Source organism: Tardiphaga sp. P4_G1 (assembly GCF_056401215.1).
In genome coordinates this window covers 57,672-408,411 of record NZ_JBFUJU010000007.1, presented here as the reverse complement: position 1 = coordinate 408,411, position 350,740 = coordinate 57,672, and the positions used below count along the sequence as shown (strand labels likewise).

At 61.8% G+C, this 350,740-nt stretch carries 320 protein-coding genes, 3 tRNA genes and 2 riboswitches (1 of these 325 running past the window's edge); of the genes, 181 read left to right on the top strand and 142 right to left on the bottom strand.

The annotated features are described in order from the left end of the window. Together AC1DUY_RS19385 and AC1DUY_RS19380 are read right to left on the bottom strand one after the other, a co-directional pair. Window positions 1–196 (bottom strand): helix-turn-helix domain-containing protein (locus tag AC1DUY_RS19385; RefSeq protein ID WP_478115900.1); only part of this gene is annotated, 196 nt, incomplete at its 3' end. 214 nt (window positions 197–410) lie between these two features. Then, entirely contained in the window at window positions 411–1,289 is an 879-nt protein-coding gene (locus AC1DUY_RS19380) for an HpcH/HpaI aldolase/citrate lyase family protein (protein WP_478116325.1), read from the bottom strand. Between the two features lie 209 nt (window positions 1,290–1,498). On the opposite strand from AC1DUY_RS19380, the gene AC1DUY_RS19375 reads away from it, so the two are divergent. Then, entirely contained in the window at window positions 1,499–2,134 is a 636-nt protein-coding gene (locus AC1DUY_RS19375) for a carbonic anhydrase (protein WP_068737916.1), read from the top strand. Between the two features lie 58 nt (window positions 2,135–2,192). On the opposite strand, the gene AC1DUY_RS19370 is transcribed toward AC1DUY_RS19375, so the two are convergent. Next, window positions 2,193–3,227 carry an aspartate-semialdehyde dehydrogenase gene (locus tag AC1DUY_RS19370; protein WP_068737914.1) on the bottom strand — a complete coding sequence of 345 codons (1,035 nt, stop codon included), beginning with the start codon at window positions 3,225–3,227 and terminating at the stop codon, window positions 2,193–2,195. A 115-nt stretch (window positions 3,228–3,342) separates the two neighbouring features. On the opposite strand from AC1DUY_RS19370, the gene AC1DUY_RS19365 reads away from it, so the two are divergent. Further along, complete coding sequence (locus AC1DUY_RS19365; protein ID WP_478116322.1) at window positions 3,343–4,146, top strand: hypothetical protein; 804 nt, start codon at window positions 3,343–3,345, stop codon at window positions 4,144–4,146. A gap of 187 nt (window positions 4,147–4,333) precedes the next feature. Then, on the top strand, window positions 4,334–4,711 hold the full coding sequence (locus AC1DUY_RS19360) for a hypothetical protein (RefSeq protein WP_478116320.1): 378 nt from the start codon (window positions 4,334–4,336) through the stop codon (window positions 4,709–4,711). A gap of 75 nt (window positions 4,712–4,786) precedes the next feature. Here AC1DUY_RS19360 and leuB read toward each other — a convergent pair whose 3' ends face one another. Continuing rightward, window positions 4,787–5,899 (bottom strand): 3-isopropylmalate dehydrogenase, encoded by a 1,113-nt coding sequence (gene leuB / locus AC1DUY_RS19355; protein ID WP_478116318.1) that lies wholly within the window; start codon window positions 5,897–5,899, stop codon window positions 4,787–4,789. A gap of 138 nt (window positions 5,900–6,037) precedes the next feature. Here leuB and AC1DUY_RS19350 point away from each other — a divergent pair, with 138 nt between their 5' ends. Continuing rightward, window positions 6,038–7,225 (top strand): YbfB/YjiJ family MFS transporter, encoded by a 1,188-nt coding sequence (locus AC1DUY_RS19350; RefSeq protein ID WP_478116316.1) that lies wholly within the window; start codon window positions 6,038–6,040, stop codon window positions 7,223–7,225. Here AC1DUY_RS19350 and AC1DUY_RS19345 read toward each other — a convergent pair. From AC1DUY_RS19345 to AC1DUY_RS19335, 3 genes are all read right to left on the bottom strand, one after another. After that, complete coding sequence (locus AC1DUY_RS19345; protein WP_478116314.1) at window positions 7,212–7,994, bottom strand: molybdopterin-dependent oxidoreductase; 783 nt, start codon at window positions 7,992–7,994, stop codon at window positions 7,212–7,214. The genes AC1DUY_RS19350 and AC1DUY_RS19345 overlap by 14 nt on opposite strands. 11 nt (window positions 7,995–8,005) lie before the next feature. Next, the gene (locus AC1DUY_RS19340) at window positions 8,006–8,641 is read right to left on the bottom strand and encodes a cytochrome b/b6 domain-containing protein (RefSeq protein ID WP_478116312.1); all 636 of its coding nucleotides are present in this window, start codon (window positions 8,639–8,641) and stop codon (window positions 8,006–8,008) included. A 253-nt stretch (window positions 8,642–8,894) separates the two neighbouring features. After that, window positions 8,895–9,482: a fasciclin domain-containing protein gene (locus AC1DUY_RS19335; RefSeq protein ID WP_068737906.1), complete on the bottom strand. Its 588-nt coding sequence runs from the start codon at window positions 9,480–9,482 to the stop codon at window positions 8,895–8,897. Window positions 9,483–9,890: 408 nt separating this feature from the next. Here AC1DUY_RS19335 and AC1DUY_RS19330 point away from each other — a divergent pair, with 408 nt between their 5' ends. Then, on the top strand, window positions 9,891–11,405 hold the full coding sequence (locus AC1DUY_RS19330; protein ID WP_309941193.1) for a malonate--CoA ligase: 1,515 nt from the start codon (window positions 9,891–9,893) through the stop codon (window positions 11,403–11,405). A gap of 76 nt (window positions 11,406–11,481) precedes the next feature. Here the strand turns inward: AC1DUY_RS19330 and AC1DUY_RS19325 are convergent, their stop codons facing one another. Then, window positions 11,482–12,477: a cation diffusion facilitator family transporter gene (locus AC1DUY_RS19325; RefSeq protein ID WP_478116309.1), complete on the bottom strand. Its 996-nt coding sequence runs from the start codon at window positions 12,475–12,477 to the stop codon at window positions 11,482–11,484. A 97-nt stretch (window positions 12,478–12,574) separates the two neighbouring features. After that, complete coding sequence (locus tag AC1DUY_RS19320) at window positions 12,575–13,423, bottom strand: sulfite exporter TauE/SafE family protein (protein ID WP_089266495.1); 849 nt, start codon at window positions 13,421–13,423, stop codon at window positions 12,575–12,577. A gap of 246 nt (window positions 13,424–13,669) precedes the next feature. On the opposite strand from AC1DUY_RS19320, the gene sdhC reads away from it, so the two are divergent. Genes sdhC through AC1DUY_RS19300 form a run of 4 tightly spaced genes read left to right on the top strand, consistent with a single transcriptional unit; the run spans window position 13,670 to window position 17,115 of the window. Then, window positions 13,670–14,068, top strand: a complete 399-nt coding sequence (gene sdhC, locus AC1DUY_RS19315) for a succinate dehydrogenase, cytochrome b556 subunit (protein WP_068737900.1) — start codon at window positions 13,670–13,672, stop codon at window positions 14,066–14,068. Beyond that, window positions 14,065–14,466, top strand: a complete 402-nt coding sequence (gene sdhD, locus AC1DUY_RS19310) for a succinate dehydrogenase, hydrophobic membrane anchor protein (protein ID WP_089266497.1) — start codon at window positions 14,065–14,067, stop codon at window positions 14,464–14,466. Before sdhC ends, sdhD begins: the two co-directional genes overlap by 4 nt. Window positions 14,467–14,469: 3 nt before the next feature. Continuing rightward, window positions 14,470–16,308, top strand: a complete 1,839-nt coding sequence (gene sdhA / locus AC1DUY_RS19305; protein WP_089266499.1) for a succinate dehydrogenase flavoprotein subunit — start codon at window positions 14,470–14,472, stop codon at window positions 16,306–16,308. A 24-nt stretch (window positions 16,309–16,332) separates the two neighbouring features. Then, window positions 16,333–17,115: a succinate dehydrogenase iron-sulfur subunit gene (locus AC1DUY_RS19300; protein WP_068737894.1), complete on the top strand. Its 783-nt coding sequence runs from the start codon at window positions 16,333–16,335 to the stop codon at window positions 17,113–17,115. Window positions 17,116–17,373: 258 nt separating this feature from the next. Here the strand turns inward: AC1DUY_RS19300 and AC1DUY_RS19295 are convergent, their stop codons facing one another. The 4 genes from AC1DUY_RS19295 to AC1DUY_RS19280 all read right to left on the bottom strand — a co-directional run bounded on the left by AC1DUY_RS19295 (window position 17,374) and on the right by AC1DUY_RS19280 (window position 19,649). Further along, window positions 17,374–17,496, bottom strand: coding sequence for a hypothetical protein (locus AC1DUY_RS19295; protein ID WP_439062053.1), 123 nt, complete (start codon window positions 17,494–17,496; stop codon window positions 17,374–17,376). A gap of 66 nt (window positions 17,497–17,562) precedes the next feature. Next, window positions 17,563–18,087 carry a cysteine hydrolase family protein gene (locus AC1DUY_RS19290; protein WP_478116345.1) on the bottom strand — a complete coding sequence of 175 codons (525 nt, stop codon included), beginning with the start codon at window positions 18,085–18,087 and terminating at the stop codon, window positions 17,563–17,565. Window positions 18,088–18,186: 99 nt separating this feature from the next. After that, entirely contained in the window at window positions 18,187–18,861 is a 675-nt protein-coding gene (locus tag AC1DUY_RS19285) for a glutathione S-transferase family protein (RefSeq protein WP_120287780.1), read from the bottom strand. A gap of 29 nt (window positions 18,862–18,890) precedes the next feature. Further along, window positions 18,891–19,649 (bottom strand): SDR family NAD(P)-dependent oxidoreductase, encoded by a 759-nt coding sequence (locus tag AC1DUY_RS19280; RefSeq protein ID WP_478116305.1) that lies wholly within the window; start codon window positions 19,647–19,649, stop codon window positions 18,891–18,893. Between the two features lie 174 nt (window positions 19,650–19,823). Between AC1DUY_RS19280 and AC1DUY_RS19275 the strand changes: the two genes are divergently transcribed. The 7 genes from AC1DUY_RS19275 (at window position 19,824) to AC1DUY_RS19245 (ending at window position 28,858) form a co-directional block, all read left to right on the top strand. Further along, window positions 19,824–20,723 (top strand): AraC family transcriptional regulator, encoded by a 900-nt coding sequence (locus AC1DUY_RS19275; RefSeq protein ID WP_478116343.1) that lies wholly within the window; start codon window positions 19,824–19,826, stop codon window positions 20,721–20,723. A gap of 280 nt (window positions 20,724–21,003) precedes the next feature. Then, window positions 21,004–21,609 (top strand): serine hydrolase domain-containing protein, encoded by a 606-nt coding sequence (locus AC1DUY_RS19270; RefSeq protein WP_478116303.1) that lies wholly within the window; start codon window positions 21,004–21,006, stop codon window positions 21,607–21,609. Window positions 21,610–21,999: 390 nt separating this feature from the next. After that, window positions 22,000–23,016 carry an ABC transporter substrate-binding protein gene (locus tag AC1DUY_RS19265; RefSeq protein WP_246297930.1) on the top strand — a complete coding sequence of 339 codons (1,017 nt, stop codon included), beginning with the start codon at window positions 22,000–22,002 and terminating at the stop codon, window positions 23,014–23,016. Between the two features lie 30 nt (window positions 23,017–23,046). Then, window positions 23,047–23,835 carry an ABC transporter ATP-binding protein gene (locus AC1DUY_RS19260; protein WP_175369458.1) on the top strand — a complete coding sequence of 263 codons (789 nt, stop codon included), beginning with the start codon at window positions 23,047–23,049 and terminating at the stop codon, window positions 23,833–23,835. Then, window positions 23,832–24,605, top strand: a complete 774-nt coding sequence (locus tag AC1DUY_RS19255) for an ABC transporter permease (RefSeq protein WP_093757930.1) — start codon at window positions 23,832–23,834, stop codon at window positions 24,603–24,605. The genes AC1DUY_RS19260 and AC1DUY_RS19255 overlap by 4 nt, the downstream gene beginning before the upstream one ends. A gap of 99 nt (window positions 24,606–24,704) precedes the next feature. Then, window positions 24,705–26,834, top strand: coding sequence for a hybrid sensor histidine kinase/response regulator (locus tag AC1DUY_RS19250; RefSeq protein ID WP_478116299.1), 2,130 nt, complete (start codon window positions 24,705–24,707; stop codon window positions 26,832–26,834). Window positions 26,835–26,884: 50 nt separating this feature from the next. Continuing rightward, entirely contained in the window at window positions 26,885–28,858 is a 1,974-nt protein-coding gene (locus AC1DUY_RS19245) for an ABC transporter ATP-binding protein/permease (protein ID WP_231078537.1), read from the top strand. Between the two features lie 37 nt (window positions 28,859–28,895). Here the strand turns inward: AC1DUY_RS19245 and AC1DUY_RS19240 are convergent, their stop codons facing one another. After that, a complete protein-coding gene (locus AC1DUY_RS19240; RefSeq protein WP_478116297.1) occupies window positions 28,896–29,282 on the bottom strand; it encodes an MAPEG family protein in 387 nt (128 codons plus the stop codon). Between the two features lie 148 nt (window positions 29,283–29,430). Between AC1DUY_RS19240 and AC1DUY_RS19235 the strand changes: the two genes are divergently transcribed. The 3 genes from AC1DUY_RS19235 to AC1DUY_RS19225 all read left to right on the top strand — a co-directional run bounded on the left by AC1DUY_RS19235 (window position 29,431) and on the right by AC1DUY_RS19225 (window position 32,397). Then, window positions 29,431–29,916 (top strand): pyridoxamine 5'-phosphate oxidase family protein, encoded by a 486-nt coding sequence (locus AC1DUY_RS19235; RefSeq protein WP_089266897.1) that lies wholly within the window; start codon window positions 29,431–29,433, stop codon window positions 29,914–29,916. Next, a complete protein-coding gene (locus AC1DUY_RS19230; RefSeq protein WP_089266509.1) occupies window positions 29,917–30,156 on the top strand; it encodes a hypothetical protein in 240 nt (79 codons plus the stop codon). 198 nt (window positions 30,157–30,354) lie between these two features. Further along, window positions 30,355–32,397, top strand: a complete 2,043-nt coding sequence (locus AC1DUY_RS19225; RefSeq protein WP_478116294.1) for an OmpA family protein — start codon at window positions 30,355–30,357, stop codon at window positions 32,395–32,397. A 125-nt stretch (window positions 32,398–32,522) separates the two neighbouring features. Here AC1DUY_RS19225 and AC1DUY_RS19220 read toward each other — a convergent pair whose 3' ends face one another. After that, window positions 32,523–34,277 carry an alkaline phosphatase gene (locus tag AC1DUY_RS19220; protein ID WP_478116292.1) on the bottom strand — a complete coding sequence of 585 codons (1,755 nt, stop codon included), beginning with the start codon at window positions 34,275–34,277 and terminating at the stop codon, window positions 32,523–32,525. A 109-nt stretch (window positions 34,278–34,386) separates the two neighbouring features. Next, a complete protein-coding gene (locus AC1DUY_RS19215) occupies window positions 34,387–35,025 on the bottom strand; it encodes a TetR/AcrR family transcriptional regulator (protein ID WP_478116290.1) in 639 nt (212 codons plus the stop codon). A 90-nt stretch (window positions 35,026–35,115) separates the two neighbouring features. Here AC1DUY_RS19215 and AC1DUY_RS19210 point away from each other — a divergent pair, with 90 nt between their 5' ends. Then, on the top strand, window positions 35,116–35,778 hold the full coding sequence (locus AC1DUY_RS19210; RefSeq protein ID WP_478116288.1) for an O-methyltransferase: 663 nt from the start codon (window positions 35,116–35,118) through the stop codon (window positions 35,776–35,778). Between the two features lie 85 nt (window positions 35,779–35,863). Here AC1DUY_RS19210 and argG read toward each other — a convergent pair whose 3' ends face one another. From argG to AC1DUY_RS19180, 6 genes are all read right to left on the bottom strand, one after another. Next, complete coding sequence (argG, locus tag AC1DUY_RS19205; RefSeq protein WP_478116286.1) at window positions 35,864–37,201, bottom strand: argininosuccinate synthase; 1,338 nt, start codon at window positions 37,199–37,201, stop codon at window positions 35,864–35,866. Then, window positions 37,198–38,001, bottom strand: a complete 804-nt coding sequence (locus AC1DUY_RS19200; protein WP_478116284.1) for a phosphatase PAP2 family protein — start codon at window positions 37,999–38,001, stop codon at window positions 37,198–37,200. Before AC1DUY_RS19200 ends, argG begins: the two co-directional genes overlap by 4 nt. Before the next feature lie 45 nt (window positions 38,002–38,046). Then, the gene (locus AC1DUY_RS19195; protein WP_089266516.1) at window positions 38,047–38,523 is read right to left on the bottom strand and encodes a hypothetical protein; all 477 of its coding nucleotides are present in this window, start codon (window positions 38,521–38,523) and stop codon (window positions 38,047–38,049) included. 2 nt (window positions 38,524–38,525) lie between these two features. Then, window positions 38,526–39,704 (bottom strand): dual-specificity RNA methyltransferase RlmN, encoded by a 1,179-nt coding sequence (gene rlmN, locus AC1DUY_RS19190; RefSeq protein WP_089266898.1) that lies wholly within the window; start codon window positions 39,702–39,704, stop codon window positions 38,526–38,528. Between the two features lie 218 nt (window positions 39,705–39,922). Beyond that, complete coding sequence (locus AC1DUY_RS19185; protein ID WP_478116282.1) at window positions 39,923–40,540, bottom strand: invasion associated locus B family protein; 618 nt, start codon at window positions 40,538–40,540, stop codon at window positions 39,923–39,925. A 202-nt stretch (window positions 40,541–40,742) separates the two neighbouring features. After that, on the bottom strand, window positions 40,743–41,582 hold the full coding sequence (locus tag AC1DUY_RS19180; protein WP_478116280.1) for an SDR family oxidoreductase: 840 nt from the start codon (window positions 41,580–41,582) through the stop codon (window positions 40,743–40,745). 119 nt (window positions 41,583–41,701) lie between these two features. Between AC1DUY_RS19180 and AC1DUY_RS19175 the strand changes: the two genes are divergently transcribed. Next, window positions 41,702–42,676 carry an NADPH:quinone oxidoreductase family protein gene (locus AC1DUY_RS19175; protein ID WP_478116278.1) on the top strand — a complete coding sequence of 325 codons (975 nt, stop codon included), beginning with the start codon at window positions 41,702–41,704 and terminating at the stop codon, window positions 42,674–42,676. A gap of 22 nt (window positions 42,677–42,698) precedes the next feature. Here the strand turns inward: AC1DUY_RS19175 and AC1DUY_RS19170 are convergent, their stop codons facing one another. Together AC1DUY_RS19170 and AC1DUY_RS19165 are read right to left on the bottom strand one after the other, a co-directional pair. Beyond that, window positions 42,699–43,082 carry a YkvA family protein gene (locus AC1DUY_RS19170; protein ID WP_120287796.1) on the bottom strand — a complete coding sequence of 128 codons (384 nt, stop codon included), beginning with the start codon at window positions 43,080–43,082 and terminating at the stop codon, window positions 42,699–42,701. 81 nt (window positions 43,083–43,163) lie between these two features. Next, window positions 43,164–43,487 carry a 4a-hydroxytetrahydrobiopterin dehydratase gene (locus AC1DUY_RS19165; RefSeq protein ID WP_478116276.1) on the bottom strand — a complete coding sequence of 108 codons (324 nt, stop codon included), beginning with the start codon at window positions 43,485–43,487 and terminating at the stop codon, window positions 43,164–43,166. A gap of 200 nt (window positions 43,488–43,687) precedes the next feature. Here AC1DUY_RS19165 and AC1DUY_RS19160 point away from each other — a divergent pair, with 200 nt between their 5' ends. Continuing rightward, window positions 43,688–45,106, top strand: a complete 1,419-nt coding sequence (locus tag AC1DUY_RS19160) for a TAXI family TRAP transporter solute-binding subunit (protein ID WP_478116274.1) — start codon at window positions 43,688–43,690, stop codon at window positions 45,104–45,106. 60 nt (window positions 45,107–45,166) lie between these two features. On the opposite strand, the gene AC1DUY_RS19155 is transcribed toward AC1DUY_RS19160, so the two are convergent. Then, entirely contained in the window at window positions 45,167–46,615 is a 1,449-nt protein-coding gene (locus tag AC1DUY_RS19155; RefSeq protein WP_478116272.1) for a PepSY domain-containing protein, read from the bottom strand. 2 nt (window positions 46,616–46,617) lie between these two features. After that, window positions 46,618–48,900, bottom strand: a complete 2,283-nt coding sequence (locus tag AC1DUY_RS19150) for a TonB-dependent receptor (RefSeq protein WP_478116270.1) — start codon at window positions 48,898–48,900, stop codon at window positions 46,618–46,620. A gap of 106 nt (window positions 48,901–49,006) precedes the next feature. Continuing rightward, a riboswitch (cobalamin riboswitch) is annotated at window positions 49,007–49,196 on the bottom strand. Between the two features lie 145 nt (window positions 49,197–49,341). On the opposite strand from AC1DUY_RS19150, the gene AC1DUY_RS19145 reads away from it, so the two are divergent. Next, window positions 49,342–50,895 (top strand): alkaline phosphatase D family protein, encoded by a 1,554-nt coding sequence (locus AC1DUY_RS19145; protein ID WP_478116268.1) that lies wholly within the window; start codon window positions 49,342–49,344, stop codon window positions 50,893–50,895. 232 nt (window positions 50,896–51,127) lie between these two features. Beyond that, window positions 51,128–52,951, top strand: a complete 1,824-nt coding sequence (typA, locus tag AC1DUY_RS19140; RefSeq protein ID WP_089266528.1) for a translational GTPase TypA — start codon at window positions 51,128–51,130, stop codon at window positions 52,949–52,951. Window positions 52,952–53,144: 193 nt separating this feature from the next. Here the strand turns inward: typA and maiA are convergent, their stop codons facing one another. Further along, window positions 53,145–53,810, bottom strand: coding sequence for a maleylacetoacetate isomerase (maiA, locus tag AC1DUY_RS19135; protein ID WP_231078520.1), 666 nt, complete (start codon window positions 53,808–53,810; stop codon window positions 53,145–53,147). A gap of 93 nt (window positions 53,811–53,903) precedes the next feature. On the opposite strand from maiA, the gene AC1DUY_RS19130 reads away from it, so the two are divergent. Next, window positions 53,904–55,157 (top strand): flavin monoamine oxidase family protein, encoded by a 1,254-nt coding sequence (locus AC1DUY_RS19130; protein ID WP_478116265.1) that lies wholly within the window; start codon window positions 53,904–53,906, stop codon window positions 55,155–55,157. Window positions 55,158–55,165: 8 nt separating this feature from the next. Here AC1DUY_RS19130 and AC1DUY_RS19125 read toward each other — a convergent pair whose 3' ends face one another. Both AC1DUY_RS19125 and AC1DUY_RS19120 read right to left on the bottom strand, forming a co-directional pair. Further along, the gene (locus AC1DUY_RS19125) at window positions 55,166–55,588 is read right to left on the bottom strand and encodes a thiol-disulfide oxidoreductase DCC family protein (RefSeq protein ID WP_478116263.1); all 423 of its coding nucleotides are present in this window, start codon (window positions 55,586–55,588) and stop codon (window positions 55,166–55,168) included. Between the two features lie 22 nt (window positions 55,589–55,610). Beyond that, on the bottom strand, window positions 55,611–56,495 hold the full coding sequence (locus tag AC1DUY_RS19120; protein WP_478116261.1) for an alpha/beta hydrolase family protein: 885 nt from the start codon (window positions 56,493–56,495) through the stop codon (window positions 55,611–55,613). Between the two features lie 279 nt (window positions 56,496–56,774). Between AC1DUY_RS19120 and AC1DUY_RS19115 the strand changes: the two genes are divergently transcribed. The 3 genes from AC1DUY_RS19115 to AC1DUY_RS19105 all read left to right on the top strand — a co-directional run bounded on the left by AC1DUY_RS19115 (window position 56,775) and on the right by AC1DUY_RS19105 (window position 59,455). Further along, entirely contained in the window at window positions 56,775–57,284 is a 510-nt protein-coding gene (locus AC1DUY_RS19115; RefSeq protein ID WP_068737851.1) for a GNAT family N-acetyltransferase, read from the top strand. Between the two features lie 103 nt (window positions 57,285–57,387). After that, window positions 57,388–57,942 (top strand): inorganic diphosphatase, encoded by a 555-nt coding sequence (gene ppa / locus AC1DUY_RS19110; protein ID WP_175369480.1) that lies wholly within the window; start codon window positions 57,388–57,390, stop codon window positions 57,940–57,942. A 31-nt stretch (window positions 57,943–57,973) separates the two neighbouring features. Then, on the top strand, window positions 57,974–59,455 hold the full coding sequence (locus AC1DUY_RS19105; protein WP_478116258.1) for a M20 family peptidase: 1,482 nt from the start codon (window positions 57,974–57,976) through the stop codon (window positions 59,453–59,455). Between the two features lie 122 nt (window positions 59,456–59,577). Here AC1DUY_RS19105 and folD read toward each other — a convergent pair whose 3' ends face one another. The 3 genes from folD to AC1DUY_RS19090 are packed head-to-tail and all read right to left on the bottom strand — an operon-like array spanning window position 59,578 to window position 61,109. After that, entirely contained in the window at window positions 59,578–60,462 is an 885-nt protein-coding gene (gene folD, locus AC1DUY_RS19100; protein ID WP_184512719.1) for a bifunctional methylenetetrahydrofolate dehydrogenase/methenyltetrahydrofolate cyclohydrolase FolD, read from the bottom strand. Beyond that, window positions 60,459–60,806 (bottom strand): DUF167 domain-containing protein, encoded by a 348-nt coding sequence (locus tag AC1DUY_RS19095; RefSeq protein WP_478116256.1) that lies wholly within the window; start codon window positions 60,804–60,806, stop codon window positions 60,459–60,461. Before AC1DUY_RS19095 ends, folD begins: the two co-directional genes overlap by 4 nt. Window positions 60,807–60,818: 12 nt before the next feature. Then, complete coding sequence (locus tag AC1DUY_RS19090) at window positions 60,819–61,109, bottom strand: YggT family protein (RefSeq protein WP_068737841.1); 291 nt, start codon at window positions 61,107–61,109, stop codon at window positions 60,819–60,821. 196 nt (window positions 61,110–61,305) lie between these two features. Between AC1DUY_RS19090 and AC1DUY_RS19085 the strand changes: the two genes are divergently transcribed. After that, a tRNA-Ala gene (locus tag AC1DUY_RS19085) sits at window positions 61,306–61,381 on the top strand. 157 nt (window positions 61,382–61,538) lie between these two features. On the opposite strand, the gene AC1DUY_RS19080 is transcribed toward AC1DUY_RS19085, so the two are convergent. The 4 genes from AC1DUY_RS19080 to AC1DUY_RS19065 form a co-directional block, all read right to left on the bottom strand. Further along, window positions 61,539–62,318, bottom strand: a complete 780-nt coding sequence (locus AC1DUY_RS19080) for an SDR family NAD(P)-dependent oxidoreductase (protein WP_478116254.1) — start codon at window positions 62,316–62,318, stop codon at window positions 61,539–61,541. Between the two features lie 212 nt (window positions 62,319–62,530). Then, a complete protein-coding gene (locus AC1DUY_RS19075) occupies window positions 62,531–63,010 on the bottom strand; it encodes a tellurite resistance TerB family protein (protein ID WP_478116252.1) in 480 nt (159 codons plus the stop codon). A 157-nt stretch (window positions 63,011–63,167) separates the two neighbouring features. After that, window positions 63,168–64,577: a DUF5939 domain-containing protein gene (locus AC1DUY_RS19070; protein WP_478116250.1), complete on the bottom strand. Its 1,410-nt coding sequence runs from the start codon at window positions 64,575–64,577 to the stop codon at window positions 63,168–63,170. 137 nt (window positions 64,578–64,714) lie between these two features. Further along, window positions 64,715–66,100 (bottom strand): cytochrome P450, encoded by a 1,386-nt coding sequence (locus AC1DUY_RS19065; RefSeq protein ID WP_478116248.1) that lies wholly within the window; start codon window positions 66,098–66,100, stop codon window positions 64,715–64,717. A gap of 210 nt (window positions 66,101–66,310) precedes the next feature. On the opposite strand from AC1DUY_RS19065, the gene AC1DUY_RS19060 reads away from it, so the two are divergent. Continuing rightward, window positions 66,311–67,141, top strand: coding sequence for a hypothetical protein (locus tag AC1DUY_RS19060; RefSeq protein ID WP_478116246.1), 831 nt, complete (start codon window positions 66,311–66,313; stop codon window positions 67,139–67,141). Between the two features lie 235 nt (window positions 67,142–67,376). Here AC1DUY_RS19060 and AC1DUY_RS19055 read toward each other — a convergent pair whose 3' ends face one another. Beyond that, complete coding sequence (locus tag AC1DUY_RS19055) at window positions 67,377–68,753, bottom strand: hydrolase (RefSeq protein WP_478116244.1); 1,377 nt, start codon at window positions 68,751–68,753, stop codon at window positions 67,377–67,379. A gap of 163 nt (window positions 68,754–68,916) precedes the next feature. Between AC1DUY_RS19055 and AC1DUY_RS19050 the strand changes: the two genes are divergently transcribed. Continuing rightward, the gene (locus tag AC1DUY_RS19050) at window positions 68,917–70,602 is read left to right on the top strand and encodes an MFS transporter (protein WP_439074055.1); all 1,686 of its coding nucleotides are present in this window, start codon (window positions 68,917–68,919) and stop codon (window positions 70,600–70,602) included. A gap of 68 nt (window positions 70,603–70,670) precedes the next feature. On the opposite strand, the gene AC1DUY_RS19045 is transcribed toward AC1DUY_RS19050, so the two are convergent. From AC1DUY_RS19045 to obgE, 3 genes are all read right to left on the bottom strand, one after another. After that, window positions 70,671–70,892: a cysteine rich repeat-containing protein gene (locus AC1DUY_RS19045; RefSeq protein WP_068737829.1), complete on the bottom strand. Its 222-nt coding sequence runs from the start codon at window positions 70,890–70,892 to the stop codon at window positions 70,671–70,673. 136 nt (window positions 70,893–71,028) lie between these two features. Continuing rightward, a complete protein-coding gene (gene proB, locus AC1DUY_RS19040; RefSeq protein WP_092140564.1) occupies window positions 71,029–72,159 on the bottom strand; it encodes a glutamate 5-kinase in 1,131 nt (376 codons plus the stop codon). A gap of 51 nt (window positions 72,160–72,210) precedes the next feature. Next, window positions 72,211–73,260, bottom strand: coding sequence for a GTPase ObgE (obgE, locus tag AC1DUY_RS19035; protein WP_120287811.1), 1,050 nt, complete (start codon window positions 73,258–73,260; stop codon window positions 72,211–72,213). A 164-nt stretch (window positions 73,261–73,424) separates the two neighbouring features. Here obgE and AC1DUY_RS19030 point away from each other — a divergent pair, with 164 nt between their 5' ends. Next, a complete protein-coding gene (locus AC1DUY_RS19030) occupies window positions 73,425–74,342 on the top strand; it encodes a DMT family transporter (protein ID WP_093758225.1) in 918 nt (305 codons plus the stop codon). A 173-nt stretch (window positions 74,343–74,515) separates the two neighbouring features. Here the strand turns inward: AC1DUY_RS19030 and AC1DUY_RS19025 are convergent, their stop codons facing one another. From AC1DUY_RS19025 to AC1DUY_RS19010, 4 genes are all read right to left on the bottom strand, one after another. Then, the gene (locus AC1DUY_RS19025; protein WP_089266554.1) at window positions 74,516–75,106 is read right to left on the bottom strand and encodes a GNAT family N-acetyltransferase; all 591 of its coding nucleotides are present in this window, start codon (window positions 75,104–75,106) and stop codon (window positions 74,516–74,518) included. A 133-nt stretch (window positions 75,107–75,239) separates the two neighbouring features. Then, window positions 75,240–75,512 carry a 50S ribosomal protein L27 gene (gene rpmA / locus AC1DUY_RS19020; RefSeq protein ID WP_068737821.1) on the bottom strand — a complete coding sequence of 91 codons (273 nt, stop codon included), beginning with the start codon at window positions 75,510–75,512 and terminating at the stop codon, window positions 75,240–75,242. Window positions 75,513–75,592: 80 nt separating this feature from the next. Further along, window positions 75,593–76,087, bottom strand: a complete 495-nt coding sequence (rplU, locus tag AC1DUY_RS19015) for a 50S ribosomal protein L21 (protein ID WP_068737819.1) — start codon at window positions 76,085–76,087, stop codon at window positions 75,593–75,595. Between the two features lie 466 nt (window positions 76,088–76,553). Continuing rightward, entirely contained in the window at window positions 76,554–77,717 is a 1,164-nt protein-coding gene (locus AC1DUY_RS19010) for a mandelate racemase/muconate lactonizing enzyme family protein (protein ID WP_439078948.1), read from the bottom strand. Between the two features lie 130 nt (window positions 77,718–77,847). Between AC1DUY_RS19010 and AC1DUY_RS19005 the strand changes: the two genes are divergently transcribed. After that, window positions 77,848–78,741 (top strand): LysR family transcriptional regulator, encoded by an 894-nt coding sequence (locus AC1DUY_RS19005; protein WP_439065540.1) that lies wholly within the window; start codon window positions 77,848–77,850, stop codon window positions 78,739–78,741. 94 nt (window positions 78,742–78,835) lie between these two features. Here the strand turns inward: AC1DUY_RS19005 and AC1DUY_RS19000 are convergent, their stop codons facing one another. Further along, window positions 78,836–80,176, bottom strand: coding sequence for a TadE/TadG family type IV pilus assembly protein (locus AC1DUY_RS19000; RefSeq protein WP_478116239.1), 1,341 nt, complete (start codon window positions 80,174–80,176; stop codon window positions 78,836–78,838). A 245-nt stretch (window positions 80,177–80,421) separates the two neighbouring features. Between AC1DUY_RS19000 and AC1DUY_RS18995 the strand changes: the two genes are divergently transcribed. The 3 genes from AC1DUY_RS18995 (at window position 80,422) to AC1DUY_RS18985 (ending at window position 82,276) form a co-directional block, all read left to right on the top strand. Further along, complete coding sequence (locus AC1DUY_RS18995; RefSeq protein ID WP_089266560.1) at window positions 80,422–81,516, top strand: ROK family protein; 1,095 nt, start codon at window positions 80,422–80,424, stop codon at window positions 81,514–81,516. Window positions 81,517–81,817: 301 nt separating this feature from the next. Then, window positions 81,818–81,907: transfer RNA gene (locus tag AC1DUY_RS18990), tRNA-Ser, on the top strand. An 84-nt stretch (window positions 81,908–81,991) separates the two neighbouring features. Continuing rightward, on the top strand, window positions 81,992–82,276 hold the full coding sequence (locus tag AC1DUY_RS18985; RefSeq protein WP_478116237.1) for a DUF6538 domain-containing protein: 285 nt from the start codon (window positions 81,992–81,994) through the stop codon (window positions 82,274–82,276). 60 nt (window positions 82,277–82,336) lie between these two features. On the opposite strand, the gene AC1DUY_RS18980 is transcribed toward AC1DUY_RS18985, so the two are convergent. From AC1DUY_RS18980 to AC1DUY_RS18970, 3 genes are all read right to left on the bottom strand, one after another. After that, the gene (locus AC1DUY_RS18980) at window positions 82,337–82,828 is read right to left on the bottom strand and encodes a GNAT family N-acetyltransferase (protein ID WP_175369627.1); all 492 of its coding nucleotides are present in this window, start codon (window positions 82,826–82,828) and stop codon (window positions 82,337–82,339) included. Window positions 82,829–82,861: 33 nt separating this feature from the next. After that, window positions 82,862–83,965: a GlxA family transcriptional regulator gene (locus AC1DUY_RS18975; protein ID WP_478116235.1), complete on the bottom strand. Its 1,104-nt coding sequence runs from the start codon at window positions 83,963–83,965 to the stop codon at window positions 82,862–82,864. 191 nt (window positions 83,966–84,156) lie between these two features. After that, complete coding sequence (locus tag AC1DUY_RS18970; RefSeq protein WP_478116233.1) at window positions 84,157–84,672, bottom strand: prolyl-tRNA synthetase associated domain-containing protein; 516 nt, start codon at window positions 84,670–84,672, stop codon at window positions 84,157–84,159. A gap of 276 nt (window positions 84,673–84,948) precedes the next feature. Here AC1DUY_RS18970 and AC1DUY_RS18965 point away from each other — a divergent pair, with 276 nt between their 5' ends. The 15 genes from AC1DUY_RS18965 to AC1DUY_RS18895 all read left to right on the top strand — a co-directional run bounded on the left by AC1DUY_RS18965 (window position 84,949) and on the right by AC1DUY_RS18895 (window position 100,543). Continuing rightward, a complete protein-coding gene (locus AC1DUY_RS18965; RefSeq protein WP_231078505.1) occupies window positions 84,949–86,202 on the top strand; it encodes a sarcosine oxidase subunit beta family protein in 1,254 nt (417 codons plus the stop codon). Window positions 86,203–86,218: 16 nt separating this feature from the next. After that, window positions 86,219–86,512 carry a sarcosine oxidase subunit delta gene (locus tag AC1DUY_RS18960; RefSeq protein WP_068737808.1) on the top strand — a complete coding sequence of 98 codons (294 nt, stop codon included), beginning with the start codon at window positions 86,219–86,221 and terminating at the stop codon, window positions 86,510–86,512. Further along, complete coding sequence (locus AC1DUY_RS18955) at window positions 86,509–89,499, top strand: sarcosine oxidase subunit alpha (protein ID WP_478116230.1); 2,991 nt, start codon at window positions 86,509–86,511, stop codon at window positions 89,497–89,499. Before AC1DUY_RS18960 ends, AC1DUY_RS18955 begins: the two co-directional genes overlap by 4 nt. After that, window positions 89,492–90,061 (top strand): sarcosine oxidase subunit gamma, encoded by a 570-nt coding sequence (locus tag AC1DUY_RS18950; RefSeq protein ID WP_478116228.1) that lies wholly within the window; start codon window positions 89,492–89,494, stop codon window positions 90,059–90,061. The genes AC1DUY_RS18955 and AC1DUY_RS18950 overlap by 8 nt, the downstream gene beginning before the upstream one ends. A 29-nt stretch (window positions 90,062–90,090) precedes the next feature. Beyond that, window positions 90,091–91,464 (top strand): L-serine ammonia-lyase, encoded by a 1,374-nt coding sequence (locus tag AC1DUY_RS18945; RefSeq protein WP_478116226.1) that lies wholly within the window; start codon window positions 90,091–90,093, stop codon window positions 91,462–91,464. Between the two features lie 9 nt (window positions 91,465–91,473). Further along, the gene (glyA, locus tag AC1DUY_RS18940; RefSeq protein WP_478116224.1) at window positions 91,474–92,763 is read left to right on the top strand and encodes a serine hydroxymethyltransferase; all 1,290 of its coding nucleotides are present in this window, start codon (window positions 91,474–91,476) and stop codon (window positions 92,761–92,763) included. A gap of 64 nt (window positions 92,764–92,827) precedes the next feature. After that, on the top strand, window positions 92,828–92,956 hold the full coding sequence (locus tag AC1DUY_RS18935) for a tunnelling fold family protein (RefSeq protein ID WP_283805465.1): 129 nt from the start codon (window positions 92,828–92,830) through the stop codon (window positions 92,954–92,956). A 102-nt stretch (window positions 92,957–93,058) separates the two neighbouring features. After that, window positions 93,059–93,910 carry a formyltetrahydrofolate deformylase gene (gene purU / locus AC1DUY_RS18930; protein ID WP_478116222.1) on the top strand — a complete coding sequence of 284 codons (852 nt, stop codon included), beginning with the start codon at window positions 93,059–93,061 and terminating at the stop codon, window positions 93,908–93,910. A gap of 265 nt (window positions 93,911–94,175) precedes the next feature. Then, the gene (locus tag AC1DUY_RS18925) at window positions 94,176–95,360 is read left to right on the top strand and encodes a branched-chain amino acid ABC transporter substrate-binding protein (protein WP_175369500.1); all 1,185 of its coding nucleotides are present in this window, start codon (window positions 94,176–94,178) and stop codon (window positions 95,358–95,360) included. A gap of 22 nt (window positions 95,361–95,382) precedes the next feature. Then, a complete protein-coding gene (locus AC1DUY_RS18920; RefSeq protein ID WP_478116219.1) occupies window positions 95,383–96,294 on the top strand; it encodes a branched-chain amino acid ABC transporter permease in 912 nt (303 codons plus the stop codon). Further along, the gene (locus AC1DUY_RS18915; RefSeq protein WP_478116217.1) at window positions 96,291–97,457 is read left to right on the top strand and encodes a branched-chain amino acid ABC transporter permease; all 1,167 of its coding nucleotides are present in this window, start codon (window positions 96,291–96,293) and stop codon (window positions 97,455–97,457) included. The genes AC1DUY_RS18920 and AC1DUY_RS18915 overlap by 4 nt, the downstream gene beginning before the upstream one ends. Further along, complete coding sequence (locus tag AC1DUY_RS18910) at window positions 97,454–98,242, top strand: ABC transporter ATP-binding protein (RefSeq protein WP_089266581.1); 789 nt, start codon at window positions 97,454–97,456, stop codon at window positions 98,240–98,242. The genes AC1DUY_RS18915 and AC1DUY_RS18910 overlap by 4 nt, the downstream gene beginning before the upstream one ends. Then, window positions 98,239–98,958: an ABC transporter ATP-binding protein gene (locus AC1DUY_RS18905; protein WP_089266582.1), complete on the top strand. Its 720-nt coding sequence runs from the start codon at window positions 98,239–98,241 to the stop codon at window positions 98,956–98,958. The genes AC1DUY_RS18910 and AC1DUY_RS18905 overlap by 4 nt, the downstream gene beginning before the upstream one ends. Window positions 98,959–99,036: 78 nt before the next feature. Beyond that, window positions 99,037–100,014 (top strand): dipeptidase, encoded by a 978-nt coding sequence (locus AC1DUY_RS18900; protein WP_478116214.1) that lies wholly within the window; start codon window positions 99,037–99,039, stop codon window positions 100,012–100,014. A 1-nt stretch (window position 100,015) separates the two neighbouring features. Beyond that, entirely contained in the window at window positions 100,016–100,543 is a 528-nt protein-coding gene (locus tag AC1DUY_RS18895; protein WP_478116212.1) for a DUF5943 domain-containing protein, read from the top strand. 659 nt (window positions 100,544–101,202) lie between these two features. Here the strand turns inward: AC1DUY_RS18895 and AC1DUY_RS18890 are convergent. Further along, window positions 101,203–102,141, bottom strand: coding sequence for an IS110 family RNA-guided transposase (locus AC1DUY_RS18890; RefSeq protein ID WP_441231199.1), 939 nt, complete (start codon window positions 102,139–102,141; stop codon window positions 101,203–101,205). Window positions 102,142–102,415: 274 nt separating this feature from the next. Here AC1DUY_RS18890 and AC1DUY_RS18885 point away from each other — a divergent pair, with 274 nt between their 5' ends. Next, complete coding sequence (locus AC1DUY_RS18885) at window positions 102,416–102,865, top strand: helix-turn-helix domain-containing protein (RefSeq protein ID WP_478116339.1); 450 nt, start codon at window positions 102,416–102,418, stop codon at window positions 102,863–102,865. A gap of 130 nt (window positions 102,866–102,995) precedes the next feature. On the opposite strand, the gene AC1DUY_RS18880 is transcribed toward AC1DUY_RS18885, so the two are convergent. Further along, window positions 102,996–103,679, bottom strand: a complete 684-nt coding sequence (locus AC1DUY_RS18880) for a LuxR C-terminal-related transcriptional regulator (RefSeq protein ID WP_478116209.1) — start codon at window positions 103,677–103,679, stop codon at window positions 102,996–102,998. Window positions 103,680–104,206: 527 nt separating this feature from the next. Between AC1DUY_RS18880 and AC1DUY_RS18875 the strand changes: the two genes are divergently transcribed. The 14 genes from AC1DUY_RS18875 (at window position 104,207) to AC1DUY_RS18810 (ending at window position 124,672) form a co-directional block, all read left to right on the top strand. Further along, window positions 104,207–105,124, top strand: a complete 918-nt coding sequence (locus AC1DUY_RS18875; protein ID WP_093758231.1) for a LuxR C-terminal-related transcriptional regulator — start codon at window positions 104,207–104,209, stop codon at window positions 105,122–105,124. 557 nt (window positions 105,125–105,681) lie between these two features. After that, the gene (locus tag AC1DUY_RS18870) at window positions 105,682–106,404 is read left to right on the top strand and encodes a sugar phosphate nucleotidyltransferase (protein ID WP_089266608.1); all 723 of its coding nucleotides are present in this window, start codon (window positions 105,682–105,684) and stop codon (window positions 106,402–106,404) included. A 76-nt stretch (window positions 106,405–106,480) separates the two neighbouring features. Further along, window positions 106,481–107,617: a DegT/DnrJ/EryC1/StrS family aminotransferase gene (locus AC1DUY_RS18865; protein WP_089266610.1), complete on the top strand. Its 1,137-nt coding sequence runs from the start codon at window positions 106,481–106,483 to the stop codon at window positions 107,615–107,617. Between the two features lie 2 nt (window positions 107,618–107,619). Next, window positions 107,620–108,324, top strand: coding sequence for a sugar transferase (locus AC1DUY_RS18860; protein ID WP_478116206.1), 705 nt, complete (start codon window positions 107,620–107,622; stop codon window positions 108,322–108,324). Window positions 108,325–108,329: 5 nt separating this feature from the next. Continuing rightward, a complete protein-coding gene (locus AC1DUY_RS18855) occupies window positions 108,330–109,337 on the top strand; it encodes an SDR family NAD(P)-dependent oxidoreductase (RefSeq protein WP_478116204.1) in 1,008 nt (335 codons plus the stop codon). 119 nt (window positions 109,338–109,456) lie between these two features. Beyond that, on the top strand, window positions 109,457–110,626 hold the full coding sequence (locus AC1DUY_RS18850; protein WP_309941004.1) for a hypothetical protein: 1,170 nt from the start codon (window positions 109,457–109,459) through the stop codon (window positions 110,624–110,626). Then, window positions 110,604–111,878: a polysaccharide biosynthesis/export family protein gene (locus AC1DUY_RS18845; RefSeq protein WP_478116202.1), complete on the top strand. Its 1,275-nt coding sequence runs from the start codon at window positions 110,604–110,606 to the stop codon at window positions 111,876–111,878. Before AC1DUY_RS18850 ends, AC1DUY_RS18845 begins: the two co-directional genes overlap by 23 nt. A 191-nt stretch (window positions 111,879–112,069) precedes the next feature. After that, complete coding sequence (locus AC1DUY_RS18840; RefSeq protein WP_147421590.1) at window positions 112,070–112,861, top strand: helix-turn-helix transcriptional regulator; 792 nt, start codon at window positions 112,070–112,072, stop codon at window positions 112,859–112,861. A gap of 369 nt (window positions 112,862–113,230) precedes the next feature. Continuing rightward, window positions 113,231–114,451: a glycosyltransferase gene (locus AC1DUY_RS18835; protein WP_478116200.1), complete on the top strand. Its 1,221-nt coding sequence runs from the start codon at window positions 113,231–113,233 to the stop codon at window positions 114,449–114,451. Continuing rightward, a complete protein-coding gene (locus tag AC1DUY_RS18830) occupies window positions 114,448–115,701 on the top strand; it encodes an O-antigen ligase family protein (RefSeq protein WP_478116198.1) in 1,254 nt (417 codons plus the stop codon). Before AC1DUY_RS18835 ends, AC1DUY_RS18830 begins: the two co-directional genes overlap by 4 nt. A 3-nt stretch (window positions 115,702–115,704) precedes the next feature. Beyond that, window positions 115,705–117,690, top strand: a complete 1,986-nt coding sequence (gene asnB, locus AC1DUY_RS18825; protein WP_478116196.1) for an asparagine synthase (glutamine-hydrolyzing) — start codon at window positions 115,705–115,707, stop codon at window positions 117,688–117,690. Window positions 117,691–117,701: 11 nt separating this feature from the next. Beyond that, window positions 117,702–119,657, top strand: a complete 1,956-nt coding sequence (locus AC1DUY_RS18820) for an AAA family ATPase (protein ID WP_478116194.1) — start codon at window positions 117,702–117,704, stop codon at window positions 119,655–119,657. Window positions 119,658–119,664: 7 nt separating this feature from the next. Further along, entirely contained in the window at window positions 119,665–121,830 is a 2,166-nt protein-coding gene (locus tag AC1DUY_RS18815; RefSeq protein WP_478116192.1) for an oligosaccharide flippase family protein, read from the top strand. Window positions 121,831–121,942: 112 nt separating this feature from the next. Beyond that, a complete protein-coding gene (locus AC1DUY_RS18810) occupies window positions 121,943–124,672 on the top strand; it encodes an AMP-binding protein (protein WP_478116190.1) in 2,730 nt (909 codons plus the stop codon). Window positions 124,673–124,736: 64 nt separating this feature from the next. Here the strand turns inward: AC1DUY_RS18810 and AC1DUY_RS18805 are convergent, their stop codons facing one another. After that, window positions 124,737–125,264: a DsrE family protein gene (locus AC1DUY_RS18805; RefSeq protein WP_478116189.1), complete on the bottom strand. Its 528-nt coding sequence runs from the start codon at window positions 125,262–125,264 to the stop codon at window positions 124,737–124,739. Between the two features lie 626 nt (window positions 125,265–125,890). Here AC1DUY_RS18805 and AC1DUY_RS18800 point away from each other — a divergent pair. Genes AC1DUY_RS18800 through AC1DUY_RS18790 form a run of 3 tightly spaced genes read left to right on the top strand, consistent with a single transcriptional unit; the run spans window position 125,891 to window position 128,860 of the window. Continuing rightward, window positions 125,891–127,165 carry a coiled-coil domain-containing protein gene (locus tag AC1DUY_RS18800; protein ID WP_478116187.1) on the top strand — a complete coding sequence of 425 codons (1,275 nt, stop codon included), beginning with the start codon at window positions 125,891–125,893 and terminating at the stop codon, window positions 127,163–127,165. 55 nt (window positions 127,166–127,220) lie between these two features. Then, a complete protein-coding gene (locus tag AC1DUY_RS18795; RefSeq protein ID WP_089266912.1) occupies window positions 127,221–128,243 on the top strand; it encodes a TAXI family TRAP transporter solute-binding subunit in 1,023 nt (340 codons plus the stop codon). Next, the gene (locus AC1DUY_RS18790) at window positions 128,240–128,860 is read left to right on the top strand and encodes a type VI secretion system-associated protein TagO (RefSeq protein WP_175369522.1); all 621 of its coding nucleotides are present in this window, start codon (window positions 128,240–128,242) and stop codon (window positions 128,858–128,860) included. The genes AC1DUY_RS18795 and AC1DUY_RS18790 overlap by 4 nt, the downstream gene beginning before the upstream one ends. Window positions 128,861–129,090: 230 nt before the next feature. On the opposite strand, the gene AC1DUY_RS18785 is transcribed toward AC1DUY_RS18790, so the two are convergent. The 3 genes from AC1DUY_RS18785 to AC1DUY_RS18775 form a co-directional block, all read right to left on the bottom strand. Further along, window positions 129,091–130,587, bottom strand: a complete 1,497-nt coding sequence (locus AC1DUY_RS18785; protein WP_439061197.1) for an HlyD family type I secretion periplasmic adaptor subunit — start codon at window positions 130,585–130,587, stop codon at window positions 129,091–129,093. Continuing rightward, window positions 130,584–132,383: a type I secretion system permease/ATPase gene (locus AC1DUY_RS18780; RefSeq protein WP_231078472.1), complete on the bottom strand. Its 1,800-nt coding sequence runs from the start codon at window positions 132,381–132,383 to the stop codon at window positions 130,584–130,586. The genes AC1DUY_RS18785 and AC1DUY_RS18780 overlap by 4 nt, the downstream gene beginning before the upstream one ends. Before the next feature lie 242 nt (window positions 132,384–132,625). Next, entirely contained in the window at window positions 132,626–134,245 is a 1,620-nt protein-coding gene (locus tag AC1DUY_RS18775) for a calcium-binding protein (protein WP_478116183.1), read from the bottom strand. 323 nt (window positions 134,246–134,568) lie between these two features. On the opposite strand from AC1DUY_RS18775, the gene AC1DUY_RS18770 reads away from it, so the two are divergent. Next, window positions 134,569–134,853 (top strand): hypothetical protein, encoded by a 285-nt coding sequence (locus AC1DUY_RS18770; protein WP_478116181.1) that lies wholly within the window; start codon window positions 134,569–134,571, stop codon window positions 134,851–134,853. Between the two features lie 115 nt (window positions 134,854–134,968). On the opposite strand, the gene AC1DUY_RS18765 is transcribed toward AC1DUY_RS18770, so the two are convergent. Then, a complete protein-coding gene (locus tag AC1DUY_RS18765) occupies window positions 134,969–135,640 on the bottom strand; it encodes a TetR/AcrR family transcriptional regulator (protein WP_320446305.1) in 672 nt (223 codons plus the stop codon). Between the two features lie 150 nt (window positions 135,641–135,790). On the opposite strand from AC1DUY_RS18765, the gene AC1DUY_RS18760 reads away from it, so the two are divergent. Genes AC1DUY_RS18760 through AC1DUY_RS18720 form a run of 9 tightly spaced genes read left to right on the top strand, consistent with a single transcriptional unit; the run spans window position 135,791 to window position 144,624 of the window. Beyond that, window positions 135,791–136,654, top strand: coding sequence for an FAD binding domain-containing protein (locus AC1DUY_RS18760; RefSeq protein ID WP_478116179.1), 864 nt, complete (start codon window positions 135,791–135,793; stop codon window positions 136,652–136,654). After that, on the top strand, window positions 136,651–137,163 hold the full coding sequence (locus AC1DUY_RS18755) for a (2Fe-2S)-binding protein (RefSeq protein WP_478116177.1): 513 nt from the start codon (window positions 136,651–136,653) through the stop codon (window positions 137,161–137,163). Before AC1DUY_RS18760 ends, AC1DUY_RS18755 begins: the two co-directional genes overlap by 4 nt. After that, window positions 137,160–139,532, top strand: a complete 2,373-nt coding sequence (locus tag AC1DUY_RS18750; RefSeq protein WP_478116175.1) for a xanthine dehydrogenase family protein molybdopterin-binding subunit — start codon at window positions 137,160–137,162, stop codon at window positions 139,530–139,532. The genes AC1DUY_RS18755 and AC1DUY_RS18750 overlap by 4 nt, the downstream gene beginning before the upstream one ends. Window positions 139,533–139,561: 29 nt before the next feature. Next, complete coding sequence (locus AC1DUY_RS18745) at window positions 139,562–140,812, top strand: ABC transporter substrate-binding protein (protein WP_089266640.1); 1,251 nt, start codon at window positions 139,562–139,564, stop codon at window positions 140,810–140,812. Window positions 140,813–140,830: 18 nt separating this feature from the next. Further along, window positions 140,831–141,697, top strand: coding sequence for a branched-chain amino acid ABC transporter permease (locus AC1DUY_RS18740; protein ID WP_089266642.1), 867 nt, complete (start codon window positions 140,831–140,833; stop codon window positions 141,695–141,697). Between the two features lie 11 nt (window positions 141,698–141,708). Next, entirely contained in the window at window positions 141,709–142,701 is a 993-nt protein-coding gene (locus tag AC1DUY_RS18735) for a branched-chain amino acid ABC transporter permease (protein WP_120287858.1), read from the top strand. Continuing rightward, window positions 142,698–143,453: an ABC transporter ATP-binding protein gene (locus tag AC1DUY_RS18730; protein ID WP_120287859.1), complete on the top strand. Its 756-nt coding sequence runs from the start codon at window positions 142,698–142,700 to the stop codon at window positions 143,451–143,453. Before AC1DUY_RS18735 ends, AC1DUY_RS18730 begins: the two co-directional genes overlap by 4 nt. After that, on the top strand, window positions 143,446–144,150 hold the full coding sequence (locus tag AC1DUY_RS18725) for an ABC transporter ATP-binding protein (RefSeq protein WP_092140474.1): 705 nt from the start codon (window positions 143,446–143,448) through the stop codon (window positions 144,148–144,150). Before AC1DUY_RS18730 ends, AC1DUY_RS18725 begins: the two co-directional genes overlap by 8 nt. A 27-nt stretch (window positions 144,151–144,177) precedes the next feature. Then, on the top strand, window positions 144,178–144,624 hold the full coding sequence (locus tag AC1DUY_RS18720; RefSeq protein ID WP_089266649.1) for an SRPBCC family protein: 447 nt from the start codon (window positions 144,178–144,180) through the stop codon (window positions 144,622–144,624). Between the two features lie 16 nt (window positions 144,625–144,640). Here the strand turns inward: AC1DUY_RS18720 and AC1DUY_RS18715 are convergent, their stop codons facing one another. Then, window positions 144,641–145,528: a LysR family transcriptional regulator gene (locus AC1DUY_RS18715; protein WP_439078982.1), complete on the bottom strand. Its 888-nt coding sequence runs from the start codon at window positions 145,526–145,528 to the stop codon at window positions 144,641–144,643. A 98-nt stretch (window positions 145,529–145,626) separates the two neighbouring features. Between AC1DUY_RS18715 and AC1DUY_RS18710 the strand changes: the two genes are divergently transcribed. After that, the gene (locus AC1DUY_RS18710; RefSeq protein ID WP_478116170.1) at window positions 145,627–147,120 is read left to right on the top strand and encodes a CoA-acylating methylmalonate-semialdehyde dehydrogenase; all 1,494 of its coding nucleotides are present in this window, start codon (window positions 145,627–145,629) and stop codon (window positions 147,118–147,120) included. A gap of 63 nt (window positions 147,121–147,183) precedes the next feature. On the opposite strand, the gene AC1DUY_RS18705 is transcribed toward AC1DUY_RS18710, so the two are convergent. The 4 genes from AC1DUY_RS18705 to AC1DUY_RS18690 all read right to left on the bottom strand — a co-directional run bounded on the left by AC1DUY_RS18705 (window position 147,184) and on the right by AC1DUY_RS18690 (window position 151,229). Continuing rightward, the gene (locus AC1DUY_RS18705) at window positions 147,184–148,488 is read right to left on the bottom strand and encodes a PQQ-dependent sugar dehydrogenase (RefSeq protein ID WP_478116168.1); all 1,305 of its coding nucleotides are present in this window, start codon (window positions 148,486–148,488) and stop codon (window positions 147,184–147,186) included. Between the two features lie 136 nt (window positions 148,489–148,624). Beyond that, entirely contained in the window at window positions 148,625–148,990 is a 366-nt protein-coding gene (locus AC1DUY_RS18700; RefSeq protein ID WP_478116166.1) for a response regulator transcription factor, read from the bottom strand. A 99-nt stretch (window positions 148,991–149,089) separates the two neighbouring features. Beyond that, window positions 149,090–149,731 (bottom strand): response regulator transcription factor, encoded by a 642-nt coding sequence (locus AC1DUY_RS18695; protein ID WP_089266657.1) that lies wholly within the window; start codon window positions 149,729–149,731, stop codon window positions 149,090–149,092. Continuing rightward, entirely contained in the window at window positions 149,724–151,229 is a 1,506-nt protein-coding gene (locus AC1DUY_RS18690) for a sensor histidine kinase (protein ID WP_478116164.1), read from the bottom strand. The genes AC1DUY_RS18695 and AC1DUY_RS18690 overlap by 8 nt, the downstream gene beginning before the upstream one ends. Window positions 151,230–151,495: 266 nt before the next feature. On the opposite strand from AC1DUY_RS18690, the gene AC1DUY_RS18685 reads away from it, so the two are divergent. The 3 genes from AC1DUY_RS18685 (at window position 151,496) to AC1DUY_RS18675 (ending at window position 153,709) form a co-directional block, all read left to right on the top strand. After that, the gene (locus tag AC1DUY_RS18685; RefSeq protein WP_439060401.1) at window positions 151,496–152,053 is read left to right on the top strand and encodes a helix-turn-helix domain-containing protein; all 558 of its coding nucleotides are present in this window, start codon (window positions 151,496–151,498) and stop codon (window positions 152,051–152,053) included. 132 nt (window positions 152,054–152,185) lie between these two features. Then, window positions 152,186–152,500: a hypothetical protein gene (locus tag AC1DUY_RS18680; protein ID WP_478116161.1), complete on the top strand. Its 315-nt coding sequence runs from the start codon at window positions 152,186–152,188 to the stop codon at window positions 152,498–152,500. Between the two features lie 189 nt (window positions 152,501–152,689). Then, window positions 152,690–153,709 (top strand): carbon-nitrogen hydrolase family protein, encoded by a 1,020-nt coding sequence (locus AC1DUY_RS18675; protein WP_478116159.1) that lies wholly within the window; start codon window positions 152,690–152,692, stop codon window positions 153,707–153,709. Here the strand turns inward: AC1DUY_RS18675 and AC1DUY_RS18670 are convergent. Continuing rightward, window positions 153,706–154,653 (bottom strand): acetamidase/formamidase family protein, encoded by a 948-nt coding sequence (locus tag AC1DUY_RS18670; protein ID WP_441231222.1) that lies wholly within the window; start codon window positions 154,651–154,653, stop codon window positions 153,706–153,708. The two genes, AC1DUY_RS18675 and AC1DUY_RS18670, sit on opposite strands and share 4 nt — an antisense overlap. A gap of 138 nt (window positions 154,654–154,791) precedes the next feature. On the opposite strand from AC1DUY_RS18670, the gene AC1DUY_RS18665 reads away from it, so the two are divergent. Further along, on the top strand, window positions 154,792–156,417 hold the full coding sequence (locus AC1DUY_RS18665; protein WP_478116157.1) for an ABC-F family ATP-binding cassette domain-containing protein: 1,626 nt from the start codon (window positions 154,792–154,794) through the stop codon (window positions 156,415–156,417). Window positions 156,418–156,486: 69 nt separating this feature from the next. Here the strand turns inward: AC1DUY_RS18665 and AC1DUY_RS18660 are convergent, their stop codons facing one another. Further along, window positions 156,487–156,963: an Lrp/AsnC family transcriptional regulator gene (locus AC1DUY_RS18660; protein ID WP_478116155.1), complete on the bottom strand. Its 477-nt coding sequence runs from the start codon at window positions 156,961–156,963 to the stop codon at window positions 156,487–156,489. 153 nt (window positions 156,964–157,116) lie between these two features. Between AC1DUY_RS18660 and alr the strand changes: the two genes are divergently transcribed. The 3 genes from alr (at window position 157,117) to AC1DUY_RS18645 (ending at window position 161,500) form a co-directional block, all read left to right on the top strand. Continuing rightward, window positions 157,117–158,280 (top strand): alanine racemase, encoded by a 1,164-nt coding sequence (gene alr / locus AC1DUY_RS18655; protein WP_478116153.1) that lies wholly within the window; start codon window positions 157,117–157,119, stop codon window positions 158,278–158,280. Beyond that, a complete protein-coding gene (locus AC1DUY_RS18650) occupies window positions 158,277–159,530 on the top strand; it encodes a D-amino acid dehydrogenase (RefSeq protein WP_441231224.1) in 1,254 nt (417 codons plus the stop codon). The genes alr and AC1DUY_RS18650 overlap by 4 nt, the downstream gene beginning before the upstream one ends. Window positions 159,531–159,862: 332 nt before the next feature. Next, window positions 159,863–161,500, top strand: coding sequence for a GMC family oxidoreductase (locus tag AC1DUY_RS18645; RefSeq protein ID WP_441231225.1), 1,638 nt, complete (start codon window positions 159,863–159,865; stop codon window positions 161,498–161,500). A gap of 21 nt (window positions 161,501–161,521) precedes the next feature. Here AC1DUY_RS18645 and AC1DUY_RS18640 read toward each other — a convergent pair whose 3' ends face one another. Further along, on the bottom strand, window positions 161,522–162,439 hold the full coding sequence (locus tag AC1DUY_RS18640; RefSeq protein ID WP_231078444.1) for a helix-turn-helix domain-containing protein: 918 nt from the start codon (window positions 162,437–162,439) through the stop codon (window positions 161,522–161,524). Between the two features lie 184 nt (window positions 162,440–162,623). On the opposite strand from AC1DUY_RS18640, the gene AC1DUY_RS18635 reads away from it, so the two are divergent. Then, window positions 162,624–164,747: a molybdopterin-containing oxidoreductase family protein gene (locus AC1DUY_RS18635; RefSeq protein ID WP_478116150.1), complete on the top strand. Its 2,124-nt coding sequence runs from the start codon at window positions 162,624–162,626 to the stop codon at window positions 164,745–164,747. Between the two features lie 9 nt (window positions 164,748–164,756). Here the strand turns inward: AC1DUY_RS18635 and AC1DUY_RS18630 are convergent, their stop codons facing one another. The 3 genes from AC1DUY_RS18630 to AC1DUY_RS18620 all read right to left on the bottom strand — a co-directional run bounded on the left by AC1DUY_RS18630 (window position 164,757) and on the right by AC1DUY_RS18620 (window position 168,328). Next, the gene (locus tag AC1DUY_RS18630) at window positions 164,757–166,847 is read right to left on the bottom strand and encodes a molybdopterin-containing oxidoreductase family protein (RefSeq protein ID WP_231078442.1); all 2,091 of its coding nucleotides are present in this window, start codon (window positions 166,845–166,847) and stop codon (window positions 164,757–164,759) included. A 96-nt stretch (window positions 166,848–166,943) separates the two neighbouring features. Next, the gene (locus AC1DUY_RS18625; RefSeq protein ID WP_081422070.1) at window positions 166,944–167,135 is read right to left on the bottom strand and encodes a hypothetical protein; all 192 of its coding nucleotides are present in this window, start codon (window positions 167,133–167,135) and stop codon (window positions 166,944–166,946) included. A gap of 80 nt (window positions 167,136–167,215) precedes the next feature. Beyond that, the gene (locus AC1DUY_RS18620) at window positions 167,216–168,328 is read right to left on the bottom strand and encodes an alkene reductase (RefSeq protein WP_478116148.1); all 1,113 of its coding nucleotides are present in this window, start codon (window positions 168,326–168,328) and stop codon (window positions 167,216–167,218) included. Between the two features lie 192 nt (window positions 168,329–168,520). Between AC1DUY_RS18620 and AC1DUY_RS18615 the strand changes: the two genes are divergently transcribed. From AC1DUY_RS18615 to AC1DUY_RS18570, 10 genes are all read left to right on the top strand, one after another. Continuing rightward, on the top strand, window positions 168,521–170,803 hold the full coding sequence (locus AC1DUY_RS18615) for an FdhF/YdeP family oxidoreductase (RefSeq protein ID WP_478116146.1): 2,283 nt from the start codon (window positions 168,521–168,523) through the stop codon (window positions 170,801–170,803). An 84-nt stretch (window positions 170,804–170,887) separates the two neighbouring features. Next, window positions 170,888–172,168 (top strand): MFS transporter, encoded by a 1,281-nt coding sequence (locus AC1DUY_RS18610; RefSeq protein WP_478116144.1) that lies wholly within the window; start codon window positions 170,888–170,890, stop codon window positions 172,166–172,168. Between the two features lie 133 nt (window positions 172,169–172,301). Beyond that, window positions 172,302–172,511 carry a hypothetical protein gene (locus AC1DUY_RS18605; protein WP_068737702.1) on the top strand — a complete coding sequence of 70 codons (210 nt, stop codon included), beginning with the start codon at window positions 172,302–172,304 and terminating at the stop codon, window positions 172,509–172,511. 19 nt (window positions 172,512–172,530) lie between these two features. Continuing rightward, on the top strand, window positions 172,531–173,478 hold the full coding sequence (locus AC1DUY_RS18600) for a glutathione S-transferase family protein (protein ID WP_478116141.1): 948 nt from the start codon (window positions 172,531–172,533) through the stop codon (window positions 173,476–173,478). A gap of 208 nt (window positions 173,479–173,686) precedes the next feature. After that, window positions 173,687–174,931 (top strand): ABC transporter substrate-binding protein, encoded by a 1,245-nt coding sequence (locus AC1DUY_RS18595; RefSeq protein WP_089266694.1) that lies wholly within the window; start codon window positions 173,687–173,689, stop codon window positions 174,929–174,931. Between the two features lie 45 nt (window positions 174,932–174,976). Next, the gene (locus AC1DUY_RS18590) at window positions 174,977–175,696 is read left to right on the top strand and encodes an ABC transporter ATP-binding protein (RefSeq protein ID WP_478116139.1); all 720 of its coding nucleotides are present in this window, start codon (window positions 174,977–174,979) and stop codon (window positions 175,694–175,696) included. After that, a complete protein-coding gene (locus tag AC1DUY_RS18585; RefSeq protein WP_478116137.1) occupies window positions 175,689–176,393 on the top strand; it encodes an ABC transporter ATP-binding protein in 705 nt (234 codons plus the stop codon). The genes AC1DUY_RS18590 and AC1DUY_RS18585 overlap by 8 nt, the downstream gene beginning before the upstream one ends. Window positions 176,394–176,405: 12 nt before the next feature. Further along, window positions 176,406–177,272: a branched-chain amino acid ABC transporter permease gene (locus tag AC1DUY_RS18580; protein WP_068737690.1), complete on the top strand. Its 867-nt coding sequence runs from the start codon at window positions 176,406–176,408 to the stop codon at window positions 177,270–177,272. Next, complete coding sequence (locus tag AC1DUY_RS18575) at window positions 177,269–178,264, top strand: branched-chain amino acid ABC transporter permease (protein WP_175369560.1); 996 nt, start codon at window positions 177,269–177,271, stop codon at window positions 178,262–178,264. Before AC1DUY_RS18580 ends, AC1DUY_RS18575 begins: the two co-directional genes overlap by 4 nt. A gap of 114 nt (window positions 178,265–178,378) precedes the next feature. Continuing rightward, the gene (locus tag AC1DUY_RS18570) at window positions 178,379–179,743 is read left to right on the top strand and encodes an FAD-containing oxidoreductase (protein ID WP_478116134.1); all 1,365 of its coding nucleotides are present in this window, start codon (window positions 178,379–178,381) and stop codon (window positions 179,741–179,743) included. A gap of 7 nt (window positions 179,744–179,750) precedes the next feature. Here AC1DUY_RS18570 and AC1DUY_RS18565 read toward each other — a convergent pair whose 3' ends face one another. The 5 genes from AC1DUY_RS18565 to AC1DUY_RS18545 all read right to left on the bottom strand — a co-directional run bounded on the left by AC1DUY_RS18565 (window position 179,751) and on the right by AC1DUY_RS18545 (window position 184,231). After that, window positions 179,751–179,930, bottom strand: a complete 180-nt coding sequence (locus tag AC1DUY_RS18565; RefSeq protein ID WP_089266704.1) for a hypothetical protein — start codon at window positions 179,928–179,930, stop codon at window positions 179,751–179,753. A 315-nt stretch (window positions 179,931–180,245) separates the two neighbouring features. Further along, complete coding sequence (locus tag AC1DUY_RS18560) at window positions 180,246–180,995, bottom strand: glucose 1-dehydrogenase (protein WP_478116132.1); 750 nt, start codon at window positions 180,993–180,995, stop codon at window positions 180,246–180,248. Window positions 180,996–181,108: 113 nt separating this feature from the next. Further along, a complete protein-coding gene (locus AC1DUY_RS18555) occupies window positions 181,109–182,692 on the bottom strand; it encodes a Na+/H+ antiporter (RefSeq protein ID WP_478116130.1) in 1,584 nt (527 codons plus the stop codon). 188 nt (window positions 182,693–182,880) lie between these two features. Continuing rightward, window positions 182,881–183,945, bottom strand: a complete 1,065-nt coding sequence (locus tag AC1DUY_RS18550) for a glycosyltransferase family 4 protein (protein ID WP_089266708.1) — start codon at window positions 183,943–183,945, stop codon at window positions 182,881–182,883. Between the two features lies 1 nt (window position 183,946). Next, window positions 183,947–184,231 carry a hypothetical protein gene (locus tag AC1DUY_RS18545; RefSeq protein ID WP_139285809.1) on the bottom strand — a complete coding sequence of 95 codons (285 nt, stop codon included), beginning with the start codon at window positions 184,229–184,231 and terminating at the stop codon, window positions 183,947–183,949. 17 nt (window positions 184,232–184,248) lie between these two features. On the opposite strand from AC1DUY_RS18545, the gene AC1DUY_RS18540 reads away from it, so the two are divergent. The 4 genes from AC1DUY_RS18540 (at window position 184,249) to AC1DUY_RS18525 (ending at window position 190,292) form a co-directional block, all read left to right on the top strand. Next, complete coding sequence (locus tag AC1DUY_RS18540) at window positions 184,249–186,015, top strand: ABC transporter ATP-binding protein (RefSeq protein WP_478116127.1); 1,767 nt, start codon at window positions 184,249–184,251, stop codon at window positions 186,013–186,015. 75 nt (window positions 186,016–186,090) lie between these two features. Further along, window positions 186,091–188,292, top strand: coding sequence for an amylo-alpha-1,6-glucosidase (locus tag AC1DUY_RS18535; RefSeq protein ID WP_478116125.1), 2,202 nt, complete (start codon window positions 186,091–186,093; stop codon window positions 188,290–188,292). A 59-nt stretch (window positions 188,293–188,351) separates the two neighbouring features. Further along, window positions 188,352–188,939 (top strand): PRC-barrel domain-containing protein, encoded by a 588-nt coding sequence (locus AC1DUY_RS18530; RefSeq protein WP_478116123.1) that lies wholly within the window; start codon window positions 188,352–188,354, stop codon window positions 188,937–188,939. 87 nt (window positions 188,940–189,026) lie between these two features. Continuing rightward, on the top strand, window positions 189,027–190,292 hold the full coding sequence (locus AC1DUY_RS18525) for an MFS transporter (RefSeq protein WP_478116337.1): 1,266 nt from the start codon (window positions 189,027–189,029) through the stop codon (window positions 190,290–190,292). On the opposite strand, the gene AC1DUY_RS18520 is transcribed toward AC1DUY_RS18525, so the two are convergent. The 4 genes from AC1DUY_RS18520 to AC1DUY_RS18505 form a co-directional block, all read right to left on the bottom strand. Beyond that, window positions 190,289–191,467 (bottom strand): pyridoxal-phosphate-dependent aminotransferase family protein, encoded by a 1,179-nt coding sequence (locus AC1DUY_RS18520; protein WP_478116121.1) that lies wholly within the window; start codon window positions 191,465–191,467, stop codon window positions 190,289–190,291. The genes AC1DUY_RS18525 and AC1DUY_RS18520 overlap by 4 nt on opposite strands. An 86-nt stretch (window positions 191,468–191,553) precedes the next feature. Continuing rightward, on the bottom strand, window positions 191,554–192,405 hold the full coding sequence (locus AC1DUY_RS18515) for an LssY C-terminal domain-containing protein (RefSeq protein WP_093758029.1): 852 nt from the start codon (window positions 192,403–192,405) through the stop codon (window positions 191,554–191,556). 53 nt (window positions 192,406–192,458) lie between these two features. Beyond that, window positions 192,459–193,184 carry a thermonuclease family protein gene (locus AC1DUY_RS18510; protein ID WP_439074053.1) on the bottom strand — a complete coding sequence of 242 codons (726 nt, stop codon included), beginning with the start codon at window positions 193,182–193,184 and terminating at the stop codon, window positions 192,459–192,461. A 114-nt stretch (window positions 193,185–193,298) separates the two neighbouring features. Then, window positions 193,299–195,035, bottom strand: a complete 1,737-nt coding sequence (locus AC1DUY_RS18505) for a hypothetical protein (RefSeq protein ID WP_478116119.1) — start codon at window positions 195,033–195,035, stop codon at window positions 193,299–193,301. 350 nt (window positions 195,036–195,385) lie between these two features. Between AC1DUY_RS18505 and AC1DUY_RS18500 the strand changes: the two genes are divergently transcribed. Beyond that, window positions 195,386–196,252, top strand: coding sequence for a caspase family protein (locus AC1DUY_RS18500; protein ID WP_089266722.1), 867 nt, complete (start codon window positions 195,386–195,388; stop codon window positions 196,250–196,252). A gap of 16 nt (window positions 196,253–196,268) precedes the next feature. On the opposite strand, the gene AC1DUY_RS18495 is transcribed toward AC1DUY_RS18500, so the two are convergent. The 5 genes from AC1DUY_RS18495 to AC1DUY_RS18475 form a co-directional block, all read right to left on the bottom strand. After that, a complete protein-coding gene (locus AC1DUY_RS18495) occupies window positions 196,269–197,174 on the bottom strand; it encodes an efflux RND transporter periplasmic adaptor subunit (RefSeq protein WP_478116116.1) in 906 nt (301 codons plus the stop codon). Window positions 197,175–197,183: 9 nt separating this feature from the next. Then, a complete protein-coding gene (locus AC1DUY_RS18490) occupies window positions 197,184–200,294 on the bottom strand; it encodes an efflux RND transporter permease subunit (RefSeq protein WP_089266725.1) in 3,111 nt (1,036 codons plus the stop codon). Further along, on the bottom strand, window positions 200,294–201,157 hold the full coding sequence (locus tag AC1DUY_RS18485; RefSeq protein WP_439080021.1) for an efflux RND transporter periplasmic adaptor subunit: 864 nt from the start codon (window positions 201,155–201,157) through the stop codon (window positions 200,294–200,296). Before AC1DUY_RS18485 ends, AC1DUY_RS18490 begins: the two co-directional genes overlap by 1 nt. Before the next feature lie 230 nt (window positions 201,158–201,387). Next, complete coding sequence (locus tag AC1DUY_RS18480; RefSeq protein ID WP_478116114.1) at window positions 201,388–202,035, bottom strand: OmpA family protein; 648 nt, start codon at window positions 202,033–202,035, stop codon at window positions 201,388–201,390. 209 nt (window positions 202,036–202,244) lie between these two features. Further along, window positions 202,245–203,741 carry a caspase family protein gene (locus AC1DUY_RS18475; RefSeq protein ID WP_478116112.1) on the bottom strand — a complete coding sequence of 499 codons (1,497 nt, stop codon included), beginning with the start codon at window positions 203,739–203,741 and terminating at the stop codon, window positions 202,245–202,247. A gap of 267 nt (window positions 203,742–204,008) precedes the next feature. Between AC1DUY_RS18475 and AC1DUY_RS18470 the strand changes: the two genes are divergently transcribed. Further along, a complete protein-coding gene (locus tag AC1DUY_RS18470; protein WP_478116110.1) occupies window positions 204,009–204,821 on the top strand; it encodes an N-acyl homoserine lactonase family protein in 813 nt (270 codons plus the stop codon). 4 nt (window positions 204,822–204,825) lie between these two features. Here AC1DUY_RS18470 and AC1DUY_RS18465 read toward each other — a convergent pair whose 3' ends face one another. Further along, window positions 204,826–205,299, bottom strand: a complete 474-nt coding sequence (locus AC1DUY_RS18465; RefSeq protein WP_478116108.1) for a MarR family winged helix-turn-helix transcriptional regulator — start codon at window positions 205,297–205,299, stop codon at window positions 204,826–204,828. Window positions 205,300–205,443: 144 nt separating this feature from the next. Between AC1DUY_RS18465 and AC1DUY_RS18460 the strand changes: the two genes are divergently transcribed. From AC1DUY_RS18460 to hmgA, 4 genes are all read left to right on the top strand, one after another. Next, window positions 205,444–207,057, top strand: a complete 1,614-nt coding sequence (locus AC1DUY_RS18460; protein ID WP_478116106.1) for an FAD-dependent oxidoreductase — start codon at window positions 205,444–205,446, stop codon at window positions 207,055–207,057. Then, complete coding sequence (locus tag AC1DUY_RS18455; protein WP_439073545.1) at window positions 207,054–207,278, top strand: DUF2783 domain-containing protein; 225 nt, start codon at window positions 207,054–207,056, stop codon at window positions 207,276–207,278. Before AC1DUY_RS18460 ends, AC1DUY_RS18455 begins: the two co-directional genes overlap by 4 nt. Window positions 207,279–207,413: 135 nt before the next feature. Beyond that, complete coding sequence (locus AC1DUY_RS18450; protein WP_184512912.1) at window positions 207,414–208,364, top strand: MBL fold metallo-hydrolase; 951 nt, start codon at window positions 207,414–207,416, stop codon at window positions 208,362–208,364. A 114-nt stretch (window positions 208,365–208,478) separates the two neighbouring features. Next, complete coding sequence (hmgA, locus tag AC1DUY_RS18445; protein ID WP_478116103.1) at window positions 208,479–209,825, top strand: homogentisate 1,2-dioxygenase; 1,347 nt, start codon at window positions 208,479–208,481, stop codon at window positions 209,823–209,825. Window positions 209,826–209,835: 10 nt separating this feature from the next. Here hmgA and AC1DUY_RS18440 read toward each other — a convergent pair whose 3' ends face one another. Together AC1DUY_RS18440 and AC1DUY_RS18435 are read right to left on the bottom strand one after the other, a co-directional pair. Beyond that, window positions 209,836–210,147, bottom strand: coding sequence for a DUF1272 domain-containing protein (locus tag AC1DUY_RS18440; protein WP_441231246.1), 312 nt, complete (start codon window positions 210,145–210,147; stop codon window positions 209,836–209,838). A gap of 77 nt (window positions 210,148–210,224) precedes the next feature. Next, a complete protein-coding gene (locus AC1DUY_RS18435; RefSeq protein WP_184512917.1) occupies window positions 210,225–210,692 on the bottom strand; it encodes an Lrp/AsnC family transcriptional regulator in 468 nt (155 codons plus the stop codon). 133 nt (window positions 210,693–210,825) lie between these two features. On the opposite strand from AC1DUY_RS18435, the gene hppD reads away from it, so the two are divergent. After that, window positions 210,826–211,950, top strand: coding sequence for a 4-hydroxyphenylpyruvate dioxygenase (gene hppD, locus AC1DUY_RS18430; protein ID WP_478116100.1), 1,125 nt, complete (start codon window positions 210,826–210,828; stop codon window positions 211,948–211,950). 178 nt (window positions 211,951–212,128) lie between these two features. Here hppD and AC1DUY_RS18425 read toward each other — a convergent pair whose 3' ends face one another. From AC1DUY_RS18425 to AC1DUY_RS18410, 4 genes are all read right to left on the bottom strand, one after another. Beyond that, complete coding sequence (locus tag AC1DUY_RS18425) at window positions 212,129–213,211, bottom strand: CaiB/BaiF CoA transferase family protein (RefSeq protein ID WP_478116098.1); 1,083 nt, start codon at window positions 213,209–213,211, stop codon at window positions 212,129–212,131. A gap of 239 nt (window positions 213,212–213,450) precedes the next feature. Further along, entirely contained in the window at window positions 213,451–214,251 is an 801-nt protein-coding gene (locus tag AC1DUY_RS18420) for an FAD binding domain-containing protein (RefSeq protein WP_478116096.1), read from the bottom strand. Between the two features lie 74 nt (window positions 214,252–214,325). Next, window positions 214,326–216,680 (bottom strand): xanthine dehydrogenase family protein molybdopterin-binding subunit, encoded by a 2,355-nt coding sequence (locus AC1DUY_RS18415; protein ID WP_478116094.1) that lies wholly within the window; start codon window positions 216,678–216,680, stop codon window positions 214,326–214,328. An 88-nt stretch (window positions 216,681–216,768) separates the two neighbouring features. Next, window positions 216,769–217,254, bottom strand: coding sequence for a (2Fe-2S)-binding protein (locus AC1DUY_RS18410; protein WP_068737631.1), 486 nt, complete (start codon window positions 217,252–217,254; stop codon window positions 216,769–216,771). A gap of 355 nt (window positions 217,255–217,609) precedes the next feature. Here AC1DUY_RS18410 and AC1DUY_RS18405 point away from each other — a divergent pair, with 355 nt between their 5' ends. The 3 genes from AC1DUY_RS18405 (at window position 217,610) to AC1DUY_RS18395 (ending at window position 221,310) form a co-directional block, all read left to right on the top strand. Then, window positions 217,610–218,281 (top strand): 3-oxoacid CoA-transferase subunit A, encoded by a 672-nt coding sequence (locus AC1DUY_RS18405; protein WP_093758046.1) that lies wholly within the window; start codon window positions 217,610–217,612, stop codon window positions 218,279–218,281. Continuing rightward, entirely contained in the window at window positions 218,278–218,982 is a 705-nt protein-coding gene (locus AC1DUY_RS18400; protein WP_439079024.1) for a 3-oxoacid CoA-transferase subunit B, read from the top strand. The genes AC1DUY_RS18405 and AC1DUY_RS18400 overlap by 4 nt, the downstream gene beginning before the upstream one ends. A 282-nt stretch (window positions 218,983–219,264) precedes the next feature. Next, complete coding sequence (locus AC1DUY_RS18395) at window positions 219,265–221,310, top strand: methyl-accepting chemotaxis protein (protein ID WP_244558494.1); 2,046 nt, start codon at window positions 219,265–219,267, stop codon at window positions 221,308–221,310. 138 nt (window positions 221,311–221,448) lie between these two features. Here AC1DUY_RS18395 and atzF read toward each other — a convergent pair whose 3' ends face one another. The 4 genes from atzF to AC1DUY_RS18375 all read right to left on the bottom strand — a co-directional run bounded on the left by atzF (window position 221,449) and on the right by AC1DUY_RS18375 (window position 226,753). After that, window positions 221,449–223,254: an allophanate hydrolase gene (gene atzF, locus AC1DUY_RS18390; RefSeq protein ID WP_478116091.1), complete on the bottom strand. Its 1,806-nt coding sequence runs from the start codon at window positions 223,252–223,254 to the stop codon at window positions 221,449–221,451. Window positions 223,255–223,308: 54 nt separating this feature from the next. Next, window positions 223,309–224,952, bottom strand: a complete 1,644-nt coding sequence (locus tag AC1DUY_RS18385) for a regulator (RefSeq protein ID WP_478116089.1) — start codon at window positions 224,950–224,952, stop codon at window positions 223,309–223,311. Further along, entirely contained in the window at window positions 224,949–225,683 is a 735-nt protein-coding gene (locus AC1DUY_RS18380; RefSeq protein WP_478116087.1) for a cysteine hydrolase family protein, read from the bottom strand. Before AC1DUY_RS18380 ends, AC1DUY_RS18385 begins: the two co-directional genes overlap by 4 nt. A gap of 263 nt (window positions 225,684–225,946) precedes the next feature. Then, complete coding sequence (locus AC1DUY_RS18375) at window positions 225,947–226,753, bottom strand: SDR family oxidoreductase (RefSeq protein WP_068737620.1); 807 nt, start codon at window positions 226,751–226,753, stop codon at window positions 225,947–225,949. Between the two features lie 182 nt (window positions 226,754–226,935). Here AC1DUY_RS18375 and AC1DUY_RS18370 point away from each other — a divergent pair, with 182 nt between their 5' ends. Continuing rightward, on the top strand, window positions 226,936–227,661 hold the full coding sequence (locus AC1DUY_RS18370; RefSeq protein WP_478116085.1) for a CBS domain-containing protein: 726 nt from the start codon (window positions 226,936–226,938) through the stop codon (window positions 227,659–227,661). A gap of 45 nt (window positions 227,662–227,706) precedes the next feature. Here the strand turns inward: AC1DUY_RS18370 and AC1DUY_RS18365 are convergent, their stop codons facing one another. Further along, complete coding sequence (locus tag AC1DUY_RS18365; RefSeq protein WP_478116083.1) at window positions 227,707–228,765, bottom strand: polysaccharide deacetylase family protein; 1,059 nt, start codon at window positions 228,763–228,765, stop codon at window positions 227,707–227,709. A 162-nt stretch (window positions 228,766–228,927) separates the two neighbouring features. Between AC1DUY_RS18365 and AC1DUY_RS18360 the strand changes: the two genes are divergently transcribed. The 10 genes from AC1DUY_RS18360 (at window position 228,928) to phoB (ending at window position 239,171) form a co-directional block, all read left to right on the top strand. Continuing rightward, window positions 228,928–230,331 carry an OmpA family protein gene (locus AC1DUY_RS18360; RefSeq protein ID WP_089266757.1) on the top strand — a complete coding sequence of 468 codons (1,404 nt, stop codon included), beginning with the start codon at window positions 228,928–228,930 and terminating at the stop codon, window positions 230,329–230,331. Further along, entirely contained in the window at window positions 230,328–230,627 is a 300-nt protein-coding gene (locus AC1DUY_RS18355; RefSeq protein ID WP_309940781.1) for a hypothetical protein, read from the top strand. The genes AC1DUY_RS18360 and AC1DUY_RS18355 overlap by 4 nt, the downstream gene beginning before the upstream one ends. A 327-nt stretch (window positions 230,628–230,954) precedes the next feature. Next, a complete protein-coding gene (locus AC1DUY_RS18350) occupies window positions 230,955–232,001 on the top strand; it encodes a lysylphosphatidylglycerol synthase domain-containing protein (protein ID WP_478116080.1) in 1,047 nt (348 codons plus the stop codon). 39 nt (window positions 232,002–232,040) lie between these two features. Then, window positions 232,041–233,357, top strand: coding sequence for an ATP-binding protein (locus AC1DUY_RS18345; protein WP_175369589.1), 1,317 nt, complete (start codon window positions 232,041–232,043; stop codon window positions 233,355–233,357). 439 nt (window positions 233,358–233,796) lie between these two features. Then, window positions 233,797–234,807, top strand: a complete 1,011-nt coding sequence (gene pstS, locus AC1DUY_RS18340; protein WP_092140314.1) for a phosphate ABC transporter substrate-binding protein PstS — start codon at window positions 233,797–233,799, stop codon at window positions 234,805–234,807. Between the two features lie 155 nt (window positions 234,808–234,962). Next, complete coding sequence (pstC, locus tag AC1DUY_RS18335) at window positions 234,963–235,961, top strand: phosphate ABC transporter permease subunit PstC (protein ID WP_478116077.1); 999 nt, start codon at window positions 234,963–234,965, stop codon at window positions 235,959–235,961. Window position 235,962: 1 nt separating this feature from the next. Beyond that, window positions 235,963–236,808, top strand: coding sequence for a phosphate ABC transporter permease PstA (gene pstA, locus AC1DUY_RS18330; protein ID WP_089266762.1), 846 nt, complete (start codon window positions 235,963–235,965; stop codon window positions 236,806–236,808). Then, complete coding sequence (gene pstB, locus AC1DUY_RS18325) at window positions 236,805–237,632, top strand: phosphate ABC transporter ATP-binding protein PstB (protein WP_068737599.1); 828 nt, start codon at window positions 236,805–236,807, stop codon at window positions 237,630–237,632. Before pstA ends, pstB begins: the two co-directional genes overlap by 4 nt. Window positions 237,633–237,660: 28 nt before the next feature. Further along, window positions 237,661–238,374 carry a phosphate signaling complex protein PhoU gene (gene phoU, locus AC1DUY_RS18320; protein WP_089266763.1) on the top strand — a complete coding sequence of 238 codons (714 nt, stop codon included), beginning with the start codon at window positions 237,661–237,663 and terminating at the stop codon, window positions 238,372–238,374. A 92-nt stretch (window positions 238,375–238,466) separates the two neighbouring features. After that, complete coding sequence (gene phoB / locus AC1DUY_RS18315) at window positions 238,467–239,171, top strand: phosphate regulon transcriptional regulator PhoB (protein ID WP_068737970.1); 705 nt, start codon at window positions 238,467–238,469, stop codon at window positions 239,169–239,171. A gap of 102 nt (window positions 239,172–239,273) precedes the next feature. Here phoB and AC1DUY_RS18310 read toward each other — a convergent pair whose 3' ends face one another. Further along, window positions 239,274–239,783, bottom strand: coding sequence for a GcrA family cell cycle regulator (locus AC1DUY_RS18310; protein WP_068737968.1), 510 nt, complete (start codon window positions 239,781–239,783; stop codon window positions 239,274–239,276). Between the two features lie 446 nt (window positions 239,784–240,229). On the opposite strand from AC1DUY_RS18310, the gene AC1DUY_RS18305 reads away from it, so the two are divergent. The 3 genes from AC1DUY_RS18305 to AC1DUY_RS18295 all read left to right on the top strand — a co-directional run bounded on the left by AC1DUY_RS18305 (window position 240,230) and on the right by AC1DUY_RS18295 (window position 243,666). Next, complete coding sequence (locus AC1DUY_RS18305) at window positions 240,230–241,456, top strand: aspartate aminotransferase family protein (RefSeq protein WP_441231262.1); 1,227 nt, start codon at window positions 240,230–240,232, stop codon at window positions 241,454–241,456. After that, window positions 241,456–242,394, top strand: a complete 939-nt coding sequence (gene argF, locus AC1DUY_RS18300) for an ornithine carbamoyltransferase (RefSeq protein WP_068737593.1) — start codon at window positions 241,456–241,458, stop codon at window positions 242,392–242,394. Before AC1DUY_RS18305 ends, argF begins: the two co-directional genes overlap by 1 nt. A gap of 273 nt (window positions 242,395–242,667) precedes the next feature. Further along, window positions 242,668–243,666: an Hsp33 family molecular chaperone gene (locus tag AC1DUY_RS18295; protein ID WP_478116073.1), complete on the top strand. Its 999-nt coding sequence runs from the start codon at window positions 242,668–242,670 to the stop codon at window positions 243,664–243,666. A 966-nt stretch (window positions 243,667–244,632) separates the two neighbouring features. On the opposite strand, the gene apaG is transcribed toward AC1DUY_RS18295, so the two are convergent. Together apaG and AC1DUY_RS18285 are read right to left on the bottom strand one after the other, a co-directional pair. Further along, window positions 244,633–245,025: a Co2+/Mg2+ efflux protein ApaG gene (gene apaG, locus AC1DUY_RS18290; RefSeq protein ID WP_089266768.1), complete on the bottom strand. Its 393-nt coding sequence runs from the start codon at window positions 245,023–245,025 to the stop codon at window positions 244,633–244,635. A gap of 7 nt (window positions 245,026–245,032) precedes the next feature. Beyond that, window positions 245,033–245,239, bottom strand: coding sequence for a hypothetical protein (locus AC1DUY_RS18285; protein ID WP_478116071.1), 207 nt, complete (start codon window positions 245,237–245,239; stop codon window positions 245,033–245,035). Window positions 245,240–245,266: 27 nt separating this feature from the next. Between AC1DUY_RS18285 and AC1DUY_RS18280 the strand changes: the two genes are divergently transcribed. From AC1DUY_RS18280 to AC1DUY_RS18270, 3 genes are read left to right on the top strand one after another with little or no spacing between them, the layout of a single operon-like run. Next, the gene (locus tag AC1DUY_RS18280) at window positions 245,267–246,523 is read left to right on the top strand and encodes an OpgC domain-containing protein (protein ID WP_184512953.1); all 1,257 of its coding nucleotides are present in this window, start codon (window positions 245,267–245,269) and stop codon (window positions 246,521–246,523) included. Then, a complete protein-coding gene (locus tag AC1DUY_RS18275) occupies window positions 246,520–247,278 on the top strand; it encodes an SGNH/GDSL hydrolase family protein (protein WP_175365881.1) in 759 nt (252 codons plus the stop codon). The genes AC1DUY_RS18280 and AC1DUY_RS18275 overlap by 4 nt, the downstream gene beginning before the upstream one ends. Then, a complete protein-coding gene (locus tag AC1DUY_RS18270; RefSeq protein ID WP_478116069.1) occupies window positions 247,278–248,249 on the top strand; it encodes an SGNH/GDSL hydrolase family protein in 972 nt (323 codons plus the stop codon). The genes AC1DUY_RS18275 and AC1DUY_RS18270 overlap by 1 nt, the downstream gene beginning before the upstream one ends. A 128-nt stretch (window positions 248,250–248,377) precedes the next feature. Here AC1DUY_RS18270 and AC1DUY_RS18265 read toward each other — a convergent pair whose 3' ends face one another. Then, window positions 248,378–249,559 carry an O-succinylhomoserine sulfhydrylase gene (locus AC1DUY_RS18265; RefSeq protein ID WP_120287922.1) on the bottom strand — a complete coding sequence of 394 codons (1,182 nt, stop codon included), beginning with the start codon at window positions 249,557–249,559 and terminating at the stop codon, window positions 248,378–248,380. 84 nt (window positions 249,560–249,643) lie between these two features. Next, window positions 249,644–249,723: riboswitch (SAM riboswitch) on the bottom strand. A 107-nt stretch (window positions 249,724–249,830) separates the two neighbouring features. Here AC1DUY_RS18265 and AC1DUY_RS18260 point away from each other — a divergent pair. Continuing rightward, window positions 249,831–250,937 carry a 2'-deoxycytidine 5'-triphosphate deaminase gene (locus tag AC1DUY_RS18260; RefSeq protein WP_068737579.1) on the top strand — a complete coding sequence of 369 codons (1,107 nt, stop codon included), beginning with the start codon at window positions 249,831–249,833 and terminating at the stop codon, window positions 250,935–250,937. 93 nt (window positions 250,938–251,030) lie between these two features. Here AC1DUY_RS18260 and AC1DUY_RS18255 read toward each other — a convergent pair whose 3' ends face one another. Continuing rightward, window positions 251,031–251,693: an outer membrane protein gene (locus AC1DUY_RS18255; RefSeq protein ID WP_478116066.1), complete on the bottom strand. Its 663-nt coding sequence runs from the start codon at window positions 251,691–251,693 to the stop codon at window positions 251,031–251,033. 229 nt (window positions 251,694–251,922) lie between these two features. Further along, the gene (locus AC1DUY_RS18250) at window positions 251,923–252,816 is read right to left on the bottom strand and encodes a LysR family transcriptional regulator (protein WP_089266774.1); all 894 of its coding nucleotides are present in this window, start codon (window positions 252,814–252,816) and stop codon (window positions 251,923–251,925) included. Between the two features lie 139 nt (window positions 252,817–252,955). On the opposite strand from AC1DUY_RS18250, the gene AC1DUY_RS18245 reads away from it, so the two are divergent. Next, complete coding sequence (locus AC1DUY_RS18245) at window positions 252,956–253,948, top strand: aldo/keto reductase (RefSeq protein WP_478116063.1); 993 nt, start codon at window positions 252,956–252,958, stop codon at window positions 253,946–253,948. Between the two features lie 19 nt (window positions 253,949–253,967). Here the strand turns inward: AC1DUY_RS18245 and AC1DUY_RS18240 are convergent, their stop codons facing one another. Continuing rightward, window positions 253,968–254,822, bottom strand: a complete 855-nt coding sequence (locus AC1DUY_RS18240; protein WP_478116061.1) for an NAD-dependent epimerase/dehydratase family protein — start codon at window positions 254,820–254,822, stop codon at window positions 253,968–253,970. 162 nt (window positions 254,823–254,984) lie between these two features. Between AC1DUY_RS18240 and garD the strand changes: the two genes are divergently transcribed. Further along, on the top strand, window positions 254,985–256,529 hold the full coding sequence (gene garD, locus AC1DUY_RS18235) for a galactarate dehydratase (RefSeq protein ID WP_478116059.1): 1,545 nt from the start codon (window positions 254,985–254,987) through the stop codon (window positions 256,527–256,529). A gap of 169 nt (window positions 256,530–256,698) precedes the next feature. Here the strand turns inward: garD and AC1DUY_RS18230 are convergent, their stop codons facing one another. After that, on the bottom strand, window positions 256,699–258,039 hold the full coding sequence (locus AC1DUY_RS18230) for a PQQ-dependent sugar dehydrogenase (RefSeq protein ID WP_478116058.1): 1,341 nt from the start codon (window positions 258,037–258,039) through the stop codon (window positions 256,699–256,701). 128 nt (window positions 258,040–258,167) lie between these two features. Between AC1DUY_RS18230 and AC1DUY_RS18225 the strand changes: the two genes are divergently transcribed. Both AC1DUY_RS18225 and AC1DUY_RS18220 read left to right on the top strand, forming a co-directional pair. Further along, complete coding sequence (locus AC1DUY_RS18225) at window positions 258,168–259,220, top strand: hypothetical protein (protein WP_478116056.1); 1,053 nt, start codon at window positions 258,168–258,170, stop codon at window positions 259,218–259,220. 129 nt (window positions 259,221–259,349) lie between these two features. Next, window positions 259,350–260,795: an MATE family efflux transporter gene (locus AC1DUY_RS18220; protein ID WP_478116054.1), complete on the top strand. Its 1,446-nt coding sequence runs from the start codon at window positions 259,350–259,352 to the stop codon at window positions 260,793–260,795. Between the two features lie 7 nt (window positions 260,796–260,802). Here the strand turns inward: AC1DUY_RS18220 and AC1DUY_RS18215 are convergent, their stop codons facing one another. The 4 genes from AC1DUY_RS18215 to AC1DUY_RS18200 are packed head-to-tail and all read right to left on the bottom strand — an operon-like array spanning window position 260,803 to window position 263,194. Next, on the bottom strand, window positions 260,803–261,330 hold the full coding sequence (locus AC1DUY_RS18215) for a hypothetical protein (RefSeq protein ID WP_478116052.1): 528 nt from the start codon (window positions 261,328–261,330) through the stop codon (window positions 260,803–260,805). After that, a complete protein-coding gene (locus AC1DUY_RS18210) occupies window positions 261,327–261,728 on the bottom strand; it encodes an SRPBCC family protein (protein WP_478116050.1) in 402 nt (133 codons plus the stop codon). Before AC1DUY_RS18210 ends, AC1DUY_RS18215 begins: the two co-directional genes overlap by 4 nt. Before the next feature lie 35 nt (window positions 261,729–261,763). Continuing rightward, window positions 261,764–262,606 carry a helix-turn-helix domain-containing protein gene (locus AC1DUY_RS18205; RefSeq protein ID WP_478116048.1) on the bottom strand — a complete coding sequence of 281 codons (843 nt, stop codon included), beginning with the start codon at window positions 262,604–262,606 and terminating at the stop codon, window positions 261,764–261,766. A gap of 9 nt (window positions 262,607–262,615) precedes the next feature. After that, complete coding sequence (locus AC1DUY_RS18200) at window positions 262,616–263,194, bottom strand: methylated-DNA--[protein]-cysteine S-methyltransferase (RefSeq protein ID WP_478116046.1); 579 nt, start codon at window positions 263,192–263,194, stop codon at window positions 262,616–262,618. A 157-nt stretch (window positions 263,195–263,351) separates the two neighbouring features. Here AC1DUY_RS18200 and AC1DUY_RS18195 point away from each other — a divergent pair. Both AC1DUY_RS18195 and corA read left to right on the top strand, forming a co-directional pair. Further along, window positions 263,352–263,425: transfer RNA gene (locus AC1DUY_RS18195), tRNA-Gly, on the top strand. Between the two features lie 110 nt (window positions 263,426–263,535). After that, window positions 263,536–264,543 (top strand): magnesium/cobalt transporter CorA, encoded by a 1,008-nt coding sequence (gene corA / locus AC1DUY_RS18190; protein WP_089266783.1) that lies wholly within the window; start codon window positions 263,536–263,538, stop codon window positions 264,541–264,543. Window positions 264,544–264,555: 12 nt separating this feature from the next. Here the strand turns inward: corA and AC1DUY_RS18185 are convergent, their stop codons facing one another. Next, on the bottom strand, window positions 264,556–266,214 hold the full coding sequence (locus AC1DUY_RS18185) for an FAD-binding dehydrogenase (protein ID WP_478116043.1): 1,659 nt from the start codon (window positions 266,212–266,214) through the stop codon (window positions 264,556–264,558). A gap of 256 nt (window positions 266,215–266,470) precedes the next feature. On the opposite strand from AC1DUY_RS18185, the gene AC1DUY_RS18180 reads away from it, so the two are divergent. From AC1DUY_RS18180 to AC1DUY_RS18170, 3 genes are all read left to right on the top strand, one after another. Continuing rightward, window positions 266,471–266,929 (top strand): Clp protease/crotonase-like domain-containing protein, encoded by a 459-nt coding sequence (locus AC1DUY_RS18180; protein ID WP_089266785.1) that lies wholly within the window; start codon window positions 266,471–266,473, stop codon window positions 266,927–266,929. A gap of 209 nt (window positions 266,930–267,138) precedes the next feature. Beyond that, entirely contained in the window at window positions 267,139–267,333 is a 195-nt protein-coding gene (locus AC1DUY_RS18175; RefSeq protein ID WP_478116041.1) for a hypothetical protein, read from the top strand. 33 nt (window positions 267,334–267,366) lie between these two features. Continuing rightward, window positions 267,367–267,960, top strand: coding sequence for an SCO family protein (locus tag AC1DUY_RS18170; RefSeq protein WP_320446394.1), 594 nt, complete (start codon window positions 267,367–267,369; stop codon window positions 267,958–267,960). Here AC1DUY_RS18170 and AC1DUY_RS18165 read toward each other — a convergent pair. Further along, window positions 267,951–269,831 carry a glycosyltransferase gene (locus tag AC1DUY_RS18165; protein WP_478116039.1) on the bottom strand — a complete coding sequence of 627 codons (1,881 nt, stop codon included), beginning with the start codon at window positions 269,829–269,831 and terminating at the stop codon, window positions 267,951–267,953. The genes AC1DUY_RS18170 and AC1DUY_RS18165 overlap by 10 nt on opposite strands. Before the next feature lie 181 nt (window positions 269,832–270,012). On the opposite strand from AC1DUY_RS18165, the gene AC1DUY_RS18160 reads away from it, so the two are divergent. Then, a complete protein-coding gene (locus AC1DUY_RS18160) occupies window positions 270,013–270,924 on the top strand; it encodes a transporter substrate-binding domain-containing protein (RefSeq protein ID WP_478116334.1) in 912 nt (303 codons plus the stop codon). Between the two features lie 72 nt (window positions 270,925–270,996). After that, window positions 270,997–272,640 carry a lysine--tRNA ligase gene (locus AC1DUY_RS18155; protein WP_478116037.1) on the top strand — a complete coding sequence of 548 codons (1,644 nt, stop codon included), beginning with the start codon at window positions 270,997–270,999 and terminating at the stop codon, window positions 272,638–272,640. A gap of 63 nt (window positions 272,641–272,703) precedes the next feature. On the opposite strand, the gene AC1DUY_RS18150 is transcribed toward AC1DUY_RS18155, so the two are convergent. Both AC1DUY_RS18150 and AC1DUY_RS18145 read right to left on the bottom strand, forming a co-directional pair. Further along, window positions 272,704–273,213 carry an SgcJ/EcaC family oxidoreductase gene (locus tag AC1DUY_RS18150; RefSeq protein ID WP_309940652.1) on the bottom strand — a complete coding sequence of 170 codons (510 nt, stop codon included), beginning with the start codon at window positions 273,211–273,213 and terminating at the stop codon, window positions 272,704–272,706. A gap of 83 nt (window positions 273,214–273,296) precedes the next feature. Then, complete coding sequence (locus tag AC1DUY_RS18145; protein WP_089266927.1) at window positions 273,297–273,926, bottom strand: S24 family peptidase; 630 nt, start codon at window positions 273,924–273,926, stop codon at window positions 273,297–273,299. A gap of 224 nt (window positions 273,927–274,150) precedes the next feature. Here AC1DUY_RS18145 and AC1DUY_RS18140 point away from each other — a divergent pair, with 224 nt between their 5' ends. Both AC1DUY_RS18140 and AC1DUY_RS18135 read left to right on the top strand, forming a co-directional pair. Then, window positions 274,151–274,495 (top strand): DUF952 domain-containing protein, encoded by a 345-nt coding sequence (locus AC1DUY_RS18140; protein ID WP_175365899.1) that lies wholly within the window; start codon window positions 274,151–274,153, stop codon window positions 274,493–274,495. After that, window positions 274,492–275,586: a quinone-dependent dihydroorotate dehydrogenase gene (locus tag AC1DUY_RS18135; RefSeq protein ID WP_175365900.1), complete on the top strand. Its 1,095-nt coding sequence runs from the start codon at window positions 274,492–274,494 to the stop codon at window positions 275,584–275,586. The genes AC1DUY_RS18140 and AC1DUY_RS18135 overlap by 4 nt, the downstream gene beginning before the upstream one ends. Here AC1DUY_RS18135 and AC1DUY_RS18130 read toward each other — a convergent pair. The 4 genes from AC1DUY_RS18130 to AC1DUY_RS18115 form a co-directional block, all read right to left on the bottom strand. After that, on the bottom strand, window positions 275,561–276,910 hold the full coding sequence (locus tag AC1DUY_RS18130) for an MATE family efflux transporter (RefSeq protein WP_309940644.1): 1,350 nt from the start codon (window positions 276,908–276,910) through the stop codon (window positions 275,561–275,563). The genes AC1DUY_RS18135 and AC1DUY_RS18130 overlap by 26 nt on opposite strands. 30 nt (window positions 276,911–276,940) lie before the next feature. Further along, the gene (locus tag AC1DUY_RS18125; RefSeq protein ID WP_068737958.1) at window positions 276,941–277,246 is read right to left on the bottom strand and encodes a DUF6460 domain-containing protein; all 306 of its coding nucleotides are present in this window, start codon (window positions 277,244–277,246) and stop codon (window positions 276,941–276,943) included. Between the two features lie 86 nt (window positions 277,247–277,332). Further along, window positions 277,333–279,009: an ATP-dependent DNA ligase gene (locus AC1DUY_RS18120; RefSeq protein WP_478116033.1), complete on the bottom strand. Its 1,677-nt coding sequence runs from the start codon at window positions 279,007–279,009 to the stop codon at window positions 277,333–277,335. Next, entirely contained in the window at window positions 279,006–280,043 is a 1,038-nt protein-coding gene (locus AC1DUY_RS18115) for a ligase-associated DNA damage response exonuclease (RefSeq protein WP_478116331.1), read from the bottom strand. Before AC1DUY_RS18115 ends, AC1DUY_RS18120 begins: the two co-directional genes overlap by 4 nt. A gap of 74 nt (window positions 280,044–280,117) precedes the next feature. Here AC1DUY_RS18115 and AC1DUY_RS18110 point away from each other — a divergent pair, with 74 nt between their 5' ends. After that, the gene (locus tag AC1DUY_RS18110) at window positions 280,118–281,050 is read left to right on the top strand and encodes a class I SAM-dependent methyltransferase (protein WP_478116031.1); all 933 of its coding nucleotides are present in this window, start codon (window positions 280,118–280,120) and stop codon (window positions 281,048–281,050) included. 129 nt (window positions 281,051–281,179) lie between these two features. On the opposite strand, the gene AC1DUY_RS18105 is transcribed toward AC1DUY_RS18110, so the two are convergent. Then, complete coding sequence (locus AC1DUY_RS18105; protein WP_478116029.1) at window positions 281,180–282,586, bottom strand: outer membrane protein; 1,407 nt, start codon at window positions 282,584–282,586, stop codon at window positions 281,180–281,182. A 198-nt stretch (window positions 282,587–282,784) separates the two neighbouring features. Further along, complete coding sequence (locus AC1DUY_RS18100; protein WP_478116027.1) at window positions 282,785–284,134, bottom strand: outer membrane protein; 1,350 nt, start codon at window positions 284,132–284,134, stop codon at window positions 282,785–282,787. A gap of 346 nt (window positions 284,135–284,480) precedes the next feature. On the opposite strand from AC1DUY_RS18100, the gene AC1DUY_RS18095 reads away from it, so the two are divergent. From AC1DUY_RS18095 to pdeM, 4 genes are all read left to right on the top strand, one after another. After that, entirely contained in the window at window positions 284,481–285,701 is a 1,221-nt protein-coding gene (locus tag AC1DUY_RS18095) for an ABC transporter substrate-binding protein (protein ID WP_478116025.1), read from the top strand. Window positions 285,702–285,806: 105 nt separating this feature from the next. Further along, the gene (locus AC1DUY_RS18090; protein ID WP_478116023.1) at window positions 285,807–287,024 is read left to right on the top strand and encodes an ABC transporter substrate-binding protein; all 1,218 of its coding nucleotides are present in this window, start codon (window positions 285,807–285,809) and stop codon (window positions 287,022–287,024) included. A 187-nt stretch (window positions 287,025–287,211) separates the two neighbouring features. Then, on the top strand, window positions 287,212–289,932 hold the full coding sequence (locus AC1DUY_RS18085) for a ligase-associated DNA damage response DEXH box helicase (protein WP_478116021.1): 2,721 nt from the start codon (window positions 287,212–287,214) through the stop codon (window positions 289,930–289,932). A gap of 38 nt (window positions 289,933–289,970) precedes the next feature. Next, the gene (pdeM, locus tag AC1DUY_RS18080; protein WP_478116019.1) at window positions 289,971–290,663 is read left to right on the top strand and encodes a ligase-associated DNA damage response endonuclease PdeM; all 693 of its coding nucleotides are present in this window, start codon (window positions 289,971–289,973) and stop codon (window positions 290,661–290,663) included. A gap of 22 nt (window positions 290,664–290,685) precedes the next feature. Here pdeM and AC1DUY_RS18075 read toward each other — a convergent pair whose 3' ends face one another. Next, window positions 290,686–291,219: an ureidoglycolate lyase gene (locus AC1DUY_RS18075; RefSeq protein ID WP_478116017.1), complete on the bottom strand. Its 534-nt coding sequence runs from the start codon at window positions 291,217–291,219 to the stop codon at window positions 290,686–290,688. A gap of 78 nt (window positions 291,220–291,297) precedes the next feature. Then, the gene (locus tag AC1DUY_RS18070) at window positions 291,298–292,161 is read right to left on the bottom strand and encodes a LysR substrate-binding domain-containing protein (protein ID WP_089266803.1); all 864 of its coding nucleotides are present in this window, start codon (window positions 292,159–292,161) and stop codon (window positions 291,298–291,300) included. A gap of 95 nt (window positions 292,162–292,256) precedes the next feature. Here AC1DUY_RS18070 and AC1DUY_RS18065 point away from each other — a divergent pair, with 95 nt between their 5' ends. The 3 genes from AC1DUY_RS18065 (at window position 292,257) to AC1DUY_RS18055 (ending at window position 295,329) form a co-directional block, all read left to right on the top strand. Then, complete coding sequence (locus AC1DUY_RS18065; protein ID WP_231078374.1) at window positions 292,257–293,183, top strand: DMT family transporter; 927 nt, start codon at window positions 292,257–292,259, stop codon at window positions 293,181–293,183. A 3-nt stretch (window positions 293,184–293,186) separates the two neighbouring features. Continuing rightward, window positions 293,187–293,951 carry an MBL fold metallo-hydrolase gene (locus AC1DUY_RS18060; RefSeq protein WP_478116014.1) on the top strand — a complete coding sequence of 255 codons (765 nt, stop codon included), beginning with the start codon at window positions 293,187–293,189 and terminating at the stop codon, window positions 293,949–293,951. Between the two features lie 73 nt (window positions 293,952–294,024). Beyond that, window positions 294,025–295,329 carry an NRAMP family divalent metal transporter gene (locus tag AC1DUY_RS18055; RefSeq protein WP_478116012.1) on the top strand — a complete coding sequence of 435 codons (1,305 nt, stop codon included), beginning with the start codon at window positions 294,025–294,027 and terminating at the stop codon, window positions 295,327–295,329. A 126-nt stretch (window positions 295,330–295,455) separates the two neighbouring features. Here the strand turns inward: AC1DUY_RS18055 and AC1DUY_RS18050 are convergent, their stop codons facing one another. The 5 genes from AC1DUY_RS18050 to AC1DUY_RS18030 form a co-directional block, all read right to left on the bottom strand. After that, on the bottom strand, window positions 295,456–296,229 hold the full coding sequence (locus AC1DUY_RS18050; RefSeq protein WP_068737508.1) for a TIGR02186 family protein: 774 nt from the start codon (window positions 296,227–296,229) through the stop codon (window positions 295,456–295,458). Further along, entirely contained in the window at window positions 296,226–297,155 is a 930-nt protein-coding gene (locus AC1DUY_RS18045) for a sulfite exporter TauE/SafE family protein (RefSeq protein WP_320446408.1), read from the bottom strand. The genes AC1DUY_RS18050 and AC1DUY_RS18045 overlap by 4 nt, the downstream gene beginning before the upstream one ends. 215 nt (window positions 297,156–297,370) lie before the next feature. After that, a complete protein-coding gene (locus tag AC1DUY_RS18040) occupies window positions 297,371–298,186 on the bottom strand; it encodes a COG3904 family protein (protein WP_478116010.1) in 816 nt (271 codons plus the stop codon). Window positions 298,187–298,304: 118 nt separating this feature from the next. Then, entirely contained in the window at window positions 298,305–301,709 is a 3,405-nt protein-coding gene (locus AC1DUY_RS18035) for a tetratricopeptide repeat protein (protein WP_478116008.1), read from the bottom strand. 227 nt (window positions 301,710–301,936) lie between these two features. Continuing rightward, the gene (locus AC1DUY_RS18030) at window positions 301,937–302,488 is read right to left on the bottom strand and encodes a TetR/AcrR family transcriptional regulator (protein ID WP_089266810.1); all 552 of its coding nucleotides are present in this window, start codon (window positions 302,486–302,488) and stop codon (window positions 301,937–301,939) included. Window positions 302,489–302,601: 113 nt separating this feature from the next. On the opposite strand from AC1DUY_RS18030, the gene AC1DUY_RS18025 reads away from it, so the two are divergent. From AC1DUY_RS18025 to AC1DUY_RS18010, 4 genes are all read left to right on the top strand, one after another. Then, the gene (locus AC1DUY_RS18025; protein ID WP_120288154.1) at window positions 302,602–302,988 is read left to right on the top strand and encodes a nuclear transport factor 2 family protein; all 387 of its coding nucleotides are present in this window, start codon (window positions 302,602–302,604) and stop codon (window positions 302,986–302,988) included. 98 nt (window positions 302,989–303,086) lie between these two features. Further along, window positions 303,087–304,877 carry an acyl-CoA dehydrogenase C-terminal domain-containing protein gene (locus tag AC1DUY_RS18020; RefSeq protein WP_478116005.1) on the top strand — a complete coding sequence of 597 codons (1,791 nt, stop codon included), beginning with the start codon at window positions 303,087–303,089 and terminating at the stop codon, window positions 304,875–304,877. Between the two features lie 157 nt (window positions 304,878–305,034). Continuing rightward, a complete protein-coding gene (locus AC1DUY_RS18015; RefSeq protein ID WP_068732581.1) occupies window positions 305,035–306,243 on the top strand; it encodes an acetyl-CoA C-acetyltransferase in 1,209 nt (402 codons plus the stop codon). A 12-nt stretch (window positions 306,244–306,255) separates the two neighbouring features. Beyond that, entirely contained in the window at window positions 306,256–308,472 is a 2,217-nt protein-coding gene (locus tag AC1DUY_RS18010) for a 3-hydroxyacyl-CoA dehydrogenase NAD-binding domain-containing protein (RefSeq protein WP_478116003.1), read from the top strand. Between the two features lie 257 nt (window positions 308,473–308,729). On the opposite strand, the gene gstA is transcribed toward AC1DUY_RS18010, so the two are convergent. Further along, window positions 308,730–309,344, bottom strand: coding sequence for a glutathione transferase GstA (gene gstA / locus AC1DUY_RS18005; RefSeq protein WP_120288156.1), 615 nt, complete (start codon window positions 309,342–309,344; stop codon window positions 308,730–308,732). Window positions 309,345–309,469: 125 nt separating this feature from the next. On the opposite strand from gstA, the gene AC1DUY_RS18000 reads away from it, so the two are divergent. The 5 genes from AC1DUY_RS18000 (at window position 309,470) to AC1DUY_RS17980 (ending at window position 312,990) form a co-directional block, all read left to right on the top strand. After that, entirely contained in the window at window positions 309,470–309,970 is a 501-nt protein-coding gene (locus AC1DUY_RS18000) for a MarR family winged helix-turn-helix transcriptional regulator (RefSeq protein WP_068732586.1), read from the top strand. A 96-nt stretch (window positions 309,971–310,066) separates the two neighbouring features. Next, the gene (locus AC1DUY_RS17995) at window positions 310,067–311,437 is read left to right on the top strand and encodes a glutamate--cysteine ligase (protein WP_478116000.1); all 1,371 of its coding nucleotides are present in this window, start codon (window positions 310,067–310,069) and stop codon (window positions 311,435–311,437) included. A 149-nt stretch (window positions 311,438–311,586) separates the two neighbouring features. Beyond that, window positions 311,587–312,102, top strand: a complete 516-nt coding sequence (locus tag AC1DUY_RS17990; protein ID WP_116664682.1) for a PAN domain-containing protein — start codon at window positions 311,587–311,589, stop codon at window positions 312,100–312,102. 27 nt (window positions 312,103–312,129) lie between these two features. Next, the gene (locus AC1DUY_RS17985; RefSeq protein WP_478115998.1) at window positions 312,130–312,489 is read left to right on the top strand and encodes a DUF6152 family protein; all 360 of its coding nucleotides are present in this window, start codon (window positions 312,130–312,132) and stop codon (window positions 312,487–312,489) included. A 9-nt stretch (window positions 312,490–312,498) separates the two neighbouring features. Then, window positions 312,499–312,990 (top strand): DUF6644 family protein, encoded by a 492-nt coding sequence (locus AC1DUY_RS17980; protein WP_441231295.1) that lies wholly within the window; start codon window positions 312,499–312,501, stop codon window positions 312,988–312,990. Here AC1DUY_RS17980 and AC1DUY_RS17975 read toward each other — a convergent pair. From AC1DUY_RS17975 to tldD, 4 genes are read right to left on the bottom strand one after another with little or no spacing between them, the layout of a single operon-like run. Further along, window positions 312,981–313,337: an MmcQ/YjbR family DNA-binding protein gene (locus tag AC1DUY_RS17975; RefSeq protein ID WP_093761670.1), complete on the bottom strand. Its 357-nt coding sequence runs from the start codon at window positions 313,335–313,337 to the stop codon at window positions 312,981–312,983. The genes AC1DUY_RS17980 and AC1DUY_RS17975 overlap by 10 nt on opposite strands. Further along, on the bottom strand, window positions 313,334–313,933 hold the full coding sequence (locus tag AC1DUY_RS17970; RefSeq protein ID WP_441231296.1) for a nucleotidyltransferase family protein: 600 nt from the start codon (window positions 313,931–313,933) through the stop codon (window positions 313,334–313,336). The genes AC1DUY_RS17975 and AC1DUY_RS17970 overlap by 4 nt, the downstream gene beginning before the upstream one ends. Before the next feature lie 30 nt (window positions 313,934–313,963). Next, complete coding sequence (gene lepB / locus AC1DUY_RS17965) at window positions 313,964–314,740, bottom strand: signal peptidase I (RefSeq protein ID WP_315840323.1); 777 nt, start codon at window positions 314,738–314,740, stop codon at window positions 313,964–313,966. Continuing rightward, the gene (tldD, locus tag AC1DUY_RS17960; RefSeq protein WP_089266822.1) at window positions 314,737–316,164 is read right to left on the bottom strand and encodes a metalloprotease TldD; all 1,428 of its coding nucleotides are present in this window, start codon (window positions 316,162–316,164) and stop codon (window positions 314,737–314,739) included. The genes lepB and tldD overlap by 4 nt, the downstream gene beginning before the upstream one ends. Before the next feature lie 343 nt (window positions 316,165–316,507). Here tldD and AC1DUY_RS17955 point away from each other — a divergent pair, with 343 nt between their 5' ends. Beyond that, the gene (locus tag AC1DUY_RS17955; RefSeq protein WP_478115995.1) at window positions 316,508–317,692 is read left to right on the top strand and encodes a PepSY-associated TM helix domain-containing protein; all 1,185 of its coding nucleotides are present in this window, start codon (window positions 316,508–316,510) and stop codon (window positions 317,690–317,692) included. Between the two features lie 17 nt (window positions 317,693–317,709). On the opposite strand, the gene AC1DUY_RS17950 is transcribed toward AC1DUY_RS17955, so the two are convergent. After that, window positions 317,710–318,042, bottom strand: coding sequence for a winged helix-turn-helix transcriptional regulator (locus AC1DUY_RS17950; RefSeq protein ID WP_478116329.1), 333 nt, complete (start codon window positions 318,040–318,042; stop codon window positions 317,710–317,712). 233 nt (window positions 318,043–318,275) lie between these two features. Here AC1DUY_RS17950 and AC1DUY_RS17945 point away from each other — a divergent pair, with 233 nt between their 5' ends. The 3 genes from AC1DUY_RS17945 to AC1DUY_RS17935 all read left to right on the top strand — a co-directional run bounded on the left by AC1DUY_RS17945 (window position 318,276) and on the right by AC1DUY_RS17935 (window position 319,942). After that, window positions 318,276–318,659 (top strand): DoxX family protein, encoded by a 384-nt coding sequence (locus tag AC1DUY_RS17945; protein ID WP_478115993.1) that lies wholly within the window; start codon window positions 318,276–318,278, stop codon window positions 318,657–318,659. Window positions 318,660–318,750: 91 nt separating this feature from the next. Continuing rightward, window positions 318,751–319,263 carry a DsrE family protein gene (locus tag AC1DUY_RS17940; RefSeq protein WP_439073431.1) on the top strand — a complete coding sequence of 171 codons (513 nt, stop codon included), beginning with the start codon at window positions 318,751–318,753 and terminating at the stop codon, window positions 319,261–319,263. A 46-nt stretch (window positions 319,264–319,309) separates the two neighbouring features. Further along, window positions 319,310–319,942 carry a TlpA family protein disulfide reductase gene (locus tag AC1DUY_RS17935; RefSeq protein WP_478115991.1) on the top strand — a complete coding sequence of 211 codons (633 nt, stop codon included), beginning with the start codon at window positions 319,310–319,312 and terminating at the stop codon, window positions 319,940–319,942. 18 nt (window positions 319,943–319,960) lie between these two features. Here the strand turns inward: AC1DUY_RS17935 and AC1DUY_RS17930 are convergent, their stop codons facing one another. Continuing rightward, window positions 319,961–320,521 (bottom strand): invasion associated locus B family protein, encoded by a 561-nt coding sequence (locus AC1DUY_RS17930; RefSeq protein WP_246297366.1) that lies wholly within the window; start codon window positions 320,519–320,521, stop codon window positions 319,961–319,963. Between the two features lie 483 nt (window positions 320,522–321,004). Between AC1DUY_RS17930 and coxB the strand changes: the two genes are divergently transcribed. The 12 genes from coxB to AC1DUY_RS17870 all read left to right on the top strand — a co-directional run bounded on the left by coxB (window position 321,005) and on the right by AC1DUY_RS17870 (window position 331,927). Then, a complete protein-coding gene (gene coxB / locus AC1DUY_RS17925) occupies window positions 321,005–321,850 on the top strand; it encodes a cytochrome c oxidase subunit II (RefSeq protein ID WP_089266828.1) in 846 nt (281 codons plus the stop codon). A gap of 103 nt (window positions 321,851–321,953) precedes the next feature. Continuing rightward, window positions 321,954–323,579, top strand: coding sequence for a cytochrome c oxidase subunit I (gene ctaD / locus AC1DUY_RS17920; RefSeq protein WP_478115988.1), 1,626 nt, complete (start codon window positions 321,954–321,956; stop codon window positions 323,577–323,579). Window positions 323,580–323,680: 101 nt separating this feature from the next. Further along, on the top strand, window positions 323,681–324,622 hold the full coding sequence (locus AC1DUY_RS17915) for a heme o synthase (protein ID WP_089266931.1): 942 nt from the start codon (window positions 323,681–323,683) through the stop codon (window positions 324,620–324,622). 16 nt (window positions 324,623–324,638) lie between these two features. Continuing rightward, a complete protein-coding gene (locus AC1DUY_RS17910; RefSeq protein WP_478115986.1) occupies window positions 324,639–324,812 on the top strand; it encodes a CoxF protein in 174 nt (57 codons plus the stop codon). An 18-nt stretch (window positions 324,813–324,830) separates the two neighbouring features. After that, the gene (locus AC1DUY_RS17905) at window positions 324,831–325,451 is read left to right on the top strand and encodes a cytochrome c oxidase assembly protein (RefSeq protein ID WP_231078357.1); all 621 of its coding nucleotides are present in this window, start codon (window positions 324,831–324,833) and stop codon (window positions 325,449–325,451) included. Between the two features lie 96 nt (window positions 325,452–325,547). After that, window positions 325,548–326,405 carry a cytochrome c oxidase subunit 3 gene (locus AC1DUY_RS17900; RefSeq protein ID WP_089266832.1) on the top strand — a complete coding sequence of 286 codons (858 nt, stop codon included), beginning with the start codon at window positions 325,548–325,550 and terminating at the stop codon, window positions 326,403–326,405. 79 nt (window positions 326,406–326,484) lie between these two features. Continuing rightward, entirely contained in the window at window positions 326,485–326,880 is a 396-nt protein-coding gene (locus AC1DUY_RS17895) for a DUF983 domain-containing protein (RefSeq protein WP_309940559.1), read from the top strand. Then, window positions 326,877–327,632, top strand: coding sequence for an SURF1 family protein (locus tag AC1DUY_RS17890; protein WP_478115983.1), 756 nt, complete (start codon window positions 326,877–326,879; stop codon window positions 327,630–327,632). The genes AC1DUY_RS17895 and AC1DUY_RS17890 overlap by 4 nt, the downstream gene beginning before the upstream one ends. A 127-nt stretch (window positions 327,633–327,759) precedes the next feature. Further along, complete coding sequence (gene thrC / locus AC1DUY_RS17885) at window positions 327,760–329,175, top strand: threonine synthase (RefSeq protein ID WP_478115981.1); 1,416 nt, start codon at window positions 327,760–327,762, stop codon at window positions 329,173–329,175. After that, the gene (locus AC1DUY_RS17880) at window positions 329,175–330,464 is read left to right on the top strand and encodes a M16 family metallopeptidase (protein WP_093761650.1); all 1,290 of its coding nucleotides are present in this window, start codon (window positions 329,175–329,177) and stop codon (window positions 330,462–330,464) included. Before thrC ends, AC1DUY_RS17880 begins: the two co-directional genes overlap by 1 nt. A 34-nt stretch (window positions 330,465–330,498) precedes the next feature. Beyond that, entirely contained in the window at window positions 330,499–331,086 is a 588-nt protein-coding gene (locus AC1DUY_RS17875; protein ID WP_068732622.1) for a GNAT family N-acetyltransferase, read from the top strand. A 154-nt stretch (window positions 331,087–331,240) separates the two neighbouring features. After that, the gene (locus tag AC1DUY_RS17870; RefSeq protein ID WP_244528475.1) at window positions 331,241–331,927 is read left to right on the top strand and encodes a hypothetical protein; all 687 of its coding nucleotides are present in this window, start codon (window positions 331,241–331,243) and stop codon (window positions 331,925–331,927) included. 72 nt (window positions 331,928–331,999) lie between these two features. Here the strand turns inward: AC1DUY_RS17870 and AC1DUY_RS17865 are convergent, their stop codons facing one another. From AC1DUY_RS17865 to AC1DUY_RS17845, 5 genes are all read right to left on the bottom strand, one after another. Next, the gene (locus tag AC1DUY_RS17865) at window positions 332,000–332,488 is read right to left on the bottom strand and encodes a F0F1 ATP synthase subunit B family protein (RefSeq protein ID WP_068732624.1); all 489 of its coding nucleotides are present in this window, start codon (window positions 332,486–332,488) and stop codon (window positions 332,000–332,002) included. A 4-nt stretch (window positions 332,489–332,492) separates the two neighbouring features. After that, entirely contained in the window at window positions 332,493–333,062 is a 570-nt protein-coding gene (locus AC1DUY_RS17860; protein WP_184513054.1) for a F0F1 ATP synthase subunit B family protein, read from the bottom strand. A 62-nt stretch (window positions 333,063–333,124) separates the two neighbouring features. Then, complete coding sequence (locus AC1DUY_RS17855) at window positions 333,125–333,352, bottom strand: F0F1 ATP synthase subunit C (protein ID WP_068732626.1); 228 nt, start codon at window positions 333,350–333,352, stop codon at window positions 333,125–333,127. A 73-nt stretch (window positions 333,353–333,425) separates the two neighbouring features. Then, window positions 333,426–334,175, bottom strand: a complete 750-nt coding sequence (locus AC1DUY_RS17850; protein WP_089266839.1) for a F0F1 ATP synthase subunit A — start codon at window positions 334,173–334,175, stop codon at window positions 333,426–333,428. A gap of 104 nt (window positions 334,176–334,279) precedes the next feature. Further along, the gene (locus AC1DUY_RS17845; protein ID WP_089266840.1) at window positions 334,280–334,657 is read right to left on the bottom strand and encodes an AtpZ/AtpI family protein; all 378 of its coding nucleotides are present in this window, start codon (window positions 334,655–334,657) and stop codon (window positions 334,280–334,282) included. A 275-nt stretch (window positions 334,658–334,932) separates the two neighbouring features. On the opposite strand from AC1DUY_RS17845, the gene AC1DUY_RS17840 reads away from it, so the two are divergent. The 3 genes from AC1DUY_RS17840 (at window position 334,933) to AC1DUY_RS17830 (ending at window position 336,514) form a co-directional block, all read left to right on the top strand. Next, entirely contained in the window at window positions 334,933–335,556 is a 624-nt protein-coding gene (locus AC1DUY_RS17840; RefSeq protein ID WP_093761648.1) for a 2-hydroxychromene-2-carboxylate isomerase, read from the top strand. Window positions 335,557–335,612: 56 nt separating this feature from the next. Then, window positions 335,613–336,149 (top strand): hypothetical protein, encoded by a 537-nt coding sequence (locus AC1DUY_RS17835; RefSeq protein ID WP_478115976.1) that lies wholly within the window; start codon window positions 335,613–335,615, stop codon window positions 336,147–336,149. Between the two features lie 143 nt (window positions 336,150–336,292). Beyond that, complete coding sequence (locus tag AC1DUY_RS17830; RefSeq protein WP_068732634.1) at window positions 336,293–336,514, top strand: DUF6894 family protein; 222 nt, start codon at window positions 336,293–336,295, stop codon at window positions 336,512–336,514. 15 nt (window positions 336,515–336,529) lie between these two features. On the opposite strand, the gene AC1DUY_RS17825 is transcribed toward AC1DUY_RS17830, so the two are convergent. Continuing rightward, window positions 336,530–336,751 (bottom strand): hypothetical protein, encoded by a 222-nt coding sequence (locus AC1DUY_RS17825; RefSeq protein WP_478115974.1) that lies wholly within the window; start codon window positions 336,749–336,751, stop codon window positions 336,530–336,532. A 31-nt stretch (window positions 336,752–336,782) separates the two neighbouring features. Between AC1DUY_RS17825 and AC1DUY_RS17820 the strand changes: the two genes are divergently transcribed. Beyond that, a complete protein-coding gene (locus tag AC1DUY_RS17820; protein WP_478115972.1) occupies window positions 336,783–337,253 on the top strand; it encodes a secondary thiamine-phosphate synthase enzyme YjbQ in 471 nt (156 codons plus the stop codon). Between the two features lie 101 nt (window positions 337,254–337,354). Here AC1DUY_RS17820 and AC1DUY_RS17815 read toward each other — a convergent pair whose 3' ends face one another. Further along, on the bottom strand, window positions 337,355–339,007 hold the full coding sequence (locus AC1DUY_RS17815) for an MFS transporter (RefSeq protein ID WP_374725619.1): 1,653 nt from the start codon (window positions 339,005–339,007) through the stop codon (window positions 337,355–337,357). 412 nt (window positions 339,008–339,419) lie between these two features. Here AC1DUY_RS17815 and AC1DUY_RS17810 point away from each other — a divergent pair, with 412 nt between their 5' ends. Beyond that, window positions 339,420–340,100 (top strand): response regulator, encoded by a 681-nt coding sequence (locus tag AC1DUY_RS17810; protein WP_175365937.1) that lies wholly within the window; start codon window positions 339,420–339,422, stop codon window positions 340,098–340,100. 120 nt (window positions 340,101–340,220) lie between these two features. Here AC1DUY_RS17810 and AC1DUY_RS17805 read toward each other — a convergent pair whose 3' ends face one another. From AC1DUY_RS17805 to AC1DUY_RS17775, 7 genes are all read right to left on the bottom strand, one after another. Then, window positions 340,221–343,739 (bottom strand): NahK/ErcS family hybrid sensor histidine kinase/response regulator, encoded by a 3,519-nt coding sequence (locus AC1DUY_RS17805; protein WP_478115970.1) that lies wholly within the window; start codon window positions 343,737–343,739, stop codon window positions 340,221–340,223. 113 nt (window positions 343,740–343,852) lie between these two features. Beyond that, window positions 343,853–344,182 carry a GlpM family protein gene (locus tag AC1DUY_RS17800; RefSeq protein ID WP_068732644.1) on the bottom strand — a complete coding sequence of 110 codons (330 nt, stop codon included), beginning with the start codon at window positions 344,180–344,182 and terminating at the stop codon, window positions 343,853–343,855. Between the two features lie 131 nt (window positions 344,183–344,313). Beyond that, window positions 344,314–345,543, bottom strand: a complete 1,230-nt coding sequence (hemA, locus tag AC1DUY_RS17795) for a 5-aminolevulinate synthase (protein ID WP_175365938.1) — start codon at window positions 345,541–345,543, stop codon at window positions 344,314–344,316. 162 nt (window positions 345,544–345,705) lie between these two features. Then, complete coding sequence (locus AC1DUY_RS17790; protein ID WP_478115967.1) at window positions 345,706–346,770, bottom strand: MBL fold metallo-hydrolase; 1,065 nt, start codon at window positions 346,768–346,770, stop codon at window positions 345,706–345,708. Between the two features lie 87 nt (window positions 346,771–346,857). Further along, on the bottom strand, window positions 346,858–347,910 hold the full coding sequence (gene bioB, locus AC1DUY_RS17785) for a biotin synthase BioB (RefSeq protein ID WP_439056961.1): 1,053 nt from the start codon (window positions 347,908–347,910) through the stop codon (window positions 346,858–346,860). 120 nt (window positions 347,911–348,030) lie between these two features. Beyond that, entirely contained in the window at window positions 348,031–350,175 is a 2,145-nt protein-coding gene (locus AC1DUY_RS17780) for a methyl-accepting chemotaxis protein (protein ID WP_478115965.1), read from the bottom strand. 189 nt (window positions 350,176–350,364) lie between these two features. Next, window positions 350,365–350,740, bottom strand: partial view of an outer membrane protein gene (locus tag AC1DUY_RS17775; protein ID WP_089266850.1) — the 3' portion only. It continues 359 nt past the right edge of the window; 376 of the gene's 735 nt are visible here — the last part of the coding sequence; its start codon lies off the right edge, out of view; its stop codon occupies window positions 350,365–350,367.

The window sequence follows — 350,740 nt, the reverse complement described above, 5'->3', positions numbered from 1 at the left end:
GCGCTGTTGTCTGGCCCTGCGCGTAAGCGGGTTTGTAGCCGACCTGCACGCCGGCATTGCGCTTCAGCTCCCGGGAGACAGTCGATGGCGCGCGATCCAGAGCTGCCGCGATTTGCCGGATCGAGCGCCCTTCGGCGTAAAGCTGGGCAATCCTGTAGCGGTCATCCAGCGATAGCTGGGCGTAGGTTCCGTCCATCGCAACACCCTAATCTGGTGTTGCACTTCGTTTGAGAACTCAGGGGACCCATAACCACGATCCGTGTGGTTGAAGCGGCAGAGTCACAACCGTCATGCTTTAGTTATATCGCAAGCGTGTATGGATCCCCACCCCGCGCGCGCCCTTGGCGCGCTGGGCGGGGATGACCTGAGTGTGTTGATGGCGGCTTCCGTTAGGACGACGGGAAAAAGAATCAGCTCCCCATCGCCGCAATCGCGTCCGAAATCGCGATCGTGCGCTTGGCCATGTCCGCATGCAGCCGCTCGACCATCTTGCCGTCGAGCTGAATCGCGCCGCGCTTGGCGTTTTCCGGCTGTTCGAAGGCGGCGATGATGCGGCGGGCCTGGGCGACTTCGTCGTCCGGCGGCGTGAAGACCTTGTTGCAGGCCTCGATCTGGCTCGGATGGATCAGCGTCTTGCCGTCGAAGCCGATGTCGCGGCCCTGTTCGGCTTCGGCGATGAAACCCTCGGTATCGCTGAAATTGCTGTAGGGACCATCGAGAATTTCGAGACCATGCAACCGCGTCGCCAGCACGCAATGCGTGATCATCGGCAGCATTGCCGCGCGACCGGGCATCATGCGGATGCGGGTCTCGCGGGCGATGTCGTTGGGGCCGAACACGAAGCCGGCTAGGCGATTTTCGGAATCGCGCGAGGCGGCCGCGAGTTCTTCCGCATGCAGGATGGCGCGCGAGGTCTCGATCATGGCCCAGACCTTGATCGACATGTCGGCGCCAATGTCACTCAGGCGATCGGCAACGGCTGAGAGATCCTCGACGCTGGAAATCTTTGGCACCAGGATGCCATCGGGCTTGGCCTTGCCGGCCATGGTCACGTCGTCGATCCACCATGGCGAATCCAGCGCGTTAATGCGGATGATGACCTCGCGCTTGCCGAAGCCTCCGGAGGCAAGCGTTTGCCCGATGGCGTCGCGCGCTGTTCCCTTGGCATCCGGCGCTACGGCGTCTTCGAGGTCCAGGATGATGCCGTCAGCGGCCACGGTACGGGCCTTTTCCAGCGCGCGCGGGTTCGAGCCGGGCATGAACAAATGGCTGCGGCGCGGACGGATCATGGCGTCATTTCCCTGTGATTATGGCCTGTTCGTTATTCAGGCATCCGCGATAACATTTCAGCCCGCCGCTCGGAAGGCTTGTTCGCGCTGGTGTCCTATGGTTATCCGTGGGGACCATATGTTTGAGCGTGGTCTCTCGACAAACGCCCCCGTTTGTCGGCGAAAACCGGTATCCACTTTTCGGGATCATGCTCCGAACGAGGCAGACCATGACATCATTTCCGAAGCAGCTCATTGCCGGCTACCAGACCTTTACGTCGGAGCGATTGCCGACCGAGCAGTCGCGCTTCCGCGAATTATCGGAAAAGGGCCAGTCGCCGGAAGTCATGGTGATCGGCTGCTGCGACTCGCGCGTTTCACCGGAGGTCATCTTCGATGCCTCCCCTGGCGAATTGTTTGTGGTGCGCAACATCGCCAACCTGGTGCCGGTCTATCAGCCCGATGGCGGCGCCCATGGCGTCTCGGCGGCGCTGGAGTATGCGGTGCAGGTGCTGAAGGTGAAACACATCGTGATCCTCGGCCACGCTCAATGCGGCGGCATCCGCGCTTTCGTCGACAATGCGGCGCCGCTATCACCGGGTGACTTCATCGGCCGCTGGATGTCGATGTTCATCAAGCCCGACGAGAAGGTTGAGATCCGCGAGCACGAGGCGTTCCAGGATTTCGTCACCCGTATCGAAAAGGCCGCCGTGTTCCGCAGCCTTGAGAACCTGATGACGTTCCCGTTCGTGAGCAGCAAGGTCGAGAGCGGCGAGCTGGAATTGCACGGCGCTTACTTCGGTGTCGCTGTCGGCTCGCTGTCCGTGCTCGATCAGGCCGCGAAAGAGTTTCGGCCGGTGGCGTAAAACAAAAAAGCCGGATGCTGAGCATCCGGCTTTCGATTGTTGGAGGTCGAAGGTCCGCTTACGCGGCCTTCTTCTTCGCCGTGATCAGCTTGCGGTTGATCAGGCATTCCGCGATCTGTACGGCGTTGAGCGCCGCGCCCTTGCGCAGGTTGTCCGACACGCACCAAAGAACCAGACCGTTATCGACCGTCGAATCCGTGCGGATGCGGCTGATATAGGTGGCGTCTTCGCCGGCGGCCTCATAGGGCGTGACGTAGCCACCGGGCTCGCGCTTGTCGATCACGAGGCAGCCTGGCGCATTGCGCAGGATGTCGCGGGCTTCATCTTCCGAGATCGGATTCTCGAATTCGATGTTGACCGCTTCCGAGTGACCGACGAACACGGGCACGCGCACGCAGGTCGCGGACATTTTGATTTTGGGATCAAGAATCTTCTTGGTCTCCATCATCATCTTCCACTCTTCCTTGGTGTAGCCGTCCTCCATGAACACGTCGATCTGCGGGATGACGTTGAAGGCGATACGCTTCGGGAATTTGTTATTGACCAGCTCGCTGTTGGTGTAGACGGCCTTGGTCTGCGAGAACAACTCGTCCATCGCATCCTTGCCCGCACCCGACACGGACTGATAGGTCGAGACGACGACGCGCTTGATCGTCGCCTTGTCGTGCAGAGGCTTCAGCGCCACCACGAGCTGCGCAGTCGAGCAGTTCGGGTTTGCGATGATATTCTTCTTGGTGAAGCCATCGACGGCCGAGGCGTTCACTTCCGGCACGATCAGCGGCACGTCGGGGTCCATGCGCCAGGTCGACGAGTTGTCGATCACGACGGCACCGGCTGCGCCGATCTTCGGCGACCATTCCTTGGACACGGCTCCGCCGGCCGACATCAGGCAGATGTCGACATCGCTGAAGTCATAGGTCGCGAGGTCTTTGCATTTCAGGGTTCTGTCGCCGAAGGAAACCTCAACGCCCATGCTGCGGCGCGACGCGAGCGCCACGACCTCGTCAGCGGGGAATTTACGTTCATCCAGAATGCTGAGCATTTCACGCCCGACATTGCCGGTCGCTCCGACCAGCGCGACTTTGTAACCCATCGTTCACTCTCCGAAGAAAAATGCTTCACCCCCACATACCGTGGAAAGGGAAGAGCCGCGCTTCTATGCGAGAAACGTCGCAAAGACAACGTCCTAAGCGTGTTTGCGTGTGTTGATGCGTTCAATTTTGGTTTCGCACCACCCAAAGTCGGCAGGTGTCCATCCGGCCCTGCAGAGCTTTGCCGACGAGTGCGGTGCCATCGCCGTGCGTCTGCTCGCCTATATGGGGGCGCTGGCACTGGTTGTCATGGCCGCGGTTACCGTTTTCGACGGACTGGAATTCGACCTCAGCAGCGAACCGGTCGCCAAAGCCGGCTGGAGCGTCGCCAGCCGTTCCAATCCCGCTTTTGCCGTCAGTCAGTTTGATTCATTAGGTAAAACAACCTCTTACGAGATTTTGAGGCGCCCCGAAGGCGGTCGCAAGGATGTCCTGCGTTGGTCGTCGCCCGGGGAGCCCCCGGTGGCCGAGCTGGAATTGTATCGCCCTGGCGCCGAGGCTGAGCGGGCAGGCCCGCCGGCAGCGGACATCGCGGGCCGCATGGACCCCGGCGGCGTCCGCGACGTGGTGGGCGAGGGCATTATCGACAGCAAATTCGGGCCGGTCGCCCTGATGGGCTTTTCCGACCGGCTGAAGGACAGCAAGCGCTGCCTCGGCTTCATGAAGACGCTGGAGGTGGCCAATCTCAGGATTTCCGGCTGGTCGTGCCAGGGCGACGGCCTACCGGCGCGGCGGGCGGCCATTGCCTGCACGCTAAACCGGCTAGTGCTGCTCACCGCCGGCAATGAACCCCGACTGCAGGAGGCCTTTGCTCAGGCAGATTTGAAGCGGGCCGGCTGCATCAGCGGTGCGGCGCTGTCAGCGGCCTCGGCCGATTGGGTCACGGGTGCCCAGAACCCGCTGCTGCGCGGCAGCTTGTGACCTCTTCGTGATGGGTTGGACCAAGACCTTGGATTACATGCAACATTCGGCCACACCGCGCATTATATCGACGACTGTGGCCGGATAGACCTTGTGGCCGGATACCCCGGCCAGCTAAATTGACCGCAAATCGGATTTGCCGACTCGGCATTTTGAATGCCGATCTTCTGACTGCAATGAGGACCTGATGACCTTGAAATTCCCCGCCGCGAAAACTCTCGCCATGTTGTTCGCGACGGTTGCCGTCATCGCGACCGTCGTTGCCGTCTCGCCGGCCGATGCCGCCACCAAGAAGAAGGTCCGTGTGTCTGACCGTGACGCTGTTTATGGCGCGCGCGGCCCGAACGTGTCCTATCAGCAGGGCCGCACCCGCGTTTACGTGACGCGTCGCTCTTGGCTCGATGCCGGCGTCGAAGTGCTCCCGGGTGACCGCAAGTTCACTGATTATGCCTATCCGCCCGGTTACTCCTTCGCCCGCGACAACAACAACCGTCCGCTGGACCGCCAGCCGCTCAACTCGCAGTGGGATCTCGGCGGTTATCCCGAGCGCTTCCCGCTCTACTGAGCGCGGCAACATCCAAATACGAAAATGCCCGGCTCAGCCGGGCATTTTTTGTTTGTGGGAGAGGTTCGAGCGCGCTTAAGCGTGCAGCGTCTGCAATTCCTTCAGCAGTGCTTCGCCCATGCCGGATGTGCTCACCACGGTTGACCCTTCCGACTTGATATCGGCCGTGCGCAGACCCTTTGCCAGCACCGCGGCGATGGCCTGGTCGACCTTGTCGGCCAACTCACCCATGTCCAGCGAGTAACGCAGCGCCATGCCGAACGAGGCGATCATCGCCAGCGGGTTGGCCATGCCCTTGCCGGCAATGTCCGGCGCCGAACCATGCACCGGCTCATACATTGCCTTGCGCTTTTTGGTCTTGGCATCGACTTCGCCGAGCGAGGCCGAGGGCAGCATGCCCAATGAGCCGGTCAGCATCGCTGCGATATCCGAGAGCATGTCGCCGAATAGGTTGTCGGTGACGATGACGTCGAACTGCTTTGGCCACTTCACGAGGTTCATGCCGCCGGAATCGGCGAGCTGATGCTCGAGCGTGACGTCCTTGTATTCGCGGCCATGCACCTGGGTGACAACCTCGTTCCAGAGCACGCCCGACTTCATGACGTTACGCTTCTCCATCGACGTCACCTTGTTCTGACGCTTGCGGGCCAGATCGAAAGCGACGCGGGCGATGCGCTCGATTTCATAGGTGTCGTAAACCTGCGTATCGACGGCACGCTTCTGGCCGTTGCCGAGATCGGTGATGGTCTTCGGTTCGCCGAAATAGACGCCGCCTGTGAGCTCGCGCACGATCATGATGTCGAGGCCCTCGACGACCTCACGCTTCAGGCTCGATGCTTCCGCCAGCGCGGGATAGCACACGGCTGGGCGCAGATTGGCGAACAGGCCGAGATCCTTGCGCAGGCGCAGCAAGCCGGCCTCGGGGCGATGCTCATAAGGCACGCTGTCCCACTTCGGGCCGCCGACGGCGCCGAAGATGATGGCGTCGGCCGCATCCGCCTTGGCCATTGTGGCATCGGTGATAGGGAGCTTGTCGGCATCATAGGCGGCGCCGCCAACCAGGCCGTTCTCGATCGTGAATTTGGCGATGCCCTGGGCATCGATCCAGTTGATCAGGCGCTTCACCTCGGCCATCACTTCAGGGCCGATGCCGTCGCCGGGGAGAAGCAGCAATTTGTGCGTTGCCATATTCAAGTGCCCTTGCAATCCGTTACTGATTGCCGCGAGTGCTAAGACGTCATTGCAGGAATGGCAAGACAGTGTTGCCGAAGGGATGATTGCGGGTGCCGTGAAACCTGCGACATTGCTGACGCAGCGGAGATCCCCGTGACGTCATCTGTGCCTTCCCCGGCGCGCCCTAACCCGGCGTGGCTGATACTCGTCCTGTCGCTCGCGCCGGCCATCGGGCTCGGCATCGGCCGCTTTGCCTATTCGCTGGTGTTGCCCGATATGCGCGACAGCCTGCAATGGTCCTATTCGGCGGCCGGCTTCATGAATACCGTCAACGCCGCGGGCTATCTCGCCGGCGCACTGGTTGCGGCCGGGCTCGGCAGGCGCTTCGGTCTGATCGCGGTGATTCAGGGCGGTACGCTTGCTTGCATCCTGTCGCTCATCGTTTGCGGCGTCACCGTGGATTTTACGCTGCTCAGCATCGCGCGGCTGGTCACCGGTTTTGGCGCGGCGGTTTCGTTCGTGGCCGGCGGCGCGCTCGCCGCCACCATCGGCCTCGCTTATCCCGAACGGTCGTCCTATCTGCTCAGTCTGTTTTATGCCGGGCCAGGTATGGGTATCCTCCTGTCCGGTCTGATCGCGCCGTTCGTGCTGCAGGGCTTTGGTCCGGGCTCCTGGTGGATCGTGTGGTTGGTCCTCGGTCTCGTATCGGTCGTGATCGGCCTGCCGCTGTTGCGCCCGCGCGTCGATGCGGCTGATGACACGTCAACGGACGACAAGGCGCCGCTCGCGATCCGCCCGATGTGGATTTACCTCATTGCCTATTTCATGTTTGGCGCCGGCTATATTGCCTACATGACCTTCATGATTGCCTATGTGCGCGATGGCGGCGGCAGCGCTTTGGCACAAAGCGCGTTCTGGTGCCTGATTGGCGTCAGCTCGTTCGCGTCGCCCTGGCTGTGGCGTAATGTGCTGGCGCGTGGCCAGAGCGGCGGCGCCATGGCAATCATTCTTGGCACCAATGCGGTAGGCGCAGCGATGCCGCTGCTCGGGCATTCGCCTGTGGTGCTCGGCATCTCCGCCGCCATTTTCGGCGTTGCATTCTTCGCGGTGGTTGCGGCAACCACGGCCTTCGTGCGCTTCAACTATCCTCGCGCGGCATGGTCGAAGGCCATCGCGGCGGTGACGATCGTGTTCGGCATCGGCCAGACTCTTGGTCCGATCGCGGTGGGTGCCATTTCGGACGCGACCGGCAGTCTCACATCCGCTCTTGTGGTCTCAGCAGCGACGCTGGTGTTCGGTGCGGTGCTGGCGATGTTCCAGAAGCCGATCAGCTCCCGCTGAAATCGTTATAGCCCTGATCTTCCCAATAGCCGCCTTTGTAGTCGTTGGTGACTTCCATCGCGACGACGTATTTCGGATTCTTGAATCCGAGTTTGGTCGGTACGCGGATCTTCATCGGGAAACCATAGGCCCGCGGCAGAAGCTGATTGTCGAACTTGAAGGTCATCTGCGTTTGCGCATGCATGGCCGTGGGCATATCGAGTGAGCTCGTATAGTCCTCGGCGCAGCGGAAATGGACCCACCTCGCATTGGTGTCCGCGCCGACCCGTTTCAGGAAGTCGCGCAGCGGCGTGCCCTGCCAGGAGCCGATGGCACTCCAGCCTTCCACGCAGATATGGCGGGTGATCTGTGACACTTCCGGCAGCTTGTGCAGTTCGTCCAGTGTCCATGACTTCTTGTTTTGCACGAGGCCGGAGACTTCGAGTTTCCACTCCTTGCCGTCCACATTCGGCGCGTCGTCCTCGGCGTAGAAGGCGTTGAACGGAAATGGACGCTTGATGTCCTTCTCGGAATAGGTCGGCGCCAGCGTGTTCGGATTGAAGATTCGGGCCTGAACCATGTCGTTGAACTTGGACATATGCGTCAGGAGGTTCTCGGCCGAGAGACTGTCACTCACCTCGCAGCCGGTGAGCAAAGTCAATGCGCCGAAGCTTGCACCCGACGCGATGAAACGGCGGCGCGACAGATCGGGCATCAGTTTGGTGGCATCCTTGACGAGGAGATTCTTGTCGACGCCGGGAATGATGAGGGAGCGGAGTTTCCTGATCATGGTCGTATCCCTCAGCGTCCGATAATCATTGCACGTAGACTCTTCGGCACGATCAGGGCCAGAGCGACGTGGATGACGAGGAAGCCGACGATGGCCGCCATCATGAAGAAATGCACATAGCGGGCGGTGTCGTAGCCGCCGAACAGCGCAGTAAGATATTGCAACTGGACGGGCTTCCAGATTGCGAGGCCCGACAGGACGATCAGAATGCCGACCACGATAATCCCGGTATAGAGCAGCCTCTGCACCTGATTGTAGGTCGAGAGATCAGCGTGCGAGAGCTTGCCGGTCAGCGCAGCCTTGGTGTCGTCGAGTACACCTTTCGCCGAGATCGGCAGCAGCTTCTTGCGGAAGCGTCCGGTGACCATGCCAAGAGTGAGATAGACGAGGCCGTTGATCACCAGCAGCCACATGGCGGCGAGGTGCCACATGATGCCGCCGCCGAGCCAACCACCCAGCGTAATGGTTGATGAGAATGTGAAATTGAACAGCGGCGAGGCGTTGTAGATCTGCCAGCCCGACATGATCATCAGCACGATCGCGACGGCGTTGATCCAGTGCACGACGCGCACCCAGGCGGGCTGGATGACTTTGGTATTCGTAACCTTGGTTGCGGCACGATCGCCGGCGGCTGTGATGCTCGACATAGGCATATCCTGGGCTGAGCAGTGGTTCGATGGTGCTCGGTGACGCGAGTTGTTACCAGCTATACGGCATAACCGGTCGTTCGTTACGGCAGCTCTTATAACAACCCCGGTCGGGTCGGCTCATACCGATCACAAAAAAGCGAGCCGGGTTGCCCCGGCTCGCTCCTTTTGCGCCCCTCGGTATCCTTGGGGGACGCGCGCATCCAGTGGGGACAAGTCAGGATGCGCGAACTTGTTGCGCAGAAGCCGGAGATCAGGCTTTCGGCATCAGGACAGTATCGATGACGTGAATCACGCCGTTCGACTGGTTGACGTCGGCGATGGTCACGGTCGAGGAACCGCCCTTGGCATCGACGATCATCACCTTGCCGCCCGAAGCCTTCACGGTCAGCTCTTCGCCTTCAACGGTCTTCAGCTTCTGGCCGTCCTTGAGGTCGGCGGCGTTCAGCTTGCCGGGGACCACATGGTAGGTCAGGATCTTGGTCAGGGTCGCCTTGCTCTCAGGCTTCACCAGCGTGTCCACGGTACCGGCCGGCAGTTTGCCGAAGGCGGCGTTGGTCGGTGCGAACACCGTGAACGGGCCCTTGCTGGAGAGGGTATCGACAAGGCCGGCGGCCTTTACGGCGGCGACCAGCGTGGTGTGATCCTTCGAGTTGACGGCGTTCTCGACGATGTTCTTCGACGGATACATCGGTGCGCCACCGACCATCACCGTCTTCTCGCCCGACATTTCGCTCTTCATCATCTTCTTGTCTTCGGCCTGCGCGGGGGCAAGCACGGCGCCAGTGATGGCGAGGGTGCTGAATGCGACGGCCGACAGAAGTGCAATGCGCTTGGACATGGATCGTCTCCCGAGTGATGTGAGTGACCAGCGATCTCGCTGGTGCGATGAATGGCATCAACCGCGGCAATCCCCTGGAGGCCAGATTGCGCCGTCGATGCCCGAGTTACGCGAGGTCTCGGGACCAGTTTCAGGCTATATTTTTTGGCGCCGTTGAAACTTTTGCCGGCGCATCTCGTTCGCGCGAGGCAATAACGAGTTCGATGCATCGCGTTTAATACAATCACGTGCGGAAACCGTGCCGGGATTACGCGACCCAGGGGGCCGATCCACCAGATATGGGGGCGATCCCCATCGGGCATGCGTTGCCTAGATATGGCCATTCTTGCTAAGGAACGGGATTAATTGACGCGATCGTCAGGCAGCTGCACCGGTCGCTCCCGCACTCCTGCACCGCGTGACCTTGCCATGAACGCCAACCTGTTTTCTCGCCTGTTCGATAAACTCGACGATGCCTCGCGTCTCGCCATCGAGACGCCCGAGGGCAAGCACATCAGCTATGGCGATCTGATCGCGCTGGCGGGCCAGATGGCCAACGTGCTGGTGGCTCGCGGCGTCAAGCCGGGTGACCGCGTCGCGGCGCAGACCGAGAAGTCGGTGCCCGGTCTGGTGCTGTATCTGGCGACCGTGCGCGCCGGCGCGGTCTATCTGCCGCTCAACACCGCCTATACGCTGAACGAGCTTGATTACTTCATTACCGACGCCGAACCGTCGCTGGTGGTGTGCGATCCCTCCAAGGCTGAAGGCTTCGCCGCCATTGCGGCCAAGGTCGGTGCGAAGGTCGAGACGCTGGGCGCCGACGGCAAGGGTTCGCTGACCGATGCGGCAGCGAAAGAGAAGCCGGACTTCAGCACGGTCGAGCGCAAGAACGAAGATCTCGCCGCGATCCTCTATACGTCGGGCACCACCGGCCGCTCCAAGGGCGCGATGCTGAGCCACGACAATCTGGCGTCGAACTCGCTGAGCCTCGTTGAATACTGGCGTTTCACCAAGGACGACGTGCTGATCCACGCCCTGCCGATCTATCACACGCATGGTCTGTTCGTGGCGAGCAATGTGACGCTGTTTGCGCGCGCGTCGATGATCTTCCTGCCCAAGCTCGATCCGGAACTCATCATCAAGCTGATGGCCCGCGCCACCGTGCTGATGGGCGTGCCGACTTTCTACACGCGTATCCTGCAGTCGCCGAACCTGACGAAAGAGACTTGCAGCCACATGCGGCTGTTCATCTCCGGCTCCGCGCCGCTGCTGGCCGATACGCATCGCGAATGGTTCGCGCGCACCGGCCACGCCGTGCTGGAGCGCTACGGCATGACCGAAACCAACATGAACACGTCTAACCCTTATGACGGCGAGCGCGTGCCCGGTGCGGTCGGTTTCCCGCTGCCCGGCGTCTCCGTGCGCGTCACCGATCCGGAAACGGCCAAAGAACTCGCGCGCGACACCATCGGCATGATCGAGGTGAAAGGGCCGAATGTGTTCCAGGGCTATTGGCGGATGCCGGAGAAGACCAAGGCGGAGTTCCGCGACGACGGGTTCTTCATCACCGGCGACCTCGGCAAGATCGACGCCAAGGGCTATGTCCACATTCTCGGCCGCGGCAAGGATCTGGTGATCTCGGGCGGCTTCAATGTCTATCCGAAGGAAATCGAAAGCGAGATCGACGCCATGCCCGGCGTGATAGAAAGCGCCGTGATCGGCGTGCCGCATGCAGATTTCGGTGAGGGCGTCACCGCCGTGGTCGTGAGCGACAAGAAGACCGCGATCGACGAGGCCTCCGTGCTCAAGGCGCTGGATGGCCAGATCGCCAAGTTCAAGATGCCGAAGCGTGTGATCTTCGTCGACGATCTGCCGCGCAACACCATGGGCAAGGTGCAGAAGAACGTACTGCGCGATAGCTACAAGGATATCTACGCGAAGTAGGTCCTCGCACGATCCCTCGTGGTGAGGAGGCGCGCAGCGCCGTCTCGAACCATGAGATGCTATGTGTGGCCATACCCTAGATCACATGCTCCGGCGCGAGCGCGCAGGCCGAATTCGGGTCCATCTCGATCTGGATCGTCGCGTGCTCGATGCCGAAGTCGCGCTTCAGGCGTGCGGCGACTTCCATCAGATAGGCATCGCCAGGCGCGCCTGACGGGATCACCATGTGACAGGTCAGTGCCACTTCGGTGGTGCTCATGGGCCAGATATGCAGGTCATGCACCTGCGCGACGCCGGGGCATTTCTCCAGATAGGTACGGACTGCAGCAGGATCGATGCCGCGCGGAACGGCCGCGAGCGACATCGCAGTGGAGTCGCGCAAGAGGCTCCAGGTGCCCCAGACGATCAGTACACAGATGACGAGGCTGGTCAGGGCGTCGATCCACAGCCAGCCGGTGAACATGATAACGATCGCGGCAATGACCACGCCAACCGAGACCGCAGCGTCGGCGACCATATGCAGATAGGCGCCGCGGATGTTGAGGTCGCTGTTGCGGCCCGAGGCAAACAGCCAGGCGGTCACGCCGTTGATGACGATGCCGATGGTCGCGACGATCATCACGGTGATCTCGGCTACCGGTTCGGGATTGAACAGTCTTAGCACGGCCTCCCAGGCGATGGCCCCGACAGCAACCAGCAGGAACACGGCGTTGAAGAGCGCTGCGAGAATTGAGGACCCGCGCAAACCATAGGTGAAGCGCGGCGTTGGCGCGCGCTTTGACAGCACAGCCGCGGTCCATGCCGCGATCAGCCCGAGCACATCCGAGAGATTGTGCCCGGCATCGGCCACCAGCGCCATCGAGCCGCTGGCATAGCCGTAAATCGCCTCGATGACGACGAAGACGGTATTGAGGCTGATGCCGATGGCGAAGGCCATGCCGAAACTCGCGGGCGCATGCACATGCCCGCCGGGGCCGTGGGAATGACCGGCGTGATCGCCTTGCGCGTGGTCGTGGCCGGCATGGTCGTGTGTGTGACCGTGGTCGTCATGATCGTGATGTGAGTGCGCCATCGGTGTTCCGTCGCGTGGTCTGACGGCATCCATAGCAAGTTGTGATCCGGATACTATTACGGTTGCTGCTGCGCGTCGGCGGCCCCGATTTACGGGGTCATATTAGAGCGATGACAAACCGGCTGCCGACGATGAATAGATAAATTCCAAACGCCATTTCTAGCGCGCGCTTCGACATCGCATGCGCCGCCTTCACGCCGAGCGGCGCCACCAGCAGGCTGGTCGGCATCACCAGCAGCGCGCCGATCAGCGAGACATAACCGACAGCGAAGGGAAGCTGCAGCGCTGCGACATCGGGAAAGCGCGCGGCGGCCGGCCAGCCGGCATAGATGTAGCCGATGGCGCCGGGGATCGAGATCAGCACTGCGAGGGCAGAGGATGTCGCCACCGCCTGATGGATAGGCCGGCCATAAAAGGTCATCAGCAGGTTCGAGAACAATCCGCCGCCAATGCCCATCAGCGTGGAGAGAAGACCGACGAAGAAGCCGTAAATCTTCATCAGTGGGCCGTCGGGCAAGTCGTCGCCGAGCTTCCAGCCGTCGCGCGCGAGCAGCAGCCGTGCCGCCGCGGACCAGGCGACGGCAACGAAAACGATCTTGAACAGCCGCTCCGGCGCATAGCGGGCGGTGACACTGCCGATGATGACGCCGATCAGGATCGGCCACCACCACTTCCGCAGGATCTCCATATCTACGGCGCCGCGGGCCATATGGGCACGGAAGGACCGGATCGAGGTCGGGATGATAATGGCCAGCGAGGTGCCGATACAGAGCGGCATCCGTACTTCCAGAGGCACTCCGGCGATGCGGAAACACTCGTAAAATACGGGGACCAGGATGGCGCCTCCGCCTATCCCGAAGACACCTGCCAGGAAACCGGCCAGTGCGCCGACGGCAATAAGAAGCGCCGCCAGTTCGACAATCTCGGTTACATTGAGCCCAGCCATTCCCGCCCCGATTGCCATTTGCTATCGCATCATGAAGTTCTCATGAATCGCGCTTCACCAAGGCTGTCAGCAACAAGCCCGGCAACTGTCAATACCCGCAAATGCAAGGCTCATTTGAAGCTCTGAACGATTGTTCGGAGTATGTCATTTCGCGATTGCACTGGTTGTTTTGAGTTCGTAAATAGAATTGCTCTACGCGATCCCCAATCGGGCACCGTCTGCCCATTAACCTGTCAAAGTTGCTAAATGACCGCTCGGATCGAACGACCCCTTTCGCCGCATCTCCAAGTGTACCGCTGGACCCTGACGATGGCGCTGTCCATCGTGCATCGCGCTACTGGCGTCGCCTTGTATTTCGGCACCTTGCTTCTTGTCTGGTGGCTGATCGCCGCTGCGTCCGGCCCAGCCGCCTATGCCCATGTGCAGGCCTTCACCGGCAGCATCATCGGTCGCCTGATCGCATTCGGCTACACGTGGGCGCTGATCCATCATGCCATGAGCGGCATCCGCCATCTGGTCTGGGATCTCGGTTACGGTTTCAAGCCATCCGAGCGTGAATGGCTCACCTGGGCCGCATTGATCGGCGGCATCGGCATCACCATCCTGCTCTGGATCATTGCCTACGCGATCGGAGGCGGACGATGAGCGGTTCCAACTCTCCGAAGTCGGTGCGCACGCCGCTCGGTCGCGTTCGCGGTCTCGGCTCCTCGCATTCGGGCACATCAGACTTCTGGCGTCAGCGCCTGACTGCAGTGGCCATGCTACTTCTGCTGATCCCTGTGATCTTCATCGTGATGTCGGTTTTCAGGAGCAACCAGGCCGGCGTCGCGCAGGTCCTTGGTTCGCCGATCGTGGCTATCGTCATGCTGCTCTTCATCGTTGCCAGCATCTGGCACATGAAGATCGGCATGCAGGTCGTGATCGAAGACTATGTCCATGACGAGAAGATCAAGCTGATCTCGATCATCGGCAATAATTTCTTCTCTGCCGCCGTGGCGCTGGCATCGATCTACGCCATCCTTAAACTTTCATCCGGAGTGTAGCGCATGGCCGTCAACGGCACTGGCGCGAACGGCGTTGGCGGCCCCGCCACCAACGGCCACGCCTATCCCATCGAAGATCACACCTATGACGTCGTTGTCGTTGGCGCCGGCGGCGCCGGGCTGCGCGCGACCGTCGGCTGCGGCGAAGCTGGCCTGCGCACCGCCTGCATCACCAAGGTATTTCCGACTCGTTCGCATACGGTTGCCGCCCAGGGCGGCATCTCCGCGTCACTCGGCAACATGCACGAGGATAACTGGCGCTGGCACATGTACGACACCGTGAAGGGGTCGGACTGGCTCGGCGATCAGGACTCCATCGAATATATGGTGCGCAACGCGCCCGATGCCGTTTACGAGCTCGAACATTGGGGCGTGCCGTTCTCGCGCACCGAAGACGGCAAGATCTATCAGCGCCCATTCGGCGGCATGACCATGGATTACGGCAAGGGCCAGGCCCAGCGCACCTGCGCGGCCGCCGACCGGACCGGTCACGCCATGCTGCACACGATGTACGGCCAGGCCCTGCGCCACTCGGCCGAGTTCTTCATCGAATACTTCGCCATCGATCTGATCATGGACGATCAGAACGTCTGCCGCGGCGTCATTGCGCTCAAGCTCGACGACGGCACGCTGCATCGCTTCAAGGCGCAGACCGTCATTCTCGCCACCGGCGGCTATGGCCGCGCTTACGCCTCCTGCACTTCGGCGCATACCTGCACCGGTGACGGCGGCGGTATGGCGCTGCGGGCTGGTTTGCCGCTGCAGGACATGGAATTCGTTCAGTTCCATCCGACCGGCATTTACGGTTCGGGCTGTCTCGTCACTGAAGGCGCGCGCGGCGAAGGCGGTTATCTCGTCAATGCCGAAGGCGAGCGCTTCATGGAGCGCTACGCACCGTCGGCCAAGGATCTCGCCTCGCGCGACGTGGTTTCGCGCGCCATGACCATCGAAATCCGCGAAGGCCGCGGCGTCGGCAAGAAGAAGGATCACATCTTCCTTCATCTCGACCATCTCGATCCGAAGGTGCTGGCCGAACGTCTGCCGGGCATCTCCGACTCGGCGCGCATTTTCGCCGGCGTCGATGTCACCAAGGAGCCGATTCCGATCGTTCCGACGGTGCACTACAACATGGGCGGCATCCCGACCAACTATCACGGCGAAGTCGTCACCAAGAAGGACGGCGACGACAATGCGGTGGTGCAGGGCCTGATGGCCGTGGGCGAAGCCGCCTGCGTGTCGGTGCACGGCGCCAACCGTCTCGGCTCCAACTCGCTGATCGATCTCGTGGTGTTCGGCCGTGCGGCCGCGCTGCGCTGCGCTGAGAAGCTGACGCCGAATGCCAAGCAGCCCGACCTGCCGAAGGACTCGGCCGACCGCGCGCTTGGTCGTCTCGATCACTACCGCTATGCGAAGGGTGGCACTTCGACCGCGAAGATCCGCGAGAACATGCAGCATGTGATGCAGACCAACTGCGCCGTGTTCCGCACTGGTGAGGTGCTGAACGAAGGCAAGGAGTTGATCCACAAGGTGTATGGCGGTATCGGCGATATCGCCGTGTCTGACCGGTCGCTGGTGTGGAATTCGGATCTCATCGAGACCCTCGAATTCGACAACCTGATCACTCAGGCCATCGTCACCATGGACTCGGCTGCGAACCGCACCGAGAGCCGCGGCGCGCATGCGCGCGAGGACTTCTCGGATCGCGACGACAAGAACTGGATGAAGCACACGCTGGCGTGGATCGATGGGGGCGGCAAGACCACCATCGATTATCGCCCGGTGCACGACTACACGATGACCAACGACGTTCAGTACATCGTGCCCAAAGCGCGCGTGTACTAATGATGACAGCGAAGGCTTGAGAGAATGGCTGAGTTCGCACTTCCGAAGAATTCCAAGATCACCGGCGGCAAGGAATGGCCGAAGCCGGCCGGTGCCACGCAGACGCGCGAATTCCGCGTCTATCGCTGGAATCCGGATGACGGCAAGAACCCGTCGGTCGACACCTATCACATCGATACCAACGACTGCGGTCCGATGGTTCTCGATGGTCTGATCTGGATCAAGAATAACATCGATCCGACGCTGACCTTCCGCCGCTCTTGCCGCGAAGGCGTCTGCGGCTCCTGCGCCATGAACATCGATGGCCAGAACACGCTGGCCTGCACCCGTGCGATGGACGAAGTCGACGACGGCGCCATCAAGGTCAATCCGCTGCCGCATCAGCCCGTCGTGAAGGACCTCGTGCCGGATCTCACCAACTTCTATGCCCAGTATGCGTCGATCGAACCGTGGCTGAAGACCACTACGCCGACCCCGCAGAAGGAATGGAAGCAGAGCCATTCGGACCGCGAGAAGCTCGACGGTCTCTACGAATGCATCCTGTGCGCCTGCTGCTCGACCTCGTGCCCGAGCTATTGGTGGAACAGCGACCGCTTCCTCGGTCCGGCTGCCCTCCTTCAGGCCACCCGCTGGGTCAAGGACTCCCGCGACGAAGCCACCGGCGAACGTCTCGACAATCTCGAGGATCCGTTCCGGCTCTATCGCTGCCACACCATCATGAACTGCGCCAAGGCGTGCCCGAAGGGCCTCAACCCCTCTGAAGCTATCGCCGAGCTGAAGATGAAGATGGTCGAGCGTCAGGTCTGACGTTTTAAGGATCCGGGTTTGCCGATTGTCTTTGGACAATAAAGTTCTTACTAAACAAAATAGTCCTTACGGCGCCATGACGAAAGTCGCGGCGCCGTAGCTCGTTCAGGGATAGAGCCAATTGTCGGCGCACAAATAGTCGTTTCTGCTCTTCGTCAGCCGCCCATCAAGGGCCGGTATTAGGAACCGTAAGGGCTGCCTGCGGGTCGGGTAGCTTTTCCGAAACCGTATAAAATTGTTTGACCTTCTCATGATCCGTCAGGTTTGACGGCCGGTACCCGGCTCGTTGGCACGCACTGCGGCGGCTTGGATCGCTAAGGCGTGTTCGAATGCGTAGGTGTTACCCGGCGCGATGGTGAGTTCGACCCTGATCCCAATCATCGTATCGCCTCGCATCTACGGCCGACGGAAACCCGGCCCTATAACCGGGCCGGGTCCAGCGGCGGATTATGCCTTAGCCACGAACTCCTGCGTGGTGACGGCGTTGGCGTAAAATGGGGCGATCTCGGCGACGAAGTCGTCCTGCTGTTTGCGAGTATAGCCGGCTGACGCGTCGTAGATGACGTTGGTGTGGTAGCCGAGGTCGTGCGCGTTGCGCATCGAAGACTCGACGCACTGTCGCAGCGAGAAGCCGGCGAGGTAGATGTCGAAGATGCGGTTGTTGCGCAAGTAGCCGTCGAGCGTGGTTCCGACGAAGACGCTGCTGCCGCCGGCGCGCTCGCGAACGACATGCTCGCCCGCCGCCGGCTCGAACCCGGGGAAGAAATCGGCCTGCTCACCCAGGAACGCGCCATGGTCGCGCGTCATCTTGCGCAGGCCGTACTTGGCCTCGCCCAGCACCTTGAATGTCGGCTCGAACTTCAGCGCTGCGTGGATCACGTGCAGGCCGCGACGGCGGGCCTCTTCGAGGATGATCTTCGAATTGGCGATAGCGGTGTCGACCTGCTCCCGGTCCTGGAACGCCGGATAGATGCCACCGGTCGGCGAGAGCCAGTCGTTGACATATTCGATTAGGATCAGCGCGCTCTGGATGCGTCGGTCATGGTATAACTCCTGGGATGTTGGTTAGGATCAGGCGGCGATCATCGCGCCTTGCTGGCGCAGGTGGTCGCGAAACAGGTCGGGATAGGTGTCGATGACGGCGTTCTTGACGCTAGGTCGCTCAGCGAGCGCCGCGCGCCACGCCGTAACGCGTGGCAGGCCAGCGAAGATCGGGTCAGCCACTTCCGGATCGATGATCCCGAAATAGCGGAACAGCGGTGCGTAGACCGCATCGACCAGACCAAAGTCCGGCCCGGCGAAATACGGGCCGTCGCCCAGCTCGGCCTCGATCTTGCTCAGCCGATCACGGAAGGCGGCCCGCTTCGCGTCGGCGGTCGCCATGTCCTTGGCGTGGAGGAACTGCCAGCCCTCCGTAAAGGTCTGGGTGGCGAATTCTATCCAGGCGCGATGCCGGGCACGCAGCAATGCATCGTCGGGATACATCGCCGCGCCACCCTGCGTCTCGTTCAGATATTCGCAGATGACCACGCTTTCGAAGAGGATCGCATCCTCACCGTTCGGCTGGCGCACCTTCAGCACCGGCACCTTGCCGGTCGGCGACAGGGCCAGAAACCAGTCGGGCTTGGCCGATAGATCGACGTTGACCCGGTCGAACGCCACCCCTTTTTCGAGCAGGACGATCGCGGCACGCTGGACGAATGGGCACAGCGGGTGGCTGACGAGAGTGAGGTTTTGCTCGGTCATGATGGTGTCTCGATGTGCTGGAACAGAGATCAGAGCGACTGGCCGCCCGACACGTCGAACGTCGTGCCGTTGGCCCAGCCGAAATCGTCGGACAGGATGGCTGCGACCGCGCCGCCGATGTCGTCGGGCTGACCGACGCGGCCTAGCGCGATCTTGCTCGCGACGAAGGCATGAGCCTGTTCGTTATCGCGGACCCTACCACCGCCGAAATCGGTGGCGATGGCACCGGGCGCGATGGCGTTGACGCGGATCTGCCGCGCGCCGAGTTCCAGCGCCATGAACCGGGTCAGCGTCTCGAGCCCCGCCTTGGCCGCCGCATAAAGGCCGAAGCTGGCCATCGACGTGCGCGTGAAGCCCGACGAGACGTTGAGGATGCGTCCGCCATCGGCGAGAACCGGTAGCAATGCCTGCGTCAGGAACAGCGGTCCGCGCAGGTGCATGTCGATCATCGCATCGAACTGTTCCTCGCTCGCGTCAGCGACCTGCACGTGGACGACGGCACCGGCGTTGTTGACCAGATAGTCGAACCGGTCGCTGCCGAAGCGGCTCCGCAGCGTCTCGGCGAAGGATGCGGCGAAGGCCGGAAAGCTCGCCACCTTGGTGACGTCGAGCGCGAGCATCGCCGCCGTGCCGCCCAGCGCCTCGATCTCGCTTACCAGCGCATCGGCTTCCGCCACGCCCTGGCGATAGGTGCCGACGATGCCGACGCCGCGACGGGCGAGGTGCAGCGCCATGCTGCGACCGAGGCCGCGGCTGGCGCCGGTAATGAGAGCGATCTTCTGAGACATGGCTAGGTTCCTTGTGAATTGATTTTTCCAGACGGCACGCCGCTGAGGCGTCGCATTTCGCTGCCAGTCAGGTAGGCGATTGCTGTGTCCGACGCCCCGCCTAATGCTCTCAATTGCTTGCCTAATTGTCTCAGGCTCTTTTCAGGCGTGAGGATTGGTGTCATGCTTGTTGGCATGACCGACAACCTACAGCCGCATCGCGATCTCGCCCTCCGCCACGGGCGGATCGGAATGAATTTGACGCCAATCCCGCGCCTGGAAATCGGCGTTGGACAGGCGACCTCGGGGACGTCACCATGTCTCTACCGCTCGATGATCTGCTTCATTCTGCAGGGATCGAAAGAGGTGGCCATCCACGACAACCTGCTGCGCTACGACGCGTCTCAATACCTGGTCAGCGCACTCGATCTTCCCTTGAGCGGACAGATCCATGACGCTGACGACGGCAGTCCTTTTGTGGCGGTTTCGCTGGTCCTCGATCCGGCGCTTCTCGCCGAGGTCGCATCAACGATGCCAGCGATGCGCGACACGGACGCGCCAGGCAGCGGCATCGCGATCAATCCGATGACTCCGCCGCTGCGCGACACGCTGCTGCGACTGCTGGCGTTGCTCGACACGCCTGCGGACATCCCGGCGCTCGCGCCGATGGCCGAACGCGAATTGCTTTATCGTCTCCTGCAGGGCCCGCAGGGGCGACTGTTGCGCCACATCGCCCGCCCAGAAGGCGCGATCGGCGGCATCCGCCGCGCGGTCGAATGGATCCGCGACCGCGGTAATACGCGGCTGCGGATCGAGGCTCTGTGCGAAGCTTCTGGCATGAGCCGTGCGAGCCTGCATCGCCACTTTCTCGCGCTGACTGGATTGAGCCCGATCCAGTATCAGAAGCAGATACGCCTTCAAGAGGCGCGCCAGTTGCTGCTCGCCGGCGACCGTAGTGCATCCGACGTCGCCTATGCGGTCGGCTATGAAAGCGCCTCTCAGTTCAGCCGCGAATATCTGCGGCAGTTCGGGGCTCCGCCCGCACGCGACGTGCGCAAGCTCAGGCAGTCGATCGACAATCAAATGATCAATTAGTCGGCCGTCAGCTTCGAAGCTGTTGACTCCAAGGCTGTTCAAGGGAACCGGGGGGCATCGCCCAATGCGAGCCGTCACGCTGGACTTCCCAGGTCACCATCCTCTCCGGAAAGCGTGAGGCGCAACGTCATGCCGATGGCACAGGACCCAATGATCGGGACGGACGAAGACGGCCGCCTACTAGGGCGTTTACTCATAAATCGAGGATCGTGAGCAAGCTCAACCCATTTCGCTATCCGGCGGATTGCAGACTCAAACCTGACATCGCCTGTGGAACGGCATGGGGATCGCGTTCCCGGAATGGAAGTTGGGCACTGTTAAGAGCATCGTGCAATTCAATCATCGTATCGCCCCATCGGGAACGAGATTTTACTACGCCAGCATCGAAGCCGACGTGCTCGGCATGGTGCTTCAAGGTGCTGTCAACAAGTCAGCCTCCGATTATCTGCGCGAGAAAGTGTGGGAGCCTATCGGCGCGGAAGCCGATGCTAATTGGTTGATAGACGCAGAAGGATTTGAACTAGGGCACTTTGGCTTCAATGCCGTTCTGCGCGATTACGCCCGGCTTGGGCGCTTGCTGGCGCATGATGGCGCATGGGATGGCAAGCAAATCGCTCCGGCGCAATGGATGATTGATGCAACAACAGTCCGAGCCTCGGATCGCTATTTGCTGCCGGGCGCGGCGACGAAAGGATTTGGCTACGGTTATCTCTTGTGGCTGTTTCCCGGCGAGAGGCGACAGTTCGCGTTGTTAGGATACAAGGGCCAGTATATTTGCGTTGATCCGCCCTCTAAGATTGTCATGGTGCACACTGCAATTGAGGACCCGGTACATCGAGCCGAGCCATGGGCCCTATGGTCGGCACTGGTCGATCAGCTAGGCTGACAATAGCTCGCGGCAGACCCGGCATCGACCGCTGTTGGTTATTCGCGTCGCTTTTGACATGTCTGCGGAATGTCCGCTATCCGACTCATTTCGGACCTTCAAGTCGGCGTTGCAAATACTAAGATAGGCATGATTCAAGCTCCCGAACCGGGGCCTCGAATCATGAGATATGAACTCACGGACTTTGAGTGGGCTGTCCTCAGACACCGATCAGGACACCGGTCTGCGCAAGCAGGCCGGTGTTCTTTTTTGCTCACGATTTAAGCATATTGCCTCCTCGAACCCGATCCCTCGGAGCCGCGGCGCTATTTCTCGTTGAAAAGGGGACTCGCCAAGGTTGGCACGGGCTGTGCTAGCCTGTGCCTGATAATTGATCAGGGGGAGTTTTTCATGTTTCGTCAGCTGGGTTTGAGCGTCATGGCGGGTGCAGCGCTGCTGGCGTCTGCGCTATCTGCGAGCGCCGACACCGATGTCAAATTCGCGCTCGACTGGAAATTCGAAGGTCCGTCCGCGCCGTATTTCGTTGCGCTCGACAAGGGCTACTACAAGGCCGAAGGCCTCAACGTGACCATCGACTCCGGTCCAGGCTCGGTCGCCGGCATCGCGCGGGTCGCGGCGGGCACCTATCCGATCGGCTTCTTCGACATCAATTCGCTGGCGCGCTTCCGCGACCAGAATCCGGACAAGGACGTCAAGGGCGTCCTCATGGTTTATGACAAGCCGCCCTTCTCGATTGTCAGCATCGCGAAGTCCGGCATCAATGGGCCGAAGGACCTCGAAGGCAAGATCCTCGGCGCACCGGCGCCGGACGGCGCCTTCGCGCAGTGGAAGGCCTTCGTCAAAGAAAACAAGATCGACGACAGCAAGGTGAAGATCGAGAATGTCGGCTTCCCGGTACGCGAGCCGATGCTCGCCGACGGCAAAGTCGATGCGATCACCGGCTTCTCGTTCTCGTCCTACTTCAACCTGATGTCCAAGGGCATCGCCGAGAAGGACATCAAGGTGATGCTGATGTCGGACTACGGCATCGTGCTTTATGGCAACGCCATCATGGTGAACCCCGAATTCGCAAAGGCCAATCCGAAACTCGTCGCTGGCTTCGTGCGCGCAACTGTCAAAGGCATCATCGACACCATCAAGGACCCCGACACGGCCATCAAGTCGGTGATGAAGCGCAACGAGACCGCCGACGAGAAGATCGAACTCGCCCGTCTCAAGATGTCGCTGAAGGACAACTTCGTGACCCCGTGGGTGAAGGCCAATGGCGTCGGCGGCATCGACGAGAAGCGCATGACGGATGCCATCGATCAGATCGCCGTGACCTACGAGTTCAAGAATCCGAAGCCGAAGGCAGGGGATCTGTTCACCTCGGAATATCTGCCCCCAGCCGACGCGCGAAAATTCTAAGCGTCACGACAGAAGGCCAGGTCGTCGCGCATGGAAGCGTTCGTAGATATCGACGGCGTCACGCTCAAATACCGTGGCGCCTCGGGTGACATTGTCGCGCTCCAGGATGCGACGCTCAAAGTCCAGCGCGGCGAATTCGCCGCGGTGGTCGGCCCCTCCGGCTGCGGCAAGTCCACCTTGATGCGGCTTGTCACGGGCCTGCACAAGCCGACGGCCGGCACTATCGCCATCGACGGCAAACAGGTGACAGGCCCGGTCAAAATGGCCGGCATGGCGTTCCAGAACGCCAACATGCTGCCGTGGCGCAAGGTGATCGACAACGTCCTGCTGCCGCTGGAAATCGTAGAACCACATCGCTCGCAGTTTCGTTCCAAGAAAGTGGAGTTCCGCGCCAAGGCCGAGCAGCTTCTGGCTACCGTCGGTCTCGCCGGCTTCAGCGACCGTTATCCCTGGGAATTGTCCGGCGGCATGCAGCAGCGCGTGTCGCTGTGCCGCTCGCTGATCCACGAGCCGGCGCTGCTGATGCTCGACGAGCCCTTCGCCGCCCTCGACGCGTTCACGCGCGAGGAGCTGTGGTGCGTGCTGCGCGATCTCTGGCAGCGACTGGGCTTCACGGTGATTCTGGTGACGCACGATCTGCGCGAGGCGGCGTTCCTCGCCGACAATATCTACGTCATGAGCGCGCGCCCCGGTCACATCGTCCAGATCAAGCCAGTGGATTTCCCGCGCCCGCGCGATCTGCAGGTGACCTATGAAAAGGATTTCGGCGACATCGTGATGGAGCTGCGCATGAAGATCGCACAGGTGCGCCAGTCATGAACCCGCGGACTCTCGAAAAGCTTTCGCCCTGGCTCTTCACCATTGCCATCTTCCTGGTCTGGGAGCTGGCCTGCATCGTCTTCAAGGTCAACACGTCGGTGCTGCAGCCGCCATCGGCCGCCTTTGCGGCGATGTTCAAACTCTGGCGTGTGTTTCTCTATCATTCCTGGGTCACGCTCTGGGTGACCATGGTCGGATTTGCCCTGGCCGTGGGCTTCGGCATCATTCTCGGTCTCGTCGTGGGCTGGTCGCGGGCGATCTATCGCGGGCTCTATCCCGTGATGATCGGCTTCAACACGATCCCGAAGGTCGCCATTGTCCCGCTGCTGATCCTGTGGTTCGGCATCGGCGAAGTGCCGGCAATCGTCACCGCCTTCCTGATCTCGTTCTTCCCTATCGTGGTCAATATCGCCACGGGTCTGGCGACAACCGAACCGGAACTCGAGGACGTGTTGCGGGCGCTCGGCGCCGGCAAGCTCGACATCATGCTCAAGGTCGGCATTCCGCGTGCGCTGCCATATTTCTTCGGCTCGCTGAAGATCGCTATCACGCTGGCTTTCGTCGGTACCGTCGTGTCGGAGACGCTCGGCGCCAATGCCGGGCTCGGCTATCTGATCGCGCTGGAGGGTGCCAGCTTCCGTATGGCGAATGTCTACGCCGCCCTGCTGCTGCTCGCCTTTGAAGGCGTGCTCATGTACGCGGTCTTCGCGGGGATCGAGCAGCATTTCACCAAATGGGCCTTCCGGTCGCAAATGAGCGCGGCCGGCTAACGCCACAGGACCTCCTCCCGGCTACGGCGGGTTCCCGCCCGCGGAGCGGTTGGTGAGACACCGCCCTTGCGCTAGACTGCAGGGAGTCGGGCAGGTGCTGTGAAGACCGAACACCAAAATTCGTTGAGAACGCTGCAATGGATGATGGCCGCTTCGCTGGCCCTTCCGCTTGCACTGTTTCTGTTCGCGGCGGCGACATCGTGGGTGTCGACCCGCGAAATCGCCGACCGTGAGATCGAGCGTGCGCTCGATGTGGCGCATGAACACGCTTTAAAGGTGTTCGAGACGATCGACCGCAGCCTGTCGGAAATGAACGAGATCGTACGCGGTAAATCCGACGACGAGCTGCGTGCGCAATCGGACCGGATGGTGGGCCGGCTGAAGCAGCTCACCGATGCGCTGCCGCAGTTGAAGTCGGTCTGGGTGTTCGACAATAAAGGTCGCGCGCTGGTCAACAGTCTGGATCTGACGCTGCCGGATCTCGATTTCTCTGATCGCGATTATTACAGGGTCCATATCGCAGGTGATGCCGGCACGTTCATCGGTCAATCATTGTTGCCGCGCCCGCCCTATCAGGGGGCGCCGTTCTTTGGTGTGAGCCGCAGGCGGGTCTCGGCCGACGGCAGCTTCGCCGGCGTGGTGCAGGCCTCTGTCTTTCCGGAATATTTCGATCGTTTCTATGCGCGCATCGGCCACGATGCCGGGAGCTTCTTTGCGCTTGGTCTCACCGATGGTTCGATCCTGGCACGTTATCCGCAGCTCGACCGTGAGGTGCGTCTCGATCCCAAGGGGCCCGTGGGCCGCACCCTGTCGGCCCATCCTGCTGGAGGATTGGTCACGCTTGTCTCGCCCGGCGACAATGTCGAGCGCCGTATCGGCTATCAGCAGCTCGCCGGCTATCCGGTCTATGTCGCGGCAGGTCTTGAGACGTCAGCGATCCGTGCGCGCTGGCTGCGCACCATCAGCTATCATCTGATCTTCGGCGTTCCTGCGACGGCATTGCTGTTCCTGTTGCTGGCATTCGCGATCCGTCGCACCCGCCGGCTCAATTTCGAAGCGCTGAAACGGCGTGAGGCCGAAGAAGCGCTGAAACATGGCCAGCGCCTCGAAGCACTCGGCCAGTTGACTGGCGGCGTCGCGCATGACTTCAACAATTTGCTGACCGTGATCCGCTCGTCAGTCGACTTGCTGCAACGGCCCGATCTCTCGCCGGATCGTCGTGCCCGCTACATTGCAGCGATCTCCGAAACAGTGAATCGCGCCGCCAAGCTGACAGCGCAATTGCTGGCCTTTGCGCGGCGCCAGACGCTGAAGCCTGAAGTATTCGACGTCGGCCAATGCGTGCATTCGGTGAGCGAGATTATCGGCACGCTGACGGGGGCGCCTATCGAAATTATGACCCATGTGCCCGATGAGGCGTTGTTTGTGGATGCCGATATCGGCCAGTTCGAAACCGCGTTGATCAACATCGCGGTTAACGCGCGCGATGCCATGGCGGGCGAGGGGCGGCTGACGATCGCCGTCAGCGCGGCAGAGCAAGTCCCCGTTGCGCTTGCCCTGAGGTCTGACGGCTATGTGGCGATCTCAGTATCCGACACCGGCAGCGGTATTCCTGCCGATCAGTTCGAGCACATCTTCGAGCCATTCTATACGACCAAGGAAGTCGGGCAGGGCACAGGCCTCGGACTTTCGCAGGTGTTCGGCTTTGCCAAACAATCCGGCGGTGAGGTCGTGGTCGCCAGCGAAGTCGGCAAGGGCAGCACTTTCACGCTTTATCTGCCGCGCGTCTCCGGCGACAGCATCGCGCCGGCGCTGTCGGCGAGCGAAGCGCCCGTCGTCGATGGCCACGGCATGTCGGTGCTGGTGGTGGAAGACAATCGCGACGTCGGGACTTTTGCGACCGATGCGCTGAGCGAGCTTGGCTACACCACGGTGTTGCGGCCGAACGCTCAGGAAGCGCTCGTCGAACTCGCCCGTCATGCCACGCACTATGACGTCGTGTTCTCCGATGTCGTGATGCCTGGAATGACCGGCATCGAACTGGCGCAGGAGATTCGAAAACTCTATCCGGATCTGCCGGTGGTGCTGACCTCCGGCTACAGTCATGTGCTGGCGCAGAACGGTACCTTCGGGTTCGAGCTGCTGCATAAGCCCTATTCGATCGAGCAATTGTCGCGGGTGCTCACCAAGGCCGGCACCTGGCGCAAGGCTCAGCGCGAGGCTGTCTGAGCCGCTGGGAACTCCAAGGAACCTTTTGATTTCCTTGGCGTTATCGCGCCATGAGCAAACATTCAGTTAACGAAGCCAAGCCTGCATCCGACGCGTCCGATCTGAAGGGGCCGATTGTCGGGGTCGTTGGCGAGGACGGCAAGCATATCGAGCCGCCGCCGCCTGAAGTCGTGGAGCCCGATCCGGACCTGACGCCGGAAGAGGCCGAGCAGGCACGCAAGGACTATCTGCTGACGCGATTCTGGATCAGCGCGCGTGGCTTCTGGGGCAAGTCGGGCGACAGATTAGCCTGGGTGTTCTCGGTCGGGCTGCTGCTGCTCATCGTCGCCAATGTGGCGTTTCAATACGGCATCAATGTCTGGAACCGCGCGATCTTCGACGCCATCGAGAAACGCGATGCGGCCAGCGTGTTTCATCTCACTGGCGTGTTCTTTCCGCTCGCCATCGGCAGCGTGTTGCTGGGTGTCGCGCAGGTCTATGGCCGCATGGGTATCCAGCGTCGCTGGCGCGCATGGCTGACCAATTCTGTGGTGTCGCGCTGGCTCACCAGCGGCCGCTATTATCAGCTCAATCTTGTCGGCGGCGATCACCAGAATCCCGAATATCGGATCGCCGAGGATCTGCGCATCGCGACCGACTCGCCCGTCGACTTCGTCTCCGGCGTCATCGCGGCATTTCTCTCCGCCACCACCTTCATCGTCGTGCTGTGGACCATCGGCGGCGCGCTGACGCTGACTGTGGGCGGCAGTCTCATCACCATTCCCGGTTTCCTCGTCATTGCCGCGATCATCTATGCGGCCATTGCGTCCGGCTCGATCATGGTGATCGGCCGGCGTTTCGTGCAGATTTCCGAGGACAAAAACCAGGCTGAGGCGGAGTATCGTTATGCGCTTACCCGCGTGCGCGAAAACGGCGAGAGCATCGCGCTGCTCGGCGGCGAAGAGGAAGAGCGCGACGGGATCGACAAGACCTTCGGCAATGTCCTCAGGCAATGGGCGCGTCTCGCCGGGCAGCATATGCGTACCACGCTGGTCTCGCAGGGCTCGAGCCTGATCGCGCCCGTCGTGCCGCTGCTGCTGTGCGCGCCGAAATTTCTCGACGGCAGCATGTCGCTCGGTCAGGTGATGCAGGCGGCGTCTGCCTTCACCATCGTGCAAAGCGCATTCGGCTGGCTGGTCGACAACTATCCGCGCCTTGCCGACTGGAACGCCTGCGCGCGCCGCATTGCCTCGCTGATGATGTCGCTGGACGGCCTCGAACGCGCTGAACTCGGCGACGGTATCGGTCGTATCAAGCGCGGCGAAACGACGGATGAGACGATGCTGAGCCTGCATGATCTCTCCGTGACGCTCGATGACGGCACTGCCGTCGTCGGCGATGCCGAAGTGAAGATCGAGCCTGGCGAACGTCTGCTTGTCGCGGGCGAGTCCGGCACCGGCAAAAGCACGCTGGTGCGTGCCATTGCGGGCCTGTGGCCATGGGGCGGCGGCAGCGTCAATTTCCATCCGGACCGGCGGCTCTTTATGCTGCCGCAGAAGCCCTATGTGCCGTCAGGCACCTTGCGCCGCGCAGCCGCCTATCCCGCGGCGTCGGAGGACTGGACCGTCGAGCAGATCGGCGACGCCCTCGACAAGGTCGGGCTCGGCCATCTCAAGGAGAAGATCGAGGAGGATGCGCCGTGGGACCAGACGCTGTCCGGCGGCGAGAAGCAGCGTCTCGCTTTCGCACGGCTGTTTTTGCACCGCCCTGATATCATTGTGCTGGACGAAGCGACCTCGGCGCTGGACGCGAAGAGCCAGGACAAGATGATGGAGCTGCTCACCAAGGAGCTGCCCAACGCCACGGTGGTATCTGTCGCGCATCGCGTCGAGCTTGAAGCCTTCCACAGCCGCAAGATCGTGCTGGAGCGCCGCAAGGGCGGCGCCAAGCTGGTCAGCGACATCGATCTCATCCCGCGCAAGGGTAAGCGCCGTCTGCTCGGCCGCTTCCTGCGCCAGCGCAAGCCGGCCAGGAGCGCGGCGTGACACCAGGCGCTATGAGGCGCTTGCTGCGTGTTTCAACTTAGAAGAAGTTGATCTTCAGCGCCGGCGACAGGAAGATCGCGATATTGGCGAAGAGGCCGCCGGCATAGGCGGCTGAGCGCAGCGACGATTTATCCGCGATGTACAGCAGCGCGTGCGCAATCCGAAACGCAAGATAGAGAGCGGCCAGCACGCTTACGGTCGTCGCCGATGCGCCAAAATTCAACGCTGCGACGACCGAGACTGCGTAGAACGGGAAGTTCTCGAAGGCATTCTGGTGCGCAGCATAGGCGCGGCGTTTGGCACCTGAGAGGTTCTCGGCGCTGTCGCGCGGCGCGCTGTTATCGCGCGATCCCGCTTTGGCATAACCAATAATGATCAGCGGCAGCAGTGCAGCAATCAGAATGCTCCAATAGGCGAACGGCATCGAAATCCCCCAGGTCAAATAGTATGGCCAAACTGCGTCTTGATGGGCGGTTCCTGTTCCGCTGTCAAACCCGCCTTCATCCGGCCCGTTGTCGCGGAACATCGCATCGATCGCGCCGTTGTTAGTTCAGCCCTAAGGGAGACAGATAATGGCCAATGACAATACCCGTGATATCGAACGCGCCTGGGAATTGATGAAGAAGATCGGCTTCGCCATGCTGGTGACGCATGATGGCGACAAGCTGCGAGCGCGGCCGATGGCTGCCTATGTGGATCGCGAAGCCGATGCGGTCTACTTCCTCAGCGATGCGCGTAGACACAAGGATGATGAGATCAAGCGCAATCCGAACGTGAATCTCTCTTTCGCAGATGCGAGCGATCAGAAATATGTCTCGGTGAGCGGCACTGCTGCCGTCTCGAACGATCGCGCCAAGATCAAGGAGCTGTTCACCACCTCCGCAAAGGCGTGGTGGGACAGCGCGGAAGATCCGAATATTCGTGTGCTGAAGTTCACGCCTGACGATGCCGAGTTCTGGGACTCGCCGGGCACTGTGATCAGCTATGTGAAGATGGCCGCTGCGGCTGTGACTGGTACGCGTCCGGACATCGGCACCAACCGTAAGGTCGCAATCTAGATGCCTAAAGACGATTCACCCGGCATCGATCCCGTCGAGGATCCGCCGATCAAGCCCGGTCAACCCTCCGAACCGCCGCAGGAGAGCCCGCCGGGCAATCCGCGGCCCGAGGTACCGCCGCCGGTGCGCGATCCCGGTGAGCCGTCGCGACCCGAAGAGTTACCTGGAGATGTGCCTGATGAGATGCCGGTGCCAAATCCTGATATCAATCCAGGTCAGCAACCGCCTGCAGTGATGTAGCGAACTACAGATCGATGGCCTGAACGCGCAATGAACAAAGCGCGTTTGGGCCATTGTCGTGTCGAAAATAAAAACGAATTTGCATTTGCCTGTCGCCACATTCCGGCCCAATGCATATCAGTTGATCAATGTGCCGATTTGTTCGGCCGACAAAAATCAGTTTGTTGAAGATCCTTATCCGGGGGCCCAAGGTCTATCATGACAAAACTTCGTCTCGTATTACTGGCCACGACGACGCTCGGCGTTGCGCATATCGCAGCGACCGCTGCTTATGCGTCGAGTGTCGATGCGCCGATCGTGCTCGCGCAGGCCGCACCTGCTGCGCCTGAAGGTGAGCCCAAGGCTCCCCCGAAGGCACCACCCAAGGCTCCGCCAGCTGCTGCGCCTCCCGCCGCTGCGCCGCCAGCCGCACGCCCTGCGGCGCCGCCGCCACCACCACCGGCTCCCCCTGCTGCGCGTCCCGCGCCTCCGGCACCCCCGGCTGCGCCGGCGCCTGCGGCCGCACCTCCGCGCCCGACACCGCCGCCACCCCCACCACCTGCGGCCGCTCCGCCGCCGCGCCCAGCTCCGCCGCCGGCTCCCGTCGCGCCTCCGGCCCCGCGCGCTGCACCTCCAGCGCCCACCGCTGCGCCTGTAGCTCCGTCCGCGCCAACGCCGCCCGCTGCGCGTCCCGAACGTCGCGAGCCCGGCGAAGGACGTCCTGAGCGCCGTGAACCCGGTGCCACGCCGCCGGCCGGCGCACGTCCCGCGCCTGCAACGCCACCAGCCGCGGCGCCGGCGGCACCGCCTGCAGCAACTCCGCCTGCCGCGCGTCCGGCACCTGCTGCTGCGCCGACACCGGCTCCAACACCGGCAACGCCGCCAGCGGCTGCGACCCCCCCTGCGGCAACGCCTCCTGCTGCAGCACCGGCGCCGTCGGCAGCTCCGACTGCGCCTGGCACACCGCCTGCTGCGGGTGCGCCTCCGTCTGGTCGCCCCGGTGGCCCTGATGGCCGTGGTCCGGACGGACGAGGTTCGGATGGCCGCCGTGGTCCTCCTGGTGGTCCGGGCGCAGGCGCGCCCGGTGCACCCGGCACGCCGCCCAACGCTGCTGCGCCCGGCGTCGCGCCGAACGCTACGGCACCCGCCGCTGCGCCTCCCACGAGCACTGCTGCACCTCTCGTGGTCGCGCCCGGTGGCGGCAACATCAAGGTCGTGCAGCCGCCCGCCCCGACCGTGACGGCACCGATCCCTCAGGCGCCGCCGCCAGCAGTAGCGCTGACGCCGATCGCACCGGGCGCTGCCCCCCAGGGGCCGCGCAACATGGGCGATTTCCGCGGCCAGCGCAGCGAGCGCCAGGAAGGCGGCCGCACGATCATCACCGAGCCTGGACGCATCATCGTGCAGGATCCGAGCGGTCAGTCGTTCATCCGCCACAACGAGGTTGATCGCTTCCGCTACGGCGCGCGTGACATCCGTACAGACCGGGTCGGCGGTGAGGATCGGACCATCGTGATCCGTCCCGACGGCTCGCAGATCATCACGGTGGTTGGCCGCGACGGTCAGCTGCTGCGACGTATCCGCAGGGACCGCGAGGGACGCGAGATCATCATCATCGATAACTCGTTCCGTGGTCCGCGTGGCCCCGGCGGTCCGGGTGGTCTCGGCTTCTATGTCGATCTGCCGCCGCCGATGATCCGGATTCCGCAGAACCGCTACATCGTCGACTACGATCAGGCCTCGCCCGATCTCGTCTACGATACGCTGATCGCGCCTCCGGTGGATCGCATCGAGCGCCGCTATACGCTCGATGAAATCCGCTACAGCCCGATGGTGCGCCAGCGCATGCCGTCGATCGATCTGGACTCGATCAACTTCGAGCTAGGCTCGTGGGATATTCCGCCGGACCAAGCCTCGAAGCTGCAGGTGATCGCAGATGGTCTCAACCGGGCGATCTCACGCAACCCGCGTGCGGTGTTCCTGATCGAGGGTCACACCGATGCGGTTGGATCGGACGTCGACAATCTGTCGCTGTCGGATCGCCGTGCGCAGTCGGCGGCTGAATTGCTCACCCAGCAATTCCAGGTGCCGGCGGAAAATCTGACGTCGCAGGGTTATGGCGAGCAGTATCTGAAGATCCAGACCGACGGTCCGGAGCGTCAGAACCGCCGCGTCACGATCCGCAACATCACGCCGCTGCTCAATGGCGGTCAGGCTTCGCTGCCCCCGCCGCCTCCGGGCACGGCACCGCCGCGTCGCTGAGCGGTTTGATATGAAAGAAAATGGCCGGGAGCGATCCCGGCCATTTTTGTTTTGATAGTACGCTGCTGCCAATGGTTTCCCTCCCCATTGCGTGGCTGAGCCGCTTGAGGGAGGGAAAGACGCTACTACTTCGCCGCCAATCCCAACGCATCCACCATCACGCGAAACACGTCCGTATTATCCATCGAGCCCTTCACCCGGTCGCTGCCGGGGCCGATGGCGGTGAGGATGACGTCCTCGCCGGAATGCACGCTGGCGCCCATCATGGCCGGCAGGTTGCCGAGCCGCAGCATGCTGCCCGGCGCATTCTTGTATTTCTCGTTGGCCTTGAAAGTGCCGGGCTCTTCGCCCTTCTCGGTGGGATCGTTCGGGTTGTCGAGCTTCGGCCGCAGCGTCTCGTAGTGATCGGGAAGGCTCGCCGACATGATCGCAAGCCGCCGGCTGACATCGATGCGTGATGGATAGCCTTCGGCATCCGGCGCGGGATAATTCGGGAAGCCGGCCTTGTCATAGACGCCAAGCCGTTCGCGCAGCGGCAGGTTTGGCTCCTTGCTCATGTCGTCATTGACGGTGCCGACGAGGCTGTTGGGATGGCTGTGGTCGGAGACGACGAGGATCAGCGTGTCGTCGCCGCGCTTGGCTGCCCAGTCGCGGGCGAGCTTCACGGCATTGTCGAGCATGATGACGTCATAGACGGCGCGGTCCATGTCGAGCAGATGGGCGTATTTGTCGATCAGGCCCGACTCGACCATCAGGAAGAAGCCGTTGTCGTTGCGCGACAGCACCTTGAGCGCGGCATGCACCTGCTCGGTCAAATCAGGCTGCTGCGGATATTTCTTCACGCCGCCGCCGCCGAGAAACTTGCGGTCCAGCACGCCGTCCATATTGCCGGGCGTGAAAAGTCCAAGCAGCTTGCGCGTCTCCGGCTTCTTGGCGAGGCCGTTCAGTTCGGGCGCCGTGGTCGCCACCGAATAACCGGCATCGCGGAAGCGCGCGACATAGTCGACGTCATCCTTGCGCTTCGATGTCGCGGCCGCCTGCGGCAGGAAATTCGCTGCGCCGCCGCCCATCAATACGTCCGGCTTGGCCGCAAGGAACTGCGCGACGATCTCGTCATAGGCCGCGCGGCGGCGGGTATGCGCGATCATCGCGGCGGGCGTCGCGTCCTCGACCTCGGTATTGGTGACGATGCCGATCGCCAGATCGAGCTTGCGCTTCGCGAGGCTGGTGATGGTTTCGACCTGCGGGTCGTCGAATACATTCGCCGTGCGATCCGCATAGACGCCCATCGCATTGGTTGCGGTCTTGTGGCCGGTGGAATAGGCGCTGGCCGAATTCGCGGAATCGGTGATGATGGAATCGGAGCCCGCCGTTGCCACCATCGCCATATGCGGCATGTCGTCCATCGCGAGCTTGCCGCGGCTCTTGCCTTCGGTGATGCCCTTCGAAAGAATTCTGGCGCCGACGCGGTGCGCCAGCGACATACCGTCGCCGATAAACAGGATCACATTCTTCGCCTTGCGCGGGCCGGTATCGTAGACGTTCCACGTCACCGCGCGGCTGCGTACGCCGTCGCTGACTTCGATCTTGTAAACCCCGGCTTTATCGAGCGTCGCGTCGCGCAGCAGCAGCGCGGACTGATCTTTGCCGTCTTCCTTCGCGATGTAGTCCGCGGTCTTGCCGAACGCTGCGGTCTGATCGGCGCCGTTGATCGTCACCTTGATGTCGGCGGCCTGAACGAGTTCGGGAAACTCGACCTTGAAGTCGAATTTCGCGCCCGCGAGGATATCAGCGCGGTCGAGCGGATAGATCGTCTGCGCTGGCAGCGATGCGCTCGTCAGCAACAGCATTCCAGCGGCCACAATAAAGGTTCTCGTCATGATGGATATTCCCCCTGAGGCGCCCGGCTTAGGGCGCGGGCCTGCATTACGACAGTTGGATGACTGGCAGGTGACGTGCGGCCGTGCCAACGGAACGGAGGCCAAAATGCTAGGTCTCACAGCTCCCGGAGCTCTCCAGATAACTGCAAAGCATATCTGCCAGCCCATCCGCGAAAGCTGAGATCTCGGCGACGGGCCGGGGGCGCATGGAAAAGTCCTTTCCTACTCCGCTCAAGGTCGAGGTGATGACATCGACGACGAGCGATCTCCTCTCCTCGGTCGCCGCTGGCAGTGCATGCGCGATGAAGGACGCGAATGTGCGTCGTCCTGCCGCTTTGGCCTTGCGGGATTCCGGAGCATCCCGATAGAGCGGCGCCGCGCCATCGAGCGCATGGCGAATGTCGGCTTCGTCGCATTCCGATTTGATGAAGGCATGGACCAGTTTGCGAAGACGCGCAGATGGCGATGCACTTTCATCCTCCAGAATCTGGCGGAGCATGTCGTTGGTGTCTCGCCATTCGTCGCTCTGCAAACGAAACAGGATCGACGCCTTGTTCGGGAAGTATTGATACAGCGATCCGACGCTGACACCGGCCTTCTCCGCCACGCGTGCGGTGGTGAAGCGGTGAAATCCTTCTTTCGCCAAAACCTGAATAGCAGCTTCGAGAATGGCGCTGACCAGCTCTTCGGAGCGAGCCTGTTGCGGCTGCTTTCTCGAATGAATCGAAGGACTTGTACGCCGAGCCATCTACGGCCTCCGCAATGCGATTAGCGAATGCGAATAAATATTCGTATTTGCAGGAGGATGCAATCAAGCGTCTCTTTTGCAGGAAATATCATGACCACACTCACGACGGATCCCGTCGGCCCCCTTCTCAAGCGTCTGTTTGAAGAAGCGGATGCCGCACGGTCCCGCACCAGCCAGGCCGTCGCCGACCTGTCTGAGGACGATCGGCAGCGGATGATGCAGAGCAAGACCGACTATGTCGATCTGTACAGCCGGTTCAGGGACGTCCCGCTTGCCGTGTCGCCCGCGACCGGTGTGCTGCTTTACATGCTGGCGCGATCGACCAGTGCTCGATCAATCGTCGAATTTGGCACGTCATTCGGGATCTCGACGCTGCATATGGCGGCGGCACTGAACGACAACGGCGGAGGCCGCCTGATCACGAGCGAATTCGAACCCTCGAAGATCGTCATCGCGCGGCAGAATCTCGCCGAAGGCGGCCTGATCGATCTCGTTGAATTCCGTGAAGGCGATGCGTTGCAGACATTGCGTGCCGATCTGCCCGATAAGATTGATCTGCTGCTGCTCGATGGCGCCAAGGCGCTCTATCCGGAAGTGCTTGCGATCGTCGAAAGCCGTCTCAAACGCGGAGCTTTCGTCATTGCTGACAATGCGGATTACAGCCCCGACTATCTCGCTTATGTCCGCACTCCTGCGAATGGTTACCTGTCAGTCCCGTTCGGTGATGACGTCGAACTGTCGATGCGGATGTAGCGATGAAGGTGCCAGACCTAGACGCGAGAGTAGGATGGGTTTTGCTTACGCTCAACCCATCCTACGCGTCACAACGCCACGGTCGTCAGTTCTTGTCGTTGTCCAGCTTCGGAATGTTCGAGCCTTCGCCGGTGCTCAACAGACCCGTCTTCGAATACAGATCCAGCTTGGCGCGGGTATCGGTGATGTCGAGATTGCGCATGGTGAGCTGGCCGATGCGGTCTGCGGGCGTAAACGGCGCATCCTCGACCTTCTCCATGCTGAGCCGCTCCGGCGCGTAGGTCAGGTTGGGGCTCTCGGTGTTCAGGATCGAGTAGTCATTACCGCGGCGCAGTTCGAGCGTCACCTCGCCGGTGATCGCGCGGGCCACCCAGCGCTGCGCGGTTTCGCGCAGCATCAAGGCCTGCGAGTCGAACCAGCGGCCCTGATAGAGCAGCCGCCCGAGCCGCATGCCGCTGATGCGATATTGCTCGATGGTGTCTTCGTTGTGGATGCCGGTGACGAGGCGCTCATAGGCGATGTGCAGCAGCGCCATGCCTGGCGCCTCATAGATGCCGCGGCTCTTGGCCTCGATGATCCGGTTCTCGATCTGGTCACTCATGCCGAGGCCATGGCGGCCGCCGATGACATTGGCCTCGAGGAACAGCGCGACAGGATCGGTGAAGGTCTGGCCGTTCAGCGCAACGGGCTGGCCATCCACAAACCGCACCACGACCTTCTCGGCCTTGACGGCGCAGTCGTCGCGCCAGAACGGCACGCCCATGATCGGGTTGACGATCTTGATGCCGCTGTCGAGCTGTTCGAGATCCTTGGCTTCATGCGTCGCACCGAGCAGATTGCTGTCGGTTGAATACGCCTTTTCGGCTGACATCTTGTAGGCGAAGCCGTGGGCGGTCATGAAGGCCGACATTTCGGCGCGGCCGCCCAGTTCGTCGATGAATTGATCGTCGAGCCAGGGCTTGTAGATCTTCAGATCCGGATTGGTCAGCAATCCGTAACGGTAGAACCGCTCGATATCGTTGCCCTTATAGGTCGAGCCGTCGCCCCAGATATTGACGCCGTCTTCCTTCATGGCCGAGACCAGCATCGTGCCGGTGACGGCGCGCCCGAGCGGCGTGGTGTTGAAATAGGCGATGCCGCCGGTCGAGACATGGAAGGCACCGGCTTGAATCGCGGCGATGCCTTCATGGACCAGTTGCGCGCGGCAATCGACGAGGCGCGCCTTCTCGGCGCCGAACTCCATCGCCTTGCGCGGAATCTCGTCGTAGTCAGCTTCGTCAGGCTGGCCGAGATTGGCGGTGTAGGCGAAGACCTTGGCGCCCTTCTGCTTCATCCACAGCAGCGCCGCTGACGTGTCGAGGCCGCCGGAGAAAGCGATGCCGACGTTTTTGCCCTTGGGCAGGCTCTTCAAGATCGTGGTCATGGAACGTCCAATCGGGCAATTTCGGTTGAATTGGGTGCGGGACCGACCTCGCGACCGCGCAATTTCTGCCGCCAGCGATAGCCCGGCCAGGCAAAGCGCGTCAACGCAGCGTCAATCTCCTCATCCGTCTTCCGGGTCGAGAGCCAGCGGTAAATCCACCCGTGAATCAACCAGATGACCAGGAATGAGACGAGGCCGGCGATGGTCACGTCGGTAAAGAAATGGCCGCCGAAGGCCATCCGCCAGCCCGAGGTGGCGAGGCCGAACACCGTTGCTGCCGCATAGGCGTAAGGCCGCACCGACGGCGGCGCGAGCGCAGCGGGGGCGTAGGTCCAGAACGCCGTGGCGCCTTCGCCGGAGAAGAACGAGCAGTTGCGGCCGCACTGGCCAGTCGGATTCCACCAGGCCTTGAACTGCCAGGGGCCGTTGAACTCAGTCACCATCACCGGTCGCGGCCGGCTCCAGAAGCTCTTGAAGGTCAGATTGGTCAGGACCCCGGCCGACATCAGCATGGTGAGAATCAAGAAGGCCACGGTGCGGCCCTTCACCAGCAGCGGCCGGTTCGGCCAGATCAGCTTCACGATCAGCGCGAGGATCGAGGGCGCGACAAAGGCCCATGCGATCCACATCGCCGCATCGCGGGCGAACTGCGCGTAGGGCAGCGACGTCGTGGGAAAGCGTCTGGTCTCAGGATCGTAGAACAGCGCCGCGAGTTTGAGGTCGAGTTCGGGCCAGACTCCGAAGACAATGGCAATGACGGCAAACAGCCCAAGCGCGATGAGGAGTCCGGTCCGGTTCATGGCGGGCGGTTTAGCCGAGGCAGGAGTTGAAGGAAAGGCAGTGCACTACGGGCCGGCCGCGACATCGGGCTGCGGTGGCGCGCGCCGTGGCTGCCGCCAGGCGCCAGCGTTGCGGCCAGCGATCACCCAGTAGATCAGCCCCGCGATGATGCCCGCGCCGGTCATGACTTCGAGATGGCGGCGGACGATGCCGTCGAAACTCGTCGTGGCAGGGTCGTAGGGGATCAGGCCGAGATAGCAGGCGAGCCCGACCGCCGCGCCGCCGAGCGCATAGACGATGACGCTGCGAATATAGAAAGCCTCGGTGATGAGGACGACGAGCATCGCCGGAATCAGCGCGAAGCCGCTGATGAAGATGAAGCCGAAGCCAAGCAGGATATTAATCGTGTTGGGGTCGATGACGCCGGTATCGAGCGCGGAGAGCTCCGGAAACAGGATCGAGAACACCACGATCGCGCCGCCGACGAGACAGGCGGCGCAGAAGCCGAGAAAGATGACGAACAGGCGGCCGATCAGCGCCATTGTCAGTCCGTCATCGCCATCGCGCGCAAAGCCTGACGCTCACGCGCCGACAGTTTCTCGGTCTCCGACTTCAACTGGCCGCAAGCGGCGAGAATGTCGCGGCCGCGCGGCGTGCGCACCGGCGAGGAATAGCCGGCATTGAAGATATATTCGGAGAACTTCTCGATCTGGTCCCAGTCGGAACATTCGTAGCGCGTGCCGGGCCACGGATTGAACGGGATCAGATTGATCTTGGCATGGATGCCCTTGAGCATCTTGACCAGCAGCTTGGCGTCCTCGAGCGAGTCGTTGACGCCTTTCAGCATCACATATTCGAAAGTGATGCGCCGTGCGTTGGACGCGCCGGGATAATCGCGGCAGGCCTGCATCAGCTGTTCGAGTGGATATTTCTTGTTGAGCGGCACCAGCTCGTTGCGCAGCTCATCGCGTACTGCATGCAGCGAGATCGCCAGCATCACGCCGATCTCGTCGCCGGTGCGCTTGATGTTCGGCACCACGCCGGAGGTCGACAAAGTGATACGCCGTCGCGAAATGCCGATGCCTTCATTGTCCGACACGATCAGCAGCGCGTCGCGCACCGCATCGAAATTGTAGAGCGGCTCGCCCATGCCCATCATCACGATATTGGTGACGCGGCGGTTGCCGTCTGGCGTTTCCCTGTCGGCCCAGTCGTTGAGGCGGTCGCGGGCAACCATGATCTGGCCGACGATTTCGCCGGCCGTCAGGTTGCGGACCAGCCGCTGGGTACCGGTGTGGCAGAACGAGCAGTTCAGGGTGCAGCCGACCTGCGACGAGACGCAGAGCGTGCCGCGGTCGGTTTCGGGGATATAGACGCACTCGACCTCGTGGGCCTTCTCGCCGGCGGTACCTGAAGGCAGCCGCAGCAGCCATTTCCGGGTGCCGTCATTGGAGATCTGCTCGACCACGACCTCGGGCCGTGCCACCGTGAAATGCTTCTCGAGGTCTTCGCGCATGCCTTTGGAAATACTGGACATTTCGGCGAAGGTCTGGACGCCCCGGACATACATCCAGTGCCAGATCTGCTGCGTCCGCATCTTGCGCTGGGCCGGCGCCACGCCGATGGAACCGAGCTTTTCTGCGATTTCCGTGCGCGACAGGCCGATCAGGGACGGCTTGGCCAGCGGCACATAGGTCTCGGTGGCGATCTTCTCCAGCGGCATCTCGCCCGCGGGCAATGCGCGGGAAGCGTCGATGGCGGAGCTTGATACGGAAGCACTTGCCTCGGCTGAAACGGGGGTCATGGCGTTCGATCTATGATGTCGCGGGAAATCTGGCCTTAAACAGGCCGATCTCAAATAAGCTTTTCGCGCCCGAATGAAAAGGCGCGAAATGCGGCAATATTAACGGCGACAAGGATTTAGCCGATGTTTGGCGGCAATTACCGCCGGCAATCCTGCGCCAGCCGGTCCAGCGCCTGGGCCAGGCCCTTCAGCGAAAACGTGTCGGTGGTCTCGGTGCCCTTGGCGGAGACGCCCTTCACGGTCACGTCGGCCGCCTTGCGCAGGGCTTCCACCATGCGCTCTTCTTCGGCGGCATTCTTGATCCAGAGCCCGTCGCCCTGCGTATACATCGCATAGCGCGCGCCGCCGACTTCCAGCGTGGACTCGGAGCCCGGCTTCAACTGATAGCCGATCATGATCGAGACTTCGTTGGTCACCTTCTCGGCCGGGCGGGTCGAGACGAAGGCGTAAGCGGGATCGCGCGGGCGGTTCGCCGGATTGGTCTTTGACGACGCCGGCTTGGCCAGCGCAAAGCAGACTTTCTTGCCGTTCGGTGTTGCGGTGTAGGCGCCCCACGAGCCGAACTGTCCGACCAGCGTGGGCTCGGCGCCACCCGCTGCAGCAGGCGCCGCCGCTGCGGGCTTTGCCGGTGTGGGCGCGGCCTTCGGTGCGGCGGCCTTGCCCTTCGATGCAGCGCTCTGCGCCTGCGCAAGATCGGAGAGACCGACCATCGCTACACTCATCGACACAACTGTCAGGAATCGCCGCACGGACATCAAGTCTCGATCCTCTATCATTGTGACTGGAAGATGGCTCGCAACAAGACGGCTTCACCAAGACGATCTGGAATCGCTGACGTCACGATGTCTGCCATATCCGCAAATCGCTTTCTTGAAAAGGCAGACGTGACCTCCGCAAGGATAGCAGTCCTTGCCTTGCTGCGCGCTGACGGCGCAGGAGTCATCCTCAGTTTTCTGCTCAGTTTTTTGTACGCCCCGCACGCTGCGCTGCCCACTGCGCATCGCTCCACTGCAGCAGATCCTCTGCGCCAGATGCGCGCAGGTGTGCGCCCCCATCCTGCACCACCATCTCGCCATTGACGTAGCCGGCCTGATCGGAAATCAGGAAGCTCGCGAGATTGGCGAGTTCGCTGTGTTCGCCGACTCGGCCGAGCGGGTTCTGCGCCGCAGGGCCGCTGTCGCGTGCCTCAGGTCGCAGCTGCCCGGTCGCGCCAGCGGTGGGGAACGGGCCGGGCGCGATGGCGACGGTGCGGATGCCTCTGGGTCCCCACTCCACCGCGAGCGATTTCGTCATTGCAAGGAGTCCAGATTTGGCCATCGCCGATGGCACCGTGAAGGCGCGCCCGGTGATCGTGGATGTCGAGAGGATGCTCAGCACGACGCCCTTGTGGTGTCCTGCGATCCAGCGCCGTCCGGCTTCGAGGGTGCAATACATGGCGCCGTGCAGCGACGGTGCGAGGATCGCGTCGGCCGCGCGGGCGGAGAGATGCTCGCTCTGCGCGATGAAGGTGGCTGCGGCATTGTTGACGAGGACGTCGAGTGGCCCATCGTGCCAGATTGTCTCCATCATCGCCTCGACCGCCGCTGCGTCACGAATGTCGCAGGTGAAGGTGCTGACCTTGGCGCTGAAGTCGGTACGCAATTGCGCGGCAGTTTGTTCGAGCAATTCAAGTCGGCGACCGCAGATGATGAGCTCGGCACCCAGCCCCGCAAAGCGGTGACTCATGGACGCACCGAGGCCGGAACCGCCGCCGGTGACCAGAATGCGCTTGTTGGCGAGCAGCGTTGTCTCGAACATGGGACGGTTCCTCGGTTGGCCGCGTGGCGGAATTACCTTTTCTCGAATCAGATTGTAGCGCGCCGTCAAATCCGGCATGACTCCCTTTAACTGTCTCAAGCCGAAGGTCAGATGATCAGATGAAAGCCATTCTCTGCTCGCAATTCTGCGAACCCGATGATCTCGTTCTCGCCGATATCGATGATCCCGTTGCCGGTGACGGTCAGGTCGTTATCGCCATCAAGGCGGCGGCGCTGAATTTCTTCGACATCCTGATGATCCAGGGCAAGTACCAGATCAAGCCGCCGTTCCCGTTCTCGCCGGCTGCGGAAGTCGCTGGTGTGATCGAGAGCATCGGCAGCGGCGTGACCGGCCTCAAGGTTGGTGACCGTGTGGTCGCATCTGTGGGCCACAATGGCGCCCGTGAAAAGATCGCGGTGCCTGCGGCATCCGCCGTGAAGATTCCCGACAATCTCGATTTCGATCGCGCTGCCGGCGTGATCATCACTTACGGCACGGCGCTGCATGCGCTGGAAGACCGCGCCAGCCCGAAGCCAGGCGAGACGCTGGCCGTGCTCGGCGCCGCGGGCGGCACTGGGCTCGCGGCCTGCGAACTCGGCAAGCTGCTCGGCCTCAAGGTCATCGCCTGCGCGTCGTCGGACGAGAAGCTGGAATTCGCCAAGAAGCACGGCGCGGATATCGGCCTGAACTACGCGACCGAAGATCTGAAGGAAGGTCTGAAGAAGCTGACGGACGGCAAGGGTGTCGACATCATCTTCGATCCGGTGGGCGGCAAATATGCCGAAGCCTCGCTGCGCGCTATCGCTTGGGAAGGCCGCTTCCTGGTGATCGGCTTCGCCGCCGGCGACATTCCGAAGATGCCGCTTAATCTAGCGCTGCTGAAGGGCTGCGACATCCGCGGCGTGTTCTGGGGCGCCTGGGTACGGCAGAATCCCGAAAAGAACCGCGCCAACCTGGAAAAGCTGGTGAAGTGGGCCGCCGAAGGGAAGATCTCATCCCATGTCGACAGGACTTTGCCGTTAGCCAAGACAGCCGATGCGTTGAAGGTACTGGCAGGCCGTCAGGCCATGGGCAAAGTGATCCTTCATCCATAAAACTGAATGAGGCGGACGCGGATTACGCGTCCGTTTCACCCTTCGCCAATCCACGTGCGATCGCCGCTCTGGCAGCCGCGCGATGGTCTTCGTTGATGTGGCTCGCCACCATGCGCAAGGCGGTGGCCAGCACCGCGGCATCGTCCGTGAATCCCAGAACGGGCAGCATGTCCGGCACGAAATCGAATGGCAGCACGAAATACGCGATGGCGCCGAGCAGCGCCGCCTGGACGTGGCGCGGTGTCTGCCGGTCGAAGGCGCAGTAGTAAGCCGCCAGCAAATCTTCGGCGAAAGGCAGCTTAACCGCCAGTCGCTTGAGCTTGTGCCAGAACTGCTTGCGTACGCTTTCGCGGTCTTTGGCCAGTTCATCGGCTGGCTCGAAGCCCACGCTGTGGTCGGTTGCCATCGGCAATGTCCTCACGGCTGCAGTTTGCAGCCTTTCCGGTAAATGGTGATCCGGCTCCGGCGTCGCAACATTCAGCAACGCTCAGGAGTTGCCGAGTTGCCCGGCGATGGTATTCATGGCCCTGGCCAGATCGACGTCGCGCTTGGTGACGCCATCGGCGTCGTGGGTGGACAGTACTACCTCCACTGTCTTGTAAACATTGCGCCATTCCGGATGGTGGCCGCTCTTCTCGGCGACCAGAGCGACCCGCGCCATGAAGCCGAAAGCCTCGTTGAAGTCCTTGAACGTAAAGGTCCGGGCGATGGCATCGCGCCCGGAAACCTCGCTCCAGCCCGAGAGCTCCTTGAGCGCCGCCTTACGGGCCTCGGCCGAGAGTCGTTCCACCATGCCAACCTCCTGCTTCACTTGAACTTTACTCTAACGCCCGGTGACACAGTTGGGATCCATGCCACAATAAGGCAGCAAATGCCGCGCATGCAGGAAAGTAACCAAGCCCGTCGGTAACCATGCTGCCGGTGGAACGGCGCGTCGACCCGAAACTTTGCTACATTGTCGCTCGAACCCATTTGGCGCAGATGAATTTGAAGCGATTGTTTTCCAGATCCATGGCAGACGGTCCCGATGTTATCGGGCCGATAGGGCCGCCGTCACCGCGGTCGATCCGGCGCAAGATGACGCTGATCACGCTGGCGGGGACGTTGGCGATCGTCGCAGCCGTGGCAGGCGCTTACTACTTCGCCATGAAGCCGGTGCCGCTGCGGATCGCCGTCGGTCCGCCGAACAGCGACGACGTGAAGGTTGTGCAGGCGCTGGTGCAGTCGTTCTCGCGCGATCACTATACGGTTCGTTTGCGGCCGATCCTCACCGAAGGTGCCACTGCCAGCGCCAAGGCGCTCGCGGATGGCAAGGCCGATCTCGCGATCATCCGCGGCGATCTCGAAGTGCCAAAGAATGCGCGCGCCGTCGCCACGCTGCGCAAGAACGTTGCTGTGATCTGGGTGCCGCCGGCCGCCAAGGGCAAGAAATCCGGGCCGAAGATCACCAAATTCTCGCAGCTCGCCGGACGCCGCGTCGGCGTGATCGGCAAGACGCAGGCCAACGTCAACCTGCTGAACATCATCCTGCGGCAATATGGCGTCGATCCGGCCAAGGTCACCATCGTGCAGTTCTCGACCACCGAAGTGGCTGAGGCCGTGAAGGACCAGAAGGTCGATGCGTTCATCGCGGCAGGTCCGGTGAACAGCAAGATCACCAATGATGCGATCCAGGCCTCGAGCCGCGATGGCACGCCGACTTTCCTCGCGATCGATTCGGCCGAAGCCATCGCGCAGAATTTCCCGATGTATGAATCATCGGAAATTCCTGCAGGCGCATTCGGCGGCGCGCCGGCGCGGCCGGACGATGACGTCAAGACCGTCAGCTTCTCGCATCACATCGTGGCGCGGCAGAGCCTGTCTGATGTGACCATCGCCGCCTTCACGCGGCAGCTGTTTGCAATCCGCCAGCAAATCATCAATGACTTCCCGCTGGCGGCGAAGATCGAGACGCCCGATACTGACAAGGATGCGGTGATCCCCGTGCATCCCGGCGCGGCCGCCTATGTGGATGGCGAAGAAAAGACCTTCCTCGATCGCTACAGCGACTACATCTGGTGGAGCCTGATGGGGCTCTCGGCGATGGGCTCGATCGGCGCCTGGTTCGCGAGCTATCTCAAGAAGGACGAGCGCAACGTGAATGTGTCGGAGCGCGATCGTCTGCTCGACATGATTGCCGCCGCGCGCAAGAGCGAGTCCCTCGAAGAGCTCGATACGATGCAGGCGGAGGCCGACGATATTCTGCGTCATACCCTGAATTGCTACGAGCATGGTGCCATTGAGGAAGGCACGCTGACAGCCTTCAATATTGCGCTCGAGCAATTCCACAACGCCGTCGCCGACCGCAAGGCGCTGATCGGCATGATCCCGCCGGAGCCGATGAATCCGCCGGAGCAATTGCGTCAGCCGCCGCGGCCGCTGGCGGTCTAGAGTCTTTCGTTTTGACGCGTTTTCTTCACGCGAACCGGGACCACTTCGCTTGAAAACGCTTTAGCGCTTGAGATAGCGCCAGCCGATCACGACGCCGCTCGCCGAGACGATGGTGCCGAGAATCGACAGCAGCCACACCACGATGTCCCAGGCCGGGCGATACATCAGCAGCAACTGAAAATCGAAACTGTGCAGCGCATTGAACAGCCAGCGATAGGTACGCCGGCTTGAGTCGACGCGGCCGAGAATGTCGCCGGTGACCGGGCTGATGTGAAACCAGGTTTGCGCGTCGTCATCGAATTTGGCGCGCAACACCGGCAATTCGCGCTCATTGTGATGCGCATACCAATAAGCGTCATATTTCCAGAGGGTTATCTGGCTTTCGAGGCGCGAGTCCGGCAGCAGCATTGTTGCGGCTTTCCAGAGACGATCTTGCGACAGTCTTGCGATTTCGCCGCTTGTCGGATTGATCGCCATCTTCGTGCCGTCGCGCTTCGCGACGATCATCAGCGGCATGCCGTCGATCCATACGAAGCGTGCTTCGACCGCGGGCTTATCGGCCGGTGCGCGAATGGCCGCAGCGATATCAGGCGCGTCGTGGCCGGCATAGGGTTGCAATACCTCACGTGGCGTATTGCGGTCGGCAAAAACGCGGCCGGGATCAAGCGACAGCCAGCCCGAGAACATCCAGGTCAGCACGAACAGCCCGGCGATCAGTCCGGTGACGTGATGCCATGCCATCCAGCCGCGATAGGGCGTGATATTACCGCTCGCATAGCGTCGCTTGAGGCGCACGCGCAGAATGCCGATCCAGATTCCGGTAACGCCGACGATCAAACAGATGCCGGAGATCCAAAGCACCACGAGCCGCCACAGCGGGCCGTCCTTGCGCAGCACGGTCGGATAGATCCAGTGCGGGATCGAGCCGAGCCAGTTCCAGACGCGTTCGGTGCGGTTGGTATCGAGTGCGATCTCGCCGGAGCGCGAGGAGACGTAAAGCTTGGTGCCGGCATCGTCGCCGAGTGTGATCAGATACAATGGTCGCAGCGGATCGTAGCGTGCGGTGACACTCCACTGATCGCGATCGACGGTCTCTTCGAGCTGAGGCGATTTGCTGGCAGGATGATGCTGCGCAACCGCGAGCGCCTGCTGTTCGTTGATCTCGGTGATGGCGCGGCCATCGGCGGCGGAGATCGCCTGCCGTTTGCCGTCCCAGCCAGTCAACCGATACACCGGCTCATCGGCGATCATGCTCAATCGCAATTCGCGCGGATAGCGCGTGGCACCGGCAGCCTTCATCGCCTCGTCGGGAGAGAGCGCCACTTTCTCCCAGACGATATCGGGCAATGCCGCCAGCCGCTCTTTATCGGAGAGGCCGGGAAACGCGACATACATCATCACCACGCCGGAGATGAACCACATCGCGAAGAAGAGGCAGGTGACGATGCCGATCCAGCGGTGGCCGATATACAGCCACCGCCGGAGTGTGCGTGTCAGCTTGCGCGACAAGCTCAGAATTTCACGTTGACGGCGAGCTGGGCGGTGCGCGGCATGCCGAGCATCCACTGATTGTCGCTGTAGCTCGACGTCGCGTAGATCTTGTCGAACAGGTTGTAGACGCGCAGCGACACTGTGGTGTTGACGTCCGGCTTCCACTGCAGGCCGGCATTGACCAGTGTGTAACTCGGCATCTCCAGCGTGTTTGCATTGTCTGCATACGTTTTGCCGACGATCTGGAAGCCGGCATTGGCCGACCAGTTCGCCGCAAAGGCCCAGGTTGCCCAGACGTTGGTGACGTTCTGCGGCACGTTGAACGGCACATTGCCGGCGTAGTTCACAGCGATGCCGCCCACGTTCTGGATGAAATCGTCATATTTCGCGCGCACGAACGCGGTGTTGGCGTCGACGCGCCAGCCATAATCGAGCGAGACGCCGATCGAGGCCTCGATGCCACGCGAAGACTGCTGGCCCACCTGCACGACCCGTGTCAGTGTCGGGTCGGTTCGGTCCGGCGTCAGCAGGTTGTTCTTGACGATCTGATAGCCCGCCAGCGTCCACTCGCCACGGCCGCCCCAGAACGACTGCTTGACGCCGATCTCCACCTGTTTGCCGGTGGCCAGATCGAATTTGGCGTTGGCGTTGCTCGCCGTGATTAGGCCGCCCACAGGATCGGCTGCGACCGAATACTGGCCGTAAAAGGCCAGATCCTTGATCGGTGTGTAGACCACACCGGCGCGCCAACTGGTCGAAGAATAGTCCCGGCTGTAGCTGTTGGCGGCATTGCGAACGTCGGTCCGCTCGACGGTCGGTTGGTCCTGGCGAACGCCGGCGATTAAGGACAGTTGCTCGGTGACCGACAACCGGTTCTCGGCGAACACCGCGTACTGGTTGGTCACGCTGGAGAAGTCCGACGTAAGCGGATCGGGACTGAAGTACAGGCCAGGATTGAAATTGATGGCGTCGACCGACGACGATCCACCATAGGGCGAGTTGGTCGAGCGCTTGAAGTCGATGCGGTTGACGTCGAAGCCGGCGACGAATTCGTTGGCCATCCCGAGTACATGGCCCTTGAACGTGGCGTCGAAGCGGTCGCCGATCTGTTGCTGGTCGTGGAAGATTTCCAGATAGGTGCTGCGGTCGATCAGGCCGGTGGCCGGATTGAACGCATAATTTTCGAGCTCTTTCCAGTGCCGCTTGCTGTACAGGTAGTACAACGTGTTGCGGATCGAGATGCCGTCGGCCACTTGCCACTCGGTCTTCACCTGATTCCAGCTATCCTGCCAGCGGATGGTGCTGTCGCCTACATTGTAGTTCTTGAAGCGCAGCGCCGGATCGAACTGGCCGTTGATCAACGGCGTGCCGAAATAGCGCATCGGCTGGCGATCGCCGTAGTCGGTCGAGATCGTCCAGACCACGTCTTCGGTCTGCTTGACCTGCACGGCAGCATGCAGCGCTATGTTCGAGCTGTTGCCGCGGTCGACCCAGCCGTCCGACATGTTGCCGGTGGCTGTGATGCGATAGGCGACGTCCTTGTTGATCGGGCCGCCGCTGTCCACGGCGATGCGGCGTTCCATGTTGCTGTCGAGCGATATCTCGGCCTGATTGCGCGGAATCCATGATGGCATCTTCGAGATGATGTTGATCGCGCCGCCGACCGCGCCTTCGCCGAACATCACGGAGGCCGGACCGCGCAGCACCTCGATACGCTCGGTGGACCAGGTGTCGAACGGAAAGTTCACGGTGCCCGCGCCGACATAGAGCCGCGTGCCATCGAGCAGTATCTTCACCGAATCCGTGCCGGAGAAGCCGCGGGTGCTGTAGGCGACGCCGCCATTGCCCGGATCTCCGATGGCGGTGATGCCGGTGGCGTTCTGCGTCACCGCGTCGAGCACGTTCTGCTGGCCGCGTTCGGCCATGGTTTCTGCCGAGATCACTTCGACGCTGGCCGGCGTCTGCAGGCGCGTGAGGCCGAGGCGGCTGCCGGTGGATGCAGTGCCTGTGAGGTTGAGCGTCGGCGCTGCGAAGACAGCGCCTGTCGGCGTGGCAACCGGCGCGCCGGTATTGGCAGCGACATTGCGCTGTTGCCGCGAGCGCGCAGCGCGCGATGCATTGCCGTTCGTGGCGCGGCGTGCGCGTTGAGGTGTCGCTGACGGCTGAACGACAACAGGATCGAGCGTCTGGCTCGACTGTGAGGTTTGCGACCAGCTTTCGCTCGGACACAACAAGCAGGAGAGAGCAACAGAATAAAGAAAGGGAGTATGTCGCTTCGATGCAACGGGAGAAACGGAGGTCATGAACAGGACTCGCGGTTACGTGGCACGTCACCGCAAACCAAGTCGCCCCGCCGCTTTCAAACAGGCAGTGTGACTTCCACCAGGACACCCCGCCCAATGTGCTCGCGTGTGACCACGACTGGCGGCAGGTCTCCTGGCTCGCGGGTCACTGCCTGTCGCCGCCTTCCCAGGTGAACACCCAGTGGCTCTTGGCGCAGGCTCGCCGCTTACAGTTGCGGGGGCAGCCGCGGAATCGGGGGATCCCCCTCACCGCATTCCCTTTTGATCCCCGAAGGGAACCGTCGCGTTCACGTTAAGGTGAAATTTCCAAATGTGTCAATCAAGCTGCCAATCATTCGCAGCTTGCTTTGGCGGGTGTTGATATTGCGCATCACCTGTCATCGCAGCGTCAAGCGATCTGCCTAGAGCCACTGGTGCCAGAGCCAGGATCAGGAGTTCGCCATGGCACTACGTTTATCCCGTCGTCGCTTCCTCGCGCACTCAGCCGCAGCAGGCGCAAGCTTCCTGGCGATGCCTTACCTCAGCCGCGCGGCGGATCGTCCGGTCGTGTCGCATGGCGTGCAGTCCGGCGATGTCGGGACGAGCAGCGGCATGATCTGGTCGCGTGCGGATAGACCAGCGCAAATGATGGTGGAAGTCGCCACGACCGAATCCTTCAGTAATGCGCGCATGTTGCCGGTTATCACGGCGCTGCCCGAGAGCGATTTCACGGCGAAGCTGCTGCTCGACAATCTGCCCGCGGGACAGGACATCTTCTACCGCGTCAAATTCCGCGATCTCTCGCATACCGAGATCGTCGGCGAGCCCGTCGTCGGTCGCTTCCGCACGGCGCCAGCGGATCGCCGCGATGTGTCCTTTGTTTGGGGCGGCGATGTCGCCGGGCAGGGCTGGGGCATCAATGCCGAGGACGGCGGCATGGTCACCTTCGCCACCATGCGCAAGCACAATCCGGATTTCCTGATCCATTCCGGCGATACCATCTACGCCGACGGCCCGATCCTGCCTGAAACGAAACTGCCGGACGGCAGGATCTGGAAAAACACCATCACGGTGCCGGAAAAGGCGAAGGTCGCCGAGACGCTCGACGAATTCCGCGCTGCGCACAAATACAATCTGCTGGACGACAATGTCCGCGCCTTCAATGCGCAGGTCCCGATCTTCGGCCAGTGGGACGATCACGAGGTCACCAACAACTGGTCGCTCTCGAAGCAGTTGCCGTCGTCTTACAAGGAGCGCGACATCACGCTCCTGGCGGCGCGCGGTGCCCGTGCCTTTCACGAGATGTATCCGATCTCGGTCAATCCGACCGAACCCGGCCGCGTCTATCGCACGCTCAATTACGGCCCGCATCTCGACGTCTTCATGCTGGACGAGCGCAGCTATCGCGGCCCCAACGGCCCGAACCTGCAGGAGAGCTATGGTCCGGATGCGTATTTCATCGGCCCGGAGCAGATGGCCTGGCTGAAGCGCGCCTTGATGGCCTCGAAGGCGACCTGGAAGGTCATCGCCTCCGACATGCCGATCGGCCTCGTCGTCTATGACAACGCTGCCGACAAAACCGGGTCTGAGGCCATTGCGCAGGGCGACGGGCCAGTGCGGGGCCGCGAGCTGGAAATTGCCGATATCCTGCGCTTCATCAAATCGGCCGGTATCCACAACACGGTCTGGCTGACCGCCGACGTGCATTACACGGCGGCGCATTACTACAATCCGGAAAAGGCGCAGTTTCAGGATTTCGAGCCGTTCTGGGAGTTCGTTTCGGGCCCGTTTCACGCCGGAACTTTCGGGCCGGCGGCGCTCGACAATACCTTCGGTCCCGAGGTCCGTTTCGTGAAGGCGCCGGGGCCCGATAAGCAGAATTTGCCCCCGTCGGCCGGCATGCAGTTCTTCGGTCACGTCAAAATCGACGGCCAAAGCGGCCAAATGACCGTTACCTTGCGGGATCGGGCCGATATGGCCCTTTGGGCCACGGTTCTGGACCCGAAATTGGGCTAACCATTTGGCAGATTCGCATTGTTTTTCGGCGATTTCCCCCTATATTGCGCCGCAACGCGTCCGAGTACCCGGCCCCTTCTGGCCGGGTTTGCTTTTGGAGGGATTGCCCCAGCGCGTTTTCAGACGAGGCAGTTATCGAACGCGCTCGAGCGCAAGGCATAAGCCTTTTGTTGTCGAGCATGTCTTGTTGAACCCGCTCAAGGGCACCCAGACCGTAACCAGAAGAAGACCTATGAACCTTCGCAACATTGCTATCATCGCCCACGTTGACCACGGCAAAACCACTCTCGTGGACAAGCTGCTGCAGCAGTCGGGCACGTATCGCGACAATCAGCGCGTCCAGGAACGCGCGATGGATTCGAACGACATCGAAAAAGAGCGCGGCATCACCATTCTCGCCAAGTGCACCTCGGTGCTGTGGGATGAAGTCCAGATCAACATCGTCGACACCCCGGGCCACGCTGACTTCGGCGGCGAAGTCGAACGCATCCTGTCGATGGTCGATGGCGTGATCGTGCTCGTCGACGCTGCTGAAGGCCCGATGCCGCAGACCAAGTTCGTGGTCGGCAAGGCGCTGAAGCTCGGCCTCAAGCCGATCGTCGCGATCAACAAGGTCGACCGTCAGGACGCCCGCATCACCGAAGTCGTCAACGAAGTGTTCGACCTGTTCGCAGCGCTCGACGCCACCGACGACCAGCTCGATTTCCCGATTCTGTACGGATCGGGCCGCAACGGCTGGATGGCCGACAGCCCGGATGCGTCGCATGATGTCGGCATGAAGCCGCTGTTCGATCTCGTCATCAAGCATGTCGCGCCGCCGGTGGTTGAAGAAGGTGCGTTCCGCATGCTCGGAACCATCCTGGAAGCCAACCCCTATCTCGGTCGCATCATCACCGGTCGCATCTCGGCCGGTTCGGTGAAGCCGAACCAGGCCGTCAAGGTGCTGTCGCGCGACGGCAAGGTCGTCGAAACCGGCCGTATCACCAAGATCCTGGCCTTCCGCGGTCTCGAGCGCCAGCCGGTGGAACTCGCCGAAGCTGGCGACATCGTTGCCATCGCCGGCCTGCCGAAGGGCACTGTCGCCGATACCTTCTGCGATCCGTCGGTTGAAATTCCGATCCAGGCGCAGCCGATCGATCCGCCGACCGTGTCGATGTCCTTCATCGTCAACAACTCGCCGCTCGCCGGCACCGAAGGCGACAAGGTCACCAGCCGCCTGATCCGCGACCGCCTGCTGCGCGAAGCCGAAGGCAATGTCGCGCTCAAGGTCGTCGAATCCGCCGATCGTGACGCGATGGAAGTGTCGGGCCGCGGCGAATTGCAGCTCGCGATCCTGATCGAGAACATGCGCCGCGAAGGCTTCGAACTGTCGGTGTCGCGTCCGCGCGTGGTTCTCACCAAGGACGAAAACGGCAACACGCTGGAGCCGGTCGAGGAAGTCGTCATCGACGTGGATGAGGAATTCTCCGGCGTGGTCGTTCAGAAGATGAGCGAACGCAAGGCCGAGATGATCGAGATGCGTCCGTCGGGCGGCAACCGTCTGCGTCTGGTGTTCTACGCGCCGACCCGCGGCCTGATCGGCTATCAGGGCGAACTCATGACCGATACCAAGGGTACCGCGATCATGAACCGCCTGTTCCACGACTACCTGCCCTACAAGGGCGAGATCGCCGGCCGCCGTAATGGCGTGCTGATCTCCAACGACCAGGGCGAAGCGGTGGCCTACGCCATGTTCAAGCTGGAAGATCGCGGCCCGATGATGATCGAGCCGGGCTGGAAGGTCTACAAGGGCATGATCATCGGCGAGCACACCCGCGAGAACGATCTCGAACTCAACGTTCTCAAGGGCAAGCAGCTCTCCAACATCCGCACCACGTCGAAGGACGAAGCGGTGCGTCTGACGCCGCCGATCCGCATGACCCTTGAAAAGGCGCTGGCCTATATCGAGAGCGACGAGCTGGTCGAGATCACCCCGAAGTCAATCCGCCTGCGCAAGAAGCATCTCGATGCCAACGACCGCAAGCGCGCCGAAAAGACCAAGGAAGTGATCGCGTAAGCGAGAGCATTCTTTGACTGGTTACGAAATGCCCGGCGAAAGCCGGGCATTTTTGTTTGGTGCGATGCCTTCACTCCGCCCCTCATGGTGAGGAGGCGCGCAGTGCCGTCTCGAACCATGAGTTGGTGTCGCGCCGACGCTTGTGGCCATCCTTCGAGACGCCGCTGCGCGGCTCCTCAGGATGAGGGCGGCGTCAATTTGCCGGCGCTCCCACCTGCTTCAACGGATCGGCCTTCGCAAACGCGTCCATCGCCTCGCAGGTAGCGACGATGCGATTGATGGTTGGAATACCTGCAATCTCGATCTTCAGCACCTTCATGGTTGCGGTGATGCTGAGCAGACAGATGTCGGCGATGGTCACCTCGTCGCCATGACAGAAGCGGCCGGTGGCGGGCTCGCTGGCGAGGCGATTCTCCACGGCGACGAGGCCCGTGGTGAACCAGTGCACCAGCCAGGCGCGAACTGCGGCATCGTCAAAGCCGGCGGTGATGGCGAGATATTTCCGAACACGCGGCGTAATGAGCGGGTGGGTGTCGGCGGCCAGCATCGCGGCGATCGAGCGCACACGTGCGCGGCCGTGTGGATCGCTCGGCAGCAGCGGCGGGGTCGGATGGATCTCGTCGAGGAATTCCAGGATCGCCAGCGACTGCGTCAGCGGCAGGTGGCCGGGCTCGATCAGGGCCGGAATCGCGCCGAGCGGATTGATCTTGAGGAACGCGTCGCCGCGCTGCTCGCCCTTGTCGAGGTCGATCACGCGCTCGTGCGCTTCCAATCCCTTCAGGTTGAGCGCCACGCGGACGCGATAGGTCGCGGACGTCCGCCAGAAGCCGTAGAGTTCGAAATCGTGTGGGGCTGTCATGCATCTTCTCCGAGGGCAGCGGTGGCTTGAATAATTCAAGCAAGCCTTTATCCCGTTGTCACCCGTTTCCCATCCGCTGTGAATACCGACGCGATGACTAAACTGCCTTCCGAAGTCGATGTCGCCATCATCGGAGCCGGCGCTGCCGGCCTCGGCGCCTCGCGTATGCTGGAAGGTTCCGGGCTCTCCGTGATTGTGCTGGAAGCGCGCGACCGGATCGGCGGCCGTGCCCATACAATCATGGCGGCCCCCGGCATTCCGTTCGATCTGGGCTGTGAATGGCTGCACTCCGCCGACAAGAATGACTTCGTCGGCATCGCGAAAGAGCTCGGCTTCGCCGTCGACAAGTCGCGCCCGCCGTGGCGCGATCAGGCTTATGACGTCGCCTTCTCAAAGGCGAAGCGCGATGAGTTCTTCGCCGCGATCGACGCGTTCTATGAGCGCGCCGAGGAGGCCGCGGAAAACGAGATCGATGCGCCTGCTGCGACCTGCCTCGAGCCCGGCAATCCGTGGAATCCGATGATCGATGCGGTCTCCACCTATATCAACGGTTTCGAGCTCAAACACGTGTCGCTGCACGACATGGATGCCTATGAGGACACTGACATCAACTGGCGCCTGCCCGATGGCTATGGCGCGCTGATTGCGGCCTATGGCGCGCCGTGTCCGGTGGCGCTGAACACCGAAGTCACGGTTATCGATCATTCCAGCGCGCGCATCCGCATCGAGACGTCGCGCGGCACGCTCAGCGCGGCGAAAGTCATCGTCTGCGTGCCGACCAATCTCATCGCCAATGAAAATATCCGCTTCACGCCGCCGTTGCCCAGCAAGGTCGAGGCCGCCGTGGGCCTGCCGCTCGGCGCCGACAACAAGGTGATGCTGGCGCTCTCCGACGCGGAGAAGTGGCCGTCGGATATCGGGTTGCGCGGCGCCGCCATGCGCACCGGTGTCGGCAGCTTTCATCTGCGCCCGTCCGGCCGCCCCTGCATCGCCGGCTTCTTCGGGGGCAGTTTCGCACGCGACCTGGAAGACGCGGGCGAGGGTGCACTCGCCGCGCAAAGCATAGACGAGATCGTGGCGCTGCTCGGCTCAGACATCCGCAGCAAGCTCACGCCGCTCGCGGAATCCCGCTGGGGACATGATCGCTTCGCGCAAGGCGCCTATTCGGCGGCGAAGCCCGGCCATGCCGATGCCCGCGCGGTCCTCGCGGCGCCGGTGGATGGCAGGCTGTTCTTTGCCGGCGAAGCGACATCGCCGAATTTCTTCTCGACGGCGCATGGGGCGCGGGAGAGTGGAGAGCGGGCGGCGAAGGAAGTGCTGGCCACAGGCAACCAGAGCAAAGCGTAGAAGCTCGCTTACTCCATCACCCTCGCCCTCATCGCCGCATCCGGCACGATACACGCCTCGGTCTTTCCGAAAATCCGATAGCGGTTCGTTGCGATCAGGCTGTAGACCGGATTGCGCAGCGCCTTCGGCACGGCGAACAGCACGCGCACCCATTGCCAGCCGGGCAGCGTCGACAGCACCGTCAGCGCCGCATCTGATCTGACATAAGCCGCGCCGCCATGGATCACCGCATTGGTGTCGGGGTCGGCGGGATCGATGCCGAAATGGCGGGCGAGGCGGCTGCCATAGTCGGACTGGATCGGAGTGAAGCGGAAGCGATGATCAGTGTCGCGTTTGGCGACGAACTGGATCCAGCGCGAGCAGAAGATACAGACGCCGTCATAAAGGATGACATTGTCATCGGGCCAAGGCTCGGTCACTGCACTGTCCATTCCGGTTGCGCAGGTTTGCGCGTCATCGCTTCCTCGCCGTGATTGCCTTCAGCGCCTTGTCCAGCGCGGCACCATAGATGTCGTCACCGCCGTCGCTTTCCGCAAGCCAGTGGCCTTCGCTCCGGAAGTCCGGCAGCTCGTGGACATCGACCCTGGCGCCACCCTTGCGAAACGCATCCGCTAGCTGGCGTGACAAGTCCGGCGAAAAATAGCTGTCATTGCGCGCGACGAGCCAGATCACAGGCACGTGCGCCGTCTTGCCGAAGGTTGTGGCAGCGGCGATCAGGCGCTGCGGCGCGCAGACGTCATTCGGCCGGTCATTGGCATGGCCGCCGCGTCCGGGGGCAAAGGCAATGATCGCTCTGACGCCTTGCGGATTGGCGCCGGCCATGGCGAGCGCGCCCCAGCCGCCCGCGGAATGGCCGACGACGATCGTGCCGGCGCTGCGAATGAAGGGTTGTTTGCGAATGTCAGTCATCGCTGCGGCGATACTATCCGCCGTGGTGCGGCCGGCGCCGAGATAGTCGGCATTGTCGCAGCCGCCCTGGTCTTCGAGATAGCGCCCGCCGGTTAAGCCATGGCCGGGGCGCTCCGGCACCAGCACGGCGTAGCCACGCCCAACGAACCAGGAGGCCAGTGCGCGATATTCCGGTTGCGGCATCTGCGCACGGCGCAGCGCATTCTGCGTGGTGGCATGCGCAATGACAGCGAGCGGGAACGGGCCATTGCCGGGTGGGCGGAATAGCACCGCGCGGGAACTGGTATTTGGATCGGGCGACGCTACCGACCAGACCTGCCGGCGATGCGGCGCTTCTTCCGGGGCCTGCGCGCCTGATGTCTGGGCTGCGGCAGTAGCGGCGCTTCCGAGCAATGCAGCCAGCAGGCAAAGCGCTTGGACGTGTTTCATGAGCGCTCAGGGACTTTCGTGCGGACGCAATGCCTGTCGAACTCTACACGCCGCGAATCACATCGATGCAGTTGTGCACATCGATACGCGTGTGCAACTGCGACACGACTCGCGCGATACGTGCCAGCAGTGGAAAACATGGCGTTCGGCGCGCATTGGATGCAGCTCTGTCCTTTTTCGATACAACTCTTTCGGTAAACTGATGCTGAAAATCCACACGTTAACCGATAATTAACGATGGACCTTGAAGAGCGCCCGCCGACTTGCTTTGATCCCCTCATGAGCACAACCCTGATCGAGGTTCGGCCGGCCAAAGCTGCGGATGCAGCCGCGGTGGCGTCCACCCATGACGAAGCCTGGCGCGCGGCCTATCAAGGTCTCATCCCGGGCCCCGAATTGGAAAAGCTGATCAACCGCCGCGGTCCCGGCTGGTGGGATTCGGCGATCCGCAAGGGCAGCCGCGTCAGCGTTTTGTGCTTCGGTGACAAGGTCGCCGGCTACGCCAATTACGGTCGCAACCGCGCCCGCAGCCTGCAGTTCGAAGGCGAGATCTACGAACTTTACCTGCGTCCGGAATTCCAGGGCCTCGGCTTCGGCCGCCGGCTGTTCGCCTCCGCCAAGCGCGATCTCGTGCAGAGCGGGCTGAAGAGCATGGTGATCTGGGCGCTGTCGGACAATGAGGGCGCCACGGAGTTCTACCGCGCTCTGGGTGGCCGCATGGTGGCCCGCTCCTCGGAGCGTTTCGGCGCAAAATCGCTCGATAAAGTGGCATTCGCCTGGACGAATTAAGCCATTAAGCCGGTTCATGATTTTCTGGTCTCGCAGGCGTTGAATCCGGGCCCTCGCTCGGCTACGCCTGTCGCAACCTGTCCTATGAAATCTGGAGTGTTTGATGCGTCTTGACGCAATCCCGCTCGGCGCCAAGGCGCCGCATGAAGTGAACGTCGTCATCGAGGTCCAGGTGGGCGGCGAGCCCATCAAATATGAGATGGACAAGGAATCCGGCGCACTGTTCGTCGATCGCTTCCTCTACACCCCGATGCGCTACCCGGGGAATTACGGTTTCATCCCGCACACTTTGTCCGGCGATGGCGACCCCTGTGACGTGCTGATCGCCAACACCCGCGCCATCGTGCCGGGCGCCGTGATGAGCGTGCGTCCCGTCGGCGTGCTGTTGATGGAAGACGAAGGCGGCCTCGATGAGAAGATCATCGCCGTGCCGACCTCGAAGCTGACCCAGCGCTACGACAAGGTGAAGAACTACAGCGACCTGCCCGAAATCACGCTGCAGCAGATCCAGCACTTCTTCGAGCACTACAAGGATCTTGAGCCCGGCAAGTGGGTGAAGGTAGTGCGCTGGGGCGATGCTGCCGATGCGCAGCGCCTGATCCTCGAAGGGGTCGAGCGCGCCAAATCTGCAAAAGAATCGGCCGCCAAGACCAAGTAACAGAGACCGGCGTAGCAGAAGGGGACTTCCGATGCGCCGATGGATCAAACTGCTCCGAACGGCCGCGCTGATCGTCATCGCGGCCGTTCTGCTGCTTGCAGGCATCGTTCTCGTCAAGACGTTCACCGGGGGATCGCGGCAGCTTCAGGTGACCGCCGCGGCAAAGGCGCCGGTTGATGAGCAGGCAGCCGCAGAGCGCCTTGCAGAGGCGATCCGCTTTCCGACCATTTCCAATTTTCTCAATCCCGATCAGGCTGCCGAACCGCTGCGCGCGATGCAGGCGCATCTGGTGGCGAGCTTCCCGGCCTTCCATGCCGTGGCGAAGCGCGAAGTCGTCGGCAATTACAGCCTGCTCTACACATGGGAAGGCAGCGATTCTGCTTTGAAGCCGATCGCGCTGCTGGCGCATCAGGACGTCGTGCCGGTCGCACCGGGCACCGAGAAAGACTGGCAGCAACCGCCGTTCAAGGGCGTCGTCGCCGATGGCTTCATCTGGGGCCGTGGCTCCTGGGACGACAAGGGTAATTTGTATTCAATCCTCGAGGCCGCCGAGGTGATGGCGAAGCAGGGTTTCCGCCCCAAGCGCACCATCTATTTCGCCTTCGGCCATGACGAGGAAGTCTCCGGCACCCGCGGCGCAAGGGCGATCGCTGCGCTGCTGAAATCGCGTGGCGTGAAGCTCGATTTCGTACTCGATGAAGGCCTGCTGATCACTGAGGGCATCCTCAAAGGCCTCGATAAGCCGATGGCGCTGATCGGCGTGGCCGAGAAGGGCTATGCGACGCTGGTGCTGACGGCGCATGGCACGCCCGGTCATTCGTCGATGCCGCCGCGCGAAACCGCCATCGGCATGATGAGCGCGGCGCTGACCCAGCTCGAAAACAAGCGTCTGCCGATGCAGATCCGCGGTACGGTCGGCGAGATGTTCGATACGATCGCGCCGGAGATGAGCGGCTTCAACCGCGTGGTGCTGTCCAATCTGTGGCTGTTCAAGCCGCTGCTGTTGCGCGAATTCGAGAAGAGCGGCCCGACCGAGGCGACGGTTCGCACGACCACGGCGCTGACGATCTTCAAGGCCGGCGAGCAGGACAATGTGTTGCCGGGCAATGCGGAGGCCACGGTGAATTTCCGGCTGTTGCCCGGCGATACACAGGCCAGCGTTACCGAACATGTACGCAGCGCAGTCAGCAACGACAGGATTTCGATTGCGCCATTCCCCGGCAATACCGATCCGCCCCCGGTGACCGGCACGGCGAGCTCGTCCTATCGCGCGCTCAATCAGACCATTCGCGAGATCTTCCCCGATGCGCTGGTGGCGCCTGGTCTGATGGTGGCGGCGACGGACTCCCGGCACTACACGGACGTCACCGACAACATCTTCCGCTTCTCGCCGGTGCGCGCGACGTCGGAAGACCTCAAGCGTTTTCACGGCACCAACGAACGGCTGAGCGTCGCGAATTACGCCGACATGATCCGGTTCTATCGACGGTTGATCGAGAATACGGCGAAGTAAGAGTTCTGCGTCGACCCCTCAGCCGTCATTGCGAGCACAGCGAAACAATCCAGAAAGCCAAGAACTGGATTGCTTCGTCGCAAGGCTCCTCGCAATGACGTGGATGGGCCGGAGCGAGCGCTTTAAACCGCCGGCGCCGGCAGCTTGTGGATCGCGCATGCCGCACGCAACGTATTCACCAGCAGACATGCGACGGTCATCTGGCCGACGCCGCCGGGCACCGGCGTAATCGCGCCGGCGGTCTTCAGCGCTTCCTGATAGGCCACGTCGCCGACGAGACGCGTCTTGCCTTCGGCACCGGGCAGCCGATTGATGCCCACATCGATCACGGTCGCGCCGGGCTTGATCCAGTCGCCGCGCACCATTTCAGGGCGGCCCACTGCCGCATAGACCAGATCGGCCTGCGCGCAGAGCTTGGCGAGGTCGCGCGACTTCGAATGCGCGATGGTCACGGTGGCGTTTTCATTGAGCAGCAGTTGCACCAAGGGACGGCCGACCAGATTGGAGCGCCCGATCACGATGGCATTCATGCCTTCCAGTGATTTGTGCACGCTCTTGGTCAGGATGATGCAGCCGAGCGGCGTGCAGGGCGACAAAGCGGGCATGCCACTGGCGAGACGGCCGGCATTGGTTGGGTGGAGGCCATCGACGTCCTTGGCGGGATCGATGGCGTTGACGACGGCGTCGGTATCGAGACCCTTGGGCAGCGGCAGTTGCACGAGGATGCCGTGTACGGTGGGATCGGCGTTGAGCTTCTGCACCAGCGCGATCAGATCGGCCTGTGCGACATCGGCCGGCAGCTTGTGTTCGAAGGAGGCCATGCCGGCTTCCTGGGTCTGCTTGTGCTTGCTGCGCACATAGACTTCGCTGGCGGGATCGCTGCCGACCAGCACTACGGCGAGGCCAGGCGTCACGCCATGTTCGGCTTTGACGCGCGCGACTTCGGCGGCGACGCGGCCGCGCAATTCGGCGGCAATGATCTTTCCATCGATGATGCTGGCGGTCATGTGTCGGTCCTGTCGTCTGTGTCGTCGGGCGTTGCTGCAGTGATCCTGCGTAGCATCGCACCAAGTTTTGTCGGGTCGCCGTCGACCGCGATCTGTTTCACGCGCGACGTGGTGCCGGACAGTACGCGCACATCGCGCTTCGGCACGCCGAGCCGCTTGGCGAGCAGTTCGGTCACCGCGCGGTTGGCTTCGCCGCCCTCGGCGATGGCACGAACCCGCACCTTCATCACCGAACGGCCATTGGCCATGGTCTCGATCCCGTCGATATCGTCTCGGCCACCCCGCGGCGTCACGCGAACGGCGATGCTGACACCGTCAGTCGCGTAGCGCCAGGGATCTGCCACGAACCTGGCCGATCAGAAGACGCTGGGATAGATGTAGTAGGTGATCACCCGCTGCAGGAACATGATGATCAGGATCAGGATGATCGGCGAGATATCGAGGCCGCCGAGGCTCGGCAGCATCCTGCGGATCGGCGCCAGCACGGGCTCGGTGATCCGGAACAGGAATTCGGCGATCGCGGAGACGAACTGGTTGCGGGTGTTGACGACGTTGAAGGCGATCAGCCAGGACAGGATCGCCGAGGCGATCAGCAGCCAGACATAGAGATCGAGAATGATCAGCACGATATCGAGAACGGCGCGCATGGCGGGGATGGCTCGCGGGTTAGGTCGCGGATTCGACTGTCCGCTAAATATCGGTTCAGCCCCCCTCAAACAAGGGAAGTTCCGGGCGAAAAGTGCCGGAAAACCGCGCTTTTGCGACGTTCTTGACTTGCCGTTAACGGGGATTGTAAATGGCGCCGATTGCTGACCGGATCGCATGGGCGACCCGGTTCGTATCGGGGCCATAGCTCAGCTGGGAGAGCGCGTCGTTCGCAATGACGAGGTCGGCGGTTCGATCCCGCCTGGCTCCACCATCCTTCGCTCGCTTCGCGAGCTACGGCTAGGCAAGCCATCCTCCAGATCATCGGACGCGAAACGAGTGAAGGATGTCGCGTCGAAGCCCGCAGGGCGGAGACGGACTGCCAATATTCAAAACCTGCCCCGAGCGCCGCATGACGGCGCCAGATCCCGTCACACCCGTCTCAACTGCAACCTTGCCACCGCCCCCGCGATGAAGCCGCGCGGAAAAAGCCGCAGCAGCAGCGGCACGATCTTGATGCCGAGGCCGGGGAAAACCGTGCGCTTGTTGGCCATCAGGCCCTGATAGCCCAGCAGGGCGACGTCAGCCGCCGAGACATTGAGGATCGCCGAGTCGAGGCCCGGCGTGAATCCGGCGCGCGCCTGGAATTCCGACGGCACCGGTCCGGGGCACAATGCGGTCACGCGCACACCCTTGGAGCCGAGCTCCTGGCGCAGTGCTTCGGTGAAGGACAGCACATAGGCCTTGCTCGCGTAGTACACGGCCATTCCGGGACCCGGCAAAAAACCCGCGATCGAGCTGAGATTGAGAATGCCGCCCTTGTTGCGGATCAGGCTCTCGGAAAAGCGCAGCGACAGATCCGTCAGTGCGCGTACATTGACCTCAAGCATGCCGAGTTGCCGGTCGCGGTCCATGTCGATCGCGCGACCGAACATGCCGAAGCCGGCATTGTTCACGACGTACTCCACCTCGACATTGGCAGCAACGAGGGCAGCCGCGATCTGGGCGCAGGCGTCGCGCTGTTCTAGATCGCAGGGAATGATGATGGGCGCAGCACCGCCGGCAGCCGTGATTTCAGCGGCCAGCGCATTCAGACGCTCGGCACGGCGTGCAACCAGAGCGACGCGATGCTTGTTCGCGGCGAAGATGCGCGCGAACTCGGCGCCAATTCCGGCCGAGGCTCCGGTTATTAACGTCACGCGCTCAGTCACAATAAGGTACTCTTGAAATACGTGAGGACGATTTGCATGCATCTACAGGCGTAATAGGGATACCCGTGATGTGCAAGTCGGAATGACCACCGGAGTACCGCAGGACCTCCAGTTCCCGAGCGTGTAGCAGTGGCATGAATTATCGGGGACCGCGCATTAAACTTTGGTTATGCGTCGTGGTGCCGTCATTTGCCGGTCAGGCCAGCGCCTGCTCACACAGTCGTATCCGTTGTGGCTGTACCGCCCGCCACGCGTCGCTTGAGCTCCATCCGGTCACGTGATGAAACTGCGAGCAGGTCGGCTGCGCGCCAGACCACATTTTCCTCGAACTCACTGACGCGGCCGTCAGCATAGACCAGCTGCCACATCATCTCGACGAGACGGACACGACCGGGCTCGTCGACCACGCGCATAATGACGCTCGTAAAGTGATAGAGATCGACGGCCTCGCCTTCGACGAGGGTGGCAGCCGAGATGAGCCTGTCAGCCGTGCCGGGATCGAGCTCGAAACGCGACTCGATCAGGCTGTGCAACTTGGCTCTCTCGATAGCTGAGGGCTCACCGTCCAGCGAGATGACGTGAAGCATCAGCGCCGTGGCGGCAAGACGGAAGCCGGTATCGTCGAATGCCTGATTTCCGTGCGCCTCGGGAGACACCACGTCGGCAATGAATTGGCGCAGTTTTTCCAGCATTATTCTTTGAACCAGATGATCGCGAGGCCCGCCATGCGGCGAAAGCGCTCGTGCTTTGTGGCGCGAAAATGGAACGCATGCAATGCGGCCGGGTTCCCGAAGCGCTGATGACAGTTAAGTAACAATTGAGACGATCGGTAGTTTACGGGATCTCGTGTCACGGAATCTCATAGACCACGATCTTGTCGGCGATGCCGCGCAAGGCGGCGTGCTTCTGGATCGGTGTGATTTCGGCCTTCCTCAGGATGGCTTCCACGGCCAGCGCTGATATCACCGGGCTGGTCACATGGATCGCCTGCGAGGTTGACAAGCCCTGCACCCTGGCAGCGATATTGACGGTCTGGCCAAAGTAATCCTGCCGCTCGTTCAGCATCACAGCGAGGCAGGGCCCCTCATGGATGCCGATTTTGACCACGAGGTCCTTGGTGCCGCGCTCCTCGTTCAATCGCTCCATCGCGGCGCGCATGCGCAGACCTGCGGCGAGCGCCTGTTCGGGCCGCGTAAAGGTCGCCATGACGGCATCCCCGATGGTCTTCACGACGGCACCGGCTTCCGACGCAATGATCTCCAGCAGTGCGTGGAAATGCGCACGCACCAGATCGAAGGCTGCGAGATCGCCGACGCGCTCGTACAAGGCCGTCGAGCCCTTGAGGTCGGTGAACAGGAAAGTCAGCGAGGTAATCTTTAGTCGCTGATCGATGTTGAGGTTGTCGGCCTTGTAGACATCGCGAAAGGTCTGGTTGGTGAGTATCCGCTTGGCCGTGAGGAACGGCTTGCGCTTGCCGATCAGGTGATGGAGGCCCTCGGCCGCGACAAATACCGATGGCAGCACACGCACCTCGGTCTGGTTCTCGAGGGACAATCGCAACGGTCCGGGTTGCAGCATGATGGTGCCGGTTGGTGTATGCTGCCGGTTGTAGATCAGCGACAGATGCTGTCGTTCCTTGGTCGGCTCGCCCTGCACGTCAATGAACTGCGCGGCATGGGTTACCGGCTCGAACACGATGACGAATTCTGACGGCAAGTGCAGCGACATCACCGCTTTTTCATGTGCCGGCAATTCCATTGCGTCCAGTGTCACTTCATCGGTGAGTGACGCAAACGATTCCTGATTGAGATCGACGCCTGAGCTCCAGAACACCTGCTTGAAGTATTCCCAGAGCGGCAGCGTATTGGGGTCGTGTGCAGCGATGTGCCTGACGCGCGGTGCGACCGTGAACGCTACCTCGACCTGCTCGTCAACCGACGCTTCATAGCCGCAGGCGCAGAGCCCGCAATGGTAGTCGTCATGGCGCAGCGATTTCAGCGTGCTGTGGGCGTCGAGGACGCCGCTGCAGCCCGGGCACAACACATTCCAGGTCAGGTCGAACAGGCCGAGGCGGGAGGCATGCAGGAAGCCGGAAATGACGCGCTCTTCGTTCAGGCCGCGGCGTGCCGCAAAATCCAGCACGTTGATACGATTGAGTTCGTGGTCCGCGCCGTCGCGGATCAGTTGTGCAATGGCATCGGCCACGGCCGGATCGGTCGCCTGGTTCAATGTCGCGAATAGTGCCTGAACATCACTCATGGCATCAGTTTAGGCCAAATAGTCGCTACGTCCAAGACAGGGCTTTGCCGCAGCGCTTCAACTTGTCGTTCCGCCTAAGTGCCATGAGCGCGCGCGGGGGCGGGGAAGACGTGAGGAGAGGGCGTGCTGAAATAACGTCAACGCCGCTCAATGCGGAACATTGGCGAGCGATCCGGTTGTGTCGTCACTACGCCGATAGGCATGACGGGCGCTTTATCCGGTAGCTCGACGCGGATAGCGCCGATGATTTTCGCCAGCGCCAATGTGGCCTCGACAAGCGCGAAATGCGCGCCGATGCAGACCCGGGCACCGACGCCGAAAGGCAGATAGGCGAAGCGGTCCGGCGGTGTCGCGCCGGGCATGAAACGGGACGGCATGAAGGCGTTGGGCTCGTGCCACAATTTCTCGTGCCGATGCAGTAGCCAGGGCGCGATCAGGATCACGTCCTTGCTGGCGACGGACTGGCCAGCCAGACGATCAGGGCCCGCGGCGGCGCGTGCGATCAGGAAGGCGGGCGGATAGAGCCGCATGGTCTCATCGATCACCGCGCGGGTGAACTTCAGATGCTCCATGTCGAATGTGCCGCTCGCGCTGGCGGCACGGGCTTCGGCCGCGACCTGCTCCTGGGTCGCCGGGGCGAGCGTCAGCATATACAGCGCCCAGAATAGCGCCGTTGCCGTCGTCTCATGGCCGGCGAGGATCATCGTCGCCACCTGATCGCCGAGCTGCCCATCGGTGAAGGATGCGCCGGTTTCCGGATCGCGCGCGGCCACCATCAGGTCGAACAGATCGCGCGGCGCGTCGTCGTTCTTGCCGGCGGCGCGACGTGCGGTCATCAGCTCGCCGACGAATCTCGTCCAGCGTCTGCGGAAGAAGGCGCGCGAGATATCCTGCGGCGTCGGCCAGCCCAGCGGCAGCAGCAGATCGAGGAAATGCGGCCGTGCCAGGTTCATGCCGTATTCCATCACGAAGTCGCGCAGCTTCGCGCCATGCTCGGCCATGCCGAAGGAGAACATGGTGCGGCCTGCGATCTCCAGCGTCATCCGCTGCATGATCGCGCGCAGATCGACCAGCTTGCCCACGGCGCGATGCAGGTCGGCCAGCGTGTCATCGACCGCCGAGATCATGTGCGGCACCAAAGTCGTCACCGCGCGCGGCGTGAAAGCGGGCGCCAGGGTGCGGCGCTGGTGTTTCCAGGTGCGGCCTTCGGCGAGCAGCAGGCCCTCGCCGAGCATCGGCCGCAGCACGCGGAATGCAGCGGGCGTGCGGGTATAGTTCTCGTAATTGTCCACCAGCACATGGCGGATCGCGTCGGGATCGTTGAGGATGAAGCTCGCGTGGCCGAAGAAGCGGCCCTTGACGATGTCATCTTCATAGGCGCGCTGACCCCAGGTCTCGATGGCGCTGCGGCGCATTGCCGACATACGCCCTAGCGCACCCATGTTCTCGGGCGCACGTGGCGGGCTCGGCGGCACCAGGGGCGCTCGCGCAGCGGAGAAATCGTAGACCTCGGCAATGCTCACGATGGGCCTCGCAATTGATCCAGGGACCGGAGCGTCTCGTCATTATAGCAGGCGTCCATCCGCGCGCCATGGAGGCCTCGATGGAAAGCGTGGCCGCAACGCACGCATCGACCAATATTGCGGTTCAGCGGGCGCATCCCTCGGAACGATACTCACGCATGCACATTAGGGAGGCAGTGGCTCCATATCGGACCGGCCTGAGGATTTAAAATGATCGATACCGTTGTCGTCCAACCCAATGTAAGCGTCGACGAACCGCAAACCTCCGGCGTATCGTGGGCTGCGGTTGCAGCCGGTGCCGTGGTTTCGCTCGCACTGACGCTCGTCCTAATTGCCTTTGGCACAGGTCTCGGTCTGTCTGTCGTGTCTCCGTGGGCAAGTGCCGGCGCCTCCGCGACCACGTTCAAGATCACGACCGGTATCTACCTGATCGTCATCGCGATGATCTCGTCATCGCTCGGTGGTTATATTGCGGGCCGTCTGCGGTCGCGCTGGATCGGCGTGCATTCGGACGAAGTCTACTTTCGTGACACCGCGCATGGATTCCTGGCCTGGTCGTTCGCGACGGTTTTGGGAGCGATCCTGCTGGCATCTCCAGCAACCACTTTGCTGAGCGGAGCCGCGTCGGGTGTTGCTGCCGGTGCAACCGCTGCTGCAGCCCAGTCAGGTCCGAGCGATGGCTACCTGGATTCGCTGCTGCGTCCGACGACGCCGTCGGCCGATGGCACCAGCGCGGAAGCGCGTGGTGAACTGTCACGTGTGATGGCTGGCAGTTTCCGTGGTGGAGAGCTCAAGCCTGCCGACCGCAGCTACGTCAACAAGGTTGTCGCCAGCCGCACCGGTCTGAGCGAGGCAGATGCCGACAAGCGCGTCACTGAAGTCATCAACGATGCGAAGACCGCGGTGGATGCCGCACGCAAGGCCGCGATGCAGCTCGCATTCTGGCTCACGGCGTCGCTGCTGATCGGCGCCTTCTCCGCCAGCCTTGCCGCGACGGAAGGTGGCGGGCTTCGTGACGGGACCTGGAAGAAGCGTCGTTAACCCCAATCAAAGGAGACAACCATGCCCATTCTTCTGTGGCTACTCGGAATCCCGCTTCCCCTCATCATCCTGGTACTGTTGCTGCGATAACAGAATAACGAAGGAGCCCCGCACATGGCGGGGCTCTTTGCGATTTCGAACAATGCCTCATGCGATCTGACCGGAGACGCGCAGGGAAGTCAGCAAAGCGGTTATATAGAAAGCCAGACCGCTGAGGCGCGCGAGTTGGCGTGATCTACTCGGTGAATTCCGCCACCGTGATCCGGTTTTCCGACGCCGGCCAGGCGCGCGCCACGATCCGCTCCTGATTGAACAGCGCTACCACCGGCCGTCCGATGTCCGTGGCCGGAAGGCGGATAGTCGAGAGCGAATCCGTGGGCACGCCGGCTTTCACGTCGGTCGGCTCCTTGCCGTCGAGCAGCACGACATCGCGCGGTAATCCAAAATAGCCACGGACGCGCGACATCGACACCACCGCACCGGCATTGGCATCGGTGGGTCCCAGCGGCCGGCCGGCGCGTAGATGCACGACCCCGGACGAGCGGGGGAATGGCGAGCGATAGGAATGCGTGATCGGCGCTCCGGCCGATGTCAGGACGATCTCGACAGGCCAGGCCGGATCGACCCGAACCGGACCCCAGCGGCCATCGGCGGATGTGTGGGCCGAATGGAGCGCCGCCCCGATCCGTTCGCCGCTGTCAGCCGCGACGCGATACACCTCGACCAGGGCATCCGCGACTGGACGATTGGTCGGTACACCGCCCGGCGTGCCGGTGACGAGACCGCTGATTTTCACGTCAGCTTCCTGCACAATATCGATCCGCGCGGGTTCGCGGCCCGCGATGAATTTGTAGATTTCGCGGAAGGCGCGGGGGTGAAAGCCGGTTTCACGATGATCGATGGCGCCGAGGACGAGATTGGTGGCGCCGCGCAGCGCCGGACCATCGGCGGTGACGCCGGTGGCCACGCCCGGCTTGCCGAGCAGGCGACCGTCGGCCTGCGCATATTTGTCGATGCCATCGCTGCGGAGGGTGAGGAAGGCGGTGCCTTCGGTCACCTCAGGGCCTTCGCCGGGATTGAGGCTCTTGAGGAACGGGCTGCGGCCATTGAATTCGCTGCCGGGGCTATCGGTCCCGTCGAACACGCCGTGATTGGGGGTGCCGCACAGGACGGCGTGGCTGACATCGGCGCTGCCGCCATTCTTGATGTAATTGCGCACCGCATTGCCGCCGCGCGAATTAGCGACCAGCGCCACTTTCGCAGCACCAGTGCGCTTTTTCAGTTCCGCGATGGCTTCGCCGAGTTCGCGGCGCTGGTCTTCGGTAGAGGAGCGGCCCTGCTGCGCCACAGCATCGTCGGAACGCGCCAGCGGATCGGTGAAATTGAGCGCCATCAGGCGGTTGCGCGGAACACCGTTGGTTTCCATGCGCCAGATCTGCGTCATCCAGAGCGCCGCGTGGTCACCATTGCCGTGGACGAACAGGATCGGGGGAATGTCGGAACCCGCAGTCGTGCCGGGGCCCGTCTGTGCTGCGGCCTCGAAACGGAGCGCATGGGCGGCCAGCGGCAGCATCGCTGCGCCCGTGAGGATGGTCCGTCGCGACAGCGCCATGGCTGGTCTCCCTCTATCTGCGCACATCCGACGCCTGCCACTGTGATAGCGGAGCAGGCACTGGACAGACAACGCGTTTCGCAGGCATCACCTTGATGTGCCCGCGGGGAATCAGACCCGCATGGCCCTGCAGTCGCTATCTGCAGCAGACGACGGGACGATGATGGCCGAAGCAGCGAAACCAGTGGTTCTTCCCTCCGACGGCATCGCCGCCCCGCTGCGGTTTGCGGTGTTCCGGCGGATCTGGCTAGCCAGCCTGCTGTCCAATCTGGGCCTGATGATCCAGAGCGTGGGCGCCGCCTGGGCGATGACGCAGATGACCGCGTCGGCCGACAAGGTGGCGTTGGTACAGACCGCCTTGATGCTGCCGATCATGCTGATCTCGATGCCGGCGGGCGCCGTGGCCGACATGTATGACCGCCGTGTCGTGTCGCTGGCCTCGCTGGTGCTGTCGCTGGTCGGCGCCTGCGTACTGACCATGCTGGACTGGACCGGTCACATCACGCCGAACATCCTGCTCGCCTTCTGCTTCATCATCGGCAGCGGCATGGCGCTGTTCGGACCGGCCTGGCAATCCTCGGTCGGCGAGCAGGTGCCGCCGGAGGTGCTGCCATCCGCCGTGGCGCTGAACGGCATCAGTTACAATATCGCGCGCAGTTTCGGCCCGGCGATCGGCGGCATCGTGGTCGCCACCGCCGGTGCCGTCGCAGCCTTCGCGGCCAATGCGGTGCTCTACATCCCGTTGCTGGTGGTGCTGTTCCTGTGGCGTCGCAAGGTCGATGTGTCGCGGCTGCCGCGTGAGCGGCTGAGCCGGGCCATCGTGTCCGGCGTGCGTTACATTGCTAATTCGCCGTCGATCAAGATCGTGCTGACGCGCACGCTGATCACCGGCATCTGCGGTGGTTCGGTCTCGGCGCTGATGCCGCTGGTTGCGCGCGACCTGCTGCATGGCGGCGCGCAGACCTACGGAATCATGCTCGGAGCTTTCGGTATGGGTGCGGTGATCGGCGCAATGAATATTGGGCATGTCCGCAAGCATCTGAGCGGCGAAAGTTCGATCCGGGCCTGTGCGCTGATCATGGGCGTCGCGATTGCCGTCGTGGCGGTCAGCAGCGAGCCGGTCATCACGGCGGCGGCGCTGGTGGTGGCCGGCTCGGTCTGGATGCTGGCGGTCGCGCTGTTCAATATCGGCGTACAGCTCTCGGCGCCGCGCTGGGTTGCCGGACGTTCGCTCGCCGCCTTTCAGGCTGCGATTGCCGGCGGCATCGCGATTGGCAGTTGGGGCTGGGGGCATCTCACAGACATGGTCGGCGTCGAAGCGGCATTGCTGGTGTCGGGCGGAGCGATGTTTCTCTCGCCGCTGTTTGGCCTGTTCCTACGGATGCCGCCGACCGGGGCGCGCGACGAGGATGCCGAGACGCTGGCCGATCCTGAAGTGCAACTCCAATTGACGGCGCGCAGTGGCCCGCTGGTGGTGGAGATCGAATATCGCGTGGATCAAGAGAATGCGCGCGCATTCCACGGCGTGATGCAGGACGTGCAGCTCTCGCGCCAGCGCAACGGCGCCTATGGGTGGTCCATCGCGCGGGATATCGCTGATCCCGAATTGTGGACCGAACGCTACCACTGCCCGACCTGGCTCGATTTCCTGCGCCAGCGTAATCGTTCGACGCAGTCCGAGCGCGCTTTGTATCAGCGCGCGGCGGACTATCATCTCGGGCCGGATCCGGTCCGTGTGCGTCGCATGCTGGAGCGGCCGTTCGGTTCGGTGCGCTGGAAGGACGATACGCCCGATCGCGCAGCGACCGAGGTGCTTCCTGTCGCGACGCCGGCCGGCAGCAGCGGTTAGAGCTTCTTATCTTGACGCGTTTTCCTGACGCGAACCGGTGCTCATTTCGCTCGAAAACATTAGTCGCGCTATTGATTATTCTCGGCGAGAACTTTCGCGCAGGCCTTGCTGAGCTTCGAACGGTTTTCCTTGAGGCAACTGAGCACGACCATGTCACCATCGTTCATCTTGGCGCGGCAGAAGCGCGAGACGTCGCGTGAGCAGGCCGACTGATTGGCTGATGTGTTACCGCCCTGCGCGAAAGCGGACGTTGCGATCAGCAGGAACGGGATGATCAAAAGTCGGGTCATGAAATGGGCCTCCCTAAAAATTGGCTATCTGATTCTATGGCGCGCAACGAAGTACGCGGGAATGGCGCAATGATGGCGAGCGTCCGGCGCCAAGTTTACGGATTGCGCGTTATGTCATTCAGGCGAGCGTCGCTGCTTAACTTCGTGATCCCGAAATCACGAGATCGTCGCGATGGATCATTTCGGCGCGGCCGCTGATCCCAAGAATAATCATCACGTCCGGAGATGAGCGGCCTTTGATCTTCTCAGCATTGTCTGCGTCATAAGCCACGAGGCCGCGGCCGATTTCGTGCGTGTCCGGTCCGCGCACGATAACGGCGTCGCCGCGTGCGAAGTCACCTTCCACCTTGATGACGCCGGCAGGCAGCAGACTCTTGCCGGCACGGAGTGCGGCGACAGCACCTGCATCAATAGTCAGCGTGCCTTTCGGTTCCAGCGATCCCGCAATCCAGCGTTTGCGCGCAGTGACGGGATTTGCAGGAGTCAGGAACCAGGTACACAGGCCGCCATCGGCGATCTTCTGCAGTGGATGCTCGACCTTGCCGGACGCGATGATCATATGCGTGCCCGCGGTGGTCGCGATCTTGGCAGCTTCGATCTTGGTGTACATGCCGCCGCGCGACAATTCGCTCTCGGCAGCGCCCGCCATGCCTTCGATCTCGGCAGTGACGCTGTCGACGATGGGAATCAGCTTCGCGTCGGGATTGGCGCCGGGTGGTGCAGTATAGAGCCCGTCGATATCCGACAGCAGCACCAGCAGATCGGCGGATGCCATGGTCGCGACGCGCGCTGCGAGGCGATCATTGTCGCCATAGCGGATCTCGTTGGTCGCCACCGTGTCGTTCTCGTTGATGACCGGCACCGCGCGCCATTCCAGCAGTTTGCCGATGGTCGAGCGCGCATTGAGGTAACGACGACGTTCCTCGGTGTCCTGCAGCGTCACGAGAATCTGTCCGGCACCGATGCCGTGATGGCCCAGTACTTCCGACCAGATGCGCGCCAGCGCGATCTGCCCGACGGCAGCGGCGGCCTGGCTCTCTTCCAGTTTCAGCGGACCGCGCGGAAGCTTGAGGCGGCTGCGGCCGAGCGCGATTGAGCCTGATGAGACCACGAGGACGTCGCGACCGTCCGCATGCAGCTTGGCGATATCGGCGGCCAACGCCGCAAGCCATTTGGCTCTGACTTCGCCGGCCGCGGAATCGATCAGCAGCGACGAGCCAACCTTGACGACGATACGGCGAAAGTTCTTCAGCTCGGGGCGCGACATGATGTGGGCTTTGGCAGGACGTGTGATGCTTGGACGGACGTGAGAGGCAGATTAGCTCGTCGCCGGCGCCCATGGCGCAGACTGCGCTGCGCTCTTGGCCTTGTCCGACACCGGCGCCTCGCCGATCACTGCAACGAGCGCACGCAATGCGTCCGGCACGCCTTCGCCCGTTGCGCCCGAGATCAGCAGCGGCGTCTGCTTCGCAGCGCGCTTCAACCGGTCCTTCTGCTTCTTCAACTCGTCCGGCTCGACCGCATCGATCTTGTTGAGCGCGACGATCTCGACCTTGTTGGCAAGGTCGCCCTCATAGGCATCGAGTTCGGCGCGGACGGTCTTGTAGGCCTTGCCCGCATGTTCGCAGGTCGCATCGATCAGATGCAGCAGCACGCGGCAACGCTCGACGTGGCCAAGAAAGCGATCGCCGAGGCCGGCGCCTTCATGCGCGCCCTCGATCAGACCGGGAATGTCCGCCAGCACGAATTCGCGCGCGTCGACATCGACGACGCCGAGCTGCGGATGCAGCGTGGTGAACGGATAGTCCGCGATCTTCGGCCGCGCAGCGCTGACCTTGGAGAGGAATGTGGACTTGCCTGCGTTGGGCAGGCCGACGAGACCCGCATCCGCAATCAATTTCAGTCGCAGCCAGATCCAGCGCTCTTCGCCGGGCTGGCCGGGATTGGCATTGCGCGGGGCGCGGTTGGTCGATGACTTGAAGTGAGCGTTGCCAAAGCCGCCATTGCCGCCTTCGGCCAGCACATAGGTCTCGCCGAGCTTGGTGAAGTCGTGGATCAGGGTCTCGCGATCCTCATCGATGATCTGTGTGCCGACCGGAACTTTGAGCGTGATCGGCTTGCCATTGGCGCCATGGCGGTCCTTGCCCATGCCATTGGTGCCGCGCGGCGCCTTGAAGTGCTGCTGGTAGCGATAGTCGATCAGCGTGTTGAGGCCGTCGACCACTTCGATGATGACATCGCCGCCGCGGCCGCCATTGCCGCCGGAGGGACCGCCGAACTCGATATACTTCTCGCGGCGAAAGGCCACGCAGCCGTTTCCGCCGTCGCCGGAGCGAATGTAAACCTTGGCTTCATCGAGGAATTTCATAGCGTATCCGTATCGCAGGGGGGTGGTCGCGGCAACCACTTCGTCGCCGGAGCATCGTGAAAAGCCCTTATTTGGGGGCCTTGCTGCGCATCAGGTGACGTCCTAAACGACTCATCTTGCCGTTAACCAAGCGTGCGCATTCCGCGACTTTCCTACAGGCTCATATAGGCATGTTTGCGACCATTTCGACCGCAGCCGACAATCGTGCCGCCCGGCTGGCCGGTATCGGCCTGATGCTCCTGGGCATCAGCATGTTCTCCTGCGGCGATGCGATCGGCAAATTCCTCGTCGGCACCTATTCGGTCGGGCAATTGATGCTGCTGCGGGCCTGCGCGGCGCTGGCGCTGCTGGCGCCGTCGATCTGGCGGCATCGTGCGGACTTCCTGCAACTCGACCGGCCGGGTCTGCAGCTCATTCGCGTGGTGCTGTCGACGCTGGAAGTCGCGGCGTTCTTCTGGGCGGCGGCCTATCTGCCGCTGGCGGATGTCATCACCTATTATTTGGCCTGTCCTATCTTCGTCACCGCGGGCTCCGCGATCTTTCTCCGCGAATCTGTCGGCTGGCGGCGCTGGAGCGCGATCTTCGTCGGCTTCTGCGGTGTACTGATCGCGCTGCAGCCCTCGGCGCAGACGGTGACATGGCCGGCGCTGATCGCGCTCGGCGGCAGCCTGTCCTTCGCCGCGCTGATGCTGATTACCCGCTCGCTGCGTTCCGCGCCGGACGTCGTGCTCGCGACAACCCAGTTCATCGGCACGTTTACTTTCGGCGCCGTATTCACGGCGTTCGGATGGGTGACGCCCGATCTGCGCGATCTCGGCCTGTTCTTTCTGGCGGGCGTTGTCTCGGTCTGCGCGCTGCTCTGCGTCAATCGCTCGCTGAAGCTGGCGCCGGCGAGCACTGTGGTGCCGTATCAGTATTCGATGATCATCTGGGCGGTGATCTTCGGCTATCTCGTGTTCGGCGAATTGCCGTCGTGGGCCACGCTGATCGGTGCAGCGGTCATCATCGCAGCAGGGCTCTATATCTTCCTGCGCGAGCAGCAGCTCGGAAAGATCGCCGACGAAGTACCGCCAGCGGTGTGAACTTCTTTTCCCTCTCCCCCAGCGCAGCGAAGCTGCGCGCCGTGGGAGAGGGTGGATCGAACACGCGAAGCGGGTTCGAGACGGGAGAGGGAGAGCCATGGAACGAGAGCCTGTCCCCTCTCCCGCCTAGCGAAGCTTCGCTTCGCGCGGGGGAGAGGGGAAGTAAGAGTCGTTCACCGTCGCGTCGACGTTCCCCAGTTCTTCAGCGAACTCCACACGCCCCTTGTCAGCTTGAAGCAGTCGACCGGTGTTGACGAGCCGATCGCTTCGAAGCGGTGCAGTTGAACACCACTCCACTGGAAGCCGCACTTCTCCAGGATGTTGCGCGACGACGGATTGGCGACGCGCGCACCCGAGATCAGGTGATCGATATCGAATTCGTCGAATGCGTAATCGATCGCGGCACGTGCGGCCTCGGTCGCAAAACCCTGGCCCCAGTGATCGACGCCGAGCCAGTAGCCGAGCTCCGGCGATTCGGCTTCGCGCCAGTCGATTCCGACCATGCCGATGGGACGACGATCGAGTTCGATCAGGAACACGCTGTCGCTTGCCGTGCCGCTCAGCGAATTGACGAAATCGACTGCGTGATCCTGCTGATACGGGAAGGGCAGGCGACGCGTCATCTCGGCGATGCGGCGATCATTGGCGAGAAGCGCGATGGCTTTTACGTCCGCGAGTGTCGGCTTGCGCAAGGCCAGCCGTTCGGTCTCGAGGACGCAGCCTCTGGTTTCTCTCAACGTCGGGGTCGGAATATCCTGCAACATCTCGGGCTCCTGTGTGCGCCCCGAAGCGACGCACCAAACGAAAAGGGGAGGCCGGTTTCCCGCCTCCCCTGGAGCCCAATTCTGGCGCTCCGCCGGTTCAACAGGACCCGGCGGACTCCAATGTGTCCACCGTTTATTCGGCCGCGGCTTCAGTAATCGGGAGTACCGATACGAAAGTGCGGCCGTTCGATTTGGCGCGAAACTCCACGTGGCCTTCGACCTTGGCGAACAGGGTATGGTCTGTGCCCATGCCGACATTAAGGCCGGGGTGCCAGGTGGTGCCGCGCTGACGCGCAATGATGTTGCCGGGAATCACGCGTTCGCCGCCGAACGCCTTCACGCCGAGGCGCTTGCCAGCCGAATCGCGGCCGTTGCGCGATGAACCGCCTGCTTTTTTATGAGCCATAGCCCGTCTCCGATCTCGATAAGTTCTAGATCAATTCCTTGAAGGAATTGTCTCACAGATTCTCAACTTTTCGCAGCGGCTTATTCCGCGGCGGGCTTTTTCTTCGCAGCCGGCTTCTTGGCTGCAGCAGGCTTCGCGGCGGCTGCCTTCGGAGCAGCGGCCTTCTTCGCCGGCGCCTTCTTGGCAGGAGCTTCGTCGCCATCAACCGGAGCGGCCACGACCGGCTTTTCGCGCTTCGGGCGAGGTCCGATCGTCGGCGCCTTGCCGTCGGCCAGGATCTCGGTGATGCGGATCATCGTGAGTTCGTCACGGTAGCCACGCTTGCGCTTCGAATTCTTGCGGCGGCGCTTCTTGAAAGAGATGACCTTGGGGCCGCGCTTGTGATCGAGCACTTCGGCCGCAACCGACGCACCAGCCACCAGAGGCAGGCCGAGCACAGGCGTATCACCGCCCAGCACGAGAACTTCACCAAGCTGCACGATCGTTCCGACATCGCCGGCGATCTTGCCAATCTCGAGCACATCATCCGGAACGACGCGGTATTGCCGGCCGCCGGTTTTGATGACTGCGAACATCGTTATATTCCTTCGTGTTCGATCCCATCCTCGGATCAGATCCGGGATGGCTTCTTGTTCAGTCGATAAGGGTTCATCGCGACTTCCAGGAAGTCGCGCATCTTTGCGTTTTTGGTCGACGTTGCGACCCCACGCAAAAACAATCGGCGCCAAGCAAAGCTTGCGCCGAAGCGTGCTTTATAGAGGGTGAAGGCGGAGAGTCAAGGAAAGACGGGCGAAAAGCGAGCCAAAAACAGAGTCTTGGCGGATGGGTCGGTGCCTGCGATGGAGCGTACCATTTAACCTGCCGCCCCGTTTTTCGGGCGCCTGCCTTTAGTCGTCATGCCCGGGCAGCGCGAAGCGAGCTTCGCTAGATGACCCGGGCATCCATCTTCGGACGGAATGGCGGAAAGGTTGATGGCCGGGTCAGGTCCGGCCATGACGGAGTTTTGTTCTGCAAATCAGAGGCTTAGCCTCTCGGTCGCCCTCACGACGCCAGGCTGCGCATTTCCTTGATCAGGTCGGACTTGCCCTCGAAGCCGATGCCCGGGAGTTCCGGCATGGTGATGTGGCCATCAATCACCTTCACGCCATCCGGGAACCCGCCATAGGGCTGGAATAGGTCCGGATAGGACTCGTTGCCGCCGAGGCCGAGGCCTGCGGCGATGTTGAGCGACATCTGGTGGCCGCCATGGGGGATGCAGCGGCGCCAGGACCAGCCGTAGCTCTTCAGCATGTCGAGCGTGCGGAGATATTCGACGAGGCCGTAAGACAGCGCGCAGTCGAACTGCAGCCAGTCGCGGTCCGAGCGCATGCCGCCATAGCGGATCAGGTTGCGCGCGTCCTGCATCGAGAACAGGTTCTCGCCGGTGGCCATCGGACCGGGATAATGCTCGGCGAGCTTCGCCTGCAGTTCGTAGTCGAGCGGATCGCCGGCTTCCTCGTACCAGAACAGGTCGTATTCGCGCAGTGCCTTGGCATAGGCGACGGCCGTATCGAGATCGAAGCGGCCATTGGCGTCGACAGCGAGTTTGGCCCCTGCTGGAAGCAGTTTCAGCACATGCTCGATGCGCTTGCAGTCATCGGCGAGCGGCGCGCCGCCGATTTTCATCTTCACGACATTGTAGCCGCGATCGAGATAGCCCTTCATTTCCGAGGCGAGGCCTTCAAGACCCTTGCCGGGATAATAGTAACCGCCCGCGGCATAGACGAAGACCTTCGGGTCAGCGGTGGTGCCATAGCGTTCGGCGAGCAAACGGAACAGTGGCTTGCCCGCGATCTTGGCGACCGCATCCCACACCGCCATGTCGATGGTGCCGATCGCGACTGAGCGCTCGCCGTGGCCGCCCGGCTTCTCGTTGGTAAACATGGTGGCCCACACCTTGTGCGGGTCGATATTGTTGCCCGAGGCGTCGATCAGGCTGTCGGGCTTGGCTTCTAAAATGCGCGGCGCGAAGCGCTCGCGGATCAGGCCGCCCTGACCGTAGCGGCCGTTGGAGTTGAAGCCGTAGCCGATCACGGGTTTGCCGTCGCGGATCACGTCGGTGACCACGGCGACCAGGCTCAGGGTCATTTTACTGAAGTCGATGAAGGCGTTAGCGATGGGGGAGGCGATCGGAGCGGTGCGCTCCCGGATGTCGATGATGCGCATGAGGCGCTCCTGCGGCTGGGGTGAGACGGGCTTGCGGAGAGGCATACGCCTCTCTTAGCCATCTCTGAAATGGTCATTTTTCATCAGAGCAGTTCCGAGATAAGATGGCTGGTGCCATCCCGGACGTCCCATGCAAAGCTTCGATCCAATTTCACTCCGCCTGTTCATCGCTGTCTGCGAGGAGCGCAATATCGCCAATGCCGCAAAGCGCGAGGCCATCGTGCCCTCAGCGGTGAGCAAGCGTATCAGTCAGATGGAGCAAGAAGCTGGCGTCCAGTTGCTTGAGCGCGGCCGACGCGGTGTCACGGTGACGGCGGCCGGTGAAGCGCTGTGGCGTTACGCACGCGAGTCGCTGCAACTGCTCGACCGGATGCAGGCCGAACTCGGCGCTTTCGCCGATGGTGTGCAGGGCCATGTGCGGGTGTTCGCCTCGAAATCGGCGGTGGCCCAGGTGCTGCCGGAAGATATCAGCCTGTTCGCCAAGCGCTATCGCGACGTGCGCGTCAGTCTGGAAGAGCGCGAGATCTGGGAGGTCGTCCGCGGAGTCGAGGAAGGGCGCGCCGATATCGGCGTCTGCTGGGATGCGGTTGACCTGCGCGGCCTCAAGACGTTTCCCTATCACCGCGATCATCTCGCGGTGGTGGTGCACCCCGATCATCCGCTTGCGAAACGCACGTCAGTGTCGTTCGAGGATACGATCGACTTCGAGCATGTCGATATCGTCGCGCGGAGCATCATGCAAACCATGCAGCGAAGCGTCGCGGCTGCGGCCGGCAAGCAGATGCGCTACCGCATTCAGGTTTCCACCGTGGATGCCGCCTATCGCATTGTCGCGGCGCAACTGGCCGTCGCGATCATTCCGCAGGAAGAAGCGTCCACGATCCAGCAGACGCTGGGGCTGAAGGTCATCCCGCTCAGCAATGACTGGGCGAAGCGGCAATTCGTCGTCGCCGTGCGCGACAAGGGCCTGAGTCGGCCGGCGCAATTGCTGCTGGAAAGCCTGAAGGAAAGCGCGAGCGAATGAGCATTCGCCACAGTGCAGTGTCGTGCGTGATCTTGAAGATGAATCACGCAGTCGATCTCGCGGAGCTAGCCGACTTGCTCGGTCGTTGCGCCGGCTAGCGGCTCACGCGGGCATCGGCAACGGCACGCTGAAACAACGCTGTCATCGCGTCCGAGATGCCCTGGGTCGGGCTGACCTCAAAATAGAAGCCTGGCGAAGCGCAGCTCTGCATATTGCTGGCGATCTGGCTGTTGGGTGAAGGTCCGTAAGGACCAGCGTTGAATGGTGCGATCCAGCTATTGTACCAGGCATTGGTCGGAAGTGCGAGGTAGGTCGTGTAAAGCACGGCAATCTTGATGCCGCGATTCTTCAACGTGGTGCAAAGCGCTGGATTGATCGGCGACTGGCATCGTCCACCAGTCGTCGGTTTCAGGCAGTTGCCGGGATTGTATTCGTCAGCCACGCCATCGGATACGAAGAAGAGATATTTGAGCGGTGCACCGGCTGTACCGGCTCCGGGGGCGCTGATGGCGGTGTTGATCGCCGGGAATATAGCGCTGTAGCCGGTGTCCTGATCGTTGTTGTCGTTCTGGCCGTTCACCGTCATCAAGTCGATGTTTCCGGCTGCCGTCTTCGCACTCGAGAGGCTGGACGACAATGTGAACAGGGCTCTCAAACCCGAAGTCGAGGCGGCCGCGCCGAAGTCGTAGATCGCCATGCGGAACTGGTTGGAATAGGTCTGCGTACTGGCCGCGGTATCCATCAACTTCTGGGTGGCCGTACGCAGCACGTCGATGCGCGTGATCACGCCAAGTGTCTTGGCGAGTTTGTAGTAGTTGTTGGTATTGTTGAGGTCGTGGCACGCAAAGGCGCAGCTGTCCGACGTGTTCTTGACCATCAGAGCCACGTCGGCCGGTGTTGCGCCGACGCCCATGGATGGCGAATTGTCGAGCAGCAGATAGAAATCGATGTAATTCGGCATCGTCGCCGTCGCGACAGAACTGCCGGTGACGGTCATTTTGGAAAAGCCCATGACGGATGTGAGACTGGTCGGCACATCCGCCGAGAATTGCATAGTGGCCGTCACGACGCCGTTGGCGCGATTGACGGTCGCTGTCGTGCTGGTCAGCGTGAAGCCGGTCCTGCCGGACGTGTTCCCCTTGAAAATATTGATTGCGTCGACGTCGCCCCCGGGGACGGCGCCGTCCGCCGCCATCGAACCTGCGGTAATGAATGCAGCAGACTTCTGCACGATGGAGCCGACGCTCGCAGTATCAAGGGCGGCTTGCAGTTGAGATCTGATCTGTAGTGCACGCGTATAGTCGACCGCGGCGCCAACCATGGAAATAAGGGGGATGCATGTGATCGCGAATATGATCGCGACATTGCCGCGCCGGTCGCGGCGAAAACGATCGGTTAGCCCAAGGAATGATAGCCCGAGGAATGACTTCATCATGAATACGCACCCGTATGAATGCAGAGATAATTACCTGAGCTGATAAATTTACTGTTAGGTCGATCGCAGAAAGGTAGTGGCTTGGGTTGCTGCCCTGTTGGTTAGTTAAGGATGTTCTACCGGTATCATTGAAACCGGCTCGCGCGACCGACGCAAAAGGTGAGCGGTACGATCATCCCGGCGGGGCGATGAAACAAACCGGCTCCCGGAGCATTGTCATGCGGTTCTAGTCTGGCAGGGGCAATATGGCTGAAGACACAATGACGACCGTCGGCATCGGCAATCACGGTGCCAAGCGGCTGCCGTCCGTTGATGTGGACACGTTCAACATCGAGCTGAAGGACGACAACGGCTTTCTCGGGGACCGCGCCAGCAAGGGCGCGTTTCAGCGCATACTGGATGATCTCAGAAAGCCATTGAAGAAAAACGGCGACGATCCGCTCGGCAAAAAGGCTGCCAACGAGATCAGTAAATCCAGCCTCGACGAAATCCTTCTTGGCGACGATGTGGCCGCGGCTGCGCTCGTCCATGGTGCGATCGAAGAATTCGCGCGGGAGCTGGCTTATGTCACGCAGCGCTTCTTCAAGACGAAGGCCTGGGCAGATACGGAATGCATCGTGGTCGGCGGCGGTTTCCGCCAGAGCCGTGTCGGAGAACTCGTCATTGCGCGTACGGACATCATTCTCAAGGCCGAGGATCTCAAAGTTACGTTGGTGCCGATCCGTTTTCATCCAGATGAAGCCGGCCTGATCGGTTGCCTGCATCTGGCGCCGTCGTGGATTTTCGAAGGTTACGACAGCATTCTTGCGGTCGACATCGGCGGCTCCAACATCCGTTGCGGTGTGGTCGAAACCGCATGGAAGAAATCGAAGGATCTCTCCAAGGCCTCGGTGTGGAAATCCGATCTCTGGAGACATGCCGATGACGAGCCGACGCGTGAAGGCGCCGTCAAACGGCTGGTGAAGATGCTGAAGGATCTGATCTCCGCCGCCGACAACGAAGGCCTCAAGCTGGCGCCGTTCATCGGCATCTCGTGCCCGGGGGTGATCAACGAAGACGGCACCATCGCGAAGGGAGCGCAGAATCTTCCGGGTAATTGGGAAAGCAGCAAGTTCAACCTGCCGGCCTTGCTCGCCGAAGGCATTCCCACAATCGGGGATCACGATACTGCGGTGCTCATGCACAACGACGGCGTTGTCCAAGGCCTCAGTGAAGTCCCTTTTATGCAGGACTTCGAACGATGGGGCGTGCTGACGATCGGAACGGGGCTGGGCAATGCTCGCTTCACCAACCGCAAGAAAGAGAAGGACGACAAGAAAGCGAAGAAAGACAAGGATTGAGCAGGACCGTTGAGCGTCCCGGTGCCGCCTCGGCCAATGGCCGAGTGCATGCATCCGTCGGCGAATCATCCTGGCGCCGCCATGGCTCGTCATGCCGCGCGTCCAACCATAGCGTGCGTTGCCGCTGCGAATCTGCAACGAAAAGGCTGGCTTTCTAGTCTACGCGCCAGCCAGAGCCAGCTTTTGCGGCTCTGCGGGCAATTGGGTGCGGATTTTCCGCTCTGCCCGTCTTGTCTGGCCCGCCATCCTCGCCTAGAACTCCGCGCAACCACCCACGGGCGACCGTGGGTCTTGGCGCCTTGGAGAGGTGGCAGAGTGGTTGATTGTACCGCACTCGAAATGCGGCATGGGTGCAAGCCCATCGGGGGTTCGAATCCCCCCCTCTCCGCCAGCCAGATCAATAGACCTTTGAAAGCAATAGCCTTTTGCCGCCCGTTTTGTACACGCGGGTGGTACACATGGCTCTACCCATGTCTTGTTCTTGGAAGCACCCGACAGCGGCGACTATTGGTTCCGGCGAGGCGTGCCGGACGATCTCCGCGAATTTGTCGGTCAACGCGAAGAGCGGCTTAGCCTCGGTACCCGAGATACAGTCGAGGCAAAGCGACTCCACGCCTTGAAGCTTGTCGAGATTGAAGAGCGTTGGTCGAACCTCCGGCAAAGCCAGCGCCCGCTCGCCTCCATCAGGCCCGCGGGCCCGCCGCCGCCGATGATGCAGTCATGGTGTTCGGCCATGGTGATACCGAGCGCTCAGCCGTGACGATACCGAATCAGATCAGCAAAAATTATGAAGCGGCGCACACCGCGCCTCGCGATACCGTCATTGAGCGTCAAGCTTACGAAACATCACGAGCGCATCAACATATTCGTCAGTCGGAAGCCGAAAAGCCTCAGGCAGCCGTCCGACGATCTCAAAACCAAGCGTAGTCCAGAGTCTCACCGCACGCACATTGCTGCTCACGACACAGTTGAATTGCATCGCGCGAAATCCGGAGCTTCTGGCATAGTCGAGCGAGTGTAGGCACATATTGCGCGCCACACCGCCGCCTTGCGCGCTCGCCAGCGTCATGTAGCCGCAATTGGCCACGTGGCTGCCACCACCGTCCTGGTTGGCGCGCACATAATAAGATCCCACGATCTGACCTTGGCGCACGGCAACGAAGGTTCGTTTATCCGGACCGTGCCAGTAGGACAAAGCATCGTCCTTCGTCATCAGGGGGTCCAGGGCGTAGGTCGTGCCTGCACGAATGGTCGGCTCGATGACCGACCAGATGTCTGCCCGGTCTGCCGGCTCAGCCGGGCGAATGATCAGGTCGTCGGAGTGTATGACCATAACAAGTGCCGCCTAAGCCAGACTGAATATACGCCGACCTTCGCCGGCATCTTGCCCGTGCGATTGACCGATTATTCTGCGGCGTTCCTCGGACGGGTTGGTATTGAAGGCGGCCTTGAACGCCTTGCTGAGATGCGAGCCGTCGACGAAGCCGGTTTCGGCGGCGATCGCGGCCAGCGATAGGTCGGTTTTCAGCATCCACCGTGCATGTTTCAGGCGCAGCCGCAGATATGTCGCCTGCGGAGACTGGCCGGTTTCCTCTTTGAAAAGACGCTCCAGTTGCCGCGTGCTCAGACTGACCTTGCCGGCCAGTCGCGCGACAGACAGCGGCGCTGATAGGTTCTGCTCCATCATTAGCAGCGCGCGCGAAATCCGTCCGTCGGTCTCGGCAAATTCGGTCGGCGGCGCCGATTGAGCCGAAGATCCGGGTTTCATGCGATCGATCAACATGATGTGGAGCGCCTTCTGCGCGCTCGACAGGCCCATGCGTTGTTCCACGATATGGGCGGCGAGGTAGGCAACGCCCATGCCGCCCGAACAGGTGATGCGGTTGCCGTCGATGACGAAGAGCTGGTCGGCCACCGGGAGTGTCTCGCCGAATTCCTCCAGGAAATCGCGATAGTGGTACCAGCTGATGCAGCACTTTTTCTGGTTGAGAAGGCCTAGACGCCACAGCACGAAACTGCCGGTGCAAACGCCGATCAGATCGACCTTGGTGTTCGCAGCCTCCAGCAGATAGCGCTTGATCTTGTCATCGATCTGCGGGCCCTGATGCAGCAGGCCGCCCACGACGACGACATAATCGAGCTCGCGCGGATCGAGGAACCGGGAATTCGGATACATCAGCAGACCGCAACTCGAACGGATCGGCTCGTCGGTGTCGGCCATGATGTGCCACTGGCAGCGGATCGGCCGACTGTTGTCGCCCTCGTCGGCGGCGAGACGCAGCACGTCCACGAAGCTGGCCAACGCTGTCAGCGTGAAATTCTTGGTCAGAATGAAGCCAACGCGCAGCGGACGGACCTTTGGTTGCATCACCCCTGCCTTCGCATTCACCGTATGGTCGAATGGCAATCCGGGTGATCGCCGCGAGACGATGCTCCAAAACGGACCCATGTCGCATCATTACATACCTCCAGCGCGCCGGGGCAGGCATTTGCGACGGACTGATCCTAAAAATACATTGCCGCGCGCGCAAGGGCGGCGAAGCGTCTCGCTTGGCGCGCGACGTTCGGGGCGTCGGCTGGGAACCGAGAAGCCCCAGATTGTTGCGGCCAGATCAGGTCGGCCGGTGCGGCGCAGGATGGTCAGCCGGCGGACGGCGGCTCTTCTGGCGTCGCGAACTGCGCTTCGCGGCCGATCGCAGCAAGAAATGCGTCGAGTGCACCGACCGACAGCGATGTCGTGCGGCTGTTGATGACGGGGTGGCAATTGATGCGCTCCGCCGATCGTAAGCGCGCATCGATGACGGGAGTGACCGCCTGATTGGCATCGTTGTAGAGCGCCAGAATCGAGACCGATCCCGGTTCGATCCCAAGCAATTCCTTCAGGGCTTCCGCGCTTCCAAATGACAGCCCGCCCTTGGCGCCGATCGTCTTTGCCAGCGACTTCAGGTGAACGGTCGCGGCTTCGTCGGTGACGAACAGGAAGAACCGTTTCTTGCCGTCGCGGAGGAACAGGTTCTTGGTGTGAATGCCGGGAATGTCGCCGCGTAGCGCACGCGACTCTTCCACCGTATGCACGGGCGGGTGTTCGAACGTCTCCACCAAGATCGACTTGTCTTTGAGGTACTGAAGAATCTCGTCGCTGCGTTCGATGCTCATCCTGCGTGTCCTTGATCGTCGAGGGCGGGACTGCGTGCGCCCGGGGCATGCCGTCCTGTCTACATGGCAGCGATCCGTGTCGCATGGATACGTCGCGAATTCGAGACCCTGGCGAGCGAAGCCGGGCGGCTTGTCGCAAATCTACGTGTTTCGTGTCGGGGCTTTGCAAACTTGCGGCGTTCCGATGTCGCTCTGATCCAACATGATTGGCGGGCTGATGCTGGCCGCGAAGCGGCAGCGAGTTGTAGGCTCCGTCCAATCACAACGTGGACAGCCATGCAGAAATTTTCAGCGCTTTCATTACTACGAGCAGGGCTGACCGGTCATGCCGGCTGGCAGCGACAGTGGCGTTCGCCTGAACCGAAGCCGGGCTATGACGTCATCATCGTCGGTGGTGGTGGCCACGGGCTTGCAACGGCCTACTACCTGGCTAGCCGCTACGGCGTCAAAAACGTTGCCGTTCTCGAAAAGGGCTGGATTGGCGGTGGCAATACTGGCCGGAACACCACGATCATTCGTTCGAACTATCTGTTCGACGAAAGCGCCGGGATCTACGAGCACGCCCTCAAACTGTGGGAAGGGCTGTCGCAGGAACTGAACTACAATGTCATGTACTCACCACGCGGCGTCTTGATGTTGGCGCACAACATTCACGATGTGCAGAGCTTCAAGCGACACGTGCATGCCAACCGTCTCAACGGCATCGACAATGAATGGCTGTCGCCGGAGGAATGCAAAGAATTCTGTCCGCCACTGAATGTCGGTGGGTCCATGCGCTATCCGATCCTCGGCGGCGCGCTGCAGCGCCGCGGTGGCACGGCGCGCCACGACGCTGTGGCATGGGGCTATGCCCGCGCTGCTGACGCGCTCGGAGTGGATATTATCGAGAATTGCGAAGTCACCGGCATCCGCCGCGCGCCGACCGGCGAGGTGGTCGGCGTCGATACGACGCGCGGCAGCATCAATGCAAAGCGCATCGGCGTCGTCGCGGCCGGTAATACCAGCACGGTGATGAACATGGCCGGCGTACGTCTGCCGCTGGAAAGCTTCCCGCTGCAGGCGCTGGTCAGCGAGCCGGTCAAGCCGATCTTTCCCTGCGTGGTGATGTCGAACACGATCCACGCCTATATCTCGCAGTCGGACAAAGGCGAGATGGTGATCGGTGCGGGAACGGACGTCTACACGTCCTATACGCAGCGCGGTGGCCTGCACATCGTCAATCATACGCTGGATGCGATCTGCGAACTGGTGCCGGCGTTCCGGCGCCTGCGCATGCTGCGCAACTGGGGCGGCATCGTCGATGTCACGCCGGATCGCTCGCCGATCGTGGCGAAGACACCGGTATCCGGACTGTACGTCAATTGCGGCTGGGGCACCGGTGGCTTCAAGGCGACGCCGGGATCGGGCGAGGTGTTCGCCAGCACGATCGCCAAGGACGAGCCAAACAAGATCAATGCGCCGTTCACCATCGAGCGATTCCGCGATGGTGCCGTGATCGACGAAGCGGCTGCGGCCGCCGTGGCGCATTGATAGCGGGGAAAACGAGATGCTCTTGATCAATTGCCCCTATTGCGGGCCGCGCCCGGAGGCCGAATTCGCCAATGGCGGGCAGGCGCATATCGCCCGCCCGGCCGACCCGATGAGCCTCACTGACGACGAGTGGGCCGCTTATCTCTATATGCGCGACAATACCAAGGGGCTGCATCACGAGCGTTGGCGGCACGCCAATGGCTGCGGCCGTTTCTTCAATGCAAGCCGCGACACGACCACGGACGTCATCAAGCGCACCTATCGCATGGGTGAGCGCCCCGAAGCCGAACATCAGGGTGCCAAGCCATGACGGGTACGTATCGCGTGCGGCGCGGCGACGTCGCTGAAAGCCGCAACGCAGTTCATTTCACGTTCGACGGAAAGTCGTATCAGGGTCTGGTTGGCGACACGCTGGCCTCCGCGTTGATCGCCAATGGCGTGCATCTGGTCGGCCGTTCGTTCAAGTATCACCGGCCGCGTGGCTTCGTCTCCGCCGGCTCGGAAGAGCCGAATGCGCTGGTCGGTGTCGGCGCGATCCAGTCGCGCTATACGCCGAACCTGCTCGCGACCCAAGTCGAGATCTATGACGGGCTGGTGGCCGAAAGTCAGAATCGCTGGCCGTCGCTCGAGACCGACGCCGGCTTTCTCAACGAATATTTCTCCTCCTTCCTGCCGGCTGGTTTCTACTACAAGACCTTCATGTGGCCGCGCACGGCCTGGAAGAAGCTCTATGAGCCGGTGATCCGGCGGATGGCGGGTCTCGGCAAAGCGCCAGCCGAGCCGGATGCCGATCGCTATACGCAGGTGTTTGCGCATTGCGACGTGCTGATCGTCGGCGCCGGACCTGCGGGTCTTGCCGCAGCGCTCGAAGCCAGCAACAGCGATGCCACCGTGATCCTGTGCGACGAGCAGGCAGAGATGGGCGGCTCGCTGCTGTCCGATCGTTCGGCATCGATCGACGGCATGCAGGCCGCCGACTGGGCGCGCGCGGCGCTCGATGAATTGCGCAAGCGCCCCAATGTGAAGCTGATGTCGCGTACGACGGCGTTTGGCTGGTACCCGCACAATTTTGTCGGTCTCAACGAGCGCGTCACCGACCATCTCAGCAATCCCGCGACGAACCAGCCGCGTGAGCGGCTCTGGCAGGTCAGGGCCAAGGAAGTCGTGCTGGCGGCTGGCGCAATCGAGCGGCCGCTCGTCTTCACCGACAATGACCGGCCGGGCATCATGCTGGCCGATGCTGCCCGGACCTATGTGAATCGGTACGGCGTGGTGCCGGGCAAGCAGGTGGTCGTGTTCACCGCCTGCGACAGCGCCTATCGCGCGGCTCTGGACCTCAAGGCAGCCGGCGCCAGGATCCAGGTGATCGTGGATCTGCGCAAGAGCGCGTCGGGCCATTGGGTCGACAAGGCACGCGCCGAAGGCATCAAGGTCCGCTCCGACAGCATCGTTCGCGGCACGTCCGGCTGGCTGCGGGTAAAGTCGGCGCAGATCTCCAACGCGCAGGGCGGCGATGCCGAGACCGTGGCTTGCGATCTCATCCTGATGTCCGGCGGGTTCACCCCGTCGGTGCATCTGTTCTCGCAGAGCCGCGGCAAGCTCAGCTACAGCGAAGAGCTGCGGGCCTATGTGCCTGGCGAGTCTGTCGAGCGCGAGCGGTCGGTCGGGGCGTGCAAGGGACTGTTCGCGCTCGAAAGCGCCATCGAAAGCGGCGCCAAGGGTGGCCGGGACGCTGCGGCCAAGGCCGGCTTCTCCCCGCGCGGCGAGGGCAGCTATACGGTCTCCGCGCAGTCGGTAGGTGCCGATGCGTTCATCGGCTCCGTGATGGCCGATCATCAGGCGGAAAAGCGGGCCTGGGTCGATTTCCAGAACGACGTGACGGCCAAGGATGTCCGGCTCGCGACCCGCGAAGGGTTCCGATCGATCGAGCACGTCAAGCGCTATACGACCACCGGCATGGCCACCGACCAGGGCAAGCTGTCCAACATGAACGCCCTCGGCGTCGTCTCGAAGCAGATCGACGTCGCTGTGCCGAAGGTCGGCCTGACCACGTTCCGGCCGCCTTATACGCCGACGACCTTCGGATCCTTTGCCGGCCAATCGCGTGGTGATCTGTTCGATCCCGTGCGCAAGACCAGCATCCATCCATGGGCCGAAGCCCAGGGCGCACGGTTCGAGGATGTCGGCGTCTGGAAGCGCGCCTGGTATTTCCCGCAGGTGGGCGAGGACATGCATGCCGCCGTCGCGCGCGAATGCAAGGCGACGCGCGAGTCGGTCGGCATCTTCGATGCCTCAACGCTCGGCAAGATCGAGATCGTCGGCAAGGACGCTGCCGAATTCATGAATCGCATGTACACCAATGCCTGGACCAAGCTGGAGCCCGGCCGGCTGCGCTATGGCGTGATGCTGCGCGAAGACGGCTTCATCATGGATGACGGCGTCGTCGGCCGCATGGCAACGGATCGCTTCCATGTCACGACGACGACCGGCGGCGCGGCCCGCGTGCTGTCCATGATGGAGGACTATCTTCAGACCGAATGGCCGGACCTCGAAGTGTGGCTCACCTCGACCACCGAGCAGTGGTCAGTCATTGCCTTGCAGGGACCGAATGCGCGCAAGGTGCTGGAGCCGCTGGTCGAGGGCATCGATCTGTCGGCCGATGCCATGCCGCATATGAGCGTCCGCGAAGGACGTATCTGCGGCGTGCCGACGCGGTTGTTCCGCGTGTCGTTCACCGGCGAACTGGGCTTCGAGGTCAACGTTCCCGCCGGCTATGGCCGGGCGGTCTGGGAAGCGATTTTTGCGGCGGGCAAGCCCTACGGGATCACGCCCTACGGTACCGAGACCATGCACGTGCTGCGCGCGGAGAAGGGCTACATCATTGTCGGTCAGGAAACTGACGGCACGGTGACGCCCGATGACGCCGGCCTCGGCTGGGCTGTCGGCAAGGCGAAGCGGGATTTCGTCGGCAAGCGCTCGCTGTCGCGGCCGGCGCTGGTCAGGGAAGACCGCAAGCAACTGGTCGGGTTGCTGACGACGGACCCCAAGGTGGTTCTCGAAGAGGGCGCCCAGATCGTGCTCGATCCGACCCATCCGATCCCGGTGCCGATGATTGGACATGTCACCTCCTCCTACTGGAGCGCGACGCTGAACCGTTCGATCGCGCTGGCACTCGTTCGCGGCGGTCGCTCGCGGATGGGTGAGGAGCTCTCGATCCCGATGCCGGATGGCGTGATCAAGGCAAAAGTCGTCGACTCGATATTGTTCGATCCGAAGGGGGAACGTTTGAATGCTTAGTCCTGCGATCATGCGTTCGAACGCGTTGTCCCCAATGCAGTCATCCGGCACCACTGCTGCGTTCGCCACGACGCTCTCGATTCTTCCCGATGCGGCGAAGCTGGTGTTTCGCGGCAAGACCGAGGCGATCGAGGCTGCCGGGGCGCATTTTGGCGTCAAGCCGAGCCTCAAGGCCTGCCGCTTCGCGGCTGTCGGCGGCCGGTCGGTCTATTGGCTGGGGCCGGACGAATGGCTGTTCCAGGCGATGAACGAGGATCCGATCGAGGTATTTGGCGGGATGTCGGTAGCGCTGCAGGCGCAGGCCTGCTCGCTCGTGGATGTCAGCCATCGTTCGGATGGCATCGCGGTTGCGGGTCCGACGGCGGCGCTGGTGCTGAACCATGGCTGCCCGCTGGATCTGTCCCTCAAGGCGTTCCCGGTCGGGATGTGCACGCGCACGGTGCTGGGCAAGGCATCACTTCTGCTGTCACGTTCTGAAGAGCACGTGTTCCATGTGGATGTATGGCGTTCGTTTGCGCCCTATGTCTGGCAATTCCTCGACGAAGCGCGAAGCCTGTCCTAGCAGCCCGGCTGCGCCCTGGAGACCGCGCGATGATTGGAACGTTCGATCTCTTCAAGATAGGCATCGGGCCGTCGTCATCGCATACGATGGGACCGATGAAGGCTGCGGCGCTGTTTGCCAGCCAGCTTGCGGAGCGCGGTCTGCTGAAGGATCTCGCGCGCGTGCAGGTCGAGCTGTTCGGCTCGCTGGCCTGGACCGGTCGCGGTCATGGCACCGACAAGGCGGTCGTTCTCGGGCTTGCCGGCAAGTTTCCGGAAACGATCGATCCGGAAGAGGCGGAGACGCTGGTCGATGGCGCCCGCGCGGCGGGCACGCTGCGGGTGGCCGAGCGGCGCAATGTCCCGTTCGATTTCACCAATGACATCATCTTCGACGGTGTGACCGAGCCGCCAAACCATCCGAATACGCTGGCGCTTTCCGCCTTCGATGCGGCTGGTCATGTTCTTCACGGCGAGCGCTGGTGCTCCGTCGGCGGCGGCTTTGTCGTTCCGGAAGCGCAGGTCGGCGTCGTCGGCATTGTCGAGGACGTTCCCGTCCCGCATCCTTTCAGGTCGGGCAAGCAGCTGCTCGAGATCGGTGCGAAAACCGGTCTGTCGATTGCGCAGATCGTCATGGCCAACGAGATGTCGTCGCTCCCGCCGGAGGAGATCGAGCAGCGGCTCGATCACATCATCCAGGTGATGATGGACTGCATCGATCGCGGCATGACCAAAGAGGGGCAGCTACCGGGCGGGCTGAACGTCAAGCGCCGCGCGCCTTCGCTGCATCGGCGTCTTGTCGCCGCTGCAAGTTCGAACAGCCGCGCCCAGCATGAGGTGATGGATTGGGTCAGCCTGTATGCGATCGCGGTCAACGAGGAGAATGCGGCCGGCAGCAAGGTGGTGACGGCACCGACCAATGGCGCGGCCGGCATCATCCCGGCCACGCTTCGCTATTTCCGCGACCATTGCCGCGAGGCGTCACCTGAGAACATGCGCGTGTTCCTGCTGACGGCCGCCGCTATCGGCGCGCTGTTCAAAATGAATGCGTCGATTTCCGGCGCGGAAGTCGGCTGCCAGGGCGAGGTCGGCTCGGCCTGCTCGATGGCAGCGGCGGGGCTCGCGGCCGTGCTCGGCGGTACCAATGAGCAGATCGAGAACGCCGCCGAGATCGGCATGGAGCATCACCTTGGCATGACCTGCGATCCGATCGGCGGGCTGGTGCAGGTGCCATGTATCGAGCGCAACGCCTTTGGTGCCGTGAAGGCGATCAATGCGGCCTCGCTCGCGCTGCAGGGCGACGGCACCCATGTGGTGCCGCTCGACAAGGTGATCGCGACGATGCGCGAGACCGGGCGCGACATGCAATCGAAATACAAGGAGACCTCGCTGGGAGGTCTCGCTGTCAATCTGGCAGAGTGTTGAGGGAAGACCATGACCCAAGCTGAACTCGCGGCATTCTTCACGACCGATCTCGCTCAAGCGGACCCGACCATCTCGTCGTCGCTGGCTGGAGAACTCGGCAGGCAGCGTGACGAGATCGAACTGATCGCGTCCGAGAACATCGTATCGCGTGCAGTGCTGCAGGCGCAGGGCTCGGTGCTGACCAACAAGTATGCCGAAGGCTATCCCGGCCGGCGCTACTATGGCGGCTGTCGCTTCGCCGACGAAGTCGAGGAGGTTGCGATCGAGCGCGCCAAGACGCTGTTCGGCTGCAGCTATGCCAATGTGCAGCCGAATTCCGGGAGCCAAGCCAACCAAGCAGTGTTCATGGCGCTGATGAAGCCCGGCGACACCTTCATGGGCCTCGATCTTGCGGCAGGCGGTCATCTCACCCATGGCGCCAAGCCGAACATGTCGGGCAAGTGGTTCAACGTCGTCAGCTATGGCGTTCGCCGCGACGACTGCACCATCGATATGGAGCAGCTCGAGAAGCTGGCAGTGGAGCACAAGCCGAAGGTCATCGTCGCCGGTGGCTCGGCCTATTCGCGGTTCTGGGATTTTGCTGCGTTCCGCCGCATCGCGGATGCGGTCGGTGCCTACCTGTTCGTCGACATGGCGCATTTTGCTGGCCTCGTGGCGGGCGGCGCCCATCCGTCGCCGTTCCCGCATGCGCATGTGGTGACCTCGACCACTCACAAGACGCTGCGCGGCCCGCGCGGCGGACTGATCCTGACCAATGACGAGGACATCGCCAAGAAGATCAATTCGGCGATCTTCCCGGGATTGCAGGGCGGGCCGCTGATGCATGTCATCGCCGCCAAGGCCGTGTCGTTCGGCGAAGCGCTGCAACCATCGTTCCGTCAATATGCGGCCGACGTCGTCGCCAATGCGCACGCGCTGGCGGACACGCTCTCAAAGGCCGGCTATCCGATCGTCACCGGTGGCACCGACAATCACCTGATGCTGGTCGATGTCCGGCCGAAGAACCTGAACGGCAAGCTCGCCGAGGCGGCGCTCGGGCGGGCGAACATCACCTGCAACAAGAACGGTATCCCGTTCGATCCGGAGAAGCCGACCATCACGTCGGGTATCCGGCTCGGCTCGCCGGCCGCGACGTCGCGCGGTTTTGGCGTCGGTGAATTCGAAGAAGTCGGCAAGCTCATTGCCACCGTCCTGGATGCGAATTCCGGCGCGCCAGACCAGGGAGCGCCGGAGGTCGAGGCAAAAGCACGTGGCTGCGTCGCCGAGCTGGTTGCGTCGTTCCCGATCTATCGGTCCTGATTAGGCCGCTTGATGGAGCGTGTGGGAGAGGGGCAGGCGGACGGGATATTCATCCAAGGGCTGAATGTTCACGCGCGCCAGCGCCGTGCGTGTCACCGTCCACAAGCCGCAGGCGCCGATCACGGCGATCTTCGAAGGTGTCGGCAAAAGGCTGACGCGACACCGCGCCGACAGGCATCGTCAGATCGCGTGATGCAGGGCGTCCGCCGTCCCGCTGTGCGGCAGCCACACCGACATGTTTCCAGTCCATGGCGATCGCAGCCGCGCGATTGATCCCACCACTGAGACAAGCAAGATGACAAAGAAGAACTGGATTCTGACCTTCTATTGCCAGGATCGCCCGCGCATCGTGTCGGCCGTCGCGACGGCGATTTCCGATGTCGACAGCAACATCTTGGAAAGCGCACAGTTCTGGGACAGGACGACCAATCGCCTGTTCATGCGCATTGCTTTCGAGACGCCGGATGCGATCAGTCGAAAAACACTGGAATCGGTGCTTAATCCGGTGTTGTCGCGATTCGAGATGAATGCTGTTCTGGTCGATGCAGCGTCGCGTCCCCGGGTGATCATCATGGTCTCCAAGTCGGACCATTGTCTCGAGCAGCTTCTGTACCAGGTCAAAGTCGACTGGCTGAAAGCCGAGGTCGTCGCGATCGTGTCAAACCACCGCGACTGCGAAGCGATCGCCGAGCAGGCGGGGATCCCATACTATCACTGGCCCGTCAGCAACGAGACCAAGCTGGAGCAGGAGCGGCAGCTCTACGAGCTCTATCTGAAGGAAGGCGCCGATCTCGTCATTCTTGCGCGTTACATGCAGATCCTGTCGGACGACCTGTCGAGCAAGCTCTATGGTCACGTCATCAACATCCACCACTCCTTCCTGCCGAGCTTCAAGGGCGCGCGGCCCTATCACCAGGCCCACGACAGGGGCGTCAAGATCATCGGCGCCACCGCACACTACGCGACGCCGGATCTCGATGAGGGCCCGATCATCGAACAGGAGACCGAACGGGTGACGCACGCGTCGACCTCGGACGATCTCATCGCCGTTGGGCGCGACATCGAGTCGCGAGTGCTGGCGCGCGCTGTGCGGCTTCATCTCGAGCGTCGTGTCCTTTTGAATGGACGCAGAACGGTGGTGTTCTAGCGCCCGGAATGCGACGACGAATGCTCGTTTGAAAAGCATCGACAGGCCAAGATTTGATCTTCGCGATGAATTTTGCAGCGCAGCGGAAATCATTGTGTTTGCTACGCAAAATAGTCCGACGAGCAGTCGGCGCGCGAACCAAGAACAGGCAGTCGATATTCGGTAGTTATGACGCAATTCTACAAGCAACAGCGCGCGTGCATCCTATCTGCCGCATTCGCGGACCACTAGCGTTGCAGGCTGGATCAACCTGGAAGGATCAGCGATGGGGACGATTAGCAAGCGTGGTTTGGCCGCATTGGCCGTTGCGAGCGTGTTGCCACTGGCCTTTGGCAGCTTCAGCGCGGCCTTCGCCAAGGACAAGGTGAAGATTGCTTTCGTGGGTCCGCTGACCGGCGCTATTTCGCCTCACGGTATTGGCGGACGCAACTCGGCCGAACTGGCCGTGAAGCTGATGAATGCCGAGCCCAACACCAAATATGAGTACGAGCTCGTCGTGCTTGACGACGAATGCAAGCCCAACGTGGGCGTGCAGGTCGTCACCAAGATCGCGTCCGATCGTTCGATCATTGCCGCGATCCCGCATTACTGTTCCGCGACTGCGATTGCCACCGTCGATATCTTCAATCGCTTCAAGATGCCGATGGTCGTGTGGGCGGCAGTGCTGCCCGAAATTACCTATGCCAAGAAGTATCCGGAAGTGCACCGCGTCAGCGGCATCCTGATCGGCCAGAACCGCATCGGCGCGCAGTTCATGAAGGCACGCGGCTACAAGAAATTCGTGTCCTTCGCCGACTCCACCGACTACGGCAAGTCGATGAACAAGTACTTCACCCAGTTCACGCTCGAGAACGGTAATGAGATCCTGGGCAGCTTCTCGGTCCCGCCGGATCAGCAGGATCTGTCGGCCGAGCTGACCAAGATCAAGGAGCTCAATCCGGAGGTCATCTATTTTGGTGGCTTGACGCCGCTCGGCGCGCGCCTCCGCACGCAGATGGCCAAGTTCGGCATCAACGCGCAGTTAGAGGGCAATTCCGGCATCATGGGCGACGCTTTCGTTAACGCCGCTGGTCCGGAGCTCGCCGAAGGCACGCTGACCTTCTTCGACAGCCCGCCGCTGTCCAAGATGCCGGGCGGCAAGATGTTTGCGGATGCCTACAAGGCCGCCGGCTATTCCGAACCGCCGGAAGCTTACGGACCGTTCGCCTATGTCGCCACCCGTCTGGTCATGGAGACCATCGAGAAGGTCGGGCCGGATCGCGCCAAGGTCACCGCCGACCTTGGCGATGTGAAGGACCGTCCGTCCATCGTCGGTCCGGTCACCTTCGACGACCATGGCCAGAACATCACGCCGCTAACCACGAGTTATGTCGTCCAGGACGGCAAGTGGGTGGTCTGGGAAGAAAGCGAATACGTGTCCGGCAAGCGCAAGCTCAAGAACCTGCCGTAAGCGCGGATCGTCGGGACATCCCATGGGTATGATCGGTCAACACCTGCTGAACGGCTTGATGCAAGGAACGATCTATGGCCTCGTCGCCATGGGGTTCACCATCTTCTTCGGCGTCATGAATGTGATCAAGTTCTCGCACGGGGACGTGCTCACGCTCGGCGCCTTCGGAGGCCTCGTCGCCGTCTGGGCGGCGAATGCGCTGGGACTGTCGGTGCCGCTGCAGTTCATTGTCGCGCTTTGCGTGGCAATGGCACTGACCGCGGTGGTCGGCGCCGGCATCTCGCATTTTCTCATCATGCCGCTGCGCAATGCGCCGCCGCTTAATATGCTGCTGATGACGATGATGGTCGGTACGGCCATCCGTGAAGCCATCCGGCTGTTCTTTCCGAACGGCACCAATCCGCAGCGCTTTCCGGAATTGCTGCCGGCCGGTGGTTTCAATATGGGTCCGTCGTTCTTTCGCACCGACGCGATTATTCTGATCGTTGCCGGCGCCGCCTCGATCGGCGCCGTTTACTGGATTATCAACCACTCCAAATTCGGCCTCGCGATGCGGGCGGTGGCCGAAGATACCGAAACGGCACGTGTGATGGGGATCAATTTCGGTCGCATCATCCCGCTGACCTTTGCATTGGGCTCCATCACCGCAGGCTTCGCCGGCATGATCTATGCGCTGTATTACAGCGAGATCAATTACAGCATGGGCCTGCTGTTGGCCGTAATCGGCTTCACGGCTGCGATCGTGGGCGGTCTCGGCAATATCTGGGGCGCGATCATCGGAGGCTATCTGTTCGCAGGGCTGCAGACTTTCGTCGTTGCCGCGATGCCGTCGATGAGCGACTACAAGAACGTGTTCGCTTTCGTGCTGATCATCGTCCTCATCACCTGGCGACCGACCGGGCTTCTCGCCGAACGCGGGAGCGAGCGGGTATGACGCCGACCTCTCGGACGCTTGTACGGGTGCCGGTGTGGCCGCTGTTTGTTGCTGTGGCCTTCGCTGCAGTGGCGCTCACGGCGCTGGTCCTGATCGAAAACCAGAAATTGCTGGGCGCCGCATTGGCGATCACGGCTGCGGTCTGCTTCTGCGCCGCTCGGTTCGGAGGCGTCGCCGCGACGGAAGTCGCCGCTTCGGAAAATCCCTGGCTGCTGCGTGGCCTGATAACGGTGGCCTCGCTCGCTGTCATCTTCGTGCTGCGCGACGACAATTTCGGCCTGCTGATGCTGGCAACGGTGCTGATCTACGCGACGATCTGCCTCGGCCTCACTGTGCAGATGGGCTATGCTGGCCTGACCAACTTTGCAGCCGCGGCTTTCGCCGGCACCGGCGGATATACCGCAGCGATGCTCGGACGGCAGGGCGGTCTGCCCGATGCGCTGGTTTTGGTCTGCGGCGGCTTGGTCGCGGTCTTCATCGGCTCGCTGCTCATCCTCCCGGTGCTGCGCACCCGCGGACATTACGGCGCGCTGACGACCATGGCGTTCGGCGTGATGTTTAATGTCTTTCTCGATGCGAATGACTTCTTTGGCGGGCCGCAGGGCCTGAAGCTTCCCGGTATCAATCTGTTCGGCTGGGACTTCACCAATGACATCCACATCTTCGGCCTCGTGCTGTCGTCCTATGTGAATTACGTGATCCTGACCGGCATTCTGACGGCGCTGGCGATGATCTTTGTCGGACTGCTGGACCGCTCATGGGTCGGTGTGTGGTTCGATGTGGTGCGCCTCGATGAGACCGCAGCATCCGTTTTCGGACTGAAGATAGCTTACTGGAAAGTGCTGGCATTTACGCTCGGCAACTTTCTGGCCGGCCTGATGGGGGCGGTCTATGCGAAAATGACGGGGTTCATCGCGCCCGCGAATTTCACATTCGGCGACTCGCTGGTGATGGTGTCCATCGTGATCCTGGGCGGCATAGGCAATCGCTGGGGCGTGCTGCCAGCGGCCTTGATCGTCGTCCTGCTGCCCGAGAAGCTTCAATTCATCCAGGAATACCGGCTCATCTTCTACGCCGTCCTGGTCATCGCGATTCTGACCATGCGTCCGGACGGCCTCGTGGCGCGCCGGGTCCGGAAACTGCATACAGAGGCAAGCGCATGACGAGCTTGTCCAACGACGTGCTGCTCGAGAGCCGCGGTTTGACGGTCCGTTTCGGCGGCCTGTTCGCACTTAATGAGCTGAACATTGACGTCCGCAATGGCGAAGTGCTCGGACTGATCGGGCCGAACGGCTCCGGTAAGACCACGTTCCTCAATGTGATCAGCGGCGTCTATTCCGCAAGTGCAGGCAAGATCTTGCTGGGTGACATCGACATCACCCGCGAGAAGGCTCACAACATCTCGTCTTATGGCCTGTCGCGCACGTTCCAGCGATCGCGCCTGTGCCTGTCGCTGTCGGTGTTCGACAATATTGCGCTGGGTGCGCAGCGAACGCTGAATAATGGCCTTTGGCACAATATCGTGCAGCGGAAATCATTCGCCGCGGAAGCGCAGAAAATCGCGGATGAAGCCCGCGAGCTGCTGCATGTCTTCAATCCCGCGCTGCCGAACAAGCTGTTCGATCCGGCGATCTCGCTCGGCATGATCGATCGGCGCAGGGTTGAGATTTGCCGCGCATTGATCGGCAAGCCAAAGCTTGTGCTGCTCGATGAACCGTCTGCCGGCATGACCCATGACGAGACGGATCAGGTGGTGGATGAAATTCTCGGCATCCGCAAATCGCTCGGCGGGCTTACGATCATCATTGTTGAGCACGAAATGGGCTTGATCGAACGTGTTACCGATCGCTGCGTCGTGCTGAACTACGGCAAGAAGATCTGCGAAGGCAAATTCCGTGACGTCGCGGCCGATCCTGTGGTCCGCGAAGCCTATCTGGGGCAAGCATGAGCGGTCATCTCACAGTCGAGAATATCTTCACCGCCTATGACCGGGCCGACGTGCTGTCTGGCATTTCGATCGACGTGCAGCCGGGCAAGATCACCTGTATTCTCGGTTCAAATGGCGCCGGAAAATCGACGCTGATCCGCTCGATTCTACGGCTGACGCCGCCGCGCGCCGGCTCCATCGCATTCGAAGGCAAGACGCTCGATCAAATGGCCACGCATGAGATCGTCGGTCTCGGGATTGCGTGCATTCCCGAAGGGCGCCGGATCTTCGCGAAGATGACGGTCGAAGAGAATCTTCGGGTCGGCGCCTATCTCGTCAATGCAGAGAAGACGGTCAAAGCGCGCCTTGGCAAGGTGTATGAGGTGTTCCCGCGCCTGAAAGAGCGCGCCAAGCAGCTTGCCGGCACCATGTCCGGCGGCGAACAGGCGATGGTGTCGATCGGCCGCGGAATGATGACGGATCCCAAGCTTCTGATCATCGACGAGCCATCGCTGGGCCTGTCTCCGCTATTCGTGCAGGAGAACTTCAACATCGTGCGCCGGTTGAACGAAACCGGTGTGACGGTCCTTCTGGTCGAGCAGAACGTCAACCAGACCCTTGCGATCGCCCATTACGGCTATGTGCTGTCGCAAGGCAAGATCATCGTCCAGGGCGACTCCGAGATGCTGGCAAAGAACGAGGAAGTCCAAAGCGCCTACTTCGGTGGAGCGCACTGATCAGAAAGAACATCGCGCTAGCTGATATGGCTGCCGCATCATAACGAAAAGTCAGACTATCATCTGAAAGGAAACGTCATGTCCTCAACCATCCATGAAAGCGCCATCGTCGTCGATGGATTGATCATCTCGGATTTCGGGCGCCCGGTCTTCGAGGACATGCGCAAGGGCGGATTGACCGCCGCCAACTGCACTTGCTGCGTCTGGGAAGGCTTCGAAGCCACCATGCGCAACGTAGTCAAGTGGAAGCGCTGGTTTGCCGAAAACAGCGATATCCTCAAGCAGGTCTACACCACCGCTGACATCCTAAAGGCCAAGGAAGAAGGCAAGACCGGCATTATCCTGGGCTGGCAAAATGTCACTGGCATTGAAGATCAGATCGGCTATCTCGGTCTGTTCAAGGAGCTCGGCGTCGGCATCATCCAGATGGCCTATAACACGCAGAACCTGGTCGGCACCGGCTGCTACGAGTCGAAGGATGGTGGCCTGTCCGACTTCGGCCGCGAAGTCGTTGCCGAGATGAACCGCCTCGGCATCCTCTGCGACCTGTCACATGTCGGATCGAAGACCAGTGAAGACGTCATCCTCGCCTCCAAACAGCCGGTTGCCTACTCGCACTGCCTGCCAGCCGGCTTGAAGGAGCATCCGCGCAACAAGTCCGACGAGCAGCTGCGCTTCATGGTCGATCACGGCGGCTTTGTGGGCGTCACCATGTTCCCGCCTTTCCTGAAGCGCGGTCCGGCATCGACTGTGGACGATTATGTCGAGGCAATAGAATACGTCATCGATATCTGCGGCGAAAACAGCGTCGGTATCGGCACCGACTTCACGCAGGGCTATGGCCAGGAATTCTTCGACTGGATCACCCATGACAAGGGATATGGCCGCCGCCTCACCAATTTCGGCGACGTCATCAATCCCGAAGGCATCAAGACCATCGGCGAATGGCCGAACCTTACCGCCGCCATGGAGAAGCGCGGCTGGAAAGCCTCACGCATCGAGGCCGTCATTGGCAAGAATTGGGTCAATCTCCTGAAGACTGTCTGGGGGGCCTGAGATGGGGAAGCCGCAGGTTGACATCAATGTCGATGACCAGACCGGGCGTTGGTCGGTCGATGCGACCAATATGATTCTGGTGCCGCAGCATTTCTATATGAACAACCACTTCGCCATCGAGGCGGCGGTGGGAGCTGCGGAGCTGGAGCGCATTCTGCGGCCGGCCGGCCATCGCTCGGCCTATTACTGGTGCGAGAAGGAAGCCGAATTCCACGGCATGTCCGGCGTCGATGTGTTCCGTCACTATATGCGCCGCATCACGCAGCGCGGATGGGGCCAATTTGATGTGCTCGACGTGTCGCCGGAAACAGGGACGGCGACAGTGCGCTTGCGAAATTCGGCCATGGTTGATGACGAGCGCCGCAACAGTGGTCGCAAGGTGTGTTACATGTTTGCGTCCTGGCTTGAGGGCTCGCTCGAATATGTTGCCGCAAGTGCCGGTCGTGAGGTCAGGTTGCGGGCGCAGGAGGTCTATTGCGAGGCTGAAGGCGCTCACGATCATTGTCTGTTCGAGGTCGAGCCGGCTTAATTTGAGCCGGCGAAATCCGTCTGCGACGGTATTGAGACGCGCCTAGCCTGGCTAGCGCAATCAGATCGGCCAAGCATTCAGAAAGTTGCAGTAGACGAGAGGCCTCTGGCAGCGGTGCCGCTGCCTCGTTAGGTGCTGCCGCATTTTGGCTCACCGTGAGTTATCGCGCGAATGATCGTGGGTCTGTGCTGCCAAGGGGCGGCTTGCCGTACGAGTATTCCGCGTAGAACCATGATTGGAATCTAACATTTCATGGTGGGCCTCGTAGTGCGTCCACGCAACGACCGCGAGGGCTCCGCCCTATGGGATTGTCCCGTCTCGGCGCAATCGGTTGATACAAGCGCGTTCGATAGGCTTCTCCGAGATTTGTCTTGGAAATATCGTCGAGTACCTTCGAAGCCGATCGTGTCCCGGCTGACCCGAGCTTTGGTGGCCGCGGATTACCTCGATTACGAACCCGTCGGTGGCAAATATCAGTTCCGTCCGCGCATTCTGACGCTGGTTTTTTCGCTACTGAGCAATATGAGAGTTCTGCCCGTTGTCCACGAGCAGTTACAGCGGTTGGCGACGCGAGCGGCTGCACCGTATCGCTCGCATGGCCGGACGCGCCGAAGATGATCTATCTCGACCGCTGTCTGGGAGAGCGACTGTCTTGTTGGTCAAGCGTTTTGATGCTGCCATGGGGTCTTGTCTCGCAGGATTGCGTTGAGGATGGTGAGCAGCTTGCGGGCGAGGGCGATGATAGCGACGAGCTTGGGCTTGCCGGCGGCGACAAGCTTGTCGCGGAACAGTTTGAGCTGCGGATTGAAGCGGGCGGCCACCATCGCTCCCATGAACAACACGCGGCGTACATTGGCCCGGCCGCCGCCGATGAAGCTCTTGCCGCGCCACTGGCCGGATTGCCGGGTCCATGGCGCCAAACCGGCGAGCGCCGCAATCTGACGACGATCGAGTGTGCCGAGCTCCGGCAGTTCGGCAATCAGGCTGCGCGCGATGGTCGGACCGATGCCGGGCACCGACACCAGCAAGTCTTCTTTCTCGGCCCAGGCCGGCGATCCCCGCACGTGATCGCCGATGTCGTCGTCCAGTTCGGACAACTCCTTCTCCAGTGCCTTGTGGAGCCGGGCGATGCTCTTCTTCAGCCGCAGATTGCTGACGCGCCGTGCACGCTGGCTTTCCGCGGCGATCATCTCGACGATCTGGCGCCGACGTGCCACCAGATCGGCTAGCAGCCGCGTCGTCGCATCGGGAAGCGGCCGCAGTTGCGGTTTGGTCGCCTCGGCAAAATGCGCGATCACCATGGCATCGATCGGATCGGTCTTGGCGCGCTTGCCGAGGGCATTGGCAAAGGCGCGCACCTGCGCCGGATTGACCACCACCACAGGCAGATCGGCGCCGCCCAATCCTGCGGCGACGACCGTCTCAAAGCCGCCCGTCGCCTCGATCGCCACCATCCGTGGCGGCCGCGCTTTCAGCCGCGCGATCAGATCATCGATCCCCGCACCATTGCGGGCAACCGCAAAACTCTCACCGCCCGGACGCAGCGCCACATCCAGCCGATCCTTCGACACATCGATGCCAACATAAATCGCGTCCATCTGATCCCATCCTTGCGCAACCGGGCTTGCTGAGCGGCCCAAGCGACTGTTCGGGTTCGATGGAACGGCAAGCAAGCACCCGCGCGCTCCCACGGGCTTGGTGTCCCTCAGGTCACTCGGTCTCCCGCCTGCCACCGCTCCGCACAACTTAGCAGATCCGGCGGCTGGCAAGTTACAAGGTCGTACCGTATTATTTCAGCGTCGGCTCCGCCATCGACATGGTAAGGACGGCGACAGGCCCGAGCCTATCTTGCTTCGCTCTGATGGCGGCAACATGTTCGGCGGTGGTCACGATCTCATGCGCCTACGTCGGCGCATCAATATACACGGCTGCATGCATCGATATAGTTTCCGAACCATAACAGAGGGGTGCAAGTCAGGCCGAGGAGAAGCGTTCGGAACGCCGCGTGGTGGCCGATCGTTCAATGCCGATGACTTGCAGACAAGACCGTGGTTTCTTCCCGGGCTATCCTGCGTGGTGGCTTCGTTGCCCGGCCAGTGGATACTGTCCCAGCGCGTCGAGTTGGCCCGAAATCTTCTGATGAAGACCGATATGCCGTTGGCCGATGTTACACAGGCTTGTGGCTTTGCGGATCAAAGCCACTTCACTCGCATCTTTTCTGCTGCGACCGGATTGCCGCGGGGCTTGGCGCCGCGCGACTGGCAATGCAGGTTCCCCAGCGATTTGCTGAAGAAGGCCCACCGATGTCGGGCAGGGTGGTGAAGCCGCGCATCAGGGTCCTTTCGGCCTCCGCGATGGCGGCGAGGTGGATGTCGCCGACAAGGCTTGTGCGCCAATCAGTGCCCGTATCAGCGGGAAGTGGTGCACGGGTCAGCAGTGCGACTGCAGACGCTCAATCACAATGAACCGACAGAGCCCGATCCTCAAGAAAGCCCCCACGTTCGTTGTGCGATATGGCAAGCGCCGCAAGCACTGTCCGGTTGTTGATTTCAAGCTTCTGATAGATGTGATGGAGATGTTGCTTGATGGTGCCATCAGCAATATTCAGCCGGCGCCCAATTTCCTTGTTCGACAACCCTTCAGAGACCAGGCGCATGATCTGACGCTCGCGCTCTGTCAGCACCGCCAGAACACTCTCCGTGATCGCGATACTCTTCTGTTCGGAAGGTATAACGTGATTGACCGCGGGAAGCGGCAATAGCCTTTGGCCAGCCGCGATCTCCCGCAAGGACTGCACCAGGGGTTCGAGCGGCATGTCCTTCAGGATGACACCGTAGGCGCCAGCGGCGGCCGATAAAGCCAGTTGGCGATCTTCAACGACAGCGGTGAAAAAGACGACCCGCGTTGAAAGCCCCTCGGAGTTGGCGATGGCAACGATTTCCAGCCCGGTCAGGCCCGGCATTTCGATGTCTATAATGGCGATGTCCGGCGTTAAATTTCGAATCGCTTCGATACAGCTCGGGCCAGTGCTGCAGCACGCGACAATCTTGAAGCCGTTTTGCGCTTCAAGCACGCTCGTCAAACCTTGCAGAACCACAGGATGGCGGTCTGCGATCACGACACTGGTGCAACGCATGGGCGGTCCTCAGCCTAGCCCCCCAAAACTTAAACTCCACGCGACCCCGGATATTCCCTTCTTAGCCTAATTTTCTGGAGGCTCAAATTCGTTACGCTACATCGCAACGCAACAAAGAAAACACGTAACAACTTTGGGTGGACGTATCTGAAATTGTCACTCAAGGATAGACGTCCCGTATGACGAAGCACGCACTCCCTCTGCGAAGTTTGCGGTGAATCCCCCGTTTACTATTATGAACGACATCCCTCAGTACCGGCCCATCGCCTATAACTAAAGGTATATAGGGAGATCGAGAATTCGCATCTAACATTCATAAAATCGTCGCAAACGAGAAGGGAGGCGTCTTCAATTCGACGACGAAATGCTTCTAAAAAGACAGAGTTTCTTGCCGACTGAAAATATTCCAATGCCAAAATTTCTGCCGAAGAAGCGGGGCTTAACCGCCGACAGATCACCAAGAATGAGCTGAATTTCAATCGCTCAGTTTTTTTTTAAATCAGTTGCGTATGGTTGGGAGGATCGCGATGCGGAGGCAACAATCTTTTTTTACAATTCTCGTTGGGAAAAATACTTTACTCAGAGAAGGTCTTGCCAGGATTTTACGCTCAGCAAATTTTCGTATCCTAGCCTCAGTATCAAGCGTGGATGATTTGCTCCCGGGTCAACCGCAAGCACACCAGCCCCTGCTTCTTATTGCCCACACCGGCGATGATTTTGACGCCGCGATTGAACAAATCGAACTTTTCAGGGACTACCATCCGGGCGGGCGCATTGCGATCGTGGCCGATCATTATCGAATGGACGAACTGGCTTCTGCGTTTCGGGCAGGTGCCAACGGCTACTTTGTCAACGTTATGACCTGCGATGTATTCATAAAGTCCATCGAACTGATAATGATGGGTGAAACGATCTTTCCTCCGGCATTTCTATCATCTGTTCTTGCTCCCGAAGGCAGTCACCCAGGCGAGACGGGGTCGCGCGACCAAAACAAGACGCAGGCGATTCTTATCGCTACAGAAGATATGACCACGCCGCAGCTTTCTCCGCGGGAAAAATCAATTTTGCACTGCCTGATTGAAGGCGCCTCCAACAAAAGCATCGCGCGGACGATCCATATCGCCGAAGCAACTGTAAAAGTCCACGTCAAGGCGATCCTTCGCAAGCTCCGTGTCCAGAATCGGACACAGGCAGCGATTTGGGGGATGAACAACGGATCACTGGCAGAACCGGCAAACAGCAACTCTCCGCCTTTAGCTGGCGATTCGAACGGTCGGCTTTCAAATCCCGTTGCGATGATCTCCGAGATCAAGAAAAACGAGACGCCAGTGCCACTGGGTGTGATCAACCACGAGCCAAATCATATTGAGGTCTCGCGCATCGACGGTCTGATCCGTAAGGGCATCAACGGAAAGATCTGCGGCGCGGCACGAATCGGCAAATAGTCAGCGATTGTTGGCGTAAGCGAGCAAGTCGCGCCGACCGGTGGTTGTCGGAGCGTGGCGCTCGCGCCGGTGAACGATCGAACATGGATACGTGAGGCGCTGACGATCGCGCGTGTTCTTGCGACGCGCTTCAATAAATCATTCCACCGATCTTGGGCAACGGTTAGTGCGATGTCGCTCGCGCGCGTGAGGGGTGCCGGCGTCAGTTCCTAACAGGCTTTCTGAAAAGCCGGCTCGTTGCGCTGTCGTCGTCATTCCAAGCGCGGCGATGTCAATCGGGCCTCGCGATATCGCGCGCCAGCGATGCGGCCGAAGTCCGGTTTGGTCTGTCACGTCCCATCATGCACCACTGCGAGCTGCAGCTTTGCCGCTGCAATACAGTGCTCGCGTGCAATCCAACTATCATTCCGACATCTCATGCAAACGCACGAAGACGCGAGGATAGTCAGCGTCTAGTTTTCTCGTCAATGGCATTCCGGTTTGGCCATCAGCACCAGGCCGGGCTGTCGCGTTGATATGATGAACGATTGCGCGCTTCAGTAACACAGGAGGATAATATGAAGGCTGTCATTCAATGCGGCGGAAAGGGAATGCGCTTGCGTCCGCATACATCCATCTTGCCGAAACCGCTTATGCCGATCGGATCGCGGCCCGTCCTCGAGCTCCTGCTCAAATGGCTCAGGCGAAATGGCATCAGAGAAGTCTTCATCACGACTGGATATCTGGGCCACCTTATTCGCAGTGTTTGCGGCGACGGCAATCAGTGGAACATGCAGATCGTTTACACGCAGGAAGTGGAACCGCTTGGAACGATGGGCCCGCTGTCGCTTTTGCGAGAACAACTCGACACGCCGTTTCTGGTCCTCAACGGCGACGTGCTCACGGACCTGAATCTCAGTCAGTTCGTGAGCTGTCATCGCCGACACCAAGGTCCCCTCACCATCGCCACCGCCACACGTCCTACCAAGATGGACTTTGGCGTGATCGACGAGACGGGCGGTTGCGTCACCGGATTCCGCGAGAAGCCCGAACTGTCGCATCTGGTGAGTATGGGCATCTACTGCATGGATCCCTCGGTGCTGGACCGCATTCCGTCAGGTGTTCCATTCGGCTTCGACGATCTGATGGCCCAGATGCTGGAAGAGGAAATACCCGTGAACGTATTCAAGCACAACGGCATGTGGCTCGACATCGGGCGGGTGGACGACTTCCTCAAGGCTCAGGATATTGCATGGGACGAGCAGTCGCCCCCGGCATTCGTGGCAACCGTCGCGGCCTGACGAAGACGCTGCATGTCACGGCTGCTGCTCGTGCAATCTCAAACGTATCGTCGAATCCGGGATTGGAGATGAACACATGTTATTGGTATCAGAGCCAGTCCTGGGTCCGGACGAGCAAACAGCCCTAGCCTCTGTCATCGAGAGCGGCTGGGTTACGATGGGAGACCGGGTCCGGGAATTCGAACAAGCGTTTGCTCATCTTCATGAGGCCGAGGATTCAATCGCCGTCGGCTCGTGCACGGCAGCCCTCCACCTCATCCTGCACGCGCTCGGCATTGGGCCGGGCGACGAAGTTCTCGTTCCATCGCTGACCTTCGTCGCCACGGCTAATAGCGTTCTCTATGTGGGAGCGCGCCCCGTTTTCGTCGATATCGATTCGGCCGAGATTCCGTTGATGTCGCTGGATGATGCTGAAGCCAAATGCACATCGAGAACAAAAGCGATCATTCTCGTCCATTTCGCCGGTTACCTCGCGCATCGCGACACTTGGCAGTCTTTCGCTCGTCGCAAGGGCCTGCTCCTGATCGAGGATGCAGCTCATGCGCCCGGACTGCCCGCAGTGGGGACTTATGGCGAGGCGGCAGCATTCAGCTTTTACGGCAACAAGAACATGACGACCGCCGAGGGCGGCGCCATTATCGCCCGCAGCCGTGCTTTGAGGGAAACCATCAAGCGAGCACGGTCTCATGGCATGACAAGCAGCACGCGACAGCGCCTCACCAGTCGTCGTCCCGACTACGATGTCACGATCCTCGGATTCAACTATCGTATGGACGATTTGCGCGCTGCCGTTGGCCTTGCCCAACTCAAGAAACTTCCGGAATGGAATGACACCAGGCGACGCCTGTCACTGTGCTATCGTCAGTTGATGGCAGAGCATTGCCCAGCGGTGATGATACCCTTCGCGAATCCTTGGCCATCGGCGCACCATCTGATGCCGGTCGTCCTGCCGACGGCAACCGATCGGCAGCCTGTGATCGATCGGCTACGCAAGCGCGGCATACAGACTACCATTCACTATCCCGCGGTCCACCACCTGACATTCTACAGAGAACTCTATCCCGATACATTCTTGCCGCGCACCGAGGAATTTGCCCAACGGGAGCTCACGCTGCCGCTGCACCCCCGGATGAACCCGGCCGACGTGGAACAGGTAGTGAATTCCCTTGCAGCCGCACTTGGCACGGAGTTTCCATTAGGAGCAATCGCGTAGCCATGCGCGGGGCAGCGAACCAGCTCCTGGCGTCAACTCCTGCTACGCAGGTAGGCTTGCGGCGCGCCCTTGACATTCTGTTTGCCGGTGCTGCGACAGCCTCTCTCGCTCCTCTCTTCCTGATCGTAGCACTTGCTATCTGGATCGAAGGCGGAAGGCCGATTTTGTTCTCGCAACTTCGTCTCGGGCAAAATGGACGACCATTCCGTATGTACAAATTTCGCAAGTTCAGGCCGGATTGCGACCGGTATGGATGTCCGCTCACAATGGAGGGAGACGGCCGCCTGACTAGGATTGGCCGCATCCTTGCCGCGAGCAAGCTGGACGAGTTACCGCAACTCTGGAACGTTTTGCGCGGCGACATGGCGCTCGTGGGACCGCGGCCTGAATCGCTCGCATTCTTCGACTGCTTTCACGGTGGCTTCGAGAAGCTTCTCGACCACAAGCCCGGTCTTGTTGGTCCGTGCCAGGTCATGTTTCGGCATGAAAGCAAGCTCTATCCCGCTGACGTTGCGGCTGTGGATTTCTATCGACAAGTTCTGTTCCCGACCAAGGCGAAAATCGATCTCGCTTATTTCCCGCGCCGAACACTGGCTTCTGATCTCGGCTGGATTGTTCGTGCGGCCTGGGCAATCGCGGTGGGATCGTGGACCGAATACACGCGGAAGAATCAATCGAGAGAATCTAAACAACAAACCGGACATTGACGGCCATGAATTACCTTGGTGCCAGAATTCTCGTCACGGGAGCCGACGGTTTCATTGGCTCGCACCTGACCGAAGCGCTTGTTTCGGTAGGGGCCAACGTTACCGCTCTTGCCCAGTACAATTCCTTCGATAGCCATGGTTGGCTGGACGACCTTCCGGATTCGACCCGAAAGAAAGTCAACCTGGTTCGCGGCGACATCCGCGATGCGGCTTTCGTCGGTCGTCTCGTACCCGGCCACGAAATCGTCTTTCATCTCGCGGCACTGATCGCGATCCCCTATTCCTACGTCGCTGCGCAATCCTATGTCGAAACAAACGTGCTCGGCACCTTGAATGTGCTTGAGGCCGCGCGGCAGTGCGGCACCGAGCGGGTCATTCACACGTCGACCAGCGAGGTCTACGGCACAGCCATAACAATGCCGATCGATGAAACTCATCCGCTGCAGGGACAATCGCCGTATTCCGCTTCCAAGATAGCCGCGGACATGATGGCAGGGGCTTTTGCGAAGTCGTTCGGCGTGCCAGTCGTCATCCTCAGGCCATTCAATACGTTTGGGCCACGACAGAGCGAAAGGGCGATCATCGCTGCCATCATACGGCAAGCGTTAGATCCTTCCTGCCCCGCGATCATGATCGGAGATGCAACAACCGTACGTGACCTTACATTCGTTGCAGATACCGCGGCCGCGTTCATGGCTGCCGGACTGGCCGAGGGCATCGAATACGGCCAGCCATATAACGCAGGTAGTCAGCGGGCGATCATGATCCGCGACCTGATTGATGTCATCGTCGATCTTACTTCCAGCGAAAAGCCTGTGCTTCAGGATGAGAAACGTCTGCGACCGACAAATTCGGAAGTGCGAGCGTTGCTCGCTGATTGCACCCGTTTCGTCCATGCAACGGGATGGTCACCGCAGGTCACGCTGCGGGAAGGGTTGGAACGGACAGTTGACTGGTGGCGTCATCGCCTTTCGGGAAAGCAAGTCCGGCGGCAGAGGGATTTCATCACATGATGGCCCGGCTGGGTTATGCCCGAGCTCTCCTGTGCTGTGGCGCCCTTGTCTTGCTCGCTTCCTCAAGACCCGCCTCAACGGAATCGCTCGCAAACGCCCAATTCCTCCCGGCGCCCGCCATGGATTTGCCTGGCTATCTCGCGCCAGTCGTCGATGCGTCCCTCGGTACGACCTTGGTTCGTGTGACCACGCCTGAAAGTCCGATGGGAAACGGCATGGTTTGCAAGCGTTCCTATTGCACCCATCGCTATTCGAGTGCGCAGGCGTGGAACGCCGACCAGAGCCTGCTTTTGATTGTCAACGGATGCAATGGCCTGTGCTTTCTTGATGGGCACACCTATGCTCCACTGTTCCGGCGACAGCGCGGGGGTGAATGCGAATGGCATCCGCAAGATCCAGAGCTCATGATTTGTGTCGCCGGGCGTCGCATTTCGCGATGGGCGCCGCGAAGCAACGCCGAAGATGTAATTCTTGAGACGGAAGTATATCGGGAGCTTCAATTCGGCCCGTACAAGGGCAATCCCTCATGGGACGGCAACCGTATCGTGGTGCGCGCCATCGGCCAGCAGGGCACGCTTGTCGCATTTGCGATGGATCTTTCGGATCGCCGGAAATTTCCTGATATTGAGCTGGCGCGAATTCCCGGCAAAAACAGCTATTGCGGAATCTCGCCGCTGGGCAAGTACATATTCTGCCAGCAGTCTCTCATTGACTTCACAGATCAAGCATTTGTCTTCAGCATTGAGGGTGATCTCCTGCAGAGCTGGACAGAGCATCACCGGCCCGGCCACGGCGACATGACCGTCGATGCCGGCGGTGATGAAGTTTATGTCGGCATCAGTAAGTCGGCGCCCGACAAGTATCAGGTCATCAAACGGAGACTCCAAGACGGACAGGTCACGGCGCTCGCTCCCTATGGAGAAGCTCAGCATGCATCGATGCGAGCGATACGCCGTCCCGGCTGGGTCTTCATGAGTTATGCCGGCGCCGCGCTCGCTCCCGCCGGCGGCAAGAAAGTGGCACCGTTCGCTCAGGAAGTTATCGCACTTAAAATCGATGGCAGTGGCGAATTTCGACGTATCGCGCATACGCGCAATGCTCCGTATGACTATTGGAGCGAAACGCATGGCTCACCTTCTCCTGATGGATCGCAAGTCATCTGGTCGAGCAACTGGGGGCAACGAGGCGGGCCGGTATTTGATTTTGTTTCCCGCATCGACTGGGCTGATCGAGACAGCGGAAACGACTTAGCGCAAGGAGATCGTCATGAAGGGCAACAGGCGCAGTAAGACTTTCGGCTATGTATCCATCGGCTTCTGGGCAGGAATCGTTGTCTTGGCGGGCAGCGACGCTTGCCTCGGAGCTCAATACAGCCTCGCGCCGGGCGATACTGTCGAGGTGTCGGTCGGTGGAGCGCCTGAACAGCGCAATAGAGCTCAGATCCAGATTGACGGCACCATTGCTCTTCCCGGGGTCGGTACGGTACCGGTTGCAGGTCTGACCCCGTCGGAACTTCAGACCCGCATGGAGACGCTGCTGCAGTCCAGGATTCTGCGTCAGCGCTCACCGGATGGGCGCGAGCAGGCGCTCGTCATCAAGCCGGGGGACGTGATCACGAGCGTCGTGGAATATCGACCGATCTACGTCACTGGCGATGTTCTCACGCCCGGACAGTTGGTGTATCGCGCGTCCATGACTGTACGCCAAGCTGTTGCAGTCGCCGGTGGCTTTAGCCTGTTGCGCTCTCGCGGTCAGGTCGGTGCCATCGATCCGGCGGATCTGTTGCGCGATTACCAATCTTTGTCGACCGAGTACATCAAAGAGTATATCCACGTGATCCGCACCAATGCGGAACTCCAGGGCAATGACAGCTTCGATCAGAAGATACCCAGCGAAGTATCTTTGCCGGCCTCCGTCATCGAGTCGATCATGCAATCCGAGGCGGCGTCGCTAAAGACCGCGCAAATCGACTATCGTAAGGAACGAAGCTTTCTGGAGGATGCAGTCAAACAATCGGAGGCTCAGCTCGTAACCCTCAGGAAGCAGCAGGACGGTGAGGAAAAGGGTGTTCAGGCCGATGAGGATGAGCTGGATCGGGTAGCCAAGTTGTTTGGTGCAGGATCATTGCCAAGCCCCCGTGTTACGGAAAGCCGACGCGCTCTTCTGTTGTCGTCGACAAGGCGTCTTCAGACGATGGTCGAAGTCATGCGGCTGCAACGTCAGCGCGACGACTTCGTGCGCCAGATCGAGCGGGTCGCCAATCTGCGAACCATCAATCTGTTGCGCGAGTTGAAGGATTCAACCGTTCGCATGGCGGACTTGCGGGTTAAATTGCAGGCGTTGAGTCAAAAATTGCAGCCTGTCGGCGGTGCGGGAGCACTACCTGTCGGAACCAGCGATCTCCGAGCAGAGGTAACGATCGCACGAAAGGTCGGCCAGCAGTGGAACAGGATCGTCGCATCAGTTGATTTCGATGTAGAGCCGGGAGATGTGGTCGAAGTTGCGCTGCGCCCTTCGGGAGTAGCCAGCGCATCTAACTGAGCCATTGGCACAAGCGGGGGTACCCACAAAGGATACCGCGCTTACGACCTCTGGCCGGACGCCTGCACAAAACTGCGCGCTGAGGCGCGCATCGCTTTTCCAGCCGACATTTCCTCCATGTCATTCAGACCGCTAGAGGCCCCACGAATAGTAGACTGCCTCAGCCAAATGTGCAGTCGGATTACCCCAACTTGAACATTTACATGGCTCATCGAAATTGGAATGCTTTCCCTCCGATCAATCCTTGTCATTCGATTGAAGTAGTAGGCGAAGGGAATGACGACATGTTGAATTTGAACCAGAGTGCCACATTGCCCGGCGCAATTGCATCGCTTCATCCCTGCAGGGAATCCATCTTCAACATTTCGAATCGTGCTCCCGCTATCCGGCCAGACGCTGACCCAGGCAAGAAGCCCGACCTTGGCGAGCAACGTGACGTCCTACACGCGGTTTTGGCGCGTATTGGCTGCGGGCAAGTTCTGCTCAAGCGTGGCTGTGTGCTTGACGTGAGTGCAATCGGACGTGCGATATTGGAACGCGAATGCAACCTCACCACCAGCCCTGAAACGCTCTACAGCGCCGTCAAGCAGCTGGTGAACCGCGCGGGAGCCCAAATTCCCGTTGGCTCGACATCATGGCTCGCGACTTCCTTCAAGGAGGGCGTCACCAGCCTTGTAAGCCAGATGGTCAATGTTTGGACGGATGAAACCAGCACCATCATTCTGCTCGATCTCGACGCTCATCCGGAGCCGACGCCCCAAGCGCTCCGGTGTTTGTTCGGCTTCACAGCCGCGGAAACCCAGCTTGCAGTCGAATTGGCGCGCGGCCATAATTTGCTTGATATTGCTCGCGCCCGACGGCTGAGCCGGACGACGATCCGCTCACATCTGGCCTCCCTGTTCGTCAAGACACAGACACGGCGGCAGGCGGAGCTGGTTGCATTACTCGGGCGTGTCGCCGTCCTGCCTTCTCCCGGTAATTGAGTCTGACGATAGGCACCCAGGCGAGCCTCCTTGTTCATCCGGGCACAAACACAGCGGCAAGTGAAACGGGTCGCCGACAGGCCTGCTTTGCTCCGACGTTTGAACTGATTCTGGATCTGACGACACGACGCTTCAGCTTGCGTGCATGATGCCAAACGCGCTTCGGAGTAATCCTCTTGGTGTCGATGTCTCAATTCTTCAGGATCGCCGAATACTTCCGACGCGGCCGTCATTCGAACGAATGAAGACACTTTGTGATCGCCTCGTAAGCTCACATCGTCCGCTCATACGCGAGGACATCGAAATTCATCTGTAGCCGATTCTCCGGATCGACTGGGCTGCATTCCGATTGCGACCGAAAGGATTAGCATGACGTTGCATGTGCTTTGTGTGGGAGGCGAGGATCATGCCCTACGGATCCCATTTCTGGCAGCTTTGCGCAGTCGTGGCTTTCGGGTGAGCGCTGCCGGTACTGGCGCCGCACTCCCGTTCTCAAATAGCGGCATCGAGTATCATCGCTATGACTTCAATAGATTCGGTGCACGGGTCGCTGACCGCCTAGCTGTCGGCCAGCTCTCACAGCTTGTGCGTGGCATTCGACCGGACGTTGTTCAAACGTTCGATACCAAACCAAATCTGCTTGCTCCTCTTGCGGTGAGAGGCGCAATTCCCATTGTGCGCACCATCAACGGAATGGGTTGGGTATTCTCCTCCGCACAGCTGAAAGCTCTTGCATTCAGGCCAGCCTACCTGGCGCTGCAGCGGTTGGCCGCCTGCTGGACCTCGGCAACGGTATTTCAAAACAAGGAGGATGGCGACTTTTTCCGCCGCTATCGTCTGCTTGGCAACAGCCCCGCTGTACTGATCGGAAGTTCGGGAATCGATGTCGATGCTTTCGACACAGCGCGGGCTCAGGCGCCGTCCACCGCAAAACTTCGTACAGAGCTCGGACTCGGTGACGACGAAGTCGTCATGACTGTGAGCCGACTGACCGTACAAAAAGGCATACCCACGCTTCTGGATGCGGCGGCGATTGTCCGCGAAGTGCGGCCCGGCGTTCGTTTCCTGCTTGTCGGTCCAAGGGAGAGCGAAGGTCCTTTTGCCGTGGATCAGGCTTTGATTGATCGATATGCACCACACGTAATCGCTCTCGGTGCGCGATCCGACGTTCCTGCGCTTCTCGGAATCGCGAATGTCTTTGCCTTCCCGACGGAGTATCGGGAAGGCATCCCCCGTGTTCTGCTGGAAGCAGGATTGGCGGGTGTGCCTATTGTCGCCACGCGTATGCCAGGCTGCGGCGATGTTGTGGTGGAGAACTGCAATGGCCATTTGGTGCCGCCCCGGGACCCGCGTGCGCTCGCCGCAGCCATTCTCGATCTTCTCCAAGATCCTGCCCGCGCAAAGAGCATGGGACAGCGCTCGATCGCGCTCGTGCGCCGTGAATTCGACCTGAACGTCGTGGCTGACCGCTACGCCGATCTTTACAGGAAGCTGATTTTCACCGGGAGGCGAAGCGAAGATCCGGCTGCTTTGTCTCGCGACGTCCATGAAGATCGAAGGGTTAGCCAGCACAGCGGGAAATCATCATGATCGCCAATGCGCTTCTTTCTTTTGGCATCGTGCTTACGACAGCTTCACAGCTGCGCCTTCCCGGAATTCCGCTGGGTGTTGGCGAGGTCTGTCTTGTCCTGTGGCTAGCCTTCGTCTCATTGCGAGTCATCGTTACCGGCCAGATTTACAACGCGACAGCTTTGCTCCGAATCGGTGCGTTTTGGGCCTGTCTTGCACTCGCCCTGAGCATAGGGACATGCGTGGCCTATCTGAGCCAGGAGCTGGACCTTCCTACGATGTTGCACGACACCTTCGCGTATCTGTTGGTGGCAGCTTTGACCTGCCTCATCGTCGCAACGATGGAAGCCAACGCTGCCCTACGTCAAACCCAATGGTTCCTGCTCGCTTTCTGGAACATCGCACTGGTCCTTCAGATCGCTGCGGGCTGGTCCATCATCAGCCTGCCGTCGGTCGATCCATGGTATTGGGATCGATTTCGAGGCTGGGCGGAGAATCCCAATCAGATCGCTCTCTATTGCGCCGTTTTGACGCCGCTGTCTCTCAGCCTTGCCCTATCGGCCAAAGGGTTTGGCCGCATAGCGGGATCATTCAGTTGCCTGCTAACCTTCGCCGTCGGGCGCCTGACCAAAAGCGATACATTTCTTGTTGCGATGGTGATTGCCACCGCGATCTTTTCTTTGCTGCGTTTGCGCAGTTGGCTGACCTCGCCACAGCACAGACTAAATTTCCGGTCGGTGGTCGCGGTTCTGGTCATCGCCGCCGCCGTCCCGCTGGCGCTCGCATTAGCACCGTATGCCGTTGCGACCGCCGATGAGTTTGAAGGTCTGGCAATCAGTCTGGCCAAGGACCGTGGCGGCGAGGCAACGAAGCGCACCGCGTCTCTGCGACTGCAACTCTGGGAAGATGCACTCCATCGAGGGCTGGAAACCGGATCGCTCGGGCTGGGGCCAGGCCCGCATCTCGAGAAGCCGAACGTCGCCAATAACAAGGCGCTTCCAACTCCTTTCGAAGCCCATAGCACACTGCTGGATATATTTACGCAAGGTGGCCTGCTCGCTGTGATTGCCGTTTGCGGCCTCTTCGCAGGCACGTTCATGCTTATGTTCCGCGCGAAGCTCGATGCCCTGGCAGCATTGTTCGCTGCGCTGGCCATTTTCAGCATCAGCCATTTCATCTTGCGTCATCCCATCGTGTGGTTCGCGTTTGCTCTCAGCCTGATCCTCGGATCGGCGCGCCCGCCGTCGCCGCACACGCGTATCGGAAGCTAGATCATGTGTGGAATCGCCGGAATTCTTCAGATGCCACAAGCTTCCCGATCCGCCGATCTGGATGCGATCGGCCGAATGACGAATCGTTTGCACCATCGCGGACCCGATGCCCACGGCTCGTGGTGCGATCGTGACGCCGGGATTGCATTCGGGCATCGCCGGCTCTCCATCGTTGACCTCACCGACGCGGGGCGACAACCGATGTTTTCCGAGAGCGGCCGATTCGTCATCACATTCAATGGTGAGATCTACAATCATCCGTCGTTGCGACAGGAGCTTCAACGCCTCGGCCAGAACTTCATCGGCAGCAGCGATACCGAGGTCTTGCTCGCGATGATCGAGAGATGGGGATTCGAGGCTGCCCTGGCGCGCTGCAACGGCATGTTCGCAATCGGCCTTTGGGATCGGCAGACCCGTACGCTCCATCTGGCCCGCGATCGAATGGGAAAGAAGCCCCTATACGTCGCCAGAACGAGAAATGCCGTTGTCTTTGCTTCAGAGTTGAAGGCGATCGACGCGTTCCCCGATTTCGTTGAGGAGGTCAATCCGCGCGGGGTCGCTGAATTTCTCGCTCGCGGCTGGCTACCGGATGAACATTGTATATGGAAAGACGTCTTCAAACTTCCGCCCGGCAACATTCTATCTTTCGGCGCCGATGAACTTCTGGCATCTCGGGATGCTGCAGCGCTTCGGGCAAAGGCGCGCACTTGGTGGTCGCTGACCGACATCGCAAAGCACGGCCGAAGAAACCCCGTTTCCGCGGACGATGGCGAGCTCGTGTCGCATCTTGATGGCCTGCTTCGCGAGGCTGTCGGTGAGCGCATGGTTGCCGACGTGCCAATCGGGCTGTTCCTGTCCGGTGGCATCGACAGTTCAACTGTCGTCGCCCTGATGCAATCCCAATCCGCCCGGCCCGTCCGCACGTTCACTATCGGTTTCGGCGAGCCCGCCTTCGACGAAGCGGCCAGTGCCGCGGCTGTGGCTCGTCACCTCGGCACGGACCACACGGAGCTACGTCTCACTCCCTCGGAGGCCATGGATGTCATTCCCGAACTGCCCCGTATTTGGGACGAGCCGTTCGCCGACGAATCGCAGATTCCGACGCTGCTGCTATCTCGCCTCGCCCGCCGGGATGTAACTGTTGTCCTCTCCGGTGACGGCGGAGACGAATGTTTTGCTGGATATTCCAGGCATCTTTTGACCGCCCGTCTGGCTCCCCTTCTTAACTCCAATCGAGCACTTCGGCGAACGGCGGCAATGGGTGTGTCATTGCTCGCCCGCGGTTTGCGGGAAGACATCGCTGACGCGTTGCCTCTTCCAGGCCGCCTGCGACGGATGATCGGAAGCGACCGGATTAACCGCCTTGCGCAACTGTTTGCAGGCGATGACGCCGACGACATGTACCGGAAAGTCATGCGGCTTTCCGAGCTGCAATTGACTCCGGAGCAAGTCACCGATTCGGCTAAGGTGCCGCCGCTGAACGATCTTCTATCCGACTTCATTGTGCGGGACATGATCGATTATCTCCCCGGCGACATCCTGGTGAAGCTCGATCGCGCCAGCATGGCGACAGGCCTGGAAGCGCGCTGTCCAATTCTCGACCATCGCGTCGTGGAATTCTCCTGGCGGCTGCCGAACACGGCCAAGGTGCGCGACGGACAGGGCAAGTGGATCTTGCGGCAGGTTCTCAGCCGTTACTTGCCGCGCCACTTGATAGATCGACCCAAGCAGGGCTTCGACGTGCCTGTCGGCGCCTGGTTGAAAGGCCCCCTGCGCTCATGGGCTGCAGACCTGCTCTCCGAATCACGCCTTAACCGCCAGAATTTGCTGGACGTACAACGAGTCCAGAGCTGCTGGCAGGATCATCTGAGTGGCAATCGCGATCACTCGCGAATGCTATGGGCCGTCCTGATGTTGCAATCATGGCTAGGAATGATGGTTGAACAGAGTACGTCCCGATCGACAGATACCCTCGAGCCCGCACAGTAGAGGAGCGAGCTATGGAAGCGTTAGTAGGAAGACGTATTCGATCCCTGCAGGCTCTTTCGCCGGATATGGCAGAGGACGAACTTGGGCGGCGCCTGACGGAACAATCCCTGGCTTCAAATGACGGTCTCCAGTCTTTGAATCGCGTGCTGGATAGCGTGCGGAAGTACAGGCGGCTTGTCGTCAGGATGATTGTCGTCGGCGCCTTGCTGGCTGGAGTAGCCGGCCTTCTTATGTCTCCTTCTTATCTGGCGACGGCACAACTTGCTGTTGACGTCCGACAGTCCGGCGCAGTCGATGCCTTGAATGCCGGTGGCGCATCCGCAGCACCTACACCGGCCGCCGAGGAATCCACCATCGACACACATGTCACGGTGCTGCTTTCCGACGCCTATCTGCGGAGACTCCTTCCAACGCTCCGCGCTCTCGAAGATGCGAGGCACGGTGCTGAAACGGGGTCACGAACGTGGATGCAAAGCTTGCGCACGCTCTTTGGTCGTACATGGTCAGCAACCAAGGAGCTGCTGCTTGGCAAGAACCACGAGCCCGATGACGGGTCGGCTCTCGCTGCGCTAAAGCGCAGCTTGAAGGTTGGCCAGGAGCGGCGCTCCAGAATCATCGCCGTTACTTCTACGGCCGCCAATCCGCAACGAGCGGCGGAAATCGCCAATACGGTTGCACAATCGTATGTCGACGAGGTCGCGCGTCAGAAGCAAAGCGATGTGGAATATGCTTTGAGCTCCATCGCGACACAGTCATCCAAAGTTCAGCGCGACCTAGCAAAGGCCGAGGAAGAACTAAAAGCCTCCCGTCTTGGCCAGCCCTCTCCCTCACGGGACGCCGCGCTGGAGTGGCAGGTCACCACGCTGGCGCAACAGTTTGAAACGCTCCTGCGGCGGCGGCAGGAGCTCACCGCAAAAGGTCTGACCGCGCAATCAGACGTCAGTATTCTCGCCACGGCCACACCGCCAGAACGACCGACCTCATTACACCCGTTACTTATGATTCCTCCTGCCGCAATTATCTTCGCTCTGCTAGCTTGTGTTCTCGCAGTCGTATTGAATCACTTCGATCGGACCCTGCACACGGAAGCCGACGCCGCTGAAGCTCTGCGTATTCCATGCGCCGGACTGATACCTTCGATTCCACTGGAGCCGGGCAAGCAGCCGCATTATGTTTTGGAGGAGCCTGCGAGCCACTATGCCAGAGCAATCCGCTCCATTCTGGTATCCATACTGGCCTCCGACCCGGCAACCCCACGATCGCAGCGTGTTGTCCTCGTCAGCTCCAGCATCGGTGGGGAAGGCAAGACCACACTTGCATGGAGCCTTGGTCTTTACGCTGCCCGGCTCGGGTGGCGCACTCTACTCCTTGACTTTGGCCAATTCACTCGTCGACCGGGTGGCGAGAGCGCCAACTTACTCAGTGTACTGGCGTACGGCCGTCCACTTGCAGACGCGATCGAACATATCCATGAGTCCGGAATTGACTACCTGCCCGCCACATCGTTTGGGGGACATCGGCTTCGGATTCTCGCCGACCCCAAGATTCCTTCGTTGCTCCGACAGCTGAGCGACACCTATGATTTCGTGATCATCGACGGACCTTCGCTGCTGGAAGCCCCGGAAGCAAGACTTCTGGCGAGTTGGGCTGACCACGTTTTGCTCGCCATTCACTCTGGAAGCACCGATCGTGAGGCGGCGCAGACCGCGCTGCATCAACTTGTTCGGACAGAACATCTCAACCCTGCCCAGAACACGAGATTCTCGTCGGTCTTAACTCGTGTCGAGCCGCTACAGCAGGACCAGTTCGGTGAGCGCGCACAGCAGCTGGTCAAGAGGACTTGGGGCGCACTCTGCCGGCGGTCGAAGAGAGCAATCACGTGGCGAACGTGGCGCGGAGACGCAATCGAGCTGAAACGCTCCGGATCACCCAAACTGAACCCCCGCAATTGGTTGAGAAGCGATTGAGGGCAGCATGATTATCGAGACCTTCGGTCCACCAGGCGCTGGCAAAACAACCTTTAGTCAGGCACTCGCTCAACGCCTGCGTGACCGCGGGTATGAGGTCGACCTCGTACTTACGTTGCCGCATCTATCCAATCATCTTCTGAACTTTGGTGGATTTCTTCCAGCGCTGCAGCGCGTCACTCTCGCGATCTTCGCCACCATCGCAATCTTGTGCCGTCCTTTCGCAAATGCCCGAGGGTTGCGTCTAGCGAAAGACCTGCTCCGACTAATGCCACCCAACAATCCCGTTTGGTGGATCAGGCTTAGCCAATACGTCGTCCGATTCTCCTGCGTGTGGAGAGATTCGCACAAGTCAGATCGCATCGTCTTGTTCGACCAGGGCTTTGTGCAGATCGTTTGCACCTTGGCCCTGTTTAGCCGAGCAGACGAGAAGACGATCGCTCGTGCAATCGGCATGAGGACGCAATCCGATCTGCTGATCCGGTTTGATGCTCCGAAGGAGCTGTTGGAAAAGCGCCTCCATGAGCGAATACACCAAAAAACCTACATGGAGAAATGGTTCGAGCCTGACGTAGCGACCTTTCTCAAGGCAAAGCCGATTACTGACTACGTTGGCTCATTACTCGCGGCCGAGCATCAACGGGTGATCTGCATCAACTCGCTTGATCCCGGCCTGATGTCCAGGGCTCTCGACCGTATCGAAGAAGAGGTCTCGAGTAAGTTCAGGCCCAACGGAACGGTCAGCTCGTCACCCGACCCAGGGGAGGAAAGTTTTGAACCTTATGCCGAGAAGTTCACGCCGCCCCTGCCGACGCCCGAGACAATCGGAGCTTTCACAGCTCCGGCTCAACCCGAGCTCGCTCGGCGCATGGCCAGCGCAAGTCTGTGGGCGTTCGTTATCTATGTTGGCGGCGCCGGGCTGACGTGCGTGGCTCAACTTGTCATTGCCCGTACGATAGGAGCGACGAGTTACGGTATCTATTCATACGTTTTGGCTTGGACGACCCTTCTCTCCTACATCGCGGGACTCGGGTTCAACACGGTTCTGCTGCGATATGTGCCGGCCTATAGCGCGACCGGAAAGTGGCCATTGGCGCGCGGAGTTATTCAATTTGCATTCGGACGATCATTGTTGGTTGGGATGTTGATTGCGCTCTGTGGAATCGCCACCGCACTATTCCTGTCGGAGACGCTTCATCGAGAGCTGACTGTCAGTCTGGCGGTTGGCATGGCGACCGTCCCATTGGTCGCGCTTTACGTTCTCGGTTCCGCTACGGTACGCGCGCTGGGTGGCGTCATTTCGGCAATTGCCCCCGAACGATTCGTTCGGGACGGCCTTATGGTCGTTCTGCTTCTACTTGCTGTGGCACTCAACGTCACGCCAATCGATGCGACAACGGTTTTGATCGCGTTGATGGCAAGCTCTGCCGTCACAGCTGCCATCGTCGGACTGAGCATGCGGAAGCTTTGGCCGCCACAACTACGCTCGGCGGTGCCGGCTTATGCACCCCGCGACTGGTGGCATCTCGCCTGTCCTGTCATGATCTTGATTGGAGTTGAGGTTCTCATGAGCCGCGCCGGCGTGATTATCCTCGGCTGGACCGGCGATGCCCACGAGGCTGGCATCTTCGCACTGGGGTTGAATTTAGCTCTTTTTCTTGTTCTCCCTCGTATGGCAGTAGGGACTTTCTTTTCGCCAAACGTCTCGAAGCTTCACGCTCATCGGAATGAGGCAGCGCTTCAGAGTCTGTTTGCTCGAGCAACTGTCCTGTCGCTGGCTGGAACAGTCGTGCTGGCACTTCCACTTTTGTTGCTGACGGTACCGCTACTCCGCTTTTTTGGCGAGGAATTCGTTGCAACAGCTCCGGTCGCCCAAATTCTCGTCGTCGGACAGATCTTTGCTGCTGCTACTGGTCCGCAGCAAAATCTTCTGACCATGACTGGGCACGAGCGAGCAGCTGCCGCAATCACAGCGATCGGAGCCATCATGAACGTTGTCGCCTGTGCGATCGGCATTGCTTTTTTTGGAGTGATGGGTGCCGCCGTTGCGACGGCCGTGACGAATGTAGCCTGGAACATGGCAATGGCGATCTACATCTACAAACGCGTGAACATGACGGCCGGCCTGCTCTTTGCCTTTGTGGAGTTTCGTCGGCCCGCCGCCGCTGAATAGCCCGGTAATTGGATAGAGGCCGGAAAATTGGTGCAGTCCTATCATTCACTCGAAGGACGTCAATAGCCGACGTGTGGCCTACGATCTCCATCCCGCAACGGTGAGTACCGTCATGCAACTTCAGAGATTTCCCGACGGATCCTTGGCGAAACGCGCGAAAACGTTCGCTGGCGGGCGCGCACTTTCCGGAGATTCAAGCGAGCCTGCACAAGCCCTCTGGATGGAACCTCCCGAATTGCCTCTCGACCTAGGCGGGCCTGTCGATCGCCCGTTCGATCGTATGGGGGCCGAATTTTCTGGCGTGCCCGCGATCACACATCTGGATGCGGTGGCAAAGAGATTTCCGAACAACGTAGCCATCAGCGATGACACTCGCCAAATCACATATTCGGATTTTCTGATCAGAGTTCTGACGCTGGCTCAGGCGATTGCAGCGGTGACTCCCGAAGGGCGGGCCGTCGGCTTGTTGTTGCGCCACTCGATCTGGCATCCGATCGCCATGCTTGCATGTATGGCTGCAGGACGCCCCTTGGTGCCCCTCAATCCACGCGACCCGGACCAGCGACTTGCTCACATCGTCGCAAATGCGCAGATTTCTGTACTGATTGGCCAGGGTGACAGTAGCTCCACCAAATGGATTGACGAAGACGGCCTGCGTTGGATCGATATTACACGCGCCAGCGAACTTTTCGGCGACGCCGCATCGCTTGAGCCGATCTCGGTGGATGCACCTGCCCTTGTGCTCTACACCTCGGGTAGCACCGGACAGCCAAAGGGTGTTGTGAATAGCCAGCGCAGCTTGCTCCAGCGCGTCCAGCAATATGCGGATGCATGCCACATAGACGCCACTGACGTCTTCATGCCTCTGAGCGGCCCTACGACCATTGCGGGCACCAGAGAGATGCTCACGGCCTTGCTGACCGGCGCAAGATTGCATATGGCGGATGTCGAGGCCCTTGGCCTTCGCGGCGTGTTGCGTCAGATCCGATCGCAGCAGATAACGATCACCTACATCGTTCCCGCTCTCCTGCGGGCAGTGATTACCGCGAGCGAAACCGGTGATTTCGAATCGCTCCGGGTTGTTCGCATCGGCGGCGAGAAGGTGCTGTGGACGGATGTTGCACTCGTCCGAAAGGTCGTGAAGCCCTCCTGCTTCATCCAGATCAGCTATTCGTCGACCGAGACTACCGGCACGCAGTGGTTTCTTCCCGACGAATGCAAGGAAAGTGATTTCAGCATACCCCCGGTTGGCTATTTGCTTCCCGGAATGTCGTTTGCCGTCGTCGACGACAACGGGGTGCCTGTGCCCACCGACGAGGTTGGGGAGCTGATCATTAAGAGTATGCACGTGCTGCTTGGTTACTGGGAGAACGGTCAGGTGCTCCCTGCATTACCCGACCCGGATGACGACCGTTGCCGCATCTTCCCGACAGGCGACCTTGTTACTGTCGATCCGCGCGGATTGATGCAGATGCTGGGACGAAAGGGGCGTCAGCTCAAAATCAATGGACGGCGTGTCGAACCGGCTGAACTAGAGGTCGTCGTACGCAGAATTCCCTATGTGAGCGACGCCGTCGCCATCGTCACCGATTCAAGCGAGCTGGTTATTTTTGCATCGCCAGGTCTCGAGGCCAAAGCAACATTCACGGCTGACGTTCGGGACGTCATCAGGCAGACGCTTCCGACCGCATTGCATCCCACCAGATTGCATGAAATCGCAGAGCTTCCGCGGCTCGCCGGCGGAAAGATAGACGTCGCGAAACTCAAGGTGCTGGATACCGAGAGCCGAAGAGGTCCAGCCCCACCTCAGCCCCCAGGGGCGGGTGAAGTGAAGCAAGCCGAAAAAATAGTGGCGCAGGTATGGACGCGGATCCTAGGTACGACCGACGTTGCCAGCCGCTGGGACGAGGCAGGTGGCGATTCCCTCAAGCTTCTGCGATGCGTGATGGAGCTGGAAGAGCTGGTCGGCCAAGAGCTCAATATGGAAGCCTTCACGGTGGACATGAGCGCAGCCGATATGATTCAGATCGTCGCTGCAGGTGGTCGATCGCAGCGGCAACAAGCCGCCGGAGAACTCCTGCCTCATCTGGTGATGTTGCCAGGCTCGATAGGTTACGGTCCGAGTCTGGCGGCGTTCGGGGCGCAGTTGAGCAAGACGGCTCATGTGATCCCGATCCGCTACCCGGATCTGACGTCTGCCCTGACCGGATGCGGCTCGGTCGACCACATGGCGACGTTGGCGCTGGAACAGATCAACGCCGTTCATCCTCGCGGCGACATACGTCTGATCGGCTATTCGCTGGGTGGCGGCGTCGCATTTGAAGTGGCTGCCCGGCTGATTGCGGAAGGCCGATCGGTGAAATTTCTGGGCATATTGGATACGAATATCGGCCCCCGCAGGAGTGACTATCGGGAGACCCTGTCGCGTACTCTGCAGAGAGTTAGATCACACCGGGTCACGATGTACCGAATGCTGTGTCGCGCTATCGCAAAATGCGTTGCTCGACTCCACTGGGAGGTAAAGTTCTGTCGAATTCTCGATGCGAGGATCTGGACGCACTTGGCCGGCACCCGCTTCATGCTCAAGTTGGAGCTTGAGGAGATTCTCCGGATGCAGGAATTCGGCCGTTGGGTGGCGAGTGCCAAACCTCGCTTGCCAATCACCGGAACGCTATTCCTTTGCAACCGGCGAGGGTCGCCGGCCCATCTCGGATGGGACTCTCTGTTTGCAAAGCTGGAGGTTATTCCGATTGCTGGCGGCCATCTCGATCTCGTTATCGACCCGCATTTGACCGTCAACCGACCGGTCATCGAACGAGCGATCACGTCGTCCTGTTCCTGATCTTCGACCAACAGATCCAACAGATTTGAACGAGGCGATGCAGATCGCAGAGGCCCCCTCTGGATCAAGGTCGCAAGTAGCTCCAGCCTCGCTCTTGCAGCTCCATGATCCGTACCACTCCGGATTTGGTGACCTTGGCCTGCGGGATGAGAGGAATATCTTTCGCCTCAGCTTTTGCCATGTTCTCGCGGGTGTTCCCGCATGCTGAAAAGGTCAGCTGTGGCATGGTTTCGCTCATGGATTTGATGCGCGCTTTGACGGGAGAAGTGTCATCTCGCAGCATATGCAGTCCGGGTCCAAAAACGACCACTTCGATCCCCACCTTTTGACCGATCTCGCTGTAGTGCTGAGCTACATTGCTGACATTATTGAGAGCGAGATTGATTGTCGCGGGGTCATTGACGTCAACCTGTACAACGAGCCGATGGGGCTGCATTCGGATGGCGGCAGTGGTCACCTTGGCGTTGGCGTTCATTTTGGCAGAAGTCTTGGCAGACGTATTGATTTCTACAGCGCCGCTGGTTTGGGTGCTCAGCATCAAGATACTCCCAACGGCGGCCATGCTGGCGAAGACGGCGAGTGATCTGTTCATGTTGTTTCCTTGAGTGTGCTGGGAGTGCGGGCTCAAGTGTGCGCGATAGCGTAATCGCGCGCGAACGGGCGGGTCAAGAATGGTTCAGACAATGCAGGCGTGATCTACTTAATTGCCGCGATTGGTGCGCCTACCTCGTTGTGACTACTTCCATTGCTACATCGACAAACGGCCGATGAAGGCTGTGTCATCAAAATGGACACACATAAAAGCTCACCTGAGTTGTCACGATGTGGTCACAGGCAGTTGAGGTAGCATCGCATTGGCTACCGCGATCCAAAGCTGTTGAGGGCTCCCGCGCAACAAGCAGAACCGCTGCGCGTGCCTCGTCTGCAGTAGGAGCTTGCATTCTGTGGGTCCTCATTGGGGCTGCGGAGGATGGGCTATGCGGTGAAAGCCAATTCCGCGCGCAGGCCTCCGAATCTTCTCAAACACGGGAGCGGAACAGGGCTGAAGCCCTTGCACCTGTGCTTGTCGCGCCCCCCCGAGCAGAACTCAATGCAGCCCAGTCGACGGCTGAAGCGACCAGCACCACGCTAAGACAGGCGCTTGATCAAGAGCGAGCTAGGGCAGACGCCCTTGCGGGTGAACTTGCGACCCTCCGGGCGGAACTCGAGACGGCGCGGGTGTCAGGCAAGGAATCTGCCCAGGCCATCGAGGTAGGGATCAGGCAAACGCAAGCGCTCGAACAGGAGCGAGACAAAACAATCGACCTTATGCGTGAGCTTGCCTTCCTTCGGACGGAACTCGACGCGGCGCGGATCGTGATTTCGAAAGCTGTGCAAGCCACCGAGGCAGAGATCAAGCAAGAGCAGGCGCTCGAACAGCAGGAGCGGTGGAAGGCAGACGCGCCCGCCTATGACCTTGCTTCCCTTCGGGCGGAACTCGATACGGTGCGGATCGCAGCTTCGGACGCCGCAAAAGCCACCGCGGCAGAGATCGAGCAAAAGCAGGCGCTCGAACAGCAGCTCAAACAGCAGCAAGACGGGACGGAAGCCCTCAAGCGTGAATTGATCTCTCTCCGGACCGAACTCGACGCGGCGCGTGCCGCGACGCCGGAGGCTGCGCGGATCGTCGAGGCTGCGAAGGTCGAACAAGAGCGCGCATCTGCAAAGGAGCGCAGCCGGACCGAGGCAGTCGCCCGCGAGCTCTCCTCGGCGCGTCAGCAGATCGAGGAGCATGCCAGCCGCCTCGCGGCGGCACACGCTGAGGTGCTTCGGGCGACGGAGGCCAGCAACACCACGGCAGCAGAGCAGAAGCGAGCTCTTGCCAGCGAGCGCGAGCGTGCTGAGGCACTTGTGCAGGAGCTTGCTCTTGTTAAGAACCAACTGGAGGCTCGAAACCAGCAGCTTGCTGCCTTGAGTGCTTCTCAGACTCTCGCTTCGCGCCAACCCGCCCCTACTGGCCGGAACGAAGGCGCGGCGGAGCCCCATGCGAAGACGACCGAGGGAAAGATCGCCTTGCCGCAGTGGGCTTCCACTCAGGCCGTCGCTTCATATGCGGAACGATCGTCCGTGTTGGAAACGCCACCGCAAGCACGGTCGACCACTCGCGAAGCCGTGCCAAGTGTGGAGCCGAAAGTCCCCGTGGCATCAGAGGCAACCGTGCTGGCGAGTGTCGCTCCCTATTCTGTGGCGGACGAACAGAGACTGCTTGTTCGGGCGAACGCATTGCTCCGGCAAGCTGACATCAGCGGGGCGCGCCCATTGCTTGAACACGCTCTTGGACATGGTAGCGCGCGAGCCGCCTTTATGCTCGCGGAGACCTACGACGCCCGCGTGCTGAAATCGTGGAGCGCACGTGGGGTCCACGGTGATTCCAGAAAGGCACTCGAACTGTATGAAAAGGCACAGGCGGGCGGCATTGAGGATGCGAAGGCGAGGATTGAGTCGCTGAAATAGCAGCCTGCTCCTGACGCGTCAGCCCTAGATGGTCATTCCGAGAATGGAGACTCGCATGTCGCTCATCAAGTTCTCATTTGCTATGGCATTAGCGGCGTTCGGGCTGCAACTGGCTGCCAATGCCCAATCTCTCCCGACGCGCGAGACGCAGGCTATGGCAGCGGTGAAAAGGACCGAAACGGCCGCGAAAGAGCGCATCAATGCATGGACTGTCGGCCTCGCCGGCGGGCTCATTGAAGGGGCTCCGCTTCGTCTCGCGGCAGAGATCGCTCGCGTCGTAAACGAGGAGGATAAGCTTCACGTCCTCCCGATCGTGACGCGCGGAGCAACGGAAAACGTCAATTCGCTGCTGTATCTTAGAGGCGTTGATGCGGCGATCATCAACACGGATGCTCTTGAGGAATATAAAGCTCAAGTTCCGTCTATCGAACGGCGCATCGTTTACGTTCTGAACCTCTTTCCGTCCGAACTGCACATATTCGTCCGCCCGGAGATCCGGTCGCTCGAAGAGCTTAAGGGAAAAAAGGTCAATTTCAATACGCAAGGTACGGCAGCCGCCTATTCCGGTCCGCTGATCTTCAGTCGGCTGGGACTAAACGTGGAAAAGATGTTCATTCCGCACCAGGTCGCATTGGAGCAAATGAAGCGCGGAGAAATCGCGGCCGTTGTGTTTGTGACGTCAAAGCCCGTCGACGCTTTTCTGAAGGGACGCTGGGATCCCGGATTTAAGTTCCTCCCCGTCGAATACGGCGCCAAATTTGAGGACTACTATCTTCCATCGTCTATCGATGCGGCGGACTATCCGAGTCTGGTGCCGAAAGGTGAGCGGATAGCGACGATTGCAGTCCCCACCATTCTTGCGGCCTATAACTGGCCACAACAGTCTGACCGATACCGGCGCGTGGCGCGCCTGGTCGATCACCTGTTTGGTCGCTTCGACCGGTTGCAGTCCCCTGGTTTCGATCCGAAATGGAAAGAGGTCAATCTGCGGGCCAGCGTGCCGAGCCTCGGCCGGTTTAAGCCGGCGCAGGAATGGCTTGATCTTCCGCAAGCCGTAACAGCGGGACGGTCCCCATGAAGGACACGGGTACTCTCGGTCTGGCTGTGCTCTTGATTATGAGCCAGACTGTGTGTGCTCAAACCGGTGGCGCCATAGATCGCCTGAAGACCTGCTCACAGTTTGAAGGCATGGAGCGCTTGAAGTGCGTCGATGAGCTGTTGGGGGAGATGACCGAAACCCACGCTACCACGCCGTCTCCAAGTCCGAACTGGATCATCAGCGAGACCACCTCTCCGGTGGATTATCAGCCGCAGATTGAGGCGCTGATGACAGCGCGCACAGCATCGCAAAATGCTGCCTCCGCGTTCGCCATCCATTGTCGCGCCCATCGCACGGAGTTGATAATTTCCACAACGGGATCCTGGAAGCAGGTCCCGGATGGCGAGGTGAAGGTCGCGCACCGGATCAACGAAGAGCCAGTTGTTGAACAGCGCTGGCGGGCGTTAGAAACGGGGAAAGGTCTTGCCTTTCCAGGCGACGTTGTTCGCTTGCTCCGCTCAATGCCGGATGGTGGCCAGCTTCTCGTTAAAGTCCACGTTGGGAAAGGTCCACCATATGAAAGTACGTTTCAATTGGTCGGCTTGAATGCCGTCCGACGCAAGATGGCGACGGCATGCAACTGGCCCGCGCCCTGACCGACGCGCGTACGAGTGCAGGACAACGCGACCAGTTCGCTCACCTCCGTCGCGAAGATACCAGCCCGACATATCTGCCGCGTTGCCGCATGCTCAGCTGCCCTTCGCACCCGCTCGTCCATTCAACGCTCCAACATCTTCAATGTCTTGGCATTGCGGCAACGACGGTTGTGCTGAACTGAACCAAGCCGCGGCGAGGCTTAGGCAAGTCGCGACGCCGGTTGGCCTCCTTAGTCCTCCCGCATGCCACGCCGTATCGCATCGGTCATCGGTTGCATGAGATAGGCAAGAACGGTGCGTTCACCAGTCGCGATCAGGACGTCGGCCATCATGCCGGGTTTGAGCTTCTCGCGAATTTTGTCGGGAAATTTGGTCACTTGCACTGAAACTTTGACTTCGTAGTAAGGCTGGTGCGTGGCTTCGTCGCGAAGCGCATCAGCTGCCACCGAAAGAACTTCGCCGATGGCGATCGGCGTCGAGCGAGCCTTGAACGAGGGAAGCCGAACTTCCGTGGGCATACCGATTTGTACGTGATTGACGTCGAGAGAGGATATTTTCGCGGCAACCACGAGGACGTCGTTGTCCGGTACGATTTCCATCAAGACGTCGCCCGGCTTGATCACCGCGCCGACCGTGTGGACTTTCAGATTGACGATACGTCCGGAGCGAGATGCGCGAACGTCCATTCGACCGAGAACGTCTGCGGCCATGCGTAGCTTCTCGCGCGCGTCGGCGAGCTGAGCGCGGGTGTCGGCAAGCTTACCGGTGGCTTCCTCCAGAACTTTCTGCCCGACCTGATTGATCTGTAACCGTGCTTCGTCGATGATCCGTCCGAAGCGCGCGATGTCGGCGTCGTATGAACCAATTCGGCCCTCAAGATCGGATTTGGAACGCTCCAGAGTCGCAATCCGCGCGAACGGAACAATCCCCTGGTCGGCGAGCGGCTTAAGCTTGGTATATTCCTGCGCCATGCTGTCGAACTGCGCGCGTGCAGCCTTGCTTTGCGCAGCGTTTCCCTGGATCTGGCGCTGCGCCTGTCCGATCTTTTCTTCAAGGATCGAAACCTCGATCTTTCGCGCGACGCGGCGTTCCTCGAACCGCCGCTTCTGGTCACCCATGGCACGCTGCGCAGAGGGATCGGAGGCCTTCTGCGTCAGTTCGGATGGAAACGTGATCGTATCGGCCCCATCGGCTTCCGCAAGCAGACGCGCCTCTTCCGCGATTGCCGAATACACGGCCGAACGCGCCATCTCCTCCCGCGCCCGGTCCTGTGTTGGATCGAGTCGCAACAGCACCTGTCCCTGTTCGACATGCGCGTCGCCCCTCACCATCAGGCTTTGGACGATGCCACCTTCCAGGTGCTGAACGGACTTACGGTCGCTCTCGACGACGATCGAGCCCGCAGCCACGACGGCACCGTCGATGGAGGCCAGGCCAGCCCAACCACCAAACACTACGAAGGTCAGGAACACGATACCAAAGCCGCGTCTCGCCGGAGTGCGCCAATCGCCCGATGGGCCGCCATTTGCGTTCCCGGCGTCGCGATTCGGGGATATCGACAGCCAGACCTTTGATAGCCAGATCAGCAACCGCGCCTTGATCTCCACAAATCGTTGCAAGACATCAGGCCTGCGAAACGCGTGGCCACCATCGCTCAAACGTCTGAGGAGTCGCGCCAGTTCGTCCTGAGCAGCAATCTCTGCTCGCAATTTAGGAATCTTCATCATTGCCTCGTGACATGGACAGGCCGAACCGAACTTGGGAACGGCGCGTGGCGCGAGGCCCCATCAACTCGGTGGCTTTCTGTTGCGATCCGCGGTTCGCGGCGCATGGGCGCAACGGTCTCACCAAGAAGCAAGGGAAGAAGCTCTTCGCGCGTACCCGCGCGCCCGATGCGTCCGTCATGCATGAAAACAATCTTGTCGACCAATGAAAGGAGATTTGGTCTGTGATTGATGATCACGATCGTCACACGCTGTTGACGGAGCATTTGGATGGCGTCAGCCAGAGCACGATCGCCGTCACCATCCAGATTGGCGTTCGGTTCATCGAGCACGACAAAGACGGGCCTGCCAAAAAGTGCGCGGGCCAACCCGATGCGTTGTCGCTGGCCGCCGGAAAGACCCGCCCCGTTTTCCCCGATGACAGTGTCGTAGCCCTGCGGCAGCCGCTGGATCATGGCATGCGCCGAAGCCAGCTGCGCCGCCTCGACAACCTGTTCATCCAACGCGCCGTCACGAAAGCGAGCGATGTTGTCGCGGACGGTCCCGGCGAATAATTCAACATCCTGCGGCAAGTAACCGAAACTTTGTCCAAGGAAACTGGCCTCGAAATGCCGGATGTCATTTCCATCGACGCGTACGCAACCCTGTGCGGCTGGCCAGGCTCCAACCAGCGCGCGCGCTAAGGAAGATTTGCCGGAACCGGACGCACCGACGATCGCAACAACTTCGCCAGGTGACAGCCGGAAACTGACATCGGAAATCGCCGCCAACTGCGATCCCGGTACCATAACGGTCAAAGCCTCGACGGAGATGTTGCCGACCGGGGGCGGCAATCGCGTCGGTTGTCTTTCCGTCGCCCGCGTCCGCAGAGCCTCGTCGAGGCGGGAAAAAGACGTCCGCGCCGACACGAACGCTCTCCATTGCGCGACAGCCGCCTCTACCGGTGCGAGCGCGCGCCCCATGATCAAGGAGGCAGCGAAGAGAACGCCTCCCGAGATCTCCTGATGAATTGCCAGGTAAGCCCCGACGCCCATGATCGCCACTTGAATCGCCATCCGCAGAAATTTCGAGATTGCGAGCAGCGTTCCGCCGCGTTCTCCGGCCTTGGCGCTTTCAACGAGCGCCTGTCCATGCGTGGCGCCCCAGGCGGCGCGTATGGCAGGCCCCATTCCGAGACCACGGATCGCTTCCGCGTTACGAAGCGAGGACGTCAATCGGTCCAGAGCGTGGAGATTCTTGAACGAAGCCGCCATCAGCGGCGCTTTGGTGGCGCGCTCATTGAGAAAGGCGAGCGCAAGGATGACCAGCGCGCCTGTCAGAGCAACCATGCCGATCGATGGATGAAGCAGAAAACACATGCCGAGAAAAATCGGAGTCCAGGGTGCGTCCATCAGAGATGTGATCACGCCGCCGGATAGAACGTCGCGCAATGTGTCGACGTCGCGCAACAGCTGAACATGATGCGAGCTTCCTGTGCGCACTGCCTGCGCGAGAGCCGTTTCGAAAGCTTCTCCTGACAGCAAATGGTCGAAGCGAATTCCGGTTTGCACGAGAACACGGCTGCGAAAGTGCTCGAGTGCTGCGTAACTGATGAAAAGCGCGAGCGCGATCAGCGAAAGCAGCAACAGCGTCATCGCGTTTCGGCTCGTCAGCACGCGATCGTAGATCTGCATCGTATAAAGCGGCGAAACGAACACCAGGAGATTTATGAAGATAGACAGCCCGCCAGCGGCAAGCAGGCCTGGACGTATCTGGCGGAAAGCGTCCGCAAGCGCGGGCGGTCTTGCTGAAGTATACATGTGTGCATCCAGGCCGCCCGGATCGGACGGCGCTAACGTTAGAGAAGCCATATGCGAAGAAGCGAGCGCGAATTGGCTCGTACGCAACACATCCCGCACTGCGCGAGACGGCATTCCTCTCGCGACCATACTGGCCGCGATGATCCCCAAATTGGGGGGCCATGAAGGCCCCCCAAGTCGCTTTCATATGCGCGGATCACCGCGCATATGTCGTTCTTTGTCGCAGACTCAGTTCTGCGGGTTTACCAGTGCCACGAATGGTGATCCACGTGATGGTTGTTGTGGAGGCTAGCGAGATCCAGATGCGGCGCCAGAGTTGCGTCGGTGACGTCGCTCGAAGCCGTATCCGTTGCAGCCGTCGCTGCTGCGGTTGCAGCGGGCGAAGCGGATGCGTGCTGATGATGACCACCCCAGAAAGATTTGTTCCCATCCGTGAGATGAGAGAAGTCCAGCCTGTGATGGTGGTTGTGCCCGGAGTTGCCGACGTCGGTGGCCGGAGCCGTCGTCGTCGGCTCGGTGGTCGTAGGCGCAGTCGAGGTGTCGACAACGCTGCTGGAAGCGGTATCCGCTGCAACGCTCACGGACGCGGTTGCCGCGGATCCGTGGTGATGGTGTCCACCTCCGGATGATGTGCTTCCATCGGTCAGCTGGGAGAAGTCCAGCTTGTGATGGTAGTTATGCCCGGAGTGGCCGGCGTTGGTGGTCGGCGCCGTCGTCGTTGGCTCGGTGGTCGTGGGCGCAGTCGAGGTGTCGACCGACGCTGTGTCGGTAACGCTGCTGGAAGCGGTATCCGTTGCAGTGCTCACGGACGCGTTTGCCGCGGATCCGTGGTGATGGTGTCCACCTCCGGAACCGGACGATGTGCTTCCATCTGTCGACTGGGAGGAGTCGGCCTTGTGATGATGGTTGTGCCCGGAGCCGCTGGTATCGGTGGTCGGCGCCGTCGTCGTTGGCTGAGAGGCCGTGGGCGTCGTCGAAGAATCGCTCGAAGACGTCGTATCCGTCGAGGTGCCGCTATGCGACGTATCGACCGGCGTCGTCGGGTTGCTGCTCGACGTGTCAACCGGAGTCGTGCTTCCAGTCGATGTCGAATCCGTCGTCGTGGTGCTCGTATTGTGCTGCAGGAATACGTTCTGGAGCGCTTGCGAGTTTTCCAGCGCCACGTCTCCGTTCTGCGATCCCCAGGCGTAGGCGTAGTCGAAAGCCGGATTGGGAACGACAGATGCCCAATGGTCGAGCATTTGCTGTTCCTGCGCGGCGGTCGGCATCACATAGTGACCACCCTGATCGGTGACCCAGTTACCGCCGCCGAATGTCTGAAATACCGGGACGATGCTGGCCTCCGGAATTCCAGCGGCTTTGGCGGCAGCGACAGCCTTGTCAATCATGCTGTAGTCGACTGTGGAGCTATCCGACCGCACCGGATACGGATCGATTCCGAAGAGGTCGATATGGGTGTTCTCCGGGGTGTACGTATTCGCGAAGCTGGGATTATCCGAAGATCCCATGTTCATCATGGTGATGAACGTCTTCGCACCCGGAACGTTGGCGTGAATCCAATCGGACTCAGCCTTCAGGTTTGCAGCGGTCACGAGGGTATTCCACTGCCCCGTGGGATCTGGCTCGTCCTTAAGGAAGAAACCGTAGACGTTGGGATTACCGATGTAAGGTTTCACAGCGTCGATGAAGCTCTGGGTGACGCCGTCACCCTGATCGAGCCAGACGAGGCCCTTCACGCCTGCCGGCAAAGCGTTCACTTGCTCCACCGACGAAACGTCGGCAAGATTGAAGCCTGCTTGAGCTGGAGTGAAGTTACCTTGTGCGTCGATGTTGTCGCCTGATGCGTAGTGTAATGTTGCCAATACCGTTCCCCTGTATTGTAGTACGTTGACGAGGCCCCCAAGAATCTTCGTAAAAGTAAATGCAGGTATGTAACTACAGTTCTGCGTTAGCTTTGATCGAAGCGCCCATGGATTAACGTTTGTTTACGTTTGAGGCGGGAGTTTGTCGCAGCACCGGACGAAACAGTGAGTTTATTGTGCTAAAACTTGGAGGCTGGTATCAGAGAAGTGTTAGCACGGTGCGTAACGATTCAATCTGTTCGCAGCGGTACTTTTCGATAGTCCCGATGCGGTGAAGGAACTACACAAGCGCGCATAAGTATCGCTGAGAGAAATGATACTCGGTGACGCGCGTTTCGCTTTCCTCTGCTGCAGTTGCACTCGTGACGACGACAGCAAGCTTCTCTCCGACCTCGGGTGCCCATTTCGGGCGTCGCGTTTCGGAAAGCCCGCAATACCGGCGTGCCGCGATCTCGCTCCTTCAGCGGAAAATGCGTGCGCCAGTGCCGGGCCACATCAATGCCGCGGCAGAACCAGACTCCGTCAATGCACTTCATGTGCTCGAGCAACTAGATCAATCTGCCGGCGCGGCTGTGCTGGCCGATGTCGTGCAGGCCGATCGACAATAGCTTCGGCGAATCCCTGCTTCCGAAGCATGCCTGTCAGGATCGCGAGCTTTCGGATGAGATCGAGAAGCAAGCGCCCGCTAATCGCAAAGAGGGCGGCCGCACCACGCAACAAACGTCATGATGCCGATTGTACAAGCTCAGGCATCAGCTGTTTTGAGCCATCGAGAAACACCCTCACTGCGTCGTTGACGATGTCGTCCAGTCGCTCCGGTGTCGGCGTGTCGTAGACGAAACGCCGGATGGCCATATAGAAGATGCGGCCGTGCAAGCCCCAGAACATTTCGACTTCGCGCTCCGACAGCGGTACCTGATCGCTTGAAGGCAGCTTCAACTCGTGACGAAGCTCGCGGCAGGCGGGTTCGATGATTTGTTCGCGGACGATCTGAAGATAGCGCTTGGTGATGTCGAACGATTTCATTCCGGAGAAGACGAAGATTCTCACCCAGTTGTATTCGAAGACCTGCTCGACATATTCCAGATAGAAGCGCGACAGCCGTGCCTGCAGCGAGAGCGTGCGATCCTGGATCAGGCCGGCCCACGATGGTGACCAGCGGCTGAGATAGATCTCTTCATAGACGCGTTCGATCAGCGCTTCCTTGCTTGGGAAGTGCCGATAGATAGCCGAATGCGTGATGCCCATGCGCTTGGCGAGTTCGCGCGTCTGCCCGCCAAAACCATGCTCGGCGAAAAATTTCACGGCTTCATCGACGATGAAGCGCTCGCGCTCCGCCGCGCGCATGTTGCGACGCGGTGGCTTTTCGACTGATTTGATGGGCTTTTTTGCCATTTTTGCTTCGCGTTGCGGGAGTTCTGAATAGCTCAATTCGAAAAAGAGACCAAATGGTCATTTTAAGTTGACCGGGGGAAATCGACGTGTTCTAGATTTCCGACCAAATGGTCACAACTGGACGTCCGCGAGACGTTTAGGGAGAAGACGTTGAAGGCGAGGGCGTTCAACTATGTGAGGGCTTCCACCGTGGTGGAGGCTTTGAAAGCGTTCGAGGAAGCCGGCGACGATGCGAGTTACATCGCAGGTGGCCAGAGCCTCGTACCGGCGCTTGCCTTGCGTTTGCAGGCGCCGCAATTGCTGATCGACATCGCGCATATTCCGGCACTTCGTGGCATCGACCTGCAGGGTGACTGGTTGCGCATCGGCGCGCTCACCCGCCATCACGAAGTGCTCACCGATCCGTTGATCCGCCGGCACGCGCCGCTCTACAGCGAAGCCGCGCCGCATGTGGCGCATCCGGCCATACGAAACAAAGGCACCCTCGGCGGCAGTATCTCTCATGCCGATCCCGCGTCGGAATTCCCGGCGATAACGTTGGCGCTGGGCGCCGAGCTCGAAATTGCTAGCCGCGACGGCGTACGTCGCGTGCCGGCCGACGATTTCTTCCTCGATCTGTTTCAGACAGCGATCGAACCGGGCGAGCTGCTTGTCGCGATTCATGTGCCGGTGGTTCAGCCCAATCATCGCTGGGCCTTTCATGAGCTTGCGCGTCGGCGTGGCGACTTTGCGTTGGTCGGCTGCGGTGTTCTCGCCGAATTCGTCGATGACGTCGTCAAACAGGTGCGTATTGCGTTCTTCTCCGTCGGCAACACGCCGCTGCGCGCCCGGCAGGCCGAGGACAGTCTGATCAGCAAGAGGCTGGATCAGGCCGCGATCGCTGCGGCCCAGGCCGTCGTCGGCGACGATCTCGATCCGCCTGAAGACGAGCACGCGCCGCCTGCCATGAAGCGCCATCTTGCGCGCGTTCTTCTTGGCCGACTGCTGGGCGAGATCGCGAGGCAGGGCGCATGAGCGATCTCGTCAATGTCACCATGACGGTGAACGGCACTGAGGTGTCGCACAGCATCGCGCCGCGCATCACGCTAGCGGATTTCCTGCGCCAGGCGCTGGAACTGACCGGCACCCATACCGGCTGCGAGATGGGCGTTTGCGGCGCCTGTCTGGTTATTCTGGATGGCCGCGTCGTACATTCTTGTCTGACCTTCGCGGTGCAGGCGAGCGGGGCGGCCATCGAGACGGTAGAAGGTCTCAGTGATCGGGCGGTGATTGCGGACATCCAGGAGGCGTTCCATCAGCGTAACGCCCTGCAATGTGGCTTCTGTACGCCCGGCATGTTGATGACAGCCCACGCCCTGTTGTCGCAGCCAGGTGTGCCGTCGCGTGAGGACATTCGCGACGCACTGTCGGGCAATTACTGTCGTTGCACCGGTTATGAGGCAATCGTCGATGCGATCGAGAAGGTCGCGCGCGAGCGTCATGCGGGCGCGAATGCTTCGGCTCCCGAGGAGGTTGGCGCATGAGCGTGCTAACCCCACTTGACCGTCCGAATTCCTATATCGGCCGCTCGGTGCCGCGCCCCAACGCCAAGCGGTTGCTGGCCGGCCGTGGACGCTATGTCACCGACATCACGCTGCCGCGCATGCTGCATGTAGCCTATGTACGCAGTCCATACGCGCATGCGCGCATCCTGTCGATCAACACGCAGGCGGCGCGCGAGATGCCCGGCGTGCGACTGGTGGCTACCGGCGAGGATCTCGCAAAACTGTGCGCGCCATGGATCGGCACCATGGATCACTTCAAGGGCATGAAGTCACCGCCGCAGCTGCCGTTGCCGATCGACAAGGTCGTATGGTCCGGCCAGGCGGTTGTCGCGGTCGTGGCCGATACGCGCGCACTGGCTGAAGATGCAGCGGAGGCGGTGTATATCGAGTTCGATGAACTGCCCGCCGTTGTCGATATCGACGCTGCGCGCGCACCGGATGCGCCGGTGATTTCACCAGAACTCGGCAGCAATCTCTGTTTCCACGGTAAGATCGATACCGGTGGTGTCGAGGATGTCTTCGCCGGCGCCCCGCATGTGGTGGAGGAGGAGTTTCACTTCGGCCGCCATACGGCGGTCACCATGGAGCCGCGCGCGATCATCGCTGATTACGATGCCAGCGAGGGGCAATTGACGGTGCATCATGCGACGCAGACGCCGTATCAGTTCCAAGACATCTATGCCCGCCACTACGGCCTCCCTGAATCCCGCGTCCGCGTGATCGCACCGGATATCGGCGGTTCGTTCGGCATGAAGCTGCACATGTATCATGAGGACATGGCGGTGGTCGGGCTCAGCATGATGCTGGGGCGCCCGGTGAAATACGTCGCCGATCGCATCGAATCTTTCGTGTCCGACATTCACGCGCGAGATCACCGCGTCCGCGCGCGCATGGCGGCGGATATTGACGGCAATATCCTGGCGATGGATGTGGAGGACGTCACCGGCATCGGCGCGTTCTCTGCCTATCCGCGCACCAGTGTGGTCGAAGGTAATCAGGTCTATCGCCTGATGGGCGCGCCTTACACGTTCAGGAATTACCGGGCCGATCTGCAGGTGGTGTTCCAGAATAAGGTGCAGATGAGCCAGTACCGCGCCGTCGGGCATCCGGTCGCCTGCACCGTCACCGAGCGGCTTGTGGATATGATCGCTGACAAGACGGCGCATGATGTGTTCGACATCCGCAGCCGTAACATGATCGCCGACGATGCCTATCCCTGCACGTCGCCGACCGGCTACCAGTTCGAAGCGCTGTCGCATCATGCCTGTCTTGCCAAGCTGAAGGCGATGATGGACTACGACCGGCTGCGCGCCGAGCAGGCGGAGCTGCGCACCAAAGGCATTCATCGCGGCATCGGCATTGCCACCTTTGTGGAGATCACCAATCCCGGCCCGGCCTTTTACGGCGTCGGCGGTGCGCGCATCTCGTCGCAGGATGGCGCCATGATCAAGGTCACGCCGTCGGGGGATGTTCATTGCTCGATTTCAGTGACCGAACTCGGGCAGGGTACCGAGACCATCATCGGGCAGATCGTCGCCGAACATCTCGGCGTCGATCGCGATCGCATCAAGGTGATGACAGGCGATACGGACACCACCCCGCATGGCGGCGCGACCTATGCCTGCCGTGGTGCCGGTATCGGCGGCGAAACGGCGTTGCAGGCGGCCAAAAAGCTGAAGGCGAATGTGCTGGCGGTGGCCGCGGCCATCCTGCAGGACGAGCCGGATAAGCTCGACATCCATAACGGCTGGATCGTAGATGTCGCGACCGCCCAGCAGCGTATCGAACTCTCCGAGATCGCGCGCATCGCTTACTTCCGTTCCGATACACTGCCGCCCGGCACCCAAGCGCAGCTGTCCGTCGCGCATCACTATGCGCCGCAGGGCTATCCCTTCGCATTCACCAATGGCGTTCAGGCCTGCCATCTCGAACTCGATGTCGAGACAGGTCTGGTCAAGATACTTAAGCTGTGGGTGGTCGAGGATTGCGGCCGTGTCATCAATCCGCTGCTGGTCGACGAGCAGATCCGCGGCGGCGTCGTGCAGGGGCTCGGCGCGGCGTTCTTCGAGGAATGCGTCTACGGAGACAGTGGCCAGCTCACCAATGGCTCGCTCGCCGACTATCTCGTGCCGATGGCGGTGGAGATGCCGGACATCGAAATCGGACATGTCGAGACGCCGACGCTGGATACCCAGCTCGGCGCCAAGGGTGTCGGCGAGGCCGGCACGGCTGCGGCATCGGCAGCAGCGCTTAATGCGATGAATGATGCGATGAAGCCATTCGGAAGCACGGTCGCGCAGGTGCCAATGACACCGGCACGAATACTCAAGGCGCTTGGACACATCTGACCCATAAAAGAAATCAAACGGAGGACATCATGACGAAGGACATTCGAGACACCAAACGCAATCATATCTCGCGCCGCCACGTGCTGGCCGCGCTCGGCACCGGCGCGAGCGTCGTCGCCATGCCGTGGATCGCACGCGCTGCCGATGACACGATCCGCATCGGCTTTCCGACACCGCTGACCGGCCCGTTCGCGGCGGAAGCCAAGGATCAGGTCAAGAGCGCAGAGCTCGCCGTCAAGCAGTTCAACGACAAGGGCGGCGTCAACGGTCGCAAGATCGAGCTGCTGGTGCGCGATGACAAGCTCAATGGCGGCGAGGCGGCGACCCGCACGCTCGAGCTCATCGAAAAAGATAAGGTGCATGCGATCGTCGGATCGCTGTCCAGCGCGGTGCAGCTCGCGGTCAATGAAGTGACGCGTGCCCGCGGCGTGCTCTATGTCTCCATCAGCCAGTCCGACACCATCAATGAGGTCAAGGACTTCAGCAAATACACCTTCCATGAAGCGCTCAACCCGACGATGACCGCAGGCGCGGTGGCGCGGCACGCCTTCAAGAAGGGCACCAAGGTTGCGCATCTCGTGGCCGACTATGCCTATGGCCATGAAATGCTGCGCGGATTCAAGCGTGCGCAGGCCGTGATCGGCGCCGAGACCGTTGGTGAGATCATGCACCCGTTCGGTGCTGCGGATTACTCGACTTTCATGCCGCGTCTGCGCTCGATGCGTCCGGATATCCTGTGCATCAGCAATTTTGGCCGCGATCAGGCCAATTCAATCAAGCAGGCGGTGGATTTCGGCCTCAAGCAGCAGGCCAAGATCGTCGTGCCAGTGTTGCTGCATAACCAGCGGCTGGCGGTGAGCCCGGAAGTGTTCGAAGGGGTCGTTGGCGGCTCTAACTACTATTGGGGCCTTGAGAGCCAGTTGCCGAGCGCCAAGGCATTCAACGACGCCTATCGCGCAGCCAATGGGGGCGCGATCCCGACCGACTACGGCGCCTATGGCTATACCGGCGTCTCGTCGCTGCTGCAGGCGATGCAGGTGGCGGGCGGTACCGACACCGACAAGGTGATCGCGGCGCTGGAAGGCCTGAAATACGATGTCGCCAAGGGCCCGCAATATTATCGCAAATGCGATCACCAGTCGGTCCAGTCGGTCCTCGTGCTCGAGTCCAAGAAGAAGGCCGATATGAAGGGCGACAGCGATCTGTTCAGCATCGTGGCCAATGAGCCGGCTTCGGAAAACGTGCTGCGCAGCTGCACTGAACTCGGCTTCCCGGCCTAACGAAAGCATTCGTCGTCCATGGATACGGAACTCATTCTGATGCAACTCTTCTCCGGAGTTGCCCTCGGTGCGATCCTCGTGATCACCGCGCTCGGCCTGTCGATCATTTTCGGCATGCTCGGTGTGGTGAACTTCGCGCATGGCGCGCTGTTCATGGTCGGCGCCTATGCCGGGCTGTGGGTCGCCTCATTGACCGGTAGTTTCTGGTGGGGGCTGCTCGTTGCCCCCATCATGATCGGCGTGTTCGGGATGGCAATCGAATATGTCCTGATACGTCCGCTTTACGGCCGTTCGATCGACGATCCGCTTCTGCTCACCTTCGGTCTCAGCTACGTGCTGGTGGAAGGCGTGCGGATCGTATTCGGCAGTGACGGCATTCCATTCCCGACGCCGTCATCACTGACCGGGGTGGTCGATCTCGGCGTCGGTTTCTTTCCGATCTACCGCATCTTCGTCGTCGGCGTCGTCTTCCTGGTCGTGGTGCTGCTGTGGATGGGGCTGGAGAAGACCAAATTCGGCCTGATCGTGCGCGCAGGGGCACGCGATCCGACCATGATGAAGGTACTTGGCGTCGATATCAGCAAGGTCTGGCTGCTGGTGTTCGGGCTCGGTGTCGGTCTCGCCTCGCTCGGCGGCGTGCTCTCCGGCCCGATGCGGTCAGTCAATCCCGAGATGGGCGCCTTGGTGCTGGCCGAAGCCTTCGTCGTGACTGTCATCGGCGGCCTCGGCTCGCTGGTCGGCTCGATCATCGCGGGTCTTCTGGTCGGCGTCGTGATCAGCATGACCGCGCTATTCGCACCGGAAATGGCGACCATCGTGATGTTCGCATTGATGGCCATCGTTCTTCTGATCCGGCCGCAGGGCCTGTTCGGCAAACTCGCGTAACGGAGCGGACCATGACATCCCCGGCGCTCGCCGTTTCTCCTTCTGCCAGTGCGCGAAAGCCTGCGCGCTTCAAATCGCTCGTGACCAAGTATCGCGTTCCGTTGTCGATCCTCGCGCTATGCCTGCTGCCGTGGCTGCTGCCGTCCAAGGCGTTGGCGGTGAACGTCCTGATCTACGGCACGGTCGCCGTCGGCTATAATCTGCTATTCGGCTATACCGGCCTGCTGTCATTCGGCCATGCGGCCTTTGTCGGCACCGGGGCCTACATCACCGGCATCGCCATCGGCCAGTTCGGTGTGCCCTGGTATCTCGCGGTGCTGATGGGCGTTATTGGCGGTGCGCTGCTGGCCTTCGTCATGGGCGCGCTATCGACGCGAACGCGCGGCATCTACTTTTCGATGGTCACGCTCGCGCTCGCGCAGCTGGTCTATTACGTGGCGCTCCAGACGCCGTCCTGGACAGGTGGCGAGAACGGATTGCGCGGCTTCACTGTCAACAAGATCAACCTGTTCGGATTCGACATTAACTTCCTCGATCCGGTCAACAAATACTATGTGCTGATGGCGTTCGCCGCCGCAGCACTGTGGCTGGTCTCGCGCATTCTCAATTCACCTTTCGGCGCCGCCATCGAGGCGATCCGCGAGAACGAGCGTCGCGCACGGACCTGCGGTTACAATGTCGAGCGCACCAAGCTGTTGTCATTTACCCTGTCAGGCACGATCTGCGCGCTTGGCGGCACTATGTCGGCGCTGCATCTGGCCTTCGTGCCGCTGGATTCGCTGCACTACCTGTCCTCCGGCATGATCGTGATGATGACTCTGCTGGGCGGCGCCAGCAGCTTCTTCGGCCCGTTCATCGGTGCATTGGTGTTCCTGGTGATGGAAGACGTGTTCTCGCTGTGGACGTCGCACTGGCAGATCATCGTCGGATCCATCTTCGTGCTGTTCGTGCTGTTTCTGCCTAAGGGCATCTGGGGCACATTTCTCACAAAGGTCATGCGATGAACGCGCCGCTTCTCGCCGTCAACGATATAGGAGTGAGGTTCGGCGGCTTCGTCGCGCTGCAAGGCGTGACGACGGAGTTCCGGCCGGGCCGCGTCACCTCCATCATTGGCCCCAATGGCGCCGGCAAGAGCACGTTCTTCAATGTGCTGTCCGGCGTGCTGACGCCCTCCAGCGGCTCGATCCGCTTCAAGGGGGACGATCTCAAGGGCACGAAACAGCATGAATTCGTGCATCGCGGCATTGCGCGCTCCTATCAGATCACCAACATCTTTCCCGATCTGAGCGTCCACGAGAACGTTCGTGTCGCTGCGCAGGCCAGTCGCTCGCGCTACAATATCTGGACCAACCGCAACAGGTTCACAGAGCTAGATTCAAGAGCTGATACCGCGCTTGAAGCCGTTGGACTGGTCGCCAAGCGCGACGAGACCGCGAAGTTTCTGGCTCACGGCCAGCAGCGTGCGTTGGAGATTGCCATCGCGCTGATCTCCAATCCGGAAGTGCTGTTGCTGGACGAGCCGACCGCCGGCATGGGTCCGGAAGAGACCAAGGAAATGGTGGCGCTGCTCGAGAAGCTGGCGGCGGAGCGGACCATCCTCTTGGTTGAACACAAGATGAAGATGATCCTCGGCCTCAGCGACCGGATTCTGGTGCTGCACCATGGCCGGCTGATCGCTGATGGCACGCCGAACGACATTCAGACGGACCCCGAGGTTCGTCGCGTCTATCTGGGACAGAACGATGGCTATGCTTGAAACCAAAGACCTGAACGCCTGGTACGGCGCCAGCCATACGCTGCACGGGGTCTCGATCTCGGTGGCGCAGGGCGAAGTCGTCGCACTGGTCGGGCGCAATGGCGCCGGCAAGACCACGACGATCCGTTCGGTCATGGGGTTGATGTCGAAAACCACGGGCGGCATGACCTTCGACGGCAACGACCTGACGTCGATGCCCGCCCATGATCGTTTCAGGCTGGGGCTTGCTTATGTGCCTGAGGAGCGCCGGATCATTCCGGGCCTGACGGTGCGCGAGAACCTACAACTCGGTCTCGTCGCCAGCCGCGGTCAGATCAACGAGAAAGACGCGATCGAGGAAATCGCGGAGAGCTTTCCACGCCTCAAGGAGCGCCTCGATCAGGAAGGCGTTACCATGTCCGGCGGCGAGCAGCAGATGCTGGCCATCGCCCGCGCCACCATCGCCAAACCCAAGATGATCCTGCTCGACGAGCCTTCCGAAGGCATCATGCCGGTGTTGGTCGAGGAGATGGGTGTGTTGTTCCGCAAGCTGCGCGATCAGGGCGTCACGCTGCTGCTGGTCGAGCAAAATGTGGAATGGGCGCTGCGTCTCGCCGACCGCGCGATCATCATGGATCAGGGCGAGGTCGTCTATGAGAGCAGCTCCGCGGCATTGCTGGCCGATAAGGAAATTCAGGAACGTTATTGCGCGGTTTGACGCGTATGCCCGCAGACAGGTGATCTCATGCAGATGAAAGACAGCCAGACCGTTCCGGCCTCGCGCGACAAGGTCTGGGCCGCGCTCAACGATCCGGACGTGTTGAAGCAATGCATTCCCGGCTGCCAGGTGCTGGACATGACGTCACCGACCGAGATGACGGCGACAGTCGTGATCAAGGTCGGGCCGGTGAAGGCGACATTCGGCGGCAAGGTGACGCTGAGCGATCTCGATCCGCCGAACGGCTACAGGATCACCGGTGAGGGCTCCGGCGGCGTTGCGGGCTTCGCCAAAGGCGGCGCGGCGATCAGGCTTGAGGCCGCGGGCGACGACGAAACGATCCTGCACTATGAGGTCGATTCCCAGATCGGCGGCAAGCTGGCGCAGCTCGGTGGGCGACTGATCGACTCCACCGCCAAGAAACTGGCCGGCGAGTTCTTCACCAAATTCGGCGCGGTCGTTTCCGCAAGCTGAGCGCAGTGGCTGTGACCTATTGCACGACGAACTGGCTGCGCGCCTCGCGCACCCTTGCCACGATGTAGCGGCGGACTTCTCGGACCCGGCTGGTGTCGTGCGTGTCGGGATGCGAGACGAGCCAATAGCTTCGGGTGAAGCGGCTGGCCGGCAGGATGCGCTTCAGCTCGGGATAAAGCTGCGCGGCATAATCGTGCAGGATGCCGACGCCGTGACCGGCGCGAACCGCTTCAAGCTGGCCGACCACGCTGCCGCATTCGAAGCGGCGGGTGATCAGTTCGCTGAAGGTCGACGCATAGTCCAGCGCGCGGCTGTAGATGATGTCGTAGATGTAAGTAATGAGCAGATGATTGGCGAGATCGCCGGGCTCGCGGATCGGCGTCGACCGGGCCAGATAGTCCTCCGACGCATAGACGCTCAGCGTGTAGTCCGTGAGCTTGGTGCAGATCAGTTTCCCTTCGTCGGGCCGCTCCAGCGTCACCACGATATCGGCCTCGCGCTTGGCAAGCGAAAAGGTGCGCGGCAGCGCCACGAGCTGGACGATGAGATCCGGATTGGCTGCGGCAAAGCCGCCAAGCTTGTCAGCCAGAAAGTAATTGCCGAGCCCGTCCGGTGCGCCGATCCGCACCGTGCCCGCCACCTTGTCCGCGGCCGATGTCAGCTGCGATCCAACCTTGAGCAGTTCGGATTCGGCGCGCTCGGCCGCTGCGAGCAGCGCGACCCCTGATGGCGTTAGCGACGAGCCCGTCGTCTGCCGGTTCAGCAGCTTTGTCTTCAGGTCTTTTTCGAGGGCGGTGAGCTGGCGCGCGACTGTTGCGTGGTTGAGCTTCAGCCGCTTGGCAGCACCGAGAATCTGGCCAGTACGGGCGACTTCCAGAAAAATCCGAACTTTGTCCCAATCCATCGCCGGACTCTATTTGCTGCACATCGAAGCCGCAATACTTCGCGTTGTCCGGGCCGGGGAAGCGGCGCAAGACCGCCGGAGCATCAAAGGAGAGTTCGATGGCTTCGGAAATCAAGCACTATATCGGCGGACAGCAGGTGGCAGGTCGTAGCGGCCGGACGTCGCCGGTTTTCAACCCGGCCACCGGCGAGCAGACGGCTCAGGTGGGTCTTGCCAGCACGTCCGAAGTGGGCGCCGCGGTTGCTGCCGCAAGCGCGGCTGCCGAAAGCTGGGCCGATACGCCATCCCTGCGTCGTGCCCGTATTCTCAATAAATTCCTGCGCATCTGCGAAGACCGCATCGACGATCTCGCGGCGGTGATCACCTCGGAGCACGGCAAGACCCTGTCGGACGCCAAGGGCGAAATCCAGCGCGGCCTCGAAGTCGTCGAATTCGCGGTGGGTGCTCCGCAGCTGCTGAAGGGCGAAGTCAGCGAGAATGTCGGCACGCGCGTCGACAGCTATGGCGTGCGTCAGGCGCTCGGCGTCGTCGCCGGCATCACGCCGTTCAACTTCCCGGTCATGGTGCCGATGTGGATGTTCCCGGTGGCGCTGGCCTGCGGCAACACCTTCGTGCTGAAGCCCTCGGAGCGTGATCCGTCGGCATCGCTTCTGATTGCTGAATGGCTGGCCGAAGCCGGCCTGCCGGCCGGCGTGTTCAACGTTGTGCATGGCGACAAGGAAGCCGTCGATGCATTGCTGCATCATCCCGATGTTGCAGCGATCAGCTTCGTCGGATCGACGCCGATTGCCCGCTACATCTATTCGACGGCGACCAGCACCGGCAAGCGTTGCCAGGCTCTAGGCGGCGCCAAGAACCACATGGTGGTGATGCCCGACGCCGACATCGACCAGGCCGTGGATGCGCTGATGGGCGCCGCCTATGGCTCGGCTGGCGAGCGCTGCATGGCGATTTCGGTGGCTGTGCCCGTCGGCGAGAAGACGGCGGATGCCTTGATCTCCAAGCTTGAGCCAAAGATCCGTGCGTTGAAAGTCGGTTCAGGCTTCAACGCCGAGTCCGAAATGGGCCCGCTGGTCACCCAGCAGCATCTCGACAAGGTGCGCGGCTATGTGGATTCCGGCGTCGAACAGGGCGCCAAGCTGGTCGTCGATGGCCGGGACTTCCGGTCCAACGAAGGCGGCTACTTCATCGGCGGTTCGCTGTTCGATCACGTGACGCCGGACATGAAGATCTACAAGGAAGAGATCTTCGGGCCGGTGCTCGCCGTGGTGCGTACGCCGGATTATGCGACGGCAGCGCGCATGATCAACGACAACGAATACGGCAACGGCACGGCCATCTTCACGCAGAACGGTGACGTCGCGCGTGAATTTGCTCATCGCATCCGCATCGGCATGGTCGGCATCAACGTGCCGATCCCGGTGCCCGTGGCGTTCCATTCCTTCGGTGGATGGAAGGCCTCGCTGTTCGGCGATCACTCGATGCACGGACCGGAAGGCGTTCGCTTCTATACCCGCCTGAAGACCGTCACCAGCCGCTGGCCAACGAGCATTGCGCAAGGTCCGGAATTCGTGATGCCGACAATGAAGTAAGGTCGGAGCGTGGAGCGCGCGACTAACGCGTGCTCCACGAGCCTGCCGGTCTATTCCGCGCCCTTAGGCCGCGGCCGTCACACGCCAGATCACGTCGCCCACATCGTCGGCCACCAGCAACGCGCCGTCCGGGGTGAGGGTGACGCCGACAGGGCGTCCATAAGACACCTTCTCGTCGGGTGCGAGGAAGCCCGACAGAATATCCCGCGGCGGCCCGGACGGCTTGCCGTTCACGAACGGGATGAAGACGACCTTGTAGCCGCTGAGCGTGCTGCGATTCCATGAGCCGTGCTGGCCGATGACCATGCCGTCCGGAAATCCCGGTAGCGTGCCGGCCGGCAGCCAGCACAGTCCGAGCGAGGCGGTGTGGCCGCCCAGCGCATAGTCGGGGGTGATCGCAGTGGCCACCAGTGCCGGATCCTGCGGCACGCGGTCATCCACCGTCTTGCCCCAGTAGCAATAGGGCCAGCCATAAAAGCCGCCGTCGCGCACCGAGGTCAGGTAATCCGGCGGCGTCTCGTCGCCGAGGCCGTCGCGCTCATTGACCACGGTCCATAGCGCGCCGGTCGTCGGCTCCCAAGCGAGGCCGACGGGGTTGCGCAAGCCGGCGCCGAAGATGCGGCTCTTGCCCGTCGCAATATCGAGCTCATAGACGGCGGCGCGGCCTTCTTCGACCTCCATGCCGCCTTCGGCGATGTTGCTCAGCGAACCGACGCCGATATAGAGCTTGCTGCCATCCGGGCTCGGCAGGATGCTCCGCGTCCAGTGGCCGCCGGATTTGAAATTGGTGAGTTTCTTGCCCGGGGCGGTGATGCTGGCCGCGCCCGCCACATAGGGGAAAGCCACCACGCCATCGACATTGCCGACATAGAACGTGTCCTTCAGCAGCGCCATACCGAAGGGTTGGTTCAGTCCCTCCATGAAGGTTTGGCTGGTCTCGGCGACGCCATCGCCATCCTGGTCGCGCAGCAGCGTGATGCGGTTGGCGCTGACGCCGAGCGCCGCGGCCCGCCGCATCGTGGCCTGCATCGCATAGCCGAACATGTTGCGCACCGGGCCCGCAACCTGCGTCGCCTCGGCGATGAGGACGTCGCCATTGGGCAGCACATTGATCCAGCGCGGATGTTTCAAGCCGGTCGCAAAAGCGTTGACCTTGAGCCCGGGCGCGACGACGGGTTTCTGTCCCGCGGTCCAGCCCTGGGCCGTCGGCATCTTCAATGTGGGGATGGCGCCTTGCGGCTTCGCCTCCGGCACCACCGGCGCGCTGCCCCAGGCGGGCGCGTGTGTATTGCCCTGCAGGCGGCGCCACTGCAGCGCCGCGCCGCCGATGACCGCCACGACGCGCGCAAAAACTCCAGACAAACTCATGTCATTCCCCCATGTAAGTGCGCGCACACTATCCGACACGCGCGCGTGTTAAAACCGCCGCGTGACGGCATATAGGGCATGTGAGCCCATCGCTATTGGGGGATCGGTGCCATCGATATTGGGAAGATCAGCGCTGCTATGGTGTCGCGATAGCCTGGTTGATGCAGGCGGCTAGTTCGTCGACTTCAAACGGCTTGTTGAGGACGCAGGGCGTGCTGCCCAGTCGCGCGCGCACTTTCTCTTCGGAATTGGCCGTGATGAAAATGACCGGCGTCTGGTTCTTGTCCGAGCGCATGCGCTCATAGAGGTCGATGCCGGTCAGGCCAGGCATTTCGACGTCGGTCACCACGCAGGACGTATCGAGTACCGACGGCGATGTCAGAAACGCTTCGGCGGATTCGAAGCTGAGGACGACAAAGCCCAGCGATCGCAGCAGGCTTTCAAGCGCGCGGCGAACCGACGAGGAATCGTCGATGATGGCAATGGCATGTTCAGAGTTCAACGCAATCTCCACACGGCGGCTTTGACAGCGACCCCAGTGTTGAGCCGTTTCGCCTAGGATATTGTCAAATAACGCCGTGTAGTGAAATCATACTGAGGTTTATCGGGAGGTACCCGGGGCTGGTTTCATGCCGATGGCCTCGGCCATGCGCACCAGAGAGGCGAAGGATTTCGCATCCATCTTCTTCATCATCTTGCCGCGGTGGATCTTAACCGTAATTTCGCTGAGGTTCAGCTTTGCGGCGATCTGTTTGTTCAGCAGCCCAGCGGTGGCAAATTCCATCACCTCGCGTTCCCGCGCACTCAAAGTGCCGAAACGCTCCTTGATATCGGCCAATCCATCGCGCTCTTGCCGGGCCTTGCGGTCGCGTTCCACAGCGCCCGCGACGGCATCGAGCATTTCCTGATCGCGAAACGGCTTGGCGAGAAAGTCGACGGCGCCGGCCTTCATGGCGCGCACCGTCATCGGCACATCGGCATGGCCGGTCATGAAGACGATAGGCGTATTGCCGCCGAGATCCGCGAGACGCTTCTGAAAATCGAGGCCGCTGACGATCGGAAGTCGGATATCGAGGACAAGGCAGCTGGCCCTGGTGAGAATGTCGCTCTCAAGAAGCTCGACCGCCGAGGAGGCGAAGCTGACTTCATATCCAACCGAGCGCAGCAGACTGCCAACCGCAGTGCGGATGGCGGCTTCGTCGTCCACGACGACGACCAAAGGTGCTTCTGCGTCGTTAGGCAAGGTTGCCGGGTCCTTCTGCGGTCGCTGTCGGTATCATGAAATGAAAGGTGGTTCCACCACTGTCGTTTCGTTCCGCCCAGATGCGTCCGTGATGCGACTCGATGATGGATCGGGAGATCGAGAGGCCGATGCCCATCCCCTCGGCCTTTGTCGTGAAGAACGGCGCGAACAGGCGTTGCATATGGTCGTCCGGGATACCCGATCCTGAATCGCGCACCGAGACGAGAATTCCCCGCGTCGCGTCGAATGCCGACCACACCTTCAGCTCTTTCGTCGCACTCGCCTTCATGGCGTGGACGGCGTTGTTGACGAGATTCATCAGCACCTGTTGAAGCTGTACTTCGTCGGCGGCGATGGTGGGCAGATCGGGCGTCAGGTCGAGGACTGCTGAAATCTGGTGCTGTGCCAGATCGCGCTGAACCATCGCCAGTACCTGCGTGACTATAGCGTTGACGTCGACCGGGCCGCGCGCCAACTCGCCCTTCACGGCGAGCGACCTCAGCCGGTGAATGATGTCGCCCGCCCTGCGGCCTTCCTGCACGACTTCCTTGAGGCAGGCCGTGGTTTCGCCGAGATCGGGCCGCTCCCGCGCCAGCCAGCGCAAGGCCGCCTCTGCATTGGTCACCACGGCGGCAAGCGGCTGATTGACCTCGTGGCCGATCGATGCCGTCAAGGCACCCAAGGTCGCGATGCGCGACACGCGGGTGAGTTCTGCGATGCTCTGCTGGAGTGCTTGCTCGGCTGCGATCTTGGCGGTGACATCGAGCGAATTGATCAGGACGGAGCGAGACCGATCGGTGGGGAAGGTTGCCGTGACGATGGTCGTGCGCAACTCGCCGTTGACGGCACGGATGGCCGCTTCAATCGTGAATGAGCTTTCTCCCGCAAGAAATGCGAGCAGGATTTCGCGAAAGGCGACCAAAGTCTCCGGCTCAAGTGCTGCATCCCAGGACTGCTGAACGTTCTTCCGGCCCAGATCGCCGATCAATTGCTTAGCGGCGTCATTTGCGTCGAGGGTCCGCACCAGAAACAGGCAATGTTTGAGGAAGCCCTCATTGGCGATGAAGTAATCGCGCAACCGGGGAATGCCTTGTTGCAGGATTGGCGCGCAGACATTGGCCGCTTCCGTGAAGTCCTGCTCCCAGATGGCAACACTCGTGCCCTGAAAGATGTTGCGATAGCGCTCTTCGCTTTGCCGAAGCCTTGCGTCCGACATCCTGATCTGAACGCAGAGCACGGCAGCGATGGCAATGGCGAGCGCGCTGACAGCGCCGCGCAGCATTGCTCCCTCATTGGGGTCGTTCGCGTGGCCGATCAGATAACCGAGGATTGTCAGGCCGATGCAACCGAGGGCGATCAGGATGATGCCCGTGACATTGGTGAAACGGAGCGCCATCAGCAGCACGACGATATAAAGCGCCGCGACAGCGATCTCGAATGTGCTGAAGGCGTCGAACGCGAAAATGCCTGCGGCAAGGATAGCTGTCGCAATGGCCATGGGCAGCTGTGAGGGGTGGTGCACCCGATCAGAATTGGTCATTTGAGCCGCAAAATAGGAAGCAGGGCGTGCGTCCTGCAGGGAATGGTGAAGTCGTCCGAAGTCGGTAGCGTCTCGCCAGAAATAAACCTTGGTATAGGGCGGGATTACCTTCGTTTCTTGAATCTCTATCCTCGTAGAATGGTTAGCGCGGCCGGAATCTCTCATCCTTGGATCGTCGAAGTCATCGCGATGTCGATGTCATTCACCATCCAAAGGAGACCGATATGCTGCTCGATTCACAGTCCCAGAATTCTGACTCGTTTGCCGGTGTATTGTCTGACGCAAGTTCTACGACGGTCGCCCAGCTCCTGCTAGATGCACGGCAGGCGATTGGATCGGATGTCGGTGCGGCTCTTCGCTGCATCAGGCAGGCTGCATCGCTGCTCGAGGCGCCCTCCCAACCGTCGCCCGTCAGCCCCGCGAGGGGCGGCCTCGCACGCTGGCAGGCGGAGCGGATCAAGCGCCACATTGATTCAAATCTGGATGAGGCGATCCAAGTATCGGATCTCGCGAGTCTCGCTCGCCTGAGTTGCGGTTACTTCTCAAATGCGTTCAAAACCACCTTTGGCCAGTCTCCCCATGCCTATATCGTCTCCCGCCGTCTGACGCGTGCGATGGAGCTGATGACGTCCAGCAGCAAGTCACTCTGCGAGATCGCGATCGATTGTGGCTTCTCCGATCAGGCCCATATGTGCCGCCAGTTTCGCCGCGCGACAGGGGCCAGCCCCAACGTCTGGCGCCGCGACAACATGATGATGTCCGCACTCGCAACACAGCAGTGATGCTCCTCGAGGAGTATCCAGAAACGGGCCACGGACGCTTGCATGATCGTCCCCGCCTTTGACGAATAGTTCGCATCGACGCTCCACCTGAAGATATCTCGCTACCTCAACCATGATGAAAGGATCGCTCAAATGTCTGCGCACAACACGATGATGAAATCGGCCCGGCGGTGGCTCTTGGTGCCCGCATCCGTAGCTTTCGTGATGTTGACCTCCATGGCGGAGAGCTCGGCGGCATCCGACAAGGCCTATCGCTGGATCGGAGACCCCCGGCTCTCCACCGACATCAGCGCAGCCCGCCGTGTACAGCAGCGACGTGTCCATGCTCCCGCCCGCGTGACTGTTCCTTCCGTTGCTCCGCCGGTGCGGCCGATGGATTCCTATGCGAGTGCGCCGACCAGCTATGGCTACGGCATCGGCGACAACTCCCGCAATCAGACGTGGTGAAGCGAGGCACCCAGCCAGGCCCGGCCGACCCTCGAAGCATGGTGGTCCGTGCAGCCCGGGTTGCAGAAATGCCCCATGGTCCCGCGGCCCCGAATGGATAGGTTCCTCCTCGAACATGGTTCAGCGACGTTTCCGGGCTTTCCGACGAGCCTGAGACATTGCCTCATCGATACAAGGGGAAGAATGACGATGTCGTCACAGGTTAAAGTCGCTGGGGTCCATGCTGCGCCGGTATTTCTCGATCGCGCGGCCACCACGGCGAAGGCGATTTCGATCATTCGCGAGGCTGCGGCCGCGGGTGCGCAGCTGATCGCATTTCCTGAAACTTATATCCCGGCGTTTCCGGTCTGGGCGGCACTATGGGCGCCAATCGAGAATCACGATCTGTTCGTGACGATGGCCGAACAGTCGGTCTCGATTGCGGGCCCGGAAATGGCCGCCTTGCGCAACGAGGCGCGGGCGCTTGGCGTGACCGTCTCGATGGGCATCAGCGAGAGCTCGCCGGTCAGCGTCGGCCTGATCTGGAACAGTAATATTCTGATCGGGCCAGACGGCAGTATTCTCAATCATCACCGCAAGCTGGTGCCGACCTTCTATGAGAAGCTGGTCTGGGCTGCCGGCGATGGCGCGGGCCTCCGTGTCGCCGATACGCCCGTGGGCCGTGTCGGCAATCTCATCTGTGGCGAGAACACCAATCCGCTGGCTCGCTATACACTGATGGCGCAGGCCGAGCAGATTCACATTTCGAGCTGGCCGCCGATGTGGCCGACGCGCCGCCCGAGCAGCGGCGGCAATTTCAACAATGTCGCAGCCAATCGCATTCGCGCCAGCGCGCATTCGTTTGAGGCCAAGGCCTTCGGCATCGTCACCGCCGGCTATATGGACAAGGCGATGCGCGACTTCCTGATCGTGCGGGATCCCGACGTGGTCGATGTGATCGATCGCACGCAGCGCGCCGCCAGCTTCTTCGTCGACCCGACCGGCGAAGTGCTCGGCGACATGCTGCAGGACGAGGAGGGCATCGCCTATGCCGAATTCGACCTGCGCCGCTGCATCGAGCCGAAGCAGTTTCACGACGTGGTCGGTTACTACAATCGCTTCGACGTGTTCGATCTCACCATCAATCGCAAGCGTCTCGTGCCGGCGACCTTCGTCGACAAGATCGACGACGAAGAGTTCGCGTTTGAGCCGGCCGAACGCACGGTTTAGCGCTTCGACTGGTTCAGCACCGCATGCGGCATCATCACATGGATGCCCTTGTCGAGGTTGACCAGCTGGGTGACGCGGACATCGGCGGCGAGACTGCAGAGCATATAGGCATCGTTGGGCGTCAGCGTCGTGCGTGCCACGATCATGCTCACCATCCGGCGGAGCGCGATACGCGCGGCTTCGTCGAGATCGGGATCGAAGGCCATCGAGATGAGGTGATCCTTCGTCTCGGCATAAGGTGCCTCCAACTGCGTATTCTTGACGAGATCGATCTTGAACGTACCGGTGAGGCCGGTTTCGACGGCGGTCACACAGACTTCGCCATCGCCCTGCACGGCGTGACCGTCACCGCAGGAGAACAGGCCGCCCTCGGCCCAGACAGGAAGATAGAGAACGCAGCCTGCGCCGAGCTCCTTGTTGTCGATATTGCCGCCAAAATGCGAGGGCATGGTCGTGCTGACCCGGCCAACCGCAGGTTTCGGCGCGGTACCCATCACACCGAAGAACGGCTGCGCCTTTAGCGTGATGCCCCATGGGGTCTTTACCGCGCCGCTGGCACGATCAAGTCCGATATGGACGCGGCGGAAATAGTCGAAGTCGTCGGGCAGCGTGCCCATGCCGGGCTTGAAGAGCGTATAGCCCCAGTCATCCGCGAGCTGGACATCAAGGATCTCGACACGCAATGCGTCACCCGGTTGGGCGCCGCGCACGGCGACAGGCCCGGTGAGGATATGCGGCCCGAGTTCTGGCGTGACGGCGTCCAGGATGGCGACAAGTTCGCGGCGGATGGTCATGCCCGCTTCTGTCGGGAGGTTCTCGCGCGTGCCGCTGACGCTTGTGATCGTGATCGTCTCGCCGGGATCGATGGTCGCGATTGGCTTCAGCGCGGCGTCGAAATAGCCCCAATGCACGGTGGCGGGTGTCGGCTGAATGGTCTGCGTCATCGATGCCCCCTGATTCCTCGTCTTGCCCGCACACCATACCGGCCAGATTGCCTTTTGCAGCGCAAAATATCCTTCCGTACAGGGGCCGGATGCCTTATTGGCAGGCCTCAATCCCTGTCCCGTGAGCCCGTAGTTCCCATGATCCGCCTCGACAATATCAGCAAGCAGAACGGTCATCAGATCGTCTTCATCGAAGCCGCCGGCGCGCTGCTGAGGGGCGAGAAGATCGGTCTGGTCGGCCCCAACGGTTCCGGCAAGACGACCCTGTTTCGCATGGTCACCGGCCGCGAACTGCCCGACGAGGGGCAAGTGGTGGTCGAGCGCGGCGTCACCATCGGCTATTTCAGCCAGGATGTCGGCGAAATGGCGGGCCATAGCGCCGTCGCCGAGGTCATGGAGGGCGCCGGCCCCGTCAGCGTGGTCGCGACCGAGCTGAAGGAACTGGAAACGGCCATGGCCGATCCGGACCAGGCCGACAATATGGACGAGATCATCGAGCGTTACGGTGAGGTGCAGGCCCGCTTCGAGGAACTCGACGGTTACGCGCTGGAAGGCCGCGCTCGCGAAGTGCTGGCGGGTCTGTCCTTCACGCAGGAAATGATGGAAGGCGATGTCGGCAAACTATCCGGCGGCTGGAAGATGCGCGTGGCGCTGGCACGCATTCTGTTGATGCGTCCCGACGTGATGCTGCTCGACGAACCGTCGAACCATCTGGATCTCGAAAGCCTGATCTGGCTCGAAGGGTTCCTGAAGGGCTACGAGGGCGCGCTGCTCATGACCTCGCATGACCGCGAATTCATGAACCGCATCGTCACCAAGATCATGGAGATCGATGCGGGCTCGCTGACGTCCTATTCCGGCGATTACGAATTCTACGAAGCGCAGCGCGCCATGAACGAGAAGCAGCAGCAGGCGCAGTTCGAGCGTCAGCAGGCGATGCTGGCCAAGGAAATCAAGTTCATCGAACGCTTCAAGGCGCGGGCCTCGCACGCCGCGCAGGTGCAGAGCCGCGTCAAGAAGCTCGACAAGATCGAGCGCGTCGAGCCGCCGAAACGCCGCGAGGTCGTGTCGTTCGATTTCCTGCCGGCGCCGCGCTCGGGCGAAGACGTCGTCAGCCTGAAGAACATCCACAAGGCCTATGGCAGCCGCACCATCTATGAAGGGCTGGACTTCTCGGTGCGTCGCAAGGAACGCTGGGCCGTTATGGGTATCAACGGCGCCGGCAAGTCGACGCTGTTGAAGCTCGTGACCGGCGCGGCCGAGCCGGACAACGGCAACGTCACCATCGGCGGTAGCGTCAAGCTCGGTTACTTCGCGCAGCACGCCATGGATCTGCTCGATGGCGAGCGCACGATTTTCCAGAATCTCGAAGACTCATTCCCGCAGGCGGGCCAGGGCACGCTGCGCGCACTCGCCGGCTGCTTCGGCTTCTCCGGTGACGATGTCGAGAAGCGCTGCCGCGTGCTCTCGGGCGGCGAGAAGGCGCGTCTCGTGATGGCCAAGATGCTGTTCGATCCGCCGAATTTCCTGGTGCTCGACGAGCCGACCAACCATCTGGACATGGCCACCAAGGAAATGCTGATCAAGGCGCTCGCCGATTACGAAGGCACCATGCTGTTTGTGTCCCATGACCGCCACTTCCTCGCGGCGTTGTCGAACCGCGTGCTTGAGCTGACCCCGGACGGCATCCAGCAATATGGCGGCGGCTATACTGAATATGTCGAACGCACCGGCCAGGAAGCGCCGGGCCTGCACCCGAATTAAGCGCGCCTGTTTTCCTTCGCCCCGCCCGGCGAAGCGAAGCTTCGCTAGGCGGGGAGAGGTTAAGTAAGCTCAGCCTGTCAGCGCCGACAGCGAGACGCCGCGCTTCACCACGCTGCGCATCGCGAAGCTCGAATGTAGCCGCGCCACGCCGGGCATTCGCGAGAGGTGCTGCTTGTGGATGCGCTCATAGTCCTCCATGTCGCGCGCCTGCACATGGACGAGATAGTCGTCATTGCCCGACATCAGGTAGCAGGACACGACATCCGGGCATTTGGCGATCTCGCGCTCGAAGGCGGACAGCGCATCCTCGCTCTGCTTGTCCAGCGTGATGTGGACATGGACCGTCATCATGTAGCCGAGCTCGGATGCGTCGATCTCGGCGGCATAGCCCTTGATCACGCCCTTCTTTTCCAGGGCCGCGAGACGCCGGGTACAGGCGGTCGGTGACAGGCCGACTTTCTCTGCCAGTGCCATCTGGCTGATCCGGGCATCCCGGACGACCTCTCGAAGGATCTTCCGGTCGGTCGAATCGAGGTTGCTTGCCATGGTTCTCGCCAAAGTTTTGCAGGATTTCTCTACAAGTACGTAAATTTACGCCGATAATCACCGTTTGTGACCGTAGCAGCGGCCGGAATCGCCGTAAAGCGCCATGCGGAAGGTGAGATACTGCCGTTGCGATCATTCGTGGCGGGGGATGTGATGCTGGCACCTTGGACAGGCGGAACGGGCACGCGGCACGCGAGTGCGGTGCTGACCATCGATCTCGAAGCCATCTCACGCAATTACCGGCTATTGGCCGAGCGGGTCGGCCCCGGCGTCACCTGCGCCGGCGTAGTGAAGGCCGATGCCTATGGCCTCGGCGCTGATCGTGTCGCGCCGGCACTCTATCGGGCCGGCTGCCGCACCTTCTTCGTGGCGCATCTCGACGAAGGGCTGGATCTCCAGACCCATCTGGCCCGCGACGTTACGATCTACGTGCTCAACGGTCTGCCCTCGGGCAGCGAGCGTGACTGCGCGGAAGCCGGCATCATTCCGGTGCTCAATTCGCGCGAACAGCTTGAGGCCTGGTCGGATCAGGCGCGGCAACGCGGCCGGATTCTGCCCGCGGTCGTTCAGGTCGATAGCGGCATGTCGCGACTGGGCATGTCGCCGCGTGAGGTCGCCGAACTCTCGGGCAAGGACACCTCAGTTCTCGATATCCAGATGGTGATGAGCCATCTCGCTTGTGCCGACATGCCGGAGCATCCGGCCAATGCGCACCAGCTCGCCGCGTTTCAGGCGCTCGCGAAACGCTTCCCTGCTGCGCGACAATCTCTGGCCAATTCGTCCGGCATTTTCCTTGGGCGCAACTATCATCATGACCTCGTCCGCCCCGGCGCCGCGCTCTACGGGCTCAATCCCCATCCCGCGCAAAGCAATCCGATGCTGCCAGTGGTTCGGCTCACCGCGCAGGTGCTCCAGATGCGCGAGGTCGCAGCCGGTGCCCATGTCGGCTATGGCTGGAATTTCCGGGCGACCAAGGCGACACGGCTAGCGACATTGGCGATCGGTTACGCCGACGGTTTGCAGCGCGCCTTCGGCAATGGCGGCGCGGTCTATTTCCGCGGGCGCCGGCTGGCGGTTGCTGGGCGCGTCTCGATGGACTCGCTGACAGTCGATCTTGGCGATCTGCCGCCCGGTATGTTGGCACGGGGCTCGCAAGTGGAGATCATCGGCGGGCATCAGTCGCTCGACGCACTGGCCGCAACCGCGGGCACGATTGGCTACGAAATGCTGACCTCGCTGGGTCAGCGCTATGAGAGAATTTACTCGGATGAGATCGATGTGCGGTGGACCGCCCGGTCTGGAGGCACGGTGCGATGAAGGTTCTGGTTCTTGGCGCGGGCGTGATCGGTGTCACCACGTCCTATTATCTGGCCAAGGCAGGCCACGAGGTGACGGTGATCGACCGGCAGCCCGGCGCCGCACTGGAGACCTCGTTCGGCAATGCCGGCGAAGTCTCGCCCGGCTACGCCTCGCCCTGGGCTGGCCCTGGCGTGCCGAAGAAGGCGCTCGGCTGGATCATGGACAAATACGGCCCACTGGTGGTGCGGCCACAGGCCGATCCGCACCAGTGGCGCTGGATGCTGCAGATGCTGCGCAACTGCACGAGCGCGCGCTACGCGTTGAACAAGTCGCGCATGGTCGGCATTGCGGAATACAGCCGCGATTGCCTGCGCGCACTGCGTGCCGAGACCGGCATCACCTATGACGACCGCAGCCAGGGCACGCTGCAACTGTTCCGCAAACAGTCGCAGCTCGATGCCACCGGCGGCGATATCGACGTACTTAAGCAATATGGCGTGCCTTATGAGGTGCTCGATCGCGGCGGCTGCGTGAAATACGAACCGGGCCTTGCCGGTGTGAAGGATCTCTTTGTTGGCGGCCTGCGTTTACCGGAGGACGAGACTGGCGACTGTCATCTGTTTACGCAGCGGCTGGAAAAGATCGCGGCCGGACTTGGGGTGAAATTCGTCTACGAGACGACCATCAAGTCGGTGGATGTGACGGGTGGCCGCGTCGCGCAGATGACGACCGACAAGGGCGTCTTCACCGCAGATAGTTACGTGATGGCGCTTGGCAGCTTCTCGCCGCTGCTGTTGCGACCGCTCGGTATCGATGCGCCGGTCTATCCGGTAAAGGGTTATTCGCTCACTGTGCCGATCACCGATGAGAGCGTTGCGCCGCAGTCGACGATCATGGACGAAAGCTACAAAGTGGCCATCACGCGCCTTGGTGACCGCATCCGCGTCGGCGGCACCGCTGAAGTCGGCAATTATCATCCGGTGCCTACCGCCCCGCGCCGTATGCCGCTCGACAAATCGGTGACGGATCTGTTTCCGACCGCCGGCGATCTCTCGCGCTCAACCTTCTGGAGCGGGTTGCGTCCAATGACGCCGGATGGCCCGCCTATCGTTGGCCCGACGCATCTGGGCAATCTGCATCTCAATACGGGCCATGGCACGCTCGGCTGGACCATGGCTTGCGGCACCGCCCGCGTGCTGTCCGACCAGATCTCCGGCAAGGCACCGGAGCTGGATGTCAAGGATCTGGCGATCAGCCGCTATAACTGAAGCGACGCTCTTTCTTAACCTCTCCCCGCTCTGCGCGGGGAGAGGTCGCCGCGTCTTCGCGGCGGGTGAGGGGCCGTCTCGGACGAAGCCTCCATCACGGGTCTCTCGGTTCACATGTCTTCGACCCGAGAGACCACTCCTTTTGCATCGTATGTGCCTGCCCCTCACCCCAACCCTCTCCCCGCGCAGAGCGGGGAGAGGGAGCTTACCTCACGCAGTCTCCCGCTTTCGCATTGCGACGATTCTAGCCGCATGCGTGCCATGCTTCCGGCCGCGCCCATTTACATCCCCGTCATTTCCGTTTTCAGTTGCTGAAAACAATCGGGGGAAACATGAGCGGTCAAACTGCGTCGACGCATCGCGCGTCGGCTGACGCCATTGAGGCTGATTACATCATCGTCGGTGCCGGCTCCGCCGGTTGCGTGCTGGCCAATCGCCTGTCGGCCTCCGGCAAATATTCGGTGCTGCTGCTGGAAGCCGGCCCGAAGGACCGGAATATCTGGATTCACGTTCCGCTCGGTTACGGCAAGCTCTTCAAGGAGAAGTCCGTCAACTGGATGTATCAGACCGAGCCCGAACCGGGTCTCGATGGACGCTCGGTCTTCCAACCGCGAGGCAAAGTGCTCGGCGGCTCCAGTTCGATCAACGGGCTGCTGTATGTGCGCGGCCAGCATGAGGATTACGATCGCTGGCGTCAGCTCGGGAATACCGGCTGGGGTTATGACGATGTGCTGCCCTATTTCAAGAAGGCGGAGAATCAGACGCGTGGGCCGAGCGAGTATCACGGCGTCGGTGGCCCGCTGCCGGTGTCGGATTCGCGCTGCCCCGATCCGTTGTCGGAGGCCTTCATCGCCGCTGCTGCCGAGACCGGCATTCCCGTGAACAACGACTTCAACGGTGCCACGCAGGAAGGGGCTGGCTGGTTCCAGACCACCACGAAAGGTGGCCGCCGTGCCTCGACCGCGCGGGCCTATCTGCGCCCGGCGCTGAAGCAGGGCAAGGTCCGCGTCGAAACCGAAGCGCTGGCCCAGCGGATCCTGTTCGAAGGCAAGCGCGCGGTGGGCATCGAATTCAAGCAGCATGGCGTGGTGCGCAAGGCGCGCGCCCGCAAGGAAGTGCTGGTGTCGAGCGGCGCCTATAATTCACCGCAACTACTGCAGCTCTCCGGCGTCGGTCCCGCCGATCTGCTCAAGGAACACGGCATCGAGGTCCTCCTCGATGCACCCGGCGTCGGCAGCGATTTGCAGGATCACATGCAGGTCCGGATGGTGATGGAGTGTCCGCAGAAGATCACGCTCAATGACTTCGTCAATCATCCGGTGCGCAGGGCGATGATGGGTCTGCAATATGCGGCGTTCCGCACCGGTCCGCTGACCTATGCTGCCGGCACCACCGGCGCCTTCTTCAAGACCGATCCGCGCATGGCGTCGCCAGATATCCAGATCCACTTCCTGCCGTTCTCCACCGACAAGATGGGCGAGAAACTGCATCCGTTCTCGGGCTTCTCCGCCTCAGTCTGTCAGCTGCGCCCGGAAAGCCGCGGCTCGCTGCGCATCAAGAGCGCGGATCCTTCGGTGCCGCCGGCGATCCGGATCAATTATCTCGCGACCGAAACGGATCGTACGGCGAATGTCGAAGGGCTCAAGATCCTGCGCAAGATGCTGAACGCGCCGGCGATGAAGCCCTTCGTGACGAAAGAGGTCGAACCCGGCCCGGGCACGGTGACCGATGAGCAATGGCTCGCTTATTGCCGCCAGCGCGGCAGCACGGTCTATCACCCGACCTCGACGTGCCGGATGGGCAATGATACGAAAGCGGTGGTCGATCAGCGCCTGCGCGTGCGTGGGTTGGAAGGTCTGCGCGTGATCGATGCATCCATCATGCCGGACCTGATGTCGGGCAACACCAACGCGCCGGTGATCATGATTGCCGAAAAGGCGTCGGATATGATCCTGGAGGATGCGCGGTAGCTCCAGTTGCGAGCTCCAGCGCTACAGTTCGTCGGACATCCGATAGGCGGCTGTCTGGCCGCGGAACTGGCCGGGCGTCATGTTGGTCGCACGGCGGAAGGCGCGGGTAAAATTGGCTTGAGATGAAAAGCCCGCGGTATAGGCGACATCGACGATTGGTCGATACAGATCCGCCAGCATTTGTTTCGCCAGTGTCAGCCGCCGTTCGCTGACGAACTGATGCGGTGTGAGACCGGTTCGGACCTTGAACACCCGCGCGAAATGCGCCGGGCTGAGACAGGCCGTGCGGGCCATATCGGCGACCGCGAATTCGCGCGAGATGTTGGCGTCAACGAATTCGATTACCCGCGCCAGCCGCCGTTGATCCAATGGCTTGTCGGATGACGGTGGCGGCTTCAGCGGAAGCGCGTTCGCCGCATATTTGTGAACGAGATGTGCGGACAATGCACTGCTGAGTGTTTCAATCAGCAGTCGGCCGGCGGAGGTCTCGGTATTCAGCTCCTGCAGGATCAGCTCGGCGACCTGTTCGATGAATGGATCATGATCGACGCTCTCATAGCGCAAGGTCATACGTGATGGATCGATTTCCAGATCCTGCAGAAGCGTGTCCTCAAAGGGCTGGCCGGGAAGATAGATGTGCAGGCAGTCCGCGACCGGTTCGGAGACGTTGATATATTCTTCGCGAATGCCGGCGGGGCAGAGCCAGATGGTGCCGCGATGGCCCGACGTTCGTTGCCGCATACCGCCGCCCTGACGCTCTACGACCGAGTTGCCGCGCAGGAACATGGCAATCTCGGTATCTCGTGGCAGCACCGAGGGTAAATCGCCGGCCCGATGGCTCCAGCGCTCCGCGAGCAGATGGGGCCAATTCCGGTCCTGAGACCCATCGATGAGATGTCCGGTGACATACTTTTCCGCGCCGTGGCCTGCAATCGTCATAGCCAACCCCCACTCGCTGAAATGATCGCCGCTTAACATTCAATTCCTGTGCCATGGGCGCGGGGCGGAACCCGCCGCGTGGTCAGCAGGATTTGCAAACAGAACAGCAGGCTCGGAAAAGCCAACAGTCCGTCAGCTCAGCATGCTCGGCATCGACCCAGATCGGTAGCCAGCGGAGGCCAGCTTGACCCAGATAACCGTAATTGGTGCATGCCCCCATGATTGCCCCGACACCTGCTCCATGATCACGACGGTCGAAGATGGCCGCGCCGTGTCCGTGCGGGGCAATCCGGATCACCCGTTCACGCAAGGTCGGCTCTGCGTGAAGGTCAACGATTATCAGGAGCGCGTCTATAGCGACCAGCGCATTCTCTATCCGATGCGGCGCTCGGGGCCGAAGGGCAGTGGCCAGTTTACGCGCATCTCATGGGGTGCCGCGCTGTCCGAGATCGCCGGCAAATGGAAGACGATCATCGCTGAGGACGGCGCCAAGGCGATCCTGCCGTGCAGCTATCTTGGCACCCAGGGCATCATCAACGGCCTCAATGTCGGCGATCCCCTGTTCAACAAGCTCGGCGCCACGGTGGCCGAACGTACGTTCTGCGATTCCGGCGCCTGTACTGCCTATCTGATGACGATAGGCCATACGCCGGGTACCGATCCGGAGAGCTTCGTCCATTCCAAATACATCATCCTCTGGGCCTGCAACACGCTCAGCACCAACTCGCATCACTGGCCTTATATCAAGCAGGCGATGAAGAACGGCGCCAAGCTTGTGGTCATCGATCCCGTGCGGACGCGGACCGCGCAGCAGGCGGACTGGCACATCGCTATAAGGCCGGGGACAGACGCGGCGCTGGCGCTGGGCCTCATCCACGTCATCACCACCGAGGGGCTGATCGATCGCGATTACGTCGACAACTATTCGATCGGCTATGACGAGCTGGCCGAACGTGCCGCGATTTACACGCCCGACTACGTGTCTGGAATCACCGGGATCGCGGCGGACGACATCCGCACGCTGGCGCGTGAATATGCCACCACGCCGCCCGCGGTAATCCGCATCGGCGTCGCCGTCGAGCGACATGCCGGCGGAGGCCAGACCGTGCGCGCGATCTCATGTCTGCCCGCGCTGATCGGTGCCTGGCGTCACGTCGGCGGCGGTCTGCTGCAGCTGCCGATCTGGGCGTTTCCGGTGAAATGGGACGTGCTGATGCGCCCGGACCTACAAGGAGAGGATCTGCGCATCGTGAATCTGTGGCAACTCGGCCCGGTGCTCACCGGCGAGCTTGGTTTCGATCCACCGATCAAGTCGCTGTGCGTCTACAATGCCAATCCGATGGCCATGGTCACAGAGCAGGGCAAGATCGAGGCTGGCCTGGCGCGTGAGGATCTGTTTACCGTCGTCAGCGAACACTTCATGACCGACACCGCGCGCTTTGCCGATATCGTGTTGCCGGCGACGACGCAGCTCGAACAGAAGGATCTAATGTTCTCGTGGGGGCATCTTTATCTGTCCTACAACCACCAGGCGATCGAACCCCTCGGCGAAGCCGTATCGAACACTGAGCTGTTTCGCAGGCTCGCCGCCGCCATGGGCATCGACGATCCGTCGTTCTTCCGCAGCGATGACGAGATGATTGCGGATTCGATGGACTGGACCAGTCCCGTGCTGGAAAACATCACCATCGAGCAATTGAAGCAAACCGGCTATGCGCGCTTGAAAGTCGAGGGATCCGATACTTACGCGCCACATCGCGAAGGCAATTTTTTCACGCCGTCAGGCAAATGCGAATTCAAATCCTCGATCGCCGCCGGCGGCAATTTCGTCGTGCCGCTGTTCCGGCAGGGCTATGGTGGCCAACAGTCCGGCGAGCCGGTCGATCCGTTGCCGTCCTATATTCCACCACGAGAATCGCCGCAGACCAATCCCGAGCTGGCGAAGAGATATCCGCTCAGCCTGATCTCGCCGAAGAGCCACGCATTCTTGAATTCCAATTTCGGCAATATGCCGAAGCAGCTCCATCATGCCGGCGAGCAGGCCGTACTACTGCATCCCGACGATGCTGCAGTACGTGGCATCGAAGCGGGCGCGCCGATCCGTGTCTATAACGATCGCGGCTCGTTCGAGGCGCTCGTCACCATCTCGGCGGATGTGAAGCCCGGCGTGGTGGTGGCACCGAGCGGCTATTGGCAACGCTCGACCCGCAAGAGTGCAACGGTGCATGCGCTGACTTCGCCGGCGATGGCCGATCTCGGACGTGCGCCGACCTTCTCCGACATCCTGGTGCAGGTATCGACGGCGTAAGAAGGCGGGCTATCCCGCCTTCTTCACCCACACCTTGTTGTCGTGAAACGCCGCGCCGCCATAGGGCGCGACGGCTTCGCCTGCTGTCAGCATATTGATGCCATGACCGCCGATATGCGCCTTGTTGGGGTGCACCGATTCCGCAATCAGCACGCCGCGCCGCAGGCCCTCGAAGATACGCGCGGTCAGGGTCGTCTCGCCGCGCGTGTTGCCGAGTGTCACGGCATCGCCATCGGCAATGCCGAGCCTCGCCGCGTCGACGGGGTGCATCATCACACTGGGTGCACCCTCGCGGGCCTGCGATGATGGCGTCTCGTTGAACGAGGTGTTGAGGAAGCTGCGCGACGGGCTCGTGGCCAGACGAAACGGATGCGCCTCATCGACCTGTTCGATCACCGCCCAGTGGTCGGGGAACGACGGCATCTCGTCCCACGCGCCCATCAGCCCGGCATTGGGCATCGGCACTGTCGACCAGTCCGCCTTGAAGTGGAATTTGCCGTCGGCATGGGCGAAACCGTCGAGATAGTGCGAGGTGCGGAAATCCGGCTGGATATCGCGCCATTTGTCGGCCTCCAGCCCTTCGATGCCACCGCGGCCGCTGACTTGCAGCGTCTCGTCGATGATGTCGCGCGGATGCATATCGAACGCGCGGTGTTTCGCGCCGAGGCGGGTGGCGATGCCCTGCAGAACGTCGTGGTTCGAGCGGCATTCTTCCGGCGCATCGATCAGCTTGGCACCGACCGAGATGTGCTGGTTGCCGCCGGCGTAATAGAGATCGTCGTGCTCCATGAACATGGTCGCCGGCAGCACGATATCGGCCATCATGGCCGTTTCGGTCATGAACTGCTCATGCACCGCGACGAACAGGTCTTCGCGGGCAAAGCCCTGCCGCACCAAGGCCTGCTCGGGCGCCACCGTCATCGGATTGGTGTTCTGGATCAGCATCGCCTTCACTGGCGGGCCGTTGTGCAAGGCTTCCGCGTCCCCGGTCAGAATGCGGCCGATCTTCGACTGATCAAGACGCCGAACGCTCTCGTCGAGCACGTCGAGGCCCTCGATCAGCGTCTTGTCGAATTTCCAGATTGCGGCATTGTTGAAGAAAGCGCCGCCACCTTCATATTGCCAGGCGCCGGTAACGGTGGGCACGCACAGCGCTGCATGCATCTGCGCGGCTCCGTTGCGGCTGCGGGTGAAGCCGTAGCCGAGGCGGAAATAGCTGCGCTTGGTCTCGCCGACCAGGCGCGCGAAGGCTTCGATTTCCGCAGCGGGCACGCCGCAAATGTCTGAGGCCCATTGCGGCGTGCGCGCCGCCAGATGCGCCTCGAACTCGGGCGAGTGGTCGGTATATTTGGCGAGATAGTCGCGATCAGCCAGGCCGTCGCGGAACAGCACATGCATCACGCTGGCGGCGAAGGCGCCGTCTGTACCTGGTCGCAGCAGGATCTTGATGTCGGCCTGCTTCATGGTGTCGTTATCGTAGATATCGACGACGGCAAGCTTGGTGCCGCGCTCTTTCCGGGCGCGGGAGACGTGGGTCATCACATTGATCTGCGTCGAGACGGGGTTGGTGCCCCAGATCACGATCAGGTCCGACTTCGCCATCTCGCGCGGATCGACGCCGGCGACCTTGCCGGTGCCGGCGGCAAAGCCAGCCCAGGCAACGGTTGCGCAGATCGTCGAGTAAAAGCGCGAATACTTCTTCACATTGGCAAGGCGGTTGATGCCATCGCGCATCACCAGGCCCATGGTGCCGGCATAGTAATAGGGAAACACCGACTCCGCGCCGAAGTCGCGCTCGGCCTCGTTGAACCTCAAAGCGATCTCGTCGAGCGCCTCGTCCCAGGTGATGCGGGTGAAATGGCCGGAGCCCTTCGGGCCCGTGCGGCGCATCGGATACATCAGCCGTTCGGGGTGATGGATGCGCTCGGCATAGCGCGCGACCTTCGCGCAGACCACGCCGGCGGTATAGCTTTGCTCCTTGGAGCCGCGGACCCGGCCGATCGTGTTTCCGCCGATCACCTCGATGTCGAGGGCGCAGGCAGAGGGGCAATCATGCGGGCAGGTGGAGTGCTTGATGTCGATCTTGGCTTGAACGTTCATGCAGCCAAGCTAGCCAAAAGTTTACTGGAGGAAAAGCCGTGGTTTTACGCATCCCGCCCGACAACCGGGCAGGCCTCCAGTCCGTAGTCCTCTCGGCTATTTGCCCAGGGCGTCGCGTTGGGCGATCAGCCGGTCCAGCTCCTCATTCTGCTGAGCCAGCCGATCCGCGGTGCGCTCCTCGTTGCTCTCGCCGGAAGCCGCGGTGGCCTGCTCGATCAACTGCCGGATATTGTCGCGAAGGATGGCGATGCGATCGTCGAGCTCGGCGGCTGAGAGGGTGGAATCCATGGGGCGATACTCCTGACCCGCTACGGGCCGTACGCAGACTATAGCGCGCCAGAAGTGCTTTCTATTGAATAATCCGCAGATTAGCCTGCGCCAAACACCGGGTAGTCGGTGTAGCCAGCCACATCGCCGCCGTAAAACGTCGCCCGGTTATAAGGCGTAAAGGGCGCCTTGCGCTTGATACGCTCCGGCAGGTCCGGATTGGCGATGAATGGGCGGCCGAACGCGATGATGTCGACACTGCCGGAAGCGACGGCCTCCTCGGCGGAGGTGCCGTCGAAGCCGCCGGCCGTGACCAGCACGCCGCTCCACATCGGCCGGAACAGCTCATAGGCTTTAGGCACATTGTTATGAAACACTTCCGCGCGGCCGACGCCGCTGGTGCGCGGCTCGACGAAATGGAGGTAGGCGAGGCCGAGCTTGTCGAGCTCACGGACCACATAGCTGTAGAGCGGCATCGGATCGGCTTCGCCGGAGTCATTCGAGACACCATAGGGCGACAGGCGGACGGCGACACGATCCGCGCTCCAGGCGTCGATGACGGCATTGGTCACTTCGAGCAGCAGGCGGGCGCGGTTCTCGATTGAGCCACCATATTGGTCGGTGCGCCGATTGCTGCGGGTCTGCAGAAATTGTTCGAGCAGATAGCCGTTGGCGCCGTGCACCTCGACGCCGTCGAAGCCGGCTTCCCTGGCATTGCGCGTGGCCTGCCGGTAGGCGTCGATGATGCCGGGAAGCTCGCTGGTCTCCAGGGCGCGGGGTGTCTCGTAAGATACCGTCTCGCCTGAAGCCGTCCGCGTGGTAGCGTCGATCGCAATGGCTGACGGTGCCACCGGAAGCCCGCCGCCGGGCTGGAATGAGGAATGTGAGGCCCGGCCGACATGCCAGAGCTGCAGGAAGATGATGCCGCCTTTGGCATGCACGGCGTCAGTGACCTGACGCCAGCCGGCGATCTGCTCCTTCGTATAGATGCCCGGTGTGTTCGGGTTGCCCTGGCCTTCCTGCATCACCTGCGAGGCCTCGGCGATGATCAGTCCGCCTTCGGTCGCGCGCTGCGCGTAATATTCGGCATTGAGCGTCCATGCAGCGAGAGATGTCTTCTCGGCGCGCATGCGCGTCAGCGGCGCCATCGCGACGCGGTGGCTCAATCGATACGGGCCGACTTGCAGCGGCTGGAACAGGGAAGAAGACGTCATCGGCGCTCCATTCAGAATATCAATCGGGCGATAGCCTTGGTGAACAGGTGTCGCGGCATTCGTATCGTTCAATACAGCGCAGACTTGGTCAATCAAAGTTGATGGCATCTATTCGCTGTATTACAGCCTTTAATGCTACGAGGCGGAATTAGGTTGGGCCATATGGGCCCTGACGACGAAGGACGGATCGCGATGGCGAAGAAGCAGGTTCAGGGCGTCGAAGACTATAAAGGTGCCGCCGCAGGTTGGGGCGCGTTGAAGGCAGTGGCCGACGCGGTGCGCGGACAGTTGGCGGTGGTCAACGAAACGCATGGCCTCCTGACGATGAACCAGCCGCACGGCTTCGATTGCCCGGGCTGCGCCTGGCCCGATCCGAAGCATACATCGTCCTTCGAATTCTGCGAGAACGGCGCCAAGGCGGTGTCGTGGGAAGCAACGGCCAAGCGCACGACGCCGGAATTCTTTGCGGCCCATACGGTGAGCGAACTCTGGGACTGGCATGATCACGACCTAGAAAACGAGGGACGTCTCACCCATCCGATGGCCTATGACCAGGCTAGCGACAAGTATCTTCCGATCTCGTGGGAGGATGCGATGGCGCGGATCGGTGCCGGCTTGCGCGCTTTGCCCGATCCGAACATGGCCGAATTCTACACGTCGGGCCGTTGCTCTAACGAAGCAGCGTTCATGTATCAGTTGTTCGTGCGCGAATTCGGCACCAACAATTTCCCCGATTGCTCCAACATGTGCCACGAGGCCACGAGCGTCGGCCTTCCGGAATCCATCGGCGTCGGCAAGGGCACGGTGACGCTGGAGGATTTCGATCATGCGGATGCCGTGTTCTGCATCGGGCACAATCCCGGCACCAATCATCCGCGCATGCTGACGACTCTGCGCGAATGCTCCAAGCGCGGTGCTGCCATCGTTTCAATCAATCCGCTGCGCGAGCGCGGGCTGGAACGATTCACATCCCCGCAGCATCCAGCGGAAATGCTGACGTTGAGCTCTACGCAGATTTCGTCGACCTATTACCAGGTCAAGGTCGGTGGCGACATTGCCGTGCTGAAGGGCATGATGAAGACCGTCGTGGCGCTCGATGCCGCGAGCCTGGCCCAGGGCGGTCCCGGCGTGCTCGACCGCGCCTTCATCGCCGAACACACCAACGGCATCGAGGCGCTGCTGGCCGATCTCGATGCGACCTCATGGGAGGCGATCGAGAAATCGTCTGGCCTGCCGCGCGCCGATATCGAAAACCTCGGCAATATCTACGCCGGGGCCAAGAGCGTGATCATCAATTACGGCATGGGTATTACCCAACATCGCCACGGCACCGGTAACGTGCAGCAGATCGCGAATCTCCTGATGCTGCGCGGAAACATCGGCCGTCCCGGCGCCGGCATCTCGCCGTTGCGCGGCCATTCCAACGTGCAGGGCGACCGCACCGTGGGGATCACCGAAGTACCCAACGCCGCGCTGATCGACGGCATCGAACGCACCTTCAACTTCAAGCCGCCGACTGCGCATGGTCATGACGCCGTCGCGTCGGTGAAGGCGATCCGCGATGGACGTTCGAAGGCGTTGATCTGTCTTGGCGGCAATCTCGCGGTCGCGATGTCCGATCCCGAGGCGACCTATCCGGCGATGCGCAGCCTCGATCTCGTGGTGCATATCGCCACCAAGCTCAATCGCTCGCATCTTCTGATCGCGAAGGAATCGATCATCCTGCCGTGCCTTGGCCGCACCGAGATCGACGTGCAGGCGACGGGTCCGCAACTGGTGACGGTGGAAGATTCGATGTCGATGGTGCACGCCTCGCGCGGCGGCTTGAAGCCGGCGTCCGAGCATCTGAAGTCCGAGACTGCGATCGTCGCCGATATGGCAATCGCGACTTTGCCGAATACAAAGGTGAAGTGGCTCGACTACGTCGCCGACTACAGCAGGATCCGCGACGCCATCGAGTCGGTCTTTCCGGCCTTCGAGGATTACAATGCACGGATCAAGAAGCCGGGTGGCTTCCGGCTGCGCAACGCCGCCTCGGAACGGGAATGGCTGACGCCGAGCCAGAAGGCGCAATTCCTGGTTTTCTCCGGCCTCTATGAGGACGGCCCCGCCGAGACCGCGTTGACGCTGACCACACTGCGCAGCCACGACCAGTACAACACCACGATCTACGGTATGAACGATCGCTATCGCGGCATCACCGGGCGGCGCGATGTGGTGTTCGTCAACGAGCAGGACCTCGCCCGCCGCGGGCTGAGCCACGGTGATCTGATCGACATCGTGCTGGACCGTCCGGACAGCGCACCGCGCGCACTGCGTCGGGTGACGGCGGTGGCTTACAACATCCCGCAAGGATCGGTGGCGGCCTATTATCCTGAGGCCAATGTGCTCGTGTCACTCGACCAGCATGATGCGAAGTCGGGAACGCCGGCTTACAAATCGATCCCGATCCGGATCGAGGCATCTGCAGCCTAAGCTGCACCGCAGCATTGAGAGAGCATGACCGCCACGGCTTTCGTGGCGGTTGATGCGCGCCGTGTTTCCGCGTAGGCGAGCGCCATGACCAGTGCTGCCGACTCTTCTGCCTTTAAGCCCGTTGCCATCGATCCGCCCGTGAGCGTAGCGCTCGTGGCAGCGATGCTCATTCTGACCTGCGGGCATGTACTGTCCAACATGCTGCGCACCACGCCTGCAGTCGCGATCGATGTGATGTCGACCGATCTCGGCGTCACGCCGCAGACGCTGGCCGCGCTGACTTCGGCGTATCATTTTTTCTTCGCGCTCCTGCAGATTCCGGTCGGCGTCGCGCTGGATCGCTACAGCATCCGCACGGTGTCGCTCGTGCTGTTCGCCGGTACGGTCTGCGGCGCGGCGATTGCCGCGCTATCGACAGGGCCTCTGTCGTTCTTCGTGTCGCAGGCAACGATCGGCATGGCGACGTCGGGCATGCTGATGTGCCCGATGACGCTCGCCGCCAAGCGGCTGACACCAGCGCAGTTCGGTCTGTGGTCCGGCATCATTCTGTCATTCGGCAATGCGGGGCTGCTGTTGTCGGCCAGTCCGCTTGCTTACGTCGTCGAGCACTGGGGCTGGCGCGCCGGTTTCTGGATTGCCGCCGCAGCGGCGATTGTCGTGGCGATGCTGATCGCGGTCATGGTGCCGGCATCGCGTCCCGAAGGCCGGCCGCGCGCGCTTCTGGGCGAGATGGTTTCGGTTCTGCAACTCGGTGTATCACGTGCTGTGCGCGGTATCGTGATCCTCGCTTTCGTGTCACTTGCGGTTCAGCTCGTGTTGCGTGGGCTTTGGGCCGGCCCTTGGCTGATGAATATCAAGGGACTGTCGCGGATAGAGGCCGGCAATGTGCTGGCGTTGTTTACGGTGGCGCTGGTGATCGGACCGGCGCTGTCGGGCCTGCTCGATCGCAAGCTGGGTCATCGCCGCATGCTGCTGTTTGCGGTCCATTTGTGCGCCGCCGCGCTGCTACTCGTGATGGCGCTCGGTGCACCGGGCTATCCGTTAGCCACGCTTTTCGGCCTGCCAGTGATGCCCGTGGCAGTCGATACCGGCCTGCTTGTGGTCATCGGCCTTCTCGTCGCGATGCAGCCGCTCGTCTATGCGATGATCCGCCAGGTCGTTGCTGCCGAGAATATTGGCAAAGCGCTCTCTGCGGCAAACCTGTCATTCTTCCTCGGCACCGCCGTGATGCAATCGGCTACCAGTCCGATTGCTGCCGCCTGGGGATTGCCCGCAGTTTTAATCTCAATGGCGGTATTCCTGACCGTCTGCACCCTCATCTTCTTCGCGTTGACGCGTCCCGCAGCGCAGCGCGGGACTGCATAACAGGTTCATGACGATTGCGACGGCAAGTTGCTGGAATTGCCGTGAGTCCTGTGGTCTGATGCGCAGATTGACGCGATCAAGACGTCGCGCGCGGTCTCGCATTGCGGGGCGCCTCACACAGGGAGGACGTGACTTGCCGTTTTTCGTCAGGGGAACCGATACGTCAGGGACTGTTTCACTCCGCCGCGACAACGCGGCCGGAGCTGTCAAGAAGGCCAGGGAGCTGCTCGATGACGGCAGCTGGGATGTTGAAATCACCGGCCCGGATGGACTTCCGCATCCGATTGCCGAATTCGAGGCGATGTATTCCGCCGGTGCGACGACGGCGGTGCATGCGACATAGCTGACAGGCAAGGGATGCAGTGACGGCGACCGATCTTGTTCTGCATCACTATCCGCGTTCGCCGTTTGCCGAGAAGGTGCGCGTCGCCTTCGGATTGAAGGGTCTGTCTTGGCGATCGGTGATTCAGCCGCGGATCGTGCCGAAGCCAGAGCTCGTGGCGCTCACCGGAGGCTATCGCCGCATTCCGGTGCTGCAGATCGGCGCAGACGTCTATTGCGATACGCGCCGCATTCTCGCGGAGCTTGAGCAACGTTTTCCCGAGCTGACGCTTTATCCGGCGGGCACGCGCGGTCAGGCCGATATCATCGCGGCCTGGGCCGATCGCGCGCTCTTTGCCAATGCTCTTGGACTGGTCTTCGGCCTGAACGGAGATCGTTTTCCGCCAGAACTGCATGCCGATCGCGCGAGTTTCACGTCAGGCAAGTTCGATGGTTGGGACAGCGTGAAGATGCGTGAGCAGATTCCTGCGCTCCGCAACCGGTTTCGCATTCATCTAGCCTGGCTCAGCGATTGGCTTGCGCGTGGCGACGCGTTCCTGCTTGGCCAGGCGCCGTCACTTGCCGATCTCACCGTCTATCACCCGCTCTGGTACGTGCGCGGCAATCTCGGTGACAGCGAAGGTCTTGCCGAGCATCCGCGCATTCTCGCGTGGATGGACCGGGTTGCCGCGCTGGGGCACGGAACGGTTGAGGAGCTGTCGCCCGAGCTGGCGCTGGACATAGCGCGGCTCTGTCAGCCTATGGCGACATCTGCTTCTACTCATAACGATATTGCAGATGATCAAGGTCTGCCGTTTAAGGAAGGCGTAATGGTATCGGTCATGCCGACCGATTGGGGTTTCGATCCCGTCATCGGTGCGTTTGTTTCTGCGGGTCATGACAGCATCGCTTTGCGGCGTGAGGATCCCGATGTCGGCGCGACGGTTGTACATTTCCCGCGTGCAGGCTTTGCGATTGCTCGCCTGTGAAAGCCCCGTCACGGATGCATGGCCCTCATTCGCGATTCCCGTACGCCGCAATTTGACGCGGCTGCGCAAAGGCGGCTAAGTCCGAAAAACGCTGCCCGACTGCGATATGCAGACTCCCAATCTGTAACGCAGTGTTCGACACTCCAGCGCCAGTAACAGAACAAGAAAGCGCGTCGCTTCAGCGTCGTTGCGCATCGGAGGATATGACATGACCATGACCCGCCGCACATTTGGCCTTGGTGCCTCTGCCGTTCTGGCAGGGCCGATCGCCGCGCCGTTCATTCGTAGCGCAGGCGCCGCCGAGCCGGCGATCCGCATCGGCATGGTCAATTCGATGAGCGGCGGTCTTGCGGCCTATGCCCAGGAAGGCCAGCCAGCTTTCGAATACATCATCAAGAAGATCAATGCCGAAGGCGGCATCAAGAGCAAGGGCGGCGCCAGGATCGAGCTGGTGCTGGCGGACGATACCAGCCAGCCGGCGCGGACCGCTGCCGAAGCGCGGCGCCTGATCACCGAGGAAAAGGTGCAGCTTCTGACCGGCACCATTCTCAGCGCACAGATGCTGGCGCTGACGCCGGTGGTCGACGAAGCCAAGATTCCGACGCTGTCGGTCTGGGCCGGCGGCTCGCAGTCGAACTATATGTTTACGCTGGGATACCCGTATGATCGCGGCTATGCGCAGACCATGCATGATTTCGTCATCTCATTGCGCGACGATTTCAAGTTTCCGATCAAGACTGCCGTCATGGCCTATTCGAATTACGAGGCCGGCCAGCAGTCCAACAAATTCCTGGTCGAGAAGCTGAAGGCCAGCGGCATCCAGATCATCGGCGAAGCCGCGCTCGATATTCGTGCGCAGGACCAGACGGCGGCGATGGTCCGTATTCGCTCGCTCAAGCCGGACGTCGTTGTTGGCCTTGTGACGCCGCGCGATGGCATCCTGCTGCATCAGGCGCGTTACAATCTGAACTATCATGGCAGCATCTTCTGCGGCGGCACCGGCGGCTATTCGGATCTGTCGCTCTGGAAGGATCTCGGCCCCGAGATCGGCAAGGCCGTGCTGACGAAGAACCTGTTCGGCATGACCGGCTTCAGCGCCGGTGCCAAGATCGAGTCGATGCAGAAGATCGTCACGGAATTGCGCGATGTCGCCAAGCTCGACAAAATCGGCCAGGGCGCGGTGCAATATGCCCAGGCGGCACGCGTGCTGCAGCAGGTGCTCGAGAACGCCAAGTCGCTGCAGAGCGATGCACTGCTCGAGGCGCTGAAGAACGTCAACATTCCGGCAGGCGATCCGAACCTCTACATTGCCAAGCCGAAGGGCCTGCAATTCGCGGAAGACCGTCTGCTCAAGGACGGTTCTGCAATGTTCATCCAGTGGACTCCCGAGCAGGATCAGCAAGTCGTATTCCCGAAGGAATTTGCCCAGGTACCGCCGCGGCCGAAGTCCTGATCGGCGCTGTAGTAAGACTGAGCGCAATCTAGAGAGTGGACGGCTGTGGCATTTCTGGAAGTCTCCAACATCACCAGGCGGTTTGGCGGGCTGGTCGCGCTCAACGCGGTGAGCTTCGACGTCGAGAAGGGCGAAATTCTTGGCATCATTGGCCCGAACGGTGCCGGCAAGACCACTTTGTTCGGTGTGATCTCCGGCTTCATTCCGCCGAGTGCGGGCGACGTTGTTTATGACGGTGAAAGCATTATCGGGGTGTCGCCGGATCGGCTGGTGCGCCGCGGATTGATGCGCTCCTTCCAGATCGTCCAGTCCTTTGCCGACATGACGGCGCTCGACGTCGTCACGACCGCAGCATTGACACGCCGGCCGATGCGCGAGGCCATCGACTATGCGGCGCAGGCGCTGCTGCGCGTCGGCCTCGGCGGCAAGGAGCACAAGACGCCGGGGACACTGTCGCTGCAGGACAAGAAGCTGTTGGAGCTCGCGAAGTGCATCGCCACCGATCCGCGCTGCATTCTGCTCGACGAGGTGATGGCCGGCCTGACCATGGCCGAGACCGCCGCGCCGATCGCGATCATCGAGGAGCTCAACAAGCAGGGCGTCACCATCGTGATGGTGGAGCATGTGATGCCCGTCATCATGCGGCTGGCGCAGCGTATGGTGGTGATCAATTTCGGCGAGAAGATCGCGCAGGGCACGCCCGACGAGATCCTTCGGGATCAGCGCGTCGTCGATGCCTATTTCGGAGATCATCTCGATGCTTGAGATCGACAACCTGGTCGCAGGCTATGGCGGCGTGCCGGTGCTGCGCGACATCAACGCCAAGATCGCTGCGGGCGAGATCGTCGGCCTGCTCGGCGCCAACAATGCCGGCAAGACCACGCTGATCAATGCGCTGTCCGGAATGGTCAAGCCGATATCCGGCCGCATTCTGTTTCTCGGCGAAGACATCAGCAAATTAACGCCGCAGGCGCGTGTCGAGCTCGGCATCGTGCAGGTGCCGGAAGGCCGTCTGGTGTTTCCGGAAATGAGCATCCGCGAAAATCTTCTGCTTGGCGGCATCAATGCGCATGCGCGCAAGCATCGTCCGCAACAGATGGAAAAAGTCGTCGGTTTGTTTCCGCGGCTTGGCGAGCGGCTGACCCAGAGTGCCGGTTCACTATCAGGCGGCGAGCAGCAGATGCTGGCCATCGGTCGCGGGCTGATGGCGGAAGCCAAGCTCCTGATGCTCGATGAACCCTCGCTCGGTCTGTCGCCGCTATTCGTGCAGTATATTTTTGAGATCATCGACAAGTTGCATGCCGATGGGCTGACCATCCTGCTGGTGGAGCAGAATCTGAATTTGACGTTGCGCCACGCCAAGCGCTGTTACGTGCTGGAGCGCGGGCAGGTGGCGGTCGAGGGCGATGCGGAGACCGTGAAAAACGATCCGCGCACCCGCAGCGCCTATCTTGGTCTGTGATCGGAGAGTGATGTGACCGAACTTTATCAAGCTCTCGCCCAAGGCCTTCTGATCGGCGCCACTTATGGCTTGCTGGCGCTGGGCATGGGGCTCGTTTACGGCGTGTCGGGTGTCGTCAACTTCTCCCATGGCGATTTCATCTCGCTCGGCATGTTCATGTGCCTCGCCCTGTACTCCGCCTTCGCCATGGACCCTTATGTGTCCATCATCATCACCGTGCCGCTGATGACGGCCATCGGCGCGCTGGTTTACATCTTCCTGATACGGCCAATGGTCGGGCATCAGTTCCTGATGGTGGTGCAGCTTACGCTCGGTCTCAGCCTGGTGCTGCAGAACGGCATCCTGATGGTGTTCGGCGGCGAGCCGGCGCGGACGCCCTCCTTCGTCGAATCCAAGCTGATCATTCTCGGTGACGTGGTGCTGCGAGTGCCGCACATCGTCGCCTTCGTCGTTTCCTTTGCGCTCGCCATCGGCCTCTACATCATGCTGCGCTCGACCGACTTCGGCCGCTCGATCCGCGCCGTGCACCAGAATGCCCATGCCGCGGCGCTGATGGGCATCAATGTCGGCCGCGTCCAGGTGCTGACCTTCGCGCTCGGCATCGGTATTCTCGCGCTGGCCGCCGCGCTGCTGTTGCCGGGCACTCCGATCCAGCCGACCCAGGGCCTGCGCTACACCGTGATCACGCTGCTGGTCGTGGTGCTCGGCGGCATGACCAATTTCGTCGGCATCATGCTCGGCGGCCTGATTATCGGCATCGCCGAAGCTTTCGGCACGATCTATCTCGACGGCCCGATCGGCTTGCTGCTGCCATACATCATCTTCGTGGCGATCATGCTGTTTCTCCCGAAGGGCCTGACCTGGAGCTCGGCACGATGAGAGACGAATTCTACAAGACGCTCGCATCGCCGATCTGGTGGGGCGCGCTGGTCATCGCCGCCATCATGCCCTTCGTGCTGTCGAGCTATTACGTCCACATCCTCACGCTGGCGCTGGTCTATGTGGCACTGGCTTCGTCGTGGAACATCGTCGGCGGCATGGCCGGGCAGATCTCGCTGGCGCACAGCCTGTTTATCGGCATCGGATCGATGTTCTCGGCCGCGCTCCTGCTCAAGCTCGGCATCAATATGTGGCTGGGTCTCGTGATCTCGGCGGTGATCTCGGGAATCCTCGGCGCCGTCATCGCCTGGATCGATTTCCGCTTTCAGCTCGGCCATCTCTCTTTTGTGCTGATCACGCTGGCTTTCGCGGAAATGGGCAGCATCGTTGTCGAGGGCTGGGACTTCCTCGGCGGTGCATCCGGGCTGCTGCTGCCGAAGGACACGGGTAATTTCCTGGCGTTCCAGTTTGGCGGCGGTCACGGTGCGTTCTGGATGATGCTGGCATTGGCGGCGATCTGCGTGCTGGTCAATGTCGCGATTCTCAATTCGCCGCTCGGCTATTATCTGCGCACCATCCGCGACAACGAGAAGGCGGCGCAGGCGATTGGCGTCAACATCCTGCGCTACAAGATCACCGCCATGGTGATCTCGGCGATGCTCGCCTCCGTCGTCGGTACTGCCTATGTGCGCTATCTCACCTTTGCCGATCCCTATCTGCTGATCTCGCCCGTGATCACCATCGAGATCGTGCTGTTTGCAACCGTCGGCGGGCTCGGCCGCGCCTATGGCCCCGCGCTTGGCGCATTGCTGCTGGTGCCACTTGGTGAAATCCTGCGCGGCAAGCTCGGCAGCACGCTGCCCGGCCTGCATTATTTCATCTACGGCATCGTGGTGATCTCGGTGATTTTGGTGACGCCGCGCGGGCTGTTGCCGCTGTTTGAACGGCTCTGGGCGCGCTGGCGCGGCCCTGCGGTTGCCGGCAAGCCCTAAGCGGCTCGGGAATTGCCGACGTTGGAACTTCCGTCATCCGTTGGCTGATGCCGTTTCCAACGATAGTCTCTTGCCGCGGCGGAACGTTGGCTCCGCCGGTTGGGAGCTGAAATCATGCGCTTCGACGCGATCATCATCGGCGCCGGCCAGGCGGGGCCTTCGCTCGCGGGTCGGCTTACGTCCGCCGGCATGTCGGTTGCGATCATTGAGCGCCATCTGTTTGGTGGCACCTGCGTCAATACYGGCTGCAAGCCGACCAAGACGCTGGTCGCCTCCGCCTATGCCGCGCATCTTGCGCGCCGCGGCAGCGACTATGGCGTGATGATTGACGCGCCGGTGCGGATCGATATGGCTCGCGTGAAGGCGCGGGCAGACAAGGTGATCCACGACTCGCGCAATGGCGTCGAAAGCTGGTTGCGCGGCATGGACAAATGCACGGTCATCGACGGCCATGCGCGGTTCGAATCTGCGGATACGATCCGCGTGGGCGATGAGTTGCTGACGGCGCCAAAGATTTTCCTGAATGTTGGTGGGCGGGCTGTCGTGCCGGATATGCCGGGGATCAACGACGTCACCTATCTGACCAATACGGGAATCCTACAGCTGGATCGCGTGCCGAAACATCTGGTGGTGATCGGCGGCAGCTATATCGGGCTCGAATTTGCGCAGATGTATCGCCGCTTCGGCGCCGAAGTGACGGTGGTCGAGAAGGGCGCGCATCTGGTCTCGCGCGAGGATGCGGAGATCTCCGAAGCGATCCGCGATATCCTGCTCGCCGAAGGCATCCATATCCGCACCAATGCCGAATGCATCACCTTCAAGCCGCATCCCGATGGCGTGGCAGTCGGCGTCGATTGCACCGAAGGCGCGCCGGAGATTATCGGCAGCGATGTTTTGCTCGCGGTTGGGCGTCGGCCGAACACCGACGATCTCGGTCTCAACAAAGCTGGCGTCGCTGTGGATGCCCGCGGCTACATCAAGGTCGATGACGGTCTCGCCACCAATGTGCCGGGCATTTTTGCCATGGGCGATTGCAACGGTCGCGGCGCCTTTACGCATACGGCCTATAACGACTTCGAGATTCTCGCCGCGAACCTGCTCGATGGCGCAAGCCGCCGTGTCAGCGATCGGCTTCCCGGCTATGCGCTGTTCATCGACCCGCCGCTTGGCCGCGTCGGCATGACGCTGACTCAGGCAAAGGCCACAGGCAGGAAATTGCTGATCGGCACCCGGCCGATGACCCATGTGGGCCGCGCCGTCGAGAAGGGCGAGACCGCGGGCATGATGCAGGTTGTGGTCGATGCTGAAACGAAGAAGATTTTGGGAGCCGCCATCCTCGGTACCGGAGGCGACGAGGCGATCCATGGCATTCTCGACATCATGAATGCCGGCGCCGATTACACCCAGTTGCAATGGGCGGTGCCGATCCATCCGACGGTGTCGGAACTGATCCCGACGCTACTCAACGAGATGAAGTGATCGTCGCTCAGGCGGTCTGGAACTTGAGCACGGCCATCAGCGTCAACAAGGTGGTTGCGCAGGATGCGGACACAATCGCCATATTGATAAGGCTGCGGACTGCAACAGCCGCGACTGCAGAAATCGGATGAACAGCGTCCGATGCACTGGCTTTCTTGCGCGGAGCCGGTTTCTTCTTTGCTGCCATGACGATCCCCAAAGAGAGGGGTCAGACCGTTGACCGGCCTGACCCTGACGCCTTCCCTGCCGAGGTGTGTCCCTCGATCATGACGCGACCATCGCATGAATGGCCGGTGAACTGCTTAACGCGCGTGGTAAATCGAATCTGACCGGATTCGATGGTTTATGAATTTTCCAGTTCGTCATTCCGGGGCGTGGGCGCATCTTGCGCACGCGAACCCGGAATCTCGCAGTGTGAGTCGATTCGAGATTGAAACCATGCCGGGATTCCGGGTTCACGTCCGGCAAGAGCCGGCCGCGCCCCGGAATGACAAGGGTGAGCCTAAATCGTCCGCCCGCCATCGACCGGCAGGATCACGCCGGTGAGGAATTCGGATTCCTCGCCCGCCAGATACACGCAGGCATTGGCGATATCCGAGGGGCGCGACATGCGGCCCAGTGGAATCGTGCCGATAAATTTGGCGCGGTTCTCCGGCGTATCCGGCACGCCCATGAAGGATTCCAGCAGCGCGGTTTCGCCGATCACCGGCGCGATGCAATTGACGCGGATGCCATCGGGCGCCAGTTCCACGGCCATCGATTTCGACATCAGGTTCACCGCGCCCTTGGTGGCATTGTACCAGGTCAGGCCCGGACGCGGCCGGACGCCGGCTGTCGAGCCGATATTGATGATGCGACCGCTCTTCTGCTTCTTCATCACGGGTACGCAGGCATTGGTCATCAGGAAGATCGATTTCACATTGATGTCGAACGCCTTGTCGAATTCTTCTTCGGTCACTTCGAGCAAGGGCTTGTTGCGAAAGGTCCAGCCGGCATTGTTGACGACGACGTCGAGCTTGCCGAAATTTTCGACCGCGAGCTTCACCGAGGCATCAACATCGGCCTTGCTGGTGACGCTGCCGCCAAGGGCGATTGCGCTGTCGCCGATCTCGGCCGCAACCTTTTTCGCGCCATCGGCATTCAGATCGAGGATGACGACCTTGGCGCCTTCGCGCGCGTAAGACCGCGCGATCTCGGCACCGAAACCCGATGCGCCGCCGGTGACGATAGTGGATAGGCCTTGAAGTCGCATGTTGTTTTCTCCCGGATTTTGCGCCTTGTCTGGCGCTTGACGATCAAGGTTAGAGCCGATGGTGGCGGCTGTGAAGGCGCCACGGCGAATGGCTGCTAAAGGAAGCGTGGCCTTTACAGAAAACGTCTTGCGTTGACTTCTTCGAGATCGAGGCCTTCCTCGATCGCATGCAGCACACTGTCGTGGATTTCGCCCTCCCGGTGCATCTTCAGAAGCTCTGCACGGCCGGCTTCGATGGCGGCCAGCACGGTCGTGTAATGGTCGATGCGGTGCGGCGATAGTGCCTCAGCCTCTTCGGCATAGCGCGCCGCGGCGCCCTTGCGATAGGTATATTGCTCGAACAGGCGCGGATGGCGATGTGTGCCGTCATCGTTGCGTGACGCCTTCTCGATGGCAGAAAATTGCGCGGCCGCAACGCGCGCACGCGCCTGCGCTTCGCTGAGTTTGGAATGATGCGGTGCGCGGACATTGTCGGTTCTGATGAGACGGCGCACGATCGGTGCCAGCGTCGAACCCTGGACAAGGACCGTCACCAGGATGACTGCGAAGGTGATCGCCAGGATGACGTCGCGGCCCGGAAATTCCTCCGGCAATGATAATGCGGCAGCGAGGCTCACTACGCCGCGCAAACCGGCCCAGCTCATGATGAACGGCACCGTCCATGGCGGAGCGGGGTCGCGGGCGCGCAGCTTCGGCATCAGCATGCGCGGCAGATAGGTGCCCGGAAACATCCAGGCGAAGCGCGCGAGGATCACTGCTGCGATGACAGCAGCCGTCACCGGCAACAGCGCCACCACCGCGTCATAGCCGCCGAGGCGATACAGCACGCCGCGCAGCGACAGCCCGATCAGGATAAACACCAGAGATTCCAGCACGAATACGACGACGCTCCACGCTGCGGTGGCGCGGGTGCGCGTCGCAGCGCCGAAGAATTCGTGCTGTTTCCATCCCAGGATCATGCCGCAGGCGACGGTGGACAGCACGCCGGAGACGTGCAGCTTTTCCGCGGCGATATAGGAGATCCAGGCGACCAGGAAGGTCCATGCAATGGCGAGGTCGATTTCCTTGATGCGCTTGATCACCAGGATAGCGGCGAAGGCGAAGGCGATGCCGACAAGCAGGCCGCCGATCGCAACCGAGAAGAAACTCACGGTGGCCGCAGTGGCGCTGAACGAGCCGGTCAGCGCTGCCGCGATGGCGAAGCGCAGCAGCACCAGGCCCGATGCGTCGTTGACGAGGCTCTCGCCCTCCAGCAGCACGATGATGCGCGGCGGGAGCGGCACGCTCTGCAGCACGGCCTTGGCCGCTACCGAATCTGGCGGCGAGACGATGGCGCCGAGCGCAAAACAGGCAGCCCAGGGCAGCGACGGCATCACCAGATGCGCAACCACGCCGACCACGAGGGTGGTGAAGAAGACAGCGCCGACGGCGAGCTGCAGGATGATGCGAAGATCGGCGCGGAAATCCCGCCACGAGGTGAACCAGGCGCTCGACATCAATAGCGGCGGCAGAAACAACACGAGCACCAGCTCGGGGTCGATCTCGACATCCGGGGTGCCCGGGATCAGCGCGAAGCCGATGCCACCGAGGATCAGGGCGGCCGCGCGCGGGAGCTGAAAACGCCGCGCGATCATGTCGAGCAAAACGATGACAGCCATCAGCAGCAGGATAATTTCGAAGCGGGAAACGGCGGTCATGAGGGCCTGTCGAAATGCGAGAAAAACGGTCAGACGTCGATTCGGGCCAATGCCGTGATCTGATGTCTGTCATCTATCTTGCAAATGCCGCACGGGCTGTACAGCGGGCCAGTGATTTTGCAGCAGGCCAGCACGAAAAAGGGCGACCCGACGGGCCGCCCTTCGATGCCTTAATTATGCGCTTCAGACTACTCTGCGCTGCTGACCAGTCGCAGCGAAACCCTATGCTCCATCATGCTGCGATAGGTGGCCACATAATCGAGAGCCATGCGCCGGGCGGTGAAGCGGGTTTCGAACTGCTTGCGGATCGCTGTACGGTCCATGCCGGCGAGACGACCCACCGCGGCAACTGCACTGGTCTCGTCCTCGACGATGAAGCCGGTGAGGGCCTCGTCGATGATCTCCGGCACCGAGCCGCGGTTATAGGCAATGACCGGTGTGCCGCAGGCCATGGATTCGATCATCACCAGGCCAAACGGCTCCGGCCAGTCGATCGGCAGCAGCAGGCCATAGGCACCGCTGAGGAATTCCGGCTTCTCGCGGTCGCTGATCTCGCCGATATATTCGACCAGCGGATGATCCATCAGTGGGCGAACGACCTGCTCGTAATAGTCCTCATCCGCGCGGTCGATCTTGGCCGCGATCTTCAGCGGGATGCCGGCGCGGATGGCGATCTTGATCGCGCGGTCGACGCCCTTCTCGGGCGCAATACGCCCGAGCACGGCGAGGTAGCTCGGCGTGATCGGTTGCGGCGTCAGCAATTTCTCGGGAAGGCCGTGATAGATCGTGCGCACGAAATTCGCCTGCGGTACCGGGCGCCGCTGCGCGTTCGAAATCGAAACAACGGGAATCTTGGAGAAAGTCGTGAAGGTCGGCTGATGTTCTGGCAGATCCAGACGGCCGTGTAGCGTCGTGAGAAATGGTGTGGGTTGGCGGGAGAATAGCGAGAACGGATAGTAATCGAGATGGAAATGCAGAACGTCGAATTCGTCGTCGTCACATTTCTGTCTTACGCGCTCGAGCATTTCCATATGGAGGGCGTTGGGATCGCGGACAGAGCCATCGAGCCGCAGCGCCTTCGGCCATCCGGCGTCGAGCTTGCCTGACGTTTGAGAGTCGCCGCTGGCGAAGAGCGTAACATCATGCCCCTGCGCCACCAGCTCTTCGGTCAACCAGTGGACGACGCGTTCCGTGCCTCCATAGAGCTTCGGCGGAACGGCTTCTGTCAGCGGAGCAACTTGCGCGATGCGCATTTTACATATCTCCCATGTTGGAAGTGATGAACAACTTCAGCGACGACGTGTCGGTACCGGTATGCCTGAAGCTGGAACGTTCTCGCATCTGCGAGGTTCCTATGTGATCTGCGTAGTTCGTCCACACTGTGGTCTTGCTGATGCCATCACGTTCAACCACGGTTTCCGGAGTGTTAATGCTGCCCGAATGTTGCGCCGAGATGGCGAGAGCGTGGGAAATTCGGGATGGCATCATCTCCATCAGCGGGCGGGGACGCTGTCCGTCGAGATTCTTGTTCTTATTCAACGGGTTTTGACAATCACATGGACAGTCTTTCCGGATATGCGTATCGCCCTTTCGCTTTCGTGATGCGCTACATCAGGATGCGTTCTGCATCGCATCTGATCATCCTGATATCCGTGCTTGCAGCCGTCGCCTGTTCGGTGGGCACGCAGTACGGAATTAAATTTTTAGTCGATGGCCTCTCATCTGGACCTTCGGGAGCCGGTAATACCGTCTGGATCGCATTTGGCGTTCTGATCTCGCTGATCACGGCAGACATGTTCCTGTGGCGCGTGGCCAGCTGGACCGCGAGCTACACATTCGTTGGTGTCACCGGCGATCTCAGGCGCGATATCTTTCGCCATCTGACCGGACACGCACCGAGCTACTTCTCGGATCGGCTGCCCGGCATGCTGACCAGCCGTATCACGGCAACATCCAACGCGGTCTTCACGGTCGAAAACATGTTTGTCTGGAACGTGTTGCCGCCCTGCGTCGCGACATTCGCGGCGATCCTGCTGATTGGAACCGTCAGCCTGCCGATGGCGGCGGGACTGACAGTGGTGGCGGGCGCGGTCGTCGTGATGATGTTCAAGATGGCCGCGGCCGGCAAGAAACTGCATGACGACTTCGCCAGCAAGGCGGCCGCCGTCGATGGCGAAATGGTCGATGTCATCAACAATATGCCGCTGGTTCGCGCATTTTGCGGATTGAGCTTTGAGCATGATCGTTTCGATGAAACGGTCGATCGCGAGCTGAACGCCCGTGGTCGCAGCCTGCGCTATCTTGAGCGTCTGCGCCTGACCCATGCGGCTATCACGGTCGCGCTCACGATCGGGCTGCTCGCCTGGGCGATCATGCTGTGGCAACGCGGCGGTGCCAGCACCGGCGACGTCGTTCTGATCTGTACGCTCGGTCTCTCGATTCTGCATGCGACGCGAGATCTTGCGGTGGCGCTCGTGGATGTCACGCAACATGTTGCGCGCTTGTCCGAGGCGCTGTCCACATTGCTGGTGCCGCATGAGCTTCGCGACCATCCCGAGGCCGAGCCGCTGGTGAAGTCGGGCGCAGCGATCGCCTTCAACAATATCTCGTTCCGTTATCCCGGCGGTCTGCAGGTGTTCGATAAGTTCACGTTGCGGCTCAATGCCGGGCAGCGCGTCGGCCTTGTCGGCCAGTCCGGCGGCGGGAAGTCGAGCCTGTTTGTATTGCTGCAGCGCTTCTACGACGTGCAGGATGGCAGCATCACCATCGATGGCCAGGATATTTCACGCGTGACCCAGCACAGCCTGCGTCACGCAATCTCCGTGGTGCCGCAGGACATCTCATTGTTCCATCGCTCCATCATGGAGAACATCCGGTATGGACGTCCCGAGGCGACGGATGACGAGGTATTGCGTGCAGCCATTTCGGCGCGTTGCGACTTCGTCGAGACGCTGCCGGAAGGTCTCCACACCATGGTCGGGGACCGCGGCGTCAAACTGTCCGGCGGGCAGCGCCAGCGCATCGCCATTGCACGCGCCTTCCTGAAGGACGCGCCCATTCTGCTGCTGGATGAGGCGACGGCTGCCCTCGACAGTGAATCGGAAGAGGCGATCCGTGAGGCGCTGGCGCGTCTGATGCGTGGTCGCACGGTAATTGCGATTGCGCATCGCCTCGCGACGTTGCGCAATTTTGATCGCGTGGTCATGCTGCAGAGCGGCAAGATCATTGAGGACGGCAAACCTGATCATCTAATGCAGGGCGAGGGGCCGTATCGGGAACTCGTCACACAGGAAATGAGCCGTCTCGCGCAGCACGCAGCCTGACGACTCAGTTATCCTCTCCAGGCGCTGCGTTTATCTTCGTGCCTGTCTTCACCTTACAACCGGCCGAGGTCATCCATGTCCATCGAAGCCGCCGCGACCAAGTTGAACGCTATCGCTGATCAAAAGGCGGTCGAGTCGCCGTTCTACATCCCGATGACGGGTCCTGCTTCGCGGCCGCGGCGTGCACTCAAGCACGACGATACGTTCGTGGTGCTCGACAGCCATGGTGACATCGGCGCGTCCGCGGGCGGCCCGGATGGCCTGTTCAATGCCGATACGCGTTATCTCGCGCGGCTGGAGCTGGCGCTGAACGACGTGCAGCCGTTGTTGCTCGGTTCGAATCTGCGCGATGACAACTCGTCGCTGACCGTCGATCTGACCAATCCGGATATCTATCGCAACGGCCGCCTGGTGCTGCAGAAAGATATGCTGCACATCGTGCGCACGTTCTTCCTGTGGCGTGGTGCGGCTTATCAGCGGATCGGTCTGCAAAATCACGGCGAACACCGTGCCAGTTTCGATCTGACGCTGTCATTCGACAATGACTTTGCCGATCTGTTCGAGGTGCGCGGCGAAAAGCGCAAGCATCGCGGCATCGCCACCAGTCGCCTGGTCGGGCCCAGTGACGTTGCGCTGGAATATACCGGCCTCGACGGCAAGCCGCTCAGCACGATGGTGCATTTCGATCCGCGCCCGACGCGGCTGGCGGCAAATACCGCGACCTACCACTTCGAGCTGAAGCCGCAGCAAACGACGTCACTGTTCGTTGCTGTCAGTTGCAATGCCGAGGTCGGCCACAAGCCTGTGCCGTTCTTTCGCGGGTTGCTCGCGCATCGCCGCGAGATGCGCAATTTTAGCAAGGGTGCGGCGACGGTCGAGACCTCGAACGATATTTTCAACGAGGTGCTTTGCCAGGCGATGGCCGATCTCAGTATCCTGATGACGAATACGCCGCAGGGGCGATATCCCTATGCCGGTATTCCCTGGTATTCGACGACATTCGGTCGCGATGGTCTGATCACGGCGCTGCAACTGTTGTGGATCGATCCGCGCGTGGCGCGCGGCGTGCTGAAACGGCTTGCGGCATTTCAGGCGAAGTCGGTCGATGCGCTTGCGGATGCCGAGCCCGGCAAGATCCTGCACGAAATGCGCGGCGGCGAGATGGCTGCCCTGCGTGAGGTGCCGTTCGCGCAATATTACGGCAGTGTCGACTCCACGCCGCTCTTTGTGATGCTCGCAGGGATGTATGTCGAGCGCACCGGCGATGATGAAACCTTGCGCGAGCTATGGCCGGCCGTTGAGGCGGCCCTCGGATGGATCGATGGTCCCGGCGACCCCGACAAGGATGGCTTCGTCGAATATCAGCGCGCCACTGAACAGGGACTGCAGAACCAGGGCTGGAAAGATTCGTATGACGCCATCTTTCATGCCGATGGAAAGCTCGCTGAGGGCAATATCGCGCTGGCGGAGGTGCAAGGCTATGTCTTCGCCGCCAAGCATCTGGCGTCGCGTCTCGCATTGCGCATAGGCCTGCCCGACAAGGCCCGGCAGCTCGAGGCCGAAGCGGAGCAACTTGCTGCGCGGTTCGAGGGAGCATTCTGGTGCGAGGAACTCGGCACCTATGCGCTTGCGCTCGACGGCAAGAAGATGCCTTGCGCGGTTCGTGCCTCCAATGCGGGACAGTTGCTGTTTACAGGCATCGTCCGTGAAGACCGTGCGCGCATGGTCGCTGCCGACCTGATGCGTCCGCATTTCTTCACCGGCTGGGGCATTCGCACCATCGCGCGCGGCGAGGCGCGCTACAATCCCATGTCCTATCATGACGGCTCGATCTGGCCGCACGACAATGCGCTGATCACACTCGGTCTGGCGCGCTATGGCCTGAAGCATTCGGTCGAGGCCGTCTTCAAGGGCTTGTTCGACACCGCGGCCTATATGGACCTGCGACGATTGCCGGAATTGTTCTGCGGCTTCCAGCGCGAAAAACGCCGCGGCCCGACCTTGTATCCGGTGGCCTGCGCGCCGCAGGCCTGGGCCAGCGCTACGCCGTATACTCTGCTCGAGGCAGCACTAGGAATCGAATTCGATGTTGCGCGCGGGGAAATTCGTTTCCGCAATCCGCGGCTGCCCGCTTTCCTGCAATACGTCATTTTGCGTGATCTTCGGCTCGGCGAATCCAGCGTCGATCTCTGCCTGCGCAAACACGAGAACGATGTGTCGCTGGAAGTGCTGCGAACCCGCGGTCAGATCCAGGTATCGATCGTATTGACGCATTGACGCGTCGCCTGGCGCTGGGGTCGTGCCCATCAGCGAAACGCGTGAGTGAGGGAGTTTCCATGCCTGCAATTCGCATCGTTGCCGGATTGGCTGTAGCGTTGGCGTTGAACGCCGTGGCCGTGTGCCAGGCGGCGGATGCGCCTGTGCCTCCGCCCGCGTCGTCAGAGAAATCCACCCCTGAAGCGCAGCCGTCCGTGCCGTCGCCCGCACCTGATGCGGCTGCCGTGCAGCCGGCAACGCCACCGGTCGCGTCCACGTCTCCTGTGCCTGTCGCCAAGCCGCCATCGGTTACGGTGATCGATGCTTTCGATGCCAAGGGCATTCTCGGCCGCGATGTGCGCAGCCCCGCAAGCGAGAATATGGGACGTATCGCCGACGTGATCGTCGATCGCGCGGGCCAGGTGCGCGGCGCGGTCATCGACTTCGGCGGATTCCTCGGGGTTGGCTCGCGCAAGATCGTGGTCGATTGGGGCGCGCTGCATTTCTGGAACGTGGCCGACAAGACCGCCAGCATCACGCTCGATCTTACACGCGAGCAGGTGCGTGCTGCGCCGGAATACAAGGACGACCAGCCCATCGTCGTGCTCGGCGCGTCCGGCACACTGACGCCGCTGAGGTTTCCGCCTCTTACCATGCAGGAGCGCTAATTGGCGGTTCACGCGACCACTCGTACAGCCGATCTCTCCCGCCGCGACGATGTCGCGGCGGTGCCCGAGGTTGCCTGTGCGCCGGGGATTGCGCCGGAGTCCGAGCTGGGCCCGCAGGAGCCGCAGCGGATTCCGGAGCCATCGAAGCAGAGCCTGCGCGGGCTCGACTGGTTCATCTTCTTTCTCGCCGATGTGCAAACCGGATTCGGTCCGTTCGTTGCGGTCTATCTCACCACGCAGAAATGGACGCAGGTCGAGATCGGCTTCGTGCTGTCGATCGGGGGCATCGTCGCGCTGCTCGGCCAAATTCCGGGCGGCGCGATCATCGATGCGGCGCGCTCGACGCGGCTGGTCGCCGGCGCCGCGGTCGCAACGATCGGCGGCTGTGCGCTAGCTTACGCGGCGCTGCCGGTGTTTCCCGTCATTGTCGCGGCAGCGACGTTGCATGCGATGGCGAGCTGCGTGCTCGGCCCTGCGATCGCCGCTATCAGCCTGGGGCTGGTCGGGCCGCTGCGGATCGGCGAACGGCTGGGGCGCAATGCGCGCTTCGCCTCGCTCGGCAATGGCGTCGCTGCCGCCGTCATGGGCACTTGCGGCTATCTGCTGTCCAGCCGGTCGGTGTTCATCGTCACCTTCTTGCTGGCGCTGCCGGTGCTCTATGCGCTGTCCCGGATTCGACCTCAGGAGATCAACCCTGCGCAGGCCCATGGTGCCAGCACCAAAGAGGCCGAGAGCAAAAAGCCGATCCGTTTTCGCGATCTGGTGCGGCAGAAGCCGCTGTTGATTTTTGCCTGCGCTGTGCTGCTGCTGCAGCTTGCCAATGCCGCGATGCTGCCTTTGATGGCGGGCGTCGTCACGACGCGCTCGGCCGACTGGGCACCGGCGCTGATCGCCTTCTGCATCGTGGTCCCGCAGGCCATCGTCGCGGCGACCTCGCCGACGGTTGGCCGAAAGGCGCAGCAATGGGGCCGTCGGCCGCTGCTGCTGATCGCTTTCGCCGCGCTCGTGATCCGCGGATTGCTATTCGCCGTGGTCACCGACCCGTTTGCGCTGGTCGCCGTGCAGATCTTCGACGGCGTCACTGCTGCCGTGTTCAGCGTGATGATCCCGCTGATCGTCGCCGACATCGCCTTTGGCAGCGGTCGCTTCAGTCTCGCGCAAGGCATTGTCGGAACAGCCACTGGCATCGGTGCGTCGCTCAGTACGGTGACCGCCGGCTTCGTCGCCGACAAGCTCGGCGCGCCGGTTGCCTTTGTCGGTCTGGCCTGCGTCGCCGGGCTTGGCTTGTTGCTGATCTGGCTGGTGATGCCGGAAACTCGCCGCGACCACGGCGAGGTCGAGAACGGACCTTAGGGCGCGACGCTCTCACCGAGGAAGTTGACCGCGGCCGTGACACCGCCCTTGCCGTGCGGAATGCCGAGCGCCTGCAATCCCATCTCGATCACGCCGAGCGTTCCGAGAATCATGGGCGCGTTGACATGGCCCATATGGGCGATGCGGAATGCTTTTCCGTGCAGGTCGCCGATGCCGACGCCGAGAATGACGCCGCATTTGTCGCGGCAGTAATCGAGCAGCGGCGTCGGGTTGTCCATCCGCACCGTCGTGACCGTGTTGCCGCGTTCTTTCGGCTCGATGATATTGAAGCTCAGCACGCCGCCGTCGGCCCATACGGCAACGGCGCGGCGCACGGCTTCCGCCAGCAATCGATGGCGTTGGAATACGTTGACCAGCGTCTCGTCGAACAGCATGTCGATGGCCTGACGCTGCGCGAACATCAAGTGCACCGGCGCGGTACCCGAATGTTTCCGGTAGTGCTCGTCGCCGTCGCGCTCGGTCCAATCCCAATAGGGTGTGCGCAGATTGGCAGTCTTGTGCACTTCGCGCGCACGATCATTCGCCGCGACATAGCCGAGGCCGGGTGGCGTCATCAGGCCCTTCTGCGAGCCGGACATGGCGACATCGATGCCCCACGCATCCATCTCGAACGGCATGCAGCCGAGCGAAGCCACGGTGTCGACCATGAACAGCGCGGGATGGCCGGCGGCCTTGATCGCCTTGCCGATGGCTTCAATGTCGTTGAACGCGCCTGACGCCGTGTCGATCTGCACTGCAAGCACAGCCTTGATCTCGTGCTTGGTGTCTTGTCGCAACGTCGCTTCAACTTCGGCAGGGCGGATGGCGCGATTCCAGTCGCCCTTCAGGCTCTGCACGTCGACGCCCATGGCGCGCGCAGCATGGCCCCAGCCGACCGCGAAACGCCCGCTTTCCAGCACCAGGATCTTGTCGCCGCGCGACAGCACATTGGTGAGCGTCGCTTCCCAGGCGCCATGCCCGTTGGCGATGTACATATAGGTGTTGCCCTTGGTGGCGAACAACGTGCCGATATCGCGCAGCAGCCCGAATGTGAGCTGCACCATTTCCTTGGAGTAGATATCCAGCGGCGGACGATGCATCGCCCGCAATACTTCGTCTGGCATCGTGGTGGGGCCGGGGATGGCGAGAAATTCACGACCTGCACGAACGACCATTTTCAATCCTTGTTGGTATTTTCGGCCATGGTGCCATGGCGCAGCGCGAAATCAAAGCGCGTGTGAGGTGGTTTGAATTTGACCGCTTAGTGAGTCAGCGCATCACGCCCGATCACATTCGCGATGGCCTGGAAGATCTGGTCCTTGATCTCGGTGGCCGCCGGACTCGGGATCGTCTCGGGAGGGCCGTCGTGTTTGGCGCAGGCCACCACCAGCCGCAGGATCCAGACTTCGCCATCAGTGTAGTACAGGTCGCCGCCGCCATTGTGGCCGGCGACGGTTGGGCCGATTCCGGTGACCTGATATTTGGCCTCGACCATGCCGGCCTTTTCGAGGTCGCCCGCGAGCACCGCTCGCTCCGCGTCGATATCGGCAGCGATGTGATGCGTGATCGCGCCGGTGTATTTGCTGATCCCGACGCTGCGATCGAAAGTCGCATCGCCGAGCCAGACCGGGCGATCTTCCTGCCCCTTGTCGAGGACCTTCCAGAGCCGGATGTGGTGGCGATGATCAGCGCTGTTGCCGACCGGCTTCTCGAAAGCGAGATCCTCGCGGCGGCCGAGATAAACCAGCGGGCTCACCGGTGCTTCGCGATAGGGGCGGTCGAGCAAGACGCTGCCGACAATTTCGAGGGACGAGCGTAACGTCACGGGATCGGCGGGATACCATCCGGCAGCATGCATCGCGCACAGCACGTCCTTCTTGTCGCCGATCAGGCCGACATTGATGGGATCGCCGGGAATACCTTGCGCGGTCATCGTCGTCATCGGCAATCCGGCAAGGCTCTTCTGGTGCTCATAATGAGTCCAGAGTTCCGGGAGCAACAGATAGGCGATGCCGCCATAGATGATCAAAGCGAGCAGCGTCAGCCGCGCCGCCCGGAATGTCCGGCTGCGGCGTTGTTTTTGCGCAATGACATCCGTCTGCAGGTCAGCCACGGTTCCGCTCGATCGAATCTGAGCGGGGAACCTGCCACGTCAGCGCCACGATGTCATCGTCGGGTCTCGCGGCAGCCGGCGGCTTCGGCCTCTTCTTTAGAGCAAAACCAGCGTGTTCCCTTGCTGATCCGCATGCTGATCTTGGCATACCAGCGGCTTTCGGGCGTGTGATAGATGCAGACGCCGGCCCGGTTGACGTTGCCCTTGATCCGGCAAGTTGGAGACGGCGCCACGTGGCCGGATGCCGAGGCCAGCAAGATCGGCAAGGCATCCTCCGGAGGCTTGATCGAGCCGAGAATGGTGGTTTTCTTGTTGCGTACGCGCCAGTCCCAGGGCGCAAAGAACGCGCCGGCCCAAAGTCCGGCCTTGGCCTCACGTGCGGCTTTCTCGTCGGCATCATAGGCATGCGAGAAGCGCACATAGGAGAGCGCCCAGCCGCTCTTCACCATCCATTGGCTGATGTCCTCGCCGTCCACCTCGCATTTGGCGACCGAGCGACCGAAGCGATCGGTCCGTAGCACGTGGCAGGTCCAGCTCTTGTCGCCGACATGTTCAACAAGCGCTTCATGCGCTGCGACACCGCAGGTCCAGCGCTCGCCGGCGGCATTCAGGCACAACTGATCGAGGCCGGGCGAGTCCATGCCGGCGAGCCGGATGCGGGTCGCGCCAATGGTCATCTGGTCGCCATCGCGAATCTTCGGCACCCCGGTCACGTCGGCGGCCTGTGCCAGTGCGGGAATGCAAAGCATCGCGATAAAAAGTGAGAAGGTGCGGAACATGCGCATCGAACCGTTTGATTGCAAAATCATGACGACAATCCGGAGACAGTGCGGGCATTTCGCCGCCCATGCCAGCGCGGTCGCTCCTTCATACCTTCAACTTCGCGCGATGACCTATGCCGCGTGGCCATTCATCATTCTCCGCCGCGCCAGCGCGAGACCCATCAGCACGAAGGCTGAGGTCACTTCGGGACCGCCGACGAGAATCCGTGTCGGCGTTTTCATCTTGTTCCATTCATAGGCCTTGAACGGACCCTTGCGGCCACCTTCGCCTGTTGCCGTGATGATGCAGCGCAGCGCAGGTGCGAAATGCGCGAGCTCACCGCCGAGATGTCCGAGCGCGATCAATGCGAGTGCCGCATCGAAAGTATTCATCTCGCGCGCAATCAACTCATCCTGCACATAAGCGAGAACACGCAGGCGAATGAAGTCGAACGTGCCGTCGGTGTCTATGGCCTGTTGTGTTGCGGCTGGCAGCTCACGGAAGGCCGCATAGCAGCGGCCGAAATAGGCGCTGTAGAGCTCCGGCAGATAGTAGATGTGCGATTTCGGATCGGCGAAGGCGCCGGATGCCACAAGGCGGCGCTGGAAGCCGATGATCCGCTGCATCGTTTCCAGACGTGTCGGTGTTTCCATCACCTTCCAGCGGACGAGATTCCGGAACGAGACTTCGAGCACGTCGAGATTGAGTGTCGGATCGAGATCGTTGCCGTAGGGCCGCTCGCCCGCGAGATTGTCGATCCAGGTGACGATGGCGCCGTCATAGTCGATATGGTCGTTGAGCGGCACGGTGACCATCGGTTCGTTGCTGCCGTTGCCGACCTGATAACCGGCATAGAAGTCGAGCAGGGGTTGATCGAGGATCGGATCGGTCGAGCCGGCCTGTGTGGCGGCGGAGAACGAGCAGGCGGTGGTGTCACAGTCCGGCACATAGATGCCGAAACCGAGGTCCTGCTTGATCTGTGCGAACAGCCGGCTGAAGCGCGGATGCGGCGGCGGTGCCAGCGCCGTGATGACGTTCACACTCGTTCCGTCATGCGAGCGGACTTCCTCGCGGCTGGTGACCAGGCAGAATTCAACCATCGCATCGATGGCGCGGCGCGAGGATGTCGTCTGGTCCGGCGACGGCAGTCCGGTTTCGCCGAAGCTGAGCAGCGCCTCGGTGAAGAAGGCGTCGTAATAGGCGGAGCGATGCCGGATCTGCACCGGCTCCCACATGGGTTCGGCAATTCCGGTCCATGGCGGATTGATGAGTTCTCCGGCCGGTGAGCGTGCGATGAAGATGCGCGCGAGGGTGAACAGCAGCGTCGAATTCTTGTAGCCACGCGAATTCAGGCCTGTCAGGGCCATCAGGAAATCGCGGCCATGCATGTCGGGATCGCCAATCAGGTTGAACGCCGCGTAAGTAGGAATGAAGCCGTTGCGGTCGAACGAGCGCAACAGATGCGTGCCGCAGGCCTTGATGACATGGTCGATCTCGCCCAGTGACGGTGCCTGCGCTGACGCCGTCACGGGCTTCGGCTCTGGATGGCTCAATGTGACCGTGTCGAGCAGCTCGGCGATGGGCTGGCCGATGGCTTCCCAATCGGGCTTCTCGTCGTCGCGCGCCGCTCTCAGGGCCTGCTGTATGGCTTTGAACCGGGAGGGATCGCGCAACTCGGGCAGGCCGGCGCGGCAGAGCAACGGACGAAGCGCGGCATTGCCAAGCGCGGTTTTGTAGAACTTGACGATATGGGCGTCGCCGCCGGTGTGCTTGTGGAATAGGGGATCGCAGAGGTCGTAAAGCGACGGGCCGTCCTTGCTGGCTGTCAGCGCGCGGTATGCGGCGCCGGCAAAATAAGTCACACCCATGAGGTTTCTTTCAGTGCGGTCCCTGCGCACGCTTCGAAAACCGCCCGCCGCTGCTGCGGCGCAATCGCCTCCCGACACCTGCAAGCCTTTGAAAACTTGCACGAATCGGTCGAGATTACAATTGCGTGAAGCGCAAGCCCGTTCAAGACCTTAGCCTGGTCAGTCAGTAACCCTGTCTTAAATCCCGGCCTTTACCGGTTGCTCGGGTGGCCCTGGCGGGTTAACAACCAGTTTGCTGCGATGCCGCAAATTGAGCGCATTTAATACTCATTGGTTTGGCATCCCTTCAAACCTATTTCGACGTTCGCGCGACCCACGGTTGCGCCTGAACGATGAGCAGGAATGACGTTATGAACGTACGGCAGTTTCGCGTATCCCGTCGCTCGATCACTGTGGCCGCAGCTTTTGTCGGCCTGGTGTCGCTGGTGCTTGGCGCCAATGCCGCGCTGAACAAGCGCTCGCTGGAAGCCGCACAGGCCGAGACGGTGACCGGGACGATCAATCCCGTTACGAAGGCGTCGCGCATCGCGCTGGTGATCGGCAATGGTCATTACCCCGACGCCGGCGCGCCGCTGAGCCAGCCGATCAATGATGCACGTGCCATGACGAGCGCACTCCGCCGCGACGGTTTCGACGTCGATGTGGTGGAAGACGCGACCCGCGATGACATGACCCGCGCTGTCGAGCGCCTGAAGGCCAAGATCAAGCCTGAAACCGTCGTGATGCTGTATTTCGGCGGCTATGGCGTTCAGGTTGGCCGCCAGAGCTACATGATCCCGGTGGATGCTGCGATCTGGAAAGAGCGTGACATCCGTCGCGATGGCATGAGCGTCGAGGCCGTTCTCGATATCATGAAAGAGCAGGGTGCCCAGGCCAAACTGGTCGTGCTGGATGCGTCCCGCCGCAATCCCTATGAGCGCCGCTTCCGCGGTTACTCCCGTGGTCTCGCGCCGATCGACGTGCCGGAGAATGCGCTGATCCTGACCTCGGCGACACCGGGCAAGGTTGCCGACGATGTGGACGGCCAGAACAGCCTGCTCGCGACCGAATTGCTGAAGAACATGAAGGCCAAGCCGGCGAGTGCCGAGTCCGTCTTCACCAACACCCGCGTTGCGGTTACCCGCGCGACCGCCGGTGAGCAGGTTCCTGCCGTGTCGTCGTCGCTCGTTGAGGACATCCTGCTCGGCGATAGCGCTACGGCCAAAGCCGGCAGCTAAGCTTTCCCCATCGCGTTTACTTGTTAGCGTCTGCGCTGGCCATCACCGGACGAACCGGGTCGCCTTCGCGCAGCAATGCGCCCGCGCGCGCGACAATCACATCGCCATCGCTCAAACCTTCGCGTACCTCCACGCGTCCGCCTGACATGAGCCCGATTTCGACGCGCCGCGTCTCGATGCGCTGCCGTCGGACCACCTGCACGACGGTGCCGCCGGCACTATAGAGAACGGCGGTCAATGGCACCGCGACGCCGCAGCTTTCGCCAGTCTTGATGATGGCACGCGCGTAGGAATTGCTCATCAGCCGCCGGGCCGAGGTGATCGAGACCACGACCTGGCCGAGCTGGCTGTTGGGCTCCACAGTGGAGGCGACGCGTTTCACTTTACCGTCCAGCTCTCCAGCGCCGATCACCTTGACCTTGACCGGCTGATCGACTTTCAGCTTCGGCAGGTCGCGCGTCGGTACCTGGCCGATGAATTCGAACTCGCTCCGCGCGATGATGCTGAAGAGCGCTTCGCCCTTGGCCGATGCGAGTGATCCGACCACGGCGGACGAGGCGCTGACCAATCCTGCGACCGTCGCTTGAACCTGGAGCGATCCGCCTTCCAGTGGCGTCAGGCGTGCGAGGATCTGGCCCGCGGTGACGTTCTCGCCGGCATCGACCATGACCTCTGCGACCTTGAGGCCCGGGCGATCCGGACGGATCGAGACTTCCTCGCGCGGGATCAGGATGCCGGAGACTTCGACCGTCGCGGAGAAGCAGGACTTCGCGGCGGTCAGCACGGTCACTGCTGCACCCTTCGGCGCATCAGCAGGATCGTCGGCGGCCAGAGCCGGCTGGGTGAACACGCATAGCGACAGCGCGACCAGCAATCTGGCCCATGTGGTGGTTCGCTTGGAAGATGCGACGGACAGGGTCATTGCATTTGCCTATTTGTGCGGGACGGCGGGTGGTTGACCGTTTTGCGGGTCTTCCTCGCCGCTCGACACCAGCAGCTTGCGCCCGAAGCGCCATGCCAATTGTCCGACATCGTCCATCATCATGAACATCGCCGGCACGAATAGTAGCGACAGCGCCGTCGAGAAGATCAGCCCGCCAATGATAGCAAGTGCCATCGGAGAGCGGAACTCGCCGCCGGCGCCGAAGGCAAGTGCGGATGGCATCATGCCGGCGACCATGGCAACGGTGGTCATCACGATCGGCCGCGCGCGCTTCATGCCGGCGTCGATGATCGCGACCTCTCGTGGCTTGCCTTCGCGAATGGCTTCCACTGCAAATTCCACCAGCATGATCGCGTTCTTGGTGACGATGCCCATCAGCATCAGGATGCCGATCCAGACAGGCGTCGTGAGTTGCTTTCCAGTCAACAGCAGCGCCAGTATCGCGCCGCCGATCGAGAGCGGCAGTGAGAACAGGATGGTGATCGGTTGCAGGAACGTGCCGAACAGCAGCACCAGCACCGCATAGACCATCATCAGGCCTGCCGAGATCGCGGTGGCGAAACCATCCGCGAGTTCGTTCAGGCTTTCGGCGTCGCCGGACTGCTTGACGCTCACATTCTTCGGCAGGCTCTTCATGACCGGCAGTTCGTAGATCTTCTTCAGGGCATCGCCGAGTGCGGCGGTGCCCACGAGATCTGCGGCCACGGTGGCCTGACGTTCTCTGTCATAGCGGTTGATGCTGGTCGGTCCCTGATCGAGCTTGATGTCGGCGACCACGGACAGCGGCACGCCGCCGCGTCCGCCGCCAAGCGGTACCCGCAACTGTTCGAGGATCTGGAAGTCGGCGCGTGCCGTGTCTTCGAGCTGCACGCGGATCGGCACCAGGCGATCGCCAGCATCGAATTTCGCCAGAGCCGGGCCGACGTCGCCGATGGTGGCGACGCGGATGGTTTCCGACAGGCTCTCGGTGGAGACGCCGAGCCGTGCCGCGAGGTCGGCACGCGGCTGCACCCGCAGCTCAGGACGATCCAGCGAGGTTTCCGAGATCACGTTGGAGATCAGCGGAATGCGCTTCATCTGCGTCGCCAGTTCGCTGGCGACATTGGCGACGATATTGCTGTCGGTGCCGGTCACCACCAGCGAGATGGCGCGCAGTCCGTTTTCGTCGAGGAACCAGTAGCGAATATCCGGAACGCTTTCGAGTTCCTTGCTGATATCGAGTTCGAGCAGGCGCTGTGTATGTGCGCTGTCGCGTTCGCTCTTTGGGGTGTAGTTGATGATCAGAGCTGCGCGCCGCACTTCATAGGTGCCAGGAGGAACGTGACCGCCATCGACGAACACGCTCTTCACCTCAGGTCGCTTGCGGAGCCGCGCAACGATGTCTTCTGTGACTTTCTCGGTGTAAGCGAGCTGCGATCCCGGTGGCAATTCCATCGCCATCAGCGAACGCGCCGTGTCCTGGGCCGGCAGGAAGCCCTGCGGCAGCAGCTGGATGCTCCAGATCGACAGTGCGAAGACGGCGAGACCGAACAGAACCGTCACGTAGTAGCGCTTCACCGACAAGGTCACGAGCTTGTTGTAGGCTTGCAGCAGGCGCCCCGGCGGTGGATCGTCGTGCTTGTGATCCTTGAGGAAGTAGGCCGCCAGCACAGGCGTGACAAAGCGCGCTGCCAATAGTGAAAAGAATACCTGCACCGAGACGGTGATGCCGAACTGCTTGAAGAATTGTCCGGCGATGCCCGACATGAAGCTGGCCGGGGCAAAGATCGCGATGATGGTGAGGCTAATAGCGATCACGGCGAGGCCGATTTCGTCGGCTGCTTCCAGCGCGGCGCGATAGGGCGACTTGCCCATCCGCATATGCCGCACGATGTTCTCGATCTCGACGATGGCGTCGTCGACGAGAATGCCTGTCGACAGCGTGATGGCGAGGAAGCTCACGAGGTTGAGCGAGAAGCCGAGCAGGTCCATCGCCCAGAAGGCCGGGAAGATCGACAGCGGCAGCGAGATTGCGGCGATGACCGTGGCGCGCAGATCGCGCAGGAAGAAGAACACCACGATGACGGCAAGCGCCGCGCCTTCGAACAAGGTCGAGATCGCGGCTTCATAGTTGCCCTTGGTGAAATCCACCGACGTATCGATCAGCTTCAGGTCGACGTCGGGATAGGACGCCTTTAGCGCATCGATGCGCTTCTGCACGGCGGCGGCGACAACCACATCGCTGGCGCCCTTGGAGCGCTTGATGCCCAGCGCCACCACGGGTTCGCCATTGAAGCGCGCAAAGGTGCGGCGGTCGGCGATGGTGTCGGTGACGGTGCCGAGATCTTCGAGCCGCACTTCGCCGCCGGACGGCAGGCTGATCATGGTGCCGGCGAGTTCATTCAGTGTTTTCGCGCCCGCCAGTGTGCGAATGGCCTGATCGTTCTTGCCGATTTCGGCGCGGCCGCCGGCGAGGTCCACATTGGTGCCGCGCAGACGTCTGGAGACGTCGACGGCGGTAAGGCCTGCGGCCTGCAAGCGGTCGGGATCGAGCGAGACTAGGATTTCGCGCTCGACGCCGCCGATGCGCTCGACCTGTGCGACGTTGCGCACGCCCTGCAGCGCGCGCTTGACCACGTCGTCGACGAACCACGACAGTTGCTCCGGCGTCTTGCCGGGCGAGATCGCGGCGTAGGTCACGATTGGCAGGCCGATGACGTCGACGCGCTGGATCAGCGGTTCATTGACATTCTGGGGGAGATTGGCGCGCACGCGCGTCACGGCGTCCTTGACGTCGTTCAGCGCGCGGTCGGTGTTGGTTTCCAGCGCGAATTGCACCGTCGTGACCGACAAGCCGTCAGTGATCGACGACGAGATGTGCCGCACGCCTTCGACGCCGGAGACGCCGTCTTCGATGGTCTTGGTGACCTGCGCTTCAAGTTCCGCGGGCGCCGCGCCGAATTGCGAGACGGCGACCGAGATCACCGGAATGTCTGCGCTCGGTAGCCGCGTGATCGCCAGCTTGGTGAAGCTGATCCAGCCGAGTACCAGAAGAATGATCGAGAAGACGATGGACGGAAGCGGATGGCGGATCGACCATGCCGAGATATTCATTGCCATTAACGCACCCGCGATCGATCGAGGTCATCGGCGAACATGGTCTGGACCTTGTCGCCGTCATGAAGTGATGTACCGGCATCGGCGACGACGATGTCGCCCACCTCGACACCTTCAAGAATTTCCGTCGACGTATCGGACACCAGCCCGACTTTTACCCGTCGGGTCTCGATGGTGTTGCCCTTCACGAGCTGCACCATGAAGTGTTCGATCGCCGAGCGCGGGATCGCGACGCCGCAGCTGCGCTTGGCGTCGATGCTGGCGCGGGCGAAGACACCGACCTTGAGCGACGGGTTGCTGGCCAGTGACAGCCGGACATGGCCGAGCTGTGTTACGCGGTCGATCTGTGGCGACACCAGCCGCACCTTGCCGAAAATATCGGGCTGATCGTCGCGGCTGATCCGCGCCGTGACGCCGGGGTTGAGTTTGAGGATATGGATGCTCGGCACTTCTGCATCGAGCTCGAGCTCGTTGTTGATGGCGATCCTGAACATCGGCCCGGCCTGCGGCGAGGCCGGCGCGCCGACGATGGTGTTCACGGAGGTAATCAGACCTGCCGCCGGGGCGCGTAGCGTCACCGGATTCGGGCGTGCATTGCCTGCTGTCGGCGGCGGTATCAGCCGGGCCAGTTCCTGGTTCTCGGTGACGGTGTCGCCTTCGCGGACCAGCACTTCGGAGACCTTTGAACCTTCGGTATCCACGCCGACAACGGCCTCGCGGCGCGGAACCACGAATCCAGTGACCCGCACGAGATCCGAGAAGCAGGCATTGGTGGCCTTGGCGACGATCACCATGGCGCCATTCGGCGAGGCGGAGCCGGCGGGTGCGGGTTCAGCGGCGAAGCCGATAGAGGTGGTTGCGACCATGATGGCCGCCAGCGACAGACATGCGAGAGAGGGGGAGAAGCAGGCAAAAGCCTTCATTGCGAGATCGATCCACTTGGTATTACGGAGCACCAGGGGCATTCGATCGGTGCGGCGGCAGGTCGGGGCAATCTATACAGGATATCCGCGATCACCACAGCAAACAGCGTCCCGCGTGGCGCGGAACGCTGTGGTGCGGCAATCCGCAGCAAGCTCAGAGGTACCACCGAGCTCTATTGGGATGCGGTGGTCTTGTTCGCCATATTCACCACCTGAACGCGGCGGTTCGACGGATCGGTCGGCGCAACGCCAGCCTTGGGCTTGCCCTTGCCATAGCCGACGGTGACGAGGTCGGCGCCGGCGATGCCGTATTTGTCCGTCAGATAGCGTTTGATGGCGTCGGCGCGGCGCTCGGACAGATCCTGGTTGTATTCTTCGCCGCCGACGGCGTCGGTATGGCCGGCGACCACGAAGGTCGCGCCCTTGAGGTCTTCGCTGCTCAGCGCCTTGCCGAGGGCCTGCACCGAGGACAGCGACTTCTTGCTGATATTCGCCGAATTGTAGTCGAAGGTAATTTCCAGATCGATCGCCGGCTTGGTCTGGGCAACGGCGGCAATCTGCTCGCGCTCGCCGATCGACAGCGACCGCGTGCTGCGATTGCGAAGGGAGTCGACGAACTTGCCTTCGGCGGCATTGACGGCCGGCGGTGTCATTGACAGACCGCGGGTCAGAGGCTTCTTCGGCGCCAATGCGCGCAGGATCTGGTCGGAGGTCACTTCCTCAGCCGCTGCGGCGATGCCTGCGGTTAGCGACAGGGCGACGCTGATCATGGTGATCGTGCGAAGTGCCTTGAAGCCGGGGCGTGCGGATGTGTTCGGCATGGGTGCATCCTTCATTTAGTCGCGCGAAACGCGCTTGAATCAAATCCAACAAAATCTGGTGCCGGATCGCTTCAGGATGGCTTCCGGCTTGCCATCAATAGTGTCCGCTCGCGCGCCGCAGGTTCAAACCGGGCTTGCGACTTTCCTACGATTTTCTTGCGACTTTCCTGCGAAATCCTGGTGACCTCTGGGGATCGCCAGATGCCGTTCTATCGAACGCCGTAGCCGGCAAATTCCTTGACGATGTCCGGGTCCATGGCCTTGGCATTGGTGATGTCGAGATCGCCTTCCGCCGTCTGGCCAAGGCGATGTTTGGCGAGCCCGCGGCCATAGAGCGATGAGGTCAGCTGCGGATTGATCTTCAGCGCAGCGTCGAAATCCGCAATTGCATTCTTGCTCTGGCCGTTCTTGAGGTTGACCAGGCCGCGGCTGTCCAGCGCATCGACGAAATTCGGCCGCAGGCGCAGGGCTTCATTGCAGTCCTTGAGCGCGGCGGCGAGGTCGCCGGTCACGGTGCGCGCCCAGCAACGATTGTTGTAGGCCTCGACATCCTTGGGATTCAGTTTGATCGTGGCGTCGAAATCCTTGATGGCCGCGGAATAGGCGCCCTTGCTGGCATAGACCTGGCCACGGCGATACAGCGCGCCGGCGTCTTCCGGATTATCGGTCAGCTTGACGTTCAGCGATTTGACGGTCGGATCCTCCGCCAGCGCCAGCAGGATCTTGTTTTCGTCACGGGGCGCTTCAGCGGCGACGGCGGGAGCAGGAGTCGGTGCCGCGGCCGGCGCAGGCGCTGCTGCTGGAGCAGCCGGCGTGGGTGCAGCAGGCGCTGGGGCGACAGGTGCGGCGACGACTTCCTGCTTGGCCACAGCAGAGGGGCGCGGTGTCGCAGCCGGCGCCGGATCGGCCGGTTTGGCTTCTGCCACAGCGGCCGAGGCCGGGCGCGTTCCCGCTATGAAAGAGAAGTCTTCTGCGAGCGACGACGAAATCCACGGCACCTGCTCGCTGCGCGACGCGCGGGTAACGTTGACGCGGGTCCGGTTCAGCGTCTGCTCGGCGGTGAGATCGGGAACCCGGATTTCCTTCAGCAATTCGCTGACAAACAACCCGTGATCGCCGCCGCCATCGCTGACGACCGAGCTCAGAGCCGCCGAATACATCACAAGCGTGCCGCTCGGTGCGATCACCGGAGCGAGCCCGGCGGAGAAGCTGCGGAACCGGCGCTCGAACGGATTGCGGCGGGATGCGTCCAAAAGCGCAATCTTGACGCCGGCGCCGCGGCCGTTGATCTCGCCCAGCACGGTTTCGAGGCTGAAGCCGTCGCGGCGCACGTCGGGCTCGGTCCAGATCTGGGCATCGACCGGGATCATGTAACTCTGCCGCGCGGACTGGATGCCGAAGCCGCTGAAGAACACCAGCGCCACGGAGCCGGGCTTCACCTTGCCGTAGAATTTGTCGAGCGCCCGGCGCATGCCATCACCGCCGAGATTTTCCCCGGTATCGACCTCAAATCCGTCACGCTTCAATTCGGCGGCGACGTCGCGGGCGTCGTTGATAGGCTCCTTGAGCGGAGCTTCGGCGTCCGGATATTTCGCATTGCCGATCACCAGTGCGATCCGGTGGGTCCGATCTTCCGCGGCGGAGGTCTGCCAGATGGGCGTGGCGGCAAACGTCAGGAGAGCGATCAGAGCAATGCGCATTTTCATAATGAAACCGGTCCACACTTGAGGGCGCTGTCCAAGCTGCGGCTTGCGCCGCAGCGACACTAATCCACGCCATTCGCATTATCAAACCGGCGTGATCGCGGCTGTCAACGTGCTGTGTGGGCGCCAGCTATCGCGTCAATTCACCACGCGTCTGGCGTTGTCGCTACAGTCCCGGTTCCCGGTCATTCCGGTGGCTGGAACGGTTTGACCTTTCCCGGCAGCAATGGCTTGTTGCGCATAACAACGATCGGGAATGGGACGGGACGAATGAGCGTGACTTACGAAATCTATGCGATCCGCTATGCCACGATGACGCCGCGGACGCCGCCGATGAATTATCTCGCACCCGATCCCCATGAGACCGCAGCGGCCGATCTCGATTATTTCGTCTGGCTGATCCGCGGCGGTGGCCGCGACATCCTTGTCGATACCGGCTTCAACGAAGCCGCCTCGAAAGAACGCAGCCGCAAGCTCACGATCAATCCCATCGATGCGCTGGCCGATTTCGGCGTTCGCGCGGCGGACATCCGCGACGTCATCGTCACGCATCTGCATTACGACCATGCCGGCAATCTCGATCGCCTCCCCAATGCCAGGTTCCATCTGCAGGACCGCGAGATGAGCTACGCGACGGGCCGCTGCATGTGCAACGGGCTGCTGCGGCATCCGTTCTCGGCGGAAGACGTCACGCTGATGGTGCGACACGTGTTCAATGAGCGCGTCACGTTCCACAATGGCGATGGCGAGGTTGCGCCGGGCGTCACACTGCACCGCGTTGGCGGCCATTCCGACGGTCTGCAGATCGTACGCGTGCAAACCGCGCGCGGCCCGGTGGTGCTCGCCTCGGACGCCTCGCATTACTACGGCAACATGCAGCGCCGCAGCCCGTTTCCGATTGTCTACAATATCGGCGACATGTGCGACGGCTGGACGGCCTGCGAGCGCCTTGCCGGCCACCCCGATCGCATCATTCCCGGCCATGATCCGCTGGTACGTGAGCTCTATCCGCGCGTCGAGGGCAGCAAGGCCGATGCCTATGCGCTGCACGAGATGCCGTCGCGCTCCTTTGTGAAAGACTAATCGCTCAATAGGCGCCGACCTTGTGACCGTGCCGGGTCTGCACGAGGTCGAGACTACGCTCGATCTTGCCGAGCGCAGCCGCGAAATCCTTGCGTTCCTGTGCCGTTAAACACGACAAAATATCGCGTTCCTTGTGCAGCAGGCGTGGGATCAGCTCTTCATAGAGCGCGGTGCCTTTCGCGGAAAGACGCAGTTCGAAGGCGCGGCGGTCGTCTTCGTTCTCGACCCGTTCGATCAGTTCGCGCTCCAGCAGGGTCGTCACCGCGCGGCTGATGGTGGATTTATGCGTGCGTGTGCATTGCGAAATGAACTGCGCGCTGCAGGCGTCGTCGCGAAAGCCCAGCGTGGCGATGACGCGCCATTCCGGAATATCGAGCCCGTAGCGCACTTGATATTCGTCGGACAATGCGGCGCTGACCTCCGCGGCCAACCGGTTGAGCCGGAATGGAACGAACTGAAACAGGTCGAATTTTGCCACGGAGCCACCAATTCTGCTGTTGACGCCGCCACGGGTCCGGCGTTTAGATGGTTGCAAATGAGACTATCTTAGAGGGAGTACGATCCGTTGGCCAGACCAGCGTTGATCCGAAAATACATCCGGTTGCAGGGCAGGGGCTGAGCCATGGCGCAGCATGTCCGCCAGTTTGCCTATCGCCGCCATGCCGATCAGGCGCGGTCAGCTGCCGCTGCGGCGCATCATCCCGTAGTGGTTGTTGGTGCTGGCCCTGTCGGCCTGTCGCTGGCCATCGATCTGGCGCAGCGCGGCCAGCGCGTGGTGCTGCTCGATGACGCCGATCGCATCGGCGATGGCTCGCGCGCGATCTGCTTCTCCAAGCGCTCGCTCGAATATTGGGACCGTCTCGGTGCCGCCCATCGCATGATCGACAAGGGCGTGGTGTGGAAGGTCGGCAAGATCTTTCTCGGACCGGACATGCTGTACCAGTTCGATCTGCTGCCGGAGACCGGCCACAAGATGCCGGCCTTCATTAATCTGCAGCAATATTACGCTGAATCCTTTCTGGTCGATCGCGTGCATCAATTGCCGGAGATCGATCTGCGCTGGCGCAACAAGGTCATCGCGCTGGCGCAGCACAACGATCACGCCGAACTCACCATCGAGACGCCCGATGGGCCATACACGCTGCGCGCCGACTATGTCGTCGCCTGCGATGGCGCGCGCTCCGGGCTGCGCGGCATGGTTGGCGCGGACTTTTCCGGCGAGGTATTCGAGGATCAGTTCCTGATCGCCGACGTCAAGATGACCGCGGAATTCCCGACCGAACGCTGGTTCTGGTTCGATCCGCCATTCCATTCCGGCCAGTCCGCACTGCTGCATCGTCAGCCCGACGATGTCTGGCGTATCGATCTGCAGCTCGGGCCGGATGCAGACCCCGCCGAGGAGCGGCGGCCGGAGAAGGTGCGTCCGCGCATCGCGCGCATGCTCGGCCACGACGATTTCGATTTCGAGTGGATCTCGGTCTACAAGTTCCAGTGCCGCCGCATGCAACGCTTCCTGCATGAGCGCGTGATCTTTGCCGGCGATGCCGCGCATCAGGTATCGCCGTTCGGTGCAAGAGGCGCCAATTCCGGCCTCGAAGACGCCGAGAACATCGCATGGAAGCTCGCACTGGTGCTGGCCGGCGACGCGCCGGCGTCGCTGCTGGCGAGCTATGACGCCGAGCGGGGCCCGGCCGCAGACGAGAACATCCGGGCCTCGACCCATGCGACGGATTTCATCGCGCCGCATTCGAAGCAGGAGCAGCGCATGCGGCAAGCCGTGCTGTCGCTCGCCAGGGAAGCCGATTTTGCCAAGCGGATGATCAATGGCGGCCGGCTGTCCGTGCCGTCGGTCTATCAGACGCCGCTCTCGACGACCGATAGCGATGAGTGGTCCGGCGGCCCGCGACCGGGCGCGCATATGCCGGACGCGCCGCTCGTCGGCGATGAAGGCGCACACGTGTTTCTCTCGGAATGTTTCGCGGGGGCGGGGTGTGGCTTTACCGTGCTGCAGTCGGACGGTCAGGCGATCGAACTGCCCGAGGGCGTGGCGCGTCTGGTCGTCGGCGACGATGCGGCGCTGCGCGACGAGACCGGGCTGTTCAAGGCGCGTTATGGCGCCGACCCGGGTGCTGCCTATCTGCTGCGTCCCGATGGTTATGTCGCCGCGCGTTTCCGGCATCCGACGCAGCAGGCGATCAAGGCTGCGGTCGCGCGTGCCTGCGGGAGGCCGTCATGACGGCACTATCCACGACGTCCAATTTCGCCAGTCCCGACGACGCCTATCGTGCGATTGTCGAGGCGCATCGCGGATTGACCGACGATCAAAGCGCGGCGCTCGATACGGCGCTGGTGCTGATCCTCGCCAATCATATCGGCGATGCTGCTGTGCTCGGTGACGCGATTGCGCTGGCGAAGCGGCGGCTGCCGAATGTGAGGGACGAGACGAAGCGAAAATAGCAGAAGCCGTCATTGCGAGGAGCGAAGCGACGCGGCAATCCAGAAAACCACAAAGAAAGACTGGATTGCTTCGTCGCAAAAGCTCCTCGCAATGACGGCCCAGAGGCTAAAGACAAATACAAAGGGGAATATCGGATGACCAAAGGTTTCGCATCCACCACCGACATGACCGAGAAGAAGGTCACCTTCTCGGAGATCGGTACCGATCTCTATGCCTTTACGGCCGAGGGCGATCCGAACTCGGCTGTCATTGTCGGCGATGATGGTTGCATCGTGTTCGACGCGCAGGCGACGCCGGCGATGGCCAACAAGGTGATCGAACGGGTGCGGACGGTCACCGACAAGCCGATCAAATATGTCGTGCTGTCGCATTATCATGCGGTGCGCGTGCTCGGTGCGTCCGCCTACAAGGCGCAGGGTGTCGTCGCGTCGCAGGAGACCTATCGGCTGGTGGAAGAGCGCGGCCAGCAGGACTGGGATTCCGAATTCGGCCGCTTCCCGCGCCTGTTCCAGGATGCCGAGAGCATTCCCGGCCTGACCTGGCCGACGCTCACTTTTGAAGGCGAGATGTCGATCTTCCTCGGCAAGCGCGAGGTGCGGCTGATGCAGCTCGGCGCCGGCCATACGTCCGGCGATATTGTCGCCTGGGTGCCGGATGCCGAGGTGATGTTCTCCGGCGATCTCATCGAATATCACTCGGCCTGCTATTGCGGCGATGCGCTGCTGCGCGAATGGCCATCGACGCTGAACGAGATCCGTGCGTTCAACCCGAAAGCGATTGCGCCCGGCCGCGGCGATGCACTGAAGGGGCTGGAAACGACCCGCGAGGCGATCGCGATGACGCGTGACTTCGTGATGTCGCTCTACGGCGCGGCGGAGCTGTCGGTCGCCAAGGGACGCAGCCTGAAGGAGACCATGGCGTCGACCCGCGAGGTCATGGACAAGAAGTTCTCGAGCTTTGCGATCTACGAACACTGCCTGCCGTTCAACGTGTCGCGTGCCTTCGATGAAGCGTCGGGAATCGACGACCCCGTGATCTGGACCGACAAGCGCGACCGCGAAATGTGGGCCGCGCTCCAAGGGTAACGTAGTAGATTCGTCATTGCGAGCGAAGCGAAGCAATCCAGAAGGTCACAAAGGAAGACTGGATTGCTTCGTCGCAAGCGCTCCTCGCAATGACGATAGGAAAAGGAGGATGAGATGAACATCACCACCAATCCCGATCTGATCAGCCGTGCGACGTCCAATGTCACGCCGGGCTACATGTCCGGTTTTGGCAATTCATTCGAGACCGAAGCGCTGCCGGGCGCGTTGCCCATCGGCCGCAACTCGCCGCAGCGTGCGGCCTATGGGCTCTATGCCGAACAGCTCTCCGGTTCGCCCTTCACCGCGCCACGCGGCACCAATGAGCGGTCCTGGCTCTATCGCATCCGCCCATCGGTGAAACATTCGGGCCGCTTCGAGAAGGCAGATAGCAAGCTGTGGCGCACCGCGCCGTGCCACGAGAACGATCTGCCGATCGCGCAATTGCGCTGGGATCCAGCGCCGATCCCGAAGGAGGATATGACCTTCCTGCAGGGCGTGCAGACCATGACCACGGCCGGCGACGCCGGCACCCAGGCCGGCATGGCAGCGCATGTCTATCTGATCACCAAGTCGATGGTTGATCAGCATTTCTACAATGCTGACGGCGAGATGATGTTCGTGCTGCAGCAGGGCAATCTCCTGTTCGTCACCGAATTCGGCCGCATCGATGCCGAGCCCGGCGAGATCGTGGTGATCCCGCGCGGCGTCAAGTTCCGCGTCGAACTCACGGGCGGCGCGGCGCGCGGCTATCTCTGCGAGAATTATGGCGGCGCCTTCACGCTGCCGGAGCGCGGGCCGATCGGCGCCAATTGCCTCGCCAATGCGCGCGACTTCCTGACGCCAGTGGCCGCCTATGAAGACAAGGACACGCCGACCGAACTCTATGTGAAATGGGGCGGCGCGCTGTTCAAGACGGTCCTGCCGCATTCACCCATCGATGTCGTGGCCTGGCACGGCAACTATGCGCCCTATAAATACGATCTGCGCACCTTCTCGCCGGTGGGCGCCATCGGCTTCGATCATCCGGATCCGTCGATCTTCACGGTGCTGACGTCCCCGTCGGAAACGGCCGGCACCGCGAATATCGATTTCGTGATCTTTCCGGAGCGCTGGGCGGTGGCGGAAAACACCTTCCGTCCGCCGTGGTATCACATGAACATCATGTCGGAATTCATGGGACTGATCTACGGCGTCTATGACGCCAAGCCGCAGGGCTTTACGCCGGGCGGCATCAGCCTGCACAACATGATGCTGCCGCATGGGCCGGATCGCGAGGCCTTCGATCACGCCAGCAATGGCAAGCTGAAGCCGGTCAAGCTCACCGGCACTATGGCTTTCATGTTCGAGACCCGTTACCCGCAGCGTGTCACCGAACACGCCGCCACGACGGCGACGCTGCAGAGCGACTATGCGGATTGCTGGAAGGGATTGGAGAAGCGCTTCGATCCGAACAAGCGCTAGGTGCGCGAGGTCATCGCTCCCAGGGCGGGACGTCCTTGATGCGCGCCGAGTGCGCCGCGATGTCCTCGCTACTCTTTGATAGATGCACGCGTTTGTCCGATGGCGGGCGCTTGGCGACCGACAGGCCGGGCCGCCATTCGGTGGCGGGGCGGATCGGTCGCGGCGTAAAACCCCCGCCGCAATTTGGGCAGACATTGAAGAGTTTGCTCTCCACGCAGTCCGCGCAGAACGTGCATTCAAAAGTGCAGATGAATGCATCGCGTGCCGCGGGCGGCAGGTCCTTGTCGCAATATTCGCAATTCGGCCGCAGCGCCAGTGCCATCGATGTTGTCCTCCCAATTGATTGCCGCGATCTTCGCAGATCGCGATGCTGGTGAGAACGTCGATTGTGCAGAGCTGTCAGCTCCTCAGCGGCAGTTTCGATGTTTCCTTCAACCGATCGAGCACGATCGACGAGCGCACATGCGCCACGCTCTGATGCGGCATCAGTACATTGTTGACGAGGTCGGACAGTCCCTTGAGATCGCGCAGCACGGCCTTGAGCACATAGTCGGCGTCACCGGTCAGCGAGTAGGCCTCCTGCACCTCGTCGACCCGCTGCACCAGCGTGCGGAACTTCTTGGCATTGTCCGGCGAGTGGGTAGCCAGTTGCACCTGGATGAAGGCGATCACGTTGAAGCCGAGTGCGTCCGATGACAGGTCGGCGTGATAGCCGGAGATCACTTTCTCCTCTTCGAGCCGCATTCGCCGCCGTGAGCATTGCGAGGCCGAGAGGCCGACGGCATCGGCGAGCTGCTGGTTGGTCAGCCGGCCGTCATCCTGCAAGGCGGCCAGCATCTTGAGATCGAAAGCGTCCACCGGGATCATGCGTCAAAAGCCTCTTTCATGCGTGAACCGTGCATGAATGTCGCATATTCCATCCGAATTTGCATGCACCTTGCGTCGCAAACGACCGACACTCCAGGCAAGCGATAATGCAAATCAGCTTCGGGAGATCACCATGGGTCCGTTTCCGCACGACGCGCCGGCTGCCACCATCTCGGCACATAATCCGATGGGAACCGACGGCTTTGAATTCGTCGAATACGCGCATCCGAGGCCCGAAGAACTCCACGCGCTGTTCAGGCTGATGGGCTACGTGCCCGTCGCGAAGCACAAGACCAAGCACATCACAGTGTACCGCCAGGGCGATATCAACTACCTCGTCAATGAGGAGCCCGGCACCCACGGCTTCAATTTCGTCGCCGCGCACGGCCCGTGCGCGCCGTCGATGGCGTTCCGAGTCGTCGATGCGCAGGCGGCCTATGACCGCGCGATCTTGCTCGGTGCCGAGCCGGCGGATGTGATCGCAGCGCAGAAGACGGTCGACGTGCCGGCCATCAAGGGCATCGGCGGCAGCCTATTGTACTTCGTCGATCGCTATGGCGCCAAGGGCTCGGCCTATGACCATGAATTCACATGGCTCGGCGCCAAGAACCCGCGCCCCGAAGGCGCCGGCCTGTTCTATCTCGACCACCTCACCCACAACGTCCATCGCGGCCGCATGGACGTCTGGACCGGCTTCTACGAGAAGCTGTTTAATTTCCGCCAGATCCGTTTCTTCGACATCGAGGGCCGTGCCTCGGGCCTGTTCTCGCGCGCGCTGACCAGCCCGGACGGCAAGATCCGGATTCCGATCAACGAGGATGCCGGCGATGCCGGCCAGATCGAGGAATATCTCAACACCTATCACGGCGAGGGCATCCAGCACATCGCCTGCGGCGTGACGGATATCTACACGACCATCGAGAAGCTGCGCGCCGATGGCCTGCCCTTCATGCCGGCGCCGCCGCAGACCTATTTCGAGAAGATCGATGCACGGCTGCCGAAGCATGGCGAGGACGTGCCGCGCCTGCAGAAGAACGGCATCCTAATCGACGGCGAGGGCGTGGTCGCAGGCGGCGAGACCAAGGTGCTGCTGCAGATCTTCTCGGCCAATGCGATAGGACCGATTTTCTTCGAATTCATCCAGCGCAAGGGCGATGATGGATTCGGCGAGGGCAATTTCAAGGCGCTGTTCGAGTCGATCGAGGAAGATCAGATCAGGCGCGGTGTGCTGCACGTCGGCGATAAGACGGCGGCGTAGTCTTCTCCCTCCCCCAAGCAGCGCAGCTGCGCAGTGGGGAGGGTGGATCGACCGCGAAGCGGTCGAGACGGGTGGGGTGTTTCCCCACACACCGACGTTACGTGGGGCTCCCCCACCCGACCGGCCTTCGGCCGGCCACCCTCCCCACGCAAGCGCGGGGGAGGGATAAGAACAGGCGCTACGCGCCCTGCCACTCCTTCACCGCATCACCCAGCTCCACCTTCACGGCCGGCCGTGCCGCCGATGGCGTGCGCGAGAACCGCGGTGCGGGTGCCGGCTGTGTCGCGCCCTCGTGCTGGATGAAGACTTCGCGTGCCACCATATGCGGATGCTTGGTTGCTTCCGACATGGTCAGCACCGGTGCGAAGCACACATCGGTGCCTTCCATGATCTTTGACCACTCGTCGCGGCTCTTGGTCTTGAACACCGCGGTGAGCTTGTCCTTCACCGCGGCCCAATTCTTCGAGTCCATGTGATTGTCGTAGCAAGCCTCCGACAGCCCGGCGAGTTCGCGCAACTCGGCATAGAATTGCGGCTCGATGGAGCCGATCGAGATGAAGTTGCCGCAGCTGCATTCGTAGACGCCGTAGAAATGCGCACCGCCATCGAGCATGTTGCTCTCGCGACTTTCCTTCCAGCGACCGGCCGCGGTCATGTCGAAGAACATGGTGATCAAGGATGCCGCGCCGTCGCACATGGCGGCGTCAACCACCTGCCCCTGGCCGGAGCGGCTGGCTTCCAGCATGGCGGCGAGCATGCCCATCACGAGATACATTGAGCCGCCGCCGAAATCGCCCACCAGATTCAATGGTGGCACGGGCTTGTCGGCGCCGCCGATCGCGGCGAGGGCCCCGGTGATCGAGATGTAGTTGATGTCATGGCCGGCAGCCTGCGCCAGCGGGCCATGCTGGCCCCAACCGGTCATGCGGCCATAGACCAGTCTCTTGTTGCGGCCGAGGACGACATCCGGCCCGAGGCCGAGGCGCTCCATCACGCCGGGGCGATAGCCCTCCACCAGCGCATCGGCGCTATCCAGCAGCGACAGCACCTGTGCGATGGCAGCCTTGTCCTTGAGATCGACCTCAATGACCTTGCGGCCGCGTGACGCGGCGCCCTTCGGCATCTGCTTCGGCCGCACCAGCGTAATCACTTCGGCACCCATATCGGCCAGCAGCATGCAGGCGAACGGACCGGGGCCGATGCCGGCGAATTCGACGATGCGTGTGCCTTTGAGCGGGCCGGAGAGTTTAATGTTCTGCACGTGCGTTTCCCGTTGTGTGGTGTTGGTTACGGGAAACACTGGCTGCGGCGGCGCGCGAGGGCAAGCACCTTGTGGCCGCAGCAATGCATACGGCTATGCGTGAAATATTCCGGCTGTCATCGCCCGACTTGATCGGGCGATCCAGTATGCGTTGCAGCAAATGTGTGTGCTGCTGCTCGCAGCGGTGTTTACTGGGTTGCCCGGTCAAGCCGGGCAACGACACAGGAGAGGTTCGAGTTTTACCCCGCCGCTTTCACCGCGCGCTGTGCCATGACCTTGATGAGGTTGGCGCGATATTCCGCCGAGCCGTGGATGTCACCCATCAAGCCGTCGGCGGAAATCTTCACGCCATCCAGCGCGCCTGCCGACCAGTTCGCCTTCAGTGCCGCTTCGATCGCCGGCACGCGCACTACGCCGCTCTGCGATGCGCCGGTGGCGGCGACGCGGACCTCGCCGGACTTTGTCTGTGCGACGAACACCGCGGTGAGTGCGAAACGCGACGCCGGGTGGCGCATCTTGGCATAGCCGGCCTTGGCCGGAATGGGGAACGAGACCGATGTGATGATCTCGTCCTCTTCCAGCGCGGTCGAGAACAGGCCCTGGAAGAAATCGTCGCCTTTGATCTCGCGTTTGTTGGTCTTGATCGTGGCATTCAGCGCCAGCACGGCGGCGGGATAATCGGCGGCCGGATCGTTATTGGCAATCGAACCGCCGATGGTGCCGCGATAGCGCACGGCGGGATCGCCGAGCACCGACGTCAGATGCACGATGGCGGGAATTGCCTTCTTCGCCGCGGCGCTCTGCGTGATGTCGTAATAGGTCGTCGCCGCCTTGATGATCAGCGCGTCGGATGTTGCCTCGATGCCGATCAAGTCCTTGATCTTCGCGAGGTCGATGACATCCGAGGGTGCCGCAAGACGCTGCTTCATCACGGGGATCAGTGTGTGGCCACCGGCGAGATATTTCGCCTCGGGATGTTTGGCGAACAGCGCTGCTGCTTCGTCGACGCTGGCGGGGCGGTGATAAGTGGTCTCGTACATCGTATTGCTTCCTTATCTTTTGGTCGTGTTTTCTTGACGCGAACCGGCTTCCACTTCGCTTGAAAACACTCCGCTTATTCCGCTGCCTGCTGCAATTGCAGCGCTTCCCAGACACGGCCGGGCGTTGCCGGCATCTCGATCTTGTTATGGCCGAGCGCGTCCGTAATGGCGTTGATGACGGCGGGTGACGAACCAATCGCGCCAGCCTCACCGCAGCCTTTCACGCCGAGCGGATTGCCCGGGCACAGCGTCGTGGTGTGCGAGACCCGGAACGACGGCACGTCGTCGGCGCGGGGCATGGCGTAGTCCATGAACGACGCCGTCACCGGCTGGCCGTTATCGTCATAGATCGCGCTTTCGAGCATCGCCTGGCCGATGCCCTGGGCGAGGCCGCCATGGACCTGACCCTCGACGATCATCGGATTGATCAGCCGGCCGAAGTCATCCACTGCAACGAAGTCGACAATGTCGGTCTTGCCGGTGCCGGGGTCGATCTCGACCTCGCAGATATAGGCGCCGGCCGGGAAGGTGAAGTTGGTGGGATCGTAGAACGCGCCTTCCTTCAGTCCGGGCTCCATGCCATCAGGCAGGTTGTGTGCGGTATAGGCGGCGAGCGCGACCATCGGCAGCGCGATCGCCTTGTCGGTGCCGGCCACCTTGAACTCGCCATTCTCGATGACGATGTCGCCTTCGGAGGCTTCGAGCAGATGCGCGGCGATCTTCTTCGCCTTGGCTTCCACTTTCTCCATCGCCTTGAAGATCGCGGACATGCCGACCGCCGCCGAGCGCGAGCCATAGGTGCCCATGCCGAACTGCACTTTATCAGTGTCGCCATGGACGATCTGCACCTGATCGACGGAGATGCCAAGCCTGTCAGCGACCAGCTGCGCGAAGGTCGTCTCGTGACCCTGACCGTGGCTGTGCGATCCCGTCAGCACTTCGATGGTGCCGACCGGATTGACGCGGACCTCCGCGGATTCCCACAGGCCGACGCCGGCGCCGAGTGAGCCGACCGCCTTGGACGGCGCGATGCCGCAGGCCTCGATGTAGCAGGAGAAGCCAAGCCCGCGCAGCTTGCCGGCGGCTTTCGCTTTGGCCTTCCGCGTCGGGAAGCCCGCATAGTCGATGGCTTTCAGCGCCGCGTCGAGCGACGCGCCGAAGTCGCCAATGTCATAGGCCATGATGACGGGCGTCTGATGCGGAAACTGGGTGACGAAGTTGAGGCGGCGCAGCTCGGCCGGATCGACCTTCAACTGCCGCGCCGATGTCTCCATCAGCCGCTCCACCAGATAGCTCGCTTCCGGGCGTCCGGCGCCGCGATAGGCATCGACCGGTGTGGTGTTGGTATAGACGCCCATCACCTCGGCATAGATGGTCGGGATATTGTACTGGCCCGACAGCAGCGTGGCGTAGAGATAGGTCGGCACCGAGGACGAGAACAGCGACATATAGGCGCCGAAATTGGCGTGGGTCTTCACCCGCAGGCCCAGGATCTTGTTGTTGGCATCGAACGCCATCTCGGCATGGGAGATGTGATCGCGGCCATGGGCATCGGTGAGAAACGCTTCGGTGCGGTCGCCGGTCCATTTCACCGGGCGACGCACTTTCTTGGAGGCCCAGAGTGCGACCATTTCCTCGGGATAGATGAAGATCTTCGACCCGAAGCCGCCGCCGACATCGGGGGCGATCACGCGCAGCTTGTGCTCCTGCGCGACATTATAGAACGCTGACAGGACGAGCCGCGCCACATGCGGATTCTGCGATGTCGTATGGAGCGTGAAGTGCTCTTCGGCGTCGTCATATTCCGCGACGGCTGCGCGCGGCTCCATCGCATTCGGCACCAGCCGGTTATTGGTCAGGTCCAGCGAAACGACATTGGCGGCCTTGCTGAAGGCGTCATTGGTCAGCTTCTCGTCGCCGATCGCCCAGTCATAGACCACATTGCCCGGCGCTTCCGGATGCAGTTGCGGTGCGCCTGAGGCGAGCGCTGCGGTCATGCTGCTGACGGCAGGGAGTTCTTCATAAGTCACGACCACGGCCTCGGCCGCATCCTTCGCCTGGTTCTTGGTCTCGGCGATCACCACGGCGACTGCCTGACCGACGAAGCGCACGGTGTCCGGCGCCATCGCCGGCCATGCGCCCATTTTCATCGGCGTGCCGTCCTTGGAGGACACCGCCCAGCCGCAGATCAGGTTGCCGATCTTGTCGTCCACCAATTGCTGTGCGGTGAGCACGTCGACCACGCCCGGCATGTCCTTCGCCGCGGAAGCGTCGATGCCCTTCACTTTCGCATGGGCATGCGGGCTGCGGATGAAATGCGCGTGGGTGAGGCCGACGATCTTGACGTCGTCGACATAACGGCCGCGGCCGGTGATGAATCGCTTGTCTTCCTTGCGCGCAACGCGTGCGCCGATGCCTTCAACGCCCATCTCATGGGTCTCCCTGCCGGAGTTTTTGATTGTCCGCGCTTTCCATCGAAAGACGCGGTTGGCTCAGCTCAGATCAATGCGCTGCGGCTCATTCAGCCGCTTGCGCAACCTTCATGCGTCCGGCGGCGTCGAGCACCGATTTGACGATGTTGTGGTAGCCGGTGCAGCGGCAGATATTGCCTTCGAGCTCGTGGCGCACCGTCTCTTCATCGAGATCGCCCGCGTGGCGATTCACGATGTCGATCGCCGACATGATCATGCCAGGCGTGCAGTAGCCGCATTGCAGGCCGTGATTGTCGCGGAACGCCGCCTGCATGGGATGCAGCTGGTCGCCCTTGGCAATGCCTTCAATGGTGGTGACATTGGCGCCGTCGATCTGACCGACCAAAGTCGTGCAGGATTTCACGGCCTTGCCGTCGATATGGACGATGCAGGCGCCGCACTGGCTGGTATCGCAGCCCACATGGGTCCCGGTCAGGTTGAGATTTTCGCGGAGCAGGTGGACGAGAAGGGTTCTGTCTTCGACCGTGGCAGAGACAGATTTGCCATTGACCGTCAGTTTCACTGTGGACACGCAGACCTCCCGGTATTTTTTAATTATTCCAATTAGAAGCGCGGTCCGGAAAGTTTGCAACTGGGAATTTGGTGGGTGCTTCACCCTCCCCTGGWGGGGGAGGGTCGATGCGAGCGTAGCTCGCAGCGGGGTGGGGTGAAATCACAAGCGACGCAGTGTGTGGTCTCACCCCACCCCGTCTCGCATCCGCTTCGCGGGTGCTCACCGACCCTCCCCCTCCAGGGGAGGGTACGCGCGTATCCCTCCTGCAAATTTGTGCCTTCATATCCGCAGGCCGCAATGCTCTAGTCGCGGCGCAATAAATGCCGCAAGCGATTGCGGACAATAACAATTCCGCGACGAGGAGTTTTCGGGAGTGATCGACAAGCGCGTAGCCAGCGCGGCCGAGGCCGTGGCTGGGGTGAAGGACGGGGCAGTCGTCCTGGTGGCCGGGTTCGGTACTGTCGGCATTGCCGATGATCTGCTGGAGGCGTTGCACGAGCAGGGTGCGACCAATCTCACCATCGTCCACAACAATGCCGGCAATGGCGACACTGGTTTGGCCCGGCTGATCAATTCCGGCCGCGTCGCCAAGGTGATCTGTTCCTATCCGCGCTCCGGCGACTACAGCGCTTTCCTGAATGCCTATCGTGCCAAGACGCTGGAACTCGAACTGGTGCCGCAGGGCATCATCAGCGAACGCATGCATGCGCATGCCGCGGGACTTGGTGGCTTCTTCTCGCCTGTGACGGCGCATACCAAGCTCGCCGAGGGCAAGGAGACCCGCGAGATCGACGGTGTGCTGTATGTGTTCGAGAAGCCGCTGAAGGGCGACATTGCACTGCTGCGCGCCAAGAAGGCGGATCGCTGGGGCAACCTCGTCTATGACCAGTCGGCGCGTAACTTCAATCCGATCATGGCTATGGCTGCCGATCTCAGCGTCGTGCAGGTCAATGAAATGGTCGAACTCGGCAGTCTCGATCCGGAAGCGGTGGTGACACCGAGCATTTTCATCGATCGTGTGGTGGTAGTGGGAGCAAAGGCATGACGTCGTCTGATAAGACCGCAACATACAAGCCGCTCAATCGCGACCAGATGGCCTGGCGCGCCGCGCAGGACCTGCAGGAAGGCGCCTATGTCAATCTCGGCATCGGCATGCCGACGCGGGCGGCGAGCTATGTGCCCGATGGGCGCGAGGTGATCTTCCACAGCGAGAACGGCATTCTCGGTCTCGGTCCGAAGCCGGAGCCGGGCACGGAAGACGAGAACCTGATCGATGCCGGCAAGAACTACACGACTCTGATCAAGGGCGGCGTGTTCATGCACCACGCCGACGCGTTCCTGATGATCCGCGGCAAGCATCTCGATGTCAGCCTGCTCGGCGCCTTCGAAGTCTCCGAAGCCGGCGATCTCGCCAACTGGACTACGGAAGACCCGGCCTTCCCGCCCGGTGTCGGCGGCGCGATGGATCTCGCGGTCGGCGCCAAGGAAATCCGCGTGATCATGGATCATACCGACAAAGCCGGTAAGCCGCGCATTCTCAAGACGTGCCGGCTGCCGCTCACGGCACCGGGCTGCGTCAAGCGCATCTACACCAATCTGGCGGTCATTGACGTCACGGAGCAGGGCCTGTTCGTGCGCGAGATGGTCGAGGGCATGACGCTGGAACAGTTGCAGGCGCTCACCGAGCCTAAGCTGCAGCTCGCCAACAACTGGCAGTCGCTCACCCCGCCCGCAATGGCGGCGTAGTTGGCTCGTCATTCCGGGACAGGACGGACCGCGTAGCGGGCCGGCATGGGCCCGGAATCTTGAGCTGCTTTGCACAACATATCGAGATTCCGGGTTCGGTCCCGCCGCCTACGGCGTCGGCCCGCCCCGGAATGACAGTCCTGTTCGCCTGCCGCGCAACCTCCAGAAGTTCCGGTATCCGTTTACTCGTCCTTAGCCAATGTGCCGTAGGTTTGGGCATCGGCTTTGCGTGTGCTTGCACGCGATGACCGGGATGTTGGGAGTGATGAACGGGGGCCCCACGTGGCAACGACGACGCTTGTCCGGAAGAAGCCGGCTTCTTTTAAGTTTCCTGCCCTCAGGTTCCGCGCCAAGGTGACGCTGGGCTTTGCGGCCGTACTCGCCATCTCCGCGCTCAGCATGGTGCTCGCTTATGTCGGCTTCGAGCGCATCTCGGCCGGCGTGGTGTCGTATCGCACCAGCGTTGCGGAGTCCGGTCTGGCCCGCAATATCGACCGCGAACTGACCTCCTATCAGGCGCTAACGCGCTATTACGTCCTCACCAGCAATGAAGCGGACGCCAAGGCAGCGAAGGCTGCGGAAACAAGTCTGAAGGACGCCATCGACCAGTCGATGAAGGTGACCAAGGACTCCGCGCGGCTCGACAAGATCACCAAGCTGTCCCGCGAATTCATTACGTTCACCAAGGTGTTCGCCGACATTCTCACGGTCAAGGGACAGAACGACGCCATCGCCTCGACCCAGTTGTCGCGCACCAGCCTGATGCTGCGTAACAAGATCGATGATCTCGGCGATACCGCGACCATGGCCGGACTTGCCTCCGTGCAGGATCAGGTCAAGGAAATCACCACCCAGTTCATCACCGCGACCTCGCTCGTGAACACCTATATCGGCAAGGCCGAGGACAAGACCTCGAATGCCGCAACGGCTCGCATCAAGTTCCTGCAGAACTCGTTTGCGACGATCTATGCCAATGACGACAAGATCAACAACAAGGTGAAGGAGATCACCGCGGAGACGAAGCTCTACGCTGATGCTTTCGTCAAGTTCGTTGAGAACACCAAGAAGGTCGACGGTCTCGTTCAGGAAATGTCGGAGACGGCGGGAGCGATCACCAAGCTGTCGACGGCGATGAAGGGGGATCTGCTGTCCGATCAGCAGCGTCTTGAAACCGAATCCGACACCACGATCCACGATACCGAGCGCCAGGTGATGGTGCTGGGCGTTGGCGGCTTCATCGTCGGTGCCATCCTTGCGCTGCTGCTGGGCCGCAGCATTGCCGGTCCGATGATTGCGATGTGCGCAGCGATGCGCAAGCTCGCAGCCGGCGACTTCGAAGTGGTGCTGCCGGGTCTTGGCCGCCGCGACGAACTCGGCGACATGGCGTCCGCCGTGGAAGAGTTCAAGGTACAGGCCATCGCAAAGGCCGAGCGGGATGCCGCGACTCAGGAAGAGCAAAGCCGCGAGGCCGGTGCGGCGCGCCGTGCCGAACTCATCCGCTTTGCTGACGATTTCGAGGCCGCCGTGGGCGCGATCGTCTCGAACGTGTCGGCATCGGCCGGGCAGCTGGAAACCGCAGCGGGCACGCTGACGCGCACCGCCGAGACCACCGAGGGATTGTCGAGCCGCGTCGCCGGCGCATCGGATCAGGCCTCCTCGAACATGCAGTCAGTGGCGACCGCGACCGAGGAGCTCTCGCTGTCGGTCAATGAAATCGGCCGCCAGGTGCAGACCTCCAGCAAGATCGCCGACAGTGCGGTCGTGCAAGCGCAGCAGACCGATGCCCGCATCGGCGAGTTGTCGCGCGCAGCGCAGCGCATCGGCGACGTCGTCGATCTCATCACGGCGATTGCCGAACAGACCAACCTTCTGGCGCTCAATGCGACCATCGAGGCCGCGCGGGCCGGAGATGCCGGCCGCGGCTTCGCGGTTGTGGCGTCCGAAGTGAAGTCGCTGGCCAGCCAGACCGCAAAGGCAACCGAGGAAATCTCGACCCAGATCGCGGGCATGCAGAGCGCGACGCAGGAGTCGGTGTCGGCGATCAAGCAGATCGGCAGCACCATCGGTGAGATTTCCGGCATTGCGTCCGAGATCGCCAGCGCCGTCGAGCAGCAGGGCGCTGCCACGCGCGAAATCGCACAGAACGTCCAGCGGGTTGCCCACGGCACCCAGCAGGTCGCCGGCGATATCGTCGACGTCAACCGCGGCGCGACCGAAACCGGCGCGGCGTCGGCTCAGGTGCTGAATTCGGCACAGACCCTGTCGAGCGAAAGCGCGCGCCTGCGCGCCGAGCTGGACCGGTTCATGGGGAATATCCGGGCGGCGTAAACGCGATGCCCGCACCTATAACTCCGTCATGCCCGGGCTTGTCCCGGGCATCCACGTCTTTGCCGCAAAGTGAGACGTGGATGGCCAGGACAAGCCCGGCCATGACAGCGTTTTTATGAGCAACGCCGCAAAAAGCCGCTACTTCACGCTCGCTATATAGGCCCGCCATCCGCCAAACGACGAGATGTCCCGCGCGCCTTCCGTCGCTTTGGCTTCCACGAGGAAGCCCTTGACGCTCGATCCGTCGGACAGCGTCAGTGTGCCGATCGACATCGGCTGCGGAAGCGATGCAACGAATTTGCCGAAAGCCTCCGCCGACAGCGCCCAGACTTCGACGGCGATTTCCGCGCCCGTACCCTCCGCGACGCGCAGCAGGCCGGGCTTCGCCGGCGTCGTGCCGTTGAGCGCATAGAATTTGTAGTCCGGCGCCGTCGTCGTGGCTTTCAGCAGGCGACCGTTCAGTGCCTGCAACTCGCCGTTCAGCGCCATGCCGGAGAGATGCGCGCCGACCACCGCGATCGCGATTTCGCCGGCGGCGACTTCGGTGGACAGCGGTGCGAGCGCCGGCTGTGGCAGGGCCCTGGCGCCAACCGGCAATTTGGTGTCCGCATGAAACACGCGTCCGATGCTGGCCAGCAAGGCGTCGTCGCCGCCCGGCGCCAGCAAAGTGATGCCGAACGGGATGCCGTCGGCACGCATCGCTGCGGGGATGGCGAGGCCGCAGAGGTCGAGCAGGTTGACGAAGTTGGTATAGGTGCCGAGCCGCGAATTGAGCTCGATGGGATTGGCGAGCACCTGCGCCGTCGTATAGGCGGTCGGCGCGGTCGGCAGCACCAGCGCGTCGATAGCAGTGAAAGCCTGCTCAGCGACACGCTTCAGCTCCTGCAACTTGTACAAAGCCGCAAACGTATCGGTCGCGCTCTGGCGTGCACCGGCGATGGTGATCTCGCGCGTCACCGGATGAATTGCATCCGGCGCAGACGCCAGCAGATCGCGGATCACCAGCAGGCGCTCGGCGACCCATGGTCCATCGTAAAGCAGTCGCGCGGTCTCATAGAACGGCTCGAGGTCGAACTCGACCAGCGTCGCGCCCAGCGAGGTCCAGCGCTTCAGCGCGTCCGCATAGGCTTTCTCCGAGGCCTTGTCGCCGAAGAAGATCAACTGGCCATTGCGCGGCACGCCGAGCTTGAGGTCCTTCGGAAACGCGGTGAGCGAACCCGGTACCCGCCTGCGCGAATAGGGATCATGGGCGTCATAGCCGCCCATCACATCGAGCGCGGCAACAGCATCGTCCACCGTCAGCGTGAAGATCGACACGCAATCCAGCGTCCGGCACGCCGGCACCACGCCGGCGGTCGGGATCAGGCCGAGGCTCGGCTTGAGGCCGACGATATTGTTGAGCATCGCCGGCACGCGGCCGGAGCCGGCTGTGTCGGTGCCGAGTGTCAGCGGCACGAGGCCTGCGGATACTGCAACGGCAGAACCGGAGCTCGATCCGCCGGGCACAAGATCGTCGCGGATCGCATTCTTGGGAATGCCATAGGGCGAGCGCACGCCGACCAGACCTGTCGCGAACTGGTCGAGATTGGTCTTGCCGATGATGATCGCGCCAGCGGCGCGCAGCCGCGCCACGGCGCTGGCATCGCGTGTTGCATGATAGGCGAAAGCGGGACAGGCGGCGGTAGTCGGCAGACCGGCGACGTCGATATTGTCCTTCACGCCGACCGGCACGCCGTAGAGCGGCAGCGTCGCGGGATCCTTCGCAGCGAGCGCCTCGGCTTCGGCGATCGCTTCGGCCTCAACGCGGAGCGTGATGAAGATCGCCGTGTCACCGCGGTCGCGGATGCGCTGATAGCTACGGGCGACTGTCTGTGCAGGCGTCACGGTGCCGGCGCGGTGCGCGGCAACGATGGCGGCGATCGTTTCGGGAACGGACTCACTCACGATGCGAACCTGCTGCGGATGGCACGGGTGTGCCACCCGCAGGTTGAGACGATGTTATTCAGCAGGCACGGCAAGTGGCGGCTCCGATTGCGGGACAGAAGACAGGCTGGTTGCGCCGAACTTGTCCGCGGCAAAGAGCCCGGCTGCAACAAGAGCATAAGCGAGAGCGACGCCGGGCGTCACCCCCAATCCGCCGCCGATCCCGATGGCCTCGCCATGCATGAAGCCGAAATAGGTCAGGACGGCGCCGGCCAGAGCGAAGGCCGAAGCGTTGAGGAATTTGCGTTCGATGACGAACACCGCGATGGCGCCGAGCACCAGGCCGACCAGGATCGAGCCACCGCCCATGACTTCGAGGCCGTGGAACAGCACGCCGTTCTGTCCCATCTTGGCGATGAATTCGGGCGAGTGGATCGCGCCGAAATTCATCCCGGCGGCGCCGAGTGCGCCCGACAGCAGCACGGTGGCCCAGGCCGCAAGATGCGGCGTGAGTGCAAGCGCGATAGCCGGCGCGTGCTCGCGCGGCGTGGTCTCGAAGGCCTGCGCACAGATCAGCATGCCGATATAGAGGAGGATCGGCGAGATCGCGACCACCGGGATAACGGCCAGCATCAGCGAGATGACACCGAACCAGGACAGCACGATCACCATCAGGCCGGTCGCAGCCGAATAGCCGATCCGGCCGCCCATCGCCTTCCAGCCGGGATGGCCGATATAGACGGCGTTGATGAAGGGGTTGCCCATCAGGCAGCCGATCAGTGAGACGACGCCGTCGGCGGTCAGCACGCGGGTGGTCGGATATTCGTCGCCGGCAGCTTCCGCGCTCTCGACGTTGTCCATCGCCTCGACCAGATCGTAGATGCCATAGGGAATGGCGGTGACCAGGATGATGCCGAGGAACTGGAATCCCGAGAACACGTGATCGAGGGCCGGCAGCGGCACCGAGAAGCCGAAATTGGTGAAGGCGGCTTTCACCCCGGCGACACTGACACCGCCGATACCGACTCCAAAGAGATTGGAGCCCCATGCGATCACCATGCCGACGCCGATCGCGACGAGGCCTGCCGGAATCCCCTTGGGATATTTATAGCCGCCGAACCAGCTCAGCATGATGATGGCAAAACATGTGAGGCCGATCACCGGCGTCATGAACATTTCCAGCGCCGGGCGCATCGCGATGAAGGCGATGGAAACGCCGGCCAGCGTGCCAAGCAGCGCGGCGCGCGGTGTTACCTTGCGGATCCACGGCGCGATGAAGCCGCCGATCATCAGGATGAAGCTCTGGAAGAACACCCAGACGAGGCCGGCTTCCCAGCCCTTGATGGGATCGCCGGTGGTGATCGAGATCGGCAGCATGATCACGAAGGTGACGATGAACATATGCGGCACGCTGATGCCCGAGGGCAGCGCGCAGACATCGCTGCGGCCGGTCTTCTGCGCCAGTTTGTAGGCGAGCCAGGCGTAGTACATCGTCGACAGGCACATCATCAGGCCCATCGCCGGCAGGATGCGTCCGAACACGATGTTGTCAGGCATTTTCAGGACGAAGCGCAGCAAGCCGGTCAGCACCAGCATGTTGACGAGAATATTGGTGCCGAAGCCGAAAAACGCATTCCAGTCGCCCGGCGTCCATAGAGCGGGCTTGAAGTCGGATTTGCCGGCAGAATCTTTAGAAAACGTCCCCGCGGTCGTGCTCATCGTGATGCTCCTGCTGCAAGTTTGTTGGAAGTCTCCGGTGCATTTTCAGAAAGTGTCATTGCTTCAAGGATTGCGGCGGATGAGGCGACCCAGCCGAAGATGCCGCCCTGGGCCTTGATCATCTTCAGGCCCATCTCGTGGAATTCAGGAAAGTAGGACGCGCAGCCGTCAGAAATGACGATGCAGCGATAGCCGCGGTCATTGGCCTCGCGCACGGTGGTGTTGACGCAGACCTCCGTGGTGACACCGCAGACCAGCAGCGTGTCGATGTCGCGCGCCTTGAGATCGGCGCCGAGCGTCGTGGCGTAGAATGCGCCCTTGCCGGGCTTGTCGATGACGATCTCGCCTTCGACCGGATAGAGCGCGGGAATGATGTCGTGACCGGCCTCGCCGCGAATGAGGATGCGTCCCATCGGACCGGGATCGCCGATCCGCAGGGACGGCGCGCCGCGTTCGATCTTGGCGGGCGGCGCGTCAGAGAGATCGGGCAGGTGCCCCTCACGGGTGTGCACCACCATCATCCCGGTTTCGCGGGCGGCTTTCAGGACCGCAGCGATCGGGGCGACGGCGCTGGCGAGTTGCGACACGTCATTACCCAGCGTCTCGCCGAAGCCGCCGGGCTCCATGAAGTCGCGCTGCATGTCGATGATGACGATCGCTGTCGTGCCCCAGTCGACCGCGATCGGGCCGGGTTCTGCAAGGACCGCCGTTGTATGCAGTGAGTCCGCCATTGCCGTGTACTCCCCGAGGCATGGATGTCTCAGAGGTTAACAAAGCAAGCAGCGTGCCATTGTGTACAACTGCGACGGTTGAATGATTCCGGATAATATATTTATATAAATCAGATGGTTATTTCAGAATAGCTTTGCAGCCTAAATGTCGTTCGCAAGCCGGACGCTGGTTAATTGCTTAGTTTGTAGCCGGGGCTGATAGATTGGCAGCGACCGCACGTCATTGCAGCCCCGAGGGCCGCAATGACGCGTCGCGCGTGACCTCAATCCCAGCCGTCGCCCTTGATGCCTGGATTCGCATAGACGATGCCACCGTCCACCGCGATGGTGGCGCCGACCACGTAATCGCCGGCGCGCGAAGCGAGATAGATCGCGGCGCCCGCCATGTCCTCGTCGGTGCCGATCCGGCCGGCGGGCACGCGGGTCGCCACTTCATCGGCATTGTCGCGTGCAGCCTTGTTCATGTCGGACTGGAACGGGCCCGGCGCGATGGCCGTGACGACGACGTGATCCTGGATCAGTTTGACGGCCATCCGCCGCGTCAGGTGGATCAGGCCGGATTTGCTCGCCGCATAGGAATAGGTCTCCATCGGATTGACGAAGATGCCGTCGATGGAAGCGATATTGATGACCTTGGCGGGCTTGTCCGCGCTGGCTGCTGCACGCAGCGGTCCGGCCAGCGCCTTGGTCAGAAAGAACGGCGTCTTGACGTTCAGCGTCATCACCTTGTCCCAGCCGCTCTCCGGAAATTCATCGAAGTCCGCGCCCCAGGCGGCGCCCGCATTGTTGACGAGAATGTCGAGCTTGGGTTCGCGCTTCTTGATTTCGGCAGCCAGCATCTCGATGCCGGCCATGGTCGAGATGTCGATCGGCAGTGCGATGCATTCACCGGCATACTGCGCTGAGAGTTCTTTCGCGGTGGCTTCGCACGGGCCGGCCTTGCGCGCGGTGATGTAGACCTTCGCCGCGCCCTGGCTGAGAAATCCTGCCGCGATCATCTTGCCGATGCCGCGCGAGCCGCCGGTGACGAGTGCAATGCGGCCATCGAGCGAAAACAGATTGGTGAACATGACGCCTCCCGCTTGTTTTGTCGTTGGACCGATTGTGTGCGGCGGCGGGCAAGGGGAGTCAACAAGGCGAGTCAACAAGCGCTACTGCAGTTGACCCAGATCAAGGCCGGAACCGGCGGCCGGCGTAGGCTTCTCGCGTTGGTTCGTCCAGCAAACGGACCTCAACCCAACGGGAGAGTGTCATGAGAGCCCATCAAATTATGACCCGCAAGCTCGTCACCGTGTCGCCGGACGCGTCGATTAGCGAAGCTGCGCGGCTGATGATCGATTATCACGTCAGCGGATTGCCTGTGGTGGATGCGGCCGGCAAGCTGGTCGGCATTGTGACCGAACGGGACTTCCTGCGTCGGCACGAGGTCGGCACGCAGCGCAGGCGTCCGCGCTGGCTCGAATTCGTGCGTGGCCCCAGCCTGCAGGCCATCGATTATGTCCGCGAAGCCGGCCGCAAGGTGCACGAGATCATGACCCGCGAGGTCCGCACGGTAACGGAGGAGACCGGTCTGGCCGATATCGTCGACGTGATGGAGAAGTATCACATCAAGCGCGTGCCGGTGGTGCAGGGCGACAAGCTCGTGGGTATCGTCAGCCGGCAGAATTTCGTCGAAGCCATCGCCGATCTCATGCACGATGTCTCCGATGTCGGGTCGAGTGATGCGTTGATCCGCCGCCGCATCGTCGCTGTGCTCAGGCATAACGAATGGACACCATTCGGCCTCGACGTCCGGGTGAAGGATGGCGTCGTGGACATCGACGGCTTCATCACGGACGAGAATGTCCGTCGGGCGATTGTCGTGGCTGCTGAAAATGTGACTGGCGTAACCCGCGTCAACGAGCATCTGTGCTGGGTCGATCCGATGTCGGGCGTGTATTTTCCGCCGGATACCGATCTGCCGCAAAAGCCGGTCTGATCCGGTGCGGGATGCTTGGCTGCGGTTCGCCTGCAGCGAGCCAGACTATCCGACGCCGCCGCGCTGGAAGCCGTTCCACATCGCGGTGGCCGCGCCGGAGGTCAGCACCGGCAGATAGCGGGTGTCCTGATAGTTGCCGTTCAGCGAGACCCGCGGCAGTGCTGTGAGCTGTGAGGAGTTGTCCGAGGCGATCACGCCGGGGCGCGTCGTCACGGCTGTCTCGAAGCCAGCGCTTTTCGCCAGTGCGAATTCCCGTGTGCCCGCGGCGCAGCGGTCGCCATAGGGATAAGCAAGATGCACGGCCGGGCGCTGCAGAACGTTTTCGATATCGGTGCGGCTGGCTGACAGCTCATGCACGACCATCGCTTCGCTCTGTTTGGCGAGATTGCAGTGGCTTACGGTATGCGCGCCGATTGTCACCAGCGGATCGGCGGCGAAAGGTTTGAGTTCGTCCCACGACATGCACAGCTCACGGCTGACCGCGTCTTCGTCGATGCCATGCGCAGCGCAGAGCGCGCTGACCTCGCGGCGGATATCCGCTTCTTCCGGCAATCCGCGCAGCCAGCCATGCAGGCGGTCGAACGCCATGTCCTTCCCGGCGAGAGTCGATGTGTCCAGGCGCACCATCTGTCCGTCGATCGGGGCCTCGATCACGTCGGCCCTGGCAACGACGCGCTCCAGCGCCACCCACCACAGCCGGCCTGTGYCGGAGGCGAAGTCGCTGGTGACATAGACCGTGAAGGGCGCGTCGAAATCCCGCATCGCGGGCAATGCATGGTCGCGGTTGTCGCGATAGCCGTCGTCGCAGGTGAAACAGGCGAAGCGGCGCGAGAAATCCCGTTCCGTCAACCGCCGCTGCACTTCATCGGGCGTCACGATATCGACGTCGGTCGCGCGCAGATAAGCGAGGGTGGCGCGCAGGAAATCGGGCGTGATCTCGAGGTGACGGTTGGGCTGGAACGGACCGGCATGCGCAGGGCGCACATGGTGCAGCATGAAAATGGTGCCGACGCCGCCGAAGATAGGTCGCAACACGCGGTGGGCGCCGCTGAAATACAGCGCGTCCAGGCCGGCACGAATAATCGTGTTGCGAATCTGCTTCATCGTATGACCGAGCAATTGATGCTACCCACGGAAATGATCAGAAACGATTGAACAAAGCGTTATTCGAATACCCGCGGCGACGCCAGAGGTTTGCCTTGATTTCAATTTGACAGTCCCGCAAGGGTTTGTTTTCTCTCTGTTTCCAGACCCGCAGGACGTCGAATGCACGGATTTTACAGGTGGAGTGCCAAATGGTGGCCCGGGCTCATCCCGCTTGCCATCCTTTGGGCGGTTGCTGCCTGGGTTAGCACGATTCCGCTTGAAACGGATTTAACGGCGCACAGCACTGCGGCGCTGAAAAACACGATCCTCGACAAGAGCCAGATCACGGTTGCCGGGCGTGACGTCTCGTTTTCTGCCGAAGCATTTTCCGAAGATGGTCGCCGCAGTGCGGTCTCGTCGGTCGAGGCCACGCCGGGCGTTCGCCTAGTCAATGACGAAACCCGCCTCGTCGCGGAAGCCAAGCCGTTCGTCTGGGTCGCGGAGCGCGACAATGTCCGCGTCACGCTGTGGGGAACCGCGCCATTGCCGGCCAGCAAGGCGCGCATCGTGGAAGCGGCCCGCGCCGCACTCAGCGGAACCGAGGTCTCCGACCGCATGGGTCTGAAGCGCGGCGCGCCGCCGCGGTTTGATGCCGCAGCCGTGCTCTTGCTCGATCAGGTCGCCAAGCTGAAGGAAGGCAAGGCGGTGATTTCGGATACCAATATCAGCCTCTCCGGCATGGCGCGCGATCTCGGTGGCCGCGAAGCCATTGCGGCGGCGCTGAAGAATCTGCCGGAAGGTTTCACGGTCGCAGCCAATGACGTCAAGGCGCCGCCCTATGTGTTCCAGGCCAACAAGGACCCGGTGACGAATACGCTGACGCTGAGCGGCTATGTCCCGGACAACACCATCCACGCCGCGCTGGCGTCGGCTGCCGGACGCAAGTTCGGCAATGAGAAGATCGTCGATAACCTGAAGGCCAGCATCGGCGCGCCCGGCGGTTTTGCCGCAGCGGTGACCACGGCGCTGGGTGCGCTGTCGCGGCTGTCGACCGGCACGCTGGTGGTGTCCGATCGCGAGGTGAAGCTGTCAGGTGACGCGCTCTACGAAGTGGCCGCGGACCAGATACGCGCAAGCCTGGCGCGCGAGCTCCCGCAGGGTTGGCAGGCCAAAGCCGAAGTCTCGGTGAAGCCCGCCGCGGCACCGGTCGATGCCAGCGTGTGCCAGCAGCTCTTTGCGCAGAACCTGACCAAGGGCCGCATCCGGTTTGAGCCCTCCAGCGCCAGCATCAATGTGGATTCCGCAGGCTTGCTCGATCGCCTCGTGGAAATCGCCATGCGTTGTCCCAATGTCCGGGTCGAGATCGCCGGTCACACCGACGGCGATGGCGACGCAGCGTTCAATCAGTCGCTGTCGGAAAAGCGCGCGCTCGCCGTCGAAGAATATCTCGTGAAGGCCGGCCTGCCGGCGGACCGTTTCTCCACCATCGGCTACGGCAGCACGCAGCCGATCGCCACCAACGATACCGACGAAGGCAAGCTGCAGAATCGCCGGATCGAATTCGTCGTGAGGCAAGCGCCATGACCTATCTTGCGATGTTTCACTGGGGCTGGCTGCTCGGGGCGTTCCTGATCGGCTTCTGCATGGGCTGGATCGCCGTGGTCTATCGCGGGCGTTCGGTGTCGCGGGTCTGGATCCAGCGCCTGTCGGTGATCGCCGCGGTCATCGTTGGCATCGCGATTGCCAAGGTCGTGCCCGGCCGCTTCGGCTACTGGCTTGATCTCGGCCTCGCCTTGTTCGGCTTCTATCTCGTCGGCTGTGCCATCGGATCATGGCTGCGCGACATCGTGGTGGTCAGGCAGCAGGCCCGCGCGAGCTGAGGACTGTGGTGCGCCGCTGCCGTCTTTTTTATCAACGTCTCGCCGCCAAATCGGCGGCATGAGGTCACGAAAGCCTCAATGTCACGTGAGACGCGTCAGGACGTCGGCATTTTGCCGCAGCGAATGCGCCCGAGAGGCTGGTGGTTTGTTAGGACTGACCTAATATACTGATGTGGCTTGTTTTTATTCACAGCCGGCGAATTCCACTTTGCCGCAAAACGCGCTACGACGGTTGTGCCGGAGACAACTGATGTGGCGGTTCCGCCGAGGCTAGTCTGACTTCCTGGTCCAGATCTCTCTGGTCAGGGGATCGCATTCGAGGTTGAGATGCTGGAAGCAATACGCAGGGCGATCTCGTTTCTGCGCGAGAAGCAAATCCTGCACAAGCTCGGTGTCTTGATCAGCGTCGCGGTGATCGGCGTCGCCTGCTACATGCTGTATCACAAGCTGCGCAACATCGACGCTGCTGCCGTTTTCCGGGCGATGACGGAGACCGAGCCGCGGCTGATCATGCTCTCCGCGCTGTCGGTTGCCGCCGGCTATTTCACGCTGACATTCTATGACTGGTTTGCGGTGCGCACGATCGGTCGCCGCGACGTGCCTTATCGGATCAACGCGCTGGCCGCTTTCACCAGCTATTCGATCGGCCACAATGTCGGCGCCAGCGTCTTCACCGGCGGCGCGGTGCGCTATCGCATCTATTCGGCCTGGGATCTCAGCGCCGTCGATGTCGCCAAGATCGTCTTTCTCGCCGGCCTCACCTTCTGGCTCGGCAATCTCGCGGTGCTCGGCATGGGCATCGCCTATCACCCGGAGGCGGCCAGCGCGATCAACCAGGTGCCGCCATGGATGAACCGTATCCTGGCCTACATAATCCTCGCCGGCCTCGTCGGCTATGTAGTCTGGGTCTGGATGAAACCGCGCAGCGTCGGCCGCGGCCCCTGGTCGGTGGTACTGCCAGGCGGTCCGCTGACCTTGCTGCAGATTACCATCGGCATCATCGATCTCGGCTTCTGTGCGCTGGCGATGTACATGCTGGTGCCCGCCGAGCCTGACGTCGGTTTCGTCGTGGTGGCGGTGGTTTTCGTCTCGGCCACCTTGCTGGGTTTCGCCAGCCATTCGCCCGGCGGTCTTGGCGTGTTCGACGCCGCCATGCTGGTCGGCCTCGAAATGATGGACCAGGAAAAGCTGCTGGCTGGCATGCTGCTGTTCAGGGTGCTTTATTACCTCGCGCCGTTCTTTATATCAGTCATGTTACTGACGCTTCGCGAGCTTATTATCGGTTCGCGATCGAAGAAGCTGCAGGCGGTCGCGGCGGACGCCAAGCCCGGCGTCGGCCACCCGCTCAAGGAACATGGCCGCTCCGGCGCCTGACATACGTTCGCATTCGCAGCAGGAAGAGATCCGGTTCAGATGGCCATTGAAGCTTCTCCATCGACCATGTTTTCGCCGTGGCCAGATCGGCTGCGGCATTCGGCGATCATCCTGCTGGCCGCCGGCCTGGCGCTGGCCGCATTGGTGTTTTTCGGCGAGTTGTCGCCGCTGCGCGCCGGCATCGTGTTCGTCTGCATCGCCGGTGCGGCGCTGGTGCCGTGGCGGCTGCATGACGTGGTGACGGCGCGCGACGAGGCGCTGGCCGCCAATCCTGTCGAGGCACCCGCGGTGCGCGCCATCATTGCCGGCATTCCCGATCCCGCCGTGCTGCTCGACCGTGCCGGCCGCGTCATCCATCTCAATGCCGCAGCGGCGCAGCTCGCGCCGGCACTCCGTAAGAACGAGCTGGCGCAATTCGCGCTGCGCTCGCCGGAGATCATCACCGCGTTGCGCGAGTCCATCGCCACCACCGAGCCGCGCCGTGCGACTTATCTCGATCACGTTCCGGTCGATCGCTGGATGGAATTGATGATCACACCGGTGCCGGTTCCGACCGCCTTTGGCGGCACCGACACCTGCATGCTGATGACGTTCCACGACCAGACGCCGCTGCGCCGTGTCGAGGAAATGCGTGCCGACTTCGTCGCCAATGCCAGCCACGAGCTGCGCACGCCGCTGGCGGCGCTGTCGGGTTTCATCGATACGCTGCAGGGGCCGGCCAAGGACGACGCCAAGGCGCGCGAGCGCTTTCTCGGCATCATGCATGCGCAGGCGACCCGCATGGCACGGCTGATCGACGATCTGCTGTCGCTGTCGCGCGTCGAACTGTCGGCGCATGTGCGGCCGGACACGCTGGTGGATATTCTCCCCATCATCCGTCAGGTCGGCGACGGGCTGGAGCCGCTCGCCAACGAGCGCAACGTCAGGATCGAAATGGCGCTGCCGGAGACGCCGGTGTCCATCGCTGGCGATCGCGAGGAATTGCTGAGGCTGTTCGAGAACCTGATCGAGAACGCGCTGAAATACGGCGCGTCCGGCGGCAAGGTGGACGTATCGTTGACCACGGAGTCGACCTCGGAGGGTGTGCCGGAAATCCGCGTCGCCGTGCGGGACTATGGCCCGGGCATCGCCCCCGAGCATCTGCCGCGCCTGACCGAGCGTTTCTACCGGGTCGATGTCGGCGACAGCCGCGCACAGGGCGGTACGGGCCTCGGCCTCTCGCTGGTGAAGCACATTCTGAACCGGCATCGTGGCCGGCTGCTGATCGAAAGCGTGCCGAAGAACGGCGCGACTTTTACCGCCGCCTTTCCGCAGGTGAAGACGCCGCCGGCGCCTCCCGCCTCCGCGGCGTCCTGACGCCTTAAACTCCCTTCGTTCTCTTGTGCCCGTCAGGGCCGCCCTCGGGCGGTCCCGCATCGCTGCGCTTCGCTCAGACAGTCAAAAAAGCCCTGGCGGATGGTGCGGCATTGCGTCCGATCCCCCTCGATATCGTGCCCGCCGCTGTCATACGCGCGCATGCGCGCGAGGCCGGATTCCGCCTGCTGAAACATATTGTTAACCCCTGTGACGGCGGATTTTGACGACCTAGCATGACCCGTATGGCAGGGCATTTTCGCTGTCATTTGCACGGTAAAATTATCCGCGGAGGCAGAAAAACAAAGCATTTACAGATGCTTGGTGCCGTCATCCAAGTGTCACGGAACTATCATAAAAGCACAATCGACCACCCCTAAACGGGCGGCGTGAGCACAACTGGCGCATCCGGCGCGGTCGCTCACGAGATTGGAGACATCCCATGAAATTCCTCAAAGCGATCGTCGCTGCCGGCCTCGTTGCCGCCTCGACCTCGGCATTTGCCGCCGACATCACGGGTGCCGGCGCAACCTTCCCGTTCCCGGTCTATTCGAAGTGGGCCGATGCCTACAAGAAAGAGACTGGCAACGGTTTGAACTACCAGTCGATTGGTTCGGGCGCCGGCATCAAGCAGATCCAGGCCAAGACCGTGACCTTCGGCGCCACCGACGCGCCGCTCAAGGCTGAGCAGCTCGAGAAGGACGGCCTGGTTCAGTGGCCGATGGTGATGGGCGCGATCGTTCCCGTCGTGAATCTCGAAGGCATCGCCTCGGGCGAGCTGGTTCTTTCCGGCGAAGTGCTCGGCGACATCTATCTCGGCAAAGTCACCAAGTGGGACGACGCTGCCATCGCCAAGCTGAACCCGAAGCTGAAGCTGCCTTCGGCTGCCATCACTGTCGTTCGTCGTTCGGACGGTTCAGGCACCACCTTCAACTTCACCGACTATCTGTCGAAGGCCTCGGCTGACTGGAAGACCAAGGTCGGCACCGGTACGGCTGTCGAGTGGCCGGTTGGCGTCGGCGCCAAGGGCAATGAAGGCGTTGCCGGCAACGTCGGTCAGACCAAGAACGCAATCGGTTACGTTGAATATGCTTACGCCAAGCAGAACAAGCTGACCTATGCCGGCCTCGTCAACAAGGCTGGCAAGACCGTGCAGCCGACCGTCGCTGCCTTCCAGGCTGCTGCTGCCAATGCCGATTGGGCCAAGGCTCCCGGCTACTACGTGATCCTCACCGACCAGCCGGGCGAAGCGTCCTGGCCGATCACTGCGGCGACCTTCATCCTCATGCACAAGGCCCCGACCGACAAGGCGGCCTCGGCTGAAGCGCTGAAGTTCTTCAAGTGGTCGTTCGAAAAGGGCGACAAGGCTGCCGAAGAGCTCGACTACATCCCGATGCCGGACTCGGTCGTCAAGCTGATCGAAAAGACCTGGTCGGCTGACATCAAGAGCTGATCTGGTGTGTGGGCGGAGGAGAGGGGCATCTCTCCTCCGTTTGCTGCAGGGCTGAATTTCTTTCTTCTTCTCTTCTTCTCTTCTGACTTCGCGCCCTGACAAGCCCCTCCAGGGCAATGCGTTTTGGGGTATTGTAACAATTACAGGGGACTGGCGTGGCAGACATGGCCGTACAGAGCTCTTCGATGGACGCTGCCGGACCTTATGATCGTGCGAAGGCTTTGAATGCCTTCAAGACGGGGGACCAGGCGTTTTACTGGATCACCCGCGTCTCGGCTCTGTCCGTTCTGTTTATCCTCGGCGGCATCATTCTGTCGCTTATCGTTGGTGCGTGGCCGGCGCTTCGAGAATTCGGCTTCTCGTTCCTGACGACGCAGCGCTGGGCACCGTCGGCTGATCCGCCGGTGCTGGGAGCGCTCGGCCCGATCTACGGCACGCTGATCACCTCGGTGATCGCGATGGCGATCGCCATCCCGGTCGGCATCGGCATCGCGATCTTCCTCACCGAACTGTGCCCGAACTGGCTGCGCCGCCCGATCGGCATGGCGGTCGAGCTTCTCGCCGGTATTCCTTCGATCATCTACGGCATGTGGGGCTTCTTCGTGCTCGGCCCGTTCCTGGCCAACCACGTGCAGCCATTCATGATCAACGCCTTCGAAGGCGTCCCGGTCCTCGGCGTGATCTTCGCCGGCCCGCCGTCTTATCTCTCGCTGTTCAACGCGTCGCTGATCCTCGCCATCATGGTGCTGCCCTTCATCACCTCGATCTCGGTCGATGTGTTCAAGACGGTGCCGCCGGTGCTCAAGGAAGCCGCTTACGGCGTCGGCTGCACCACCTGGGAGGTCGTCCGCAACGTCGTCATCCCCTATACCCGCGTTGGTGTGATCGGTGGCGTCATGCTGGCGCTCGGCCGTGCGCTCGGTGAAACGATGGCGGTGACCTTCATCATCGGCAACTCGTTCCGGATCACAGGCTCGATCTTTGGCCCGGGCACCACGATCTCGGCAGCGATCGCCAGCGAGTTCGCGGAGAGCGACGGTCTGCATCAATCGGGTCTGATCCTGCTCGGTCTCCTGCTGTTCGTGCTGACATTCTTCGTGCTCTCGGCGGCGCGTCTGATGCTGCTGCGTCTGGAAAAGAAGGCGGGCAACTAATATGAACCCGATTTACGCTTCACGCCGCCGCAACGACATGATCATCCGTGGGCTCTGCATGGGTGCCGCTCTCTTTGGCGTCACTTGGCTCGCGCTGATCCTGTTCACGCTGTTCTACAACGGTATCGCCGGCATCAGCCTGCAGATCTTTACCCAGAACACGCCGCCGCCCGGCTCCATGGAAGGCGGCCTGCTCAATGCCATCGTCGGTTCGATCATCATGACCGTCATCGGCGTCGGCATCGGCGCGCCGCTCGGCCTGTTTGCCGGCACCTATCTCGCGGAATACGGCAAGCACGACAAGCTCACTTCGGTGATCCGCTTCATCAACGACGTGTTGCTGTCGGCCCCGTCCATCATCATCGGCCTTTTCGTTTATGGTGCGGTGGTGGTTCCGATGGGCGGCTTCTCGGCTCTCGCCGGTTCGCTTGCGCTCGCCGTGATCGTGATCCCCGTCGTGGTTCGCACCACTGAAGATATGCTTGGTCTCGTGCCGAACCCGCTGCGCGAAGCGGCTTCGGCGCTCGGCCTGCCGCGCTCCCTGGTCATCAAGCGGATTGCTTATCGTGCAGCCCGCGCCGGTCTCATCACCGGCGTGCTGCTGGCGACCGCGCGTGTCGCCGGTGAAACGGCGCCGCTGCTGTTCACCGCGCTGAGCAACCAGTTCTTTAGCCTCGATCTCACCAAGACGATGGCCAACCTGCCGGTGACCATCAACAACTTCGTGCAGAGCCCCTACGAGTACTGGAAGCAGCTCGCCTGGAGCGGTGCCCTGATCATCACCTTGACCGTACTTGCCCTTAACATTGGCGCGCGCATTCTCGGCGCCGAGAGGACAGCAAAATGAGTGAGCTTTCTGTGTCGTCTGGCGTTCCTTCCGTCTCGATGCCGCCGCCGTCGGCCCTGCAGGGCGAGACCCGTCCCAAGGTCACCGTGCGCGACCTGAACTTCTACTATGGCGAACACCACGCCCTGAAGAAGATCAACCTGACGCTGATGGCGAACCGCGTAACCGCATTCATCGGCCCGTCGGGCTGCGGCAAGTCCACGCTGCTGCGCATCTTCAACCGCATGTATGACCTGTATCCCGGCCAGCGCGCCGAAGGTCAGCTCATGCTCGACAACCAGAACATTCTGGATCCGAAGCTGGACCTCAACCTGCTGCGCGCCCGCGTCGGCATGGTGTTCCAGAAGCCGACTCCGTTCCCGATGACGATCTACGAAAACATCGCCTTCGGTATCCGCCTTTACGAAAAGATCTCCAAGTCGGAGATGGACATTCGCGTCGAGAGGGCGCTGCGCGGCGGTGCACTCTGGAACGAAGTCAAGGACAAGCTCAACGCGTCGGGCCTCAGCCTGTCGGGCGGTCAGCAGCAGCGCCTGTGCATCGCGCGCACCATCGCGGTGCGGCCGGAAGTGATCCTGTTCGACGAGCCGTGCTCGGCGCTGGATCCGATCTCGACCGCGAAGATCGAGGAGCTGATCGACGAGTTGAAGGATCAGTATACGATCGCGATCGTGACCCATAACATGCAGCAGGCTGCCCGCGTCTCCGACAGCACGGCCTTCATGTATCTCGGCGAGTTGATCGAGTTCGATCAGACCAACAAGATCTTCACGTCGCCGACCGACCGCCGTACCCAGGATTACATCACCGGCCGCTTCGGCTGACGCGACATATTCGCGGGAGGAATTTGAGATGGCTTTTGAACACACCACCAAGGCTTTCGACGACGATCTGCAGGAGCTGACCCGTCTCGTCGCCGAGATGGGTGGCCTCGCGGAACGGCAGATCGTCGAATCCGTCGACGCGCTGATCCGCCGGGATGTCGCACTTGGCGCCCGCGTCGTCGCCACCGACTCCGAGATCGACCAGTTGCAGCGCACGATCGAAGAGCGCGCCGTGCTGACCATCGCCAAGCGCCAGCCGATGGCTGTCGATTTGCGCGAGATCGTCGGCGCGCTGCGCGTCGCCACCGATCTGGAACGCATCGGCGATCTCTCCAAAAATATCGGCAAGCGCGTCAATGCACTCGACAGCGACTTCCATCCGCTGAAGCTGATCCGCGGCCTTGAGCACATGACCGACCTCGTGACCACCCAGGTCAAGGCTGTGCTCGACGCCTATGCCGCACACGATCTGCCCGCCGCGATGACGGTGTGGAAGGGCGACGAGGAAATCGACGCGATCTGCACCTCGCTGTTCCGCGAACTCCTGACCTATATGATGGAAGACCCGCGTAACATTTCGTTCTGTATCCACCTGATGTTCTGCGCCAAAAACATCGAGCGGATCGGTGACCATGCCACCAATATTGCGGAAACCGTGTTCTACATGATCGAGGGCCAGCAGATCCTCGACAAGCGCCCGAAGGGCGACATGACCACATTCGCGAATACGCCGACGGTCTGAAGCATGATCAGGAAAAGTGGAAGCCAGTCTTCCGCAAGGATCATGATTTAAAGACTTGTCGGACGTCACTGAGGGTATTGATCAAGATGGCTGTGAATGCACGCATTCTGGTTGTGGAAGATGAAGAGGCGCTAACGACGCTGCTTCGCTACAACCTCGACGCCGAAGGCTATGATGTTGAAACCGTTGCTCGCGGCGACGATGCCGACACCCGCTTGAAGGAGCGGGTGCCGGATCTCGTGGTGCTCGACTGGATGCTGCCGGGCCTGTCCGGCATCGAACTGTGCCGCCGCTTGCGCGCACGGCCCGAAACCAAGGCATTGCCGATCATCATGCTGACGGCGCGCGGCGAAGAGAGCGAGCGCGTTCGCGGTCTCGCCACCGGTGCCGACGACTACATCGTCAAGCCGTTCTCCGTGCCGGAGCTCCTGGCCCGCGTGAAGGGCTTGCTCCGTCGTGCAGCTCCCGAGCGTCTCGCCACCGTCCTGGCGTTTGGCGATATCGAACTCGACCGTGACAAGCGCCGCGTCGTGCGCTCAAGCCGTCCGATCGATCTCGGTCCGACCGAATATCGCTTGCTGGAGTTCTTCCTGGAACATCCGGGCCGCGTGTTCAGCCGCGAACAGTTGCTCGACAGCGTCTGGGGCCGCGACATCTATATCGACGAGCGCACCGTCGACGTGCATATCGGCCGCCTGCGCAAGCTGCTCAACCCCGCCGGTGAGCCCGATCCGATCCGCACCGTGCGCGGCGCCGGCTACGCGCTGGATGATCGGTTCGACAAGGCGGCGGAGTAGGTATCTTCCCTCTCCCCGCAAGCGGGGAGAGGGAAGAAGCCCCAAACAAAAAATGCCCGGCTCATCGCCGGGCATTTTCATTTGGTTTAGATACTTTCCAGCTCAGCGCGTCGGCTTCGGCACCGCGCGGCGGCGGTCGCTGGCCGGCTGATAGGCGATGCGCGAGTGATGCGCGCAATAGGGGGCGCCGGCCAGGGCCTTGCCGCCGCAGAAATAGAAGTCCGCGCTCGACGGATCGCCGATCGGCCAATGGCAGGTGGCTTCGTTGAGTTCGACCAGCGACAGGCGCTGGCTGATCGGCACGATGTTGTCATAGGCGATCGGGTCGGGCTCGGCCTCGATCTCGTAGTTATGGGCCAATGCTGTGTTGCCACGGGCCATCGGGCGGGCGACGCGCACCATCTGCTGTGCCGGGCGCGCCTTGCGCTGCCGCGGAGCTGCCGAGGAGGGGCTCTTGGCACGGCCGGACAGGCCGAGGCGGTGAACCTTGCCGATCACGGCGTTGCGGGTCACGTTGCCGAGTTCCGCAGCGATCTGGCTGGCGGAGAGGCCGCCTTCCCAGAGTTTCTTCAACTGTTCGACGCGATCGTCGGTCCATGTCATTACCGTCATCGCCGTTTTCCCTTCGTGAGCGCCGGCCTGACCGGGCAGCGCTGCGAGTTGAGACTTCAAAAATCCCTGCGGTCAGAATCCTTTAGCGCTCACCGGGCGCGAATTTCGCGTCCGGCTGTTACGCCGCACTGGATGTGTCAAAAGGATCTACCGCCGCACGAGATGTCGTATCCGACGAGGCAAAAGCTACAATATGCCGTGACTCGCGCGCAAGAGTCGGGCATGCCGCGTCCACATGCTTCTGCAAATAAAGCGGCAAAATCGGCTTTTTCTGCGACTCCGTGTGACTCGAAAGCCGCAGTGCGCGGTTGACAGTCTTCACAGCACACATAGAATAATGCCCACGTGCCGCCCGAGAAGGGCGGCACGTTTCGTTTCTAGGGTCCGTTGTTCGATTTCGCACAGTTGTCATCGACGCGGCCGCAGTCTTTTCGATCGGATCGGTTATGACCAGCAACGCAACGTCTTCGCCCCTCTCTCAGGCTCACTTGCTGCCTGTTTTCGCGCGTGCGGATGTCGCTTTCGAGCGCGGTGAAGGCGCGTGGCTGATTGGAACCGATGGCGAGCGCTATCTCGACTTCACCAGCGGCGTTGCCGTGAACGCGCTGGGCCATGCGCACCCACATATGGTCGCCGCATTGCAGGAGCAGGCCACCAAGCTCTGGCACATGTCGAACCTGTTCAAGAGCCCGGACGGCGAGCGCCTCGCCGCGCGGCTGTGCGAACAAAGCTTTGCCGACTTCGTGTTCTTCGCCAATTCGGGTGCGGAAGCGATGGAATGCGCGATCAAGGTGACCCGCCACTATCATTTCTCCAAGGGCCATCCCGAGCGCACGCGCATCATCACCTTTGAAGGCGCGTTCCATGGCCGCACCCTCGGCACGCTCGCCGCGACCGGCGCTGCCAAATATCTCGAAGGCTACGGCACGCCGCTCGACGGCTTCGATCAGTTGCCGCTCGGCGATATCGAAGCCGTTAAGAAGGCGATCGGTCCGAACACCGCCGGCATTCTCATCGAGCCGCTGCAGGGTGAGGGTGGCGTGCGTGCGCCGAGCAACGCGTTCTTCGGCGCGCTGCGCGAACTCTGCGACAAGAACGGCATCCTGCTGATCTTCGACGAAGTGCAGACCGGCATGGGCCGCACCGGCGAGTTGTTCGCCTATCAGCGCATCGGTGTGACGCCGGATGTCATGTCGCTGGCCAAGGCGCTCGGCGGCGGCTTCCCGATCGGTGCGTGCCTCGTCACGGCGGAAGCGGCCGAAGGCATGGCGCCCGGCTCCCATGGTTCGACCTTTGGCGGCAATCCGCTGGCGGTCGCTGCTGCGAATTCCGTGCTCGATATCATGCTGAAGCCCGGTTTCTTCGACCATGTGAAGAAGATGTCGCTGCTGCTGAAACAGAAACTCGCGGGCGTGGTCGACGGCCACCCTGACGTGCTCAGCGAAGTGCGCGGCGAAGGTCTGCTGATCGGCCTCAAGGCCGTGGTGCCGGCGGGCGATCTCGTGGCAGCATTGCGTGACGCGAAGCTGTTGACGGTTGGCGCCGGCGACAATGTCGTGCGCTTCCTGCCGCCGCTGATCGTCAGCGAGTCCGAGATCGAGCAGGCCGTGCAGCGGCTGGAACAGGCTTGCGTGGCGCTCAGCTCGCCTGCAAAGACGCAGGGAGCCGCGTGATGAGCACGTCACCGCGGCACTTCCTTGATCTCACGGCCGTGCCGGCCAGTGAGTTGCGCAATATTATGAACGCGGCTGCCGCCATGAAGGCGAAGCTGAAGGGGCGGGATGGCTCGAATGCCGAGCCCGATCGTCCGCTCAAGAACAAGACGCTGGCGATGATCTTCGAAAAGCCTTCGACGCGCACCCGCGTATCGTTCGAGGTCGGCATGCGCCAGCTCGGCGGCGAAGTTGTGATGCTCACCGGCGCCGAAATGCAGCTCGGTCGCGGCGAGACCATTGCCGACACCGCACGCGTGCTGTCGCGCTTCGTCGACATCATCATGATCCGCATCCTCAATCATGACTCGCTGATGGAGCTCGCGGAGAATGCGACGGTGCCGGTCATCAATGGCCTGACGCGGTTCTCGCATCCCTGCCAGGTGATGGCGGATGTCATGACCTATGAGGAGCACCGCGGCCCGATCAAGGGCCGCACCGTGGCCTGGACCGGCGACGACAACAATGTGCTGATGTCCTGGGCGCATGCGGCCGAACGCTTCCAGTTCAAACTGAATATCGCGACGCCGCCGCAGCTGTCGCCGAAGAAGCCGTTCAAGGACTGGGTCAAGGCGGCAAACGCGCCGATCACCTTCAGCGACGATCCCGATGCGATGGTGAAGGGCGTCGATTGCGTCGTCACCGACACCTGGGTGTCGATGGGCGACAAGGACGGCGAGACCCGCCACAACCTGCTCAAGCCCTATCAGGTCAATGCGCGCCTGATGTCGCTGGCCAAGCCCGATGCGCTGTTCATGCATTGCCTGCCGGCGCATCGCGGCGAGGAGGTCACCGACGAGGTGATCGACGGTCCGCAGTCGGTGGTGTTCGACGAGGCCGAAAACCGTCTGCATGCGCAGAAGGGCATTCTGGCCTGGTGCCTCAACGCGGTGGCATGAGACAGCACGGAGCTTTCTTTCTTCCCCTCTCCCCTTGCGGGAGAGGGTGCCTGAGCAAAGCGAGGGCGGGAGAGGGGTAGCGGCAAAGCGCGGTGTTTGTGGCGCCCCCTCTCCCGTCTCGAACATGCTTCGCATGTTCGATCCACCCTCTCCCACCTGGCGAAGCTTCGCTTCGCGCGGGGGAGAGGGAAGAAAAGCGCAGCTGCATACGCTCCATTTCCCCGGTTCCCTGCACCTTTGACTTCCGCGCCCTCCGCCCCCAAATAGAGCGCCATGACCCCATCAAATCCAAATCTCCAGCCCGACGCCCCCATCCGCGCGCCGTCTTCCGTTCCGGTCGATGACGCGGTGCTGCCCTTCGAGGTGGCGCCGCTCGACCTACGCGGGCGGCTGACGCGGCTTGGTCCGGCACTCGATGAACTGCTCGCCAAACATGATTATCCCGCGCCGGTGGCCAAGCTGCTCGGCGAGGCTATCGTGCTGACCACGCTGCTCGGCTCCTCGCTGAAATTCGACGGCCGCTTCATCCTGCAGACCCAGACCGATGGTCCGGTGTCGCTGATGATCGTCGACTTCCGCGCGCCGGATAAAATGCGCGCCTATGCGCGGTTCGATGCCGAGCGCCTTTTGCCCGGTCTCGGCACCGCGGCGCTGCTCGGCAAGGGCCATCTGGCGATGACCGTCGATCAGGGGGCGGATATGAGCCGCTATCAGGGGCTCGTCGCGCTTGACGGCGGTACGCTGGAAGATGCCGCACATGAATACTTCCTGCGCTCCGAACAGATTCTGACCAAGGTGCGCCTCGCCGTCGGCGAGGAATGGCGCAGCGGCGAGGAAGGTGGCCCGACACATCGCTGGCGCGCCGGTGGCATGCTGCTGCAGTTCCTGCCAAAGGCGCCGGAGCGCGTGCAGCGCGACCTCCATGCCGGCGATGCGCCGGAGGGCGCGGAGGTGGATGCTGTGCCGGAAGATGACGCCTGGGTCGAGGGCCAGTCGCTGATTGGCACCGTCGAGGATGTCGAGCTGATCGATCCCGATCTGTCCGGCGAGCGGCTGCTGTATCGCCTGTTCCACGAGCGCGGCGTCCGCGTCTTCACCTCATCGCCGCTGCGCGCGGAGTGTTCCTGCTCGCGCGATGCCGTGTCCGGCATGCTCAAGAGCTTCGAGCCGCAGGACCGCGCCGACATGGTCAAGGACGACAAGGTCGTCGTGACCTGCGAGTTCTGTTCGTCGGTGTATGAGTTCACACCGCAGGAAGCGGGCGTGGAATAGGCATTCGCCCGCGTCACGCCCCGCTGTCATTCCCCGGCACACCAATTGGTGCGGCGAGGAAACTCAATCCACACTCGTCATTCCGGGGCGCGGCCGGCACTTGCCGGACGCGAACCCGGAATCCCAGAGTGTTTTACGCTGTCGGAGACTCCCATGCGGGGATTCCGGGTTCACGTGCGCAAAGATGCGCCCGCGCCCCGGAATGACAGTTTGGGGCCGCAAGACAGCGCCTAAACATTTTTTCCTATCCTCTGTTGACAAGATCCCTGCCTTGATTATATTCCCCTCCGTCCTGCCCCACCGAGAGGGGCGATCGCGATCGTCACGTTCGCGGGGTGGGATGCGGTGGACGCCGGAGATGCGGCGTCACGCGGTTTGGGGGTGACGTCTGTCTTCGGGCAGGACGGATCTGCGCCAGCACTGCCACTGGCAAGGACACGGCCGACCTTGGGATGGACAGACCCCTGGACAGTGTGACGGACGACCAAGTCAAAACGCGTTCGGCCAAGTGCTTGAGGCTCCCTTCCCATCGCCTTGGGACTTTAATTCGCGATCGGAGCGTTCGTCGAGGCAAAGTGCAAGCAACCGAAAAAACACCGCAGGCGGAACGTCGGGCACTCGCTCGGCGCCTCCGAAAGTCCTGATGCACTCTAGATTGCGGAAGACCGCATTCGCATCAGGCCCAAGGGTGCAACGGGCACCCGGCGTTCCGCACGCCCTCTCGCAAGGGGGCGGGAATGCGAAGCACGACGGCGCCCCCGCGCCGCAAACAATGGGGGCGATGACGCATGTCTGAAAAGCAGTGGCTGTTTGAAAATTGAATCTGCGATGAGGCCGTAGGATGGGTAGAGCGCAGGCGCATCTTGCGCCGGAGCGAAACCCATCACCAACATCAACATACGGTGATGATGATGGGTTTCGCGAAGACGCTCTACCCATCCTACATTTCTACATTTCGGCGGTCGCCTAATTCAGCACGCGCTTCCCGTCCGGTCCGTCCAGCGAAAACAGCGGCACGTCGATCTCGAACGGCTCGCCGGTATCGGTCACCATCTGATAGGTGCCTTCCATGAAGCCGGACGTTGTCGGCAGCGGCACGCGCGATGTGTATTCGAAGCGTTCGCCGGGGCCGAGCACGGGCTGCTCGCCGACGACGCCTTCGCCGCGCACTTCCTGCATGCGGCCGGACGCATCGGTGATGATCCAGTGCCGGGTCTTCAGCTGCACGGTCTCTTTGCCGGCATTGGTGATGACGACCGTATAGGACCAGAAGAACTGTCGCTTCTCCTGCGACGAGCTTTCAGGCATGAAATTCGGTTCGACGGTGACTTCGATCTGTCGTGTGATGGCGCGGTACATGGCGGTGTCATCGTTCAAAATGCGTCGCAAGCATAGCGAAAAACACGTTACCGGCCAAATCCAGGGAAAATCGGCGTGGAGTGCTGCGCGGAACGGCGGCAACCCATCGCGGTTTCAACATAGTTACCCCATAATCGATCCCTGATTTGGCTATGACGTGACGGATCGCCCCATGCAATTGCCTGCGTGGTGTGGGGCGGTCGATTTTCATCATGCGACGATTTCCGTTGAGCGGTGCTGAATGACCTCTGTTGCCGACCCGATTGCCGGCCATCCCCACGCAGATGCGTCCTCCCACGTGTCCGCGTCGCGCGCCTCGACGCGTGCCGATGCCGTGTCGTTTCCCGTCGCAGGCACCGAACGCGAATTGCGCCTCGATCTGTTTCGCGGGCTGGCGCTGTGGCTGATCTTCATCGATCACCTGCCGCCGAATATCCTGACCTGGCTGACGATCCGTAATTACGGTTTCAGCGACGCTACCGAGATCTTCATCTTCATCTCCGGCTATACCGCCGCTTTCGTCTATGGCCGCGCGATGCAGGAGCAGGGCACGCTGGTTGCCAGCGCGCGCATCTTCAAGCGCGTCTGGCAGATCTATGTCGCCCACGTCTTCCTGTTCACGATCTTCCTCGCGGAAATCTCCTATGTTGCGACGCGGTTCGAGAACCCGCTTTATTCCGAAGAAATGGGGATTCTCGATTTTCTCAAACAGCCCGACGTGACCATCGTTCAGGCGCTGTTACTGAAATTTCGCCCGGTCAACATGGACGTGTTGCCGCTCTATATCGTCCTCATGCTGTTCCTGCCGCCGATCCTCTGGCTGATGCGGCGCCGCGCCGATCTCACGCTGGCGCTGTCGGTCGGTCTTTATGCGCTGACCTGGGAATTCGACCTGCATCTGACCGCCTACCCGAATGGCGTCTGGGCCTTCAATCCGTTCGCCTGGCAGTTGCTGTTCGTGTTTGGCGCCTGGTGCGCACTGGGCGGCGCCGTCAGGATGTCGCGGATACTGTCGTCCAACATCACGCTATGGCTCTGCGTGGCCTATCTTCTGGCGGCGTTCTGGGTGACGCTGACCTGGTACATTCCGCAGATCCACCATCTGCTGCCGAAGGTCATCGAGCAGTGGATGTATCCCATCAACAAGACCGATCTCGACGTGCTGCGCTTCGCCCACTTCCTGGCGCTGGCGGCGCTCACCGTCCGTTTCCTGCCCAAGGACTGGCCGGGGCTGAAATCGGTCTGGTTGCGGCCGATGGTGCTGTGCGGCCAGCACTCCCTCGAAATCTTCTGTATCGGGGTGTTCCTGGCCTTTGCCGGCCATTTCGTGCTGGCTGAGGTCGCCGGCGGGGCCGGCATGCATGCCTTGATCAGCTTCCTCGGCATAGTTGTTATGTCAACCGCCGCTTGGGTGTTTTCGTGGTACAAGGGCGTCACTGTCAAAGGCGGATCCCGCGCCAAACGATCCGACGCGGATCTCGCAGGAGGGGAAGCATGAAGGCCGTTCTGCGGCTCACGATGCTGGCTGGCCTGCTGGTGGCGGCTCCTGTCCGGGCCGAACCGCCCGCGCATACCTGTGAGGTTCCCGCCTACCTCCTGACCTCCGAAAGCACCCTGCCCAAGGTCGAGGCTGCGGCCAAACCGGGTGGAAAGCTCGATATTCTGGTCGTTGGCAGCCGATCCTCGGTGATCGGGGTCTCAGACCACTCCGCAGCCTATCCGAACCGCCTGCAGGCCTATCTGAAGGAGAAGCTACCGGGCGTCGAGGTGAACGTGGCACTGGAGCTGCAGGTCAAGAAGACCGCCGAGGAAATGGCTCCTACCCTGGAACAGCTGGTGACGGACAAGAAGCCGAACCTGGTGATCTGGCAGACCGGAACCGTGGATGCCATGAAGCAGGCCGACGCCGACGACTTCCGGAACGCCCTGGATGAGGGCGTTGCCGCCATGCAAAAGGCCGGAACTGACGTCATTTTAATGAATCTGCAGTACAGTCCGCGCACGGAGACGATGATTTCCGGCTCCGCCTACCTAGATAATATGCGTGTGGTGGCGCAGCAGCACGACGTCCCGCTGTTCGACCGTTTCGCCATCATGCGGCACTGGAATGAGAGCGGTGATTTTGACCTGTTCAGCGCGTCGCCCGGCATGGAGCTGGCGAAGCGGGTGCATGATTGTCTTGGCCGGGCGCTTTCGACCTTTGTCGTCGATGCGGCCAAGATCAAAGCAGCGGATTTGAGGATTCAGCGTTAATGAGTTTCGTCGGCCATTTGTCTCGCTTTGCTGTCGTCGCTGCCTTTGCTGCCTCTACGACTCTCGCACTCCCGATCTCATCGTCCGTCGCTCACGCGGAAGCGGCGCAGGCCGCCCCGGCTGACAGCAAGGGCGCCGACCAGGGCGTTGCGGCGAATGACCCCGCGGACGCCGCGAAGAGGGGCGTCGCTGCGAAAGCCATCGACAAGGTCAAGGAAGTCGCAAAGACCGCGACCGATATCTTGAGCCGCGTCCCCTGCCGTACACCGAAAGGCGGCATGAAGGCGATGGGCGCGCTGCCGCATGTGGCCAGCAAGCTCGTGGCCGGCAAGCCCGTGGTCATCGTTGCGTTCGGCTCGTCCTCCACCGAAGGCTACGGTTCGACAGCGCCGGAATTCACCTATCCGAACCGCCTTGCCGCGCAGCTGCATCGTGCTTACCCGTCGGCCAATATCACCGTGCTCAACCGCGGCAAGGGCGGCGAAGATGCGCCGGAAATGATGGCGCGGCTGCAGAGCGAAGTGATCAATTCGAAGCCTGATCTCGTGATCTGGCAAGTCGGCACCAATGCGGTGCTGCGCAATCTCGATCCCGGCGAAACCAGCAAGATGGTGGAAGACGGCGTCGCCCGCATTCAGGCGGCGGGTGCCGATCTGGTGCTGGTGGATCCGCAATATTCCCCGCTGGTGAATACGCGGCCGGAAGGTACCAGCAAGATGGTCTCGCTGCTGCACAAGGTGGCCGAACTACGCAAGGTCGGCATCTTCCCGCGCTTCGAAGTGATGAAGGAATGGCACGAAGGCCAGCAGATGTCGTTCGACAGCTTCGTCATTGCTGACGGCCTGCATATGAACGACTGGGGCTATGCCTGCTTCGCGCAACTGCTGGGCGACAACATCATCAAGTCGGTCGGCCAAGTGAAGCTCGGCATCAACGAGCCGCAGATTCAGCAGGCGCAGAAGCCGCTGTAAGTTTATTGTGGTAGTTGAAACTAAAACGCCGTCATGGCCGGGCTTGTCCCGGCCATCCACGTCTTAGTTCTAGGCAATGACGTGGATACCCGGCATTCGCCGGGCATGACGGAGTGTGATGGCGCGAACTACGCCTTCGCCAGTGCCGCTTCGAGATCCTCGATCAGATCGTCACGATGCTCAAGGCCCGCCGAGAAGCGGATGAAACCTTCCGTGATCCCGAGTTCGAGCCGCGCTTCCAGCGGCAGGCGCTGATGCGTCGTTGTCGCCGGATGCGTGACCAGGCTCTTGGCGTCGCCGAGATTGTTGGAGATGCGGGCCACTTTCAGCTCGTTGAGGACGCGGAACGCCGCTGCCTTGCCGCCCTTTACCTCGAAGCCGATCAGCGTTGAACCAGCACGCATCTGCTTCTTCACCGTTGCTGCCTGCGGATGATCCTCGCGGCCCGGATAGATCAGCCGCGAGATTTTCGGATGCTGCGCCAGCACGTCTGCGATGGCTGCCGCGGTCTGCGTCTGCCGCTCAACGCGGATCGCCAGCGTCTCCAGTCCCTTCACCAGCGTCCACGCATTGAACGGCGAGATCGAGGGGCCGGTCTGGCGCAGATAGTTGTGAATATGCTCGTCGATGAAGTCCTTCGACGACAGGATGATGCCGCCGAGGCAGCGCCCTTGCCCATCGATGTGCTTGGTCGCCGAATACACGACGACATCGGCACCGAGCGCCAGCGGGCTCTGCCAGAGCGGCGTCGCGAATACGTTATCGACAATCAGTCGCGCACCGCCGGCATGGGCGATGTCAGCGATGGCTGATATGTCGAGCACGTCAAGCGTCGGATTGGTCGGGCTTTCGAGAAACAGCGACTTGGTGTTCGGGCGCATCGCCTTCTGCCACTGGTCGAGGTCGAGTCCATCGACAAGCGTGAATTCGATGCCGTAGCGCGGCAGCAGCTCTTCGATGACGTAGCGACAGGAGCCGAACAGCGCCTTGGCGGCGACGACGTGATCGCCCATGCGCAGCGGCGCGAGAATGGCGGTGGTCACGGCGGCCATGCCGGTGGCCGTCGAGCGTGCAGCCTCCGCACCTTCGAGGTCGATCATGCGGCTCTCGAACATCGACGTATTCGGATTCGAAAAGCGCGAATAGATGAAACCGGGATCTTCGCCCTTGAACCGCGCCTCGCAGGCTTCTGCGGTCTCGTAGATGAAGCCCTGCGTGAGGAAGAGGGCTTCGGACGTCTCGTTGAATTGCGAGCGCAGCGCGCCGGAATGAACGAGCCGGGTTTCGGGGCGATAGGACTTCGTAGACATGTGACCTCCAACGTACCCGCGTAACACGGGCACAAAAAAAACCGGCCTGGACGGACGTCCTCAGGCCGGGATCGCATGCTGGAAGGACATGTGTCCCCGGCCTGTTTAGCGACTTATTTTACGTGGCTGCAAGCCGGCCGGCTCAAATCACCACGGGATAACGATGTGCATATTCCCGCTTGCCCTTTTCGTCAAGGCGGGGCTGAGATAACCGGTAAAGTCGCTATTTTTCAGTGTATTCTCGCTGAAGGACGACCGAAGGACGAGACCTGTGCCGTTTACGCTTGCCCCCGATGCCGATGGAATTCTGCCCGACCGCATGATTGCGGCGATGGCCGATGCAGGCCTGATCCTGCCGGAATATCCCTTCGTCGAGAGCCAGATTCAGCCCGCCAGCCTCGATCTGCGGCTCGGCTCCATCGCCTATCGCGTGCGCGCCAGCTTCCTGCCGGGGCCGAATTCGACGGTCGCCGAGCGCATCGACGAACTGAAGCTGCACGAGATCGACCTGTCGGACGGTGCGGTGCTCGAAACCAACTGCGTCTACATCGTGCCGCTGATCGAGAGCCTGGCGCTGCCGCCGAACATCTTCGCCGCCGCCAATCCGAAGAGCTCCACGGGGCGCCTCGATGTGTTCACGCGGGTGATTGCTGATGGCACCAGACGGTTCGATGTGATCGGTGCGGGCTATCACGGGCCGCTTTATGCCGAGATCAGCCCGAAGACATTTCCAGTCCTGCTGCGCGAAGGCTCGCGCCTGTCGCAGGTCCGTTTCCGGGTCGGCGATGCGGTGCTCGACACCGAGGCGCTGGAAGAACTCCACGCGCAGGAGCCGCTGGTCGACAGCGACACGGCTGACCTCAACAACGGCCTCGCGCTGTCGGTTGATCTCTCCGGCGAAAACGCCTCGGGCTTCGTCGGCTACCGCGCCAAGCGTCATACCGGCGTGGTCGATATCGATCGCCGCGGTGGCTACAGCGTCAATGAGTTCTGGGAGCCGATCTCGGCGCGCAAGGACGGCACGCTGATCCTCGATCCCGGCGAGTTCTACATTCTCGCGTCCAAGGAAGCGGTGCAGGTGCCCCCGGACTACGCAGCCGAAATGGTGCCGTTCGATCCGCTGGTCGGCGAATTCCGCGTCCACTATGCCGGCTTCTTCGATCCCGGCTTCGGCCATGACGGCGCTGGCGGCAAAGGCTCGCGCGCCGTGCTGGAAGTGCGCTCGCGCGAAGTGCCGTTCATTCTCGAGCACGGCCAGATCGTTGGCCGTCTCGTTTATGAGCGCATGCTGGATCGTCCGGATGCCCTCTATGGCCAGCGTATCGGCTCGAATTATCAGGGCCAGAGCCTGAAGCTGTCGAAGCACTTCAAAGTCTGATCGCTCACCGCTCCGAGTAAGCAAGAAAAAAGGCCCGCATTGCTGCGGGCCTAAGTTTTTTCTGGAGACGAAGTAGACGATAGATCGTCAGGCTTACTGAACGAAGCCTGCGCCGAAGTTGCCCAGGTTGAAGCGATAGTTCAGGCCGGCCTTGATCGTGTGCTCGTCGTTCTTGAAACCACCAACGGCGAGGGTCGGCGTGATGAAGTTGACGTTGCCGAAGTCGTAATACTGGTACTCGACCTTGCCCGACCAGTTCTGAGTGAACAGGTATTCGAGACCGCCGCCAACCGTGTAGCCATCGCGGCCGCCGTCGCCGGCAAAGCCGTTGGTGAAGCGCGAGTCAGCCCAAGCGTAACCGCCCTTCACGTAGAGCAGTGCTGGACCCCAAGTGTAACCAACACGACCGGTGACCGAACCGAGGCCGCGATTGTCGAAGTTGCTGCTGGTGGACAGGAAGCTGTAATTGGCTTCGAGACCGAACACCCAGTTCGGGGCGAACTGGTAGTCGTAACCACCCTGCACACCGCCCATGAACGTGCCGTCATTGCTGCCGCCGAGCAGGTTGTTGTCGTTGCCCGGGAACGCGCCGCCGACGTGACCACCGATGTAGAAGCCGGTCCAGTTGTAGATCGGAGTAGCCGGAGCATAGGCCGGAGCCTTGGTGTAAGGGCGCGCAGCCAGGTCAGCAGCGGACGCCGGAGCGGCCAAAGCGACGAGGGCCAGAGCAGCGGTAGACAGTAGAAGCTTCTTCATCAGGTGTTCCTTCTCAATCCCGACGGGGGATGACGAAAGGCAACCTAGACTATTGCGCAGTGATTGCTGTCACACGCGTGCAACAGCGCCTCAAACGAAAAAGGCAGCTTTGGCGACCACGTCGCGCTTAGGACACAGCATTGCCCAAATTGATTCAGGAACTTTTCACAATGTGCGATTTCGTTTCAATCACGTTCGGATTGAGGCGCTGGAACACGACAACCGTTGATCAGCCACGGTAACGCAACGCTTCAACCAGCGCCGCGAATGCGGATGTCGGTTGTCGGCGGCTCGGATAATAAAGGTGATAACCCGAGAACGGTTGGCACCAATCGTCAAGCACTTGAACAAGCCGGCCTGAGGCAATGTGATCGCGCACGCGATCCTCCGGCAAATAGGCCAGCCCCAGTCCGTTCAGCACCGCCTTGTGGCGCAGCGACATGTTGTTGAACACGATCTGGCCATCGACACGCACTTTCAAGGCGCGCCCACGCTTCTCGAACTCCCACGCATAGAGGCCACCCATGGTCGGCAGACGGATATTGATGCAGTCATGCGCGGTGAGGTCCTGCGGGCGTTTCGGCAGCGGTCGTTTGGCGAAATAGGACGGTGCGCCGACCACGACCATGCGAAAGTCCGGTCCGATGCGGACGGCGATCATGTCTTTTGCGACCTGTTCGCCCAGGCGAACGCCCGCGTCGTAGCGTTCCGCAACGATATCGATGAGGCCGTAATCGACGACGAGTTCGGCCTTGATGTCGGGATAGCGCGGCAGCAGCTTGGCGAGGGCGGGCCAGATGATCGTCTCGGCGGAATGCTCGCCGGTGGTGATGCGGATGGTGCCGGCCGGCTTCTCGCGCAGCTCCGTGACCGCCGCGAGTTCGGCGTCGATCTCTTCCAGCTTGGGGCCGATCGTCCGGATCAGGCGTTCGCCGGCTTCGGTCGGCGCGACGCTGCGGGTCGTTCGGGTCAATAGCCGCAGTCCGAGCCGTTCTTCGAGACCGCGGATGGTGTGGCTGAGCGCGGATTGAGAGACGCCGAGTTTGGCGGCCGCGCGCGTAAAGCTCGCCTCTTTCGCGACGGCAAAGAAGGCGAGGAGGTCGTCGATTGTCTGGCGGGCCATTCATGAATCCGGCTGATAAGTGCGTGCAGATTATATCATCTAGTCTCATGGGCGCACGGTCTCCAGATGTCGCAGGTCGGCGGCAACATCCCACCAGCGCGGGAGCCGCTCATTCGCCGGATGGCACAGGAGATCTGACATGAAGACACGCAAACTCGGCCGCAGCGGACTGGAAGTCTCGGCCATCGGTCTCGGTTGTATGGGCATGAGCTTCGGCTACGGGCCTCCGGCCGACACAACGGAAATGACCGCGCTTATCCGCGCGGCGGTCGAACGCGGTGTCACCTTCTTCGATACCGCCGAAGTCTATGGCCCGTTCACCAATGAAGAACTCGTCGGCGCGGCGCTCGCGCCGCTCCGCGATCAGGTCGTTATCGCCACCAAATTCGGCTTCAGGCTCGATCCCGCCACCGGTCAGCAGGTCGGTCTCGACAGCCGCCCCGCACATATTCGTGAGGTCGCCGAAGCATCGCTCACGCGCTTGAAGATCGATGCCATCGATCTGTTCTACCAGCATCGCGTCGATCCCGACGTGCCGATCGAGGACGTGGCCGGCGCGGTGAAGGACCTGATCACTGAGGGCAAGGTGAAGCATTTCGGCCTGTCCGAGCCGGGTGTGACGACAATTCGCCGCGCCCATGCCGTACAGCCGATCACTGCAATCCAGAGCGAATATTCGCTGTGGACGCGGGGCCCCGAGAAGGAAGTGTTGCCGACGCTCGAAGAACTCGGGATCGGCTTCGTGCCCTACAGCCCGCTCGGCAAGGGCTTTCTCACCGGTGCCATGAATGAGAGCACGACGCTTGACAGCGGTGACTTCCGCAACATTCTGCCGCGCTTCACACCCGAAGCGCGCAAGGCCAATCAGGCACTGGTCGATTTGCTCGGCGAGATTGCCGGACGGAAGCAGGCGACGCCGGCGCAGATCGCATTGGCATGGCTGCTGGCCCAGAAACCGTGGATCATGCCGATCCCGGGCACGACGAAACTGCATCGGCTTGAGGAAAATCTCGGTGCAGCAGACGTTGAGCTGACAGCCGACGATCTGCGGGATATCGACCATGCTGCTGCGAAGATCACGGTGCAGGGCAACCGCTATCCGGACAGGCTGGAGGCGATGACCGGCCGGTAGTCCGCAGATCACTCGCTGCCTAGACCTCGCGTTGTTCCCACAACGCCGTGAGGCCTTCGCGATAGGTCGGAAACGCGAGCTTCACGCCGAGCTCGAGTTTCAGCCGCGCATTCGAGATGCGGTTGTTGCTGGCATAGAAGCTGCGCGCCATCGGGCTCATCTCGGCGTCATCGAAATTCTGCTCGGGCGGCGGCGCGATTCCCATCAGCGAAGCGGCGAATGTCACGACGTCCTGCGGCGGCGCGGGCTCGTCGTCGCACAGATTCCAGATGCCGGTCTGCGGATGTTCGAATGCAGCCGCGATGGCCGTCGCGATATCATCCACATGGATGCGGTTGAACACCTGGCCCGGCTTGACGATGCGATGGGCCTTGCCGGTTTTGAGATTCTCCAGCGCATTGCGGCCGGGACCGTAGATGCCGGCGATGCGCAGGATTGTCGTGCGATCGCCGGCCACGGCGCGCCATGCGTCTTCGGCATCGATACGTGCCTTGCGTCGGCCCTCGCCGGAGACCGGGGCGGTTTCGTCGATCCAGGCGCCCTGATGATCGCCGTAAACCCCGACGCTGGAGAGATAGACGATGCGCCGGACGCCGCTGGCGGCGATCCGCGCGCCGAAGGCTTGCAACACGGGATCGCCATCTGCACCGGGCGGGATCGAGACGAGCAGCAGATCGGCATCTGCGAGGCGATCGGCAATGCGGGGGTCGGCGACGTCCGGGTTGAAGACCAGCGTCTCGATATCGCGGGCTGGCGCCAAGGCCGCCGATTTGCCGGCCGTGCGGACGGTACCGGCAATCCCGGTAAATGGACCGCCATGCCGGGCGATGAACCGGTTTGCGCTGTAGCCGAGCCCGAAGACGAAAAGACGCACGTTGATCCCATTTCTGCATGAATTCGGGCGCGCCGGCCCATTTCAAGATCATCATTCGGGCTGCAGAGCGTGCCGGTCAAGTGCGCGACACCGCCATCTTTTGTGCTACTGCTCTGCTACGAGACCGGCGCGAATGCCGGCAGATTTGGGAAGGACAAGGCGATGGCCACCACGCTGGCAGCAGATGCATATGCGCCGCGCTACATCAAACTGAATGCGCGCGACAATGTCGCCATCATCGTCAATGACTTTGGCCTGCCTGCAGGCACCAGGATGACCGACGGTCTGGAGCTGCGCAATTTCGTGCCGCAGGGGCACAAGGTGGCGCTGCAAGATATCGCAAAGGATGCGCCCATCATCCGTTACGGCGAGATCATCGGTTATGCGCTGGATATGATTTCTGCCGGCGAGTGGGTCGAAGAGGCGCGCATCCATATGCCCGATGCGCCGGATCTCGACAGCCTTGAGATCGCCAACGCAGTTCCGGAGCCACAGCCGCCGCTGAACGATTACACATTCGAAGGGTTTCGCAATCGCGACGGCTCCGTCGGCGTAAAGAATATTCTCGCCATCAGCACCTCGGTGCAATGCGTCGCCGGCACGCTGGAATTCGCGCTGAAGCGGATCAAGGCGGAATTGCTGCCGCGCTATCCGAATGTCGATGACGTCGTCGCTGTCACCCACGGCTATGGCTGTGGTGTCGCGATCAATGCGCCGGATGCCTATATCCCGATCCGCACGCTGCAGAACATCGCGCGCAATCCCAATTTTGGCGGCGAGGTGATGGTGGTCGGCCTCGGCTGCGAGAAGCTCGCACCGGAGCGATTGTTGCCGAAGGACGATCCCGGCAGCATGATGCGCCTTCAGGATGAGAGCAATCAGAGCTTTGGCGACATGGTGGATACGATCATCACCATGGCCGAGGCGCGGCTGAAAATCCTGAACCAGCGCAAGCGTGAGACCTGCCCGGCCTCCGATCTCGTAATCGGCCTGCAATGCGGAGGCAGCGACGCGTTTTCCGGCGTGACCGCCAATCCGGCGCTCGGCTTCGCCAGTGATCTGCTGGTGCGCGCCGGCGCAACGGTGATGTTCTCCGAAGTCACCGAAGTCCGTGACGCCATCGAATTGTTGACGCGCCGTGCGGTCAACGAGGACGTCGGCCGTGCGCTGATACGCGAGATGGATTGGTACGACTCCTATCTGGCACGCGGCGGCGCCGATCGCAGCGCCAATACGACGCCCGGCAACAAGAAGGGCGGCCTCGCCAATATCGTCGAAAAGTCATTGGGCTCGATCGTCAAGTCCGGTTCGAGCGCGATCAGTGGCGTGATCGGCCCTGGCGAACGCGCGACGACGAAGGGACTGCTGTTTGCAGCGACGCCAGCCAGCGATTTCGTTTGCGGCACGCTGCAGCTTGCCGCCGGCATGCAGATGCAGATCTTCACCACCGGACGAGGCACGCCCTATGGGCTGGCGCAGGCACCGGTCATCAAGGTCTCGACGCGGACCGAACTGGCGAAGCGCTGGTCGGACCTGATCGATTTCGACGCCGGCCGCATTGCGTCAGGCGAGGTGACCATCGAGGAAGCCGGCTGGGAGCTGTTCCAGCTGATCCTCGACGTCGCCAGCGGCCGCAAGCAGGTCTGGGCGGACAAGTGGGGACTGCACAACGATCTGGTACTGTTCAACCCCGCGCCGGTGACGTGAAGAATTTCAAGTGGGATAGGCGAAGTAATAAAAACTCGTCATGCCCGGCCTCGTGCCTGGCATCCACGTCTCGGCCATAAACTCAGGAAGACGTGGATGGCCGGGACATCCAGTGAAGCCCTCGCTTCGCGCTGCCCGGCCATGACGGAGCTTCGTCAGGTCTCTGGTATCACTTCAACGCTGCCGCCTTCGCGCCCGATGGCGTCACACGCCAGATCGTATTGCCAACATCGTCAGCCACCAGCAACGCGCCCTTGCTGTCGATGCGCACGCCGACCGGGCGTCCCTGCGCTTCACCGCTGTCATTGAGGAAGCCGGTGAGCACATCCTGCGGCTTGCCCGATGGCTTGCCGTCGATGAAGGGCACGAAGATCACCTTGTAGCCGCTTTGCGGGCGCCGATTCCACGAGCCGTGCTGGCCGATGAAAGCGCCGTTCTTCATGTTGGCGGGGAAGAGATCGCCGGTGTTGAAGGTCAGCCCGAGTGATGCGGTATGCGCACCGAGCGCGTAATCCGGCGCGATGGCTTTGGCCACCATGTCAGGGCGCGGCGGCTGCACGCGGACATCGACATGCTGGCCGTAATAGCTGTAGGGCCAGCCATAGAAGCCGCCATCCTTCACCGAGGTCATGTAATCTGGCACAAGGTCGCTGCCGATCTCGTCGCGCTCGTTGACGGTGACCCAGAGCGCGCCGCTTTGCGGCTGCCACGACGGGCCGTTGGGGTTGCGCAGGCCGGATGCGAAGACGCGTGAGGCGCCGGTCGCGCGGTCGATCTCGATCACCGCGGCGCGGTCTTTCTCGGCCTCCATGCCGTTCTCACCGACATTGCTGTTGGAGCCGACGGTTGCATAGAGTTTCGTGCCGTCGGGACTCGCCGTGAGATCCTTGGTCCAGTGGTGATTGATCGGGCCGCCGGGCAGGTCAGCCACCTTCACGGCAGGCGTTGTGATCCTGGTATCATTGGTCCTGTAGGGAAACTTCACCACGGCATCGGCATTGGCGACGAAGAATTCGTCGCCCACCAGCACCATGCCGAAGGGTGAGTTGAGCCCTTCGAGAAACGCTGTCTTCGTATCGGATACGCCGTCGCCGTCCGCGTCACGCAGCAGCGAAATACGATTTGCCGTCGGTATGCCCGCGCCAGCATGGCCCATCACCAGTTTCATGACCCAGCCCTTGATGCCCTTGCCGTCTTCCGGCTTCGGCGGAGCGTTGCTTTCTGCCACCAGCACGTCGCCATTGGGCAACACATAGACCGTACGTGGATGATCGAGCCCGCGCGCAAAAGCGCTGACCGTCATGCCGTCCGCAGCCTTCGGCTTGGCACCCTCTGGCCAGCCGACCGCCTTGGAGACATTGACTGTTGGAATAAGCGACTTGTTGGGCTCGACAAGCTTCGGCGACGGTCCGAAATCCTCGCCTGATGCGATGGTGGATTGTTCGTTGCATCCGACCAGTGGCAGCGCCAGGGCGACGAGACAGGCGGAAAGCAGGAATTTCTGGCGCATGGAATGTCCTTGTGGCTGAGAACATAAAATGCGCGCGATGCAGGAACGTTCGACCTCCCTGCATGAATTTCATATGAAGCCGGGGTGATGCGCGGCTATGGTCCTTCCCAACAATCAGGGAAGAAACGATGACCGGACCGACAAATACGAGCGACGAAGCCACCTGGACGCGCTGGCGTAGCGTCGCCGATCTCTATCACGCCTATTTCACCGGCCTGATTCTGACCACGGTCACGCGCCGCGGCACGGCAGACGCCGCCGAGTTCATGTTTCGGATCTTCCGCCGGCAGCAGCAGGAGCGATTTCTGCCGGGACTCGTGAAGCTTGGTCTGTCCGGCCTGCCACCCGCGGTCGCTGCGGCCCAGTATCACTATCTCTCGAACTGGATCGGCGGCGTGTCAGTCGAGTACATGGTTGAGAGTGACCGCAAGGCCTGGATCCGCTATCCGCCGCCGCGCTGGATCTGGCGCGGCACGGCAATCTGCGGCGTGCCCGGCGAAGTCTCCCGCGCGATGCTGCGCGGCTGGCACGCCAACAACGGCGTCTCGCTCGGCAATCCCCGCGTGGGTTTCGTCTGTACCAAGCAGAGCGTCGATGGCCAGGATGGGCTCGAAGGCTATTACTGCGAATACGACCATGATTTGGATATCGATCAGCGTCTGGTGTTCGCGCGCCATTTGGAAGCGCCGCTGTTCGATTCCGCGAAGGCACCCGCGCTGCCGGTGGATAGCTGGCCGAAAGCCCGGCTGGAAAAGGCCTATCGCAACTATGCCATGGAATATGTACGGACCGCAGCGCCTGTGGCGGTTCAACTGTTCGGTCCGGTCGATGCCGGCTATTTGCTGCATCTCACCGGCAAGCTGATCGGCATGCAGTATTTCGACGAGGTCTCCGCGGGCTTCGGCTTACAGCGTGGCGACGCCAAGGTCTTCGCAGAATTTTTGGGCACCTTGTTCGCGGCGCAGGACGATGTCGTGGAGATCAGCAAGTCCGAGGGCCAGTTCGAGATCCGGCAGCAGAGCTGGAAATTGATGGACGGCGTCGCCGACAACAATGCCGCCTGCGCGAGGGCCTTGCAGGGGTTGGTCGAGGGCCTCGCCGCCGGATGCGGTCGCAACATACCCGTCACGATGACGCCGGCACGAGGTGGTGCGCTGCCGTTCATCTGGTCGATCGGCTAGCGCCTCGAGCCCTTGATACTGCAGTGCAAATCGAGCATCCCCCATGCGTGCGTCGCGCATGGCATTGTCCGTGATCGGTGCTAGGAACGGGGTGTCCGGCAGGCAAGACCGGAAGCTCAGGGAGAATGCATGTCCGACGCTGTCGTCGCCGAACCCCGATTGGTCGATGCCGACAAGCAGCCGCTTCCGAGCCTGAAGGCGCCGGCCAAAAATGTCCTGCTGGATCATCCCATTCTGCCGACCATCCTGCGGCTGGCTTGGCCCAATGTCATCGCGCTGACGGCAGGCGCCGTCGTCGTTATTTTCGAGACCACCTATGTCGGCCGGCTCGGCACCGAAGCATTGGCGGCGATGGCGCTGGTGTTTCCCTTCGTGATGCTGACCATGACCATGTCCGGCGGCGCCATGGGCGGTGGCGTATCCTCGGCCATCGCGCGCGCGCTCGGCGCCGGCGACCGCGCGCGCGCCGATACGCTGGCGGGCCATGCGCTGCTGATCGCCATCTGCTTCGGCCTCACCTTCACGGTCGGCATGCTGACCTTCGGCTCCATGCTGCTGCAACTGCTTGGTGGCCGCGGCAATGTGCTGAGCCAGGCGCAGGGCTACATCACCGTCTTCTTCGCTGGTGGCGTGATCCCGTGGCTGCTGAATACCTTCGCGGCGATCCTGCGCGGCACCGGCAACATGAAGATGCCCTCCGCCATGCAGATGGCGGGGGCCGCCTTGCAGGTGGTTCTCGGTGGCGTGCTGGGCCTCGGCTTCGGTCCGATCCCGCAATTCGGCATGCCCGGCGTCGCGGCGGGCACGCTGATTGCATTCACGATCGGCACAGGCGTCATGGGCTGGTATGTCTTTTCCGGTCGTGCGCGAGTCCGGCCTCAGATCAAGGGCTTCCGCATTCAGCGCGGAATGTTCTTCGATATTCTGAAAGTGGGTGCCATCGCCTGTTTCAATCCGCTACAGGGCGTTCTGACTCTCCTGATTTTTACCCATATGCTGGCGCAATACGGCACCGCGGTGCTGGCCGGCTACGGCATCGGCGCGCGGCTCGAATTCATGCTGAGCACGCTGGCTTTCGCGGTGGGTATCGCCTCGGTGCCGATCGTCGGCATGGCAATCGGCGCTGGCCGCATCGCGCGTGCGCGCCGCGTGACCTGGACTGGCAGCGTGATCGCCTTCGGTGTTGTCGGTCTGCTCGGCACGCTGATCGCGATCTTCCCCGATGCCTGGGTCAATATGTTCACCAATGATGCCGGTGTGCGCGCGGCAAGCCGGACCTATCTGGCCACCTGTGCGCCAATGTATGCCTTTCTGGGGCTGTCCACGGTGGCCTATTTTGCCTCGCAGGGCGCCGCCAAGGTGCTCGGCCCGGTGCTAGCGCAAACCGCGCGGCTGGTCTTCGTCAGCGTTGGAGGCTGGTGGCTGCTGTCGATCGATGCCTCGGCCACAAGCTTCTTCTGGCTCGCGGCTGCGTCCATGGTGCTGCTCGGCGTGCTGTCGGCACTCAGCGTACTGCTGACGTCGTGGGGACCGAAGGCTGGCCCCGTGCCCGAGATCCGGCCGGAACTCGTCTGAGCAGTTTCTAGCCGACGCGCGTCGCGGTAAATTCCACATCGCGCTGCCACGTCGCGCCGTCGTCATGCGAGGTCTCGCCGCGCCATAGAAACGAGCGCGGCGTGATCTGCGAGAAGCTCCAGCGGATCGGGCGTCCGTCATTGTCGCGGCCGAGCTGGACGATGTCGTTGCCCTGTTTGCGGCCGGTCATGGTGAGAAAATTCTGCATCACCGGATCGGTCCACTGGATCTGCCACGCATCGATGCGTGGGTCGTAGATCCGCAGCGTGCTTCCATACGAGTAGGCATTCGCTGCGGCGTCGCCGTCGCGCAACTGGCCGCGCGGCGGCACGATCCAGACATCCTGGATGGCGCGGCCTTCCAGCACCCAGCCGAAATGCCATTCGCCCTTGCGCCGGCGCTCTCCGCCGTCCGGCATATACCTGACCACATCGAGCTCCCAGGCGCCGATCAGCCAGCCATAGAGATCCATCTGGCCGATGCGATCCGGGGCAGGACCGTCCGCTGCGAGCGCATCGAGAAACGATGCAGTCACCGCGCCACTTTCCCGAATTGGGTCTGCATCGCCGCGAGGCCCAGATCCATCTGGCTGCTCATATAGGGCGCGATTTCATTCGGCAGCACGTCGGCCGTCCAGACAAACCGGCAGCGCGCATCGCCACCGGCAAACACCTGCGCTGACGCGCTGTGCTGGCTGATACGTTCGCTGACGATGGCATAGACGAGGCGCTGCCGGTCGTGGTCGCAGGTGACCAGTCTTTCGCGTGCGACGGACCCATTGGCGAACGTCACGATACGCGCGTCGCCGTCCAGCTTTGTGTCGGTGACGAAGCCCGGCACCAGCCTTGTGTGCAGCGCGCCGAAGTCGGCCAGTGCGGACCAGACATCGTCGGCCGATGCGCCGAGGAAAATCTCTTTGTGAATCGATGCCATGCTGTACCTCCCGGTTGGTCAGTACGGCAAGCTACTCAGTGCACGGCCAACCGTTCTTGGAAAATCTTGCGGTCGCCGCGGGAAGCCTGTCGAAATGCGCGGGGCGAGATGCCGGCAGCGCGATGGAAGCTGCGCACGAAATTCGAGAGATCGCCGAAGCCGACATCGAAGGCGATGTCGGTGATGGCGCGGTCTTTCTCGACTAGCAGGTTTGCAGCCCGCCGTAGCCGCGCGCGCACCAGATACTGGTGCGGTGTCACGCCGAGCACGTTCCTGAACAGGCGCAGGAAATGAAACGGACTCAATCCGGCCTGACGGGCGGCCGCATCGAGATCGATCTCCTCGCTGGCATGGGCGTCGATCCACAGCGCGGCCTCGACCGCGCGCCGGCGATCCCGTGCATTGCCGTTCACACGCCTGCGCGGCTCGCCCGAGACGACGTCGACAAAACGCGCCGCAAACACATGACCGATCTCATCGAGCCCGAGATCGCTGTGCGCCCCTGCGCTGGCCTGCGCGAGCTCGCCCAGCACCATCAATTCGGCGCGCGGCGCGATGGCGCCCTGCTGCCAGATGTCCCTGGCGTCGCCGACGGTGTCGATCAGCTCAGGCGCGAAGGAGAATGAAAGGCACTCGTCGCCAGAGCCATGATGCTCGTGATGGCAGGTATATTCGTCGCCGGGGTGCCCGATCAGCAGCGCGCCGGCGATGAGTTCGTGCGATTGCCCGCGGCAGCGACAGCCGAAACTGCCCTTGCGAACATAGGAGAGCGAATGGCCGGCGTGCTGTTCGGAAAACGGCTGGTCGTCCGGACCCGCCGTACAGCGATAGTCCGTGACGGTGATCGCGTTGCTCTGGAACAGTGTTGTTGCCTGCATGGGCTGAATTTAGCCCTGCGGGCGCGGTGGGGCAACCGACAGCAGGGCATCGAACAGGGTAGTCGTCCGGCCCGCCAGCGCGCCCTCGATCGAGAGCAGCCGCGACTTGGTGATGATGCCGCCATTGCCGGCAAAGCCGCTGGTCTGGCCCGCAACGGCCAATGCGCGGTGGCATGGCACGAGGATCGCAAACGGATTGCGCGCGATGGCTTGCCCGACCGAATAGACAGCGCCGCTGGCGCCGAGCTTGGCCGCGATCTCCGCATGGGTGCGGGTCTCGCCGCGCGGGATCATCCGAATGGCCTCATAGACGCGGCAATTGAACAGCGGCAGGCCATGCATGTCGACGGGGACATCGACGAGGTCGACGGCTTGCCCGCGCAGCAGGGCAACGATGCCCTCGATGGCGTAGTCGACATCGGCCGGCGGCCGGAATTCGCGCGCATCGGGAAATTGCTGCAGCAGGCGGCGCCGGGTCTCGATCTCGCGCGCTTCCGGCAATTGCACGCCAACAATGCCGGCATCGCCCCATGCGATACCGCATCGGCCCACCGACGTGTCGAAGGTTGTGTATCCGTGCCCAGCCATCCCGAAGGCGATGTTAGCAGGCGAATTGAAACCGTCATCTGGAATCTTTGAGCGGTGACCTTTCGGAGGGCGTGTGCGGCGCAAGGAACTGTAACCGGCTGCCATCAATCCGCTTGGCGGATCGGCCGGTCTCGGCTAGATCAGATGGCGCGACGATGCGGGCGTAGTTCAATGGTAGAACGGCAGCTTCCCAAGCTGCATACGAGGGTTCGATTCCCTCCGTCCGCTCCAGCCCCCTCATTCATTCCAGATGATCGGTGCCGCATGGCGATTGAACGGTTTGGCATTCCAGCCGTTCTTCAAAGGCGCCCGTTGCTGTTCGCACAACACAAGGTTCTTGCATGACGTTTCCCCTCTCAGCTGCAACCGCCGGCAATGTGCCCGGTGTTGTCGCCTCCAGCGTCTATGCCAATGGCCGCCGTGTTGCGGATATCCCCGTCGAGGAGGCGGGCGTCTGGGCGCAGAAGCCGGGCCATGTCGTCTGGATCGGACTGTTTGAACCGTCCCTTGAACTGCTCGAGAAACTGCGCGCGCAATTCGATCTGCATCCGCTCGCCATCGAGGACGCGCTGAAATCGCATCAGCACCCCAAGGTCGAGCAATATGGCGAAGCGCTCTTCATCGTCGCGCGAACGGCGCAACTGGTCGATCAGACGGTTGCTTTCGGCGAGACGCATATCTTCTTGGGTAAAGGCTACGTCGTGTCCGTGCGCCATGGCGCCTCGACGTCCTATGCGTCTGTCCGCGAGCGATGCGAGGCTTGCCCGACAAACCTGACGCACGGCGAAGACTACATCCTCTACGCAATTCTGGATTTCATCGTCGACAACTATCGTCCTGTCATCGAATCCATCCTGTCCGAGATCGACGAGCTCGAGGATGGCGTCCTGCATCGCATGCTGACGCGGGCCGAATTCGAGCGGCTCTACAAGCTGCGCCGCGAGCTGTTGCGCCTTCGTCGCGCGGTCGGACCGCTGGTCGATGTCTGTCACCGCCTCGAACATATAGATATCCTGTTCATCGACGATGACATGAAGCCGCTGTTCCGCGACGTGCTGGATCACGTCAAACGCGCGGAAGAAGATATCGATTCGCTGCGCGAAGTGCTGGCCTTTGCCTTTGAAGCCAGCCTGATGTCAGGGCAGTCGCAGCAAACCGAAATTACCCGCAGGCTTGCGGCCTGGGCGGCGATCCTGGCGGTGCCGACGGCGATTGCCGGAATCTACGGCATGAATTTCGAACACATGCCGGAGCTGAAATGGGCTTACGGCTATTACGTCGTGCTGGGCGGCATCGCCGCGATCTGCGGTTACCTGTATACCCGCTTCAAGCGCAATGGATGGCTGTGACCGGCGAAGCGATCACCCCACCGCCTTCGCCGCCGATCGTCCCGCCGTCCGACCTGTGAACAGACAGCCGCCGAGAAACGTGCCTTCCAGCGAGCGATAGCCGTGCATGCCGCCGCCGCCGAAGCCGGCAGCTTCGCCGACCGCGTAGAGCCCTGGCATGATCTGGCCGTTGCTGCCGAATACGCGCGAGTCCAGATCGGTCTCGAAACCGCCTAGCGTCTTGCGCGTCAGGATGTTCAGCCGCACGGCGATCAGCGGGCCCTGCGCGGGATCGAGAATGCGATGCGGCTTCGCGGTGCGGATCAGGCGGTCGCCGATATATTTGCGCGCATTGTGGATGTTCATCACCTGCGCATCCTTGACGTAGGGATTGGCCATGGTGCGGTCACGCGCCTCGATCTGCATGCGGATCTCATCGAGCTTCAGCAGATTGTCGCCGGTCAGTGCATTCATTGCGCTGACGAGGTCGTCGAGATTGTCGCGCACCACGAAGTCGATGCCGTGATCCTTGAAGGCTTCAACCGGCGCCGGCGCGCCCTTGTTGGTGGCACGGCGCGCGGTCATCAGCCAGCTCTTGCCGGTGAGGTCCGGGTTCTGCTCGGAGCCGGAGAGCGCAAACTCTTTCTTGATGATCGCCTGCGTCAGCACGAACCATGAATAATCATAGCCGGTGGACTGGATGTATTGCAGTTGGCCGAGCGTATCGGAGCCGGGAAACAGCGGCGCGGGCAGACGCTTGCCGGTGGCGTCGAACCACATCGACGACGGGCCGGGCAGAATGCGGATGCCGTGCTTCGGCCAGATCGGATTCCAGTTCTCGATACCCTCGACATAGTGCCACATGCGATCGCGATTGATCAGCCGCGCACCGGCGGCTTCCGTGATGCCCATCATGCGACCGTCGACATGGGCGGGCACGCCGGAGATCATCCGCTTCGGCGGTTCGCCGAGGCGCTTCGGCCAGTTCTGCCGCACCAGATCATGATTGCCGCCGATGCCGCCGGAGGCGACGATCACGGCTTGCGCACGCAGCGAGAAGTCGCCGATCACGTTGCGCGAACTGCTTTCGCCGCGCTCGGTGTTGGATGGTTCGAGAATCGCGCCGCTTACGCCGTCGACAGTTCCGTTGGTGACGCTGAGCGTATCGACGCGATGGCGGAACCTGAAGCTCAGCAGGCCCTTCTTCTGTGCCTCGCGCGCACGCCGCTCGAACGGCTCGACGATGCCGGGGCCAGTGCCCCAGGTGACATGAAAGCGCGGAACCGAATTGCCGTGGCCCATCGCGTCATAGCCGCCGCGCTCGGCCCAGCCGACCACGGGAAACACGCGGTGGCCCATGGCGCGCAGCCAGTCGCGTTTCTCGCCGGCGGCGAAAGCGACATAGGCTTCGGCCCAGCGCCGTGGCCAGAGGTCCTCATCACGATCGAAACCGGCCGTGCCCTGCCAGTCCTGCATCGCCAGGTCATAAGAGTCTTTGATGCCAAGGCGCCGCTGTTCCGGAGAGTCGACGAAGAACAAACCGCCGAACGACCAGAACGCCTGGCCGCCGAGATTCTGCTCGCCTTCCTGATCGACCACGACAACGCGCTTGCCGGCATCGGCAATTTCCGTAGCCGCGACAAGGCCCGCGAGTCCGCCGCCGACGACGATGACATCCGCATCAACGGCCATACTGTTTCCCCCATTTTGTTAATGGAGATTGAAGTCGGCGCGGGAACTTTGGTCAACGGAAATTGCGCGCGAAGGGCGGCGCTGTTTCAGATTGATACCGCGAGGGAACGAGGTGCATCCCGCGCGCAACACTCGATTTGAATCGCATTGGAAGCGTCATGCTCGTCTGGACAAAGCCACGATCTGGCAACACGCTGATCATGCCCTGCATCACCAGGGCGCTCAGATTCGGGATCGACAGGTTTTGGGGCTGGACATGAAGTTCGTTACGGGTTTGCTGGCGGCGGTCTTGCTGTTCGCGGGCGTCGGGGCAAGTCACGCGGTGGTTCGGATCGCGGATGATCGTGGCGGACGGATCGGAACCTATGTCGACAGATATCAGGGATTGCGCACTTCCGGCGAAACCGTGATCATCGATGGCCTGTGCGCCTCGGCCTGTACGATCGTGCTCGGCGCGGTTCCGCGTGACCGGATCTGCGTCACCTCCAATGCCAATCTCGGCTTTCATGCGGCCTGGGACATGGGTGCCAATGGTCGCGCGGTGACCAACCCGGAAGCCACCCAGATGTTGTATTCGATGTATCCGACGCAGATCCGGCGCTGGATCTCCAAACGCGGCGGACTGAAGACGCAGATGATCTTCCTGCGCGGCCGCCAGCTGATGGGCATGTACAAGCCCTGTTACATGGACGCCCACGCCTCCAGCGCGCGCTAGAGCGTTTTCGAGCGAAGTGGATGCCGGTTCGCGTCAAGAAAACGCGTCAGAACAAAAAGCTAAAGGCCGATCTGGGTTTTATTCCATCAGCATGACGTGATGCCCTGCGGCGCCGGGAGCGCTTGCCCGCGCCGTCATCTCAGCCTATCTGGAACTAGGATGGCAGGCTCCTGAATGATCTCGGGCCTTGGCCGTTCTGAGATCGTCTGATGGTGCAGCCTTTATCGACGCCCGAGAGCACGATGCCCGCGTCCGAGCGGCCGTCACGGCTTGCGTCGGTCATTGTTGCATCGGCCGCGGCATTCGTGGCGCTCCTTGTGGTGGGCGCCATCGGGCTGTGGGCACATTACGGTACTGCCGTATTTTTCGAGATGGTCAAGACTGGCATCGCCGCCTGCATGTGATCGGCTGCCAAAGGGCATTTCAGGGGAGATTCCATGACTGATCGAACCACCCGGCCGCTGGTCATTATTGCTGCCTTCGCCGGCAGCCTCGCGGCGGGACTGCTGGTCGTGCTGTGGCTGACGGGCGGTTTCCGCAATGTCGCTGCACCTGCCTCGATTGGCGGTTCGTTCCAGCTCACTGATCAGTCCGGCCAGACCGTCACCGAGCAGAGCCTGAAGGGCAAGCCGACGCTGGTCTTCTTCGGCTTCACCCATTGCCCGGACATCTGCCCGACCTCGCTGTTCGAAATGTCGGAAGTGCTGCGCGCGATGGGCAAGGACGCCGATCGTATCAATACCTATTTCGTCTCGGTCGATCCCGAGCGCGATACGGCACCGATCATGAAGGAATATCTGTCGAGCTTCGATCCGCACCTGAAGGGTTTGACCGGCACGCCTGATGCGGTGGCGAAGGTGATTTCCGGCTACCGCGTCTATGCCAAGAAGGTGCCGACCAAGGACGGTGACTATACGATGGATCACACCGCGCTGATCTATCTGATGGACAAGGACGGCAATTTCGTCGCGCCGTTCAACCTCAAGCGCAAGCCGGAAGAAGCGGCCACGGATCTCAAGCGCTATCTCTGAGGTCGACCGCGGCTCGCTGCCATCGTTCCGGTCCGATGCACGAGGCCGTGCTCGGTCTTTTCCCAGTGATGGCGCCGGGTCCAGAATTGCCACAGGGCGCGCCAGGTCGCGATCGAGAGACATCCCCAATAAATCGGCGTCAGGGCCAGGATCCAGCCATCGCGCAGGCGGCCACGGCGCATCAGGCCGGTAAGGCCCAGGACGCAGGTCGCGATGAAGCCGCAGGCGATGGCCAGCGCGTGCAGTGACGACAGCCGGTCGCCAAGCAGCAGGGTGCTATCGGCAAGCAGCAGGCAGGCGATAAGTTTGACGACCAGCACCGCAAAGGCCAGCGACGTCAGGATATTGCCGCCGAAGACGATGTTGAGTGCGAGGAATCCCCGCGCGCCGGCTTGGTCCCACAGTTTTCGGGGATCGCGCATATGCACGGCCCAGGTCTGCATCCAGCCCTTCATCCAGCGTGAGCGTTGTCGCAGCCACGCGCCGAACGCGATCGGTGCTTCCTCAAGCGTGACCGATGGAATGGTCACCGAGCGATAGCCCAGCCGCGCCAGGCGGATCCCGAGGTCGGCATCTTCCGTGACGTTATAGGCGTCCCAGCCGCCGATGCGGCGCAAGGTGTCCGTGCGGAAATGATTGGAGGTGCCGCCAAGGGGCAGTGGCATGCCCAATGCGACCAGCCCGGGCAGGAAGACCGCGAACAGCCCGGCATATTCGACTGCTGCCATGCGCGACAGCAGGCTGTGCGTCAGATTGTCGAAATGCAGCCCAGCCTGAACGCAGGCGACGTCGTCGTTGTGCTGGCGAAACATGCCGAGCGCGGCGCGCAATTGGCCGGGGTCGGGATCGTCTTCGGCATCGAACACCGTCAGAAAGCTGCCGCGCACGAAGGGAAGTGCAATATTCAGCGCCTTCGGCTTGGTTTTCGGACCCGTCGCCTGTGCGATCAGAACTTGAACCTGCGGCCCCGGCCGGGCTCTGGCAACCGCCGCGCGGGTCCGCAGATCGTCGGGCTCGAGCACCAGAATGATGTCGAGTTTTTCGGAGGGATAGTCGAGCCTTTGCAGGGATCGCAACAGACCCGGAACGGACGCTTCCTCGCGATAGAGCGCGACGACCACCGAGTAGATTGGCAGTTGATCGTCGCGCAAGTGCGGAAACCGTTGCTCCGGCTGCGGCGGCACCAGCACGCAAGTCAACCTGAGAAGCGAAAAGGCGAGAAACCAGATCGCCGCCAGGCCGCCGATCAGATCCATCGTCAGCGCCGGATGCAGAAGCGCGAGAACCGCGCATACCAGCAGCAGAATCGCTGGCTGCAATCCTTTGCGCCAACCGATGGCCGACTTGGCCGACATGGCAGGTTGCTTCTGCAGCAGGCCTTCGGCGGCGATATGCGAAAGCGCGTCGCCGGTCTGCTCGGTCAGATATTGATGCAGGTGACGCCGCGTGGTCAGTCGAACGCGCGCGATAAGTGATGGATATGTGGTGGAGAAGCCCGTCAGGCGTCGTGCTGTAAAGGCACGCGGCGTGACGATCCAGTTGAGTGTGTCACCCTCCTGGACGGGCAGGATGCCGAACTCTGCGATTCCCGGAAGGTCAGCATCCGCCAAGGGGCAGTGAGCGCGCCCGACTGTCGAGAGATCGTCGAAGCCGACGCCAAGGTGGCGGGCCAGATGCGCGACATACGTCTCCTCGGTGATGACGCCCCATTGGATCAGGATCTGATCGGCGCCCAGATTGAGCTCGCGGCTCCGTCGCTCCGCGGCGTGCAGAAGCGGGACCGGGAGTATGCCGCGCAGGCAGTCGAGTTCGCTGGCTGGTTCCGCGCGCCGGTCCGACCCGTCTCGCTCCGGCATGGGGAAGGAGGTCATCCTGCCGATCGGCAGAGGAGGAGAGCGTAGCGCGGCGGTCGGCTGGCGCGAAATGCGCGGCCGATGACCCCGGGAAGATTGCTGCACCCCCATGCAACGCCCTCACACCACAAACGCTACTCGCGTCTCGCGCCGGATGGTCTATAAGACCGCGATCCGGAAGCATCCTATGCAACCACAGATGGTTAATTCCCGCAACCAAATACCGCTGATGAGGTGTCGCGCAACTGCGCTGACCCTTGGCGCTCTGCTGGCCGCATGGATGTCGCTGTTTTCGGCCGCACCGGCTTCGGCGCAGACGTCGGCTCCGGCTGTGAGCCAGCCCGGTCCGCAGGCCGTGCCGGGCTTCTGGGATCCGCGTCGCCGTCCGGACCGGCCGGACCTGTCGCGCATCACCGTGATCCGCTTCCTGACCGAGACCGACTACCCGCCGTTCAACTTCACCGGCCCCGACGGCAATCCGGCGGGCTTCAACGTCGATCTCGCGCGTCTTCTCTGCGAGGAAATTAAGGTCACTTGCACCGTACAGATGCGCCGCTTCGAGACGTTGCTCGATGCCATTTCCAGCAACCGGGGCGACGCGATCATCGCCTCCATGGCGGTGACGCCGCAGATTCGCGCCCGTGTCGATTTCACCGATCCCTATTACCGTGCGCCGGCGCGCTTCGTGGCCCGCAAGAATGCGGTGATGCCGGAGATCCGCCCGGAATATCTCGAAGGCAAGAAGGTCGGCGTGATCGCGGGCTCGACCCATGAGGCCTATCTGAAGGCGATGTTCACAGATGCGGTGCTGGTGCCTTTCCCAAGCGACGATGCGCTACGCCAGGCGCTGAAACGCAGCGAGGTCGATTTCATCTTCGGCGATGCGATCTCGTTCGCCTTCTGGATCAATGGCAGCGATTCCGGCGATTGTTGCGCCTTCAGCGGCGGGCCCTTCATCGAGAGCCGTTTTTTCGGTGAAGGCATCGGCATTGCCGTCCGCAAAGGCAACGACACGCTGCGCCAGGCGCTGAACTGGGCCCTGTTCCGGGTCTGGGAGAAAGGCCGCTACACCGATTTGTGGCTGCGTTATTTCTCGGTCAGCCCTTTCTGAATTTTCTCATCCCGCGGTTTGGCATTTCGGTGCGGAGCCGCTAGGTTCCGCGGCCCGGAGGCCCAAAATACGATGTCCACGCTAGACCCCACCATGAGCCCGAGCGAGTTGCGCGCGCTCGCCGAGACTTCCAACGCCTGGCCGTTTGAGCAGGCGAAGGCGCTGGTGGCACGTCTGAAGAAAACGCCGAAAGATGAAGTGCTGTTCGAGACCGGCTACGGCCCGTCGGGCCTGCCGCATATCGGCACCTTCGGCGAAGTCGCGCGCACCACCATGGTGCGCCACGCCTTCCGCGTACTCACCGAGGACAAGATCAAGACCCGGCTGATTGCCTTCTCGGACGACATGGACGGCCTGCGCAAGGTGCCGGACAATGTGCCGAACAAGGACATGCTGGCCGCGCATCTCGGCAAGCCACTGACTCGCGTGCCGGATCCGTTCTCGAACGAATATCCGTCCTTCGGCGCGGCCAACAATGCACGGCTGCGCGTCTTCCTGGATCAGTTCGGCTTCGACTACGAGTTCGCCTCGTCGACTGACTACTACACATCCGGCCGGTTCGATGCGACGCTGCTGAAGATGCTCGCAGTCTATGACAAGGTCATGGACATCATCCTGCCGACCCTCGGCCCGGATCGCCGCGCGACCTATTCGCCGTTCCTTCCCATTAGCAAGACCACTGGCGTCGTGTTGCAAGTGCCGATGATTCGCCGCGACGTTGCCGCCGGCACCATCACCTATGTCGATCCTGACACTAACGAAGAAGTCACGACGCCGGTCACCGGCGGCAATGTGAAGTGCCAGTGGAAGGCCGACTGGGCGATGCGCTGGGCGGCGCTCGGCATCGACTATGAAATGGCCGGCAAGGATCTCATCGACTCTGTGAAGCTGTCGGGCAAGATCTGCGCGGCGCTCGGCGGGACACCGCCGGAAGGTTTCAACTATGAGCTCTTCCTCGACGACAAGGGCGGCAAGATCTCGAAGTCGAAGGGCAACGGCCTGACCATCGACGAATGGCTGCGCTATGCCTCGCCGGAATCGCTGTCGCTGTTCATGTATCGCGAGCCGAAGGCGGCCAAGCGGCTGTTCTTCGACGTGATTCCGCGCAATGTCGACGAGTACCAGCAATTCGTCGAAGGCTATGTGAAGCAGGATCCCAAGCAGCGGCTGTCCAATCCGGCCTGGCACATCCATGCCGGCGATCCGCCGGTGGCGGACATGCCGGTCACGTTCCAGCTCCTGCTGACGCTGGTGTCGTCGTCGAATGCCGAGAATGCCGAGACCCTGTGGGGCTTCATCCGGCGTTATCGGCCGGGCGTCTCCGCGGCGACGCATCCGCGGCTCGACGCGATGGTCGGCTATGCCATCAACTACTATCGGGACTTTGTGGCGCCGACCAAGACGTTCCGCGAGCCCACTGATGTCGAGCGCGTGGCGCTGCAGGATCTGCGCGATGCGCTCTCGCAACTGCCGGCGGAGGCCACGCCGGAAGACATCCAGAACGCGGTCTATGAGATCGGTCGCCGCGAGCCGTTCCTTGATCACAAGAAGCTCGCCAAGGATGGCCGGCCCGGCGTCTCGCTCGACTGGTTCAACATGCTGTACCAGGTGCTGCTCGGCCAGGAGAAGGGCCCGCGCTTCGGGTCCTTCGTCGCGGTCTATGGCGTGCAGAATGCGATCAACATGATCGACGGCGCGCTGGCGCGCTCGGCCTGAGGCTCACGCCCTGCGAAACGTCAAAGGCGCGCTTCCTGATGGAGCGCGCCTTTTTCTTGATGCCTATTTCGGCGCTGCTGTCGGTGCCGCTGACGTGACAGGCTCCGGCATTGCCGACGAGTGGTGGTGCGCGATCAGCCATTTCTTGTCGCGGTAGACATAGACATAGCTGTAGCGGGCCTTGACGATTTGCGTATCGCTGGGGGACTTGCCGGACAGCGTGAAGGTGTAGGTGCCGACGTCGGATGCCATGTTGCAGCCGATCTTGACGGTCCGCGTGTCGATCTTGCCTTGTGGGTGTTTCTTCAGGAAATCCACGAAGTAGCTCTGGATCGACGCGCTGTCGGTGCGCGGCGTGTTCGACACCGTCGGCAGCAGCACCGCGTCCGAGGCGTAATTGGCGGTGACCTTGGCGGGGTCGAGCGTTGCGAGCGAGGCATTCCAGCGGTCGAATAGCGCTTCGATCTGCTTTGTCGTGACGACCGCGCAGGTCATGGGCTTCGCATGTGCGAGAGAACCTGCGCTAACGAGGGCCAGCGCGATCGCGCCGGCAACGATTGTTCTGGTTTTCATGGCGCCACCGAAGGTTGCGAGTTTCGGATAGGGAACTCGCATAGATCATTCGGTGACCGGACGCCAGTCCAGAGTGTGTTCGGTTACTGGCTCGCCCAGACGATGCGCGCGATCCAGGCGATGTCGGCGGCCGGAAAGCTGCGGTCGACATGGTTCGGATTGAGCGACTGCAGCTCGATGATCTTCGTGGTTCGGCGCTTCAATTCCTTCGCCATCACCTCGCCGTCCTTGGTCTTGACCACGACGCGGTCGCCTTTGCGGATCTGCGCTTCAGGCGAGACGACGATGATGTCGCCGTCGCGATAAGCGGGCTTCATCGAGTCGCCAGAGATCTTCAGCGCATAAGCGTGCTCGTCATTCACCGACGGCAGGCCCACTTCGTCCCAGCCCTTGCTGCCGGCGGGAAAACCCGCGTCGTCGAAGTAACCGCCATGGCCGGCCTGTGCGAAGCCGAGCAGCGGCACCGACTGCACGATGCGCTTGGTGCCTTCGATCAGCGTAACGAAGCTGTCGATGGTCACGCCGGTTGCGGTTAGCGCCTTCGAGACCGACTCCGTCGACGGCCAGCGTTCGCGGCCGTCGTTGGTGATGCGCTTGGATTTGTTGAAGGTCGTGGCGTCGAGCCCCGCCTTCTTCGCAAGGCCGGAGGGTGACATGCCGTTGCGCTCTGCGAGGCGGTCGAGGGCGTTCCAGATCTGGGCGTGCGAGAGCATCATCGGTTTCGGTCCCTTGGCCCGGATTTCTGCGGGGCGGTGAATCGTGGCGAAATCTAGGAATTATTGCCGTGAATGCACGGATTTCGCAACAGGCATTTGAAAAAAATGTGCAGCCTTGAAGTGGAGGGGGGGCGCCGATACGGTCGACTGTCGGCTCCAGCCACCGAATCCCGCGACTGGGCGTCCACACCACATCGAAAACAACCAGGAAGTCTGGGCGGTTGCGCACCATCTATAAAATCTGTCCGGCCTCGAGCTGGCGCGAGGCCGAGCGCCAGGGCACCTATCGCGGCAGTGCCGATGATGCCCGGGACGGCTTCATCCACTTCTCGACCGCGGCACAGCTCCCCGAGACGCTCCGGAAGTATTATTTCGGCCAGACCGGCCTGTTTCTGGTCGCTGTGGACGCAGACGCACTCGGTGACGACCTGCGCTGGGAGCCATCCCGCGGTGGCGATCTGTTCCCGCATCTCTACGGCGAACTCGATCTCGGCGCCGTCACGGCCGTCCTGGATCTGCGTGCGCGCTCCGACGGCAACCACGACATTCCGGAGCTCAAATCGTGATCCGCGCTTTCGATGCCTTTTCCCTGCCGATGCTGCGCATGCTCGACGCCGAAGACGCGCACCGCCTCGCGATCCGTGGGTTGCGCATGCTGCCTTACGCCCGCCCGCGGCCGGATGATCCAAAACTCGCGGTCCGTGCATTTGGTCTGAACTTCCCCAATCCGGTGGGGATCGCCGCCGGCTTCGACAAGAATGCCGAGGTGCCGGACGCGCTGCTCCGTCTCGGCTTCGGCTTCGCCGAGATCGGCTCGGTGACGCCGAAGCCGCAATCCGGCAACCCACGCCCGCGCATCTTTCGGCTGGAGCGTGACGAGGCGGTCATCAACCGGCTCGGATTCAACAATGACGGTGCGGAGGTCGTGCTGCGTCGGCTGGCTGCACGTGCGCAGAATGGCGGTATCGTCGGCGTCAACGTCGGCGCCAACAAGGATTCGCCCGATCGCACGCAGGATTATGTGCGGCTGATCGAGACCTTTGCGCCGGTGGCGAGCTATTTCACCGTCAACGTGTCATCGCCGAACACGCCGGGCCTGCGCAATCTGCAGCAGGCCGCCGAACTCGACGATCTGCTGGCGCGGGTGATCGATGCGCGTGAGCGCGTTCGCAAGAATGCGGGAGATTCTCCGGTGTTGCTGAAGATCGCGCCCGATCTCAGCCTCGCCGACCTCGACGATGTCGTCCATGTCGCGCGCTCGCGCGGCGTCGATGGCATGATCGTCGCGAACACCACTATCGGCCGTCCCTCGACCTTGCGCGAACAGGCACGCTCGAAAGAGCAGGGCGGATTGTCCGGGCGGCCCTTGTTCAGGCTGTCTACCCGCATGGTGGCGGAGACCTTCGTGCGTGTCGAAGGTGCATTTCCGCTGATCGGCGCCGGCGGCATCGACAGCGGCGGTGCGGCGCTCACCAAGATTCGCGCGGGTGCGAGCCTGATCCAGCTCTATTCGGCGCTGGTCTATAAAGGCGTCGGCCTTGTCGACAGCATCAAGGCCGACCTGTCCTCGACGCTGCTGCGCACCGGCCGTGATTCACTGTCGGAAATCGTCGGCGCCGATGCGGCGACGATCACAGCGGAAGACTGGCCGGCGTAAGCCAGGCCTGCTGCGGAAACGACTGTCGCAGCAGGGCTGGATGACGCAGCGCTTGCAAAGCGCCGCGCGACAGCATGAACACCAGAAACGCGAGCCATAGTCCGGTATTGCCAAGGCTGGCCAGTGCGAACCATGCGGCGATGTAAATCGCTAACGCCAGCAGCATCAGGTTGCGCATGTCGCGCGCCCACGATGCGCCGATATAGATGCCGTCATAGGCGTAAGCGAGGACGCCACAGGCGGGCGCCAGCGCTGCCAGCAGCATGTAATTCCGCGCAGCGAGCCGAACTTCGGGGCTGGTGGTGATGAAATCGATCAGCGCGCCGCCGAACAGCACGAATAGCAACGTGACAGCGATGCCGAATGCCGTGCTCCAGATCAGGACGAGCTTTACGGCCCGGGAAAATTGCTTGCGGTCGCGAGCGCCGGTGCCCTGACCGCAGAGCTGCTCGGCGGCGGTGGCGATGCCGTCGAGGAAGAACGAGCCGATCATGACGAAGTTGTTGAGCACTGCATTGGCAGCCAGGGTCAGGTCGCCTGCACGGGCGCCCTGCGCCGTGAAGAAGAGAAATGCAGCAATCAGTGCTGCCGTACGGATCATGATGTCGCGATTGACTGCGAACAACCGTAGTAGCCGGATGCGGTCGAACAGGATCGCGCGCGGCACATCGATGCGGCCGCCCAGGATTTTCCACATGGCGATGAGGCCGGCGAGAAAGCCCGCGGTTTCCGCGATCACCGTGGCCAGTGCTGCGCCGCTGACGCCAAAGTCGAATTGCAGGACCAGCAGGGAGGTGAGTGCCATGTTGGCGAGATTGATGCCGACCTGCAGTGCCAGAGCGATCCCGGTGCGCGCCTGGCCGACCAGCCAGCCGAGAATGACATAGTTGCCGAGCATCAGCGGCGCGGACCAGAGTCGGATGAAGAAATACTGGCGTGCGGCGGATGTGACGGCGTCGCTGCCGCCCATGATGCTGAACACCAGCGCCGCCAGCGGTGTCCGCAAGATAATCAGCGTCAGCCCGATCGCCGCTCCGAGCATCAACGCGCGCAGCAGGATAGCGCGCACCTCGATCCGGTCACCGGCGCCAAGCGCCTGTGCGGTGAAGGCAACCGTCGCCATGCGCAGAAATCCGAACAGCCAGAAAATGCAGTCGAATGCCACGGAGGCCAAAGCCACACCGCCGAGCAGGTGCGGGTCGCCAAGCCTGCCGATTGCCGCGGTCGAGACGATGCCGATCAGAGGCGTCGTCAGATTGGCCAGCATGGCCGGGCCGGCAATGGCAAAGACGCGCCTGTTGGTGACGGACAATCCCGACGACATCAATGCAGCCTGAAGCGGATGATGCGCGTCTCAGCGGCCGCGGGGGGCGCTGAACAGCCGCATGATCAGCCAGATCGGCACGACGATCACGGCGCCGAGCAGGAAGTAGCGCCAGAGGCCATTGATGGCATCGAAGCCGAGGTCATAGACCCACTGGAACAGGCGGCGGATGCTGGTGACGATGTTCCACGGATCGAAGCCGATGGCGGCGAGAACGACGCCGACCAGGATCGACAGCAGGATCAGCCGGCCGAGTACCGCCAGTGGCGAACCGCCGAGGAAGCGCGCCAGGCCGTCATTGTTGGCCGGCAAGTCCCGGGTCTCATTTGGCTGCATCATGGTCTCCTGCGCGCAAATCGCGCGCTGATCATAGGTGGTCCCACGCAAATGGGGAACCCGGCCCGTTCGTCAAGTATGGACCGTCAAGGCGTCGCAGGCTCGGGCGGCGCAATTGTGGTCTCCGCCTGCAGCATGCGCTCCAGCGTCTCCAGCCGGTCGGCCTCACGTGGCGGCTTGTCCCAGCGCAGCCGGCTGATGCGGGGAAACCGCATTGCGACCCCCGACTTGTGCCGGGGCGAGCGCGCCAGCCCTTCAAAGGCAACTTCCAGCACCAGCCCCTTGTCAGGTTCGTGGGTGACGTGGCGGACCGGGCCGAACTTTTCGGTGGTGTTGCGGCGGACGAAGCGGTCGATTTGCAACAGCTCCTCGTCGGTGAAGCCGAAATAGGCCTTGCCGACCGGTACCAGCTGGTCGCCGCTCTCGCCTGCGGCCCAGACGCCGAAGGTGTAATCCGAATAATAGGACGAGCGCTTGCCGTGGCCGCGCTGTGCATACATCAGCACGGCGTCGATGACGTGCGGGTCGCGCTTCCACTTCCACCACTGGCCTTTCGGTCGTCCCGGGAGATAGGCGGAATCGCGCCGCTTCAGCATCACGCCTTCGACGGCATCGGCATCTTCGCCGGCTCCGGCACTGACAGGATCGGCGCGCGCGGCGGTGAGGGCATCCCATGTTGCGAACGGGATCTGGTCGGACAGATCGATCCTGTCGTCATCGAGCTCCGCGATGAATCTTTCCAGTTTGGTTCGTCGCTGTTCGAATGGCAGTTCGCGCAAATCCGTCTCGCCATCGCCAAGCAGGTCATAGGCGCGCAGATGAATGGGATATTCCTTCATCAGCTTCGGCGTCACGCTTTTCCGGTTGAGCCGTTGTTGCAGCACGTTGAATGACTGCACGCGTCCCTCGCGCAGCACCAGCAACTCGCCATCGATCGCGCCGGGCAAACGCAGCGATGGCGTCAGGTCCGGGAAGCTTCCGGTGATGTCCTCGCCGGTTCGCGAATAGAGCCGCGTGACGATCCTGTCGTCATCGCCTTTGCCGCTGACCGCCTGAATCCGGATGCCATCCCATTTCCACTCCGCGACGAAATCGGACGCGTCGAGATTGGCGAAGTCGGAATCTTCGATGGCATGCGCGAGCATCACCGGGCGGAACGGCGCCGGATCGCGATTGACCGGCTTCTCGGCGCGGCCTTCGAGCCAGGCGAACAGCTCGCCATAGGGCGGCGCGAGGCCGGGCCAGATCAGCTCGACGTCATGCGGGTCCTTGTCGCCGAGCGCCGCGGCGGCGGTCTTGGCCAGCCGCGCCGAAACGCCAATCCGCATCGCGCCGGTGACGAGCTTCAGCAGTGCCCAGCGCCCGGTCTCGTCGAGTTCATCGAGCCAGCGGGTGAGTTGTGCGGGCAATTCGGCCTTGCCGAGCGTGCGGAGTGTGGTGACGACTTCGGTGAGTGTCGGTGGTGGCGGGTTGTTGTGCGCGATGTCCTGGGCCTTCGGCCACATCAGCGCAACCGTTTCCGAGAGGTCGCCGACATAGTCATAAGAGAGTTCAAACAACACCGGATCAGTTCGCGATGCGATGAGGTCGCGGATCAATCCAGCTTTCGCATGCTTGAACGACAGCGCACCTGTCAGTGCCGCTAGCGCGTAACCGCGGTGGGGATCGGACACTTCGCGGAAATAGCCCGTGATCAGCCGTAGCTTGTTGTTACGGCCCGGTTCGTAGGCCAGGCGATCGAGCAGTTCGGCGAAGCGGTTCATGCTTCGGCGCTTTCGCCGGGCGGAAGTGTCTCTTCCTCCTCGTCGCCATAGCCGATCAGCGCAAGAGGCCGCGCGGTCAGGCCTTTGCTCTGGCACCAATGCACCAGCGCGTCTTCCTGGCCATGAGTCACCCAGATTTCGCCGGCGCCGGTCGCACCGATTGTTGCGATCAAGCCGTCCCAATCGGCGTGATCCGAAATCACTAGCGGCAGTTCGACGCCGCGTTGCCGCGCACGGGCGCGCACGCGCATCCAGCCGGACGCGAAGGCGGTGACGGGATCGGGAAAGCGCCGCGTCCACACATCCGATGTGGCCGACGGCGGCGCCAGCGTGATGGTGCCGGCGAGATCGGCTTTCTTGACACCTTTCACCGGGCGCAGTTCGCCGAGATCGATGCCGCGGCTCTGATAGTAATGTGTGATCTTCTCCATCGCGCCATGCAGATAGATCGGCGCATCATAACCGGCCTGACGGATCAGCTTGATGACCCGCTGCGCCTTTCCCAGCGAATAGGCGCCGACCAGATGCGCACGCTCCGGAAACAGCGCGACCGAGGCCAGCAGCTTCTTCACTTCATCGGCGGCATTGCCATGACGAAACACCGGAAGTCCGAACGTTGCCTCGGTGATGAACACGTCGCAGGGCACAGCCTCGAACGGCGTGCAGGTCGGATCACGGGCGTCCTTGTAATCGCCGGAGGCGACGATGCAGATATCCTTGCAGGTCACCGCCATCTGCGCCGAGCCGAGCACATGGCCGGCGGGGTGGCAGGACACCGTGACGTCGCCGAGTTTGATCGTCTCGCCATAGGCAATGGCCTGCGTGCTGCCGGCGAAATTGTCGCCATAGCGCAGCCGCATCATGTCGAGAGTCTCTTGCGTCGCCAGCACTGCGCCATGGCCGGGGCGGGCATGGTCAGAATGGCCGTGGGTGATCACGGCGCGCTCGACCGGTCTGACCGGGTCGATATGGAAGCCGCCCGGTTTGCAGCAAAGGCCGGCGGGAACCGGGATAAGGATGTCTTGCGGACGCATCTCGGTTATATAGGTCCGCCTTGGGTTGGTTCGAGTCATCCTGCGAACGCCCCGCCCTCCGATCGGTTCCCACCATGCCCGCGCGCTTGTTCATGTCATCCGGCGATATGAACGCCGACCGGCGTTTCGACTATGCGCGCGACCTGCAGGTACAGGGCGATCTGGTGGCGGCGGCCGATCTGTTCGAGCAGGCCACTGATTTGGCGCCGGGCTTTGCCACCGCATGGTTCGTGCTCGGGGAGGTTCGGGAGCAGCTGGGTGACACCGCCGGCGCCATCGCCGCGTTTCGCCGCGCGCAGGCCAGCGATCCCGGTGATCGCAACGGTGCTGGCCTGCGGCTGATGCGGCTCGGCGCTGACGACCTCTCGGCCATGCCGGCGACCTACGTGACGGCGCTGTTCGATCAATACGCGCCCAAGTTCGACGCCGCGCTGGTCGATACGCTCGGTTATCGCGGACCAGCGGTCCTGTTGGGCGCCGTGCGTGCCGCATGCGCTGCGACCGATAGGGCGATGCTCTTCCCCCGCGCCATCGATCTCGGTTGCGGCACCGGGCTGGCGGCCGGCGCTTTTGCCGCCTGCACCGGTGCCATCATTGGCATCGACCTGTCGCCGCGCATGATCGAGCGCGCTCATGCCACCGGGCTTTACGCCGAGCTTGAAGTGGCCGAGATCGTCGAGGGTTTGTGCCGCCGGTCAGATAGCAGTGTCGAGCTGGTCATCGCAGCCGACGTGCTGATCTATCTGCACGACCTTGCGCCGGTTTTGCGAGAAGCTACGCGCGTGCTGGTTCCAGACGGGCTGCTCGCCTTCACGGCCGAGACCCATGACGGCGACGGTGTCGCTCTCGGCGCGGGCTTGCGTTATGCGCAGAGCGAAGATCATCTGCGCGGCCTGATCGCAGCTGCGGGCCTGACGCTCATTCATCTTGAACACGTTTCGTCTCGCACGGAACGCGGCGCTGCCGCACCAGGACTGGTGGCCGTCGCGATCAACCGTCGGCTTTAACGCCGTCGGGGTCAGCAAGGGCTCCTTGCAATGACGGCCGGGCAATAACGTCTGTGAGCGCCAGGCGTCCTACCAATAAAAACCCCGGCCGCGAGGCCGGGGTTTTGCGTTTCGGCGATGTCGCCGTGATCAGTACTTCGCGACGACTGGGCTGTTGAAGTGATAGTTCAGCCCGGTGCGGAAGATGTGTTCGGAGACGTTGGTCGTGATGGTCGTGGTGTTGATCAGGTTCGAGGTCGAACCAAGGTCGACATAGAGATATTCCGTCTTCGAGGTCCAGCTCGGGCCGAACAGGCCGAGCAGGGTGAACGGCGTCTCGATGCCGGCGCCCGCGGTCCAGCCGCTCCGGGTGGTCGAAGCATTGAGCTGCACGACGCCGTCTTCGCTGGCCTTGGTCTTCACGCCGCCATAGGCGTAACCGCCGGTGGCATAGAACAGCGTCGAACCGACCGAGTAGCCGAGACGGCCGCGTACGGTGCCAAACCAGGGCAGCTTGGCGTCGAACGGGACGTCGCCGAGGCCAATGGCCGTCTTGTTGTCGCGCTGGCTGGAGGCCTGGATGTCGGTTTCCAGACCGTAGACCCAGTTCGCCATCTGCCAGTTGTAACCCAGCTGTACGCCGCCATTGATGCCATCGGGAGCGAGGTTGAAAGCATCGTAGGAAGGTAAGTCACCAAGGCCGTCACCGGCTTTGGAGACCGAGGTGCGGTCGCGTCCGATGCCGGAGCCGACATTGCCGCCGAGATACCAGCCGGTCCAGTTCGCTGCGGGCGCTGGCACATAGGTGCTGTTGTTGCCGCCAATGCGATAGTTCAGGCCGACGCGAAACAGATTCTCGCGCAGTTCAGTGGTGGTGGTCTGCGGAAACGTGCCGAGCACCATCACCTGATCGGTCTTGTTGCCGAGATTGAGATAGAGGTACTCGATCTTGCCGGTCCAGTTGCCGCCGAGAGATGCCTCGACGCCGCTGCCAACGGTCCAGCCGCCCTGGACGCGGCTCGTAGCCAGGGAAGGAAAGCCCAGGGAGGAGGTGGTGGTGGTGACGTTGCCATAGGCATAGCCGCCGGTCACATAGCTGAGCACCGGACCCGTTGCCAGACCGACGCGGCCGCGCACCGTGCCGAACCAGTCGATTTTCTGGCTGTAGGTGTCCTGCGGCGCCAGCGGAAAGGCGCCGTTGTTCAGCAACGGATAGCTGTCCTTCAATTCGCCGCCCTGGATGTCCGCTTCGACGCCGTAGACCAGGGGGCCGAACATGGAGCCGGCCTGCCAGTTGTAGCCGATCTGGCCGCCGCCGAATCCGCCAGCGGGCTGCAGATAGGTCGAGGTGGCTGAGCCGGGAGTGATGGGGTCGTTGTTTTGCAGCCGATCCCGGCCGACGCCGTAGCCCGCGTTCACGCCCATGTAGAAGCCGGTCCAGTCATAAACCGCTGTTACCGGCACCTTGTAGTAGGGGGCCTTCGCGGCCATGTCGGCGGCTTGCGCACCGGTGGTCAGGGACAGCAGCGTCGCGGTAGTGAGGCAGAGGCTTTTCATGAAGGGATCCAGTTCAGATTTCTGGTCGAACTATGAAGCGGTAACTAGATGCTGTCTGTAGCCGCGCGACCAGAAATTGCGGTACCTAGATATTGCCTCCCTCGTGGTTAATTTTTCCGAAACAGCATTACTTGAAGACGCAAACAAAAACCCCGGCCGCGAGGCCGGGGTTTTCGATTTTAGAGGATGTCGCTGAGATCAGTACTTCGCAACAACCGGGCTGTTGAAGTGATAGTTCAGACCGGTGCGGAAGATGTGCTCGGTAACCTTGCTCTCGCTGACGACGCCGGGAAGGATCGTGGTCGAAGCTGAGCCGAGGTCGACATAGAGATATTCGGTCTTCGAGGTCCAGTTCGGTCCGAACAGGCCGAGCAGCTTGAACGGGGTCTCGATGCCCGCACCAGCGGTCCAGCCGCTCTTGGTGGTCGAAGCGTTGGCAACTTCGACGCCCAGTGCGTTGATCTTGGTCTTCACGCCGCCGTAGGCGTAACCGCCGGTGGCGTAGAACAGGGTTGAACCGACCGAGTAGCCGAGGCGGCCACGAACGGTGCCGAACCAGGGCAGCTTCTGATCGTAGCTGACGAGGCCGAGAGCAACCGCAGTCTTGTTGTCGCGCTGGCTGGAAGCCTGGATGTCGGCTTCGAGACCGTAAACCCAGTTCGATGCCTGCCAGTTGTAACCGATCTGGGCACCGCCATTGATGCCGTCCGGAGCAAGGTTGAACTGCTCTGGAACCGGGGTGACGCCGGTAAGCGTGGTGCGATCGCGTCCGGTGCCGGAGCCGATGTTGCCGCCGAGGTACCAGCCGGTCCAGTTCGCTGCAGCGACCGGGGTGTAAACGCTGTTGCCGCCGATGCGGTAGTTCAGACCGACGCGGAACAGGTTTTCACGCAGTTCGGTGTTGGTGAGCTGGGTCGGGGTAGCGAACGCATCAGAGCGGTTGCCGAGGTTCAGGTAGAGATATTCGATCTTGCCGGTCCAGTTGCCGCCGAGCGCTGCTTCCACGCCGCTGCCGATGGTCCAGCCGGTCGCCATGCGGCTGTCCGAGAACGCCGTCACGCCGCCTTCGGTGATCGTGGTCTTGACGTTGCCGTAAGCGAAACCGCCGGTGAAGTAGCTCAGGACCGGACCGGTTGCGAGACCGACGCGGCCACGAACGGTGCCGAACCAATCAGACTTCTGACCGTAGACGGTCTGCAGCGGGCCAACCACATTGGCGCCACCGCCGGTGAGGCCCGAACCCTGGATGTCGGCTTCGAGGCCGTAAACGATCGGGCCGAGCAGCGAGTCGCCCTGCCAGTTATAGCCGATCTGGCCGCCGCCGAAGCCGCCCTGCGGCGTGAGATACAGCGAGTCGCCGGTGTAGCTGTGGGTGACGCGGTCGCGGCCGATGCCGATGCCGGCGTTCACACCGATGTAGAAGCCGGTCCAGTTATAGACCGAGACGAGGGGCGCCTTGTAATAAGGGGCCTTGACGGCCAGATCGGCAGCCTGCGCGCTCACAGCGGTTCCGAGCAGCGCGGCGCTCGCAAGAAGAATACGTTTCATGGTCGACCCCAATTCAGATTTGAACCGTTAGAATAGGGGAGTCGGGCCATATTGGCTGTATCCGGACGGCCACACTGTCCGACATTGCAACCGCAGGGGCGCCGGCCGAAAAAAGCCGGTTAAATAAGCGTTTAGACGTCCGTGGCGCGATGCGTATTTCGTCACGTTTGGGTGCGCTGAGACCCTGTCGATAGCCAACCCACGGAAAACATGAGGCAACCTGTGAGGGATTGCCAAGCCTGTCGCGCCCGCAGAGGATAAGGGCAAGCCCGTACAGCCGCGATCAACGCCGCGACGGGTCACAAAAACACACCCGCACAAGCGGGTCTCAGGGAGAAAACACCAGATGCCTTCGTGCCACAGGTCCGTCTTCAGGACCGCAACACTCGCTGCAGTTGTCTCCGTACTGGCCCATTCGGCCTTCGCAGCAGACAAGAAATACGATCCGGGTGCCAGCGATACCGAGATCAAGCTTGGCCAGACCATCCCCTATAGCGGCGCCGGTTCCCTGTACGGCGTGATCGGTCGGACACAGGCCGCCTATTTCCAGATGCTGAACGAAAAGGGCGGCATCAACGGGCGCAAGATCAATTTCATGTCGCTGGACGATGCCTACAGCGCGCCGAAGGCCGTCGAGGCCACTCGCCGGCTCGCCGAGCAGGACGAGGTGCTGACGCTGTTCGGCTCGCTGGGCACTGCGCCGCAGTCGGCGGTGCAGAAGTTTCTCAACAGCAAGAAGATCCCGCAGCTGTTGCTCAACACCGGCGCCTCGCGCTGGAATAACCCGAAAGAGTTCAAGTGGACCACGCCGGGCCTGCCGATCTATTCGACCGAGGGCCGGATCATCGCGCGCTACCTGATGCAGGCCAAGCCGAACGCCAAGGTCGCGATCCTTTACCAGAACGACGAGTTCGGAAAGGACTTCATGAATTCGTTCAAGGAGATTCTGGCCGAAGCGGGCGGCTCCGCGAAGGTGATCGCCGAGGCGTCTTATGACCTCACCGATCCGACCATCGATTCCCAACTGATCAATCTGGCGAAATCGGGCGCCGACACTTTCTTCAACATCTCCACCGGCAAGGCGACGTCGCAGTCGATCCGCAAGGTCGCGGAGCTCGGCTGGAAGCCGCTGCATCTCTTGGTATCGACCTCGAGCGGCCGCTCGATCATCAACGCCGCCGGCGCCGAAAATGCCAAGGGCATCGTGGCGATGACCTACACCAAGGAAGTCGGCAGCGAGAAGTGGAAGGACGATCCAGACGTGATCGCCTTCCAGGAGCTGCGCAAGAAGTATCTGCCGAATGTCGATCCCGATAACACCATCGCGTTTCAGGGCTACTCGCAGGGCGTGACCATGGCGGAGATCCTGCGCCGCTGCGGCGACGATCTCACCCGTGAGAACGTGCTGAAGCACGCGACCAATCTGGAAGGCTACCGCGCGCCGGTGTTCCTGCCGGGTATCACCTATGGCTTCACGCCGACCGACTACACTACCATCAAGGCGCTCTATGTGGGCACATTCAACGGCACCGACTGGGATCTGTCGGACAAGCCGGTGAGCCAGTAAGCGCGTATCTTAAAATAACAACCATCCCCGGCGTCGTGCCGGGGATGGAGACGACCAATCGGACTCGCAAAGAGCCGGATCAAAAATCATCAGGGAGAAAACGCCATGAACAAGGGACTGTTTGCGTCTGCGGCGCGGGTCGCCGTCGTCGTGTTGCCACTGACTGTGACGGCCGCTGTCGCCGCCGACAAGAAATACGATCCAGGTGCCAGCGATACTGAAATCAAGATCGGGCAAACCATTCCGCATAGCGGACCCGGCTCGCTCTATGGCGTGCTCGGCCGCGTCGGCGAAGCCTATTTTCAGAGCTTGAACGAGAAAGGCGGCATCAACGGCCGCAAGATCAAGTTTCTGACGATGGACGATTCCTACAGCGCACCGAAGGCGGTCGAGGCCACACGCCGTCTGGTGGAGCAGGAGGAGGTACTCGCACTCTATGGCTCACTCGGCACAGCGCCGCAGACGGCCGTGCACAAATATCTCAATTCCAAGGGTGTGCCGCAGCTGCTGCTCAACACCGGCGCATCGAAGTGGAACGATCCGAAGAACAACAAATGGACCATGGCCGGCCTGCCACTCTATCCGACCGAGGCGCGTATTCTCGCCAAATATGCCGTCAGCGTGAATCCGAATGCGAAAGTCGGAATCCTCTATCAGAACGATGATTTCGGCCGGGATTTCCTCGGGCCGTTCAAGGATGAACTCGCGAAAGCCGGCGGGACCGCCAAGGTGATCGCCGAGGTGACCTACGATCTCACCGATCCCACGATCGACTCGCAGCTGATCAATCTCGCCAAATCCGGTGCCGATGTTTTCTATAATATCACCACCGGCAAGGCGACGTCACAGTCGATCCGCAAGGTGGTCGAGCTCGGCTGGAAGCCGCTGCAGTTGTTGTCGGCGGGCTCCACCGGTCGATCGATCCTGGAGGCGGCAGGGTTGGAGAATGCTAAGGGCATCGTCTCGATTGCCTATGGCAAGGACATCGGCTCGCCGCTTTATGCCAAGGATCCCGACATCGTGGCGTTCGAAGTTTTGCGCGCGAAATATCTGCCCACGGTCTCTGCCGATAATTCGATCGCCTTCTTCGGCTATGGTCAGGCCGTGTCCATGGCGGAGATCCTGCGCCGCTGCGGCGACGAGCTTACCCATGAGAACGTGCTGAAACAGGCCATCGGCCTGAACGGCTTCCGCGCTCCGCAAATGCTGCCGGGGGTGAGTTACAGCTATACCAATGACGCCTATGTTCCGATGGCGACGCTCTACACCCAGCGGTTCGACGGCAAGGACTGGATCATCTCCGACAAGTCGGTGACGCAATAAGACCACAGGTCTCTCCACGTCATGGCGAGCCCCGGCGAAAATTGGCGCAGCAAATTTCCTTTGGGCGAAGCAATCCAGTCCTCTCTTGCTGTTTTCTGGATTGCTTCGTCGCAAGGGCTTAGGGGAAAGTTGCACGGCAACTTTCCTTGACCTCGCAATGACGGCTGAGAGTGCCTAGTTCTAACGCGTGCCGCCCCGTAAATCCGTCGCCAAACCCGACCTGTTGCCCGATCACTTCCTGCGCTGGTTCGCCATGCGCGGCTGGTCGCCGCGCGAACATCAATTGGCGCTGCTGGAGAAGGCGCGCGACGATCGCTCGGCGCTGCTGATCGCGCCGACCGGCGCCGGCAAGACGCTGGCCGGATTCCTGCCGACGCTGGTGGAACTGTCTAACCTCTCCCCGCTTGCGGGGAGAGGTCGGCTTGAGAGCGCAGCGAACGAGCCGGGTGAGGGGGAGCGCATAATTGAAACTCCCGAGTTCGCCGAAGCTCCCCCTCACCCGTCGCGGACTGCGTCCGCGCCACCCTCTCCCCGCAAGCGGGGCGAGGGGAAAAACGCAGTCGTCTCCACCGGCCGCACCGTTCTGCGCACCGGTGGCCTGCACACGCTCTACATTTCCCCGCTGAAAGCCCTCGCCGTCGACATCGCGCGCAATCTGGAAACGCCAATCGCGGAGATGCAGCTCCCGATCAAGGTCGAGACCCGCACCGGCGACACGCCGGTGTCCCGCCGTGCACGGCAGCGGCGCTATCCGCCGGATATTCTTCTGACCACGCCGGAACAGCTGGCCTTGCTGCTGTCGTCCGACGATGCGCCGTTTCTGTTCTCGTCACTCAAGCGCGTCGTGCTCGACGAGTTGCATGCGCTGGTGACGTCGAAGCGCGGGGATCTGCTGTCGCTCGGGCTCGCACGGCTGTGGAAACTCGCGCCCGAGATGCGGGCCATAGGCCTGTCGGCGACGGTCGCCGAGCCTGAATCGCTGGCACGTTTCCTCGTGCCGCAGCCCGTTGGCGAAAGCGTTTCCGCCGATATCGTCGTCGCCGGCGGCGCCGCCGAGCCGGTGGTCGAAATGCTCGACACCAAGGAACGGTTGCCCTGGGCCGGCCATTCCGCGCGCCATGCACTCGGCGAGATCTACGATCTCATCAGGGCCAACAAGACGACGCTGGTCTTCGTCAACACCCGCAGTCAGGCCGAGATGCTGTTCCAGGATCTCTGGCGCATGAACGACGATGGCCTCGCCATCGCGCTTCATCATGGCTCTCTGGACGTCGCGCAGCGCCGCAAGGTCGAGGACGCGATGTCCGCCGGGAAGCTACGAGGTGTGGTCTGTACCTCGTCGCTCGATCTCGGCGTCGACTGGGGCGATGTGGATCTCGTCATCAATGTCGGCGCGCCGAAGGGCGCCTCGCGGCTGATGCAGCGGATCGGCCGCGCCAATCACCGCATCGACGAAGCCTCGCGCGCTGTACTGGTTCCGGCCAATCGTTTTGAGGTGCTGGAATGTCGCGTCGCTATCGATGCCGTTGCCGAGAATGCGCAGGACACGCCGCCGCTGCGGACAGGCTCGCTCGATGTGCTGGCGCAGCACGTGCTCGGCTGCGCCTGCGGCGCGCCGTTTCGCGCGGACGATCTCTATAACGAAGTGCGCTCGGCGGCGCCTTATGCCGAACTGTCGCGTGTCGATTTCGACGATACCGTGGAGTTCGTGGCGTCCGGCGGCTACGCGCTGAAAATCTACGAGCGTTTCGCCCGTATCAAGCAGGACGCCTCGGGCAAATGGCGCGTCACCAATCCCAAGGTGCGCCAGATGTATCGCATGAATGTCGGCACCATCGTCGAGGATACGATGCTGAAGGTGCGGCTGGTGCGCGGAGGCAGCGGAAAAGGCAAAAAGGGTGTCACTGGTGCGTTGGCGCGCGGGGGACGCATGCTCGGCCAGATCGAGGAGTATTTCATCGAAGGCCTTGTGGTCGGCGATACCTTCGTCTTTGGCGGCGAAGTCGTGCGCTACGAATCCCTGGTCGAGGACCAGGTCTATGTCTCGCGCGCCCATGACAAGGACGCCAAGGTGCCATCCTATATGGGCGGCAAGTTTCCGCTCTCGACCTATCTCGCGGAACGCGTGCGCAAACTGCTGGACGATGAGCGCGCCTGGAAAGGCCTGCCCGATCAGGTGCGCGAGTGGCTGTCGCTGCAGGCTCATGTCTCGCATGTGCCCGGCACGCGCGAGTTGATGGTCGAGACCTTTCCACGCGCCGACAAGCATTACCTCGTCTGCTATCCGTTCGAAGGCCGCCTCGCGCATCAAACATTGGGCATGCTGTTGACGCGCCGTCTTGAACGCGCCCGCGCGCGGCCGCTGGGTTTTGTCGCCAACGAATATGCGCTGGCCATATGGGGCCTCGGCGACACGTCGCATATGATCAGGCAGGGCAGGCTCGATCTCGCCGCTTTGTTCGATCCCGACATGCTCGGCGACGATCTCGAAGCCTGGCTCGCGGAATCGGCGCTGATGAAACGGACGTTCCGCACCTGCGCGGTGATCTCGGGGCTGATCCATACCCGTTTCACCGGCGAGGAGAAATCGCGCCGCCAGGTGCTGTTCTCCACGGACTTGATCTACGACGTGCTGCGCAAGCATCAGCCCGATCATGTGTTGCTGCGCGCCGCGCGCGCCGACGCCGCGACGGGATTGCTGGACATTCGGCGATTGAGCGACATGCTGACGCGCATCCAGGGCCGTATCATTCACCGGGAACTCGATCGCGTGTCGCCGCTGGCGGTGCCGGTGATGCTGGAAATTGGCCGTGAAGCGGTATACGGCGAAGCGTCGGACGAGCTCCTGGCGGAAGCCGCCGAGGAACTCGTGAAAGAGGCGACGGGATTCGAAGAGACGCGATCGTAAGGGTTTTGCGAATCTCGCATTCGTCTTAAAAGAGCACCATGCACGCTGAAACCGTCACCGCCGATATGAGCACGGTCAGCATCGCCGGCGTCACGCTGGCTGCGGACCTGTCGGGCGCCTTGTATTGGGAAGAGCAGAAACTTCTCGTGGTGTCCGATCTACATCTCGAAAAGGGCTCGAGCTATGCTAATCGCGGCGTGCTGCTGCCGCCTTACGATACGATCGCAACGCTCGGTCGCCTCGGTGCGGTGATCGCGCGTCACGATCCGCGCATCGTGATTGCGCTCGGCGACAGTTTCCACGACCGTGACGCCCATGAGCGGTTATCGCCGGCCAATCGCGACCTGCTGTCCACATTGCAGACGCGCCGTGACTGGATCTGGATATCAGGTAATCATGATCCTGCATTGCCACCTGATCTCGGCGGCACCGTCGCTGAAGAAGTCGCCATCGGCCCGATCACCTTCCGTCATGAGCCGACCGGTGCTGCAGGCGAGATTGCCGGTCACTTGCATCCAAAGGCGCGCGTCAGCACCCGCGGCCGCGCCGTCGAACGTCGTTGCTTTGCGAGCGACGGCACCCGCGCGGTGATGCCGGCCTTCGGCGCCTATACCGGCGGGCTTAACATCCGCGACGCGGCATTCGCGAAAATCTTCCAGACCCTCGGCTTCGTTGCCCATGTGCTCGGCGATCGGCGCATGCACGCCATTGCCGCATCGCGCTGTTGCTAGATCAGCGATTTCCAACAGATCGTCATTCTCGCTGGATCAGGCGAACCTGCGGGATTTCCAGGATGGTAGTCTCCTTTGCGGGCTGTCTGTTGACGAGATGGTCGATAAGATCCTCAGTCGTCGAGCCTCGGGTCAGCATCAGGCAGGTCGCATTGTCGGCGCGCGTTGCGTGCCAAACGCCGGGACGCATGCAGATTCCGACACCGGGAGACAAACGATAAGCTCGGAGGGTCGACAAATCCGGCCGCTGGTTTGCGTCACTCAAGCAAAGGATCTGAACGATCTCTTTCGTGAGAGGCACGACCGCCTGTTGGGTCAAGTGATGGACTTCGAGCTTTGAGACAAGCGGATTGTTGTCACGATACTCGACCCACAGGACCTCGGTGTTGCCTCCCGTGCCGGGATCAAAGAAGTGTTCGTGCCAGAAATCGCTCGCCGGGCTTCGAAAACCGACCGCGTCTTTTTTGAGAGGATCGGTTTTGCCGAGCACCCATCCGAAGGCTTCGAACGACGTGGGACTCAGAGCCTCAACAGTAACAGCGTCGGATGTCGGCATGGAGGGCTCCTTGGGGGCGTGTCCGAAGCATGGCTTCATGGCCCTGCAAACCGACGAGCATTAAAAGAAAGAGCGGCCTTACGCCGCCTTCGCCTGCACCGTATCGCAGAACTCGGCGAGGTGGTCGGCAAGCCGCAGCGTTGCTGGGCTCGCATCGGGGGCGGCCATCAGCGTCACTTCAGTCTGGTCGATCGGCGCGAAGCCTTCTTTCGCCGTCAAGATGCGATGGTCGGCCTGGATCGCCATGTCGGACAGGATACTAAGGCCAAGTCCGGCGGCGACCGCGGCCTGGATGCCGGCGAGGCCGGAGCTCGTATAGGCCATGTGCCAACTGCGGCCTGCCGCCTCGATGGCATGGATCGCGCGGGTCCGGTAAAGGCAGCCGGCGGGAAAGCCGATCAACGGGACCGACCGGACGGCGGGGTCGATCGGATGTGCCTTGCTCGTGACCCAATGGATCCGCTCGGGCCACACTGCAATGCCACCTTTCTCACCGGCGGCGCGCTTGAACAGTGCCAGGTCGAGTTCGCCGCGTTCGAGGTCGCGGCGCAAATAGGTGCTCTGGTCGGCGCGTACGTCGAGCCGCAAGCCGGGCCGGGATCGCGAAAAATTCGCCAGCAATTCGGTCAGGCGATAGGCCGCGAAATCCTCGGGGATGCCGAGCCTGACAGCGCCTTCATTGGTTGGCCGGGCCAGCACGTCGCGGGCTTCCTCCGCCAGCGCCAGCAGCCGTCGCGCATAGGACAACAGCCGCTCGCCGGCTTCGGTCGGCGTCACGTCCTTGCCGGTGCGGTTCAGCAGCGGCTGGCCTATATCCTCTTCCAGTCGCTTGATTTGCTGGCTGACGGTGGATTGGGTGCGGTGAACGCGCTCGCCGGCGCGGGTAAAGCCGCGGGCATCGACCACCGAGACGAAGCTGCGCAGGAGTTCGAGATCCAGCATCGGCTGTCCATTCGTTTTTCAACTGACAACAAGTATATCATTTAATTTCCAAATGGGAAGGCGGGCGCATAGACCGGTGACAAAGGAGATTTCCGATGTCCCTCGCGCCGTCAGTCGCGGTTCCTCGTGCCGCCTTCAATCCGCTGCCGATCTATATCGGCATCTTCTGTCTGCTTTGGAGTTTCTCCTTCGTCGCAGGGAAGATCGCCGTCACCGATTGCCCGCCGCTCATTCTGCTCGCCGCGCGGTTCTCGCTCGCTGGTGTTCTGATCCTTGGCATTTCCGCCTTGCGCCGCGGTGCCTGGTCGCTGTCCTGGCGCGATGTCGCGGCCTACGCCGTCATCGGCCTGGCCAATAACGCGCTGTATCTCGGCCTCGGCTATACCGGCCTGCAAACCATCTCCGCCGGTCTCGGCGGCCTGGTCGTCAGCGCAAACCCGGTATTTACAGCCGTGTTCGCAGCACTGTTGCTGAAGGAGCCGCTCACCGGACGCAAGGTCGCCGGGCTCTTGCTCGGCATCGCCGGCGTCGCCTCGATCGTCTGGCACCGCATATCGGTGGGCACCGACAGCGCGCAGGGCATCGTATTCACGCTGGCATCGCTCGCTTCCATCGTGACTGGGACGATCCTGTTCAAGCTGCTGGCACCCAAGGGCAGCCTGTGGCTCGGCAACGGCGTGCAGAATCTTGTGGCCGGCGTGGTGCTGATCCCGGTGGCGCTCACGTTTTCCGATATTGGCGCGATCGTGCCGAGTGCGCGATTGATCGCTTCGTTTGCATTCCTGACATTGGGCGGTTCTATCCTCGGCTATCTGCTGTGGTTTCATCTCCTGAAGACCTGCGGCGCCACCGCTGCCAGCGCCTATCACTTCCTGATGCCGCCACTCGGCATGCTGTTCGCCTGGATGGTGCTCGGCGAGCATGTCGAAAGTCGTGATCTCCTGGGGATCGTCCCGGTCGCCCTCGGTATCTATCTCGTCACCAGACCGGCCGCTTCACCAGCCCCCCTGCGACAGGAGTAGTTCATGTTCCTCACTATCACCCTGATCGGCGGCCCCACCGCGCTGATTGAAATCGACGGGTTCCGGTTGCTCACCGATCCGACCTTCGATCATCCGGGCGCTTACAAGCTGCCGCATGTCACGCTAGAAAAACTCGTCGGCCCCGCGATCTCCGCCGCGCAAGTCGGCGCGGTTGATGTGGTGCTGCTCAGTCACGATCAGCACTCCGACAATCTTGACAATTCCGGGCGCGATTTCCTGCGTCACGCGCCGCGCGTGCTGACAACCATTGCGGGCGCCAAGCGCCTCGGTGGGGATGTTGAAGGTCTCGCGCCATGGGACAGCACCGAGCTTACCGGTAAGGATGGTCACTCGCTGACGATCACCGCGACCCCGGCGCGTCATGGCCCGGCCGGCATCGAGCCGCTGTCGGGCGATGTCATCGGCTTCGTGCTGAGCTCGAACGCGCCAGGGAGCAGGCCGATCTACATTACAGGCGACACCGTCTGGTTCGATGGCGTCGCCGAGGTCGCGCGGCGTTTTCCGGCCGGCGTGGTACTGCCCTTCGCCGGCGCGGCGCAAACCCGCGGGCCATTCCACCTCACCATGGACACCAACGACACGATCGAGACGGCGCGCGCATTTCCCGATGCGACGATTGTGCCGGTGCACACCGACGGATGGGCGCATTTCAAACAGAGTGCCGGCGACCTGCGCGCATCCTTCGACACGCTCGGCTTCGGTGCCCGTCTGCGTATCCTCGAACCGGGTGTGCGGACCTTGATCTAGCCCATTGCCAGTCCCTGCTTCGGAACGTTAGCTGCGACGGCACGTTGCCGAGCGGTGAGATGGCAGGGATCAGATGTCGGACCAGTCCAGCGAGAAGCCTGATGATCAGGAGGGAGAAGCTACTGGTCCGAAAGGCTTTCTGAAACGGCTTGGTCCTGGTCTGATCACCGGCGCTTCCGACGACGATCCGTCCGGCATCGGCACCTATAGTCAGGCCGGGGCACAACTTGGTTACGGCATCGGCTGGACCATGCTGTTGACCTTTCCGCTGATGGTCGCAATCCAGGAAATTTCCGGACGCGTCGGCAGCGTGACCGGTCGCGGCATTTCCGGCAATGTCTGCCGGCACTATCCGGCATCGCTGCTGCACCTCATCGTGTCGCTGCTGTTCATCGCCAACACGATCAACATCGCGGCCGATCTCGGCGCCATGGCCGATGCCACCAAGCTGCTCGTTGGCGGTCACGGCATCATCTATGTCGTTCTGTTCGGCGCTCTCTCGGTAGGCGCGCAAATCTTCTTTGACTACAAGCGCTATGTTTCGGTGCTGAAATGGCTGACGCTCTGCCTGTTCTCCTATGTCGCCGCGCTTGCGGTCGTGAAGGTCGACTGGAGCGCCGCTCTCACAGGCATCCTGCTGCCGCAAATCACCTGGAGCGGCTCGTATCTCACCACCATAGTTGCCATTCTCGGGACGACGATTTCGCCATATCTGTTCTTCTGGCAGGCCTCGCAGGAGGCGGAAGACGAACGTATCGATCCCCACAAGGCTCCGTTGATCGAGAGGCCGATTGGTGCCGCGATGGAGTTTTCGCGCATTCGGGCCGACACGATCGTCGGCATGGCATTTTCGAACCTGATCGCGCTGTCGATCATCATCACGGCTGCGGCCACGCTCAATGCCTCCGGCAAGACGGATATCGAGACCTCGGCGCAGGCGGCTGAAGCCTTGCGTCCGATCGCCGGAGTATTCGCAGAGTGGATATTTGCGCTGGGCATCGTCGGCACGGGTCTGCTGGCGATCCCGGTGCTCGCAGGCTCAACTGCCTATGCGGTGGGCGAAGGTCAGCGCTGGCTGGTCGGACTCGATCGCAAGCCGCGCGAGGCCGTGGCGTTCTACGCGGTGCTGGCTCTGTCTGCCGTGATCGGGATCGCGCTGAATTTCACCTCGATCAACCCGATCTCGGCGCTGTACTGGAGCGCGGTCATCAACGGCGTTCTCGCCGTGCCGGTGATGGTGCTGCTGATGGTGATGTCGCGCCGCAGGGATGTGATGGGCGATTTTGTGATCAAGGGGCCGTTGCACTGGCTCGGTTGGCTGTCGACTGCAGCAATGGCCATCAGCGTGGTGGCGATGGTGGTGGGGATATTTTTGTAGCGCGCAGAATCCTCAACCGTCATTGCGAGGAGCGAAGCGACGCGGCAATCCAGAAGGCCACAAGCGAAGGAAGACAGGATTGCTTCGTCGCAAGGGCTCCTCGCAATGACGGTGGTGAGAGTAGCGTTAATCCCGTCTGAACACGATCGACGCGGCCCAGCCAGACATTAGTGCCATCGCGGCGGTGAGCAGTCCGTAGATGAAACCGTGATTGCGCGCGGCATTGGCGACGAACTGCTCGAAGCCGACCTTGACGATATCGAACGCCGTCTCCGCTTTCGAGATCAGCGCACCGTCGGCGAACAGTTTGATCTCGACATCGTAGGTTCCGATGGGCACTTCGGCGGGCAACGGAATGCTGGTTCGGAACAGCGTCGGTGTCAGGAATGTCACCGCTGAGGTCTCCTCGCGATAAAGTCCGTGTTCCTTACGCAGTCGCACAAAGGCGCTGCGGAACGGGTCTGTGGCCACGACGTCCGCATAGTCGGTGCCGACGCGCTGGGTCAGCAGGACGTTATTGATTCCGAGCTGCTGGCGGCGCTGTACGTCGGCAGGCGCGATGGCGTCCATAGGACGGTTGGAAAACACGGCGAGATAGGACGGCACCTGCAGGAACTGGCGCGAATCCGTGTTGATCCAGATGCCGAAGCGGCGCTCCTTGCGCCGGGTCATGAGGTCGGTGCGCGGTCCGTTGACGGTGACGACGAGATTGTAGTTGTTGCGGCCGGGCGGTGTCTTGTCGTCTTTCTCGACAGCCCCGAACAGCACCAGTTCCTCGCCGGCATAATTCGGCGTCACGGTCACGCGATGGTTCGACACCGAGACGATCAGTTGTTCGGCGCGGGCCGGGGCGAGCATTCCGATGCCGAGTGCGGCGATGATCGGGAGCGCGCGTATCATGGAGCGACGCCTCCGGTATCGCGGATCGTGAACAGATCCGTGGGGCGAACGACCAGTTCCACCGCGAAGCGGACGCCGACCGCCAGGATCAGCAGGCCCAGCAGCAGGCGCAAATGCTCGCCGCGAATCTTCTGCCCGGCGCGGGCGCCGAATTGTGCGCCGGTGACGCCGCCGACCATCAGGATGAGGGCCAGCACCGCATCGACCAGATGATTGGTGACGGCGTGCAGCAATGTCGCGATCACCATGGTGACCAGCGTCAGCACCATAGATGTGCCGATGACCGTCGAAGTCGGAATGCGCAGCCAGTAGATCAGGATCGGGATCAGGATAAAGCTGCCGCCGATGCCCATCACGGCGCCGATGAAGCCGATCAGGAGACCGACGGCGATCACCGGGATCACCGAGAGATAGATCTTGGAGCGCTTGAACCGCATCTTGAGCGGCAGGCCGTGAACCCAGCTATGGCTGCCGGACCGGCGCAAGTTCACGGGATCACCGCGCCGGATGCGCAGCAGCGCGCGCAGGCCCTCCCAGAACATCAAGCTGCCGACGGCGGTGAGCAGGATCACATAGGACAGCGAGATGGTGAGGTCGAGCTGGCCGAGATTGCGCAGCTGCGTGAATGCCCACACCCCGAGCGCTGTGCCGACCACGCCGCCGGTCAGAAGGACCGTCGCAAGCGCGGGATCGATGGCGCGGCGTCGCCAGTAGGACAGCGCACCGGAGAAAGACGAGGCTGCAATGTGGCTTGCCACTGACGCGACCGATACCGCGGGGGCGATGCCGACGAAAATCAGTAGCGGTGTCATCAGGAAGCCGCCGCCGATCCCGAACATGCCGGAGACGAAGCCGACCGCAGCGCCCATCGCCAGGATGAGCAACACATTGATCGGAATGTCGGCGATCGGGAGATACAGTTGCACGCGCGTTCGCTTCGGAATTCTGGCCCTGAGTTGGGCCGAAACCGCTCATGGCGTGGTTCTGGAGGCGGCGCGGATTGCGAGCCGCGTCCCCGTCTTAGACGATATCGTCCGTTGATGGGATTAAAGAATCCGGTACAGGCGCGGTTTTCCGCCTCTGCCGATGATGCACCTTTCAAGGTGGTAAATTTTGTTGGGCCAGGCGCAGGCCGGCGGCGTCACGACTTCCTGGCCGGATCGGTGACGAGGTTCATGGCGGCGGCCTCGCTGGTGCCGAGCCAGCGAATTTTCTCGGTGGCTGACATGGCCTCCACGACCGACGAGGCTACGCCCATCTTGGTCATGTAGCTGAGCACATAGCCCATGGTGCGCTGCGCCGATGCGGTGGGGTCAGCGCCCGGCTTGGGAGATACAAAGCGGTGGACGCCCAGCCGCGAGCCCTCGACGCCTATGCGGGCCTTGCCGCCCGCATAGGTCATCACGCAGGCGCTGGCGCAGTAGGACGATTTGATGCGGCCCGCCGAATCCACCGTGCCCACCGCCGTAGTCAGCCCGCGCGCACGGATGATCTCGCCCATGATGATGGCTTGGCCGACATTTCCGCCCGGAGACGACAGCAGCACGGTATCGCCGGGCGCGAGTTTGGCTTCATCGAGCTTTTCGCGAAACCAGCTCGCAGTGGCCGGCCCGATCTCGCCCGTGATCGCCAGCGCCGGGCGGCCGCGGCCCGAATTGTCCGGATCGAGACTTCCGACCTCCGAAGACGCCATGCTCGGCGAGATATAGAGGTCTTTCCAATAGGCCCAGGCCTCCGGTTTGGAGAGCTCCTGATAGGCCTGCGCGCCGATACCGCCGAATATTACGACCGCGAATGCGACCGAGGGCCAGTTGAACCATTTGCTGCGCGGTGGCTCGGGCAGCGGGGGCTGCGGTGGGGCAGACGGCTCGGCGGGACGTGCGGCCCAGGGGTTGACCGTAGGAATCCCTGATGGGCGTTCCGCGTCCCCCGATGTGTCGTCATTTCGAAAAGACAAACCAGTTTTCCTCGTCGTTCAGTCCGGCTCGGCGCGCACTTCACCGCGGCAAGTCTGCTGAAGGTTTGTTGAGGAAATAAGACCGCCGGTTCGATCCGACGGTCCAGAAAAATCTGTCTTAGCGCGCAGCTCGCTTGCCCATCGATGCTTTCGCCCCGACCTGTGCCGGCGCAGCATCCCAACCGCCCGCGGGAGTGGCCACGTTAATGGCGTCCTCGGGCTGGCCTTCCGGTGCGAAAGTCTGGACCGCCAGCCTGGCCGCGGCCAGCGACTGCGGATCGAGGCGCTTGGCGATGTCATCGCGCTTGCGGCCGGCATCGACGTCGCCCTGGGAGGCGGCGAGGCTGAACCACTTGAAGCTCTCGGCGAGGTTCTGTTCGACGCCGATGCCGCGGGCATAGAGGATGCCGAGATTGAACTGGCTGTCGGCGACGCCCCGATCGGCTGCCCTGCGGAACCAGTACGACGCGCTCTTGTAGTTGGCGCCCTTGGTGCCGCCGTCGGCATCGAGCACGGCGAGATTGTGCATCGCCTTGGCGTTACCACGGTCGGCGGCGAGCACGTAATAGCGGCGGGCGACGTCTAGATCCTTCTTCGCGCCGAGGCCCTTCTCGAACAGCGCGCCCAGGCGGAACATGGCCGGCACGACATTGGCCTGCGCCGCGCGGTCATACCACTTGGCGGCTTCGTCGTAGTTCTGCGCTACGCCCTTGCCTTCGGCATAGCGGACGCCGATTTCGAACGCAGCAGAGGCGTCGCCCTTGAGCGCCGCGTTGCGCAACGCGGTGCTGCCGATGGTCTCGGGCAGGCGCTCGCCGGCGGGGATCGAGGCTGTGGTGATCTTCTGACCGCTCGACGGCAACACCGGCCCGGCGGCACTGGCCTGCGGCGCGGCAATGCTGCCGGTCACATCGGGCGACACATATGGCACAGGCGCGGCCTGTGGCACTGGCTGCGGCGCAGGCTCGACGGCGGCGGGCGGCGGTGCGATCAGCGACTGCTTGCCGATCGGGGTGGGTGATGTCATCGACGGGGTGGCAGGCACCGGAGCGGCGGGCTTGGTCAGGGCCTCGGCCGGCTCGGGCGCGTTCAGCTGCAGCGGCGGTGCCGAGTGAATATTCTCGGCCACCGGCGCCGGCGAGCCGCTGTCCAGCAGCGTCATCGCCATCTTGAACGAGCCGAGCACGATCACGACCACGCTGGCGCCGACCAGCAGCGAGCGGATCTTCGAGCCGATCGTGGAGGATGACTTTTCGCTATCGGCGAGCTGCGGCCCAGGTCTGGTGGCCTTCGATTTGTCGGCCCTGGATTTGTCAGACCTCGATTTGTCGTTGCCGGTTGCGGCTGCAGCCTGTGCGGCGCGGCGTGCGGCAGCAATGAAACTCGACGCGGTGGCCTGTTCGGGGGCATCGACGGCGATTTCGCTGATCGCGTCTTCCGACGCGGCGATGCGTTCGGATGGCGATGCGCCGCGGCCCTGCGGACGCGTGCCGGGTTCGAGCGGATGATCTGGTGGCAGCGCCGGGTCAACCATCGGGCGCGGCGACGGACGCTCAGCAGCGGATGCAGACTGCGCGACTGGCTTTGGCGCGGGCGGAGGATCGAGAATGTCGCTGATCGCCTTCGGCATCGGGAAGGCCGATGCCGGTTCATGCGAGATCGCAGTTGCCGCGAAGTCGCGCGGCGCGGCATCGAAGTGAACCTGCGGCGGACGCACCTCGACCTGCGACGGCGCAGCCTGTGGCTTCACCGGATTGGGCATCTGCGGGCGCGGCGGGGCCGGCACCGAAACGGCTGGTGCGGTCGCCGGGCGCGGGGTCGGAGCGGGTGTTGCAACGGGCGCGGATTGCTTGGCAGGCGCGGCGCTGACGGCGCGCAGATCGCCCTCGATCCTTGCGAGGCGATCGACCACATGGCCGAGCGTCGAGTGAACGACTTCCAGCGAATCCTGCGTGTGACGGTCGGTTTCCGACTGGCTGAAGCGCATGTCGGAGAGTTCGCGCTTGATCGTGTCGACCAGGCCGGGATCGATCGATGACGCCTTGCTGCGGGGATTGTCCAGCGCGGCGAACAGCGACTGCTGGCGTTCGAGATGGCGCAGGATGTCCTGCAGCCCGTCCTCGACACGGCCGAGATTGTTGCCGCGCGTATCGGTGATGCTCTCCATCCGCTCGAGCAGATAGGAGACGCGCTGTTCGAGATGCGCGAAGGCCGACGAGGAGTCGTTGCCGACCGGCATATGGTCGAGACGCTCGGACAGCGTCCGCAATGCCGTTTCCAGATGATCCGAGCTCGCCATGACGGCCGGGCGCTCGCGATTTTCCAGGGCTGCCGTCAGCGTCATGATGCGCGCCTCGAGCGCGGCAAATGAATCGCTGTTGTCGGCGCGTGCGAGCTGATCGACCTTCGACGACAGCGTCTGCAGGTCGTCGCTGAGACGGCCGAGCGCTTCGTTGGAAGCGACGTTGGACACGATGGCGCGCAGCGCGGTGATCGCGCCCTGCAGCTGCTCCATGGTACCGGGATCGTTGCTCGAGCGCACGATCAAGTCGATCTTGCCGCCGAGATTACGGATCGCCTCGTCGAAGCCGGCCAGCTGTTCGGCCGGCGTCAGCGTGGTCAGCGTCTTGTGGATGTCGGCCAGTGCGCGTTCGAGATTGGCCAGCACATCGCCATCGATGCCGCTGTGGCGGTTGTCGTCGATGCGGCGGCCGAGTTCACGGATCTCGTTCTCGATTGATTCAATCGCGCGGCGCGGCATCGCTTCGGTGATGACGTTGCGGATGTCGGCGAGCTCGCCGCGGAAAGCCGCGATCGACTGCTCGATATTGTTGTCCGGGCGCTGCAGCGCATCGATCTTTGTGGTGATCTGGAACAGCTGCCGTTCCAAACCAGACATATCCGGCATGAAGCTCTGCGGCGGCGCGGCGGGCTGCGCATAAGGCGGCTGTACGAAGGACGGCGCAATTGGCGGCGCGCTGCGCGGGGCCATCCGCGGCGTGCCGTCGAGTTCGCCCTGACGGGCGGCGATCTCGGCGATGGCGAAGTCCAGCGAGAACGGATCGATCGGCGGCGAGGCGCTATAGACCTGATTGGCGGCACGCTCGACCATATCGATGCGCGGCTGTTGCGGCGGCGCGGGGCGATATGCGGGCTCGCTGATCTGCGATAAACGCGCGTCAAGCCGCGAGATCGCATCATTGAGCTGGCGCGCGACGCCGGGCTCGCTGCTGCGTTGTGCAGGCTTCGAGAACAATTCGATCTGCCGGGCAATGGCATCGAGCCGCTCGTGGATTTCGACGACATCGGCAGCGTCGCGCTGCGGCAGCGCTGCACGCGGGGTAAGGGGGCGTTCCTGGTCGCGAGGGCGTGCATTGGGCGAGTTGTAGCGCGGGGGAGCTTCGCCGATGGTCGAGTTCAGCCAGTCGCCGAGCGACATGCCGGCACGGCGCGCCGCAGCTTCGGCCCGCTCGCGAACCGATGGCTCAATCCCGTCAACACTCCACGATACGCGCGAATTCATGCTTTGGTCCGGTTCCGAGCTTGACGCCCACCAGCGCCTGCAGCCTCCCCCGCGCGTCCCATTGTGAAGACAATCGTAACGTGCGCGGGTCGTCTGCCTCTGATCCGGACTTTTCAGGGTTAGGGTAAATAACGAGTTAAGGATCGGGCTCGGCCAGCCTTAAAAGTTAACTCGCTGATACACTTGCGCCGATTTGCAGGTAGGATCGGATGTCTCTGGCTTTGGCGTCAGCGCGTAAACAGCGCACTCAAATCGTCGACATCCAGTTCGGTGATGGCGCTGTGGCGCGGATCCATCACCGCGGACTGGCCGATATAGGCCCAATAGAGAAACTCGGCGCGGGGCAGTGCCCGCTGGCTTTCCACCCCGGCCTCAATCAACCATTTCGCCATATAGCCGACCCGCCTCGCATCCACCGAGGCGACCATTTTGGCGACGTCTGTGTCGGTCGAGGCCATGGCGCGGATGGCACGATCCAGGCTGCGATCTTCGTTGAAAGCGAGCTTCATCAGGTGGGTCAGACGTGCGGCGCCAGCGACCGAGGCGTCGATCCCCTCGATCACCTGATCGGTCGTCCGCTCCTGCCAGCGCTGCAGAAGCTGTAGTCGAAATTCAGATATGTCTTTGAAATGCCAATAGAAACTTCCGCGTGACACGTTTAGGCCGGTGGCCAGTGCGCCGACCTTCAGCGCGTCGGCGCCTTGCCGCGCGAGGATCCTCAGCCCGTGATCGAGCCAGGCCGAGCGCGTCAGGCGGTCTTTGGTCAGTTGGTCATCCATTCCCCGACCATACACATGTGTATTGACGAAATCCACGCTCTGGCGTTAACGTCCATGCAGAAGTGTATGGAGCGGCACTGGCCGAACAGTGCCCGATGCGGGAGGGAGAGCCGATGAGCGTGAGCGGCCTCGATAGATGGTACAGCTTCATGCGGTCTCATGATCGGGCGATGCTGTGGGACCTGCTGCATCCGGACGCCGTGTTCGAAAGCCCGGTCGTGCATGCGCCGCAGCGGGGCCGTGAGATCGTGTTCAAGTATCTGACGACTGCAGAGAAAGTGCTGGGTGGCCCCGGCTTCGCCTACAAAGGCGAATGGCGCAGCGACAACGGCGCGGTGCTCGAATTCGAGAACGAGATCGAAGGCATCAAAATCAATGGCGTCGACATGATCACCTTCGCCGATGATGGGCGCATTACCCACTTCAAGGTGATGGTCAGGCCGCTCAAGGCCATCAACCTGTTGCACCGGTTGATGGGCGAGGAATTGGCGCGGCAATGAGCCGCCAGCCGCTTGCTTCATCTCCGATAACAATTGCGTAAATCTGACACGGCGGCGCCGTATCATCCGATCAATCGAATTCAAACCGAGAGAATTCCATGCCCAGCTACAAAGCCCCGCTCGAAGACGTCGGCTTCCTGCTCAACGACGTGTTTCAGTTCGATCGCTACAACAATCTGCCCGGCTTTGCTGACGCGTCCGCCGATGTGCGCGAAGCGATTCTGGGCGAAGCCGCCAAGCTCAGCGAAGAAGTGCTGCAGCCGCTGAATCGTGTCGGCGATCTCGAAGGCTGCAAGCGCAATGACGACGGCAGCGTGACGACGCCGAAAGGCTTCAAGGAAGCCTACAAGCAGGTCGCCGAAGGCGGCTGGCTCGGCCTCTCGGCTCCCGCTGAATTCGGCGGCCAGGGCCTGCCGGTGACGCTGTCGCAGACCGTCGCCGAATTTCAGATCTCCGCCAATATGGCGTTCTCGATGTATGGCGGCCTGACCATGGGCGCGACCGCAGCACTCATCGTGCACGGCAAGACGGAGCAGAAGTCGATGTTCCTGCCGAAGATGGTCGCCGGCGAATGGACCGGCACCATGAACCTCACCGAGCCGCATTGCGGCACGGATCTGGGTCTTTTGCGCACCAAGGCCGCGCCGCAGGCGGACGGTAGCTACAAGATTTCCGGCACCAAGATTTTCATCTCGGCCGGTGAGCACGATCTTGCCGACAATATCATCCATCTGGTGCTGGCCCGCATCGAGGGCGCACCAGCCGGCATCAAGGGCGTGTCGCTGTTCGTCGTGCCGAAGTTCATGGTCAATGCCGATGGATCGATCGGCGCACGCAACGGCGTGATGTGTGGCTCGATCGAGCACAAGATGGGCATCCACGGCAATTCCACCTGCGTGATGAATTACGACGGCGCCACCGGCTGGCTGATCGGCGAAGAGAACAAGGGCATGCAGGGCATGTTCGTGATGATGAACGAAGCCCGTCTCGGTGTTGCCGTGCAGGGTCTCGCGCAGTCCGAAGTCGCCTATCAGAATGCGGTTGCCTATGCGAAGGATCGCCTGCAGGGCCGCTCGCTGACCGGGCCGAAGTCGCCGGACAAGCCGGCCGATTCGATCATGGTTCATCCGGACGTGCGCCGCACGCTGCTCACCATCCGCGCCTTCAACGAAGCCGCCCGTGCCATGGTGGTGTGGACCGCGCTGAAGAGCGACGTCGCGCATCGTTCCGACGATCCGAAGGAGCGTCAGGCGGCTGACGATCACATGGGCCTGATGACACCGGTGCTGAAGGGTGTTTTGACTGACGGCGGTTTTGCCAACGCGGTCTCAGCGCAGCAGATGTTCGGTGGTCACGGCTATATCGCCGAATGGGGCATGGAGCAGTTCGTGCGCGACGCGCGCATTGCCATGATCTATGAAGGTGCCAACGGCATCCAGGCACTCGATCTGGTCGGCCGCAAGCTGCCGCGCGATGGCGGCCGTGCCGCGATGGCGTTCTTCGGCGAGGTCGGCGCATTTGCGAAGGAGCATGGCGCCGACGAAGCCATGAAGCCTTACATCGATCCGCTCTCGAACGCGCTCGGTCATCTGCAGCAGGCGACCATGTGGCTGATGAACAATGCCATGATGAAGCCCGACAACGCCGGTGCCGGCGCCACCGATTACATGCAGCTGTTCGGCCTCACGGCCTTCGCCTATATGTGGGCGAAGATGGCCAAGGTCGCGCAGGACAAGATTGCCACTGATGGCGCGACACCTTATCTGACGACGAAGCTGGTCACCGGCCGCTTCTTTATGGAGCGGATGTTGCCCGAAACCGCACTCCATCTCGCCCGCATCCAGACCGGAAGCGCGACGACGATGGAGCTTCCTGCGGAAGCGTTCTGAGACTAATAAGTACTCCGTCATCACCAATACACGCCGTCATTGCGAGCGCAGCGAAGCAATCCAGAAAGCCACAAGCGAAGACTGGATTGTTTCGTCGCAAGTGCTCCTCGCAATGACGAGCCGATAGATCAACTATCCGACAACCGGGAGAGAATGAATGCCCGAGGCATATATCTACGATCACGTTCGCACGCCGCGCGGCCGCGGCAAGGCCGATGGTTCGCTGCATGAGGTGACCGCGCTGGCGCTCGCCACTGCGCCGCTGAAGGCGCTCAAGGAGCGCAACAACCTGCAGCCGGGCACTATCGATGACGTCATCCTCGGCGTGGTCGATCCGGTCGGCGAGGCCGGCGGCGATATCGCGCGCATGGCTGCGCTGTCGGCCGGCTATGGCAACGACGTCCCGGGCATCCAGATCAACCGGTTCTGTGCTTCCGGCCTCGACGCTGTGAACTTCGCCGCGGCGCAGATCATGTCTGGCCAGCACGACATGACCATCGGCGGCGGCGCTGAGAGCATGAGCCGCGTCGGTATCGGCGCGGCTGGTGGTGCCTGGCCGGTCGATCCCTCGATCGCTGTGCCCGCCTATTTCATGCCGCAGGGCGTGTCGGCGGATCTGATCGCGACCAAATACGGTTTCTCCCGCGACGACGTCGATGCCTATTCGGTGCAGAGCCAGCAGCGCGCTGCCAAGGCCTGGGACGAAGGTCGCTTCAAGAACTCGGTCATTCCAGTGAAGGACATCAACGGCCTCACCATTCTGGCCAAGGACGAGCATATGCGTCCGTCCACGACGATGCAGTCGCTGGCCGCGCTGCAGCCGTCCTTCGTGACGATGGCGCAGATGGGCGGCTTCGATGCGGTGGCGATCCAGTCGCATCCGGAAATCGAAGGCGTCAACTACGTCCATCACGCCGGCAACTCGTCGGGTATCGTCGATGGCGCTGGCGCCGTGCTGCTCGGCAGCGAGGCGGCCGGCAAGAAGGCGGGCTTGAAGCCGCGCGCGAAGATTCGCGCCTTCGCTAATATCGGCTCCGAGCCGGCGATGATGCTCACCGGTCCGGTGGACGTCACCAAGAAGGTGCTGGAGCGTTCCGGCATGAAGCTGTCGGACATCGATCTGTTCGAGCTCAACGAAGCCTTCGCCTCGGTGGTGCTGCGCTTTATCCAGGCCTTCGATATCGACAATGAGAAAATCAATGTCTGCGGCGGCGCCATCGCCATGGGCCATCCGCTCGGCGCCACCGGCGCGATGATCCTCGGCACTGTGCTGGACGAACTCGAGCGCACCAACAAATCGACGGCCCTCGTCACCCTCTGCATCGGCGGCGGCATGGGCACCGCCACCATCATCGAACGCGTGTAAGGAGCGGCCAACATGACCTTCAAAAATTTCAAGGTTGAGACCGACGCCGATGGCATCGCGCTCGTCACCTGGGACATCTCCGGCCGTTCGATGAACGTGCTCGACGTCGCGACCATCGAGGAACTCGGCGCCATCGTCGATCAGACCACTGCGGATGCCGCCGTGAAGGGCGTCGTCATCACCTCCGGCAAGGAAGCTTTCTCGGCCGGTGCCGATCTGTCGATGCTGGAAGGCATGGGCAAGGTGTTTGCCGAGACCAGGGCAGCCAAGGGCGAGGAAGCCGCGCAGCAGATGCTGTTCGACGAGAGCCGCAAGCTGTCGCTGACACTGCGCAAGATCGAGACCTCCGGCAAGCCATGGGTCGCGGCCATCAACGGCCTCGCGCTCGGCGGCGCATTCGAACTGACGCTGGCCTGCCACTATCGCGTTGCTGCGGAAAATCCGAAGACGCGTCTGGGTCTGCCTGAAATCAAGGTCGGCTTGTTCCCAGGTGGCGGTGGCACCCAGCGCCTCGCGCGTATGCTGCAGCCGCAAGACACGATGCAGATGCTGCTCAAGGGCGAAGCGATCAATCTCGTCAAGGCGAAGGCGATGGGCATCGTCGGCGCGGTGGTACCATCACCCGATCTCATCTCGGCCGCGAAGGAGTGGATCAAGGCTGGCGGCAAGGCTGTCGCGCCTTGGGACGAGAAGGGCTTCAAGCTGCCCGGCGGCCCCGTCTATTCCAAGCAGGGCATGATGATGTTCCCCGCTGGTAATGCGATCTATCGCCGCGAGACCTTCGACAATTATCCGGCGGCCCGCGCGATCATGCAGTGCGTCTATGAAGGCCTGCAGTTGCCGATGGATGCGGCGCTGCGCGTCGAGTCCCGTCAGTTCGCGCATATCCTGCAGACCAAGGAAGCGGCGGCGATGATCCGCAGCCTGTTCCTGTCGATGCAGGAGCTCAACAAGGGTGCGCGTCGTCCGCAGAACGTGCCGCCGACCAAGGTCAAGAAGCTTGCCGTCATCGGTGCCGGCTTCATGGGCGCATCAGTCGGCTTCGTCTCGGCGCGCGGTGGCATGGACGTGGTGCTGATCGACCGCGACCAGGCCAGTGCCGACAAGGGCCTCGGTCATTGCATCGCGGCCATCGATGGCCTGATCGCCAAGGGCCGCGCCAAGGAGGCCGACAAGACCGCTTTGATGGCGAAGATCACTGCAACCGCTGACTTCGACGTCATCAAGGACTGCGATCTCGTCATCGAGGCCGTGTTTGAGGATCGCGCCGTGAAGGCCGAGATCTACAAGAAGGTGCAGCCGTTGCTGAAGGAAGGCGCGATCATCGCGTCGAACACCTCAACGCTGCCGATCAACTCGCTGGCCGAAGAGTTCTCCGACCAGTCCAAGTTCATCGGCATTCACTTCTTCTCGCCGGTCGAGAAGATGATGCTGGTGGAGATCATCGTCGGCAAGAACACCGGCGATGTCGCGCTCGCCACCGCGCTCGACTACGTTCGCGTCATCGGCAAGACGCCCATTGTCGTCAATGACTCCCGCGGCTTCTTCGCCAATCGCTGCGTGCTGCGTTTTACGGCCGAGGGCCTGGAAATGCTGCTCGAAGGCGTGCCGCCGGCGATGATCGAGAACACCGCCAAGATGGCCGGCATGCCGGTCGGGCCGCTGTCGCTGTCGGACGAGATCGCGCTCGATCTGGTGCTGAAGATCATGAAGGCCACCGAAGCCGATCTGGGTTCGCAGGCCGTCGATCAGGCGCAGAAGAAGCTGATCGTCGAGATGGTGGAGAAGCAGGAGCGCTTCGGTCGCAAGAACGGCAAGGGCTTCTACGAGTATCCGCCGAAGGGCAAGGGCTCGAAAGCTCTCTGGAAGGGCATAGCCCCACTGCTGCCGAAACCGGTCGATCCCGATACGCTCGATGTCGAGGAGCTGAAACAGCGTTTCCTGGTGGTGCAGGCGGTAGAAGCCGCGCGTACCGTCGAGGATCACGTGATCGTCGATCCGCGCGAGGCCGATGTCGGCTCGATCCTCGGCTTCGGCTTCGCGCCGTTCACCGGCGGTACGCTGAGCTATATCGACTTCATGGGCACCAAGAAGTTCGTCGAGCTCTGCCACAAGCTTGAAGCCAAATACGGCTCCCGCTTCACCCCGCCGAAGCTGCTCGAAGAGATGGCCGCCAAGGGCGAGACCTTCTACGGCCGCTTCCCGCCGAAGAAACTCGCGGCGGCGTAGTCGATAGCACGGACCGTAATGCTCCCTCCCCCCAGGGCGACGCGAAGCTTCGCTAGGCGGGGGAGGGTCGGGGAGAGGGGTGTCCAGAACTCGGGCGTCGCGATTTGCGGCCACCCCTCTCCCTAACCCTCTCCCGCAAGGGAGAGGGGACGACAGCGCCAAGTCTATCATGTGGTGATCAACGCGGCATCCAACACAAACAAAAAGGGCCGGATCAATGATCCGGCCCTTTCGTATTTCAGCGCGATGCCAGCAGCTTACGCCGCCTTCATCAGGCCTTCCTTCTCCAGCGCGGCCTGCACCTGCGGGCGGGCAGCGACGCGGTCCTTGTAGGTCATCAGGTTCTTGAATTCGGAGAGATCGATGCTCATCCGGTCGGCCCATTTCAGCATGACGAACAGATAGCCGTCAGCGACGCTGAAATCCTTGCCCAGCAGGTAGTCCTTACCTGCGAGCTGGCCATCGAGATATTTGAACTTGCCCATCAGGCGGGTCTTGAAGAAGCCCTTCACTTCGTCATCGAACACCGGCTGGAACAACGGGCTGAAGTTCTTGTGCAGCTCGCCGTTGATGAAGCCAAGATACTCCTGCAGCTGACGGCGCGCATCGCTGCCATTGGCGGGCGCCAGATTTTTGGCAGCAGCCTGGTCGGCGATGTACTGCACGATAACCGGACCTTCGGTCACGAGCGCACCGCTGTCGAGGCCGAGGGCTGGCACCTGGCCCTTGGGGTTGATGGCGAGATAGTCGTCGCCATTTTCCAGCTTCTTGGCTTTGAGGTCGACCTTCACGAGATCGTAAGGCAGGCCGGCTTCGAGAAGTGCGATATGAGGCGAGAGCGAACAGGCGCCTGGCGAATAATACAGCTTCATCGAAAATTCCTCCCTGAGGACATTGGTTTAACCACGAGGGTGACTAAATGCATATGCATGAAAGAGTCAAGATTGATGCAGCTGCATCAAGTGGGCTAGGGTGCCGCCACCATTTGGACTGAGCCATGAAACGTAAACCTTCCACCGAGGCGACAGCCGCCTGGATCCGCCTGATGCGAATCCAGAGCCGGGTGCTGGACGGCGTCGAGCAGGACCTCAAGCGCGCCGGTTTTCCGCCGCTCGCATGGTACGACGCGTTGGCCGAGCTGTCGCGCTCGCCGACCGGCGAGATGCGCCCGGTCGAGCTCGAAAAGCAGATGCTGATACCGCAATATTCGACATCGCGGCTGATCGATCGTCTGGTCGACGAAGGTCTGGCTGCACGCCGCGAATGCAAGATGGACAAGCGCGGCCTGTTCGTCGAGATCACGGCTGCCGGGCGCGAGTTGCACAAGAAGATGGGCTGCGCCTATTCAACGGCGATCGAGAAACATGTCGGCTCGAAACTGTCCGACGCAGATGCAGCAAAACTGTGCGGCCTGCTCGACCGGCTCGGCTGCGCGTGCCAAGAAGCGGCATCGACAGTGACATCGCCGGCCGCCAGAGACGCCGCGCCGGCGCGATGAACCTTAAATTTTTGCCTGCGTTCGCGACCCGCACGGGCCGCGGGCGTTCCCGACACCGCGCGCAACAGATTGCAGCGCCTTTCATTCGGAATTTCCATGGCGCGTGACCAAATCGATATGACGCCGCTGCAGTCGCGCGACGAACTCGTGGCGTGGCTGGCGGCGGGCGTGAAGCCGCCATCGGAATTCCGCATCGGCACCGAACACGAGAAGACGCCGTTCACGCTCGCCGGTCACAATCCCGTGCCTTACGAAGGCCCGCGCGGCATCGGCGCGGTGCTCGACGGCATGAAGCATCTGCTCGGCTGGGAGCCGATCATGGAAGCCGGCAATATCATCGGCCTCTATGACGTTACCGGCGGCGGCGCAATCTCGCTCGAGCCCGGCGGCCAGTTTGAATTGTCGGGCGCGCCGGTGGAGACAGTTCACCAGACGCAGTCCGAACTGATGGCGCATCTGGCGCAGGTGCGCGAAGTGGCGACGCCGCTCGGCATCGGCTTTCTGGGTCTCGGTCTTACGCCGTCGTGGTCGCGCGCGCAGATTCCGGTGATGCCCAAGGGCCGCTACAAGATCATGACCAATTACATGCCCAAAGTGGGCCAGTACGGTCTGGACATGATGTACCGGACCTGCACGGTGCAGACCAATCTCGACTTCTCCTCGGAAGCGGACATGGTCAAGAAGCTGCGCGTCTCCGTTGCGCTGCAGCCGATCGCGACTGCCTTGTTCGCCAATTCGCCGTTCACTGAGGGCAAGCCGAACGGCTTCCTGTCGTTCCGGTCCGAAGTCTGGCGCGACACCGACAATGCCCGCTCCGGCATGATTCCGTGGGCGTTCGAAGACGGCATGGGCTTCGAACGCTGGGTCGATTACGCGCTGGATGTTCCCATGTATTTCGTCAAGCGCGGCGATACCTATATCGATGTGTCCGGTTCGTCGTTCCGCGACTTCTTCGCGGGCAAGAACGAAAAGATACCCGGCGAGCGTCCCACTCTCTCGGATTGGGCCAATCATCTTTCGACGATTTTCCCGGAAGTCCGCCTGAAGCGTTATCTCGAAATGCGCGGCGCCGATGGAGTGCCGTCGGATCGTTTGCCGGCGCTGTCGGCGTTCTGGGTCGGATTGCTTTATGACAACAGCGCCCTCGATGCCGCCTGGGACATCGTCAAGAACTGGACTGCGGCGGAGCGACAGGCATTGCGCGACGACGTGCCGAAGTTGGGCTTCAAGGCGAAGATCAAGGATCGGTATCTGTTCGAAATCGCCAAAGAGTGTCTGTTGCTGGCCCATGGCGGCCTGCGCCGGCGCGGCAAGCTCGACGCGCACGGCCGCGATGAGTCCCACCATCTGGAGGCACTCGATCGGATACTGGATTCCGGCAAGACTCCGGCCGAGCAGATGCTCGACAGGTTCCATGGCGCCTGGGGTGGCTCGGTGGCGCCAGCCTATAAGGAATACTGCTTCTAGATCAGCGGCTTGGCGAAGCTGAAAATCCGTTCATCAGCGGTACAGGTGACCGGCGTTCCAATGGCGTCCTTCTTACGCCGTTTGCAAACCGCTGAAAGTCATCCTGCATGCCGAGGAACCTGTTCAGAGCGTGTCTGACAGCCCTCGCCATGCTGTTGGTCGCAGCCGTTACGCCCGCTCAGGCGCAAACCAATTTCGATCGTCCCGGCGGTGATTATTCGCGCTCGGTCTCACTGTCCGGCGATCCCGCCGAATGCGCGCTGATCTGCGAGCGCGACAAGAAGTGCCGTGCCTGGAGCTTCAACTATCCGAGCGACAATTCCGAAAATGCAGTTTGCTGGCTGAAAGACAAGGTGCCGCCGCGGGTCGAGAGCTATTGCTGCGTCTCCGGCGTGCGTGGCGCCGGCGTCATAGAACCGCGCACCGGTCCGGTGGAAACCTCGACTGATCGTTTTGGCGGCGACTATCGCTCGTTCGAGATCAAGAACGACGACAAGGCCGAGCACGGCGATGCCTGCCGCGATGCCTGCCAGGGTGACAATAAATGCCGCGCCTGGACCTTTGCGCGGCCCGGTTATGCCGGCAAGAATGCGCGCTGCTTCCTGAAGAACGACATCAAGCCGCCGCGGCGAAAACCGGGTTTCATCTCGGGCGTTGTGAGGTAGCATTCCAGCAATAAAGGGGGTTGAGCCATGACGCGTCTCCTGCACGCACTGACATGCGCTGGATTACTGATTGCTGTTACGACGGTCGCCGCCGTCGCCCATCACGGTTGGGGCAGCTACGACGCTGCCAATCCGGTCACCGTGAACGGTCCTGTCGAAAACAGCAAATTCGAGAACCCGCACGCGACGATCGTGATCAAGGGGGCCGACAAGGCCTGGACTGTCACTCTTGCGCCGACCTCCCGCATGACGGCGCGCGGGGCGTCTGCCGATATCGTGGCTGTCGGCAAGACCGTCTCGGCCTTCGGCTATCCATCCACCGTCGACAAGGACGAGATGCGCGCCGAACGCATCACCGTGGACGGCAAGACCTACGAATTGCGATAGCGCCGGCTCATGACTGAGGGCGCACCCGCGATCTTCATGGCGATGGAAGCGTCCGCAATTGGCGCTGCGATCCGGCAATCGCGCTGGCTCTATATGTCCGCCAATATCGGTCACATCGTCGCGCTGATGTTCTTCGCCGGTGCCATTGCGGTGATGGATGTCCGGCTCGCGGGCGGGTTAGCTGCAACGGCGCCCGGTCCGCTGCTGCGCAGGGCACGCCGTTTTGCCATTGCCGGATTTCTCGGCCTCGTGCTCACCGGCGGCATTCTGTTTACCGCCGAAGCGAGTCATGTGGTGCTGAACCGCGTGTTTCAGATCAAGGCGGCTCTGATCGCGCTGGGCTTGCTCAATGTCGTCTGGGTCGAGGCGATCATCATGCCGAGGATCGCCGCGTTGCCGCCGCTGTCACCGATGCCTGCGGGCGCGCGGCAAGGCGCGCTGGCGTCAATCGCCATCTGGTTCGCGGTCGCCATATGCGGCCGCGCAATTGCTTATTTCTGACGGGAAGAGCCTTCGGTCTCGAACGCCTTGCGCGCAGCTTTCGAGGCCAGCGCCAGCCACTGTCGCCGCAACAGCGGTTCGACCAGGGCGCGCTTCGCCTTGGAGAGGCGGATCAACACCATCGGATAATCGCGATAGTGATCGGTGAAATAGAAGATATTCGGTTCGTTCTCGACGAGCATGTCGCGCTCGTCCCGCGGAACACCGGGCATCACCAGCGAGTCGCCGTCTTCCTTTAGTCGGACCAGCAGTTTCTTGCGCACCTTGAGAGCCGGTGTGCCGTAGGAAGTGCCATCGTCGACTTCAGGCCAAACGCGCGCGAGTGTGCGGATATCTTCGAACGTCATAGCGGCCTTGCCTCGCCGGTCATGTCGAGATGCCAAGCTTCCGGAGCGTGAAGCTTGAGTTCAGGCCACAGAGCCCGCCAGCGCGCAGATTTGGTCCGATACGCCTCTGCGGAGAAATTTGGCACCAGATTCGGGCGCACGACGAATCCACCCACGTCATCAAGTCCGGCTGGCGCGTAGACATCTACACCATTGCTGCTCAGGCCGACTTGCGTGCATCGGGTGAGAAACCGGTCGATGCCATCCGTTGCGCAAGACAAAGCAGGGTATGGCTTGCCGTGTTTCTCGGGATACCAGAGATGGACGCGGGCCTGATTGCGTACTTCGATGCGAGAGCCGGTACGGTCGGCGCACTCGCGGAAGCCGGCGATGATTCGATCTTCAGCCTCCCACGACAGATCGGGGTCGAAGTAGAACACGTCGTAGTCATTGATGCCGTAATCGACCCTGCGGCCGGTCAATACGTTCCACGCCGTTTGCGTCAGACAACCGGCGACGATCCAGGCGTCCGGGAGACCGAGTTCATTCAGCCGGCAGAGTAGCGCGTCATGGACTGGATTGCGCAGCACAGCGGAAATGAAATCTGCTGTGCGCATGCTGCTGTGCGCATGCTGCTGTCGCGGCGCTCAATGCACCCCGGTAAAGAACCGTGCCATCCGGAAACCCGATAGCCAGTTGGTCACCGGCTGGCTACGCACGCCGAGATCCCATGAGCCGACGATGGCATCGACGCGGCCGACGAGATTATCCATCGGCAGCAGGCCGACACCGCCTTGGCTTACCGGCACACGACTGTCGGCGGAGTTGTCGCGGTTGTCGCCCATCACGAACAGATGGTCAGGGGGAATGACGACTTCCGGCGTGTTGTCGAGGCGGCCGTTGTCACGCAGCTTGAAGATCGGATGCGACACGCCGCCGGGCAGGGTTTCGACATAACGATGCGCCGGTTCGGAGCCGCCGCTATCGTCTTCCGCGGCACCGATGCCGTCGGCCTTCACGGACGTCGCGACGCCATTGAGCCAGACCTGACCGCCGCGCAGTTCGACGCGGTCGCCGGGCAGGCCGATCACACGCTTGACCCAGACCTGGGAGCGGTCACCGGGCCAGCGAAACACCACGACATCGCCGCGCTTCGGCGTGGTCGCGAAGACGCGGCCGGTCTCGGGAAGGGAGACATGGATCGGTAGCGAGGCTGTTGAGTAGCCGTAGGGAAACTTTGTCGCCAGCAATGCATCGCCGATCAGCAGCGTTGGCTCCATGGAGGCCGACGGCACATAGAACGGTTCGGCGAGCGCGCCCTTGGCGACGAATACGATGCCGACAATCGCGACGATCTGTGCCAGCTGGCCGGACCAGCGCTTTGCAGTCGATGCGACGGTTGTGGTTTCCGTATCCGTGGTCACTGGCCCGTTCCTCCGATGGTCACCTTGTCCATGCGCAAAGTTGGCTGGCCGACGCCGACCGGCACGCCCTGGCCGTGCTTGCCGCAAGTTCCGATGCCGTCATCGAGCGCGAGATCGTTGCCAATCATGCTGATGCGATGCAGGTCGGTCGGACCGTTGCCGATCATCATTGCGCCCTTGAGTGGGGCGCCGATCTTGCCGTTCTCGATCTTGTAGGCCTCGGTGCACTGAAACACGTATTTGCCGGAGGTTATGTCGACCTGGCCGCCGCCGAAGTTCACCGCATAGATGCCGTTCTTCACCGAGGCGAGGATTTCCGCGGGATCGCGCTGGCCGGCCAGCATGTAAGTGTTGGTCATGCGCGGCATCGGCACATGGGCATAGCCTTGACGGCGTCCGTTGCCGGTTGGCTTCATGCCCATCAGGCGCGCGTTCTGGCGGTCCTGCATGTAACCGACCAGGATGCCGTCCTCGATCAGCGTTGTGCGATTGGTCGGCGTGCCTTCGTCGTCGATCGACAGCGAGCCGCGGCGCGACGAGATCGTGCCATCATCGACGACGGTCACGCCCTTGGCGGCAACCTGCTGACCCATCAGACCGGCGAAAGCCGAGGTCTGCTTGCGGTTGAAATCGCCTTCGAGTCCGTGGCCGACGGCTTCATGCAGCATCACGCCGGGCCAGCCGGGGCCGAGCACCACATCCATTTCGCCGGCAGGGGCCGGGATCGATTCCAGGTTCACCAGCGCCTCGCGCAGCGCGCCGTCGGCTGCCGTGCGCCACGAACCGCTCTCGATGAAGCGCGCATAGCCCTCGCGGCCGCCATAGCCCTTCGAGCCGCTTTCCTGCCGATCACCCTGACCGGCGACGACGGAGATATTCACACGGACCAGCGGACGGATGTCGCGATAGCTCTCGCCGTCCGGGCGCAGGATTTCGACCACCTGCCAGGTGGCGCCGAGGGAGACCGAGACCTGACGGACGCGCGGGTCCTTGTCGCGCACATAGGCGTCGATTTCGGCCAGCAGCTTGACCTTGGCCTCGAAGCCCGGCGCGTCCAGCGGATTGTCGTCACTATAGAGCCGCACATTGGTGTGCGAGGGGGCTGCGGCAAAGGTACCGGCATAGCCGCCACGGACCGCATTGACCGCATCAGCCGCACGGATCAGCGCCGGGATCGAGACATCGGAGGAATGCGCATAGCCGACCGCATCGTCCTTGACGGCGCGAAGGCCAAAACCCTGCGCGGTGTCGTAGGTCGCCTGCTTCAGCCGGCCGTTGTCGAAGCCAAGCGCCTCGGACTGGCTGTATTCAAGAAACAGCTCGCCATCGTCAGCTCCCTGAAGCCCCCGCATGAGCTCGCGGCGAACCTCGTCGCGGTCCAGATTGGCGCGGTCGATCAGGGACGTGGTGGCTGGGCTGGTCATGCAGGCTCCAATGTCAGCGGCGCGGCCCCGGCGCCAGGCGCGGGGCCACGATTTCAATTTGTAGCGACAACCCGGGGATGGGTCGCCTTACAATGGCGTAACCTGCGGCGAAACAGGCGATTCAAACCAAGATAGGTGCTGTTTTGACAAAAAGGGAGGCCTGCACATCGCCGGGGCGAGATCCTCTGGGGGCAACCGTGCCAGCCATGATGGGGCTACCTTGGAGCTATTACAAACTGCGCTCCGATGCGCCTCAGGCTGCAGTGCGGTAGACCTCCGAGCATCATCCTGTGCGAACGGTATTCCTTGCGGGACTAATCTCTTCTGGCAATTATCGCTTTTCATGGCCTCACGAACCAAATCCGCATTCCTGCAAGTCCATTCCATCATCGGCCTGGCGATCTCGCTGATCCTGGGCCTGATCGGTCTGACCGGCGCCATGCTGAGCTTCGAGGACGAAATCGTCGCTGCGTTGAACCGCGATGTGACGAAAGTCGATCCGCGGCCTGCACCTGTGCTCGGACCTGATGAGCTGGTGGCGCGGGTTCAGGCGGTGCCGGGGGCGGGCAAGGTTGGCCTCATCGTCTTTTCGAGCGAACCGGGTATCGCCGTACGTATGCGCTTTGCCCGCAGCGAGACTGGGGAACGCTCGTCGGTCTATGTCGATCCCTATGACGGCCGCGTCGTCTCGGCGATGCAGGGGGAGGGCTTCTTTGCGACGCTGCGCAACCTGCATCGCTTTCTGCTGCTGCCCGGTAACGGCAATGGCTATGGCCGTCTAATCACCGGCGTCGCCGTGCTTGGCCTGTTCGTGTTGCTGATCTCCGGGATGGTGCTGCGCTGGCCGCGCCGTGTCCGCAGCATCAAGGCCTGGATGAAGCCGAATCTGGCGATGCCCGGCCGTCCGTTTCACAGGTCGCTGCATAGCGTCGTCGGCACCTGGTTGCTGCCGGTCTATCTGGTGACCATTCTCACCGGCCTTTGGTGGTCGTTCGACTGGTACAAGGCCAGCGCGACCTGGCTGCTGTCGAGCAAGCCCGCTGCGAGTGCGCCGGCAATGCGCGCAGCAAAGGGGGGCGCCAAAGCACCTGCCGCTGATGTGCCTGCGGTTCCGTCACTCGACAAGGTCTGGTCGACGTTTCTGGTTGATCAGGGCAGCCGCTATGCGATGGCGATCATGCAGGTGCCGAACGGACCGGGCAGTGTCGTGCGTATCCGCTCGGTGGCAAAGGATGCGTCATTCGATGAAGCGCGCGATGATTTCCGCATCGATGGCGTGACCGGCCGCATGGTGTCGGCAGAGCTCTACAACGACAAGACATTCGGTGAGCGCATTCTGGCCGCGGTGCTGCACATCCACACCGGTGCATTCCTGGGGCTGCCCGGTCGCATCGTGTTCTTGCTGGCCGCGGCCTTGATGCCGCTGTTCACCGTGACCGGCTTCATCCTGTATTTCTCGCGCCGCCGCCTGCGCGCGGCATCGAAGCCCGGGCGCCGTCATGCGGTCAACCTGGTGCCCGGCGAGTAAGCCGCTCCGTTCCCGGATCAAGGATGAGTCAGGGGCGCTGCGCTCTCGTCGGAGCCGGATGAGGTCGCGGATCGGGCCTGCATCGCAGAGAAATGCGCCTGCGACCATCGGAACAGTTCGTCGAAGACCGGCCTGAGCGCTCTCGCCGATTCCGTGATTTCATATTCCACCCTCGGAGGTATCTCGGCGAAGACCGTGCGCTTGACGAGTCCGTTGGACTCGAGATCGCGCAGTTGTGTCGTCAGCATGTGTTGCGTCACATTCGGAATCGCGCGCTGCAGTTCTCCAAACCGGTGTTTGTTCTGGACCAGTTGCCAGAGGATCTCACACTTCCATTTGCCGGTAATCATCCCCAGCGCCTGATGAAAATCTTCGACTTCCCGGCCCTGCTGACATTCGGGGAGCGCGATATCGTCTGTTTTTCCATTAGTCATGTTTTTCATACTATCTCAGAAAAAGCATTCTACTTGTCTTCTTCATCTTACTGCCGAAATTTGTGCTTCGAAAGCGCGCCGTGGATCTGAAGCAGACTTTGCCGTCAGCCGCGCCGCCGAAACCGTTTTGACCATCTTCGGAGCTGCCCATGTCATCGTCTTCCGTCACCTCGCCAGCGCCGCGGCGCTGGACCTCCATCAGTCTCTGGGCCGTCAGGGGCTTGCTCGCTCTTGCGTTTGCCGCTGCGGGGACTGCCAAGCTTTACGGCGTGCCGCTGCTCGTCGAGGAGTTCGAACATATCGGTCTTGGGCAATGGTTCCGCTATCTGACCGGCGCGCTCGAAATCCTCGGAGCGGTCCTGATCATCATTCCGTCAACGGTCGCGTTTGGCGCGGCCCTCCTGTGCTGCATCATGATCGGTGCGATTTTCACGCATGTGTTTGTCATTGGTGGTTCGCCGATTCCGGCGATCGTGCTGCTCGCATTGAGCGGTATCGTGGCTTACGCCAAGCGCAGCATGATCCTCAGGTAGCTAGTGCTCATCGCTCTCATCCGGCCATCCACGGATTGCCGTTGGGAAAAGCCGAACGTTTCAGTGTGCTCGAGTGCAAGTGATGAGTTCAATGCGGAGTTATAGCGGCAAGGCTTTGGCCACGGTGGCGTTCGGTCTGGCGTTTGCGGCACCGTTATTCGTCACGCTGGCTTTGACGGATGCAGGGTCCGCCATTTCAAAGCCGTGGGCGCCGGAGACGAAGCCTGCGGCGGCCAAGACACATCGTCTCGTACTGCAGATCAACACTGACGACCCGACCGTCATGAGAGCGCTGATTTCGACGTCGCTGAACCTTCCGAAATACTACCGGGAGACGAAGCAGGACTTCTCGATCGAAATCGTCGCTTACAACGCCGGCATTCATATGTTTCGAGTGGACACGTCGCCGGTCAAGGAACTGCTGAAGGTCGTTCAGGCCCTGACCCCTGACATTCGCTTTGTGGTCTGCGAAGCGACCAAGCTCGGCATGGAGCGCAGCGAGGGCCATCCGATTTCGTTTATCGACAATGTCCAGATGGTTCCGAGCGGGCCTGGACGGATCATCGAGCTACAGGAAGCGGGTTGGTCCTATATCCGATCCTGAGCGGCACGCTTCGCTACCCTATTTGATGCCCATCGGAGGCTGGACCGTGACAACACCGCACCGCGGACGGGCTATTGCTCGCTCGCCAATCTCGCGACGTACGCTGCTCAAAGGGGCATTGGCCACGACGGCCGCATTGGCGGCGGGGGGCGCTGCCGTGGATGCGCGGCCAGATGGGCCGCCGCCCTTTGGCACCACCCGGCATCAGTTCACTGTCATCCGGGGAGCGCGGCCGATCCCGTCCGTTGCGGTGCCTCGCCTAGTTGGCAAGCCGGTTGATCTGACCGCGTTTCCAGGAAAGGTCGTTCTGGTCAATTTCTGGGCGACATGGTGCCCGGCCTGCAAGACCGAGTTGCCGATCCTTGATCGGCTTCAGGATATCGAGACGCGCGCAAATCTGCAGGTGATCGCGATCGCCACCGATCGCGCGGACGTCGCTTCGTTCGCGCGCAACCTGAAGCTGAGACATCTCGATGTCGGTATCGAGCCTGGTGGACTGGTCGCACGTGCCGGCGAGGTTGCCGCTCCGGATACCCCGTTCAGCCTCTATGCGATGCCTATCTCATATCTGATCGGGACGACGGGGCAGGTCGAGGGATATCTTGCAGGGGAGGCCGACTGGACATCTGAAGATGCCCGGCGATTGCTGGACTATTACAGAGGGCGTGGTTCCGGCTAATGCTGCCGGGTTCAAAGCCTATGGCAGCTTGTCGTAACCCTCGCCGATGCCGTTGAGGCTGAGCGGGAAGCCGATGCCTTCTTCGGGCGTTTCGAAGATGATGAAGGTGGCGGTCTTGGCGGTGCGGAGCTGGGCGAGCAGCTTGTCGTCCATCACGACTTCGGCAACGCAGCCATTGGGCAGGCAGCGCACGAAGCCGGCGCGGCCGACATCCTGATTATCGAGCTTGAGGCCGAGGCCGGACGGCAACAGCACGCCGAGCGGCGCCACCACGCGCATCAGCTTGCTCTTCTGGTCGGCAGTCTTCAACACGATCACCGTCAGGCCGGCATTGGAGCGGTCTTCCGCCACCACGCTTTGGATCAGGGCACATTGTTCGGCCTGGGCACCGGGCGGGGTATCGCAGCGGATCTGCCAGTCGCCATGAACCGAGCGCACCGCACCCTGGGCGCTGGCGGTAGCCGGGACGGCGGCGATCGCCGCCAGGGCGAGACAACCGAGCGCCAGCCGGCGCCAGCCTGCGATCCCGCGGGCCGGGCGGTTCAGGGTCGATTTATACTGCAACTTCGAGTGCCCCATCCGGGTCGATTCCTTAGGCGGTGACGTGGTGGTCGTAGTCCAGGGCAGCACGCTTGACGCTGTCTGTCCGGAGGATTTTTCCAGACCACGGAATGATACGGCAATGACGGCGCCTTGAAGGCATCCACGGAGCCACGAAAGCGCTCGCAGGCGCGAATCAGCATCCTGCCGATCGCCTGATCTGTGCCTACATCGGACAATTCCGCTGTCAAGCACCGTTCGGCTGCCGCACGCCTGTTTATGCCTGATTTCATGCAGCAATTGCGACCTTCGTTCAATACCGCCGAATGCATTACGGGATGCGCCACTCCTGCATTGCGACAGACCGCGAATTATGGTTTGAGAGGCTAGATTTCGACGCATTCTAACAACTGCCTCCAGGCCAATCACTTGGGCGTTTTGGCAAATTGGCAGGGTGCGGATCGGGCGGCATAATTCGGCGACAGGCCGAAATGCGACAGTAAATATGGGAGCGCGAGCGGCATGAGGATGTCGAGGGGCCAGATTGGCCGCCGGTTGCTGGGGTTAGCAGTTGTTGGGGCCGGGCTTGCTTTTGGCGGTGCTGCATTCGCAGAGGTGATGGGCCAGCCCGCGCCGTGGGAATTCAAGCTGCAGGAAGCCGCCACGCCGGTGATGGAGAACATCACCTGGTTTCATAATTTCCTGCTCTGGCTGATCACCGCCATCACACTGTTCGTGCTCGTACTTCTCGTCATCGTGGTGATGAAGTTCAACTCCAAGGCCAACCCGGTCGCATCCAAGACCACGCACAACACGCTGATCGAAGTGGCGTGGACGATCATCCCGGTTCTGATCCTGGTCGCAGTTGCGGTGCCGTCGTTCCGTCTGCTGTTCCTGGAACTCGATATTCCGAAAGCCGACCTGACCATCAAGGCAACCGGCAAGCAGTGGTTCTGGACCTACAGCTATCCCGACAATGGCCCGTTCGAATTCGACTCGCTGATGGCCACCGACAAGCAGCCGCGCCTGCTCGCCGTCGATAACGAAGTTGTCGTTCCCGTGAACAAGGTCGTGCGCGTGCAGACGACCGCCGCGGACGTCATCCATTCCTTCGCGATCCCGTCCTTCGGCATCAAGATCGACGCCGTTCCGGGCCGTCTGAACGAGACCTGGTTCAAGGCCACCAAGACCGGCATGTTCTATGGCCAGTGCTCGGAACTGTGCGGCAAGGATCACGCGTTCATGCCGATCGCGATCCGCGTCGTCAGCGATCAGGAATTTACCGCATGGGTCGAGACCGCGAAGAAGAAGTTCGCGTCCAATCCGGCGAATTCCTACGCTTCGGCCGGAACTGCTGTGGCGCAGTAAGCGGGTGACGGAGCCGCGAGGCTCCGCACGCACTGTAAGAAATTAGGGCGAGGGGACCGCAAGGTCCAAAGACTGCCAGAAGAAGACAAAGCAGGATTTGAAAATGGCAACGACCGCGGCAACACCGGCTCACGACGACCACGCCCACGATGATCATGCGCATGCGCATCCGACGGGGTGGCGGCGCTACGTCTATTCGACGAACCACAAGGACATCGGCACGATGTACCTTATCTTCGCGATCGTGGCGGGCGTCATCGGCGGCATCATGTCGATCCTGATCCGCATCGAGTTGATGTATCCGGGCGTCCAGATCTTCCACGAAAGCCACACCTACAACGTCTTCGTCACCTCACACGGCCTGATCATGATCTTCTTCATGGTGATGCCCGCGATGATCGGCGGTTTCGGCAACTGGATGGTGCCGCTGATGATCGGTGCACCGGACATGGCGTTCCCGCGCATGAACAACGTGTCGTTCTGGCTGCTGCCGGCCGCCTTTGCGCTGCTCATCATCTCCACCTTCGTGGAAGGCGAACCCGGTGCCAACGGCGTCGGTGCCGGCTGGACCATGTATGCACCGCTCTCGACATCGGGCCATCCGGGTCCCGCTGTCGACTTCGCGATTCTGGCGCTGCATCTCGCCGGTGCGTCGTCGATCCTCGGTGCCATCAACTTCATCACCACCATCTTCAACATGCGCGCGCCGGGCATGACCCTGCACAAGATGCCGCTGTTCGTGTGGTCGATCCTGGTCACCGTGTTCCTGCTGCTGCTGTCGCTGCCGGTTCTGGCGGGCGCCATCACCATGCTGCTGACGGATCGTAACTTCGGCACAACCTTCTTCGCCGCAGACGGCGGCGGTGATCCGATCCTGTTCCAGCATCTGTTCTGGTTCTTCGGTCACCCCGAAGTGTACATCCTGATTCTGCCTGGCTTCGGCATGATCTCGCAGATCATCTCGACTTTCTCGAAGAAGCCGGTGTTCGGCTATCTCGGCATGGCCTATGCGATGGTCGCCATCGGCGGCATCGGCTTCGTCGTCTGGGCGCACCACATGTACACCGTCGGCATGTCGTCGGCGACGCAGGCCTACTTCGTTGCCGCCACGATGGTCATCGCGGTGCCGACCGGCGTGAAGATCTTCTCCTGGATCGCCACGATGTGGGGCGGTTCCATCGAGTTCAAGGCGCCGATGTTGTGGGCCGTGGGCTTCATCTTCCTGTTCACCCTCGGCGGCGTCACCGGCGTCGTGCTGGCCAATGCCGGCGTCGATCGCGTGCTGCAGGACACCTACTACGTGGTCGCGCACTTCCACTACGTGTTGTCGCTGGGCGCCGTGTTCGCCATCTTCGCCGGCTGGTATTACTGGTTCCCGAAGATGTTCGGCTACATGTATTCGGAAACCATCGCCAAGGCGCATTTCTGGGTCACCTTCATTGGCGTGAATCTGGTGTTCTTCCCGCAGCACTTCCTGGGTCTGTCGGGGATGCCGCGCCGCTATGTCGATTATCCGGATGCCTTCGCCGGCTGGAACCTGGTGTCGTCGATCGGCTCCTACATCTCCGGCTTTGCCGTACTGATCTTCATCTACGGCGTGATCGAAGCCTTCGTCCGCAAGGAACGGGCTGCGAACAATCCGTGGGGTTCGGGTGCGACCACGCTGGAATGGACCCTGAGCTCGCCACCGCCCTTCCATCAGTTCGAAGTGCTGCCGCGCGTTCAGTAAGTGGTTTTCGTGCGGCGCTCTTGGGTGCCGCACCGAGTTAATGCCTCCGCCGAACTCGCAAGAGTTTCGGCGGAGTGCTCGTAACAAAAGTGAGAATGATCTTGTCCGTCCTCGACCACCATACCATCGACCTGTCTGCCCCCCGCATCTCCGAAGCGGGTGTTGCCGACTACATCGCGCTGCTCAAGCCGCGGGTGATGTCGCTGGTCGTGTTCACGGCGATGGTCGGTTATTTCCTGGCGCCGGGCGATCATCACCCGGTGCTGGCGATCACCTCGATCCTCTGTATCGCTGTCGGCGGCGGCGCCTCCGGCGCGCTGAACATGTGGTACGAGGCCGATATCGACGCGCTGATGTCGCGCACCGCCAACCGCCCGATTCCGCGCGGTCGCATCACCCGGCCGGAAGCACTGACCTTCGGTCTGGTGCTGGCCTTCTTCTCGGTGATGACGCTCGGCATCCTCGTCAACTGGCTCGCCGGCGCGCTGCTCGCTTTCACCATCTTCTTCTATGTCGTGATCTACACCATCGCTCTGAAGCGCTGGACCGCGCAGAACATCGTCATCGGCGGTGCCGCCGGCGCGCTGCCGCCAGTCGTTGCCTGGGCTGCGGCGTCAGGAACGCTCTCGATGGAGCCGGTCCTGCTGTTCCTGATCATCTTCTTCTGGACCCCGCCGCATTTCTGGGCGCTGGCCCTATTCCGCAACGACGATTACACCCGCGCCGGCGTGCCGATGCTGCCGGTGGTCGCCGGTCCCGACGCGACCCGGCTGCAGATCCTGCTCTACACCGTCGTGCTGGTCGCAACTGCCGTCGCACCTTGGCCGCTCGGTTATTTCTCGGCCGTCTACGGCACGGCTTCGCTGATCCTCGGTGCCGGCATGATGTATCTCGCCGTCGAGGTCTATCGTCTGCGCGAAGGCACGCCTGCCAATCGCGCGACGCGCAAGCTGTTTGCTTTCTCGATCGTCTATCTGTTCGCGCTGTTTGCCATTCTGTTGCTCGAGGTGGTCGTGAAGGCCATCCTCCCGCTGGTCTGGTAGAGGGGCGCATGATCCGATGGACAACGAGCACAAGCCTGAACAGCCGGACGGCATCGTCCTCACCGAGGCCCAGAAGAAGAGCCGGCGCGAACGCTCCCTGGCCGTCGCCTGGGCGCTCGGCATCCTCGTCGTGCTGTTCTTTGCCGTCACCATGGTCAAAGGGCCGGCCGTTCTCATCCGGCCCATGTAATGACAAAAGCTGAGTGACATGACCGATCAGCCGCAGAACATCAAAGCCTCCAAGCCGCGCCTCGGTCGCGATGCGACGGTGGCTGCGGCTTGCGGTCTGCTGGTGGCCTTCATGGTCGGCGCGTCCTACGCCGCCGTGCCACTGTATAACTGGTTCTGCCGCGCCACCGGCTTCAACGGCACCACGATGGTGGCGAGTTCGGCACCCGCGACGGGCCCGATCGCACGCAAGATCGCCGTGCGCTTTGATGCCAATGTGTCGGGCGGCCTGCCGTGGAAGTTTGTTCCCGAGCAGAGCGAGATCGAGGTCAAGATCGGCGAGGTCGTGACCGTGTTCTATACGGTGACCAATCAGTCCGCCCGCACCACCTCCGCACAGGCTGCCTATAATGTGGCGCCGCTGACGGTGGGGGCGTATTTCCAGAAGATCAATTGCTTCTGCTTCACCGACCAGACCCTGGCGCCCGGTGAGAAGCGCGAAATGCCCGTCGTATTCTATGTCGATCCTGCGCTGGCCGCGGATAGCGAGAATGACGGACTGAAGTCGATCACACTGTCCTACACGTTCTACCCCCTGCGCGATCCGGCGCCGAAGCCGCTGGCGGCGACGGAGACTGACAAGCGCAAGGGTAACCTCTAAGAGAAAGCTCTGAGAGAAATCCCGGAGCGTTCCGCGTTATATAATTGAGAGAACTCGCACCGGCTTCAACCGGCGCAGCTGACGGAGAGAACCGCAATGGCTACGGCGCAAGCAAAGCACCACGACTATCACCTCGTCGATCCCTCGCCGTGGCCGGCGGTAGGCTCGCTGTTCGCCTTCATCATGGCGGTCGGCGCGGTCAGCTGGATGCATCACATGTATGCCGCGGCGCCCATCGTGTTTGGCGTCGGCACCATCGGCGTGCTCTACGTGTTCGCAAGCTGGTGGACCGACGTGGTCCGCGAAGCCCAGTATAAGGGCGACCACACCCGCGTGGTGCAGATCAGCCACCGTTACGGCATGATCCTGTTCATCGCTTCGGAAGTGATGTTCTTCGTCGCCTGGTTCTGGGCCTACTTTAATTCGTCGCTGTTCCCCGGCGATCCCGTCCATGCCACCCGCGAAGCACTGTTCGGTGGCGTCTGGCCGCCGAAGGGCATTCAGACCTTCGACCCCTGGCACCTGCCGCTGCTCAACACGCTGATCCTGCTGACCTCGGGCACCACGGTGACCTGGGCGCATCACGCCCTGCTGGAAGGTGACCGCAAGGCGGTGAAGTATGCGCTGATCCTCACCGTGCTGCTCGGTGCGGCCTTCTCCTGCGTGCAGGCGTTCGAATATGCCCACGCTGCTTTTGGCTTCAAGGGCAACATCTACGGTGCGACTTTCTTCATGGCGACCGGTTTCCATGGTTTCCACGTGCTGGTCGGCACCATCTTCCTCTTGGTCTGCCTGTTCCGCGTCTATGCCGGCCACTTCACGCCGAAGCAGCACCTCGGTTTCGAATTTGCTGCCTGGTACTGGCACTTCGTGGACGTGGTCTGGCTGTTCCTGTTCGTCACGATCTATGTCTGGGGCTATGGCGGCCCCATCGTCGGCGCAGCCGCGCACTGACCGCATTCGGTGCTACAAGAGGGCGGCCGCAGGGCCGCCCTTTTTCGTTGGCCTCTGCGGCGTGAAAGAATTCGACTCGATGCCCGATCAACTCGCTGCCCCCGTCACGCTCGGCCAGACCGTCATCCGCGGCCTTACCTGCAAATGCCCGCGCTGCGGTGCGGGCAAGCTCTATGCGGGCTTCATCAATCTGGCGCCGCGCTGTGAGCGTTGCGAACTGGACTATGCTTTCATCGACACCGGTGATGGCCCGGCAATCTTCATCATCATGCTCGCCGGTGCCATCGTGGTCGGTTGCGCGCTGGTGGTAGAGGTCAAGTACCAGCCGCCATTCTGGCTGCATGCCGCGCTATGGCTGCCGCTGATTCTCGCGACCACGCTGCTGCCGTTGCGCTCAATGAAGTCGCTGCTGATCGCCCTGCAATTCCACCACAAGGCTTCCGAAGGCCAACTCATCGATCGCACGCCGAAATGAACACTGTTGCAGCGCGCCGGCGCAGTATCACCGGTCTCGGTATCGTCACGCTCATCATCGTTGGCGTGCTTCTCGGCCTCGGATTCTGGCAGCTACAGCGCCGCACAGAGAAACATGCGTTGATCGCTGCACTCACGGAGCGCCTTGCAGGTGCGCCCGGCACATTGCCCGCGCCCGCCACATGGAGCGCGCTGACCCCGGCGAAGGACGAATTCCGCCGCGTCAGCTTCTCGGCCACCTACAAATCCGTGCCGGACGGCATGGTCTACAGCTCCGGCTCCGGCGTGCGGCCGGATGTACCGGGGCCGGTGACCTGGGCCTTCCTGCCGGCACAGCTCGCATCCGGCGAGACCGTCGTGATCAATGCGGGCTTCGTGCAGAACACGATGCAGGATCGTGCCCAACAGGACCGCGCCGTGCAGAAGCTCATCACCGGCGCGCCGGTGACCCTAACCGGCTATCTGCGTTTTCCTGAAACCGCGGGTACGCTGACGCCCCATGACGACGTCAGCAAGCGCCTCTGGTTCAACCGCGACCAGCGCGCCATGGCGCAGGCGCTCGGCTGGGGTGCTGTGGCCCCGTTCTATGTCGATCTGGAAAGTCCCGTGCCGGCCAACGCCATCCCGAAGCCCGGTCCGCTCGAAATCCACCTCAAGGATGACCACATGCAATATGCCATCACATGGTTTGGCCTCGCGGCCGCCGTGGTGATTGCTTTCGGGGTCTGGATCAGGGGCCAGCGGCGGGCCTGAACCCTGGCCAAAGTCGGTTTCCTCGCCCGGCGAAACCCATTATGGTGCCCTTCGATTTCACGCGGCGTGAAGTTTTAACCCCATTATTATCAAAGGCTTGGCGGTTTCCGCGCCTTTGGAGGACGCCTTGACGACCTATATCTCGACGCGGGGAGAGGCCCCGAAACTCGGTTTTTGCGATGTCATGCTGACCGGGCTTGCCCGCGACGGCGGCCTCTACATTCCCGAGGTCTGGCCCCAGTTGTCAGCCGAGACCATCGCGTCGCTGTTCGGCCGGCCCTATTGGGAAGTCGCCGTCGAGGTGCTCCGGCCGTTCGTGGCCGGCGAGATTTCCGACGAGGATCTCGGGCGCATGGCCAATGAGGCCTATGCCACCTTCCGCCATCCCGCCGTGGTGCCGCTCGACCAGACCGCGCCGAACCAGTTCGTGCTCGAGCTGTTTCATGGCCCGACGCTGGCGTTCAAGGACGTCGCCATGCAGCTCATCGCGCGGCTGATGGATCACGTCCTCGCCAAGCGCAATCAGCGCACCACGATCGTGGTCGCGACCTCGGGCGACACCGGTGGCGCTGCCGTCGATGCCTTCGCCGGTCGCGACAATGTCGATCTCGTCGTGCTGTTTCCGAACGGCCGTATTTCCGACGTGCAGCGTCGCATGATGACCACGACCGGCGCGTCGAACGTCCATGCGCTCGCCGTCGAGGGCCATTTCGACGATTGCCAGGCGATCGTGAAGGGTCTGTTCAATCATCACAAGTTTCGTGACGCCGTGTCGCTGTCGGGTGTGAACTCGATCAACTGGGCACGTATCGTTGCGCAGGTGGTTTACTACTTCACCTCGGCAGTCGCCGTCGGTGCGCCTGCACGCAGCGTTGATTTCACGGTACCTACCGGCAATTTCGGCGACATCTTTGCGGGCTATGTGGCCAAGCGCATGGGTCTGCCGGTGCGCAAGCTGCGCGTCGCTGCCAACGTCAACGACATCCTCGATCGTACGCTCAAGACCGGCATCTACGAAGTGCGTGAGGTCCACGCCTCGTCGTCGCCGTCGATGGACATTCAGGTGTCGTCGAATTTCGAGCGCCTGCTGTTCGAAGCCTCCGGCCGCGATGCTGCGCTGGTGCGCGGCTTGATGGATTCGCTCAAGCAGTCCGGTCGTTTCGTGCTGCCCGAGAAAGTGCTGACCGCGATCCGTGCCGATTTCGAATCCGGCCGCGCCGATGAGGATGAGACATCGGCTGCCATTCGCGCGTCGTGGCGCGAAACCGGCGATCTGATCGATCCGCATACCGCCGTGGCATTGGCCGTCGCCGATCGCGACACCACCGAGATGCATGTGCCCAATGTCGTGCTGTCGACAGCGCATGCAGCGAAATTCCCCGATGCAGTCGAAGCCGCTTGCGGCGTCCGGCCGGCATTGCCGGTCTATCTGGAAGGGCTGATGACGAAGCCCGAGCATATTAAGGTCATGAAGAATGACCAAAGCGATATTGAGCAGTTCGTGCTGTCGGTCAGCCGCGCTGCGAAGCAAGGAGTGTCCTGATGACTGTCGAAGTTACCAAACTGCCTTCGGGCCTGACGGTCATCACCGATACCATGCCGCATCTGGAAACCGCAGCGCTCGGCGTCTGGACCGGCGTCGGTGGCCGCGATGAGAAGCCCAACGAGCACGGCATCTCGCATCTGCTCGAACACATGGCGTTCAAGGGCACCAAGAAGCGTTCGTCGCGCGAGATCGTCGAGGAGATCGAGGCGGTCGGCGGCGATCTCAACGCCGCCACCTCGACCGAAACCACTGCCTATTACGCCCGCGTGATGAAGGCCGATGTGCCGCTGGCGCTCGATGTGCTCTCGGACATTCTCGCCAATCCCACTTTCGTGCCGGACGAGCTGGAGCGCGAGAAGAGCGTGATCGTGCAGGAGATCGGTGCGGCACAGGACACGCCGGACGATGTCGTGTTCGAACATCTCAACGAGCTCTGCTATCCCGACCAGCCGATGGGCCGTTCGCTTCTGGGCACCGCCAAGACGCTGAAAGGTTTCGACCGCGACATGCTGCAAAGCTACCTGTCCACGCATTATCGCGGGCCGGACATGGTGGTGGCTGCAGCCGGCGCCGTGAATCATCGCCAGGTCGTGCATGAAGCCGCCGATCGCTTTTCCAGCTTCGAAGGTACTGCCGCTCCGAAGCCGCAGCCGGCGATGTTCGGCAAGGGCGGCTCCCGCGTGGTCAATCGCGATCTCGAACAGGCGCATCTGACGCTGGCGCTGGAAGGTTTGCCGCAATCGGACCTGTCGCTGTTCAGCCTGCAGGTCTTCACCAACATTCTCGGCGGCGGCATGTCCTCGCGGCTGTTCCAGGAAGTGCGCGAAAAGCGCGGTCTCTGCTATTCGATCTACACCTTCCACGCGCCCTATACCGACACCGGCTTCTTCGGTCTCTATACCGGGACCGATCCGACCGATGCGCCGGAGATGATGGAAGTCATCGTCGATGTCATCAACGAGTCGGTGGAGACATTGACCGAAGCCGAAATCGCGCGCGCCAAGGCGCAGATGAAGGCCGGCCTGCTGATGGCACTGGAGAGCTGCAGCTCGCGCGCCGAGCAATTGGCGCGGCACATGCTGGCCTATGGCCGTCCGCTTACCGTGGAAGAACTCGTCCAGCGCATCGATGATGTCAGCGTGGAATCGACCCGCAACGTCGCCCGTGGCTTGCTGACGCGCAGCCGCCCGGCCGTGGCGGCGCTCGGCAGCGGCCGGGGGCTGGACACGGCGGTGGCTTTTGCGGAAGGATTGACCCGCGCCAAGGACAAGAGCCTGCTCCACTAGGCAGGTGAGGTCCGAGGCATCAGGGAGCGAGCCTATGGCCCTGTTTCGTTTGCCATCAAGCATGCCGGCGGCGCTGGCGCCGCGCGGCTACGGCGTTGCATTGCGCGCGCCCGTGATGAGCGATTTTCCGCAATGGGCCGATCTGCGTGAGCTGAGCCGGGGTTATCTCACGCCGTGGGAGCCGATCTGGCCGTCAGACGACCTGACGCGCTCCGGCTTTCGCCGCCGGCTGCGCCGCTATGCCGACGATGCGTCTGCCGATCGCGCCTATCCGTTTCTGGTGTTTCGCGAGTCCGATGGCACGCTGCTGGGCGGCGTGACGCTCGCCAATGTGCGCCGGGGTATCGTCCAGGCCGGCACCATCGGCTACTGGGTCGGCCAGCCCTATACCGGGCAGGGCGTGATGACCGCGGCGCTGCGGGTGCTGTTGCCAACGTTGTTTGGCGAGTTGAACCTGCACCGCATCGAGGCGGCCTGCATTCCCACCAACCTGCCGTCGGTGCGGGTGCTGGAGAAGTGTGGCTTCTCGCGCGAAGGGCTGGCGCGGCGCTATCTCTGCATCAATGGCATCTGGCAGGATCACCTGCTTTACGGCATGCTGCATGAGGACTTCCGCGGGTAGTTCTGCTGCAGCGCGATGTCCGGATGTGGCGCAATGGCGCGCATCTGTCCTCTCTCAAGCGCCTTGGGTTCGCCGCCATTGCGCTGTTATAAGGCCCTGCGCACGCCTTGGGCGGGGCAGCGCAAACGACTGAATTTCCGGGGATATCTTCACAATGCGCAACATTCGTTCGATGCCGATCAGCGGCCGCACCGGCGCGCTCCGCGGCCTGCTGGTGATCACTGCAGCAAGCCTGACGCTGGCCGGTTGCGGCGGCGGCAGCATGTTCGGCGGCGGTTCGCCGAGCAGCAGCGGCGGCGGCAGTCCGTCGATGACCGATCGCTTCACCCAGTTGTTCTCGGGCAAGTCCACCGAGGTCGGCGCGCCGCAGTCGCCGCAGACCGACGAGAACGATCTGACCTGCCCGAGCGTCAGCATCCGGCCGGGTGCCTCGACCTATGCGGTCGGCGCTGCGGGCAAGCCTGCGGTCGGCAACGATCTGGCTTTCCAGGCCACCATCACCCGGACAGCGCGCTCCTGCGATCTCAATGGCGGTCAGATCTCGGTCAAGATCGGCATCCAGGGCCGCGTCATCGTCGGGCCGGCCGGCGCGCCAGCAGTGGTCGATGTGCCGCTGCGTGTCGCCGTGGTGCAGGAGGGCGTGACGCCGAAGACCATCGCCACCAAGGTGTTCCAGACCAATGTGCAGATCGGCAGCGAGACCAGCGTGCCGTTCAGCCTGGTCGGTGAGGATCTTGTTTATCCCGTGCCCACAGGCACTGCAGGCGATTCCTACATCTTCTATATCGGCTTCGATCCGCAGGCCCTGAAATCGCAGGCACCCGCACGCAAGCGGCGCTAAGGGGGTATCCGAGCCAACAAAAAAGCCGGCGCGATGATCTCGCGCCGGCTTTTTTAGTTTGACGTCTTTCGCTTAGTTCAGCTTGGAGCGAACTTCGCCGATACCCTTGGCGATCAGGTCGTCGGCTACCGAGCCCTTTACGGACTGCGACAGTACCGAGGCTGCCGCATTCACTGCGGCTTCGGCTGCGGCTGCGCGAACGTCTGCGATAGCCTGGGCTTCCGCCATCGCGATCTTGCCCTCTGCGCTCTTGGTGCGGCGAGCGACAAAATCTTCCATCTTGGTCTTGGCTTCGGCGGCAATGCGCTCGGCCTCTTCCTTGGCGGAAGTAATGATGTCCTGCGCTTCGCGCTCGGCCGCTGCATGACGCTTCTTGTAGTCTGCGAGCAGCGCGGCGGCTTCATCACGCAGGCGACGGGCGTCGTCGAGTTCCTGCTTGATGCGGACGCTGCGGTGGTCGAGCGCCGTCAGGATGGTGCGGTGAATACCGAACCAGCCGAAAACCGCCATCAGAAGGACAAAAGCGACGGCGACCCAGAATTCAGCTTGAAGTCCGAACATCCGTTTATCCTTTCAGCGACGCGTCGAGCGCGGCGTTGACGGCGCCTGCATCCGGGTTGATGCCCGTCAGGCGTTCGACGATCGCCGAGGCCGTGTCCGCAGCAATGCTGCGCACATTGCCCATCGCCGTTGCGCGGGTGGTGGCGATGGTCTGCTCCGCTGCAGCAAGCTTGGTGGCAAGGCTCTCTTCGAGCTTCGCCTTCGCCTGCTCCTGTTCCGCATTGAGCTTCTCACGAACTTCGGTCGCCATCGCCTGCGCCTTGGCGCGGGCATTGGCGAGTTCGGTTTCGTAAGCCTTCAATGCAGCGTCGGAATCGCCCTTGAGCTTGGCGGCTTCGTTCAGGTCCGTATCGAGAACCTGCTGACGGGCCGCAAGCACGCCGCCGACGCGGGGCAGCGCCAGACGCGACACGATCAGATAGAGCAAGCCGAACGCGATCGCGAACGACACCAGCTGTGAAGCGAAGGTGTTGCTCTCGAACGGCGGAAACGACGCCTTGTGACCACCGTCTGCCGCAGTGTGTGCGGCAGTCCCGTGATCGGCGCCCTTGGATTTGCCCTGACCTTCAGCCACAGCAGTCTCCTTATCGATCGGAAGCGCTCCAGGACGGAGCGGCAACCGGATCCGTTTTCAGCTTAGACGGCGAACAGCAGCAGCAGCGCGATCAGCAGCGAGAAGATGCCGAGCGCTTCAGTCACGGCGAAGCCGAAGATCAGGTTAGCGAACTGGCCCTGGGAAGCCGACGGGTTGCGGAGCGCACCGTTGAGGAACTGGCTGAAGATCATGCCGACGCCGATGCCAGCGCCACCCATGCCGAGACAAGCAATGCCGGCGCCGATGTACTTCGCTGCGATGGGATCCATAGTAAAACTCCTTCTTGGGATAGGGGATTAAGACAGTTGAGGGGTGGAATTCCGCCAGAACACTAAAACGCGGTTAGTGGCCCGGATGAAGTGCGTCGTTGAGATAGATGCAGGTCAGGATCGTGAACACATAGGCCTGCAGGAAGGCGACCAGCAGTTCCAGCGCGGTCAGCGCCGTGGTCATGGCCAGCGGCAGCACCGAACCGAAAATGCCGAGTGCGCCGAGTGCGCTGAGCGAGGTCACGAAGCCGGCAAAAACCTTCAGTGTGATGTGGCCGGCCAGCATGTTGGCGAACAGACGGACCGAATGCGACACCGGGCGGGACAGGAACGAGATCACCTCGATCACCGTAACCAGCGGCAGGATGTAAATCGGAATACCGTGCGGCACGAACAGCTTGAAGAAGCCGAGACCGTTTTTGTAGAGGCCGTAGAGCAGCACGGTCAGGAACACCATCAATGCCAGCGCGACGGCAACGATCAGATGGCTGGTGACGGTGAAGGTATAGGGGATGATGCCGATCAGATTCGCCGTCAGGATGAACATGAACAGCGAGAACACGAACGGGAAGAACTTCATGCCTTCTTCGCCGATGCTACTGCGCACCGTATTCGACACGAATTCGAAGGACAGCTCGGCGACCGACTGGAAGCGGCTCGGGATCAGCGCACGTCCGGCGCTGCCGCCGATCATCAGCAGCGACACGACGGCGACGGCGCCGAACATATAGGCCGATGAGTTGGTGAAGGCGATTTCCTGATTGCCGATATGGCCCAGGGTGAAGATCTTGTGGATCTCAAATTGATGGATCGGATCGGCCATCCACGTCGGTCTTTCAATTCGGCCGGAACGTCCGGCGTTTCCTTGCCGGACAGCCGGCACTCAAATGCTGCGCCAACGACGCAGAGGTCTTGGGCGCGAATTTCTTATTCCGCTTTTTTCCCGACACCAGCCGAGCGCATCACGTTCATCACGCCGGCGACGAAACCGAGCAGCATGAGAACGATCAGCCCCCACGGCGATGTCGACAGCAAACGATCGAAGCCCCAGCCCAGAATCGTTCCGACGACGACGCCCGCGACCAGTTCCGAAGAAAGACGGAGACCCACCGCCATGGCCGATGCCCTGGACTGCGCGTTTCCGCTTCCAGTTTCGGATTGGTCAGTCTGAAGTTTGCGCTCATCCTGAAGTTTGGACAGACGCTGATTCAGACTTCCGAGCCTTGCGGAAAGCGCAGCCTCATCGGGAGACGATTTGCCATCGTTTCTGCGTTCACTGTCATCGTCCCGTGTGCCGTTCGTCATGCTTGCGACACTCGAAATAACGCTGCAAATGCTGGAAATAACGCCCCATCACCCTTCAAAGCCGGGCGGACCATACTTAGCGCATCTTGCCAAGTCAAGATTCGCTGATCGCCTGTTAGTGCTTTGATTCATTTGATTTTATTGACGAAATTCGAATCCCGCTGCGCGGGATCGCCGCAGCGCAAGAATGACTTTCGAGGTGATCTATCTTGCACGGCGCAGGGCGCTCTGTTGGAGTACCGCAGAGTTTGAAAACGCCCCTGCCGGAGCCCGGAATGTCTCAAGAGATCGACTACTATTTTTCGCTGCCATCGCCCTGGGCCTATATCGGCCACACGCTCTTTCGCGATCTCGTAAGTACTTATGATCTCAAGGTGAATCATAAGCCGGTATTTCTCGGCGATCTGTTTTCGGAAACCGGCGGCCTTCCGCTGGGCAAGCGTCATCCGGTGCGGCAGCGCTACCGGATGCTTGAATTGCAGCGCTGGCGCGACAAACGCGGTCTCGATTTTCATTTGCAGCCGAAGAACTGGCCATTCGATGGCCGACTCGCTGATGGTCTGGTGATCGCGGCGCTCGAGGCCGGACACGATCCGGACCCGTTCCTGCGCCGCGCGTTTCCTGCGGTCTGGGAAGGTCAGCTCAATCTCGGCGACACGGCCGTGCTGACCAGACTGGCGGATGATTCGGGGCTGCCGGGCGCGAAACTGCTAGAGCGCGCGGCGTCGAGCGATGTGGCTGCGAAATACGAACAGAACCGTCAGGAGGCGATTGCGGCTGACGTGTTCGGCTCGCCGGCCTATGTGCTCAACGGTGAAGTATTTTGGGGGCAGGACCGGCTCGAATTGCTGGCTGATGCGTTGAAGGCGAAGCGGGCGCCTTTCAAATCTCAAATCTGAGCACATCTGAGAGTAAAGGCGGCTATCGCCCCGAACTCGCAACGCGGAGCATCTCCATGAAGCATGCTGTGGTGCGTTTTGCCTCCCCCGGACAGCCCATGCGGTACGCTGCGCGGGTTGGCGCGGTGCTGATGGCTGGGATCGTCAGTGCGTCTGCGCAGGCCCTCCCGGACATCGAGAATGGCCGTTATTCGCTGTCGCCGATCGCTGAAGGCGTCATTCGCCTGGATACCCGCACCGGCACGGTTTCGACATGCACGGATAAGGGATCCGGCTGGGCCTGCTATGTTTTGCCGGATGAACGCGCCGCGCTCGATACCGAGATCGGGCGGCTGCAGAAGGACAACGACAGACTGAAGGCGGAGCTTGCGGAGCGCGGTCCAGCCGTCGCCGGCAAGACCGATGAAGCGCTCCCGAAGCAGGATTCGCTGAAGCCCGGAAAACCAGGGAGTGCGGATGGCGAGAGGAAGATCGAGATTCCGCTGCCGAGCGAACGCGACGTCGATCGGGTGATGGCCTTTGTCGAAAACGCGTGGCGTCGCCTTGTCGATATGGCCAGCCGCATCCAGCGCGATTCCAGCGGGAAGATCTGAGCGCTGCGAGTTTAGCGCCGGATGGCAGCGCTCACATAGCTGACTGGTATTATCGCAGCGCCTTTTGCCGCGATATCGAGAATAATTCGGTACTAGCAGAGAGGAGCCAAATCGTACGTTTTTCGACTTAAGGGAGCACTTTGATGCCGAGATTTTATTTTGATCTCGTCGATGGGACGACCGTGCCCGACGCTTCCGGGCAGATTTTGCGCAATGAATTGCTGGCCGCTGAGGTCGCCGACAAGCTCGCGGGCGATATTTACAAGATCAGGCCCGAGCTCCGCGGCAAGCACTTCGCCATTTCCGTCCGCAACGAGGAAGGCGATGAAATTCACCGCGCAGACGTGGTTAGCTCCGACGATTAACGCATTGCGCAGCTCTTATTTGCGGTCGAGCCCGATATCGTCGCCGTCGCCATGAATGGCGTCGCGGTCGGTTTGATCGGTGTTGTCTGCGTCCTTGATGACAGCTTTCTCCTGTGCGCGCTGTTCGTCCTTGCGTGGCCCCGGCCCCGGAATGTCCCTTGATGTTTTAGGCTTCATGGCGTTTTCCCTTGTCCATCCTGATTGAAGTGGGAACGCCATCTCGGCGTTTTGGTTCATCAGAAGATCCACCAGTCGAAAGGTTCGCGTCGTGACATCAGCCAGATCCATCACGCACAGCGCGCTGTCTGCAGTTCGCATCGAAACCGTCGTGTCGTCGCTGCTGACTGTGCAGACATCCGGTGCCGGCTTCATCGATATCACCCGCGAGGTCGGCAAATTCCTGAGCGAGATCGGCGCCCGAGAAGGTGCGTTGACGCTGTTCATCCGCCATACCTCAGCGTCGCTCACCATCCAGGAAAACGCCGATCCTTCCGTGCTGGTCGATCTCATGACAACGCTCGATCGTCTTGCGCCTCAGGATTTTAACTGGACGCACGATACGGAGGGTCCCGACGACATGCCGGCGCATGTTCGTACCATGCTGACCGCAACCTCGCTGCACATCCCCGTTCTGTCAGGCAAGCTCGCGCTTGGAACCTGGCAGGGGATCTATCTGATCGAACACCGTGCCCGCCCGCATCGCCGCGAGGTGGTGCTGCAGTTCGTCGGCGCGACCTGACGCTCGCAGATCTGCCGAAACAAAAAAAGGCCGCGGATTGCTCCGCGGCCGGTTTGTTGTCGTCGTGTCTGCCGGCAGCCTGGGCTGCCGGCTTGGCGAGATTAGTTCGCGCTGATATCGACGTCCTTGGTCTCCGGCAGGAAGAAGAAGCCGACGACCACGGTGATTGCCGCGAAGATGATCGGGTACCACAAGCCGGCATAGATATCGCCGGTCGAGGCCACGATGGCGAAGGCAGTCGCCGGGAGAAGTCCGCCGAACCAGCCGTTGCCGATGTGGTAGGGCAGCGACATCGAGGTGTAGCGGATCTTGGTCGGGAACAGTTCGACCAGCATTGCCGCGATCGGCCCGTAGACCATGGTCACGAACAGCACCAGGACGAACAGCAGTCCGATCACCGCCGCAACCTGCGGACGGAAGATATCGAACGGATGCGCCATCTTCACGATCTGCGCGTCGCCCGCCTTGGGATAGCCCGCCGCCTGAACCGCTGCGAGAACCTGCGGGTTCGACGCTGCAGCCGCGGTGTAGGGCACGTCCTTGCCGTTGACGACGACCTTCACGCCCGAGCCCGCTGCACCGTAGGCGGTCGAGTACTTGACCGACGACTGGGCCAGATAGGCGCGGGCCGTATCGCAAGGCGTGGAGAACACGCGGGTGCCGACCGGGTTGAACAGATCGCCGCACAGCGCGGGATCTGAAACGACTTCCACCTTCACGGTCTCGATCGCCTTTTCCAGCGTCGGGTTGGCGTTGGTGGTGATCATCCGGAAGATCGGGAAGAAGGTCAGCGCTGCGATCAGGCAGCCTGCCAGAATGATCGGCTTGCGGCCGATCTTGTCGGACAGGGCGCCCCAGAACACGAAGAAGCCGGTGCCGAGCAGCAGCGACCACGCGATCAGGAGATTCGCGGTGTAACCGTCGACCTTGAGGATCGATTGCATGAAGAACAGCGCGTAGAACTGGCCGGTGTACCAGACCACGCCCTGGCCCATCACGCCGCCGAACAGTGCGATCAGCACGATCTTGGCGTTGCTCCAGTTGCCGAAGGCTTCGGTGAGCGGAGCCTTGGAGCCCTTGCCCTCGTCCTTCATCTTCTGGAACACGGGCGATTCATTCAGGCGCAGACGGATCCAGACCGAGATGCCGAGCAGAACCACCGAGACCAGGAACGGAATGCGCCAGCCCCAGGCGGCGAATTCAGGCTCGCCTAGCGCCGACCGCGTGAACAGGATCACGAGCAGCGACAGGAATAGGCCGAGTGTGGCCGTGGTCTGAATGAACGACGTGTAGTAGCCGCGCTTGCCGGCCGGCGAGTGTTCCGCCACATAAGTTGCCGCGCCGCCATATTCGCCGCCGAGCGCAAGGCCCTGCAGCAGGCGCAGGCCGATCAGGATGATCGGAGCCGCGATGCCGATGGTCGCTGCGTTAGGCAGAATGCCGACGATGAAGGTCGACAGGCCCATGATGAGGATGGTGACGAGGAACGTATACTTGCGGCCGACGATGTCGCCGACGCGTCCGAACACGATGGCGCCAAACGGACGAACGATAAAGCCCGCGGCGAAGGCCAGCAGCGCGAAGATGTCGCGCGTGGCCTGATTGAACATCGGCAGCTTGGTGGCGGGATCGATCACGCCGAAGAACTGCGCGCCGATGATGCCGGCCAGCGAGCCGAACAGGTAGAAGTCATACCATTCGAAAACAGTGCCGAGCGATGACGCGAAGATGACGAAGCGTTCGTCCTTCGTCATCCCTTGGGCTTTCGCCGATGTTGCTGCGATGGTGGACATGTTTGAATCGCTCCCCAAATCCGTTGCAAAATTTATTGTGGCTTCTCGCTCGCTGCGCCGAACTTCTGTCGGCTCATTGCAGAGAACTTCGATGCAAAAGGTAGCATTGCGGGGAAATGCGACCCAATACGACTTTAGGCCGTGCGCAAGGGGGCTGTGCGCAGACGTCGCAGTGGCGAAAACGTCCTTCCGGACGTGCGCCTGCATATGAAATATTGCGCCGCACAATGGCCCGCGTTCACCAATTTACCGCGTGGCAGCATTGGGCGCTTGCAAGACGTTGTCGCGCGGGGGACACTTGTGGCGAAATGCGCTTTTGCGCGTCGTCTCAACGCGGTCGCTGGTTCGCCGCAAGATTTTTGCATGGATTTTGATGACCGTTATCGCTCCCTCGCGCCTCATTATTGCCGACGATCATCCGTTGTTCCGCGGTGCATTGCGGCAGGCGGTCAGCAGTGTGCTGCCGACGACCACGGTCGATGAAGCCGGTACGTTCGAGGATCTGACCAAACTGCTGGAACAGGATTCCGACGTCGATCTGATCCTGCTCGATCTGTCGATGCCGGGGATATCAGGCTTCTCGGGACTGATTTACCTCCGAGCACAGTATCCCGCGATTCCGGTGGTTATCGTCTCCGCCAGCGATGACGTCGGTACGATCCGCCAATCCCTGGACTTTGGCGCGTCAGGCTTCATTCCAAAGCGCTTCGGCGTCGATACGCTGCGCGATGCCATCGTGCGCGTGATGGATGGCGACGTCTGGGTTCCACCGGACGTTGACATGTCCGCAGCGGCCGATCCGGAAATGAGCAAACTGCGCGATCGGCTGGTGACGTTGACGCCGCAGCAGGTCCGCGTGCTGATGATGCTGTCGCAAGGACTGCTCAACAAGCAGATCGCCTATGAGCTTGGCGTGTCAGAAGCGACCATCAAGGCGCATGTCTCGGCGATTCTGCAGAAGCTCGGTGTCGAGAGCCGCACGCAGGCTGTCATCGCCGCGGCGAAGATCGCCGGCGGCCAGTGGCGCCAGGGCGAACAGACGCCGCAGCAGTAGCGACATCGCTCCGGCCTCATGGTGAGGAGGCGCACTTGCGCCGTCTCGAACCATGAAATGCTAAGACACCATCCTTCGAGACGCGACGAAGATGTCGCTCCTCAGGATGAGGGCAGAGCCCTATTCCGCCGCGATCATCTGCTGCGTGCGCCATTGCCCGAGCAGCGCGCGCAGCGACGCCGGTTTGACTGGCTTGTTCAGCACGGCGATCTTGTCCTGCCGTGCAGCTGATTGCACATGCGGGCTGCGGTCGGCGGTGATCAGGATGGCCGGAATCTCCTTGCCGAAACGGTTGCGGATTTCCCGGATCGCGGCGACGCCGTTGCCGCGGTCGAGATGATAATCGACGAGGAGGCCCGTGAGGCGGCGGCCCGAGCCCTGGATTTCGGCAATCGCATTCATCGCGGCTTCCGGATCCGCGACTGCGACGACCTCGGCTCCCCAGGCCTGCAGCAGCGTCTTCATGCCATCGAGAATCGCCATGTCGTTCTCGATACAGACAACGAGCGTGCCCGACATAGGTGACTTCGACAGCGGCGTCGCGCTGGTGACCGCTGTGGTGTGATTGATCGCCTTGGCCACCGGCACCGTCACCGAAAAGAATGAGCCGCCGCTGCGATTGGAATCCAGCGCGATGCCGTGATTGAGCACATGCGCGAGGCGTTTGACGATCGACAGACCGAGCCCAAGGCCGCGCGCGATCCGCGCGCCCTGTTCGAGCCGGTGAAACTCCTTGAAAATCTCACCACGTTTGAGGATCGGAATGCCGACGCCGGTATCGTATATGCCAATCTGCAAGGCCTTGCCGCGGCGCCGGCAGCCGACCAGGACGCGGCCATGCGGCGTGTATTTGATCGCGTTCGAGATCAGGTTCTGCAGAAGACGGCGTAGCATCAGGCGATCGGACTCGACGGGCAGTGAGCACGGCACGAATGTGAGCTTGACGCCGCGGGCGTGCGCGATCGGTGCATATTCGATCTCGAGCGAGCGCATCAGGTCGCCGATGCGGAAACTCGAAATCGCGGGACTCATGGCGCCGGCATCGAGGCGTGAGATGTCGAGCAGGGCGCCGAGGATTTCCTCGATGGCCTCCAGCGAGTCGTCGATATTCTCGACCAGCCGCGCGTCCTCGCCGCCGCTCTTTCGCTCGACCAGGCTGGTGACATAGAGCCGTGCGGCATTGAGCGGCTGTAGAATGTCGTGGCTGGCAGCGGCCAGAAAGCGGGTCTTGGAGATGTTGGCATCTTCCGCAGTGCTCTTGGCGAGCGCCAGTTCGGAATTCAGCCGTGTCAGCTCCTCGGTGCGGTCGCGGACGCGTTTTTCCAGCGTGGCATTGGCGCGCTCCAGCGCCTCTGCTGCCTCGAAGCTGGGCGTGACGTCGGAGAAGGTCAGCACAAGCCCGCCATCGGGCATTTTATTGGTACGTACTTCGATGACGATCTGGCGGTCCTGAAGACGTTCAAGATAAGGCTCGCCCTCGGTGGTGTAGGCAGCCAGCCGTGCCTGTGTCAGCGTTTCGTTGTCGCCGTAAGGCGATGCGCTCTGGATGCCGATGAATTCCAGAATCTCCCGGAGCGGAATGCCGATCTGCACGATCTGCGGTGGGAGGCCGAGCAGTTCGCCGAACTGCCGGTTTGACACGATCAGCTGCAGGTCGGGGTTGAAGACGGCGATGCCCTGGCGGACGTGGTTGAGCGCGGTCTGCAGGATCTCGCGATTGAAATGCAGCGCCGCATGCGAATCGTCGAGCAGCTTCAAGGCAGCTTTGGCCGACACCGTGCGCTTGCGCAGCAGCAGCGACATCACCACGCGGGACGAGGCTGCGCCAATCGATGACGCGATCAGATATTCTGCGTGCTGCAGCAGTTCGAAATCCGCAGGCGCGGCTGGATCGAGATCGACACGGCGACGCGTGGCGAAAGCATCGAAGGATTCGCGCGCGCGGTCCGGGCCGAGATATTGGGTCACGGTGCTGAGAATGTCCTGCACCGTCACCGTGGTCCGCCAGCGCCGGAATGCCGGTGTGATCGGCGCCAGTGTGTTCGGCACGAAGACGTCAGCCTGCAGCCGTTCGATCGACGACGGCGCCCGCATCAGCGACAGCACGATATAGGTCAGGATATTGAGCGACAGGCTCCAGAGCGTGCCGTGCAGCAGCGGTGGCAATTCAGTGCCGAGCAGGTCCTGTGGCCGCAGCGCCTCGATGCCGAACGGGCCGTGCTGCAGGAACAGGACGCCTGCGGTACTGCCTTCAAGGAAGCTCGGGATGAACAGCGTATAGGCCCAGACGATGAAGCCGACCACCATGCCGCCCATGGCGCCACGGGCAGTCGCGCGCCGCCAGATCAGCCCGCCAAAGAAAGCCGGAGCGAGTTGCGCGATGGCGGCAAATGACAGCAGGCCGATGGCGGCCAGTTGCGTATTGCCGAGTGCGCGGAAATAGAAATAGGCCATCACCATGATGGCGAAGATCGAAAACCGCCTTGCCTTGAGCAGGAAGTTGCCGAAGTCGGTCTGCTCATTCTGCGTCTGCGGTCCGCGCCGCAAGACCAGTGGCAACACGATATCGTTGGACACCATAATGGCCAGCGCAACGCATTCGACGATCACCATCGCGGTGGCAGCCGATAAACCGCCGATGAACACCGCCATGCTGAGTGCGCTGGAGCCGGCTTCGATCGGCAGCGCCAGCACATACATGTCGCTGTCGACGGCGCCGAACGGAAAGGTCACGAGGCCCGCCAGGGCGATCGGAATGACGAACAGATTGATGGCGATCAGATAGGTGGGAAACAGCCAGCGCGCACGGCTCACTTCCGAGTCGCTGGAATTTTCGACGACGCTGACATGGAACTGCCGGGGCAGCAACATGATGGCGCAGAACGACAGCAGCACCATCGTGAGGAAATTGCCGAACGACGGCACATAGTTGATGGCGCGCATCGCCTCCGGTGTCTTCATCGCGCGCTCGACCAGCTCCGAGGGGCCGAACATCCAGAATGTCACGAAGGCGCCGGCGATGATGAACACCACCAGCTTGACGATGGATTCGGTAGCCACGGCGAGCATCAGGCCGTGCTGATGTTCGGTCGCATTAGTCTGCCTTGTGCCGAACAGCACGGCGAACATCGCCATGGCCAGCGTCACGACCAGTGCCATGTCGCCGACGATGGGAACGCCGGCAATGGCCTTGTCCTCGCCGAGGATCGTTTCCAGCGACGATGCGACGGCTTTCAGCTGCAGCGCAATGTACGGAACCGAACCGATGATGGCGATCACGGCCACGGTGGCGGCGACGGCCTGGCTCTTGCCGTAACGCGCGGCGATGAAGTCGGCGATCGAGGTGATGTTCTGGGTCTTGGCGAGGTGGATCACACGCCGCAGCACCGGCGAGAAGAAGGCAAAGAACAGGATCGGGCCGACATAGATGGCGAGGAAATCCACGCTGGTCCGGCTGGCCACGCCGACCGAGCCGAAGAACGTCCATGACGTGCAATAGATCGCCAGCGACAGCGGATAGATGACGGCCTTGGCGCGGCCGCTCTGGAACAGCGCGATCCGGTCGCCATAGCTGGCGACGCAAAACAGAAATCCGATGTAGCAGAGGGCGGCAACAATCACGCCCCAGTCGTGCAGCATCGTGCGTGCTCCCTTTGGCGGGCGCAAGCCCGTCCGTCAGGCGAAAATCTAGCCGGTTGCGCCGGTGCAGGCGACAGGGATTTGGCCGGACGCCGGGGAATGCCGGATCGTCGTTAAATCCAGCGCGGGCCGAAAAAGGCAATCAGGATAATGAACAGCCAGGCCGTCACGCCGGCCAGCAGAGCGAGGCGGTAATCGAACGTGCCGACCGTGAGATAGCAGATGCCGAGAAAGGCGAGATAGGCCGGGATGGTCTTCGCGCCGGCCATGCAGGCTTCCCGGAAGCCTGCGCTGTCGCCTTTTGCGCCGACGATGAGCAGCGCAATGATCGCAAAGGTCGGAAACAACGGCAGAATGCCGGGCAGCGTGTTGCCCCGTTTGGACAACCAGGCAATCAGGGCGGTGAGCAGTCCGCCGAGAATACCTTTCCAGATGATGTCCATGATGGTGACTCGTTTGAGGCGGGTGCCGTTCTCTCCGCGTCATTGCGAGGAGCATAGCGACGAAGCAATCCAGTCTTCGCTTCGGGCCTCTGGATTGCTTCGCTGTGCTCGCAATGACGGCCGTGAGAGGATTACTCCGCTGCCAGCGCCTTGGTGCGCAGTGGCAGGCCGAGTTCATCCCACACCTGCAGCAGCGATTCTGCGAGATGATCGATCAGCACGTCGTCGTGATAGGGCGACGGCGTGATACGGAGGCGCTCGGCGCCCTTGGCGACCGTCGGGTAGTTGATCGGCTGGATGTAAATGCCGTGATCTTCGAGCAGCAGATCGCAGGCCTTCTTGCAGAGTTCGGCATCGCCGACGAACACCGGCACGATATGGGTGTCGGTGGACATCACCGGAATGCCGGCGGCGGTGAGGATCGCCTTGACCCGCGCAGCGCGATCCTGATGGCGCTCACGTTCCCAGCTGGAGCTCTTCAGGTGCTTGATCGCTGCGGTCGCGGCCGAGCAGATCGCCGGCGGGAGCGCGGTGGTGAAGATAAAGCCCGGCGCATAGGAGCGCACGGCGTCTACAATGTCCTTGTTTGCTGCGATATAGCCGCCGAGGCAGCCATAGGCTTTGGCGAGCGTGCCTTCGAGTACGTCGATGCGGTGCATCACGCCGTCGCGCTCGGCGATGCCGCCGCCGCGCGGGCCATACATGCCGACCGCATGGACTTCATCCACATAGGTCATCGCGCCATAGCGCTCGGCGAGATCGCAGATCGCCGCGAGTGGCGCGACGTCGCCGTCCATCGAATACAGGCTCTCGCAGGCGATCAGCTTCGGCCGCGCGGGATCGGCGGCCTTCAGCAGTTCCTCGAGATGCGCGACGTCGTTATGGCGGAACACAACGCGGTCGCAGCCGGCCTGCCGGATGCCTTCGATCATCGAATTGTGGTTGAGCGCGTCGGACAGGATCAGGCAATTCGGCATCAGCCGGGCGAGCGTGGAAATGCCGGTCTGGTTCGAGACATAGCCGGAGGTGAACAGCAGGGCGGCCTGTTTGCCGTGGAGGTCGGCGAGTTCTTCCTCGAGCTGCACGAGCGGATGATGGGTGCCTGCGATATTGCGGGTGCCGCCGGCGCCGGTGCCGACACGGGTCGCGGTCTCGACCATGGCGCCGACCACTTTCGGGTGCTGGCCCATGCCGAGGTAATCGTTGGAGCACCAGATCACGACATTGCGCGGGCCCTGCGGCGTGTGCCAGACCGCATGCGGGAACCGACCGGCAATGCGCTCGAGGTCGGCGAAGACACGATAGCGGCGCTCGTCATGCAAACGATTGAGCGCGTCACTGAAGAACTTGCTGTAATCCATCGCAAAAGACCCAAAAACGAAACCCGAACCCAGCGTCAGGTGCGTTTTAGAGCTTTTCCAGCTTGGCTGTCGAGGCGCAATTGGTCAATTTGACCACGTGCTGCGGCTTTTGATGTACATCAAGAGCCTGAGGTCGTTCACGAATTTTTGCTGCGCTGCAGGTTACGTCGATTTGAACCGCAGCATGCCATCGGCGCCCATTGCCGAGGTCAGCCGCTTCTGCGCCAGCATGTGATTGACGTGGGCGATCAATTCGCCGGCGGCAAATCCGGTCTGGTGGGCGTCCAGCTTGTGCTTGTGAAACACCACCGGAACCAGTTCGGCCGAGGTCTTGCCGGCATCCTTGCACGCGGCGGCGATCATCTGGCAGCGCTCTTCGTGATGGTCTGCGAGCTGCTTGATGCGAATCTTGAGGCCGTGAAATGGCACGCCGTGACCGGGGAGCACCAGCACATCGTCGGGCAGCGTCTCGGCGAGACGTTTCAGTGAATGCAGATAGGAGCCGAGCGAATTCTCGTCGGGCTCATGGGCCCAGACGCTGACATTGGGCGAGATCTTGCTCAGCACCTGATCGGCCGACAGGAACAGTTTATAGGCCTCGCAATACAGCATCACCTGATCCGGCGAATGGCCGGCGCCTGTGAGCACGCGGAATGTACGCGTGCCGATCACGAGATCGTCGCCATCGGACAGCCGGCGATAGGCCGCCGGCAGCGGCACCGTCTTCTTCAGATACTCCTGGCCGCGGCCGAGCAATTGCTCGGTGATATCTGCATCCATGCCGTGGCGATGGAAGAACTGCCGCATATTGACGATGCGCTCTTCGGTGCGGCGGTGCTGGTGATAGACGCCCTGCAGATATTCGACTTGCGACATATAGAAGGGGCAGTTGAACCGCTGCACCATCCAGCCGGCCTGGCCGACATGATCGGGATGCGCGTGGGTGACAATCACCTTGCTGATCGGCTTGCCCTTCAGCGGACCTTCGAACAGTTTCGTCCATGCAGCGATGGTAGCGTCATTGCCGATGCCGGTATCCACCATGGCCCAGCCGTCGCCGTCGGCGAGCAGATAGATGTTCACATGGTTGAGGCGAAACGGCAGGTCGAGCCGGATCCAGAGAACGCCCGGAGCAATTTCGACCACCTGATCGGTCCCGGGATGGTTCTCCCAGGGATAGCGGAGGTCATCGGCTGGCTTTGTGCTGGCGTCTGTTTTCGAATGCATCGGTTCTGTCGCAATGTCCTTTTCATCCGGCTTAGCGGGCCAAGGACCCCTGCGCCAGCACAAATTCGGCTGGCGCAGGGCATGGGTTTATGCGCTGGCGCGCATATCGGCCTGTGCTGAAGCGGTAACCGGCGGAGTCGGCGTGCTCTTTCCGCTCACGTCGTCGAGCCGCGAGGTCATGCCCAGCCGGTCCAGCAGGTTGGCGTCGCGGTCGGTCTGGGGGTTCTTCGTGGTCAGCAGCACGTCGCCGATGAAGATGGAATTGGCGCCGGCGACGAAGCACAGTGCCTGCAATTCATCGGTCATATATTGCCGTCCGGCGGAAAGCCGCACCACGCTCTTCGGCATCATGATACGCGCCACGGCAATCATGCGGACCAGCGCGATCGGATCCGGGCGTTCGGCGGTGTCGTTGACCGGCACACCCTTCACCTCGTTCCACATATTGATCGGCACGCTGTCCGGATGATGCGGCAGGTTGGCCAGCAGCATCAGCATGCCCAGACGATCTTCGACCTGCTCACCCATGCCGATGATACCGCCGCAGCAGACCTTGAGGCCCGCATGGCGCGCCCGCGCCAATGTCTCGATGCGATCTTCCATCGTACGCGTGGTGATGATCTTGCCGTAGAATTCGGGCGAGGTATCGACATTGTGATTGTAGAAGTCGAGGCCGGCGTCCTGCAGGCGTTTGGCCTGATCTTCCGTGAGCATGCCCAGCGTCGCGCAGGTCTCGAGGCCGAGATCCTTCACCGCGCTGACCATGTCGCAGACGCGGTCGAGATCCTTGTCCTTGGGATTGCGCCAGGCTGCGGCCATGCAGAAGCGGCTCGCACCGGCATCCTTGGCGCGCTGCGCCGTGGCAACCACGGCGTCGCGGTCCATCAGCTTGGTCGCCTTGACGTCAGTGTTGTAGTGCGCGCTTTGCGAGCAATAACCGCAGTCTTCCGCGCAGCCGCCGGTCTTGATGCTGAGCAGGCTCGCAGTCTCGACGTGATTCGGATCGAAATTGCTGCGGTGGGTGCTCTGCGCCTGAAAAATCAGGTCTGCAAACGGCAAATCATAGAGTGCCTGGGCTTCATGGCGTTGCCAGTCGTGGCGCAGTTCGGTCGATGTCCATGCAGAGGGAGTTGGGGGCATTCACGCAATCCTTACATTCTGCGCAGCCACCGATCATGGGCTGCTGTGAAAGCAGTCCATGATTTTGAGGGTTGGAGCAATGACGCTGGCCGGGTGCAGCCATGCGCTGGATCGCCGCTCCTATGCCGCGCGGATGCTCGACAGGAATTCGTCGATTTCACCACGAAGAACGTCGGCCTCGCGGCGCAGTTCGCCCGAGGCGCCGAGCACGTCGTTGGCAGCCGTGCCGGCCTGCGTCGATGCATCGCTGACACCGACGATGTTGCTCGACACTTCGCTGGTGCCGCCGGCGGCGTGCTGGATGTTGCGCGCGATCTCGCGCGTTGCCGCACCTTGCTGTTCGACGGCAGTGGCGATGGCAGCGCTCACATGATTGATCTCGGCGATGGTCTGCCCGATGTTGCGGATCGCTCCGACGGCGGTGGACGTGACCTGCTGCATCGACACGATCTGCGTGCGAATCTCGTCGGTGGCCTTTGCGGTCTGATCGGCAAGGCTCTTCACCTCGGATGCCACCACGGCGAAACCCCGGCCTGCATCGCCAGCGCGCGCTGCCTCGATGGTCGCGTTGAGCGCCAGGAGGTTGGTCTGCGACGCGATAGTCTGGATCAGATCGATCACCACGCTGATGCGGTTGGCGTTGTCGGCCAAGCCCTGCATCGTTGCATCAGTTTCGCCGGCCTCGTTGACGGCCTTTGCGGCGATTTCGGTTGACGTGACAACCTGTCGGCTGATCTCGTTGATCGATGACGACAGTTGCTCGGTCCCGGCCGACACCGTCTGGACGTTCACAGAGGTTTCCTCTGCGGCCGATGCGACGGCGCTGACCAGCGCGCTGGAACGATCGGCAGTAGCCGTCATGCTCTGCGCGGTCGATTGCATGGAATCGGCCGAGCTCTGCAGCTTCTCCAAAGCATTGCGCACCTTGCTCTCGAAGTCGACGATGCGGGCTTCGATGCGCGACGTGCGTTCGCCCTTGGCGATGCGGTCCTGATCCTGCTCCGCGCTGAGCGTGCGGGCGTTGATCATGCTGTCGCGGAACACTTCGAGCGTGCCTGCCATCGCCGCGATTTCGTCCTGTTGGCGGCTGCGGGCGATCTCGGTGTCGAGATCTCCGCTGGACAGCCGCTGCATCGCGCGCTGCAATTGCGCGAGCCGGCGCAGGATGCTGCGGCCGACATAGAGCCAGACGAACAATGCCGATCCGATCAGCGTCAGCGCGCCGAGGCCGAGCATCACCTGCGTCGCCAGCGTGATTGTCGTCTGCGCCTGTGTCGTGGCGGCGTCGGTTTCGCTGCGCACCTTGTCGACCAGTTGCTTGACGCTCATACCGAGGCCAACATTCAGCTTGCGCGTCTCGTCGAGAATGAGTTCGCCATATTCGACGGTGTCCATCTCTTTCTGGCGCACCTTGAAGACGCTGTTCTTGCCATCGCCGATCGCCAGCAGTTGCAGGGCGGCTTCCTTCAGTTCCTTCGTGCCCTTGATGCCGACCAGTGCATCGAGATTGGATTTGACGCGGGTCTGGGCGGCCTTGAAATTGTCTTCGATCGGAGAGAGCGCTTCGGACGAGCCGGCCGACAGTGCGGCCATCAGATCGGACGAGATCAGGTTGGTGCTGGCGACGACTTCGCCGACCTGCACGATGACGCGCGCGGCTTCGCCCGAATCTTCGGCCGAGAAAACTGTTGCCCGCAGCGTGTCGTTCATCACGTTCTGGGCGTCGGTGGCGGCTGGCTCCGACATCTTGACGAAGTTTGCCGCAGCGGCGCGCAGGGAGTCGTATTGCTTCTGATGCTGGGCGACGGCGTCGAGACGTTCCTGGGTGGCAGCGCCAAGGCTGCGAATCGTGTCTTCAATGTTCTTGACGGTATCCGCCAGGGCGGCGACCACGGCCTTGTCGGCGCCGAGTTTGGCGATGGTGTCGAGCTTCTCGACTGCAATCTTGTGCGTATCCCGCATGCGCTGCGAGCGTTCCTTCAGAACGTCGGGGCTGCTCGATGCCAGCAGCATCGGGCCCTGGCTGGCAAGGCTCTCGCTGGCGGTGGCCAGTTGAAGGCTGGCGGTCAGTTTCGGAATGTCCCGGCCGTTCAGGTCCGTCATCATGCCGCCGAGCTGACCGAGAATCATGCCAGCACCGGCACTGATCAGGATCGCCATGCCCGCGATAACAGCGAAGGCGGCGAATAGGCTGCCGCGGATGCCCCAACGGGGCCGCGAGAAACGAAACCGTCCGAATTTTCCGATGAACGACGTCAGTGCCATTGATTCCCCCCGCGTCCACCGTCCTGGTGGCGGATCGCGCAGAGAGTATGTCGGTACCGGGTTAATATTCGGGTAAATCGGCAACCCCTGGCTGTCGCGGGGCTTGCAAGGTTACCAAAGGGTAAAACAAAAAGGCCGGCGTTTCCGCCGGCCTTTCCGTAGTCATGAGCCTGAAATCAGGCGCGAAGCTCAGTACTTCGCAACAACCGGGCCACCCCAGTTGAAGCGGTAGTTCAGGCCAGCCTTGACGGTGTGCTCGTCGTTCTTGGACGACAGGCCGACGATGCCAGCAGGCGACGGAGCGGCGAAAGTGGTCTTGCCGAAGTCGTAGTACTGGTACTCAACCTTGCCCGACCAGTTCTGGGTGAACAGGTATTCGAGGCCGGCGCCGACGGTGTAACCGTCATGCTTGGTGCCGCCAGCGAAGGCAACCGGAACGCCACCAGCGGTGGTGACCAGCGATTCGCTGTAGTCGGAGTAAGCGTAGCCGCCCTTCACGTAGAGCAGTGCCGGACCCCAGGTGTAACCGATACGACCGGTAACCGAGCCGAGGCCCTTCTGATTC

What these genes read in the sequence shown, in the direction of transcription:
- AC1DUY_RS18450 (WP_184512912.1), top strand. Translation starts at nt 207,414, where the DNA reads ATGACCAAAGGTTTCGCATCCACCACCGACATGACCGAGAAGAAGGTC.
- rpmA (WP_068737821.1), bottom strand. Translation starts at nt 75,512, where the DNA reads ATGGCTCATAAAAAAGCAGGCGGTTCATCGCGCAACGGCCGCGATTCG.
- rplU (WP_068737819.1), bottom strand. Translation starts at nt 76,087, where the DNA reads ATGTTCGCAGTCATCAAAACCGGCGGCCGGCAATACCGCGTCGTTCCG.
- AC1DUY_RS19320 (WP_089266495.1), bottom strand. Translation starts at nt 13,423, where the DNA reads ATGGCTGGGCTCAATGTAACCGAGATTGTCGAACTGGCGGCGCTTCTT.
- AC1DUY_RS19335 (WP_068737906.1), bottom strand. Translation starts at nt 9,482, where the DNA reads ATGTCCAAGCGCATTGCACTTCTGTCGGCCGTCGCATTCAGCACCCTC.
- AC1DUY_RS18485 (WP_439080021.1), bottom strand. Translation starts at nt 201,157, where the DNA reads ATGGTCGCAACCACCTCTATCGGCTTCGCCGCTGAACCCGCACCCGCC.
- AC1DUY_RS18855 (WP_478116204.1), top strand. Translation starts at nt 108,330, where the DNA reads ATGAATTACCTTGGTGCCAGAATTCTCGTCACGGGAGCCGACGGTTTC.
- AC1DUY_RS18110 (WP_478116031.1), top strand. Translation starts at nt 280,118, where the DNA reads ATGCCCGCGCGCTTGTTCATGTCATCCGGCGATATGAACGCCGACCGG.
- AC1DUY_RS19270 (WP_478116303.1), top strand. Translation starts at nt 21,004, where the DNA reads ATGGGGATCGCGTTCCCGGAATGGAAGTTGGGCACTGTTAAGAGCATC.
- AC1DUY_RS18285 (WP_478116071.1), bottom strand. Translation starts at nt 245,239, where the DNA reads ATGATGAAAATCGACCGCCCCACACCACGCAGGCAATTGCATGGGGCG.
- AC1DUY_RS18180 (WP_089266785.1), top strand. Translation starts at nt 266,471, where the DNA reads ATGAAGTTCGTTACGGGTTTGCTGGCGGCGGTCTTGCTGTTCGCGGGC.
- AC1DUY_RS18360 (WP_089266757.1), top strand. Translation starts at nt 228,928, where the DNA reads ATGCACGGATTTTACAGGTGGAGTGCCAAATGGTGGCCCGGGCTCATC.
- AC1DUY_RS18595 (WP_089266694.1), top strand. Translation starts at nt 173,687, where the DNA reads ATGACCATGACCCGCCGCACATTTGGCCTTGGTGCCTCTGCCGTTCTG.
- AC1DUY_RS18575 (WP_175369560.1), top strand. Translation starts at nt 177,269, where the DNA reads ATGAGAGACGAATTCTACAAGACGCTCGCATCGCCGATCTGGTGGGGC.
- AC1DUY_RS19195 (WP_089266516.1), bottom strand. Translation starts at nt 38,523, where the DNA reads ATGGCGCTGATCGGCCGCCTGTTCGTCATCTTTCTCGGCTTCTGCGCC.
- AC1DUY_RS18500 (WP_089266722.1), top strand. Translation starts at nt 195,386, where the DNA reads ATGAACGTACGGCAGTTTCGCGTATCCCGTCGCTCGATCACTGTGGCC.
- AC1DUY_RS18355 (WP_309940781.1), top strand. Translation starts at nt 230,328, where the DNA reads ATGACCTATCTTGCGATGTTTCACTGGGGCTGGCTGCTCGGGGCGTTC.
- AC1DUY_RS18490 (WP_089266725.1), bottom strand. Translation starts at nt 200,294, where the DNA reads ATGGCAATGAATATCTCGGCATGGTCGATCCGCCATCCGCTTCCGTCC.
- AC1DUY_RS19265 (WP_246297930.1), top strand. Translation starts at nt 22,000, where the DNA reads ATGTTTCGTCAGCTGGGTTTGAGCGTCATGGCGGGTGCAGCGCTGCTG.
- AC1DUY_RS18665 (WP_478116157.1), top strand. Translation starts at nt 154,792, where the DNA reads ATGATCCGCCTCGACAATATCAGCAAGCAGAACGGTCATCAGATCGTC.
- proB (WP_092140564.1), bottom strand. Translation starts at nt 72,159, where the DNA reads ATGTCGCGCCCCGAGCTGAAGAACTTTCGCCGTATCGTCGTCAAGGTT.
- AC1DUY_RS18720 (WP_089266649.1), top strand. Translation starts at nt 144,178, where the DNA reads ATGCAGATGAAAGACAGCCAGACCGTTCCGGCCTCGCGCGACAAGGTC.
- AC1DUY_RS18815 (WP_478116192.1), top strand. Translation starts at nt 119,665, where the DNA reads ATGATTATCGAGACCTTCGGTCCACCAGGCGCTGGCAAAACAACCTTT.
- AC1DUY_RS17865 (WP_068732624.1), bottom strand. Translation starts at nt 332,488, where the DNA reads ATGTTCGGACTTCAAGCTGAATTCTGGGTCGCCGTCGCTTTTGTCCTT.
- sdhC (WP_068737900.1), top strand. Translation starts at nt 13,670, where the DNA reads ATGACCGCTCGGATCGAACGACCCCTTTCGCCGCATCTCCAAGTGTAC.
- AC1DUY_RS18530 (WP_478116123.1), top strand. Translation starts at nt 188,352, where the DNA reads ATGCCTGCAATTCGCATCGTTGCCGGATTGGCTGTAGCGTTGGCGTTG.
- typA (WP_089266528.1), top strand. Translation starts at nt 51,128, where the DNA reads ATGAACCTTCGCAACATTGCTATCATCGCCCACGTTGACCACGGCAAA.
- AC1DUY_RS19230 (WP_089266509.1), top strand. Translation starts at nt 29,917, where the DNA reads ATGCCTAAAGACGATTCACCCGGCATCGATCCCGTCGAGGATCCGCCG.
- AC1DUY_RS17875 (WP_068732622.1), top strand. Translation starts at nt 330,499, where the DNA reads ATGGCCCTGTTTCGTTTGCCATCAAGCATGCCGGCGGCGCTGGCGCCG.
- hppD (WP_478116100.1), top strand. Translation starts at nt 210,826, where the DNA reads ATGGGTCCGTTTCCGCACGACGCGCCGGCTGCCACCATCTCGGCACAT.
- AC1DUY_RS18370 (WP_478116085.1), top strand. Translation starts at nt 226,936, where the DNA reads ATGAGAGCCCATCAAATTATGACCCGCAAGCTCGTCACCGTGTCGCCG.
- AC1DUY_RS19325 (WP_478116309.1), bottom strand. Translation starts at nt 12,477, where the DNA reads ATGGCGCACTCACATCACGATCATGACGACCACGGTCACACACACGAC.
- AC1DUY_RS19285 (WP_120287780.1), bottom strand. Translation starts at nt 18,861, where the DNA reads ATGACCGAGCAAAACCTCACTCTCGTCAGCCACCCGCTGTGCCCATTC.
- maiA (WP_231078520.1), bottom strand. Translation starts at nt 53,810, where the DNA reads ATGACAGCCCCACACGATTTCGAACTCTACGGCTTCTGGCGGACGTCC.
- AC1DUY_RS19105 (WP_478116258.1), top strand. Translation starts at nt 57,974, where the DNA reads ATGCGCCGATGGATCAAACTGCTCCGAACGGCCGCGCTGATCGTCATC.
- glyA (WP_478116224.1), top strand. Translation starts at nt 91,474, where the DNA reads ATGACCCAAGCTGAACTCGCGGCATTCTTCACGACCGATCTCGCTCAA.
- AC1DUY_RS18875 (WP_093758231.1), top strand. Translation starts at nt 104,207, where the DNA reads ATGCGGAGGCAACAATCTTTTTTTACAATTCTCGTTGGGAAAAATACT.
- corA (WP_089266783.1), top strand. Translation starts at nt 263,536, where the DNA reads ATGACGTTTCCCCTCTCAGCTGCAACCGCCGGCAATGTGCCCGGTGTT.
- AC1DUY_RS17800 (WP_068732644.1), bottom strand. Translation starts at nt 344,182, where the DNA reads ATGGACATCATCTGGAAAGGTATTCTCGGCGGACTGCTCACCGCCCTG.
- AC1DUY_RS19300 (WP_068737894.1), top strand. Translation starts at nt 16,333, where the DNA reads ATGGCTGAGTTCGCACTTCCGAAGAATTCCAAGATCACCGGCGGCAAG.
- AC1DUY_RS19185 (WP_478116282.1), bottom strand. Translation starts at nt 40,540, where the DNA reads ATGTCCGTGCGGCGATTCCTGACAGTTGTGTCGATGAGTGTAGCGATG.
- AC1DUY_RS17890 (WP_478115983.1), top strand. Translation starts at nt 326,877, where the DNA reads ATGAACACTGTTGCAGCGCGCCGGCGCAGTATCACCGGTCTCGGTATC.
- AC1DUY_RS19345 (WP_478116314.1), bottom strand. Translation starts at nt 7,994, where the DNA reads ATGATCAGGAAACTCCGCTCCCTCATCATTCCCGGCGTCGACAAGAAT.
- AC1DUY_RS19240 (WP_478116297.1), bottom strand. Translation starts at nt 29,282, where the DNA reads ATGCCGTTCGCCTATTGGAGCATTCTGATTGCTGCACTGCTGCCGCTG.
- AC1DUY_RS18020 (WP_478116005.1), top strand. Translation starts at nt 303,087, where the DNA reads ATGCCCAGCTACAAAGCCCCGCTCGAAGACGTCGGCTTCCTGCTCAAC.
- AC1DUY_RS18415 (WP_478116094.1), bottom strand. Translation starts at nt 216,680, where the DNA reads ATGGGCGTTGAAGGCATCGGCGCACGCGTTGCGCGCAAGGAAGACAAG.
- AC1DUY_RS18150 (WP_309940652.1), bottom strand. Translation starts at nt 273,213, where the DNA reads ATGAAAACCAGAACAATCGTTGCCGGCGCGATCGCGCTGGCCCTCGTT.
- AC1DUY_RS18710 (WP_478116170.1), top strand. Translation starts at nt 145,627, where the DNA reads ATGGCTTCGGAAATCAAGCACTATATCGGCGGACAGCAGGTGGCAGGT.
- ctaD (WP_478115988.1), top strand. Translation starts at nt 321,954, where the DNA reads ATGGCAACGACCGCGGCAACACCGGCTCACGACGACCACGCCCACGAT.
- AC1DUY_RS18650 (WP_441231224.1), top strand. Translation starts at nt 158,277, where the DNA reads ATGAAGGTTCTGGTTCTTGGCGCGGGCGTGATCGGTGTCACCACGTCC.
- AC1DUY_RS18095 (WP_478116025.1), top strand. Translation starts at nt 284,481, where the DNA reads ATGCCTTCGTGCCACAGGTCCGTCTTCAGGACCGCAACACTCGCTGCA.
- AC1DUY_RS18105 (WP_478116029.1), bottom strand. Translation starts at nt 282,586, where the DNA reads ATGAAAAGCCTCTGCCTCACTACCGCGACGCTGCTGTCCCTGACCACC.
- AC1DUY_RS18995 (WP_089266560.1), top strand. Translation starts at nt 80,422, where the DNA reads ATGGCTGAAGACACAATGACGACCGTCGGCATCGGCAATCACGGTGCC.
- AC1DUY_RS18275 (WP_175365881.1), top strand. Translation starts at nt 246,520, where the DNA reads ATGAAGGCCGTTCTGCGGCTCACGATGCTGGCTGGCCTGCTGGTGGCG.
- AC1DUY_RS17805 (WP_478115970.1), bottom strand. Translation starts at nt 343,739, where the DNA reads ATGCTGCACGACTGGGGCGTGATTGTTGCCGCCCTCTGCTACATCGGA.
- AC1DUY_RS19370 (WP_068737914.1), bottom strand. Translation starts at nt 3,227, where the DNA reads ATGGGTTACAAAGTCGCGCTGGTCGGAGCGACCGGCAATGTCGGGCGT.
- AC1DUY_RS18975 (WP_478116235.1), bottom strand. Translation starts at nt 83,965, where the DNA reads ATGGGTCCGTTTTGGAGCATCGTCTCGCGGCGATCACCCGGATTGCCA.
- pdeM (WP_478116019.1), top strand. Translation starts at nt 289,971, where the DNA reads ATGCACGCTGAAACCGTCACCGCCGATATGAGCACGGTCAGCATCGCC.
- AC1DUY_RS18830 (WP_478116198.1), top strand. Translation starts at nt 114,448, where the DNA reads ATGATCGCCAATGCGCTTCTTTCTTTTGGCATCGTGCTTACGACAGCT.
- tldD (WP_089266822.1), bottom strand. Translation starts at nt 316,164, where the DNA reads ATGACCAGCCCAGCCACCACGTCCCTGATCGACCGCGCCAATCTGGAC.
- pstS (WP_092140314.1), top strand. Translation starts at nt 233,797, where the DNA reads ATGAAATTCCTCAAAGCGATCGTCGCTGCCGGCCTCGTTGCCGCCTCG.
- AC1DUY_RS18630 (WP_231078442.1), bottom strand. Translation starts at nt 166,847, where the DNA reads ATGAACGTTCAAGCCAAGATCGACATCAAGCACTCCACCTGCCCGCAT.
- AC1DUY_RS18000 (WP_068732586.1), top strand. Translation starts at nt 309,470, where the DNA reads ATGAAACGTAAACCTTCCACCGAGGCGACAGCCGCCTGGATCCGCCTG.
- AC1DUY_RS18585 (WP_478116137.1), top strand. Translation starts at nt 175,689, where the DNA reads ATGCTTGAGATCGACAACCTGGTCGCAGGCTATGGCGGCGTGCCGGTG.
- ppa (WP_175369480.1), top strand. Translation starts at nt 57,388, where the DNA reads ATGCGTCTTGACGCAATCCCGCTCGGCGCCAAGGCGCCGCATGAAGTG.
- AC1DUY_RS19225 (WP_478116294.1), top strand. Translation starts at nt 30,355, where the DNA reads ATGACAAAACTTCGTCTCGTATTACTGGCCACGACGACGCTCGGCGTT.
- AC1DUY_RS18250 (WP_089266774.1), bottom strand. Translation starts at nt 252,816, where the DNA reads ATGGCCCGCCAGACAATCGACGACCTCCTCGCCTTCTTTGCCGTCGCG.
- AC1DUY_RS17900 (WP_089266832.1), top strand. Translation starts at nt 325,548, where the DNA reads ATGGCTACGGCGCAAGCAAAGCACCACGACTATCACCTCGTCGATCCC.
- pstA (WP_089266762.1), top strand. Translation starts at nt 235,963, where the DNA reads ATGAACCCGATTTACGCTTCACGCCGCCGCAACGACATGATCATCCGT.
- AC1DUY_RS18480 (WP_478116114.1), bottom strand. Translation starts at nt 202,035, where the DNA reads ATGCCGAACACATCCGCACGCCCCGGCTTCAAGGCACTTCGCACGATC.
- AC1DUY_RS18230 (WP_478116058.1), bottom strand. Translation starts at nt 258,039, where the DNA reads ATGCGCCAGAAATTCCTGCTTTCCGCCTGTCTCGTCGCCCTGGCGCTG.
- AC1DUY_RS18550 (WP_089266708.1), bottom strand. Translation starts at nt 183,945, where the DNA reads ATGCGCATCGCGCAAGTTGCTCCGCTGACAGAAGCCGTTCCGCCGAAG.
- AC1DUY_RS18900 (WP_478116214.1), top strand. Translation starts at nt 99,037, where the DNA reads ATGTCCTCAACCATCCATGAAAGCGCCATCGTCGTCGATGGATTGATC.
- AC1DUY_RS18970 (WP_478116233.1), bottom strand. Translation starts at nt 84,672, where the DNA reads ATGAGCATCGAACGCAGCGACGAGATTCTTCAGTACCTCAAAGACAAG.
- AC1DUY_RS19220 (WP_478116292.1), bottom strand. Translation starts at nt 34,277, where the DNA reads ATGACGAGAACCTTTATTGTGGCCGCTGGAATGCTGTTGCTGACGAGC.
- coxB (WP_089266828.1), top strand. Translation starts at nt 321,005, where the DNA reads ATGAGGATGTCGAGGGGCCAGATTGGCCGCCGGTTGCTGGGGTTAGCA.
- AC1DUY_RS17830 (WP_068732634.1), top strand. Translation starts at nt 336,293, where the DNA reads ATGCCGAGATTTTATTTTGATCTCGTCGATGGGACGACCGTGCCCGAC.
- AC1DUY_RS19090 (WP_068737841.1), bottom strand. Translation starts at nt 61,109, where the DNA reads ATGCGCGCCGTTCTCGATATCGTGCTGATCATTCTCGATCTCTATGTC.
- AC1DUY_RS19025 (WP_089266554.1), bottom strand. Translation starts at nt 75,106, where the DNA reads ATGTTGCAGGATATTCCGACCCCGACGTTGAGAGAAACCAGAGGCTGC.
- AC1DUY_RS17945 (WP_478115993.1), top strand. Translation starts at nt 318,276, where the DNA reads ATGTCATCGTCTTCCGTCACCTCGCCAGCGCCGCGGCGCTGGACCTCC.
- AC1DUY_RS17990 (WP_116664682.1), top strand. Translation starts at nt 311,587, where the DNA reads ATGCTGTTGGTCGCAGCCGTTACGCCCGCTCAGGCGCAAACCAATTTC.
- asnB (WP_478116196.1), top strand. Translation starts at nt 115,705, where the DNA reads ATGTGTGGAATCGCCGGAATTCTTCAGATGCCACAAGCTTCCCGATCC.
- AC1DUY_RS18210 (WP_478116050.1), bottom strand. Translation starts at nt 261,728, where the DNA reads ATGGCATCGATTCACAAAGAGATTTTCCTCGGCGCATCGGCCGACGAT.
- AC1DUY_RS18130 (WP_309940644.1), bottom strand. Translation starts at nt 276,910, where the DNA reads ATGTCGTCGGGATTGTCCGTCACCAACAGGCGCGTCTTTGCCATTGCC.
- AC1DUY_RS18645 (WP_441231225.1), top strand. Translation starts at nt 159,863, where the DNA reads ATGAGCGGTCAAACTGCGTCGACGCATCGCGCGTCGGCTGACGCCATT.
- AC1DUY_RS19145 (WP_478116268.1), top strand. Translation starts at nt 49,342, where the DNA reads ATGGCACTACGTTTATCCCGTCGTCGCTTCCTCGCGCACTCAGCCGCA.
- AC1DUY_RS19330 (WP_309941193.1), top strand. Translation starts at nt 9,891, where the DNA reads ATGAACGCCAACCTGTTTTCTCGCCTGTTCGATAAACTCGACGATGCC.
- AC1DUY_RS18565 (WP_089266704.1), bottom strand. Translation starts at nt 179,930, where the DNA reads ATGGCAGCAAAGAAGAAACCGGCTCCGCGCAAGAAAGCCAGTGCATCG.
- AC1DUY_RS18820 (WP_478116194.1), top strand. Translation starts at nt 117,702, where the DNA reads ATGGAAGCGTTAGTAGGAAGACGTATTCGATCCCTGCAGGCTCTTTCG.
- AC1DUY_RS18610 (WP_478116144.1), top strand. Translation starts at nt 170,888, where the DNA reads ATGACCAGTGCTGCCGACTCTTCTGCCTTTAAGCCCGTTGCCATCGAT.
- alr (WP_478116153.1), top strand. Translation starts at nt 157,117, where the DNA reads ATGCTGGCACCTTGGACAGGCGGAACGGGCACGCGGCACGCGAGTGCG.
- AC1DUY_RS18225 (WP_478116056.1), top strand. Translation starts at nt 258,168, where the DNA reads ATGACCGGACCGACAAATACGAGCGACGAAGCCACCTGGACGCGCTGG.
- AC1DUY_RS18160 (WP_478116334.1), top strand. Translation starts at nt 270,013, where the DNA reads ATGGTTAATTCCCGCAACCAAATACCGCTGATGAGGTGTCGCGCAACT.
- AC1DUY_RS19055 (WP_478116244.1), bottom strand. Translation starts at nt 68,753, where the DNA reads ATGGCGCTGTCGCGACGGACCATCCTCACGGGCGCAGCGATGCTGCCG.
- AC1DUY_RS19245 (WP_231078537.1), top strand. Translation starts at nt 26,885, where the DNA reads ATGAGCAAACATTCAGTTAACGAAGCCAAGCCTGCATCCGACGCGTCC.
- AC1DUY_RS18125 (WP_068737958.1), bottom strand. Translation starts at nt 277,246, where the DNA reads ATGCAGCCAAATGAGACCCGGGACTTGCCGGCCAACAATGACGGCCTG.
- AC1DUY_RS18070 (WP_089266803.1), bottom strand. Translation starts at nt 292,161, where the DNA reads ATGCTGGATCTCGAACTCCTGCGCAGCTTCGTCTCGGTGGTCGATGCC.
- AC1DUY_RS17780 (WP_478115965.1), bottom strand. Translation starts at nt 350,175, where the DNA reads ATGGCACTGACGTCGTTCATCGGAAAATTCGGACGGTTTCGTTTCTCG.
- AC1DUY_RS18960 (WP_068737808.1), top strand. Translation starts at nt 86,219, where the DNA reads ATGCTCTTGATCAATTGCCCCTATTGCGGGCCGCGCCCGGAGGCCGAA.
- AC1DUY_RS18895 (WP_478116212.1), top strand. Translation starts at nt 100,016, where the DNA reads ATGGGGAAGCCGCAGGTTGACATCAATGTCGATGACCAGACCGGGCGT.
- AC1DUY_RS19050 (WP_439074055.1), top strand. Translation starts at nt 68,917, where the DNA reads ATGGCCGAAGCAGCGAAACCAGTGGTTCTTCCCTCCGACGGCATCGCC.
- AC1DUY_RS18255 (WP_478116066.1), bottom strand. Translation starts at nt 251,693, where the DNA reads ATGAAGAAGCTTCTACTGTCTACCGCTGCTCTGGCCCTCGTCGCTTTG.
- AC1DUY_RS18060 (WP_478116014.1), top strand. Translation starts at nt 293,187, where the DNA reads ATGTTCCTCACTATCACCCTGATCGGCGGCCCCACCGCGCTGATTGAA.
- AC1DUY_RS18835 (WP_478116200.1), top strand. Translation starts at nt 113,231, where the DNA reads ATGACGTTGCATGTGCTTTGTGTGGGAGGCGAGGATCATGCCCTACGG.
- AC1DUY_RS17950 (WP_478116329.1), bottom strand. Translation starts at nt 318,042, where the DNA reads ATGATTACCGGCAAATGGAAGTGTGAGATCCTCTGGCAACTGGTCCAG.
- AC1DUY_RS18950 (WP_478116228.1), top strand. Translation starts at nt 89,492, where the DNA reads ATGCTTAGTCCTGCGATCATGCGTTCGAACGCGTTGTCCCCAATGCAG.
- AC1DUY_RS19275 (WP_478116343.1), top strand. Translation starts at nt 19,824, where the DNA reads ATGACCGACAACCTACAGCCGCATCGCGATCTCGCCCTCCGCCACGGG.
- AC1DUY_RS18765 (WP_320446305.1), bottom strand. Translation starts at nt 135,640, where the DNA reads ATGGCAAAAAAGCCCATCAAATCAGTCGAAAAGCCACCGCGTCGCAAC.
- AC1DUY_RS19175 (WP_478116278.1), top strand. Translation starts at nt 41,702, where the DNA reads ATGAAAGCCATTCTCTGCTCGCAATTCTGCGAACCCGATGATCTCGTT.
- AC1DUY_RS18690 (WP_478116164.1), bottom strand. Translation starts at nt 151,229, where the DNA reads ATGGCCATTGCGACAGCTATCCTTGCCGCAGGCATTTTCGCGTTCGAC.
- AC1DUY_RS19180 (WP_478116280.1), bottom strand. Translation starts at nt 41,582, where the DNA reads ATGTTCGAGACAACGCTGCTCGCCAACAAGCGCATTCTGGTCACCGGC.
- AC1DUY_RS18925 (WP_175369500.1), top strand. Translation starts at nt 94,176, where the DNA reads ATGGGGACGATTAGCAAGCGTGGTTTGGCCGCATTGGCCGTTGCGAGC.
- pstB (WP_068737599.1), top strand. Translation starts at nt 236,805, where the DNA reads ATGAGTGAGCTTTCTGTGTCGTCTGGCGTTCCTTCCGTCTCGATGCCG.
- AC1DUY_RS18910 (WP_089266581.1), top strand. Translation starts at nt 97,454, where the DNA reads ATGACGAGCTTGTCCAACGACGTGCTGCTCGAGAGCCGCGGTTTGACG.
- AC1DUY_RS18120 (WP_478116033.1), bottom strand. Translation starts at nt 279,009, where the DNA reads ATGAACCGCTTCGCCGAACTGCTCGATCGCCTGGCCTACGAACCGGGC.
- AC1DUY_RS18265 (WP_120287922.1), bottom strand. Translation starts at nt 249,559, where the DNA reads ATGTCTACGAAGTCCTATCGCCCCGAAACCCGGCTCGTTCATTCCGGC.
- AC1DUY_RS18845 (WP_478116202.1), top strand. Translation starts at nt 110,604, where the DNA reads ATGAAGGGCAACAGGCGCAGTAAGACTTTCGGCTATGTATCCATCGGC.
- AC1DUY_RS18680 (WP_478116161.1), top strand. Translation starts at nt 152,186, where the DNA reads ATGTCTGCGCACAACACGATGATGAAATCGGCCCGGCGGTGGCTCTTG.
- AC1DUY_RS18670 (WP_441231222.1), bottom strand. Translation starts at nt 154,653, where the DNA reads ATGACGCAGACCATTCAGCCGACACCCGCCACCGTGCATTGGGGCTAT.
- hemA (WP_175365938.1), bottom strand. Translation starts at nt 345,543, where the DNA reads ATGGATTACAGCAAGTTCTTCAGTGACGCGCTCAATCGTTTGCATGAC.
- AC1DUY_RS19130 (WP_478116265.1), top strand. Translation starts at nt 53,904, where the DNA reads ATGACTAAACTGCCTTCCGAAGTCGATGTCGCCATCATCGGAGCCGGC.
- AC1DUY_RS17790 (WP_478115967.1), bottom strand. Translation starts at nt 346,770, where the DNA reads ATGCATTCGAAAACAGACGCCAGCACAAAGCCAGCCGATGACCTCCGC.
- apaG (WP_089266768.1), bottom strand. Translation starts at nt 245,025, where the DNA reads ATGTACCGCGCCATCACACGACAGATCGAAGTCACCGTCGAACCGAAT.
- AC1DUY_RS18755 (WP_478116177.1), top strand. Translation starts at nt 136,651, where the DNA reads ATGAGCGATCTCGTCAATGTCACCATGACGGTGAACGGCACTGAGGTG.
- AC1DUY_RS19115 (WP_068737851.1), top strand. Translation starts at nt 56,775, where the DNA reads ATGAGCACAACCCTGATCGAGGTTCGGCCGGCCAAAGCTGCGGATGCA.
- AC1DUY_RS17880 (WP_093761650.1), top strand. Translation starts at nt 329,175, where the DNA reads ATGACTGTCGAAGTTACCAAACTGCCTTCGGGCCTGACGGTCATCACC.
- AC1DUY_RS17905 (WP_231078357.1), top strand. Translation starts at nt 324,831, where the DNA reads ATGACCGATCAGCCGCAGAACATCAAAGCCTCCAAGCCGCGCCTCGGT.
- AC1DUY_RS19170 (WP_120287796.1), bottom strand. Translation starts at nt 43,082, where the DNA reads ATGGCAACCGACCACAGCGTGGGCTTCGAGCCAGCCGATGAACTGGCC.
- AC1DUY_RS19060 (WP_478116246.1), top strand. Translation starts at nt 66,311, where the DNA reads ATGATCGATACCGTTGTCGTCCAACCCAATGTAAGCGTCGACGAACCG.
- AC1DUY_RS18295 (WP_478116073.1), top strand. Translation starts at nt 242,668, where the DNA reads ATGACCCCATCAAATCCAAATCTCCAGCCCGACGCCCCCATCCGCGCG.
- AC1DUY_RS18880 (WP_478116209.1), bottom strand. Translation starts at nt 103,679, where the DNA reads ATGCGTTGCACCAGTGTCGTGATCGCAGACCGCCATCCTGTGGTTCTG.
- AC1DUY_RS17810 (WP_175365937.1), top strand. Translation starts at nt 339,420, where the DNA reads ATGACCGTTATCGCTCCCTCGCGCCTCATTATTGCCGACGATCATCCG.
- AC1DUY_RS18155 (WP_478116037.1), top strand. Translation starts at nt 270,997, where the DNA reads ATGTCCACGCTAGACCCCACCATGAGCCCGAGCGAGTTGCGCGCGCTC.
- AC1DUY_RS19000 (WP_478116239.1), bottom strand. Translation starts at nt 80,176, where the DNA reads ATGATGAAGTCATTCCTCGGGCTATCATTCCTTGGGCTAACCGATCGT.
- AC1DUY_RS18810 (WP_478116190.1), top strand. Translation starts at nt 121,943, where the DNA reads ATGCAACTTCAGAGATTTCCCGACGGATCCTTGGCGAAACGCGCGAAA.
- sdhD (WP_089266497.1), top strand. Translation starts at nt 14,065, where the DNA reads ATGAGCGGTTCCAACTCTCCGAAGTCGGTGCGCACGCCGCTCGGTCGC.
- AC1DUY_RS18460 (WP_478116106.1), top strand. Translation starts at nt 205,444, where the DNA reads ATGGCGCAGCATGTCCGCCAGTTTGCCTATCGCCGCCATGCCGATCAG.
- AC1DUY_RS18945 (WP_478116226.1), top strand. Translation starts at nt 90,091, where the DNA reads ATGATTGGAACGTTCGATCTCTTCAAGATAGGCATCGGGCCGTCGTCA.
- AC1DUY_RS17955 (WP_478115995.1), top strand. Translation starts at nt 316,508, where the DNA reads ATGGCCTCACGAACCAAATCCGCATTCCTGCAAGTCCATTCCATCATC.
- AC1DUY_RS18305 (WP_441231262.1), top strand. Translation starts at nt 240,230, where the DNA reads ATGACCAGCAACGCAACGTCTTCGCCCCTCTCTCAGGCTCACTTGCTG.
- AC1DUY_RS18025 (WP_120288154.1), top strand. Translation starts at nt 302,602, where the DNA reads ATGAGCGTGAGCGGCCTCGATAGATGGTACAGCTTCATGCGGTCTCAT.
- AC1DUY_RS18805 (WP_478116189.1), bottom strand. Translation starts at nt 125,264, where the DNA reads ATGAACAGATCACTCGCCGTCTTCGCCAGCATGGCCGCCGTTGGGAGT.
- AC1DUY_RS17870 (WP_244528475.1), top strand. Translation starts at nt 331,241, where the DNA reads ATGCGCAACATTCGTTCGATGCCGATCAGCGGCCGCACCGGCGCGCTC.
- AC1DUY_RS19160 (WP_478116274.1), top strand. Translation starts at nt 43,688, where the DNA reads ATGGCAGACGGTCCCGATGTTATCGGGCCGATAGGGCCGCCGTCACCG.
- AC1DUY_RS18050 (WP_068737508.1), bottom strand. Translation starts at nt 296,229, where the DNA reads ATGATACGCGCGCTCCCGATCATCGCCGCACTCGGCATCGGAATGCTC.
- AC1DUY_RS19365 (WP_478116322.1), top strand. Translation starts at nt 3,343, where the DNA reads ATGCGTTCAATTTTGGTTTCGCACCACCCAAAGTCGGCAGGTGTCCAT.
- AC1DUY_RS18065 (WP_231078374.1), top strand. Translation starts at nt 292,257, where the DNA reads ATGTCCCTCGCGCCGTCAGTCGCGGTTCCTCGTGCCGCCTTCAATCCG.
- AC1DUY_RS17850 (WP_089266839.1), bottom strand. Translation starts at nt 334,175, where the DNA reads ATGGCCGATCCGATCCATCAATTTGAGATCCACAAGATCTTCACCCTG.
- AC1DUY_RS18935 (WP_283805465.1), top strand. Translation starts at nt 92,828, where the DNA reads ATGTTCACGCGCGCCAGCGCCGTGCGTGTCACCGTCCACAAGCCGCAG.
- AC1DUY_RS18735 (WP_120287858.1), top strand. Translation starts at nt 141,709, where the DNA reads ATGACATCCCCGGCGCTCGCCGTTTCTCCTTCTGCCAGTGCGCGAAAG.
- AC1DUY_RS17970 (WP_441231296.1), bottom strand. Translation starts at nt 313,933, where the DNA reads ATGCGCACAGCAGATTTCATTTCCGCTGTGCTGCGCAATCCAGTCCAT.
- AC1DUY_RS18790 (WP_175369522.1), top strand. Translation starts at nt 128,240, where the DNA reads ATGAAGGACACGGGTACTCTCGGTCTGGCTGTGCTCTTGATTATGAGC.
- AC1DUY_RS18495 (WP_478116116.1), bottom strand. Translation starts at nt 197,174, where the DNA reads ATGACCCTGTCCGTCGCATCTTCCAAGCGAACCACCACATGGGCCAGA.
- AC1DUY_RS19070 (WP_478116250.1), bottom strand. Translation starts at nt 64,577, where the DNA reads ATGAGTGATGTTCAGGCACTATTCGCGACATTGAACCAGGCGACCGAT.
- AC1DUY_RS18615 (WP_478116146.1), top strand. Translation starts at nt 168,521, where the DNA reads ATGGCGAAGAAGCAGGTTCAGGGCGTCGAAGACTATAAAGGTGCCGCC.
- AC1DUY_RS18165 (WP_478116039.1), bottom strand. Translation starts at nt 269,831, where the DNA reads ATGACCTCCTTCCCCATGCCGGAGCGAGACGGGTCGGACCGGCGCGCG.
- AC1DUY_RS18640 (WP_231078444.1), bottom strand. Translation starts at nt 162,439, where the DNA reads ATGACGATTGCAGGCCACGGCGCGGAAAAGTATGTCACCGGACATCTC.
- AC1DUY_RS18730 (WP_120287859.1), top strand. Translation starts at nt 142,698, where the DNA reads ATGAACGCGCCGCTTCTCGCCGTCAACGATATAGGAGTGAGGTTCGGC.
- AC1DUY_RS18955 (WP_478116230.1), top strand. Translation starts at nt 86,509, where the DNA reads ATGACGGGTACGTATCGCGTGCGGCGCGGCGACGTCGCTGAAAGCCGC.
- AC1DUY_RS18510 (WP_439074053.1), bottom strand. Translation starts at nt 193,184, where the DNA reads ATGTTCCGCACCTTCTCACTTTTTATCGCGATGCTTTGCATTCCCGCA.
- AC1DUY_RS18660 (WP_478116155.1), bottom strand. Translation starts at nt 156,963, where the DNA reads ATGGCAAGCAACCTCGATTCGACCGACCGGAAGATCCTTCGAGAGGTC.
- AC1DUY_RS18055 (WP_478116012.1), top strand. Translation starts at nt 294,025, where the DNA reads ATGTCGGACCAGTCCAGCGAGAAGCCTGATGATCAGGAGGGAGAAGCT.
- AC1DUY_RS18505 (WP_478116119.1), bottom strand. Translation starts at nt 195,035, where the DNA reads ATGGGTGTGACTTATTTTGCCGGCGCCGCATACCGCGCGCTGACAGCC.
- AC1DUY_RS17980 (WP_441231295.1), top strand. Translation starts at nt 312,499, where the DNA reads ATGACTGAGGGCGCACCCGCGATCTTCATGGCGATGGAAGCGTCCGCA.
- AC1DUY_RS18915 (WP_478116217.1), top strand. Translation starts at nt 96,291, where the DNA reads ATGACGCCGACCTCTCGGACGCTTGTACGGGTGCCGGTGTGGCCGCTG.
- AC1DUY_RS18890 (WP_441231199.1), bottom strand. Translation starts at nt 102,141, where the DNA reads ATGGACGCGATTTATGTTGGCATCGATGTGTCGAAGGATCGGCTGGAT.
- AC1DUY_RS18965 (WP_231078505.1), top strand. Translation starts at nt 84,949, where the DNA reads ATGCAGAAATTTTCAGCGCTTTCATTACTACGAGCAGGGCTGACCGGT.
- AC1DUY_RS18865 (WP_089266610.1), top strand. Translation starts at nt 106,481, where the DNA reads ATGTTATTGGTATCAGAGCCAGTCCTGGGTCCGGACGAGCAAACAGCC.
- AC1DUY_RS18435 (WP_184512917.1), bottom strand. Translation starts at nt 210,692, where the DNA reads ATGATCCCGGTGGACGCTTTCGATCTCAAGATGCTGGCCGCCTTGCAG.
- AC1DUY_RS18555 (WP_478116130.1), bottom strand. Translation starts at nt 182,692, where the DNA reads ATGACCGCCGTTTCCCGCTTCGAAATTATCCTGCTGCTGATGGCTGTC.
- argG (WP_478116286.1), bottom strand. Translation starts at nt 37,201, where the DNA reads ATGACCACGATCTTGAAGAGCCTGCCCAAGGGCAAAAACGTCGGCATC.
- AC1DUY_RS17985 (WP_478115998.1), top strand. Translation starts at nt 312,130, where the DNA reads ATGACGCGTCTCCTGCACGCACTGACATGCGCTGGATTACTGATTGCT.
- purU (WP_478116222.1), top strand. Translation starts at nt 93,059, where the DNA reads ATGACAAAGAAGAACTGGATTCTGACCTTCTATTGCCAGGATCGCCCG.
- AC1DUY_RS18175 (WP_478116041.1), top strand. Translation starts at nt 267,139, where the DNA reads ATGGTGCAGCCTTTATCGACGCCCGAGAGCACGATGCCCGCGTCCGAG.
- AC1DUY_RS18455 (WP_439073545.1), top strand. Translation starts at nt 207,054, where the DNA reads ATGACGGCACTATCCACGACGTCCAATTTCGCCAGTCCCGACGACGCC.
- AC1DUY_RS19260 (WP_175369458.1), top strand. Translation starts at nt 23,047, where the DNA reads ATGGAAGCGTTCGTAGATATCGACGGCGTCACGCTCAAATACCGTGGC.
- sdhA (WP_089266499.1), top strand. Translation starts at nt 14,470, where the DNA reads ATGGCCGTCAACGGCACTGGCGCGAACGGCGTTGGCGGCCCCGCCACC.
- AC1DUY_RS17825 (WP_478115974.1), bottom strand. Translation starts at nt 336,751, where the DNA reads ATGAACCAAAACGCCGAGATGGCGTTCCCACTTCAATCAGGATGGACA.
- AC1DUY_RS17910 (WP_478115986.1), top strand. Translation starts at nt 324,639, where the DNA reads ATGGACAACGAGCACAAGCCTGAACAGCCGGACGGCATCGTCCTCACC.
- AC1DUY_RS17940 (WP_439073431.1), top strand. Translation starts at nt 318,751, where the DNA reads ATGCGGAGTTATAGCGGCAAGGCTTTGGCCACGGTGGCGTTCGGTCTG.
- AC1DUY_RS18705 (WP_478116168.1), bottom strand. Translation starts at nt 148,488, where the DNA reads ATGAGTTTGTCTGGAGTTTTTGCGCGCGTCGTGGCGGTCATCGGCGGC.
- AC1DUY_RS18745 (WP_089266640.1), top strand. Translation starts at nt 139,562, where the DNA reads ATGACGAAGGACATTCGAGACACCAAACGCAATCATATCTCGCGCCGC.
- AC1DUY_RS18345 (WP_175369589.1), top strand. Translation starts at nt 232,041, where the DNA reads ATGGCCATTGAAGCTTCTCCATCGACCATGTTTTCGCCGTGGCCAGAT.
- AC1DUY_RS18010 (WP_478116003.1), top strand. Translation starts at nt 306,256, where the DNA reads ATGACCTTCAAAAATTTCAAGGTTGAGACCGACGCCGATGGCATCGCG.
- AC1DUY_RS18905 (WP_089266582.1), top strand. Translation starts at nt 98,239, where the DNA reads ATGAGCGGTCATCTCACAGTCGAGAATATCTTCACCGCCTATGACCGG.
- AC1DUY_RS19235 (WP_089266897.1), top strand. Translation starts at nt 29,431, where the DNA reads ATGGCCAATGACAATACCCGTGATATCGAACGCGCCTGGGAATTGATG.
- AC1DUY_RS18030 (WP_089266810.1), bottom strand. Translation starts at nt 302,488, where the DNA reads ATGGATGACCAACTGACCAAAGACCGCCTGACGCGCTCGGCCTGGCTC.
- AC1DUY_RS18560 (WP_478116132.1), bottom strand. Translation starts at nt 180,995, where the DNA reads ATGCGACTTCAAGGCCTATCCACTATCGTCACCGGCGGCGCATCGGGT.
- AC1DUY_RS19340 (WP_478116312.1), bottom strand. Translation starts at nt 8,641, where the DNA reads ATGTCGAGCATCACAGCCGCCGGCGATCGTGCCGCAACCAAGGTTACG.
- AC1DUY_RS18785 (WP_439061197.1), bottom strand. Translation starts at nt 130,587, where the DNA reads ATGATGAAGATTCCTAAATTGCGAGCAGAGATTGCTGCTCAGGACGAA.
- AC1DUY_RS18725 (WP_092140474.1), top strand. Translation starts at nt 143,446, where the DNA reads ATGCTTGAAACCAAAGACCTGAACGCCTGGTACGGCGCCAGCCATACG.
- gstA (WP_120288156.1), bottom strand. Translation starts at nt 309,344, where the DNA reads ATGAAGCTGTATTATTCGCCAGGCGCCTGTTCGCTCTCGCCTCATATC.
- AC1DUY_RS18090 (WP_478116023.1), top strand. Translation starts at nt 285,807, where the DNA reads ATGAACAAGGGACTGTTTGCGTCTGCGGCGCGGGTCGCCGTCGTCGTG.
- AC1DUY_RS18920 (WP_478116219.1), top strand. Translation starts at nt 95,383, where the DNA reads ATGGGTATGATCGGTCAACACCTGCTGAACGGCTTGATGCAAGGAACG.
- AC1DUY_RS18310 (WP_068737968.1), bottom strand. Translation starts at nt 239,783, where the DNA reads ATGACGGTAATGACATGGACCGACGATCGCGTCGAACAGTTGAAGAAA.
- leuB (WP_478116318.1), bottom strand. Translation starts at nt 5,899, where the DNA reads ATGGCAACGCACAAATTGCTGCTTCTCCCCGGCGACGGCATCGGCCCT.
- AC1DUY_RS18385 (WP_478116089.1), bottom strand. Translation starts at nt 224,952, where the DNA reads ATGAGCACGACCGCGGGGACGTTTTCTAAAGATTCTGCCGGCAAATCC.
- AC1DUY_RS19075 (WP_478116252.1), bottom strand. Translation starts at nt 63,010, where the DNA reads ATGCTGGAAAAACTGCGCCAATTCATTGCCGACGTGGTGTCTCCCGAG.
- AC1DUY_RS18795 (WP_089266912.1), top strand. Translation starts at nt 127,221, where the DNA reads ATGTCGCTCATCAAGTTCTCATTTGCTATGGCATTAGCGGCGTTCGGG.
- AC1DUY_RS19360 (WP_478116320.1), top strand. Translation starts at nt 4,334, where the DNA reads ATGACCTTGAAATTCCCCGCCGCGAAAACTCTCGCCATGTTGTTCGCG.
- AC1DUY_RS19380 (WP_478116325.1), bottom strand. Translation starts at nt 1,289, where the DNA reads ATGATCCGTCCGCGCCGCAGCCATTTGTTCATGCCCGGCTCGAACCCG.
- AC1DUY_RS19010 (WP_439078948.1), bottom strand. Translation starts at nt 77,717, where the DNA reads ATGCGCATCATCGACATCCGGGAGCGCACCGCTCCGATCGCCTCCCCC.
- AC1DUY_RS17835 (WP_478115976.1), top strand. Translation starts at nt 335,613, where the DNA reads ATGAAGCATGCTGTGGTGCGTTTTGCCTCCCCCGGACAGCCCATGCGG.
- AC1DUY_RS18200 (WP_478116046.1), bottom strand. Translation starts at nt 263,194, where the DNA reads ATGGCTGGGCACGGATACACAACCTTCGACACGTCGGTGGGCCGATGC.
- AC1DUY_RS18885 (WP_478116339.1), top strand. Translation starts at nt 102,416, where the DNA reads ATGTTCGGCGGTGGTCACGATCTCATGCGCCTACGTCGGCGCATCAAT.
- obgE (WP_120287811.1), bottom strand. Translation starts at nt 73,260, where the DNA reads ATGAAATTCCTCGATGAAGCCAAGGTTTACATTCGCTCCGGCGACGGC.
- AC1DUY_RS18400 (WP_439079024.1), top strand. Translation starts at nt 218,278, where the DNA reads ATGACGTCGTCTGATAAGACCGCAACATACAAGCCGCTCAATCGCGAC.
- AC1DUY_RS19215 (WP_478116290.1), bottom strand. Translation starts at nt 35,025, where the DNA reads ATGGCTCGGCGTACAAGTCCTTCGATTCATTCGAGAAAGCAGCCGCAA.
- AC1DUY_RS19125 (WP_478116263.1), bottom strand. Translation starts at nt 55,588, where the DNA reads ATGGACAGTGCAGTGACCGAGCCTTGGCCCGATGACAATGTCATCCTT.
- AC1DUY_RS19295 (WP_439062053.1), bottom strand. Translation starts at nt 17,496, where the DNA reads ATGATTGGGATCAGGGTCGAACTCACCATCGCGCCGGGTAACACCTAC.
- AC1DUY_RS17930 (WP_246297366.1), bottom strand. Translation starts at nt 320,521, where the DNA reads ATGGGGCACTCGAAGTTGCAGTATAAATCGACCCTGAACCGCCCGGCC.
- AC1DUY_RS18780 (WP_231078472.1), bottom strand. Translation starts at nt 132,383, where the DNA reads ATGTATACTTCAGCAAGACCGCCCGCGCTTGCGGACGCTTTCCGCCAG.
- AC1DUY_RS18015 (WP_068732581.1), top strand. Translation starts at nt 305,035, where the DNA reads ATGCCCGAGGCATATATCTACGATCACGTTCGCACGCCGCGCGGCCGC.
- AC1DUY_RS18420 (WP_478116096.1), bottom strand. Translation starts at nt 214,251, where the DNA reads ATGTACGAGACCACTTATCACCGCCCCGCCAGCGTCGACGAAGCAGCA.
- AC1DUY_RS18750 (WP_478116175.1), top strand. Translation starts at nt 137,160, where the DNA reads ATGAGCGTGCTAACCCCACTTGACCGTCCGAATTCCTATATCGGCCGC.
- AC1DUY_RS18115 (WP_478116331.1), bottom strand. Translation starts at nt 280,043, where the DNA reads ATGCGTCCGCAAGACATCCTTATCCCGGTTCCCGCCGGCCTTTGCTGC.
- argF (WP_068737593.1), top strand. Translation starts at nt 241,456, where the DNA reads ATGAGCACGTCACCGCGGCACTTCCTTGATCTCACGGCCGTGCCGGCC.
- AC1DUY_RS18475 (WP_478116112.1), bottom strand. Translation starts at nt 203,741, where the DNA reads ATGAAAATGCGCATTGCTCTGATCGCTCTCCTGACGTTTGCCGCCACG.
- AC1DUY_RS18685 (WP_439060401.1), top strand. Translation starts at nt 151,496, where the DNA reads ATGCTGCTCGATTCACAGTCCCAGAATTCTGACTCGTTTGCCGGTGTA.
- phoU (WP_089266763.1), top strand. Translation starts at nt 237,661, where the DNA reads ATGGCTTTTGAACACACCACCAAGGCTTTCGACGACGATCTGCAGGAG.
- AC1DUY_RS19280 (WP_478116305.1), bottom strand. Translation starts at nt 19,649, where the DNA reads ATGTCTCAGAAGATCGCTCTCATTACCGGCGCCAGCCGCGGCCTCGGT.
- AC1DUY_RS18540 (WP_478116127.1), top strand. Translation starts at nt 184,249, where the DNA reads ATGGACAGTCTTTCCGGATATGCGTATCGCCCTTTCGCTTTCGTGATG.
- AC1DUY_RS18470 (WP_478116110.1), top strand. Translation starts at nt 204,009, where the DNA reads ATGAGCGTGACTTACGAAATCTATGCGATCCGCTATGCCACGATGACG.
- AC1DUY_RS17995 (WP_478116000.1), top strand. Translation starts at nt 310,067, where the DNA reads ATGGCGCGTGACCAAATCGATATGACGCCGCTGCAGTCGCGCGACGAA.
- AC1DUY_RS17975 (WP_093761670.1), bottom strand. Translation starts at nt 313,337, where the DNA reads ATGACGTTCGAAGATATCCGCACACTCGCGCGCGTTTGGCCTGAAGTC.
- AC1DUY_RS18205 (WP_478116048.1), bottom strand. Translation starts at nt 262,606, where the DNA reads ATGCAGGCAACAACACTGTTCCAGAGCAACGCGATCACCGTCACGGAC.
- AC1DUY_RS17895 (WP_309940559.1), top strand. Translation starts at nt 326,485, where the DNA reads ATGCCCGATCAACTCGCTGCCCCCGTCACGCTCGGCCAGACCGTCATC.
- AC1DUY_RS17815 (WP_374725619.1), bottom strand. Translation starts at nt 339,007, where the DNA reads ATGACGAAGGACGAACGCTTCGTCATCTTCGCGTCATCGCTCGGCACT.
- AC1DUY_RS18535 (WP_478116125.1), top strand. Translation starts at nt 186,091, where the DNA reads ATGTCCATCGAAGCCGCCGCGACCAAGTTGAACGCTATCGCTGATCAA.
- AC1DUY_RS18850 (WP_309941004.1), top strand. Translation starts at nt 109,457, where the DNA reads ATGGATTTGCCTGGCTATCTCGCGCCAGTCGTCGATGCGTCCCTCGGT.
- garD (WP_478116059.1), top strand. Translation starts at nt 254,985, where the DNA reads ATGGCCACCACGCTGGCAGCAGATGCATATGCGCCGCGCTACATCAAA.
- AC1DUY_RS18375 (WP_068737620.1), bottom strand. Translation starts at nt 226,753, where the DNA reads ATGTTCACCAATCTGTTTTCGCTCGATGGCCGCATTGCACTCGTCACC.
- AC1DUY_RS19120 (WP_478116261.1), bottom strand. Translation starts at nt 56,495, where the DNA reads ATGAAACACGTCCAAGCGCTTTGCCTGCTGGCTGCATTGCTCGGAAGC.
- AC1DUY_RS19150 (WP_478116270.1), bottom strand. Translation starts at nt 48,900, where the DNA reads ATGACCTCCGTTTCTCCCGTTGCATCGAAGCGACATACTCCCTTTCTT.
- AC1DUY_RS18860 (WP_478116206.1), top strand. Translation starts at nt 107,620, where the DNA reads ATGCGCGGGGCAGCGAACCAGCTCCTGGCGTCAACTCCTGCTACGCAG.
- AC1DUY_RS18270 (WP_478116069.1), top strand. Translation starts at nt 247,278, where the DNA reads ATGAGTTTCGTCGGCCATTTGTCTCGCTTTGCTGTCGTCGCTGCCTTT.
- AC1DUY_RS17845 (WP_089266840.1), bottom strand. Translation starts at nt 334,657, where the DNA reads ATGACGAACGGCACACGGGACGATGACAGTGAACGCAGAAACGATGGC.
- AC1DUY_RS19255 (WP_093757930.1), top strand. Translation starts at nt 23,832, where the DNA reads ATGAACCCGCGGACTCTCGAAAAGCTTTCGCCCTGGCTCTTCACCATT.
- AC1DUY_RS19375 (WP_068737916.1), top strand. Translation starts at nt 1,499, where the DNA reads ATGACATCATTTCCGAAGCAGCTCATTGCCGGCTACCAGACCTTTACG.
- AC1DUY_RS18145 (WP_089266927.1), bottom strand. Translation starts at nt 273,926, where the DNA reads ATGCTCTCGCACGCCCAGATCTGGAACGCCCTCGACCGCCTCGCAGAG.
- AC1DUY_RS18075 (WP_478116017.1), bottom strand. Translation starts at nt 291,219, where the DNA reads ATGCCGACATCCGACGCTGTTACTGTTGAGGCTCTGAGTCCCACGTCG.
- AC1DUY_RS18185 (WP_478116043.1), bottom strand. Translation starts at nt 266,214, where the DNA reads ATGGCCGTTGATGCGGATGTCATCGTCGTCGGCGGCGGACTCGCGGGC.
- AC1DUY_RS19005 (WP_439065540.1), top strand. Translation starts at nt 77,848, where the DNA reads ATGCAAAGCTTCGATCCAATTTCACTCCGCCTGTTCATCGCTGTCTGC.
- AC1DUY_RS18440 (WP_441231246.1), bottom strand. Translation starts at nt 210,147, where the DNA reads ATGGCACTGGCGCTGCGGCCGAATTGCGAATATTGCGACAAGGACCTG.
- hmgA (WP_478116103.1), top strand. Translation starts at nt 208,479, where the DNA reads ATGAACATCACCACCAATCCCGATCTGATCAGCCGTGCGACGTCCAAT.
- AC1DUY_RS18220 (WP_478116054.1), top strand. Translation starts at nt 259,350, where the DNA reads ATGTCCGACGCTGTCGTCGCCGAACCCCGATTGGTCGATGCCGACAAG.
- AC1DUY_RS18170 (WP_320446394.1), top strand. Translation starts at nt 267,367, where the DNA reads ATGACTGATCGAACCACCCGGCCGCTGGTCATTATTGCTGCCTTCGCC.
- rlmN (WP_089266898.1), bottom strand. Translation starts at nt 39,704, where the DNA reads ATGCCGCTGGAGAAGATCGCCACCGAGACCTATGTGCCGCTGGCCAAG.
- AC1DUY_RS18620 (WP_478116148.1), bottom strand. Translation starts at nt 168,328, where the DNA reads ATGACGTCTTCTTCCCTGTTCCAGCCGCTGCAAGTCGGCCCGTATCGA.
- AC1DUY_RS18740 (WP_089266642.1), top strand. Translation starts at nt 140,831, where the DNA reads ATGGATACGGAACTCATTCTGATGCAACTCTTCTCCGGAGTTGCCCTC.
- AC1DUY_RS19045 (WP_068737829.1), bottom strand. Translation starts at nt 70,892, where the DNA reads ATGACCCGACTTTTGATCATCCCGTTCCTGCTGATCGCAACGTCCGCT.
- AC1DUY_RS18380 (WP_478116087.1), bottom strand. Translation starts at nt 225,683, where the DNA reads ATGGCGGACTCACTGCATACAACGGCGGTCCTTGCAGAACCCGGCCCG.
- AC1DUY_RS18280 (WP_184512953.1), top strand. Translation starts at nt 245,267, where the DNA reads ATGACCTCTGTTGCCGACCCGATTGCCGGCCATCCCCACGCAGATGCG.
- AC1DUY_RS18870 (WP_089266608.1), top strand. Translation starts at nt 105,682, where the DNA reads ATGAAGGCTGTCATTCAATGCGGCGGAAAGGGAATGCGCTTGCGTCCG.
- AC1DUY_RS18520 (WP_478116121.1), bottom strand. Translation starts at nt 191,467, where the DNA reads ATGGTCGTTCGTGCAGGTCGTGAATTTCTCGCCATCCCCGGCCCCACC.
- AC1DUY_RS19200 (WP_478116284.1), bottom strand. Translation starts at nt 38,001, where the DNA reads ATGAACCGGACCGGACTCCTCATCGCGCTTGGGCTGTTTGCCGTCATT.
- AC1DUY_RS17855 (WP_068732626.1), bottom strand. Translation starts at nt 333,352, where the DNA reads ATGGATCCCATCGCAGCGAAGTACATCGGCGCCGGCATTGCTTGTCTC.
- AC1DUY_RS18100 (WP_478116027.1), bottom strand. Translation starts at nt 284,134, where the DNA reads ATGAAACGTATTCTTCTTGCGAGCGCCGCGCTGCTCGGAACCGCTGTG.
- AC1DUY_RS18715 (WP_439078982.1), bottom strand. Translation starts at nt 145,528, where the DNA reads ATGGATTGGGACAAAGTTCGGATTTTTCTGGAAGTCGCCCGTACTGGC.
- AC1DUY_RS17840 (WP_093761648.1), top strand. Translation starts at nt 334,933, where the DNA reads ATGTCTCAAGAGATCGACTACTATTTTTCGCTGCCATCGCCCTGGGCC.
- AC1DUY_RS18245 (WP_478116063.1), top strand. Translation starts at nt 252,956, where the DNA reads ATGAAGACACGCAAACTCGGCCGCAGCGGACTGGAAGTCTCGGCCATC.
- AC1DUY_RS18350 (WP_478116080.1), top strand. Translation starts at nt 230,955, where the DNA reads ATGCTGGAAGCAATACGCAGGGCGATCTCGTTTCTGCGCGAGAAGCAA.
- AC1DUY_RS18625 (WP_081422070.1), bottom strand. Translation starts at nt 167,135, where the DNA reads ATGGATTCCACCCTCTCAGCCGCCGAGCTCGACGATCGCATCGCCATC.
- AC1DUY_RS19210 (WP_478116288.1), top strand. Translation starts at nt 35,116, where the DNA reads ATGACCACACTCACGACGGATCCCGTCGGCCCCCTTCTCAAGCGTCTG.
- bioB (WP_439056961.1), bottom strand. Translation starts at nt 347,910, where the DNA reads ATGCCCCCAACTCCCTCTGCATGGACATCGACCGAACTGCGCCACGAC.
- AC1DUY_RS18675 (WP_478116159.1), top strand. Translation starts at nt 152,690, where the DNA reads ATGTCGTCACAGGTTAAAGTCGCTGGGGTCCATGCTGCGCCGGTATTT.
- folD (WP_184512719.1), bottom strand. Translation starts at nt 60,462, where the DNA reads ATGACCGCCAGCATCATCGATGGAAAGATCATTGCCGCCGAATTGCGC.
- AC1DUY_RS18035 (WP_478116008.1), bottom strand. Translation starts at nt 301,709, where the DNA reads ATGAATTCGCGCGTATCGTGGAGTGTTGACGGGATTGAGCCATCGGTT.